Annotated in this window: 430 protein-coding genes, 11 tRNA genes, 1 other RNA gene, 6 pseudogenes and 2 riboswitches (2 of these 450 running past the window's edge); of the genes and pseudogenes, 298 read left to right on the top strand and 150 right to left on the bottom strand. The window is 63.4% G+C overall.

Annotated elements, in window-relative coordinates; translation table 11 throughout:
* The 4 genes from FVP60_RS03305 to FVP60_RS03290 form a co-directional block, all read left to right on the top strand.
* On the top strand, positions 1–507 hold the 3' portion of the coding sequence (locus FVP60_RS03305) for a hypothetical protein (RefSeq protein WP_147824823.1). Its footprint begins 69 nt before the window's first position; the window shows 507 of its 576 coding nt (coding positions 70–576); the start codon falls outside the window, past its left edge; its stop codon occupies positions 505–507.
* Between the two features lie 152 nt (positions 508–659).
* The gene (locus FVP60_RS03300; protein WP_147825488.1) at positions 660–1,874 is read left to right on the top strand and encodes an alanine racemase; all 1,215 of its coding nucleotides are present in this window, start codon (positions 660–662) and stop codon (positions 1,872–1,874) included.
* Complete coding sequence (locus FVP60_RS03295; RefSeq protein WP_147824822.1) at positions 1,871–3,184, top strand: D-arabinono-1,4-lactone oxidase; 1,314 nt, start codon at positions 1,871–1,873, stop codon at positions 3,182–3,184. The genes FVP60_RS03300 and FVP60_RS03295 overlap by 4 nt, the downstream gene beginning before the upstream one ends.
* Before the next feature lie 83 nt (positions 3,185–3,267).
* The gene (locus FVP60_RS03290) at positions 3,268–3,837 is read left to right on the top strand and encodes a LemA family protein (protein WP_147824821.1); all 570 of its coding nucleotides are present in this window, start codon (positions 3,268–3,270) and stop codon (positions 3,835–3,837) included.
* 59 nt (positions 3,838–3,896) lie between these two features.
* Here the strand turns inward: FVP60_RS03290 and FVP60_RS03285 are convergent, their stop codons facing one another.
* Entirely contained in the window at positions 3,897–5,123 is a 1,227-nt protein-coding gene (locus FVP60_RS03285) for a winged helix-turn-helix domain-containing protein (RefSeq protein WP_246132439.1), read from the bottom strand.
* 44 nt (positions 5,124–5,167) lie between these two features.
* Here FVP60_RS03285 and FVP60_RS03280 point away from each other — a divergent pair, with 44 nt between their 5' ends.
* Positions 5,168–6,343, top strand: a complete 1,176-nt coding sequence (locus FVP60_RS03280) for an AI-2E family transporter (RefSeq protein ID WP_147824819.1) — start codon at positions 5,168–5,170, stop codon at positions 6,341–6,343.
* Positions 6,340–7,569 (top strand): threonine ammonia-lyase, encoded by a 1,230-nt coding sequence (gene ilvA / locus FVP60_RS03275; RefSeq protein ID WP_147824818.1) that lies wholly within the window; start codon positions 6,340–6,342, stop codon positions 7,567–7,569. The genes FVP60_RS03280 and ilvA overlap by 4 nt, the downstream gene beginning before the upstream one ends.
* A 62-nt stretch (positions 7,570–7,631) precedes the next feature.
* On the opposite strand, the gene greA is transcribed toward ilvA, so the two are convergent.
* Both greA and FVP60_RS03265 read right to left on the bottom strand, forming a co-directional pair.
* Complete coding sequence (gene greA, locus FVP60_RS03270) at positions 7,632–8,123, bottom strand: transcription elongation factor GreA (RefSeq protein WP_147824817.1); 492 nt, start codon at positions 8,121–8,123, stop codon at positions 7,632–7,634.
* Between the two features lie 79 nt (positions 8,124–8,202).
* Positions 8,203–8,595: a DUF4307 domain-containing protein gene (locus tag FVP60_RS03265; protein WP_147824816.1), complete on the bottom strand. Its 393-nt coding sequence runs from the start codon at positions 8,593–8,595 to the stop codon at positions 8,203–8,205.
* 65 nt (positions 8,596–8,660) lie between these two features.
* Here FVP60_RS03265 and FVP60_RS03260 point away from each other — a divergent pair, with 65 nt between their 5' ends.
* Positions 8,661–8,951, top strand: a complete 291-nt coding sequence (locus FVP60_RS03260; RefSeq protein WP_147824815.1) for a hypothetical protein — start codon at positions 8,661–8,663, stop codon at positions 8,949–8,951.
* Positions 8,952–9,002: 51 nt separating this feature from the next.
* Here FVP60_RS03260 and trhA read toward each other — a convergent pair whose 3' ends face one another.
* A complete protein-coding gene (trhA, locus tag FVP60_RS03255) occupies positions 9,003–9,764 on the bottom strand; it encodes a PAQR family membrane homeostasis protein TrhA (RefSeq protein WP_147824814.1) in 762 nt (253 codons plus the stop codon).
* A 32-nt stretch (positions 9,765–9,796) separates the two neighbouring features.
* Here trhA and FVP60_RS03250 point away from each other — a divergent pair, with 32 nt between their 5' ends.
* The 3 genes from FVP60_RS03250 (at position 9,797) to phoH2 (ending at position 13,338) form a co-directional block, all read left to right on the top strand.
* Positions 9,797–10,588 carry an isoprenyl transferase gene (locus tag FVP60_RS03250; protein ID WP_147824813.1) on the top strand — a complete coding sequence of 264 codons (792 nt, stop codon included), beginning with the start codon at positions 9,797–9,799 and terminating at the stop codon, positions 10,586–10,588.
* Positions 10,589–10,625: 37 nt separating this feature from the next.
* A complete protein-coding gene (locus tag FVP60_RS03245) occupies positions 10,626–11,744 on the top strand; it encodes an aminotransferase class V-fold PLP-dependent enzyme (RefSeq protein ID WP_147824812.1) in 1,119 nt (372 codons plus the stop codon).
* Positions 11,745–12,063: 319 nt separating this feature from the next.
* Positions 12,064–13,338 (top strand): RNA 5'-3' helicase PhoH2, encoded by a 1,275-nt coding sequence (phoH2, locus tag FVP60_RS03240; RefSeq protein WP_147825487.1) that lies wholly within the window; start codon positions 12,064–12,066, stop codon positions 13,336–13,338.
* 233 nt (positions 13,339–13,571) lie between these two features.
* Here the strand turns inward: phoH2 and FVP60_RS03235 are convergent, their stop codons facing one another.
* The 7 genes from FVP60_RS03235 to xseA are packed head-to-tail and all read right to left on the bottom strand — an operon-like array spanning position 13,572 to position 20,017.
* Positions 13,572–14,231, bottom strand: coding sequence for a response regulator transcription factor (locus tag FVP60_RS03235; protein ID WP_147824811.1), 660 nt, complete (start codon positions 14,229–14,231; stop codon positions 13,572–13,574).
* On the bottom strand, positions 14,228–15,766 hold the full coding sequence (locus tag FVP60_RS12975; protein WP_187240542.1) for a sensor histidine kinase: 1,539 nt from the start codon (positions 15,764–15,766) through the stop codon (positions 14,228–14,230). Before FVP60_RS12975 ends, FVP60_RS03235 begins: the two co-directional genes overlap by 4 nt.
* Before the next feature lie 25 nt (positions 15,767–15,791).
* Positions 15,792–17,198, bottom strand: a complete 1,407-nt coding sequence (locus tag FVP60_RS03225) for a class II fumarate hydratase (protein ID WP_187240541.1) — start codon at positions 17,196–17,198, stop codon at positions 15,792–15,794.
* Between the two features lie 18 nt (positions 17,199–17,216).
* On the bottom strand, positions 17,217–17,822 hold the full coding sequence (locus FVP60_RS03220; RefSeq protein WP_147825485.1) for a carbonic anhydrase: 606 nt from the start codon (positions 17,820–17,822) through the stop codon (positions 17,217–17,219).
* Positions 17,823–17,854: 32 nt separating this feature from the next.
* Positions 17,855–18,487 (bottom strand): DUF4245 family protein, encoded by a 633-nt coding sequence (locus tag FVP60_RS03215; RefSeq protein ID WP_147824809.1) that lies wholly within the window; start codon positions 18,485–18,487, stop codon positions 17,855–17,857.
* Positions 18,487–18,717, bottom strand: coding sequence for an exodeoxyribonuclease VII small subunit (locus FVP60_RS03210; RefSeq protein WP_147824808.1), 231 nt, complete (start codon positions 18,715–18,717; stop codon positions 18,487–18,489). Before FVP60_RS03210 ends, FVP60_RS03215 begins: the two co-directional genes overlap by 1 nt.
* A 10-nt stretch (positions 18,718–18,727) precedes the next feature.
* Complete coding sequence (xseA, locus tag FVP60_RS03205) at positions 18,728–20,017, bottom strand: exodeoxyribonuclease VII large subunit (RefSeq protein ID WP_147824807.1); 1,290 nt, start codon at positions 20,015–20,017, stop codon at positions 18,728–18,730.
* A gap of 75 nt (positions 20,018–20,092) precedes the next feature.
* On the opposite strand from xseA, the gene FVP60_RS03200 reads away from it, so the two are divergent.
* Complete coding sequence (locus FVP60_RS03200; protein WP_147825484.1) at positions 20,093–21,124, top strand: 4-hydroxy-3-methylbut-2-enyl diphosphate reductase; 1,032 nt, start codon at positions 20,093–20,095, stop codon at positions 21,122–21,124.
* A 38-nt stretch (positions 21,125–21,162) separates the two neighbouring features.
* Entirely contained in the window at positions 21,163–21,780 is a 618-nt protein-coding gene (locus FVP60_RS03195; RefSeq protein WP_147824806.1) for a DUF6264 family protein, read from the top strand.
* Between the two features lie 81 nt (positions 21,781–21,861).
* On the opposite strand, the gene fbaA is transcribed toward FVP60_RS03195, so the two are convergent.
* Positions 21,862–22,890, bottom strand: a complete 1,029-nt coding sequence (fbaA, locus tag FVP60_RS03190) for a class II fructose-bisphosphate aldolase (RefSeq protein ID WP_147824805.1) — start codon at positions 22,888–22,890, stop codon at positions 21,862–21,864.
* Positions 22,891–23,077: 187 nt separating this feature from the next.
* Here fbaA and glpX point away from each other — a divergent pair, with 187 nt between their 5' ends.
* Positions 23,078–24,070, top strand: coding sequence for a class II fructose-bisphosphatase (gene glpX, locus FVP60_RS03185; RefSeq protein WP_147824804.1), 993 nt, complete (start codon positions 23,078–23,080; stop codon positions 24,068–24,070).
* 263 nt (positions 24,071–24,333) lie between these two features.
* Positions 24,334–24,531, top strand: a complete 198-nt coding sequence (locus FVP60_RS03180) for a UDP-N-acetylmuramyl pentapeptide phosphotransferase (RefSeq protein WP_147824803.1) — start codon at positions 24,334–24,336, stop codon at positions 24,529–24,531.
* Positions 24,532–25,207: 676 nt separating this feature from the next.
* Here FVP60_RS03180 and FVP60_RS03175 read toward each other — a convergent pair.
* The 3 genes from FVP60_RS03175 to FVP60_RS03165 form a co-directional block, all read right to left on the bottom strand.
* The gene (locus tag FVP60_RS03175) at positions 25,208–25,951 is read right to left on the bottom strand and encodes an endonuclease domain-containing protein (protein ID WP_246132437.1); all 744 of its coding nucleotides are present in this window, start codon (positions 25,949–25,951) and stop codon (positions 25,208–25,210) included.
* A 302-nt stretch (positions 25,952–26,253) separates the two neighbouring features.
* On the bottom strand, positions 26,254–27,522 hold the full coding sequence (locus tag FVP60_RS03170; RefSeq protein WP_147824801.1) for a DNA recombination protein RmuC: 1,269 nt from the start codon (positions 27,520–27,522) through the stop codon (positions 26,254–26,256).
* A gap of 60 nt (positions 27,523–27,582) precedes the next feature.
* Positions 27,583–28,182, bottom strand: coding sequence for a 3'-5' exonuclease (locus FVP60_RS03165; protein WP_147824800.1), 600 nt, complete (start codon positions 28,180–28,182; stop codon positions 27,583–27,585).
* A gap of 106 nt (positions 28,183–28,288) precedes the next feature.
* Here FVP60_RS03165 and FVP60_RS03160 point away from each other — a divergent pair, with 106 nt between their 5' ends.
* The 6 genes from FVP60_RS03160 to FVP60_RS03135 all read left to right on the top strand — a co-directional run bounded on the left by FVP60_RS03160 (position 28,289) and on the right by FVP60_RS03135 (position 33,661).
* A complete protein-coding gene (locus tag FVP60_RS03160) occupies positions 28,289–29,032 on the top strand; it encodes a class I SAM-dependent methyltransferase (RefSeq protein WP_147824799.1) in 744 nt (247 codons plus the stop codon).
* A 126-nt stretch (positions 29,033–29,158) separates the two neighbouring features.
* The gene (gene ychF / locus FVP60_RS03155) at positions 29,159–30,232 is read left to right on the top strand and encodes a redox-regulated ATPase YchF (RefSeq protein ID WP_147824798.1); all 1,074 of its coding nucleotides are present in this window, start codon (positions 29,159–29,161) and stop codon (positions 30,230–30,232) included.
* A gap of 78 nt (positions 30,233–30,310) precedes the next feature.
* Positions 30,311–30,670 carry a Cd(II)/Pb(II)-sensing metalloregulatory transcriptional regulator CmtR gene (gene cmtR / locus FVP60_RS03150; RefSeq protein ID WP_147824797.1) on the top strand — a complete coding sequence of 120 codons (360 nt, stop codon included), beginning with the start codon at positions 30,311–30,313 and terminating at the stop codon, positions 30,668–30,670.
* Positions 30,667–32,580 (top strand): heavy metal translocating P-type ATPase, encoded by a 1,914-nt coding sequence (locus FVP60_RS03145; protein WP_187240539.1) that lies wholly within the window; start codon positions 30,667–30,669, stop codon positions 32,578–32,580. Before cmtR ends, FVP60_RS03145 begins: the two co-directional genes overlap by 4 nt.
* Positions 32,577–32,885 carry a hypothetical protein gene (locus FVP60_RS03140; RefSeq protein ID WP_147824795.1) on the top strand — a complete coding sequence of 103 codons (309 nt, stop codon included), beginning with the start codon at positions 32,577–32,579 and terminating at the stop codon, positions 32,883–32,885. The genes FVP60_RS03145 and FVP60_RS03140 overlap by 4 nt, the downstream gene beginning before the upstream one ends.
* A gap of 224 nt (positions 32,886–33,109) precedes the next feature.
* Positions 33,110–33,661, top strand: a complete 552-nt coding sequence (locus tag FVP60_RS03135) for a hypothetical protein (RefSeq protein ID WP_095796329.1) — start codon at positions 33,110–33,112, stop codon at positions 33,659–33,661.
* Between the two features lie 21 nt (positions 33,662–33,682).
* Here the strand turns inward: FVP60_RS03135 and FVP60_RS03130 are convergent, their stop codons facing one another.
* The 5 genes from FVP60_RS03130 to FVP60_RS13195 all read right to left on the bottom strand — a co-directional run bounded on the left by FVP60_RS03130 (position 33,683) and on the right by FVP60_RS13195 (position 36,735).
* Complete coding sequence (locus FVP60_RS03130) at positions 33,683–34,636, bottom strand: hypothetical protein (protein WP_094450847.1); 954 nt, start codon at positions 34,634–34,636, stop codon at positions 33,683–33,685.
* Positions 34,626–34,928 (bottom strand): hypothetical protein, encoded by a 303-nt coding sequence (locus FVP60_RS03125; protein ID WP_147824794.1) that lies wholly within the window; start codon positions 34,926–34,928, stop codon positions 34,626–34,628. Before FVP60_RS03125 ends, FVP60_RS03130 begins: the two co-directional genes overlap by 11 nt.
* Complete coding sequence (locus FVP60_RS03120; RefSeq protein ID WP_425463448.1) at positions 34,910–35,188, bottom strand: DUF6932 family protein; 279 nt, start codon at positions 35,186–35,188, stop codon at positions 34,910–34,912. The genes FVP60_RS03125 and FVP60_RS03120 overlap by 19 nt, the downstream gene beginning before the upstream one ends.
* A gap of 315 nt (positions 35,189–35,503) precedes the next feature.
* Entirely contained in the window at positions 35,504–36,493 is a 990-nt protein-coding gene (locus FVP60_RS03115; protein ID WP_147824792.1) for an SRPBCC family protein, read from the bottom strand.
* Complete coding sequence (locus FVP60_RS13195; protein WP_096146702.1) at positions 36,490–36,735, bottom strand: hypothetical protein; 246 nt, start codon at positions 36,733–36,735, stop codon at positions 36,490–36,492. The genes FVP60_RS03115 and FVP60_RS13195 overlap by 4 nt, the downstream gene beginning before the upstream one ends.
* A 201-nt stretch (positions 36,736–36,936) precedes the next feature.
* On the opposite strand from FVP60_RS13195, the gene FVP60_RS03105 reads away from it, so the two are divergent.
* The 6 genes from FVP60_RS03105 (at position 36,937) to FVP60_RS03080 (ending at position 41,945) form a co-directional block, all read left to right on the top strand.
* A complete protein-coding gene (locus FVP60_RS03105) occupies positions 36,937–38,199 on the top strand; it encodes a hypothetical protein (RefSeq protein WP_147824791.1) in 1,263 nt (420 codons plus the stop codon).
* Between the two features lie 514 nt (positions 38,200–38,713).
* On the top strand, positions 38,714–39,511 hold the full coding sequence (locus FVP60_RS03095) for an alpha/beta fold hydrolase (RefSeq protein WP_147824789.1): 798 nt from the start codon (positions 38,714–38,716) through the stop codon (positions 39,509–39,511).
* A 102-nt stretch (positions 39,512–39,613) separates the two neighbouring features.
* Positions 39,614–40,519: a hypothetical protein gene (locus tag FVP60_RS03090; protein ID WP_147824788.1), complete on the top strand. Its 906-nt coding sequence runs from the start codon at positions 39,614–39,616 to the stop codon at positions 40,517–40,519.
* 61 nt (positions 40,520–40,580) lie between these two features.
* The gene (locus FVP60_RS03085; RefSeq protein ID WP_147824787.1) at positions 40,581–41,150 is read left to right on the top strand and encodes a hypothetical protein; all 570 of its coding nucleotides are present in this window, start codon (positions 40,581–40,583) and stop codon (positions 41,148–41,150) included.
* A gap of 23 nt (positions 41,151–41,173) precedes the next feature.
* Positions 41,174–41,341 carry a hypothetical protein gene (locus FVP60_RS12970; RefSeq protein ID WP_187240538.1) on the top strand — a complete coding sequence of 56 codons (168 nt, stop codon included), beginning with the start codon at positions 41,174–41,176 and terminating at the stop codon, positions 41,339–41,341.
* A 22-nt stretch (positions 41,342–41,363) separates the two neighbouring features.
* The gene (locus FVP60_RS03080; protein ID WP_147824786.1) at positions 41,364–41,945 is read left to right on the top strand and encodes a GNAT family N-acetyltransferase; all 582 of its coding nucleotides are present in this window, start codon (positions 41,364–41,366) and stop codon (positions 41,943–41,945) included.
* 22 nt (positions 41,946–41,967) lie between these two features.
* Here FVP60_RS03080 and FVP60_RS03075 read toward each other — a convergent pair whose 3' ends face one another.
* Positions 41,968–42,348 (bottom strand): winged helix-turn-helix transcriptional regulator, encoded by a 381-nt coding sequence (locus FVP60_RS03075; protein WP_147824785.1) that lies wholly within the window; start codon positions 42,346–42,348, stop codon positions 41,968–41,970.
* Between the two features lie 101 nt (positions 42,349–42,449).
* Between FVP60_RS03075 and FVP60_RS03070 the strand changes: the two genes are divergently transcribed.
* The 4 genes from FVP60_RS03070 to FVP60_RS03055 all read left to right on the top strand — a co-directional run bounded on the left by FVP60_RS03070 (position 42,450) and on the right by FVP60_RS03055 (position 44,624).
* Complete coding sequence (locus FVP60_RS03070; RefSeq protein ID WP_147824784.1) at positions 42,450–42,860, top strand: nuclear transport factor 2 family protein; 411 nt, start codon at positions 42,450–42,452, stop codon at positions 42,858–42,860.
* 90 nt (positions 42,861–42,950) lie between these two features.
* Positions 42,951–43,493: a GNAT family N-acetyltransferase gene (locus FVP60_RS03065; protein ID WP_222705886.1), complete on the top strand. Its 543-nt coding sequence runs from the start codon at positions 42,951–42,953 to the stop codon at positions 43,491–43,493.
* Between the two features lie 36 nt (positions 43,494–43,529).
* The gene (locus FVP60_RS03060) at positions 43,530–44,081 is read left to right on the top strand and encodes a P-loop nucleotide/nucleoside kinase family protein (RefSeq protein ID WP_147824782.1); all 552 of its coding nucleotides are present in this window, start codon (positions 43,530–43,532) and stop codon (positions 44,079–44,081) included.
* A gap of 9 nt (positions 44,082–44,090) precedes the next feature.
* Positions 44,091–44,624 (top strand): GNAT family N-acetyltransferase, encoded by a 534-nt coding sequence (locus tag FVP60_RS03055; protein WP_147824781.1) that lies wholly within the window; start codon positions 44,091–44,093, stop codon positions 44,622–44,624.
* Positions 44,625–44,665: 41 nt separating this feature from the next.
* Here the strand turns inward: FVP60_RS03055 and FVP60_RS03050 are convergent, their stop codons facing one another.
* A complete protein-coding gene (locus FVP60_RS03050) occupies positions 44,666–45,112 on the bottom strand; it encodes a hypothetical protein (RefSeq protein WP_147824780.1) in 447 nt (148 codons plus the stop codon).
* Positions 45,113–45,246: 134 nt separating this feature from the next.
* Between FVP60_RS03050 and FVP60_RS03045 the strand changes: the two genes are divergently transcribed.
* Positions 45,247–45,681 carry a VOC family protein gene (locus FVP60_RS03045; protein ID WP_147824779.1) on the top strand — a complete coding sequence of 145 codons (435 nt, stop codon included), beginning with the start codon at positions 45,247–45,249 and terminating at the stop codon, positions 45,679–45,681.
* A gap of 120 nt (positions 45,682–45,801) precedes the next feature.
* Entirely contained in the window at positions 45,802–46,290 is a 489-nt protein-coding gene (locus FVP60_RS03040) for a hypothetical protein (RefSeq protein WP_147824778.1), read from the top strand.
* On the opposite strand, the gene FVP60_RS03035 is transcribed toward FVP60_RS03040, so the two are convergent.
* Positions 46,287–47,237 (bottom strand): NADP-dependent oxidoreductase, encoded by a 951-nt coding sequence (locus tag FVP60_RS03035; RefSeq protein ID WP_147824777.1) that lies wholly within the window; start codon positions 47,235–47,237, stop codon positions 46,287–46,289. The genes FVP60_RS03040 and FVP60_RS03035 overlap by 4 nt on opposite strands.
* Positions 47,238–47,369: 132 nt before the next feature.
* On the opposite strand from FVP60_RS03035, the gene FVP60_RS03030 reads away from it, so the two are divergent.
* Positions 47,370–47,948, top strand: coding sequence for a hypothetical protein (locus tag FVP60_RS03030; RefSeq protein ID WP_147824776.1), 579 nt, complete (start codon positions 47,370–47,372; stop codon positions 47,946–47,948).
* A 68-nt stretch (positions 47,949–48,016) separates the two neighbouring features.
* Here the strand turns inward: FVP60_RS03030 and FVP60_RS03025 are convergent, their stop codons facing one another.
* Complete coding sequence (locus tag FVP60_RS03025; RefSeq protein WP_187240537.1) at positions 48,017–48,619, bottom strand: 1-acyl-sn-glycerol-3-phosphate acyltransferase; 603 nt, start codon at positions 48,617–48,619, stop codon at positions 48,017–48,019.
* Positions 48,620–48,762: 143 nt separating this feature from the next.
* Between FVP60_RS03025 and FVP60_RS03020 the strand changes: the two genes are divergently transcribed.
* From FVP60_RS03020 to FVP60_RS02980, 9 genes and pseudogenes are all read left to right on the top strand, one after another.
* A complete protein-coding gene (locus tag FVP60_RS03020) occupies positions 48,763–49,170 on the top strand; it encodes a hypothetical protein (protein WP_147824775.1) in 408 nt (135 codons plus the stop codon).
* A gap of 342 nt (positions 49,171–49,512) precedes the next feature.
* Positions 49,513–50,364 (top strand): sulfurtransferase, encoded by an 852-nt coding sequence (locus tag FVP60_RS03015; protein ID WP_147824774.1) that lies wholly within the window; start codon positions 49,513–49,515, stop codon positions 50,362–50,364.
* Positions 50,365–50,510: 146 nt separating this feature from the next.
* Complete coding sequence (locus FVP60_RS03010; protein ID WP_147824773.1) at positions 50,511–52,145, top strand: TIGR04028 family ABC transporter substrate-binding protein; 1,635 nt, start codon at positions 50,511–50,513, stop codon at positions 52,143–52,145.
* Entirely contained in the window at positions 52,145–53,113 is a 969-nt protein-coding gene (locus tag FVP60_RS03005) for an ABC transporter permease (RefSeq protein ID WP_147824772.1), read from the top strand. The genes FVP60_RS03010 and FVP60_RS03005 overlap by 1 nt, the downstream gene beginning before the upstream one ends.
* On the top strand, positions 53,110–54,015 hold the full coding sequence (locus FVP60_RS03000) for an ABC transporter permease (RefSeq protein WP_147824771.1): 906 nt from the start codon (positions 53,110–53,112) through the stop codon (positions 54,013–54,015). Before FVP60_RS03005 ends, FVP60_RS03000 begins: the two co-directional genes overlap by 4 nt.
* On the top strand, positions 54,012–55,643 hold the full coding sequence (locus FVP60_RS02995) for a dipeptide ABC transporter ATP-binding protein (protein WP_147824770.1): 1,632 nt from the start codon (positions 54,012–54,014) through the stop codon (positions 55,641–55,643). Before FVP60_RS03000 ends, FVP60_RS02995 begins: the two co-directional genes overlap by 4 nt.
* A complete protein-coding gene (locus FVP60_RS02990) occupies positions 55,640–56,674 on the top strand; it encodes a putative FMN-dependent luciferase-like monooxygenase (RefSeq protein WP_147824769.1) in 1,035 nt (344 codons plus the stop codon). The genes FVP60_RS02995 and FVP60_RS02990 overlap by 4 nt, the downstream gene beginning before the upstream one ends.
* Positions 56,671–57,258 carry a CMD domain protein gene (locus FVP60_RS02985; protein WP_147824768.1) on the top strand — a complete coding sequence of 196 codons (588 nt, stop codon included), beginning with the start codon at positions 56,671–56,673 and terminating at the stop codon, positions 57,256–57,258. The genes FVP60_RS02990 and FVP60_RS02985 overlap by 4 nt, the downstream gene beginning before the upstream one ends.
* A gap of 53 nt (positions 57,259–57,311) precedes the next feature.
* Positions 57,312–57,869: pseudogene (locus tag FVP60_RS02980) on the top strand (alkylhydroperoxidase domain protein); the annotation flags it as partial.
* 57 nt (positions 57,870–57,926) lie between these two features.
* Here FVP60_RS02980 and FVP60_RS02975 read toward each other — a convergent pair.
* On the bottom strand, positions 57,927–59,060 hold the full coding sequence (locus FVP60_RS02975) for an AI-2E family transporter (RefSeq protein ID WP_147824767.1): 1,134 nt from the start codon (positions 59,058–59,060) through the stop codon (positions 57,927–57,929).
* A gap of 239 nt (positions 59,061–59,299) precedes the next feature.
* Here FVP60_RS02975 and FVP60_RS13275 point away from each other — a divergent pair, with 239 nt between their 5' ends.
* Complete coding sequence (locus FVP60_RS13275; RefSeq protein WP_281289099.1) at positions 59,300–59,422, top strand: hypothetical protein; 123 nt, start codon at positions 59,300–59,302, stop codon at positions 59,420–59,422.
* 68 nt (positions 59,423–59,490) lie between these two features.
* Here FVP60_RS13275 and FVP60_RS02970 read toward each other — a convergent pair whose 3' ends face one another.
* On the bottom strand, positions 59,491–61,011 hold the full coding sequence (locus tag FVP60_RS02970; protein ID WP_147824766.1) for a DHA2 family efflux MFS transporter permease subunit: 1,521 nt from the start codon (positions 61,009–61,011) through the stop codon (positions 59,491–59,493).
* A gap of 229 nt (positions 61,012–61,240) precedes the next feature.
* Here FVP60_RS02970 and FVP60_RS02965 point away from each other — a divergent pair, with 229 nt between their 5' ends.
* Together FVP60_RS02965 and FVP60_RS02960 are read left to right on the top strand one after the other, a co-directional pair.
* A complete protein-coding gene (locus tag FVP60_RS02965) occupies positions 61,241–61,870 on the top strand; it encodes a DUF1345 domain-containing protein (RefSeq protein WP_246132436.1) in 630 nt (209 codons plus the stop codon).
* A 129-nt stretch (positions 61,871–61,999) separates the two neighbouring features.
* Positions 62,000–64,072, top strand: a complete 2,073-nt coding sequence (locus tag FVP60_RS02960) for an ABC transporter ATP-binding protein (protein WP_147824764.1) — start codon at positions 62,000–62,002, stop codon at positions 64,070–64,072.
* A gap of 480 nt (positions 64,073–64,552) precedes the next feature.
* On the opposite strand, the gene FVP60_RS02955 is transcribed toward FVP60_RS02960, so the two are convergent.
* The gene (locus FVP60_RS02955) at positions 64,553–65,536 is read right to left on the bottom strand and encodes a glycosyltransferase family 2 protein (RefSeq protein WP_147824763.1); all 984 of its coding nucleotides are present in this window, start codon (positions 65,534–65,536) and stop codon (positions 64,553–64,555) included.
* Between the two features lie 97 nt (positions 65,537–65,633).
* Positions 65,634–65,718: riboswitch (glycine riboswitch) on the top strand.
* A 1-nt stretch (position 65,719) separates the two neighbouring features.
* Positions 65,720–65,802: riboswitch (glycine riboswitch) on the top strand.
* 46 nt (positions 65,803–65,848) lie between these two features.
* Between FVP60_RS02955 and gcvT the strand changes: the two genes are divergently transcribed.
* From gcvT to gcvP, 3 genes are read left to right on the top strand one after another with little or no spacing between them, the layout of a single operon-like run.
* Positions 65,849–66,955: a glycine cleavage system aminomethyltransferase GcvT gene (gene gcvT / locus FVP60_RS02950; protein WP_147824762.1), complete on the top strand. Its 1,107-nt coding sequence runs from the start codon at positions 65,849–65,851 to the stop codon at positions 66,953–66,955.
* Positions 66,952–67,320, top strand: a complete 369-nt coding sequence (gene gcvH, locus FVP60_RS02945; protein WP_147824761.1) for a glycine cleavage system protein GcvH — start codon at positions 66,952–66,954, stop codon at positions 67,318–67,320. The genes gcvT and gcvH overlap by 4 nt, the downstream gene beginning before the upstream one ends.
* Before the next feature lie 56 nt (positions 67,321–67,376).
* Positions 67,377–70,208: an aminomethyl-transferring glycine dehydrogenase gene (gene gcvP, locus FVP60_RS02940; RefSeq protein WP_246132493.1), complete on the top strand. Its 2,832-nt coding sequence runs from the start codon at positions 67,377–67,379 to the stop codon at positions 70,206–70,208.
* A 179-nt stretch (positions 70,209–70,387) separates the two neighbouring features.
* Here the strand turns inward: gcvP and FVP60_RS02935 are convergent, their stop codons facing one another.
* Positions 70,388–71,131 carry a hypothetical protein gene (locus tag FVP60_RS02935; RefSeq protein WP_147824759.1) on the bottom strand — a complete coding sequence of 248 codons (744 nt, stop codon included), beginning with the start codon at positions 71,129–71,131 and terminating at the stop codon, positions 70,388–70,390.
* Between the two features lie 411 nt (positions 71,132–71,542).
* Positions 71,543–72,328 (bottom strand): CPBP family intramembrane glutamic endopeptidase, encoded by a 786-nt coding sequence (locus tag FVP60_RS02930; protein ID WP_147824758.1) that lies wholly within the window; start codon positions 72,326–72,328, stop codon positions 71,543–71,545.
* Positions 72,329–72,648: 320 nt separating this feature from the next.
* Here FVP60_RS02930 and FVP60_RS02925 point away from each other — a divergent pair, with 320 nt between their 5' ends.
* The 3 genes from FVP60_RS02925 to FVP60_RS02915 all read left to right on the top strand — a co-directional run bounded on the left by FVP60_RS02925 (position 72,649) and on the right by FVP60_RS02915 (position 77,263).
* Complete coding sequence (locus tag FVP60_RS02925; RefSeq protein ID WP_147824757.1) at positions 72,649–74,451, top strand: ABC transporter family substrate-binding protein; 1,803 nt, start codon at positions 72,649–72,651, stop codon at positions 74,449–74,451.
* Between the two features lie 176 nt (positions 74,452–74,627).
* Positions 74,628–76,163 carry an ABC transporter permease gene (locus FVP60_RS02920; protein ID WP_147824756.1) on the top strand — a complete coding sequence of 512 codons (1,536 nt, stop codon included), beginning with the start codon at positions 74,628–74,630 and terminating at the stop codon, positions 76,161–76,163.
* Positions 76,163–77,263 (top strand): ABC transporter permease, encoded by a 1,101-nt coding sequence (locus FVP60_RS02915; protein ID WP_147824755.1) that lies wholly within the window; start codon positions 76,163–76,165, stop codon positions 77,261–77,263. The genes FVP60_RS02920 and FVP60_RS02915 overlap by 1 nt, the downstream gene beginning before the upstream one ends.
* Before the next feature lie 10 nt (positions 77,264–77,273).
* Here FVP60_RS02915 and FVP60_RS02910 read toward each other — a convergent pair whose 3' ends face one another.
* Positions 77,274–77,882, bottom strand: coding sequence for a PH domain-containing protein (locus FVP60_RS02910; protein ID WP_147824754.1), 609 nt, complete (start codon positions 77,880–77,882; stop codon positions 77,274–77,276).
* A gap of 38 nt (positions 77,883–77,920) precedes the next feature.
* Between FVP60_RS02910 and FVP60_RS02905 the strand changes: the two genes are divergently transcribed.
* Both FVP60_RS02905 and typA read left to right on the top strand, forming a co-directional pair.
* Positions 77,921–79,687, top strand: coding sequence for an ABC transporter ATP-binding protein (locus FVP60_RS02905; RefSeq protein WP_147824753.1), 1,767 nt, complete (start codon positions 77,921–77,923; stop codon positions 79,685–79,687).
* Between the two features lie 122 nt (positions 79,688–79,809).
* Positions 79,810–81,720, top strand: a complete 1,911-nt coding sequence (typA, locus tag FVP60_RS02900; RefSeq protein ID WP_147824752.1) for a translational GTPase TypA — start codon at positions 79,810–79,812, stop codon at positions 81,718–81,720.
* A 59-nt stretch (positions 81,721–81,779) separates the two neighbouring features.
* Here typA and FVP60_RS02895 read toward each other — a convergent pair whose 3' ends face one another.
* Entirely contained in the window at positions 81,780–82,328 is a 549-nt protein-coding gene (locus tag FVP60_RS02895; RefSeq protein WP_147824751.1) for a helix-turn-helix domain-containing protein, read from the bottom strand.
* A 65-nt stretch (positions 82,329–82,393) separates the two neighbouring features.
* On the opposite strand from FVP60_RS02895, the gene FVP60_RS02890 reads away from it, so the two are divergent.
* The 6 genes from FVP60_RS02890 to FVP60_RS02865 all read left to right on the top strand — a co-directional run bounded on the left by FVP60_RS02890 (position 82,394) and on the right by FVP60_RS02865 (position 86,703).
* Positions 82,394–83,101, top strand: a complete 708-nt coding sequence (locus FVP60_RS02890) for an AzlC family ABC transporter permease (protein WP_147824750.1) — start codon at positions 82,394–82,396, stop codon at positions 83,099–83,101.
* Positions 83,098–83,412, top strand: a complete 315-nt coding sequence (locus FVP60_RS02885; RefSeq protein ID WP_147824749.1) for an AzlD domain-containing protein — start codon at positions 83,098–83,100, stop codon at positions 83,410–83,412. The genes FVP60_RS02890 and FVP60_RS02885 overlap by 4 nt, the downstream gene beginning before the upstream one ends.
* A gap of 36 nt (positions 83,413–83,448) precedes the next feature.
* A complete protein-coding gene (locus FVP60_RS02880) occupies positions 83,449–83,820 on the top strand; it encodes a DUF6113 family protein (protein ID WP_246132435.1) in 372 nt (123 codons plus the stop codon).
* Between the two features lie 9 nt (positions 83,821–83,829).
* A complete protein-coding gene (gene fdxA / locus FVP60_RS02875) occupies positions 83,830–84,147 on the top strand; it encodes a ferredoxin (protein ID WP_147824748.1) in 318 nt (105 codons plus the stop codon).
* Positions 84,144–85,253 (top strand): succinyldiaminopimelate transaminase, encoded by a 1,110-nt coding sequence (dapC, locus tag FVP60_RS02870; protein WP_147824747.1) that lies wholly within the window; start codon positions 84,144–84,146, stop codon positions 85,251–85,253. Before fdxA ends, dapC begins: the two co-directional genes overlap by 4 nt.
* A 154-nt stretch (positions 85,254–85,407) precedes the next feature.
* Positions 85,408–86,703: a citrate synthase gene (locus FVP60_RS02865; protein WP_147824746.1), complete on the top strand. Its 1,296-nt coding sequence runs from the start codon at positions 85,408–85,410 to the stop codon at positions 86,701–86,703.
* Between the two features lie 93 nt (positions 86,704–86,796).
* On the opposite strand, the gene dapD is transcribed toward FVP60_RS02865, so the two are convergent.
* Positions 86,797–87,732 carry a 2,3,4,5-tetrahydropyridine-2,6-dicarboxylate N-succinyltransferase gene (gene dapD, locus FVP60_RS02860; RefSeq protein ID WP_147824745.1) on the bottom strand — a complete coding sequence of 312 codons (936 nt, stop codon included), beginning with the start codon at positions 87,730–87,732 and terminating at the stop codon, positions 86,797–86,799.
* Between the two features lie 55 nt (positions 87,733–87,787).
* Here dapD and dapE point away from each other — a divergent pair, with 55 nt between their 5' ends.
* The 3 genes from dapE (at position 87,788) to FVP60_RS02845 (ending at position 90,304) form a co-directional block, all read left to right on the top strand.
* Positions 87,788–88,858 (top strand): succinyl-diaminopimelate desuccinylase, encoded by a 1,071-nt coding sequence (gene dapE / locus FVP60_RS02855; RefSeq protein ID WP_147824744.1) that lies wholly within the window; start codon positions 87,788–87,790, stop codon positions 88,856–88,858.
* Complete coding sequence (locus FVP60_RS02850; RefSeq protein ID WP_147824743.1) at positions 88,846–90,057, top strand: hypothetical protein; 1,212 nt, start codon at positions 88,846–88,848, stop codon at positions 90,055–90,057. Before dapE ends, FVP60_RS02850 begins: the two co-directional genes overlap by 13 nt.
* A 73-nt stretch (positions 90,058–90,130) precedes the next feature.
* On the top strand, positions 90,131–90,304 hold the full coding sequence (locus FVP60_RS02845; RefSeq protein WP_147824742.1) for a DUF3117 domain-containing protein: 174 nt from the start codon (positions 90,131–90,133) through the stop codon (positions 90,302–90,304).
* Between the two features lie 80 nt (positions 90,305–90,384).
* Here FVP60_RS02845 and FVP60_RS02840 read toward each other — a convergent pair whose 3' ends face one another.
* The gene (locus FVP60_RS02840; protein WP_147824741.1) at positions 90,385–91,017 is read right to left on the bottom strand and encodes an O-methyltransferase; all 633 of its coding nucleotides are present in this window, start codon (positions 91,015–91,017) and stop codon (positions 90,385–90,387) included.
* A gap of 70 nt (positions 91,018–91,087) precedes the next feature.
* Here FVP60_RS02840 and FVP60_RS02835 point away from each other — a divergent pair, with 70 nt between their 5' ends.
* Positions 91,088–91,471: a twin-arginine translocase TatA/TatE family subunit gene (locus FVP60_RS02835; protein WP_147824740.1), complete on the top strand. Its 384-nt coding sequence runs from the start codon at positions 91,088–91,090 to the stop codon at positions 91,469–91,471.
* Positions 91,472–91,474: 3 nt separating this feature from the next.
* Here the strand turns inward: FVP60_RS02835 and FVP60_RS02830 are convergent, their stop codons facing one another.
* Genes FVP60_RS02830 through FVP60_RS02815 form a run of 4 tightly spaced genes read right to left on the bottom strand, consistent with a single transcriptional unit; the run spans position 91,475 to position 95,195 of the window.
* On the bottom strand, positions 91,475–92,248 hold the full coding sequence (locus FVP60_RS02830) for an isocitrate lyase/PEP mutase family protein (RefSeq protein WP_147824739.1): 774 nt from the start codon (positions 92,246–92,248) through the stop codon (positions 91,475–91,477).
* A 43-nt stretch (positions 92,249–92,291) separates the two neighbouring features.
* Positions 92,292–93,419 carry an Mrp/NBP35 family ATP-binding protein gene (locus FVP60_RS02825; RefSeq protein ID WP_246132434.1) on the bottom strand — a complete coding sequence of 376 codons (1,128 nt, stop codon included), beginning with the start codon at positions 93,417–93,419 and terminating at the stop codon, positions 92,292–92,294.
* Positions 93,406–93,936, bottom strand: coding sequence for a DUF1003 domain-containing protein (locus FVP60_RS02820; RefSeq protein WP_147825481.1), 531 nt, complete (start codon positions 93,934–93,936; stop codon positions 93,406–93,408). The genes FVP60_RS02825 and FVP60_RS02820 overlap by 14 nt, the downstream gene beginning before the upstream one ends.
* Entirely contained in the window at positions 93,936–95,195 is a 1,260-nt protein-coding gene (locus FVP60_RS02815) for a magnesium transporter MgtE N-terminal domain-containing protein (protein ID WP_147824737.1), read from the bottom strand. Before FVP60_RS02815 ends, FVP60_RS02820 begins: the two co-directional genes overlap by 1 nt.
* 66 nt (positions 95,196–95,261) lie before the next feature.
* Here FVP60_RS02815 and FVP60_RS02810 point away from each other — a divergent pair, with 66 nt between their 5' ends.
* The 5 genes from FVP60_RS02810 to FVP60_RS02790 all read left to right on the top strand — a co-directional run bounded on the left by FVP60_RS02810 (position 95,262) and on the right by FVP60_RS02790 (position 99,970).
* Positions 95,262–95,885 carry a general stress protein gene (locus FVP60_RS02810; RefSeq protein WP_147824736.1) on the top strand — a complete coding sequence of 208 codons (624 nt, stop codon included), beginning with the start codon at positions 95,262–95,264 and terminating at the stop codon, positions 95,883–95,885.
* Positions 95,882–96,541: an alpha/beta hydrolase family protein gene (locus FVP60_RS02805; protein ID WP_147824735.1), complete on the top strand. Its 660-nt coding sequence runs from the start codon at positions 95,882–95,884 to the stop codon at positions 96,539–96,541. The genes FVP60_RS02810 and FVP60_RS02805 overlap by 4 nt, the downstream gene beginning before the upstream one ends.
* 265 nt (positions 96,542–96,806) lie before the next feature.
* Positions 96,807–98,081 (top strand): quaternary amine ABC transporter ATP-binding protein, encoded by a 1,275-nt coding sequence (locus tag FVP60_RS02800; protein WP_147824734.1) that lies wholly within the window; start codon positions 96,807–96,809, stop codon positions 98,079–98,081.
* Positions 98,081–98,971, top strand: coding sequence for an ABC transporter permease (locus FVP60_RS02795; RefSeq protein ID WP_147824733.1), 891 nt, complete (start codon positions 98,081–98,083; stop codon positions 98,969–98,971). Before FVP60_RS02800 ends, FVP60_RS02795 begins: the two co-directional genes overlap by 1 nt.
* A gap of 96 nt (positions 98,972–99,067) precedes the next feature.
* Positions 99,068–99,970, top strand: coding sequence for a glycine betaine ABC transporter substrate-binding protein (locus tag FVP60_RS02790; RefSeq protein WP_147824732.1), 903 nt, complete (start codon positions 99,068–99,070; stop codon positions 99,968–99,970).
* Positions 99,971–100,032: 62 nt separating this feature from the next.
* Here the strand turns inward: FVP60_RS02790 and FVP60_RS02785 are convergent, their stop codons facing one another.
* Complete coding sequence (locus tag FVP60_RS02785; RefSeq protein ID WP_147824731.1) at positions 100,033–101,436, bottom strand: aminopeptidase P family protein; 1,404 nt, start codon at positions 101,434–101,436, stop codon at positions 100,033–100,035.
* Between the two features lie 12 nt (positions 101,437–101,448).
* The gene (locus FVP60_RS02780) at positions 101,449–102,489 is read right to left on the bottom strand and encodes an endonuclease/exonuclease/phosphatase family protein (protein WP_147824730.1); all 1,041 of its coding nucleotides are present in this window, start codon (positions 102,487–102,489) and stop codon (positions 101,449–101,451) included.
* Between the two features lie 74 nt (positions 102,490–102,563).
* Between FVP60_RS02780 and FVP60_RS02775 the strand changes: the two genes are divergently transcribed.
* Positions 102,564–103,430 carry a PHP domain-containing protein gene (locus tag FVP60_RS02775; protein ID WP_147824729.1) on the top strand — a complete coding sequence of 289 codons (867 nt, stop codon included), beginning with the start codon at positions 102,564–102,566 and terminating at the stop codon, positions 103,428–103,430.
* Between the two features lie 51 nt (positions 103,431–103,481).
* Complete coding sequence (locus FVP60_RS02770) at positions 103,482–104,375, top strand: DUF817 domain-containing protein (protein ID WP_147824728.1); 894 nt, start codon at positions 103,482–103,484, stop codon at positions 104,373–104,375.
* Between the two features lie 21 nt (positions 104,376–104,396).
* Here the strand turns inward: FVP60_RS02770 and FVP60_RS02765 are convergent, their stop codons facing one another.
* Positions 104,397–105,830: a DEAD/DEAH box helicase gene (locus FVP60_RS02765; RefSeq protein ID WP_147824727.1), complete on the bottom strand. Its 1,434-nt coding sequence runs from the start codon at positions 105,828–105,830 to the stop codon at positions 104,397–104,399.
* Between the two features lie 206 nt (positions 105,831–106,036).
* Between FVP60_RS02765 and FVP60_RS02760 the strand changes: the two genes are divergently transcribed.
* Complete coding sequence (locus tag FVP60_RS02760; RefSeq protein WP_147824726.1) at positions 106,037–106,750, top strand: ferritin-like fold-containing protein; 714 nt, start codon at positions 106,037–106,039, stop codon at positions 106,748–106,750.
* 59 nt (positions 106,751–106,809) lie between these two features.
* Here the strand turns inward: FVP60_RS02760 and FVP60_RS02755 are convergent, their stop codons facing one another.
* A complete protein-coding gene (locus tag FVP60_RS02755) occupies positions 106,810–107,034 on the bottom strand; it encodes a DUF3107 domain-containing protein (protein ID WP_147824725.1) in 225 nt (74 codons plus the stop codon).
* Positions 107,035–107,162: 128 nt separating this feature from the next.
* Here FVP60_RS02755 and FVP60_RS02750 point away from each other — a divergent pair, with 128 nt between their 5' ends.
* Positions 107,163–110,408 (top strand): ATP-dependent DNA helicase, encoded by a 3,246-nt coding sequence (locus FVP60_RS02750; protein ID WP_147824724.1) that lies wholly within the window; start codon positions 107,163–107,165, stop codon positions 110,406–110,408.
* Entirely contained in the window at positions 110,405–113,782 is a 3,378-nt protein-coding gene (locus FVP60_RS02745; RefSeq protein ID WP_147824723.1) for an ATP-dependent helicase, read from the top strand. Before FVP60_RS02750 ends, FVP60_RS02745 begins: the two co-directional genes overlap by 4 nt.
* A 145-nt stretch (positions 113,783–113,927) precedes the next feature.
* On the opposite strand, the gene FVP60_RS02740 is transcribed toward FVP60_RS02745, so the two are convergent.
* Positions 113,928–115,331 (bottom strand): phosphotransferase, encoded by a 1,404-nt coding sequence (locus tag FVP60_RS02740; RefSeq protein WP_187240535.1) that lies wholly within the window; start codon positions 115,329–115,331, stop codon positions 113,928–113,930.
* Positions 115,332–115,393: 62 nt separating this feature from the next.
* Here FVP60_RS02740 and nudC point away from each other — a divergent pair, with 62 nt between their 5' ends.
* Both nudC and FVP60_RS02730 read left to right on the top strand, forming a co-directional pair.
* The gene (nudC, locus tag FVP60_RS02735) at positions 115,394–116,281 is read left to right on the top strand and encodes an NAD(+) diphosphatase (protein WP_147824721.1); all 888 of its coding nucleotides are present in this window, start codon (positions 115,394–115,396) and stop codon (positions 116,279–116,281) included.
* The gene (locus FVP60_RS02730; protein WP_147824720.1) at positions 116,278–117,984 is read left to right on the top strand and encodes an ATP-dependent helicase; all 1,707 of its coding nucleotides are present in this window, start codon (positions 116,278–116,280) and stop codon (positions 117,982–117,984) included. Before nudC ends, FVP60_RS02730 begins: the two co-directional genes overlap by 4 nt.
* A gap of 807 nt (positions 117,985–118,791) precedes the next feature.
* Here FVP60_RS02730 and FVP60_RS02725 read toward each other — a convergent pair.
* Complete coding sequence (locus FVP60_RS02725; RefSeq protein ID WP_147824719.1) at positions 118,792–120,249, bottom strand: zinc-dependent metalloprotease; 1,458 nt, start codon at positions 120,247–120,249, stop codon at positions 118,792–118,794.
* Positions 120,250–120,375: 126 nt separating this feature from the next.
* On the opposite strand from FVP60_RS02725, the gene FVP60_RS02720 reads away from it, so the two are divergent.
* The 3 genes from FVP60_RS02720 to FVP60_RS02710 all read left to right on the top strand — a co-directional run bounded on the left by FVP60_RS02720 (position 120,376) and on the right by FVP60_RS02710 (position 125,185).
* A complete protein-coding gene (locus tag FVP60_RS02720; RefSeq protein ID WP_246132432.1) occupies positions 120,376–121,533 on the top strand; it encodes a YlbL family protein in 1,158 nt (385 codons plus the stop codon).
* Between the two features lie 98 nt (positions 121,534–121,631).
* Positions 121,632–124,580, top strand: a complete 2,949-nt coding sequence (locus FVP60_RS02715; protein ID WP_147824718.1) for a UPF0182 family membrane protein — start codon at positions 121,632–121,634, stop codon at positions 124,578–124,580.
* Between the two features lie 257 nt (positions 124,581–124,837).
* Positions 124,838–125,185 (top strand): hypothetical protein, encoded by a 348-nt coding sequence (locus FVP60_RS02710; protein ID WP_147824717.1) that lies wholly within the window; start codon positions 124,838–124,840, stop codon positions 125,183–125,185.
* Positions 125,186–125,792: 607 nt separating this feature from the next.
* Here the strand turns inward: FVP60_RS02710 and FVP60_RS02705 are convergent.
* A tRNA-Met gene (locus FVP60_RS02705) sits at positions 125,793–125,869 on the bottom strand.
* Positions 125,870–125,985: 116 nt separating this feature from the next.
* Here FVP60_RS02705 and FVP60_RS02700 point away from each other — a divergent pair.
* Positions 125,986–126,783: a carbon-nitrogen hydrolase family protein gene (locus FVP60_RS02700; RefSeq protein ID WP_147824716.1), complete on the top strand. Its 798-nt coding sequence runs from the start codon at positions 125,986–125,988 to the stop codon at positions 126,781–126,783.
* Here FVP60_RS02700 and FVP60_RS02695 read toward each other — a convergent pair.
* Positions 126,780–127,862, bottom strand: coding sequence for a hypothetical protein (locus FVP60_RS02695; RefSeq protein WP_147824715.1), 1,083 nt, complete (start codon positions 127,860–127,862; stop codon positions 126,780–126,782). The two genes, FVP60_RS02700 and FVP60_RS02695, sit on opposite strands and share 4 nt — an antisense overlap.
* An 81-nt stretch (positions 127,863–127,943) precedes the next feature.
* The gene (locus FVP60_RS02690) at positions 127,944–129,149 is read right to left on the bottom strand and encodes an aminotransferase class I/II-fold pyridoxal phosphate-dependent enzyme (RefSeq protein WP_147824714.1); all 1,206 of its coding nucleotides are present in this window, start codon (positions 129,147–129,149) and stop codon (positions 127,944–127,946) included.
* Between the two features lie 96 nt (positions 129,150–129,245).
* Here FVP60_RS02690 and FVP60_RS02685 point away from each other — a divergent pair, with 96 nt between their 5' ends.
* The 3 genes from FVP60_RS02685 to FVP60_RS02675 are packed head-to-tail and all read left to right on the top strand — an operon-like array spanning position 129,246 to position 133,586.
* On the top strand, positions 129,246–130,859 hold the full coding sequence (locus FVP60_RS02685; RefSeq protein ID WP_147824713.1) for a S1C family serine protease: 1,614 nt from the start codon (positions 129,246–129,248) through the stop codon (positions 130,857–130,859).
* A gap of 43 nt (positions 130,860–130,902) precedes the next feature.
* Positions 130,903–132,162 (top strand): CDP-glycerol glycerophosphotransferase family protein, encoded by a 1,260-nt coding sequence (locus tag FVP60_RS02680; RefSeq protein WP_147824712.1) that lies wholly within the window; start codon positions 130,903–130,905, stop codon positions 132,160–132,162.
* Positions 132,159–133,586: a CDP-glycerol glycerophosphotransferase family protein gene (locus FVP60_RS02675; protein WP_147824711.1), complete on the top strand. Its 1,428-nt coding sequence runs from the start codon at positions 132,159–132,161 to the stop codon at positions 133,584–133,586. Before FVP60_RS02680 ends, FVP60_RS02675 begins: the two co-directional genes overlap by 4 nt.
* Before the next feature lie 50 nt (positions 133,587–133,636).
* Here FVP60_RS02675 and FVP60_RS02670 read toward each other — a convergent pair whose 3' ends face one another.
* The gene (locus tag FVP60_RS02670; protein WP_246132431.1) at positions 133,637–134,665 is read right to left on the bottom strand and encodes a glycosyltransferase family 2 protein; all 1,029 of its coding nucleotides are present in this window, start codon (positions 134,663–134,665) and stop codon (positions 133,637–133,639) included.
* Positions 134,666–134,780: 115 nt separating this feature from the next.
* On the opposite strand from FVP60_RS02670, the gene FVP60_RS02665 reads away from it, so the two are divergent.
* A complete protein-coding gene (locus tag FVP60_RS02665; protein WP_147824709.1) occupies positions 134,781–136,064 on the top strand; it encodes a CDP-glycerol glycerophosphotransferase family protein in 1,284 nt (427 codons plus the stop codon).
* Here the strand turns inward: FVP60_RS02665 and FVP60_RS02660 are convergent.
* Positions 136,061–137,029, bottom strand: a complete 969-nt coding sequence (locus FVP60_RS02660; RefSeq protein WP_147824708.1) for a hypothetical protein — start codon at positions 137,027–137,029, stop codon at positions 136,061–136,063. The genes FVP60_RS02665 and FVP60_RS02660 overlap by 4 nt on opposite strands.
* Positions 137,030–137,049: 20 nt before the next feature.
* Positions 137,050–137,742, bottom strand: a complete 693-nt coding sequence (locus FVP60_RS02655) for a phosphocholine cytidylyltransferase family protein (protein ID WP_147824707.1) — start codon at positions 137,740–137,742, stop codon at positions 137,050–137,052.
* Positions 137,743–137,995: 253 nt separating this feature from the next.
* On the opposite strand from FVP60_RS02655, the gene FVP60_RS02645 reads away from it, so the two are divergent.
* From FVP60_RS02645 to FVP60_RS02635, 3 genes are read left to right on the top strand one after another with little or no spacing between them, the layout of a single operon-like run.
* Positions 137,996–139,732, top strand: a complete 1,737-nt coding sequence (locus tag FVP60_RS02645) for an ABC transporter ATP-binding protein (RefSeq protein ID WP_187240534.1) — start codon at positions 137,996–137,998, stop codon at positions 139,730–139,732.
* On the top strand, positions 139,708–141,264 hold the full coding sequence (locus tag FVP60_RS02640; protein ID WP_147824705.1) for a hypothetical protein: 1,557 nt from the start codon (positions 139,708–139,710) through the stop codon (positions 141,262–141,264). The genes FVP60_RS02645 and FVP60_RS02640 overlap by 25 nt, the downstream gene beginning before the upstream one ends.
* A 38-nt stretch (positions 141,265–141,302) precedes the next feature.
* Positions 141,303–141,566 (top strand): DUF3039 domain-containing protein, encoded by a 264-nt coding sequence (locus FVP60_RS02635; protein ID WP_147824704.1) that lies wholly within the window; start codon positions 141,303–141,305, stop codon positions 141,564–141,566.
* A 91-nt stretch (positions 141,567–141,657) separates the two neighbouring features.
* Here the strand turns inward: FVP60_RS02635 and FVP60_RS02630 are convergent, their stop codons facing one another.
* The gene (locus FVP60_RS02630; protein WP_147824703.1) at positions 141,658–142,986 is read right to left on the bottom strand and encodes a nicotinate phosphoribosyltransferase; all 1,329 of its coding nucleotides are present in this window, start codon (positions 142,984–142,986) and stop codon (positions 141,658–141,660) included.
* 72 nt (positions 142,987–143,058) lie between these two features.
* Here FVP60_RS02630 and murI point away from each other — a divergent pair, with 72 nt between their 5' ends.
* The 4 genes from murI (at position 143,059) to FVP60_RS02610 (ending at position 146,262) form a co-directional block, all read left to right on the top strand.
* Complete coding sequence (gene murI, locus FVP60_RS02625) at positions 143,059–143,934, top strand: glutamate racemase (protein WP_147824702.1); 876 nt, start codon at positions 143,059–143,061, stop codon at positions 143,932–143,934.
* On the top strand, positions 143,927–144,658 hold the full coding sequence (gene rph / locus FVP60_RS02620; RefSeq protein ID WP_147824701.1) for a ribonuclease PH: 732 nt from the start codon (positions 143,927–143,929) through the stop codon (positions 144,656–144,658). The genes murI and rph overlap by 8 nt, the downstream gene beginning before the upstream one ends.
* Complete coding sequence (rdgB, locus tag FVP60_RS02615) at positions 144,655–145,254, top strand: RdgB/HAM1 family non-canonical purine NTP pyrophosphatase (protein WP_147824700.1); 600 nt, start codon at positions 144,655–144,657, stop codon at positions 145,252–145,254. Before rph ends, rdgB begins: the two co-directional genes overlap by 4 nt.
* A gap of 90 nt (positions 145,255–145,344) precedes the next feature.
* Positions 145,345–146,262 carry a cation diffusion facilitator family transporter gene (locus tag FVP60_RS02610; RefSeq protein ID WP_147824699.1) on the top strand — a complete coding sequence of 306 codons (918 nt, stop codon included), beginning with the start codon at positions 145,345–145,347 and terminating at the stop codon, positions 146,260–146,262.
* A 113-nt stretch (positions 146,263–146,375) separates the two neighbouring features.
* Here FVP60_RS02610 and FVP60_RS02605 read toward each other — a convergent pair whose 3' ends face one another.
* Entirely contained in the window at positions 146,376–148,784 is a 2,409-nt protein-coding gene (locus FVP60_RS02605) for an ATP-dependent DNA ligase (protein WP_246132430.1), read from the bottom strand.
* A 45-nt stretch (positions 148,785–148,829) separates the two neighbouring features.
* Here FVP60_RS02605 and ku point away from each other — a divergent pair, with 45 nt between their 5' ends.
* Complete coding sequence (gene ku / locus FVP60_RS02600) at positions 148,830–149,660, top strand: non-homologous end joining protein Ku (RefSeq protein ID WP_147824697.1); 831 nt, start codon at positions 148,830–148,832, stop codon at positions 149,658–149,660.
* A gap of 26 nt (positions 149,661–149,686) precedes the next feature.
* Here the strand turns inward: ku and FVP60_RS02595 are convergent, their stop codons facing one another.
* Entirely contained in the window at positions 149,687–150,406 is a 720-nt protein-coding gene (locus FVP60_RS02595) for a DedA family protein (protein WP_147824696.1), read from the bottom strand.
* 45 nt (positions 150,407–150,451) lie between these two features.
* Positions 150,452–150,533, bottom strand: a tRNA-Leu gene (locus tag FVP60_RS02590).
* A 133-nt stretch (positions 150,534–150,666) separates the two neighbouring features.
* Between FVP60_RS02590 and FVP60_RS02585 the strand changes: the two genes are divergently transcribed.
* From FVP60_RS02585 to FVP60_RS02575, 3 genes are read left to right on the top strand one after another with little or no spacing between them, the layout of a single operon-like run.
* Complete coding sequence (locus FVP60_RS02585) at positions 150,667–151,797, top strand: TadA family conjugal transfer-associated ATPase (protein ID WP_246132429.1); 1,131 nt, start codon at positions 150,667–150,669, stop codon at positions 151,795–151,797.
* Positions 151,794–152,657: a type II secretion system F family protein gene (locus FVP60_RS02580; protein ID WP_147824694.1), complete on the top strand. Its 864-nt coding sequence runs from the start codon at positions 151,794–151,796 to the stop codon at positions 152,655–152,657. The genes FVP60_RS02585 and FVP60_RS02580 overlap by 4 nt, the downstream gene beginning before the upstream one ends.
* Entirely contained in the window at positions 152,654–153,601 is a 948-nt protein-coding gene (locus FVP60_RS02575; RefSeq protein WP_147824693.1) for a type II secretion system F family protein, read from the top strand. Before FVP60_RS02580 ends, FVP60_RS02575 begins: the two co-directional genes overlap by 4 nt.
* A gap of 57 nt (positions 153,602–153,658) precedes the next feature.
* On the opposite strand, the gene FVP60_RS02570 is transcribed toward FVP60_RS02575, so the two are convergent.
* Positions 153,659–154,198 (bottom strand): hypothetical protein, encoded by a 540-nt coding sequence (locus FVP60_RS02570; RefSeq protein WP_147824692.1) that lies wholly within the window; start codon positions 154,196–154,198, stop codon positions 153,659–153,661.
* Between the two features lie 227 nt (positions 154,199–154,425).
* Here FVP60_RS02570 and FVP60_RS02565 point away from each other — a divergent pair, with 227 nt between their 5' ends.
* The 6 genes from FVP60_RS02565 to FVP60_RS02540 all read left to right on the top strand — a co-directional run bounded on the left by FVP60_RS02565 (position 154,426) and on the right by FVP60_RS02540 (position 157,759).
* Positions 154,426–155,730, top strand: coding sequence for a hypothetical protein (locus FVP60_RS02565; RefSeq protein WP_147824691.1), 1,305 nt, complete (start codon positions 154,426–154,428; stop codon positions 155,728–155,730).
* Between the two features lie 35 nt (positions 155,731–155,765).
* Entirely contained in the window at positions 155,766–156,251 is a 486-nt protein-coding gene (locus FVP60_RS02560) for a hypothetical protein (RefSeq protein ID WP_147824690.1), read from the top strand.
* A gap of 66 nt (positions 156,252–156,317) precedes the next feature.
* On the top strand, positions 156,318–156,497 hold the full coding sequence (locus FVP60_RS02555) for a hypothetical protein (protein ID WP_147824689.1): 180 nt from the start codon (positions 156,318–156,320) through the stop codon (positions 156,495–156,497).
* Positions 156,497–156,895: a TadE/TadG family type IV pilus assembly protein gene (locus FVP60_RS02550; protein WP_147824688.1), complete on the top strand. Its 399-nt coding sequence runs from the start codon at positions 156,497–156,499 to the stop codon at positions 156,893–156,895. Before FVP60_RS02555 ends, FVP60_RS02550 begins: the two co-directional genes overlap by 1 nt.
* Positions 156,846–157,310: a TadE family protein gene (locus FVP60_RS02545; protein WP_187240533.1), complete on the top strand. Its 465-nt coding sequence runs from the start codon at positions 156,846–156,848 to the stop codon at positions 157,308–157,310. The genes FVP60_RS02550 and FVP60_RS02545 overlap by 50 nt, the downstream gene beginning before the upstream one ends.
* On the top strand, positions 157,307–157,759 hold the full coding sequence (locus tag FVP60_RS02540) for a hypothetical protein (protein ID WP_147824686.1): 453 nt from the start codon (positions 157,307–157,309) through the stop codon (positions 157,757–157,759). Before FVP60_RS02545 ends, FVP60_RS02540 begins: the two co-directional genes overlap by 4 nt.
* A gap of 16 nt (positions 157,760–157,775) precedes the next feature.
* On the opposite strand, the gene FVP60_RS02535 is transcribed toward FVP60_RS02540, so the two are convergent.
* The gene (locus tag FVP60_RS02535; RefSeq protein WP_147825478.1) at positions 157,776–158,759 is read right to left on the bottom strand and encodes a LacI family DNA-binding transcriptional regulator; all 984 of its coding nucleotides are present in this window, start codon (positions 158,757–158,759) and stop codon (positions 157,776–157,778) included.
* Positions 158,760–158,899: 140 nt separating this feature from the next.
* On the opposite strand from FVP60_RS02535, the gene FVP60_RS02530 reads away from it, so the two are divergent.
* Positions 158,900–159,814, top strand: coding sequence for a carbohydrate ABC transporter permease (locus FVP60_RS02530; RefSeq protein ID WP_147824685.1), 915 nt, complete (start codon positions 158,900–158,902; stop codon positions 159,812–159,814).
* A 68-nt stretch (positions 159,815–159,882) separates the two neighbouring features.
* Positions 159,883–160,884 (top strand): beta-galactosidase, encoded by a 1,002-nt coding sequence (locus tag FVP60_RS02525; protein WP_187240532.1) that lies wholly within the window; start codon positions 159,883–159,885, stop codon positions 160,882–160,884.
* Positions 160,885–160,901: 17 nt separating this feature from the next.
* Here FVP60_RS02525 and FVP60_RS02520 read toward each other — a convergent pair whose 3' ends face one another.
* Positions 160,902–162,146: an MFS transporter gene (locus FVP60_RS02520; protein WP_147825477.1), complete on the bottom strand. Its 1,245-nt coding sequence runs from the start codon at positions 162,144–162,146 to the stop codon at positions 160,902–160,904.
* Between the two features lie 155 nt (positions 162,147–162,301).
* On the opposite strand from FVP60_RS02520, the gene prfB reads away from it, so the two are divergent.
* The 4 genes from prfB (at position 162,302) to smpB (ending at position 166,111) form a co-directional block, all read left to right on the top strand.
* Complete coding sequence (gene prfB, locus FVP60_RS02515) at positions 162,302–163,414, top strand: peptide chain release factor 2 (protein ID WP_147824683.1); 1,113 nt, start codon at positions 162,302–162,304, stop codon at positions 163,412–163,414.
* A 61-nt stretch (positions 163,415–163,475) separates the two neighbouring features.
* Positions 163,476–164,618 carry a cell division ATP-binding protein FtsE gene (gene ftsE / locus FVP60_RS02510; protein ID WP_147824682.1) on the top strand — a complete coding sequence of 381 codons (1,143 nt, stop codon included), beginning with the start codon at positions 163,476–163,478 and terminating at the stop codon, positions 164,616–164,618.
* A complete protein-coding gene (gene ftsX, locus FVP60_RS02505; RefSeq protein WP_147824681.1) occupies positions 164,615–165,526 on the top strand; it encodes a permease-like cell division protein FtsX in 912 nt (303 codons plus the stop codon). Before ftsE ends, ftsX begins: the two co-directional genes overlap by 4 nt.
* A 108-nt stretch (positions 165,527–165,634) precedes the next feature.
* Positions 165,635–166,111 (top strand): SsrA-binding protein SmpB, encoded by a 477-nt coding sequence (gene smpB, locus FVP60_RS02500; RefSeq protein WP_147824680.1) that lies wholly within the window; start codon positions 165,635–165,637, stop codon positions 166,109–166,111.
* Between the two features lie 25 nt (positions 166,112–166,136).
* Here the strand turns inward: smpB and FVP60_RS02495 are convergent, their stop codons facing one another.
* The 3 genes from FVP60_RS02495 to FVP60_RS02485 form a co-directional block, all read right to left on the bottom strand.
* Positions 166,137–167,603: an MFS transporter gene (locus FVP60_RS02495; protein WP_147824679.1), complete on the bottom strand. Its 1,467-nt coding sequence runs from the start codon at positions 167,601–167,603 to the stop codon at positions 166,137–166,139.
* Between the two features lie 35 nt (positions 167,604–167,638).
* A complete protein-coding gene (locus tag FVP60_RS02490; RefSeq protein ID WP_147824678.1) occupies positions 167,639–168,994 on the bottom strand; it encodes a M20/M25/M40 family metallo-hydrolase in 1,356 nt (451 codons plus the stop codon).
* A gap of 77 nt (positions 168,995–169,071) precedes the next feature.
* Positions 169,072–169,731, bottom strand: coding sequence for an SIMPL domain-containing protein (locus tag FVP60_RS02485; protein ID WP_147824677.1), 660 nt, complete (start codon positions 169,729–169,731; stop codon positions 169,072–169,074).
* 457 nt (positions 169,732–170,188) lie between these two features.
* Between FVP60_RS02485 and FVP60_RS02480 the strand changes: the two genes are divergently transcribed.
* Both FVP60_RS02480 and ssrA read left to right on the top strand, forming a co-directional pair.
* Positions 170,189–175,336: an endo-alpha-N-acetylgalactosaminidase family protein gene (locus FVP60_RS02480; protein WP_246132428.1), complete on the top strand. Its 5,148-nt coding sequence runs from the start codon at positions 170,189–170,191 to the stop codon at positions 175,334–175,336.
* Positions 175,337–175,563: 227 nt separating this feature from the next.
* Positions 175,564–175,931: a transfer-messenger RNA gene (ssrA, locus tag FVP60_RS02475) on the top strand.
* Between the two features lie 76 nt (positions 175,932–176,007).
* Here ssrA and FVP60_RS02470 read toward each other — a convergent pair.
* From FVP60_RS02470 to FVP60_RS02445, 6 genes are all read right to left on the bottom strand, one after another.
* Positions 176,008–176,952 (bottom strand): Dyp-type peroxidase, encoded by a 945-nt coding sequence (locus tag FVP60_RS02470; RefSeq protein ID WP_147824676.1) that lies wholly within the window; start codon positions 176,950–176,952, stop codon positions 176,008–176,010.
* Between the two features lie 20 nt (positions 176,953–176,972).
* On the bottom strand, positions 176,973–177,572 hold the full coding sequence (locus FVP60_RS02465; RefSeq protein ID WP_147824675.1) for a DUF305 domain-containing protein: 600 nt from the start codon (positions 177,570–177,572) through the stop codon (positions 176,973–176,975).
* An 18-nt stretch (positions 177,573–177,590) separates the two neighbouring features.
* A complete protein-coding gene (locus FVP60_RS02460) occupies positions 177,591–179,831 on the bottom strand; it encodes a heavy metal translocating P-type ATPase (RefSeq protein ID WP_246132492.1) in 2,241 nt (746 codons plus the stop codon).
* Between the two features lie 159 nt (positions 179,832–179,990).
* Complete coding sequence (locus FVP60_RS02455) at positions 179,991–180,275, bottom strand: hypothetical protein (protein WP_147824674.1); 285 nt, start codon at positions 180,273–180,275, stop codon at positions 179,991–179,993.
* A 113-nt stretch (positions 180,276–180,388) separates the two neighbouring features.
* On the bottom strand, positions 180,389–180,955 hold the full coding sequence (locus tag FVP60_RS02450; RefSeq protein ID WP_147824673.1) for a hypothetical protein: 567 nt from the start codon (positions 180,953–180,955) through the stop codon (positions 180,389–180,391).
* A complete protein-coding gene (locus FVP60_RS02445) occupies positions 180,955–181,773 on the bottom strand; it encodes an inositol monophosphatase family protein (RefSeq protein WP_246132427.1) in 819 nt (272 codons plus the stop codon). Before FVP60_RS02445 ends, FVP60_RS02450 begins: the two co-directional genes overlap by 1 nt.
* Before the next feature lie 92 nt (positions 181,774–181,865).
* On the opposite strand from FVP60_RS02445, the gene FVP60_RS02440 reads away from it, so the two are divergent.
* Together FVP60_RS02440 and FVP60_RS02435 are read left to right on the top strand one after the other, a co-directional pair.
* Positions 181,866–181,938 (top strand) — tRNA-Lys (locus tag FVP60_RS02440).
* A gap of 186 nt (positions 181,939–182,124) precedes the next feature.
* A tRNA-Lys gene (locus FVP60_RS02435) sits at positions 182,125–182,200 on the top strand.
* Positions 182,201–182,256: 56 nt separating this feature from the next.
* On the opposite strand, the gene FVP60_RS02430 is transcribed toward FVP60_RS02435, so the two are convergent.
* A complete protein-coding gene (locus FVP60_RS02430) occupies positions 182,257–183,681 on the bottom strand; it encodes a hypothetical protein (RefSeq protein WP_147824672.1) in 1,425 nt (474 codons plus the stop codon).
* Positions 183,660–184,280, bottom strand: a complete 621-nt coding sequence (locus tag FVP60_RS02425; RefSeq protein WP_246132426.1) for an ABC transporter ATP-binding protein — start codon at positions 184,278–184,280, stop codon at positions 183,660–183,662. Before FVP60_RS02425 ends, FVP60_RS02430 begins: the two co-directional genes overlap by 22 nt.
* Before the next feature lie 159 nt (positions 184,281–184,439).
* Between FVP60_RS02425 and FVP60_RS02420 the strand changes: the two genes are divergently transcribed.
* From FVP60_RS02420 to FVP60_RS02365, 12 genes are all read left to right on the top strand, one after another.
* Positions 184,440–185,714: an alanine racemase gene (locus FVP60_RS02420; RefSeq protein ID WP_147824670.1), complete on the top strand. Its 1,275-nt coding sequence runs from the start codon at positions 184,440–184,442 to the stop codon at positions 185,712–185,714.
* Positions 185,714–187,294 (top strand): N-acyl-D-amino-acid deacylase family protein, encoded by a 1,581-nt coding sequence (locus FVP60_RS02415; RefSeq protein ID WP_147824669.1) that lies wholly within the window; start codon positions 185,714–185,716, stop codon positions 187,292–187,294. Before FVP60_RS02420 ends, FVP60_RS02415 begins: the two co-directional genes overlap by 1 nt.
* Before the next feature lie 28 nt (positions 187,295–187,322).
* Positions 187,323–187,703, top strand: coding sequence for a RidA family protein (locus FVP60_RS02410; protein ID WP_147824668.1), 381 nt, complete (start codon positions 187,323–187,325; stop codon positions 187,701–187,703).
* A gap of 559 nt (positions 187,704–188,262) precedes the next feature.
* Positions 188,263–189,480 (top strand): substrate-binding domain-containing protein, encoded by a 1,218-nt coding sequence (locus tag FVP60_RS02405; RefSeq protein WP_147824667.1) that lies wholly within the window; start codon positions 188,263–188,265, stop codon positions 189,478–189,480.
* Between the two features lie 10 nt (positions 189,481–189,490).
* Positions 189,491–190,255, top strand: coding sequence for an ABC transporter ATP-binding protein (locus tag FVP60_RS02400; RefSeq protein WP_147824666.1), 765 nt, complete (start codon positions 189,491–189,493; stop codon positions 190,253–190,255).
* Positions 190,252–190,974 (top strand): ABC transporter ATP-binding protein, encoded by a 723-nt coding sequence (locus FVP60_RS02395; RefSeq protein ID WP_147824665.1) that lies wholly within the window; start codon positions 190,252–190,254, stop codon positions 190,972–190,974. The genes FVP60_RS02400 and FVP60_RS02395 overlap by 4 nt, the downstream gene beginning before the upstream one ends.
* A complete protein-coding gene (locus FVP60_RS02390; RefSeq protein WP_147824664.1) occupies positions 190,971–191,849 on the top strand; it encodes a branched-chain amino acid ABC transporter permease in 879 nt (292 codons plus the stop codon). The genes FVP60_RS02395 and FVP60_RS02390 overlap by 4 nt, the downstream gene beginning before the upstream one ends.
* A gap of 1 nt (position 191,850) precedes the next feature.
* Positions 191,851–192,963 (top strand): branched-chain amino acid ABC transporter permease, encoded by a 1,113-nt coding sequence (locus FVP60_RS02385; protein ID WP_147824663.1) that lies wholly within the window; start codon positions 191,851–191,853, stop codon positions 192,961–192,963.
* Positions 192,963–194,477 carry a class I adenylate-forming enzyme family protein gene (locus FVP60_RS02380; protein WP_147824662.1) on the top strand — a complete coding sequence of 505 codons (1,515 nt, stop codon included), beginning with the start codon at positions 192,963–192,965 and terminating at the stop codon, positions 194,475–194,477. The genes FVP60_RS02385 and FVP60_RS02380 overlap by 1 nt, the downstream gene beginning before the upstream one ends.
* Positions 194,474–195,145: a TetR/AcrR family transcriptional regulator gene (locus tag FVP60_RS02375; protein WP_147824661.1), complete on the top strand. Its 672-nt coding sequence runs from the start codon at positions 194,474–194,476 to the stop codon at positions 195,143–195,145. Before FVP60_RS02380 ends, FVP60_RS02375 begins: the two co-directional genes overlap by 4 nt.
* Entirely contained in the window at positions 195,138–195,890 is a 753-nt protein-coding gene (locus tag FVP60_RS02370) for a 3-hydroxybutyrate dehydrogenase (protein ID WP_147824660.1), read from the top strand. Before FVP60_RS02375 ends, FVP60_RS02370 begins: the two co-directional genes overlap by 8 nt.
* Positions 195,887–196,792: an alpha/beta fold hydrolase gene (locus FVP60_RS02365; RefSeq protein WP_147824659.1), complete on the top strand. Its 906-nt coding sequence runs from the start codon at positions 195,887–195,889 to the stop codon at positions 196,790–196,792. Before FVP60_RS02370 ends, FVP60_RS02365 begins: the two co-directional genes overlap by 4 nt.
* Positions 196,793–197,091: 299 nt before the next feature.
* Here FVP60_RS02365 and FVP60_RS02360 read toward each other — a convergent pair whose 3' ends face one another.
* Both FVP60_RS02360 and FVP60_RS02355 read right to left on the bottom strand, forming a co-directional pair.
* A complete protein-coding gene (locus FVP60_RS02360) occupies positions 197,092–197,415 on the bottom strand; it encodes a hypothetical protein (RefSeq protein ID WP_147824658.1) in 324 nt (107 codons plus the stop codon).
* Positions 197,416–197,482: 67 nt separating this feature from the next.
* Positions 197,483–198,262: an IclR family transcriptional regulator gene (locus FVP60_RS02355; RefSeq protein WP_147824657.1), complete on the bottom strand. Its 780-nt coding sequence runs from the start codon at positions 198,260–198,262 to the stop codon at positions 197,483–197,485.
* Positions 198,263–198,393: 131 nt separating this feature from the next.
* On the opposite strand from FVP60_RS02355, the gene FVP60_RS02350 reads away from it, so the two are divergent.
* The 3 genes from FVP60_RS02350 to FVP60_RS02340 are packed head-to-tail and all read left to right on the top strand — an operon-like array spanning position 198,394 to position 201,002.
* Complete coding sequence (locus FVP60_RS02350; RefSeq protein ID WP_147824656.1) at positions 198,394–199,164, top strand: CoA transferase subunit A; 771 nt, start codon at positions 198,394–198,396, stop codon at positions 199,162–199,164.
* A gap of 3 nt (positions 199,165–199,167) precedes the next feature.
* The gene (locus tag FVP60_RS02345) at positions 199,168–199,821 is read left to right on the top strand and encodes a CoA transferase subunit B (RefSeq protein WP_187240531.1); all 654 of its coding nucleotides are present in this window, start codon (positions 199,168–199,170) and stop codon (positions 199,819–199,821) included.
* The gene (locus tag FVP60_RS02340) at positions 199,818–201,002 is read left to right on the top strand and encodes an acetyl-CoA C-acetyltransferase (RefSeq protein WP_147824655.1); all 1,185 of its coding nucleotides are present in this window, start codon (positions 199,818–199,820) and stop codon (positions 201,000–201,002) included. The genes FVP60_RS02345 and FVP60_RS02340 overlap by 4 nt, the downstream gene beginning before the upstream one ends.
* A gap of 71 nt (positions 201,003–201,073) precedes the next feature.
* On the opposite strand, the gene FVP60_RS02335 is transcribed toward FVP60_RS02340, so the two are convergent.
* On the bottom strand, positions 201,074–201,316 hold the full coding sequence (locus tag FVP60_RS02335; RefSeq protein WP_147824654.1) for a hypothetical protein: 243 nt from the start codon (positions 201,314–201,316) through the stop codon (positions 201,074–201,076).
* Here FVP60_RS02335 and FVP60_RS02330 point away from each other — a divergent pair.
* The 10 genes from FVP60_RS02330 to serA all read left to right on the top strand — a co-directional run bounded on the left by FVP60_RS02330 (position 201,315) and on the right by serA (position 212,651).
* Positions 201,315–202,823: an alpha,alpha-trehalose-phosphate synthase (UDP-forming) gene (locus FVP60_RS02330; RefSeq protein WP_147824653.1), complete on the top strand. Its 1,509-nt coding sequence runs from the start codon at positions 201,315–201,317 to the stop codon at positions 202,821–202,823. The genes FVP60_RS02335 and FVP60_RS02330 overlap by 2 nt on opposite strands.
* Positions 202,810–203,580, top strand: coding sequence for a trehalose-phosphatase (gene otsB / locus FVP60_RS02325; RefSeq protein WP_147824652.1), 771 nt, complete (start codon positions 202,810–202,812; stop codon positions 203,578–203,580). The genes FVP60_RS02330 and otsB overlap by 14 nt, the downstream gene beginning before the upstream one ends.
* Before the next feature lie 189 nt (positions 203,581–203,769).
* Positions 203,770–205,488 (top strand): dihydroxy-acid dehydratase, encoded by a 1,719-nt coding sequence (ilvD, locus tag FVP60_RS02320; RefSeq protein ID WP_147824651.1) that lies wholly within the window; start codon positions 203,770–203,772, stop codon positions 205,486–205,488.
* 48 nt (positions 205,489–205,536) lie between these two features.
* Positions 205,537–207,339, top strand: coding sequence for an acetolactate synthase large subunit (locus tag FVP60_RS02315; protein ID WP_147824650.1), 1,803 nt, complete (start codon positions 205,537–205,539; stop codon positions 207,337–207,339).
* 2 nt (positions 207,340–207,341) lie between these two features.
* On the top strand, positions 207,342–207,851 hold the full coding sequence (gene ilvN / locus FVP60_RS02310; protein WP_147824649.1) for an acetolactate synthase small subunit: 510 nt from the start codon (positions 207,342–207,344) through the stop codon (positions 207,849–207,851).
* 31 nt (positions 207,852–207,882) lie between these two features.
* Positions 207,883–208,908, top strand: coding sequence for a ketol-acid reductoisomerase (gene ilvC, locus FVP60_RS02305; protein WP_147824648.1), 1,026 nt, complete (start codon positions 207,883–207,885; stop codon positions 208,906–208,908).
* A gap of 376 nt (positions 208,909–209,284) precedes the next feature.
* Positions 209,285–210,004, top strand: coding sequence for a copper homeostasis protein CutC (locus tag FVP60_RS02300; RefSeq protein WP_147824647.1), 720 nt, complete (start codon positions 209,285–209,287; stop codon positions 210,002–210,004).
* A gap of 9 nt (positions 210,005–210,013) precedes the next feature.
* Positions 210,014–210,490 (top strand): hypothetical protein, encoded by a 477-nt coding sequence (locus FVP60_RS02295; RefSeq protein ID WP_147824646.1) that lies wholly within the window; start codon positions 210,014–210,016, stop codon positions 210,488–210,490.
* Positions 210,487–210,870, top strand: a complete 384-nt coding sequence (locus FVP60_RS02290) for a hypothetical protein (RefSeq protein WP_147824645.1) — start codon at positions 210,487–210,489, stop codon at positions 210,868–210,870. Before FVP60_RS02295 ends, FVP60_RS02290 begins: the two co-directional genes overlap by 4 nt.
* Before the next feature lie 188 nt (positions 210,871–211,058).
* Positions 211,059–212,651: a phosphoglycerate dehydrogenase gene (gene serA, locus FVP60_RS02285; protein WP_147824644.1), complete on the top strand. Its 1,593-nt coding sequence runs from the start codon at positions 211,059–211,061 to the stop codon at positions 212,649–212,651.
* A gap of 110 nt (positions 212,652–212,761) precedes the next feature.
* Here serA and FVP60_RS02280 read toward each other — a convergent pair whose 3' ends face one another.
* Together FVP60_RS02280 and FVP60_RS02275 are read right to left on the bottom strand one after the other, a co-directional pair.
* A complete protein-coding gene (locus FVP60_RS02280; protein ID WP_147824643.1) occupies positions 212,762–213,883 on the bottom strand; it encodes a sensor histidine kinase in 1,122 nt (373 codons plus the stop codon).
* Positions 213,876–214,547: pseudogene (locus tag FVP60_RS02275) on the bottom strand (response regulator transcription factor). The gene FVP60_RS02280 and the pseudogene FVP60_RS02275 overlap by 8 nt, the downstream one beginning before the upstream one ends.
* Positions 214,548–214,633: 86 nt before the next feature.
* Between FVP60_RS02275 and FVP60_RS13325 the strand changes: the two are divergent.
* Positions 214,634–215,140 (top strand): annotated as a pseudogene (locus FVP60_RS13325) (D-alanyl-D-alanine carboxypeptidase family protein); the annotation flags it as partial.
* 93 nt (positions 215,141–215,233) lie between these two features.
* Here FVP60_RS13325 and FVP60_RS02265 read toward each other — a convergent pair.
* On the bottom strand, positions 215,234–215,791 hold the full coding sequence (locus tag FVP60_RS02265; RefSeq protein ID WP_147824642.1) for a TetR/AcrR family transcriptional regulator: 558 nt from the start codon (positions 215,789–215,791) through the stop codon (positions 215,234–215,236).
* 66 nt (positions 215,792–215,857) lie between these two features.
* Between FVP60_RS02265 and FVP60_RS02260 the strand changes: the two genes are divergently transcribed.
* The 5 genes from FVP60_RS02260 to FVP60_RS02240 all read left to right on the top strand — a co-directional run bounded on the left by FVP60_RS02260 (position 215,858) and on the right by FVP60_RS02240 (position 221,778).
* The gene (locus FVP60_RS02260; protein WP_147824641.1) at positions 215,858–217,405 is read left to right on the top strand and encodes an MFS transporter; all 1,548 of its coding nucleotides are present in this window, start codon (positions 215,858–215,860) and stop codon (positions 217,403–217,405) included.
* 23 nt (positions 217,406–217,428) lie between these two features.
* Positions 217,429–218,481, top strand: coding sequence for a 3-isopropylmalate dehydrogenase (locus FVP60_RS02255; RefSeq protein WP_147824640.1), 1,053 nt, complete (start codon positions 217,429–217,431; stop codon positions 218,479–218,481).
* 43 nt (positions 218,482–218,524) lie between these two features.
* Positions 218,525–219,613: a branched-chain amino acid aminotransferase gene (locus FVP60_RS02250; protein WP_147824639.1), complete on the top strand. Its 1,089-nt coding sequence runs from the start codon at positions 218,525–218,527 to the stop codon at positions 219,611–219,613.
* 150 nt (positions 219,614–219,763) lie between these two features.
* A complete protein-coding gene (locus FVP60_RS02245; protein ID WP_147824638.1) occupies positions 219,764–220,531 on the top strand; it encodes a fumarylacetoacetate hydrolase family protein in 768 nt (255 codons plus the stop codon).
* Entirely contained in the window at positions 220,528–221,778 is a 1,251-nt protein-coding gene (locus FVP60_RS02240; RefSeq protein WP_147824637.1) for an MFS transporter, read from the top strand. The genes FVP60_RS02245 and FVP60_RS02240 overlap by 4 nt, the downstream gene beginning before the upstream one ends.
* A 59-nt stretch (positions 221,779–221,837) precedes the next feature.
* On the opposite strand, the gene FVP60_RS02235 is transcribed toward FVP60_RS02240, so the two are convergent.
* Positions 221,838–222,455 carry a hypothetical protein gene (locus FVP60_RS02235; RefSeq protein ID WP_147824636.1) on the bottom strand — a complete coding sequence of 206 codons (618 nt, stop codon included), beginning with the start codon at positions 222,453–222,455 and terminating at the stop codon, positions 221,838–221,840.
* 138 nt (positions 222,456–222,593) lie between these two features.
* Here FVP60_RS02235 and gltX point away from each other — a divergent pair, with 138 nt between their 5' ends.
* Positions 222,594–224,105, top strand: coding sequence for a glutamate--tRNA ligase (gene gltX, locus FVP60_RS02230; protein ID WP_147824635.1), 1,512 nt, complete (start codon positions 222,594–222,596; stop codon positions 224,103–224,105).
* 70 nt (positions 224,106–224,175) lie between these two features.
* A tRNA-Gln gene (locus FVP60_RS02225) sits at positions 224,176–224,247 on the top strand.
* A 406-nt stretch (positions 224,248–224,653) separates the two neighbouring features.
* On the opposite strand, the gene FVP60_RS02220 is transcribed toward FVP60_RS02225, so the two are convergent.
* Entirely contained in the window at positions 224,654–225,553 is a 900-nt protein-coding gene (locus tag FVP60_RS02220) for a DNA-methyltransferase (RefSeq protein ID WP_147824634.1), read from the bottom strand.
* Between the two features lie 66 nt (positions 225,554–225,619).
* Here FVP60_RS02220 and FVP60_RS02215 point away from each other — a divergent pair, with 66 nt between their 5' ends.
* The 4 genes from FVP60_RS02215 to FVP60_RS02200 all read left to right on the top strand — a co-directional run bounded on the left by FVP60_RS02215 (position 225,620) and on the right by FVP60_RS02200 (position 228,263).
* Positions 225,620–226,483 (top strand): hypothetical protein, encoded by an 864-nt coding sequence (locus FVP60_RS02215; RefSeq protein ID WP_147824633.1) that lies wholly within the window; start codon positions 225,620–225,622, stop codon positions 226,481–226,483.
* Entirely contained in the window at positions 226,483–226,809 is a 327-nt protein-coding gene (locus tag FVP60_RS02210; protein ID WP_147824632.1) for a hypothetical protein, read from the top strand. Before FVP60_RS02215 ends, FVP60_RS02210 begins: the two co-directional genes overlap by 1 nt.
* A 63-nt stretch (positions 226,810–226,872) precedes the next feature.
* Positions 226,873–227,772, top strand: a complete 900-nt coding sequence (locus FVP60_RS02205; RefSeq protein WP_147824631.1) for a hypothetical protein — start codon at positions 226,873–226,875, stop codon at positions 227,770–227,772.
* Positions 227,766–228,263, top strand: a complete 498-nt coding sequence (locus FVP60_RS02200) for a hypothetical protein (protein WP_147824630.1) — start codon at positions 227,766–227,768, stop codon at positions 228,261–228,263. Before FVP60_RS02205 ends, FVP60_RS02200 begins: the two co-directional genes overlap by 7 nt.
* Here the strand turns inward: FVP60_RS02200 and FVP60_RS02195 are convergent.
* Both FVP60_RS02195 and FVP60_RS02190 read right to left on the bottom strand, forming a co-directional pair.
* Complete coding sequence (locus tag FVP60_RS02195) at positions 228,260–229,135, bottom strand: phosphotransferase (protein WP_147824629.1); 876 nt, start codon at positions 229,133–229,135, stop codon at positions 228,260–228,262. The genes FVP60_RS02200 and FVP60_RS02195 overlap by 4 nt on opposite strands.
* Positions 229,135–229,773: an MBL fold metallo-hydrolase gene (locus FVP60_RS02190; protein ID WP_147824628.1), complete on the bottom strand. Its 639-nt coding sequence runs from the start codon at positions 229,771–229,773 to the stop codon at positions 229,135–229,137. Before FVP60_RS02190 ends, FVP60_RS02195 begins: the two co-directional genes overlap by 1 nt.
* 155 nt (positions 229,774–229,928) lie before the next feature.
* Here FVP60_RS02190 and FVP60_RS02185 point away from each other — a divergent pair.
* Positions 229,929–230,001: transfer RNA gene (locus tag FVP60_RS02185), tRNA-Glu, on the top strand.
* A 983-nt stretch (positions 230,002–230,984) separates the two neighbouring features.
* On the opposite strand, the gene FVP60_RS02180 is transcribed toward FVP60_RS02185, so the two are convergent.
* The 3 genes from FVP60_RS02180 to FVP60_RS02170 form a co-directional block, all read right to left on the bottom strand.
* Complete coding sequence (locus tag FVP60_RS02180; protein ID WP_147824627.1) at positions 230,985–231,401, bottom strand: OsmC family protein; 417 nt, start codon at positions 231,399–231,401, stop codon at positions 230,985–230,987.
* A gap of 173 nt (positions 231,402–231,574) precedes the next feature.
* Positions 231,575–232,756 (bottom strand): DUF4349 domain-containing protein, encoded by a 1,182-nt coding sequence (locus FVP60_RS02175; RefSeq protein WP_147824626.1) that lies wholly within the window; start codon positions 232,754–232,756, stop codon positions 231,575–231,577.
* Positions 232,753–233,310 (bottom strand): RNA polymerase sigma factor, encoded by a 558-nt coding sequence (locus tag FVP60_RS02170; RefSeq protein WP_147824625.1) that lies wholly within the window; start codon positions 233,308–233,310, stop codon positions 232,753–232,755. Before FVP60_RS02170 ends, FVP60_RS02175 begins: the two co-directional genes overlap by 4 nt.
* A 253-nt stretch (positions 233,311–233,563) precedes the next feature.
* Here FVP60_RS02170 and FVP60_RS02165 point away from each other — a divergent pair, with 253 nt between their 5' ends.
* Positions 233,564–234,700 (top strand): TerC family protein, encoded by a 1,137-nt coding sequence (locus FVP60_RS02165; protein ID WP_147824624.1) that lies wholly within the window; start codon positions 233,564–233,566, stop codon positions 234,698–234,700.
* 57 nt (positions 234,701–234,757) lie between these two features.
* Here FVP60_RS02165 and FVP60_RS02160 read toward each other — a convergent pair whose 3' ends face one another.
* Positions 234,758–236,032: an O-acetylhomoserine aminocarboxypropyltransferase/cysteine synthase family protein gene (locus tag FVP60_RS02160; protein ID WP_147824623.1), complete on the bottom strand. Its 1,275-nt coding sequence runs from the start codon at positions 236,030–236,032 to the stop codon at positions 234,758–234,760.
* A 268-nt stretch (positions 236,033–236,300) separates the two neighbouring features.
* Between FVP60_RS02160 and leuC the strand changes: the two genes are divergently transcribed.
* From leuC to FVP60_RS02125, 7 genes are read left to right on the top strand one after another with little or no spacing between them, the layout of a single operon-like run.
* The gene (gene leuC, locus FVP60_RS02155) at positions 236,301–237,752 is read left to right on the top strand and encodes a 3-isopropylmalate dehydratase large subunit (protein ID WP_147824622.1); all 1,452 of its coding nucleotides are present in this window, start codon (positions 236,301–236,303) and stop codon (positions 237,750–237,752) included.
* Between the two features lie 3 nt (positions 237,753–237,755).
* The gene (leuD, locus tag FVP60_RS02150) at positions 237,756–238,367 is read left to right on the top strand and encodes a 3-isopropylmalate dehydratase small subunit (protein WP_147824621.1); all 612 of its coding nucleotides are present in this window, start codon (positions 237,756–237,758) and stop codon (positions 238,365–238,367) included.
* Positions 238,368–238,377: 10 nt separating this feature from the next.
* Positions 238,378–239,739 (top strand): UDP-N-acetylglucosamine 1-carboxyvinyltransferase, encoded by a 1,362-nt coding sequence (murA, locus tag FVP60_RS02145; protein WP_147824620.1) that lies wholly within the window; start codon positions 238,378–238,380, stop codon positions 239,737–239,739.
* 9 nt (positions 239,740–239,748) lie between these two features.
* Positions 239,749–240,492 (top strand): lysophospholipid acyltransferase family protein, encoded by a 744-nt coding sequence (locus FVP60_RS02140; RefSeq protein WP_147824619.1) that lies wholly within the window; start codon positions 239,749–239,751, stop codon positions 240,490–240,492.
* A complete protein-coding gene (locus FVP60_RS02135) occupies positions 240,482–241,609 on the top strand; it encodes an NAD(P)H-dependent glycerol-3-phosphate dehydrogenase (protein WP_147824618.1) in 1,128 nt (375 codons plus the stop codon). Before FVP60_RS02140 ends, FVP60_RS02135 begins: the two co-directional genes overlap by 11 nt.
* Positions 241,515–242,609, top strand: a complete 1,095-nt coding sequence (locus FVP60_RS02130) for a D-alanine--D-alanine ligase family protein (protein WP_147824617.1) — start codon at positions 241,515–241,517, stop codon at positions 242,607–242,609. The genes FVP60_RS02135 and FVP60_RS02130 overlap by 95 nt, the downstream gene beginning before the upstream one ends.
* 3 nt (positions 242,610–242,612) lie before the next feature.
* Positions 242,613–243,020 (top strand): DUF4190 domain-containing protein, encoded by a 408-nt coding sequence (locus tag FVP60_RS02125; RefSeq protein ID WP_147824616.1) that lies wholly within the window; start codon positions 242,613–242,615, stop codon positions 243,018–243,020.
* A 4-nt stretch (positions 243,021–243,024) separates the two neighbouring features.
* Here the strand turns inward: FVP60_RS02125 and FVP60_RS02120 are convergent, their stop codons facing one another.
* Complete coding sequence (locus tag FVP60_RS02120) at positions 243,025–243,510, bottom strand: DUF3515 family protein (protein WP_147824615.1); 486 nt, start codon at positions 243,508–243,510, stop codon at positions 243,025–243,027.
* 31 nt (positions 243,511–243,541) lie between these two features.
* On the opposite strand from FVP60_RS02120, the gene thiL reads away from it, so the two are divergent.
* Positions 243,542–244,513 (top strand): thiamine-phosphate kinase, encoded by a 972-nt coding sequence (gene thiL, locus FVP60_RS02115; RefSeq protein WP_147824614.1) that lies wholly within the window; start codon positions 243,542–243,544, stop codon positions 244,511–244,513.
* Here the strand turns inward: thiL and rsmD are convergent.
* Positions 244,501–245,058 (bottom strand): 16S rRNA (guanine(966)-N(2))-methyltransferase RsmD, encoded by a 558-nt coding sequence (rsmD, locus tag FVP60_RS02110; RefSeq protein ID WP_147824613.1) that lies wholly within the window; start codon positions 245,056–245,058, stop codon positions 244,501–244,503. The two genes, thiL and rsmD, sit on opposite strands and share 13 nt — an antisense overlap.
* A 92-nt stretch (positions 245,059–245,150) precedes the next feature.
* On the opposite strand from rsmD, the gene FVP60_RS02105 reads away from it, so the two are divergent.
* The 13 genes and pseudogenes from FVP60_RS02105 (at position 245,151) to FVP60_RS02045 (ending at position 254,070) form a co-directional block, all read left to right on the top strand.
* Positions 245,151–247,301, top strand: coding sequence for an ATP-dependent DNA helicase RecG (locus FVP60_RS02105; RefSeq protein ID WP_147824612.1), 2,151 nt, complete (start codon positions 245,151–245,153; stop codon positions 247,299–247,301).
* A gap of 18 nt (positions 247,302–247,319) precedes the next feature.
* A complete protein-coding gene (gene coaD / locus FVP60_RS02100) occupies positions 247,320–247,817 on the top strand; it encodes a pantetheine-phosphate adenylyltransferase (protein WP_147824611.1) in 498 nt (165 codons plus the stop codon).
* 68 nt (positions 247,818–247,885) lie between these two features.
* Positions 247,886–248,440: a YceD family protein gene (locus FVP60_RS02095; protein ID WP_246132424.1), complete on the top strand. Its 555-nt coding sequence runs from the start codon at positions 247,886–247,888 to the stop codon at positions 248,438–248,440.
* Between the two features lie 2 nt (positions 248,441–248,442).
* Positions 248,443–248,652, top strand: coding sequence for a 50S ribosomal protein L32 (rpmF, locus tag FVP60_RS02090; RefSeq protein ID WP_105668338.1), 210 nt, complete (start codon positions 248,443–248,445; stop codon positions 248,650–248,652).
* Positions 248,653–248,678: 26 nt separating this feature from the next.
* Positions 248,679–249,350 carry a ribonuclease III gene (rnc, locus tag FVP60_RS02085; protein ID WP_246132491.1) on the top strand — a complete coding sequence of 224 codons (672 nt, stop codon included), beginning with the start codon at positions 248,679–248,681 and terminating at the stop codon, positions 249,348–249,350.
* 9 nt (positions 249,351–249,359) lie between these two features.
* Positions 249,360–250,250, top strand: a complete 891-nt coding sequence (gene mutM, locus FVP60_RS02080) for a bifunctional DNA-formamidopyrimidine glycosylase/DNA-(apurinic or apyrimidinic site) lyase (protein WP_147824609.1) — start codon at positions 249,360–249,362, stop codon at positions 250,248–250,250.
* A 42-nt stretch (positions 250,251–250,292) separates the two neighbouring features.
* Positions 250,293–250,511, top strand: a complete 219-nt coding sequence (locus FVP60_RS02075) for a hypothetical protein (RefSeq protein WP_147824608.1) — start codon at positions 250,293–250,295, stop codon at positions 250,509–250,511.
* 376 nt (positions 250,512–250,887) lie between these two features.
* Positions 250,888–251,025, top strand: a pseudogene (locus tag FVP60_RS02070) (zinc finger domain-containing protein); the annotation flags it as partial.
* 45 nt (positions 251,026–251,070) lie between these two features.
* On the top strand, positions 251,071–251,607 hold the full coding sequence (locus tag FVP60_RS02065) for an AAA family ATPase (RefSeq protein ID WP_147824607.1): 537 nt from the start codon (positions 251,071–251,073) through the stop codon (positions 251,605–251,607).
* A 183-nt stretch (positions 251,608–251,790) separates the two neighbouring features.
* Positions 251,791–252,366: a helix-turn-helix domain-containing protein gene (locus FVP60_RS02060; RefSeq protein ID WP_147824606.1), complete on the top strand. Its 576-nt coding sequence runs from the start codon at positions 251,791–251,793 to the stop codon at positions 252,364–252,366.
* Complete coding sequence (locus FVP60_RS12965) at positions 252,366–253,007, top strand: DUF6036 family nucleotidyltransferase (RefSeq protein WP_187240530.1); 642 nt, start codon at positions 252,366–252,368, stop codon at positions 253,005–253,007. Before FVP60_RS02060 ends, FVP60_RS12965 begins: the two co-directional genes overlap by 1 nt.
* Positions 253,008–253,053: 46 nt before the next feature.
* The gene (locus FVP60_RS02050) at positions 253,054–253,395 is read left to right on the top strand and encodes a YciI family protein (RefSeq protein ID WP_147824605.1); all 342 of its coding nucleotides are present in this window, start codon (positions 253,054–253,056) and stop codon (positions 253,393–253,395) included.
* Positions 253,396–253,458: 63 nt separating this feature from the next.
* Positions 253,459–254,070: a hypothetical protein gene (locus tag FVP60_RS02045; RefSeq protein WP_222705885.1), complete on the top strand. Its 612-nt coding sequence runs from the start codon at positions 253,459–253,461 to the stop codon at positions 254,068–254,070.
* A 91-nt stretch (positions 254,071–254,161) separates the two neighbouring features.
* On the opposite strand, the gene FVP60_RS02040 is transcribed toward FVP60_RS02045, so the two are convergent.
* Both FVP60_RS02040 and FVP60_RS02035 read right to left on the bottom strand, forming a co-directional pair.
* Positions 254,162–255,250: a GNAT family N-acetyltransferase gene (locus FVP60_RS02040; RefSeq protein WP_147824603.1), complete on the bottom strand. Its 1,089-nt coding sequence runs from the start codon at positions 255,248–255,250 to the stop codon at positions 254,162–254,164.
* A 9-nt stretch (positions 255,251–255,259) separates the two neighbouring features.
* On the bottom strand, positions 255,260–255,520 hold the full coding sequence (locus FVP60_RS02035) for a hypothetical protein (RefSeq protein ID WP_147824602.1): 261 nt from the start codon (positions 255,518–255,520) through the stop codon (positions 255,260–255,262).
* 396 nt (positions 255,521–255,916) lie between these two features.
* Between FVP60_RS02035 and smc the strand changes: the two genes are divergently transcribed.
* The 3 genes from smc (at position 255,917) to FVP60_RS02020 (ending at position 260,941) form a co-directional block, all read left to right on the top strand.
* Positions 255,917–259,450 carry a chromosome segregation protein SMC gene (gene smc / locus FVP60_RS02030; RefSeq protein ID WP_147824601.1) on the top strand — a complete coding sequence of 1,178 codons (3,534 nt, stop codon included), beginning with the start codon at positions 255,917–255,919 and terminating at the stop codon, positions 259,448–259,450.
* Between the two features lie 20 nt (positions 259,451–259,470).
* The gene (gene ftsY / locus FVP60_RS02025; RefSeq protein WP_147824600.1) at positions 259,471–260,343 is read left to right on the top strand and encodes a signal recognition particle-docking protein FtsY; all 873 of its coding nucleotides are present in this window, start codon (positions 259,471–259,473) and stop codon (positions 260,341–260,343) included.
* 97 nt (positions 260,344–260,440) lie between these two features.
* On the top strand, positions 260,441–260,941 hold the full coding sequence (locus FVP60_RS02020; RefSeq protein WP_147824599.1) for a DUF2004 domain-containing protein: 501 nt from the start codon (positions 260,441–260,443) through the stop codon (positions 260,939–260,941).
* A gap of 2 nt (positions 260,942–260,943) precedes the next feature.
* On the opposite strand, the gene lipA is transcribed toward FVP60_RS02020, so the two are convergent.
* A complete protein-coding gene (lipA, locus tag FVP60_RS02015) occupies positions 260,944–261,930 on the bottom strand; it encodes a lipoyl synthase (RefSeq protein ID WP_147824598.1) in 987 nt (328 codons plus the stop codon).
* On the bottom strand, positions 261,927–262,562 hold the full coding sequence (gene lipB / locus FVP60_RS02010) for a lipoyl(octanoyl) transferase LipB (RefSeq protein ID WP_147824597.1): 636 nt from the start codon (positions 262,560–262,562) through the stop codon (positions 261,927–261,929). The genes lipA and lipB overlap by 4 nt, the downstream gene beginning before the upstream one ends.
* 129 nt (positions 262,563–262,691) lie before the next feature.
* On the opposite strand from lipB, the gene FVP60_RS02005 reads away from it, so the two are divergent.
* The 6 genes from FVP60_RS02005 to trmD all read left to right on the top strand — a co-directional run bounded on the left by FVP60_RS02005 (position 262,692) and on the right by trmD (position 267,048).
* Positions 262,692–263,273, top strand: a complete 582-nt coding sequence (locus FVP60_RS02005) for a TetR/AcrR family transcriptional regulator (RefSeq protein ID WP_147824596.1) — start codon at positions 262,692–262,694, stop codon at positions 263,271–263,273.
* A 56-nt stretch (positions 263,274–263,329) separates the two neighbouring features.
* Positions 263,330–264,880 carry a signal recognition particle protein gene (gene ffh, locus FVP60_RS02000; RefSeq protein WP_147824595.1) on the top strand — a complete coding sequence of 517 codons (1,551 nt, stop codon included), beginning with the start codon at positions 263,330–263,332 and terminating at the stop codon, positions 264,878–264,880.
* A gap of 207 nt (positions 264,881–265,087) precedes the next feature.
* Positions 265,088–265,525, top strand: coding sequence for a 30S ribosomal protein S16 (gene rpsP, locus FVP60_RS01995; protein WP_147824594.1), 438 nt, complete (start codon positions 265,088–265,090; stop codon positions 265,523–265,525).
* Between the two features lie 5 nt (positions 265,526–265,530).
* A complete protein-coding gene (locus FVP60_RS01990; RefSeq protein ID WP_147824593.1) occupies positions 265,531–265,761 on the top strand; it encodes an RNA-binding protein in 231 nt (76 codons plus the stop codon).
* Positions 265,761–266,357, top strand: a complete 597-nt coding sequence (gene rimM, locus FVP60_RS01985; RefSeq protein ID WP_147824592.1) for a ribosome maturation factor RimM — start codon at positions 265,761–265,763, stop codon at positions 266,355–266,357. Before FVP60_RS01990 ends, rimM begins: the two co-directional genes overlap by 1 nt.
* Position 266,358: 1 nt before the next feature.
* Positions 266,359–267,048: a tRNA (guanosine(37)-N1)-methyltransferase TrmD gene (gene trmD / locus FVP60_RS01980; protein ID WP_147824591.1), complete on the top strand. Its 690-nt coding sequence runs from the start codon at positions 266,359–266,361 to the stop codon at positions 267,046–267,048.
* Between the two features lie 84 nt (positions 267,049–267,132).
* On the opposite strand, the gene map is transcribed toward trmD, so the two are convergent.
* Positions 267,133–267,915, bottom strand: a complete 783-nt coding sequence (gene map, locus FVP60_RS01975; protein WP_147824590.1) for a type I methionyl aminopeptidase — start codon at positions 267,913–267,915, stop codon at positions 267,133–267,135.
* An 88-nt stretch (positions 267,916–268,003) separates the two neighbouring features.
* Here map and FVP60_RS01970 point away from each other — a divergent pair, with 88 nt between their 5' ends.
* The 19 genes from FVP60_RS01970 (at position 268,004) to FVP60_RS01880 (ending at position 286,889) form a co-directional block, all read left to right on the top strand.
* Positions 268,004–268,492 (top strand): MFS transporter permease, encoded by a 489-nt coding sequence (locus FVP60_RS01970; protein ID WP_147824589.1) that lies wholly within the window; start codon positions 268,004–268,006, stop codon positions 268,490–268,492.
* Between the two features lie 177 nt (positions 268,493–268,669).
* Complete coding sequence (rplS, locus tag FVP60_RS01965; RefSeq protein WP_147824588.1) at positions 268,670–269,017, top strand: 50S ribosomal protein L19; 348 nt, start codon at positions 268,670–268,672, stop codon at positions 269,015–269,017.
* 145 nt (positions 269,018–269,162) lie between these two features.
* On the top strand, positions 269,163–269,903 hold the full coding sequence (gene lepB, locus FVP60_RS01960) for a signal peptidase I (RefSeq protein WP_425463447.1): 741 nt from the start codon (positions 269,163–269,165) through the stop codon (positions 269,901–269,903).
* Entirely contained in the window at positions 269,900–270,559 is a 660-nt protein-coding gene (locus FVP60_RS01955; protein WP_147824586.1) for a ribonuclease HII, read from the top strand. The genes lepB and FVP60_RS01955 overlap by 4 nt, the downstream gene beginning before the upstream one ends.
* 186 nt (positions 270,560–270,745) lie before the next feature.
* Positions 270,746–271,648: an N-acetyl-1-D-myo-inositol-2-amino-2-deoxy-alpha-D-glucopyranoside deacetylase gene (gene mshB / locus FVP60_RS01950; protein ID WP_147824585.1), complete on the top strand. Its 903-nt coding sequence runs from the start codon at positions 270,746–270,748 to the stop codon at positions 271,646–271,648.
* Positions 271,649–271,722: 74 nt separating this feature from the next.
* Complete coding sequence (locus FVP60_RS01945) at positions 271,723–272,778, top strand: ROK family protein (protein ID WP_147824584.1); 1,056 nt, start codon at positions 271,723–271,725, stop codon at positions 272,776–272,778.
* Between the two features lie 50 nt (positions 272,779–272,828).
* Positions 272,829–273,965: an extracellular solute-binding protein gene (locus FVP60_RS01940; protein ID WP_147824583.1), complete on the top strand. Its 1,137-nt coding sequence runs from the start codon at positions 272,829–272,831 to the stop codon at positions 273,963–273,965.
* 7 nt (positions 273,966–273,972) lie between these two features.
* The gene (locus FVP60_RS01935; protein ID WP_147824582.1) at positions 273,973–275,058 is read left to right on the top strand and encodes an ABC transporter ATP-binding protein; all 1,086 of its coding nucleotides are present in this window, start codon (positions 273,973–273,975) and stop codon (positions 275,056–275,058) included.
* A complete protein-coding gene (locus FVP60_RS01930; RefSeq protein WP_147824581.1) occupies positions 275,055–276,821 on the top strand; it encodes an ABC transporter permease in 1,767 nt (588 codons plus the stop codon). The genes FVP60_RS01935 and FVP60_RS01930 overlap by 4 nt, the downstream gene beginning before the upstream one ends.
* A gap of 15 nt (positions 276,822–276,836) precedes the next feature.
* On the top strand, positions 276,837–278,351 hold the full coding sequence (gene argH, locus FVP60_RS01925) for an argininosuccinate lyase (RefSeq protein WP_147824580.1): 1,515 nt from the start codon (positions 276,837–276,839) through the stop codon (positions 278,349–278,351).
* 5 nt (positions 278,352–278,356) lie between these two features.
* Positions 278,357–279,244 carry an ROK family protein gene (locus tag FVP60_RS01920; protein ID WP_147824579.1) on the top strand — a complete coding sequence of 296 codons (888 nt, stop codon included), beginning with the start codon at positions 278,357–278,359 and terminating at the stop codon, positions 279,242–279,244.
* Entirely contained in the window at positions 279,222–279,776 is a 555-nt protein-coding gene (locus tag FVP60_RS01915) for an OsmC family protein (protein ID WP_187240529.1), read from the top strand. The genes FVP60_RS01920 and FVP60_RS01915 overlap by 23 nt, the downstream gene beginning before the upstream one ends.
* Positions 279,777–279,841: 65 nt before the next feature.
* Positions 279,842–280,171 carry a DUF2469 domain-containing protein gene (locus tag FVP60_RS01910; protein ID WP_147824577.1) on the top strand — a complete coding sequence of 110 codons (330 nt, stop codon included), beginning with the start codon at positions 279,842–279,844 and terminating at the stop codon, positions 280,169–280,171.
* 94 nt (positions 280,172–280,265) lie between these two features.
* The gene (locus FVP60_RS01905) at positions 280,266–280,628 is read left to right on the top strand and encodes a YraN family protein (protein WP_147824576.1); all 363 of its coding nucleotides are present in this window, start codon (positions 280,266–280,268) and stop codon (positions 280,626–280,628) included.
* On the top strand, positions 280,625–282,136 hold the full coding sequence (locus tag FVP60_RS01900; RefSeq protein WP_147824575.1) for a YifB family Mg chelatase-like AAA ATPase: 1,512 nt from the start codon (positions 280,625–280,627) through the stop codon (positions 282,134–282,136). Before FVP60_RS01905 ends, FVP60_RS01900 begins: the two co-directional genes overlap by 4 nt.
* Positions 282,133–283,266 carry a DNA-processing protein DprA gene (gene dprA, locus FVP60_RS01895; RefSeq protein ID WP_147824574.1) on the top strand — a complete coding sequence of 378 codons (1,134 nt, stop codon included), beginning with the start codon at positions 282,133–282,135 and terminating at the stop codon, positions 283,264–283,266. Before FVP60_RS01900 ends, dprA begins: the two co-directional genes overlap by 4 nt.
* A 126-nt stretch (positions 283,267–283,392) precedes the next feature.
* Entirely contained in the window at positions 283,393–284,322 is a 930-nt protein-coding gene (locus FVP60_RS01890; protein WP_147824573.1) for a variant leucine-rich repeat-containing protein, read from the top strand.
* Positions 284,323–284,381: 59 nt separating this feature from the next.
* Positions 284,382–285,281, top strand: a complete 900-nt coding sequence (locus tag FVP60_RS01885) for a tyrosine recombinase (RefSeq protein ID WP_147824572.1) — start codon at positions 284,382–284,384, stop codon at positions 285,279–285,281.
* Positions 285,282–285,422: 141 nt separating this feature from the next.
* On the top strand, positions 285,423–286,889 hold the full coding sequence (locus FVP60_RS01880) for an MATE family efflux transporter (RefSeq protein WP_147824571.1): 1,467 nt from the start codon (positions 285,423–285,425) through the stop codon (positions 286,887–286,889).
* On the opposite strand, the gene FVP60_RS01875 is transcribed toward FVP60_RS01880, so the two are convergent.
* Both FVP60_RS01875 and FVP60_RS01865 read right to left on the bottom strand, forming a co-directional pair.
* Positions 286,881–287,657, bottom strand: coding sequence for an ABC transporter ATP-binding protein (locus tag FVP60_RS01875; protein WP_147824570.1), 777 nt, complete (start codon positions 287,655–287,657; stop codon positions 286,881–286,883). The two genes, FVP60_RS01880 and FVP60_RS01875, sit on opposite strands and share 9 nt — an antisense overlap.
* A gap of 207 nt (positions 287,658–287,864) precedes the next feature.
* Positions 287,865–288,422, bottom strand: a complete 558-nt coding sequence (locus FVP60_RS01865; RefSeq protein WP_147824569.1) for a peptidoglycan DD-metalloendopeptidase family protein — start codon at positions 288,420–288,422, stop codon at positions 287,865–287,867.
* Positions 288,423–288,709: 287 nt separating this feature from the next.
* On the opposite strand from FVP60_RS01865, the gene rpsB reads away from it, so the two are divergent.
* The 9 genes from rpsB (at position 288,710) to FVP60_RS01820 (ending at position 295,166) form a co-directional block, all read left to right on the top strand.
* Positions 288,710–289,552 carry a 30S ribosomal protein S2 gene (gene rpsB / locus FVP60_RS01860; protein ID WP_246132423.1) on the top strand — a complete coding sequence of 281 codons (843 nt, stop codon included), beginning with the start codon at positions 288,710–288,712 and terminating at the stop codon, positions 289,550–289,552.
* Between the two features lie 35 nt (positions 289,553–289,587).
* A complete protein-coding gene (gene tsf, locus FVP60_RS01855; RefSeq protein ID WP_147824568.1) occupies positions 289,588–290,415 on the top strand; it encodes a translation elongation factor Ts in 828 nt (275 codons plus the stop codon).
* A gap of 97 nt (positions 290,416–290,512) precedes the next feature.
* A complete protein-coding gene (gene pyrH / locus FVP60_RS01850) occupies positions 290,513–291,232 on the top strand; it encodes a UMP kinase (protein WP_147824567.1) in 720 nt (239 codons plus the stop codon).
* Positions 291,233–291,288: 56 nt separating this feature from the next.
* Positions 291,289–291,843 carry a ribosome recycling factor gene (gene frr, locus FVP60_RS01845; RefSeq protein WP_147824566.1) on the top strand — a complete coding sequence of 185 codons (555 nt, stop codon included), beginning with the start codon at positions 291,289–291,291 and terminating at the stop codon, positions 291,841–291,843.
* A gap of 5 nt (positions 291,844–291,848) precedes the next feature.
* Positions 291,849–292,865: a phosphatidate cytidylyltransferase gene (locus FVP60_RS01840; RefSeq protein WP_147824565.1), complete on the top strand. Its 1,017-nt coding sequence runs from the start codon at positions 291,849–291,851 to the stop codon at positions 292,863–292,865.
* On the top strand, positions 292,865–293,425 hold the full coding sequence (locus FVP60_RS01835) for a DivIVA domain-containing protein (protein ID WP_147824564.1): 561 nt from the start codon (positions 292,865–292,867) through the stop codon (positions 293,423–293,425). Before FVP60_RS01840 ends, FVP60_RS01835 begins: the two co-directional genes overlap by 1 nt.
* 38 nt (positions 293,426–293,463) lie before the next feature.
* Positions 293,464–294,162 (top strand): aggregation-promoting factor C-terminal-like domain-containing protein, encoded by a 699-nt coding sequence (locus FVP60_RS01830; RefSeq protein ID WP_246132422.1) that lies wholly within the window; start codon positions 293,464–293,466, stop codon positions 294,160–294,162.
* A 9-nt stretch (positions 294,163–294,171) separates the two neighbouring features.
* Positions 294,172–294,456, top strand: coding sequence for a hypothetical protein (locus FVP60_RS13190; protein WP_147824563.1), 285 nt, complete (start codon positions 294,172–294,174; stop codon positions 294,454–294,456).
* Entirely contained in the window at positions 294,453–295,166 is a 714-nt protein-coding gene (locus tag FVP60_RS01820) for an alpha/beta hydrolase (RefSeq protein WP_187240528.1), read from the top strand. The genes FVP60_RS13190 and FVP60_RS01820 overlap by 4 nt, the downstream gene beginning before the upstream one ends.
* Positions 295,167–295,168: 2 nt before the next feature.
* Here FVP60_RS01820 and FVP60_RS01815 read toward each other — a convergent pair whose 3' ends face one another.
* The gene (locus FVP60_RS01815; RefSeq protein WP_147824561.1) at positions 295,169–296,227 is read right to left on the bottom strand and encodes an AI-2E family transporter; all 1,059 of its coding nucleotides are present in this window, start codon (positions 296,225–296,227) and stop codon (positions 295,169–295,171) included.
* 155 nt (positions 296,228–296,382) lie between these two features.
* Here FVP60_RS01815 and FVP60_RS01810 point away from each other — a divergent pair, with 155 nt between their 5' ends.
* Entirely contained in the window at positions 296,383–298,212 is a 1,830-nt protein-coding gene (locus tag FVP60_RS01810) for a DUF8094 domain-containing protein (RefSeq protein WP_147824560.1), read from the top strand.
* Positions 298,209–299,132, top strand: coding sequence for a tetratricopeptide repeat protein (locus tag FVP60_RS01805; protein WP_147824559.1), 924 nt, complete (start codon positions 298,209–298,211; stop codon positions 299,130–299,132). Before FVP60_RS01810 ends, FVP60_RS01805 begins: the two co-directional genes overlap by 4 nt.
* Before the next feature lie 123 nt (positions 299,133–299,255).
* Here the strand turns inward: FVP60_RS01805 and glgB are convergent, their stop codons facing one another.
* Genes glgB through glgX form a run of 3 tightly spaced genes read right to left on the bottom strand, consistent with a single transcriptional unit; the run spans position 299,256 to position 305,571 of the window.
* Entirely contained in the window at positions 299,256–301,379 is a 2,124-nt protein-coding gene (gene glgB / locus FVP60_RS01800; protein WP_147824558.1) for a 1,4-alpha-glucan branching protein GlgB, read from the bottom strand.
* Positions 301,376–303,442 carry an alpha-1,4-glucan--maltose-1-phosphate maltosyltransferase gene (locus FVP60_RS01795; RefSeq protein ID WP_147824557.1) on the bottom strand — a complete coding sequence of 689 codons (2,067 nt, stop codon included), beginning with the start codon at positions 303,440–303,442 and terminating at the stop codon, positions 301,376–301,378. The genes glgB and FVP60_RS01795 overlap by 4 nt, the downstream gene beginning before the upstream one ends.
* A gap of 56 nt (positions 303,443–303,498) precedes the next feature.
* Positions 303,499–305,571, bottom strand: coding sequence for a glycogen debranching protein GlgX (gene glgX, locus FVP60_RS01790; protein ID WP_147824556.1), 2,073 nt, complete (start codon positions 305,569–305,571; stop codon positions 303,499–303,501).
* Positions 305,572–305,749: 178 nt separating this feature from the next.
* Between glgX and FVP60_RS01785 the strand changes: the two genes are divergently transcribed.
* From FVP60_RS01785 to ligA, 3 genes are all read left to right on the top strand, one after another.
* The gene (locus FVP60_RS01785; protein ID WP_147824555.1) at positions 305,750–306,910 is read left to right on the top strand and encodes a cysteine desulfurase family protein; all 1,161 of its coding nucleotides are present in this window, start codon (positions 305,750–305,752) and stop codon (positions 306,908–306,910) included.
* Positions 306,911–307,013: 103 nt separating this feature from the next.
* Entirely contained in the window at positions 307,014–308,108 is a 1,095-nt protein-coding gene (gene mnmA / locus FVP60_RS01780; protein WP_147824554.1) for a tRNA 2-thiouridine(34) synthase MnmA, read from the top strand.
* 216 nt (positions 308,109–308,324) lie between these two features.
* A complete protein-coding gene (ligA, locus tag FVP60_RS01775; protein WP_425463446.1) occupies positions 308,325–310,505 on the top strand; it encodes an NAD-dependent DNA ligase LigA in 2,181 nt (726 codons plus the stop codon).
* 311 nt (positions 310,506–310,816) lie between these two features.
* Here ligA and FVP60_RS01770 read toward each other — a convergent pair whose 3' ends face one another.
* Together FVP60_RS01770 and FVP60_RS01760 are read right to left on the bottom strand one after the other, a co-directional pair.
* Positions 310,817–311,644, bottom strand: coding sequence for a hypothetical protein (locus tag FVP60_RS01770; protein WP_147824552.1), 828 nt, complete (start codon positions 311,642–311,644; stop codon positions 310,817–310,819).
* A gap of 903 nt (positions 311,645–312,547) precedes the next feature.
* A complete protein-coding gene (locus tag FVP60_RS01760; RefSeq protein ID WP_147824551.1) occupies positions 312,548–314,248 on the bottom strand; it encodes a long-chain-fatty-acid--CoA ligase in 1,701 nt (566 codons plus the stop codon).
* 56 nt (positions 314,249–314,304) lie between these two features.
* Between FVP60_RS01760 and gatC the strand changes: the two genes are divergently transcribed.
* The 6 genes from gatC to FVP60_RS01730 all read left to right on the top strand — a co-directional run bounded on the left by gatC (position 314,305) and on the right by FVP60_RS01730 (position 319,912).
* Complete coding sequence (gene gatC, locus FVP60_RS01755; RefSeq protein WP_147824550.1) at positions 314,305–314,604, top strand: Asp-tRNA(Asn)/Glu-tRNA(Gln) amidotransferase subunit GatC; 300 nt, start codon at positions 314,305–314,307, stop codon at positions 314,602–314,604.
* Positions 314,601–316,118, top strand: coding sequence for an Asp-tRNA(Asn)/Glu-tRNA(Gln) amidotransferase subunit GatA (gene gatA, locus FVP60_RS01750; protein WP_147824549.1), 1,518 nt, complete (start codon positions 314,601–314,603; stop codon positions 316,116–316,118). Before gatC ends, gatA begins: the two co-directional genes overlap by 4 nt.
* Positions 316,118–317,635: an Asp-tRNA(Asn)/Glu-tRNA(Gln) amidotransferase subunit GatB gene (gene gatB, locus FVP60_RS01745; RefSeq protein ID WP_147824548.1), complete on the top strand. Its 1,518-nt coding sequence runs from the start codon at positions 316,118–316,120 to the stop codon at positions 317,633–317,635. The genes gatA and gatB overlap by 1 nt, the downstream gene beginning before the upstream one ends.
* An 83-nt stretch (positions 317,636–317,718) precedes the next feature.
* A complete protein-coding gene (gene dinB, locus FVP60_RS01740; protein WP_147824547.1) occupies positions 317,719–318,975 on the top strand; it encodes a DNA polymerase IV in 1,257 nt (418 codons plus the stop codon).
* 51 nt (positions 318,976–319,026) lie between these two features.
* Positions 319,027–319,347, top strand: a complete 321-nt coding sequence (locus FVP60_RS01735; protein WP_147824546.1) for a hypothetical protein — start codon at positions 319,027–319,029, stop codon at positions 319,345–319,347.
* The gene (locus FVP60_RS01730) at positions 319,331–319,912 is read left to right on the top strand and encodes a nucleoside/nucleotide kinase family protein (protein WP_147824545.1); all 582 of its coding nucleotides are present in this window, start codon (positions 319,331–319,333) and stop codon (positions 319,910–319,912) included. Before FVP60_RS01735 ends, FVP60_RS01730 begins: the two co-directional genes overlap by 17 nt.
* On the opposite strand, the gene FVP60_RS01725 is transcribed toward FVP60_RS01730, so the two are convergent.
* From FVP60_RS01725 to FVP60_RS01705, 5 genes are all read right to left on the bottom strand, one after another.
* Positions 319,909–320,370, bottom strand: a complete 462-nt coding sequence (locus tag FVP60_RS01725; protein WP_187240527.1) for a DUF2017 family protein — start codon at positions 320,368–320,370, stop codon at positions 319,909–319,911. The genes FVP60_RS01730 and FVP60_RS01725 overlap by 4 nt on opposite strands.
* Positions 320,367–320,660 carry an ATP-dependent Clp protease adapter ClpS gene (gene clpS, locus FVP60_RS01720; RefSeq protein ID WP_147824543.1) on the bottom strand — a complete coding sequence of 98 codons (294 nt, stop codon included), beginning with the start codon at positions 320,658–320,660 and terminating at the stop codon, positions 320,367–320,369. Before clpS ends, FVP60_RS01725 begins: the two co-directional genes overlap by 4 nt.
* Positions 320,660–321,007 (bottom strand): metallopeptidase family protein, encoded by a 348-nt coding sequence (locus tag FVP60_RS01715; RefSeq protein WP_147824542.1) that lies wholly within the window; start codon positions 321,005–321,007, stop codon positions 320,660–320,662. Before FVP60_RS01715 ends, clpS begins: the two co-directional genes overlap by 1 nt.
* Before the next feature lie 57 nt (positions 321,008–321,064).
* Positions 321,065–321,691, bottom strand: coding sequence for a LysE family translocator (locus tag FVP60_RS01710; RefSeq protein ID WP_147824541.1), 627 nt, complete (start codon positions 321,689–321,691; stop codon positions 321,065–321,067).
* 74 nt (positions 321,692–321,765) lie between these two features.
* Positions 321,766–322,338, bottom strand: coding sequence for a hypothetical protein (locus FVP60_RS01705; protein WP_147824540.1), 573 nt, complete (start codon positions 322,336–322,338; stop codon positions 321,766–321,768).
* An 81-nt stretch (positions 322,339–322,419) separates the two neighbouring features.
* On the opposite strand from FVP60_RS01705, the gene FVP60_RS01700 reads away from it, so the two are divergent.
* Both FVP60_RS01700 and FVP60_RS01695 read left to right on the top strand, forming a co-directional pair.
* Positions 322,420–322,818, top strand: coding sequence for a DUF6157 family protein (locus FVP60_RS01700; protein WP_147824539.1), 399 nt, complete (start codon positions 322,420–322,422; stop codon positions 322,816–322,818).
* 305 nt (positions 322,819–323,123) lie between these two features.
* Positions 323,124–323,951 (top strand): hypothetical protein, encoded by an 828-nt coding sequence (locus FVP60_RS01695; protein WP_147824538.1) that lies wholly within the window; start codon positions 323,124–323,126, stop codon positions 323,949–323,951.
* Here the strand turns inward: FVP60_RS01695 and FVP60_RS01690 are convergent.
* The 5 genes from FVP60_RS01690 to FVP60_RS01670 all read right to left on the bottom strand — a co-directional run bounded on the left by FVP60_RS01690 (position 323,861) and on the right by FVP60_RS01670 (position 327,543).
* Complete coding sequence (locus FVP60_RS01690) at positions 323,861–325,903, bottom strand: N-6 DNA methylase (protein WP_147824537.1); 2,043 nt, start codon at positions 325,901–325,903, stop codon at positions 323,861–323,863. The genes FVP60_RS01695 and FVP60_RS01690 overlap by 91 nt on opposite strands.
* A gap of 444 nt (positions 325,904–326,347) precedes the next feature.
* Positions 326,348–326,423 (bottom strand) — tRNA-His (locus FVP60_RS01685).
* A gap of 39 nt (positions 326,424–326,462) precedes the next feature.
* Positions 326,463–327,086 carry an oligoribonuclease gene (gene orn / locus FVP60_RS01680; RefSeq protein WP_147824536.1) on the bottom strand — a complete coding sequence of 208 codons (624 nt, stop codon included), beginning with the start codon at positions 327,084–327,086 and terminating at the stop codon, positions 326,463–326,465.
* 112 nt (positions 327,087–327,198) lie between these two features.
* Positions 327,199–327,271: transfer RNA gene (locus tag FVP60_RS01675), tRNA-Arg, on the bottom strand.
* A gap of 20 nt (positions 327,272–327,291) precedes the next feature.
* Positions 327,292–327,543: a DNA mismatch repair protein gene (locus tag FVP60_RS01670; RefSeq protein ID WP_147824535.1), complete on the bottom strand. Its 252-nt coding sequence runs from the start codon at positions 327,541–327,543 to the stop codon at positions 327,292–327,294.
* Between the two features lie 124 nt (positions 327,544–327,667).
* Here FVP60_RS01670 and msrA point away from each other — a divergent pair, with 124 nt between their 5' ends.
* The 5 genes from msrA to FVP60_RS01645 all read left to right on the top strand — a co-directional run bounded on the left by msrA (position 327,668) and on the right by FVP60_RS01645 (position 331,649).
* The gene (gene msrA, locus FVP60_RS01665) at positions 327,668–328,192 is read left to right on the top strand and encodes a peptide-methionine (S)-S-oxide reductase MsrA (RefSeq protein WP_147824534.1); all 525 of its coding nucleotides are present in this window, start codon (positions 327,668–327,670) and stop codon (positions 328,190–328,192) included.
* A 147-nt stretch (positions 328,193–328,339) separates the two neighbouring features.
* Entirely contained in the window at positions 328,340–328,786 is a 447-nt protein-coding gene (gene ssb, locus FVP60_RS01660; RefSeq protein ID WP_147824533.1) for a single-stranded DNA-binding protein, read from the top strand.
* Positions 328,787–328,873: 87 nt separating this feature from the next.
* The gene (locus tag FVP60_RS01655; protein WP_147824532.1) at positions 328,874–329,395 is read left to right on the top strand and encodes a DUF6993 domain-containing protein; all 522 of its coding nucleotides are present in this window, start codon (positions 328,874–328,876) and stop codon (positions 329,393–329,395) included.
* A 105-nt stretch (positions 329,396–329,500) separates the two neighbouring features.
* The gene (gene ettA / locus FVP60_RS01650; RefSeq protein ID WP_147824531.1) at positions 329,501–331,180 is read left to right on the top strand and encodes an energy-dependent translational throttle protein EttA; all 1,680 of its coding nucleotides are present in this window, start codon (positions 329,501–329,503) and stop codon (positions 331,178–331,180) included.
* Positions 331,173–331,649, top strand: coding sequence for an acyl-CoA thioesterase (locus FVP60_RS01645; protein ID WP_147824530.1), 477 nt, complete (start codon positions 331,173–331,175; stop codon positions 331,647–331,649). Before ettA ends, FVP60_RS01645 begins: the two co-directional genes overlap by 8 nt.
* A 65-nt stretch (positions 331,650–331,714) precedes the next feature.
* On the opposite strand, the gene FVP60_RS01640 is transcribed toward FVP60_RS01645, so the two are convergent.
* Entirely contained in the window at positions 331,715–332,584 is an 870-nt protein-coding gene (locus FVP60_RS01640) for an acyl-CoA thioesterase (RefSeq protein ID WP_147825471.1), read from the bottom strand.
* 101 nt (positions 332,585–332,685) lie between these two features.
* Here FVP60_RS01640 and FVP60_RS01635 point away from each other — a divergent pair, with 101 nt between their 5' ends.
* Positions 332,686–333,366, top strand: a complete 681-nt coding sequence (locus FVP60_RS01635; protein ID WP_147824529.1) for a DUF8185 domain-containing protein — start codon at positions 332,686–332,688, stop codon at positions 333,364–333,366.
* A gap of 65 nt (positions 333,367–333,431) precedes the next feature.
* On the opposite strand, the gene FVP60_RS01630 is transcribed toward FVP60_RS01635, so the two are convergent.
* The gene (locus tag FVP60_RS01630; RefSeq protein ID WP_147824528.1) at positions 333,432–335,102 is read right to left on the bottom strand and encodes an FAD-binding dehydrogenase; all 1,671 of its coding nucleotides are present in this window, start codon (positions 335,100–335,102) and stop codon (positions 333,432–333,434) included.
* 164 nt (positions 335,103–335,266) lie between these two features.
* Between FVP60_RS01630 and tdh the strand changes: the two genes are divergently transcribed.
* Both tdh and FVP60_RS01620 read left to right on the top strand, forming a co-directional pair.
* Complete coding sequence (gene tdh / locus FVP60_RS01625; RefSeq protein ID WP_147824527.1) at positions 335,267–336,310, top strand: L-threonine 3-dehydrogenase; 1,044 nt, start codon at positions 335,267–335,269, stop codon at positions 336,308–336,310.
* Positions 336,311–336,313: 3 nt separating this feature from the next.
* Positions 336,314–337,498 carry a glycine C-acetyltransferase gene (locus FVP60_RS01620; protein ID WP_147824526.1) on the top strand — a complete coding sequence of 395 codons (1,185 nt, stop codon included), beginning with the start codon at positions 336,314–336,316 and terminating at the stop codon, positions 337,496–337,498.
* A gap of 13 nt (positions 337,499–337,511) precedes the next feature.
* Here FVP60_RS01620 and FVP60_RS01615 read toward each other — a convergent pair whose 3' ends face one another.
* The 3 genes from FVP60_RS01615 to pepN form a co-directional block, all read right to left on the bottom strand.
* Positions 337,512–337,979, bottom strand: a complete 468-nt coding sequence (locus tag FVP60_RS01615) for a globin (RefSeq protein WP_147824525.1) — start codon at positions 337,977–337,979, stop codon at positions 337,512–337,514.
* Entirely contained in the window at positions 337,976–339,145 is a 1,170-nt protein-coding gene (locus tag FVP60_RS01610; RefSeq protein ID WP_147824524.1) for a mechanosensitive ion channel family protein, read from the bottom strand. Before FVP60_RS01610 ends, FVP60_RS01615 begins: the two co-directional genes overlap by 4 nt.
* Before the next feature lie 204 nt (positions 339,146–339,349).
* The gene (pepN, locus tag FVP60_RS01605) at positions 339,350–341,896 is read right to left on the bottom strand and encodes an aminopeptidase N (protein WP_147824523.1); all 2,547 of its coding nucleotides are present in this window, start codon (positions 341,894–341,896) and stop codon (positions 339,350–339,352) included.
* A gap of 169 nt (positions 341,897–342,065) precedes the next feature.
* Between pepN and FVP60_RS01600 the strand changes: the two genes are divergently transcribed.
* From FVP60_RS01600 to FVP60_RS01585, 4 genes are read left to right on the top strand one after another with little or no spacing between them, the layout of a single operon-like run.
* On the top strand, positions 342,066–342,551 hold the full coding sequence (locus FVP60_RS01600) for a ribose-5-phosphate isomerase (RefSeq protein ID WP_147824522.1): 486 nt from the start codon (positions 342,066–342,068) through the stop codon (positions 342,549–342,551).
* Complete coding sequence (locus FVP60_RS01595) at positions 342,551–343,549, top strand: Fpg/Nei family DNA glycosylase (RefSeq protein WP_147824521.1); 999 nt, start codon at positions 342,551–342,553, stop codon at positions 343,547–343,549. The genes FVP60_RS01600 and FVP60_RS01595 overlap by 1 nt, the downstream gene beginning before the upstream one ends.
* Before the next feature lie 8 nt (positions 343,550–343,557).
* Entirely contained in the window at positions 343,558–344,199 is a 642-nt protein-coding gene (locus FVP60_RS01590) for an FMN-binding negative transcriptional regulator (RefSeq protein WP_147824520.1), read from the top strand.
* Positions 344,196–345,683, top strand: a complete 1,488-nt coding sequence (locus tag FVP60_RS01585; protein WP_147824519.1) for an amidohydrolase — start codon at positions 344,196–344,198, stop codon at positions 345,681–345,683. Before FVP60_RS01590 ends, FVP60_RS01585 begins: the two co-directional genes overlap by 4 nt.
* Before the next feature lie 61 nt (positions 345,684–345,744).
* On the opposite strand, the gene FVP60_RS01580 is transcribed toward FVP60_RS01585, so the two are convergent.
* Together FVP60_RS01580 and FVP60_RS01575 are read right to left on the bottom strand one after the other, a co-directional pair.
* Positions 345,745–346,230 carry a Dps family protein gene (locus FVP60_RS01580; protein ID WP_147824518.1) on the bottom strand — a complete coding sequence of 162 codons (486 nt, stop codon included), beginning with the start codon at positions 346,228–346,230 and terminating at the stop codon, positions 345,745–345,747.
* 105 nt (positions 346,231–346,335) lie between these two features.
* Positions 346,336–346,788, bottom strand: a complete 453-nt coding sequence (locus FVP60_RS01575; RefSeq protein WP_147824517.1) for a DUF1761 domain-containing protein — start codon at positions 346,786–346,788, stop codon at positions 346,336–346,338.
* Between the two features lie 98 nt (positions 346,789–346,886).
* Here FVP60_RS01575 and FVP60_RS01570 point away from each other — a divergent pair, with 98 nt between their 5' ends.
* Positions 346,887–347,426, top strand: coding sequence for a gamma carbonic anhydrase family protein (locus tag FVP60_RS01570; protein WP_147824516.1), 540 nt, complete (start codon positions 346,887–346,889; stop codon positions 347,424–347,426).
* A 59-nt stretch (positions 347,427–347,485) separates the two neighbouring features.
* Here the strand turns inward: FVP60_RS01570 and FVP60_RS01565 are convergent, their stop codons facing one another.
* From FVP60_RS01565 to FVP60_RS13180, 5 genes and pseudogenes are all read right to left on the bottom strand, one after another.
* A complete protein-coding gene (locus FVP60_RS01565; RefSeq protein ID WP_147824515.1) occupies positions 347,486–348,292 on the bottom strand; it encodes an amino acid ABC transporter ATP-binding protein in 807 nt (268 codons plus the stop codon).
* Positions 348,292–349,107 (bottom strand): amino acid ABC transporter permease, encoded by an 816-nt coding sequence (locus FVP60_RS01560; RefSeq protein WP_147824514.1) that lies wholly within the window; start codon positions 349,105–349,107, stop codon positions 348,292–348,294. Before FVP60_RS01560 ends, FVP60_RS01565 begins: the two co-directional genes overlap by 1 nt.
* A 64-nt stretch (positions 349,108–349,171) precedes the next feature.
* Positions 349,172–349,999, bottom strand: coding sequence for a transporter substrate-binding domain-containing protein (locus tag FVP60_RS01555; RefSeq protein WP_246132421.1), 828 nt, complete (start codon positions 349,997–349,999; stop codon positions 349,172–349,174).
* 80 nt (positions 350,000–350,079) lie between these two features.
* The gene (locus tag FVP60_RS13185) at positions 350,080–350,604 is read right to left on the bottom strand and encodes a GntR family transcriptional regulator (RefSeq protein WP_246132487.1); all 525 of its coding nucleotides are present in this window, start codon (positions 350,602–350,604) and stop codon (positions 350,080–350,082) included.
* Between the two features lie 36 nt (positions 350,605–350,640).
* A pseudogene (locus FVP60_RS13180) lies at positions 350,641–350,919 on the bottom strand (winged helix-turn-helix domain-containing protein); the annotation flags it as partial.
* Between FVP60_RS13180 and FVP60_RS01545 the strand changes: the two are divergent.
* Complete coding sequence (locus FVP60_RS01545) at positions 350,818–351,807, top strand: malate dehydrogenase (RefSeq protein WP_147824512.1); 990 nt, start codon at positions 350,818–350,820, stop codon at positions 351,805–351,807. The pseudogene FVP60_RS13180 and the gene FVP60_RS01545 overlap by 102 nt on opposite strands.
* 73 nt (positions 351,808–351,880) lie before the next feature.
* Here the strand turns inward: FVP60_RS01545 and FVP60_RS01540 are convergent, their stop codons facing one another.
* Positions 351,881–354,430 (bottom strand): MMPL family transporter, encoded by a 2,550-nt coding sequence (locus FVP60_RS01540; RefSeq protein ID WP_147824511.1) that lies wholly within the window; start codon positions 354,428–354,430, stop codon positions 351,881–351,883.
* A 67-nt stretch (positions 354,431–354,497) separates the two neighbouring features.
* Here FVP60_RS01540 and FVP60_RS01535 point away from each other — a divergent pair, with 67 nt between their 5' ends.
* The gene (locus FVP60_RS01535; RefSeq protein WP_187240526.1) at positions 354,498–355,157 is read left to right on the top strand and encodes a TetR/AcrR family transcriptional regulator; all 660 of its coding nucleotides are present in this window, start codon (positions 354,498–354,500) and stop codon (positions 355,155–355,157) included.
* Between the two features lie 346 nt (positions 355,158–355,503).
* Here the strand turns inward: FVP60_RS01535 and FVP60_RS01530 are convergent.
* Positions 355,504–355,574, bottom strand: a tRNA-Gly gene (locus FVP60_RS01530).
* Positions 355,575–355,775: 201 nt separating this feature from the next.
* Here FVP60_RS01530 and FVP60_RS01525 point away from each other — a divergent pair.
* The 7 genes and pseudogenes from FVP60_RS01525 (at position 355,776) to FVP60_RS01490 (ending at position 361,894) form a co-directional block, all read left to right on the top strand.
* A tRNA-Pro gene (locus FVP60_RS01525) sits at positions 355,776–355,852 on the top strand.
* A gap of 65 nt (positions 355,853–355,917) precedes the next feature.
* Positions 355,918–357,369 (top strand): trigger factor, encoded by a 1,452-nt coding sequence (gene tig, locus FVP60_RS01520; RefSeq protein WP_147824509.1) that lies wholly within the window; start codon positions 355,918–355,920, stop codon positions 357,367–357,369.
* 196 nt (positions 357,370–357,565) lie between these two features.
* Positions 357,566–357,963: pseudogene (locus FVP60_RS01515) on the top strand (tetratricopeptide repeat protein).
* Between the two features lie 42 nt (positions 357,964–358,005).
* Positions 358,006–358,590: an ATP-dependent Clp protease proteolytic subunit gene (locus FVP60_RS01505; protein WP_147824507.1), complete on the top strand. Its 585-nt coding sequence runs from the start codon at positions 358,006–358,008 to the stop codon at positions 358,588–358,590.
* 26 nt (positions 358,591–358,616) lie between these two features.
* The gene (locus FVP60_RS01500; protein ID WP_147824506.1) at positions 358,617–359,282 is read left to right on the top strand and encodes an ATP-dependent Clp protease proteolytic subunit; all 666 of its coding nucleotides are present in this window, start codon (positions 358,617–358,619) and stop codon (positions 359,280–359,282) included.
* 131 nt (positions 359,283–359,413) lie between these two features.
* A complete protein-coding gene (gene clpX / locus FVP60_RS01495) occupies positions 359,414–360,682 on the top strand; it encodes an ATP-dependent Clp protease ATP-binding subunit ClpX (RefSeq protein ID WP_147824505.1) in 1,269 nt (422 codons plus the stop codon).
* Positions 360,683–360,685: 3 nt separating this feature from the next.
* Entirely contained in the window at positions 360,686–361,894 is a 1,209-nt protein-coding gene (locus FVP60_RS01490; RefSeq protein WP_147824504.1) for a benzoate/H(+) symporter BenE family transporter, read from the top strand.
* Here FVP60_RS01490 and FVP60_RS01485 read toward each other — a convergent pair.
* Positions 361,884–362,381, bottom strand: a complete 498-nt coding sequence (locus FVP60_RS01485) for a GyrI-like domain-containing protein (RefSeq protein ID WP_147824503.1) — start codon at positions 362,379–362,381, stop codon at positions 361,884–361,886. The genes FVP60_RS01490 and FVP60_RS01485 overlap by 11 nt on opposite strands.
* A gap of 63 nt (positions 362,382–362,444) precedes the next feature.
* Positions 362,445–364,493 carry a M3 family metallopeptidase gene (locus FVP60_RS01480; protein ID WP_147824502.1) on the bottom strand — a complete coding sequence of 683 codons (2,049 nt, stop codon included), beginning with the start codon at positions 364,491–364,493 and terminating at the stop codon, positions 362,445–362,447.
* 118 nt (positions 364,494–364,611) lie between these two features.
* On the opposite strand from FVP60_RS01480, the gene FVP60_RS01475 reads away from it, so the two are divergent.
* The 3 genes from FVP60_RS01475 to FVP60_RS01465 are packed head-to-tail and all read left to right on the top strand — an operon-like array spanning position 364,612 to position 366,679.
* On the top strand, positions 364,612–365,211 hold the full coding sequence (locus FVP60_RS01475; RefSeq protein WP_147824501.1) for a winged helix-turn-helix domain-containing protein: 600 nt from the start codon (positions 364,612–364,614) through the stop codon (positions 365,209–365,211).
* Positions 365,208–365,405, top strand: coding sequence for a hypothetical protein (locus tag FVP60_RS01470; protein WP_147824500.1), 198 nt, complete (start codon positions 365,208–365,210; stop codon positions 365,403–365,405). Before FVP60_RS01475 ends, FVP60_RS01470 begins: the two co-directional genes overlap by 4 nt.
* Positions 365,402–366,679 carry an MFS transporter gene (locus FVP60_RS01465; protein WP_147824499.1) on the top strand — a complete coding sequence of 426 codons (1,278 nt, stop codon included), beginning with the start codon at positions 365,402–365,404 and terminating at the stop codon, positions 366,677–366,679. The genes FVP60_RS01470 and FVP60_RS01465 overlap by 4 nt, the downstream gene beginning before the upstream one ends.
* Here the strand turns inward: FVP60_RS01465 and FVP60_RS01460 are convergent.
* Together FVP60_RS01460 and valS are read right to left on the bottom strand one after the other, a co-directional pair.
* Positions 366,660–366,875, bottom strand: coding sequence for a hypothetical protein (locus FVP60_RS01460; RefSeq protein ID WP_147824498.1), 216 nt, complete (start codon positions 366,873–366,875; stop codon positions 366,660–366,662). The genes FVP60_RS01465 and FVP60_RS01460 overlap by 20 nt on opposite strands.
* Positions 366,875–369,469, bottom strand: coding sequence for a valine--tRNA ligase (valS, locus tag FVP60_RS01455; protein WP_147824497.1), 2,595 nt, complete (start codon positions 369,467–369,469; stop codon positions 366,875–366,877). Before valS ends, FVP60_RS01460 begins: the two co-directional genes overlap by 1 nt.
* 147 nt (positions 369,470–369,616) lie before the next feature.
* Between valS and FVP60_RS01450 the strand changes: the two genes are divergently transcribed.
* The 9 genes from FVP60_RS01450 (at position 369,617) to ndk (ending at position 381,953) form a co-directional block, all read left to right on the top strand.
* Positions 369,617–370,396, top strand: coding sequence for an aspartate dehydrogenase domain-containing protein (locus FVP60_RS01450; protein WP_147824496.1), 780 nt, complete (start codon positions 369,617–369,619; stop codon positions 370,394–370,396).
* A 76-nt stretch (positions 370,397–370,472) separates the two neighbouring features.
* The gene (locus FVP60_RS01445) at positions 370,473–372,095 is read left to right on the top strand and encodes an ABC transporter substrate-binding protein (protein WP_147824495.1); all 1,623 of its coding nucleotides are present in this window, start codon (positions 370,473–370,475) and stop codon (positions 372,093–372,095) included.
* Between the two features lie 36 nt (positions 372,096–372,131).
* Positions 372,132–373,091 (top strand): ABC transporter permease, encoded by a 960-nt coding sequence (locus FVP60_RS01440; protein ID WP_246132420.1) that lies wholly within the window; start codon positions 372,132–372,134, stop codon positions 373,089–373,091.
* Entirely contained in the window at positions 373,088–373,900 is an 813-nt protein-coding gene (locus FVP60_RS01435) for an ABC transporter permease (protein ID WP_147824494.1), read from the top strand. Before FVP60_RS01440 ends, FVP60_RS01435 begins: the two co-directional genes overlap by 4 nt.
* The gene (locus FVP60_RS01430; protein WP_147824493.1) at positions 373,897–375,441 is read left to right on the top strand and encodes an ATP-binding cassette domain-containing protein; all 1,545 of its coding nucleotides are present in this window, start codon (positions 373,897–373,899) and stop codon (positions 375,439–375,441) included. Before FVP60_RS01435 ends, FVP60_RS01430 begins: the two co-directional genes overlap by 4 nt.
* A 1,035-nt stretch (positions 375,442–376,476) precedes the next feature.
* A complete protein-coding gene (ileS, locus tag FVP60_RS01425) occupies positions 376,477–379,809 on the top strand; it encodes an isoleucine--tRNA ligase (RefSeq protein WP_147824492.1) in 3,333 nt (1,110 codons plus the stop codon).
* Positions 379,806–381,161 carry a bifunctional folylpolyglutamate synthase/dihydrofolate synthase gene (locus FVP60_RS01420; protein WP_147824491.1) on the top strand — a complete coding sequence of 452 codons (1,356 nt, stop codon included), beginning with the start codon at positions 379,806–379,808 and terminating at the stop codon, positions 381,159–381,161. The genes ileS and FVP60_RS01420 overlap by 4 nt, the downstream gene beginning before the upstream one ends.
* Entirely contained in the window at positions 381,161–381,535 is a 375-nt protein-coding gene (locus tag FVP60_RS01415; RefSeq protein WP_147824490.1) for a DUF4233 domain-containing protein, read from the top strand. The genes FVP60_RS01420 and FVP60_RS01415 overlap by 1 nt, the downstream gene beginning before the upstream one ends.
* Before the next feature lies 1 nt (position 381,536).
* The gene (ndk, locus tag FVP60_RS01410; protein WP_147824489.1) at positions 381,537–381,953 is read left to right on the top strand and encodes a nucleoside-diphosphate kinase; all 417 of its coding nucleotides are present in this window, start codon (positions 381,537–381,539) and stop codon (positions 381,951–381,953) included.
* Between the two features lie 67 nt (positions 381,954–382,020).
* Here ndk and FVP60_RS01405 read toward each other — a convergent pair whose 3' ends face one another.
* Positions 382,021–382,614, bottom strand: a complete 594-nt coding sequence (locus tag FVP60_RS01405; RefSeq protein ID WP_147824488.1) for a vitamin K epoxide reductase family protein — start codon at positions 382,612–382,614, stop codon at positions 382,021–382,023.
* A gap of 610 nt (positions 382,615–383,224) precedes the next feature.
* Between FVP60_RS01405 and FVP60_RS01400 the strand changes: the two genes are divergently transcribed.
* Positions 383,225–385,567: an Rne/Rng family ribonuclease gene (locus FVP60_RS01400; RefSeq protein ID WP_147825467.1), complete on the top strand. Its 2,343-nt coding sequence runs from the start codon at positions 383,225–383,227 to the stop codon at positions 385,565–385,567.
* Between the two features lie 162 nt (positions 385,568–385,729).
* Here the strand turns inward: FVP60_RS01400 and FVP60_RS01395 are convergent, their stop codons facing one another.
* The gene (locus FVP60_RS01395) at positions 385,730–386,002 is read right to left on the bottom strand and encodes a DUF4031 domain-containing protein (protein ID WP_147824487.1); all 273 of its coding nucleotides are present in this window, start codon (positions 386,000–386,002) and stop codon (positions 385,730–385,732) included.
* Between the two features lie 298 nt (positions 386,003–386,300).
* Between FVP60_RS01395 and rplU the strand changes: the two genes are divergently transcribed.
* From rplU to FVP60_RS01345, 10 genes are all read left to right on the top strand, one after another.
* The gene (rplU, locus tag FVP60_RS01390) at positions 386,301–386,609 is read left to right on the top strand and encodes a 50S ribosomal protein L21 (RefSeq protein WP_147824486.1); all 309 of its coding nucleotides are present in this window, start codon (positions 386,301–386,303) and stop codon (positions 386,607–386,609) included.
* Between the two features lie 18 nt (positions 386,610–386,627).
* Positions 386,628–386,879, top strand: coding sequence for a 50S ribosomal protein L27 (gene rpmA / locus FVP60_RS01385; protein ID WP_147824485.1), 252 nt, complete (start codon positions 386,628–386,630; stop codon positions 386,877–386,879).
* Between the two features lie 63 nt (positions 386,880–386,942).
* Positions 386,943–388,445, top strand: coding sequence for a GTPase ObgE (gene obgE / locus FVP60_RS01380; RefSeq protein ID WP_147824484.1), 1,503 nt, complete (start codon positions 386,943–386,945; stop codon positions 388,443–388,445).
* Positions 388,442–389,269: a glutamate 5-kinase gene (proB, locus tag FVP60_RS01375; RefSeq protein WP_147824483.1), complete on the top strand. Its 828-nt coding sequence runs from the start codon at positions 388,442–388,444 to the stop codon at positions 389,267–389,269. The genes obgE and proB overlap by 4 nt, the downstream gene beginning before the upstream one ends.
* On the top strand, positions 389,266–390,528 hold the full coding sequence (locus FVP60_RS01370; protein ID WP_147824482.1) for a glutamate-5-semialdehyde dehydrogenase: 1,263 nt from the start codon (positions 389,266–389,268) through the stop codon (positions 390,526–390,528). Before proB ends, FVP60_RS01370 begins: the two co-directional genes overlap by 4 nt.
* A 50-nt stretch (positions 390,529–390,578) precedes the next feature.
* A complete protein-coding gene (locus FVP60_RS01365; RefSeq protein ID WP_147824481.1) occupies positions 390,579–390,800 on the top strand; it encodes a hypothetical protein in 222 nt (73 codons plus the stop codon).
* A 9-nt stretch (positions 390,801–390,809) separates the two neighbouring features.
* Positions 390,810–391,406 carry a nicotinate-nucleotide adenylyltransferase gene (gene nadD / locus FVP60_RS01360; protein ID WP_147824480.1) on the top strand — a complete coding sequence of 199 codons (597 nt, stop codon included), beginning with the start codon at positions 390,810–390,812 and terminating at the stop codon, positions 391,404–391,406.
* Positions 391,403–392,635: a hypothetical protein gene (locus FVP60_RS01355; protein WP_147824479.1), complete on the top strand. Its 1,233-nt coding sequence runs from the start codon at positions 391,403–391,405 to the stop codon at positions 392,633–392,635. Before nadD ends, FVP60_RS01355 begins: the two co-directional genes overlap by 4 nt.
* The gene (gene rsfS, locus FVP60_RS01350) at positions 392,635–393,012 is read left to right on the top strand and encodes a ribosome silencing factor (RefSeq protein WP_147824478.1); all 378 of its coding nucleotides are present in this window, start codon (positions 392,635–392,637) and stop codon (positions 393,010–393,012) included. Before FVP60_RS01355 ends, rsfS begins: the two co-directional genes overlap by 1 nt.
* Before the next feature lie 63 nt (positions 393,013–393,075).
* Positions 393,076–393,151: transfer RNA gene (locus FVP60_RS01345), tRNA-Ala, on the top strand.
* Positions 393,152–393,562: 411 nt separating this feature from the next.
* Here FVP60_RS01345 and FVP60_RS01340 read toward each other — a convergent pair.
* Entirely contained in the window at positions 393,563–394,072 is a 510-nt protein-coding gene (locus tag FVP60_RS01340) for an FHA domain-containing protein (RefSeq protein ID WP_246132418.1), read from the bottom strand.
* Positions 394,073–394,210: 138 nt separating this feature from the next.
* Positions 394,211–396,088 (bottom strand): DEAD/DEAH box helicase, encoded by a 1,878-nt coding sequence (locus tag FVP60_RS01335; protein ID WP_147824477.1) that lies wholly within the window; start codon positions 396,086–396,088, stop codon positions 394,211–394,213.
* 213 nt (positions 396,089–396,301) lie between these two features.
* Here FVP60_RS01335 and FVP60_RS01330 point away from each other — a divergent pair, with 213 nt between their 5' ends.
* Complete coding sequence (locus FVP60_RS01330; protein WP_147824476.1) at positions 396,302–398,023, top strand: DEAD/DEAH box helicase; 1,722 nt, start codon at positions 396,302–396,304, stop codon at positions 398,021–398,023.
* Between the two features lie 63 nt (positions 398,024–398,086).
* On the opposite strand, the gene FVP60_RS01325 is transcribed toward FVP60_RS01330, so the two are convergent.
* The 7 genes from FVP60_RS01325 to ctaE all read right to left on the bottom strand — a co-directional run bounded on the left by FVP60_RS01325 (position 398,087) and on the right by ctaE (position 404,651).
* Positions 398,087–398,755 (bottom strand): DNA alkylation repair protein, encoded by a 669-nt coding sequence (locus FVP60_RS01325; protein ID WP_147824475.1) that lies wholly within the window; start codon positions 398,753–398,755, stop codon positions 398,087–398,089.
* Positions 398,752–399,639, bottom strand: a complete 888-nt coding sequence (locus tag FVP60_RS01320; protein ID WP_246132417.1) for a 3-methyladenine DNA glycosylase — start codon at positions 399,637–399,639, stop codon at positions 398,752–398,754. Before FVP60_RS01320 ends, FVP60_RS01325 begins: the two co-directional genes overlap by 4 nt.
* Before the next feature lie 19 nt (positions 399,640–399,658).
* Positions 399,659–400,291 carry an IMPACT family protein gene (locus FVP60_RS01315; protein ID WP_147824473.1) on the bottom strand — a complete coding sequence of 211 codons (633 nt, stop codon included), beginning with the start codon at positions 400,289–400,291 and terminating at the stop codon, positions 399,659–399,661.
* Positions 400,292–400,371: 80 nt separating this feature from the next.
* Positions 400,372–402,060, bottom strand: a complete 1,689-nt coding sequence (qcrB, locus tag FVP60_RS01310) for a cytochrome bc1 complex cytochrome b subunit (RefSeq protein WP_147824472.1) — start codon at positions 402,058–402,060, stop codon at positions 400,372–400,374.
* Entirely contained in the window at positions 402,057–403,118 is a 1,062-nt protein-coding gene (qcrA, locus tag FVP60_RS01305) for a cytochrome bc1 complex Rieske iron-sulfur subunit (RefSeq protein ID WP_147824471.1), read from the bottom strand. Before qcrA ends, qcrB begins: the two co-directional genes overlap by 4 nt.
* 39 nt (positions 403,119–403,157) lie before the next feature.
* Positions 403,158–403,961 carry a cytochrome bc1 complex diheme cytochrome c subunit gene (gene qcrC, locus FVP60_RS01300; RefSeq protein WP_147824470.1) on the bottom strand — a complete coding sequence of 268 codons (804 nt, stop codon included), beginning with the start codon at positions 403,959–403,961 and terminating at the stop codon, positions 403,158–403,160.
* A gap of 21 nt (positions 403,962–403,982) precedes the next feature.
* A complete protein-coding gene (gene ctaE, locus FVP60_RS01295) occupies positions 403,983–404,651 on the bottom strand; it encodes an aa3-type cytochrome oxidase subunit III (protein ID WP_147824469.1) in 669 nt (222 codons plus the stop codon).
* Between the two features lie 156 nt (positions 404,652–404,807).
* On the opposite strand from ctaE, the gene trpD reads away from it, so the two are divergent.
* Entirely contained in the window at positions 404,808–405,875 is a 1,068-nt protein-coding gene (gene trpD, locus FVP60_RS01290) for an anthranilate phosphoribosyltransferase (RefSeq protein ID WP_147824468.1), read from the top strand.
* Between the two features lie 70 nt (positions 405,876–405,945).
* Here the strand turns inward: trpD and FVP60_RS01285 are convergent, their stop codons facing one another.
* On the bottom strand, positions 405,946–406,857 hold the full coding sequence (locus FVP60_RS01285; protein ID WP_147825465.1) for a 5'-3' exonuclease: 912 nt from the start codon (positions 406,855–406,857) through the stop codon (positions 405,946–405,948).
* A gap of 63 nt (positions 406,858–406,920) precedes the next feature.
* Here FVP60_RS01285 and FVP60_RS01280 point away from each other — a divergent pair, with 63 nt between their 5' ends.
* The 5 genes from FVP60_RS01280 (at position 406,921) to uvrB (ending at position 412,404) form a co-directional block, all read left to right on the top strand.
* Entirely contained in the window at positions 406,921–407,280 is a 360-nt protein-coding gene (locus FVP60_RS01280) for a TraR/DksA family transcriptional regulator (protein ID WP_147824467.1), read from the top strand.
* A 50-nt stretch (positions 407,281–407,330) separates the two neighbouring features.
* A complete protein-coding gene (locus FVP60_RS01275; protein WP_147824466.1) occupies positions 407,331–407,837 on the top strand; it encodes a GNAT family N-acetyltransferase in 507 nt (168 codons plus the stop codon).
* 220 nt (positions 407,838–408,057) lie between these two features.
* Entirely contained in the window at positions 408,058–409,509 is a 1,452-nt protein-coding gene (gene rpsA, locus FVP60_RS01270) for a 30S ribosomal protein S1 (RefSeq protein ID WP_147824465.1), read from the top strand.
* Between the two features lie 147 nt (positions 409,510–409,656).
* Positions 409,657–410,328, top strand: a complete 672-nt coding sequence (gene coaE / locus FVP60_RS01265) for a dephospho-CoA kinase (RefSeq protein ID WP_147824464.1) — start codon at positions 409,657–409,659, stop codon at positions 410,326–410,328.
* 9 nt (positions 410,329–410,337) lie between these two features.
* On the top strand, positions 410,338–412,404 hold the full coding sequence (uvrB, locus tag FVP60_RS01260) for an excinuclease ABC subunit UvrB (protein ID WP_147824463.1): 2,067 nt from the start codon (positions 410,338–410,340) through the stop codon (positions 412,402–412,404).
* 68 nt (positions 412,405–412,472) lie between these two features.
* Here the strand turns inward: uvrB and FVP60_RS01255 are convergent, their stop codons facing one another.
* Positions 412,473–412,700, bottom strand: a complete 228-nt coding sequence (locus tag FVP60_RS01255; RefSeq protein WP_425463438.1) for a hypothetical protein — start codon at positions 412,698–412,700, stop codon at positions 412,473–412,475.
* A 45-nt stretch (positions 412,701–412,745) separates the two neighbouring features.
* Between FVP60_RS01255 and FVP60_RS01250 the strand changes: the two genes are divergently transcribed.
* The 12 genes from FVP60_RS01250 to FVP60_RS01195 all read left to right on the top strand — a co-directional run bounded on the left by FVP60_RS01250 (position 412,746) and on the right by FVP60_RS01195 (position 427,109).
* Complete coding sequence (locus tag FVP60_RS01250) at positions 412,746–413,204, top strand: MarR family winged helix-turn-helix transcriptional regulator (protein WP_147824461.1); 459 nt, start codon at positions 412,746–412,748, stop codon at positions 413,202–413,204.
* A gap of 175 nt (positions 413,205–413,379) precedes the next feature.
* The gene (locus FVP60_RS01245) at positions 413,380–415,632 is read left to right on the top strand and encodes a bifunctional metallophosphatase/5'-nucleotidase (protein ID WP_147824460.1); all 2,253 of its coding nucleotides are present in this window, start codon (positions 413,380–413,382) and stop codon (positions 415,630–415,632) included.
* 114 nt (positions 415,633–415,746) lie between these two features.
* Positions 415,747–418,737 (top strand): excinuclease ABC subunit UvrA, encoded by a 2,991-nt coding sequence (gene uvrA, locus FVP60_RS01240; RefSeq protein ID WP_147824459.1) that lies wholly within the window; start codon positions 415,747–415,749, stop codon positions 418,735–418,737.
* Positions 418,737–420,599, top strand: coding sequence for an excinuclease ABC subunit UvrC (gene uvrC, locus FVP60_RS01235; protein WP_147824458.1), 1,863 nt, complete (start codon positions 418,737–418,739; stop codon positions 420,597–420,599). Before uvrA ends, uvrC begins: the two co-directional genes overlap by 1 nt.
* A 26-nt stretch (positions 420,600–420,625) precedes the next feature.
* Positions 420,626–421,498 carry an RNase adapter RapZ gene (gene rapZ / locus FVP60_RS01230; RefSeq protein ID WP_147824457.1) on the top strand — a complete coding sequence of 291 codons (873 nt, stop codon included), beginning with the start codon at positions 420,626–420,628 and terminating at the stop codon, positions 421,496–421,498.
* Positions 421,499–421,556: 58 nt separating this feature from the next.
* Positions 421,557–422,531 carry a DNA-binding protein WhiA gene (gene whiA, locus FVP60_RS01225; protein ID WP_147824456.1) on the top strand — a complete coding sequence of 325 codons (975 nt, stop codon included), beginning with the start codon at positions 421,557–421,559 and terminating at the stop codon, positions 422,529–422,531.
* A gap of 153 nt (positions 422,532–422,684) precedes the next feature.
* The gene (locus tag FVP60_RS01220) at positions 422,685–423,311 is read left to right on the top strand and encodes a superoxide dismutase (protein ID WP_147824455.1); all 627 of its coding nucleotides are present in this window, start codon (positions 422,685–422,687) and stop codon (positions 423,309–423,311) included.
* A gap of 106 nt (positions 423,312–423,417) precedes the next feature.
* Positions 423,418–424,425, top strand: a complete 1,008-nt coding sequence (gap, locus tag FVP60_RS01215; protein WP_147824454.1) for a type I glyceraldehyde-3-phosphate dehydrogenase — start codon at positions 423,418–423,420, stop codon at positions 424,423–424,425.
* Positions 424,426–424,427: 2 nt separating this feature from the next.
* On the top strand, positions 424,428–425,642 hold the full coding sequence (locus FVP60_RS01210) for a phosphoglycerate kinase (protein ID WP_147824453.1): 1,215 nt from the start codon (positions 424,428–424,430) through the stop codon (positions 425,640–425,642).
* The gene (tpiA, locus tag FVP60_RS01205) at positions 425,633–426,421 is read left to right on the top strand and encodes a triose-phosphate isomerase (protein WP_147824452.1); all 789 of its coding nucleotides are present in this window, start codon (positions 425,633–425,635) and stop codon (positions 426,419–426,421) included. Before FVP60_RS01210 ends, tpiA begins: the two co-directional genes overlap by 10 nt.
* Positions 426,422–426,501: 80 nt before the next feature.
* On the top strand, positions 426,502–426,756 hold the full coding sequence (secG, locus tag FVP60_RS01200) for a preprotein translocase subunit SecG (protein ID WP_147824451.1): 255 nt from the start codon (positions 426,502–426,504) through the stop codon (positions 426,754–426,756).
* Entirely contained in the window at positions 426,756–427,109 is a 354-nt protein-coding gene (locus FVP60_RS01195) for an RNA polymerase-binding protein RbpA (protein ID WP_147824450.1), read from the top strand. Before secG ends, FVP60_RS01195 begins: the two co-directional genes overlap by 1 nt.
* 74 nt (positions 427,110–427,183) lie before the next feature.
* On the opposite strand, the gene pgl is transcribed toward FVP60_RS01195, so the two are convergent.
* From pgl to tkt, 6 genes are read right to left on the bottom strand one after another with little or no spacing between them, the layout of a single operon-like run.
* The gene (gene pgl / locus FVP60_RS01190; RefSeq protein WP_147824449.1) at positions 427,184–427,951 is read right to left on the bottom strand and encodes a 6-phosphogluconolactonase; all 768 of its coding nucleotides are present in this window, start codon (positions 427,949–427,951) and stop codon (positions 427,184–427,186) included.
* Positions 427,948–428,892: a glucose-6-phosphate dehydrogenase assembly protein OpcA gene (locus tag FVP60_RS01185; protein ID WP_147824448.1), complete on the bottom strand. Its 945-nt coding sequence runs from the start codon at positions 428,890–428,892 to the stop codon at positions 427,948–427,950. Before FVP60_RS01185 ends, pgl begins: the two co-directional genes overlap by 4 nt.
* Positions 428,889–430,436 (bottom strand): glucose-6-phosphate dehydrogenase, encoded by a 1,548-nt coding sequence (zwf, locus tag FVP60_RS01180; protein ID WP_147824447.1) that lies wholly within the window; start codon positions 430,434–430,436, stop codon positions 428,889–428,891. Before zwf ends, FVP60_RS01185 begins: the two co-directional genes overlap by 4 nt.
* 24 nt (positions 430,437–430,460) lie before the next feature.
* A complete protein-coding gene (locus tag FVP60_RS01175) occupies positions 430,461–432,032 on the bottom strand; it encodes a glucose-6-phosphate isomerase (RefSeq protein WP_425463445.1) in 1,572 nt (523 codons plus the stop codon).
* A gap of 53 nt (positions 432,033–432,085) precedes the next feature.
* Entirely contained in the window at positions 432,086–433,195 is a 1,110-nt protein-coding gene (gene tal / locus FVP60_RS01170; protein WP_147824445.1) for a transaldolase, read from the bottom strand.
* Complete coding sequence (gene tkt, locus FVP60_RS01165; RefSeq protein WP_147824444.1) at positions 433,192–435,288, bottom strand: transketolase; 2,097 nt, start codon at positions 435,286–435,288, stop codon at positions 433,192–433,194. Before tkt ends, tal begins: the two co-directional genes overlap by 4 nt.
* 239 nt (positions 435,289–435,527) lie before the next feature.
* Here tkt and FVP60_RS01160 point away from each other — a divergent pair, with 239 nt between their 5' ends.
* Positions 435,528–436,445 (top strand): heme o synthase, encoded by a 918-nt coding sequence (locus FVP60_RS01160; RefSeq protein WP_147825464.1) that lies wholly within the window; start codon positions 435,528–435,530, stop codon positions 436,443–436,445.
* 423 nt (positions 436,446–436,868) lie between these two features.
* Here the strand turns inward: FVP60_RS01160 and FVP60_RS01150 are convergent, their stop codons facing one another.
* Positions 436,869–437,927, bottom strand: a complete 1,059-nt coding sequence (locus FVP60_RS01150; RefSeq protein ID WP_147825463.1) for a COX15/CtaA family protein — start codon at positions 437,925–437,927, stop codon at positions 436,869–436,871.
* 272 nt (positions 437,928–438,199) lie between these two features.
* On the opposite strand from FVP60_RS01150, the gene sufB reads away from it, so the two are divergent.
* From sufB to FVP60_RS01115, 7 genes are read left to right on the top strand one after another with little or no spacing between them, the layout of a single operon-like run.
* A complete protein-coding gene (gene sufB / locus FVP60_RS01145) occupies positions 438,200–439,618 on the top strand; it encodes a Fe-S cluster assembly protein SufB (protein WP_147824442.1) in 1,419 nt (472 codons plus the stop codon).
* A complete protein-coding gene (gene sufD / locus FVP60_RS01140; RefSeq protein ID WP_147824441.1) occupies positions 439,619–440,803 on the top strand; it encodes a Fe-S cluster assembly protein SufD in 1,185 nt (394 codons plus the stop codon).
* Positions 440,800–441,126 carry a non-heme iron oxygenase ferredoxin subunit gene (locus FVP60_RS01135; protein ID WP_147824440.1) on the top strand — a complete coding sequence of 109 codons (327 nt, stop codon included), beginning with the start codon at positions 440,800–440,802 and terminating at the stop codon, positions 441,124–441,126. Before sufD ends, FVP60_RS01135 begins: the two co-directional genes overlap by 4 nt.
* The gene (gene sufC / locus FVP60_RS01130; RefSeq protein WP_147824439.1) at positions 441,126–441,908 is read left to right on the top strand and encodes a Fe-S cluster assembly ATPase SufC; all 783 of its coding nucleotides are present in this window, start codon (positions 441,126–441,128) and stop codon (positions 441,906–441,908) included. Before FVP60_RS01135 ends, sufC begins: the two co-directional genes overlap by 1 nt.
* A 9-nt stretch (positions 441,909–441,917) precedes the next feature.
* Positions 441,918–442,244: a metal-sulfur cluster assembly factor gene (locus FVP60_RS01125; RefSeq protein ID WP_147824438.1), complete on the top strand. Its 327-nt coding sequence runs from the start codon at positions 441,918–441,920 to the stop codon at positions 442,242–442,244.
* A gap of 1 nt (position 442,245) precedes the next feature.
* On the top strand, positions 442,246–443,397 hold the full coding sequence (locus FVP60_RS01120; RefSeq protein ID WP_147824437.1) for a MalY/PatB family protein: 1,152 nt from the start codon (positions 442,246–442,248) through the stop codon (positions 443,395–443,397).
* Positions 443,394–444,800, top strand: coding sequence for an MFS transporter (locus tag FVP60_RS01115; RefSeq protein ID WP_246132414.1), 1,407 nt, complete (start codon positions 443,394–443,396; stop codon positions 444,798–444,800). Before FVP60_RS01120 ends, FVP60_RS01115 begins: the two co-directional genes overlap by 4 nt.
* 57 nt (positions 444,801–444,857) lie before the next feature.
* On the opposite strand, the gene FVP60_RS01110 is transcribed toward FVP60_RS01115, so the two are convergent.
* Complete coding sequence (locus FVP60_RS01110) at positions 444,858–445,487, bottom strand: biotin transporter BioY (protein WP_147824436.1); 630 nt, start codon at positions 445,485–445,487, stop codon at positions 444,858–444,860.
* Positions 445,488–445,600: 113 nt separating this feature from the next.
* Here FVP60_RS01110 and FVP60_RS01105 point away from each other — a divergent pair, with 113 nt between their 5' ends.
* A complete protein-coding gene (locus FVP60_RS01105) occupies positions 445,601–447,199 on the top strand; it encodes an ABC-F family ATP-binding cassette domain-containing protein (RefSeq protein WP_147824435.1) in 1,599 nt (532 codons plus the stop codon).
* A gap of 51 nt (positions 447,200–447,250) precedes the next feature.
* Here the strand turns inward: FVP60_RS01105 and FVP60_RS01100 are convergent, their stop codons facing one another.
* Both FVP60_RS01100 and FVP60_RS01090 read right to left on the bottom strand, forming a co-directional pair.
* Entirely contained in the window at positions 447,251–448,060 is an 810-nt protein-coding gene (locus FVP60_RS01100; protein WP_147824434.1) for an SURF1 family cytochrome oxidase biogenesis protein, read from the bottom strand.
* Positions 448,061–448,273: 213 nt separating this feature from the next.
* Entirely contained in the window at positions 448,274–448,648 is a 375-nt protein-coding gene (locus FVP60_RS01090; RefSeq protein WP_147824432.1) for a DUF3099 domain-containing protein, read from the bottom strand.
* A gap of 88 nt (positions 448,649–448,736) precedes the next feature.
* On the opposite strand from FVP60_RS01090, the gene FVP60_RS01085 reads away from it, so the two are divergent.
* Positions 448,737–449,447, top strand: a complete 711-nt coding sequence (locus tag FVP60_RS01085) for a beta-ketoacyl-ACP reductase (RefSeq protein WP_147824431.1) — start codon at positions 448,737–448,739, stop codon at positions 449,445–449,447.
* On the opposite strand, the gene serB is transcribed toward FVP60_RS01085, so the two are convergent.
* Positions 449,444–450,067 (bottom strand): phosphoserine phosphatase SerB, encoded by a 624-nt coding sequence (gene serB, locus FVP60_RS01080; RefSeq protein ID WP_147824430.1) that lies wholly within the window; start codon positions 450,065–450,067, stop codon positions 449,444–449,446. The genes FVP60_RS01085 and serB overlap by 4 nt on opposite strands.
* 40 nt (positions 450,068–450,107) lie before the next feature.
* Positions 450,108–451,352 (bottom strand): glucose-1-phosphate adenylyltransferase, encoded by a 1,245-nt coding sequence (locus FVP60_RS01075; RefSeq protein ID WP_147824429.1) that lies wholly within the window; start codon positions 451,350–451,352, stop codon positions 450,108–450,110.
* A gap of 46 nt (positions 451,353–451,398) precedes the next feature.
* Between FVP60_RS01075 and glgA the strand changes: the two genes are divergently transcribed.
* From glgA to FVP60_RS01060, 3 genes are all read left to right on the top strand, one after another.
* A complete protein-coding gene (gene glgA / locus FVP60_RS01070; protein WP_147824428.1) occupies positions 451,399–452,595 on the top strand; it encodes a glycogen synthase in 1,197 nt (398 codons plus the stop codon).
* A gap of 9 nt (positions 452,596–452,604) precedes the next feature.
* On the top strand, positions 452,605–453,387 hold the full coding sequence (locus FVP60_RS01065; RefSeq protein WP_147824427.1) for an ABC transporter ATP-binding protein: 783 nt from the start codon (positions 452,605–452,607) through the stop codon (positions 453,385–453,387).
* Positions 453,388–453,470: 83 nt separating this feature from the next.
* Entirely contained in the window at positions 453,471–453,728 is a 258-nt protein-coding gene (locus FVP60_RS01060) for a type B 50S ribosomal protein L31 (RefSeq protein WP_147824426.1), read from the top strand.
* A 137-nt stretch (positions 453,729–453,865) separates the two neighbouring features.
* Here the strand turns inward: FVP60_RS01060 and FVP60_RS01055 are convergent, their stop codons facing one another.
* Positions 453,866–454,615 (bottom strand): exonuclease domain-containing protein, encoded by a 750-nt coding sequence (locus FVP60_RS01055; protein WP_147824425.1) that lies wholly within the window; start codon positions 454,613–454,615, stop codon positions 453,866–453,868.
* Positions 454,616–454,693: 78 nt separating this feature from the next.
* On the opposite strand from FVP60_RS01055, the gene FVP60_RS01050 reads away from it, so the two are divergent.
* On the top strand, positions 454,694–455,186 hold the 5' portion of the coding sequence (locus FVP60_RS01050; RefSeq protein ID WP_147824424.1) for an alpha/beta fold hydrolase. 383 nt of this gene lie beyond the right edge of the window; the window shows 493 of its 876 coding nt (coding positions 1–493); it begins with the start codon at positions 454,694–454,696; its stop codon lies off the right edge, out of view.

Raw genomic sequence — 455,186 nt, 5'->3', positions numbered from 1 at the left:
TGCACCGGAGGCGTTGGCCCAACGGGCCCGACCGCCACGAGCGAGAGTCAACCAGACACGAGTGCGTCGGCGTTGTCGACCGACTCCTCGACGGACGAGACCACATCCGAGGCTTCTGGCGAAGGCGTACTTTCGGCCGCCTGCCAAGACATTTCGGAGTCGATGTCAAGCGCAAGCGCCGAGCTGGGGAGCGCGCTGCAAAACGGGCTGACCGACACCGAAAGCGTCAAGGAGGCGGTCGCGCTTCAGGCCGAGGCCCTGCAAAACGCCGCAAGCATCGCCTCTCACCCCGAGGTCAAGACGGCATTGCAGGCCGTTGCTGACGACATGGGTGCGTTTTCCACCGTTTTTCAAGACCTTCCCGATATGAGTAACCCCGCGTCGTGGGCCAACGATCCGGTCGCGTTGGAGAAGGTTACCCAGCTCGGCCCGAAGATGCAGGCCGCGGCCGAAGATCTCAACACCTCGCTGATGTCTTTGATGACGCTTTGCGGCGTCACGCCCTAGCCGCGCAGCAACGGAACCAGGCGCAGCGAACGCGGCGAATGGTTCCGGCGCGCTCCACACCGGGGGAGGGTTGCGCCACTCATCGTGTGAGCATGATGTGCAATCCGGCAAAACGGCCCCTCCTGCCCTAGGCTGGCGACGTGCTTGACCTGATGACGACGTCGGCGGCGGCGCAGGGGTGGCGTTCTCCCCAGGCATGGTGGCCGGCGCTGACCTCTGCCACTGCGGCCCTTTCGGCTCCCGTTGCCGTGATTGCGCAGGATGCGCTGGCGTATAACGCCCGTGACATGTTGGTGCGCGCGCGCGGTGTGCCGATCCGCGTGGCGAGTAAGTCCATTCGGGTTCGCGCCGTGCTCGACGCCGTGCTCGCCCTCCCGGGATACCGCGGAATTTTGGCATTCACCCTCGCCGAAGCGTTGTGGCTGGCAGGCACCCACGATGACATCGTGATGGGGTACCCAACCACGGATCGCGCGGCGCTTGGGCGGTTGCTCGCAGACGAGCGGGCAGCATCGCGCATCACGCTGATGATCGATGATGCCGCGCAACTCGACTTGATTGACGCCATTGCGCCGCCACAGACGCGCCCCACCATTCGAGTGGCCATCGACGCGGATGCGTCGTGGCGCGCACCGGCGCTCGGTCATGTTGGTGTTCGACGCTCGCCATTGTATTCAGCGGCTGACGTCGCGGCGTTTGCTGCCCGCGTTGCCAGCCGGCCGGGCTTCGCGCTCGTCGGAGTGATGATGTACGAGGCGCAAATTGCCGGGCAGACGGATGCCAGTGGTCGCCAAGACGGCCTGATGCGGTGGATGAAGCGTCAGTCGGGCACCGAACTTGTCGAGCGTCGCGGCGACATTGTGGCCAGGGTGCGTGGCATCGCTGACCTCGAGTTTGTCAACGGTGGTGGCACCGGATCGCTGGAATACACCGCCGCCGACAACGCAGTGACGGAGCTCACCGCTGGCAGCGGGTTTCTCGCCGGCACGCTCTTTGACGACTATCAGGGCTTTGACCCGGCGCCCGCGTCGGCATTCGCCTTCGACGTCGTGCGAAAGCCCACCACCGACATCGCCACCATTCTCGGCGGTGGCTGGATTGCCTCCGGCCCACCCGCGGCATCCCGTCAGCCCCGCGCGGCCTGGCCAACGGGACTACGCACACTGAGTCGCGAGGGCGCAGGCGAGGTGCAGACGCCGCTGCGCGGACGCACCGCCCGCACCCTTCGGGTGGGGGATCGCGTGTGGATGCGTCACGCAAAAAGTGGCGAAGGATCGGAACGCGTCGCATCGTTTCATGTCGTTGAGAACGGTGCGGTGGTCGATGAGATTCCGACGTATCGCGGAGAAGGAAAGGCATTCTTGTGACACGACCAGGTGGCAACTGGCAGAACTGGGCTCGATCGGCCAGCGTTCGCCCGCAACGCACGGAGTTTCCGCGGTCGGCGGAGGCCGTGCAGCGAGCGGTCGTTGCAGCCAAGCACCGTGGCATGGCCATCAAGGCCGTTGGTTCCGGTCACTCGTTCACGGGGATCGCGGTCGCGCCGGGCGTGCTGCTTGATCTGATCGATCTCACCGGCCTCGTCAGCGTCGACGAGGCGCGAAGCCGCGTCACGCTGAAAGCCGGAACCAAGTTGCATCAGATTCCGGCGTTGCTTTCGCCCTACGGGCTGGCGATGCAAAATCTGGGCGATATCGACAGACAGTCCATCAGCGGCGCGATTTCGACCGGAACGCACGGCACCGGTTCTCGGTTCGGCGGAATTTCCACCCAGATCGTTGGCGCAACCATCGTGACGGCCGATGGCGAATTTCGCACCATCGATGAAGACCACTCGCCGGAGCTGTTGCCCGCGATAGCCCTGGGCCTCGGGGCGCTGGGGATTCTGGTCGACGTGACCGTGCAGTGTGTGCCCGCATTCTTGCTGCACGCGGTAGAACGCCGCGAGCCGATTGACGAGGTCATCGCCACCCTTCACGAGCGCACCGCGGGCGTTGACCATTTTGAGTTCTACTGGTTTCCCGGAACCACGTATGCACTCACGAAGGAAGACACCCGGCTGCCCGAGAGCGAGAAGCGCCACCCGCTGCCCGCCGTATCCAAATGGCTCGATGAGACTCTGCTCGCCAACGGCGTCTTCCGCGTCACGTGCGCGCTCGGACGTGTCGTGCCCGCCGTGGTCCCGCACGTTTCTCGCATCGCCACCCAGCTCACCGGCTCACGCGAGTACACCGATCATTCCGCCCGCGTGCTGACCCAATCGCGCACGGTGCGGTTTCGGGAGATGGAGTACGCCATCCCGGCGAACAACGTAGCGGCGGCATTTGACGAATTGCGAGCCGTTATCAAGCGCAAGCGGTGGAACATTTCGTTCCCGGTCGAGGTGCGCTTTGCCGCCGCCGACGATCTCATGCTCTCTACCGCGCACGGGCGGGAGACCGCGTACATTGCCGTGCATCGCTACTGGCGCGAGGACCCCAGCGAGTACTTCCGCGCCGTCGAGGAGATCATGACGCAATACGGCGGGCGTCCGCACTGGGGCAAGATGCACACCCTCGGTGCCGACGAACTGCGAGAGCGCTACCCGCGATTCGATGACTTCGTTGCCCTGCGCAACGAAATGGATCCGGAGCGGCTCTTTCGCAACGCCTACCTTGACCGCGTGCTGGGGGCGTGAACTCCCTGAGAGTCGTCGGCGCACACTTCGACAGTGCGAGCCGCGCCGATAGGATGTGAAGCGAAAGAAGGGGGCTCACAACAATGTGGGAATGGCTAATCCCGGTGCTGATCGTCGTGGCGATCGTGGTTATCGGTGCAATCTACCTGTGGGCGACGTACAACGCCCTCGTCGCGTTGAACGTGCGCGTCGATGAGGCCTGGAGCGACATCACGGTGCAACTCAAGCGTCGCGCCGATCTCATTCCAAACCTGATCGAGACGGTCAAGGGCTATGCCGCGCACGAAAAGGCGGTCTTCGAGAACGTAACCCGCGCTCGCGCTGAGACGCTGTCGGCAACGTCGCCGGCCACTGCCGGTGTTGCCGAAGGCCACATGGAGCGCGCTCTGAAGAGCCTGTTCGCGGTTGCCGAGGCGTATCCTGCCCTGCAGGCGAGCCAGAACTACCTGCAGTTGCAGGAGGCAATCGTTGACACCGAAGACAAGATTCAGGCCTCGCGTCGCTTCTACAACGGTGGCGTGCGTGAGCTGAACACGAAGATCAAGGTGTTCCCGAACAACCTGTTCGCTCGAAGCCTGGGCTTCACGGAGCGCGAGTTCTTTGAAGTTCTTGACGGTGCGGCTATCTCAGAGCCGCCACGCGTTCAGTTCTAGAGTCTTTGATTTCGGCCCGGTGCATGAGCGCCGGGCCGAACTCGTATCTATCGGCGGTGTCACGCGTGCCGTGCGGCGCCAGGAAGCGCCGCGTGCAGGTCGGCGGTAGCCGTGCCCCAGGATGACACGCTGATCGATTCCAGGCCCTGCCAGCGTGCCGCGAGACGCAGCTCATCGGCGACGGCCTCGGCATGTTTTGCCGCCGCGTCTGCCTCCCACCACGCCGACTGAACGAGCAGGGTGGAGCGGGCGCGATCAGCCTTGAGGTCAACGCGCCCCACGACGTCGCCATCGGCTAAGACGGGTAGCGAGTAGTACCCGAACTTTCGCTTGGCGGCTGGCGTGTAAATCTCAATGCGGTAGTCGAAGTCGTACAGCCGTGCTGCCCGATCGCGGAACCACACCAGCGGATCAAAGGGCGTGAGCAGGGCGGCGCGGGGAATGGCGCGCGCCGCGACCGCGTCGCGGTGCCGCCAGGCCGGCAACGGTTTGTTATTGCGGCTCCACCCCTCAACTTCGGTGGGGATGGCGATGCCGGCGTCACGCAGGTCGGCGAGCGCGCTGGACGCGTCAGCGATCGTAATGCGGTAGTAGTCGGCGAGATCGGCCGTGGTGGCGACACCGTACGAGGCGAGCGCCCGGCTCATCAACTCGCGAATGGCATCGGTGCGTGGCAGGGGAGAGTCACGATGCGCCGCCGGTATCACCTGCTCGGCGAGGCCATACCGGCGCTCAAAGCCGCGGCGCCCGGCGACGGCCACCTCGCCAAACAAAAACATGTACTCCAACGCCTGCTTCACGCGGTTCCAGTCCCACCACGGGCCTCGCGCGCCCTGGTGGGCGTCGTCTTCGATCTCCGCGGGACGCAGCGGCCCACGGGCGGCAAGCTCCTCGCGCACCCACTGCATGGTTGCGGCGTTTTCCGAGACCCAGCCACCAGCGTGCTCGCCGTACTTTTCGCGATTGGCCACCATGCGAAAGTTCCACAGGTTCCAGTCGGATACCGGAACCAGGGTCGCGACGTGAGCCCAGTACTCCACATAGTCGCCACCCTCGCCAAACATGGCGGCGTCTAATAGCGCCGGATCGTACGCGCCGACGCGGGAGAACATCGGCATGTAGTGGCTGCGCGCAAAGACATTGACGCTATCGATCTGCAAGACGCCGATATCGCGCATCACCGCATGGAGGTGTTTTGCCGTCGGCGTCGGCGGGCGGCGGCGACCGAACCCTTGGGCGGCGAGGGTGATGCGCTGGGCCTGACGACGGGAGAGAGAATCGACCACGACCCCAGCGTAATGCGACCCACCGACAGTCCTAGACTGTGTAAATGGCTGACGAACGGCGCAACTCCCGATTTTGGGATGCCGTGCGCGCCCGGCCACAAGCGGGGGAGGGTTCCGCGCCCGTTCCGCACGGGCTGCAGGTTGCGACGGCGTACTCATGGCGATTGCTGGTGGTAGGGCTCGCCGTTGCCGGCGTTGTTTTCCTCATCATCCAGCTCAAGCTGCTCGTTATCCCGCTGTTGGTTGCGCTCTTGATCAGTGCACTGGTTGCGCCCTTCTTTGACTGGCTCAACGGGCACCGCGTGCCGCGCTGGCTTTCGATCATCATCGTCATGGTCAGCACGATCGCCATTATTTCGGGGCTCATGTGGCTCGCCATCTGGCAGATTTCACGCCAACTGCCCGAAGTTCGCGCCCGAACCGTTGAAGGCATTCAGGCGCTACAGCAGTATCTAGCGGAGAGTCCGCTGCAGATCAGCGCTGACGACTTCAACGCGTGGTTTGCCGAGGGATTCAAGCTGCTGCAAGAACAAGCGCAGGCTCTCATTCAGGGCGTGTTGGCCGTTGGCTCCACCGTCGGGCACATCGCCACCGGCGCGCTGTTGGTCCTGTTCATCTTGATCTGCCTGCTGGCTGATGGTGCCGGCATTTGGCGGTGGACGCTCCGACTGTTTCCGCGCACCGCACGCCCCGCCGTTGACGCTTCGGCTCGCGCCGGATGGAAGACGGTACGAAACTACGCGCGCACCCAGTTGCTGGTCGCAACGATCGACGCGATCGGTATTGGTGCCGTGGCCTTCGGGCTGGGAGTTCCCATGGCCGTTCCGGTCGCGGTGCTGGTGTTCCTCGGATCTTTCGTGCCCTTCATTGGTGCCGTCGTCACGGGCGCTCTCGCGGTGTTCCTCGCGCTGGTGTATAACGGCCCGCTGATTGCGCTGTGGATGCTCGTCGGCGTACTTGCCGTGCAGCAGATCGAGAGTCACCTGCTGCAACCGCTGCTGATGGGCGCCGCCGTCAAGGTGCACCCGCTGGCCGTGGTGCTCGCCGTCGCAGGCGGCGCCATGATCGCTGGCATCCCCGGCGCGCTGTTCGCGGTTCCGCTCGCCGCATTCGCCAACGTTGTCGCCGTATCGCTGGCAAGCGGATCCTGGCGTGAAGGCACCGTGAATCACGATGATTTGATCTGGAAAACCGTACCGAGAGAAAGGCGGGCCCGATGAGTCACGGACCTGAGCTGTCCGACATCGAGCACGCGGCAGAGAGTCTGGCCCCCCATATTGGGCACACGCCTCTCGAACCGTCGCAATACCTCAGCGATGTGCTGGGCGCGCCCGTCTACCTCAAGATGGAGAACCTGCAAAAGACCGGTTCGTTCAAGGTGCGTGGGGCGACGTATCGACTGTCGCGCCTGACACCGGAAGAGCGCGCTCGCGGCGTCGTCGCGGCATCGGCAGGCAACCACGCACAGGGTGTCGCGCTTGCCGCGCGTGAGCTGGGCGTTGCGGCCACCATCTTCATGCCGCTGGGCGTTCCGGTTCCGAAGCTTCTCTCCACGCGTGGATACGGCGCGGAGGTCGTGCTACAGGGAGACACGGTGGAGACCCCGTTGCGATTGGCGGCGGAGTTTGCCGAGCGCACCGGTGCGGTGTTGATTCACCCTTACGACCACATCGACGTCGTCACCGGTCAGGCAACCCTTGGCCTTGAGATTTTCGATGACCTGCCCGACGTTGACACCGTCATCATGGGTATTGGCGGCGGCGGCTTGATCGCCGGTGTGGCGTCCGCGCTCAAGCAGCGCGCGGCCGTCGCGGGGCGCACAATTCGCATCATTGGCGTACAGGCGGAGAACGCCTCGCCCTACCCGCAGTCGCTTATCGCCGGCGAGCCGGTGGCGGTGCAAACCAAACCCACCATCGCCGACGGCATCAACGTTGCCCGCCCGGGAGATGTGCCGTTTGACATCATCAAAGACCTCGTTGACGAGGTCGTAACGGTCACCGACGATGACATCGCCCGCGCGTTGCTGGTGCTGCTCGAGCGCGCGAAGGTGGTGGTGGAACCAGCGGGTGCCGTTGGCGTCGCCGCTATCCTTGCCGGCAAGATTCGGTCGACGGGCAAGACCGTGACGGTGTTGTCTGGTGGCAACATTGACCCGCTATTGCTGCAGCGCATCGTCGCGCACGGCTTGGCGGCGTCTGGCAGGTACATGACCATTCGCATTCCGTTGCCTGACCGCCCCGGCCAGCTGGTTCGGATCTCCGAGATCATCGCTAACGCCGGCGCCAACGTGGTCGAAGTCATGCACACTCGACACGGTCAAGGCATGCAGATCAACGAGGTCATGATTCAGATCTCTGTCGAGACTCGCGGTCACGAACACCAGCAGGTAACCCTCGAGGCTCTGCGAGAAGACGGATACGAACCGATTCTCATTGACGACTGACGCAACAAAGCCGTGATCCCCGCACCACAGATCGTGCGGGGATCACGGCATTGTGCTGAGGGCTACTGCCCGGTGTAGGTGTCAACCTTGACGACGGAGACCGAGATCGTCTTGCCATTCGGCGTTTCAAATGACGTCTCTTCGCCCTCCTTGAGTCCCATGATGGCAGCGCCCAGGGGGCTAGCCTCGCTGTAGACATCCAGTGAGCTATTGGCGCCGATCTCGCGGCTGCCAAGCAAGAAGACTTCTTCATCTCCAGCGATCAGCGCGGTCACAACGGTTCCGGGTTCCACCACGCCACGGCTTGCCGGAGCCTCGCCAACCGTGGCGCTCTTCAGCAGCGCCTCCAGCTGCCGAATGCGCGCCTCCTGCTTGCCCTGCTCGTCTTTGGCGGCGTGGTAGCCACCGTTCTCCTTGAGGTCGCCCTCTTCGCGGGCAGCCTCAATCTTCTTCGCGATCTCGACGCGACCGACGGTCGAGATCTCTTCAAGCTCGGCCGCAAGACGGTCGTACGCTTCCTGGGTCAAAAAGGTGACCGATTTTTCTTCAGCCATGACTGGCTCCTTCCATGGCGGAGGGGAGATAAGCAACAACGCCCGGCCGAAAGCCCGGGCGTTATTCGTTGCCGCTATCTTAGGCAACCCAACAGCCGCTGACAAAACCCGTCGTGGCTTCGCCGACCGTTCTGACCGTTTCTGAGTGCTTCTGGCCGCGCTGCTCGCCGGCGGGGTACTCGACGAGGCGGTAGCCGACGGCGCCGAACTCTTCGTCGAGCGCTTCGATGGCGCAGACCACGTTGCGCCCCTCGGGTGCCGTGAACTGAAAGTGCACCTGCGTGGTGTTTTCATCGACGACCTCATAGCCGAGGTCATCGACCGAGACCGCATTCATGTTTGACACGACGGTCGTCCAGCCGATGTAACCGAAGAACACCACGGCGACAAGGCCCACCACGCCCCATCGCAACCGTTTTGCCATCGGGGAGGCCGTGCGGCCGTAACGGTCGTCGAGTTCGGGGGAGGTCATGCGAGTCCTGTTCAGAGATTAGGCTTGATACCAGGCTACGCGTTGTTGCCCGAAAAGAGGATTCGATGCTGCTGTACTCCTGGCTGTCGCAAGCGACGCCGGTTCCCACGCCGACCCCGACGATTGACCCCGACCTGGTAACGCCTGGTCCGGTCGGATTCGCCGCGATCGCGCTGGTCGTGGTCTTTGTGATTCTGCTGATCTGGGACATGCAGCGCCGGATTCGTCGCACCCGGTACCGCGACGAAGTACGCGCCGAGCTCGACGCCGAGCAAGAAGCGGCGGCAGCGGTACGTGCAACCGATACCGACGCCGACAATGCAGACGCGAACGACTCCGACGAACCACGCAAATAACGCCGCACCGCCGGTTTAGCCCGGCAGCGCGGCGTTCGTCTGTGACGACTGTTAGGCCGGAACGCCCAACGACGGCGTGAGCGGGTGCATGGCAATCAGCAGACATGCCGTCCAGTGGCACAGGAACGCCAGCACGGTGCACACGTGGAAAATCTCGTGGAACCCGAAGTGGCCGGGCCACGGGTTCGGCTTCTTGAGGGCGTAGACGATGGCGCCACCGGTGTAAAGCAGGCCACCGACGCACACCAGCACCATCATTGCGACGTTCGCGTTGACCAGATCGACGATGTACATCATGGCGGCCCATCCCAGCGCGAGGTAGATCGCAACGTACAGCCAGCGCGGGGCGTTGATCCAGAACACGCGGAACAAGATGCCGGCGATCGCGCCACCCCACACCAATCCGAGCAGCAACGCACCCTTCTCGGGGGGCAGCGCCAGCATCGCGATCGGCGTGTAGGTTCCGGCGATCAGCAACATGATGTTGGCGTGGTCGATGCGCTTGAAGACCGCCTTGACCTTGGGGCTCCAGTTAAAGCGGTGATACAGCGCCGAATTGCCAAACAACAGCATCGAGCTGACCATGAAGACGGCGCTTGCCCACTTCGCTCCGGGGCCGTCTGCCAGCGCGATGAGAACGATGCCGGCGGCAATCGTGACGGGAAAGGTGCCAGCGTGTATCCAACCGCGCCACGTCGGCTTGACTTCGGCGGTGTGATTGACGGTCGCATCTTCGAGCAGGGGTAGCTGCGGGAGGGGAGACAGGTTCTGCTCATTGGTCACTCTCTGAGGGTACGGCCTTGCGTATGCCATGTGCGGCACATGGCCGCAACGAGGGGTAGCGTATGAAGGTGACCTTCGGACAGAACGGCAGTGGTGCAGGTCCGCTGTATCGCCTCTACACGGCGCGATTGCGTCGTCAGTTGGCGCAACTTCACGTGCCTCACCATGTCGCGATGATGATTGACGGCAACCGCCGCTGGGCCAAACAACTCGGTTACGCGACCCCCGCGCACGGCCATCGCGCCGGCGCCGCGAAGATGCGTGAGTTTCTCGGATGGTGTGACGAGCTCGGCATCGACGTCGTCTCGCTCTACCTGCTCTCGGCAGACAACCTGCGAAAGCGCGATTCGAATGAGCTCGCCGATCTCATCGATATCATCGCGGAACTTGCCGAGGCGCTGTCGCGTGAGGGCAATTGGCGGGTACAGACGGTCGGCAGAACCGACCTGTTGCCGCCGGATCTTGCGCGGGTGCTGAGCGATGCCACCGAGCGCACCAAAGACCACACCGGCCTGCACGTCAACCTGGCGGTGGGCTACGGCGGCCGAAACGAGATTGTCGACGCGGTGCGTTCGATTCTCGCGCAGCACGATGCCAATGGCGGAACCATTGCAGAGTTGGCGGAGAGCCTGACGCCAGAGATCATCGGCCAGCACCTCTACACCACCGGCCAGGCCGACCCGGATCTGGTGATTCGCACGTCGGGAGAGCAACGCCTCAGCGACTTTTTGCTGTGGCAGAGCGCCCACAGCGAGTTCTATTTCGTTGAGGCACTCGGGCCAGATTTGCGCGAAGTCGATTTCTTGCGAGCGATTCGTGATTACGCCAGTCGCGATCGTCGGTTTGGCGGCTAACGACTCTCGCCGCACGGTGGCGTGCCAGAATGGCTAAGTGAGTATCGATGAGTTTCGCGCGACATTTGCGATTGAGCCCGGTTACCTAAACTGGGCGGCCTTTGGCCCGCTGTCGACAAGCGTCGTCGATGAGGTGCACATTGATGCAGACCTCTACGCTTCCGGCAGGCAATCGGGCATCGGCCTGGTCAACGAACACGCCAACGAGGCGGTTGACCTCCTCTCGCAGCTGCTCGATGTTCCGCTTTCCTGGATGACGCACCAGCCGTCGACCTCACACGGCCTGCAACAGGCTATTCTTGGCGTGCGTTCCGGTGCCGTGATGGCGTCGATGGCCGAATGGCCCAGCGTCACGATTCCGATTGCCCGTGCCGCAGACGCATTTGGGTGCATCACGGCCCAGTTGATCACCCCGCCGGAGAACATGATGACGCCGGAGGCGGTCGCCGAGGCGCTCACGCCAGAAACGACGGCCGTCGTGGTGAGCCTGATTGACTTCCGCACCGGGTACCGCGCGGATCTCGGCGCCTTGCGAGACGTGATCGGCGAGGACCGACTGCTGATCGTTGACGCGGTGCAGGGCTTTGGCGTTGTCGAGGCGGACTACGCGGCCGCCGATGTGGTGACGGGTAACGGATACAAGTGGTTGCGCGCAGGTCGCGGTGCCGGTTGGGCGTCGTTCTCGGATCAGGCGCGTGAGCGCCTTGACCCGGTGCTTTCTGGCCCCGCAGGCCTCGGCGGGCTTGTCTTTGACGCGATCGGTAAGCCGGCCGACACCGCGGCCGCCTTCCAAATTTCTCCGCCCGATCACCTTGCGTGTGCTCGTCTCGTCTCATCGCTGCAAGAGATTCGCGCGGTGGGAGTCGGAACCATCGAAGCGGAGCTTGCGCGTCGCACGGCGGAGGTCATTGCGATCGCCGACCGGTTCGCGATCGATGTCGTCACCCCGCGAGGGGCTGCTCAGCGCGGCGGCATCGTGGCGTTGGCTCCGCGAAACGACGGCGCCGCGATGCTGGGTGCTTCGTTGACTAACGCGGGTCTGGTCACCACGACGCGCTCCGGAACCGTGCGGGTTGCGGTGCACGCCGGAACGGACGACGACACCATGCGCATGTTCGAAGATGCCGTTGCCGGCTTCGCGCAGCACGCGATGTAGTCGCATCGACCACTTCGCCGTCACGCACGGCCGCCCAGGTTCGCGACACCCGTTGTTCACAAAGATGTCATCGACACGCTGACGCGTACGCACGCTTTTGTCACGGGACCCGCATACTTTCATCTCAATAGGCAAAGCGCCTATTCGGGTCGGCTGAGAGGCGGCACCTGCCGCACCGACGCCGACTTTGAGAGCTGGGGTTCTCCCCGGGTCGGAGTCGACTGTGAGTACACAAACGCGGCAAGGCACCAACCGGCAGACGTACAACGCGACGGATGATTCCGTCGCGTTTGATGTTTCCACCGGGGTTCGCACGTACATCCTGGACACCTCAGTGCTGCTGAGTGACCCGCGTGCGATGTTCCGATTTGCCGAGCATTCCGTGGTGCTACCGGTGGCGGTTATCACCGAGCTTGAGGCCAAGCGCCATGACCCAGAGCTGGGCTACTTTGCCCGTCAAGCCCTGCGCCACCTTGATGACCTTCGCATTGCGCACGGTCGTTTGGACTTTCCTGTCGAAGTGGGGGAGGGCGGCACGTTGCGCGTCGAACTCAACCATGCCGACACCTCCGTGTTGCCCGCGGGCGTACGTCTGAGTGATAACGACACGCGCATTCTGGCCGTCGCCGCGCATCTCGCGCAAAACGGCGAAGAGGTCACGGTCGTGTCAAAGGATCTCCCGCTCCGCGTTAAGGCAGCGTCGCTTGGCATCGACGCCGACGAGTACCTGGCCGAGCAAGCCCTCGACTCGGGATGGACGGGCATGACCACGCTCGACCTCTCGGGTGACGAAATGGCTGACCTCTATGAAGCCGAGGTGGGCTCACACGACGATGTCGCGGGCATCCCGATCAACACCGGCATGGTGATTCACTCGGAGCGTGGTTCCGCCCTCGCCCGCGTCACCGGAGATAGCTCATACCGGCTGATTCGAGGGGATCGCGACGTGTTCGGTCTGCACGGGCGATCGGCAGAACAGCGCGTCGCGATCGACCTGCTGCTTGACCCCGAGGTGGGAATCGTGTCGTTGGGAGGGCGAGCAGGAACGGGGAAGTCCGCGCTCGCACTCTGCGCGGCGCTGGAGGCGGTGCTCGAGCGCCAACAGCAGCGAAAGATTCTGGTGTTTCGTCCGCTGTTCGCCGTCGGTGGCCAAGAGCTGGGCTACCTGCCAGGCGATCAGGGCGAGAAGATGAACCCGTGGGGTCAGGCAGTGTTTGACACCCTCGGCTCCGTCGTCTCGGGCAACGTGATGGAGGAGGTCGTGGAGCGCGGTATCTTGGAGGTCCTGCCGCTGACACACATTCGCGGCCGCTCACTTCACGACGCGTTTGTGATCGTCGACGAAGCCCAGTCGCTGGAGCGCAACGTGCTGCTCACCGTGCTCAGCCGCATCGGCCAGAACTCGCGCGTCGTGCTCACCCACGATGTCGCGCAGCGCGATAACCTCCGCGTCGGACGCCACGACGGCATCGCCTCGGTGATCGAAACGCTCAAGGGTCACGGGCTGTTCGGTCACGTCACGCTGATGCGCTCAGAACGCTCGGCAATCGCGGCGCTCGTCACCGAGTTGCTGGAGTCAAACGAGCTCGCCTGACGGCCCAACATGTCCGAATGAGAAGACGCATGAGAAAGATCTCACGCAAATTTGTATCGGAACCAGAAAAGGGGAGCGAGAATAGATGACGTGGCACTTGTGCCCGCCTCCCGTCTCCCCGGGAGATGAAATTGAGAGGGTAGACAACACCGTTACGGTGAGTGTCTAAGCGGTTTCGGGTCCGCTTCCTTCGAGGCCCCTGGCACATAGCCGGGGGCCTCCTTCGTTCTCGGCTACTGCCAGCGGTACCCGGAACCACGCACGGTTTCAATGCGTTCGGCTCCGAATTTGGTGCGCAAGTACCGCACATAAACATCGACGACGTTCGAGCCCGGATCAAAGTCCAGCCCCCACACGCGGCTCAGCAGCTGCTCACGGCTCAGAATCTGACCTGCGTGCCGCAGAAATTGTTCCGCGAGCGCAAATTCACGCGCCGAAAGCTCAACTTCGCGGCCGCTCACGATGGCGCGGCGGCCGATCACATCAAGCGTCACATCGCGGTGCTGAACGGTGGTCGATGTCGATGCCAGCGAGCCCTCGCGCAGGCGCACGCGCACCCGGGCGAGGAGTTCGTCGAACTTAAAGGGCTTGGTGATGTAGTCGTTGGCACCGCTGTCGAGACCTTCGACGGTGTCTCGCGTGCTGGAGCGCGCGGTGAGCATGATGACGGGAAGGGTGGCGCCCTGGCCACGCAGATGCGCGAGCACGTCAAAGCCATCCATCGAGGGCAGGCCAACGTCGAGAAGCAGCAGGCTGTACTCGCCGCCGAGGGCAAGCTCGAGGGCCTCGGCGCCGTCTTCGACCACCGTCGTGGGGTAGCCGGCAGCTTCGAGCCCCTTCGCAACAAATGCGGAGATGCGTGACTCGTCCTCTGCAATCAGGATCCGCGTCATTCTTGTTCCTCTCGCTGCTGCACAACGTCTCCCGCTCGAACCGGAGCCGGCAACGTGGTTCCGCCACCCAGACGGAGCGGAACCTGAATGGTGAAGGTCGCCCCACCACCCGGTGTCTCGCTGACGCTACACGATCCGCCATGAGCGCGTGCAATAACATCGACAATCGCCAAGCCTAGACCCGACCCGCCCACTTCGCGTTTTCCGGCTCCGCGGTCAAAGCGGCGGAAGATGCGGTGGCGTGCGGCGGGCGGAATTCCTGGTCCGTGATCACGCACCCACAGCATCATGGAATCGAGGGTGCGCGCGCTGCCGATTTCGATAGCGGAACCGGTGGGCGTGTACTTTGCGGCGTTATCGCAGAGCGCAAGCCACGCTTGCAAAACGCGGTCGGAGTTGCCGCGAATGATGCCATCGGCAACGCGGGTCACATGCCACGTGTGGCCCGGAATCACGGTGATCAGATCGCCGACGCGCTCGGTGAGTTGCGCGATGTCGATGGATCCCATGGTGTACTCATCGCCCTCGACGGTCGCCAGCGTGTCAATGTCTTCGACCAGACGCGTCATGCGGTCAAGCTCGGAGATGCCGATTTCACGCGCTGCCTGCACATCGAACGGGTCAGACACGTTCATCATTTCGAGGTAGCCGCGAACGATGGTGATTGGGGTCTTGAGTTCGTGCCGCACGTCATCGAGCAGTTGGCGCTGCGCGTTGAGCGAGCCCTCCACCTGATCCATCATGTCGTTCACGTTGGGCGGCGCGGGAGGTTTGGTGGCGAACGTGACAGGGGGCGCTGGCGACGGATCGCTAGCAAACGGCGGGGGCGGAACCTCGTGGGAGCCGCCGGAGTCGGGTGACGCTGACGGGGCAGGGGGTACGAGGCGGGCGAGAATGAACCACGTCACCACCCCCATCACGATGAGGCAGGCGGCGACGGTGATCGCGTAAATCCAGATACTCGCATCGAGCGGCGCGAGCTCGGCCGTCAGGTTGATCACGTGCACATAAATGCCGACCTCGGCACTGCCGTCGACCTGCACCGGAATAGCGATATAGCGCGCCGTTGCCGTGGGCGTGGTGACGGTTCCGAGCACCGGAGTATTGGCCGCGAGCACGTCGCTGACGATCTCGTCGACCGCCGCCTCGTCGTCGGCGAGCCCGAGTGACGGTGCGGTTGATGCGCGGTAGGTCGGAACCCCGTCAATAATGGCGAATGCCGTGGCGTTAACGCCGGGAGGCAGACGTGACACCGCGTCGTAGAGCGCTTCTTCGACATTGTCGAACGCCGTCGCCGGCGGCGGGGAGATAGGGTCTGGCGCCGGGCTCACCAACACATCCACGCTGGATGGCGCCGAGGCTCCCGATAACGCAGAAACCTGGTCGTTCAGCCTTTCATCGACGGCGTGCACAATGCGGTCTCGCTGCATGGCAAACGCGATCGAGCCGGCGAGCGTGAACCCGATCAGCGCCACCGACAGGATGGCGACGATCAGGCGAATGCGCGTCGGAACCGAACGACCAGGTTTCGTCATTCTCCGATTATCGGGGAATGAACGCTTAGCCGGCGTGCGTCATCGACAGCAGGTCGAGCTTTTCGTCCAACTGCTCGATGGTCAGCTCGCCGCGCTCGATGTAGCCGAGCTCGATGACGGCCTCGCGAACGGTGATGCCCTTGGCGACCGCGTACTTAGCAATCTTGGCCGCCGCTTCGTAGCCGATGAGCTTGTTCAGCGGCGTGACGATCGAGGGCGACATGCCAGCAAACGCGGCGGCGCGCTCGAGGTTAGCTTCCAGGCCATCAATGGTCTTGTCGGCAAGAACGCGCACGGCGTTGGAGAGCAGGCGAATCGACTCGAGGAGGGCGGTGCCCATCACGGGAATTGCCACGTTGAGCTCGAACGAGCCCGACGCGCCAGCCCACGCGATCGTGGCATCGTTGCCGATCACGCGGGCGGCAACCATCAGTACAGCCTCGGGAACGACCGGGTTGACCTTACCGGGCATGATCGAGGAGCCGGGCTGCAGGTCAGGAATGTGCAGTTCGCCGAGACCCGTGTTCGGGCCCGAACCCATCCAACGAAGGTCGTTGTTCATCTTGGTCAGCGAGACCGCGATGACGCGCAGTGCGCCAGACGCCTCCACCAAACCGTCGCGGTTGGCCTGAGCCTCAAAGTGGTCCTTGGCCTCGGTGATCGGCAGCTCGGTTTCGGCGGCAAGCAGCTCGATGACTTTCTGCGGAAAACCGAGCGGCGTGTTGATGCCGGTACCGACGGCGGTGCCGCCGAGCGGAACCTCGGCAACGCGGGGGAGGGCGGCGCGCACGCGCTCGATGCCGAGGCGAATCTGGCGAGCGTAGCCGCCGAACTCCTGGCCGAGGGTGACGGGGGTTGCATCCATGAGGTGCGTGCGACCCGACTTGACCGCGTCCTTCCACAGCTCAGCCTTCGCCTCAAGGGCGACGGCGAGGTGGTCAAGCGCGGGGATCAGGTCATCGATGATGGCCTGGGTGACGGCGACGTGCACCGACGTCGGGAAGACGTCGTTGGAGGACTGCGAGGCGTTCACGTGGTCGTTGGGGTGAACCGGCGCGCCGAGCTTGGTGCTGGCCAGGTTTGCCAGCACCTCGTTCATGTTCATGTTCGAGCTGGTGCCCGAACCGGTCTGGTAGGTGTCGACCGGAAACTGGTCGTCGAACTGACCGGTAACAACATCGTCTGCCGCCGCGGCGATGGCGTCGGCGATAGCGCCGTCCAGAACACCCAGTTCCTTGTTGGCGAGGGCTGCTGCCTTCTTGATTCGTGCCAGGGCGGCAATCTGCGTCGATTCCAGCCCCTTGCCCGAGATCGGGAAGTTCTCGACGGCACGCTGCGTCTGAGCGCTATACAGGGCGTTCACGGGGACGCGAACTTCGCCCATCGTGTCGTGCTCAATACGGTATTCGGTGTCAGCCACGATTCTCCTCATGTCTTGCTGATGTGTGGGTCAGGCGTCCGCAGTCGCGGGGCCGACGATAAAGTCGGGCACAGCCGTGCCCTCGGTAAGGCGGTAGTTGGCGGCAACAATGGCCACCTTGCCAGCGTTCACGGCGTCGCTGATGAGCTCGGAAGAGCGCAAGATACCCGCGACCGTGGCGCGCAGGTGTGCGCGGCCAACGTCTTCAGGGGAGACCGTCGACGGCAGCGAATCGGTTTCTTTCATGACGCGGTGCACCGACGGAACGATGGGGGAGATCTGACGCCACACCTGCATGGGCAGCTCCGGCGGGTCGGCGTGCGTGCTTGCGATCGCGGCGGCAACTGCACCACATGCATCGTGACCAAGCACCACGATCAGCGGAATTTCCAGCGCCGCGATGCCGTACTCCAGCGACCCGATCACCGATTCCGAGCTGACCTGGCCGGCGTTTCGAATGACGAAGAGATCGCCCAGGCCCTCATCGAAGATGATTTCTGCGGCGAGGCGTGAGTCAGAGCAGCCGAACACCATGGCGTGCGGGAGCTGCGCACCCGACGTCTCCAATCGCCGCATCGCATCCTGATGCGGGTGCTTGGGGGTTCCGGCGACAAAGCGTGCGTTGCCTGCCTGCATGGCGGCCCACGACTGGGCTGGAGTGAGCTGGGTCACTGGGCTGCATCCTTCAGTTCGGCGATTTGTGGGGCAAGTTCAGCCGCAGTCTCCTGGATCAGCTTTTCCGGAGAGGAGCCAAACACCAGAATCTGGTCGGCTCCGGCGATCGTGCTGAGGGCGTACGAAATGTTGCCGGACTTCGACGGATCGGCGAAGGTGTATGACTGCCATTCGACGCCGTCAAGGGTGAGAACTTCGCCCAGCTTCGCGGCCTGCAGTTCGCGCGACGCCCATCCGGCGTCGGCCTGAATGCCCTGCGAGACGCGCAAGAATCCCTGACCGTCGCCGGGGGCGTAGATGATCTCCCACTGCGTCGGCTGACCGCTGACGAGCTTCGCAGAGTTCACCCGCCAGTCATCTGAAACCGGCGGAACCACCACGGGGTGCTTGATGTCGCGCTCCACGCGCTCGGCGACGGCGGCGACATCGATGGAGGAGGGGCGTTCAATATCGCCACGCGGAACCATGAGCACGATGATGATAACGACGGCGAGCGTTGCGATGAGCGCGGCAAAGAGGTTGCGCATCGTCTGGCTGCCACGGTAGATGCGCGACGCCTCGGCCTTGCGGGCAGCCGTTTCTGACGGCGTTTCTGGCCGGCCAAGCTCTGCGACTACCCGCGCCATTAGTCGTCTCCTGCCACGCCGCGCGCGGCATCGAGCCGCTTCTTGGCCCCGAGCAACCATTCTTCGCAGCGCTGGTAGAGCACCTCGCCGCGCTCCCACAGAGCAATGGATCGCTCAAGCGTCGGTGCGCCCTGTTCGAGTTGGGCTACCACCTGAGTGAGTTCGTCGCGAGCCTGTTCGAACGAGAGATCGTTCACGTCAGCGAATTCCGCGGTCTGTGCGTCGCTCATGTTCTCCATCTTAGATGCGATCCGCGCGGCCCTCTGGCGCGCCCTCCTGCGCTACCTCGCCGCGCGAGACGGCGCTAATGGTTCCCTCCGCCAGCATGACGACGAGTTCGGCTCCGTCGGGGGCATCATCGGGGGTGCGCACGATGCCGTCGCCCCGGCGCTGCACGATGGCGTAGCCGCGGTCCAGCGTGCGCAGGGGGGAGAGGGCGCCCAGCGATGCGTGGAGGCGAGCGATGCGCGTGGCCTCCTGCTCGAGGCTGAGTCCGGTGCGGGCGCGGATGCGCGAGATGGACTGCTCGAGCTGAAGCTCACGATCCTGCAACCAGCGATCGGGGTTGGCGAGCACCGGGCGCGAGTGCAGCTGTTGCACAACGTGTTGTTCATGCTGCAGGCGCCCGGCGAGGCGCGTCATGATGCGGGAGCGAGCATCTCGCACCAGGGCGAGTTGCTCAGAGATATCCGGAACCACGCGCTTGGCGGCGTCGGTGGGTGTTGAGGCGCGCAGGTCGGCGACGTCATCGAGCAGCGGGCGGTCGTTCTCGTGGCCGATGGCGCTCACGATCGGGGTGTGCGCCGCGGCGACCGCACGCAGGAGCCGCTCATCGCTAAAGCCGAGGAGGTCTTGGAAGTCGCCGCCGCCGCGCGCGAAGATGATGACATCGACCTCAGGATCGGCGTCAAGTTTCTGCAACGCGGCCAGCAGTTGCGGAACCGATTGCTCGCCCTGCACCGCCGCATGCTCCACCCGAAAGGAGACGTTCGGCCAGCGCAGCTCCGCGTTTCGCAGCACGTCTTTCTCGGCATCGGTTGCCTTGCCGGTGATCAGCCCGACGGTTGTGGGCAAGAACGGTAGCGATCGCTTGCGCGACGCGTCAAGCAGGCCTTCGGAGCGCAGTTGCTGGCGCAGGCGCTCCAGCTTTTCCAGCAGATCGCCAAGACCAACTTGCTTCATGGCCGAGACAATGAAGCTCAGTTCGCCCCGCTGCGCGCGGTATTCGGGCTTAACGCACACCACGACGCGGTCGCCCGCCTTGATGTCTTGCGGAATACGGTTGCGCACGCTTGACCAGATCGTCAGGCGAATGATGGCATCGCCATTCATGTCACGCAACGTCGCAAATGTGCCGACGGCCCGATGGTTCCATTCGGTGATTTCACCCTCAACCCACGGCGAGCCGAGGCGCGCGATGTAGTCGCGCATATCGCGGCCGAGATCGCCTACCTGGCACGGCATATCCGCCGTCGAATCGCGCGGGCGCACCGCCGGGGTAAAGGAGGGGCCGCTGGCCGGATTGGTCATTCGTGTCCTCTCGGGGCTTGATCAGTTGTTCGCCGATAGAATCAAGGGGTGAGTACCCCTGCCGTGCGCCTGCCTATTCCCCGTGTCCCTGGGCGTCGTGAGCGACTCCAGAATATCCCGGTTGATGGGCCCAAGAAGGTTCTGCTCGCCGCCCCCCGCGGATACTGCGCCGGTGTTGACCGTGCCGTGGTCGCGGTGGAGAAGGCTTTGGAGCGTTACGGCGCGCCGGTTTACGTGCGCAAACAGATCGTGCACAACATTCACGTCGTCACCGAGCTGGAGAAGATGGGTGCCATCTTTGTCGAGGAGGTAGACGAGGTTCCGTCTGGCGCGCACGTTGTCTTTAGCGCCCACGGAGTTTCACCCGCCGTGGTGAACGCGGCGGCCGACCGCGAACTGCACGCGATTGATGCCACCTGCCCGCTGGTGACCAAGGTGCACCGCGAGGCGGTGCGTTTTGCGCGCGACGACTACCAAATCTTGCTCATCGGCCACGAAGGGCACGAAGAGGTTGAGGGTACCGCAGGGGAGGCGCCCGATCACGTGACCATCGTGAACTCTCCCGATGAGGCCGACACGATTGAAGTCGCCGACCCGAACAAGGTGGTGTGGCTGTCGCAGACGACGCTGTCGGTCGACGAGACCATGGAGACGGTTCGGCGGTTGCGGGAGCGCTTCCCCAACCTGCAAGACCCGCCGTCGGACGATATTTGCTATGCGACGCAGAACCGTCAGGTCGCGATCAAGAAGGTCGCGAAAGACGCCGATCTGGTGATTGTGGTGGGCTCGGCGAACTCGTCCAACAGTGTGCGACTGGTGGAAGTGGCGTTGGAGTACGGCGCGAAGGCTGCCTACCGCGTTGACTACGTCGATGAGGTCAAGCAGGAGTGGCTCGATGGGGTCAAGACTGTTGGCGTGACGAGCGGCGCCTCGGTGCCGGAAATTCTCGTGCAGGAGGTGCTCGCCGAGCTGGCTGGCGCCGGATACGCCGATGTCGAAGAGGTGCGCACCGCCGAGGAAGACCTTATGTTCTCGCTGCCGAAGGAGCTTCGACAGGATGCGTCTGGTCGTCGCGACGAGCGCGCACTGGGCGGACGTCGCGACTGACACAGCGGATGCAAAGGCTGCGGCCGTAGCATATTGACATGTCTGACCCACAGGGGCGCCCTCGCCCGCAATACGGCGAGTATGCATCCGAGAGCGAGCAGCGTGCTCACATTCGTGAACCGTTGCCCGAGGTAACACCCACGCCGTTGACCCCTCCCGCTGACGCGAGCGTTTACGCGGATCGCACCCCTGGTTCCGCGGCTCCGTCTGGTCTGAACGCCGGTTTTGGCCCAGGCGCTCGTGCGGGTGCCGCAGGTGCCGCGGTCGACCCGGCGCGGGCTGCACGTCAGACCGATCGCATCATCACCATCGCCCTGCTGGCGTTCGGCGCGCTCAACGTGATCACCACGTTCTTCTCGTTCCAAGACTTCGCCGCCATGGTGGATCGGTCGTACCTGATCATGGGCATCGACGGATCATTCTCGAACTTCGAGTCCGGAAAGCTGTGGGGCACGATCGCCTCGCTGGTGTTGCTGGCCGGTTACGTTGGCACCGTCATCATCGCGCGTGGGCGGATGAAGGCGAACAAGACGGCCTGGTGGGTTGCCATCGCGGGCGCCGTCGTGACGTACGTGATCATCATGGCGTGCATCTCGGTTCCGCTCATGTCAGACCCGGCGTTTGTTGACTACTTGGTTTCAAACCAGCCGTCGTAGGCGCAGCGCCTGACGGTGCGTGAGCGGTTCTAGGCACGAAAATGGTCCTCGGCGGGTGCCGAGGACCATTTTCGTTGTCGTTTAGCTCTGCGACTTGCCGAACGAGCCCAGCTGCTTGGTGGCCTCAACAACACGAGCGGCCATGGCCGACTCTGCGACCTTGCCCCACGCGCGCGGGTCGTACTGCTTCTTGTTGCCGACCTCGCCATCGATCTTGAGCACGCCGTCGTAGTTCCTCATCATGTAGCCGGCAACCGCACGGGTGAAGGCGTACTGAGTGTCGGTGTCGATGTTCATCTTGACGACGCCGTTGGCGACAGCGAGTGCGATTTCTTCATCGGTCGAGCCGGAACCACCGTGGAACACGAGGTCAAGCGGCTTGGGGCCGGTGCCGAACTGGGCGGCAATGCCCGCCTGAATTTCGCCGAGGAGTTCCGGGCGGAGCTTCACATTGCCCGGCTTGTAGACGCCGTGCACGTTGCCGAACGTCAGGGCGGCGATCCAGCGGCCGTTCTCGCCGAGACCGAGCGCCTCAACGGCCTGCGCCACATCGCCGGTGGTGGTGTAAAGCGCGTCGTTGGAACCTTCGTGCTGCACGCCGTCTTCCTCGCCGCCGACGACACCAATCTCGACCTCAAGGATCGCGTTGATGGCCTTCATGCGTGGCAGCAGTTCGCGTGCGATCTCGATGTTCTCCGCGAGTGGCACGGCCGAGCCATCCCACATGTGCGACTGGAAGATCGGCTCGCCGCCGGCCTTGACCTGCTCTTCGCTGGCCTCCAGAAGGGGCAGCAAGAACGAGCCGAGGGCATCCTTCGGGCAGTGGTCGGTGTGCACAGCAACCGTGATGGGGTAGCTCTTGGCAACTTCGGCAACGAAGCGTGCCATCGCCAGTGCGCCGGTCGCGCGAGCCTTCACGGTCTGACCGGCAAAGTAGTCGGCACCGCCGGTGGTGACCTGAAGGATGCCGTCGGAGCCGGCTTCGGTCAGACCCTGCAGGACCGCATTGATCGACTGCGAGCTGGCCACGTTGATGGCGGGGTAGGCGAAACCTCCTGCCTTTGCGCGCGAAAGCATGTCTGCATACTGATCGGGGGTTGCCAAGGGCATGGAGTCTCCTTCAGAGCGGTGAAGAGGTGTCTCGCTTACTCTAGCGAAGCGTAGGGATGTGCGCTTTCTCTATGTCGGAGCCGGTAATCGGAACCATCTTTGCTGCTCGCGAAAGAATGGCAATTCCTACGGTGCTGGTTTCGGAAACAGCGCCATTTTCTGACGCCTGCATCGATACGCTGAGGTCATGGTGAGCCTGACGGCAGATATGTCCCCCCTTCGTCCCGACCGAAACTTGGCAATGGAGCTCGTGCGAGCGACGGAGGCCGCGTCGATTCGCGCCGTACCGTTTATCGGCCGCGGCGCCAAAGAAGAAGCCGACGGAGCGGCCGTTGACGCGATGCGCGCGTTCCTTCGCACCGTGAACTTTGACGGTCGCATCGTGATTGGTGAGGGCGAGAAAGACAACGCTCCCATGCTCTTCAACGGGGAGCACGTTGGTTCCGGTCAAGGAATGCAGTGCGATGTCGCCGTTGACCCGATCGACGGAACCACGCTGACCGCGATGGGGCGCAACAACGCGCTGTCTGTGATTGCGGTTGCTGACCGCGGCACGATGCTCGACGCCTCCAGCGTTTTTTACATGGACAAGCTGGTGACGGGCCCCGCCGGTGTCGGCGTCGTCGACATTCGCCTGCCGATTGGTGAGAACATTCGCCTGCTGGCGAAGGCGCTGGGCAAACCGGTCGAGGAGATGGTGGTTTCGGTGCTGCACCGTCCTCGCCACGAGAAGCTGATTCAGGAGATCCGCGAGGCTGGCGCAGGCACCCGCCTCATGACCGACGGTGACGTCGCCGGTGGCATCAACGCCGCGCGCCACAATGCGCGCACCGACATGTGCGTTGGCGTCGGCGGTAGCCCCGAGGGCATCGTGACGGCGTGCGCGATCAAGGCTCTGGGCGGCCACATTCAGGGGCGCCTCTGGCCGCAGACTGATGACGAAGAGCAGCGCGGCCGCGACGCCGGACTGAAGTTTGACGGTCACGTCTACGAGGCTGACGAGCTGGTCGCCAGCGACAACACGATTTTCGTCGCAACCGGTGTGACCGACGGCCAGCTGGTCGCCGGCGTGCGCCGCGAGGGCGACTACATCTACACCGAGTCGGTCGTGCTACGAAGCGCATCCGGAACCTTGCGTCGCGTCTCCTCGGAGCACCTCGTGTCGAAGTGGTTCGGTTGAGCTCAGTTTTTCGGGCTGAGATGCCTGGATTTGCGGGGTGAGATGCCCGGTATGAAGTGCCGAGTCCATGGGGCTCGGCACTTTCTCGTTAGTGGGTTTTCTGCTGCCCAAACGTGCTATTTCGTTACCGGTTCGCCACCTGGCCGTTGCGAAAACGTGGCCGCTTCGTGACGTGTCTGCCGGTGACGCTCAGGTTCGTGGTGGGAAGATAGATGTTACGAGCCGCGCGAATAACGCGCGTCGTGCGATTAAGAGGTTTGATCATGGCAATAGATGCGAGTCGCCCGGCAACGGCCGCCCACGCCGTCATTGCAGACGCAACCGACCCCGCACGTCGCAAAGACGTTCTGTTTCGTAAGCGTCGCGCCGCGGGCGAAGAGATGAGCTCGTGGTGGCCCGTCGCCGCCTTCGTCTTCGTGACGATCTGCGTCGTCTCACTGCTCAGCTTCATCCCCGGCTAACCCGAATTCCCCGGGCGACGGATGGCCTTCCCCACGCCGCAATTGGGCTTCCTCGCGCCGCGACTGGGTGGTTCCATCGTCCTGCGTGGTTCCCCGGTTCAGGGCGTGGTTTCCAGTCTCGGCGGCGTGGTTTCCCGGTTTCGAAGGGGTGCCTCGGATGAGGCGTCCCCACAACCCACCTGGTTCCAGGTCCATCCCTATGTGAGCTCGCGGCCGCGGCGTTATGCATCAGAGAATGTGAAATTTCGTACCCATCCGTCACTCCCGCCACTCTGGCACCAGGTTTTGATGCATAACTGAGCCTCGCGGCATGTGGTTCCACGCGGGCAGGGTGTCGGCCAGCAGTAGGGCGTCGGACCGAAGCTGGACGCCGTGATGTCCGACACCACTGGCAGAGATCGGGACTTCGGACACCTCGCGCCGACTGAACAACCCGCCGCGGCGAGGACGGCTATCGGTCGTCGTGGCGCCTCGACGATTGACGTGCGCAGCATGGTTCCATACCTTCGTAGACCCGTCGGCGGCAGGCCTGCGCGGTTCCGCTAGAAACGCCCCGGGTGAGGCAAGGGCCGATATGGCTGACCGTGATCACCTTCCATTTTCGCCACTTTGGCACCGGCGCCGGATGCATAACGTCGCGTTGGAACCAGCATGCGACTTCCGCACGACGGTCCAGCTAGACGAGATAGAGCGCGCCGAGAACAGCGGCGAGTACCTGAGGCCAGTCGTGAACCACGAGGGCGTAGTCGAAGCGGAGAGTTCGATAGCCTGCCTCGGCGGCTCGTGCGTCGCGGACCAGGTCCTTGTGGCGGGACGTCGGATCGGCGTGACCGAGCCTTCCATCAACCTCGAGAATAAGGTGCTCGACAACAAAGTCGACTCGACCCACGCGTGGGATGTTCACTTGCGTGCGCAGAATGATGCCCGCGGCTCGAAGCCTCAGACGTAGGAGCGACTCGAGCCCACTTTCCGCATCGGGTCGCGCGATGTCGATGAGGTGCTTGAGTCGAGCCGGCACGCGGGAGCGAATTCGGGCGCGATCCGCGCGGGTGAGAAGTCGCAAGTGCCAGGCGGATTCGAATGCGGCGAAGAAGGCCTCGCTTGTCAGGCAGCGCGCCGCATGAATGAAAGCTTCGCGAATAGGCATCACACCGAATGGCTGGCGACCCGGGGAGCGATGCGTCACACAGCTGCAGTTGGGGTGGGGATGTATACGGCTTCCGGTCGGCACATGCACGTGAAGAACGTTGTCATGGAGCACCCAAACGCCGTAGTGGCGAAGCGCGGACACACACGTCGCGGTGCCCCCATGCCAGGCCGCAGTCGCTGTCTCGCTGTCCGCGTCGGAAGCGACAATACCCTTGCGGAGCTTGACGGCTGTTCCATCCGACAGGGCCTGGGCGAGCGTCGTGTGGGTCACACCAATTGCGTATAGCGAATGCGTTCTAGCGACGCCGCCCTGGCTGGAGAGTGCTTGGAGAACCTGCATCCCGCCACTGTGCGCGTCGCACCGTCTCATTTGCGGATCCCGACCTCAACTGTGGGTAGGACGGGCCGCTACCTTCAGTTGGGGAGAAAACCCACGGCGAGCTGAGAAGCGAACAAGCAAGTGGACATCACGCCAACTCGACTGGCGTCTGGAGTGCCAACTGAACGGACTTGACAGGGCCGACCCGACCGGTATGCAGGGGAACGTCCGGACCTGTCCCCAGACAGTGCCAACTACTCGGTGGCGCGGTGGCGAATCTCGCTGGCGAGGTCAGCCTGCCATAGCCCGGTACTCTCGCCCTCGTGAGAATCGACCTGCACGAACTCGGCTGCGACCAGCGGGCGGGGCGATTCGCCCACCTCGGCGGGCGCCGGCATGTTGGTGAGCTTTGTCGCATCGATGCCGGGAAACTTTCTTGCCGTCACCAAAACGCGCGACTCAAGCGAACCCGCGAACTTGTTGTAAGCGCCGACGGTACGCTCAATCGCCCGGCGCAGCTCGTCAGCATGGCCGGCGAGCGATCCGAGCCGGTCGTAGAGCTGATTGCCAAGCACGAACAGCTCGTGTGCCTCAGCCGAGACTTCATCTTGCGTCCACGTGTAGGCGACCGATTTCAACACCGCCCACAGGCTCACGGGCGAGGCGAGAGCGACCCGCTGACGGAAGGCATAGTCCAACAGCGCCGGGTCTGCGTCGAGCGCGGCCGACAGCATCGCCTCATTCGGGAGAAAGCAGATAACGAACTCGGGGCTGGCGTCAAGGCCCGTCCAGTACTGACGCTTCGCCAGCGCGTCGATGTGCGCCTTCACCGCGCGGGCATGTTGCGAGAGTGCGGTGGTTCGTTCCGCCTCGACCTCGCGCGCGGAGGCGTCGAGGTACGCATCAAGCGGCGCCTTTGCGTCGAGCGCGATCGCCTTTCCGCCTGGCAACCGCACAATCATGTCTGGTCGCCCCGTCGCACCGGAGTCGGTAGTGATGCTCGTCTGAACATCAAAATCGACGTGGTGGGTCAACCCCGCCGCCTCAACAACGCGGCGCAGCTGGGTCTCGCCCCAGGTTCCGCGGGTCGTCGTTGAACGCAAAGCGCTCGCCAACGTGCTCGTGGCCTGCCGAAGCGATTCGTCGCTGACCTGTGCCTGCCGCAACTGCTCACCCAGCTGGCCAAACTGCTCCTGGCGATCACGTTCCATCGAGGCCATCGCGCGTTGCATGTTGCTCAGCGTCTCGGCAACAGGGCTGAGCGCCGTCAGCACACGCGCCTCTTGTCGTTCGCGTTCGCGATTCGCCTCTTGCTCATCGCGGGCGCGCTCGGTGTACTCGCGATACGTCGCCTGCTGTTGCATGAGCTGCTCGCGCAACGCGGTCGCGCTTGCCTCGCTCGCCGACAGGCGTGCCAGCAGGACCGTATCGTCGGCGGTTACTTGACCGCGCGCGAGCCAACCCAGGGCAAGGCCGCCTGCGAGTGCGAGCACGACCAGAATGACGGCGATCAGTGGTTCCATGCCATCAGTGTGCCGGGGGCTTCCGACATTGCCGGCGCGCGATGTTCCGCAGCGCCAAAACTAAGCTGTGATTAGCGCTCCGGTAACGGCGCCGATGGGAATCTGACCGACACGCACGCGCGTTTTCGCAGCGAGTTCGCGAATATCGCTCGCGTCGACGCGGCGCGCGGCATCAATCATGATGTGAGCCGATGCGAGGGCGTCGGCGGTCGCCTCGTGATGCGAGAAGTCGGTGAAACCGGCGGCGGCTGCGGCAAACGGCAATCGGTAGGACTCAAGGTCGTAAACCTGGCGCGCCACCTGCACGCTGCACACGTAGCGATAGGGCGGGCAGACGTCGCCCGTCGCCTCGCACGCGCGCCGCAACACTGCCATATCGAAGCCCGCATTGTGAGCGACCATGACGTCATCACCCGCGAAATCCTCGAGAAATTCGAGCTGATCACTCCACCCAATTGCGGTCGATACGTCTTCGGCATGAATGCCGTGAATCTCCACATTTCGCGGATGGAATTCGTCGTAGCCGACTGGCGGTTGAATCAACCAGCCCGTCTGGTCAACGATTTCGCCCCCGCGCACACGCACGAGACCGACGGAACATGCCGAAGCGTTGCTGGAATTCGCCGTCTCAAAATCGATGGCCGTGAAATCCAGTGACATGTCTTGACTCTTCTCCTGCCGCGCGCCATTCGCTTCAGGCGCGCCGTATTCCAGCGTATCCCGAGTGCCATCGCGCGATGTCTGAGGGCGGTGTTAGCGTCGCGTCATGGCCAGTCGTGAAGAAATGTCGACCTCGTTCGGAGCCGCCTCCGCAGCGTACGACGCGGGTCGCCCCGAGTACCCCGCGGAGGCTGTTGCGTTCTTGCTCGCCTCGCTGCCGGATGCAGCGCGGGTGGCAGATATTGGCGCCGGAACCGGCAAGCTGTTGCGCTCGATTCTGCGCGTTCGTGAGGTCGAGGCGATTGCGATTGACCCCGATGAGGCGATGCTACGTGTGCTCTCTGAGCGCACGCCCGAGGTTGACACGAGGGTCGGAACCGCGGAGCAGGTGCCGCTGGATACGGCAAGCGTCGACCTGGTCGCGATGGGACAGGCCTGGCATTGGGTTGACCCAGTTGATGCTTCGCGTGAGATCGCACGCGTGCTGAAACCCGGGGGCGTGCTGGGACTGATTTGGAATGTGCGCAACGAACGCGTGGCGTGGGTGCGCGAGCTGACTCATATTCTGCATGCTTCGAACGCGGAAGAAATGATTGCCTCCGGCAAGATTCCGCTGCACGAGCCGTTTGGCGCGCTCGAAGAACACACTGTGGAGTGGCAACGGCCGATGGCGCGCAGCGATATTGAGGCGATGGTGCGCTCGCGCAGCTACTTCATTACGGCGCCTCGGGCCGAACAAGACCGAATGATGGGGGAGGTATATGACCTAATGGATCGAATCGGCGTTGTCGGAGAGGCGACGATCGCGATGCCCTACGTGACGAAGGCGTTCCGCGCTACGCGCCCGTAGGTTCCGTGCGACGCGCTCACGGCGTTCCGTGCAACGCGCTCGTCTGTTCCGCGCCACAGGCCCGTAGGTTCCGTGCTGTGCTTCGTGCGCCAGCGCTGGGGGTAAAGCCACGTAGACTTGTCACCCGTGGCTCTTACTATCGGAATCGTCGGCCTGCCCAACGTCGGCAAGTCAACCCTGTTCAACGCGCTGACGCGCAACAACGTGCTCGCGGCGAACTACCCGTTCGCGACGATTGAGCCGAACGTTGGCGTGGTGAACCTGCCTGACCCGCGTCTGCAGCAGCTTGCCGATGTGTTCCATTCCGAGCGCATTCTTCCGGCGAGCGTGTCGTTCGTCGATATCGCAGGCATCGTTCGCGGCGCGAGCGAGGGCGAAGGGCTGGGTAACCAGTTTCTGGCGAACATTCGTGAGGCTGACGCGATCGCGCAGGTGGTGCGTGGCTTTACCGATGGCGATGTCGTGCACGTTGACGGCGAGGTCAACCCGCGCAATGACATGGAGACCATCAACGCCGAGCTGATGCTCGCAGACCTGCAGACCCTCGAAAAGGCGATCGTTCGCTACGAAAAAGAGGTCAAGCAGAAGAAGGCTGACCCCTCGGTTCTTGAGGCCGCGAACGCGGCGAAAGACGCGCTGGAGCGCGGCATCTTGCTGTCGGGCAGCAACATCGACGTCACGCCGATTCGAGAGCTGGGCCTACTGACCGCCAAGCCCTACATTTACGTTTTCAACGTCGACGAGGCGATTCTCACCGATGATTCGAAAAAGGCCGAGCTTGCGGAGCTCGTGGCTCCCGCCCAGGCTGTCTTCCTCGACGCGAAGATTGAGTCTGAGTTGATCGACCTCGACCCCGAAGACGCACAGGAGTTGCTCGAAGCGACCGGCCAGACCGAGTCGGGCCTTGACCAGCTCGCGCGCATCGGATTCGCGACGCTCGGCCTGCAGACCTACCTCACGGCGGGGCCGAAAGAAGCCCGCGCGTGGACGATTCCGCAGGGCGCGAGGGCTCCGCAGGCTGCCGGTGTCATTCACACTGACTTCGAGAAGGGCTTCATCAAGGCTGAGGTCATCTCGTTCGAAGACCTCATCGCGACCGGCTCGGTCGCCGAGGCGCGCGCGAAGGGCAAGGCCCGCCTCGAGGGCAAGGACTACATCATGCGCGACGGCGACGTGGTGGAATTTCGTTTCGCCGTATAACCTCTGGCGTCGATTGAGTGGTCTGACCTGCCGATGCGATGACCAAAATAGGTCAGCAGTCACTGTATAGTTCAGTGCATGCTGACCATTGCTTCACGCCTCGACGTCATGCACCGGCTCGGCCGAGCCATGGCGGACCCGACGCGATCCCGGATCCTGATGGCCCTGCTCGACGGCCCGAGCTATCCGGCGGTGCTGTCGCGCGAGCTGGAGCTGACCCGGTCGAACGTGTCGAACCACCTGACCTGTCTGCGCGACTGTGGCATCGTGGCCGCCGAGCCCGAGGGACGGCAGACGCGCTACGAGATCGCCGACCCGCACCTTGCTGCGGCGCTCACGGCGCTCGTGGATGTGACGCTGGCCGTCGACGAGCACGCGCCATGCGTTGATGACCAGTGCCCGGTGCCGGGCTGCTGCGGGACGGGGGCAGGCGCATGAGCGCGGCGTGCGGCTGCGACGAGCCCGAGACCACGGTCGGCGAAGCAGTTGAGGAGGTGCAGGAGCGACCCTGGTGGCGGGACCGCGGGATCATGGTCCCGGTCCTCTCCGGCGTCGCTTTCCTGACCGGTCTCGTCCTGGAGTGGTCCGGGCTCGAGATCCTGGCGCTGGTGCTGTTCTGGCTCGGTCTGCTGCTGGGAGCGTCGACGTTCACCCCGGGCGCGATCCGCAAACTGTTCAAGCGCAAGCTCGGCATCAGCCTGCTGATGACGATCAGCGCCATTGGCGCGGTGATCCTCGGCTACGTCGAGGAGGCCGCGGCCCTGGCGTTCCTGTACTCGATCGCTGAGGCGCTGGAGGACAAGGCGATGGACCGCGCCCGCGGCGGGCTCCGGGCGCTGCTCAAGCTCGTCCCTGAGACAGCGACCATCCGCCGCGACGGCGCGTCGGTCGAGGTCGCCGCGAAAGACCTCCAGGTGGGCCAGCTGATGCTGGTGCGGCCGGGCGAACGGATCGCGACCGACGGCGTCGTGGTCACGGGTCGTTCGAGTTTGGATACGTCTGCGATCACTGGAGAGTCGATCCCGGTCGAGGTCGAGCTGGGAGATGCAGTCTCGGCCGGTGCAATCAACTCCGCCGGCGCGCTGGAAGTCGAGACGACCGCGGCGGGCACCGACAACTCGCTGACCACGATCGTGGACCTCGTTGAGCAGGCGCAGGCCGAGAAGGGAGACCGCGCCCGCCTCGCCGACCGCATCGCCCGACCCCTCGTCCCTGGTGTGCTCGTCCTCGCCGTCCTGGTGGCGCTGATCGGTTCGCTGTTCGGCGACCCCGAGCTGTGGGTCACTCGCGCCCTGGTCGTCCTCGTGGCGGCGTCGCCGTGCGCGCTGGCGATCTCCGTGCCGCTGACCGTGGTCGCCGCGATCGGCTCGGCGAGCAAGTTCGGCGTGATCATCAAGTCCGGTGCCGCGTTCGAGCGCTTCGGCGTGATCCGCCACGTCGCCGTCGACAAGACCGGCACCCTCACCCGAAACGAGCCCGTCGTCAACGCCGTTCTCACCGCCGACGGGACCACCGAGGCGCAGGCGCTGGCGTGGGCGGCCGCGCTGGAGCAACACAGCACCCACCCGCTCGCGGCCGCGATCACCGCCGCCGCGCCGGGGGCCTCAGTAGCCGAGGACGTGACCGAGCAGGCCGGGCACGGCATCGAGGGCAAGCTCGACGGCGCGCGGATCACGGTCGGCAGCCCCCGCTGGCTGGACGCCGGGACGCTCGGCGACCGGGTCGCAGGGCTGGAGGAGCAGGGCATGACGGTCGTCATCGTGCACCGCGACGGCGAGCCGGTCGCTGCGATCGGCGTCCGCGACGAGTTGCGCCTGGAGGTCCCGGAGGTCGTCCGCACGCTCGCCGCGCAGTGCATCGGGGTCACGATGCTCACCGGCGACAACGCCCGCACCGCCCGCGCTCTCGCGGCGCAGGCCGGGATCGAGGACGTGCGCGCCGAGCTGCGCCCCGAGGACAAGGCCGCTGCGATCGCTGAGCTCGGCCAGCATGGTTCGGTGGCGATGATCGGCGACGGCATCAACGACGCCCCCGCCCTCGCCGCCGCGGACATCGGGATCGCGATGGGCGCGACCGGGTCGGATGCCGCGATCGAGTCGGCCGATGTCGCGTTCACCGGGCACGACCTGCGGCTGCTGCCGCGCGCGTTCGACCATGCCCGGCGCGGACGGCACATCATCAACCAGAACATCATCCTGTCGCTGCTGATCATCATCGCCCTGCTCCCGCTCGCCCTCTTCGGCGTCCTGGGACTCGCTGCCGTGGTGCTCGTGCACGAGATCGCGGAGGTCATCGTGATCCTCAATGGCTTGCGCGCGGCCCGGACCCGGATGGAGCAGATCGTATGAAGGTCGAACTGCTGCACATCGTCGACTGCCCGAACACGGCCATCGCCGAAGCAAACGCGCGCGCCGCGCTGGATGCCGCCGAGCTCGCGGAAGTGCCCATCGAGCTGGTAACGATCCACACCGAGACCGAAGCGGCGAACACCCGATTCGGAGGCTCGCCCACGATCCTCGTCGACGGCGTCGACCTTTTTCCGACGCAACCGGTTCGCTCGCTCGCGTGCCGGGTCTACGCGACTGAGCGCGGGTACGCCGGTGCACCGACTCCGTCTCAGATCGAGGAGGGGTTGCACGAGACGTATCGTTGACGTCGAACGCAAGCTGTCGGTCCCGGACGCGGGGCCGAGCGCTTCACTGCACACCTCAAGAGGGTGGTATGTACCGGAAATCGGTGGAGTGGAGATTCGCGCTGTAGGGATTGGTCGCCGCGCGGAGCGTCGTAGTGAGCGCGGGTTAGTCGGCTGACGCGCCTCGGGCAAGCAATAGCCGGAAGTGCTTCAGGAACTGCTTCTTGTAGTGGCAGGATCGAGCCATGGATGTCCTCGCGCTGGTGATCTCGGCCCTGTCGCTGCTGATCGCCGGCGTCGGCACTTACCAAGCGAACAAGCGCGCGAACGAGGCACTCGCCGAGTCGCGCAAGGCGGCCGAGGACGCACGCTGGTTCGCGGTGCAGGAAGCCGTGCAGCGCCTAATCGGGTTCGATCCGACGGCCGAGCCGGTGGGGGAGCGGCTCGCCAACCTGCGCATCACGTCGATCGCGCTCGTCGACCAGCTCGACGGCTGGGATGGTATCGACTCGTGGCTGGAGGCCGAGCGCACGCTGGGCGCGACCATCGGCCGCCAGGTGATTGAGGCCGCCAAGCCCGGCGACACCGTTGAGCGGCGGGTGGCGAACCTCGACCCGCTGATGAGTTGGGCGCACGCGCTGAGCAGCAACCTGCGCCATTTACGATCAGTCGGCCACGACGCGGCTGCACTTGCCAAGCTCCAGGTCAACGCGGAAGAGTTGGTTAGGGAAATTCATGCGCGTCACGGCTGGGATTTGCCGCCGCGGACCAACCTCCGGATCCAGCCGTTGGACTAGATGTGGTGTAACGACTCGGCCTTACGGGTTGCTCAGCACTGTGAACGACGTCGCCGTGTACTTGGGCTTAACTTCGCCGGCAGGGCCGGTTTCTTCCGTGACTGACACATCGACTGAAACTGACATGCCGGTGCGCAGCGTTGCAGTGTTCGCCGCAGGGATCTTCTTCGCGTCGATCTTGACGATCTCGCCGTCCTCGATCTCCAGCTGCCAAGCGCTGATCTCGCTGACAGTCCGCAAGATGCCGCGGATGGTGGTCGGCTCGAGCTCGAGTTCCCGAGAAGCGATGAGCTCTCCAATGTGAGCGAGTTCAGCCGTGGAGAGGCGCGTGCGCAGGCGCGCCTGGCGAGGCTGGGACCAAGTGAGATCAGGCTCGAACCCTGATTTCACCAGACCTGTCGAGAAGTCGCGCAACGTCGTGGCGACGCGCGGTCCGTACTCGCGGATGCGCGCCAAGAAGTCACTGGTGTCGGCATCTGGGCCGAGACGACGTCCGTCCTCGAGCAGTCCCAGTGCTCGCTTCATGGCGGTGTCGATCAACTGGGGCTCTGCATTGTCGTCTCCGAACAGCCCCACTTGGCCATCGGGTGAGATCTCGTCCGCTGGCGAAGTCGTCGGCACGATCTGCAGGATGAGGCTTCCCGGCAGTGGTGAACCATTGAGGTTCAGTCGGGTCTTCGAGACGACGTCGGCGGGCGGTTGCCCACGCAACGACTTGTGCCCCTTCACCGCGAGGCCTGTCGCAAGCACCAGGCGCTGAAAATTGCGAAGCGTGTCAGCAATCCCGTCGATCGCTCCCGAGTGGATCGTGATTCCTGGCCCAGTCAGGCGCAGAGACCCTGAAGAAGCGTCGCGCCGCAGCAAGCCGTGCTCAGCGCGCAGAGTCTCGATGCTCATGCGCGCAAGATCATCTGCGTCCTGCCACTCAGCTTCGCCTTGGACGTTGGCCTTGAACTGCTCCCAGTCAAACGCCATGGAAACCGTCCAGAGTCACTTCGAAGTAGCCGCGCTGCGGTAGGGCATCCGGCCGTTGCGGAGGATCTTCCTTCGCGCCGTTGCGCTTGCGCATCCAGAAGTCATCCCAGTAGCCACGATTCAACGCATATGACTGGTGCTCGACTGAGTGGGCGCGGTCCGCCTCGGGGAACACGTGCCATAGGCAGTATCGAGTATCAACGCGCAGGCCCGTCGCTGGTCGGACCTGGTTCATCCCGAACATCTGCAGGATGTACCGATCCTTGGGGTCGGTCACCTGGTCAACGAGCACGTCTGCGCCCAGTAGACGAGGTCGATGTCGTCAGGATCGATCTTGTCGGTAAGGAAGCTGCCACCCACCCATACGCACACCACGGGGACGACAGAGCGGATGCCGTCGGTAGCGGACTCGAAGTGCTGCCAGATCTCGGCGCGGGTCGCCGACTTCGCGAACCGGGGATCGTCAACGTAGTGGGATTTGATCTCTTCCAACGACGCGCCGAATCGGCCCAGCGGAAGCAGGCCCGTCTGCTCGTCAAGTGCAGGCAGCACCAAGTCACCTCCCTGTGGGTCGCAGTCACCTGTCATTATGTCCTATCAGGGGCTGCCGACAGAGGCGGACGCGAGATCGGGTCGCGTGCCCCCGCTGCCCCACCTTCTGCGTCTCCGGAAGGGGCGAGGTGGGGGCCGAGGCGATGCCAGCCAGACACGCAACCACAGGTTGGTATGTGCCGGAATGCGGTGGAGTTCAGGTTTAACGTGTAGTCGCGTTCCGCTTCAACGTCTGGTTCGAGTGCCCGGATCTTCCTGTGGGAGATCCGGGCACTCGATTATGCTCGACCACCAGGCAAGTCGCCGCGGGTTGGGCTAGCGAAATGCTCGGCTGATCGCGCTGCCAGTCTGAAACAGGGTGATCCACACCAGGAACTTTTGGATTGGACGCAGCGGCCATGCGACAAGTCCTCGCCACCCTCGGCGTCGCGACCAGGACCTACTAATCCGTACCTGTGTGCCACCGGGCGCGTTCACCAAGGCGAATTCAGTCAGAACCGAATTGCCTTGCGCGACGTCGGGATATCCGAAGCTCCATGCGATCCTGTCCGGTTGGTGAATTGCGATGAGTTCAACACTGCGTCGACGAAACTGAGGCTTGATCTTCGCAGGCTTGCCGTCTGGATAGGTTACGGGTGCAACGCCCTCCCAGACCGTACCTGGCGTCGCTTCTTGACTGGTCTGATCGAGGATGCCGATGCTCGGTTCCCACTCGGGGATACGTGCGGGATCTGTGAGGAACGCCCACACTTCGTCCAGTGGTGCAGATACGAACGTCTCAGTCGTTCCCGTGGTCCGCCCCTTCACTTTCGTTGCGGCGGGCATGGACTTCGTCGAGAGCGAGTCGGCCCGATCGAGGCGTTCGATGAGCACATCGGGTGTCGTGCCTAGGCGGCGGAGGATACCCGTGATCAGACCGCTGGGTTCTGCGACGAGTTCCCGGAGAACGGCGGCAGCGTCGCCTGGCTTGCCTTTGCCGCTGGACTTCGCGATGAGGTCCCGAGCGCGACGAGTCCACTCGTACCCATCCGTCTCGTGGAACACGATGCGCCCGGCCTCGGGGAACGTCGCCTCGATGCCGAGCGAGGTCAGCTGTGCATCACGTTGTTCCTCGACGGCGAGACGGGCGCTATCAATGTCGATACCGAGCTCGCGCAGTGCGCGGCCGGCGGACTGGTCGTTGATGACCAATGCGAGGAACAGGTGGTCGATGTCGGCTTCGCGGAGCCCGAGCCGGGATGCTTCCTCCATGGCGGCCAGGGACAGCGATTGGCTGGTTTGAGCGGCGCGGACGAGTTTGTTCATCTGTTCCTCCTGGGTGTCGAGATCGCTGGGTCAATTCTTTTGGAGTGCTTCTTGTGGGCGGCTTGTCGCGTCACTCCGAGCGCGTCGGCGATCTCCTGCCAACTCATGCCCGAGCGCAACGCGGCCTCGACCTGTCGAAGTTCCAAGGTGTCCGCGAGTACGCGCAAGGACGCTACGGCCCGCAATCCTGCTTTCGGGTCGCTGGTATCGGCTGCTACTGCTGCGATCCGCGGAGACTCCATGCCGTCAACCTACGTTGCTAAGTGACGGGTTGTCAACCTGGGTTGCGCCCCCCGCTCGGCGAGCTCGATAATTGCCGAGCCAGTCGAGGGCCGTCATTTTTGGGGATTCGCCGGGTTCACAGAGGTTGGTATCTGCGGCGACGTGGTGGAGTTCCGCTTCAACGTCTACCATGATCGCACTGTCCGGACGGAGGTCCATCGATGATTTCTCTTAAGCGGCGCCTGCTGACTTCGGCGGTGCACCTCGGTGAGGCGATTGCGTCCGCTCGCTGGATCCTGTTGAGCACCATTCTCGCGGCCGTCGGCGTCCTGGGGATTTTCGTCGCCATCCCCGTGTGGATCAACTGGCTCCTCGCCACTGTCTCGCTGGTCCTCCTTGGGGCCGATGTCCGGCGCTACTGGCTTGAGCGGCGACGGACCACCTTCGTCAGGCGGCCGTTGGACGACTTCGCCGACGTTACCGCGGAGCTTGCCGGTGACGAGCGGTGGAATATTATCCGCGTCCACGCGGAGACTTTCGTGCACGACGTCGACATGAGCCTCCGGATCGCCGAGGGGCGCCTGAATGCGGTGGTGCGGCCGCAGCCGTACGCGCTTCCCAGCGACCTGAGAGTGCTCGGGCATCGCTACCGTCGGGAGAGAATCGCCAAGGACAGCTCGATCTTCAACGGACCCGGGCTCGGTTGGCGGAGCGCCTTGGCGGAGGTGCCGGACGAGACGGGGACCGTGATGCTGGTCCGCGGCACCTTCTTCGACCGGCTCGCTTCGGACTACTTCGCCGCAGTCGACACGCGACGTGATGGATCGGAGACAGTTCTCGCCGGTCGGCGGCTGTTTGTCGACCGGATGGCACGGCTTCGCGATTTCGATGCTAGTTGGTTGTTTAATGGCATTGGAGTCAGCACGATCGCCGTCACCTCCGATGGGATGTTCGTCATCACGGAGCAGAGCGTCCGGAACGTCGGCGAGCAGGGCCTACTCGCTCCGAGCGGCTCGGGTAGCCTCGAACCGAAGGACTTGGGAGGCGCGACGGCGGTGGATGTCGCGACCGTGTCCATTGCCGGGGCGAACCGCGAGTTGCAGGAGGAAGCTTCGATCAAGCCTGCAGATATTGCGGCGTCGTACTTTCTCGGCTTCGGCCGCTGGCTGAACAAAGCCGCGAACCCCGAGGTGTTGGCCGTGACCTTCTTGAGCGTGGATTCGCACGAACTTCGGCAACGCAAGCGTCGAAACGAGGAGCGGGTGTACGTTGACGGCGTTTCGTTCGTTCGACCGGCACTGTCGCCGGCCCTTTGGGATCCGTCAAATGCCGAACTCATCCTCCCTCATGGGGAGCGCGGGCGAGTTTCACTGCCACTCGGGGTGGCGTTATCTCTGCTGGCGCGCGAGGTGGGTCTAGGAACATCGGAACTAGCAGCTGAGGTTCGGCGAAGGATGGGGGAGTCGTCCGTCGTTGAGGCTTAGCCCATGGGCTCGCAGTGGTATCTTGGTCATCCGTTGCATTGCCAATCCCTGACGTCAGTTGGTGAAATTCCGCTTCAACGTCTGGCATCTTCCTTCACACTAAGACCGGATTGCCACTGCAGAAACAGCTGTCACCGAAGCGCACCATACCGAAGGCGGCGGGCCAGAGGAGCTCGAAGCGACTGACCTGGTTCGGTGGCCAGCAAAGTCCTACCGGAGTAGTCATGACTAGCACTGAGGCGCATCGGCAGGGAATCGCGGTGAGGCTGTTGAGCGAAGTGCTTCGATTCACCGGGCGTGCAGCGCCGGGGGAGCCGATCTGCAGCGTGATCAACGCCCAGAATCTCGCATCGATCGATCTACATAAGGGGATCGGGTTCGCGGAGGTCGAGCGAGCTGCAACGTTGGCAGGGATCGAGTTCACCGGTGGGGAGGGTGTGCTGGTGCGGTGTTCTTCCGAGCCGGCGTGTTTCGGTGCCGCAACGCGGTCGAGTCCGCTTCAACACCCCGCGCCGTGCCCGCACGCCTGACGGTGCACCGTGACGGTGCGTCGATCGCCGTCCACGACTTGGGTGGCGACGGGCCGATCGTGATCTTGCTCCACGGTCTCGCCGGAAGCTCGCGCGAGATGCGCGCTACCGCCGAGGCGCTCGAGGGCTGTCATGTGTTGCTCATCGACCAGCGCGGACACGGTGACAGTACGCGTCGCCCGCAGGACCTGTCGCGCAACGCCTTCGTGGGCGACATCATCGCGGTGATCGAGGACTGCGCTCCAGGCCGGCGCGTCACACTTGTGGGTCAGTCGATGGGAGCGCACACAGCGTTCCTGGTGGCCGCCGCGCGTCCAGACCTCGTCGATGGCCTGGTGATGCTCGAAGGACACGTTGCGGGGAGCGACGACCCAGACGAGGCGCTGCGACTTGGCCGGTACTTCGCATCGTGGCCGACGAAGTTCGAAAACGAAGCATCGGCGCGCCAGTTTCTCGGCGACGACGCGATCGTCGATGCCTGGGTGGCGGACCTCCGCCGCACCGGGGAAGGGCTGGTCGCTCGCTTCGACGCGGACGTCATGGAACGCACCATCGCCGCGGTGCATCAACCGCGTTGGGGCGAGTGGGAAGGCCTCGTGGTTCCGACACTCGCCGTCTTCGCAAAGCACGGCATGTTCACCGCTGAGGCGAAGGACGAACTGATCCGTCGGAGACCCGAGACCCAGCGGGTAGATCTCGCCGCAGGCAGCCACGATGCGCACCTCGACGCTTTCGATGAGTGGGTGGACGTTCTTCGCCGATGGCTTGCCACTCCACGGTGAGGCGGCTCCACGCCCGCTCCACGCGGTCGTGCCAGCGCACAGATCACCCGTAGCATGGTGCCCTAGACAGGGTTTCGCGCTCTGTGAGATTGGATTTCTACCATGCCCGTCGACTTCAGCAAACTCGAATCTGCCATTCGCGCTGCCGCGTTCGAGGACACCTTCGCGCTGCTCCAGGGGGTACCAGAAGCGGAACGCGCAGGGCTGGTTCGTCCGTTAAAAGGGTTGCGCACGGACATCTATCGAGGGCTGCCGAGCTACGCCAAGTACAGCAATGCACTGTCGCTAGCCGACATGGCTCTTTCGCTCGTTGACGACGACACCAGTGCAACTCGCAGAATCATCAAGTCGGCGGCCTGGATGTTTGACGATTACGCCGATGCGCTGGCGGATAGGAACCCCTCATGGCTGGCCGGGATGGTGGAGGAGTTCCTCGCCACCAAGCTGCCAAGCGACCTGATCGAAGACAGCAACCATGCCTCGGGAGAAGCGCTGCGCGCTCGCCTCAGCATGCCGCGGCCCACGACGCATCGTTACGCCGTCGCGACGGTCTTCCGTCTGACCACAGGGCGGTCTGGCGATGGCCCAGACTTTCATGAGCGGATGGAACCAACGCTTGCGATGTACCGCGGCGACGATGAGCTTCGTCAACAGTTGCTCATCGCCATGGAGTGCACAGGGCTGGTGCGAGTGACCAAATTTTGGATGCACACCAAGGAGGAGTCTCGAACCCGTGGGTACCCCGCGATCGTCAAGACTCTGGTCGAGGAGGGACTCGTGCAACGCGACCAGGTTGTCGCTGCCGTGATGAAGGGGCTGCAAGACGACCAGGCCAACGCTGCGAGCGTGAGCCTCCACCGTCTTTTTCTCGAAGCACTGCAGGTGACGCCAGCCGAAGTTCTCGCCTCGCACCGTGAGGTGGTCGAGCGCTTGAGCACATCGCCTCAGAAGAACGTGAGCAAGTGGGCCGTAGACACACTCGCCGCTGGTTCCAGACCCACGCGCTAAGGCGCGTATCGTCTGACACTGACCCAAATCCGCCGAGCACTCGGCCCTTAGAGTTGTAGCCATGGTTGCTCAAGAGCCCCTCGATCTCACGAACCTTCCCCGGTTCATCGATCATTTGCGCGCTCGAGACGCGGGCTTGTCGACATTCGTTCGCGGGTTACTCGGGGTCGGGTGGGAAGTCAGTGACTTTTGGGGCCCGGAGCAGATGGATGTCTGGGCTCTGAGGCTCCACAGCAATGGGCGCGCACTTCGCTTCGGCATCGAGAGGGGATTTGTCGATGGCGTGCTGGTGGGGTCCGATGGTGACCGATCCATCGACTTCTATCCGTTGTCCTATGCGGTGCTCGGATGGGCGCGTTCGACGGGTGCCGTGGTTCCGCTGGAAGACCCCGACCACTTCAGCCCCGATATCGGCGCGCACGGATGGGCCGCGCTGGACTGGCTCGCGGCGGGCAATGACGGGAATGTCGCTCGCATCCGCTCCGCCTGGAAGGCGTATTTCGAGCTGCGCTACGCCCCAGACTCGTCGCGTAACGAAGAATGGTTGGCGAAGACGAAAGCGCATGGCATTCGTCTCATCGAACAGGCCGCGGCGGATTCCGCCGGCGATAGCCTTGGCACTGTCCGATAGCGACCGGCCGCTACAGATCACGTATGATCCAACCTCACGACGTAATCGATCGGGTACTCGACGCCTTCCAAGCAGATCTGGTTATGACCCACGGCGCCGACGCTCTCGAAAGTGCTTTTGAGCGCGCTCAACCCGACCTTTTCTCGATCGATCGCGCCAGCGTTCCGATCGACCCGCAACGAGACGCCTGACGCCGTTCGATAGCGTGGAACCATGGGGGCAGGGTCACGGCACAATACGCTCGGGATCGAAATCGACGTGATCGCGCACGCTGCGCTGACCGCGGGTCAGCTCACTGCGCTCCGCGACCTGTTTGACGCCGAGTACCTCGATGATTTCGGCGCGTGGAACCCGAATCAGCCGTATGGGTACGCGCCACACGACCACCACATCATTGCCCGGAACCAAGTGGGCGCGGTCATGGGGCATGTCGGCTGGGCGAGACGCGCCATCAGCGTCGCGGGGCACGACGTCGTCATTGCGGGTGTCGGTGGCGTGCTGATCTCCGACGATGCACACGGCGCGGGTTTGGGCGAGCGCCTGATGACGCGCGCGGCGGAGTGCATGAACGCCGCTGGCGGCATCGACTTTGGCTACTTGGGGTGCCGCGAGTCCGTGGTTCCGTTCTATGTGTCATGCGGCTGGAGTCGAATCTCCGCCGTTGAGTGTTCGCTTGACCGCACCGGACACCCGGTTGCCGACCCGCCCGGGCAACCACTGCTCATCCTGCCTATTGACCGCAATCTCGAAGACTGGCCCGAAGGTGATATCCACCTGCGGGGCCGGGCGTGGTGAGTGCGGCAGCCACCCGACGGAGCTAAAGGACGGCCGAGTGCTCGCGGACGTCGTAGGCGAATCGCGCGTCTTCGACCGCCTCTATGTGTTGCTCGGCCCATCGACCGAGCGCTGACAGCGGCTCGTACAGCGTGGTTCCGAGCGGCGTGAGTTCGTACTCAACGCGCGGTGGCATCTCATCGTAGGCGGTGCGCGCGACGATTCCGTCGCGTTCTAACTGTCGCAGCGTCTCCGACAGTACCTTGCCGCTAATGCCGTCGACCGCCACGCGGATCTCACCGAAACGCAAGCGCTTGCCTTCGAGCGCGATCACGATCATCGCCGTCCATTTGTTGGCGATGCGAGCAAGCGACGTGCGCGACGGGCACGACGCCAGCATCACGTTCCACTCCGGACGAGTCATGTGTCTACCCCAGTTACGTTGAGGTAACAGGTTACCTTTTGTCACTATGGAAATGCAACGCGGCACCATCCGTCGCAACGCATTCACCGAGGAGCGAGAACATGACCAATCAAAACCCTAAGACCGTCGCAACCGCGTACTTCGATGCCCTGGGCGCGGGTGATGTCGCCACTGCGATGGGCCTTCTCAGCCCGAGCGTCGCGTGGCATCAGCCCGGAGACAACCAGTTCTCGGGTGTCCACACTGGCATCGAGGCTGTTGGCGCCGTTATCGGAGGCATGATGCAGGTCAGCCGCGGCACGTTTGCCTTGACGGTGTCGGGAGCGATGATGACGAACGGCGAGTCTGTCGCCGTGCCGGTGCGCTTCACGGGCGAGCGTGACGGCGCTGTCATGGACATGGCGGGCGTCGATCTGTTGACCATTCGCGACGGAAAGATCGCCGAGGTGCACCTGTATTCCGAGGATCCTCCCGCGGAGGACGCATTTTGGGGCGCCGCAGCCTCCCGTTAGCAGCATGGGTGCTGGCGTCGCCGCTGGTGGCGGCGCACCGCTGATGCGAGGGTCGCCCCGGGGCTGAGCGTGGTGCTACCGTCGTTGGTGATGCAACCCCTCGCGAAGTTCGCCGCACACAAAATCGTGCTGCGCCCGATGGTGCTCGATGACGCCGCGACCTTTGCGTCGTGGGCAACCGATGCGACCTTCTGCGACCACGCCGACTGGACCACGCAGTCAAGCAGTCACTTTCTGGTTCCGTGGTGGCGGGCGCAGATCACGAGCCCGCCCCCGGACCTTCTGCGCCTCGCCGCCGTGCTCGGCGACGACATCGTGGGTTACGTCGACCTACACGGCGACACCGCGAGCACGCGCGAGCTGGGATTCGTGATCGGCCCGTCAACTCGTTGGGGGCAGAGGCTCGGAACCGCGGCTGCGCTGGCAGGGCTGGCGTACGGCTTCGAGCAAGTGGGGCTGTCATCCATTTGGGCAGAGGCACTGCACGCGAACGCGGCATCGGTTCGTATTCTGCAGCGATTGGGCATGACGTATACGGGGGAGGGTGAGGCTGCCGTCTTCGCGGGATCACCGTCGACCTACGCGCAGTACGCGTTGACCCGAATGGACTGGTTACGGCATGACCGTCGCTAAGCTCACTGATGCCTCGAACGCGATGCGAAGAGACACATGACTGGTCAGCTTGTCGTAATATCCGGGTTGCCTGGCGTTGGCAAGACCACCGCCGCCGAACTCCTCGCGTCGCGTCTGGGACTCGTGCACCTCTCGGTCGATCCAGTCGAGGATGCCCTGCTCTCATGTGGCCTCCCGCCCGGTGAGCCGGTCGGGATAGCCGCCTACGAGGCCGTTCGCGCGATGGCCGAACTCAACCTGCGCCAAAGACTCGGCGTCGTTGTCGACGCGGTCAACGACAGCGCGCCCGCCCGCGAGACGTGGCAACGGGCGGCGCAAGCGACCGGCGCAGAACTGGTGTTCGTGTCCTTGAACATCGCCGACCTTGACGCCCATGAGCGCCGACTCGTCAACCGCGACCGGGGCTTCAGCCACGTCTCAGAGCCCAGCTGGGAGGCGGTGAACAGACGCCGCGCCACCTACGAAGACTGGCCCGATACTGTGCTCACGATCGACGCGGCGGCATCCTCACCCGATGGCATCGCCGACGCGATCATCAGGCACCTCAGCAACGACAGTTCGGCTCGGCCCTCCCGCAACGCCACGTAGTCTGGCGGGGTGACAACGCAACCTTCGGTACACCTCCGGCGACTGACGCGCACCGACGCGCCCGCGGTGCTTTCGGCCTTCACCTCGAATCCTGATATGGAACGACAGGGGCAAGTTACCTCCGAGGAGGAGGCCCAGCAGTACGTTGATCGGCTGGTTGTGCCGCCGCACGAGGCCTGGGCCGTCGTCGTCGAGAATGACTTGGTGGGACTCGTCGGGGTCAGCGTTGACGAAACGAATCGTTCGGGTTGGTTCTGGTACTGGATGACAGCCAGTGCGCGCGGCCGAGGATGGACAGCGCGCGCGGCAGCGACTGTCGCGCACTGGGCGCTCACCGAGCGCGCGCTGGAACGCCTCGAACTAGGGCACCGCGTCAACAATCAGGCGTCCGGGGGTGTGGCCCGACGCGCTGGGTTCGTGAAGGAGGGGACCGAGCGCGGCAAATTCTTGATCGATGGCGAACGCATCGACGTCGATACCTACGGGCGCCTACGCTCCGATCCGGTGCCCGCGTTTACGGGCATCCCGATGCTCACCGATTAGCGGCGAGCATCGCTTCGCCTGCGTGAGCCGCATCGCCGCGCCTATTTCAGTTGCGCGAGGTTAGGCAGCGGCGACCAGGCACCAATGCGGGGGTAGTCGATCGTGACCCCGACAACACCGTACTCGCCGAACGACATCGCCCAATCCAACGCCTCCGGCAGCGGCACGGCAAACAGCGGCACTGGTTCCGTCGCCGGCACCAGCCCACTGCTGTGAGCCGTTTCGGTGGCCTGCTCACCGTTGCTGAAGATGCACAGAATGGGTCCGCGCTCGCCAGAAATCATGTACGGGCGGGGCGCCTCAGCGGTTCCGCGGTTGATGCACACCCACATCTTGAGGCGCGCCACAGCCTGCCACAACGCGATCTGCGCATCGATGTTGCCCGGCTCAGCCCGGCAGACATCGTTGAGGCGGTGAAGCTCGGCGAGAGTGTCCGCGCTGGGCTCACGAGTTGCCGGCTGCGCCGAGTCGGCAGGTTGATCAGTCACAAAGACCTCCAAAAGCGAAACGTCGCGCCAAGTCTGGCACGTGAGCGCGCGAAGCGGGGGAGTAGCGGAACCGTGTTGCCGTTCTGTGGGCGCCGCGCGGCGTGCGCGTGGCGCCCACAGCGTACCGTTGTTGCATGGCGATCAAACTTGAGAACGCGGGAATCGCGGTGCGCGATATCGAGGCGACAATCGCGTTCTTCACCGACCTGGGCCTCAGCCTTCTCGGACGCGACACGGTGAGCGGGGAGTGGGCCGACACGGCGGTCGGTCTCGACGGCAACCACGCCAAGATTGCCGTGTTGCAGACGCCTGATGGGCAGGGACAGATCGAGCTCTTCGAGTACCTCCATCCGGCCGCGATTGACACCGAACCGACCAAGCCCAACGAGATCGGCATGCACCGTGTCGCATTCTCGGTTGGCGATATTGAGGCGTCGCTCGCGGTCGCCGCGCGGCACGGATGCTACCCGTTGCGGGGCGTCGCGAACTATCAGAACGTCTACAAGCTCACCTATATCAACGGGCCAAGCGGCATTCTCGTCATGCTCGCGCAGGATCTGACGAAGTAGGCCGGTAAACGGTTGCGCGGAAGCCGACAGCGCCGTAGCCGGCCGCGCGTTCGTCTCAGCACGATCGGCACCCACTGCGGCGGGTGGCGAGCAACGATGACCGCCCGCTAGTGTGGCGGTATGTTCTTCGCCCGCTACCGGTTCGCCCTCACCTGGGCGATCCCGGTCGGCGCAATGATCGGAACCACCCTGGGGTTGCTGCTATACCTGCTTGGCAACCCTGACTTTAGAAATTTTGGCGGGTGGAGTGCCTTCGCTCAAACCGTTGGTGCTGGAGCTGGCGTCGGCATCGTGACCGCCGCTGCCGGGCTCGTTGGCGGCGTGCTCACGGCGCTGATCACCGATCGATCGAGGCCGGAACCTCGGGTCTGGGTGAGCGGAACATGCTACGGCGCGGCCGTGGGGGTGTTTCTGCTCTTCCTCACCGTTGGCATCGTCAGCGATATCAATAACCGAGCGATGGGGAGCGAATTCATGCTGTTCGGCACGGTTGGATTTTTCGTGGCGGTGGTTTCGGGGTGGGCTGCTATCCCCCTGCTGCACGGAACGCGCAACAGGTTCGAAGCGGAAACGCTTCGAACCGAACGCCCCGACAGAGCTCGAACCTAAACCATCGTGATGACGATCTTGCCTGCCGTGCGACCGGTTTCACCGAGGGCGTGAGCGGCGGCAATCTCCGCCAACGGAAAGGTTGCGGCGATGCGCGCGCGCACCGATCCGGCGTCAACAAGCTCGGCGATCGAGGCCAACTGCGAGCGTGAGGCATCGACCAACATGCGTACCGCTCGCACGCCGAGTGCCTCCGCCTCGCGATAGAAGTCATCGGAACCCATGGGCACGATCGAGACGACGATGCCGCCGGGGCGGAGCGTGCGAAGCGACCGCATTTGAGTCTCGCCGCCGATGGTGTCAAGCACGACATCGATGTCTTTCGCGACCTCGGCGAAGTCTTCGGCGTGGTAGTCGATGGCCTCATCAGCGCCCAACTCGCGCAAGAATTCATGCTTGCCAGCACTGGCCGTTCCGATCACGTAGGCGCCGCGCGCTTTCGCGATCTGCACGGCGATGTGCCCGACGCCGCCGGCCGCGGCGTGCACCAGCACGCGCTGCCCTGGCTGCAGGTTCGCGTTCTCCACGAGGGCCTGCCAAGCGGTCAACGATACCAGGGGGAGCGCCCCGGCTTGCACATGATCGACGCTCGTCGGTTTCTTCGTGAACAGACGAGCCGGTGCCGCCACAAATTCAGCGTGCGACCCGTGCCCAAACGGGTACGGCAACATGCCAAACACCTCATCGCCCGGCGCAAACCGCGCCACCCCGATACCGACCTTTTCTACGACCCCCGAGACGTCCCACCCGAGCGTGAATGGCGGATCCTCGATAAATCGCTTTGCCGCACGGTGCTTGAAGTCGGTGGGGTTCAGTCCCGCGGCATGAACGCGCACCAGCACCTCGTTGGTCCGCGGTTCTGGCCGCTGCACCTCTACGATCTCGAGAACCTCGGGGCCGCCGAGGGTTCGCTGCGTTGACGTGCGCATCATCGGAGATGTTGACATACCTCCACCCTGCCGTATTGACACAATTCGCGCCACGCGGGCCGCGGTTTGGGGCGCGCGCCGGGGCCCGAGCCGTGGATACTGTGGGAGGGGCGCCTCCGCCGGTCGCTCGAAAACGCAGGGAGGAGGATCATGAGGGTCGTACCAACGCGCATCGCCCTGGCAGGGCTGGCGGGCCTAACGGCCGCATCAGCGTTGTGGCTCATGGCCACGTTTGACCAGAGCGCGGGCACCGCGATGACCCCGATCGTCGCCGTGCTCTTGCTCGTCTGTGTGGTGTTCCGTCTCATTGTGAGCATCACCGCGATCCACCGCGGCGAGGTGACGATCTCCAACGATGCCGTCATCATTCGCTACGTACTCGCTCCGCGACGAATGATCGCCGTCGGCGACCTTGACCACGCCGTTCTTTTTCACGACATTCTGATGCCATCACGCTCCGCATCTGGCGCATCGCCGCGGCTGGTGTTGCGCCTGCGCAACGGAACCACGGTGGCGGTATCGCCGCGCGACGCGGGAATCGGGGCAGAACTCGTGCGACACGGGGTCACGGTGCAGATCATCCGCGAAGCGGTGACGCCGGCGCGTGCTCGCAAGCTGAGCCTTGGTTCCGTTCGCTCGGGGGAGCTGCTGGCGTTTCCCGCCGTCATCGCGATCGCTATTGTGCTGCCGGTCGCGGCCGTGGCGTGGCTCTGGATCGCGCAAAACTAGCGCGGCGTCAGAGCCGGTTCCGTCTCTGCGGTGCCGGTGCCGGGGGTCCGCGCAGTGGCGCCCAAGCGCTACGCGCCCGTGATTTCCGGTGCTCCAGCGGCCGCGGCGTTCTCTTCGCGCAGACGCGGTTCGACGCGATGTTCTGGGCGCAGACCCGCCTTGTCGGCGTAGAACTCCCGGATCTTGTCCATGTCGGCAGAAACATCGCCGGTCAGTTCGATCGTCGGCCCGAGCCCCGTCGTCATGGTGGTGCGGTCAACGTAGCCGAGCGTGACCGCGAGGCCCGTTTCGCGGGCAATGCGGTAGAAGCCGCTCTTCCAATAGGTGTGTCCCGAACGCGTTCCGTCCGGCGTGACGACCAGGCTAAATACCTCGCCAGAATTCATGCGCGAGACGATCTCATCGACGAGCCCGGCAGGATTCTTGCGGTCAACGGGGATGCCGCCGAGCTTGCGCATGATGGGCCCGCGCCAGCCGCGAAACAGGCTGTCTTTGCCGAGCCAGCGCACATCCATGCGCAGCCGCCCGGCAATCGCCAACATGAGCACGAAGTCCCAGTTTGAGGTGTGCGGCGCACCCAGCAGAATGGTCGGGCTCTCCGGCGCGGGTCGGGTGACCAGCTTCCATCGTGAGAGCGACCAGTAGAGGCGAGCGAGGGGACGGGGCATCATCTTTCAACGCTACGGCACCCCTCATCGCGACAAGCCCGAGAATGCCGCTTGCCCGGTCACGATTCGCACACGCTTTGTGATGAGTGACCTGAATGCACACGCCAACTTGTTGGGTGTCGACGGCCACTTGTATGGTCAAGATCATGGCGACCCTCGATGACGTGCGACGTATCGCGGCCGAACTCCCCGGCAGCGAAGAACGCGCCACCGCGTCAGGCGTCTCATGGTTTGTGCGCTCCAAACCCTTCGCCTGGGAGTGCCGCCCCTATCCGAGTATTGCCGAAGAACTGAACGAGATCATCGCCCGCGAATTGGTGCTCGGCGTCAAGATCGGCGACGCAATCGAAGCGCGAGCGCTGCGGCACATGGCACCCGAGGTGTTCTTGCCGCAGACCACAAAGTGGTCGGAACCAAAGGTCGCGTTTCGCATGGCGGGTATCGACGGCGACCACCTCCGCGAACTCGTCATCGAAGCGTGGCGGGTGCAAGCTCCCGGCTACCTGCGCCGCGAATACGACGACGCCAACCCGGCCCCCACCTCAGCCCCGTAGCCCCCCTGGTTCCGCAACCCAGCACCTGGTTCCGCGCCCCTTCCAGCCCCCCAGCACCTGGTTCCGCGCCCGCCGTCACCGCCGTGCGGTCGGCCCTGCCGTGTTGCGCATCGTCATTTTGTCGGCAGTTTTTCATTTTGTCGTCGGTTTTTGCGCGGTGCGGGCGAGTTTCGGCAAACAGTGACGACAAAATGACGGCGCTCGATCAGGGGGAAGCCGCACCGGCGTGGGAGGCGCACCGGCGGCGAAAGCCGCGCCGGCGTGACAACCGATGTGACGCCCTGTTGCGCCATGTGTCGTCACAATACCGGCAGCCCACCGAGCCGGGGTGACGATCATTGAGTGACGCTGATAACTCCGGACGAACTCGTGGCCCTGCGGCAAACGGGCGTCGGAGTTTGTCTGCTTGATGTGCGGTGGCGTCTGGATGAGCCGGAGGGGCGTCCCGCCTACCTTGACGGCCACATTCCCGATGCGATCTACGTTGATCTCGAGGCCGAGCTCGCCGAGGGTCCCGATCCGCAGTGGGGCCGGCATCCGCTGCCGACCCACCGCCGGCTGCAACAGGCGGCGCGCCGCTGGGGTCTCAGACGAGATGACATCGTGGTGATTTACGACGACCTGCAGTCGGTCGCGGCGGCCAGGGCGTGGTTCTTACTCGCCAACTCGGGCGTTGCCGACGTACGGATTCTCGATGGCGGACTGCGCGGGTGGCTCAGCGCCGGCCTGCCGCTTGAGACGGGAGACGTGCAACTCCCACCCGGTGACGCCGTGCTCACACCCCTTGCCGCACCGATCGTCGGCATCGATCGCGTTGATCCGCCGACGGCCGGAACCATCCTGCTCGACGTGCGCGCACCGGAGCGTTATCGAGGCTCACCCGTTGCGGTGGAACGGGTGAGTGGGCACATTCCGGGCGCCATAAACCTCCCGACGGTGACGCACCTTGACGCCGGGCGGTTTCGCTCGCCCGAGGTCATCTCCCGACTGTTCGCTGCGCACGGGATCGGTCCGCAAACGCAGACCATCGCATACTGCGGCTCCGGAATTGCCGCCACCCACACCATTTTCGCGGGGTCGCTCATCGGCCTTGATATTGCGCTGTTTGCGGGTGGCTGGAGCCAGTGGTCGTATGCGCGCGGGCGTTGGGTGGTCGAGGGCGACGCCGCCGACGGTAACCGCACACGCGTGTGACTGGGCGATTGTGACGCGGCGTGACGACACATTGCGCGCCGTGTCACAACGTGAAACCGCGTGACTTTTTCGGTTTCACCGCCCGCCACCGGCTCCTAGCGTGGACATCCTCGTGACAGTCACGAGAACACGACAGGAGGACCCTCATGCCCCGCACCGCCATTCGCGCGATCGCCGGTACCGCCATGTTCGCGACAGCGTTGTCCCTGATGTCGTGCGCTTCGGCACCCGCGCCGGGAGCCGGAACCAGCGAAGCAGGCGATCCGGTCACGGGCGGAACGCTGGTTTACCTTGAGTACCAGCCGTACACCAACCTGTACCCGCCGCAGTCGGGCTTTTACCCGAACGGCGCGCTCATCAACAACATTGCTGCGCGCCTGACCTGGCAGAACCCAGAAACGCTCGAAATCGAGCCGTGGGTTGCCACCGACTGGACGGCAAACGCCGACGCGACGGAGTACACTTTCAACCTGCGTGACGACGTGACCTTCTCCGACGGCACCGTGCTTGACGCCGCGGCCGTCGCGAAGAACTTTGATGTCTACGGCCTCGGTGACCCGGAGAAGGGCCTCACCGTCTCGGAGGCGATCAACAACTACGCCTCCAGCGAGGTCGTTGACGCCGACACCGTGACGTTCCGCTTCTCCGCTCCCGCGCCGGGCTTCTTGCAGGCAACGTCGACCAACAACTCCGGGTTGCTCTCCCCGGAGACGCTGGATCGCACGCTGGAAGAGCTCGGCGCGGGCAACGCGACCGAGATCATCGGTGCCGGCCCCTTCGTCATCTCGGATGAAAAGCTCGGCACCGAAATCACACTCACCGCCCGCGAGGAATACGACTGGGCGCCCGAAAGCCTGCAGCACGATGGCCGCGCCTACCTCGATGAGGTGAAGCTGCTCATCACGCCGGAAGATTCGGTGCGCATCGGTTCGTTGCTGGCGGGCCAGGCCGACTACATCCGCTACGTGCAGGCGTTTGATGAGGCCCGGGTTGAATCGAGCGGATTCACGCTGTACGCGCCGCAGACGCGGGGCGTCAACAACTCGCTCAGCCTGCGATTCACCAACCCGCTTCTCAGCGACCTGCGCGTGCGCCAGGCGCTGGTCGCGGCGGTCAATGCGCAGGAGGTGGTAGACACCGTCTTCACCGCGAACTATCCGGTGGCAACGTCTGCGCTCAGCCAGACCGCGCTCGGATACGTCGACCACAGCGCCGACTATGCGTACGACCCGGAGCGTGCCGCAGAACTGCTCGATGAGGCCGGATGGGTGCTGGGCGGCGACGGAATTCGCGAGAAGGATGGTGTCAAGCTCTCCCTCGACGTCTACGAAGCCAAGCCCCAGCCGCAGTCGAAGCAGACGCTCGAACTGGTGTCGCAGCAGTTGAAGCAGGTGGGCGTTGAGTTGAATGTGCTCTCGGGAGATGCCGGAACCTACGCGCAAGACATCAAGGATCCGCTGAAGACCCCGCTATACCACTCGATGGTCGGTCGAGCCGACTACGACGTGATCAAGAGCCAGTATCACTCGAAGAACCGCAACACCCTGCTGTCGAATGACGCCGAACTTGACCGCCTCCTTGAGGTGGTCGCCTCGGAGCCCGACGACACCAAGCGCGCGGAGGCAACCGCCGCCGTTCAGGAGTATCTCGTTGAGCAGGCCTACGTGATCCCGCTGTTCGAAGAGCCCCAGGTGTATGGCGCGGCACCCTACGTGCACGGCATCAGCTTCGAATCGGTCGGCCGCCCCAGCTTCTACGACGTCTGGCTGAGCGAGCACTGATGCGTTACGTCGCAAGACGGGTCGGGCAGGCGGCGATCGTACTGATCGCCGCCTTCACGGCCACGTTCTTCCTGCTGCAGTCGCTTCCGGGCGACGCCATTCTCATCAAGTATGAGAACCCCGAGCTGGGGCTGACGGCCGATCAAATCGCGTCGATTCGTATCGCGTACGGCGCCGATACTCCGGCGTGGGAGCAGTACCTGCACACGCTGGGTGGCTACCTCACCGGTGACTTCGGGCACTCGACGCAATACGGAACCCCCGTGTTGCGACTGATCGGAGAGGCGCTTCCCGAGACGCTTGCGCTTGCCGGGTGGGGCTTCTTGCTCGCCGTGACGCTCGCATTTGGGCTCGCGTTCCTGGCGACGCTTGCCCCGTTCGCCTGGCTGCGGTCGGCGCTTCATTCGTTGCCAGCGCTCCTGGTGGCGGTTCCGGTGTTCTGGGTCGGAATCCTCCTCATCCAGACCTTCTCGTTTGGGCTTGGGTGGGTTCCCATCATTGGCGCCAACCCCATGCAGGCGCTCATCCTCCCCGTCATTACCCTCGCCGTTCCGATTTCTGCGCCACTCGCGCAAATCTTGCTGCGCAGTATTGACGAGGTGAAGCTGCAGCCGTTCGTGACGGTCATTCGGGCGAAGGGCGCGAATGAGGCGTGGGTTCTCACGCGCTCTGTGCTGCGCAATGCGCTGTTGCCGACCATTACGATCGCCGGAATCCTGTTCGGCGAGCTGATCGGAGGCGCCGTTGTGACGGAGACCGTTTTTGGCCGCAACGGCATCGGCCGGCTCACCGAGCAGGCCGTCGCTAATCAAGACATTCCGGTGCTGCAGGGCATTGTGTTGCTCGCGGCGACCACGTTCGTGATCGTCAATCTGATCGTTGACCTGGTGTTCCCGGTGCTTGATCCGCGGTTGCGCACCGAGCGCGGCGCCAAGACCACGCCTGCCCGAGAGGAGGCGCTGGTATGACCGCCGTCACCGCCACGCCCCCTGTTGCGTCGCCCGCCACCGAGCCTCAGCAACCAGAAGGAACGCAGCCCTCGGCGGCGCCAAAAGCGGCGCGCAAACGCCGCTCCCGAGTTGCTCCGGTGGGGCTCGTGCTCGCCATCATCGTGTTGGCCGTGGCCATCGCCTGGGCATTCGTGCCGAGCCTTTTCACGGGCTATGACCCGCTGACGGGCGTTCCGGCCGAAAAGCTCCAGGCGCCGAGCCTTGCGCACCCCTTCGGCACCGACTCGATCGGGCGTGACCTTCTCGCCCGCGTGATCTATGGTTCCGTTCACTCGCTGACCGGCGCGCTTATCGCGGTGCTTGTTGGCCTCGTCGTCGGCACCACCCTCGGGGTGATTGCCGGCGCCCTGGGCGGCATCGTCGATGACATTGTGATGCGCATCGTCGACGTGCTGTTGTCGATTCCGTCGCTGCTGCTGTCGCTGTCGATCATCATCCTGCTCGGATTCGGCACCGTCAACGCGGCGATCGCCGTGGGTGTCGCATCGATTGCCGCCTTCGCGCGACTGGTACGCAGCGAAGTCGTCAAGGTGCGTGCAAGCGACTACATCGAAGCCGCGTATGGCAGCGGCGGAACCACGGTGCACGTGCTGATTCGCCACGTGCTTCCGAACTCCCTCACCTCGGTGTTCGCGCTGGCCGCTTTGCAATTCGGTACCGCGATCCTTGCGATTTCGACCCTCGGCTTTCTCGGTTACGGCGCCCCGCCGCCAACACCGGAGTGGGGCTTGCTCATCGCCGAGGGTCGAAACTACGTTGCCACCGCCTGGTGGCTGACCACCCTTCCCGGTCTCATCGTGGTCGCCGTCGTGGTGAGCGCGAATCGGCTCAGCTCTGCCCTTGCCCGGAGGACACCATGACACTTCTCACCATTTCTGATCTGGTCGTTTCTTACACCGCCGATCGTGCTCGGCGCGAAGCGTTGCACGGCATCTCGCTGGGCATCGCCGAGGGTGAGGTCACCGCGCTTGTCGGCGAATCTGGCTCAGGCAAGACCACGACGGCGCAGGCGGTGCTTGGTCTGCTGCCCGCGGGGGCGCGTATCGACGCCGGAACCATTGCGCTAGGCGATCAAGAGATCTCCGGTTGGTCACAGCGACGGCTTGCCACCGTGCGTGGCGCGCATATTGGGTTGATTCCGCAAGACCCGGTCTCCTCGCTTGACCCGGTGCGAACCATCGGCACGCAGGTGGGGGAGATCTTCCGGCTGCACGGCGAGCGTGACCGCGGCACGATTCGTACGAAGGTCCTGGAGCTGTTGGAACGAGTCGGTATTGATGACCCGGTGCGTCGGGCGGCACAGTACCCTCACCAACTCTCTGGCGGCATGCGCCAACGCGTGCTGATCGCTACGGCGGTGGCGCTGCGGCCGCGGCTGTTGATCGCCGATGAGCCCACCAGCGCGCTGGATGCCACCGTCGCCCGCCGCATTCTCGACCTGATTGATGAGCTCCGCACCGAGCAGGGAACGGCCGTGCTGCTGGTTACGCACGACCTCGCGGTGGCCGCTTCGCGCGCCGACCACCTCGTCGTGCTCAACGGCGGACGTGTGGTCGAATCGGGTGCTGCCCGCACGATCCTGCAGAACCCGCAGGATGCCTACACTCGCCAGCTGCTGGCCGATGCGCCTGCGCTCGCGGCGGAGGGGTTCCGGCGTATCCCGGCACCGCTGTATCTGCGTGAGGCGGCGGTTGTCGCGGCCGAGAGGGTGAACGCGATTGAGGCGACCGCGCTGACGAAGAGTTTCGCAACGCGGGGCGCCAGCGATTTTCGCGCCGTTGATGACGTCTCCTTCGCCGTGCGGCGCGGAACCACGCATGCGCTCGTGGGGGAGTCTGGCTCCGGCAAGACGACGACGGCACGCATCATCTCGGGGTTCTTGCGTCCGGATAGCGGCACGGCCATCGTGTCTGAACGAGAGGTGACGGCGCTTTCTGCTCGAGAGTTGCGAGACTACCGCCGCACCCTGCAGCTCGTGTACCAGAACCCGTTTTCATCGCTCGATCCGCGTCAGCGCATTGAGAGCATCGTGGCGGAGCCGCTGCACAACTTCGGCATCGGCACGCGCTCAGAGCGTCGCACGCGCGCGGCCGAGCTGATCGAACGAGTGGCGTTACCGGCCAGCGTGCTGAACCGCACGGCAGCAGAACTCTCCGGCGGCCAGCGTCAGCGGGTGGCGATTGCGCGAGCACTCGCCGCGAGCCCCGAAGTGCTGGTTCTTGACGAGGCGGTCTCTGCCCTGGATGTGACAGTGCAGGCCCGCATCCTCGAGCTGCTCGTCGGCCTGCAGCACGAGCTCGCCCTGACGTATCTCTTCATTTCCCACGACCTCGCGGTGGTGCGCTCACTTAGCCACACCGTGTCGGTGATGCAGCGCGGCCGCATCGTCGAATCGGGCACCACCGAGGCCATCTTTACGCAACCAACTCATGACTACACGAAGGAACTGCTGGGTGCCGTTCCTTCTCGATCGGAGGTACTGGCATGACCGCACCTACCCTCGCGTTCTTCACGCGACTACTCGATGACGCGACTCCCGCAGAGCGTTTCGCCTTGGCGACCGAACAAATCCAGCATGCCGAGCGATTCGGCATTGGCCGGGCATGGGTGGCGCAACACCACTTCCGCGCCGCGGAGGGCGGGCTGCCGTCACCCTTCGTGTTTCTCACTCATGTGGGTGCGCACACCACAACGATTCGTCTCGCCACCGGCATCATCACGCTGCCGCTGGAAGATTCGGTGAAGGTTGCCGAAGATTCGGCCGTCGCCGACCTGCTCACCGGCGGTCGCATTGACGTCGGTATCGGCAGCGGTGGCACGCCATCGTCCTTCCTCCCGTTTGGTCAAGACCCGGCCAACAAGGCGGCCGTTTTCGACGAGAAGCTCGCGGAGCTTCGCGCGGCTTATCGTGGCGACGAACTGCCTGGTTCCAACCGGCTGTATCCGCCTGCACCCCAGCTCGACGAGCGCCTCTGGCAGGCAACGTTCTCGGCATTTGGGGGAGCGCGCGCCGGTGCCGCAGGCGACGGTTTGCTGCTCTCGCGCACGCAACCGCGTCCGGCAGATGCGTCCACCGCTGCCCTAGCCGAGATTCAGGTTCCTATCATCGAGCAGTATCGCGATGCATTGCCAAGCGGAACCACGCCGCGCGTCACGGCATCGCGCACGGTCTTCGTCGCGGACAGTCGCGACGAAGCACTGCGGTTTGCGGAGGTGGGGTTGCCCCGCGCGGTGGCCGGGTTCCGTCGCCAAGGGCAACAGATTCTCGGCGACACGCTGGATGACTACATTCGCGGCACCGACACGCACATCGGAACCCCGGATGAGGTTGCCGAGTCGCTGGCAGCCGATGAGACCCTCCGCCACGCCACCGAGATCGCGTTCCAAGTGCACTCCGTCGATGCGCCGCACGAGCACATTCTGCGCTCCATCGAACTGTTTGCCACCGAAGTCGCACCCCAGTTGGGGTGGAGCAGCAACGAACCCGCGCTCGCGGGAGCGAGGCAGGCCATCGTATGAGCACCGTAGACATTGTTGACGAGCTGGTTGGCGCCAGCGACGAGCTTCGAGCCCTTCGCGCGCGCCGGCCCGTCACCGTCGAGCAACTGCAGGCGAGTTTTGACGCGCTGTTTTCACCGGTCAGTTCTGCCCACGTTTCGCTGACCGAGCGTGATTACATTGCCGCCTTTGCGACACGGTTGACCTCAGACGATGCGGTGGCCGAGTTTTATGCGGAGCGGGCGCTCGCACGCGACGCGCAGCGTGGTTCCGATGTGTTGGCGTATGCCGCCGAGTACGCGACCGCCGGCCCGTTTGGCCACTACCGGGAGATCGGGCTTCAGCAGGAGAACACCGACGGCACCCGGTTGACACCCAACGACGACGACATCGCCCAGTTTGGTGAGCGACTGGCGGCCGCGCTCGCCCACACGCATCTGTTGGTGTTGCGGCCGCGCGAAGCGGATGACGCCGCGATCGCAGCGCTTCTCGCCGCCGGCTGGAGCGCAGACGGCGTTGTGACCCTGTCGCAACTTGTTGCGTTTCTCGCGTTTCAGCAGCGCGTCATTGCGGGCCTTCGGGCCATTCAGGAGGAGTTGGCATGACCACCACGACCGCGGACCTCTTGCAATAAGAAGCCGAGCACCCGCATGCGTTCACGCGTGCGGAGGTGGGCTGGCTGCCGTGGCTTCAACCTGTCGCCATCGACGACCTCACACCGCGCCACTACGACGGACTGGTCGATCGGGCGCGCGATCAGAGCGACTACTTTCGGCTGCTGGCGCGCGACCCTGAGATTCTCCGCGCGCGCACCCTCGTTGACAAAGACATCTTCTACAACGCTAAGGACGGACTCCCACGCGCGGAGCGGGAGCTCGCCGCTGCCGCCGCCTCTCGCGTCAACGGTTGCGTGTTCTGCGCCTCCGTGCACGCGCGTTTTGCCGCGCACTTCTTGAAAGATGCCACCGCCGTCGATGCGCTGCTGGAAGACGGACTCCTCGCCGACCTGGGGCCGCGATTGAACGCGCTGGTCGAGGCTGCAGCCGCACTCACCGCGGTGCCAACGCAGTTCGGTAGCGATCGGGTGCGGGTGTTGCGCGATGCCCGCTTCACGACCGATGAAATTGTCGACATCGTGCACTCGACCGCATTCTTCAACTGGGCCAACCGCCTAATGTTGTCGATCGGTCGGCCGGTGGCACCCGCTGGGGAGTAGGGCAGTCACCAAAAAGCGGGGCGGAACCATGGTTCCGCCCCGCTTTTTTGTTGCTGACTATGCCGTCGCGATTGCCGGCTCTTCGTCGGGGTCGACGACCTTTGCGTCTTGAGCGGGGAACCACACCTTCTGCACGATGATGAGGATGCTTGCCGCCACCGGAACGGCCACCAGAGCGCCGAGCACCTGGCCGATTGCAGCGCCGCCGACGGCAGCGATCACGACGAGCGCACCGGGAATCGACACCGCCTTATTCATGATGCGCGGGCTCAGGTAGTACGCCTCAATCTGCATGTAAACGAGGTACCAGATCGCGGCCACGATGGCCGTGAGCGGGGAGGCGATGAGGCAAATGAGGGAGTTGATAATCGCGGCCGTCAGGGTTCCGACCATGGGGATCATGGAACCAATAAAGGCGATGAGCGCGAGAAGCGCGGGCATCGGGGCGCCAATGATGAGCATCAGAATAAACGTCAGCACGCCGTTGATCGCCGCCAGGCTCGCTTGACCGACAACGTAGCGGCCGACGGCGCCGGAGATGTCGTCGACGAGGCTGGAGAACTTCTCCCGGTTGTAGGCCGGAACAAAGCGGGTGGCGGTGTTCTTCATGGTGCGAAGGGACGCGATGAAGTACAGGGTCAGGATCAGCACGATCACAACGCCGGTGATGGCGGAGGCGATACCGCCGGTAACGGCGCCGACGCCGCCGATGATGCCCAGAATGTTTTGCGGGTCTTGGAAGAACTTCAGGGCGTCCTCCAGCATGGTTCCGATCTGATCGCCGTAATCGCGATTAATGTTCGCGTACCAGTCGGTGGCCATGATGTCGTTGACGAGCTTCGGTAGCGACTGCGTGAGGTTGGCGATCTGCTCGACGATGATTGGGATGATGGCGATCAGAATGCCAGCAAACACCATCAAGACCGCGAGCACGACAGCCGCAATGGCGGCAGGGCGCGGAATCTTCTTCTCAATTGAGGTGACGATGGGGTCAAGGCCCAGCGAAATAAACAGCGCGATACCGATGTAGAGCAGCACCGTGCCCAACTGGCTGACCAAACCGCCCAGAATGAGGGCCGCAAGCACGCCGAGGGCTCCGAGAAAACCCCAGACAAAGGGCTTAACCCGTGAGTGACCGCCCATGAAGTTGGTTGTCTTGACCGCCGGTTCGGCGTCTGTGCGCTTGCGCATTTTTTCCCTGTCTTCACGCTACTGAGACGGGCGCGTGTGCTGGTCGGCCCGACCGAGGTTCGCTCACGCTCCGGCGCTCCTCGTCACGCAAGGCTAGCGCAACGCCGCGGCTTGCGCCGACCTCATCGTCGCATGATGAAAGTCGTCGCGCGATCAGTCGCCACCAAGCGCAACATCACTAGGATCACACTTCGCGCAAATCGGCCCTGCACCTCGGGTGGCGGGGTTAGCATGGGGCCATGACGACTCCTACTCCTGAGACGCCGGTTCAGCCGCTGGCACCCGTGGCCGACGCACTGAACCTGCTGAACATTGACGCTGAGGGCGGCTCGTGCTGCGGCGGAAGCAACTGCTGCGGCTAGATCGCACTCTCAAACGAGAAGCGGCGGATCACCCGAGAGGGTGACCCGCCGCTTCTGTCTATGGTGACTCAGGCGTGTTCTGCGGTCGGTTCGCCGCGGGAAGCCTCGGCGAACTCGGCATCGTCGGCGGGCTTCTTCACGAGGAAGGCCAGTGCGATGATCGGAATCGAAATGATGGCAGCCAGAACAAACGCCGCGCGCGTGCCCTCGGCGCCAGCCAGTGGTTCCGCCACTCCGCTCTCGGCAACCGACGTGGTCACGTTGGTCATCACGGTGATCAGCACCGCGACGCCGGCAGCACCGGCGACCTGCTGAATCGTTGAGATGACGGCAGAACCGTGCGAGTAGAACTGGCGCTTGACGGAGCCCAACGCCGAGGTGAACAGCGGTGTGAACGACATCGCCAGGCCGATCGACAGGATCATCTGTGCCACAACGATCACCCACGCGGGCGTTGTCGGGGTGAGGCTGGTGGCGTAGAACCACAGCACGGCCGAGGTGAGCATGGTGCCAGGAACCATCAGGGCGCGCGGGCCGATCGCGTCGTAAATGCGACCGATCACGGGGCCCAGCAGACCCATGGCGATGGCGCCGGGCAGCATCATCAGACCGGTGTCTTTCGCATCAAATCCGGCGACACCCTGCAGGTACAGCGGCAGCACGGTGAGCGCTCCGAAGAAGCCCAGCGACAGCAGCAGCATCATCACCGTCGCGATGGTGAAGTTCTTCGACAGGAAGACGCGCAGATCAAGCAGAGCGTCGTTGACACGCTGCAGGACCAGCTGGCGCCAAATGAACAGCGCGAGCGAGATGGCACCCACCGTGAGGGCGATGGTCATGGTCATGGTGGAGGTGGCCTGAGCGGCCGCGAGCTCCGCGGCAGAAGCCGACGGGTCAACGTGCGCGCCACCGACCTGGCTCACGCCGTACACCAGCCCACCGAACGCGAACGCCGAGAGAATAACGCTCAGCACGTCAAGCGGAGCCTTCGAGGGCGTTCCGGTGTTCACCATGAACTTCGCGCCCGCCAGCAGCGCGAGCACCGCGATGGGCAGCACAACACCGAACACCCAGCGCCAGCCCCAGGCATCCAAAATGAAGCCAGCCATCGTGGGGCCAATGGCGGGAGCCAACGACATCACAATGCTGACGCGACCCATAAAACGGCCGCGCGAAGCGGGCGGAACCAGGGTCATGGTGGTGGTCATGAGCAACGGCATCATGATGGCGGTACCCGAAGCCTGCACGACGCGGGCGACCAGCAGCATTTCAAAGCCGCCGGCGAAGAACGCGATCGCGGTTCCGGTGGTGAAAAGACCCATCGCCAGCAAGAACACCTGACGTGTGGTGAGGCGCTGCAACATGAAACCGGTCGTCGGAATGACGACGGCCATGGTGAGCATGAACGCAGTGGTCAACCACTGCGCATCGGTGGCGAGAATGCCAAGGTCGTCGATGAGGTGCTTGATTGCCACACCCATCGTGGTTTCATTCAGAATGGCGACGAACGCAGCGCCAAGCAACAGCGCGATCAGTCGGGTGTCGCGCGATGACATGGTGGTGGGTGGTCCCGTGGTGACGGCAGTCATGTTGTTCTCCAAGATTGGCCCGGAGCGGGCAGGGACCTATTCTCTGACGGGGGTCAGACATTGGTCGGGGTTCAGGATGCTCCAACGCCGTCGAACACGAATCTGTTCCCGAGGCGATTGAAGCGCGGGCCGCGTGCCATGATGAGCGCATGGAGGCGACCGAAAAATTGGCAGAAGAGAGAGAATACGTGATTCAGTTCGCGGTCGCAAAATGCGTGAGGTGCAACGCGTGAAGCTGTCATCTCGCTGGTGGCGACTGGCCACGGGACTCGCGATCGGCGCTCTCGTCACCGTGCTGGTGGTTCCGATCATGGACATCTGGACGGGGTTGCTTTGCGGTTGGGCGGCCAGCGCTACCACCGTGGTCGTCTGGGTGCTTTTGGCGACCTGGCCGATGGATGGCGAGCAGACTCGCGCCCACGCCACACGAGAAGATCCGGGTCGCCGCGTCGCGCGGTTGATCACGCTGATTTGCTCGGTGGCAAGCCTCGGGGCGGTTGTCGTCGTGCTGGTCTCCGTGCCGACGGCCCGACCAGAGCAGCAGGCGTGGATGGCAGCCATTGTGGTTGCGGCGGTCGTCGCGTCGTGGTTTCTCATTCAGGTCGATGCCATGCTGCGCTACGCGCGCATGTACTACTCAGAGAAGGGTGGCGGCATCGACTTCAACCAGAGCGAACCGCCGAGCTACGCCGACTTTGCCTATGTCTCTTTCGGGCTCGGACTGACCTATCAAGTCGCCGACACCGATGTGCAAAACACCACCTTCCGGCGGGCGTTTGTGGTGCAGTCGTTGCTGGGCTATCTGTTTGGAGCCGTCATTCTGGCGACCATCATCAACCTCATCTCCTCGCTCGGGTGAGGGCGCGGGGTTCTGGGTTTGGGCGCGGGGTCGGGGGTTCTGCGCTGGGGCTCGGGTTTGAGTGAGGTGGCGGGTGGCGGAACCAGGGGTTTCGGCCCCGATGTCTGCCACCCTCGGTAGGGTCGAGACATGAGCATGGGCGGCGGCATGGGCCACGGAGGCGGCGGAGGTTTCCGCGGAGTCGACGCTGCGGCGCAGCGCCGCGAGAATGCGAAGGCGCCGCGGATCACGGGCCTGAGAAAGCGCATCTTCGCGCTGTTTCGGCCGTATCGCGGGCGCATTGTCACCACCATGATGCTTGTGGTGCTGGGCGCAGCTATTGGTGTGGTTCCGCCGCTCATCATCCAACGCATCTTCGACGACGCGCTCTTCCCGCCGACCGGCGGCCCCAACATGCCGCTGCTTGGCTGGCTGGTTGCCGTGATGATCGGGTTGTTCATTCTCGGTGCTCTCGTTGGGGTCGCGCAGACGTGGTTTACCTCTACCGTTGGCAACGCGATTACGGGCGATCTCCGCGTGAGCCTGTTTCAGCATTTGCAGTCGATGGAGCTCGGTTTCTTCACCCGCACCAAGACGGGGGTCATTCAATCTCGGCTGCAAAACGACGTGGGCGCCGTTAGCGGCGTTCTCACCAACACGGTTACGAGCATCCTGGGCAATACCGTGACAGTCATCGCCTCGCTCGTTGCGATGATCCTGATCGACTGGCGTCTCACTCTCCTCGCCGTGGTGCTGATGCCGATTCTGGCGCTCGTCCAGCGACGTGTCGGCCAGGTGCGCGCTCGCATTGCAGGGCAAACGCAAGAGTCATTGAGTGAGCTGAGCGCTATCACCCAAGAGACCCTCAGCGTTTCTGGCATTTTGCTGTCGAAGTCGTTTAACCGCGAACGCACCGAGTCAGATCGCTATCGCGCCGAGAACGCCAACCAGGTGAGGCTGCAGGTCAAACGAGCCATGAGCGGTCAGGGCTTCTTCACGGTGGTTCAGGTGCTGATGGCCAGTGTGCCCGCCGTTGTGTATCTGGTGTCAGGATGGCTGCTCGGTGCCGGTTCGCCTACCATCACGGCTGGCACCATTGTGGCGTTCACGACGGTGCAGGCGCGGTTGCTGCAACCACTCATGGGCCTGATGCGGGTTGCGCTTGACATTCAAACGTCGTCTGCGGTGTTCGCCCGGATTTTTGAATACCTTGACCTCAAGCCCGCAATCTCCGATGCCCCAGATGCCATCAGTGTTGCCGCGGCGGGTGGCCCGTTGGGTCGCGTTGAGTTTCGTGACGTGCAGTTTCGATACCCCGATGCCTCAGAAGAGATGCCTGCGACGCTGCGCGGCATTTCCTTCACCGCCGAGCCGGGGGAGCACGTTGCCTTCGTCGGCCCGAGTGGTGCGGGCAAATCGACGGTGCTGTATCTCGCGCCGCGCTTTTATGAGGCGACAGCTGGTTCCGTGCAATTCGCCGGAACCGATGTGCGCGAACTCACCCACGAGTCGATCATCGACAACGTCGGAATTGTGTCTCAAGAGACGTACCTCTTTCACGCCACGATTCGTGAGAACCTCCGCTACGCGAAGCCCGAGGCGAGCGACGCCGAGATTGAGCAGGCGTGCCGCGCAGCCAATATTCATCACGTTATCGAGAGCTTCGAGCACGGCTACGACACCGTCGTGGGCGAGCGCGGCTACCGGCTTTCGGGTGGCGAGAAGCAACGGATCGCGATTGCCCGCGTGCTGCTAAAGGACCCCCCGGTGATTCTTCTCGATGAGGCCACCAGCGCCCTTGACACGGTGTCGGAGCGGGTGGTGCAGGCAGCCCTCGATGAGGCATCGCGTGGCCGCACCACGCTGTCGATCGCGCACCGCCTATCGACCGTGATTCATGCCGACATGATTCACGTGATCCAGGCGGGGCTCATCGTCGAGTCGGGCACCCACGCCGAGCTGATTGCGCTGGGAGGTCTTTACGCCGACCTTGCCGCCCAGCAGATTGCCGCATCGCGCATCCTTGACGATGAGGCTGTGATCGATGACGATGAGGCGGGCGAGCGCCTGGGGCCGCGCGCCGATCGGGCGCCGTCGTCTGCGGGTGCGGGTGCGGTCGCGGGGTTTGCCGTGGGCTTCGCGGCTGCAAATGTGGCCGGGTTGAGCGACGACGAAGCAACCGCCGATCTCGACACCGGAACCATCAGAGTCGAACCGCAGTAGCGCGTCACCGCTCGCCGCGTGCGCACGGGCTCAACCGTGACATGCTCAGCCGTGCGTTGACTCACCGAGCCATGCCCGGGTTCCATCTATTGCGCCTTGACGTGCCGGACTCTGATTCGACGAGCCGTGCCGCACGCAGGTGCTCTCGGCCGGTCGACCCGCGGTGGAGATCCTGTTCTGCACGAGTAAATCCATTATTTGGGTCGAATTGTCGGCGTGTCGAAGCGCAGCGCCATTTTCATCGTGCATAACAGGGTTGCCATCGTGCACAACAGGAAGAGGATGCGAGACCACGCGGGGTGTGGAACCACGCGGGGTGTGGAACTAAGGGGGTACGGAACCACGCGGGGTGTGGAACTAAGGGGGTACGGAACCACGCGGGGTGTGGAACTAAGGGGGCGCGGAACCACGAGGGGCGCCATCCCTGCCGCCTACCGCACCGCCTGCCCGCACCGCGCGCCGGAGCGATGAGCGGACCGGCTAGCCCCAGGCGGTGACGCGGTCGTAAACCGCGCCGACTGTCGGGGCTGCTGGGTCATGGGGGTTCGCCGGTGACTGGGTGAGGAGCGCGCGATCGGTGGGCGTCGGTCGCAGGGTGCGAGCAAAATTGGCAAGCACGGCGTGCGAAGCGGCGGTGAGCTCTTCGACGCTCGCGAGCCGTGGCAGGTCCATCCGCAGAATTTGGGTCGTGCGCGCGGCTGCCGCCTCCGGCGAGGCTCGGCGCAGAACATCGAGCCCGGCCGCCATCTGCGCAACGCAATCGGCGAGCACCCGCGGGTCAGCCTCGCGTTGTGTGATGCTGGTTCCGTCGCTGCGCACCCGCCATTCGACCAGCACCTCATCGAGCAGATCAATGCCGCGGGCCGCCGCATACAGTCGTTGTGCCACAACCTGGTCTTCATAAAGCACACCCTCCGGAAACCGGGTGTCGGTACGTGTCCACAGCGAGTGGCGACTCACCTTTGACCAGGCGACGATATTGCCCACCACCGCCGGATGCTCGGCTAACGCAACGCCGACGCGCGGCGGGGCGACCGAGGCTGCCACCCACGGCTGCACCTGACCGCTTTGCCACACACCGCCAACGTCTCGAAGCCGCACATAGGTTCCGACCGCCAGGTCACTACCCGACGCCCGCAGGCTCGCTATCGTGTGCTCAAGCGCCTGCGGGCGCATGATGTCGTCGGCGTCCAAGAACGCGACGAACTCGGTATCGACGAGCGAGAGACCGTGGTTGCGGGCGGCACCAAGCCCTAGAGAATCGGCGTGCCAGGTCGCGTGAAATCGAGGGTCGGCATCGGCGTAACAGCGAAAAATCGCCCCGGTCTCATCAACCGAGCCGTCGTCAATCAGCACGGCACGGAACCGCGGCTCGGTTTGCGCGAGCAATGAGTCGAGAGCGGCGGGCGCGAGGGCCGCAATATCGCGACCGGCGACGATCACGGTCACCACAGCAGGAAGCACGTTTTGATCCTATGGCCGGTGGCATCGGTCAGGGTTCGCTAGGCACCGCGATAAGGCGCGGATACCGGTATGCTGGTGGCACAATCGAACACGACCCATGGCCCGCGCGGGAGAGTCCATACGGACACCGAAGGAGCAAGCCTCCCCGCCAATCTCTCAGGTCCGCGTACCGCGAAGGTCTGGTCACTCTGAAAAGCGATCCGCCAGGATCCGCCGACGGTGAAAGCGCGCATGCGTGAAACTCTCAGGCTCATGACAGAGGGGGAGTCTGAGGTACCGACCGGTGCCTTGACGACCCATGTCGGGAGAGAGATGTCAGAGAATCGTTTCACCCCCCTGAAAGACCGTCACGAAGCGCTGGGCGCAACGTTCACGGACTTCGGTGGCTGGATGATGCCCGTCCGTTACACGTCAGATCTGGCTGAGCACAAGGCGGTGCGTGAGTCGGCAGGTCTGTTCGATATTTCACACATGGCCGAGTTCATCATCGACGGCGCCGATGCTGCGGCCTACCTTGATTTTGCTCTGGCCGGACGCCTCTCGGCGATGGCCGTTGGCAAGGCGAAGTACTCGCTTCTGCTCGCCGAAGACGGCGGGATCATTGACGACCTCATCGTCTACCGCATGGCCGATGAGCGATTCTTGATCATCTCCAATGCCGGCAACCACGATGCCGTTGCCGCCGCGCTCACCGAACGCGTTGGCGACTTTGGTGTTGATATCTCCGACATCTCCGACGATGTTGCGCTGATCGCCGTGCAGGGCCCGCAGGCCGTCGCGATTCTCGAATCGATGGATTCACTCGTGATCACCGCAACGCCTCTCGCGGAATCGGCCTACTACGCCTGGACAGAAGGCGACTTCGGCGACGTTCCGGTGTTCATCGCCCGCACCGGGTACACCGGTGAAGACGGCTTTGAGCTGCTGGTTCCGAACTCCGCGGCAGGCGAGCTGTGGGACGCCGTGCTAGAGGCAGGCGCAGACCGCGGCCTGGTTCCGGCTGGCCTTGCCGCCCGCGACACCCTTCGCCTTGAGGCAGGCATGCCGCTGTACGGTCACGAGCTCACGCGCGAGACGGTTCCCGCGCAGTCGGGCCTTGGCCGTGTGGTCGTCGCCGCGAAGGAATCTTTCGTCGGCAAGGAGGGGCTCGAATCGCGCGACGTTTCTGACGCCCCCGTGCTGATCGCGCTGTCAGCGGAGGGCCGCCGCGCCGGCCGTGCCGGCTACGGCGTCTTCCAGGGCGACACGCAGGTCGGCGAAATCACCTCCGGCGCCCTCAGCCCCACGCTCGGCTTCCCGATCGCGATGGCACTCGTGCACCCCGGTGTGCGTGAAGCCGAAGACCTCACTATCGACGTGCGGGGCACCCGCATTCCCGCAACCATCACCACCCTTCCCTTCTATCGGAGAAACTCATGACCGCTGACCTGAAGTACACCGAAGAGCACGAGTGGATCGCTGTCGACGGTGACGTCGCGACGATCGGCATCACCGACTACGCAGCCGAGCAACTCGGCGACGTCGTCTTCGTCGAGCTGCCCGCCGTTGGTTCCACCATCACCGCGGCAACCGTGGTTGGCGAGATTGAATCCACCAAGTCGGTCGGCGAGCTCTACGCACCCGTCGCCGGCGAGGTCGTCGAGATCAACGACGCCGTTGTCGACCAGCCCGACCTTGTCAACGCCGACCCGTTCGGTCAGGGATGGCTCATCAAGGTTCGCTTTGACGGCGACCTGGGCGCCGTCATGGACGCTGAGGCATACGCAGCGTTCACCGGAGCATAAGCGTGACGATTTTCGCTGACCGCCACATTGGCACCACCTCCGCGACGCAGGCCGTCATGCTCGAAGCCGTCGGCATCACCGCCGAGGCAGGGGAGCGCCCCCTTGACGCGCTGATGCGTCGCGCGGTTCCGTCGTCCATCTACGCGAGCCGCGGAACCTCGGCAGCACTGCCCGAGGCGGCAAGCGAAGCTGAGGCGCTGGCGGAGCTGCGTGAGCTGGCATCGCGCAATACCGTGAACAAGGCCATGATCGGCCTCGGCTACTACGGCACGCTGACCCCGTCAGTGATTCAGCGCAACGTGCTGGAAAACCCGTCGTGGTACACCGCCTACACGCCGTACCAGCCGGAGATCTCGCAGGGCCGACTCGAAGCTCTCATCAACTTTCAGACGATGGTTTCCGAGCTCACCGGCATGGCGACCGCCAACGCGTCGATGCTGGATGAATCAAGCGCCGCTGCCGAAGGCATGCTGCTTGCGCGTCGTGCCTCCAAGGTGACCTCGCCGGTGTTCGCCGTTGACGCCGGAGCCTTCCCGCAGACCAAGGCGCTGCTCGCGACGCGCGCCGCCGCGGTCGGTATCGAACTGGTTGAGGTTGACCTGGCACGCGGTGAGGCACTGCCCGAGGCGCTGTTTGGTGTTTTCGTGCAGTACCCTGCCGCCTCCGGGCTGGTGTGGAACCCCAAGGTTGTCATCGAGCAGGTTCACGCCGCCGGTGGTCTCGCCGTGGTTTCCGCCGACCTGCTGAGCCTCACACTGTTGGCATCGCCCGGCTCGCTCGGCGCCGATGTGGCCGTCGGAACCACGCAGCGCTTTGGCGTGCCGATGGGCTTTGGTGGGCCGCACGCTGGCTACATGGCCGTGCGCTCGGGCCTGGAGCGTCAGCTGCCTGGTCGCCTCGTTGGTGTGTCACAGGATGCGTCGGGTCACCCCGCGTACCGCCTGTCGTTGCAGACGCGTGAGCAGCACATTCGCCGCGAGAAGGCGACGAGCAACATCTGCACCGCTCAGGTCTTGCTCGCCGTGATGGCCTCGATGTATGCCGTTTATCACGGACCGACCGGCCTCAGCGCGATCGCAACCCGCACCGCGCAGATGGCGTCACAGCTCGCGAAGAGCCTCGTCGCCGGTGGTGTGGAGATCGCCCACGAGTCGTTCTTCGACACCGTTACTGTCGTGGTTCCGCAGCGCGCAGCCGCCATTGTCAAGGCGGCTCACGCGGGTGGGTACCTGCTGCACCTCGTCGACGAAGACACCGTCTCGGTGTCGACGGATGAGACGACGACGCTCGAAGACCTCGCCGCTGTTGCCGGCTTCTTTGGCGTCTCAGCTCCCGGAGCATTCGGCCTGGCGGCGTTGGAAATCGGCAAGCTGCCCGAAGAGCTCCGTCGTACCGACGACTTCCTCACGCACCCGGTGTTCAACGTGCACCACTCCGAAACCGCGATGATGCGCTACCTCAAGCAACTCGCCGACCGTGACTACGCGCTCGATCGCGGCATGATTCCGCTCGGCTCCTGCACGATGAAGCTCAACGCGGCGACCGAGATGGCAGCGGTGACGTGGCCCGAGTTCGCGGGTATTCACCCGTTCGCTCCGGTTTCAGACGTCGAGGGATACCTCGATCTCGTCACCCAGCTTGAGGGCTGGCTGGCCGATGTCACCGGGTACGACGCTGTTTCCCTGCAGCCCAACGCCGGTTCGCAGGGCGAGCTTGCGGGTCTGCTGGCGATTCGTGGCTACCACCTCGCCAACGGTGACACCGGGCGCGATGTGTGCCTGATTCCGTCATCGGCGCACGGAACCAACGCCGCGTCTGCGGTGCTGGCCGGCATGAAGGTGGTTGTGGTTGCGACCACCGAGTCGGGCGACGTTGACCTGGATGACCTGCGCACGAAAATCGCGGCCAACGCAGACACCCTGTCGGCACTCATGATCACCTACCCGTCAACGCACGGCGTGTACGAGCAGGATGTACTGGAGATCACCGCAGCGGTTCACGCTGCCGGTGGTCAGGTATACATCGACGGCGCCAACCTCAACGCACTGTTGGGTTACTCGCGATTCGGTGACCTGGGCGGCGACGTTTCGCACCTGAACCTGCACAAGACCTTCGCCATCCCGCACGGTGGCGGTGGCCCCGGCGTTGGTCCGGTTGCAGCTAAGGCGCACCTGGCGCCGTTCCTACCCTCGCACCCGCTCGCGCAGCGCGCCGAGCACGCTGGCGGCTTCGTGTTCGAGGGTGGCCCGGTCTCGGCCGCACCCTATGGTTCCAGCGGCGTGCTGCCCATTTCGTGGGCGTATGTGCGCATGATGGGTGCCGCGGGGCTCCGCGACGCGACGGCTGCCGCCGTGCTGTCGGCGAACTATGTTGCCGCACGCCTGCGCGACTACTACCCGGTGCTGTACTCGGGTGAGGGCGGGCTCGTCGCACACGAGTGCATTCTCGACCTGCGTCCGCTCAAGGATGACACGGGTGTCACGGTCGATGACGTTGCCAAGCGTCTGATCGACTACGGCTTCCACGCGCCGACCATGTCGTTCCCGGTAGCCGGAACGCTCATGGTTGAGCCGACGGAGTCAGAAGACATCGCCGAGATTGATCGCTTCATTGACGCGATGATCAAGATCCACGACGAGGCTCAGGCCGTCAAGGCGGTCGTGTGGCCTGCGGACGACAACCCGCTGGTGAACGCGCCGCACACCGCGGTGTCGGTCATCTCGGGGGAGTGGGCTCACGCCTACACCCGCGACGAGGCCGTATACCCGGTGGCATCGATCATCCGCACGAAGTACTGGCCGCCGGTGCGCCGCATCGACCAGGCATTCGGAGACCGCAACCTGGTCTGCGCCTGCCCACCGATCGAGGCCTTCGCCGACCTCGGCTAACACGCACCGACAGGGGTGGGTGCCGCGCAGCGGCCCCACCCCTGTCGCGCACCCCCTGGTTCCGCCCCCACCTGGTTCCGCGCCCACCTGGTTCCGCACCCTTTCTCCGCGAAACACACTTTGGTCGGCGAAACCCCACCGCGCCGCATGTTTCTCACCGACCAAAGTGTGTTTCGCGCTCAGGCCAGGCGGGGCGGGCCGGTCGGGCGGTATGCCCGGAGCATCGCAAGATCCGGCGGATTGACCGGAACCAGGCCCGCAGATCGCAGGATCCGATCGAGTCGCATCGGGTCTGAGAGATCGTGGTACTCCCACCGAGCTACGCGGAATCCTGCGCGCCGAAGAGAGTCTTCGCGGCGTTTCTCCTGGCGGAATGCCTCATCCACACCGGCTCCGTGCAGGTTGTACTTTTCGTAGCCATCGAACTCTCCCGCCACCCGAGCTCCCAGCCACGCGAAATCGAGGCGCCACGCGCCCTCCGGCGTTTCGACCGGATGTTGCAAGACGGGGGACGCATAGCCCAGCCACTCGATGAGCGCACGACTAACGGACTCACCGGGCGACTCGGAATCTCGCGTCGCTCGCTGCGTGAGCCACGCGAGGGCGCGGGTTCCGCGCGACGAAGCCTGCGACCGCCAGCGGCGAGCTATCGCGTCAAGGTCTACGCCTTTGCGTAACACCGCGTCCCAAACCGCGAGCGAATGAGCGCGACTCCTGATGCGACCGATGTCGATTGCGGTCTCAACCAGGTTTGTCGCTGCGCCGAGCCCTGTCGTCACGGGTGGGCGTCCGTTCACCGACGTATGGTGCATGACATCACCGATGGTGACAGACGATGTGCGTTGCCCGTCGAAGACATGAATCTGCGCTGGATTTCCGAACAGCGGTAGGCCATTGGCTACGAGCGCGGAATCATGGCTCAAGATTTCTCTGGGATGGGTGAGACGGAACGCTCGCACACGGAGTTCGTATTGCTCCCATGGTTTCAGCTGGCCCCATTTCGATGCCGGCGCGTACACACTCTGGCGCACACGCACGAGATCGGTGCGGCCGGAAAGTCGAAGATTTCGATCTCCCCGCCCGGTGTGCAGGAGTGGAACCGCTGAATCGTACATCCGCCAATTGTGTGGGGCTCGTCACACGCGCCCGCCAGAATTCGACAGCCTGTGCAGAAACAACTGTCCACGCCCCGTCGTGCAGGAAAAGCGCGAGCCAGGGTTCCAGCGTTCACGAAACACATGCCAGCGTTCGCGAAACATATTCTGGTCGGCGAGAAACATGCGGCCCGGTGGGGTTTCGCCGACCAGAATGTGTTTCGCGGCGGGGGGATGGGGTTAGGCGGTGAAGAGGGTGGGGTAGAGGGTTGCGGCTAGGGGGTAGCCGACGAAGGCGACGATGTCGATCAGGGTGTGGGCGATCACGAGCGGCATGACACGTCCCCAGCGCCGATAGGCCCACCCGAAAACCACGCCCATCACGAAGTTTCCGATGATGCCTGGCAGGCCCTGATACGCGTGATACAGCCCGCGCAGCGCCGCCGCCGACAAGACGATCGTCCACGCTCCCCAGCCGAGCCGGCGCAGCCTGTCGCCCAGATAGGCCAGCATGATGACTTCTTCCACTAACCCGGCACGTGCTGCCGACAGCAGTAACACCGGGATCAGGTACCAGGCGACGCCCTCCGATGCCTGCACCGCAATCGACAAGTCGAGCATGCGCCCCACCAGGTACAAACCGAGGCCGGGAATGCCGATGACCGCTCCGATGGCGAGGGCGCGGAGAAAGTCGGAACCAAAGCGCGAGAAATCGAGTCCGATGCGGCGCAGCACCGACTTTCCCGGCTCCCACATCAGGTAGATCACCAACGCGACGAGCGCCAGGTCGAAAAACACGTCCAAGATGCCGTAGATGACATCCCACACGGCCTGATCGTCGCGAGTTGGATTCAACTGCGCCGTCTGCTCACTGATCGGCGTCGGGCTGAGTTGCACGCGCACGAACGACAGCACCGAATAGAGTGCCGACTGGCCGAGCGACAGACACAGCACGATGGCGACTTCCCAGATCAATCTGGTGCGCATCTGCGGGTTCTCTGGCGCAGCAAAAGCGGGAGCACTCATCCCGCTCATTCTGCCGCATACACCACAGGGTTCCGCCCAATATGCGAGATCACCGTTTCGTGGCGCGGAGGTTGCCAGGTGGCCCGGCATTTCCGTGTGAAACCTTGCCGGGCAACGGCAACCTGCCCAGCGTGCGCAGTCGCAACCCGGCTTGGGGCGTGCAGTTTGTGAGCAAACCCCGCAATTGAGTTAAGGGTATGTAACGTTTTCCCGCGACGTTTTGACCATGCCCACCTGACGCGCTTAATGTTTCCCTATCCGTGTCCCAGGATTCAATCAGAAAACTGGAACACAAAAGACCCCTTGCACAGGAGGAAATAGTGTCTAACAAGACATGGCGCAAGCGCGCCCTAGCAACCACGGCAGGTCTGGGCTTCGCAGCCTTGATCCTGGCCGGTTGCACCACGCCCGGTGAAACCACCCCCACGACGGCGCCGTCGGAGGGTGGCAACTCGGGTGAGGTCGTTGACGCATCGATCACGCTGGCTGAGGCCAACGAGGTTACGTCGTTCAACGTCAACACCCCGCAGTCGAACCTCGACATCAACTCGAAGCTGAGCTACGCGACGCACGACACCTTCGGCTACATCAACGACAAGCTGGAGATCGTTCCGAACGAGGGCTTCGGAACCTACGAGAAGGTCTCCGACGACCCGCTCACGGTTAAGTACACCCTCAACAAGGGCCTCGAGTGGTCTGACGGCGACGCCATCGACACCGACGACCTCGTCTTCGGTTGGGCAGTGGAGTCGGGCTACTTCGACGACGCAACGTTCGACGAAGAGGGCAACGTCACCGCAGGTACGTCCTACTTCTCGATCGCTGGCTCGACCACGGGTATCCGCGACTCGAAGATCACCGAGATCAGCGACGACAAGCTGTCGCTGACGCTCGAGTACGAAACCCCTTACGTTGACTGGAACCTCGTCTGGCTCCTCGAGCAGCCGGTTCACGTCATCGCTGAAAAGGCTGGCGTAACGGTTGACGAGATCACCGCAGCAATCCAGGAAAGCCCGAAGGGTGACCCGGCAGCGCCGGCAGCTCCCATCGAGCCCCTCGTCAAGGCTGCTGAGATCTACAACTCGGCATTCGACGTAACGTCGCTTCCGGATGACCCGTCGCTGTACCTCTCCAACGGCCCGTTCATCGTTGACTCGTGGGAGCCCACGCAGTCGATGACGCTCAAGCTGAACGAGAACTACAAGGGCACGCTGAAGCCGGCTTACACCGGTCTGGTGTTCCGCTTCATCGGTGACTCGCAGGCTCAGGTCTCGGCACTGCAGAACGGCGAGGTTGACATCATCAACCCGCAGGCTGCTGCTGACACGCTGACCGCTCTGCAGGCAATCCCGACGGCAACCGTTCTGACGGGTGACCAGCTCTCCTACGACCACGTGGACATCAAGTTCGCTGGCGAGTTCGCTGACCCGACGGTTCGTGAAGCATTCATGAAGATCATCCCGCGTCAGCAGATCGTTGACACGCTGATCAAACCGATCAACCCCGAGGCAACCGTCCTCAACTCGCAGATCTACGTCACCTCGCAGGGCAAGGTCTACGAAGACTCGGCTGCTAACAACGGCTCGTCGGCATACGCTGACGTTGACGTTGAGGGCGCTAAGGCACTCCTCGCAGGCAAGACCCCCACGGTCCGCATCCTGTACAACATCAACAACCCCAACCGTGTTGCAGCATTCGAGGCAATCTCGGCTAAGGCAACCGAGGCTGGCTTCGTTGTCGAGAACCTGGGTGACGCTAAGTGGGGCTCGCTCCTCTCGGGCGACAGCTACGACGTCTCGATCTTCGGTTGGATCTCCCCGGGTGTCGGCAACGTCTCCATCCCGCAGATCTTCGCATCCAACGGTGGCGGTAACTACAACGGCGTTAACGTTCCCGAGATCGACGAGCTGGCAAACAGCATCATGACGATGACCGACGAGGCAGACATCGTTGAGGCTGGCCAGGCAGTTGACAAGCTCCTGTTTGACAACTACTACGGTCTGCCCCTGTTCCAGAGCCCGGGTGTCATCGCACACTCCGAGCGCGTGACGGGTGTTACCTACATGGCTAACCAGACCGGTCCGATCTGGAACTACTGGGAGTGGACGGCAGCGGCTAACTAAGCCCCTCGCCTTCGACTAACACATCCAAGCAGGGGGCGTCGGGAGACCGGCGCCCCCTACCTTGTGCGTTATTTTCCACTCCCGCCGGTATCGGCATATACGAGGCCGCACCACAAGTGCCAGGATCGTAAAGGGCACCCGCCTGATACCGTTTGTCTCCATGAAGGGACAGCCCATTGACTAGCTACATCTTGCGGCGCATCGGGGTTTCAATCCTGATCATTCTCGCCGCATCATTCCTCATGTACACGCTCGTTGCGCTCGCGCGTGATCCGCTGGAAGACCTGCGCACGAGCAATGCCCCGAACAAAGACATGCTCATCGCGCAGCGCACTCAGTGGCTCGGTCTTGATGACCCGATTCCGGTGCGTTGGCTGAACTGGGTTGGCGGCGCCGTACAGTGTGTCGCTCCGGGCCTGTTGAACTGTGACCTTGGCGTCACCATCAGCAACCAGTCGGTCGCCGTGCTTCTGGGCCGCGCCATGGGCTCCACACTGCAGCTCGTGACCGCCGCGACCATCCTGGCCATCATCCTCGGCATCACGGTCGGTATCATTTCGGCTCTGCGCCAGTACAGCGCGGTGGACTACACATTCACCTTTGTGAGCTTCTTCCTGTATTCCCTCCCGTCGTTCCTGATGGCTGTGGTACTCAAGGTCTTCCTCGCGATCGGCTTCAACAACTGGCTTCAAGCCGGACCATTTATCAGCTGGCCGGTGATCATCATCGGGGCTTTGGTCGCTGGCGTGTTCTGGCAGGCGATTATTGGCGGTAAGAGGCAGCGACGCCTCACCGTGTTCGCCGCCTCAACGCTCGTGACCGGCGCAATGCTGTACGGCATGGGCGTCACCCAGTGGTTCCTCACCCCGGGACTCGGTCCGATCCTCGCGCCGCTGCTGATCATCGCCTGCGGTGCCGGCATGGTGATGCTGATTGCCGGAACCCGCGCGACATACGCATGGAAGACGGCAGGCGTCACCGCAGTCATCATGATTGCTGCCTACTTCGTGCTGATGCCGCTCTTCCCGAGTGTCACCGGAATCGGCGTCTTCGGCATCGGCGCTGGTCTCGCAGTTGTCGGCGGCATCGTCGGCTACCTGCTGGGCGAACACGACCGCGGCCAGGCCGCTCGCATCGGTGTGCTGACGGCTGTTCTTGGCTACGCGATCATCGTGCTCGACCAGTTCATGGCGCGCTGGCCGGAGTACGTGTCGCTGTCTCGCGGTCGCCCGATCGCAACGGTCGGCGCCTCAACGCCGAACCTGCAGGGCGACTTCTGGATTCACGGAATCGATACCTTCACCCACCTGCTGCTGCCGACAATTTCGCTCATGCTGATTTCGTTCGCCGGCTACACCCGCTACGCACGTGGTGGCATGTTGGAGACGCTGAACCAGGACTACATTCGCACGGCACGCGCGAAGGGCCTCCCGGAGCGCACGGTCGTGGTTCGTCACGCCTTCCGTAACTCGCTCATTCCGATCACCACGATTGTTGCCGCCGATGTGGGAGCGATCCTCGGTGGTGCAATTATCACCGAGCGCATCTTCGCGTTCAGTGGCATGGGAGCGTTGTTCAACAAAGGCTTGAGCGAGTCTGACCCGAACCCGGTGATGGCGTACTTCTTGATCATCGCGATCTTCGCCATCCTGTTTAACTTCTTGGCAGACCTCGCCTACTCGGCGCTTGACCCGCGAGTGAGGGCAAAATAATGGCAAATCTCGAACCCGGCGTACCCCAGCAAACGGGGCCGGCGCCGACAGAAACCATTCGCCAGCTGGGCGACGATAAGGGTATTAGCCAGGGGCGCCTTGTTTTCAAGCGCTTCGTCGGCCACAAGCCCGCCATGATCAGCCTGGTACTTCTGGTGCTCGTCATTGGCTTCGCAATGTCTGCCTCAGGTGCCTTTGGCATTCAGGGCTGGTGGAAGTGGTCCTATGAGGAACTGCTGCCACCCGTCGAGCAGGGCCGACCGACGCTGCAACTGTGGCCGTTCTCGTTCGGCGATCACCCGTTCGGTCAAGACACCGTCGGTAAGGACTACTTCGCCATGGTGATGCGCGGCGTGGTGAACTCCACGGTCGTGATGTTCATCCTCGGCGCGGTTGCCACCTTCATTGGTGTCGTCGTCGGCGCCGTCGCTGGTTACTACCGCGGCTGGGTTGACGCTGTGTTGATGCGTATTACCGACATCGTCATCATCATCCCGATCATCGTGATCGGTGCGGTGGTTGGTTCCGCCATGGGTGCTCTTGGTCCGGTTGTGCTTGCTCTATTCCTCGGCTTCTTCGCCTGGACGGGTATGGCGCGTCTGGTGCGTGCAGAGTTCTTGTCGCTGCGTGAGCGCGAATTCGTCGAGGCGGCACGTGTTGCCGGTGCGTCGGATGCTCGCATTATCTTCAAGCACATCCTGCCCAACGCGATGGGTATCGTGATCGTCTCGGCAACGCTTGCCATCGCCGCGGCGATTCTGCTCGAGACATCGCTGTCGTTCCTTGGCTACGGTATTCAGGCACCTGACGTCTCGCTTGGTAGCTTGATCAGCCGCAACGAGTCTGCTTTCCAGACCCGCCCGTGGCTGTTCTGGTGGCCGGCCGTCTTTATCGTGCTGTTGTCGCTGCTCGTCAACTTCGTTGGTGACGGCCTCCGCGATGCCTTCGACCCGCGTCAGAAGAACGTTGTCTTCCGTCGCGTGAAGGAGCTGCCGCAGGACGAGAACGTGATGGTCACCACGGCTACCGTCGAAGACGTGCCCGGTGGTCCGAACGTTGCAGACAGCCCAGACGAGGTGGAGCGCCGCGAAGGCCGCTGATATGACTCGGTTAGCTGCTGTAGAAGAAGCCCGCCACGATCCCCGCGGCGAGCACGGTAAGAACGAGCAGGGGGAGCGGTTCGACAACCCGTCGAACCGTGACCTCGCCTGCCTCGCCGATGGCGATGCGGTTCGCGTTCTTCAGCTTCTCCCAGCGCTCACGGATCACAATGGCCGCGTCGCCCGAGTCGGTTCCGATGAGATCTGCGTGGCGCGGGCGTTGCCCCGCCGCGCGGGTCTCACGGTTAGCGGCTCGGCGGCCGGCCGTGTAGGCCGTGACCAGACCGGGCGCCGGAGCCGACCACGCCGTGAACTTCTTTCCCGGCGTGTACAGGGTGAGCGCATGCTTGGTGTCAACCAGGATGAGCGCGACCCACGGCACGAAAATGTGGTGGGTAACGTTCTGAATCAGAACACCCTCATCGCTCACCGTGACATTCGGACGCCACAGCGCAAAGTACGCGTAAGCCACCAGGAAGAGGCCCGTGGGGTACACCCACAGCAGACGCTGATCGCCGCTGGAGGCCGCGATCACAACGAGCACGACGCTCAATACCCACAAAATCACCGCCACGATGCGGTTGAATCGGGAATGGACGGTCAGTTCGTTGCTCTTCACACTTCTATTTTCCCCTCTCGCATTGTGAGGAACACACGATGAACATGCCAGAAGAACGAAAGCGCTCTACCGGAGCGCCACTATTGGAGGTCGACGGACTCTCCGTTGACTTCGCTGTTGACAATTTTTGGGTGCCGGCAGCCAAGAAGCTGACCTACAGCGTGCGCCCGGGTGAAGCCCTCGCGATTGTGGGTGAGTCTGGTTCGGGTAAGTCGGTCAGCTCCATGTCGCTGCTGGGCCTTTTGCCCAAGAACGCACGCGTCACTGGTTCCGCTCGCCTCGATGGTCGAGAGATTCTCTCGCTCAAGGGTGACGAACTGCGCCGCATTCGTGGCCGCGAGATCGCCGTGATCTTCCAGGAGCCGATGACGGCACTGAACCCCGTCTTCACCGTCGGATTCCAGATCATTGAGACCCTGCGTATGCACTTCGGTATGACGCCGAGTGCGGCGAAGGCGCGTGCGCTCGAACTGCTCGACCTCGTTGAGCTGCCCGACCCGCTCAAGGCGTTCAACTCGTACCCGCACCAGCTCTCCGGTGGTCAGCGTCAGCGTGCGATGATCGCACAGTCGATCTCGTGTGACCCGAAGCTGCTCATCGCCGACGAGCCGACCACGGCTCTTGACGTGACGGTGCAGGCTGAAATTCTCGACCTGATGCGCGATCTGCGTCACCGCGTCGATGCCGCCATCCTCTTGATCACGCACGACATGGGTGTGGTCGCCGACCTCGCAGACGACATTGTCGTGATGCGTAAGGGTGAGATTGTCGAACGCGGAACCACGAAGGACGTCTTCGCAAACCCGCAGCACCCGTACACGCAGCAGCTGCTCGCAGCCGTGCCGCGTCTGGGCGCGGGTCTCGACGGCGAGCAGAAGATTGACACCACCGCGGCTCTGCGCGGCGACACCTCGGCGATCCGCATCGCTGAGGCCGCCGCCGAGGAAGACGCGCAGCGCGCCTCCAAGGGTGCTCCGGTGCTGGAGTTCAAGGACGTCGCGATCGACTACCCGAAGAAGGGCCGCGTGCCTGCCTTCCGTGCCGTCGAGCACGCATCGTTCACCGTCTACCCGGGCGAAGTTACCGGTCTCGTCGGTGAGTCGGGCTCGGGCAAGTCGACGATGGGTCGAGCAGCGATTGGCCTGCTGCCGATTGCCGAGGGTGAGGCAACGGTTGTTGGTCACGACATCACGCACGCCAACCGCCGCCTACTGCACGAGGTTCACAAAGACGTCGGAATTGTCTTCCAGGACCCGTCGTCTTCGCTCAACCCGCGTCTGCCGATTGGTCAGTCAATTGGTGAGCCGATGCTGCTCGCTGGCGTTGCGAAGGGCCGCGCGCTTGACGTGAAGGTGCAGGAACTTCTTGACGCCGTTGAGCTGCCGCGCTCGTACCGCAACCGCTACCCGCACGAGCTCTCCGGTGGTCAGAAGCAGCGCGTGGGTATCGCCCGCGCCCTGGCGCTGGAGCCGAAGCTGCTGATCGCCGACGAGCCGACCTCGGCGCTTGACGTCTCGGTGCAGGCAACCGTGCTGAAGCTGTTGCGTGGCCTGCAGAACGAGCTCGGCTTTGCGTGCCTGTTCATCAGCCACGACCTCGCCGTTGTTGACTCGCTCTCTGACCGTCTGATCGTGATGAACCACGGTTCGATCGTCGAGCAGGGCCCGACCGCACAGGTGCTCAACGCCCCCAAGGACCCGTACACGCAGCGCCTTATCGCTGCGATTCCGGTTCCGGACCCGGAGGAGCAGAAGGTGCGCCGCGATGCTCGTGCCGCCCTCCTGGCGTCGCAGCAGGCAAGCTAGCCGCTCGCAATAACCTGGCAAAGCCCCCGATGATCAGCCTGATCGTCGGGGGCTTTTCGCGTGTCGTGTAATATAGATAGGCCCCATTCTGGGCACAAATACCCAACGCAAGGACAACCTTCATGGCGCATGCCCTCCGTCCGGATCTCCGTAACGTCGCAATCGTCGCTCACGTCGACCACGGCAAGACCACGCTTGTCGACGCGATGCTTCGTCAGACGGGCTCGTTTGGCGAACACGCGCACGTTGAAGAGCGCGCCATGGACTCCAACGACCTTGAGCGCGAAAAGGGCATCACGATTCTCGCCAAGAACACGGCGATCACGTACAACGGCAAGCACACCGATGTTCCGGTCACCATCAACGTGATCGACACCCCCGGTCACGCTGACTTCGGTGGCGAGGTTGAGCGTGGTCTGTCGATGGTTGACGGCGTCGTGCTGCTGGTTGACTCCTCCGAGGGCCCGCTGCCGCAGACCCGCTTCGTGCTGCGCAAGGCGCTTGAGGCGAAGCTGCCCGTGATTCTCGCGGTCAACAAGACCGACCGCCCGGATGCGCGCATCGAGGCCGTCGAAGCCGAAGCGCAAGACCTGCTGCTTGGCCTCGCGTCTGACCTTGTTGACGACGTTCCCGACCTTGACGTTGACGCCCTGCTTGATGTTCCGGTCGTCTACGCATCCGGTCGCGCCGGTGCTGCGTCCCGCAACCGTCCTGCCGACGGCACGCTGCCAGACAACGACGACCTTGAGCCGCTGTTCGAAGCGATCCTGCAGCACGTTCCGGCTCCGGCATACGATGACGAGGCTCCGTTGCAGGCGTGGGTCACCAACCTCGACTCCAGCCCGTTCCTTGGCCGTCTCGCACTGCTGCGCGTTTTCAACGGCACGCTGAAGAAGGGCCAGACGGTTGCCTGGGTGCGCGCAGACGGAACCACGAGCAACGCTCGCATCACCGAGCTGCTGAAGACCCGCGCTCTGGAGCGTTACCCCGCAGAAGAGGCGGGCCCCGGTGACATCGTCGCTATCGCCGGCTTTGAAGGCATCACGATCGGCGAGACGATCGCCGACCCAGAAGACATTCGCCCGCTGCCGATGATTCACATCGACGACCCGGCAATCTCCATGACCATCGGAACCAACACCTCGCCGCTGGTTGGCAAGGTCAAGGGTCACAAGCTGACGGCGCGTATGGTGAAGGACCGCCTCGACCGCGAGCTCATCGGTAACGTGTCGCTTCGTGTTGTTGACATCGGACGCCCCGACGCGTGGGAAGTTCAGGGCCGTGGCGAGCTTGCCCTCGCAATCCTGGTGGAGAACATGCGTCGCGAAGGCTTCGAGCTGACCGTCGGCAAGCCGCAGGTTGTGACCAAGAAGATTGACGGCAAGGTTCACGAGCCGTTTGAGCACCTGACGATCGACGCGCCGGAAGAGTACCTGGGTGCGATTACTCAGCTGCTTGCTGCTCGCAAGGGCCGCATGGAGGGCATGTCGAACCACGGAACCGGTTGGGTTCGTATGGAGTTCGTCGTGCCGTCGCGTGGTCTGATCGGTTTCCGCACCGAATTCATGACCACGACCCGAGGTACCGGTATTGCCAACGCAATCTCCCACGGCTATGAGCCGTGGGCGGGTCAGATCGTCACGCGTCAGAACGGTTCGATCGTTGCCGACCGTACGGGTGTTGTCACCCCGTTCGCCATCATCGCGCTGCAGGAACGCATGAGCTTCTTCGTGTCGCCTCAGGACGAGGTGTACGAGGGCATGGTCATCGGCGAGAACTCGCGCAACGATGACATGGACGTCAACATCACGAAGGAAAAGAAGCTCACGAACATGCGTTCGGCGACCGCTGACACCTTCGAGTCCATGACGCCGCCGCGCCTGCTCTCGCTTGAGGAGAGCCTGGAGTTCGCTCGTGAAGACGAGTGCGTTGAGGTGACGCCCGAGAAGGTGCGCATCCGCAAGGTGGAGCTGGACGCGACGCTGCGCGCACGTCAGACCAGCCGCCTGAAGAAGCAAGACGCCAACGCCTAAGCGTCGGCGCCGATAACGTGCCCCACCCGATCATTGCGATCGGTGGGGCACGTTTGCTTTTAGCGCAGTTCGGTCAGCAGCACGGCGCTGGTGGCGGCCTCCAGTGCGACAAACACGTGGGTGACGTCTGCTGGGTATGACAAGTAGTCGCCGGCGCCGAGCTCAATCGCCTCGGCCTCGGTGCCGACGCGAGCTCGGCCCGTCATGATGATGACGTGCTCAATGGCCCCGGCCGGGTGCGGTGCAGATGAGTGCGGATTGCCGGGATCGGCCTCGATCACGTAAATGTCGCGGCGAACGTGTGGGGGAGAGGCTGCCAGCAGGGTGGCGACATAGGGTGACGCCTTTGACGGAACCCCGGCGCGGTCGTGCGCTCGAATCAGCGTCGTTGCGGCTCCGGTTTCGGCCACCAGTGCTGAGAATGGAATGCCCAGCGCGCTTCCCAGCGCCCACAGGGTTTCTACGGTCGGGTTGATGGCGGCGGCTTCGAGCTGTGACACGGTTGCCTTTGAGACACTGGCGCGCCGGGCAAGCTCCGAGACCGAGAGGCCCGCCTGCTCACGCTCGCGCTTCAGTGCCTGTGCGATGTGGGTACGGAGATCATCCATGCGTTCATCATGCCAAACAATCGTTCGACTTGACGAACGAATGTTTGGCATTCACAATAATTCTCATGTCAGACTCCGAGGTTGCTGAGGCGAATGCGCGCCGGGCGTGGCGCGATGCCATTGGCGTGTCGCTGGCGACCGGCGCCTACGGCATCTCGTTTGGCGCGTTGGCGATGTCGAGCGGACTCGACATTTGGCAAACCTGCGTGCTGAGCCTGCTGATGTTTACCGGCGGCTCGCAGTTCGCCTTCATCGGCGTGATTGGCTCTGGGGGCCTCGCTGCGGCGCCGGCCGCCATCGCGAGCGCCACCCTGCTGGGTATCCGAAACGTCGCCTACGGCATGCGCATGTCGGCGCTCATCGGTCGCGGCACCCCGAAGCGCATTGCGGCAGCTCACGTCACGATCGATGAATCGGTGGCCGTGGCGCTGGCCCAAAAAGACACCCGCTCACGCCTCATTGGATTCTGGGCAACCGGACTCGGCGTCTTTGTGGGATGGAACATCATGACCCTGGTCGGCGCGATCGTCGGCGATGTGCTGGGGGATCCACGAGCCTGGGGGCTCGATGCCGCCGCCGCTGCCGCGTTCGTCGCGTTGCTGTGGCCGCGGTTGCGCACCCGGCAGGCTATCGCGGTCGGTGTTGCCGCAGCGGTGGTGGCAACGGCGGTGACGCCGATCGTGATGCCAGGAACGCCCGTCCTCATCGCGGCATCGGTTGCCGTCATCGTCGGCTGGTTCAATCTGTTCGCCCGAAAGGAGGTGGCAGCGTGACCCTGTGGTCAGCGGTTCTGCTCGCATGCATCGCCTGCATGCTCCTCAAACTTGCCGGCTACCTGACCCCTACCCACTGGCTCGACAAGCCGCGCACCGCGCGGATCACCGACCTTCTCACGGTGGCGCTGTTGGCCGCGCTCGTTGCCACCCAGACGCTGGCAAGCGGCCAGAGCATTGTGCTTGACGCCCGAGTTCCTGCCGTCATCGTTGCCGCCATCTTGTTGAGTGTGCGCGCACCCTTTCTGCTCGTGGTGCTGGCGGGCGCGGTGACGGCCGCCCTGTTGCGGCTGTGGGGTCTCGCTGCCTGACGGCTGACACAAATCGGGCGCGAGTACGATAGCGGGGTGCAACTTTTCTCCCGCATTATCACCTGGTTAATGGCGCTCCTGCTGGGAATCGTGTTCGGTACCGCCGGAACCATTACCTACTCGTCGATGCCGGCGGGAATCCCGATCGGCTTTGTCGTTGGAATTGTCGGGTGCGCAGCACTGCTGGTGGCACTGCGGATGATCACCGAAGACCGCTTCGCCGTCGTTGCCGCCGGCGTGGGCATGTTGGGGGCGCTTGTGGTGCTCTCCGGCCGCGGCCCTGGCGGCTCCATCGTGGTTCCGGATTCAATTCTCGGCATCGTGTGGTCGTTGGGCTTGACAGCCGTCGTGGTCGCGATCGCCGCCTGGCCGAGCGCGTCCAAGCTCCGCGCGCTCAACGCGAAGTAGACTGAAGTTGTGACGTACGTAATTGCACTGCCCTGTGTAGACGTGAAAGACCGCGCCTGCATTGACGAATGCCCCGTTGACTGTATCTACGAGGGTGAGCGCATGCTCTACATTCACCCGGATGAATGTGTGGATTGCGGTGCGTGCGAACCGGTCTGCCCCGTCGAGGCGATCTATTACGAAGACGACCTTCCCGAAGAGTGGTCTGACTACTACAAGGCCAACGTCGAGTTCTTTGACGGCGTAGGCTCGCCCGGAGGCGCCGCGAAGGTCGGCGTGATTCCGAAGGACCACCCGGTTATTACCGTGCTTCCCCCGCAAGCATGAGCGTCCGCGATCTCGCGGATTACCCGTGGGACGCAGTAGCGCCACTCGCGCAGCTCGCCCGCGAACACGAGGGCGGCATTGTCGATCTGTCGATCGGCTCGCCCGTTGATGAGACTCCCGTCATCATCCGTGAGGCGCTTGCCGCAGCCACCGAGGCGCATGCATACCCGCAAACTGTTGGCACGGTTCCGCTTCGCGAAGCGATTGTGAACTGGTTTGCGCGGCGACGCGGCGTTGTTGGTCTCACGCCGCACAACGTCTTGCCCACCATCGGCTCCAAAGAGCTGGTCGCGCTGTTGCCAACACTTTTGGGGTTGGGTAGCGGCGACATTGTGGTGCACCCCCGCGCGGCGTACCCCACATATGAGGTGGGCGCCGTCGTTGCCGGAGCAACACCGGTGGCGGAAGATGACCCGGCACGCTGGCCGGACGGAACCAAGCTGATTTGGCTGAATTCGCCCGGCAACCCGGATGGGCGGGTGTTAGGCGTTGCGGAACTGCGCGCCGCCGTCGCGCGCGCTCGTGAGCTGGGTGCCGTCATCGCTGGCGACGAATGCTATGCCGAACTCGGCTGGGAGGGGGAGTGGGCAACGCAGCCGATTCCGTCGATCCTTGATGAGCGAGTGACCGACGGCGATATCACCGGCGTGCTTTCGGTGTATTCGCTGTCAAAGCAGTCCAATCTCGCGGGTTACCGCGCCGCCTTTATGGCCGGCGACGCTGATCTCGTGGTGCGCTTGCTGATGGCGAGAAAACACCTTGGGCTGATGCTGCCGCAACCGGTGCAGGAGGCGATGGCTGTCGCCCTGGCCGACGACGCGCACGTCGCCGAACAGAAGGAGCGCTATCGCGCGCGCCGCAGCGTGCTTAAGCCCGCTCTGGAAGCGGCCGGATTCCGCGTTGACCACAGCGAAGCCGGGCTGTACCTGTGGGCGACCGAAGGTAAAGACGCCTGGGAGAGCATGCAACGCCTCGCCGAGCTCGGAATTCTTGCCGGCCCCGGCGTCTTCTACGGACCGTACTTTCCGCAGCATATCCGCCTCTCGCTCACCGCACCAGACGAACGAATCGCGGCTGCCGCGGAGCGTTTGCGACAGATTTCGTAGATATCCTCCATCGAATTCGATGATCCTTTGCGGCGGTCAACAGTACAGTCGGAGTCCTACTAGGCTGTAAATGTGCGGCTTCTGTGAAGAGGCCCGAAGCCGTGTCAACCGCGGCACAAACGACTCTCGTCGATACAGATCGCAAGGAGGCACCGTGACGGACGCGGCAACCCAGCCCGAGAAGGCCACACTGTCGATTGGTGGCACGACCGCCGAGTTCCCAGTTCTGCAGGGAACGGATGGCACCCCGGCCATCGACTTTGCAACACTGACCAAGCAGACAGGGCACACCGCTCTGGACTACGGCTTTGTCAACACCGCCGCCACGAAGTCGGCAATCACCTTCATCGATGGCGATGAGGGAATCCTGCGCTACCGTGGCTACCCGATTGAACAGCTCGCGAAGAACAGCTCCTACCTTGAGGTGGCCTGGCTGCTGATTTATGGCGAGCTGCCGACGGGTGACCAGCTGGGTGAGTTTGACGAGAAGATTCGTCGCCACACGCTGATTCACGAAGACCTGAAGCACTTCTTCTCCGCTTTGCCGCACACGGCGCACCCGATGTCGGTGCTGTCGTCGGCCGTATCAGCGCTGTCGACCTACTACGAAGGTCAGTCAGACCCGCACAACCCCGAGCACGTTGAACTCAACACCATTCGCATGCTCGCTAAGCTTCCCGTGCTTGCCGCCTACGCGCACAAGAAGAGCATCGGCCAGGCCTTCCTTTACCCAGATAATTCGCTGAGCTTCGTCGACAACTTCTTGAAGCTGAACTTCGGTGTGCTGAGCGAAGAGTATGTCGCGAACCCCGTGATGTCTCGGGCGCTTGAGCGTCTGCTGATTCTGCACGAAGACCACGAGCAGAACGCCTCGACGTCGACGGTGCGCCTGGTTGGTTCCACCGGCGCAAACCAGTTCTCCTCGATTTCCGCCGGCATCAATGCCCTTTACGGCCCGCTGCACGGTGGCGCCAATGAGGCCGTGCTTGACATGCTGGGCAAGATTCGCGACTCCGGCGAGGGCGTCAAGCGCTTCGTTGAGCGCGTGAAGAACAAAGAAGACGGCGTGAAGCTCATGGGCTTCGGTCACCGCGTCTACAAGAACTACGACCCGCGCGCGAAGCTCGTCAAAGAGTCAGCCGACGAGGTACTCGCCGAGCTCGGCGTGAAAGACCCGCTGCTTGACCTGGCGAAAGAGCTCGAAGAGATCGCTCTGAACGACGAGTACTTCCAGTCGCGTCGCCTGTACCCCAACGTCGACTTCTACACCGGCGTGATCTACAAGGCGATGGGTTTCCCCACGCGCATGTTCACCGTGCTGTTCGCCATCGGTCGTCTGCCCGGCTGGCTTGCGCACTGGAACGAGCTGAACACCGACCCGCAGACCAAGATCGGTCGCCCGCAGCAGCTGTACACGGGAGCACCCGAGCGCAACTACCCGGGCATGTAATCGGCCAATACGAAACTCCCCAGCAGACCTGCTGGGGAGTTTCGTATTTGGGGTGAGTGCCACCCCGGGCCGCTGTCGCAGGCTGAGCCACGTTCAGGCGTGAAGCGCCTCGTTCAAGGTGACACCGACGCCCTGTCGGGCAACGGCCTCAATGGCACCGGTCAGCGAGTTGCGTCGCAACAGCACGCCATTCTTGCCAGACAGCTCGGAACCTTTCACAACGACCGGGGAGCCGTCGGCTTGCAGGGGCTGATCGACGAGCACGATTTTCGAGCCGGCCGTAACGTAGAGCCCTGCCTCGACAACACAGTCGTCGCCGAGCGAGATGCCGATGCCGGCGTTGGCGCCCAGCAGGGTGCGCTCGCCAATGGAGACGCGGTGTGATCCGCCACCGGAGAGCGTGCCCATGATGGAGGCGCCACCGCCGATGTCAGAGCCGTCACCGACGACAACGCCCTGCGAGATGCGACCTTCCACCATCGAGGCACCCAACGTGCCAGCGTTGAAGTTGACGAACCCTTCGTGCATCACCGTGGTTCCGGGGCTCAGGTATGCGCCCAAGCGAACGCGCGAGACGTCGGCGATGCGCACGCCGGTGGGGAGCACGTAGTCGGTGAGCCGGGGAAACTTGTCGAGCCCCTGCACCTGGATGCCGGCAGCCTGCAACTCGGCGCGTCGCGCGGCAACCTCGGCGGGGAGCATCGGGCCCGCGTTCGTCCAGGCCACATTGGGGAGGTGGCCGAAGATGCCATCGAGGTTGAGCTCGTTGGGCTGCACCAGCAGATGCGAGAGCGCCTGCAGGCGCAGGTAGGCGTCTTCGGTCGAGGCCGGCGGCGTATTCAGGTCGATCTCGACGGTGATCGCTTCAACCCTCACGCCGCGGCGCTCATCGACACGGCCTGTCAGGGTGGCCGTGTGATCGGCCGGCGCGCGCCCTGCCGCCGGTGACGGATACAGCGCATCGAGCACCGTTTCGTCGTGTGCCACGGTCCGCAGACCCTCTGCCCAAATCCAACGTGCATCAGTCATAGCTCAACGGTACCGGGACTGCAGATGATATTTCGTCGCCAGTAGAGTGGATCGCATGTCGACGCTTGATCTCACGGTTTCATCCGTACACCTCACCCAGGCCATTTGCGATGTTCCGAGCGTTTCCGGTGACGAAAAGCCGTTGGCCGACCTCATCGAGCAGGCCCTCGCCGACTATCCCCACCTTGAGGTCATCCGTGATGGCGATCTCATCGTGGCGCGCACCAACCTGGGGCGCGAGCGACGTGTCATCATTGCCGGTCATATCGACACCGTTCCGATCAACAACAACCTTCCGACGCAACTGCGCACCATCGACGGTGATGAGTACATCTGGGGTCGCGGCACCGTTGACATGAAGGCGGGCGTTGCCGTGCAGCTCAAGCTTGCCGCCGAGCTCACCGCCCCCGCGGTTGACATCACCTGGCTGTGGTACGACCACGAAGAGGTAGACAGCTCACTCAACGGGCTCGGGCGGCTGGCCCGAAACCGCCCCGATCTGATGGTGGGCGATTTCGCTATTCTCGGCGAACCCTCCAATGGCGCCGTTGAAGGCGGCTGTAACGGAACCTTGCGAGCCGTTGTGCGCACCCACGGCGTGCGCGCGCATTCAGCACGCGCCTGGATGGGAAAGAACGCTATTCACGCGGCAGCGCCCATCCTCGCGCGTCTGAACGAGTACACGCCGCGCGACGCAGAGGTTGAGGGGCTCGTGTACCGCGAGGGCCTCAATGCGGTGGCGATCACGGGCGGGGTGGCAGGCAACGTGATTCCCGACCTGTGCGAGGTGGAGGTGAACTTCCGCTTTGCGCCGGATCGTTCGCTGGAGGCCGCGCAACAGTATGTGAGCGACTTCTTCGACTCGTTCGAGGTGGAATTCACCGATCTTGCCGCCGGTGCTCGCCCTGGCTTGGATGCCCCGCTCGCTCAAGAATTCTTGGCGGCGGTGGGAGCCGCGGCCAAGCCGAAATATGGCTGGACCGACGTCGCTCGATTCTCCGCCGCCGGAATTCCGGCGGTCAACTATGGTCCGGGGGACCCGTCGCTGGCGCACCACGACGAAGAGCGCGTCGAGGTCGCCCAGATTGAGGCCGTCGAGACGGCACTGCGCGCGTGGCTCGCGTAACACGCGGCGAAACCTTCCGTTCGCTGCCCGCGCTCGCGCAGGTCGCCGCGATCTACCTCGTCGCGCGCGTCGTGACGTTGAGCGTGTTGTTTGCGGCGGCGTCCGCATCTGGCCCGCTCTCGCGATTTGGCGCGGCGGCAACGGTGGCTGACTTCGTCATCGGATGGGACGCCAACTGGTACTGGATCGTCGCCGACGTCGGATACCCGACTGAGCTGCCGATGAGCGAAGACGGGCGGCCGATGGAGAATGCGTGGGCATTCATGCCGCTGTACGCATACCTCGCGAAAGCAGTTTCGTTGCCCTTCGGGTCGTGGGCGGCGGGCGCCGCGCTCGTGTCGCTCATCGCCGGGTTCGGTGCCAGCTACGCGCTGTACGCCCTGATGCGCACTCGTCTGACCCACACACAGTCGCTGTGGGCGGTGGTGTTTTTCGCCAATGGCCCGCTGGCCGCGCTGTTTCATGTCGGCTACGCCGAAGCGTTGTTCTTGTTCTTCCTGCTGTGCGCGCTGTACGTCGTTGTTCGCCGACGGTTCGCCTGGCTATACCTACTCATTCCGCTGATGGGATACACCCGCCCCGGGGTTCTTGCCTTCTCGCTCATGCTGGCGCTCTACGGCATATGGCGATGGTTCCGTCGCCGCAGCGACCCGTTGCCCGCGGTGCAGATTGTGCACATCGTCGCGGCGGGCCTGTTGGCCGCCGCAGTGGGGCTGAGCTGGCCGATTATTGCGGGCATGGCGATGGGAGACCCCACGGCCTACCTGCAGACGGAACTCTCCTGGCGACGCAACTGGTTGCCAGATTCCGTCCCGCACTTTGTGCCGTTTGACGGTTGGATTCTCGGCCTGAACTTCTGGTTTGCGCAGTGGCAGGTGCCGGCATGGGCAGGCTGGGCGCTATTTGGCGCCGTGCTCGCCGGAACCATGCTGCTGCTGTGGCAATCGCGTTACGTGAAGAAGTTGGGCGTCGAGGTGCGACTGTTCTCGGCGAGCTATTTGCTGTACCTGCTGGCGGTGTTCTTTCCGCAGTCATCCACGTTGCGGCTGCTGATGCCCCTCACCCCGTTGTCGGGCGCGCCCGCACAAATTAAGCCGCTGTGGGGGCGGCTACTCGTGCTGGGCGGGTGCCTGGCGTACCAGGTCATCTGGATCTTCGAGATGTATGCCTACGGCAATACCATCACCCGAATTCCCTAAGATTTCGGCCGCGAATCGGCGACTGTCAGGAAACCGATAAACTAGTTACATACCAGGACGAAAGGGGCCCGAAATGGCAGCCATGAAGCCAAGGACTGGCGATGGACCGATGGAAGCCGTGAAGGAAGGACGCCTCATTATCGTGCGCGTTCCGCTGGAGGGGGGCGGACGACTCGTAGTCTCCGTCAACGATGACGAAGCCAAGGAACTGCATGAGGTTTTGAGCGGCGTCGTCAACGCCGCCTAACTTCTGTCACATACAAAATGGCCGGGTGATGTTCACCCGGCCATTTTGTATTTCTGCTGACTATTCCGTATTTCTGCGGACTATTCCGGCAGCAGGGTGAGCTGAAGCAGACCCTCGTTAAGCGTGGAGAGCGCACCCACAACGGCGGGGGAGGCCTGGGTCTCTTGAATGAGTGAGCGGTAGGCGCGTGTGGCTTCGTCACGCTGCACCGGGTCTGCGACCTTGCCGCCATTCAGCACGCGAGGAATCAGCACCGTTCCGCCGGGACGAACCAGGCGCAGGCCGTGCTCGACATACGCGATGACGTTTTCGGGGTCGGCGTCGATGAGCACGACGTCATACGACGCTTCGTTCATGCGCGGCAGGACATCAAGGGCTCGGCCCGAAATAAAGCGGGCACGCGAGGGCGGAACCTTGGCATCGTGAAACGACTGGCGTGCGACGCCGAGGTGCTCGGGTTCGCTGTCGATCGTCGTCAGAATCGCGCCGGGTGCGCCACGAAGCAGCCACAACCCGGAGACGCCGGCACCGGTTCCGATCTCCACCATGCTGGTGGCCGCCGTTGCCGCGGCAATCACGGCGCACTGAGCTCCGATGCCCGCGCTAATCGGCTGCGCGCCAATTTCGACGGCATGCGTACGTGCGCGCTGAATGTGCTCGGGTTCGATAATCGACTCCCGGGCAAAGCGGGCAATAGCATCGTGTTCGCTCATGACTCCTCCGCATCAAGGCTACGTGCTCGTGTCATGGCAGACGTTAAGGCGCGGCGGGTAATCTAAAGGCATGAACTTCGGGCTCTCTGCCGACAAACTGATCGTGATCGCGGTGATCGCGCTCATGGTGGTCGGCCCCGAGCGGCTACCGAAGTACGCGGAGGGGTTCGCACGTCTCGTGAAGCGAGCGGGCGAATACCTGCGTGGCGCGAAAGATCGCGTCTCGCAAGAGATGGGTCCGGAATTTGAAGACGTGGATTGGCGCAAGCTTGATCCACGTCAGTACGACCCCAGGCGCATCATTCGCGAGGCGATTCTCGATGAGGTGGTTCCGGCGCCCGCAGGCGCGGAACCCGGAGGCAATACCCCGGCTCCGCGCACCACGGCACGCATGCGCGCCGCGCAGCGTCTCACGGCTGGCGAGTTGCCGCCGTACGACAGCGAGGCAACGTAGCGCCTAATTGAGGGTCTTGGTACCTTCGGGCAGGCCGCCACCGGCGGCAACCGTTGCCGTGAGGTCTTGCAAGGCCGTCAGCGCCACGCGCTGCGACCACGGCCCGTAGGAGATTCGGGCGACCCCCAGCTCCTGCAGCCGGTCGCGGGAGAGCGATCCTGGTACGCCGATCATGGTGAGTCGGCGCGGGCCGAAGGCGTCGACCAGGGCGCGCACCTGGGCCTCGTTGAGCTTGCCGGGCACGAACACCACGGGCGCACCGGCCTGCAAATACGCCTGCCCGCGTTCAATCGCGTCATCCAGCACGGCACCGGGGTCGCGGTCGCCGGCGCGCACGAAGGCATCTGTGCGCGCGTTCAACACAAACCGAATGCCCTCCCGGTCGCCGGCAGCCATGACTGATTCAACGATGCGGGTGGCCTCGGCGATGGGCTTCATTTGGTCTTCGATGTTCGCGCCGACGACGCCGACACCGATGGCACGCCGCACGGCCTCGGCGGCATCGCCATAGCCCGCCTCAAGGTCGGCGCTGACCGGAAGATTGGTGGTCGCCACAATGCGGCGAATCATCATCAGATGCTCTTCAAACGGGATGACCTCGCCGTCGGGGTAGCCGAGCGTCGCCGATATCGAGTGGCTGGCCGTTGCCAACGCGGTCGTTCCGGGAGTCTCCGCCACGACCTTCGCAGAAATTGCATCCCACACGTTGACCACGCTCAGGATGGCATCGTCTTCGTGTAGCTGGAGGAGGGCGGCCGCTTTTTCTTCGATCATCATGGCCACAGTCAAGCCGATTACGCCCGGCTGCGAAAGGGGGCAGCTAGCCGATAGCGAGGGGGAGCGGCTTGCCGCCGAGGCCCCGACCGCGGTTCTTCACGGCGGTGGCGAGCGCCGTGATCGCAATCGCGGCAGGGTCGGCGGGAGAAGACACGACGACCGCCTCGCCGCTGTCGCCGCCGGCACGCAGCGCCATGCTGAGCGGAACGCGCGCCAACACCGCAACGTTTTCGCCCGCCGTCGAGAGCGCACGAGCTACGTCATCGCCGCCGCCGGTACCGAAAAGGTCAAGAACGGAACCATCGGGCAGCGTCATCGTGGCCATGTTTTCGACGACCCCAATCACGCTTTGACCGGTCTGTCGTGCGACCAGTCCACTGCGCACCGCAACATCGCTGGCGGCGGCTTGTGGTGTGGTGACGACCAGCACCTCGGCGTGCGGCAGAATTTGGCCGACCGAGATGGCAACATCGCCGGTACCCGGCGGCATATCGAGCAGCAAGACATCGAGGTCACCGAAGTAGACGTCGGTGAGAAACTGCAAAACGGTGCGGTGAAGCATCGGTCCGCGCCAAGCCACAGCCCCCGGGTTGTCGCCGCCCTGCAAGAACATGCCGATCGAGATCACGCGCACATCGTGGGCGATGGGCGGCAGAATCATGTCGTCGAGTCGCGTTGGCATGGTTCCGGCCGGAATGCCCATGAGTGCGGGAATCGAGAACCCGTGCACGTCAGCATCAATAAGACCAACCCGAAGCCCCTGTTGCGCGAGCGCGATCGCCAGGTTGGCGGTTACGGTCGACTTGCCGACGCCGCCCTTGCCGCTGGTGACCGCAATCACGCGGGTCAGTGATTCTGGGCCAAACGGCATCACCCGCGCGGGGCGACCCGCGCGCAGCTTTTCGGTCAGTGCTGCCCGTTCCGCGGGCGTCATCACACCCACCTGAATATCTGCTTCGCTCACACCGGCAACCCCGAGCGCTGCGGCCCGGACATCGGCTTCGATGCGGGTAGCAGCCGGGCAGCCCACAATCGTGAGCACCATCTCGACGTGCGCCGTGTTTCCGTCGACGCGCACGTCACGAATCATGTCGAGCTCTGCCAGCGGACGGCGCAACTCCGGATCGGTCACACCGCCGACGGCGGCGCGAACGGCGTCAGCGGTGGTCACTGTGCTGCTCGGTGGGGGCCACGTCGGTCTGATCGCGGCGATCGAGGTCGTCAAGAAGCGCCCGCAACTCGTGGCGCAATACATCGCGCGTCATGACGTCTTTGGTCATGGAGTCAATCGACATGCGCAGCGCTACAACTTCGCGGGCGAGATATTCGGTGTCGGCCAGGTTGCGCTCGGCACGCTGCCGGTCTTGCTCAATCTGAACCCGGTCGCGGTCGTCTTGGCGGTTCTGCGCCAACAGAATCAGGGGAGCGGCGTAAGAGGCCTGCAACGAAAGCATCAGCGTGAGCGCGGTAAAACCATTGGCCGCCGAGTCAAAGCGCACGTGCGGCGGGGTGAGCGTGTTCCACGCGATCCACGCAATACAGAACAGCGTGAGGATCGCCAGAAACATGGGGGTTCCCATGGCGCGCGCAATCCACTCGGTGAAGCGACCAAACCGGTCTTTGTTCTCCGCGGAGGCGCGCCGGCTCGAACGGCCCAGCGGCGTCTCGAGCTGGCCGCCGCGCGCCATCACGAGCGTGCTCCTGGCTGCGCCTCGGAGTCTTGCGAGCGCCAGTCATCAGGCAGCAGGTAGTCGAGCATATCGTCGACAGAGATCGCCCCGACCAGGCGGTGACTGTCGTCAACCACCGGCAGCGACACCAGGTCATACGAGGCGAGAATGCGCGCAACTTCTGCCGCCGAAGCGGAGGCCAGCACCGGCTCAGAAGCTTCGTCAATGATGGAACCAAGGCGCTCGTGCGGTGGGTAGCGCAGCATCTTTTGGAAATGCACGACACCCAGCAGGCGACCGGTCGGCGTTTCATACGGCGGCAGGGTGACAAACACCGCGGCCGCCAGTGCGGGGTGCAGTTCGTGGCGGCGGATCAGCGCGAGCGCCTCGGCGACCGTGGCATCGGCCGACATGATGATCGGCTCGGTCGTCATCAGACCACCGGCCGTGTCTGGTCCGTATTGCAGCAGCGCGCGAACGTCCTCGGCCTCGTCTGGTTCCATCAGCTCCAGCAGCTGCTGCAGGCGCCCCTCGGGCAGTTGCGCCAGCAGGTCGGCGGCATCATCTGGTTCCATCGCGTCCAGAATGTCGGCGGCGCGCTCGTCGCCGAGCTGCTCCAAAATGTGCACCTGTTCGTCTTCTGGCATTTCTTCCAGAGCATCGGCGAGGCGCTCATCGGGGAGCTCTTCTGCGACGCGCAACATGCGGGCCTCCGGCAGATCGAGCAGGCTGTTGGCGAGGTCGGCTGGCCGCATCTCTGACATGGACTGCACGAGGTGCTCGGCAGACTGCGCGTGCCCTGGCGCATGCTGCTCGCGCACCTCGTTCCACGAGGCAAAGGTTGTCGCGCCCTTCGCGAAGGGCGATGCGCTGGTCTTGGGCTTGCGCAAGAACAGCTGGCTGACATCCCACACACCCGAGCGGGAGCGTTCGATGGCAACGTCTTCGACGGTTCCGGTGCCGGAACCATCGGCAAAGTTGAACCGGCGACCGATCAGCTCGGCGATGACGCGAATTTCGCCGGCGCGCTGCTGAAAGCGGCGCACATTGATGAGGCCAGTCGTAATGACCTGGCCCTGAGAAATCGATGTCACTCGGTTGATCGAGACGAACACCTGTCGTCTGCCTGGAATTTCGCACACCAGGCCGATGACGCGGGGCGGGTCGGATTTTCGGTACACGACGACGACGTCACGGACCTTGCCGAGTCGATCGCCGGAGGGGTCGAAAACGACGCAGCCCGCCAGGCGCGCAACGAAAACCCTCTGAGTGCTCACATCACCAGCGTAGTCCTGATACCGAACTGTCAGGCAGTCCCACACGGTGCGTGAAACAATGGCCTCATGAGCATGATGGGTGCAAACATCGGCAAGAACGACATCGGTGAAACGGTCGCGTCGTTTCCCGAATACGAGGCCGCGCAGAAGGCCGCGTCCAAGCTCATTGACGCCGACATTCCGCCGCGCGACATCTCGATCGTGGGCAACGGCTTGCGCTCTGTCGAGCGCATCACCGGCCGGCTCGGTTATGTCACCGCGGCACGCGGCGGCCTCATCAACGGCCTCATGCTGGGCATCGGTGCCTGCGCGATTCAGGCTATTTTTAACCCGGCGATTCCGGGCGCCGTGTATTTTGCGACGCTTCTGATTTGCATGGCCATTGGTATGGCGATGTCGTTTCTGTCGTACCTCATCATGCGTCGGCGTCGGTCTTTTGCAAGTGTGATGGCGGTGCTCGCCGACCACTATGACGTCACCGTTAAGGTCACCAGCATCCATAAGGCGCGCGAAGTGATGAGTGAGATGCGTGGCGCACGCCCGCGTGCGCCACGAGTGATTGACAATGCGCCTCCACAGTACGGTGAGCGGCTGCCCGGTTACGGGCAGCCGGCGGCCTCCGAGCCTGCTGCGGGGGCGACAAACGAGGCGTCCACGACGCGACCGGCCACCGACACCACCGGGTCATGACGACGCGCGCGTTGACCGTGGCGTTACCTAAGGGTGACGCCGCCTTTGACATCGACCTTGAAGAAGCCGTCGATGCCTGGGCGATGATGCCGATCGCGCACGGTGCCGGAGCTGGGATGAACCACGCCTTTTTGGTGGGCTTTGCCGAGGGCATGCGGGCAGAAGGCGTATCGACCGCGCGCTTTAACTTTCCCTACGCCCAGGCTGGCCGTCGCATGCCCGGCCCGGCCGCGCACGCTATCGCGACGTGGCGCGTCGTGGTGGAGGCGGTCGGCAGTGACCTGCCGCTGTGGGCCGCAGGGAAGAGTTACGGCGGCCGGATGGCGTCGATGGCGGTCGCCGACGGGATGGGTGTGAGCGGCCTCGTCTACCTCGGCTATCCACTGCACCAACCGGGCAAGCCCGATGCGCCGCGAGCCGAACATCTGCCGGCCATCATGGTTCCGCAGCTGTTCATCGAAGGAACCAAAGACGCGTTTGTTGACCCGCATGAGCAGTTGGAAGACATCGTGCGCGCGCTGCCGGCAGCCACCATTTCGTGGATTGAGGGCGGCGGACACTCCTTCGAGGTCGCGGGTAACAAGCGCCCCGCCGATGAGATCGGTGCGAGCCTTGCGCCACTGGTGGCATCGCTGATGCGTTCGAACATTGGCTAAGGTCTCGTTTTGGTCTCGGGATTTGCCCCGTGCTGTCGCGGTTCGCTAGCGTGGGTTGAGGCTTTAGCCCTCAGACCAGTCCGCGGCCGGGGTCTTTTTCGACGCATGTGCAGTGAAGATACCCGAGCGTACGGTCGTTGCCTTATGCAGTGAACCCGAAGTTTGTTGCCCGAGCCGTCAGCACAACGCTGTCGAAGCGGCCCCGTAGGCATCACCCGGACGTAACCGAACGCTCACCTCACTTTGAGGCGAGCCGGGGGGAAACGTGTCCGAAATCGCACTTGTTGCGCAGAATCTCTATAAAGTTTTTGGCCGAAACCCTGCCAGCGCGGTTAAGCGCTTGAAGGCGGGAGAATCCCGTTCCGACGTCGCCGACGCCGGAACCGCGGCCGTTATCGACGCCAGCTTCACCGTGAACCGCGGTGAAATCTTTGTGATCATGGGCCTGTCTGGCTCCGGTAAGTCGACCATCATTCGCATGCTCAACGGCCTGCTCGCGCCCACAGATGGCGACGTCGTGGTGCAGGGCCACAGCATCGGTAAGGCGTCGGCGAGCGAACTGCGCGGCATTCGTCGCAGTGCCGTATCGATGGTGTTCCAGCACTTTGCACTGCTGCCGCACCGCACGGTGATCGATAACGCCGCCTACGCGCTGGAAATTCAGGGCGTCGCGAAAGAGGAGCGGCTGGCACGCGCACAAGAAATTCTCGACAGGGTTGGGCTCGGCAATCGCGCTCAAGCGTTTCCTGATGAGCTCTCCGGCGGCATGCGTCAGCGCGTTGGACTTGCCAGAGCGCTGACGGCCGGCACCGACATCTTGTTGATGGACGAGGCCTTCAGCGCCCTCGATCCGCTGATCCGGCGAGAAATGCAGGAGCAACTGGTCGAACTGCAGCAGGAGCTCGGTCGCACCATTATCTTCATCACCCACGACCTGAACGAGGCGATGTTTCTCGGCGACCGCATCGCGGTCATGCGCGACGGACGCATCGTGCAACAGGGAACGCCGGAAGAGATCCTGACCGATCCGGCCAACGACTACGTCGCCCAGTTTGTGCAAGACGTGGACCGTACGCGCGTGCTGACGGCGAGCGCCGTGATGGAACCACCACACCTGACAACTCCCATTAGTGCGGGAGTGCGTGGTGCGCTGCGGGTACTTCGCGAAGAGCAGGTCAGCGCGGTCTTCGCGGTGGAAAGCCGACGCCTCGTCGGCGCCGTCACCGACCGCGCCGTCATTCGCGCCGTGAAATCGGGCGGCACTGACCTGCGAGCAATCGTCGACACCAACGTGTTGACCGTGGGGCCGGATGACCTGCTCACCGACATCGTCGAGGCGGCCGTTGAAAGCCCGGTGCCATTGGCGGTGGTCGACGAAAACAACCGTCTCATCGGCGTGATTCCGCGAGTCACCCTGCTTGCCGCGCTCGGCAATGTTCCGGCAACCACTCGGGAGATGCCGATCATTCAGTCACCGATTGAGATGGTGGCGCAGTTCACGCCGCTTGTCGATGCCGCAACCGAAGGGGAGGCCAGCTAATGGATATTTCACAGTGGCTCGCCGACGGCGCGCGTATTCCGCTGGGCAAGGCCGTCAAGGAGATCATTAACTTCTTGAAGGAGTATTTGGGCGGATTCTTCGACTTCATCGCGCAGGTGTTCACCTCGATCTATGACGCCGCCGCGTGGCTATTCACGGCACCTCCCGCCTGGGTCATCATCGCCGTGCTGGTGGTCATCGCGTACTTCGCCAAGGGGTACAAGCTGGCAATCGGTACCGCGCTCGGACTCACCCTGATTCTGACGGTGGCGCAGTGGGAAAATGCGATGTATACCCTCGCACTCACGGTTGTTGCCGTCGTCATTGCCACCGCAATCGCCGTTCCGGTCGGTATTTGGGCTGCCCGCTCACAACGCGTGTCAAACGTGGTGCGACCGATTCTGGACTTCCTGCAGACGATGCCAGCGTTCGTGTACCTGCTGCCCGCGATCTTCCTGTTCAGTGTGGGCCCGGTTCCGGGTATCGTCGCCACGATCATGTTTGCGCTCGCGCCCGGCGTGCGTCTCACCGAACTCGGCATACGTGGCGTCGACCCCGAGGTGGTCGAGGCAGGCCACGCGTTCGGTGCCACCCCCGGCCGTATTCTGCGACAGATTCAATTGCCGCTCGCGATGCCGTCGATTATGGCGGGCATCAACCAGGTGATCATGCTTTCGCTGTCAATGTCGGTCATTGCCAGCATGGTGGGCGCCCCGGGACTCGGAAAGCCGATCGTGGCATCGCTCAGCTCTGTCAATGTTCCGCTCGGCTTTGAAGCCGGCATTTCGGTGGTCGTGATCGCGATGATCCTTGACCGCATCACCGGCGGATTCGGTCAGTCCAAGCGCGCTCGCAGCTCGGTCGCCGCGCGTGCGACAGCAACGGCCTGACATTTCTCGACTGACACACCGCTGGTGTGAATGGCCCGCGGCACACGCGGGTATCCCCAACAACCGCAGCACAGCACGCGGAAGGAAAGGAAAACAATGAAGAAGCGAAACATTCTTCGTACCCTCGCACTCGGAGCGGTGGCAAGCATTGCGCTCGCCGGCTGCTCGTCAGGCGCGGGAGGAGAAAGCGGAACCAATGGCGAGGCCTCGAAAGACATCACGATTGGCGTCTTCAACGGCTGGCCCGAGGGCGAGGCAGCCTCGTACATCTGGAAGATCGTTCTGGAAGACAAGGGTTACAACGTTGACCTCGAGTACGCCGACGCCGGGCCCGTGTTCTTGGGCGTCTCCGACGGCAGCTATGACCTCGCCCTTGACGGTTGGCTGCCGTTCACGCACGCCGACTACTTCGCCGAGTATGGCGAGAAGATTGAAGACCTGGGCGCATGGAACACCGACGCCAAGCTCACGATTGCCGTGAACGCCGACGCGCCGATTGATTCGCTCACCGAGCTTGCCGACAACGCCGAGCTGTTCGATAACCGTCTGATCGGAATCGAGCCCGGCGCCGGTCTCACCAAGGCGACGCAGGAAAGCGTCATTCCGACGTATGGCCTCGACGGCATGGAGTACATCACCTCGTCGACGCCCGCGATGCTCGCCGAGTTGCAAACCAAGCTCGACGCGGGTGAAAACGTGGCCGTCACGCTGTGGCGTCCGCACTGGGCCTACGACGCGTTCGAGATCAAAGACCTCGAAGACCCGGACGGAACCTTGGGTGCTGCCGAAGAGATCCACACGATCGCTGGCACCGACTTCAAGACGGAGTTCCCCGAGGTCTACGGGTGGCTCTCTGACTTCGAGATGGACTCGGAGGTGCTGTTCTCGCTGGAGAACGCCATGTACAACTCGGGTGAAGAAGACGTCACCGACTACACCGAGATTGTGCGCGCGTGGATGGATGAAAACCAGGAGTGGGTCGACTCACTGACCGACTAATACGGGTTGAACGACTGAGCCCCCGACGAATATTCGTCGGGGGCTCAGTAAATGAAGCGGAATTAGCCGCGCAGGCGCTGCACCCAGGCCTCCACCTCGTCTGCGGTGCGCGGGATGCTAGCCGAGAGGTTGCGAACGCCGTCGGCGGTGACAACCACGTCATCTTCGATGCGCACGCCGATGCCGCGGTACTCCTCAGGCACGGTCAGATCGTCTGCCTGGAAGTACAGGCCGGGCTCGATCGTGAACACCATGCCCTCTTCGAGAATGCCCTCGTAGTACATTTCGCGACGCGCCTGTGCGCAGTCGTGAACGTCAATACCCAGGTGGTGACTGGTTCCGTGCACCATGTAGCGACGGTGCTGACCACCGGTCTCCGGGTTGAGGAGGTCTTCTGTGCTGAGCGGCTGCAGGCCCCACTCCGAGACCTTCGCGGCGATAACCGTCATCGCCGTCTCGTGCAGCTCCTTGAACTTAATGCCGGGGCGCGCGATAGCGAACGCGGCATCGGCCGCCTCACGCACGGCCTCGTACACGCGGCGCTGCACGGGGGAGAAGGTGCCGTTGACGGGGAAGGTGCGGGTGATGTCGGCGGTGTAAAGGCTGTCAACCTCAACGCCCGCATCCATCAACACCAGCTCGCCGTCGACGACCTTGCCGTCGTTGCGGGTCCAGTGCAGGTAGCACGCGTGAGGGCCAGCGGCCGCGATCGTGTCGTAGCCGACCCCGTTGCCATCCATGCGGGCACGGCGGGCGAACACACCCTCAATGACGCGCTCGCCGCGGCGGTGCTCGGTGGCCGTGGTCAGTTCGCGCAGCACATCGTCAAAAGCGGCTGACGTGACATCGACGGCGAGCTGCAGCTGGGCAAGCTCATAGTCGTCTTTGACGAGGCGAAGCTCCGAGACAAACTGGGTCAGCTCATCGCTCTCATCGACGACCAGGTCATCGGCTGCGGCGGCAAACTCGTCGAGGTGCTTGGTGGTGATGCCGAGAGAGGTCGCCACCTGAGCAAGCGATGGGCGCGGGCCGATCCAAAACTCGCCAATCGAGGCGTCCGAGTAAAACTCGCTCGTGGTGCGATCGGCGCGCTCGCGGAAGTACAGCGTAATGTCGTGCCCGTCAGCGGTCGGGTCAAAAACCAGCACCGATTCTGGTTCAGAGTCGGCGCCCCAGCCGGTCAGGTGGCTGAACGCGGAGTGCGCGCGAAACACGTAGTCCGTGTCGTTGCTGCGCTGCTTGAGGGCGCCGGCCGGAACCACTAGGCGCTTGCCGGTGAAGGCTGCGCTGACCTTCGCACGGCGCTGAGCGGCAAACGGTGCCTGCTCAATCAGCTGCGGGGTGGTTTCTGTGCGCTCTGCCCAACCCGTGCCGATCGTGTCGAGAAAGCCCTGAGGAAAGGGCTGCTTACGGTTGGTGACCGGCTTTTCGGTCTCTGTCGTCGTCGTTGCATCGCCAGTGGTCATGGCTTAATCCTCTCACGGAGAAACGTCGCTGGCAGGCTCCAACTGGACGATCAGCGGGCGGTGGTCACTGCCAGAATCGTCGAGAGATTTCAGCACCACAGACCCCGTGGCCACCCATTTCGATGAAGCCATGACGTGGTCAATGGGTGCTCCCGCTAGGGCAGGGTAGTTCGTCGGCCACGTACCAATCGAGCCGTTGCCGGTGGCGGTGGCGGCATCGGTGCATTGGCCCATGAGACCGCCATCGGTGCCGTAGCCCGACATGTGGTCAACAGTGGCGTTGAAATCACCGAGCAGAATGACATTGTCTGTTGAGCACTGATCGGCCACCCATTGCAGGTCGTGTTGCCACGCTGCCATGTCATCCAAGCGCGGCGCGACAGCGTGCACGGCAACCAGAATCGGGCCATCTCCGGTGACCGGCATGGCAACCAGGCTCGGCACGGTTCCGGTGTTGCTTGAGCCGTCTTCAGACGACGCGATCACCGAGTAGTCGCCAAGTTCTGGCGAGATGAGCAACGTGGTTTCCCAGGCTTGCGGGCCATAGGCGATCTCATCGTTGTACGCCACGTGGTGCACCCACATGGGCGACCCGAGGGCGCTCATCTCTTCGGCGACGCGCTCACCGACCTCTTCAGACGTTTCTGGAAGGGCAATCACATCAGCACCCATCGCAACAGCCGCTTGCGCGATGGTGGCGGCAGGGGTGGCTTCGCCAGCCGTGTTCCAGGTCATCACGCGCAGGCTGTTGGCGGTGGCTTCTGGGAGGCTTTCGGTGCCGACACCGCGAACGAGCATGATGCCAGCGTTGGCGCCCGCACCGATAAAGCAGATGAGGGCAACGCTTGCGGCAAAGCCGCGAATGGGTTTTGCCATGGAGAGCAGTAGAGCGAGCAGCGTCAGCGTCGCAAAGCCCACCGCAACGGGGCCGCGAACGGCAACGAGTTGAGCGAACGGGAAGGTGTTTTCGAGCCGGAAAAACTGCGGCCAGGTGACGACTGCCGTGGCAATGGCCAACGCAATCGTGACGAGAACTCCGAACAACCGCAACACGTTTCGAGCCTACGCGGGTGAGCCTGGGAGAACGGTCGAGAGCGGCTGACGCTTCGCTCCGATAATGTTCAGATGTGACACATACGAAGCGTTGGAGCGGTCCGAGTGACCTGCACCTCCATTCGTCGCGCTCAGATGGCACGCAGCCTCCCGCCGAGGTACTGTCTTCTGCGCACGAGTATGGGCTTCGCACGGTTGCGCTGACCGACCACGACACGACGGCCGGGTGGGATGAAGCGGCCAGGGCGGCACGGTCACTGGGAATGACTCTGCTGCCAGGCATGGAATTCTCCACCCGCTACCAGGGTGGTTCCACCCACCTGCTTGCCTATCTCTTTGATCCGGAACATGCGGGCATCCTGGCCGAGCGGGAGCGCATTCGCGATGACCGGCTCTCACGGGCCGAACGCATTGTGAGCAATATTCGCCGCGACTACCCCCTCGACTGGGACGATGTGCTCGCGCAGCGGATGGAAGATGCGAGTGTCGGGCGACCACACATTGCCGATGCGCTGATTGCACGCGGCATTGTGAAGAGCCGAGAAGAGGCGTTCGAGGGCATTTTGCACCCGCGCACCGGGTACACCATTCCGCTGTACGCGCCGGATCCCCGTGACGCCGTTCGTCTGGTGGCCCAGGCCGGCGGCGTTTCGGTGATCGCGCACCCCGCCGGGCGCAACCGCATGTTGCCAATGCCGATTATCGAAGAGATGATCGCGTTGGGCTTGGGTGGCGTTGAAATCGAGCACCGCGAGAACACGGCCGATGGAAAGCGCATGCTTGCGCGCCTGGCACACAAACACGATCTCATCGTGACTGGTTCCAGCGACTATCACGGCTCTGGCAAGCCCAACCTGCCGGGGGAGAACACCACGACAGACGCGAATGTCGCGCGCATTATTGCTCAGGCGAGCGGAATCGAGCCGGTGTACCCCGACTAAAGCGCGGCGGGTTCTCGGGTTGATTTCGGCCAACGTGCGTTACCGTGAGGCGTGCTACAGCCCACGCGACTTGAACAACGTATTGATACCGCGGCCAGGCGATGGCTGGCATCGGCGCCGACCACGGGATTTCGGGCGGGGCTGGTCGAGTTCGGCGTTTTCGTGGCAAAGCAAGCCTGGGCGTGTCTGTTTGGCGCGCTACTGCTGGTGGCCATCATTCTGGTTCGCACGCTCTCTCCGTCCGATCTGGCGCTCACTCGCAATGACCTGCTCACCCTGATCGCCATTGCGATTCAGGTGCTCATGCTCGTTACCCGGCTTGAAGCCGGGCGGGAGTTGTGGGTCATCATGCTCTTTCACGTCGTCGGCACCGCGATGGAGCTGTTCAAGACCGACGTGGGTTCGTGGCAATACGAGGCCGAAGGCATCCTTCGCATCGCCGGTGTTCCGCTGTTCTCCGGCTTCATGTACGCGGCCGTCGGCTCCTATCTTGTGCGCGTGTATCGATTGTTCGATCTCACCTTCACGCGCTACCCGCCGGTTTGGATGACGGCGATCGTTGCCGCCCTGATTTACGCGAACTTCTTCACTCACCACTGGATTGCCGACTTTCGCTGGCTGCTGACCGCCCTCGTCGTCGTGTTGTGGGGCACCACGATCATGCACGCGCGGGTGTGGCGGCGCCGCATTCGGCTGCCGGTCATCCTGGTTTTTGTGGGGGCAGCCGGCTTTATCTGGATTGCGGAGAACATCGGAACCATCACCGGGGCATGGCTGTACCCGAATCAGATTGATGGCTGGCAACTCGTGTCGCTGTCGAAACTCTCCAGCTGGTTCCTGCTGATGATCATCTCGGTGGTTTTGGTGACCTTCGTATACCCGCCCAGAAAAGAGAAATCCTCCGCATCAGCCAAAGCTGATACGGAGGATCAAAGCGCGGCGTAGCGGAACGCGTCGCGCTACGACTTAGGCGGCGCCGCCACCCTGCGGTGCGCCACCGCTGGAGGGACGACGACGGCGACGGCGGCGCTGAGGTGCCGGGTTGCCATCGTGGTGCTCGTTGCCCTTGCCATCGTGCGTTCCGGCGCCGTCACCTGCGGTGTGCTCGGTCGTCGGCGTGGAGGAGCCTTCGGCTGCGCCGCGGCGACGTCGACGACGCGGCGCGTCATCATCACGCTTGGGCTTCTGGGTCTGAACCGTCTGCGTCGTCGGCGCCTTTTTAATGCGCCCCTTGGTTCCGGCCGGAATGTTCAGATCGGAGTACAGGTGCGGGCTCGACGAATAGGTTTCGGTCGGCTCAGGCTGACCAAATTCCAGGGCACGGTTGATGAGCGCCCACTTGTGCAGGTCTTCCCAGTCAACGAACGTCACCGCGATGCCGGTGCGGCCGGCGCGGCCGGTACGCCCCGCGCGGTGCAGGTACGTCTTCTCATCATCGGGGATGGTGTGGTTGATGACGTGCGTTACATCGTCAACGTCGATACCGCGGGCGGCAACGTCGGTGGCGATCAGCACATCGCGCTTGCCGGCCTTGAATGCGGCCATGGAGCGCTCGCGCGACTCTTGGCTCATGTCGCCGTGCACGGCTGCCGCGTTGAAGCCGCGGTCGCCGAGCTCATCGACAAGCTTTTGAGCGGCGCGCTTGGTGCGCGTGAAGATGACAACCTTCTCGCGACCTTCAGCCTGCAGAATGCGGGCGATGACCTCGTCTTTGTCGAGCGAGTGCGCGCGGTAGACCAGGTGGTTGATGTTGGCCTGCGTGAGACCCTCGTCGGGGTCGGTGGCGCGAATGTGAATCGGGTTCGACATGAAACGGCGCGCGAGGGTCACGATGGTGCCCGGCATGGTTGCCGAGAACAACTGGGTGTGACGCTTGGCCGGAACCTTCGAGAAGATCTTCTCGATGTCGGGCAAGAAGCCGAGGTCAAGCATCTTGTCGGCCTCGTCCAGTACGACCTCGGTAGCTTCGCTGAGGTTGAGCAGACGCTGGTTGGCGAGGTCAATCAGACGACCCGGCGTACCAACAACGATCTGCGCTCCGGCCTTCAGCTGATCGATCTGTCCTTCGTATGCCTTACCGCCGTAGATCGCGACGACGCTGGTGGCGCGGTTGGAGGTGAGCAGATCCATGTCTTCGTAGACCTGCACGGCGAGTTCGCGAGTCGGAACCACGATGAGCGCCTTGACGCCGGGCTCGGGGTTGAGTCCGATGCGCTGCACGACGGGAATGCCGAAGCCGAACGTCTTGCCGGTTCCGGTTTTTGCCTGGCCGATGACATCTTGGCCGGGCAGGGAGAGCGGAATTGTCTGCTCTTGGATGGGGAATGCTTCGATGATGCCGCGCGCTGCGAGCGCGTCGACGATGTCCTGGTCAACACCCAGGTCAGAGAAAGTGGTCACGTAATGTGCGCCTGTCTGGCAGTGAAAGTCTGCCGCTCAGTGGTCCACGCCGTTCTCTCAGCTCCGGGCGCGGGGGTTCCAATCCGATGCTGGAACCGTTCCATCGTACCGGAGGCGCGCCACACGCCCGGAGACCTGCGATTTCTGCGTGTCAACTGGCGCGCCAATATCGGTGGCATTGGCGCTCGGGCAACTAGGCTGAACGCGTGGTGAAGTGGTTCTGGCAACGTCGGCCCGAGGGCAGACAGCTCACATTGCGTTCGCGTGGCGACTTTGGTGACGCCGTGCGCGTGGACTTTGCGGAGCTCGCTCCCGACGTCGATCGATTCTTGGGGCAGGCCGCCTACCTGCAGCTCGGATACTTTGAGACGATCACGCGGTTGATTCGGGCAACCGATGATCTGGAAGAGAAAGAGGCGCTATCGCGGGCAGCCGGTGCCGCCCTCACCAAGCATCGCGGCCTCACCGATCTGATTGTCGAGCGCGGCAAATCGCCGACAGCCCTGATGCTGCCGTTTCGTGAAGAGCTCGATGCGTTTCGACGCAAGACCATCGGCAAGCGGCCGCGAGAAACGATGCTCTCGGTTCACATCACCGCAGGCATGCTTGATGACTTCTACTTGGCGCTCGCCTCCAGCTACGGCGACACCGGACGCCGGGTCGCTCGCATTCTCGGCGCCGACAATGATCGCGCCCAGATCGCTGAAATCATGCACCAGACCATCACCAGCGATGATGAGTGGCGCTGGCTGTTGTCAATGTGGGGCCGCCGACTGGTCGGCGACACGCTGTTGGTGGCGCGCGCAGCGCTGGCTTCTGATCGGCTCGACACCGAGGATGAAAAGCGCGTGGAACCAGTGTTCACCGCGCTGATGGGTGGGCACGCACGTCGCATGGATGCGATGGGGCTCGCCTCGTAGCGAGGCTCAACAAAAATGAGGCAGACACCGTGCGGTGCCTGCCTCATTTGAAATCTGCGTTAGGCGACGAAGCCGACGCGACGGGACTCTTCGGTTCCGATTTCGACGTATGCCAGACCGCTCGTGGGCACAATGTAGCTGCTGCCCTTGGAGTCGGTGAACGTGACCGACGCCGACTTCGACTCCAGCGCGTCAGCAACGGCTGCGCGAATCTCATCTGCTGAGGAATCGGTTTCGAAGCTCAGCTCGCGACCGATGTTGGCAATGCCGACTCGAATCTCCACGTTTAATCCCTTCGTCGTGCCCCATTGTGGGGCCACGCGACCAGCCTAACGGTAGCGGTCGAGCCGCAGGCCGCTGAACGCTGAGGGCGAACGCGCCGGATGTCTGGGGCTGCGGCTACCGTGGAATCATGCCTGAAGTTGTTGCCGCCGCTGCCACGTGGGACTCGTCGCAAAAAGACGTGCTGGAGCTTTCGGCCACAGCCAATGGTGTCGTGATTGGCGCACCCGGCGCTGGCAAGACGCGCGTCGCCATTGAACGCACGCGCCGGCTGCTTGACTCCGGTGACGTGGCGGCTGACGAGATCTTGATGCTCACACCTTCGCGCCAAACCGCGACGCGAGTGCGTGACGTCATCGGGGTGCAGACGACGGTGGCGACGCCGGGTGCGCTGGCACGCTCGGTGGGCTCCCTTGCCTTTCAGATTGTTCGCTCCGCCGCGGCATTTGCGGGCGCGCAGCCGCCGCAACTGTTGACCGGTGCCGATCAAGACCGGCTCATCGCCGATCTGCTCGCCAGCGACGCAGAAGACGAGTCTGTGGCGCCCAGCCGCTGGCCGGAGGGCTTGCCGCCCGCGGCCCGAGCCTCTCAAGTGTTCCGCTCTGAATTGCGTGCGTTCCTCGCGGAATGTGCCCAGTTGGGCGTGACGGCTGACGAACTTGCGGCCATCGCGAGCTATGCGAAGCACGAGAGCTGGGGCGCGATCGCGTCGTTCTATGCCGACTATCGGGCGATTCTGGCGCAGATGCGCTCGGCGCACCGCGAGTCGGCTGAGCTCATTGCGGAGAGCGCCCAGCTGATTCGCCACGCCTCGCCGGCGGGCGCTGAACTCGGCGCCCTCGCGCGTCTGCGCGTGGTGCTCGTCGATGATGCGCAAGAACTCACGCGCGGCAGCATCGACCTGCTGTTCGCCCTGCGAGAGCGCGGCGTGGCGGTGATGGCATTCGGCGACCCCGACATCAGTTCTGGCTCCTTCCGCGGGGCAACCCCGCAGCTGTTCGCTGAGCTTGCGGCTGAGCTCGGCGCCGTCCACGTGCTGAGCGATGCTCATCGGCAGACGCCCACCCTGCAACACGTCACCCGCACGCTGACCCAGGCGATCGGGGTGAGCGGGCGCGTGGAGCATCGCGAGGCGCCCGGCCCTGCACCGCAACCCGATGGTTCCGTCACGGTGCGCCTCGCCGACAGCCCCTACGCCGAAGTCGATCTCATCGCGCGCACGCTGCGGGAATGGCATGTGCTGGGCGGGCTCGAGTGGCAACAGATGGCAGTCATTGCGCATGACACGCGTCAGGTCTCCACCCTTGAGACGGAACTTGCCGCGCGAGAGGTGCCAATGCGCGCCGCGGGCATCCAGCGCCCGCTGGGGCGTGAGGCGGCGGTTCGCGACATTCTGCGGGTGCTCGAAATTGCCATGCTTGCGCCGGAAGAGTGGGACGGCGAAGAGCTCGCGCTCGCGCTTCTTTCGCCATTCGGTGGGCTTGACGCGGTCGGGTTGCGACGGCTGCGGGCGCGCTTGCGACACCGAGAGCTTGCCGGGGGCGGAACCACGGGTGCCGTCGCGCTGCTTGCTCGCGCGCTGGCATCGCCCCTGGAGTTGAGCGTGATTGACACCCCGGAGGCCCGCTCGGCAGAACGGTTGGCTCAGGCGCTCGCGGACGTTCGGGCGGCATTCTTGCGCGGCGACACCGCTCACGACCTGCTCTGGATGGTGTGGGAGAACGCCCGAATTTTTGGCCGTCCGCTGGCCGAAGTGTGGCGTGAGCAGGCGGCCTCAAGCGGCGCGGTTGCCGCAGAGGCGTCGCGTTCGCTTGATGCGCTGGTGGCACTTTTTGATGCGGCAAAGCGCGCCGTCGAACGTGCCCCTGAGGCCGGAGCAGAAGCCTTTATTCGCGAACTGTTGGGCAGCGACGTGCCGGAGGACTCGCTGGCGTCGCCGGCACGCGCGGGCACGGTGACGGTGATGACGCCCGCCACAGCGCTTGGCGCCGAATATGATGCGGTCGTGATCGCCGGCGTACAAGACGGCGTCTGGCCCAACGTGCGCCTGCGGGGCACGCTGCTTGACACGTGGCAGCTTGCCGACGCGGTCGAGGCCTATCGGCGCAACGATCAGCACATCCCAACGCCCGCGACCGATCGCCGAAGGGTGGCCCTGCATGATGAGTTGCGCCTGTTTGTGCGCGCCATCTCGCGGGCACGCTCGCGCTTGCTGGTGACGGCGGTCGATGACGACGATATGGGGCCGAGCGCGCTGTTTGCGTTCTTGCCGCAGCCTTCGCCAGGCGATGACGTGCACGAGCATCCGCTCACGCTGCGTGGCCTCGTTGCACAACACCGCCGCACGCTCACCACGGAGCACGCACAGCACGACGAGTCAGCGCGCCAGAGCGCCGCAGCAGAACTCGCCCTGCTCGCCGAGGAGGGGGTAGCCGGCGCCGCGCCGCAGCAGTGGTACGGCATCGCCGCGCTGTCGTCGACAGCGCCGTTGCGTGACCCCAACCGCGCGATGGTGTCGGTATCGCCCTCGCGCATGAAAAACCTGCAGGACTGCCCTGTGGATTGGGCCATCCGTTCACTCGGTGGCAATACGTCCAGCTTCTCGACGGGGCTGGGAACCATTCTCCACGCCGCGATTCAAGAGGTTCCGGACGGCAATATCGAAGCGTTGACGGCCATCGTTGAAAGTCGCTGGCCCGAATTGGAGTTTGAGGCGGATTGGATCGCCGAAAAAGAAAAGAAGTGGGCGGCGACGCTGATCGAGCGCATTGCCGCCTACGAAAAGAACTTCCGCACCAACGAGGGGGAGCGGGTGCAAGCGGAGGCCGAGTTCGAAGTGGTGGTTCCGTTTGCCGCGACCTCGGCGGCAGACGTCTACGCGCGCGGCGACGACGCGCCGGAGCTTCCCGCCGCCGTACTGCGTGGTTCCATCGACCGCGTCGAACGGTACCCGGCCGAGCTCGGCGAGGTTCTGCCGATTGACCCGACTCGGCCCGGTGAACAGCGAGTCGTAATCGTCGACCTCAAGACGGGCAAGAGCGAGAAGCGCGTTAGTAACGACAAGGTCACCGATGATCCCCAGCTCGCCGCATACCAGCTGGCGATGTCGGCGGGCGCGGTGAATCAGGTCGATGCCCGCGAGGGTGCGGGTGCGCGGCTCGTGGTGATTTCGCAAACCCTGAAAGACACGCACTATCGCATTGCGCACCAGCCATCGATGACCGCGGAACAACAGGATGCGTTTGTCGGCCGGGTGGTCACGAGCGCGCAGACGATGGCGGCTGACTCGTTCACCGCCAATATTGATTCGCATTGCAATGAGGAGAGATTTGTGGTGTGCCGCATTCACACGATCGGCGCGGTGAGCGCCTCATGACCGCGACGTGGACGGGCGAGCTTTCGCTCAGCGCGGCGACGCTGGCACAGGCACTCGGGCTTCCGGTTCCGACCATGGATCAGCAGCGCGTGATTGAGGCGCCGCCGACACCTGCGCTGGTGGTTGCCGGTGCCGGCAGCGGCAAGACCGAGACGATGTCGGCGCGTGTGGTGTGGCTCGTGGCAAACGGTCACGTGCAGCGGGATGAAATTCTTGGTCTCACGTTTACGCGTAAGGCTGCGGGGGAGCTGGCTGAGCGCATCATGGCGCGATTGGCGCGCATTGATGAGTTCAAGCGGCGCGGACTGTTGCCGTTTTTGCCGCAGATCGTCGAGCATCGCTTCTTAGAGAAGATCGAACCGCGCGATTTTTCGCGCGCGCTCGACAGCCTCGCCGACCGTTTTCAGACGGGCTATGTGCCCGGCAACTCGGCCGTTTCAGACGATATGCTGCTACGCCCACGCGTTGCCACCTACAACTCCTTCGCCGACTCGATTGTGCGGGAGAACGCGGCACGGATCGGTCGCGACAGCGAAGCGGCGCTGCTGTCGACCGCCGGCTCGTGGTTGCTTGCGCGTAGCGTTGTGGTGCGCTCTAGCGACGTGCGCCTGGCCGAAGCCGATCGCGCGTTCAGCACCATCGTCAACACGGTGCAAAAGCTTGCCGGCGACGCCCTCGATCACCGCGCCGATCTTTCCGCCGTAGCGAACTACGCCCAGGCGACCGCCGAGGGCTTGCGCCCCATCATCACGGCGAAGACGTCTGACGCAGCGAAGGCGATTGACGCGATGACCGCCATGCCGCTGCTGACGCAATTGGCGACCGAATATGCCTCCGCAAAAGATGCACGCGGCGTGTTGGACTTTGCCGATCAGGTGGCCGGTGCCCTCGAGATCATCGAGGCCGCGCCGGTCGTCGCGCAGCACCTTCGCGAACAGTTTCGCGTCGTCCTGCTCGACGAATATCAAGACACCTCGGTCATTCAGACGCAGCTGCTCAGCACGATTTTTCACGACCATCCGGTCATGGCGGTTGGCGACCCGTTCCAATCGATCTACGGCTGGCGCGGCGCAAGCGCCGATAACCTCGATGCTTTCGCCGCCTCGTTCGCTCGCACCACGCCCGTCGCCAACTACTCACTCATGATTTCGTGGCGTAATGACACCGCGATTCTGCGCGCCGCCAACGCTCTGCTTGAGCCGCTGCGCAAGCAGACTCTGATCACCGTCGGTGAGCTCAACGCGCGCCCTGGTGCGAAAGACGGAACCATCGAGTGCCGCTTTGAAGAGAGCATTGATGACGAAGCGGATGCGGTGGCGGCGTGGTTTCGTGACACCCGTTCCGCGCATCGCGATGCGACGGCAACCGAGCAGACCGGGGCAATCCTGTTTCGGGCGAAGCGCCACATGCAGGCGTTTGCCGAAGCTCTCGGCCGTCACGGGGTTCCGCACCGAATTCTTGGCCTGGGCGGGCTCCTGTCCACGCCAGAAGTGCTTGATGTGGTGTGCGCGCTTCGCGTGATGTCTGACCCCACTCAGGGCTCCGCGCTGATTCGGCTTCTGGTCGGCCCGCGGTTTGCCGTGGGCGTTGCCGACATGGCGGCCCTGCACGCGCTGGCGTCCACCCTCTCGCAGCGCGACGAAACGCTCGGCAAACTCTCGCCCGAGATGCTCGCGAAGCTACGCGGCTCTGCGGGCGCTGACGAACAGCTTTCGATTATTGATGCGCTGGAGTTTGTGCGCGCGGTGAACAGCGAGCATGGCCTGCTGCGTGATTTCACCCCGGAGGGGCGTTCGCGGCTGAAAGAAGCCGGCGCCATGTTTGAGCGGCTCCGGCGCGGGGCGGGCACGTCCATCCCTGAGATCATTCGCCAGATCGAGCTGGAGCTGCGCCTCGATATCGAGCTCGCCGCCAACGAGTCTCGCGGCCCCGCTCGCATCGCCTTGACCCAGTTGCGAGCCTTCGTCGACGAGGTGCGCAGCTTTTTGGCGGCCGATGATCGCGGCACCATCGCCTCCCTTCTCGCGTGGCTTGACCACGCCGAGGAGACCGACGAACTGATGCCACGCACCGAGCCGCCGGAGCCCGGAGTTGTGCAACTGCTCACCATTCATGGTTCCAAAGGGCTGGAGTGGGACGCCGTGGCGGTCGTTCGTCTGGTGGCCGATGAACTGCCGAAAAATGGTGGCGCCATGGGCTGGCTGTCATACGGCACGCTGCCCTACGCGTTTCGCGGCGACCGCGCGGCGCTCCCGCAACTCGATTTGCGCGCCGACGCGACCACTACGACAAAGACGGTCAACGATGCGATCAAGCAATTCAAGGAGGCTGAAAAGGAACACCAAGAGCGGGAGGAGCGTCGACTGGCCTACGTTGCGGTCACGCGCGCCCGCAGTGCCCTCATGCTCTCCGGATCGTTCTGGGGCGGGCAGACACGACCGAGGCGCCCCAGCCGCTATCTCGCCGAGATGTTGACAGCGCTGGGGCGTGAGGCGGAGATGCCACCGGACGCGCCGGAAGGGGAGAACCCGGCGGGCGCTGACGGGCGCACCCTGCAGTGGCCACTCGACGCATTGGGCAACCGTCGTGCTCGCGTTGAGGCCGCGGCTGCCGCCGTTGACGCGGCGGCGCCGGCTCCGAAAGAGGGTGTGCTGGCGCTGTTGCTTGCCGAACGCGAAGCACGCTCGCGCGTGCTGACGGTGACGCCCCCCACGCGCATTCCGGCGTCACGGTTTAAGGACTACCTCACCGCGTTTGACGCCACCACAGCCGAAGTGCTGCGTCCCATGCCCGAACGCCCCTATCGGCAGACGCGCATCGGAACGCTGTTTCATCAGTGGGTCGAACACCGCTCCGGGCTGGTCGCGGCGCCTGCGTCGCTGGACGATGGAACCTGGGAGCGCGATGACGAGGCTGAGGTCACGACGGTGGCCCGGGAAGACGAGGAACGCCTCGCCGAACTGCGTGCCGTTTTTCTCGCGAGCGAGTGGGCTGATCTGCGGCCCATTGCCGTAGAAACTGAGGTCAACTATCTGTTTGATCCGGGAGAGGGCGCTGCGCCACACATCATCATCTGCAAGCTCGATGCCGTCTATCGCCGCGACGATCGGGGCGGCCGCATTGAGATCGTCGACTGGAAGACCGGTAAGCCGCCGGTCACCAAGCGCGAGCGCGAAGAGCGCATGCTGCAACTGGCCCAGTACCGGTTGGCCTATCACAAGGCGCACGGTGTGCCGCTCGAGGAGATTGACGCCGCCCTCTTCTACGTCGGCGACAACCTCATCTTGCGTGAGGAGAATCCCGCAACCGAGCTCGACCTCAAGCAGCGGTGGATCACAGCGCAAGCGCAACGATCCGTGGTCGCCGTGGAGTGAATGGCGGTCGTTGCCGGATGAATAGCAGCGGCTGCCGAACGAGCGAGCGTTTCCGAACGAACGGTAGTTGCCGCGAGCGGGCGTGTCAGGTCTACCCGAGCGGGCGGCCATGGTCTACCGCGAGCGGATGGCCGTGGTTGGCCGGCTAAACCGGGCCGGTCTTCCAGCGGTCAATCGCCGCGCGAGCGGCACGAGCCGCCTCTTCCTGGTCGTTCGTGATGACGGCGAGCGCCTCCGCTGACAGCGGCTGCGTAGCGTTCGGATCGTCATCATCGTCCAGCGGCTCCAACCCAAACGGTAGATCTGCCGCCGCGCCAGCCTCATTGTGCGCCGGTGCCTCGGCGCCAGCATCACTGGTTCCGCCCGCCGCGCCACGTTGCGTGTTCAGTTCGAGCAGCTCTTCGCGGCTGAGCGCCTGTGTGTCGGCAGTCGCCGCGCGAACGCGCGAATCGCGTGCCGGGTCAACGTTCGTGTCGACGTCGGAGAGCGAAACGCCCGACAGCGCCAGCTCTTCTGGGTCGTATGTGTCGGTGTGCATCGAGGTGTCACCCGCCGGGTGCTGAGAGGGCAGATTCGACATTGCGGCAAGCGCGTCATCGAGGGCGATCTTGTCGTCCTGCGGCATGAGGTCTTCGTCGCGCACATTCTCGGCGAGCGTGTCGAGCATGGCGCCGGCGTCATCCATGATCGATTCGTCGTGCGTATCGCGGCCGTGGAGCAGCCACCGCGCGAATTCCAGTTCGGCATGCAACCGAGCTCGCGCGCGAAGGTATTCGTCGCCGGATCGCAGCGCGCGGGCACGGTAGGCATCAAGCACAGACTCGGCTGCTTCCGGCGCGGTCTGCAAAAACTGCAGGTCAACAGCCGGATCGCCGATGCTCAGGCCGTGCCAATCGATGACGCCCGACACCGTGGGCACCTCATCAACGTCGTGATAGACGAATGCCAGCGCGTCGGCACCGCCCAGGGTGACGGTCGGCTGAAACTGCCACAGCGCATCGTCTTTCAGGGCATCACGCCAGCGCACCATGAGACGCACCGGAACCCGCCCGGTGGCGCTGGATTCTTCGACGATTTTTTGTAGATCGTCTCTCACCTCGTATGCGGTGCGCGACGGCAGTCCGGCATTGCGAACAATGGAGGCGGGTAGCGCGTGCACCTGCGCCAGGGTGCTGCCCAGCGAGTACGCAACACCCGGCCCCGCAGGAATGTGCGCGGTATCAACCTGATAACCAGGCACAAACGTGGTGATGAACGCGCGCTGCGGCGGTGTGGCGACGGAACCAAGAAATTCGGGAATCGCAAAACCGGCGAGGGCGCGTGCGCCGTCGGTGAGGGCACGCAGCGCGATGGCTTCGGTCGCGAGCTCGCTTGCGGTGCTCTCTTCGATCGGAATTCGCACGACCACGGCGCGGCCATCGGCCAGCGTCACCATGGCAGATTCGTTGCGCCCGGAGGAGTTTGTGGTCAGGGTTTGCACCCTGATGGCCTCTTCCCCCGGAAGGGCTGCGCTGACGGACGCGGCTAGAGTGAGAGGTGAGCGTGCCATGTCCCCAGGGTATGCGGCCAGGCGCATGTCAGCATGCGCCACTCCGGCGAGAAAGGTAGTCGATGAGCACCGAGGAAATCTTCCTTCCGCTCGCGCGATCCGTGCTCGATCGTTGCGCAGAGCGTCGCACCGAGCCGGAGCTGCTCGACACGCTGCGTGAAGACCCAGCGACGCGCGTTGTCGTCATTCGCGGCGATGAGACGCTTTTTACGACGGCCGGAACCTTGGCGCTGCGGTCGCCGCATGCCGTGGAAGGCGAGGCGACGTGGGGTTTTCTTGGTGCGGCCAATGGCCTCAACTACGTCGTGTGCGCACCGGGAGATGGGGCCACGGTCGACGAGATCGGCGGGCAGTGGCAGAGTCTGCGCGTGCGCGGCGGTGATATCCCGGAATTTGACGCGGGCGTTTTTGTCGAGGCGCTTTGCCTTGCCCGCTGGTACATCGAGGCACCGTTCTGCGCTGCCTGTGGTTCCGCTACCGTACTTGCGCAGGCGGGGTGGATGCGTGAGTGCCCGCAGTGCTCACGTCAACATTTTCCGCGCACCGATCCTGCGGTCATCGTTGCCGTGGTCGACGGAGATCGCATTCTGCTCGGTAGCAATGCGTTGTGGGCGGGTAACCGATTCTCCTGTTTTGCTGGCTTCGTGGAGGCGGGGGAGTCGCTGGAGGCTGCCGTGCACCGCGAGGTTTCAGAAGAAGCTGGTGTCGCCGTTCACGATGTGCGGTACTTCGGCTCCCAAGCGTGGCCGTATCCGCGCTCACTCATGCTCGGCTTCTTCGCCGAGGTGACGGCGGCGGAACTCGCGCACGCCGACGGCGAAGAGATTCTTGAGGTGCGCTGGTTCACCAAAGCCGAAGTGCGCGCCTCCTACGCGGGCGAAACGGATGTCATTCTGCCTGGTTCCGCCTCGATCGCTCACGCCCTGATCTCATCCTGGGCGCAGTCGTGACGGTGCTCGCCGACCTTGATGCCGAGCAGCGTAACGCGGCGACAACGCTTCGCGGCCCGGTCTGCGTCATGGCCGGAGCCGGTACCGGCAAGACCCGCGTCATTACTCGCCGCATCGCGCACGGCGTCGATACCGGTGCATATAGCCCCAACCGCATGATGGCGGTGACCTTCACAGCCAAGGCCGCCGGCGAAATGCGCGGGCGTTTGCGGCAGCTCGGCGTTGCCGGCGTCTCGGCGCGCACGTTCCACTCGGCGGCGCTAGCGCAGCTCAACTTCTTCTGGCCGCAGGTGTCTGGCGGTGAAAACGCTCCCAGCATCATCGATAACAAGGTGCGTCTGCTGGCGCACGCAACCGAGGGCATCGGTATGTCGCTGAGCACCCCGGCGCTGCGCGATATCGCAAGTGAAATTGAGTGGCGCAAGGTGCAGATGCGGACGATTTCGCAGTACGCAGCCACCGGGCGTAGCGCCGCGCACCTCTCCACTGAGGCCATGACTCGCGTGCAGCACGCATACGAAAAGCTCAAGGATGAGCGCCGTCAGCTCGACTTTGAAGACGTGCTGCTGGCGTGCGCGGGAATGATTGAGGCGGAACCACGGGTCGCCGCCGCCATTCGGGAGCAGTACCGGCATTTCACGGTTGATGAGTATCAGGACGTCTCGCCGTTGCAACACCACCTGCTCAAGCTGTGGCTGGGGGAGCGGCGCGATATTTGTGTCGTCGGGGATGCAAGCCAGACCATCTTCTCGTTTGCCGGCGCGGACAACCGCTACTTGCTTGACTTCGGACGCGAATACCCCGATGCCACCGTTGTGAAGCTGGAGCGCAACTACCGCTCCGACGGCGCGATTCTTGCGGTGGCCAATGACCTGATGCGTGGGCGGGAAGGGGCTCTCACCTTGGTCTCGGCGAAACCCGACAGCGTGGCAACCCCGACCGTCACCGCGTACGAGACCGAGCATGATGAGGCGGCGGGTGTCGCTCTCGCGATTCGCAAGCAAATTCAGCAGGGCATCTCACCGGCATCGATTGCCGTTCTTTATCGCGCGCAGGCCCAATCCGCGCCGCTGCTGCAGGCGCTCGCGGCTCAGGGCATTGCCTGCACGGTGATGGGTGGTCGGCGATTCTTCGATATTCCCGAAGTGCGAAGCGCGGTGCTGAAACTTCGTGGCGCTGCCGTCGCGCCAAATAATCACGGATTCTTGCCAACGGTGCGAACCGTGCTTGCCGAGGACGGGTTGACGGAGACACCACCAGAAGCGGGTGGCGCGCTGCGGGACGCATGGGAAGCGCGGCGCGCGCTGCTACGGCTGGCCGAGGAGGCGCCGCCCACGACCACGCTGTCGGCGTTCGCCGAAGACTTGTTGGCGCGAAGCAAAGACCAGCACGAGCCGGTGTTGCAAACGGTGACGCTCGCCACCCTGCACGCGGCGAAGGGCCTGGAGTGGAACCACGTGCACAGCGTTGGGTGGTCGGAGGGCTTGCTGCCGATTTCTTATGCGCAGGGATTCGACGCGGTCGATGAGGAACGACGGCTGGCCTACGTGGGTGTTACGCGAGCCGCGCAGTCGTTGTCGTTGTCGTGGGCACGTGGCGAAGGGCGCCAGCGTCGCTCGCCATCGCGCTTTCTCCAGGAAATTGGCAGCCGCAGTCTTCGTGCGGTCGGTACTGCCGGGCGCGTGGCGGGTGCGTCGCGCTGAGCTGATAGCTCACCGTTTCGGCGGTACGCGGCATGAGCATGAGCCGCATGGCTGTGCGTGCAATCTCGCCCCAGACGGCCGCGCCCAAAGCCTCGCCACGGCGGGTGACAAGTTGGGACGCCAGTACGGGCCACATCGGGTCGCGCTGCGTCTCATACATCGCAAGGCACGACGTGCAGGCACTCAAACCCGGCGTAATGACGGGACCGACCGTGATCGTCGTTCGGGAAATCACAATCGGAAGATGCTCACGGTCTGCTGCCATCAGATCGCGGCAGGTTCTGGGAACCACGACGTCGCGCGCGACCACCCACACCACATCGGGGGCGATATCGACGAAAATCGCGGGAGGTAGGCCATGCAACGCCTGACTCGCCTCGGCAGCATCGTCGTCTTCTGTCGGTGAGCCCTGGGAGAGGATGCCAACGTGGATGGGCGGTGTTGCGACGCAGATTGCGGACGCAATGTCATCGAGAAAAGTGGCCGCTGCGGCCGAAACACCGAGCCGGGCGCTGAGATGGCGAAGTTCTGATGACGTGGTGCCGTGTTCGAGCGCCATCAGAAGCTCCACCTGCCATGGCGTCGGATTGTGAATTCGAACCGATGAGTTGACCCCGAACTGCATCGTGGTGTCATCTCGCCAAAGCGGTGGCCCGATCAGGCTGAGGCGCTGTGAAGTCATGCCTCATGATCGCTCGCCAAAGCTCGTGCCTGCGGGCGTCAGACGAATCTGTGGAAAACCGGCGACTCACCCAGTGTTGGGGAGTCGCCGGTACCGTTGGGGTCGAGCCTGCAACGCCGAGTCTGTTAGACCGGGCGCGGACCCGTTGGGGGTTCTTCGTCGCCATCACCGGCGTCAGCAGCCTCATCGGCGCTTGCGCCTTCGGCTCGCGATGTGATGGTTCCGTCTTCACCCTCGATGAGCGTGGTGTCATCGCCAGCCAGGAGTTTGGCCAGTGCATCATCCATTTCGTCACGAACCGGCTCTTCGCCGCGCGCGCCAGCCTGCAGGCGGGCAATGAGCGCTGACGGGTCGTCGATGTCTTCGGCGGTGGGCATGAAGTCGGGGTAATCCCACAGCGAATCGCGTGCGGCGATGCCGACGGCGTCGGTCACAGCGCGCCACATCGCGGCGGCTTCACGGAGGCGGCGGGGTCGCAGTTCGAGCCCGACAAGTGCGCCGAGCGCCTTCTCCGCAGGGCCGCCAACGGCGCGGCGACGACGAACGGCCTCGCTGATGCGAATGGCTTCCGGCAGGCGTGCGGTGGCATCGGCGGTGACGACCTCGACCCAACCCTCAATGGTGGCAAGGAGGTTCTCCAGGCGCGACAACGCCGCCACCTGTTCTTCAGACTGCCGCGGCAGCAGCGCGCCCGATTCGAGAGCGGCGCGGAGCTTTTCTGGCTCCGAGGGGTCAAAGCTGCTGGCCAGATCTTCCAGCGCCTCGGGGTCGACGCGAACGCCGCGGGCGTATTCGGTGACCTGGGAGATCACGTGCAAGCGCAACCACTTGGCGTGACGGAACAGCCGTGCGTGAGCCAACTCTCTGGTTCCGAGGTACAGCGCCAGCTGATCGTCAGCAACCTCCAGACCCGAGCCGAAGTCGGCGAAGTTCTGCGGGAGGATGGCCGCTTCCCCTGCGGGTAGCAGCGGAATGCCCACATCGCCGCCGGCGACGATCTCCCTCGAGAGGCGGCCGATGACCTGGCCCAGCTGGGTCGCAAAGAGGGATCCGCCGAGAGAGCGCATGAGGCGGCCGGCACCGGCGATCATGCCCTTCATGTCTTCTGGCGTTTGCTCATCGAGCACGCCGAGGAGCGCGTCAGTGATGCTGGTCGCGACGGGCTCGGCAAGATCTTGCCACACTGGCATCGTCTGCTCGACCCACTGACCGCGCGTCAGAGTGCGCGCCGGCTGGGTGAGTTCGGCGATGGTGGTGGCATCGGTGAGCCACAGGTTTGCCAGCGCGAACGCCTGATCAATGTCGGTGCGCTGGCCCGTGCTGATGCCGAGATCGCTCTGGTTGGCAATGTGGAGAGCCTGACGCTGCGCGGTCTCCCAATTGATGCCGTCGGGGCCGCCGGCAGCGCCGGAGAAAGCGCCCTGCAAACTGCTCATCATCTGCTGCAGCATCGTCGGATCGATCGACATGCCGGTCAGACGCTGAATCTGCTCGGGATCGATCGGCGCCGTGCCATTGCCGCCGAAAAGCTGGCGCAACAGCGCTTCGAGGTCTTCGGGGTCGGGAGAATCGTTATCTGCCACTTCAGCCGCCTTTCAGGAGGTTGATCGCCTCTAGTTCTACGCTAGTCGCAGTGCTTCGCTGCATGGTCGTTGCTCGGTGGATCCGTGTACGCCACCCGCGAACGAGCGGGCAAGGAAGGAAATAACGTGATCCCCACGTATGAGTCTGATCAGCCGATCGACGTCGCCACCGCTGCCGATGCAGACCGCGACGCGGCGCGGCGCCGCAAGCGCACGGTCACCGGCATCGCCGCGCTCACGGTGGCGGTTATTTGCCTGTTCTTGGCAAGCATTCTGCCCTCTGGCTTCGTGATTCGTCAGCCCGGCCCCGTCGTCAACACCCTCGGTGTTGTTCAAGACACCGACGGCAACGAGATCCCGCTGATTGAGATGCCGGAAGACATTCAAACGTACGAGACCAGCGGAACCTTGAGTCTGACGACCGTGCAGATTGTCGGCTCGCGAGAGAGCACGCCCAACTGGTTCCAGCTCGCGCAGGCGTGGCTTGACCCGTCCAAGGCCGTCATGGATATCGACCAGGTTTTTCCGCAAGACCAGACCGCCGAAGAGCGTCAAGAGCAGGACGCGATGCAGATGACCAGCTCTCAGGAGTCGGCGACGGCTGCAGCGCTGATCCAGCTGGGCTACGACATTCCGACCGAAATGCAGATTCTCGAGGTGACGCAAGACGGAGCGTCGGTCGGAAAGCTGGAGTTGGGTGACGTGGTCAATTCCATCGACGGAACGGCCGTTGCTGATGTGCTCGAGATGCGCGAAGTTATCGCGCGCGGCGAGGGTGCCGACGTCACGGTCAACATCACGCGCGACGGCGAGACGCAGGACGTCGTGATCACGCCGACTCAGGGCGAGGCTGACGGCGAGACGCTGTGGCTCATTGGTGTCGGTGCGGCTCCGGTCTACGAACTGCCCTTCGACGTGCAGATCATGCTGGAAAACATCGGCGGACCCAGCGCCGGCATGATGTTTGCGCTGGGCATTATCGATACCTTGACGCCGGGGGAGATGACGGGCGGCGAGGCAATTGCCGGCACCGGAACCATCACACCAGACGGAACCGTGGGACCGATCGGCGGAATTCAACAGAAGATGCAGGGTGCGCTGCGCGCTGGTTCCGACTTCTTCCTCGCTCCGGAATCCAACTGCAACGAGGTTGTCGGGCACGTTCCGGACGGACTCACCGTGGTCAAGGTGTCAACGCTTGACGAAGCCCGCGACGCGGTCGAGACCATCGGCGACGGTGACGAGGTGGCGATCGCCGCGCTCGCCACCTGCACCGCCCCTTAGCGCGCGGTTGGGCGGCAGGGCAAGCGTCTGCCGGGGAGTGCGCTGAGAGCGGACGCCAAGCGGCACCAGGGATGGCGCGCGTTCCGTAGGATGAAACGGTGACCACGACCTCAGCGCCGAATCCGACCGCGCCCAGCCCCGCCCGACGAGTGCTTGTCATCTCGCTCGTCGTCATTGCGGCGCTGGTTGCGGGTTTCTTCCTCTTCTCAAACCTGTTTGCCGACTACCTGTGGTTTGACCAGCTCGGATTCGCCTCCGTTCTGACAACGCAGTGGATCGCCCGCGTGATCATGTTTACCGTGGGCTTCATTGGCATGGCCGTGCCGGTCGCGATCGCGATCAACCTCGCGTACCGCCTGCGTCCGGTGTACGCGCGGCTCAGCTCGCAGCTGGATCGCTATCAGGAGGTCATCGAGCCGCTCCGCCGTCTGGCGATGTGGGGAATCCCCATCTTCTTCGGCCTGTTCGCTGGCCTCAGTGCCGCGTCAACGTGGGAGACGGTCTGGCTGTTCTTTTCGAGCGTGAACGCTGGCGCCGTTGATCCGCAGTTCGGTCTTGATCTGTCGTTCTACATGTTCTCGCTGCCGTTCTGGCGCGGCCTGGTTGCATTCGCCTCGGCCGTTGTCATCATCAGCCTGCTGGTGACCGCTTTCGTGTCGTACCTCTATGGTTCCGTGCGCGTCGGCAACGGCGAACTGCGCATCTCCAAGGCGGCGCGCATTCAGCTGGCCGTCATCGCCAGCGTCTACCTCGCCCTGCAGGCGGTCAGCCTGTGGCTTGACCGGTACGCAACGCTGATCGAAAGCCGCGGTGCGGACGACCGCATCACCGGCCCGGGCTTCACGGGTGCAAATGCCGTTATTCCTGGCCTCACGATTTTGTCGGTTGTGGCCGCTGCCGTCGCGATGCTGTTCATCGTGACCGCCATCGTTGGCCGCTGGCGCTACCCGCTCATCGGTACCGCGCTGTTGCTGGTCACCTCCCTCGTGCTCGGCATGGGTTACCCGTGGTTCGTCGACACGGTGCAGGTTAAGCCGAACCAGCTGGCGCTGGAAGAGGAGTACTACCAGCACAACATCGACATGACGCAGACGGCATTCGGTATCGACGAGCTCGAAGTCACCGACTTCAAGGCCGAGACCGAGGCAACGGCCGGTCAGCTCCGTGCCGACGCTGACACCACCGCGTCAATCCGCATCATGGACCCGGCGATCATCAGCCCGACGGTCAAGCAGATTGAGCAGTACCGCGGGTACTACCAGTTCGCTGAGACCATGGACGTTGACCGCTACGACATCGATGGCCAGAGCCAAGACGTTGTGGTTTCGGTGCGCGAGCTGAACACGGGCGCGCTTGGCCAGTCTGACTGGCAGAACACGTCGATCGTGTACACGCACGGTTATGGCCTGGTCGCGGCCGCTGGCAACAAGCGCACGGCCGACGGCAACCCGGTGTTTTTGGAGCGCGGTATTCCCGCCCAGGGCTTCCTCTCCGACGCAAAGTTTGAGCCGCGCGTGTACTTCGGTGAACAATCGCCGACGTACTCGATCGTTGGCGCGCCCGAGGGTACCGAACCGGTAGAAATTGACTACCCGCGCGGCGGCAAGGAGGGCGAGACCGAGACGAAGACCACCTTCACGGGTGACGGTGGCCCGAAGATCGGCAACTTCTTCACGAAGCTCATCTACGCGATGAAGTTCCAGTCGGAGCAGATCCTGTTCTCCGACTACGTCAACGAAGATTCGCAGATTCTCTACAACCGCGATCCCGCCGACCGTGTGGCGGCCGTTGCGCCGTACCTCACGATCGACTCCGACCCGTACCCCTCGGTGGTTGATGGTCGCATCGTGTGGATTGTAGACGCGTACACGACGAGCGCGAACTACCCGTACTCGAGCCACGTCAGCCTCTCGCAGGCCATTCAAGACTCGGCAACCGAGGCTCCGCGATTCGCGATCGACAAGATCAACTACATCCGCAACTCCGTCAAGGCCACGGTCGATGCGTATGACGGTTCCGTCACGCTTTACGCGTGGGATGACGAAGACCCGGTCCTGAAGACCTGGCAGAACGTTTACCCCGGAACCATCAAGCCGATGAGCGAAATGTCGGCTGAGCTGATGAGCCACGTACGTTACCCGACCGACCTGTTCAAGGTGCAGCGTTCGATGCTCGGCGTCTACCACGTTGACACCGCCGCTTCGTTCTACCGCGGCGACAATGTGTGGAAGACCCCGAACGACCCGCAGCAAGACACCGTGCTGCAGCCGCCGTACTACCTGACCATGAAGATGCCCGGTCAGGACGAGGCGAGCTATTCGATGTTCACCACCTTCATTCCGTCGGCGTCGAGCCAGAACTCGCGCTCGGTGATGATGGGATACCTGGCGGTTGACTCCGACGCAGGTGCGGTGGCCGGCAAGCCGTCCGAGGGTTACGGCAAGTTGAGGCTGTTGGAGATTAACTCCGACACCACCGTTCCTGGCCCCGGTCAGGTGCAGAACTCGTTCGACTCCAACCAGCAGATCTCGTCGGCGTTGAACCTGTTGAAGCAGGGTAACTCGCAGGTGCTCAGCGGAAACCTGCTGACCCTCCCCGTCGGTGGCGGTCTGCTTTACGTGCAACCCGTTTATGTGCAGTCCTCCGGTAGTACCAAGCTGCCGGTGCTGCGCAAGGTGCTGGTCGCCTTTGGTGACGAGGTGGCGTTCGAAGACACTCTCGCCGCAGCGTTGGATGAGTTGTTTGGTGGTGAGTCTGGTGCAGAAACGGGTGACGGCGACGTGACCCCGGTTGACCCGGAGACACCGACCGATCCCAACACCGACCCGGATGACCAGACCGGAACCACGCCCGACCCGACTGCAACCCCAGACCCGGATACGACGCCCGCGCCGTCAGCCGACAAGGATCAGTTGCTGAAGGATGCATCCGACGCGCTGGCCGCGAAGCAGGCGGCGCTGGAGGCAGGCGACATGGTTGCCTACGCCGAGGCCGATAGGGATCTGACTGAGGCGATCGAGAAGCTCCTCGAACTCGAGACTGAGTAAGTCCAAACGCCTGTGGGCGGTCACCTTCGGGTGGCCGCCCACAGGCGTATTTGGTGTCGAGTCTGCCTGTCGTCGTGGGGTCCTCATCGCGACGTGCCTGCTTGTCAACGGGCCCGCGCTACGCGACCGTGACCAAATGTCGGGCAATGGTTCCGAATGCCCCTTCGGGAGCCGGTCGGCCGGCGTGTCGCGAGATTTCTTCCGACATTTGGGAAACGGGGAGGCGGAACCAGGTAGCCTCGCGGGGAGTGGGCAGAATGACGGAACCACGGGGCGTGATGGGAGCGACGCGCTCGGTCGTTGGCGCGGTTCCTGAGATCATTGCGCTCGCGATTATCGCCGTGGCTGGCCCCGCGTTGTTGCGGGTGATGACGCTATCCGCCGCGGGGTGCGGCGCGCAGTGCGACCTTGGCATGCTGGATTTCGCGCAGCGAGGCATTCCATTGGTGATAACCATCGTCGCGATCGGCGCGGCCGCTGCCGTCGTTGTGCTGAGCGTGCGCGGCCGTTCGAGCGTAGCCGTGTTCTTCTCGGCGGTTGGCGTCATGCTGGCGGCGCTCGCGCTGGCCGCGGTACTGAGTTTCATCGCGACGCCGCCCGCATGAATCGCGACGTCGCCCGCGTGAATCGGGGCGCCGCCCGGTTGAATCGCGAGGATTTCGGGCGCGTGTCAACGAGTCATGCGCCGCGCGACCGTGACCAAATGTCGGAGACATGGTTCCAAATGCCCCCGCAGACGCCGATCGGCCGGCGCGTCGCGAGATACTTCCGACATTTGGGAAACGGGGTCGCGGAACCAGGCGCGGACGGAACCCCCCGAAGGGCGGAACACCCCGATGGGCGGAACCAGGTGGGCTGCGAAGCCCCGGGGGTCGGGGGACCGGAACCACATGGGGCCGGGCGGGGGTAGCGGAACCAGGTGAGGGCCGAGGGGCGACCGGAATCACGTGCGGCCGAGGTGTGACAGCGGAACCAGGTCGGGTTGAGCGAGGCGCACCGGACCCAGGTGAGGGTCGGGCGCGACACCGGAACCAGGTGGGGCAGGAGTCCTGAAAGCCGCGAAACACATTCTGGTCGTCGAGACACATGCGGCGCGATGGTGTTTCGCCGACCAGAATGTGTCTCGCCGAAAAAGGGGCGGCGCGGGGGAGGGAGGATGGAGGGGAAAGCAAAAGGCTCCTGATCAACTGAAGTTGATCAGGAGCCTTTTCTTGGTTGCGGGGGCAGGATTTGAACCTACGACCTCTGGGTTATGAGCCCAGCGAGCTACCGAGCTGCTCCACCCCGCGGCACATGAAATAGCCTATCACGGCTTTGGAGTGCGAAAGACCATGGGGCGCCTGATGCGGGTTGTGGGTAGGGTGAGCACACGCCCAAAGCCGCCCGCCGAGAGGATGCACACGCCATGTCGGATGACGCCGTAGGAATTGCCGTCGCACAGTTTTCCCCGATCGCAGGCGATAATCTGCCCGCAGTGCAAGAATTGGCCACGAAGGCCGCACACCGCGGCGCGCGGGTCGTGCTGTTTCCGGAATACACGAGCTATTTTTCTGATCCGTTTGATGCCACCCTCGTGACGCACGCCGAAACGCTCGACGGGCCTTTTATTTCCGGTGTTCGAGCCCTCGCCTCGCGGCTGGGGATCACGATCGTGGTTGGGCTCTTGGAAGCAGCGGGAGAGGGTCGGGTGCACAACACCGCCGTGGCGGTGGGGCCCGGGGGTCCGTTGGCGGTGTACCGCAAGCAGCACCTGTATGACGCCTTTGGGCAGAAGGAATCAGACTGGGTAGCCCCGGGCGATATCGTCGAGCCGCAAACGTTCGAGGTCCACGGCGTCACCTTCGGCATGCAGACCTGTTATGACCTGCGCTTTCCGGAGATCACCCGCACCATCGTCGACGCGGGAGCGCAGGTTGTGCTGGTGCCCGCAGAGTGGGTGCGCGGACCGCTGAAGGAACACCACTGGCGAACGCTCATTCACGCGCGCGCGATCGAGAACACGGTGTACGTCGCAGCTGCCGATCACACGCCGCCGCTCGGCGTCGGAAACTCCATGATCGTCGATCCGAGCGGCGTCGAGATCGCGGCCATTGGTGCCGAGCGGCGCGTCGCCGTAGCCGACGTCACCCCGCGACTCATCTCGGCGGTTCGTGAACGAAACCCGTCACTACAGGCGCGCCGCTACCGCGTGGTTCCGCGCTAATCCTCGGGCTGGAGCTCAGGCCACTCGTCATAACGGTAGTCGGCTGACTCGTCACCATCCTGATTCAACGACTGCCACTCAACCTCGACGCCCTCCGACCAATACGCCGCGCTCCTCGCATCAAGCCAGATGGTGAGCTGGGTCGGGTCATCCGCGGACGGCCAGGCGTACACGGCCAAGGTCTCGCCTTCGGCCCTGGTTGCATGCAATTGATCGCTGTCGTCGCTAGGTTTGAGCGACCACCCATTCTCAGCGAGGGCGTCGCGGAGGCGATTGAGGGCGCCGGGGCCGTCGGCAGTATCCATACCTACGGCCCACTCCGTCTGGATCACATACTGCGGGGGTTCCGCACTATGCGGGGACCCGAGCGAGTCCACCACCATGCTTGCGTAGGGACCCCACCCACTCTCGGCCACACTTTCGCGCAACGGAACCAGTTGCTCCTGGAGGGCATCCCAACGGCCCTCCAGCAGCTGACGTATCTCGGCTTCCGTGAGGTTGGCAACGTCGATTTGTTGATTTCCTGCGGCGTCTTGGGCGCCGTGCATGGCCGCGTATTCCGTGGCTCCTGCCACCCCCAGAATCAGCGCGGGCGTGACCAGCACGGCAAGAACTAGCGTCACACCGCCCGCACTGTTTGACCGACCTTCCCGCTTTTTCCGCAGCGTCGACGCCACGATGATCAACGCGACGGCGGCAACCATCATGGTGATCGCCGCGCACCAATTAAATAGCCGCTCATACCGCGCCGACATGAACGGCAGCAGCAGGCGAACGATGGAGGGGTCTGTGCTCGAATCGCCAATAGATCCGAGCGAAAAGAGATAGCAGGCCAGGCTGACCCAATACCCGGTGAGCAGGCCGATGGCAGCGGGCGGTGCCGAGGTGAAGCCCCGCTGCTTGAGGATGAGACGCGGGAGAAAACCGAAGAATCCCACCACAAGAACCACGAGGGGCGATCCAAAGATGAGCATGAGCGTTTCCCAGCCGCCGCCGGTGAACACCTTTGCCACGATGAGTAGCACGGGCATGATCCACGCAAGCCACCGCCACGCACGCCAGAAACCTTCAGAAAACACTGCGATCCCCTCCGCGCGCCCCCTCCGCGCGCCCCCTGCGCGCGCCCGCACATCAGCATGCCGTGCGGCGTTGCTGGCGTGCTAGCGGCGCGCCAAGACCGCCAGCCTTTTAGCGGCTTCGCCGAGGAGCTCGGGCTTCTTGCACGCGGCGAATCTCACGAGCGACGCATACTGCGATCGGTTCGCCTCGGTTGTGAAGGCGGTGACCGGAACCGCGACAACGCCCGCCAGGTGGGGGAGTTCTCGACAGAACACCGTCGCGTCATCGAACCCGAGCGGTGCCGCGTCGGCAACGGTGAAGTACGAGCCCTGCGGCACAGAGACCGCAAATCCGGCCGTGCGCAATCCGTCAACGAGGATGTCGCGCTGATGCTGCATTGCCGCGCGAATGCCGTGGTAGAAGTCATCGCCGAGGCGTAGCCCCGTGGCAATCGCTGGCTGGAAGGGAGCGCTGCCCGAGTAGGTCAGAAACTGTTTGACAGCAAGAACCGCATCAACGAGAGCAGCGGGCCCCGTCACCCAACCAACCTTCCAACCCGTCGTATTGAACGTCTTTCCGGCCGAAGAGATCGTGAGGGTGCGCTCCGCCGCCCCCGGGAGCGTGGCGACCGGAACATGAGGCACGTCAAAGGTCAGGTGCTCGTACACTTCGTCAGTGACGATGACGGCGTCGTGCTGATGCGCTAGGCGCACGATCTCGGTCAGCACGTCGGCAGAAAAGACCGCGCCTGTGGGGTTGTGTGGGTTGTTGACCAAGATGAGGCGCGTGCGATCGCTGACGGCGCTGCGGAGAGCATCGAGATCGGGTTGAAAACTCGGCCACACCAGCGGAACGGTGCGAAGCGTTGCGCCCGCCAGCGCCACGCAGGCGGCGTAGGAGTCGTAGTACGGCTCGAACACCACGACCTCGTCTTGGGGGCCGTCGACTAGGCCCAGCAACACGCTGGCGAGTGCTTCGGTCGCGCCCGCGGTCACCAATACCTCGGTCTCCGGGTCAGGTTTCAGGCCATAGAAGCGCTGCTGGTGCTCGGTGATCGCCAATCGCAAGTCGGCGAACCCGCGCCCCGGTGGGTATTGGTTGACGCCGCCCGAGATAGCGGCGCGCGCAGCCTCCAACACCTCTTCTGGCCCGTCCGTATCGGGAAATCCCTGACCGAGATTGATGGCATCGGTGCGCGCGGCGAGCGCCGACATCTCTGCGAAGATCGTCTGAGCAATGGTGCCGTCGGGTGCTAGCAGGCCCGCCCCAGCGACCGCGCGACGCCAGGCTCCGGAGACAGTAGTCATGTGGTCAGACTAAGTCATAGCGATATCCAGGCGCTGACATAGGAAAAACACAGCCACGACCGGCAATCTGGAGGAGCTTGCAGAAGGAGCAACAACATGAGCGACATGAACAACCAGGACACCCCGGCACCCAACCCGGCAATTCCCCCTCGGCCCGCGCCGCCGGCAGCGCCAATTGCTGACGCTCCGACCACGCCGCTTCCCCCCGAGCTGGCAAGCGCGTTGCGCGCCGACAATCAGCCAACGACGCCGCTGGACGGCGGCTGGGCGGCCCCCTCGGCGGCCGCTGGCACCCCCGCAGCTCCCGCCCCTGGTTCCGTGCCCCCTGGTTCCGCCGCCGCAGGCGCAACCGCAGCCGCAACCGCAGGCGCCGGCGTTCCGACGCCGGGCGCGCCCGCCGCCACCGCCGCTCCGTTCACCGGCGCTTCGTTCGGTGGCTCGCTGCCCCCCGGTGCGCCGATTCCGCCGCAGTCGAATTCGTTTGGTGAGCCGGTGGCTCCGGAACCAGCAAAGCAGCCGCGTAAGCGCGTGGGCGCCACCATCGGGCTGCTGACGGCGACCGCGTTGATCGCGGCCGGCGCTGGCTTCGGTGGCGCGTGGGCGTTTGACAATTTTGTCGATGACGGCGCGCGTCCGGTCGCGACGGGCCAGGGCGGAACCATCACCGTCAACAACCCCGGATCGGTCACGCAGACGACGGCGATTGCCGCCGAGGCGCTGCCGAGCGTCGTGACGATCGACGTTGGCACCGACCAGGCGGCCGGTTCCGGCTCCGGCGTCATCATTTCTGAAGACGGCTACGTGCTGACCAACACTCACGTGGTGACGCTGGACGGCGCAACGGGCGCCGCCGATGTGCGTGTCACGCTGAGCGATGGAACCATCTACGACGCCGAGGTCGTCGGCACCGACCCGATGTATGACCTCGCCGTCGTCAAGCTGAAAGACGCGAGCGGCCTGCCGGTGATCACGTGGGGTGATTCCAGCAAGCTCAACGTCGGCGACGTCACGGTGGCGCTGGGCGCGCCGCTCGGGCTTGCCAACTCCGTCACCGAGGGCATCGTCAGCTCGCTGAACCGCTCGATCCGCGTCGCATCCTCCGCGGCTCCCGCAACGCCCGAGTCCGGCGACTCGAGCGACGACAGCGACGATTCGCAGGGCGGCCCGTTCACGTTCGACGTTCCCGGTCAGCAGGGTTCCACGCCTTCCGAATACATTTCGATCGCGGTGATCCAGACCGACGCCGCCATTAACCCGGGTAACTCGGGCGGCGCGCTGGTCAACAGCGAGGGCGACCTGATCGGCATCAACGTGGCCATTGCGACCGCGGGTGGGAGCTCGGAGGGCGCCGGCAGCATCGGTCTCGGATTCTCCATTCCGTCAAACATCGCCCAGCGCATCGCCACCGAGATCATCGAAAACGGTGAGGCAACGCACGGCCTGTTGGGCGCAAGCGTCACCAACGCCTCCTCGATGGACGACGCCACAACGGCAGGCGCCTACATCGCCGAGGTCGTCAACAATGGCGCGGCAGAACAAGCTGGCCTCAAAGAGGGTGATGTTGTCACCAAGCTGGGTAGCGCCCGCGTGAGCGACGCAACCGACCTCACCGCGCAGGTGCGCGCGCTCGCGGCAGGTTCAGAGACCACCCTGACCTACATTCGCGATGGCGAGACCTTCGAAGTTGATGTGACGTTGGGCTCGCTCTAAGCGACACCGCGTCACCGATGCCACCCCGCGATAGGCTCGCGGGGTGGCATCATTTTCGTTTGGGGCAGGAAACGTCGCCAAACTCCTGCGCATTCCGCTGTACGGCTTGGGGCGGATCGCGACGCTGATCATTCCGCGCGGCAAGCAGTGGGTTTTTGGCTGTGGTGCCGGCATCGGCGATGGTGCGCTCGCGGTGTGGAACCTCGCCGCGGCAGACGAGGTCGATGCCGTCTGGCTGGTAGACAACGACCGGGATGAGGCCGACGCGCATCGGCTGGGCATTGCGACCGCCCGCAAACACTCGATTCGCGGATTCTGGCTGACCGCGCGCGGCGGCGTGCTCGTCGTGACCCACGGGCTCGGCGATGTCAACCGCTACGCGAATGGTGGCGCCTTCATCGCGCAGCTGTGGCACGGAATTCCGCTCAAGCGCATCGGCCTGGACTCACCCGAGACGGTGCGCCTTCCCTTCGGCAACGGCTCACGGGTGCTGCGTGCGCTCATGAAGTGGCTCTACCGCTCCACCACGTCAAAGATCTCCGTCATTCCGGCGGCATCGCAACTCATTCGCGGCCGCCTGGAGTCGGCCTTCGCGCTCGCTGACGATCGCGTCATCGTCACCGGTGAGCCTCGGGTTGACCCGCTCAGCGTCGGTGACGCCGAAACGCGTACCGCTCGCGCTCGCGGCATCCTTACCGAAGCGGTGGGGGAGTTGCCGGCAACCGTGCTGCTGTATGCGCCCACGTGGCGTGATGGCGCCGCCGACCCCGCCGTTCCAACCACTCCCGATTGGCAAGCGATCATCGCGATGCTCACCGCCAACGACGCCGTCTTGCTGGTGCGCTCTCACCCCCTGGGAGCCGGGCAGTATGTGCCCCCGAGCGATCTGCCTGACGGCGACCGGGTACGCCTCGTTGGTTCTGACGTGGTGCGCGACATCACCCCGGCGCTGCCGGCGGTGACCGCTCTCATCACCGACTATTCGTCGCTGCTGTTTGACGTGGGATTGACGCCGACGCCGGTGGTTTACCTCGCCCCAGACGTGCAGCAGTACGCCAAGACCCGCGGCTTTTATGGTTCCTACCGCGATGTCGCGGGCGACGACTACGCGACGGGGTGGCCGGAGGCGACAGCACAACTGGGCGCATTGCTCTCCGATGACGCCGTTTTCGCCGAGCGGCGAGACCGCGCCGCCCAACTTTCTTCGCGTGTTCATGACTTCCGCGACGGAAACAACGCACAACGTGTGTACCGTGAGATTCAACGGCGATTGTCACTCTCGCCCCGGAAAGGCACGTCATGACCTCGATGCTCGTTCACGATACGAGTCTCGTCATTTCTGCGCTCCCCGGGCATCCGCGAGAAGCAGCGCTGGTGGGAGCCCGGGCACGGGTTGCTGGTGAGATTCGCGAGGTCGACGGAACCACGGAGCTGGTTTTCGCGCTGACGCAATCGCGCTGGGGTGGTGCCGTGTTACCGCTGCCCGCCGGCGAGTATCGCATTGAGGTCGATGCCGACCTCACCGGCGCTTCGCTCGCCGATACCGACCTCACCGTGATGCGGGTGCGGGCAGCCAACGGGGTCGTCACCATTTCCGCGCCCGTTGACCCCGTGTATCAGTCTGCCGAGGGTCAGGGTGCGCTGGAGCGCCGCTATGTCGCGACCGGTTCGCCGCTAGAAAACGCGGTGTTCTTCGAGAGCTTCTACGGCCGAAACGCGAGTTGTAACCCGCTGGCCCTGGATCGTGAGATCGCGCAGCGCCTTCCCGAGGTCAAGCGGTACTGGAGCGTTGTCGACCTCTCGGTCGCGGTTCCGCCCGGCGCCGTCGCCGTCGTTGAAGGATCACCAGAATGGTGGCGGGCGCGTGGCGCCTCCCGCCTGCTCATTGTGAACGACTGGTTGCGTCGTGCGTTTCGCCGCAGGCCAGGGCAAAAAGTGTTGCAGACCTGGCACGGTACGCCCCTCAAGCGCTTGGCGCTGCACCGCCCCGGTTTTGACCCGCGGCGCATGGTCGCCGTGATTCGTGAATCGCGGCGCTGGGACGGCCTACTTGCGCAAAACGCGTACGCCGCGAAGATCCTCAAGGCCGCCTACCGGTTCCGCGGCGCGCTGTGGACCGAAGGCTACCCACGCAACGACATCCTGCATTCCGGCAATGCCGAAGCCGTGCGCGAGGTATTGGGCATTGCGCCGGCGGAACGTGTATTGCTGTACGCGCCGACGTGGCGCGATGACCGCACCGAAATGGTGGACTTTCTCGACCTTGAGGCACTGGCCAAGACGGCCGACGCTGTCGTGCTGGTGCGCGGTCACTCCCGCACGCTGTTGCCCGGCCGCGATGCGACCGGCCCACGCGTGATCGATGTCACATCGTTTCCAGACACCTCGCGCCTGATTCTCGCCGCTGATGAGCTCATTACTGACTATTCGTCGGTGATGTTTGACTTCTCTGTTACGGGCAAGCCGATGTCGTTCTTGGTTCCCGATATTGAGCACTATCGGGGAGCCCTGCGCGGATTCTATTTTGACCTCGTCGCGCACGCGCCCGGGCCCGTTGTCTCAAACCAGGCTGACCTGCACATGGCGCTTGCCAACCCGCAGCGCGAGAGCCTGTTCGCCGCGCGATATGAGGCCTGGCGGGCGCGGTTCAACAGTCGAGACGATGGTCGCGCCGCAGAACGCGTTGTTGCCCGCCTGATTGACCAGCAGTGGTTGGATGCTCCGTAGCGCTGCCGAATAGCGCCGCTGAATAGCGGAACCAGTGCTCGCGCCGCAGGCTAGGGCAGTGGGGTGTTGCGTCCGTCGAGGCGTGAGGTGTCAACCGTCTCGCCCGCACCACGGACCATGCCCGCCAGAAAGCCGGCCCCCCAAGAAACGTGCATCGTCGGAACCACGGCGATCGTCCACAGCTTGTCGGCAAGGGTGCTGCCACCGCCCTTGGTGGTCAGCGCCATGCCGATAATCAGCAGCGCGTACAGCGCGAGTGGGACGTAGACGAGCGATGCGATCACCGACAACACGCCGCTCAGCACACCGGTCAGTTGCAGCGCGCCAACGACGATCGCCAGCGCGATCACCACGAGCAGGGCGGGCGGCGCGAAGAAGCGGATAGAGTTGCGGCGGCCAAAGCGACGTACGAGTTCAGCACGCCATGTGCCGGTGGCGAAAAACTGGCGGGCAAGACGTAGCCAGCTTTCACGCGGCCAGTACGTCACCGAGAGCTGCGGGTCAAACCACACGCGGTATCCGGCCTGACGCAGCCGAAGATTGAGCTCCCAGTCCTCACCACGACGAATGGACTCATCAAACAGGCCGACCCGTTCGATTGCCTCACGCTTCATGACGCCGAGGTAAGCGGACTCCGCCTCGCCCTCGGGGCCGCCGCTGTGATACGCGCCGCCGCCCAGTCCGAGCGGGGAGTTGTAGGCGCGGGCGACGGCACGCTGGAAGGGCTTGCGACCCTCGGCGTGCATGATGCCGCCGACGTTGGCCGCATTGGTGCGGGCCAGCGTTTCGACGGCGCGTCGGGTGTAGCCGGGCGCCAACTCCGAGTGCGCATCTACGCGAACGATGGTCGGATACATCGATGCCTGAATGGCAAGATTCAAGCCCTTCGGAATATCCGCCTCGGGGTTATCAACCAGCTGCACCCGCGCATCACGATCCGCTATCTTTCTCGCGATCTCCGTGGTTCCATCCGTCGAGGGGCCGAGAGCGAGAATCAGCTCCATCGGGCCATCGACTTCTTGGTCGAGCGCCGACATTACGGCCTTTTCGAGGTACGCCGCCTCGTTGAGTACAGGCATGACAAAAGTGACACCACGCTCAGGTGCGCGTTTTGGATCGGTGGTTTCGGTGTCATCAGACTGCACGTAAAGATCATGCCATGCTGAACCTGGGCGGCCTCGGTAGGCTAGGGAGGTGAGTATTGTTTCTGACGCCCAAAAAGCCATGGCACTGCTGCGCAAGGCACTCACATCACGGCAGGCTGTGCAGAGTGTGCGTCGCACGCTCTCGGCGCGTCCGGCGCCCGAACCCAAGCAGTTCCGCATCGCGGTGTACTTCGCCGATGGTGCCGTCAACATGTACCAAATGCGCCAGTGGTACAAGCCGCTGCAAGAGCTTTCGAAGACTCACCCCGTCGTTGTGCTCGCCCGTACGGCAACCGGCGCCCGTGAGCTTCTCGCCGATGATGCGTTGCCGGTGGCATTCGTGCCGACCGTGAAAGATCTTGAACGGTTTGTGGCATCGCAAGACATCAAGATCGTGCTGTACGTCAATCAGAACACCCGCAACTTTCAGATGTTCCGTTACGGGCGTCGCTGGCATGTGTTCATCAACCACGGCGAGTCCGACAAGATGTACATGACCACGAATCAGTACAAGGCCTATGACTACGCCTTCATTGCCGGGCAGGCGGCTCGTGAGCGGCTGAGCCGGGTGCTGTGGAACTACGACCTCGATGCACGCACGCGCGAAATTGGGCGCCCGCAGGCCGACTACTACTCGGGCACCCTGCCGTACACGCCAGACTCCCGCACCGTTGTGCTCTACGCTCCGACGTGGGAGGGCGACCGCCCGGCCGCACACTATGGTTCCATTCACTCGCACGGCGAGAAGATCGTGAATGCCCTGCTCGCGACAGGCAAGCACCGGGTTATCTACCGTCCGCACCCGCGGTCGGGCGTGGTGTATCCCGCGTACGGTGAGGCTAACAAGCGCATCATCGCGGCGATCGAGGCGGCCAATGCGGCAGACCCGACCGCCCAACACGTCTATGACAACAAGCCCGAGCTGGGGTGGCAACTGGCGGCGGCAGACGTCGCCATCGTTGATATTTCTGCCATGGTGTATGACCGATTGGCCGCCGGTCGTCCGCTGTTTATTACGCGTCCGCGCGATGAGAAGGCTGCCATCGATGAGTCTGGCTACCTCTCGGACTGCGAGTGGCTGACCGTTGATGATGCCTCAAACATCGTGGCTGAGGTTGATCGTGTGCTGAACGACCCGACCTCCACTGCGCGCCTGGGTCTGTGGGTGCAGCACTACTTTGGTGACACCAGCCCCGGAGCTGCTACCGCGGCGTTCCATGGGGCGATCGACGAGCTCATGCAGACCTGGCAAGAATGCCACGATGAGCACCTTCGAGCATCTGGCGAAGACGACAGCGAGCTGGACTCCGAAGACGAAGACGAAGACGACTAACGCTCGACCTCGTCGCCGGACGGGCTCGGGCTCGCTCCGTCTGCGCCGGTGACATCGGACCCATGCGCGGCGCGACGTTTGCGAGAAAATACGCGGCCCGCTGCTGCCTGGGCGGAACCAGAAACAGCGCTGGCGACGCGAGCGGCAGACCGTGCGGTGCCCACCACGAACGATGACGCGTGGCTTTCGAGCGTTCTCGCACCCTCGCGGGGTGCCAGCGCCGCAGGAATCGCGGACGGGGGAGCGCCGAAGGCCTTGCGGGCGCCCGTGACGACGCGGCGCCCCAAAATGAAGTTGCCCCCGGCGCCAACCGCAGCGCCAATGCCGAAAGGCAGCGCCTTGCCGACAATCGACGCGCTGCCGTGCGTGGCGAGCCGATGCAAAAAGGCCGACTTCAGCCGATCGACGGTCGGACCAATCGCCGCCTTCGGCAACGATTTGGTGAGCAGCTCACCCCAAAACTCCGGTTTCGATGCACCGGCGCCGCCCGCCTGCTGAGAAAGCTGGTTGAGCAGCGCCGTACCCTCGGAACCCAGAATGAGGGTCAGCACCAGAGCGCGCGCCCGATCCGGGTCGGTTACCGGAATATCGTGAAGCTCTGCGATCGACTGGGCAAAGAGCGTGGTGGACTCCAAAAAGCCCAGCGTTTCTGCACCCGACAGCGCGAGCGTGACCCCGGTTCCGATCGCCGGAACCACGGCGGTCGCGCCGACAGCAGCGCCGCCACCGGTGACGGCAGCAAGATAGCGCCGCTCGAGGATCGTAATGATCTCGCTCGAGCTGGCGTCGGGGTAGCGCAGCCGGATGCTACGCAGGTGCGCAAGCACAACAGGGCGCTGGAGAAACAGAACCCTGTCGAGCATGCGAACCGGAAGTGGGTGTTCGTCAGATCCGACCGGCGGCAGACCGCCCTGCCAGGGCGCATCTGACGGCAGTGAGTGAATCTTGTGAACGCGATCAGCCACGACGACTCGGGCGGATCGGGTTAGACGAAGAGGTTGGCGCGTTCCAGGTCTTCAGCGAAGTCAACCTCGACCGCGTACAGGTCGGAGATGTCGAGCGGCTGAATGCGCACGCCGTCTTCGGCGATAGCGAGTTCGAGACCGCGCTCGAAGTAGTCCTGGTCATCGACACGCTGCAGCTGGCGCATGAACGCCTTCTTGTCTGCCGACGAAATGTAGTTGATGCCAACAGCCTCGCCGATGCCACCGACAACGACCTTGGAAAGCTCGTTGATGTAGCCCTCGGCGGTGACCGTGTACTTGACCTCTTCGTCGCTCACCTTGGAGGTGTTGACGGTCACGAACGAACGGTCAGCCTCGATCAGCGCGATGGCGCGGCCAAGAACACGCGGATCGAAAACGACGTCGCCGTTCATCCACAGCACGCCCGACTTGCCGGTTGCGGCAAGTGCGCGCAGCAGGCTCTTGGAGGTGTTGGTCTGGTCGTAGCGCTCGTTGTGAACGTAAGAAACCTTCGGGAACGCCTCGACAATCGTCTCGGCGCGGTAGCCGACGACGGTCGTGATGTTGGCGTCGGTGCCGAAGGCGGCACGAATGTTGTCGTGCTGCTGCTGCATGATGCTGCGGCCGTCGCTCAGTTCGGTCAGCGGCTTGGGCAGGGAACGGCCCAAGCGCGAACCCATGCCGGCGGCGAGGATAACGGTTTGAAGAGTCACTGCGAATGCTCCTAGGTGAGGATGTACTTGTCGGATACCCGACTCGACACACCTTCGTGCCTGTTACAGATTAGCGAAGCGGAGGTGAACAAAGCTGAAAATTCCCGTTGACGTTGTGGAACCGTAACACCTGAGTGTCCCCTGGGAGCCCGGAATTCCGGGGGTGTGGACTCGTACTCCCGGGTGCGCGTTGGTAGGTTATTAGAAGTATGGCCGCGCTGGGACAGCGGCTTAACAACGGCAGGGGGAGACGATGAGCCACGGGGATGCTGACGTGCCGTCGCACAAGCCGGTCGCCAAAGAGACTGCGAAGAAGTCGACATCCGCAAAATCAGCGACGAAAAAGCCCGCGACGGCAGATGCCGTCACACCCTCGAACGCGGTGAAGCCCGCGATCGTCAAGCCCGCAGCCACACGATCGTCGACGGCGAAGGCCGCACCGGGTAAGGCGAAGGCCGCTCCCGGTAAGGCGAAGGCCGCTCCCGGTAAGGCGGGCACGCCCAAGACCGCTGCAGCGAAGTCCGGCACGGCCACGTCGAAGACCGCAACCACGAAGCCGGCCGCGACCAAGGGCGCAGCATCGAAGTCTGCGACTACCAAGGCCCCCGCGACCAAGGCCCCCGCGACTAAGGCTCCCGCGACTAAGGCTCCCGCGACTAAGACTCCCGCTCGTAAGCCGGCGGCCACGACATCCGTTTCGGCTCGCGTCGCCTCGACGAAGGTCGCTCCGAAGCGGGTCGCGACCGCAGCGCAGAACGCTCCCGTGACAGCCGACCTCGTCACCGTTCCGGCGATCGATCACAGCCCCGACCTGTCACTCGGCGGCATTGACGCGCCGGTGGCACTGCCCGCCGTCGATGACGCCATCATCGTGAGCGCAGCCGCACGCGCGGCAGAGCCCACCCCCGCCGCCGTCGAACCACCGGTTCCGCTCGTCTCTGCCGTCGCTGCGGAGGCTTTGGCAGTGGAAGCCGCCTCGGTCGCCGAAGCCGAAGCGGCCTCTGTCGCCGAAGCTGAGGCCGTCGTTGCCGAAGCAGAAGCCGAGGCCGTTGCGGCTGAAGCTATTGCCGAAGCCGCGATCGCCGACGCCGAGCTGGCCGCAGTCGAAACCTCCGTCGCTTCTGGCACCGCGGTAAAGCCCGAAGCCGAGACGTCGGCGGCGCCGGCGCTCGTGCCAGCGTCACCTCAACCCGCTGCCGCCCCCCAGCCGGCGGCGCCAGCGAAGCCCGAGACCATCGCGCTTCAAGTCAGCGGGTTGACCAAATCGTTTGGCGGCCAGCATGCGGTTGACGCCATCGACCTCACGGTTCCGGCGGGAAGCTTTTATGGCATTGTCGGCCCGAACGGTGCAGGCAAGACCACAACGCTCTCGATGATTGCGGGGCTGCTCAAGCCCGATGAGGGCACCATCACGGTGTGCGGGGTTGACGCGCGAAACAATACGCGGGCAGCTCGGCGACTGATCGGCGTCTTGCCCGACCGCCTGCGCACCTTTGACCGCCTCACCGGCAAGCAACTGCTCTCCTATTTCGGTGCATTGCGCGGCCTTCACGCGCGCACCGTTGACGAGCGGGTGGCAGATTTGGCGCGCGCCTTCGATCTCACCGAGGCACTGGGTCGTGTGGTCTCTGACTACTCGGCGGGCATGACGAAGAAGATCATGATGGCTGGCGCGCTCATTCACAGCCCGCGCGTGCTGATTCTCGACGAGCCGTTTGAATCTGTTGACCCGGTGTCATCGACCGTCATCCTCGACATCTTGACCGCCTACGTCAACAATGGCGGCACGGTGATTCTCTCCAGCCACGGCATGGATTTGGTGGAACGCGTGTGCTCGCGCCTCGCGGTGATCGTTGCCGGCCAAGTTCTCGCCGAAGGCACGATCGAGGCGGTGCGCGGCGGAGTCACCTTGGAGCAACGCTTTGTGGAGCTTTCTGGTGGCGTAAGCGACGCGGAGGGGCTGGAGTGGTTGCACACGTACTCCGCCTGAGACTGGCCCTGCTGATCGGCGGGCTCCGTGGCCCGCGCCGCACGGTCGTTCGACTGGTGTTGGCTATTGCCGTGCTCGTCGTCGCGGCAGGGGCGGCGATCGTTGGTCTGCTCGCCGTGCGCGGAACCGCGCTGTCGCCCGCGATCATTGTGGTCGGCGGATCGGTGCTCCTCATCGGAGCCTCGCTCGCACCCGCGATGGGCGGCATTGACGATCAGCTCAGCCCTCGCTCGTTCTCGGTATTCGGCACGTCGCCGCGCGCCGTTGCCTGGTCGACGATGCTCGCCTCGTTCATCTCCATCCCGATCGCGATTCTGATCGCGATCGCCATCGTCGTTGCTGGTAACGGCATCGCCGCCGGAGCGCCGCCCTTCGTCGCGGCGATCTGCGCGATCGGCGGGGTTGTCACCTTCGTCTTTATGGCGCGCACCAGCATGTTGCTGGGGGCGCTGTGGCGCTCGCACCGGTCGCGGGAGCTCAGCAGAATCTTCGTGCTTCTCGCGCTGGTTATCGTGGTTCCGGCCGCCATCTTTCTGGCGTCACTGGATTGGGGTGGTGAGGTGCCGCCGGCGTTCGCCGAAGCCGCTGAGATCGCCAGTATCACGCCATTTGGCGCGGTGTGGGCGGTGCCGTTTGCGGTCGCCAGTGACAGCTCGTTGACCGCCCTGTGCATTGTGATCGCTATCGTCACCCTCGCACTCTGTGCTTTCGTGTGGGATGTCGCCGTCGGCTACGCGATGCGAACCGTCGACAAGCCGGTGAGCGTGCGCGAGCGCGCAGGAATGGGTTGGTTCTCGGTCTTCCCGCGCACCCAGACTGGCGTCGTCGCCGCGCGAAGCATGATCTATTGGTTCCGCGACCGCCGCTATGTCGCCAACATGGTCGTGGTTCCGATTGCCGCCGTTGCCGCCTCGCTGCCGCTGCTGATCGCCGGCGTGCCACTGGGCATCGTGTTGTTGTTGCCGGTGCCGATCATGGCGCTTTTCTTCGGCTGGATTGCCCACAACGATGTCGCTTACGATTCCACCGCCGTGTGGATGCACGTGGTTTCGGGAGTACGCGGACTCGCGGATCGCCTGGGTCGTCTGGTGCCCATCATCGTGGTGGCCGTTCCGATTCTCGCGATTGCCATTCCGGTGTCGATTGCGTTTTACGGGCGGTGGGCCTTTGCGCCTGCCCTCGTCGGGGTTTCTGCCAATCTCTTCCTCGCCGGACTTGGTCTCTCGTCCATCTCCAGCGTCGCGGCGCCGTACGCCGTGTCGCGCCCGGGCGACAGCCCCTTCCAGCAGCCGCAACGCACGGGTTCTGGCATTGGGGCGCAGACGCTGGTGTTGCTCGGCGCAATCGTGTGCAGCATTCCGAGCATCATGCTCGCCGTGACGGCCCTGACCGACGACATCACCAAGGCGAATGCGGCGATGTGGATGGGAATTGGCGTTGGCACGCTGGTTTTCGGCGCCGGCTTGGCGATCGGGGCGATTCTCTTTGACCGTCGCGGCATGCAGATCATGGAGTTCGCAGAAACCAGCTAATCGAGCCACGAGGCTCAGCACGGTTTAGAATCGACTCCATGAGCACGCCCTTAGATTCTCCCGATACCGGTGGCACCGCGCTTCTTGACCGTGAGCTCGAAGAGCTGCTGAAAGAAGAAACGATTGAGCCGGGCGATCACGAACGCTTCTCGCACTACGTGCAAAAGGAGAAGATTCTGGAGTCGGCGATGACCGGCAAGCCGGTGCGTGCGCTGTGCGGCAAGAAGTGGACTCCGGGGCGTGACCCTGAGAAGTTTCCGGTGTGTCCGCAGTGCAAAGAGATTTACGAATCGCTGCGATAAGCGCGATAAGCGCGATAAGCGCGATAAGCGCGAAAAGCCGAAGGGCGGGCCAATTTAGGCGCCGCCCTTCGGCTTTTCTGTTGGTCGCTCGCTAATCTTCGGCGTCGCGATAGACGGTCGGAATTGCCGGATCGCTCTTGCTGAGCGCAAGACCGCGAACGGGAAGCTCCTCGCGCACGCGAGCGTGGTGCGCGCGAGCCAATTCAACGCCAGCGGGCCCCTCATACTGCGAGTCGAAGTCGCCGCCCTCGGCAAATGTCACCTGCAGCGCACGCGCATCGGGCACGGCGGCGGCCGTTGCGACCTGCTCGAAGCCATCAGAAACGATGACCAGTTCGCTCGTGGCTTTGCCGTATTCCAGGGTGCGAAACGCCGCCTTGCGGCCACCCATCGATGACTTGTCTTGCGATGCCTTGGCAACACCCACCCAGCCGCCATCGGTGCCCTGGCGCGCCACCAGCTTGTACACCATGCTTGCCGTCGGGTAGCCGGAACCAGTGACAACGGAGGTGCCGACACCGTACGCATCGACGGGGGAGGCGGCGAGGGCGGCGATCGCGTACTCGTCGAGGTCGCTGGTCACCGTGATCTTCGTGTTGACGGCGCCAAGACTGTCCAGCTGTTCCCGGGTGGCCTGGGCGACCGTTGGCAGGTCGCCGGAGTCGAGCCGAACCCCGCCCAAATTGGTTCCGGCGACACGGATGGCGGTCTGAACTCCGGTGGTGATGTCGTACGTGTCAACGAGGAGAGTGGTGTCGACGCCGTTGTTGGCGATCTGGGAGCGGAAAGCGTCTTCTTCGGAGTCATGCAGCAGCGTCCACGCATGGGCGGCTGTTCCCATCGTGGGAATTCCCCAGCGGCGCTGCGCCTCCAGGTTGCTGGTGGCGCCGAAACCGACGATATAGGCGGCGCGCGAGGCGGCAACGGCCGCTTCTTCCTGTGCGCGCCTGGCTCCCATCTCGGCGAGCGGGCGGTCGCCTGCGGCGATCGACATGCGCGCCGCGGCCGTCGCGACGGCCGAATCGTGGTTCAACACGCTCAACGCGAGAGTTTCCAAGATGACGGCCTCAGCGAATGTGCTCTCGATGGTCAAAATGGGGGAGCCCGGAAAGTACAACTCGCCTTCGCGGTACCCGCTGATGCGGCCGGTGAAGCGATAGTTCTCGAGAAAGGTGAGGGTCTCATCACTCACCACCCTGTGATCTTTCAGAAGGCGCAACTCCGCCTCATCAAACCGGAAGTTGCGCAGCAGCGAGATCAGGCGCCCGGTACCTGCGACCACGCCAAAGCGACGGCCGCCAGACAATCGACGCGAAAACAGCTCAAACACACACGAGCGCTCTGCGGTTCCGTCTCGCAATGCTCCATCGAGCATGGTGTATTCATAGCGGTCGGTGTACAGCGCAGTCGATGCGTTCATGACCGAAACTCTACCGATATCTCGCCCGTAGCCGCGGGCACGTGAGGCAAAGCCGCGTAGGCTGGAGTCATCATGAATGACGCGCCGATCGGAATTTTCGACTCCGGGGTGGGCGGTCTCACGGTGGCGCGAGCCGTCGGTGACCAGCTTCCCGGCGAATCCCTCATCTACATCGGTGACACCGCGCGTACCCCGTACGGGCCCAAGCCCATCGCCGATGTGCGCCGCTACTCGCTAGAAATCCTGGACGCACTCGTTGATCAAGGCGTCAAGATGCTCGTGATCGCGTGTAACACCGCATCCGCCGCCGTGCTTGCCGACGCACGCGAGCGCTACGAGGTTCCGGTTATCGAGGTGATCGGCCCGGCCGTACGCACGGCGATGTCGACGACGCGCAATGGGCGCATCGGGGTGATTGGCACCGCCGGAACCATCTCCTCTGGCGTTTATCAAGACATGCTGGGCGTCAACGTCAACCTCACCATTCATGCGCAGGCGTGCCCGCGGTTTGTGGAGTTTGTCGAGGCAGGTATCACCCATTCGCCCGAGTTGCTCGCCGTTGCCGAGGAGTATTTGGCGCCGCTTCGCCATGCCGATATCGACACCCTCGTGCTGGGTTGCACCCACTATCCGTTTCTCAAGGGTGCGATCAGCTACGTGATGGGCCCGAACGTTTCGTTGGTCTCCAGCGACGTTGAAACGGCAAACGACGTGTACCGCCAGCTGGTGTCTCGTGACCTTCTCGCCAGCCCGCACGTGGTTCCGACTCGCTCGTACGAAGCCACCGGAACCTCGGCCGACGAATTTCTTGCGCTCGCGCATCGCCTCATGGGCCCGGGCGTCAACGACGTCAAGCTCGTGCAGACCGGCGCGATCTCGACCGTTGCACCCGCCGCCCCGGCATCAGTTACGACCCCAGCCACCGACCCGAAAGTTTCTCATGTCTGACATCGTTCGCGCCGATGGGCGCGCCACTGACCAGCTTCGCGAAGTCACCATCGAGCGCGGCTGGAGCGCGCATGCCGAAGGCTCCGTGCTGGTGAGCTTCGGCGGAACCAAGGTGCTGTGCACCGCGTCATTCACCAACGGTGTGCCGCGTTGGCTCGTCGGCAAGGGCAAGGGATGGGTGACGGCCGAATACGCGATGCTGCCGCGCGCTACCAACACCCGCAACGACCGTGAGGCCGTCAAGGGCAAGATTGGTGGCCGCACGCACGAGATTTCACGTCTGATCGGCCGCGCCCTGCGTGCCGTGATCGACACGAAGGCGCTGGGCGAGAACACGATCGTCATCGACTGCGACGTTTTGCAGGCCGATGGCGGAACCAGAACTGCGGCGATCACGGGAGCGTACGTGGCGCTGGCCGATGCGATCGAGTGGGGTCGCGAAAAGGGCTTCATCGCGAAGAAGTCGACGGTGCTGTTTGACTCGGTCGCGGCCGTTTCGGTTGGCATCATTGACGGTGAGCCGATGCTTGACCTCGCCTACGTCGAAGACGTTCGCGCCGAAACCGACATGAACGTCGTGGTGACCGGCCGCGGCCTGTTCGTTGAGGTGCAGGGTACGGCTGAGGGCGCACCGTTTGACAAGCGCGAACTTGACCGCCTGCTCGACCTGGGCGTTGCCGGCTGCGCCACGCTGCGTGACAAGCAGGCCGAGACGCTGGCATGAGCCGCGTCGTACTGGCCACCCACAACCCGCACAAGGTTGAGGAGTTCGCCGCGATCGTTGCGGCGCACCGCCCAGACCTTGAGGTCGTCGGCTACAACGGCCCCGAGCCGGTGGAAGACGGTGTGACGTTTGCCGAGAATGCGCTGATCAAGGCGCGCGCGGCGGCTGCCCACACCGGGCTTGCCGCGTTCGCGGACGACTCGGGCATGAGCGTTGACGTGCTCGGCGGCGCCCCCGGAATCTTCTCCGCGTACTGGGCAGGTCATGCCAAAGATGCCATCGCCAACCGTCGATTGCTGCTTGATCAGCTCTCTGACGTTGTGAAGCCCGAGCATCGCCGCGCGCAGTTCCGCTCCACCATCGCGCTGGTGCTGCCGACGGGTGAGGAGTTCACCGTGGAGGGTGTCTGGCACGGCGCACTGGCAACCGAAGAACGGGGCGAGAACGGCTTCGGGTACGACCCGGTTTTCGTGCCCGACGTGAATGGTCAGCCCGGAACGCTCGCGGCCGCGGAGCTCTCGGCGGAGGAGAAGAACGCGCAGTCGCACCGCGCTCGCGCCTTCGTCAACCTGGTTCCGCTGCTTTCTCGCATCTGAGCGCATCTCTGCGGCGATACTGAGAATCGCAATCATTCCCGACTAGCGGGATTTGGTTCCGCCCCGCGCAGAACGTGTCACGCTTTAAGCATGCACGATCACGCATCGGCCGGAATTCGCGGCGCCAGCAACAAACGACTGCTCGCGCTGTCGTTGGCGATCACGGCGACCATCATGGTGGTGCAGATCATCGGTGCGATCCTGTCGGGATCGCTCGCCCTGCTCGCCGATGCCGCGCACATGTTTGCCGACACCAGTGCGCTGGTGATCGCACTGATTGCGAGTGTGGTGGCGCAACGCCCCGCCGATGATCGCCGCACGTTTGGCTACCAGCGTGCCGAGGTGCTGGGCGCCCTGATCAACGGTGTGCTGTTGTCGGCGCTCGCGATTTGGGTGGGAGTCGAGGGCGTGCGCCGCCTGATCGAGCCGGCTGAGACGGAGGTTGCTGGCACGCTGATGCTGATTGTGGCGGCGGTTGGCGCCGTGGCGAACGGCGTATCAATGTGGCTTCTTTCGCGCGCGCAGCGTGGTTCCATCAACGTGCGCGGCGCGTATCTCGAGGTCATGGGAGACCTGATCGGCTCGGTCGGCGTGATTATCGCCGCGATCATCATTGTCACGACGGGCTTTATGCCAGCCGACGCGATTGCGTCGCTGTTTATTGCCGTGATGATTGTTCCCCGTGCCTTCGTGCTGCTGCGAGAGGTGACCGCCGTGCTGTTTGAGGGAGCTCCGAAGGGGATGAGTGCAACGCAGATTCGCGAGCACCTGCTCTCGTACGACGGCGTGCGGGCCGTGCATGACGTACACATTTGGCAGCTCACGCGCGGCGCGCCGGTGTTTACCGCCCACGTTGTTGTTGACGCCGAGCTCATCACCCGGGGCGAGTCGGCCGCGCTGCTCAGCCGGCTGCAGTCATGCCTTGCCCAGCATTTTGACGTCGAACACTCCACATTTCAGCTCGAGCCCGCCGGCCACGGCGAAGACGCCGACACTCTGCACCGCTGACCCCTCGCCCCCACCCCCGTGCGCGAAACACATTCTGGTCGGCGAGAAACATGCGGCCCGGTGGGGTTTCGCCGACCAGAATGTGTTTCGCGGGGGAGAAGGGTGGGAGCGGGTTAGGTTTCGCGAGTGATGTCGGCGGGGTTGCGGTCGTCGCGTAGGCCGCGCCAGCGCGCGTGGCGAAGATGCGCGCTCGGGCTCCACTCGGCAAACTCAACCTCGGCGACGCGTTCCGGGCGTAGCCAAATCGCGTCGCGGGTGTCGGCGGTCGGAACATCGACAAACGGATTCTCGTCGGTCACGAGTGGCGCGAGTGTGTCGAGCAGGCGCCGCAACTGACGCTCCGAGAGGCCCGTGCCGACCCGGCCCGCGTAGTGCAATCCGGCGGGCGTCTGCACGCCAACGAGAAGGGAGCCGATGGTTCCACTTCGCGACCCCTTGCCCGGGCGCAAACCTCCCACCACGACGTCTTGAGTATGGGTCAGCTTGAGCTTCAACCAGTCGTCAGAGCGTTGCCCCTCGCGGTAGATGGAGCGCGGATCTTTCACCATCACGCCCTCCAGCGCCAGTTTGCGCGCGGTTGCGATGGCGGCGGCAACGTCGGTAAAAACGGGCGGAACCTGCAGGCTGTCGCCGGAACCTGTGGCAAGCGCCTCGAGGTGTGCGCGGCGTTCGTGCAGGGGAGCGGTGGTGAGATCGCCCTCGTCGTTGAGGGCATCAAACAGCAGGTATTGCACCGGTGTGCGGCGCTGTTCATGCGCAATTTCGGTGGCGGAGGTGAGATGCATGCGGTTTTGCAGAAGCGAAAAGCTGGGCCGATTGTTTTCATCGAGCGCGACGATTTCACCATCGACCACGGCGCGCGATGACGCAAACACGACGGCGCCGCGCGCGGTGAGTTCGGGGTAGCGATCGGTGATGTCGGTGCCGCTGCGGGCGTAGAGCCGCAGCCGGTCGTTTTGCCACACGCCGAGCGCACGCACGCCGTCCCACTTGAACTCAACCCACGGTTCCGTCTTGCTGCGGCGCACGAGCGCTGCGGCCAGCCCCTCGGTTCCGTTCACCGCCAGCATGGGGCGCGGAATCACGGGCGCTGCGGCAGGGTCGATCTCGACGCGGCGCTTGCTGACCGGTGTGGTGGCGGGTTGGGGCGTGCCATCCGCCATGGTTTTGGCGCGGTGCAGCAGCCAGGTGGCTTTTTCGCCCTCGCCGCCGGTGCGCACCAGCACGATGCGGGAGGTGGCAACCGGCCCGCCGTGATCGGAATGCAGGGTGACGATCACCTCGTCATCGCGCCACTTCTCGGTCTCATAGGTGCCCGAATCCCAAATCCACATGCGGCCGGCGCCATATTGCCCGCGCGGAATGGTTCCCTCGAACGCGGCGTATTCGATGGGGTGGTCTTCTGTTTGAATCGCGAGCACATTGGTTTGTGGGTCGGCGGGTAGCCCCTTGGGCACGGCCCAACTCGTGAGCACGCCGTGACGTTCGAGCCGCAAGTCCCAGTGCAGGCGGGTTGCGTGGTGCTCGTGGATGACGAAACGGGTGCCCTCGGCGGGCGCCGAGACGGAACCATCGGGCAGCGGCTCCGGGGTCTGCCCGCGGTTGCGTAGCGCGCGGTAGGTGGCGAGTCGGTCGGGCGGTGGGTCAAGGGCCGCGAGCGGATCGGGCTGCCCCAGACGTTCGAGCACCTCGTCGAGGGTTAGTTGCTTCAGCGACGGGTCACTCAGTTCGTTCCAGGTTCGCGGCGCGGCCACGAACGGGAGCAATGTGCCGCGGAGGGAATATGGTGCGATCGTGGTCTTGGAGGCGCTGTTCTGACTCCAGTCGAGAAACACCTTGCCGTCGCGGCTGGCCTTGGCCATTGTGCTCACCACGAGGTCGCGGTTGTCAGCCTCGATGGCCTGCGCAAGGGCGTGTGCGAGCGCGGAGATTTCGTCGCTGGTCTGGTTGCCGGTAAGGGGAGCGTAAAGGTGAAGGCCCTTGCTGCCGCTGGTGACGGGGTACAGCTCTAGCCCCATGCCGCCGAGAATCTCGCGGGCAATATTCGCCACGATCGCGCATTCGGCGAGGCCGACGCCGGGCCCGGGGTCGAGGTCAAGCACGAGACGGTCGGGGTTCGCGCGCGAACCATCAGACGCAAACCGCCACTGCGGAACGTGAAACTCCAGGCTCGCCATCTGAGCGAGCGCGATGAGGGTCGCCCGATCGTTGATGAGCGGGTAGGCCTTTTCGCCCTTGGAATGGTCAATGCCGCGGGTGGGAATCCACGTGGGGGCTCCCGGCTCCAGCTGTTTGGTAAAGAACGGCTCTTCGGGCGCCGCCGTGGTTCCGACGCCATTCACCCACCGTTTGCGGGTGACGGGGCGACCGGTGACGTGCGGAACCAGGCGATCAGCTACCAGCGAGTAGTAGTTGAGTACTTCGCCCTTGGTGGTTCCGGATTCGGGGTACAGCACCTTGTCGAGGTTGGTCAGACGCACACGGCGGCCATCCACACGTACGGTCTGATCACCCGGGCTCACATGATGAGGGTAGCCCTCGGCGGGTTTCACGTGTGTACTTATGGCATGAGGTCGATTTTTAAAGGTGCGATTACCTTCGGTCTGGTGAATGTGCCGGTGAAGGTATATTCGGCGACGGAAGACCACGACGTGTCTTTGCATCAAGTGCACTCGGCCGACGGCGGGCGCATTCGCTACCAGCGCGTCTGCGAGCTTGATGGCGAGGTGGTGCCCTACGCCGATATTGATCGTGCCTACGATGACGGCGAGCAGACCGTGGTGCTGACCAAGGCTGACCTCGCGTCGCTACCGGCCGAGAAGTCGCGCGAAATCGATGTGTTGGAGTTTGTCCCGAGCGATCAGGTCGACCCGGTGACGTTTGATCGGCCCTACTATCTGGAGCCGGACTCTGCCTCGCCGAAGGCCTATGTGCTGCTGCGCGAAACCCTGAAACGCACCGACCGCACGGCGATCGTGCGCTTTACGCTGCGGCAAAAGACCCGGCTTGCGGCACTACGGGTGCGTGGCGATGTGCTGATGTTGCAGACCCTGCTGTGGGCAGACGAGGTGCGTGAGGTGTCTTTTCCCTCGCTTAACGACGAGGTGAAGATCTCCGACAAAGAGTTGGAACTTTCGGCCTCGCTGGTTGACGGCTTTTCGGCTGACTTTCAACCCGAGGAGTACGTCGACGAGTATCAGAAAGAGTTGCGCACGTTGATTGAGGCGAAGCTCGAATCGGGCGACGCCGTCGATACCGACGCGACGTTCGGTGTGCAGGAGCATACCGGCGGCGAAATCATCGACCTGATGGAGGCGCTGCGAGCGAGCGTGGAGCGCACGCGCGCTGCCCGCGAAGAGGCCGCGGAACCAACGGGCAAGAAGTCAGCGGCAAGCTGACGCGGGCGGTTGCCACGCAACCTGACTTACTCGGCGACTGTGGTGGTTCCGTCTGCTGCTGCTTCAGCGGCCTCGGCGGCGCGCTCCTTGGCGGCTTTGCGGCGCTCGGAGAAGTAGTGCCAGGCGGTGACGATGACGGTGGCGGCGACGGCTCCGAGCAGAATCACGTCGATGTATTCGGTGACGAAGTCGCCGAGCCCGGGCACAAAGCCGATGCCGTAGCCGAGCATCGTGAGACCGAAGCCCCACAGCACCGCACCGATGAAGTTGTAGAGCGTGTAGCGGTGCCACGGCATGTGGCCGACGCCGGCCGCGACCGGAGCAAACGTGCGCACCACCGGTACCCAGCGCGCGACAATCACGGTGAGTCCGCCGAAGCGTTCGAAGAACGCATTGGTGCGTTCGACGTTTTTCTTACTGAACAGGCCAGATTCTTTGCGTTCAAAGATCGTGGGGCCGCCCTTGTGCCCGATGAGGTAGCCCACTTCGCCGCCGATAAAGGCGGAGAGCCCGATGAGGAGTGCGACCCACCACACGCTGATGCCGAAGACGCCGTTGGGGGCGACGGCGCTGGTGTGTGAGAGCAAGCCCGCCATGATGAGCAGGGTGTCACCCGGCAGCAGAAAGCCGACCAGCAGACCGGTCTCGGCGAACACGATGAAGCACACCACCAGCAGGGCCCACGGCTGCGAATTCGTGATGATCAGCGCCGGGTCGAGCCAGGGGATGAGAGAAAGTTCGTGCACCGGATTCCTGTCGTCATTCTGTAGGCAAGGGCCGATTTGCAATTGTGCGGAAGGTGGGACTTGAACCCACACGCCGTGAGGCACAGGAACCTAAATCCTGCGTGTCTGCCAATTTCACCACTCCCGCGTGCCACCATTCTATGGGGTGTACGGAGAGATTTTTGCACGGCGATGGCCGCTCGCTGGCGGCGGGTGTGGGCGCGGCATCACCCTGTGGAAAATTTGCGCGGGTCGGGTGGCTGGCAAGCAATGATGCTCGCGTGAGCAGTGTGACGGCGACGGTGGCAGAGCGGGTGCGCGATCGATTGCGCAGTGAGCAGTCAAACCCCGCAGAAGACCCGCAGCGCGCCAGCGATATTGCCCGTGATGAGGTGCGTTGGCATAACGATGTCGCTCCGGCGCGCGGCTGGCGGGTGCTGGATGACGAGGCCCGCGCGATTCGAGAGGTGCTCGCGGTGGTGAGTGGCTTCGGTCCGCTGCAGCCGTATTTTGATGATCCCGAGATTGAAGAAATCTGGATCAACTCGCCCTCGCACATTTTCGTGGCGCGCAACGGAACCCCGACGCGGCTCGATCTGGAGCTGACAGAAACCGAGGTGCGCGACATCGTGGAGCGCATGCTACAGGCCACCGGGCGGCGCGTTGATCTTTCACAGCCGTTTGTTGACGCCTCGCTGCCCGACGCGCGCGTACACGTGGTGATTCCAGACATCACGCGCAAGCACTGGTCGGTCAACGTTCGCAAGTTCCTGAGCCGGTATCGCACGCTTGACGGATTGGTTGAGACGGGCTCGCTGCCGAAAGATGTGGCGCGACGTCTCGCCAAAGCGATGCGCGAGGGGGCTTCTGTCATCGTTTCGGGGCCGACACACGCGGGAAAGACGACGATGCTCGGTGCGCTGATTGATGCGTGCCCACCGGAGCACCGCATCATCACCGTTGAGGAGACGTTCGAACTCGCGATCGATGCCCCCGATGTTGTCGCGATGCAAGGGCGCCAGCCCAGCCTTGAGGGCACGGGTGAGGTCACGCTGCGCCGTCTCGTGAAGGAATCATTGCGCATGCGCCCCGACCGCATCGTGGTCGGCGAGGTGCGTGACGCTGAGGCCCTTGATCTGCTGCTAGCCCTCAACACGGGAGTCCCAGGCGCCTGCACTGTTCACGCCAATTCGGCCGACGAGGCACTCAACAAGCTGGCCGCGCTCACGATGCTCGCCGGTCGCAACGTCGAGCGCAGCTTCGTCATGCCGATGCTTGCTGCAAGCGTCGATCTCGTCATTCACTGCGTTCGCCAGGCCGATGGTTCCCGCCGCGTTGCCGAAATTCTCGCGCCCTCGGGCGTTGATGGCGAGCGAATCGTGTCGAAGTCGCTCTACCGGAGTGCGCCGTGACCTGGCTGTGGGGTTTGGTTCTCGGCGCCGGGCTCGTGCTGGCGGCGTCGCCCTGGCTGTGGCCTGCGGGCACACAGCCTCGCGTGCGGCCGCATCGCGCGAGCCGTCTCGACGCGCTCGCGGCCGAGGCGGGTGCCCCACGATTGAGCGCACCGCTGATTGTGCTGTTGAGCCTGGCGAGTGCCCTGGTGGCGGGCGCGCTCGCGCTGGTGATGACACGCCTCCCGGTGGTGGCGCTTGTTGCGGCGGTCGCCGGTCTGGCCGCGCCGATCATGATTCTTCGCGGCGCGCGACAGCGGCGCCTGCAGTCACGCCGAGCGCTCTGGCCCGATGTGTGCGACCTTCTCGTTGCCTCAACCCGCTCGGGTATGAGCCTGCCAGAGTCCGTCGCGAGTCTTGCCGATGTGGGGCCCGAACTTCTCCGCCCCAGTTTTCAACGGTTCCGTGCAGATTTCGCCGCCTCCGGCCACTTTGACAGCAGCATTTCTCGGCTCAAGGACGAGCTTGCTGACGCGACTGCCGACCGAATCATTGAGACCCTGCGCATGGCGCGGCAGGTCGGTGGTACCGAGTTGCCGCAGGTGTTGCGCGCGCTGTCGGCGGCCGTGCGCGCCGACGTCGCGGCGCGCGGCGAGGTGGCCGCGAAGCAGTCGTGGGTGCGCGCCGCGGCGATTATTGCGGTGATCGCACCGTGGGCGATTCTCGGCCTGCTGAGTCTGCGCCCGGAGGCGGCGCGCGCGTACGCGAGCCCCGGGGGCTTCGTGTTGATCGTCGCGACCGCGATCATCTCGGTGGTCGCCTACCGTCTCATGAGCCGTATCGGGCGGCTGCCGGAACCACGGCGGTGGTTTGGATCATGAGCGTTGCGATGAACATTGCCGTCGCCGTGCTTCTCGGGGGAGCGCTCGGCATCGGACTGTGGAGCCTGCTTGCCGCGTTGCCGCGTTGGGGTGCGGAACCACTGGTGCGGCGCGTGGCGCCATACGTTCGTGACGTGTCTGATCCGCACGGTTCTTCACTGCCGACGGTGGCGCCAGCCGATCCTGCCGCGTTTATCGTTCGCGGTTTTGCGCGGTTGTGGCGTGCCTTTGTCGCGGCGATTTCACGGGTTTGGGGTGTCTCCGATGCGCTTACCGCGCGTTTGGCGCGCGCCGGGTGGGGGTTCACTGCCGCGCAGTACCGTGAGCGTCAGCTTGGTATTGCGCTGGGCGCGGCGCTCGTCGGCGCCGTGCTGGCGGTTGCGGTGCGCGTGGCTGGCAATCCGTCCCCTGCGGTCGTGATTCTGCCGCTGCTGACGGCGGGAGCTGCGGGCATCGCGATGGAGTTCACCCTCTCCCGTGCGGTGACGCGGCGCCGGGCACGCATCAGCGACGAATTGCCTACCGTGTTGGAGTTCTTGGCGCTGTGTCTCTCCGCCGGCGAGGGCCTGCTTGATGCGATCCGCCGCACGGCAAACGTGGGCGTCGGCGATCTTTCCGCGGAGTTACGCCGCGTTGTCCTTGCCGTCGGAACCGGTTCACCCCTTGCCGACGCGCTCGCGGCGTTCTCCGCGCGCGTTGATGTTCCTGGCGTTCAACGCGCCGTCGATCACCTCGTGGCGGCGCTGGAGCGTGGTGCTCCGCTCGCCGCGGTGCTTAAGGATCAAGCCGCCGATGCGCGCGACGATCACAAACGCACACTGCTGGAAAAAGCCGGTCAAAACGAAGTCTTGATGCTGGTTCCGCTCGTGTTCTTGATCTTGCCCCTGTCGGTGGTGATCGCCGTCTTCCCGGGGATCGCGCTGCTGGGAACGGGGTTCTCGTAGTTTGCTGGCCGCGTTGAGAGGGGGTGGTGGCCCAGCGGCGGTGGGGAGCCGGTGTCGCTAGTTGCTGCCCTTGACGTAGCTGCAGTTCACAGAGCCGGCGCGCTCGTCGGTTGCAACGACACTGCCGTCTCGGCTGAGCTCACACGAAATGACGACAGTGGGGTCCGTCGTCTGCGCCCCGATCGAAACCACTTGAGCATCGGACATCAGGGTGATTGTCTTGCCTGATGCCCAGCGCTCTTCGGTGAGTTTTGTGCCGTCCTTGATCACAACGTCGATTTCCGCCGTTGACGTGACGGTGAGCTGGTACGTGGCCTGTGACCCGGAACCTGTAGCGAACGAGATCGCAAGGCTGGCAACCACGGCCACGAGGGTCACGATCGATACGACGATCGCCGTTGGGCGTCGCTGGCCATCTTTTCGAGCCGCGACGGCGAGAACGACTGCGACGGCCGCGAGGATCAGTGGGAGGCCGAATGCTGCCCAGAAGGGCAGGTGCAACAACCAGCCCCCAACGAGGGTCACGAGCCCCACGATCGACAGCGTAACGCTAGCGGTACGGCGTGGCGATGACGCGCGCTCTACATCCCAACTCATCATTTCCTCCCGTTGAGCTTCTGCGAGTGTAGCCGAACCGGATGTAGCGGCATCTACGGACCGAGCTCCCACAGAATCGTGCTCGGGTCGGCTGGGAATTCCCGCAATCCCGGGAACCGGGGCGGCGGATTCTGGGGAATTTGTGCGAGAGTGAGGTCGGTGCCCATCGCAGTGGAGCATCAAGACAACGCGCGCGCATTCGCGGGCGACACGGAGGGGGCGTTTACATGGGCTACGGAGAGCTCGACAGCATGATTGGCCAGCTCAAGCGGGCCGCCATCGACGCGTACATGGCTGACGACGGGTTCTATCCCGACCTTGCATCGGGAGACGCGTTCTACTCGAAGTGGGGATGGGCGCCCAACAGCTACGACAGGCCCGACGCGAGTGGCGAGGGTGGGGGAGGCGTCACAAGCCCCAATCCCTGGGCCGACAGCATCTCTTTTGACGGCATCCGCTCGCGTATCGACAACGCTGTCGACAAGTGGAAGGGCCTGCCTGACGGCTCGGGCGCGAGCTCGTACAAGTCGGCAACGGCAACTGCCGCCTCGACGCTCGGCGCATCGGGGAGCGGCGCTTCTGTCGCTGACGACGGTGAGATCATGACGGCGTCAAACACGGCGGGTGATCTGCTCACGCAGAATCTGGTGGCCTCGTTTATTGAGCCGATGCTCGACAAGTACTATTCGCAGTTCAAGGGTGTCGCCCAAAGCATCGGCGCGGCCGCCGCGATCCTGCAGATGAACTACACGATGCAGTCGGGCATGTGGAACAGCATCCGGGAAGACGCGTTCACCATCGTCGAGAGCGCGAAGACCGCGTGTGCGCAGTACGCAGACTCCAGGTCGGCGGCCTCGCTCAAAGTCACGCTGGGAGTCGTGGCAACGGTCGCGGCGGCCGTTGCTACAGTTGCGACCGCCGGAACAGCGGCACCGCTCGTTGGCGCCATGGTGACGCTGTCGGCAGCTGCCACCACGGCAATCTCTGCAATCGACGCCGACGCATCTGTCGAGGGCGCGAGCTATGACGAGATTGTGTCTTCGTTCGAGGACGCGCTGGAAGCACTTCGCACGGCGATCAATGATCAAGAGGCTGAGGTGAGGAAAATGCTGAGCGGTGCGCTCAGTGCGATAGACGCGGACCGCGGCGGATTTGACCTCGATCACTACAGGATCAAGACATCCGACCCCAACTTCGCCGATCAAATCGTGATGGTGCGACAGCATACCAACGTGGTATCGAGCAACATGCAACGCGTGATCGTGGCTCTGGAGGCGGCGAGTTCGACGTTGGGAGCGCCCCCCGGAGCGGATCCCACCCCTCGCGACTCACGCATCTCGTCGGGCACTCATTCCTATGCCCAAAGCCTGTACGCAGACACCGAGCACGCGCTGAGGTCAACCAAGGACGAATACGCGCTCGGCAAAGAACTGTTCGATGCCGAGGTGCAGAACCACTTCAACACCGACGCTGCCAACAGGCAAACCGTCGAACAACTCGCTGCCTCAGAGATTCTGACAAGCGACGCCTGAGCGTCACTCGTCATCAACGATTGGAACGTGAGCTAATGGAAAGTCGTGTACTTGGCGCGATCAACCTCATCGGCGGGCCGGGTGGCGCCATCTTCGAAACCTCCGCAGAAATCGGCGGCTCAACCCTGCCATTTCGGCTTGAGCTTGACTATCCCGGGCGATTCGATGAGCGCCAGCTCGAACAGTTGGACGACATTCTTCTGGGGTGGGAACGCATCGACGCGATGGCAGAAGAGTCGTTGACGAAAGCGATGGAGAATCCGGAGTCTGCGCCGGCACAGCTGTTTCAGCTGTGGGAAGACGAAGATCCGCAGCGCGCGGGCAAGACGAGCCAGTTTCTCGCCGAATTGCAACCGCTGAGCGTCACCGTTCTGTGGGATATTGACGGCATCCACAAAGACCGGATTGTGATGCCGTACAGCTATTCGCCGTTGGCCGAGAAGGTAACGCTTCGCTTCAAAGACCGTATCGGCGTAGAAATCGATCCGGCACCACGCGGAGGTTACCAACCCCTCCGTTGAGCATGCTCGAGGGGCACCTGTGGAGAACTTTGGTCGCGCCCTGGAGATCGGTCGCAGACTGTGGGCATGTCGAAGTTCACTCGGGCTCTGCGGAGCAAACTCTACGATCAGTCCGGCGATGTGCCTGGTTGGGTTTTGGTGACGTTGATGACGGCGGCGCTCGTTGTTGCGCTGTGGTTTCTCGCGTGGCCGGCCTTTGAAGGGCTCTTCAACGACACGATCGAAAACATGACAAACGTGGGCTGATGAGCCTGCACAAACGCGGGCTCGCGGGCGCGCGATCCGAACGCGGATCAGCGCCAGCGGAGTTTGTGATGGTTGGGCTGCTGCTCACCTTTCTCACGCTCGCGATCGTGCAGTTGGCGCTCGGGCTCTACATTCGAAACGTCGTGCAAGACGCCGCGATCGACGGGGCATTTCATGCCGCCCTTGCCGACACCACCGTCGCCGAGGGTGAAGAGCGTGTGCTGACCATCGTGTCGCGCGCGGTGAGTTCGGCCGTACTGCAGGGAGTGCAGGGGAGTGAGAGCGACGGAACCATCACCATGACGGTGCAGGCGACGTTGCCGCTGCTGGGGTTTTGGGGAGTGCCGTATGGAATGGAGATCAGCGCTCATGCGCCGGCTGAAACGCTTGATCGCTGACCAGCGCGGCTCTGCCTCACTCGAATTCATCGGCGCTGGCGTCTTGCTGCTGGTTCCGCTCGTCTACCTCATCATTGCGCTCGCCCAGATTCAGAGCCACACGTTCGGCGTCGACGCGGCCGCCCGATACGCCGCACGCGTGCTCGCGCAAAACCCGGCCGAAGTTGACCTCGTTGGCAGCAATGTCGCCATCATCGTCGAACAGTACGGGCTACCGGCCGACCGCGTGCAGGTATCGATCACGTGCGCGGACCCGGGCCCATGCCCATCGCCGGGCGGGCTCGTCACCATCACGGTCACCGCAGCATCGCCGCTGCCCCTGATGCCCGACTTTCTCACCAGCAATGGTGGCGCGTCCGTCACGCTCACAGCCTCCAGCACTCACCGCGTCTCGGAGTACGGGGAGGCGCCGTGAGTCGCCGGCTCAGCGCACAAGAGCGCGTCCGTTCCGTCGCTCGCGACGAAGCCGGTTCCATCCTGCCGCTGGTTTTGGGTTACGTGCTTTTGGCGATCGCGCTCATCATCGTGACGACGGCCGCCACCAGCGTGTACATCACCCAGAAGAAGATTGACGGTATCGCTTCGGCCGCAGCGCTTGCGGGTTCTGACGGCTTTACGCTGACCGTCAGTGATGGTGAAGCGGTCGCATTGCTCACGAACGACGATGTGTGGAACCAGGCTGCTGCCGTGGTCGGAGCCTCGGCAGACGACGTGGTGCTCGTCAGCGCCCGCACCGAAGATGGTGTGACTGCCATCGTTGAGGTCAGCACCGAGTGGCACCCGCCGCTGATTTCAGCACTCCTGCCCGACGGCATCACCCTTACCGCAACCGCGACAAGCCGCACCGCCCTCGACGACGATTAACGCCGCTGCGCGGGCGTTACCCGCGTGGGGCCGCGGTGCTCGCCCGCTCGATCAGTCGCGTTGCGATTGGGGGAGCCTCGCCGTCTGTTTCGCCGTCGATTTCGCGCATCAGCGCGTCAACGGCGCGCTCGCCGACGGCGGCGAAGTCTTGCGAAATTGTGGTGAGGGGCGGCCAGAGGTTTGCGGCCTCCGGAATATCGTCAAAGCCGACGATGCTGACGCGCTCGGGAACGCTGATGCCCGCCTCGTGGAACGCCCGAATCAGGCCAATCGCGATCGCATCGCTGGCGGCGAAAATCGCGGTGACATCGTCGTGTTCACGCAACTGCACGCCGGCGGCGTAGCCAGAATCTGCCGACCAATCGCCGGTAATCACCGCGGGCACGGCCCGTTCGTTCTCGACCAGCGTGCGGCGCCATGCCTCTCGACGGCGCTCGGCCGAATAGGACTCGTCCGGTCCAGATACATGCCACACCGTCTCATGCCCCAACGACAACAGATGCTCGGTCGCTTGACGTGCCCCCATTGCCTGGTCGGTATCGATGTGCGCGTGCTCGCCGCGCTTGGTGGAGTCGACCACAACAACGGGCAGCCCGTCTGGAATCTCCAGCTCGGCGCCGTTCAACTCATGAGCCTCAATGATAATCACGATGCCATCAACGGCATGCTCGGTGAGGCGGTTAAAGGCTCCGGTCACGGTCGATTGAGAGACCGTTTCGACTGGAATGAGCGTGAGTGCGTACCCGGCCTGCGCCGCGCGCGAGGCGATCGCATCGAGCGTTCGCATATTGCCGTAGGAGCTGAGTGAAAACATGATCACACCGATGGCGTGAAAGCGCCCCGAGCGCAGTGCCCGCGCCGCGCTGTTGGGGCGGTAGCCCAGCTCGGCCATTGCGGCCTGCACTTTTTCGCGGGTGGCTGCTCCCACGTAGCCCTTATTGCGCACCACGCGAGACACCGTCTGCGCTGAGACGCCGGCCACCCTGGCGACATCTTCCATCGACGTCTCGCGAGGGCGATCAGCTGAGAGCTCTATCGACACGCGCCACCTCCCGTTTGTGTTGACGTTGACATGTTACCCCGACATCGCATATGTTGACGTTGACACATCGGCAACGAATCGCCGGAGAGGATCAGTCAATGGTGACGACAACCACAGTGCAGCCCCCGCCGCTGCTCGCCAGACGCCCGCGCGCAGACTGGCGCGGCTGGGTGTTCGTCGGCCCGTTCATGGTGGTATTCGCCCTGATCTTTCTCGCCCCGCTGGTGTACGCCATCTGGCTCAGCCTGTTTCGAGAACAACTCGTCGGCGGCACCTCCTTCGTCTGGCTCGATAACTACATTCAGGCAGCAAGCGACCCCAAGTTCTGGGAGGGTTTCGGGCGCGTTCTGCTCTTCCTGCTCGTGCAGGTTCCGATCATGCTGGCCCTCGCCCTCGGCGCCGCCCTCGCCATCGACAGCGATCGCCTGCGCGCCAGCTCCTTCTTTCGCATCATCGTCTTCTTGCCCTACGCGGTGCCGGCCGTCGTTGCGGTCTTGATGTGGGGCTACATCTACGGCGACCAGTTTGGCCTCACCGCCAATATCAACGACCTGCTCGGCATCGAGGCGATCACCCCGTTTGCCCGCGAATGGATCTTGGTGTCGATCGGCAACATCGTGACGTGGGAGTTCGTCGGCTACAACATGCTGATCTTCTACTCCTCCCTCAAGACGATTCCTGCCGATCTGTATGAGGCGGCAGCCATCGACGGCGCCGGAACCTGGCGCACCATCGCGGTCGTCAAGCTCCCCGCCCTACGCGGTGCGCTCGTGATCGCCACGATTTTCTCCATCATCGGCAGCTTCCAATTGTTCAACGAACCCAACATCTTGAGCCCGCTGGCACCCAACGTCATCACGACTTCGTTCACGCCCAATATGTACGCGTACAACCTGTCGTTCGCCGGCCAGCAGTTCAACTACGCCGCCACCGTCGCCATCATCATGGGCATCATCACCGCGGTGATCGCCTATGTGGTGCAGTTGCGCGGCTCCCGCCAGGAGGTGAGGTGAGGTGACCCTCTCAACCGGAACCAGTGCGCGCGAAACAGCGCCGGTCACGAACGCGACAACCACGGCGATTGTATCCGGCTCGCCTCGCCCTCGACGCTGAGCGCTGGCCCCACGTCACTCACGCGTGCACCAATTTTGGCCTCACAAACGGTGCCAACGATCGCGGCCGGTACCTTCCGATCGTCACCTCCTACGACTACGACGCGCCCCTGGATGAGGCCGGGCGGGTGACCGAGAAGTTCCGGCGTTTTCGCGAGGTCATCTCCAACTACGCGCCGGTTCCGCCGTGGGATGCCGACCTTCTGGGGCCGGAGGCAGCGGAACCAGCGGCGGAACCATCGCTGGCAAGCGTCGTGATTGACGTGCCGCTGCAGCCGGCCGGCAACTGGGCGCCGCGTGAGGCTGACGCGCCTGTCACGCCGCACCCGCCGACGTTTGAAGAGCGCGACCACCTCAGCGCCATCATGCGATACGACGTGGCGTTGGGGGAGCGGTGGGAGGGGATTCGCACCCTCGCCTTTGCCGAGGTGCGCGATTTCGCACGCGTGTTCGTCGACGGCGTGCCGGTTGGAACCATATCCCGCACGCGAAAAGAGCGGAGCCTGCAGATTGGTGCCGGACGCCAGCTCACAGTGATCGTGGAGGAACAGGGTCGCGTCAATTACGACCACAGACTTGGTGAGCACAAGGGTCTCATCGGCCCGGCAACCCTGGACGGCGTGGAGCTCACCGGGTGGGCCACGACCCCGATTGATGTGGCCGACGTGATTCAGCACCGGCGTACGCAGGAGGCAAACCCAGCCGAGCCCACCGCGTGGAGCGCGACGTTTGAGCTCGACACTCTGGGAGACCTGTTCTTGAACACCTCGCAGTGGGGAGAAGGGTTCGTTGCGATCAACGGCTTCTTGCTCGGTCGCTATCGCGCCACCGGGCCGCAAGAAACACTGTTCGTGCCGGCAGCAGCGCTCATCGCGGGGGAGAACACCGTCACGGTGCTTGAGCTTGCCCACCTCGCCGCCGCCCGGGCGCGGCTACAAACCACACCCAGCCTCGGTGACACGGTCGAATAGGTGAAGGAGCGGGCGCGCTACTCTCGCCCCGCCGGGCGCGGCACAAAACGCGGAATGTAGCGCGCAAAGCCCACAGCGCCAAAGATGCCAAGCACGCCCATCGCGGCGGCCGCGACCGGGAGGGATGCCACCGCCGTAATGCCGGTGATCACAAGAGGCGCGAAGGTCGCACCGCCATCGGTCATCATTCGCCACGAACCCAGATACGGTGCGGGGTCGTGCTGCGGCGCGGTATCAGCGCCGAGGGTGAGCAGAATGCCGCTCGAAAGACCGTTGCCGACGCCCAGCATCATCGCAAAGGCGCCAAACCACATCGTCGCGTGCGTGAGGTCGTGAGTGAGGGAGAGGGCGAGAAAGCCGACGGCCATCAGCACCGTTGCTGGCAACGCCGCCCACAGCCGCCCGAACCGATCCATCACCTGACCGCTGGCATAGAACAACGCAAAATCAATCGCGCCCGAAATGCCGACGATCAGCGCGATCGACTGCGCATCCAACCCCAGCGAAACACCCCACAGCGGCAGCAGCGCTTGGCGGGCTGAACGCAGGCCAGACAGTGATGCCGCGGTGAGCCCCAGCCGAAACAGCACCGAACGATGGTTCAGCATGGTGCGAAACACGCCCTCATGCGACGCGACCGTCGGCACGCTGCCAGTTGAAATCACTTCGCCGGTATCGGCATCTTCTGTCGATGTGCGCGTGAGCGACGGTTCCGGTGCGCTCGCGGCAGCCTTCTCCGGATCGGGGCCAAACGTCACGAGTGCGATCACCGCGACAGCGCATGCCACAAAAAACCAAATCGAGGCGTACTCGGTGCCGAAAAGCGCGAGCAGCGCGGCCGACACGAACGGCCCGATAAACATGCCAAAACGAAAGGACCCGCCCAGCAGACTGAGCGCGCGGGCGCGGAAGTACAGCGGCACGCGCGTGGTCATGAAGGCGTGGCGCGCCAAACCGAAGGCGGAGGCGGAAAAGCCGATGATCAGCGCAGACAGCATCAAGACGCCGAGGCTGGGGGCAAAGAGCAACACCAGCGTGCCGACCAGGGTGATCGCCGACGATGCGATCATCGTGATGCGCTCACCGAATCGCGCAACGGCCCACCCGGCAGGCAGGTTGCCGCAGAGCTGGCCGATCACCAGTGCCGTGACCACGAGCGATGAGACAGCCAAATCGGCACCCATCTTGGTCGCCAGCACCGGCAGCAACGGAATAACAGCGCCCTCACCGAGGGCGAACAGAATCGTCGGGCCGTAGATCATCGGCGCGAACCGCTTGAGAATGTCTCCGGTACTGGCGCTTTCGCTCACGTGCGTATCCTCACCGTCGAGCCGCTGGTTCCGTCGACCGCCTCGACTATTGGCTCCAGCCTATTCTCGCTCGCGGCGACGCTAGCGGGCGGTAGGCTGGGGAGGTCATGCTCGAACTTGATTTGTCTTCAGAAATCGCCGCGGTGCGATCCACGTTCTCCGACATCCTTGCGGTGGTCGACGTCGACGCGCTCCAGGCCGAAATTGCGCGCCTCAGCGAAGCAGCCGGCGCGCCCGACCTCTGGGACAATCCCGAAGAAGCACAGAAGGTCACCAGCGCGCTGAGCCACCGCCAGTCGGAGTACGCCCGCGTCAGCGGTGTGCAGCGCCGCCTCGACGACCTCGACGTGCTGATCGAACTCGCCAACGAGATGGAAGACGAAGACTCGGCCGAGGAGGCTCGCAAGGAGCTTGCCGACCTCACGCAGGTCGTCAACCAGCTCGAAGTGCAGACTCTGATGGACGGCGAGTACGACGACCGCGGCGCCGTGGTCACCATTCGCTCCGGCGCCGGTGGCGACGACGCCACCGACTTTGCCGAAATGCTCATGCGCATGTACCTGCGGTGGGCCGAGCGTCACGGCTACAGCGTGAAGGTCATGGACACCTCATATGCGGAGGGTGCTGGCATTAAGTCGGCCACGTTTGAGGTCACCGCTCCCTACGCCTACGGCACCCTGTCGGTTGAGGCCGGCACGCACCGCCTGGCGCGCATCAGCCCCTTCGGTAGCGCAGACAAGCGCCAGACGAGCTTCGCGGCCGTTGAAGTTATTCCGGTGATGGAAGAGGCCGTCGAAGTCGACATTCCCGAGAACGACATTCGCGTTGATGTGTTCCGCTCCTCGGGGCCCGGCGGGCAGTCGGTCAACACCACAGACTCGGCCGTGCGCATCACCCACCTTCCCACCGGAATCGTGGTCTCGATGCAGAACGAGAAGAGCCAGATTCAAAACCGCGCGGCCGCAATGCGCGTGCTGCAGACCCGCCTGTTGCTGCTTCAAAAAGAGGCAGAAGCGGCGAAGAAGAAAGAGCTGGCCGGAACCATCACCGCAAGCTGGGGCGACCAGATGCGTTCGTACTTCCTGTACGGGCAGCAGCTCGTCAAAGACCTGCGCACCGGCTTTGAACACGGCAACCCGGCGGTCGTCTTTGACGGCGACATTGATGGCCTGATCTCGGCGGGAATCCGCTGGCGCAAGCGCAAAGACGACGACGACTGATTCTCTGCGGGTGAGTGTCGCGCGTAAATACGCGCAGATTCCGGCTTAGGCTCAACAAGCCATGATCCGCTTTGAAAATGTCACCAAGCGCTACCGCGGAACGGCGAAACCCGCACTGAACGACGTCAGCTTTAACGTTGACCGCGGCGATTTCGTCTTCCTTGTCGGTGCCTCGGGCTCGGGAAAGAGCTCCTGCCTGCGTCTCATCATGCGTGAAGACGTTGCCTCCAGCGGCCAGATTCATGTCTTGGGTCACGACCTCAAGCGCATGTCGAGTCGTAAGGTTCCGTACTTTCGCCGCCAAATCGGTTCCGTCTTTCAAGACTTCCGGTTGCTGTCGACCAAGACGGTCTTTCAAAACGTTGCCTTTGCGCTGCAGGTGACCGGCGCTTCGCGTGCGCTCACCCACACCAATGTCGAGCGCGTGCTTGAGCTGGTCGGTCTCACCGGCAAAGAAAAGCGCATGCCGACCGAACTTTCTGGTGGTGAACAGCAGCGCGTTGCGATCGCACGCGCCATCGTTGGCGACCCCAAGCTGCTGTTGGCCGATGAGCCAACCGGAAACCTTGATCCGGCGACCTCGACCGAGATCATGCGACTGCTCGCGCGCATTAACGCGACCGGAACCACGGTGGTCATGGCCACGCACGAGGCCGGATTCGTCGATCAGATGAAGCGTCGCGTTATTGAGCTCAAGTTTGGTGAGCTGATGCGTGACGAAGCACATGGCGGCTACGGCGACACCTCCGCGATTCCGCGGCTGGCGCCGGTGAAGGCGCGCGGTGAAGCATCGGCCGAGGCCCTGAGCGCGATGCGCAAGGTGCAGCGTGAAGTGGCGACAGGCGCAAGCGCCGGCGCAACCGCCGCCACCGCGGCCACCGCGGCTACGGCAGCCGTGGTTCCGGCCGCTGAACCCGAGCCCCAGATCGCCGAAGAGGTGATCGAGGTGGTCGTAGAAGGGCGTGCGGAACCATCGGTCGCCGAAGCCGCAGAGGCTCAGACCGCCGACGAGGTGGCCGAGTCGCTCACCACTCAGGCCGATGAGGTCGCAGCGGATGAGGAGGCGGCACAGAATGCGACATCGCCCCGCCCGCTCACGCGCCCGATCGTGATTCCCGAGATCAACGTGGCTGAGCTGGGTGTTGCCGATCGCCTCGGCCTGAGCGATTTTGACGACGATGATGAGGTTGGTCCGACGTCATGAGAGTAGCGCTCGTGCTGTCGGAGGTCTTGCAGGGCCTTCGACGCAACATTTCGATGGTTATTTCCGTCATTCTGGTGACCTTCGTCTCGCTGACGTTTGTCGGCTCTGCCGTGCTGATGCAGTCTCAGGTGTCGAATATTCGCGACTACTGGGAGCAGCGCTCGCAGGTCGCGATCTACATGTGCGCCGAAGGATCGTCAGCCTCAACCTGCGTTGACGGCGTCGCCACCGAGGAGCAAATCGAGTCGGTCACAGCGGCGCTGGAGGGCGAGACGCTGGCGCCGCTGATTCAGACGTATTCGTTTGATAGCCAGGAAGTGTCGCTGGAGAAGTTCTTGCAGCAGTACCCGGAATATGAGGGTGCGGTTGATGCGGCGCAAATGAATGCGACGTTCTGGATCAACCTGAAAGACCAGACCAAGACCGACGTCATTTATGAGGCGTTTAGCGACACCAACGGCATCCACGAGGTCAAAGACCAGCTGAAGTATTTGGATCCGCTGTTTCAGACACTCACCGTCGCCACGTACATCGCTATTGGCGTGGCCGTGCTGATGCTGATTGCGGCCGTGCTGCTGATCGCAACCACGATTCGTCTCTCGGCCTATGCGCGTCGCAAGGAGATCGGCATTATGCGTCTGGTGGGCGCATCGAACCGCTTCATTCAGACCCCGTTCATCTTGGAAGGCGTGGTTTCCGCGCTCATCGGAACGCTGCTTGCCGGCGTCGCGGTGGTGCTGGGCGTCAAGTTTGGTGTCGAAGGGTACTTGCGCCAACGACTCAACCTGGGCGGCGAATGGATCACGGTGAATGATGCCCTGCTCGTGGTTCCCGTGCTCATCGGCATTGGCGTCGTGCTGTCGGCCTTCTCCGCGGGCTTCGCGATTCGGCGCTGGCTGCGCACCTAGACCGAACCTCTTTCGCACACGCCAGGGTGAGCATTGCCGCGCGGCTGGCCGCCGCGCTGATAGACTGACAGGCTCTGTGCGTGTGTGCAGAGTCAAAGGAGTGATCACATGGTCCGCGAGCGCGGTGAGAAGCTGATCGCGACCAACCGTCGCGCCCGGCATGAATACAACATTGAAAAGACCTACGAAGCCGGTCTGGTCTTGACTGGCACGGAGGTCAAATCGTTGCGCCAGGGGCGCGCGAACCTGAGCGATGGCTACGCCTACATTGACCACAATGAGGCGTGGCTTGATGCGGTGCACATTCCGGAGTACTCGCAGGGGCACTGGACGAACCACTCGTCAAAGCGGGTGCGTAAGTTGCTTCTCAACCGCGACGAGATCGTGAAGATCAGCCACGCTATTTCAGCCGGCGGCTACACCCTGGTTCCGCTCAAGCTCTACTTCTCCGACGGTCGCGTCAAGGTTGAAATTGCGATCGCGAAGGGTAAGAAAGAGTACGACAAGCGCCAGACGCTGCGCGAGCGCCAAGACACGCGCGAAGCGGAGCGGGCCATGCGCACCCGCAACCGCATGGGCGAGTAGCGCCCGCGGGTTCCGGCGACGAGGCTTAGGCGGCGATGGTGTCGCTCTGCTCGTCGGTTTCAAGCGCCCGCTGCGGGTCTTGGAATGCGTTTTTTGGCACGAAAAGCAGCACGACGGCGGCGATCAGTGCGGTCACGCCGCAGATGATCCAGACCGTCATGTAGCCACTGAGGCTGCCTGCCGTCTCTGACGCGGAGCCGCTGGCGACCTGCTGCAGCAGCGCAATGCCGAAAACGCAGGATGCCACGGCCCCGCCGACGGTCTTGACCGAGTTGGTGAGACCCGTCGCGACGCCGGTCTGCGTGGGCGGTGCGGCGGCGGCAGCGGCCGACGGGAGTGCGGCGACGAGGGCGCCGGAACCCAGACCGGCGAACACCATGTTCGTGACGACCTGCGCATACGTGTCGTGGAACGGCAGGAAGAGCAAGAATCCGATGCCGACCAGGATTGATGCGAGCATGAGGGTGAAGCGGGGCGTCACCCGTCGCGCGATGATCGGGTAGATGAGGGCGCCCGCGATCATCGCGATCAGGTAGATGCCAATGATCAGCGATGTGGCGAGCCCCGTGGTTCCGAGTCCATAGCCGACCTCCGCAGGGTCGGTTCGCGCAAACGTTGACAGCGGAGCCTGCGCGCCGAGCACAGAAACTCCGAAGAGGCCCGCGGTGAGAAAGACCGGGGCGAGAGACGGCGAGCGGAACATGCGAACGTCAATGATGGGGTCGTCGTGCTTGAGCTCCCACAGCACGAACGGAACCATAAGCGCGAGTCCGAGTAGCACGACACCCCAGGCGAGGGGGCTACCGACGCCCTGCGTGCGCAGCATCGCAAGCCCGCCCGTGAAGGCGATCAACGCGATCGAGACGAGAGTGAGACCGACCGTGTCGAGGCGGCCGCCGGTCGGGTTTGGCGACTCCTTGACGCCAAACAAAATCACGAAGAAGCAGATGGCGACGATGATGCCCGGAATCAGCAGCACGACGGTGAGGGGCAGGGTGTCGACCAGTTGCCCGCCGACCAACGCGCCGGTGATTGCGCCGAATTCGAGCGCCGCGACCAGGATGCCGGCAGATTTCATAGTGATGCTGGAGCGCTGGCCCATGGCGCGTGCCCGCGACCAGATGAGGGCGATTTCCAACGGCAACCACACCACGTAGAAGCCCTGGAGTGCCCAGATCGCGAGGAAGACCGGAAAACTGGTGGCGAACGGGAGCGCGAGGGAGGCCACCGCGGTGAGTGCGGTTGACACCAGCAGCATGCGCTTATGGCCGACCATGTCGCCGAGTTTTGCGAACGCCGGAACCACGAGCGCGGAGAGCATAAGCTGGGCGCCCTCCAGCCAGTTGACGTCGGCATCGTGCACGTTGAGAGCGCGAGCGATGTCGGTGAGCATCGGGGTGTAATACCCCTGCAACACGCCACTGGTGAACTCGACGAATGCAAGATAGCCAACGACGCTCGCGAGAGCGCCGAGGGAGATGGCGCGAGACATGGGGCTCCTTCGCTCCAATTCGGGTGAGTCTGACCCTATCGGGAAGAGGTCAGTGCCGTGAGCAGGGCGCGGTGAAATTTCTCGCCACGCTCAAGCTCCGAAAGGGCCACCCACTCATCAACGCCGTGAATCGCGGCACGCTGCGCCGTCGACATCAGCAGCGGCGCAAAGCGGTAGGTGGCGGGGGAGAACGTGTGGAAGTGGCGGGAGTCGGTGGCCGCGAACACGACGTACGGAACCGCGATGGCGTCGGGATGACTTGCCGCAAGAGCCGCCGCGATGGCGGCGAACTGTTCATTGTCTGCCGAAGACTCGGGGGAGGGATCGCTACTGGCGACTACCTCGATCGAGATCTGCGGGTCGTTGATCCGCTTTCGCAGGCGCTTGAGGGTTGACGGCACGGTCTCGCCCAGCGCGATACGCAGATTGACGGTGGCGGATGCCTGCGACGGCAACACGTTATCTGCCGTTCCGCCTGCCAGCATCGTGGGGGCAACCGTGGTGCGCACCATGGCGGCCGGCTCGCCGCCGAGCTTCGCAAACAGCATCGCGGTGACGGGCGGCAGCGCGGCCAGCGCCTTCAGCCCGAATGCCGCGGGGCCGGACACGCGATTCGCGAAGGTGCTCAGCATGCGGCTGACGGCGCGCGGGGCTCGGGCAGGAAACGTGGATGGTGTGAGTCGATCAACGGCGCGCGAGACGCGACCAACGGCCGTGAGCGGGGGAGGAAACGAAGCGTGACCGCCGTCGCCCCGAGCGACGAGTCGCACGGTCATCAGACCCTTCTCGCCGACACCGATCATAGCGGCTTGGCCCCTGACCATTGGCAGCGGGTCAATGACAACGGCGCCGCCCTCATCAATCACCAGCCACGGCACAATTTTGCGTCGCTGTAGCTCGGCGGCGATCGCGACCGCGGCCGAGCCGAAGCTTTCTTCGTTGCCGCCGAAGGAGAGATACACGTCACGCGCCGGCGTGAACCCTGCCGCGAGGAGATTCTCCACCGCCTCCAGAATGACCAGCAACGGCCCCTTGTCGTCGAGCGCGCCGCGCCCATAGACGTTGCCGTCAGCGATGGTTCCGGAAAATGGCGGGTAGGTCCACGCGTCAGATTCGTCAACCGGAACCACGTCGTAGTGCGCCATCAAGACAACGGGAGCGTCGGAGGGGGTCGTCCCACGCCACCGGTAGAGGTGGCCAAGATCGTGCAGCTTCTCGTGGTCGAGGGTGGCTGTGACCAGCGGGTACAGCTCGGCGATCAGCTCGATGAAGGCGTCGAAATCGCTGAGGCCCCTGGCGTCCAATTCGGCTGAGACCGTGGGGAGTTGAATCATCCGGCTGAGTCGTTCGGCCGCACCGGGGCGAACCTCGATGTTCGAAAGATCGGGCATGCTCTCACCATAGGGGGTGAGAGCGAGTGGTTCGAGAGATGTCACGGCGTCTGGCCGTCCATCGTCGGGCGGGCGGGCTAATTCGCGTGAAAGCGCGCCTCAACCGTGGCAGAAACTTCAATCTCGTCGGGCTCGAGCTGAAAGTTTGGTGCGCCCGCCATATCTGCGGCAGCGCCTCGCTGCATCATCATGGGTGCCTTCATGGCGGCTTCGTGCGACAGCATGCCAACGTCGGCAATCTGCACGGCCTGCACGTTCGCAAGGCCGAGCGCGCTCGCGTACGCGGTTGCTCGATCAATCGCGACCTGCACGGCGCCCTGTGCCACCGCATTCTCGGTGGCACGCTCCGTCTGCTTCGTGAGCGTCCAGGTGATGGCATCAACGGCAACGCCCTCCCGCTCTGAGGCGCGGGAGATCCACTCGCTGAGCGCGGAGAAGTCTTTGAACTCAGCGACCAGCTGAACGGAGGCATGGTGAACCAGGGGGAGTTGCTTGCCCTTGTCGTTCCATGGCCGATCGGCCCACACCGAAACGCGCTCGCTGTTCCACTTCGTGATCGCGCCCTCTGTTTCTGCGGCGGCCAGCTCCTGCTGCAGGTCTGCGGCGATCTCTTGTGCTTGGGCAACGACACCGGCGCGTTCTGGGCCGTCCAGGCGAACGGAGACCCGGGCGACACCCAATTCGGCGGCGACGAGGGCTTGGTGTTCACCACGAACGGTGATGACGACGTCGGTCATGAGGCCTCCTCAGGCTTGGATTGCAGTGAGCATAGCGCGACGCGGTGACAGCCCGCCTTTTTTAGATCGACGACAGCCGAGATCACCCTCACAAAGTCGCGTGGCAAGGTCTTCGGCCGCCGGGTTGCGCGTCGTCGACGACGGGGATGAGGCCAGCGGGAGCGGTGGCGGCGCGCGGAATGTTCCGCGCCTCTGAATCGATGAGCAATATCTAATGTTTGCGCAATCAGGGCGTCAGGGCTTTTATGGCAAGAGATTTCTTGCTACGTTGCGCCGCCCGAAAGGCACGACGTGCCGAGATACTCATCCCCTCAGCGCTCAGGCGCTCCTCAACTAATCGGTTCGCTCCTGACTTCCGCGCTCGTGTGCGGAGGTTTGATTGCTGCGGCAACGCCCGCGTACGCTGCGGATCTGTTCCCGGTTCCGAAGCCCGATTACCTCCTTGCGGCCGTGTCGAGTGAAAAAAGGTGCGTATCCGGCACCGCCCGCACTTGACGGCACGGCGCTGGGAGCGTTCGACGGCAGCTACCCAACGCAGTGGGTAACGAACTATCCGTCCGCAACCTATCCGCACTGGATCAATATCGATCTGCAACGCCCTATTTCGGTCAAGGCGCTGGATTACTCCGGCCGCCTCGGCCAGGGGGTGAACCCGACGCAGGTGCAGGTTTTCGCGACGAACAGCAAGGCCGTGGCCGGTTCTGCTCCCACAGACGGAAGCGCCTGGGGCGAACCGGTGGCTGTGGCAACCTTGACGGCTCCCACCTCGAACACCCAAAAGCAGCGCATTGAGCTGCCTGCCGCGGTGGATGCGCAGTACATTGCGTTCCGAATCACCGCGTCCGTCAACGGTAAGGATGGTGGCGCCGGAGAGATTGAAATCCTCTCCGATGAGGCGATTCCGCCCATTCCCGAAGAGCCGACTCCGACCACGCCGGAGACGTTCACGATCTCTCGCGGCGAATTGTCGGCAGATGTGGCGCAGACATTCCCGCAGATCGTTGGCTACTCGGTTCAGGGCGAAGAGCTCGCGGGCAACCTCGCCACCAGCGAAGGGTGGGCCGTCAACGGTGTGCCATACGCTGCGACGACAACGGCGACTCAGTCGGCGACAAGCGTGCAGTACGTCTCCGAGCTGGAGGGGATCGACGTTCAGGTCACGAGCGTCATCGAAATCACCGAATCCGGAAACGTGGAATTCCGCGTCACAGACATCGCCGGCTCGGTAGAGGTAAACACACTGGGACTCCCGGGCAACGTGTTCCTCTCGACCGACTCGACGGACGCCGAGTCGGTGCTTGATCGAACCATTGTGAGCCCCGACAGCACGACGAATGCGGATGAGCACATCGCCGTGACGGGCGAGACCAGCACAGGTTCTAAGGGTGCGGCGTACGCGTTCGTCGGCAACGGCGCGCTCACTGCGAGCATCATCACCAACGCCACCGTGCAGGGCACCAGCGGCAATGCCTCGTGGAACAACCGTTTGACCACGAGCGTCACCGGAACGTCGACTCGCACGGCGTCCGTGGGCTCGAACACCTGGCTGGTGCACCCCGCTAACGCATCTGACTCTCGGGTGACCACGTATGAAATGCCGAAGGTCACCGTGCTGTTTGCGCAGGATCGCAACAGTGATGGCGCCGTGGACTGGCAGGATGCCGGCATTCGTTACCGCGAGGTCGACGAAGTGCGTCTCGGTGCCGAGCGCGTTGCCGAACGTGTCGTGAGCCGCATTCCCTTCAACTTCGCGTCGCAGGCGACGAACTACTTCGACCTCACGCTGGAGAACACGCAGCGCATCGCGAACCAGACCGATGGGCTTGGCCAATACGTGCTGAACAAGGGCTTCGGTAGCGAGGGTCACGACTCGGCGAACACGGACTACGGCGGAAACTACAACGAGCGCGCCGGCGATCTCGCCGATCTCAACAACCTGGTTGATGTGGGCGCCACGTTGAACGCCGACATGAGCGTGCACGTCAACGCCACCGAAATCTACCCGCAGGCGAACTCGTTTGACGAGGCGATCCTCGATGGTTCCGCGCCGTGGTCGCCAGGGTGGAGCTGGCTTGACCAGTCGTACTACATCAACCAGCAGAAGGACCTGGGAACCGGCATGGTTCTGGATCGATTCCAGCAGCTACGCGACGAGGTTCCAGGTCTCAGCGGTGTGTACATTGACGTGTACTACTCGAACGGTTGGGTCGCGGAAGGGCTCGCGAACGAGCTTCACGACATGGATCTGGAGATTGCAACCGAGTGGGGCGACAAGTTCGTTGACAACGCCGTTTGGGCGCGCTGGCCGACCGACCTGGCCTATGGCGGTGCCACGAATAAGGGCATTAACTCCACCATGGTTCGATTCATCCAGAATGGCCAGGCAGACGTTTGGAACGACGACGCACTCCTCGGCCAGCAGCGCCTCATCGACGCTGAAGGATGGAGCGGAAACCGCAACTGGACGCTGTTCATGGACAACATCTGGAATCAGAGCCTGCCCACGAAGGTCATCCAGCAGTTCGATCTGCTGACCTACGAAAAGGGCGTTTCTGCGACCCTCACTGACGGTGCCGCCATCACCATTGACGGTGCGGATCGTGTGATCACGCTCGGTGATGCCGAAGTGCTCCGTGGCGACTCGTATTTGCTCCCATGGCAGAGCCTCGCGTCGAATAATGATGCTGGTTCACCGGTCAACGCCGACAAGATGTACTTCTTCACCGCATCGGGCGGGGCAAAGACCTTTGAGCTGACGGACGCTTTTGGAGGCAACACCGCCTTCGACATCTTCAAGCTGACCGATCAGGGTCGCGAACTTGTCGGCAACGTGCAGGCCGCTGACGGTGCTCTCACGATCGACGGCGAAGCCGGCGTTGCGTACGTCGTGGTTCCGGTCGGCGGGCCCGAGCGGGTGGCGCCGACGTTCTTCTCCGCGGGCCTCAACGACCCCGGATTCAACTCGGGTTCGCTCGACGGCTGGAACCCGGAGGGGGCGGCCTCGATTGAGACGACCGACGTGGGATCTGGCAAGCGCGATTCGAGCGGAGACAACATTGCTGTGCTCGGCAGCGGCGAATCGTCCATCAGCCAGACGGTGAAGAACCTGTTTCCGGGGCAGCAATATACGTTCTCGGCGCAGGTTCAGATCGATCAGTCTCAAGCCCGCACGGTCACGATGTCGGTTGACGATGGTGCTGGATCAGTGGAGCGGGTCTGGGATGTGTCTCCGACGCTCAACTATGTTGCCGCCGACTCGAAGGCGAACCAGCATTATCAACGAGCGGCGGTGTCATTTGTCGCCCCAGCTTCGGGGGAAGTGACGGTCGCGATTGCTGCCGCAGACGGTGACGCCAGCGTCTCGATCGACAACGGTCGCGCCATGGCCGACACCACCGCAGCGTTCAAGCAGGGAACGGTCTACTCGAACGATTTCGAGGGCAACCAGGCCGGTTGGGGTCCGTTCGTGAAGGGCGATGCCGGTGGCATCACCGATCCGCGTACGAGCATCTCGGTGCGGCAAGACCCGTACACGCAAAAAGACTGGCGCAACACCGCCCGCCCGCACGCGCCCGGCTGGGCGGCGGCAGGAATGGCCGTCGACTCGGTTCTCGCCGGCGATCACTCGCTGATGTCGCACGGTGAAAACGGCGGCCTCGTCTATCGCACCGACCCGACGACCCTCACCTTGCAGGCAGGGCACTCGTACGAGATCGCCTTTGACTATCAGGTTGGTCGCACCGGAGCATTCCAATGGGTGCAGGGTATTGACTCCCGAACGGAGGGCGTGGTCGAGGCAACAGTACAAAGCCGCCTCGAGCTGCCCCAGGCGCTCACGACGCCGTTCAGCCAGGAGATTACCGTCGGTTGTGGCGTCAACACGTGGGTGGGGCTGGAGCGCCTCGGCGGGCAGGAGGTGGACTTCACCCTGGATGACTTCACGGTGACTGACCTCGGCCCGACGGCTGGTGGAACCCCGTGCGCAACACTCAGCACGGACGTGGCAACCCTGAGCCCCGGCACCAGCGCGGAGTTCACCACCACGTTTACGAACACGGAGTCTCTTGCCGTCGAAAACGTTGGCGTGCAGCTGTCGCTGCCGGAGGGATATTTCGTCCAGGTAGAATCGTCCTCGTCGAACCTGTTCGAAACGGTTGCGGTCGGAGCAAGCGTGTCAACCACGTGGCTGATTACCGCACCCAGGGAGGCGGCGGGCACGACCGTGAACCTCGGTATCGCGGCAACGTATCTTGCTGACTGCGATGTGCGAACCGTGAGCATCGGGGTGTCGGCGACGGTGGGTAATCGTGCGCGAATCCCCAACGCTCAGATCACGGCAACGGCGTCGTCGGAGGAAATCGCTGACGATAACCTTGCCGCGTATATGCTCGACGGTGACCCTGGCACGTTTTGGCACTCGCGGTGGAGTTCAGCCGCCACGAGCTTCCCGCACGAGCTGGTGTTTGATCTGGGAACGGTCGAACGGGTCGACGGCATCGGGTATCTGCGTCGCGCCGCGAACCAGAATGGCCCGATCAAGGCCTACGAGGTGCAGGTGTCGACGGATGGCACCGACTACACCACCGTCGCGACGGGCGACTGGGCCAACGTCGCCGAGTGGCAAGACGTCTCTTTCGAGGAGGTTGAAGCTCGCTACATCAAGGTGATCGCATTGTCGTCGATTTCGGGAACCCGGTTCGCGGCTGTCGCCGAGATGGCGATCTACGGAACATCGGCACCGGTCGAAGGGAACGCGCCCGGCATTCGCCCTGCGGATGACCTGACGGGTTGCGCCGTCGAGCTCAACCCCGTGCTTACCCTTGGGCTTGCTACGGTCGAAGCGGGTAACACGGTTCCGGTTGAACTCACCGGTTTTGAAGCGAGCTCCGCGGTTTCGTTCTGGATCGGCGACCGCAAGCTCGCCGATGCCACGGTCGACGAGGCTGGAGCGCTGAACACCAACCTGCTGATTCCTGCAGACACGGCACCCGGAACCGTGGTGATCGTGGTGAAGGATGCCGCGGGGGAGAGCGCAGCGTCGGCGGAGCTTGACGTCACCGCTCCCATCGCGCCGGCCGTATCGACGGTCGCGCCGGCCGTCGATACGGTGACCGCAGGTGCCAGTGTTGAGGTCACGCTCTCGGGATTCCCAGCAGATGCAGCCGTTGAGCTGTGGCTACACTCCGAACCCGTAAAGATCGCGAATGCAACAACCGACGCGAACGGTGCGGCCGTCATCATTGCCCTGATTCCGGCGACCACACCTGCGGGAGCACACCGCCTGGTCGTGACCGACACCGAGCAGAACGAACTCGCTGATGCTCCGATTACCGTGACCGCGGCAACCGGTCCCGGTAGTGGAGACGGCGATGGCGATGGCGATGGTGCTGGTGCTGGCGATGGCAGCGGAATCGCTGGCGGCAACGGCAACGGCAACGGCAACGGCAACGGCTCGACGGGCGGCACCAACACCGGCGCTGGCACGTCGGGTGGTGGCCCACTCGCAAACACCGGCGTTGACGGTTCCGGCTGGGTCGCAGCGGTACTCGCCGCGATGGCGCTGATCGGCTTCGGCCTCTGGGCACGACGCCGCTCTGTGAGCTAGCGCGCAACTCCGCGGGGCGGCGGGTCGACTTTGTTCGGCTCGCCGCCCCGATGGGTTGTTGCGGCATTCGGACGTCACGATGCCAACGTGTGCCCGCGCTTCATGGTTCCGCTCGCTTCGGCGAATAGATTTCACGCGCCGTGTGTTGTAGTCTGTAATGCTCAGCCACATTGTGGCGAGCTTGGTAATTCAACAGTGTGACAGTGGCCATTCCGCAAGGAACGCACGGGGATGATCGGTTTCGACATTGCTTGCGAATCTGCGAGAAGCGGGCCAAGGATGCCGGGTTATCTTGTGAACGCTCCCGGCAAAAACTAAGTGCAGATGCAAAGCGCACTGACTTCGCCCTCGCTGCTTAAGCGAGCCCGATAGTCCGTCAGGCCGTAGGCGACCCCGCTACGGATCCTGGCGTCATTTAGGGGTCTAGCTGCACAGAGGAGTCTGGACTCTGTGTGGGACATCTACAGACTGGGCTTGTCGACTTAGGTGTTTGTGGCAAAGGTCGGAGCCGAGTAGAACGTTTTCACAAACTGCGCCCGGAGAAGCCCCAGAGACTCAGCGATGGACGGGGGTTCGATTCCCCCCATCTCCACCAACCACTGTCACATCGAGAAGCCCCTCGATCCCTTTCAAGCATTGGGATCGAGGGGCTTTTCTCGTTTCTGGTTCTTCTAGTCGCTGAGACCCGCCAGAAAAGCCGGGGTCGGCACGAAATAGGTGCTGCCGGTGACGGCGGTGGAGAAGTCAAGAATGCGGTCGTGCATGCCTGGCGGGTCTCCGATGAACATGCGCTCCAGCATCTTTTCGATCACCCAGAGATGGCGTGCGTAGCCGATGAAGTACGTGCCGAACTCGCCCGCAGCGGGGCGCGCGAACGGCATGTTGTCGCGCACAATGTCGTGTTCGCCCTCGTGATCGGTGATGGTAGCGAGGGTCTTGTGTGACTTCTGGGCGTCGGCTGCGGCGTCATCGAGCTCGATATTGTCGGGCTTCGTGCGCCCAATGATGGCCTCTTGCGCTTCGGTTGACAGTGCTTGCCAGTCCGCGAGCGGGTGCAGGTACTTCTGCACCACCAGGTAGCTGCCACCCGTGAAGTCGGGGTCTTCGCCGCCCACGAGCGCTGCCGCCGGAAGGTCGGCACCGATCGGGTTGGCGGTGCCGTCGACGAAGCCGAGCAAGTCTCGTGAGTCAAAGTACCGAAAGCCCACCACCTCATCGACCGGAGTCACGGCGTCGCCCAGTTGCTTCAGCAACAGACGTTCGAACTCGTACGCCAGATCTTCGCGGTCGGCGCGAATGTGAAACAGCAGGTCTCCCGGCGTCGACACCGCGGTATGTTTCTCGCCGCGGATCTCGCGGAACGGATGCAGCTCGAACGGCGTCTTGAGGCCGCAGACCTCGGACCACACGCGGGCGCCGATGCCAACCGTGCACGACAGGCGCACGGTTGGCTCTCGGAAACCGACGGTCTTCACCAGATCTTCCAGCCCCGCGAGCATCTCGGTGACTGTTGCCATCGCGCCGGGCTGGGCGTCGTTGACCGTTACGACCAGAAAGATCGCCCGCAGTGTAAGTGGGCCTTCAACATTCTGCGTGCGGTAGTCGCTTTGCTGCATGCAGGAACCGTACCACCGTGTCAGCGCAACGTATCGAGCAGATCCTGCATCTCGCTGATCTCCGCCTTCTGATCGGTGATGATTTTCTCCGCAAGAGTAATGGCATCGGGGTTCTGACCCGAACCGACCTCCTCTTCTGCCATCTCCACCGCACCCTCGTGGTGCACAATCATCTGCTCCAAGAACAGCACCGACGCTTGTGGGCCGTCTGCTGACTCCAGCGCCGCCATGTCATCGGCCGACATCATGCCGTCGCCGTGCCCCATATCTGTGTAGTCGGCGACATCTCCGCCCCACGCCGTCACCCACTCGGTGAGCTGATCGATTTCGGGTTGCTGTGCGGCCTTGATGCGCTCGGCGAGCGCGACAACCTGCTCGTCAACGCCCGACTTTGCGAGCACGATGTCGCTCATCTCGATCGCCTGCTGATGGTGGCCGATCATCATGGCGGCAAACATCAGGTCGGCGGCGTTCGCGTCTACCGAAGCCTCGGGTGTCGACCCGCCACTGTGTCCGCCGTGACCCGTCGAGCTGACGTCGCCGCTGGTTCCGCTGCATCCCGCGAGAACAAGAGTGGAACCAATGATGAGGGCGGTGAGGGGCGCAAACTTGATCTTCATGTTGTCTCTTTTCGTGCCTTAGTGAGAGTGCTGGTGTTGCGTGGCAGGTGCCGATTGCGCGGCCACTTTTGTTGATGCGGCGAGGTGGGCCGGGTTGAGGTCGACGCGGCGCAATAGCTGCGCATTCGCGGCCACGACGACCGTAGACAGCGACATCAGAATGGCGCCCAACCACATCGGCATGTCGATGCCCCAGGGCGAGAGCACGCCGGCGGCGAGCGGCACGGCAATGAGGTTGTATCCGGCCGCCCACCACAGGTTTTGCTTCATCTTGCGGTAGCTGGCGTGCGAGAGCTCAATGACTGAAAGCACCGCGCGCGGGTCATCGCTGGCGAGAATTACGCCGGCGGAACCAATGGCAACGTCGGTGCCGGTGCCGACGGCGAGCCCCACATCGGCCTGCGCGAGCGCGGGCGCGTCGTTGACGCCGTCGCCGACCATCGCTACGCGGTGCCCCTCGTGTTGCAGTGCCTGCACCTTGGCGGCCTTATCTTCGGGGCGCACCCCGGCAAACACCCGGTCGATGCCAAGTTGCGCGGCAACAGAATCTGCCACGGCCTGCGCATCGCCGGTGATCATCACCACCGCAATGCCGCGCTCGTGCAGGGCGCGCACCGCGTCATGGGACTCTGGGCGAATCTCATCCGCCAACCGCAGCGCGCCAGCAACGGCGCCGTCCACGATCACGTGTAGCACGATCGCACCCTCCGCCGACCAAGGTTCGGTGTCGGCGAGTGCATGCAGACCCTCTTGCGCAAGCAGGTACGGGCCGCCCACCTGCACCAGCTGTCCGTCAACCTGGGCACGCACACCGACGGCGGGGGACGAAGAAAAGTCGCTGGCAGGCGGAACCATGATGCTGCGGTCTGCGGCGCCACGCACGATGGCGCGGGCGAGGGGATGTTCTGAGTCGCTCTCCGCAGCTGCGGCGAGCATCAAGACGTGCTCTTGGCTCATGGTTCCGGTCGCCAAAACAGCGGTGACGGCTGGCTCGCCCTTCGTCAGCGTGCCGGTCTTGTCGAACACTACGGTGTCGATGGTGCGCATGCTTTCGAGGGCGAGGCGATCTTTCACCAGCACGCCGTTGCGGGCCGCCTTTTCGGTTGCGATGGAGACGACGAGCGGAATCGCGAGACCCAGCGCGTGCGGGCAGGCGATGACGAGCACGGTGACGGTGCGCACGATGGCGTCTTCTGGCGAGCCGATCAGGCTCCACACGATTGCGGTGATCACGGCGGCGCCGAGCGCGAACCAGAACAGCCATCCGGCGGCGCGGTCGGCGAGGCGCTGAGCCTTAGACGACGAAGCCTGCGCATCGGCCACGAGGCGGCGGATACCAGCGAGTGCGGTGTCTTCGCCGACGGCGGTGATCTGCACCCGAAGTCCTGAATCGGTAGCAACGGTGCCGGCCACAACGCGGTCACCGACATCACGGCGCACGGCCAGCGATTCGCCCGTGATCATTGATTCGTCCATCGCGGCGGAACCTTGCACAATGGTTCCGTCTGCCGGCACGCGCGCGCCGGGGCGCACCACCACCACATCACTGGGGCGCAGTTCGCTGGGGGAGACGGTGGTGATGCTGTCGCCGTCGACCCGCTCGGCTTCATCGGGCAGCAGCGCGGCGAGCGAGTCCAGCGCCGACGTGGTCTGTGCCAGCGATCGCATCTCGATCCAGTGGCCAAGCAGCATGATGACGATGAGCAGCGCGAGCTCCCACCAGAACTCCAACTGGTGACTTACGACACCCAGCGTTGCGGCCCACGACGCCACAAAAGCGACCGTGATAGCGAGTCCGATCAGCAGCATCATTCCGGGTTTGCGTGCCCGAATTTCATCGATGGCACCGGTGAGAAACGGCGCGCCACCCCAGAAGTACATCACGGTGCCGAGCACGGCCGGCAACCACGTGATGACGGGGGAGTCGGGGAGTGAATAGCCAATGATCATCGCGAACATCGGCGAAAGAGCGATGGTCGGCGCGGCGAAAACCAGCATGATGAAGAACAGGCGGCGGAACTTCTCGGTGTGGCCCGTGTGGCCGGAGTGGCCGGAGTGACCGGTGTGGTCTTCGTGGCCGGAGTGGTCGGCGTGGCCCTCGTGGCCGGAGTGGGACTCTGGTGCGACATGGCCTTCGTGGCCGCCGTGGCTGTCGTGTCGATTTGCTGGCGCCTCGGCCGCTGTGTGGCTCGCGTGGATGTCGTGCTCGGCGTGCGTGTGCCCTGCGTGCATGTCGTGTGCTTCCGGGGTGGGCGTCATGTCGTGACCGGAGTGGCCCGCGTGCTGATGATCGTGTGTCATCGGCGCCTGCTGGCCGAGGGGATCGCTGGTGCTCATGAGAATGTCTCGTCTCTTAGCTTGCTATCGAACGTGTTAGCCACGACAACACTATACCCCCCAGGGGTATTCCACGCAAGGCTAGGATTGGCGAGGTTTTGTTACCGCTGAGCGCCACACGACCGTCTCCCACGTGCCGTTCGTGCCCTGCCATCGCACCACGACGATCCGATCGTTCCAGCCGATCGCGATGGCATTGACGAGCTCTGCCGCGCGGTGCGGCCACGTGATCCACGCATGTACCCGCTGGCCAGCCTGTTGCCAGGCGACGGGTTGTGTGCCCCACGCCGACGGCGGCAAGGTGCACGGCGCGATACGCGAAATAACGCTCTCAAGTTTTTCGTCGGTGACTTTCGTGGACCCCATGGTGGCTCTCGCTCGGGAGCGCCCGGCCGCGCGCGTGAATCAGTACCTTCACGGTAGATGGAGCCGCCGACGTCGCAGCGCCCGCGCCGATGAAAATGCTCGGGATCAGCGAATTATCGTGGCCACTGCACCAGCAGAAGACCCTGCTTTGTGTCGGCGTAGGTGACGGCTCCTGCGACGAACTTGTACGTCATGCCGTAGCCGTTCTCATCCACCACGGTCGAGCGGTCACCCGCTGTGATGTAAACCGTTTCACCGTCGTCTTCGCGCGTCCATCCCTGCGCAACGAGAGCGTCTTGCATCGCGATGGCGGTTGCCTCGTCAATGGGGGAGTACGCGTAGATCTGCACGGCCTCGCTGGAGTGCGACTCGTAGTCGCCCCAGGTGCACTGCACGCTATCTGGCAACGGAGCATCGACTCCAAAAAGCTGGCTCTGCTGAAAGCTCCAGCCCATGTCTTCGAACTGGGTGATGAGCGTCGGCGGCAGCAGGTTCTCGCATGTCGCCGCTTCTGGTTCTGCCGATTCCTCCGGCTCCTGCACATTGGTTCCGGTGCCCGGTTGCGGGGTGATGGTTTGTGCTGGCTGCGAGGTTTGCGGCGGCGCTGGAGCGGGCCCCGAGCATGCGGTCAACGATGCGGCAGCGGCGAGAAATGCGGCGCCAACAAACGCGCGCCTCATCAGGCGCTCGGGCTTTCGTTGTGAAGGAAGGCGAGGTAGGTATCGTGCAGCCAGCCGTTTGTGGCGAGGGCGGAGTGCTGAGTGATGGAGGCTTCGCCGTTGTATGCGGTCATGCGTCCGCCCGCCTCGGTGACGATCGGAACGACGGCTGCGATGTCGTAGGGTTCGACACCAAATTCGGCGACGAATTCGAGGCGGCCCTCGGCCAGTTGCATGTACGGCCACACGTCGCCATAGCCGCGGTCGCGCCATACGGCGCGCGTGAGGCGAATCAGGGTGTCAAGCTCGCCGACCTCATCCCACTGCTGGATGCTCTGAAAGCTAATGCTTGATTTCTCCAGCTCGGCAACATGCGACACGTGAATCTGTCGCGGTTCCGCGCCTGGCACATTCGTCCAGGCGCCCGCACCCGTTGCCGCCCACCAGCGTCGACCCAATGCGGGCTGGCTCACCACGCCCACCTGCGGAACGCCGTCGACCGCGAGTGCGATGAGGATTCCCCACATCGGCAGCCCGCGCATGTAGTTGTGGGTGCCATCGATCGGGTCGATGATCCACTGGCGTGAACCCGTGCCCTCGGTGCCAAACTCTTCACCCAGAATGCCGTCGGTGGGGCGCTCTGCCGCGAGAACCTCACGAATCGCGCGCTCGGTGGCAATATCTGCATCGGTCACGAAGGTCGAGTCGGCCTTCTGATCGATCGTCAAATCTGCCGAGTCGAAGGGCGCCATCGCGACGGCGTCGGCCGCGTCGGCAATGCGCAGAGCGAGCGCGAGATCGTCGGCAAACGGCGATGAAACGTCGGTGAGGGAGGCCACGAGACAAGGGTATCCCGGCGAAGGTATCTCGATTCGCGCACACGCTCGAATCCTGGTAATGTCTTCTCTCGGCGCCGAAAGGCCCAAAGAACGCACCTCTAGCTCAATCGGCAGAGCAACTGACTCTTAATCAGTGGGTTCAGGGTTCAAGTCCCTGGGGGTGCACGGATCAGCTCAGAAGACTCTCGCCAGTTTTCTGAGCTTTTTCATTTGTGGCGGCGCTTGCTTCGTGGCTTGCGGTTTTCATTTCGCGACACGCGCGAATGCCGCGGGTGATTGTTCCGCCAATCAGCGCTTTTTCACGGGTCGATTTCCGCGCTGATAAGCTCATCAAAACGCAGAAATGCGCACGCACCTCTAGCTCAATCGGCAGAGCAACTGACTCTTAATCAGTGGGTTCTCGGTTCAAGTCCGAGGGGGTGCACCAACGGCTCTCACATCGTGGGGGCCGTTCTGCATTTCTCGGAACCACGCCGCGGTGAGTCACGAACGCGTGCGCCAGCGGGCGATGAGCAGCGCGGCGGCGATGGCCGCTGCCCACACCAGGCGCGCAAGATCAGCGTTGAGCACCGCCGGGAGCAGGGCAATGCTGAGCGCGGCGGCAAAGATCGGACCCTGCAGCGCCCACAGCAGTCGCAGAAACGCACCGACATCGCCCGCCGGCGTTGGCATCGGAAGCAATAGCTCAAGAGGTGCCGGCGGAGTGAGCGCGGCGAACACTCGCGCTACCAGCACGGCGACGCCCGCAATGAGGGTGACGCCAAGACCGGTCGAACCGCCGGCCAGCCCGATCAGGCTGGCTGCTGCCAGCACGACCGCGGGAAAGATCGCATGGTTGGCCAGCAAGGTGACGTCGCTCACGCCATAGACGGCGGGAGTGCGCACCGCGAGCGCTGCCTGTTCGACCCCCATCATGCACGCGCCAATGCCGAGGTAGACGAGCGCCGCAGCGAGCCCCACGGTCCAGGCCGACGGCGCGGCGGCGGCGAGCGCGAACCCACCCGCCAGCACGATGAGCCCGCGCGCGAGGCGCAATGGCGTGCGGGCCGCGCCAACGGCCGCCGACACGGCAAAAGCCAGCCACCGCGGCACCCGCGGAACGGCCGAGCGGCGGCGTCTGCCACGCGGAACATCCCGCACGGCGTCGCCGAGAACGCTTGCGTCCATCAGCGTGAATCCCACCACGGCGGCATCGCGCCGCACCGAGGCCGTCAATAGTGCGTGGGGTTGTGTGCTGTTGAGAAGCGATGGCACCCAACCGGCCGTGATGACCGCGAGCACGGCCAACGACATGGCACCGATCGGTTGCGAAAACGCGGCAACGGCAGGAGAGAAAACGACAACGGTGGCGGCAAGTGCGATCAGCCCGACGGACAGCGCGTTACCCACGGTGGCCGAACGTTGCGCCGCCACCGCACAAACGGTCGCCAGCGTCGCCGCGGCGATCGCAGACACCGTCGCACACACGAGCGCCAGCCCCGACCCTGCGCTCGCGCTCAATAGCACGCCGTGCGCCAGTGCGGCCACCGCACCCGCCGCCACGACGGCGACGAGCCACCATCGCACGACGGGCGCGCCGAACGACAGAGCAAACGGGGCCGGAGCATCGCTCAGCACGCGAGCAAGAAACGCCCGACGCACTGCGGGGGCCGCCCATGGCGCGCATGCGGCCGACATCAAAACGAGCGACGCCGCCACCGCGATATCGCCAAACCACGGCGCCGTCAACACGGCGATCGCGGCAGGTTCTGAGAGCAATAGCCATGCCGCGCGGATGAGCGGAACCAGCACAATCGCGCCGACCAGAATGCTGATGTACACGAGGTACGCGATATCGCTCCCGCGACGCGAGCGCTTGTTCCACTGCCGCAGGGTCGCGCGAACGGCTAATCGATCTGATCGAGCCATGTCACCGTATTTGCCGCACCCGCGACATCGTCGGCATGCGTTGCCATCACAATCGTGGTTCCGCTGTCTTGGCGCTCACGCAGAGCCGCCACCAGGAGCGCGCGCCGCGCCGCATCGAGGCGCTGCTCTGGCTCGTCGAGCACCAGCACGGAGCTCGGGCGCACGAACGCCGTCGCGAGCGCGAATAGTTGCCGCTGGCCGCTCGACAACTCATGCACAAAGCGTTGCCCCAGCTCCGCGATGTGCCAGCGCTCGAGTTCGACGCGTGCCCGCTCGCGCGGGTCGGCATCACGCCACGAGGTCGCAATTAGCGTGAGGTGTTCGTGCAACGTGAGATCTGGGGCGACGACCGGCGGCGACAGCAGCGCAGACACCTGCTCGCGGAACCATTTCTTGCGCGCGTCGGGTGCGCGGCCATCGATGGTGATGGTTCCGCCCGTTGGCGTACGGACCGCGGCGATGAGGGCGAGCAGTGTGCTTTTGCCTGCCCCATTTGCGCCGCGCACCGCAAGCCAGGTGCCCTGATCAACGTGCAACGTCACGGGCGGCAGGAGGGTGGCCTCGTCGACAACGACCGTTGCTTCATCGATGAGGATCACACGGTCACCCTCCCACGGCCCACGAAAAATTGCCAAATGAGGCGAGGATTCCGCCCCGCAAGCGTTTAGGCCGCCGTTGCGCTCGGCTAGGGTGGTGGCGTGTGGATTCAACATTTCGCTGGCGTGCGCCCATAGGCGTGTCCGAAAGGAACCACATTCATGACCGTTGCTGAGCGTTCTGCGGCGCTTGTTCTCACGGCCGACCACAAGGGGCTCCCGGCTCGTGCCCACGGACTCACCGTCGGCGAATTTCTGGCGACCCGTCCGCGACTCAGCGAGTTTTGGACTCCGCTCGTCGTCATTGACGGTGAGGCGCTCGATCACAACGCGCGCACCATTTCGGCGTGGTGCACTCAGCAGGGCTTGGCGCTCCTGCCGCACGGCAAGACCACGATGGCGCCGACGCTATGGCACCGCCAGCTCGATGAGGGCGCACTTGGCATCACCCTGGCGACCATGGCGCAGGTGCGCACCGGGCGCTCGTGGGGGTTGAACCACATTCTGCTCGCGAACGCCGCTATCGATCGCCGTTCGCTCGCGTGGCTGGCAGACGAACTCGCCGACCCAAACTTTCGCTTTACGTGCTGGGCCGACTCGCTCGCGACGATTGCCGCGATGGAGAACGCGCTGGAGGGTATCGCGCTGCCGCGACCGATCGACGTTTGCGTTGAACTGGGCGGCGCCAACGGGCGTACCGGAGCGCGGACGATCGAAGACGGCATCGCAATTGCCCGACGCCTGCACGCTTCACCGATGCTGCGCCTGGCGGGCGTCGCGGGTTATGAGGGCGCGCTCGGGCACGATCGCGCGGCCGAAACCGTCACCGTCATTACGGCGTGGCTGGAGCGACTACTCGCGCTGCACGACGTCATCGGCGAGCTATATTCGCCCGGCCCGCTCATGGTGAGCGCGGGCGGTAGTGCCTACCCCGAGCTCGTCGCCGAGGTGTTTGCGCCCCGCGCTGCCGTCGAAACCGAGGTGGATTGGGTTATCCGTTCGGGCGCATCGCTCACCCACGACGACGGGTTTTACCGCGAAATCTCGCCGTTCGACGAGTCTGCACGTGCGGGCGCGCCGCGTCTGCGTTCCGCCCTCATGGGGCTGGCACGCGTCGTTTCTCATCCAGAGCCTGAGCTTGCCTTGCTTGACGGCGGCAAGCGCGACTTTCCGTTTGACGAGGGCCTGCCCATTCCGCGCGCGGTGCTGACCGATATCGCCGCAGTCGAACGCGCGCCGGGCGAGCTTGCCATCACCGCGCTCAATGACCAGCACGCTTTTGCCCGCGGAACCGGCGCTGCCGCCCTCGCGATCGGTGATGTCGTGCGTCTTGGCCTCTCGCATCCGTGCACAGCGTTTGACAAGTGGCGACTGATACCCGTGGTCGAATCGGCCACATCTGACGAGGTCATTGACCTCATCGCCACCTACTTCTGATGCCGACCACCCTCCTGATCGGGGGCTTCGTCGTTACAGGCGACACCGTGACGCGCGCCGACGTGCGCCTGCAAGACGGCGTCATCGCGGCGATCGGCAACCTCCAAGCCACGACAGCCGACACGGTCATTGACTGTGCTGGCCACCTCATCATGCCCGGGTTCATCGACACCCACTCCCACGTTGACGGCATCATTTTCGATGCCGCGGTGCAGGAAGCGCTGCTCGCACAGGGCATTACGACGGTCATCGGCGGCCAAACCGGCGTCTCCTTTGCGCCCGGTGATGGCACGTTCGCGAGCGAGTACTTCGCGGCGATCAACGGCTCCCACCACACGTTCGCCGGTGGTTCCGTTGCCGACCTGCTTGCCACCTACGACGGCGCAACGCCGCTGAATGTGGCGTACGCTGTGCCGGCCGGAACCATTCGCGCCGCGGTATGCGGGCGGCGAACGGAACCAGCCGATGCCGATGAGATCGCCGCCATGGTTCGCATGGTTGCGGCGGGGATGGCGGATGGCGCCGTGGGACTGTCGACGGGGCTGGACTATGTGCCCGGGCTTTTTCAATCGGCCGAGGAGATTGCGCAGCTGACGGTGCCAGTTGCGGCGGCAGGCGGCGTCTACATCAGCCACATGCGCGGCGGGTATGAGGCAAATTCGCGTGAGGGAATCGTGGAGATTCGTGACATCGCGGCTCGTTCCGGGGTGTCGGTTCACATTTCGCACTTTCACGCTGATCCGCCGCTGGTTACTGCCCTCATGAATGAGCTGACGGGTGCCGGGATTCCGGCCACATTCGACCTCTACCCGTATGCACGCGGGTGCACGCTGCTCGCGATGCCGCTGCTGCCGCCCGAACTCTCGAACGAGCCCGTGGAGCATGTGCTCGCCGTGCTGAACGACGCGACCGCGCGTGAGCGACTGCGCGCAGACTGGTTTGGGCAGGTGGAACGTAAGGCAAGCCTCGGGCCGGCGTGGCCCGAGATGATCACGCTTGCACACCTCGACAGCCCCGACTACGCGTGGGCGCACGGACTCACCATCGCCGAGGCCGCCACGCGCGTGGGCGTCGACGCCATCACCTTCACGCTTGACGTGCTGCTCGCCACCCGCCTCCGCGCGAACGCCGTCATGGCCGTGCAATCGCCCCGGCCCGACGCCGAGCTCGCCGAAATTCTGGCAGACCCGCGCTTTCAGGGCGGCTCTGACGGCATCTTCATCGGAGCGCACCCGCACCCGCGCGCACGTGGTTCCTTCGCTCGCTACCTCGAGGTTTTCGTACGCGAACGGGCCACCTGGACGTGGCCCGAGGCGGCAGAACGCCTCTCGGCGGCGCCGGCGGCAACGTTTGGACTCGGCCAGCGCGGCCGCATCGAGGTGGGGTGGATCGCCGACCTCATCGTCGTCGACCCCGAACAGGTCGCCGCCCACGCCACGTACGAACACCCCAATGCCCTCGCACGCGGTATCGACGACGTATTCGTCGCCGGAGTCGCCGTGCGCCGCGGCGGGGCCCTCACCGGCAACATGCCGGGTGCGGGGCTCCGCCGAACCCCAAAACCCAACTCCTCGCGGTAACGCGAACTCACCCTCCGAAAGGACCAGCATGCCTAAGCAGGCCATCAAAACGCAGAACGCCCCGCAACCGGTGGGCCCGTACAGCCAGGCGGTCGAGGCCAACGGCTTCGTCTACACCGCAGGATTCGGCCCGCAAGACCCCGCGACCGGTGCCGTCGCGGACAGCGTTGGCGAGCAGACTCGCCAGGTGCTGCGCAACATTCAGGCCGTGCTCGCCGAGCGCGGACTCACCCTCGACGACGCCGTGAAATCAACCGTTCACCTCGCGACCCTCGCCGACTTCGCCGAGTTCAACGCCGCATACCGGGAGTTCTTCACCGAGCCCTACCCGGCGCGCACCACCGTCGGCTCGGAACTCGCAAACATTCTGGTCGAAATCGATCTCGTCGTGGCGGTTCCGCAGGCGTAGCGACGTTTCTGGGGGCCCGGTCTGCGCGACCGGGCCCCCTTTTTGCTTCGTTGTGGGGCTGATCTCCGCGGTGCGGCGATCTTCGCGCCTGACGCGTGGTTCCGATTCTTCCCGCCTGACACGTGGTTCCGATTTTTCGCGCCTGACACGTGGCTCCGATTCTCTCGGCGCCCGTTTTCCGATGCCCCCCCGGCGCCCGAGCCACGATGGTTCTGCAGGATGCGCTGTGACTGATGTTGCTGAAGTGACTGGTGAGGCGAATTTTTCCTGCAGAACCTCCTCCATCCTGCACAACCAGAAAACGGAGCACGACGGGAGCGGAACCAGGGGCGCGGAACCACGGGAGCGGAACCAGGGGAGCGGAACCAGGGGAGCGGAACGCGCGCCATGTTCGAGGCCCAAGCCATCCGCCACTGGCTAGCCGTACACGGGTCATCGGCGGGAGCGGATTGCTGAATCGCGGGCGTCAGAGTTGACGAAGTTCGCAAAAGTTCCTATCGTTACTAAAACCTGAATCAGCTTTCAGGTTCTCTTCCTTCCAATGGCGAAAGGCAATCACATGCGCAAGTCCAAGAAGTTGATCTTTGGGACGCTGCTGGCAACAGCGGCCGTTCTGCTGGCGGCGTGTGCGCCCCAGCCCGGCGAGTCCACCCCGGCAGGCAGCGGCGACGCTGGCTCTGGTGAGTCGAGCGGCCCCGCGGAGATCTCGGTTGGCATCGTAACCAGCGAAACCGGTCCGCTCGCGGGCTACGGCAAGCAGTACCTCGACGGTTTCAAGGCGGGTCTTGACTACGCCACCGACGGCACCGGCGAGATCGACGGCACGAAGATCGTCGTCACCTACAAGGACGACGCGGGTGACCCCGACAAGGCCGTCACCGCCGTCAAGGAGCTCATCGGCTCCGGAACCACCATCATTGCGGGCTCCGCGTCCAGCGGTGTTGCGGTGGCTGTCGCCGAGCAGGCAGCACAGAACAAGGTGCTCTTCATCTCTGGCCCGGCCGCCGCTGACGCAATTACCGGCATCAACGACTACACGTTCCGTTCGGGCCGTCAGTCGGCACAGGACGTCGCCACCTCCGGCGCCTTCCTCGACGACCTCGAAGGCAAGAAGATCACCGTTTTCGCGCAGAACAACGCGTTCGGTCAGGGTAACGTCGCAGCCGTTGAGGCGATCCTCGGCGCTAAGGGGGCAACGGTCGAGCCCGTCCTGGTTGCAGAAGACGTCACCGAGTTCACGCCGTTCGCGCAGCAGGTGCTGCAGAGCGCACCTGACCTCGTCTTCGTGGCGTGGGCAGGCGCAACTTCGGGTGCAATGTGGCAGGCAATGAGCCAGCAGGGCGTGCTCGACACGATCCCCGTGGCCACCGGCCTCGGCGACTCGGCAACGTTTGGCGCCTACGGCGAAGCAACCGAGAAGATCAGCTTCCTCAACCACTACTTCGCAGGCGCAAACGACTACGAAGTCAACCAGGAAATGATCACCCGCGTTGAAGAAGCTGGCGGCACCGCCGACCTGTTCACCCCGGATGGATTTAACGCAGCGCTGATGATCGTCGAGGCGGTCAAGCAGGGCAAGGGCGACGTTGACGCCATGGTTTCGGCTCTCGAGGGCTACACCTTCGAAGGCCCCAAGGGCACCACGACCGTTCGCGCCAGCGACCACGCGCTGATCCAGGAGATGTACCAGGTCAAGCTCGTCGCCAAGGACGGCACGTTCGTTCCTGAGCTCATCGACACCGCCGACGCTGAAGCCGTCGCACCGGCAGAGAAGTAAGAAGCAAAGCATGACCGCTCCAGTCCCTCCCGCACTCGACGTTCAGGGCGTCGGCCTGCAAATCGGTGGCGCGACGATCCTCAAAGACGTCAACCTCACCGTCGCACCCGGCTCCCTGGTCGGTGTCATTGGCCCCAATGGCGCTGGCAAGACCACGTTGTTCAACGCGATTTCAGGTGTGATCCGCCCGACGGCAGGTCGCATCCTGAAAGACGGAACCGATATCACCTCGATGTCTGTTCCGCAGCGTGCGCGGGCGGGACTGGGGCGCACCTTCCAGACCTCCAGCCTGTTTCCGGCACTCACCGTGCTGGAAAACGTGCGGATGGCCGCGCAGGTGAGCCTCGGCGGCAACTACTCGCTGCTGCGCTTTCCGCGCGCCAATGACGAGGCAACCATTCGCGCCAAAGAAACGCTGGAACTCGTGGGCCTCGCTCACAAGGCCAAGCACCGCGCCGGCGATATTTCGCACGGCGATAAGCGCAAGCTCGAAATCGCGGTGCTCCTCGTCACCGATTCATCTCTCGTGCTGCTTGACGAGCCGATGGCCGGCGTTGGTTCCGGCGATGTTCCCGGCCTCGTCGACAACATTCGCACTATGCACGCCGAAAAGGGCTGCACCGTGCTCATGGTTGAACATCACATTGACGTGCTGATGGATCTCGTTGATCTGGTCGCCGTCATGTACTTCGGTTCGATCATCGCGGTCGACACCCCTGCCGCGATCATGGACAACCCGCTCGTACAGAGCGCCTACCTCGGAACGGCCGCATGAGCGACTCGATTCTCACCGTCTCCCACCTGCGCTGCTCCATTGCGGGCCAGCAGGTCGTCGAAGACGTCGCCTTCTCGGTGCCCGCCACCGGCATCACCGCGGTGCTCGGTCGCAACGGTGTTGGCAAGACCAGCTCGCTGCGCGGCATTCTCGGCCTCATTCAGCGCAAGGGCGAAGTCACCCTTGCCGGTGAGCGCATCGACCACCTGCCGACGCACAAGATTGTGCAGCGCGGCGTGGGATACGTGCCAGAAGACCGCGAGGTTTTCGCGGCTCTCACCGTCGCTGAAAACCTCGCCCTCGCCGAGCGGCAGAAGAGCCCTCGCCACGAGTTGGTTGCCGAACTCTTTCCCGACCTCGTGCAGCGCCGCGGCCAACAAGCAGGAACCCTCTCGGGCGGGCAACAGCAGATGGTGTCTGTGGCCCGCGCCCTGCTCAACGACAACCAGATTCTGCTTGTCGATGAGCCCACCAAAGGTCTCGCCCCGAAAATCGTGACCGAAGTTTCTGAGGCTCTGCGCATTGCCGCAGCCACGGTTCCGATTCTGCTCGTTGAGCAAAACCTCGATGTCGTGCGCGCCCTGGCAGACGACGCCATCGTGATCGACAGCGGCCGGGTGGTCTACACCGGAAAAGCGAATGACATTTTGAACGACGACGAACTCACCAAACGCCTCCTCGGCGTTCACGCCGGCGGCCACGGAGAGGGAATCGCATGAGCATTCTCGTTCTCACCCTCATCACCGGCATCGGTCTCGGCGCCCTCTACTTCCTTGTCGCCAGCGGCCTCAGCCTCATTTACGGCCTGATGCACGTGCTCAACTTTGCGCACGGCGCGTTCCTCACCCTCTCCGCGTTTGTCGGATGGGAGGTTGCCCGTCGAATGAACACCGAGTCGTGGGGCGGATTCATCACCTCCATCTTGGTTGGTGCTCTCGTTGGCGCCGCCTTCGCGACGATCACCGAGTTTGCGTTGATTCGCCCACTGTACGAGCGCCACATCGAGCAGGTGCTGGTCACCGTCGGTCTGAGCTTTGCCGCTATCGCGCTGTTCGAAGGCATTTGGGGCACCGACCCCATCTACATCGCCGGCCCCGGCTGGCTCAAGCAGACCACGGAGGTGCTCGGGGCGAAGATTCCCAACACCTACTGGATCTTGATGGTGGCCGCGGCCCTCGTGTTGATTGCGCTGGTGCTGTTCTTGAAGAAGACCCGCTACGGAACCATCATTCGCGCGGGTGTAGAGAACCGTGCGATGGTGACGGCGCTGGGTATTGATGTGCGCAAGTCCTTCACCATCGTGTTCGCGATCGGTGGCGCGGCCGCCGGCATCGGCGGTGTGCTTGCCGCACACTACTCGGGATACGTTTCGGCGCATCTCGGCCAGACGCTGCTGATCTTCGCATTCATCGTGACCGTGATCGGTGGCCTCGGCTCCCTCGCCGGTGCCGCCATCGCCTCGGTGATCGTCGCGGTGCTCCAGCAGGTCGCCAACACCTACCTCAATGGCACCGGCGACTTCATCGTCGCGATTCTGCTGGCCGTTGTGCTGCTCGTTCGCCCGCGGGGCCTGATGGGAAAGAAGGCTGCCTGAGATGACTACGCAGACTGAAACTCCGCGCTCGGTTGAGACACCGGCACGTGTTATTCGTCGCTGGCTGCCGGTCGCGCTCGGCGTGATCGTGGTGGTGGTGGCGGCACTGTTGCCGATGCTCAACCTCCGCATCCCCGGCATCCTCCCCGACGCAACCTACATGCCGGGATCGCTCGCGCTCCTCAGCTTGTGCATGGTGTTCGCCGCCCTCGCGCTGTCGTACAACATGTTGCTGGGCACGGCAGGCATGCTGTCGTTCGGGCACGCGCTGTACTTCGGTGCCGGCGCCTACGGCCTCGGCATCATTCTGGAAAACTTCGGGGTTCCGCTGTTCCCCGGCATCTTCCTTGCGCTCGTCGGCGGCCTCATCATCGCTTTCGCGACTGGCGCCATCGCGATGCGCGTATCGGGCATCCCGTTTGCGATGGTGACGCTCGCGTTCGCACAGGCAGGGTCGGTGTGGGTGCGGCGCAACCAGGAGATCACCGGCGGTGAAGAGGGACTCCAGCTGCCGACAGAACATGTTCCTGACGCGCTGGTGGGCGTGATCAACACCCGCAACCTGTACTGGGTGATCCTGGCGATTCTCGTGATCGTGTACCTGGTGTCGCTCTGGGTTGACCGGTCGCGTCTTGGTGCTGTGGCTCGCGCCACCCGCGAGAACGAACTGCGTGTGCGGGTGCTGGGTTTGAGCCCGTACTGGGCAAAGCTTGGCCTGTTCTTGATCGCGGCCGTGTGCGCATCGCTTGCCGGTGTCGGCTACATGCTGCTGCAGTCGGGCACGCAGCCGCGCGCGGTTTCGGCGGATCTCACCATCACGGTTTTGGTGATGGTGGTTCTCGGTGGCGTCGGGTTCCGTTGGGGTGCGATCGTCGGCGGTGTGATCTACACGCTGCTTGACCAGCGCCTCACCGTGCTGGCAAATTCCGAGGCGATCCAGTCGCTTCCGGATGTGCTGCGCATTCCGCTTTCGGAGCCGCTGTTCATCCTTGGCGTACTGTTCATCCTTGTGGTGATGTTCTTGCCTGGCGGTATCGCGGGCACCGTTGACAAGTTGATGCGTCGTCGCGAACAGCGTCGTGACGTCGCACTCGACGAGGTAGCGGCTGACTGATGATGGCCTCCGCGCACACTCTGGGACGCTGGGTTGCTGATCGGGCTGCCAGCCAGCCCGATGCAATCGCAGTGATCGATGGCGGTGTGGCAATCACGAACCGTGATCTGTCAACGCGCATCGATGCGCTCGCCAAGCGGTTGCGAGCTGGCGGCTACGGTGTGGGCGATCGTATTGCCACGGTCACGGGCAATTCCACCGATCAGATCGTGCTCTTCTTCGCCTGTGCCCGCGTGGGTATGGCGCTCGTGCCGCTGTCGTGGCGGCTCACGGTTGGTGAGCTTTCGGATCTCATGCAGCGCGCGCAGCCCGCGTTGGTTGCCGTCGATGACGAGCACACGACAGCCGCAGCCGAAGCGCTTCGCGCCCATGGTTCCGTCACCGCACTTGTGACCCTCGGAACCGCGGGGATCGAAGCGCAGGTTCCGCCGCGCGCGGGTGGTTTCGTCGCGCAACACGATGTGCGCGACGATGACGCCCTGCTGGTGATTTTCACCTCGGGGAGCGAGTCGGCGCCGAAGGGCGTCGTTCTCACCCACGCGAACTGTTTCTGGACCAACCTTGCGCTGGCCAGTGCCGCGCAGCTCACGGGCGACGATGTCGTGCTCACCGTGCTACCGCAGTTTCACGTTGCAGCGTGGAACTGTCAGCCGCTGCTCGCGCTGTGGCGCGGCGCGACGCTCGTGCTGGAGCGATCTTTCCAGCCGGGGCGCGTGCTGCACCTGATCGCCGAGCACCGCGTGACCGCGATGATGGGTGTTCCGACGCACTATCGCCTCCTCGCGCAGGATCGCGGCTTTGCCGACGCCGATCTCACCTCGCTGCGCACGGCGCTCGTGGGCGGTGCGACCATGCCGGATGACCTCGCCGTGATGTGGCGCGAGCGTGGTGTGGCCCTGATACAGGGGTACGGGCTGACCGAGGCAGGCCCCAACGTGGCCAGCGCTCGGGCGGGCGATGTGGGCGTGATCGGCAAGCCGTACGCACACGTGGATGTGATGCTCGCCGACGTGCAGACGGGTGGCGAACTGGTGGGCGCGGCGATCGGTGAGCTGTGGGTGCGCGGGCCGAGTGTCTCGCCCGGCTACCTCAACGATGCCGAGGCGACAGCACGCACGCGCAGCGGCGAATGGCTTCGCACCGGTGATATTGCCGAGCGCCTCGACGATGGGCGCCTGCGCATCATCGACCGGGTAAAAGACATCTTCATTTCCGGCGGCGAGAATGTGTCGCCCGCCGAGGTGGAGCGAGCACTCGAAAAGCACGCCCTCATCGTGCAGGCCGCCGTCGTCGGTATTCCGGACGAGGTGTGGGGCGAACGAGGACTCGCCTTTGTCGTGGCGTCTGCCCCGATGAGCGCAGACGAAGTGTTTGCGCACGCTCGCACCCTGCTTGCCGGATTCAAGGTTCCGGTTCGCGTCGAGTTTGTGACGGAACTGCCCACCCTAACCATTGAAAAGCTGGCGCGCAGGCAATTGCGCGAGCGCGCCCGAGCGATTGTGGAGGCGCCATGATCGCCGACATTGACGGCAACGCTTCCGTATCCAACGCCACCGGAAAGCCGCTCACCAAACGCGGCGAAGCGACCCGTACCCGGTTGCTCGAGGCGGCAGAAGTGGTGTTTGCCGAACAGGGTTACCACGAGGCGTCGATCGTGAAAATCACCGAACGCGCCGGCATTGGCCTTGGCACGTTCTACCTGTACTTCGACAGCAAGCAGAGCATTTTCGAGGCGCTCGTTATCGACCTCAACCGTCGCGTGCGCCACTCCATGGCCGAGGCGATGGCCGGAACCTCGGATCGCATCGCCGCCGAGCGCGCGGGCTTTGCCGGGTTCTTCCGCTTCACCGCGCAACACCCGGCGCTGTACCGTGTGGTGCGCGAGGCCGAGTTTGTGTCGCCCGAAGTACTGAAGCTGCACTACACCCGAATTGTCGAGGGGTACGAGGCCGGTTTGGCCCGGGCCAAGGAGTCTGGCGATATCGACCGGCGACTTGATCCCGAGGTGACCGCCTGGGCGCTGATGGGCATGGGCGAACTCATCGGTATGCGCTTCTTGCTGTGGGAGCGTGACGAGAATGGCCTGCCTCCCGCACAACTGGATGAACGAGTTTTCACGGCGATGACACAAATGATCGACAACGCACTGGCGCCGCGTCGAGAGGGGAACCACGATGACTAACAACGATCTGGCCGGAAAGCGCGCCGTCATCACGGGAGGCGCGAGCGGCATTGGACTGGCGTGCGCCGAGGAGTTCGCGCGCCGCGGCGCGCACGTGGTGATTGCCGATTTCAACGGCGAGGCCGCTTTGCTTGCCGCGCAGGCTGTCGGGGGCGAAGCGTGGGTCGTTGACCTCAGCGACACGAAGGCGCTCGATAACCTCAAGCTCGACGCCGACATTCTGGTGAACAACGCCGGCATTCAGCGCGTCGCGCCGATTCACGAATACGACCCCGACACGTTCCGCACCATCCAGAACCTCATGGTGACCGCGCCGTTTCTGCTGATTCGTGCGGTGCTGCCGGGCATGTACGAGCGCGGCTGGGGCCGCATCATCAACATCTCATCGGTGCACGGCATTCGCGCCAGTGCCTTCAAATCGGCCTATGTCGCGGCCAAGCACGGCCTCGAAGGCCTGTCGAAGGTGACGGCGCTGGAGGGCGGCCCGCACGGCGTCACCAGCAACTGCATCAACCCGGCGTACGTTCGTACCCCGTTGGTCGAAAAGCAGATTGCCGACCAGGCGAAGGCCCACGGCATTTCAGAGAGCGAAGTGGTCGAAAAGATCATGCTCACCGAACCCGCCATTAAGCGCATGATTGAGCCCGCCGAGGTCGCGTCTCTTGCCGGATGGTTGGCGTCTGACAACGCCGGTATGGTGACCGGATCGTCGTACGTCATGGATGGCGGATGGAGCGCCCGATGAGCGAGCAGCACACGTATTCTGTCGTCACGGTTCCGGTTTCTGGTGGCGAGCTCACCGTCGGAGTGTGGGAACCGGTGGGCGAGATCACCGACACCATCGTCGCGATTCACGGCGTCACCGCATCCCACCTTGCGTGGATGGACGTGGTTCCGACTCTTCCCGGCGTTCGCATCATCGCCCCGGATCTGCGTGGTCGTGGCCGCAGCAATCAGATCGATGGCCCCGCAGGCATGGCGGCGCACGCCGCCGACATCATCGCCGTGATGGATGCGTTTGGCCTCGCCAACACCACCCTGGTCGGACACTCCATGGGAGCGTTCGTCTCGGTGGTGACCGCATACCTGCACCCCGATCGAATTTCACGGCTCGTGCTGATTGATGGCGGATTGCCGCTCGATGTTCCTGCTGGTCTGAGCGCCGAAGAGCTCGTGCAGCACATCCTCGGGCCCACCGCGGCACGCCTCGACATGCGGTTCGCGTCGGTCGACGACTACCTGGCCCTGTGGCGTGCGCACCCCGCGTTCGCGAACGCCTGGACTCCCGCGCTCGAACAATACCTCGCCTATGACCTCGTGCCCGATGGTTCCGGCGCCCTGCGCCCCGCGACGAGCTACGCGGTGACGGTTGATGACACCGTCGACCTCAACACCGGGTCGCTGCCGCGCGATGCTGTTGCCGGCATCTCCGTTCCGACTGTTTTCGTGTGGGTGCCGCGCGGCCTGCAGAACGAGACCCCGGGGCTGTACTCGCCGGAACAAGTGGCGCGGCTGGAAGAAGCGCTACCGTCGGTGCGATTTAGGTTTGTAGAAGACCTGAACCACTACACGATCGTGATGTCAGATCGGGGCGCCTCCGCTGTCGCGCCGATCATTGCCGCGGAGCTCGCCGAACTGCACGTCTGACCGAGCCATACTGCACGGCAACCAAAACTTGGGGGAGAGACGGCCCCCGCATCGTTCGGCGCGTGAGCCACACGGTGCGGGGGCCGCATTTTGTTTCGGAGGCACGCTCGCACGTCTGCGCGAACCGAATCGCACGCCCTGAATCTGAGGCGCTTGTGTTAACGCGGCCGTATCCGCCTCTCAGCTGTTGCTGCGTCGTTGCCCCGCAGCGTGGTTCCGTCTCTGCGTTCTCGTTCATTTGTCGCGCGTCGGTGATGTTGTCGAATGGTGGAGGACACGCCGAGGTTTTCACACTCCTGTCACACGGCGTCCGACATCTGACGAAGGCTATCGTCGTGACTCGAGCGGTGAAATCGGGTTGGGGTGGCGCCGCCAGAAGTGGCGAGGCGCTCGCCTCGCGTCGGAAGCGTCGGGGCCAGAGTGATCAGACATCGGCGTGCCGCGTGACCTCGGGCGATATCTCCGACGCGCGGCAACAGCGAACGGCCGGTGCGGAACGAGGGCTGCGGAACCAGGGCTGCGGAACCAGGGCCGCGGAACCAGGGGTGCGGAACGAGGGCCGCGGAACCAGGGTGCGGAACCGGGCCCCCGAACCCGCCGGACGCAGCGACGTTATGCATCACGAATTGCCGGATGTCTCCCTCATAAGACTAACCAGCCACTCTGGCACCACCGTCTGATGCATAACGCCTAGCGGCCGCTCGCGGCGAGGGCGGCGGTGAGCTGGTGAGCGTGGGAGAGCAGGTCCCGGCCGAGTCGGGGGAGTCGGTCGGGGCCGAACCGGAACCCCACACCAGTGATGCTGAGTGCCCACTCTGGGCGGCCCTGCGCGTTGAAAACCGCGGCGCCGAGCCCGTAGCTACCGTTCACGATGAGCCCGGGGTTGACGGCGTACCCGCGATCGCGGGTTTCCTGAATGCGGGTGCGGATGGCCGCGACCGAGTGGGGGCGCCCGAAATGTTCGCTCAGTTTGGTTTGGCGCTCAAGGTAGGCGTCGATCTCGTCGTCTGGCAGGAAAGACAGGATCGCAAGGCCTGCAGACGCGACCCCGAGCGGAAACCGCACGCCCTCACTCAGCACGAATGAGCGGATGGGAAAGCTGCCGTCTTCTCGCAACAGGCACACCGTCTCATCGCCGCGCTGCACCGAGAGAAACGCGCTCTCTTCGGTACGCGTCGCGAGCGATTTCACGATGTTGTGCGCGAGGGCCGGAACATCGTAGCGGGAGGCCGCGATGGTTCCCATCAAGTAGAGCTCGGGGCCCGGTAGCCACAGCCCGGTCGCGTCGTCGCGGTCAATCAGACCCTCAGCCTGCAGCGCCGTGAGCAGTCGGTGCGCGGTGGGGCGGGTCAGTTCGGTGTGCTGTGCAATGTCTTGGGTCGTGACTCCCGTGGTTCCGGCGGCAGTCACCCGGCGCAGCACTGCCGCCGCGCGTGCGATCGCCTGCGCTCCGGGAACTGTGCCAGCCATGCCGCTATCGTATCGCCGTTGTTCACAATGTGGACAATTTTGCCCACATTGTCCACATCGCGACGCCTGGGTTGGTTCATCCCGCGCGCGCGGAGCAGTGTGGAACCACACCGTTCAACAAGGGAGTGAACATGATCAACAAAGAGGTGTCGTCGCCGGCCGAAGCCGTCGCAGACATTTCCGACGGCGCCAGCATTGCCGTCGGTGGCTTCGGACTCTCGGGCAACCCCATCGCCCTGATTGAAGCCCTTCTCGCACAGGGAACCACCGACCTCAGCATTGTGTCGAACAACTGTGGCGTCGACGATTGGGGCCTGGGTGTCTTGCTCGGCGCCAAGCGCATCCGCAAGATGACCTCCTCCTACGTCGGTGAGAACAAGGAGTTCGAGCGTCAGTTTCTCTCTGGTGAGCTGGAACTTGAGCTGACGCCCCAGGGAACGTTGGCCGAAAAGTTACGCGCCGGTGGTTCCGGAGTCGCAGCCTTCTTCACCCAGACGGGTGTCGGCACGCAGGTCGCTGAGGGCGGGCTGCCCCGCAAGTATGCGGCAGACGGAACCATTGCTGTCGCATCGCCGCAGAAAGAAGTCCGCACGTTTGACGTTGCAGGCAAGACCGGCGAATACGTTCTCGAAGACGCCATCACCACTGACTACGCGCTGGTGCATGCGGCCGTCGGTGACCGGCACGGCAACCTGATCTTCAATAAGGCGGCCCGCAACTTCAACCCGCTCGCGGCCATGGCGGGGCGCGTCTGCATCGCACAGGTGGAACGCCTGGTCGAGCCGGGTGAACTTGACCCCGACTCCATTCACCTGCCGGGCGTCTACGTACACCGGGTGGTCGAAGTTGGCACTGACATTGAAAAGCGCATTGAGCGCCGTACCGTTTCGGAGGAGGCATAAATCATGGCTTTGACGCGCAACGAAATGGCCGCACGCGCGGCCCAAGAACTCTCTGACGGCTCCTACGTGAACCTCGGCATTGGCCTGCCCACCCTGGTTCCGAACTACGTGCCCGCCGATGTCACCGTCGTGCTGCAGTCCGAAAACGGCATTCTTGGCGTGGGGCCGTACCCCACCGAGGCAAACGTTGACCCCGACCTCATCAACGCGGGCAAAGAGACCGTCACGACATTGCCCGGTTCGGCCTTCTTCGACTCGGCGCTGAGCTTCGGCATGATTCGCGCCGGCAAGATCGACGCGGCCATTCTTGGCGCCATGCAGGTCTCCGCGAGCGGCGACCTCGCCAACTGGATGATTCCGGGGAAGATGGTCAAGGGCCCGGGCGGCGCGATGGATCTCGTGCACGGCGCCGGAAACGTGATTGTGCTCATGGAACACGTCGCCAAGGACGGATCTGCGAAGATCGTCAATGAGTGCTCGCTGCCCCTGACGGGCAAGCGCGTCGTGAACCGCATCATCACCGATCTTGCGGTCATCGATGTCACCGACGCCGGCCTGGTGCTGGTGGAGGTCGCTCCGGGCGTGAGCGTCGATGACGTCATCGCCGCCACCGAGCCCCCGCTCACCGTCTCCCCAGAACTCAAGGAATCAGCATGAACGCCACCGATGTCGTGATCGTTGCCGCCGCCCGCACCCCGCAGGGCCGCCTCAAGGGGCAGTTGGCCCCATTCACCGCTCCGCAGCTCGGCGCGCTTGCAATTCGCGGCGCACTTGAGCAGGGAAGCATCGACCCGCAGGCCGTCGACGCCGTGCTCGTTGGACAGGTTTTGCCCGCAGGCTCCGGGCAAAACCCGGCACGCCAGGCCGCCATTGGTGCGGGCCTCGGCTGGGACGTCACCGCTGGTTCCGTCAACAAGGTGTGCCTTTCCGGCCTCACCGCCATCATCGACGCGGCGCGCACCATCAAGGCTGGCGACGCCGAAGTGATGGTGGCCGCCGGTATGGAATCCATGACGCGCGCACCCCACCTGCTGATGGGATCCCGCGATGGCTACACCTATGGTTCCATCGAGGTTCTTGACCACATGGCGTACGACGGTCTGACCGACGCCTTCGACCGCGAGTCGATGGGTACATCGACGGAGCGCCTGAACCCGCGCTACCACGTCACGCGCGACGAGCAAGACGCGGTCGCCGCGCGCTCACACCAGCGTGCTGCCGCCGCAGCCGAGGCTGGCGTTTTCGACGCCGAGCTGGTGCGTGTGGAGGTTCCGCAGCGCAAGGGCGACCCGATCGTGTTGACGCGCGATGAGGGCGTGCGCCCCGAGACGACGATTGAGACGCTTGCTGGCCTTCGCCCCGCATTTGCGAAGGACGGAACCATCACCGCGGGCAACTCGTCGCAGATCTCCGACGGCGCCTCCGCCGCGGTGTTGACCACGCGCGAGCGGGCAGAGGCTGAGGGCTGGAACATTCTCGCCACCGTCGGTGCCAGCGGCCAGACCGCCGGCCCCGACAACTCGCTGCACGAACAGCCTTCGGACTCCATCAGCCTGGCCCTCAAGAAGCAGGGAATCGAGGTGGCAGACCTGGACTTCGTTGAAATCAACGAGGCCTTCGGTGCTGTTGTCGTTGCTTCCCAGCGCGCGCTGGGTCTGTCTGACGACATCGTCAATATTCACGGTGGCGGCATCGCGCTCGGTCACCCGATCGGTGCCAGCGGCAACCGTCTTGTGGTGCACGCCGTTCACGAGCTCGCACGCCGTGGTTCCGGAACCGCGGTCGTTGCGCTCTGCGGCGGCGGCGGCCAGGGCGATGCCCTGGTGCTGACGCGCTAACGCTGGCAAACACAATGCCCGCTCGGGCGAACCGGGCGGGCATTGTTGTGTCTTGAGACGTGAGGCTGGCGCTACTTGTAGCGCTTGAGGAGCTTGCGCTCCTCCTTGGACTGTTCTGGGTGCTCGACGACAAATCCACGTGCTGCCTGGCGGTTTTCGCTGAAGATGCCGATCGACATGGCAAGCCTCAGCGCCCACGAAAGCCACGCGATGGTGGTGCGCCACGTAAATGCCTGACCGCGCATGCCCTTGAGAAGCGCGATCGCGCTCAGCACGACCGACAGGACCCCGGTACCGGTGAAGTACTTTCGCATGCGTCCACGCTACCGTCAGGTGGGGTCGCTAAGGTGTAAACAACCCGCGAGACCACCCAATGGCAGGAGCAGCGTGTCAGAGACTTCATCCGCAGATCTGGTGATCGTTGCGAACCGACTTCCCGTTGACCGCATTGTTGACGCCGACGGCGAGGTGCGTTGGCAAACCTCACCCGGTGGCCTCGTCACCGCGCTCGAGCCGGTAATTCGCGCCGCCCGTGGCGCCTGGGTCGGTTGGCCCGGTTCCGCCGACGTTGCACTCGACCCTTTCGAGGTCGACGGCATGACGCTCATTCCGATGACGTTGAGCGCCAGCGATGTTGAGCTGTACTACGAGGGCTTTAGCAACGACACCATTTGGCCGCTCTACCACGATGTGATCGCGCCGCCGCGCTACCGCCGCATCTGGTGGGAGGCCTATGAGCGGGTCAATCGTCGCTTTGCCGAGGCGGCGGCCGCGGCCGTGGCGCCGGGCGGAACCGTATGGGTGCACGACTATCAGCTGCAGTTGGTTCCGCGGCTGGTTCGCGAACTTCGTCCCGATGTGACGATCGGCTATTTTCACCACATTCCGTTTCCGGCATACGGCCTATACTCGCAACTGCCGTGGCGGCGTCAGGTGCTCGACGGTTTGCTGGGCGCCGATGTCATCGGCTTTCAGCGCGTGGCCGACGCGGGCAACTTCTTGCGCGCCGTGCGGCGCCAGCTGCCGTACCCCACAAACAAGTCGCGCGTTATCGTCACCGATGCGTCGGGAATGCAACGATCCGTCACCGCAAAACCGTTTCCGATCTCGATCGACGTCGCCGAGTACCAGCAGATTGCGCAACGCCCAGAGGTGATTGCACGCGCCGCCGAGATTCGCCAAGAACTCGGAAACCCGCGCGCCATCCTGCTCGGCGTTGACCGACTCGACTACACAAAGGGCATCAGACACCGGTTGAAGGCGTTCGGTGAACTGCTGCAAGACGGACAGCTTTCGGTCACCGATGTGGCGCTCGTGCAGGTGGCAAGCCCCAGCCGTGAGCGCGTCGCGGCCTACATGCAGTTGCGTGATGAGATTGAGCTCACCGTTGGTCGCATCAACGGGGTTTTTGACACCACCGGCCACACGGCGATTCGCTACCTGCACCACTCGTATCCACGCGACGAGATGGTGGCGCTGTACCTCGCGGCCGATGTCATGCTGGTCACGGCGCTGCGCGACGGCATGAATCTGGTCGCCAAAGAATACGTTGCCGTTCGCGGCGACACCGGGGGAGTGCTCGTGTTGAGCGAGTTTGCCGGGGCAGCTGACCAGTTGCAGGGAGCGTTGCTCATCAACCCGCACGATATCGACGGCATGAAAGACGCCATGATGGTCGCGGTCAATATGCCTCACGCCGACCAGACGCGCCGCATGCGTGCCATGCAGCGCAGGCTCAAACGTGACGACGTCGCCGCCTGGGCAGAAGCCTTCCTGCAGGAGCTCCACGCCCACGATCGGACCCCGCATGCTGACGCCTGAAATCGAACGGCTGGCGCAAACTCCCAAGCTTCTCGTCGCGCTCGACTTTGACGGAACCTTGGCGCCGCTTGTCGATGTTCCATCCGACTCGCGCATGACCCCGGCGGCGCGAGAGGCCATCGATCGCCTGGCCGCACTGCCGCAGACTCACGTGGCGCTCGTCTCAGGGCGGATGCTCGGCGATCTTCGCCTCGTCAGCGAGGCGGCCCCAGACTCCGCGATTTTGCTGGCCGGGTCTCACGGCGCGGAGTTTGACCTCCCACCAGGGCACGCACCCATTGTCGCCCGCGTGCCGAGCGGCCAGGTTGCCGTGCGCACGCGTGAGGTTGAAACGGCCCTCGCGGGCCTTGATGGTGTTTGGGTCGAACACAAGCCGTTTGGCTTTGTGGTGCACACCCGGCTCGCCAACGAAGACAACACCGAACTCGCCGGTGAAATTCTTGACCGATTTGCGTCGGAACACCTCGCCGGCTGGCGCGCCAGGGGTGGGCACGACGTCAGTGAGTTTTCGGAACGCGCCGAGGGCAAAGACGGCGCCGTTCGGGCGCTGCGCGCCGCGGTGCACGCGACGGCCGTGCTATTTGCCGGCGACGATGAGACCGACGAAGACGCGCTGGCGGCGCTGGCTCCGAACGATGTCGGTGTGCGCGTTGGCAGTGGGGTGACCTCGGCGTCGGTCCGGGTGGCGGATGCGCATGAGATGGCTGAAGTGCTGGCGCAATTGGCCGATGCTCGAACGAATTTCCGCTCGGCCTAGCTACAGACCTGCGCTTGCGCGCTGACACTTTTGATCGATCAACCTTTGACCGACAAAACAGTCCGCACGCTGAGATTCAGATGAATGCAAACAATTGTTGACCTACGCTCGTACCGCCGCGTTCGGGGGCGCGAACACGCCTCCGTCACGGGGACAGAAGCACGCCAATAACGGGAATAGACTCGCGGTATGCCCGCTTCTGATTCGACTTCTGAGAACTTCATCGACATCAAACCCCGCAGTCGCGTAATTACGGATGGCATTGAAGCCACCACGTCACGCGGCATGCTTCGCGGTGTCGGTATGGGAGACGCCGACTGGGACAAGCCCCAGATCGGCATTGCATCCAGCTGGAACGAAATTACCCCGTGCAACCTCAGCCTTGACCGCCTCGCGCAGGGCGCGAAAGAGGGCGTGCACTCGGGTGGCGGGTACCCCCTGCAGTTCGGAACCATTTCCGTTTCTGACGGCATCTCCATGGGCCACGAAGGCATGCACTTCTCGCTCGTGAGCCGTGAAGTGGTCGCCGACTCTGTCGAAACCGTGATGATGGCCGAGCGCCTCGATGGTTCGGTTCTGCTCGCCGGTTGCGACAAGTCGATCCCCGGCATGCTGATGGCATCCGCGCGCCTCGACCTCTCCAGCGTCTTCCTCTACGCCGGCTCGATCGCGCCCGGCTGGGTCAAGCTGTCTGATGGCACCGAGAAGGAAATCACGATCGTTGACTCCTTCGAAGGCGTCGGCGCCTGCCTCGCAGGCAAGATGACGGAAGAAGACCTCAAGCGCATCGAGTGTTCATTCGCCCCCGGTGAGGGCGCCTGTGGCGGCATGTACACCGCCAACACCATGGCATCGGTCGCCGAGGCGCTCGGACTCAGCCTTCCTGGTTCCGCAGCCCCGCCCTCGGCTGACCGCCGCCGTGACTACTTCGCACACCGCTCCGGCGAGGCGGTCGTAAACCTGCTCCGTCAGGGCATCACGACCCGCGACATTCTGACGAAGGAAGCCTTCGAAAACGCGATCGCGCTGGCGATGGCGCTCGGTGGTTCCACCAACGTCGTTCTTCACCTGCTCGCGATTGCAAACGAAGCAGAGGTCGAGCTGAGCCTGCACGACTTCAACCGCATCGGTGACAAGGTTCCGCACATCGCCGACATGAAGCCATTCGGCAAGTACGTCATGAACGACGTCGATCGCCACGGCGGTATCCCCGTCATCATGAAGGCCATGCTCGACGAAGGGCTGCTGCACGGCGACGCGCTCACCGTGACCGGCAAGACGCTGGCCGAGAACCTGGCCGACCTCAACCCAAACCCCATCGACGGGGAGGTCATCCACACCCTCGACAACCCGATCCACGCAACCGGTGGTCTCACGATTCTGCACGGCTCGCTCGCGCCCGAGGGCGCGGTTGTGAAGTCGGCCGGCTTCGACGCCGACGTCTTCGAGGGACCGGCTCGCGTCTTTGACCGTGAGCGTGCCGCGATGGATGCGCTGGCCGCGGGCGACATTGAGGCAGGCTCCGTGGTGGTCATTCGCTACGAAGGCCCCAAGGGCGGACCAGGCATGCGCGAGATGTTGGCGATCACCGCCGCCATCAAGGGCGCTGGCCTCGGAAAAGATGTACTACTCTTGACAGACGGACGATTCTCAGGCGGCACAACCGGCCTGTGCATCGGCCACATAGCACCCGAAGCGGTGGACGCAGGTCCTATTGCTTTCGTGCGCGATGGTGATCTTATTCGGGTCGATATCGCAGCTCGCTCTCTCGATTTACTCGTCGACGAGGCCGAGCTGAGCTCCCGCTCAGTTGGTTGGGAGCCACTGCCCCCTCGCTACACCCGTGGCGTCCTGGCCAAGTATTCCAAGCTCGTACGTTCCGCCGCCGAAGGCGCCGTGACGGGCTAACGGCCACAAGATTCACCTCACTCGCATACGAAACGCAAGGATCTCTCTATGTCCGACGCCTCCGCATCGGCCGTTCCCCGGCCCCCAGCTCGCACCGCATCCGCGCCCGTGCTCACGGGTGCTGAAGCTGTCGTCCGCTCGCTTGAGCTGATCGGTGTGACCGACGTGTTCGGTCTTCCCGGCGGCGCAATTCTTCCGGTTTACGACCCGCTGATGGATTCCACCGGCATTCGTCACATTCTGGTTCGCCACGAACAGGGTGCCGGTCACGCCGCCGAGGGCTACGCTTCGGCGTCGAACAAGGTGGGCGTGTGTATCGCGACCTCCGGCCCCGGTGCCACGAACCTCGTGACGGCCATCGCCGACGCCTACATGGACTCGGTGCCGATGGTTGCCATCACCGGACAGGTGTTCTCGACCCTGATGGGAACCGACGCCTTCCAGGAGGCCGACATCGTGGGCATCACGATGCCGATCACGAAGCACTCGTTCTTGGTCAAGACGGCTGAAGAAATTCCGGCCGCTATCGCGGCTGCCTTCGAAGTGGCCTCAACGGGTCGTCCCGGCCCCGTGCTGGTCGACATCACGAAGGATGCCCAGCAGGCGGAGGCCCCGTTCATCTGGCCGCCGAAGGTTGATTTGCCCGGCTACCGCCCGGTGACCAAGGCTCACGGCAAGCAGATTCAGGCTGCAGCCCAGTTGATCGCGGATGCGAAAAAGCCGGTGCTGTACGTCGGCGGCGGTGTCATCCGTGCGCAGGCTTCGAAAGAGCTGCGCGCGCTGGCAGAGTCGACGGGTGCACCCGTTGTGACGACGCTGATGGCCCGTGGCGCCTTCCCCGACTCGCACCCGCAGCACCTGGGCATGCCCGGTATGCACGGCACGGTTCCGGCCGTGCTCGCACTGCAGGAGTCAGACCTGATCGTCGCGCTTGGCGCGCGATTCGATGACCGCGTGACGGGTAAAGCGTCGCTGTTCGCACCGAACGCGAAGGTTGTTCACGTCGACATCGATCCCGCCGAAATCTCCAAGATTCGTACCGCGGACGTTCCGATCGTCGGTGACCTCGCCGAAGTTCTCGTCGACCTGGATGCCGCGTTCGGCGGGACGGTAGGAAACGCTAAGCCTGACATCTCCGACTGGTGGTCATACCTCGACGGCCTGCGCGACGAGTTCCCGCTCGGCTACGCAGAACCCAGCGATGGTCTGATGGCTCCGCAAAAGGTGATTCAGCGCATCGGTGAACTCACCGGCCCCGAGGCGGTCTACGCCGCCGGCGTCGGCCAGCACCAAATGTGGACGGCACAGTTCATCAAGTACGAGCGCCCGAACTCGTGGCTCAACTCCGGTGGCGCCGGAACCATGGGCTACGCGGTTCCCGCAGCCATGGGCGCGAAGGTGGCTGAGCCGGACCGCGTGGTGTGGGCCATTGATGGCGATGGTTGCTTCCAGATGACCAACCAAGAGTTGGCCACGTGCGCGATCAACAACATTCCGATCAAGGTGGCGATCATCAACAACTCGTCACTCGGCATGGTCAAGCAGTGGCAGACGCTGTTCTACGACAGCCGCTACTCCAACACCGAGCTCAACACCGGTGCTGGAAGCATCCGCATTCCCGACTTCGTGAAGCTGGCCGAGGCCTACGGCTGCCTGGGCATTCGCGTGGAGAAGGAAGAAGACATCGACGCCGCCATCAAGCTGGCCCTCGAAACCAACGATCGCCCCGTCGTCATCGACTTCGTGGTGTCTGCGGACGCGATGGTGTGGCCCATGGTTCCGCAGGGCGTGAGCAACAGCTTCATCCAGTACGCGCGGGAACACGCGCCCAGCTTTGACGAGGAGATCTGATCATGTCGAGCCACGTGCTGAGTCTTCTCGTTGAGAACAAGCCCGGTCTGCTGACGCGAGTCGCCGGACTTTTTGCCCGCCGCGGATTCAACATCGAATCCCTCGCCGTTGGTGTGACCGAGGTTCCTGGCCTCTCACGCATCACCGTCGTCGTCGATGTCGAAGAACTGCCACTGGAGCAGGTCACCAAGCAGCTGAACAAGCTGGTCAACGTGATCAAGATCGTCGAGCTGGAGAACGCCGCCTCGGTGCAGCGTGAGCACATGCTGATCAAGGTGCGCGCAGATAACCAGACGCGCTCCAACGTGCTGGAAGTTGTCAACCTGTTCCGTGCCCAGATCGTCGACTACGCGCCCGACGCGCTCGTCGTTGAGGTAACCGGCGACAAGGGCAAGGTCGACGCACTGCTTCGTGCGCTGGAACCCTTCGGCATTAAGGAACTCGCCCAGTCTGGCCTGTTGGCCATTGGCCGCGGCGGCAAGAGCATCACAGAGCGCGTTCTGCGCGGCTGAGAAATAAACCTAAGAAACAAGGAGTAAAGAAGTGACCGAACTCATCTATGACGCAGACGCAGACCTGTCGCTGATCCAGGGCAAGAAGGTTGCAATTGTCGGCTACGGCTCGCAGGGCCACGCGCACGCACAGAACCTTCGTGACTCGGGCGTAGAGGTTGTCATCGCGCTCAAGGATGGCTCCAAGTCGATCGCAAAGGCGCAGGAAGACGGCTTCGAGGTCAAGAACGTTGCCGACGCTACGGCGTGGGCTGACCTCATCATGATCCTGGCTCCCGACCAGCACCAGCGCTCGATCTACAACGACTCGATCAAGCCGAACCTCACGCCCGGCAAGACCCTGGCATTCGCTCACGGCTTCAACATTCGCTTCGGCTACATCGAGGCTCCCGAGGGCGTTGACGTGATTCTTGTGGCGCCGAAGGCTCCCGGTCACACGGTTCGTCGTGAGTACGTTGCCGGCCGCGGAATTCCCGACATCGTTGCCGTTGAGAAGGACGCATCGGGTCACGCATGGGAGACCGCGTTCTCATACGCAAAGGCCATCGGTGGCACCCGCGCCGGCGTTATCAAGACGACCTTCACCGAGGAGACCGAAACTGACCTGTTCGGTGAGCAGGCGGTGCTGTGCGGTGGTGTTTCCCAGCTCGTACAGTACGGCTTCGAGACGCTGACTGAGGCTGGCTACCAGCCGCAGATCGCCTACTTTGAGGTGCTGCACGAGCTCAAGCTCATCGTTGACCTGATGTGGGAGGGCGGCATCGCCAAGCAGCGCTGGTCGGTCTCCGACACCGCTGAGTACGGCGACTACGTCTCGGGCCCGCGCGTCATCGACGAGCGCGTCAAGGAGAACATGAAGGCTGTTCTCGGCGACATCCAGAGCGGCGCATTCGCGACGCGCTTCATCGAAGACCAGGACAACGGCGCTGTCGAGTTCCAGGCGCTTCGCGAGAAGGCTGCGCAGCACCCGATCGAGGCCACCGGCCGCGACCTGCGCGCGCTGTTCGCATGGAAGCAGCAGGACGCTGACTACGTCGAAGGCTCCGCCGCACGTTAATTCACGCGATAAACGAAGGGCTCGGTGCACAGGCACCGGGCCCTTCGTCGTCCAGTGGTTCCAATCCCCGTGGTTCCGCTCTGCGTGGTTCCGCTGTGCGTGGTTCCGCTCTGCGTGGTTCCGCTGTCACAACCGTTGTGCACGATTTCGTGTGACTGGTGTTGCCAGAGTGGCGGATGTGGCGCAATTTTCGTGCAGAACGTTTTGAGCCGTGCATAACGGTTGTTTCGGAACGCAGAACCTCGAGGTGGGGCCACGGAACCACGGAACCAGGGAACTGCGGAGAACGCGGAAATGCGGAACCACGGATCCGCACCGCGTGCGGGGTGCGACGCATCGACTCACTGAAGCGGGCCGGAATTCGTAGAATGGCGACATGACTCTGGTGGAAATTGCGGTGCAGGACGCGGCTGGAGTTCGGGCTGCGTTCGCCAACGGTGCTGATCGTGTCGAACTCGTCCAGGCGCTTCAAACCGGTGGCCTGACGCCCTCCGCCGGCATGGTCGATGCCGCGATCGCGGCCTGCGGCGGCGATGGAGCGCGCGTGTGCGTGCTGGTGCGACCTCGACCGGGTGGTTTTGTCTACTCCGCCGAAGAGGCAGCCGTGGTGTGGGACGATATTCGCCGCGTCGTGCAGCAGGGCGTCGGCGGCGTGGTCATCGGCGCGTTGACGCGCGACGGCCAGGTCGACCGCGAGGTGGTGCGGCGCTGGCAGGAGGCGGCGGGAGGCGCCGAGGTGGTATTTCACCGCGCCATTGACGCGTCTGCCGACCCTGACACGGCATTCGATGCGCTCGTTGAGCTTGGCGTGCACCGCGTGCTCACCAGCGGCGGGGCACCTCGCACGATTGACGGCATCGACCGGCTCGCCGCATTCGTGCGACGCGCCGGATCAACCCTGCAGGTGATGGCGGGCGGCGGGCTGAGCGTCGAACACATCGCGGCTGTGCGTGAAACGGGCGTGCATGCCGTGCACCTGTCGGCTCGCGTCTCCTTCGTCGACGACGCTCCGACCGGCCCTGGTGGCGGGGGAGAGAGCTACGACATGACCGACGAGCGCATCGTGCTCGCGGCGGTCGCCGCCGCCCGCCAGTAGGCTGGAACCATGGCAACCGAACCCCAGGCCGCTGGAGACGACGACGCCCTGTCGTGGGATGGCGATGAGTCACTCACCGCACCGCCCAAACTGCAGCGCGGTTGGACGGCTGTCGGCAAGGGCAGTGAAGCTGTTGAGGTCGTCGGCGACGAATCCGATGCTGCCGTCGCTACGCCCGTCGCGGCCACCGGCGTTTCTAACGCGGCGCTGATCGGCCTCGGGGTGATCGGTGGCATCTTTGTGCTCTACACCGTCGGATGGATCATCGGAGGCATGCGCTTGCAGCCCGATGGTGAGCTGTTGGCAGCCGGAACCATTCAGTACGCGATCGCGGCATGGGTTGCGGCGGCGGCACCGGCGATTTGGTTTGCGACCGTGATGTACCTGACGCGCGCGTCGAAAACGTGGATTCGGTTCGCCGGATTGATCGCCGGGGTCGTGCTGCTGGTTCCGTGGCCCTTCGTCGTGGGAGGGATCGGCGCATGAGCGATGCAACGAACGTGCCCGAGGCCGCCGATCACGTCTTGAAGACTCGCTCGCCGCTGTGGATGATGGCGACCGTCACGGGCATTTTTGGTCTGGCCTATGCCTACACCGTGTTCAGCGCGATTGGTGCGCTCCTGCAACAGGCCAGCGGTCCGTACCCGCTGACCGCCACCGGCTGGACCGTCCTCATCGCCGCTGTCGTGGTTCCGGTGATCATCTTCACCGCGGTTGTCTCCCTCGGAATTCGCCGCCTGATCGGCGAGTACACGATGATGCTGCTGGCGGGCTACGCGCTGGCACAGGTGTATTGGATGAATACGCTGTCGCTCATGCTCAGCTCGGGATGCTCCTTCGTGAGCGGCAACCCGTTCTGCGGGTAGAGCCGGCAGCCGCTGCGGCAACTGCGGCTCCTTCTTCGATTCTCAAGAAGCGTGAAACTTGCGCTTGCGATGAACGTCACATGAACAAGCGTGCGTGCTCAAACGAGTAGGCTGTGCGTGAAGCGTCCCGATGATGTGCGGCGCACGACCTTTCCCCCTTCGCGTTAAAGCACTAAAGGATATTCCCTGTGTCGAAGCCTGTCGTTCTCCTTGCCGAGCAACTCTCACCAGCCACCATTGATGCGCTTGGTCCTGATTTTGATGTGCGGGAGGTCGACGGCACTGACCGCCCGGCGTTGCTTGCCGCGCTCGCCGATGCCAACGCCGTACTGGTGCGTTCGGCAACGCAAATTGACGCAGAAGCGCTGGCTGCGGCTCCGCGCCTGAAGGTTGTCGCGCGCGCCGGCGTGGGCCTTGACAACGTTGACATCAAGGCCGCAACGGCTGCCGGTGTGATGGTCGTTAATGCGCCGACTTCGAACATCGTCTCTGCCGCTGAGCTGACCGTTGGCCACATTCTGTCGCTCGCTCGTCACATTCCGGCGGCCCACGCGTCGTTGGCCGCCGGCGAGTGGAAGCGCTCGAAGTACACCGGCACCGAACTGTTTGAAAAGACGCTCGGTATCATCGGCCTTGGTCGCATTGGTGCCCTGATTGCCGCGCGCATGCAGGCGTTTGACATGCGGGTTATCGCCTACGACCCGTACGTCACGAGCGCGCGCGCACAGCAGCTCGGTGTAGAGCTGGTGACCTTTGACGAACTGCTTGAGCAGAGCGACTTCGTCACGATCCACATGCCGAAGACCCCAGAAACCACGGGCATGATTTCGACCGAGCAGCTCGCCACGATGAAGAGCTCCGCCTTTGTCATTAACGTCGCACGCGGTGGCCTCATCGACGAAGACGCGCTCTACACGGCCCTCACCTCGGGTGAGATCGCCGGTGCCGGTCTCGACGTCTTCGTGACGGAGCCGCCCACCGACAAGAAGCTACTTGACCTTCCCAACGTCGTTGTCACGCCGCACCTGGGTGCCTCGACCGACGAAGCACAGGAGAAGGCAGGCGTCTCGGTAGCACGCTCCGTGCGCCTCGCTCTCGGCGGCGAACTGGTTCCGGATGCCGTCAACGTCGCCGGCGGTGCGATTGACCCGTACGTTCGCCCCGGCATCTCGCTGGTCGAAAAGCTCGGTCAGTTTTTCTCCGCGCTCGCCAAGTCGCCGCTCACGAGCCTCGACGTCGAAGTGCACGGTGAGCTCAGCGCCTACAACGTCGATGTGCTCAAGTTGGCCGCGCTCAAGGGTGTCTTCACCAACATCGTGAGCGAAAGCGTGTCTTATGTGAACGCGCCGCTTCTTGCCGAGCAGCGCGGCGTTGACGTTCGCCTGCTGGTTGACGAGAACAGCGACGAGTACCGCAACGTCATTACCCTTCGCGGTGCGCTCTCCGACGGATCGCAACTCGCCGTTTCTGGCACGCTGACCGGCCCGAAGCAGATCGAAAAGCTCGTCGGCATTAACGGCCACCCGGTCGAGCTGCCCATCGAGAAGTTCCACATCGTCATGCTTTACACCGACCGTCCCGGCATCGTTGCCGTCTACGGCCAGAAGTTCGGCGAGGCCGGCATCAACATCGCCGGCATGCAGATCGCTCGCACCGAGGCCGGCGGCCAGGCACTCTCCGTGCTGACGCTGGACTCCCCGGTTTCAGAAGACCTGCTCGACGAGGTGCGATCGGCCATCGACGCCGACGTGTTCCGCCAGATCGAAATCACCGAGTCGTAAGTTCAACCGCTAAGAATCCCTCGTGCCGCTTCGCGGAGCGGGGGATTCTGCGTTGCGGCATGGCCGCGGAACCACGGAGATCGCGGAACCACGGAGCTTACGGAGCGAGGCTAGCTCGCGGGCGCGGCAGCGCCGACGGCGAAGCGTGCGGTGACATCCAGCCCGCCAGCAGCGCGTGCGCGCAGCACGAGCGAGCCGCCGTGTACGCGGACAATCGTGGCGGCGAGCGCGAGGCCGAGCCCCGCGCCAGTGTGTGCGTCATCGGCCGTGGTGGTGCGCGAGCCGCGAGCAAACGGTTCCGTCAGCGTCGCCACCTGCGCCGTTTCGAGAACGGGGCCAGTGTTCACAACCCGCAATACGGCCGACCCTTCGCTCACGTCAACCCGCACGAAAACGCGTCTGGCGTCGCCGGGAGGGGCGTTGTGCACAATCGCGTTGTGGATGAGGTTGCTCGCAAGTCGTTCCAACAGTTGCGCGTTGCCTGCCACCCACGTCTGATTCAGGTCAGTTTCTACCTCGACACCGTGGCGGTCTGCGACGAGCTGGAGCACGTCGAGCGCCTCTTCGGCGACGAGCGAGAGATCGACGGGGGAGAGGTTGGGGGCGGTGTTGTCGAGGCGTGCCAACAGCAGCAGTGCGTCTGCGGAGGCGACGGCGCGATCATTGAGACGTTGCAGCTTGTCGAGCGTCACCTCAAGATCCCGCTCGGGGTCTGCTTGAGCAACCTCCAGCACTGAGCGCGTAATCGCAAGCGGCGCGCGCAACTCGTGAGAGGCGTTGGCGGCAAAGCGTTGCTGAGATTCGACGGTGCGCTGAACGGCATCAAGCATGTCGTCAAATGAATCGGCGACGGTGCGGAACTCGTCCGCTCGCCCGGGGAGGTTCACGCGCGTTGTGAGATCGCCGCCTCGAACCCGGTGCGCGACGGTTGAGATTGCGGTCAGCGGGCGAAGAATATGACCCGCGAGAAACCAGCCGCCAAAAAACGCCAGGCCGGCGATGGCGAAAAAGGCGCTCGTCGCGATGGGTGTGAAGACTTCCATGATGTCGTCGCGGCCGGGCACCCAGCCCAGATCTGTCGTGTAGTTGCCCGTGGGGAGGTACCGCAGCACCCAGAGCGCGGTGACGATCCAGAGCGCGCCCGCCGAGACCACGGCGACGGCCGTGATCGTAAGCGTCAACCGAAAGCGGGCAGACAAGCCGGGCCGCCGCGGCGCGCGCTGCTCAGCCATGTGGTTCCGTCGCCATCCGATACCCGACCCCCGCGACCGTCTCAATCAGATCGGGCTCGCCCAGGCGCTTGCGCAGCGCAGAAATCGTGATGCGCACCGCATTGGTAAATGGATCGGCGTTCTCGTCCCACGCGCGCTCCAGCAGATCCTCCGCACTGACAACGCCGCCGCCCGCCGAGACAAGAACCTCCAGCACGGCAAACTGTTTGCGAGTGAGCGCAACGTAGCGGCCATCGCGCTATACCTCGCGACGAAACGGGTCGATTTTCAGCCCGCGCCACTCCAACACCGGTGGCGTGGCAGCCGCCGAGCGGCGAGCGATGGCCCGCAAGCGAAGAATCAACTCCCGCATCGCGAACGGCTTGGTGAGGTAGTCGTCTGCGCCCAGCTCAAAGCCGGTGGCCTTGTCATCGAGTCGATCGGCGGCGGTCACCATGATGATGCGCGTCGTGGGTTGGTGCGAGGTGATCCACCGTGCCACCTCGTCGCCGGAAATGCGCGGAATATCACGGTCAAGCACGACGGCGTCGTAATCGTTGATGCTCAGCGCTTCGAGGGCCGCGGCGCCACCGTGGGCGAGGTCGGCTGCAATCGCTTCCAGTCGCAAGCCATCGCGCACGGCCGACGCCATCACGCGTTCATCTTCGACAATCAGCACTCGCACCATGCGAGCCTACGGTGCCAGACGTATCGTCGGCGTATCAAAAAACGCAAACGCTCTGGCAACACGGCTCGGCGTGAACTGAGGGCATGACATCTCATGTGCAACAATCGGCCCCCATCCGTCGCCCGCGTCTTGGCAGGCTTCTGCTCGTCGCGGGTATCGCCGCCATGACCGTAGCCGGCATCATTGGCGTGATTCACCAGCTCGGCTCCGCCGCTGTCAGCGCGCCGATGGTTCCGGGCATTCAAGAGGGCGTTGCCGATGACGGCACCGGCGCCGATGAAAACGGAACCTGGGGGCCGTGGGACGACGCGCCGGCGGTAACGAATCTGGATCCGGCGCTGCTTGCCGCGTTACAGGAGGCGGCGGTGGTGGCCGAGGGAGACGGCATTACCCTGCGCCTCACCAGCGCGTGGCGTTCGGCCCAATACCAGCAACGGTTGTTTGACCGCGCCGTTGCCGATTACGGGTCAATTGAGGAGGCGGCGCGCTGGGTTGCGACGCCGGATCGTTCCGCTCACGTGCAGGGGTTGGCTATCGACATCGCCACGACCGACGCGTACTCGTGGCTGGATCAATACGGAGCGCAGTTTGGGTTGTGCCGCACGTTCGCGAATGAGGGCTGGCACTTTGAGCTGCGTGACATCGATGAGAACGGATGGTGCCCCGAGATGTTGCCCGATGCTTCAGTCGATCCGCGGCGGTGGCAGCTCGGCGCCGGTGGCCGTCGTCACCATCGTGATGAGGGCCTCCATATCGGCGATTTCAGGAACCGCGCCAATCGCGAGCGCGTTGTTGAAGTACACGCCATCCGAGACCAACAGAATGAGCTGCAGGCCAACCTCGGTCGGAACAAAAGGCTGCAGGGTGTCGTGCCACACCGCGCGGAGGTTGCGGATTGCCTCGCCAGAAAGCGGTGATCCGTTTGACGCAAGTCTCCCGACGGCAGTGATGACACGATCAAGTTCATCGCCGGTCTGCGCCGAAGTGCGAATAAAGGCGGCGACGGGGCCGGCTGGATCTTCCACCATCTCCTTCATATCGACCGCCACGAGTCGTTCCATCCGCTCGATCAGCGCCTCTTCGAGGGCAACCTTCGACGCGAAGTGGTAGAGCAGGCCACCCTTGGAGACGCCCGCCTGCGCGGCGACTCTGTCCATCGTGGCGGCGCGCTCACCCTCCGTGAGGATCACGTCTTCGAACGCATCGAGGACCTTTTCGCGGGCGAGGGGTGGGCGGCTCATAAAGAGTATCCTTCCATGTTTCTGATACTATACCGGCTAGACGGTTAAGTAACTCAGAGGATTCTCATGTCTATCGACACTCATGCACTTCGTACCAATGGCGAAAGCGGCGCAGTGAGCTGGCGTGGCTGGCTCGCGCTGGTCGTGCTCATGTTGCCGGTGCTGCTGGTCTCGGTCGACAACACGGTGCTGAGCTTCGCACTGCCCGAAATCGCGACCGACCTGTCACCGACGAGCACCGAGCAGCTCTGGATTATCGACGCGTACCCGCTCGTGCTGGCCGCGCTGCTCGTGACCATGGGAACCTTGGGTGACCGCTTCGGGCGTCGTCGCCTGCTGCTCATCGGTGCGACGGGATTTGCCGTTATCTCGGTGCTCGCAGCGTTCGCGCCGACGGCGGGGCTGCTTATCGCTGCCCGAGCGGCGATGGGATTCTTCGGCGCCATGCTCATGCCGTCGACGCTGTCGCTGCTGCGTTCCATCTTCACCGATCGCGATCAGCGCCGCCTTGCCATCGCCATTTGGGCGGCCGGCTTCTCGGCGGGTTCCGCGCTCGGCCCCATTGTTGGTGGCCTGTTGCTTGAGCACTTTTCGTGGGGCTCGGTGTTCTTGCTGTCGGTGCCGGTGTTGGTGCCGCTGCTGATTCTCGCGCCGATTCTGGTGCCCGAGACGAAGGATCCCAACCCCGGCCGCCTCGACCCCATCAGCATTGCGCTGTCTGTCGCAACCATGGTTCCGATCGTCTTTGCGATCAAGGAGGTCGCGGTTGAGGGGCTGATGCACCCGGTGTCGCTCCTGTTCGTGGTTGGACTGGTGTTCGGCTGGTTCTTCGTACGCCGTCAGTTGCGGCTCGAGGTGCCGATGCTCGACATGGCGCTGTTCCGCAACCCGATGTTCTCGGGTTCCATCCTCATCAACCTGCTGAGCGTTATCGCCCTCGTCGGCTTCTTGTACTTCGTGGCGCAACACCTGCAGCTCATCGTTGGGCTCAGCCCGCTCAACGCTGGCCTTGCGCTCGTGCCCGGCCTCGTCGTGATGATTATCGCGGGGTTGGTGGTGGTTCCGATCTCCAAGCGCGTCTCGCCACACGTGCTCATTCCGACCGCTCTCTTGTTCTCCATCGCCGGGTACATCGCCGTCGCATTCGCGACCGATGAGTCAGCTGTCACGACGCTGATGCTCGCATTCGTGTCACTCGGGATTGGCATCGGCATGGCCGAGACGGTGTCGAACGACCTGGTGCTTTCCAGCGCACCGGCGGCGAAGGCCGGCGCCGCCAGTGCCGTCTCCGAGACGGCATACGAGCTGGGTGCGGTGCTGGGAACCTCCATCCTGGGCGGCATCTTGACGGCGTTCTACCGCGCAACGATCGAGGTTCCGGCCGGCGTTCCTGCCGAAGCCGCCGAGGCGGCGCGAGAGACCCTGGCTGGAGCCACCGTGCAGGCCGAAAAGCTTGGCGGCGTGGTCGGCGAGGAGTTGTTTACGGCAGCCGCTCACGCGTTTGACTCTGGCGTTACTGTTACGGCGTTGATCGGTGCGGGCCTTATCGTGATCGCGGCGTTGATCGCTGCGACTACGCTGAAGACTACGAAGTCTGCGCCCGCAGAGATGTGAGGCGCCTATCCGTAAGGAGAGCAATGTCGCGCGTCGTCAAGCTGGCAGTCATTCCCGGTGACGGAATTGGCCCCGAGGTTATCGCTGAGGCTGAGAAGGTTCTTGCCGCGGTTACCGCTGAGTCCGACGTCACGTTTGATAAGACGCGCTTCTCCCTTGGCGCCGCGCGGTATCTCGAGACCGGCGACACGCTGACCGATGACGACCTGGCGGCAATCGCCTCACACGACGCGATCTTGCTTGGCGCCGTCGGCGGCGTGCCGGGCGACCCGCGACTGAAAGACGCGAATATCGAGCGTGGGCTGCTGCTCAAGCTGCGCTTTACGCTCGACCACTATGTGAACCTGCGCCCATCGCGGTTGTACCCGGGTTTTTCTGGCCCGCTCTCCACCCCCGGCGAGATTGACTTCGTCGTGGTGCGCGAGGGTACCGAGGGGCCTTACGTTGGCAACGGCGGTGCAATTCGCGTTGGAACCACGCATGAAGTTGCCAACGAGACGAGCGTAAACACCGCGTATGGTGTGGAGCGCGTGGCGCGGTTTGCCTTCGCTCAGGCGCAGAAGCGTCGCAAGAAGCTGACCCTGGTACACAAGACCAACGTGCTGGTACACGCCGGCGGTCTGTGGCAACGAATCGTCAATGAGGTGGCGACCGAGTACCCCGAGGTCGCCGTGGACTACCTGCACGTCGACGCCGTGACAATCTTCCTGGTCACCAACCCGTCACGCTTCGACGTGATCGTCACCGACAACCTGTTCGGCGACATTCTCACCGACCTGGCTGGCGCTGTAACGGGCGGCATTGGCCTGGCAGCCTCCGGCAACATCAACCCAGACGGCGCTTTCCCCTCGATGTTCGAACCCGTTCATGGTTCCGCCCCAGACATCGCCGGCAAGCAGCTGGCAGACCCGACGGCGGCGATCGGATCGATCGCGCTGCTGCTGGACCACCTCGGCCTTGAGGCCGAGGCTGCGCGCGTCATTCGAGCGATCGAAGCAGACGTTGCGGCCAGGGGTGACGCAAAACGTTCAACCTCAGAAATCGGCGACGCTATTTCTTCCCGCGTTTTGGCGTAATCTAGACCCGCCGGACAAAGCAATTCACTCACTAGGACGTGACATGACGACACAATCTGCTCCCACCCTGGAGTTCCAGGTCACGCGCAACCTCGCTCCGAAGACGGATGCCGAGCGCGCCGAGATTCTCAAGAATCCGGGATTCGGTGACTACTTCACCGACCACATGGTCGACATTTGCTGGTCGGAGAACGGTGGATGGCACCGCCCCCGCGTGCAGCCGTACGGCCCGATCTCGCTTGACCCGGCAGCATCGGTGCTGCACTACGGTCAGGAAATTTTCGAAGGCATCAAGGCGTACCGTCACGCAGACGGCAGCATTTGGACCTTCCGCCCCGACCAGAACGCGCAGCGTCTCCAGCGCAGCGCGCAGCGGATGGCCCTTCCGCAGCTGCCGGAAGAGTACTTCCTGCAGTCTCTGAAGGAGGCCATCAAGGTTGATGGCGCGTGGGTTCCGTCTGGCGAAGACCAGAGCCTGTACTTCCGTCCCTTCATGTTCGCCAAGGAGGCATTCCTTGGCGTGCGCCCGGCGAAGAAGGTCGCCTACTACCTGATCTCCAGCCCCGCCGGTGCTTACTTCAGCGGCGGCGTGAAGCCGGTGAACATTTGGCTGAGCGAGAACTACGCACGTGCAGGCAAGGGCGGCACCGGCGCTGCCAAGACCGGCGGAAACTACGCCGCATCGCTGCTGCCGCAGGCTGAGGCCTACGAGCAGGGCTGCCAGCAGGTGGTCTTCTTGAACGAAGAGGGCAACGTCGAAGAGCTTGGCGGCATGAACGTCATCTTCGTCTTCAAGGACGGAACCATCGTCACGCCGCAGTCTGACTCGATCTTGCCTGGCATTACGCGCGCGTCGATTCTGCAGCTTGCCGAAGACCGCGGCCACAAGGTCGAGCGTCGTGCAGTGTCACTGCAGGAGTGGCGTGACGGCGTCGCATCAGGCGACATCGTCGAGGTATTCGCGTGCGGTACAGCCGCCGTCGTCACTCCCATCGGTCTGCTCAAGGGCCCGGGCTTCGAAGACGTTCAGCCCACCGGCGAGGTCGCACTCTCATTGCGCGAAGAGCTGACCGACATTCAGTACGGTCGCCGCGAAGACAAGCACGGCTGGCTCGTTCGCCTCGACGGCTAACAGCATGAGCCAAGGGCCCTGGTGACGCTCGTCATCAGGGCCTTCGGCATTTTCGTGCACCGTTTCCGCCGGTCTTGGAATCGTGCGGGGTGCGGTGCGCGGTGCGAGCGGCGGAACCACGGCGCCGCGTGCCGGGGATAGGCTGGGGGCGTGAGGATTGCACGCTTTAGCCACAATGACGCGATTAAATACGGCATCGTCGATGAGACCGATCTGGTGGTGCTTGCCGGTGACCCCATGTTCGCCGGCTTTGAGACCACGGGGGAGCGGGTTCCGCTCGCCGACGCGGCACTGCTCGCACCGGTGATTCCGCGCTCAAAGGTGGTGTGTGTCGGCCTCAACTACGTTGATCATGCCTCCGAGGTTTCGATGGAGGCTCCCGCAGAGCCGCTGCTGTTTCTCAAGCCGAACACGGCTGTCGTCGGCCCCGGGGATGCGATTGTGCGCCCCCGGCAATCGCAGCAGACCGAGTTTGAGGGCGAACTTGCCGTCGTGATCGGGCGCATCGCCAAGAACGTCACGGCAGAGAACGCACTCGACTATGTCTTTGGGTACACGATCGGCAACGACATCTCGGCGCGGGATCTCCAGTTTTCGGACGGTCAATGGGCGCGAGCAAAGGGCTTTGACACGTTCTGCCCGCTGGGCCCGGCGATTGAGACCGATTTTGATCCGGAGAAGGCACGACTCACGACGTCGCTGAACGGTGAGATCAAGCAGGATGCGCCGCTGTCAGACATGATTTTCTCCGTGGCTGAGATCGTTGCCTACGCGTCTGAGGCGTTCACGCTGCTGCCTGGCGATGTGATTCTGACGGGCACGCCCGCCGGTGTTGGCCCCTTCGTCGCAGGAGACAAGATCGAGGTCGCCATTTCTGGCCTCGGCACGCTGCGTAATACCGCGCGCGACGCGGCATGACCACGGCCTCGGGCGCCTCTTCGGCCCTGGCCGCCGATATCGCGCGCATCCAACGACGCACGGTCGCGATTCTGGCGACCGGTCAGGTGCTCAGCGGTGTCGGCTTTGGTGCCACGGTCTCGCTCGGCGCTCTGTTGGCGGCCGATATTTCGGGCGACGATGCCTTCTCCGGTTTGGCTACGGCCTCGGTGACGCTCGGTGCGGCGATCTGCGCGATTCCGCTCGCGCGCATGGCGGCGCGCCGCGGTCGGCGCATGGCGCTCACCCTCGGCAACCTGCTTGCGCTGTTGGGTATTGCCATCGTGATCACGGCGGCAGCCGTTCGAGTTTTTCCGCTGCTCTTGGTCGGCATTCTTATGATCGGTGCCGGAAACGCCGGTAACCTGCAGTCGCGGTTTGCCGCCACCGACCTTGCCTCCCCGAAGCGTCGCGGGCGCGATCTTTCGGTTGTCGTGTGGGCCACGACGGTTGGTGGCGTGGTCGGCCCGCTGCTGCTGACGCCCGGTGAGGCGATCGGTTCGGTCTTGGGCATGCCGAAGAACACGGGCGCGTACGTGTTCTCTCTCGTCGCCGCCGTGCTCGCCTTCGTGCTCTACCTGGTTGCGCTTCGGCCCGACCCGCTGAAGCTTGCTCAGCAGGTGGAATCGGCGGGGTCTGCGAAGGCTGGCCTGCAGGTTGCGGTCGATCAACCTCGGGTCGCGCGCTACGCGATTTTCGCGGTCGCTGGTTCCCACGCTGTGATGGCTAGCGTCATGGCGATGACTCCCGTGCACTTGGCGCATATGACGCATGAGTCACAGGTGACGACGGTCGTTGGCGTGACGATTGCGCTCCATGTTGCCGGCATGTACGGGTTGTCACCGGTGTTTGGAATCTTGGCTGACAAAGTGGGCCGCGTGCCCGTCATTCTGCTCGGTCAGGCTCTGCTCGCCGCGGCACTCATTGTCGCGTTCGTCGGCAGCGCACACGAGGGCGGCGTGATGGCGGCGCTCATTCTGCTGGGACTCGGCTGGAGCGCGGCAACCGTCGCTGGTTCCGCTCTGCTGACGGAGGCGACAGAAACCTCCAAACGGCCCAAGCGTCAGGGCATCAGCGACTCGCTGATGAGCCTGTGCGCCGCCGTCGGGGCGGTGCTCGCAGGGCTCGTGCTGGCGGCGGTCGAATATCGAGGACTCGCGCTCGTCGCCATGGGCGTGGTGGTTGCGGTTATCGCGCTGTCGCCGCTCGCGCTGCGACGACAGCGGTAGGGGTTCGCGCGTCGCGCGTTGCGGTTCGCGCGGTTGCGGGGATGGTGGCGGATTCGCGGCTATTGCCAGATGCTCGCCGCGATCTCATCGATGAAGGTTGTGGTGTCGATATTGCTGGCGACCGACTCTAGCCACACGCCGCTGCCATAGAGGTAGAAGCTTGTCACGGTGTAGGGGTTGCCGTTGTAGTCGGCTGGCTCATCGAGCCGGCACATCGTGTAACCGTTTTGCCCGCCGCAGGTGAACCCCGCGGTCGCCGCATCTTCCAGCACGATCACCGCGTCGGGCTCATCCACGGTAGCGATGACGAGATCGGTGCCGGAGATGTCGCCGGCAAACCAGTAGCAGGAGAGTTGAACATCGGCGCCCTGAATGATTGTGGGAACGGGCACGTCAGGAAAGAACTCGAGAGTATCGACCGTTGCCGCGCGGGTCGTGGCCGTTCCTAGCTCGTCGCAGGATTGGGGCAGGCCAGTGGGCAGGTTCGTTTCGATCGGGTCAACCGGTTGACTGGTTTGCTTCGGGGTGACGACGGGAGTTGGAGCCGCCGTTTCGCTGGCGGTAGGCGCCGCCGAGCTGGGTGTCGGCGTCGATGAGGGGATCGCGTTCGGCATGCATCCGCTCAGCATCAGCGCCGCGAATGCGACCGCAACGAGTGCCTTTATACGCTTGCGCATGGTTCCCCTCCAGTCTGCGAGATTGTGCTTGGTTCCACTGTGCGCCCGCGGCGGTCGTTGCGCTAGAGGGGTGCATGATGGCGGAACCATGAGTGCGGGGCAGAAAAGTGGGGGCGGACAGGCGTAAAATGGGTGGCGATGTCCAGCGCACCTGATTCCCGCACCACGACCGCCTCCGGAACCGACGTTCGCGTTCGGTTCTGCCCGTCGCCGACGGGTCTGCCGCACGTTGGCATGGTTCGTACGGCCCTGTACAACTGGGCCTACGCTCGCCACACCGGCGGCAAGCTGATCTTCCGTGTCGAAGACACTGACGCGCAGCGTGACAGCGAAGAGAGCTACCGACAGCTCGTTGACGCTCTGACCTGGCTCAAAATCGATTGGGACGAGGGTGTCGAGGTTGGTGGACCGCACGCGCCGTACCGTCAGTCGCAGCGTGCAGACATTTACGCTGGCGTGCTGGAGAAGCTGATTGCTTCGGGCGCCGTGTACGAGTCGTACTCGACCGCAGAAGAGATTGACGCTCGCAACGAGGCCGCAGGCCGTGCGAAGCAACTCGGCTACGACAATTACGACCGCAACCTCACCGACGAGCAGAAGGCGGCGTTCCGTGCCGAGGGGCGCGAGCCGGCGTATCGTCTGCGCGTTCCGGACCAGGACTTCACCTACGTTGACCTGATTCGCGGCGAGGTGACCTTTCCCGCAGGCTCTTTCCCCGACTTCGTGATCGTGCGCGCCGGTGGCCACGCGCTCTACACCTTCACGAACCCGGTTGACGACGCGCTCATGGGTATCACGCACGTGATCCGTGGCGAAGACCTCATGCCGTCGACCGCTCGCCAGCTGGCGCTGTACGGCGCGCTGATTGACGCCGGTGTGACGCCGTTCGTGCCGCGCTTTGGCCACATGCCGCTGGTGCTGGGGGAGACGGGCAACAAGAAGCTCTCCAAGCGCGACCCGCAGGCCGATCTCTTCTTGCAGCGCGACAAGGGATTCATTCACGAGGGTTTGCTCAACTATCTCTCGCTGCTGGGCTGGTCGATTGGCCCTGACCGTGACATCTTCACGCTTGACGAGCTTGTCGCGGCGTTCGATATCGCGGACGTCAACCCCAACCCGGCGCGCTTCGATCAGAAGAAGGCCGAGTCGATCAACGGCGACCACATTCGTATGCTCACGGTTGAGGACTTCGCCGAGCGCACGATTTCGTACCTCGCGGCCGCGGGCGTCATCGACGCCGAGCCGACCGAAGCCGAGCGTGAGCTCATCTTCGCTGTCGCGCCGCTTGTGCAAGAGCGCGTGCAGTTGCTGGGCGAGGTTCCGGGTATGGTGGCGTTCTTGTTCACCGACGAGATTGACTACGCAGAAGACGCTCTCAAGGGCTTGCCCGCGAACCACGTAGAGGTGCTTGAGGCGTCGGCTACGGCGCTCGCGGGCATTGATGAGGCCGACTTTACGGCCGCCACGATTCAGGCTGCGCTGGCTGGTGCGCTGATCGATGGCCTCGAGCTGAAGCCCCGCGTCGCCTACGGTCCGCCGCGCGTGGCGATCAGCGGACGCCGCATCTCGCCGCCGCTGTTCGAGTCGATGGAACTGCTCGGCAAGGAGCGCACCATCGAGCGTCTGAAGGGGCTCGCGACGCGCGCGTGATTCCGCTCGGTTTGGTTGGTGGCCGCATCTCGGGTAATGTATTCCCTTGGTGAGACACCAACAAAAACCTTGGGGTATGGTGTAATTGGCAACACGGCGGTTTCTGGTTCCGTTGTTCTTGGTTCGAGTCCAGGTACCCCAGCAAGACATAAAGACCCGCGGATTTCCGCGGGTCTTTTGCTTTTTCGGGTGTGCGGGGTTGAGCGTGTCACCGGGTTTTGGGTTGCGTTTCAGCGAGCCGCTTTGGTGAGTGACTCTCGGCCGCCTTGTCGTGGTTCCGGCACCTGCCTTGACGTGGTTCCGACACCTGCCTTGACGTGGTTCCGATACGGCCTGTCGGATCCGTTACGCGCGACCGTTATGCACGAAACGGTGTGACTGTTGTTGCTGGAGTTACGCAAGTGGCGAATTCATCCTGCACACCGATTTTCATCGTGCATAACGGTCGCGAATGCCCGGGGGCGCGCTCGAGCTCGGCGCCGCCGGCCACCCATCGCCGACGGCTCCGCTGGCCACCCATCGCAGGCAGCCCGCCGGCCAAAACCCGCCTACGCGCGCCGCGCGGAGCGCGCGGGGTATTCGACGAAGTCGAGGGGCGCTGCGGAACCATCACCGAGTCGGCGCGCCATCACCGAGATCGCTTCGGCGTTGTTGTCAACCAGTACGAAGCGACGGCCCAGCTTCGCCGCGACTGCTCCCGTGGTTCCACTGCCCGCGAAGAAGTCCAATACCCAGTCGCCCGGGTTCGAGGAGGCCTGCACGATGCGGCGCAGCACGCCTTCGGGCTTTTGCGTCGCATAACCCGTCTTTTCGCGGCCGGTCGGCGACACGATCGTGTGCCACCACACGTCGGTGGGCAGCTTACCGTTCGCGGCGTTCTCGGCGCTCACCAGCGTTGGCGCCATGTACGGCTCGCGGTCAACCTCGGCGCTGTTGAAGTGGTAGCGCTTGGGGTCTTTCACGTAGACCAAAATGTTGTCGTGCTTAGCTGGCCAGCGCGATTTGGTGCGTGCGCCGTAGTCGTACGCCCAGATGATTTCGTTGAGAAAGCAGTCGCGCCCGAAAAGCGCATCGAGCAGCACCTTCGCGTAGTGCGACTCGCGATAGTCGAGGTGCAGATAGAGCGTGCCGGTCGGCGCTAGTAGGCGCCAGGCCTCCTCCAAACGCGGCTCGAGAAACGCCCAATAGTCAACGAAATCGTCGTTGAACGCCGACACGGTCTTACGCACATTCGTGTACGACGAGCCGCGAAACCCCACCCGGCTGCCGCCAGAATGCCGCAACGACGAGACATTTTGACGCGTCTGCTGCTTGCCCGTGTTGAACGGCGGGTCAAGATAAATCAGCTGAAAAGACTCGTCAGGCAGCGTGCGAATCACCTCAAGATTGTCGCCGTGAATCACGAGGTTGGGGGAGTTCTCGGTCCACACGCTGGTCACCGCACCCATTCTACGGATGCCACACGCCGCAACCCGTTCGGCCGCTTGCGCACACGTGTGGGTAGGGTGAGGGGCATGTCTGCGTTGACGCCCGACGAAGAAGCCGAGCTATCCGACCTGACGCGTCGACTGTTTGCGCCGGGCGCCGCACCCGATGAGGTCGCTCAACAGCGCTACGCCGAGCTAGAGGGCCGTCGGCGCGCGGATGCCGTGCTGCCGCCGGCTTCGGGGGCGGAACCTGCGGTTGCGACCGCAGCGGAGGTTCCGCCCGCGCGCCCGCAGACACATGACGTAGTTCCGGAACCAGCTGCTGCGCTTCGTGCGGACGCTGCGGCAGCTGGGTTGAATGCCAGCGAGGCTCAGCGTGAGCGGGCCGCGCCTGGGGGTGAAAGCGCGAACCCGGCGATGGTAGCGAGCACATCGGAAAAGGAACCACACGCCGCTAACCGTGCTGGGCTACGACCGAACAGAAAGCAACCCGTTTCGGCGGGCATCGGAATCGCGGTGGCGGCCGTCGTAACGTTCGGGGTGCAAGCCGTGACCACGCCGCGGCCGATGTATTCCGGATCGGGGGTGGCGATCACACTCAATGACGTGCCGCCGATGGGGGAATACAACGACAATTCGATCGGCAATGAAGGTGCAAACGCTCGGGTGTTTCGGGTCGACGACATTCCTGGCGTCGTGATGATCATGACGGTTGGCCCCACAGGCACGACGTGCGCTTATCTTTCTGCACTCGAAAACCCCGCACCAGACGTCTTCGCGCAGATGTGCAACTACGACTACGGCCCGCTGGTGTGGGACTTTCCGTTGAATTTGCTCCACGAGGGGCCGCGGCCCGATTCGCCAGACGATCTTGAATGGGCCCGCATCATCGTTTCTGGCGACGAATACTCGATCTGGGAAAACCCACCCACAGGCAGGGCCGAGTACTGATGTTCGCACGACTGAAATCTCGTTTGAGCCTGATCTGGTTCGTTGCGGGCCTTGCGATCGGGGTCGTCGTGTTCGCGTTCGCGATTCCCGCGATCGGAGCCGCATTTGCACCGCAACCGGCGGCAACATGCCTGTCGAGTGCGCTCTCCGAGGATGAGGTCGAAGAACTCATGCAACTCGACGGCGTTCCCATGCCTGAGCGCGTCGAGGCTACGGCTCGAATCATCACCGGGCCAGGCCGATCGTGTTCACCGTTCCGGTACGAACATTTGGTGTGGACCGCGCTGTTGTTGAGGCGACCGAAGACTCTGGCGGAGTGGCCCTGACGTTGGTCTATGCCGATGAACGATTGACGGTGTGGCCCGTGCGCCCAGAAGGCGGTGGGCAGGGTGAGTGATCTGTCTGCGTTGACGCCTGACGAACAGGCCGAGTTATCCGACCTGACCCGCCGACTGTTCGCCCCGGGCGCGGTGAACGATGAGGTGGCTCAACAGCGCTACGCCGAGCTCGAAATGCTCAGACGCGAACGCGCGGATCACGAGATCGCCTCGCGCCCCTCGCCGCTGCCAGACATCTCGCCGCCGGAACCAACAGATGTGACGCGCACCGAGGTTCCGCCATCGGGTGCCACAGAGTCGCAGTACGACGCGATTCCCCGGCTCGGCGAACTGATGGCATCGAGCGCGGCGGGCGATGCTCCGTCGACGGGGAGCGTCGCCCAACCCGCTGGTGGCGCGGCGATTGTTGAGTCGACGTCAGATGCGCCCCGGGGTAGTGGGCGGCGAACGTCCCGGCACGGGCAGCGAACACGCGTCGTGTCCGTCGCAGTTGGCCTTGGGATTGCCGCGGCGGGCGCGCTGATTGTCAGCGCCTTGACCTCGCCTGCAACACCGCAGCCAGTCGCCGCGGGTCAGTTGAAGCCGATTACGCTCGATGAGCTACCAGAGATGGGGTCTAACAACGAAGCAGCCATCGCCGGCCGCTTGCGCGTCGCGGGCGGCGACCTCTCCCAGTACACGGGGTTCGCGGACGTCAATATCGTGGTGGTGGAATCCGCGTTTGATGACGGCTGTGTGTACCTGCACGCCGTCGAGAATCCAAGCCCCGACGGTGGCAGGATGTACTGCCGGTCGACCGCTGGCCCCTACGTCGTTGACCTCATGGAGGAACTTCTGCATGACGTTCCATTGCCGCGACGCCTCGAGGAGGCAACGTTTTATCGGATCGTCATCAACAACGGCGAAGTCGCGGTGTGGGCTGACCCGCCGGCAACATGGGGTGAGTGCTGATGCGTGCTTGGCTGAGAACGCACCTGAGTTTGATCTGGGTCGCGGTGGGCGTGGCCATCGGAGCCGTTGGATTCGGAGTGGTGATGCCCGCCGTCGTGGCTAGCCTGAATGCCCAGCCGATCGCGGTCATCGAGGGGCGTGAGGCCACCGGCGCAGAGCTATACCAGACACTGGTCGCGATGGGCGAGGCTCCCGAAAGCGCGGACCTTTCCGGGAGGCTTTTTGAAGGCCCGGATGGCATTTTCCTCTCAGCCGAGTACAGCGATAGTGGCTTCGACTGCTTGTACCGGGTGGCTGGGGATCGCATCGACTTTGCCGCCTGCGTGCCGCGCGGGTGGTCGCATCTTGCCACTGTGCCGCTGACGGAGTTCACGCTCGACGATGATCTCGTCGCGCGAGCCGAGCGCATGGGCGCAACCGGCATTCTCCTTGTCGTCCACGACGCTCGTATGGAGGTTTGGCCCGTCGGGCCTAACCTGCCTGCGCCCTAACCGACCACTTCATTCACGATTTCCCGCGCCAGATCGGCGTAGTCGGGGCGATCGTCGCTGTGCGCGCTCAGCGTCACGCCAATCGCGGCAGCCCAGCCACGGGCACGCACCCACGTCGCCTCCTCAACCTGCGGCGAGGCCTCAACGAAGGCTTGCCTCCCCGCCGCGTCAAACATGATCCACGCGGCGGCGAGGTCATACGCAGGGTCACCGGCCGTCACATCGCCGAAGTCGACGATCGCCACGAGTCGGTCATCGTCGACGACAACGTTGCCCGGATGGAGGTCGCCGTGCACCCACGTTGGCTCTTGGTTCCAGGCGGGAGCCGCAAGCGCCGCATCCCACGCCGCCACGATCGCGGCCGGCATATCGAGGCCAGCCAAACGCTCACGCATCGCCTCGTCACGGGTGATCAGCGCCTGCCCGCGCACGGGGTTGATTGGCGCATCGTTGGCGGCAGGCACGTGCAGGTGCCCGAGCGCTTCGGCCAGGGTGTGCGCCCAGGGCGTACGTGCCGCGCGGGGAATATTCAATGCGGCAGTGCCACCGAACCACGGAACCACAGACCACGGACGCTCAAATGGTTCCGTCCGCCGCATGGCAGCCAGCGGCGCCGGAACCTGCACACCCGTTGGCCGCAAAAGCGCGGCAATGCGGGGCAAGACGAGGTGTTCATTGGTTATCAACGGCACCGCGATTTCGCGGCGCGGCACGCGAACTGCTCTCGTGGTTCCGAGCCGCCACATTTCGTTGTCCCACCCGGCAAACGCGAGGGTGAGCGGGTCGTCGGCGTAGGGCAGCTCCGCCTCGCGCAGGAGGAGGCGGACCAGCGGCTCGGTGATCGTGACGTCTGCGGCCGGCGAGTTGGCCATCAGAGATCGATAGATTCACCGACGGCGAGCGGAATGTACTGACCGCCGCCCTGCTGCGTCGCCCAACCGAGGCGCTCGTGATGCATCGCGTGACCGACCGGTGACAGCGTCATGTCGTGCGTGCCGAAGCAGTATTGCGGCGCGACGTCGAGCACGAAGTCCATCGCCTCACCAATCTTGAGCCACGGTGCGCCGATGGGTGCGGCGAGCACCACGACATCGTGGTCACCCGGCAACGCGTACGAGTCACCCGGATAGTAGAACTCACCGTTGACGAGTACACCAACATTCACGGGCACCGGCACCGACTCGTGAATGACGGCATGCTCGCCACCGAAAAACTCAAGCGTGAACCCGCCGTGCGACACAACATCGCCCGGGGAGACGGTGACCACATTGACGCCGGGAACAGTGGTCGCAACGCCCGCGGGCGCGTAGATCGGAACCTCGGGGTTGAGCTCGGCGATGCGCTGCAGGTTGCTGGGGGAGCAGTGATCGGCGTGGGCGTGCGTCACAACAACGGCGGCAACGCCAGTGAAGTCGGTGAGGCTAGCAAGCGGGCTGCCGGGGTCAATAACGAGCCGCGCTGAATTGTCGTCGATCGTGACGGCGGCGTGTTCGTATTTGGTAATGCGCATCCCTCGATCAAACCGCGTAATTCTGCGGTAGGCAAGCGCTCGACACGCGCGGCGCACGGAAAAGCGGGGGTCGATTTTGTGCGACTGCCGCAACCATGGCATACTCGAATAGTTGTCGCGAGACGGAAAGCCGAGAGGCAGAACGTCCAACATACGGCCCCATCGTATAGCGGCCTAGTACGCCGCCCTCTCACGGCGGTAACGCGGGTTCGAATCCCGCTGGGGTCACACAACACCAAAAACCCTCGACCAAACGGTCGGGGGTTTTTGCGTTGCCCCAAATTTTGGCTGGCGTGCCCGGGGTGGGTTGTTGGCTGCGCCGCCGCGCCAGAGGGCCACCGCCGCGCCCGAGCCGCCATCTGGCCCCTGTTCTGCACGAGCCTTACCCTGTTCTGCACGAGCCTTCCCCTGTTCTGCACGAGCAAAGTCGTCAAACAGCCGCGACACGCCGCATTTTTGGCCCCAAACGCGGATCTGCTCGTGCATAACACGTGGGGGCTCGTGCAAAACACTGGTGGTGCTTGTTCCGCCGTCATCGCTTCCGTCGCGCGCCCGAACGGGTCCAGCGCCAGCGGAGCCGTGTTCTGCAGGATCCTTCCCCTGTTCTGCACGAGCAAAGTCGTGAAACAGACGCGACACGCCGTATTTTTGGCCCCAAACGCGGATCTGCTCGTGCAGAACACGTGGGGGCTCGTGCATAACGCTGGTGGTGCGTGTTCCGCCGTCATCGCTTCCGTCGCGCGCCCGAACGGGTCCAGCGCCAGCGGAGCCGTGTTCTGCAGGATCCTTACCCTGTTCTGCACGAGCAAAGTCGTGAAACAGCCGCGACACGCCGTGTTTTTGGCCCCAAACGCGGATCTACTCGTGCATAACACGTGGGGGCTCGTGCATAACGCTGAATGTGACGGCGGTGGGGCCGGGGTGCGCAGGAGAGATGGATCCACGGGCCGGCGGAGTCACGGAGCGGCGGAACCACGGGCCAGCGTAACCAAGGAACGGCGGAACCAAAGGGAGGCGGAACCACGGGCCAGCGAAACCAAGGAGCGGCGGAACCAAAGAGGGATGGAACCACGGGCCAGCGGAACGAAGGAGCGGCGGAACCACGGAGCGGCGGAACCACGAGCGTCGGGGCCAAAACGCGGCGGAGTCACGCGGCCACGGAAGTGGGCGCTCGTTGCGCAGGTGAGTCGCTCGTTACGCCCGGACCTTGATTACACCGGCGCGTAGGGCTCCGCGTGAACGCGAACCGTCGTGGCCGCGGCGAGAAGCTTCGAAACCGGGCAACGGGCGTGCGCGGCGGCGAGGACGCGCTCGGTTTCGGTGGAGTCGGCGCCCTCGACCGAGAGATACGCGTCAACGTGAAATTCAAACCCTGGCCCCGGCGCTGCATCGTGCAGTTCGGCAGTCACACGCACATTGGTGCGCACACCCTGTTGCACAACCGCCTGTGCAGTCGCGTTCAGACATGTTGCCCACGACAGTGCAAGAAGCTGCTCGGGGTTAGAGGCTGCCGGATCAAAATCGGCGGACAGTGGCGACGAAACGGCCACCTCAATGCCGCCGACAACGCGGCTGACACCGTCACCACCCGTGTCGTTTCGTGCTTCGGTCTGATACCGCATCGCCATATCGCCAGCATACGTCTGCGCTCGGAACCACGCTGCAGAACCAGGGGCGCGGGCGCAAACAACCCACGTGAAACAGAAACGCAAACCCCATAGAAAGGGCCCCCTCGGAGCGAGAATCCGAGGGGGCCGGTGAGTTGGGGTTCGCGCTGGTCCCCGCAGCGCGAACCCCCGTCTTAGCCTTCGCTCGTCGTCGATACTTCCGACGCCGAACGGGGCGAGTCAGAACCCTCGTCGGTGCTCCGCGGGCCGCGAGTGCTGCGCGGGCCGCGAGCGCTGCGCGGGCGGCGAGCCCGCACAATCAGCCAGATGATCAGGGCGATCACCGCGATAACCACCAGCCAGGGGAGTGCGAAACCGAGGGCGATGATGATGCCGTTCATTGCGGCGATCAGGCCGTTCCAGCCGGCCGCAATGCCATCACTAAAGCCGTCTGGGTTCGCATCGACCGGCTCGCTTTCGGCCACCAGGTTTACCGAGATGGTCGACATGGCAACCTGATCCCTCAACGAGTCCAGCTGCTGCTGCAGCGACTCGAGTTCAGCCTGACGCTCGCTGAGCGCGGCTTCAGCGGTGATCAGGTCGGCAACCGAGCCCGACTGCGACATGAGGTCTTCGAGGCGGGCAACGCTCGCCTGCAACGACGACACGCGTGCCTGCAGATCGACACTCTGCTGCGTAACGTCGTAGCGATCGATCGTGGTTGCGGTGACCGTGCCGAGCGCCTCAAGCTGGGCAATCGCCTCGTCAACCGACTCATCCGGAACACGAATCGTGATCCAGCCGTAGGTCGGCGAAGTAAGGCTCGACGTCTTCGCGGCGTCGGCATCGTAGGTGTATTCGTTCGAGCCGATGTTTTGCGAAGAAACGTATCCGATCACCGAGAGGGCAACTTCGGTCACCTTGGCGGCAGATTTCTCCACATCGGCCACCGTGAGCGAAATACTCGCCGTCGTGATGACCTGCGGCGACGTCGGCGACGGCACCGTCTGGGTGTCGACACCGGAGTTGCTGAACGCTGCTCCACCATCCGATTCCACAGCCATCGGCGGTTCCGCCGCCATGTCTTCGGTGCGAGCGGTGGTGTCAGCCACCCCGGGCGCCCCGCTCATCGCCGAGTCGCCGGCAGAGGTTCCGCCCAAGTTGATGAGCGACGGAACCACGGCGGCACCCGCGACAACAACGGTTGCGGCCGCAGCCGACAACAGGATCGTGCGCGAACGCTTGCGCTTCGAGCGGGCGGCAGTGACACCGCGGTCGCGGTCGATGCGCTGGAAGATATCGGTCTCCATCCGAGCGATGGTGTCGTCGCTGAGCTCGGGCAGAGTGATGGGGCTTCGGGTCGCTTGGTCGTTCATGAGACTTCCGATTCACTAACAGCTGTCCGCAGTCGGGTGCGAATGCGGGAGAGGCGGTTGCGGACTGTGCCTGATGTCACCTTGAGCTCTTCTGCTGCGGCGGCGTAGGCATAGCCTTCGGTCGCGCACAGGCGAAAAATTTCGCGGTCGAGTTCGCTCAGGGTGGCGAGCTCCTTGAGTATTGTTTCGGCGTAGTCGCGGCTAATGACCTGATCTTCCACGTTGATGGTCGACGGGGTCGTTTCGTCGGCTTCGCCGGTGCGGTGAGCTTCTTCACGTCGTTGTGATCGCAACCGATTTGACGCTTGATAGCGGCAAATGGTTGCGAGCCACGGCAACAGTGATTCACCTTCCAGCACGAATCCGGGGAGCTTCTTCCAGGCGACAACAAACGTTTCTTGCGCTATGTCTTCCGCGTCGGCGGAATTGTGCAGGAGTCCGTATGCGATCCAGTAGACCGGCCGCACGTGGCGCTGGTACAGCACACGGAAGGCGTATTCGCCTCCGCCTGCTGCCCTGGCGACCAGGTCGGCGTCTGTTGTTGTTGTGTCCACAGCTTTTCCTTGTCTCGCGGAGCTGTCTCTCACTATGGGGTGTGCCCTACCAGGTGATCGTCTCAGAAACTTTTCGGTCGTTGTGAACGTCACGTGGCGTGGCCGGTGTCGTAATCGCGGTATCCTGGGTAGGCGAGAGGGAGTATCCCGTCAACGCACATTCGTCATCACGAGCATTGCTCCGGATGTGCACCGCAGGTTTAATTGCGGGGGAGAGACTTTCGATCCTCGTCATACTCTTCGGAAGGCCCTGATGACTATTCCCCTGTGGTTCGAGATCGGCTCCCTGGTCGTTCTCACCCTCATTCTCGTGGCGGACCTGCTTCTGATCTTGAAGCGTCCCCACATTCCTTCGACGAAGGAATCGACCCTCTGGGTCGTGTTCTACGTCACGCTTGCACTGATCTTTGCGGGTCTGATGTGGATCTTCGCTGGCGGGGAGTATGCCGGTCAGTTCATCGGTGGCTGGTTGACCGAGTACAGCCTCTCGATCGATAACCTGTTTGTCTTCGTGTTGATCATGACGCAGTTCCGCGTGCCGCGGCGCTACCAGCAGGAGGTGCTGATGGTGGGCATCATCATCGCGCTGATTCTGCGTGGTGCCTTCATTCTCGTTGGCGCGACCGTTATCGAGCACTTCTCGCCGATCTTCTACGCCTTCGGCGCGTTCCTGCTGTACACCGCCTACAAGCAGGCCTTCGGTGGCGATGACCACGAGGGTGACGAGAAGAAGGAGAGCGGAATCATTCGCCTGCTTCGTCGTCGCGTTGACATCTCCGACGACTACGACGGCGCGAAGCTGCGCACCGTGATCGACGGCAAGAAGGTATTCACGCCCATGCTGATCGTGTTTGTCGCGATCGGTGTTACGGACCTGATGTTTGCCATTGACTCGATCCCTGCGATCTTCGGCATCACGCAAGAAGCCTTCATCGTCTTTACGGCGAACATCTTCGCGCTGATGGGTCTGCGTCAGCTGTACTTCCTGCTGGGCGACCTGCTCGACAAGCTGCGCTACCTGCACTACGGAATCGCCGCGATTCTCGGCTTCATTGGTGTCAAGCTCATCCTGCACGCGCTCTACACGAACGAGCTGCCGTTCCTGAACAACGGCGAGGGCTTTAATGTTTGGCACATCGACACCTGGACATCGTTGATCTTCATCGTTTCCGCGATGACCATCGCGACCGTGGCCAGCCTGATCGCCGCACGCCGTGACGCCCGTCGCGCCCCGAAGGTCGCGGTAACCCCCGCGGCAGGCGCGTCGGCCGTAGCCGAGGGCGAAGCCCGACTCAACGAGTCGTCGGTCGCTCCGGTCGCACCCGCAACCGATGCCGAGAGCGACGCGGACGACAGCAAGAAGCCGGAAGAAGACTTCTTGAAGCCGTAACCGCAGACGCACGTGCTGAAGGCCTCCCCGTCGCGGGGAGGCCTTCAGTGTTTTCGCCTACAGCACCCGGTCAAGATCAGCGATGAGATCGTCGATCTCCTCAAGCCCGACAGAAACGCGCAGGGTTCCGGGGTGCACACCGACCTCCTCGCGCTCCTGCGGCGTACGAAACGCGTGTGAGGTTGACTCAGGGTGCAGCACGAGTGAGCGCACATCACCCAGGTGCGTCATGTGCGTAAACGTCTGCACGTTGTTGACGACATGGGCGGCGGCGTCTCGCCCGCCGCGTAGCGTGAAGCTGAAGACGGAACCATAGCCGCGCGGCAGCAGCTCTTGCGCGAGTGCGTGGTTGGGGTGGCCAGCTAACCCGACATAGTCAACCGACTCGACGGCGGGGTGATCGGCGAGATAGCGGGCGAGAGCGAGCGCCTGGCGGGAATGCTCGCGCACCCGCAGGCTCAGCGTCTCGGCCCCCTGCGCGATCAAGAATGCGTTCAGCGGTGAGATCGTTGGGCCGAGGCGCGGCGCGACACTCTCTTTCGCGTACCCGGTGAACGTGTCTGCACCATACTTTTCCGCGAAACTCGCACCGCCGAGCCTGCTCGGGGCGACCAAATGCGCAAAGCGGGCAGCGTGAAGGCTGGCATCAAAGGTTCCGCCATCGACGATGACGCCGCCAATGACGGAACCATGACCGGAGAGAAACTTGCTGGCTGAGTGCACAGAAAGGGCAGCGCCATGCTCCAAGGGACGGAACAGGTAGGGCGTCGCGAACGTGTTGTCGACCACCAGCGGGATGCCGCATTCGCGCCCGAGTGCGGCGACCGCTGACACGTCAAACAGCAGGTTGGCGGCGTTGGAGATCGATTCGCCAAACAGAACTTTGGTGTTCTCGGTGATGGCGGCGCGCCACGCATCGATGTTCGCAATGTCATCGACAAAGGTGATGCTGATGCCGAGACGGGGCAGAAGGTCAAGAAAGAGGCCGCGCGAGCCCTCGTAGATGTGCGTGGAGCTGACGATGTGATCGCCCGCCCCGGCAAGCGCCAGAATCGCGGTGGAGACGGCGGCTTGCCCGCTGCCGACCAGCAGCGCCCTGGTTCCGCCTTCGAGATCGGCGAGCTTGGCCTCCACCGCGTCAATAGTCGGATTTCCGATTCGCGTGTACCCGTAGCCGGTGCCCTCGCCGAAATGGGCGACGCCCTGCTCGAAGCTGTCAAACGTGAAGCCGGCCGTCAGATGAATCGGCAGTGCGCGAGGCGTTGCGGGCGCCGCGGAGGTTCCGACATGCAGCTGGCGCGTCGAAAATCCTGAAACTTTCTGATCGGTCATTGTGCTCCTTGAAACGATGATGACGACACCAGATTGACACTGCTGAACACATGCTCGCTGGCATATGTACTCCTGTTACGCCTGATGCGGCTGTGCGGCGTCATTCCGCGTCATTCGTCGTGCCCGAGGGGCATTCTGGCGGTGATAGCCTGACGTTGTGCGTGGCGCGATTCTCCTTCTTAGCTGCCGCGGCGAGTCCTAGTTTCTGCTGGCCTCCTCGTCGCGGAGTTTCGCTGCGGCCCCGACACAAATTTTCTTGGAGATCTGCATGAACACTGCTGCCGTTTCCCGTCCCCAAACTCTGGCCGAGAAGGTCTGGGACAACCACTTGGTCGTCAAGGGTGACGAGGGTCAGCCCGACCTGATTTACATCGACCTGCACCTAGTGCACGAGGTCACCAGCCCTCAGGCCTTCGATGGCCTTCGTGCCGAAGGTCGGCCGCTGCGCCGGCTGGACCTCACGATCGCGACCGAAGACCACAACACGCCGACGCTGAACATCGACAAGCCCATTGCCGATCTGACCAGCCGCACGCAGATTGAGACGCTGCGCCGCAACGCCGCCGAATTTGGGGTGCGCCTGCACTCGCTCGGCGACAAAGAGCAGGGCATTGTGCACGTTGTTGGCCCGCAGCTTGGCCTTACGATGCCGGGCATCACCGTGGTCTGTGGCGACTCGCACACCTCGACGCACGGCGCCTTCGGCGCGATGGCATTCGGCATCGGCACGAGCGAGGTCGAGCACGTTATGGCGACGCAGACGCTGCCGCTGAAACCCTTCAAGACGATGGCCATCAACGTCGAAGGAACCCTGCGGCCCGGCGTCACAGCCAAAGACATCATCCTCGCGGTGATCGCGAAAATCGGAACCGGTGGCGGCCAGGGCTACGTGCTGGAGTTTCGTGGTTCCGCCATTCGTGCGCTGAGCATGGAGGGGCGCATGACGATCTGCAATATGTCGATCGAAGCCGGCGCTCGTGCCGGCATGGTCGCGCCCGACCAGATCACCTTCGACTACCTCGAAGGCCGCGACCACGCACCTCGCGGCCAGGATTGGATCGACGCGGTCGAATACTGGAAGACGCTGCCAACCGATGAGGGTGCGACGTTCGATGCCGAGGTGTTTATTGATGCCGACGCGCTGGAGCCGTTTGTGACGTGGGGAACCAACCCCGGCCAGGGCGCATCGCTCTCTGACGTGGTTCCGAACCCCGCCGACGTTGCCGACCTGAACGAACGCGCCGCCGCAGAGCGCGCGCTCGAATACATGGACTTGGCACCCGGAACCAGGCTGAAAGATGTCGCGGTTGACGCCGTCTTCATGGGCTCATGCACCAACAGCCGCATTGAAGACTTGCGGGCCTTCGCCTCGGTGATCAAGGGGCACAAGAAGGCAGACGGCGTTCGCGTCATGGTCGTTCCTGGTTCCGCACGCGTGCGACTGGAGGCCGAAGCCGAAGGCATTGACAAGATCGTCGAAGAATTCGGCGCGGAGTGGCGCTTTGCCGGGTGCTCGATGTGCCTGGGCATGAACCCCGACCAGTTGGCACCGGGGGAGCGTTGTGCCTCAACCTCCAACCGCAACTTTGAGGGCCGCCAGGGCAAGGGCGGTCGCACCCACCTGGTGTCGCCGCTTGTTGCAGCCGCCACCGCGATCCGCGGCACGCTCTCCAGCCCGAGCGATCTTGAAACGACCGTCACCGAGATGGCAGAGGTGTAAGACATGGAAAAGTTCACGACCCACACCGGTATCGCAGCACCGCTGAAGCGCTCAAACGTCGACACCGATCAGATCATCCCGGCGGTATTTCTCAAGCGCGTCACGAAGACGGGGTTTGAGGACGCGCTGTTCTATGGCTGGCGCCAAGACCCCGAGTTCGTGCTGAACCAGCCCGAGTTTCAGGGCGCATCGGTGCTCGTCGCCGGCCCCGACTTCGGAACCGGATCGAGCCGCGAGCACGCCGTCTGGGCGTTGCGCGACTTCGGATTCTCGGTCGTATTGAGCCCTCGCTTTGCCGATATTTTCCGCGGAAATGCTGGCAAGCAGGGGCTCGTGACGGGCATCATCACCGAAGAAGATCTGGAAAAGATCTGGGCTGAGATTGATGCGAATCCCGGAACCACGATGACGGTGAACCTGGAAGAACGCACAGCAACTGTGGGTGCGCTCAGCGTCTCCTTCCAAATCGACGATTACACTAGGTGGAGACTTCTGGAAGGGCTCGACGACATCGGGTTGACGCTCCGGAACGAAGATAAGATCGCCGCCTACGAGGCGAAACGAGAATCCTGGAAGCCCCGCACCTTGCCGGTGCAGGCTTCGCCCGCACAGTGAGGCACGCAGTATGACCCTGAACACCGTTTCATCAGCCGGAGTACCGGGGTCAGGCGGCGAAGAAATTCTCGCCATTCGCGGTGGGCGACCGCTTTCTGGTCGCGTGTCGGTGAAGGGTGCGAAGAACCTCGTCACCAAGGCCATGGTTGCCGCCCTCCTCGGCGAGACCGCCTCGGTGTTGCGTGACGTTCCCGATATCTCCGACGTCGCCGTGGTGCGATCGCTCCTTGAGGTGCACGGCGTTGCCGTGTCGGAGGGGCCGGAGACGGGCTCGCTGCTGCTTGACCCGGCAAACGTCGAGTCGGCGCACTTTGAGGAGATTGACGCGCACGCGGGCTCCTCGCGTATTCCGATTCTGTTCTGCGGCCCGCTGCTGCACCGTCTCGGTCAGGCCTTCATTCCTGACCTGGGTGGCTGCCGTATCGGCGACCGTCCGATTGACTTCCACCTTGACGCGCTCCGCAAGTTCGGCGCTGTCGTTGAGAAGCAGCCCAGCGGCATTCGCCTCTCGGCGCCCAACGGCCTGCACGGCGCAAACATTCACCTTCCGTACCCCAGCGTCGGCGCAACCGAGCAGGTACTGCTGACGGCTACGCGCGCCGAGGGCATCACGGAGCTGAAGAACGCCGCCATTGAGCCTGAGATCATGGACCTGATCGCGGTGCTACAGAAGATGGGCGCCATCATCTCGATCGAGCCCAACCGCGTCATCCTCATCGAGGGCGTCAAGAGCCTGCGTGGCTACGATCACCGCTCGATCTTTGACCGCAACGAGGCCGCGAGCTGGGCATCTGCTGCGCTCGCCACCGACGGAGAGATCTTCGTCGAGGGTGCTCGCCAGCCCGACATGCTCACCTTCCTCAACGTCATTCGTCGCATGGGCGGCGACTTCGACATTCAAGAAGACGGCATCCTGTTCCGTCGCGCCGGCGACATGCAGGCAGTCACCGTCGAAACCGACGTTCACCCCGGCTTCATGACTGACTGGCAGCAGCCGCTCATCGTGGCGCTGACGCAGGCTCACGGCGAGTCCATCGTGCACGAGACCGTGTACGAGAACCGCTTTGGTTTCATCAGCGCGCTCAACCAGATGGGCGCCAACATCGTCGTGCACCCGCACGGCCTGCAAGACGGTCCCCGTCGCGTGCCGCGCCGCATGCTGGAGCAGGCAGCCGTCGTCAACGGCCCGACGCCGTTGCACGGTGCCGACATCGTGGTTCCGGATCTCCGTGGCGGCTACAGCCACGTGATTGCGGCGCTGACGGCCGAAGGTGAATCCGTGGTGCGCAACATTGGCATCATTCGCCGCGGCTACGAGAAGTTCCTCGACAAGCTCACCGGGCTTGGCGCTGACTTCGACGTCGTCGGTTAATCTGACCTGATGTCGGTCTCACCCGAGAAGAGCAAGCCGAGCTGGTTCTGGCCGCTTTCTGCCATTGCCGTGCCGCTGGTGGCGTTGATTACCAAGACCAAGCGTCTCGGTACGCTCCCCACCGAGGGCGCGTACGTGCTGGCGCCCAACCACATGTCGGAGTTTGATCCGCTCATCGTGGCTGTCGCGGTGTGGCGCATGGGGCGCGCGCCACGGTTCATGGCCAAGGCGAGCCTTTTTAAGGTTCCGTTTGTCGGCTGGGTGCTGCGCGTGCTGAACATGATTCCGGTGCAGCGCGAGTCGACGAGTGTCGGTGCGCGCCAGACGCTTGCTGCCGCCGAAGACCTTGCCTCCACCGGCCGTGGCGTGATCGTCTACCCCGAGGGAACGCTCACGCGCGACCCGGACCTCTGGCCAATGCGCGGCAAGACGGGCGCCGTTCGTCTTGCGCTCGAAGCTGGTGTGCCGCTCATTCCGGCAGCGCACTGGGGTGCGCAGAAGATCATGCCGCGCTACGGCAAGTTCTCACTCTGGCCGTTGCGCAAGAAGACCGTGTTCGTGGTCGGAGAGCCGCTTGACCTCTCCGCGTATGTCGGGCGCGAGCGCGACACCCGCGCGCTGGCCGAAGCGACTAACCTTCTGATGAACGCGATCACGGCTCTGCTTGAGACGCTGCGTGATGAAAAGGCACCCGCCGAACGGTGGGATCCCACCAAGCACAACCAGAAAGAAACCGGCAACTATGAGTCGTAAGCCCGCAGCAGCGCCGAAGGTTGCCGTGATCGGCGCCGGCAGCTGGGGCACGACGTTCGGCAAGATTCTCGCCGACGGCGGTGCCGATGTCACGATGTGGGCGCGGCGACCCGAGCAGGCGCTGGAGATTCGTGAGAGCAAGCGCAACAGCCAGTATCTGCCCGGCATTAACCTGCCGCGCTCGATGACGGCGACCCCGCATCTTTCGGAGGCGCTCGATGGCGCAGAACAGATCTTTCTGTCGATTCCGAGCCAGACGGCGCGCGCAAACCTCAAGGCGATCCGCCCCCTGATCGCCTCGTCTGAGGCACCCATCATCAGCCTGATGAAGGGTGTTGAGAAGTCTTCCGGCCTGCGCATGAGCCAGGTGATTGAGCAGGAGCTTCAGATCGACCCGGCGCGCATTGCCGTGGCGTCGGGCCCGAACCTCGCCCTGGAGATTGCTCGGGAACAGCCGACGGCTGCCGTGATTTCATCGACGAGCCGGGAGACGGCCGAGGCTGTCGCGCGCCTGGCTCGCAACAAGTACTTCCGCACATTCGTGAATACCGATGTGACGGGAACGGAGTTCGGCGGGGTTCTGAAAAACCTCATCGCGGTCGCCATTGGCATCGTTGACGGTGTTGGCTACGGCGAAAACACCAAGGCGTCGATCATTACGCGCGGTTTGGTCGAGATGACAGATTTCGCGGTCGCGTACGGCGCAGAACCCGAGACGCTTCAGGGGCTCGCTGGCCTCGGCGACCTCATTGCGACGTGCCAATCGCCGCTGAGCCGCAACAACACGGCGGGGCGACTGCTGGGCCAGGGCTACAGCATGAAAGACGTCGTTAAGCAGATGAATCAGACCGCTGAGGGCTTGGCTTCTGTCGCCCCAGTGCTGCAGTTGGCGAAAGATGTGGGCGTCGATATGCCAATCGTGCGCCAGGTAAAGATGGTTTTGGACGGTCAAATGAACCCGCGCGATATCGCGCCGCACTTGACCACCGATGATGACACCCCGAAGGGGGAGAGGACGCAGTATGGTCAAGCAGGTAGTGGCGGTGCTCTTCGGAGGGCGCTCAAGCGAACACTCGATCAGTTCCGCAACGGCGGGCGGAGTGCTCCACGCGATTGATCGCGAACGGTTCACCGTCATTCCGATCGGCATTACCCGCAACGGCATTTTCGTTCTCGAAGAAGACAACCCCGACAAGTTTCGCCTCGACGCAGAAAAGCTGCCGGAGGTTGTCGACAACGGCACGCGCATCATCTGGCCGGAGGGCGGCGATGACCGCACTCTGAGCGTTCGCGAAGCGGATGGTTCCGTGCGCGAACTCGGCGAAGTCGACGTTGTGCTGCCGATTCTGCACGGCGTTCACGGCGAAGACGGAACCATGCAGGGCTTCCTGGATATCTTGGGACTGCCGTACGCGGGTGGCGGCGTGTTGGGTTCGGCCATCAGCATGGACAAACACTTCATGAAGATTGCCCTGGCTTCGGCCGGAATCGCGGTTTCACCCGGATTCACGACGAGCGAGCGCGAGTGGGCGCAGGCGGCAGACGCAGTGCGTGAGCGTGCCTCTCAATACACGCTGCCCATCTTTGTGAAGCCTGCCCGCGCCGGCTCCAGCGTCGGCGTGTCTCGAGTGTCAGAGATGAGCGACTTCGACGAAGCCATGCGCATCGCCCTGGCCGAAGACTCCAAGGTGCTCGTCGAACAGGGCATCAGCGGACGTGAGGTCGAGGTTGGTGTGTTGGAGGGCCGCAACGGCGCTCCCGCCCGCGCGTCGCTTCCCGGTGAAATTGTGCTGACGAGCCGCACCTTCTACGACTTTGAGGGCAAATATCTTGGTGGCGACGGCGTGGAGATTGTCTGCCCCGCAGCCATGACCGACGCCGAGACGCACACGCTACAGGAGGTGGCGGTTGCTGCCTTCGAGGCGGTGGACGGCCTGGGTCTTGCCCGCGTTGATTTCTTCTTGACGCCCGACGGCCCGGTGGTGAACGAGCTCAACACGATGCCCGGATTCACACCGATTTCCATGTTCCCGAAGTGCTGGATCGCCAGCGGAATGACGTACGCTGACCTCATCACCGAGTTGATTGACACGGCTCTGGAGCGTACTGAGGGGTAACGCATGGCATCCGACTTCGAGACACCGTTGACGCCGCCGTCGGCACAGCCGGTGGCGCCCATCTCGAGTGATCCGCCGGTGCCGCAGCGTTCCGATTTTCTCGCCGCGCCGCCAACGAACCAGCTCGGTCCGGGCGCGTACCCATCGAGCACGTACCCGTCGAACTTCTATGGTGCCGGTGCACCCTATATCGGCACGCCGCCCACGAGCGGTCTTGCCATCGCATCGCTGGTCACCGGAATCTTGGGCTTCTCGATCATCGCGCTGGGGCTCGGGTTTGCGGCCCTCAATCGCATCTCTCGCACGGGGGAGTCCGGTCGAGGGCTCGCCATCGCTGGCATTGTGCTCGGAGGGGTCGCCACCGCCTTCTGGATGATGATGGTGATTCCGTTCTTCGCGCTGGCGTTCTAGCCGGTTACGATTCTGGCCGGTCGGTGCACGCGCCGGTCAGTGGCAGGTCTTGCGCGGCTTTGCCGATGCGTCCGAGCACCTCTGCGGAGCTCACGACCTCGCTGTTGAAGTACACCTGAATTGCCGGCTCGCGACCGAACACCGTCATGCGAAAAAACGGTGCGTCGGTGTCGTCGATGAGCCAGTCAAAACCTTGAAATGATTGGCACGGCAGGGCGCTGGCGGCCGGAACCTCGACGCCGCAGGTGAAGTAGATGGAGACCGGGTCGCCCCACGCCGCGGTGGATTGCGCGTCTGTCCACACGCGTTCTAGGGAGGTGCTGGCCTCGTTGGCGGCGATGGTGTCAGGAAGGTTGACCATCACATTGGCGCACAACGGGTTGTTGGCGTCGGCGGCGGGCTCAAGCGCGATCGTGGGCGAGCAACCGACGAGCAGGGTGGCGGAGAGACCGAGGACTGCAAGGGCCGCTGAGCGGCGGGTAAAACTCACACCTCAAGCCTAAGCCCGATACCGTTGAGGGGTGACCGAACTGATTGGCGAGCTCTCCGAATCTGACATTCTGCGCCGCATTCTGGCGCGCACGCCGGAGGCGACAGCCGCCGTGGTCGGTCCGGGAGATGATGCCGCCGTGCTCGCGCTGCGTGGCGATTTGGTCGCGACAACAGACACGCTCGTTCACGGGCCCGATTTTCGTCTCGCGTGGTCGAGTGGGTTTGATTTGGGGTACAAGGCGGCCGCCGTCAATCTGGCCGACATTGCCGCCATGGGTGCGCGCCCCACCGCGCTGTTGGTGGCGCTGGCGATTCCGGCGTCGCTGCCGGTGACGATGGTGGAGGAGATGGCCGACGGGCTGGCGGCGGCGTGCGCACAGCTTGCCCCCGGGTGCGCGGTGGTCGGCGGTGATCTCACCGTTTCAGCAACGCTCACTATCGCTGTCACGGCGCTCGGCGACCTGGAGGGGCGAGGGCCCGTGCTCCGTTCCGGTGCGATGCCGGGTGACACCGTGGCGATCGCCGGCGCGCAGGGCGTTGCTACCCGTGGTCTATCGACGTTGTTCCGTCGCTTCACCGACGACGCTGGCGTGCCGATAACGCTCGATCTTGACGTGCTCACCGAATCGGAACGGCGCGAGGTGCGGGCGCAGTTGCGGCCGGAACCACCGATTGCGTTGGGCGTCGCGGCAGCGCAGGCGGGGGCGAGCGCCATGATGGACGTGTCTGACGGCCTCGTGCTTGACGCGCGACGCATGGCTCGCGCCTCTGGCGTCACCATCGACATCAACTCACAGGCATTCGACAATGCAGCGGCTGCGCTGGAAGGCGGCGAGGATCACTCGTTGCTTGCCACCTTCAGTGGCCCGCTTCCGCAGGGTTTTCGGGCGATTGGGCGCGTGCTCGACCCCGGCGCCGAAGCCGTGACCGTCGATGAAGCGCGCTATGACCTTCCCGGCGGCTGGGACCCGTACCGGGATTGGGACGCTCAGGCGGGCTGACCCCACCACAACGTGGTGTCGCCATACGTCTTCTCACGTATCGCCGCGAGACCCGCTGCGTGCCAGTCTGGCGCTGGGGAGCGTTTTGCACGCTCGACGATGACGGTGGCGTCTTCGCTGAGGCGCGCGGCAAGCAACACCAGCACGGCGTTCAACTCGGCGTCGCTGATGTCGTAGGGCGGGTCGAGAAAAACCAGATCCCACGGGGTGTGAGCGCTCTTCAAATAGGTCGCCGCTGCGACCGTGTGAACGCGTGCGAGCACGGCTCCCGACTGGGCAACCTTCGCGGCATTGCGAGTGGCAACTTTCGCCGCCATTCCCGCCTTCTCGACGAGGTCGACACTTGCCGCGCCGCGGCTGGCGCACTCGAGCCCCAGCGCGCCCGATCCGGCAAATAGATCAAGAACGCGGGCGCCGTCGATGGCGTCGGCGGAGTCGAGCGCTCCGAACAGTGACTCCCGAACGCGGTCAGACGTTGGGCGGGTGCCGGAACCAGGAACGTCAAGGGGGAGTCCGCGGGCTGCTCCGGCGATGATCCTGGTCATAAACCCAGCCTATCGGCGCCGCCTGCCATGGTTCCGCCGTCCCTGGGGTCAATTTTGAAGGCGGTGGGAGTGCTCGCCAGTAGGCTGATGCCGTGCGATTTGTACTGGACTCTCGACTCGATGGAGCGGTCGGCGGCAAAACCGCGACCGCTCTACAGCGGGCATTCGGCATGCACACCGTAGGTGATCTTTTGGCGCATTACCCGCGACGCTATGCCAGGCATGGCGAGCTGACGCCGATTCGTTCGCTCCCGGTTGGCGAGCAGGTGACCATCATCGCCGAGGTTCGACGCGTCACGGAACGGCGCATGCAGGCGCGCAAGGGCATGATTCTCGAGGTCATCATCGGTGATGGCAACGGCGAGATGAGCCTGACGTTCTTTAATCAGCAGTGGCGGGCGAAAGACCTCACGGTGGGGCGTCGCGGCATCTTTGCCGGCAAGGTTGGCATGTATAAGGGCGGATTGCAGTTTTCCCACCCCGACTACGAGCTGTTTGATGCGAACGCCGACATCGAGCCGGAGCGATGGGCAAACACCCCTATTCCGATCTATCCCGCAACGTCAACGATGGCGAGCTGGCAGATTCGTAAGGCGATCGATCTCGTGCTCGATGGCATCGACGAGAATGTGCCTGATCCAATTCCGGAACCACTGCGAGTGGCCGAGGGGCTGTTGCCTGCGTATCAGGCGCTGGTTGGCATTCACCGGCCTGATACGCCCGCTCAAGCCGAGCAGGCTCGAGCCACACTGCGGCTGCAAGAAGCGCTGGTGCTGCAAACAGCCCTCGCGCAGCAGCGCGTGGCGGTGCGGGCGTTGGATGCGACGCCACGCCAAGCGGGGGAGTTGCTCGAACGATTTGATGCGCAGTTGCCGTTTGAGCTGACGCACGATCAGGAGGCGGTCGGTGAGCAGATCGCGCACAGCCTGGTCGCGCCGTGGCCGATGAACCTGCTGGTGCAGGGCGAGGTCGGTTCCGGCAAGACGCTCGTGGCACTGCGGGCGATGCTTCAAGTGGCGCAGTCGGGTGGTCAATCGGCATTGATTGCGCCCACCGAGGTGCTCGCCGCACAGCATTTGCGTTCTATCGCGAAGGCGCTCGGACCCGAACTTGCGCCGTTGCTGATGCCAACGCTGCTGACGGGGCAGATGTCGGCACCGGAACGGCGAAAGGCCGCGCTGCGTGTGGCGTCGGGCCAAGCATTGATTGTTATTGGCACGCACGCATTGCTCAGCGAGAAGACAACGTTCGCCGACCTTGGCCTGGTCGTTGTTGATGAACAACACCGTTTTGGCGTGGAACAGCGTGAGACGCTGCGCGCGAAGGGCACGGCTCCGCACGCTCTGGTGTTGACCGCGACGCCCATTCCGCGCACCGTGGCGATCACCGTTTTCGGTGACCTGGAGGTTGCGACGTTGCGCACCATGCCTGCGGGCCGTGCAGGCATCTCAACCTTCGTCGCGCCGGTGGCAGAAAAGCCCGGGTGGTTTGCCCGGGTTTGGCAGCGGGCGACAGAAGAGGTCGCGAAGGGGCACCAGGTGTTTGTGGTGTGCTCGGCCATCGATACCGAACAAGCGACGACCGACGTCGATGACGAGGCTCCGGTGTTGGAGGGTGAGGCACAGCGCCCCCGCTGGGGGGTCGTGCAGGTGGCAGAAACCCTGGCGACGCTGCCGACCTTCGAGGGCATTCGCGTCGAAATTCTGCACGGTAAGATGCCGTCAGAGGAAAAAGACGCGATCATGCGTTCGTTCGCCGCGGGTGAGATTGATGTGCTGGTTGCCACCACGGTGATCGAGGTGGGCGTTGATGTGCCGAACGCCTCGACCATGATCATCCTGGATGCCGACCGCTTTGGCGTTTCTCAGCTTCATCAGCTTCGCGGCCGCGTGGGTCGAGGCGGTGTTCCGGGGTTGTGCCTGCTTGTCACCGAGGCCGATGAAGGAACGCCGGCGCGCGCCCGCGTTGAGGCCGTCGCGGCAACGCTCGACGGATTTGAGCTCGCAGAGGTTGATTTGGAACTGCGTGGCGAGGGCGACGTGTTGGGGGATGCGCAGTCGGGGGCGCGGTCGTCGTTGCGCCTGCTACGCGTCATGAAAGACCAGGCCGTCATCGAATTGGCGCGTGATGTGGCCGAGAAGATTCTGGCTGAAGACCCGATGCTGACTCAGCACGCAGGATTGGCAGACGCCATGAATCGGCATATGACGCACACCGAACGCTCAGCGCTCGCCAAGACCTAGTGTCGCTAGGCTAAGGGCATGAGCTCACGTATCGCCGTCGTTCCGGGGTCTTTTGATCCGCCGACGCTCGGTCACCTGGACGTTATCCGCCGCGCAGCAGCCCTGTACGACGAACTTCATGTGCTTGTGGTGCACAACCCTGACAAAGAGGCGATGCTGCCAATCGCGCAGCGCCTCAGCTTGCTTGAACAGTCGATTAAAGAAGACGGCATGGGCGGCAATGTCATTGTTGGTTCCTGGAGCATGGGTCTTCTCGTTGACTACGCCACCGATGTCGGGGCGGGAGTGCTGATCAAGGGCATCCGCTCGCAGCTTGACGTTGCCTATGAGACGCCCATGGCGATCGTGAACCGTCACCTCGCGCAGATCGAAACGGTGTTCCTGCTCCCTGACCCCTCGCACGCGCTGGTATCCAGCTCCCTGGTGCGTCAGGTCGCCGGCCTCGGCGGCGATGTTTCGCCCTTTGTTCCGCCAGCCGTTGCGAAATTCTTGGACACCGGCGCGCGAGACATCTGATCCGCCAGCGCTGGGGGCCGCACACAGCCTCACCCCAGCGCGGCGCGATACTATTGACGATTGTGAAGATGAAAAAGCCAGGGCCGTTCTCGATCAACGTTCGAGACATCGTGCACCACCCCGGTGAGATGCGTGAGCATGAGCTAACCGTGACTCTCGCCGAGAAGTGGGGCGAGGGCATCGTCGCGATCGAGGCGGGCACAGACGTTGAGGTTGACGTGCGCCTGGAGTCGGTTCACGAGGGTATTTTGGCCACCGCGGAGATCCACACGATCTTCGACGGCATGTGCGGTCGGTGCCTCCGAGAGCTCTCGGAGAGTGTCGAAGTCGAGATCCAAGAACTTTTCGCGTATTCTGGTGACGAAGCAACTGACTTTGAGGTTCAAGACGACCACGTGGATCTTGAAATTCCGGTCAGGGATGCGATTGTCCTATCGCTTCCGTTTCAGCCGGTGTGTCAGCCGGATTGCCCCGGCCTTGATCCGGTTACGGGTGAGCGACTGACGAATGCGCCGATGGAGCGTGCCGACGCGCCAACCGATCCCCGGTGGGCAGCACTTCAAGGATTCACAGACCAGGCCAGCGGAGCACACTCTGCTGAGCAAAACACGGAAGAGAGCTAGTCATGGCAGGTAACCCCCCAAAGCGGAAGGTCTCCCGCTCAAATACTCGTTCACGTCGTGCGCAGTGGAAGGCAGCTCCCATCGCGCTCGTCAAGACGATTGAGAACGGCAAGGTTGTTTACAGCCGCCCGCACCAGGCCAAGGTTGTCACCGACTCGCAGGGCACTGAGCTGTTCCTCGAGTACAAGGGTCGCAAGGTCGCTGACGTTTAATTCGTCTCGGATGACTTGTGAGTGATTTGATCACCATCGCACAGAAGCTCGGCGTCGATATCGATGCCGAGCTTCTGTCGCTTGCACTGACGCACCGTTCGTTCGCATACGAGAACGGTGGAATTCCGCACAACGAGCGTCTCGAGTTTCTCGGTGACTCCGTTCTCGGCCAGGCAACAACCGTGTTGCTCTACACGCGCCACCCGGAGCTTGACGAGGGTTCGCTCGCGAAGCGCCGCGCCTCCGTTGTGTCGACGGTTGCCCTCGCTGAGGTTGCCCGCTCGATCGGGCTGGGCGAGCATATTCGCCTGGGTCGCGGCGAAGAGCAGACCGGCGGTCGCGACAAAGATTCGATTCTGGCTGACACCACCGAGGCTCTGATCGGTGCGACCTATTTGTCTGTTGGCCAGGAGGCGGCGACGACCCTCGTGCACCGTCTCATCGAGCCGTTGCTTGCCGACCCCGACCGTTATGGCGCCGCGATCGACCCGAAGACGGCGTTGCAAGAGCTCGCCGCACGGGTCGTGCAGTCGGTTCCGGTCTACACCATTGAGGGCTCCGGCCCCGACCACGATCGTCGTTTTGTCGCGACGGTGACGGTGGGCGATGTGGTCACGACGGGTGAGGGAACCAGCAAGAAGACTGCGGAGATGGCTGCGGCTCTCACCGCGTGGCACGTGCTGAACGACCGCGCGTAGGCTCGCGTCGTGCCCGAACTTCCTGAGGTCGACGTTGTTCGCGCAGGCCTTGCGTCAGCGGTCATTGGTGCGCGTGTGACCTCGGTCGAGGTGCGCGATGAGCGTGCGCTGACCCGCCATGTCGGAACCGCCACGGACTTCGAATCGCGGCTCACTGGTTCCGTGATTCGCGAAGCCGCGCGTCGCGGCAAGTTTTTGTGGCTGCCGATTTCAGATTCACACGCCGTCGTCGGGCACCTCGGGATGAGCGGGCAGATGCTGCTTCGTGAGCCCGGCGCGACCGCCGAGCGTCACGAGCGGGTGCGCATCATGATTGAGCACCCCGAACACGGTGAACTGGCCGTCGTGTTTGCCGACCAGCGCACTTTCGGCTCGCTTGCGATCGATGACCTGGTTCCGACCGTCGATGGCGCGCCCGCAGGGTGGGGAACGACGCTCGCGCAGATTCCCTCTCAAGTCGCGCATATTGCCCGAGACCCGCTGGACGACGCGTTCGACGAGCGGGTGTTTCGGCGGGTGCTTGGCAAGAAGGCGTCGGCGATTAAGCGGGTGATTCTCGACCAGACCGTCGTCAGCGGCGTCGGCAATATTTACGCGGACGAGTCGCTGTGGGCGACGCGCCTGCACCCCGAGACGCCCGCGAATACGATTTCGACCCGCAAAGTGTCGCAACTTCTCGACGAGATCCGTGCGGTTCTGACGAAGGCCCTGGCCGAGGGCGGAACCAGCTTTGATGCCCAATACGTCAACGTGAACGGGCAGGCCGGTTACTTCGCGCACTCGCTGAATGCATATGGTCGCGGGGGAGAATCGTGCCCGCGATGTGGCACCCCGATCAAGCGGATTCCGTTCGCGGGCCGCTCGTCTCACTTCTGCCCGCGCTGCCAGCGGCTTCGATAGCGACAAGGTGGGAGCCCTGGGTTTCGGTGTTCGACGCGCGCGATGTATCCTGACCCTGTGCAGTGGATCGAGTGGCTAGTCGGCATCCTTCTCACCGTCGCCGGCATCTCGGTCATCTACGCCGGATTTCTTTACTACGGTTTCGAGCGTGTGTCCCGACCATCGCCATCACGCTTCAACACGTGGGTCTGGATAGGGTTGGCCGCCGGGCTCGGAGCGATCGCGGTTGCGGTCATGCTCGTGACCGGTCTCATACGGTAGGCCGACGCCCAATCGCCGTGCGCCTTCGTCGCCGATGTATCCCGGCTCGTACTCCTCGCTCAGCGCGGCGATCCGGAGGTACGCGAGTGCAGTCAGTGCATCCGAATTCGTTGGAGGGCGAGGTTCCAGAGCTTCGGTTGGGTTCCGTCCGCAGGAAGCGGATCAGGCGTGACGGGGCGAGGCGACGACGCTGAACTGTGAATGAGCGCTATGTAGTCCTGATCATAGAAGGGCTGTGACGCACTCGGCGCGCCACCGCGAAGCGGAGGGATGATCGGAATCGCTCGAAGTCATGACTTGAGAATATCGAAACGGGTTGTTCGTGACCGGACACGATAGGACACGTGCGACAGATCAACGTGAAAAACTGCGGTAGGCGGGTTACTTTGCGCACTCGCTGAACGCGTATGGGCGCGACGGTGAGCCGTGCCCGCGGTGCGGGACCCCGCTGGTACGCGTCGCCTTCACGAACCGGTCGTCGCACTTCTGCCCCCGGTGCCAGCGCGTTCGGTAGCGACGGCTGTACGCTAAACGTCGTTCCGTCCGTCGGAGGTTGTCAATGCGCGTTGTCATCTCGGGTACCCACGGCAGCGGCAAGAGCACGCTGCTCGCGGACTTCGCCTCAGGCCATGCAGGCTGGCGCACGCTGGCTGACCCGTTTGAAGACATCGACGTTGCCGAACAGTCTCCCGGCGCCGCGACCTATTTCGCCCAGCTGCGTATCGCAGCGGCTCGCCTGCTCGCGCCGACGGATGGCCCCCTGATCGCTGAGCGTGGGCCGCTGGACTTTCTTGCCTACTTGCAGGCGCTCGATGACCTGGCACGTCCGGGGCGTTCGAGCGAACTCTTGGCGCAAGGCTATCGATTGGCCGAGCGCGCCATGGTCAATGTTGACCTGCTGATTCTGCTGCCACTCAACGCACGTGATGCGATCCAGATCCCGAGCGACGAAGACCTTGAACTGCGCGACGCGATGGATGCCGCGCTCCTTGAGCTTGCCGACGATGCCGATCTCACTGCAGGCGCGCAGGTCGTGGAGATCACGGGGGAGCGCAGCCATCGCCTCGCACAGCTTGAGCACGCGATCGACCGGTAGTTGCGCGAGGCCCTCGGCGACCAAACGCGTGGGTCAACCGTGGTGCCCGCAATTACGATTTCGTTGATGCGGGGGCGCCCCCTGCCCTTGATGGTGGCGTGACATGTGCACGGATTCGAAGCGGTGTACATTCTCAGCCCGGGGCGTAGAATATGGCTCTGCGAACATTTTTTGGAGGATCGCATGACCAACGCATCTGCACTCGTGCGCGCTGCGCGAAAGAGCCGTGGCCTCACTCAGAAAGATCTCGCTCAACGAACACATGTCGATCAGGGGCGAGTCTCACGACTTGAAGGCGGTCGAGAGGCTGAGTTCAGCACCGTAGAACGATTCCTCGGCAGCGCCGGCCATCGGTTATATTCCGCGCCCACACAGCGAGACGACGCGGCAGTCATCGCGGCAGCGATCCGCAGATACCTGCGAGCGGGTGATAAGCACAGCGCTCTTCGCGAACTCATTCAGCTGGGCGATAATCTCGCATCCGAGCACGGTCTTGTGCGGGGTGTGCTCGGTCTCGCCGAGCCTGAACTAACCGGTGATCGTGCCTGGGATGCGGCCATTGCTGGTCTCGTAGAATTGCGCCTCAGCGAGGAGGGGCTACCCGCTCCCTTGTGGGTTACTGACGCGAAAAGGCGGCTCAAGACGCCTCGCACTCTGGATGTTGATCCCGCGGACCCGATCCCCGAGCCCGCTGACGTGCCCAACGAGTTCCTCGGGCGCGGCGTTCTTGTGTGGCGCGATACCTTAGCGAGCATCTGATGGCCGACTCGCTCGGTCGCGAAGACATCATCTCCGGCCTTCGCGACCTCGTAGGCGAGCTACACGCGGCCGGCGAAGTCGCGGGTATACGCCTCGTCGGCGGCGCTGCTCTCGTCATCCGGTACTTCGACAGACGCGCCACCGGAGACCTCGATTCTCTTCATATTCAGCCCGGCAGCGATGACGCCGTTCTCGCCGCGGCTTCACGCGTGGGAGATCGACGAGGGTGGAACACGGGTTGGTTCAACTTCGCGGTGGAGTATGCGGATTCGCTGCCCACATTCGGCCGGAGGGCCGTTGAGTGGGAGACGATCTACGACAAAGCTGGCGTCGTGGTTCAGGTCGCATCGAAGGAAGCGCTTCTCGCCATGAAGCTCCGCGCCAACCGCCCAGGACGCGACGTGAACGACATCCGCCTGCTCCTGGCGCTTTGCGGCATCGACACGCTAGTCGAGGTTGAAGAGCACCCTCGACACTGGCGTTCGTGGCGCTCCCGAGCCCGAAGTGATCAGGCTCGAAACCTTCGGCCGCGAGATCCCGGAAGCCTAGCTCCGCAGGCGCCTTCGGGGCCGGAACCACGTGGTTCCGCCCGCCAGGACCACATCAATCCACCTCGTGCTTTCCCGCTCCGCGCGGCGTAGGCTAGCGAATTGGATAAGAGCCAGCGGCGACACAAAGAGGTGTGAAATGACGAAGTTTCTGATCTCCTTTCCCAGCGGCGAAATGCGCATTCCGGACGGGGAGTTTGACGACGTGGTGCGTGACTCGCACGCCGTCGTGCAGGAGGCAAAAGACGCGGGAGTATGGGTCTTCGGCGGCGGCATCGATGAGGCCATCGCGCCGGTCTTAGTTGACGAGAACGGAACCACGGAGGTCGGCACGTACCCGCAAACGCGGCAGATCGAGGGCGGATACACGGTGCTCGAAGTGCCAACCTACGACGAGGCCGTGATGTGGGCGGCGAAGATTGCGAAGGCCTGCCGCTGCCGGCAGGAACTCCGAGCCTTCATGTACGACCCCGAGAGCTGAACCTGACGCCTCGAATGGAACCATCGGCACGCTTTCGGAGGGCAATTCAGAATGCGGATTGACGTGGTCGAAAACCCGCTTGCGATGCCACAACGAAACGACACGCGGTTTCGGCTCGTGCTGTTCGCCGATGCGACGCTTGAGGTGACGGCGTACGACATTTCAGGCGCCTCGCTTGAGTTCGCCCTGGACGCGGCACGCCAACTCTCGCGACACGATGAAGTGATGTGGGCGCTGGCCGTCGTTGACCAGGAAAGCGCCGTCGAGCCCGCGTTGCTATGGATATCGGGATCCGACTACAGTCAGACTCCCAAGACGCCAAACCAATGGCGGCATCGCCGCGACATGCAGGATCGCTACCTCATGGCGAAGAGTCGGCGACGCCTCCCACTGCTTCTGCCTGATGGCCGACGCTCGATTCGCATGTTCGCCGAATGGGGCAGATTATGGGGGCTGTGGGAGTCCTTCTCCGAAAGCTATGTGCTTGACCCCAGCAGCCTCGGGCTTTCTGCCGAGCTCGGCGATGAGCTGTACGCCTGGAACGACGCATTCAATGACCGTGAGGTTGATGACCCGTTGCCGTCATCTTGGCGTGATGAGGGGCTGGCGCTATACGACCGACTGCAACGAGAGTTGGCAGGCGTTGCAGAAGTGCGCCCCGAGTTCCTCCTTTGACATGCCTCGCGGTGTGTGCCTGAAGAACTCTGTGACCGAAAAACCCCGTGGGGCGGGCAAGCACATGCCTACCCGCCCCACGGGGCACTGTTTAGGAAAGAACCTTCTTCCACGCGCCGATGTGGGCGGCGGGGTAGAAGCCGAGCTCTTCGTTGATGGAGAGCATCGGGCGATTCTCTTCGGCATTCCAGGTGATGATGCGGGGCGAGTCTGGGGCCAGCTCGCGAAGCCGCAGAATGCCTGCGGTTTTCACGAGCGCTCCCAGGCGGTGGCCGCGGTGATCGCTCAGCACCAGCGTGTCGTGCTGGCTCGTCGTGAGCGTGCGATCCAGCGGCAGATCAAGCTCGTTGAACGCGCATAGTTCTCCGCTCACGCGGTGCCGTGCCGCGGTCACCAACTGTGTGCGATTGCCGTCGAGCACACGCGCCTCCATCTTGCGCAGGCGCGCCTCGTCCCACACCTCTTCGTCGAACTCCATATCGGCGCTCGGCGCGTCGGTGACCATGCGCTCCTTCATAACGCAGTAGCCGCTGACGAACTCCTCGGGCGTCGGCAGCATCCACTGCACCACCTCGTAGTCCGCAGCCGCGGCCGCAGCCTCACCGTGAATGCGCTCCACCGCACCCAAATCACCCTGCAGATCAAAAAGGCTCTTTCGTTCGACCTGCTCCAGTGAGTAGCCGTGGCGCAGGTAAAACCGGGCGATGTGATCTTTCGGAACGTAACCGAACCCGGTAGGCGGCTCGAGCCGTGCGTCATCGCTGGCCGGATGTTCCGCCCACGACTGCAGCGACGTGCGACCCGCCTCGCGGGCGATCTGCTCAACGATTTCGTAGGCGGCGGAGCCGATGCCCAGCCCCCAGACGTCTTCGATGAGTTCGATAATCCAAAACGCGACGCGAGAGTCGTCCTCCAGCGGAAGATCAACCCCCATCCGTCCGACCATGACTCCATCCATCTCAATGACGAAAAAGTGGCGCGTGGTGTACTCGTCTGCCCAAAAGTTCGGCAATAGTTCGGCGGCCGTCATGGCTTCGTCATCTGATCCGGAAATCTCCCGGTAGATGCGGTTTCGCACGTCGACCATCGCAATGAAGTCGGCGGCGTCATCGTTGTCGATGCTGGTGGGAATGACATACGAGCGAATGGTGAGCCCGGCAATTTCTGTCGTGCTGTTCATGGTATCTCCTTAGACCTGCAGCAGACGCAGGTAGTGCTCGGTGCGGGCGGCAGTCTCACGGCGATCGCGTTCGGTGCGAACCCGCAGCTGTTGTGCACGCGTGGTGTGATCGGTGGCGGCCGGCATGTGGGCGAGGAGCCAAATGGCGGCGCGGACGGACAAGCGTCGAGTGATGCTGAGCTCGCGTAGCGGGGCGGTGTTGGTCGGCAACGCCGGCGCATGGGCGGTTTCGTGCACATCGAGGCGACGCGAAACGAGAGTCGTAGACACGACAGATCCTTACGTTTTCGGAGCGAAAGTGCTCATGACGGAACCATCAGAAAGGTTCCAAGGGGATGACAAGATGTCGAAGCGCACGATTGCACGCCTTGCGAGGAATGGTCAGTTGCGGGGACTGTGCCCGCTCCGCAGTTACTGAGCCAGAATCAGTGTGATTCCGCGAACTCCAGAGACCACTCCTGCGCGAGCAGTGCCAAATGCGGCGGTGCCGGTGGTGTTCATAATCATGGGTCTCTCCTTTCGTTCGTTGAACCGAAAATTGACACTAGCGCGTTCTCCCAGGTTGCGCAAGCGCCCGGGCGTGTCGCGCATGTTTCCGCGGGTTCTGCCCGGGCAGAACCGTCGTATCCGATAACGTAAGTCAGGCACTATTACCCGGGAGGACGAATGCACCTGAAGAGCGTCACGCTCAAGGGCTTCAAGTCGTTCGCCCAGCCGACCACTTTTGCCCTCGAGCCGGGGGTTACCGCAATCGTCGGGCCCAATGGTTCCGGTAAATCCAACGTGGTTGACGCCCTCGCCTGGGTGATGGGGGAGCAGGGTGCCAAGACTCTGCGCGGCGGCAAGATGGAAGACGTCATTTTTGCCGGAACCTCGACACGCGGGCCGCTCGGCCGCGCGGAGGTGCAGCTCACGATCGACAACGCCGATGGTGCCTTGCCGATCGAATATGCCGAAGTGACGATTAGCCGCACCCTGTTTCGCAACGGGTCAAGCGAATACGCGATCAACGGCGACACCGTGCGTCTGCTCGACGTACAAGAGCTTCTGAGCGACTCCGGCCTCGGCCGTGAAATGCACGTCATCGTCGGGCAGGGGCGGCTCGACACAGTACTGCAGGCGACGCCGGAAGACCGCCGCGGCTTTATCGAAGAGGCCGCCGGAATTCTCAAACACCGCCGCCGCAAAGAAAAGACGCTGCGCAAACTTGAGGCGATGGAGGCGAACCTCACCCGCCTGAGCGATCTCGCCGGAGAGATTCGGCGCCAGCTCAAGCCTCTCGGCAAGCAGGCAGAAATTGCCCGCGAGGCGGCAACCATTGCCGCGATGGTGCGCGATGCGAAGGCGCGCCTGTTCGCCGATGACCTGGTGACGCTACGAACCGCTCTGGCAGATCACGCTCGAAACGAGCACGAACGCTCCGCCGAGCGCATGGTGTTGCAAGACCAAGCCACCACAATGCGTGCGCGGATGGAACATCTGGAACGCGCCCAAAATACCGAGGCCGTCGATCGCGCCCGCAGCGTGCTGTTTGCTCTCGAACAAGTGCAGGAGCGCCTGCGCGGCCTGTACAGCCTCGCAAACCAGCGGTTATCGCTCCTCGGCGCAGAAGAAGATTCGGTTGGCACGCCCATCACCGTCACCCAGGCTGATGTCGACGAAGCCAAGAACGAGATCGCCCGCATCTCATCGGGACTCGGAGAGGCGAAAGACCTCGCGGCCGAGGCCGTCAAAGAAACGATCCGCGCCCGTGCCGAGCTCGACGCACTTGATGTTGACATCGCCGAGCAGAGCGCTCTGGTGAGCGAGCACGATATGCGCATCACCAAGTTGCGCGGTAAGGCGGAGGCCGCCGCCTCAGCGCTCGCGGCCGTGCGCGGTGCCGTGCTGCGCCAGCAGAATGCGATGGATGCCGCCGAGGCGCGACGCATTGAGGCCGCCGAAGCCGCCGATCTGCTGGAAAACGCGGAGGCACCCGACGGCTCAACGCTTGAGCACACATCGCGCTACGAGACGGCGCAGAAGGCGACGGCCGCGGCCGAAGCCGAGCTTGAAGGTCTGCGCGATCGCCTGCACGCCGCGGAGCGCGAAAAAGACTCCCTCACCGCAAAAGCCTCAGCCCTTGGTTCCGCCCTCGCCGTGCGCGGCGGTGCTGCCGCCCTAGCCGCGCGAGGCGGGCACGGCGTCATCGGAATCGTTGCCGACAGCATGAAGGTCAAGGCCGGATACGAGGCCGCCATCGCGGCCGTCCTTGGGGGCGCGTCCGAAGGTCTGCTCGTGCACTCGACGCCGGATGCGATGACCGCCGCCGAACAGGCGCGAGCGGAATCTCTCGGGGTCGTCGATATCGTCATCGCCGAGTCTGCTGTGCATGCGCCGACCCTGCCGAAGATTAAGGGCATTACCCCGGCCCTTGATGTTGTGACCGCGCCCGACGGCATTCGCGGATTGCTGGCGTACGTTGTTATCGCCGAAGATCTTGATGCGGCTCTTGCGGCAAGCGGCGCATTTGAGGCGTCGGTGACCGGATTCCCCGTCACGATCGTCACGCGCGCCGGAGCGGTGTGCACGGAGCACATGATCCGCGCCGGTAGCGGTGAAACCTCCCGCCTTGAATTGGCAGCTGAACGCGATGCCGCGGTTGACCGACTCAGCGAAGTGACCGTGATCGTCGACGCCCTCCGCGAAGGCTTGGAAGACGGCAAAGATGTGCTCGAAAAGGCGCGTCGTCATGCCAAGGAAAGCCTGCAGACGCTGCGTGAGTTTGATGCCGCCGTGGCCAGCCACGCCGAGCACGTCAACCGCATCACGATGCGCCACGAAGCTGCCGTGGCTGAGACCGAACGACTTCAATCGGGCCTTTCACAAGCGCAGGCGGCCGTGGCTGATGCGGAGGCGAAGGCCACAGCCGCAACGCACGAACTGAACGGTGCGCTCGAGGCGCCGCGGCCGATTCTTGACGCGTCGGCACGGGATGGGCTGCTTGCTTCACTCGACGAATCGCGCGAGGCCGAAGTTCGCACCCGCCTGGAGGTTGAGACCCTGCGCGAGCGGGTGCGTGCCGCCGAAGGTCGGGTGGTTGCGCTCGAAGCCCAGCGCGAGCGCGAGCGCGAGGCGGCGGCGGAGGCCGCGCGCCGCGCGGTCATTCGCCGTTCGCAACGAGAAGCCGCGCAAGCCGTCGCGGGCGAGCTTCCCGATGTGCTCGATTCGGTCGATCGTTCGGTCTCCCAAGCGCGCGTTGCGTTGGCGACCGCAGAGGCGGAACGCGCGGCACAGTCACACGAGCTCGTTGAGATTCGTGCGCAGGAAAAGACACTGCGCGACCGCCTGAGTGCGCTCACAGAAAGCGTGCACGGCATTGAACTGCAAATGCACGAGAAGCGTCTGCACGTCACGAGCCTGCTGGAGCGCGTGCACAGCGAACTCAGCCTGAGTGAAGAAATCTTGATCGCCGAGTACGGCCCCACTACGCTTGCTCCGCGCGACCCGCAAGACTCGAGCGAAGAAGATGCCGACGACGGCGCGGCTGGGGGAATCGCGTTTGACCGCCGACAGCAGCAGCGTCGACTCACCGAGGCCGAGCGCAAACTCAACCAGCTGGGCCGCGTCAACCCGCTGGCGCTTGAAGAATTCGCGGCGCTAGAACAGCGTCACAGCTTCCTCAGCGACCAGTTGCACGATCTGACCGAGACGCGAAAGGACCTCCTCGCTATCATCGAAGAACTCGATGAACGCATGCAGGTCATCTTCGCGGCCGCATTCGAAGACACCAAGGTGGCCTTCGGCGAAGTCTTCCCGATTCTCTTCCCCGGCGGCACTGGTTCCATTTCACTGACCAATCCCGACGACATGCTGAACACCGGCATTGAAATTTCGATTCGACCGGTCGGCAAGAAGATTGAGCGGCTGTCGTTGCTGTCTGGCGGTGAACGATCGCTCGCCGCGGTGGCATTGCTGACCGCTATTTTCAAGGCTCGCCCGAGCCCGTTCTACATTCTCGACGAGGTCGAGGCAGCCCTGGACGACGCCAACCTGGGCAGGCTTCTGGGCGTGTTCGAGCAATTGCGGGCCTCGTCCCAGCTGATTGTGATCACGCACCAAAAGCGCACCATGGAGATTGCCGATGCGCTTTACGGTGTCTCCATGCGCCAAGACGGCGTTTCGGCGGTCGTTGGTCAGCGCATCGTTCAGCGTGCCTGAACCGTCGGTAGGCTGGAGTCATGGCGGAAAGTAAGTGGTCACTCGGGCGCGCGTTGCGCGGCGTCTTCACCAAACCCACAATCGATGAGACGACGTGGGACGACATGGAGACCGCGCTGCTGACCGCAGACTTCGGGCCGGACATTACCGAACGCATTATCGATGAGCTCCGCGAGAAGGTTGATCGGTATCGCACCACCGACCCGCGCGACCTCAAGCGCATGCTGGTGGAGACTCTGGAAGAGCACTTCGCGAAGTACGACACCACCCTCAAGCTGACGGAGCGTCCCGCCGTTGTGCTCGTGGTTGGCGTGAACGGGGTGGGCAAAACCACCACGATCGGCAAATTTGCCAAGTACCTGGTGCGCTACGGGCGCTCCATTGTGGTTGGTGCGGCCGATACGTTTCGTGCCGCGGCCGTCGAACAGCTCGCGACGTGGGCGGACCGCGCCGGCGTCGCCATTGTCAAGCCGCAGCAAGAGGGCCAAGATCCGGCTTCGGTCGCCTTTCAGACGATCGAATACGCGATCAACACCGCAACCGAAATCGTCATCGTCGACACGGCCGGGCGTTTGCACACCAAGGGCGGCTTGATGGACGAGCTTGGCAAGATTCGCCGCGTCATTGAGAAGCAGGCGCCGATTAGCGAAGTTCTGCTCGTGCTCGATGCCACAACCGGTCAGAACGGCGTCATGCAGGCTCAAGCGTTCTTGGAGCACGCCGGCGTCACGGGCCTGGTGCTCACGAAACTGGACGGCTCGGCAAAGGGCGGGTTTGTGCTCGCGGTGCAAGAGCGCACCGGAATCCCCGTGAAGCTTCTCGGGCAGGGCGAGGGAATTGATGACCTCACCGGTTTCACCCCGCACGTGTTTGCGCAGTCGCTCGTCGACTGATTGCGCCGCCCCAGCACCGAGCGGGTACATTCACACATTTCTTAGAGTTCCGCGGAGGGGTCTTTTCTCCGCGCGCAGAGACTGGTTGTATAGCGACATGGCGATTGAGCACGACTTCTTCGGACTCCTCGAATCTGGCCCCGACGGGTCGATCTTCTGGTCAGAAGCGCTCGAATTCGGTGACCAATACGTCACCATCGACCTGACCGCGCCCGACCAAGACGACATATCGTCTGACGCACTTGATGTCGCGGCCACCATGATCCGCTCGCTCGAAAACATCGACCTTGCCGCGCGCGAAGCGATGATTTCAGAGCTCAGCGATCGCACCAGCGAGGTCACCGAGTTCTTGTTGCAACAGCAAGAAGAACTCGGCGACGCCCTGCACGACGTGTTGATCGAAATGTCTGGCGACATTCACATCGACATGATTCGCTCGCTTCGGCTGATGAGCGTGACGATCCTCGCCGATGAGCACGGCGGCAAAGATCCGTTCTGCGTGCTCGAATACGCGCTTGACCCTGACGCGATGGACGACGTGCTGTTCGTGAACATCGCCAGCACCGGCGCCATCCTCTCGGTCACCAGCGCCGAATAGCGCTAGACCGCCTGCGCGAACTCGTCCTTCTCGGCGAGATGGCGCAGGTTCTCGGGAATCTCGCGGCCCTTTGACGCCATAGAGCGGGCCCACAACCGCCCCGCGCGGTACGACGAGCGCACCAGCGGCCCGGCAAGAACCCCCAGAAACCCAATCCGCTCGGCTTCTTCGCGCAGCGCGATGAACTGTTCCGGCTTGACCCAGCGGTCAATCGGCAGGTGGCGAGGGGAGGGGCGCAGATACTGCGTCAGCGTGAGAATGTCGCATCCCGCTTCGTGCAGGTCGTGCATCGCCTGCACAATCTCTTCGTCGGTTTCTCCCATACCCAGAATCAGGTTTGACTTGGTGATCAGACCCGCGTCTCGCGCCATGGTTAGCACGCCCAACGAGCGCTCGTAACGAAACGCGGGGCGAATACGTTTGAAAACTCGCGGAACCGTCTCCACATTGTGCGCGAAGACCTCGGGGCGTGAGGCAAAGACTTCGGCGAGCAGATCGGGGTTTCCCGAAAAGTCGGTCGCGAGAATTTCCACGCCGGTGCCCGGATTCATGGCGTGAATTTGGCGCACGGTTTCAGCGTGAAGCCACGCACCCTCATCGGGCAGATCGTCGCGGGCAACACCCGTGACGGTCGCGTAGCGCAGCTGCATCCGCACCACGCTTTCCGCGACGCGACGCGGCTCATCGGTGTCGTACGCCGCGGGCTTTCCGGTCGCGATCTGGCAGAAGTCACATCGCCGCGTGCATTCGGCACCGCCGATCAAGAAGGTCGCCTCACGGTCTTCCCAGCACTCGTAAATGTTGGGGCATCCGGCCTCCTGACACACCGTGTGGAGGTTCTCGTCTTTGACGAGCGCGCGGAGCGAGAGGTACTCGGGGCCGGTGCGGGCGCGGGTCTTGATCCAGTCGGGCTTGCGTTCGATCGGAGTCTCGGCGTTACGAACTTCGAGGCGCAGGAGCTTGCGGCCCTCGGGTGCGGAGGTGGTCATGCAAGTACTCCTGAGAACTCGCGCTCGAAGGCGCGGGTGATGGTGTCGGCGAAGGTTTGGGGGGTGAGGTCGGAGTCGACTTCGCGAGCGATCGTGGTGACGCCGGCATCGAGAATCCCGCACGGAACAATGCGGTTGAAGCCATCGAGAGAGTTGGAGACGTTGATGGCAAAGCCGTGCATCGTGACGCCCCGTTCGACGCGCACGCCGATGGCGGCGATCTTGTCTTCGCGATCGCCATCGGTCAGCCACACGCCGCTACGGCCGGGCACCGTGGTTCCGCGCACCCCCACAACCTCCAGAGCGTCGATCATCATCGCCTCAAGGCGTCGCACGTAAGCCACGACGTCCACCGGATCATCGAGGCGCAGAATCGGGTAGCCAACGAGCTGCCCCGGGCCGTGCCAGGTGATCTTGCCGCCGCGATCAACGTCGATAACGGGGGAGCCGTCATCGGGCCGCTCCGATGGTTCCGTTCGCTTGCCCGCGGTGTAGACGCTGGCGTGCTCAAGCAGCAGCAGGGTGTTGGGAGCGGCGCCTGCGACAACGTCGGCGTGTGTGCGCCGCTGAAGCTCCCATCCTTCGGTGTATTCGACGTAGTCGGGGGCGAACCCCGCATGCTGAACGCGCATATCTCCTCATTGTTAGACTCGGTATAACAACTCCGATTGAAGCCTACACGTCGTTTTGCGGGGCCTCGCGCACGCCGCGATCGCGGATGCCGCGTGCCGGTACGTCGCCGCGAGCAATACGCTGGTGACATGGAACCGACGAGCAGGCAGGGGCGTCCGAAGGCGTCGTCACGCGAAACGCTGTCGGAGGCCGCGTGTGAGCTGTTTCTCGAGAAGGGGTACGACGCGACCAGCGTGAGTGATATCACGGCACGCGCTGGCGTGAGTCGCAGCAGCTTCTTCAACTACTTCGCCGCCAAGAGTGACGTGATTTGGTCGGGGTTTGATGAGCGTGCGGAGCGGCTCGTTTCTGAGCTGTCGATGACCGCGGGCGCCGGTGCCCGCGCCGACATTCGAGAAGCGATTGCGAGTTTTGCCGACGGATTCGCCCCCGACGCCCTCGCGCTCGTGATGTCGAACGCCGCCGCAATGAGCGCAGAAGAAGATTTGGAACGCGAGGGGTCGCTACGCACCGCTCGTATCGCGGCAGCGTTTTCCTCGCGCCTCCTGCGGGCCGAAAACACCGAGCTCTACTCAGCGATTCTTGGCGCGTCGTACGCGGCCGGAATGCTCGCTGCGACGCGGCGCTGGGCGCTCGATGGTTCCGGTCGGGCGCAGCTGGGCGATCGCCTCACCGAGGCCGTCGACATCGTTGAAGCACTCGGCGCATAGCGAGCGCTCGCGTGTGTCAGCGGCAGTGCCGCGATCTCGCGTAAACTCGGAGCATCATGGCTACATTTGGCACGCTATCTGAGCGTCTCACCGAGACTTTCCGCAACCTCCGCACCAAGGGCAAGCTGTCGCCCGCCGATGTTGACGGAACCGTTCGCGAAATTCGTCGCGCCCTGCTTGACGCCGACGTCGCGCTCGAGGTGGTGAAGGAATTCGCCGCCAAGGTGCGTGAGCGTGCCCTCGGTGACGAGGTCAACCGCGCCCTGAACCCGGCGCAACAGGTCGTGCAGATCGTCAACGAAGAGCTCATCGCTATTCTCGGTGGCGAACAGCGCCGTCTCGAATTCGCCAAGACTCCGCCGACGGTCATCATGCTCGCCGGTCTCCAGGGTTCGGGTAAGACGACGTTCGCCGGAAAGCTTGCCAAGATGCTGGCGAAGGACGGCCACACGCCGTTGCTCGTTGCCGCCGACTTGCAGCGCCCAAACGCCGTCGGCCAGCTGACGGTGGTCGCCGAGCGCGCCGGCGCCACGATTTTTGCTCCGGAACCAGGCAACGGCGTTGGTGACCCGGTGCGGGTTTCGCGCGACGGCATTGAGTTTGCCAAGCGTCACCAGCACGACATCGTCATCGTAGACACCGCGGGACGCCTCGGTGTTGACGCCGAGCTGATGAAGCAGGCCGCTGACATTCGCGCCGCCGTACAGCCCGACGAAGTGCTCTTCGTTATCGACTCGATGATCGGTCAAGACGCCGTCAACACCGCAAAGGCCTTCCAGGAGGGCGTCGATTTCACCGGCGTCGTGCTGTCAAAGCTTGACGGTGATGCCCGCGGTGGTGCGGCGCTTTCGGTGGCCAGTGTCACCGGCCGACCGATCATCTTTGCCTCGACCGGTGAAGGCCTCGACGATCTCGAAGCATTCCACCCGGATCGCATGGCGAGCCGCATCCTCGACCTCGGTGACATTCTCACCCTGATCGAGCAGGCGCAGCAGAACTTTGATGAGGCCGAGGCCCTCAAGGTTGCTGAGAAGCTCGCCAACGAGCAGTTCACGCTCGAAGACTTCCTTGAGCAGATGCAGCAGTTCAAGAAGATGGGCTCCATGAAGAAGATGCTGGGAATGCTTCCCGGCATGGGAAACATGAAGCAGCAGCTTGAAGACTTCGACGAGCGTGAGATCGACCGCACCGAAGCCATCATCCGCTCCATGACGCCCGCCGAGCGCCGCACGCCCAAGCTTCTCAATGGTTCCCGTCGTCTGCGCATCGCGCGTGGTTCTGGCGTGACCGTTACGGATGTCAACGCCCTGGTGCAACGCTTTGAGCAGGCCGCCAAGATGATGAAGACGGTCGCCCGCGGTGGCGTGCCCAACATCCCCGGCATGGGCCCGGTTCCCGGTGCGCGCCCCGGCGCTTCTGCCAAGCGTGGCAAGAAGGGTGCCAAGAAGGCTGCCCCGCGTTCTGGCAACCCGGCTAAGCGTGCTGCGGAGGCTGCTGGCCTTGCTCAGACGTCGCAGCCCACGGGCTCTGGCTTCGGTTTGGGCGGCAATAAGGCGCCGTCTGAAGCAGATCTTGCCGAGATTCAAAAGCTTCTCGGCAAAAACTAATCTGCACAGATTCTGCAGATCGGTCGACAACCGGGGCGCTGAGCGTGCCGTTGGTCGAAACTGCTGCTGGAGTCTGGCAGAATAGAACCTTGGATCAACCGCTCGACCCTCTATCCAGCGCGCGATCCACCATAGAGCTTCCGCCGGGTGTGCACCCCACGCTCCGGGCGATCAGTTCGTCTTCCTCAAACACATCTCTGGAGAATCGTGTCTGTCAAGATTCGTCTCAAGCGCATGGGCAAGATCCGTGCGCCTTACTACCGCATCGTTGTCGCTGACTCGCGCACCAAGCGCGATGGCCGCGTCATCGAAGAAATCGGCAAGTACCACCCGACCGAGCAGCCTTCGTTCATCGAGGTTGACTCGGAGCGTGCACAGTACTGGCTGTCTGTTGGCGCTCAGCCGACCGAGCAGGTCCTCGTGCTCCTGAAGCTTACGGGCGACTGGGGCAAGTTCAAGGGCGACAAGAACGCCAAGTCGACCGTTCAGGTTGCTGGCGAGAAGACGGCTTTCGAGGCTCCGGCCGCGAAGAAGTCGGTCATCAAGCCCAAGGCTGAGAAGAAGGCTGAAGCTCCCGCTGAGGAAGCTCCCGCTGCTGACGCTGACGCTGTAGAGGCCCCCGAGGCCGCAGTAGAAGCCGAGTAATCGTCGTGTTGTCCGCCGCGCTCGAGCACATCGTCAAGGGGATCGTTGATCACCCCGACGAGGTGCGTATTAACGCCTCAACGTCGTCACGAGGAGATCTCCTCGAAGTGCATGTGCACCCCGACGATCGTGGACGCGTCATCGGGCGCGGCGGTCGCACCGCGAAAGCGCTGCGGACGCTTATTTCCGCGCTGGCCGACAACCGTCGCGTTCGCGTCGACGTTGCAGACGACTGATGTCTGATCAGGGCCAGAAAAACCAGCTTCGCGTCGGCCGCCTTGTCAAGGCTCATGGCCTCAAGGGCGCCTTCAAGCTGGAGCTGTACACCGACAACCCCGATGGCCGTTTTGTGCCAGGGGCTGTCTTCACACTTCAGGTGCCGGAGTCTTCGCCGTGGCACGGCAAGACCGTCACCGTGCGGGAGTTCCGTTGGATGAACTCCCATGCCGTCGTCTTCCTTGAGGGAGTCGATGACCGCAACGCTGCTGACGAATTGGTCCGCGCGATCTTGTGGATGGACGACTCCGTCGACGAGCAAGAAGACGACGCATGGTACGACCACCAGCTTGTCGGGCTCGACGTCGTGCGCGATGGTGCCGTCATCGGTCGCGTCGCCCGTCTCGAGCACATGCCCGCGCAGGACCTTCTCATCGTCAAGGTCGATGACCGCGAGGTCATGGTTCCGTTTGTCTCTGCCATCGTGCCCGAGGTCAACCTCGCCGAAGGTCGGGTAACAGTAACGCCGCCTACCGGCCTGTTTGAAGAGTCTGACGACGACGCGCAGCCCGAGGTTGCTCGCGACGACTCCGCCGAGCACGCCACCGAGGCGTAACATGCGGATCGACGTCGTTTCGATCTTCCCGTCGTTCTTCGACGTTCTTGACGTCTCGTTGCTCGGCAAGGCTCGTGCCGCCGGCATCATCGATGTGCGCGTTCACGATCTGCGGGAGTGGACGTATGACCGCCACCGCACGGTCGATGACACCCCCTACGGCGGAGGTGCGGGCATGGTGATGAAGCCGGAACCATGGGGCGAGGCACTTGACGCGATCGTCGCCGACTCGACGGTGCGCCCCACCTTTATCTTTCCTTCCCCCGCGGGTGAAGTCTTCACGCAAGCCAAGGCGCGCGAGCTCGCGACCGACGAGCATCTCGTATTCGGGTGCGGTCGCTACGAGGGCATTGATGAGCGGGTTTTTGCCTATGCTGCCGAGCTCGGCACCGTTCGCCTCATGAGCCTGGGGGACTACGTGCTTAACGGCGGCGAAGTCGCCTCGATGGCCATGATTGAGGCGATCGGCCGGCTCATTCCCGGTGTCGTCGGCAACCCAGACAGCCTCGTCGAAGAGTCCCACGAAGACGGTCTGCTTGAGTACCCGTCGTACACCAAGCCCTCCGTGTGGCGCGACCGGGAGGTTCCGCCCATCCTGCTCAGCGGCAACCACGGCGCCATCGCGACGTGGCGTCACGAGCAGCAGGTGCAGCGAACGCGCGAGCGTCGCCCTGACCTGCTCGGCGACTAACACTCGTGCGGTAGTACGACAAAGCGGAACCATGCAGCTGTTGCCAGCGCATGGTTCCGCTTCTCTATTGCTTAGTCGACTGGCTTAATCGACGCCCAGGAACGAACGGTCCGTGAGCACGATGGGGCCGTCGTCGGTCATGGCCACCGTGTGCTCGCAGTGCGCGCCGCGGGAGCCGTCGGCCGAGCGGAGAGTCCAGCCATCCTGGTCGGTGTAAATCTCGTTGGTGGTCTGCAGGAACCACGGCTCCAGGGCCAGCACGAGCCCGGCGCGCAACGGGTAGCCGCGGCCGGCTTTGCCCTCGTTTGGTACGTGCGGGTCGCCGTGCATGGTGCGCCCGACGCCGTGACCGCCAAAGTCGGTGTTGATGGTGAGGCCCTCGGCATGAGCGACGGCGCCGACGGCGGCTGAAATGTCGCCGATGCGGTTGGTGGTCTGCGATGCCTCGATTGCGGCGGCGAGGGCGCGCTGCGTCGTGTCAATGAGCTGGAGGTCTTCTTCACGCGGGGTGCCGACGATGAACGAGATGGCGGAGTCTGCCACCCAGCCGTCGACGGAAACGGCAAAGTCGAGGCTGACCAGGTCGCCGTCACGCAGCACGTAATCGTGGGGGAGGCCGTGCAGCACGGCGTCGTTGATCGAGGTACAAATCACCTTGCCGAACGGGCTCGCGCCAAACGACGGGTGATAGTCGATGTAGCAGGACTCGGCTCCGGCCTTGCGAATCATGTCGTGTGCGCGCTTGTCGATGCTGAGAAGGTTGGTACCCACCTTCGTCTCGTCACGGAGGGTCGCGAGAACCTCGGCCACGAAACGCCCCGCGGGGCGCATCTGCTCAATTTCAGCTGGCGTGCGCAATTCGATCATGGTTCCATTCTCTCGTGGAAATGCGGACTCGGTGACGCTTCGGTATCACTCACACCTTTCGCACTGAAATTCGGCGTACCATCGCGATATGGCACTTCGGAGAGCGTTTTATCGGTGGCTAGTTCCGGCGGCTTTCCTATTGCCGCTGTGGTTGCTCGTGGGGTACATGGTGTTCCAGGCGAACGCGTGGGCCATCTTGTGGCTGCTGTTCTTGGCGATGCCGTCGGTCTTCGTCGGGCAGCTCATCTTCACGCTGCTGGTTCGTTCGCGCCCCTCGGTGAGACGCAACCGGGCCGTATCGGCGCTTGACGTTGCAACATTCGGTACCTGGCATGTGCTCACGATTCTGGTCGGACTGTATTCCGAGTGGTTCCCGCTGTTCCTGACGCTCGCGATCATCGCCGGCATCGGCGTGCTGGTTTCATGCATGTGGCAGCTCTGGCAAGAGGGGACCGGATCCCGCTACGAAACGCCCGTTGAGGGTGTCTTCCCGAGCGCACGCCCGTCCACGCGCCCGCATACGCAAGCCACTGGTTCCGCCGACATCTTCATCGTGACGGAGAAGCACGAGTCCTGATTTCGCGTCACCAGGCACGACGTGGCAGAATAGATAGCTGTGCCGTGACCATGCACGTTTCGACGTGCCCACGCAGGTGCTCTGCCTCAGGGGAGTATCCGACCGCAAGGTGCGCGAATGTTCTATGAAAACCCCTTTATGCAGAAGACCTGACGCGACTGCAGAATGCGATCTATCATGCAGATCCTTGACGCCGTTGATGCGGCATCGCTCCGCTCGGACATTCCCGAGTTCTTCCCCGGTGACACCGTAAAGGTTCACGTCAACATCACGGAAGGCTCGCGCTCGCGCGTTCAGGTCTTCCAGGGTGTCGTTATTGGCCGCTCGGGTGACGGCGTTCGCGAGACGTTCTGCGTCCGCAAGATCAGCTTCCAGGTTGGCGTGGAGCGTACCTTCCCGGTGCACTCCCCGGTAATCGAGCGCATCGAGGTTGTTACCCGCGGTGACGTTCGTCGCGCCAAGCTGTACTACCTGCGCGAACTGCGCGGCAAGAAGGCAAAGATCAAGGAGAAGCGCGACAAGTAAGCGCCTCTTCAAGAGAACCCTGCGGAAGATTCCGCGGGGTTCTCTTATTCCCAGGCGAGATGTGCCAGGCTGTGACATACGGTCTGTTTTCGGCAGCCCCCACCCCCGATAGGACACCATGACAAGCGAGTACGCCGACGCGCACATGTCGCGACGCGATGCTCGCCGCCACCGCAATAACGCGAAGCGCAAGGGCGGCTGGGGTGTCTTTTTCCGCGACCTGATCGTCATCATTCTGGTGGCACTTCTGGTGTCGTTCTTGGTCAAGACGTTTGTGGTGCGCTCGTTCTATATTCCGTCGGGGTCGATGGAAAACACGCTGCAGGTGCAAGACCGCATTCTCGTTGACGAACTGACCCCGCGCTTTACCGGCTACGACCGCGGCGACATCGTGGTGTTCCGTGACCCGGGCGGGTGGCTTCAGGGGGTTTCCGTGCCGAAGCCCGACCGTGGACCCATCGCTGAGGGTGTGGACTGGGTGCTGTCCCTCGTGGGCCTTTCTGCACCAGACTCGTCCGAGCACCTCATCAAGCGCGTCATTGGCTTGCCCGGCGACCATGTGGTGTGCTGCAACGAGCTCGGCCAGACGTCGGTCAACGGCGTGCCCCTCGATGAGTCGGAGTACGTACAGCTCACGCCCGGCCCCGATCGTCCTGAATACGAGTACGACGTTGTGGTTCCGGAAGGCTCGCTGTGGGTACTGGGCGACAATCGGAACAACTCACAAGACTCTCGCTTCCACATCGATGAGCCCGGGCAGGGCTTTGTGCCTCTGTCTGAGGTCGTCGGACGCGCATTCTTGCGCACGTGGCCGTTCGACCGCTTCGGCGGATTGGGCTCCAGCGACTCGGCATTCATCGGCGTGCCAGATCCGGCCGACCAGTGAGCCCTGCCGTTCCCACGCTAGAGCGCGAAGCGACGCTGCTCGAGCAATATCCGTTCATCATCGCGTGCGATGAAGTCGGCCGCGGTGCGATCGCCGGGCCCGTCGTCGTGGGTGCCTCGATCGTCTACGCGTCGCACTTGGGCAGCGCTATTCCCGAGGGCCTGCGCGACTCGAAGCTCATCGCTGAGGCGAAGCGTCATGACGTTGCCGATCGTGCGCGCGATTGGGTGAGCGGTTCGGGCCTCGGCTGGGCGAGCGCTCTTGAGGTTGACCAGACCGGCATTATGCGGGCGCTGGGTACGGCCGCACTCCGCGCGATCGAAACCGTGGCGGCTGAAGCCGGCGTTGATCCGCGTGACGGCGTTGTGCTGCTGGACGGCAATTACGACTACATTCAGCCCGCTGGCGGGTGGGGGATGACGGTCATCCCCGTCATCAAAGGTGACCGCGATTGTGCGTCGGCTGCCGCCGCCTCCGTGCTCGCTAAGGTGGCCCGCGACGACTACATGGTGGAAGTTCACGCCCAAGCGCCCGCGTATCAGTGGGAGCGCAACAAGGGCTACGGCAGTGCCGAGCACCGCGCCGCGATCGTCGAGTTCGGCATCACCCCACACCACCGTGCCTCGTGGGCATTTGAAGGCAACACGCTGTTCTGAGCCATTCGTGGTTCCGCTCGCCGGCTTGTATACCGCTGGCGTTTCGGCTCTTGCAGCATCCCACCCCTTGGGCTGTGATCTATAGATGCCTGATCAGATGCTTATTTTTTGTCGTACTGTAAGTACTTAATTTCTGCCAGAATCAAAGTCAAGGGTCCACATCGGCTACTGACAGTGAGGTAAGGCATGGCAACGGCACGCAGAGATGAGCCACTTCGCGTCTTGCTGGCCCACGCCCACCCTGATGACGAGAGCTGTGCAACGGGCGGAACCATCGCCCGACTCGTTGCCGAAGGCGCGGCTGTCACCGTTGTCACCTGCACGCAGGGCGAGCAGGGGAAGATCGCGCTCACCGAACTTCAACACCTGCACGTCGATAACGACGACGCACTGGGGCCGGAGCGAGCGCGCGAGCTGAGCCTCGCGATGCAGGCGCTGGGCGTCACTGACCATCGCTACCTCGGTGGTTCCGGTCACTACCGTGACTCCGGACGCATGGGTATCCCAGCCAATAACCGACCCGATGCCTTTTGGTCGGCTGACCCGATCGAGGCGGCCAATCTGATGGGAGCCATTGTCCGCGAAACGCGGCCGCACATCGTCATCACCTATGACGCCAACGGGGGATATGGGCACCCCGATCACATTCAGACGCACCGCGTGACCATGAATGGGCTGGCGGCGGCCGCAGACGCCACGAGCCGGGCTCCGGGCGAGCCGTGGGACGTACCGCTCGTCTATTGGACAGCCGTGCCGCGCGACCTGATTGTTGCTGAACTCACCGAGCTCGCCACTCGTGCAGACGACCTGGGACTCTGGGTCGACCCAGATCCCGGCGAGTACCCCGACGGCGTGCACCCGGACGATGAGATTGATGTCGAGTTCGATGTTTCGGACTACCTGGCACAGAAGACCCAGGCACTCACCGCACACAAGACCCAACTCACCGTGGAGGGCGCCTACTGGGTGCTCGCGAGCGGACGTGGCATGCGGATTCAACCCCGCGAATGGTTCATCCGCGTCAAGGGCGGACACCGCACATCACCGGGGTATGAGACGGCGCTCGATACCGGAGCGCCGTCGCCGTGACGAGGCCATCCATTGCCCTTGCCGATCGCCGCAACCAGCGTGCCGCCGTCATCGGTGCATTGCACGCTAGGCGAATGAGCCGTACCGCCCTGGTTGAGCGGTTTGACGTGAGCTCGTCGCTCATCACCCGCATTGTGCGCGGCCTAATCGACGATGGCGTGATCTACGAGACCGGCACTCAGCTGCCGTCAGCGGGTCGACCGGCAGTGCAACTGGAAGTCACGAAACATTACGGCACCTTGATTGCGGTCAATTGCACGGCGGACGGTATTCATGCACGCAGCTTTGACCTGCACGACAACATCCTGCGCGAGATCCGCACCGATGCGCCCGAAGGCGGGATGACACCGCAACACATCGTGGACTCCATTGGCGAACTGGCCCACCTCACGCCCCGCCTCCTCGGTATTGGGGTGGGAATCGCTGGCATCGTCGACGCTGATACCGGCGCGGTGAGTGCGGCTCCCAACCTCGGGTGGACGGCCCCGGTCGCGCTCTACGACATGTTGCATGAGCGCACCGGCGTCGCTGTCACGATCGACAACGACGTGAACCTGATGATGGCTGCCGAACGGCCGACGCTCGATGCCTCGTTGCGTTCAGACGCGCTTTATCTATATCTCGGTAAGCGCGGCATCGGTGCCGGCTTTATCGCGGCTGGCCGCCTCGTGCGAGGGCGTCACGGCGCAGCGGGTGAGCTGGGACTGTTTTCGCTCTCACGTATAGACGCGCCAGCTGCAGAAGCACGCACGTTTGAAGAGCGTTTCGCCTCGACCGCACTTGCCGCGCGTCTACGGGACGCCGGCCATGACGTTTCTGGGCCCGTGGTTCCAACTCTTCTCGCGCTTGCCGAAGACGGCGACGAAGCGGCGCAGAGTATCCGCGCGGAGCTGCTCGCGGGCTTCGCGACGTCGATCAGCCTAGCAACCGCCATGCTTGACCCGTCCGTCGTCATTCTCGGCGGAGAAGCTCGTGATTTCGCCGACGCCGAATGCGAGGAGATCCGCAGCGTGCTGACGCGGCGCTTGCCATTTGTGCCGGTGCTTCAACCGGCCACCCTGAATCCCGATGCCGTGCTCGACGCCGCGCGAGCACGATGCTGGAACACCGTTCTCGCCGGAGGCATATGACGAGACACGACACAGCCCGAGTTCCCGCGGCCTAGCCGCACCAACCCATCATGAATGAGAAATCAAGGAAGATTATGCAGTCAAGCACGTTCCGCCCCCGGTTGCTCGCCGGTGTGGCCATTGCAGCAGCCTCCACGCTCCTCCTCGCAGGATGCGCCGGAGACGTAGAAGCACCTCCCGCTACGCAGAAGCCGACGAGCGAGCCTTCGGCTGAGGCCACGCAGACGCCGTCGGAGAGCCTGACGATCTACACGGGCCGTGACAAGGACGAGGTCGCGTGGGTCGTATCTGAGTTCGAGAAGGCGCACCCGGAGTACGCAGGCAAGGTGACGACGGTCATCGCTGGCGCCCAGGACAACCTGGACCGTATGCGCGCTGAGGCATCGAACCCGCAGGCCGGATTCCTCTGGGGCGGCACCCAGCAACAGTTCGAGCAGGCCGCGAAGGAGGGCCTGCTGGCCGAGTACGTCCCCGCAAACGGTGACGCGGTTCCGGCTCAGTACAAAGACCCGGGCAACAAGTGGATCGCCGAGATGCTGCTGCCTGAGGTCATCATCTACAACTCGAACATCCTGACCGCCGAGACGGCACCGCAGGACTGGTCGGAGTTGGGCGATGAGAAGTGGAAGGACCAGATCGTCATTCGTGACGTTATGCCGTCCGGCACGATGCGCACGATCTACGCATCGATCGTGTACAGCGCATTTGCCGCAGACGGCAGCCCGGATGCCGGCTACGAACTCCTGAAGAAGATCGACGCGAACACCGTTTCGTACGCCGCTAACCCGGACGACATGTACACGCAGCTTGACCAGGGCACCGGTTCGGTCACCGTGTGGAACATGCAGGACGCCCTGATCCAGCCGCTGAAGAACAACCGTCCGTGGGGCTACATCATGCCGAAGTCGGGCGCACCGGTGCTCGTTGACGGCGTTGGCATCATCGAGAACGACAAGCAGGAAGTTGCTGCGCAGGCGTTCATGGACTTCCTGATGGAAGAGGGCATGCAGGCCAAGCTTGCTACCGACTACTACCAGATCCCCGCCATGGAGATCGCGGCAGACAGCCAGCCGGAGTGGATGAAGGACTTCAAGCTCAACGAAGCCAAGATCGACTGGGCTGTCTTCGCCGAGCACCAGGACGAGTGGATGACGTACTGGGTAGACAACATCAAGGACAAGGGCTAATTCCGACATGGTCTCTGTGACCCTTCACAACCTCACGAAAACGTATTCGCGCAGCGGAACGGTCGTGAACGGCATCAATCTGGACATTGAAGACGGCGAGTTTTTCACTCTGCTGGGGCCATCCGGCTGCGGAAAATCAACAACGCTACGCATGATCGCGGGCTTTGAAGAACCGAATGACGGAACCATTCACTTCGATGATCTGGACGTGACGTTCTCGCCACCCAACAAGCGCGACGTGGGACTCGTCTTCCAGAACTACGCCCTGTTTCCTCACATGAGTGTGAGCAAGAACGTGGCATTCGGCCTGGACGTACGAAAAGTGAAGGGCACAGAGGCCGCACGTCGAATTACTGACGTTCTCGCGCAGGTCGGGCTCGCAGATCGCGCGCACGCCCGCGTCGATGAGCTCTCGGGCGGGCAGCAGCAGCGTGTTGCGCTCGCCCGGGCGCTCGTCTTTCGGCCGCAGCTTCTGCTGTTGGACGAACCGATGTCGAACCTCGACGCGAAGCTTCGCCTCGAAATGCGTGGCGCGCTGCGTGACCTTCACGAAGAGACCGGCATCACCTCGGTCTATGTGACGCACGACCAGGCAGAAGCGCTTGCGATGTCGACACGTATCGCGGTCATGAACACCGCCGTCGTGCATCAGGTCGGCACACCCGACGAGGTGTATGCACGTCCTGCGACCGCGTTCGTTGCCGGCTTCCTCGGGCGAAACAACCTGCTCGATGCGACGGTGCGATCCCACGACGGAACCCGCGTGCAGCTGACGCTTGCCGATGGTTCCGTACTCCACGCGTTCTCTCAGAACGCCGCTTCCGACGTGACGTTCGAGGTCGGATCTCACGTTGTTGCCACCGTGCGCGCGGAAGCCGTGACTGTGGCTGGCGACAGCGATGTCAACGTGTTGTCTGGGATTGTCGCCGACGTTGACTTCGTGGGCTATTCGCTGTCGTGCGAGCTCGATACCGCGCTCGGGCGTGTCAAGGTTGACCTGACCGGATCGCACACCCGCCCGCAGCGCGGCGACACGATGCGTATCGCGTTGCCCGAGGCGGCCGTCTATTGCGTTCCCGCGGAGCGACAATGACGACCGCAACAGCAGAGCATTCGCTCACTAACGCCACCCGCGTGGCCGGGCCACCGAAGCGACCCTCATGGATTCGTCGGCGCTGGTCGACAGTCTTCACGCTCGCCCTTCTAGCGATCGTGCTCATTGGGTACGTCATCGGCCCGATGATTGCGACGGCACGTCGCTCGGTCTCGCAAGACAAAGCCGTGATTCTTGGCTTCTCATTCAAAGCCTGGGGCGACTTCTTTGCCAACCCGACGCAGTCTTCTGCCATCGGTGGTTCCATTGTCCTCTCGATCCTCTCGGTGATCGTGGCCGGTGTGCTGGGCACGGCCGTTGCGATTCTGCTGACGCGGTGGGAGTTCCCGGGGCGGCGCGTGTGCCAGGTGCTTGCATTGCTGCCGATCGCGTTGCCACCGCTCATGGGCGTGTGGTCGTTCAAGTTGCTGTTTGGCGTCGGCGGACGTATCCCGTACGCCATGCAGGAATGGTTCGCCCTTGACCAGAAGGACTTCTGGCTCGAGGGTCTCGCGGGAGTTCTCGTTGTTCATGCGATGACGATGTACCCGTACTTCTACCTGACCGTGTCTGCGGCGCTCGCGAATGCAGATGCATCGTTGGAAGAAGCAGCAGAGTCGATGGGTGCTGGGCGGTTCCGTGTATGGACGCGCGTCACGCTGCCGCTACTGACGCCCGCGCTCGTAGCAGGCTCCCTCATCACGTTTATGTCGGCGATGTCGTCGTATACCGCGCCACTGTTGTTCCAGTACACCGATGTCATGACCCAACAGATCGTGATCGCGAAGACAAACGGCGATATGCGACTGGCGTCGATCATCTCGACGACCCTCGCGATCATCTCCATCGTTTTCCTCGCGATTATTCGGTCGTACGAACAGCGCAAGGTGTACCGCACGCAATCGAAGGGCGGCGGAAAACGGCGCTCGACAGTCACGAGCACACCCGCGAAGGTTGTGCTGTTCTTGATCGCCGTGCCAACGACAATTTTCCTCGTGCTTCCGATTCTGATGATTTTCGTGCTGTCGATCACCGCGAAGGGCGGCTGGCTGCAGTCGGTGTTCCCCACGGGCTACACGCTGGAGTGGTGGGCGCAGCTCTTCACAGGCGGCTTTGATTTCTGGCGGCCCGTGACAAACTCGCTGATAATGAGCGTGCTCGCGGTCGGTGGTGCGGTGCTGCTTGGCGCGGGTGCCGCGTATGTGATGAGTCGCATGCAGTTTCGCGGCAAGCTCGCTCTCGACATTGCGATCATGCTGCCGTGGGCGTTGCCGGGAACAGTGGTGGCCATCAACCTCATCACGGCATTCGCAAGCCCATCGCCCTTTGCGGCTGGCCAAGTACTCGTTGGCACCTTCGCAATCCTGCCGCTCGCATACTTCGTACGCTTCAACCCGCTGATTTTCCGATCAACGTTTGCGTCACTCTCACAGCTTGACCCGAACTTGGAAGACGCGGCCCGCAGCCTCGGCGCCTCGTGGTGGTACGCGTTTCGCAAGGTCGTTCTCCCGCTGATTTCACGCGGCATCATGGCCGGTGCGCTCCTCGCATTCGTCGATGGTGTCGGCGAGTTCGTGGCATCGGTACTCATCTACACACCCGATTGGATTCCGCTGTCGATTGCGGTCAACAACGCGAACTACCAGGGCAACATCGGTACCGGATCGGTCTATGGCATGATCCAGGTCATCCTGGTGCTCATCGTTCTCATTATTACCAAGCGGATGGAGTCCAAAAGCGACACCATCACGCCAACCATGTAAAGCAGAAGGACAATCATGAATCGCGACGAGATCATCGCCCGCGACGGCGACTCGTTTCCTGGCGAAAGCTACACCACGGCCGTTTTGCGCCCCGCCTACGATGAAGCCAAGCGCATGCTGTTGCCGTCGATGATGCGCATCCACCGTGCACACCTGATCATGCTGCGCACGGCCGGAATTCTGTCAGCGTCCGACGCCGCGGTCATTGCGCAGTCGATCGACGAACTCAATCTCGACGCGCTGGCATCAAGCGAGTACACGGGGGAGTTCGAAGACCTCTTCTTCACCGTCGAACACCAAATGATGCAGATCGGTGGCGAAGTCACCGGCAGCCTGCACACGGCGCGCAGCCGCAACGACATGGGCATGACGCTGTACCGCATGGTCATGCGCGAGCAGCTCCTGCGAGTGCTGAAGGCAGCGGGCAACCTGTACGAGACGTTGGTGCGAATGGGGGCCGAGCATGCGGAGACCCTGACGCTTGAGCACACCCACACGCAGCCCGCACAGCCGTCGATCCTCGGTCACCGTTTTCTCGCGATCGCGGACGTGCTGGGCCGTGACATTCGCCGCGTACAGCAGGCATACGCAAGCCTCGACTACTCGCCGATGGGTGGCGCTGCCCTCACCGGAACGGGATTCCCGATCAACCGCGAGCACATGGCCGAGCTCTTGGGCTTCCGTGGCCTCGTGGAAAACTCGTACGACGCTGTGGCGGCCACCGACTACATCGCGCACTCGGCAATCACGCTGCAGCTCATGGCCGTCGACACTGGTCGTAGCTGTGTTGACTTCTTGAACTGGTGCACCGCAGAGTTCGGTCTGTACCGCGTTGCTGCCCCCTACGTGCAGATCTCGTCGATCATGCCGCAAAAGCGCAACCCGGTGTCGATCGAACACTCACGTTCGCTGTTGTCTGCGGCGGCCGCGAGCGCCCAGACGGTGCTGACGATGATGCACAACACGCCCTTTGGTGACATCGTTGACACTGAAGACGACCTGCAGCCTCACATTTGGCGCTCCGTCGAAATCCTCACCAACGTGTTGGAGCTGTTGTCGGGGGTCTACGGAACCATTCAGGTCAACACGGACGTGATGCGCGAGCGTGCGCTGGCATCGTTCGCGAACGCTACTGAGCTCGCTGACACGCTGGTGCGCGATGGCGGACTCACGTTCCACCAGGCTCACGCCATCGTGTCGCGGCTCGTCCGCGAGGCCGATGTTGCCGGTGTCACCGACATTCGCACGCTCACCGGTGAACAGGTGCACGCTATTGCCCGGGATGTCGTCGGACACGATGTCTCGCTGTCGGCAGAGCAACTCGCCCGTGCCCTCAACGCGGACAACTTTGTCGCCGTACGGACATCGAAAGGCGGTGCCGCACCGAGCGAGGTTGCGCGCATGGCCGCGGCACGTGTCGCGACCGCAGCAGAGTTCGCCGCCTGGCTGGACGCCACGCACCAACATTTGTCGAGTGTCGATGCGCGCCTGCTCACCGAAACCGCGGCGCTTCGCCAGACCGAAGGATAACGGCAGTGCAGACCCCCGAGGAGAGCATCCTCGGAATCGACTTCGGCGGCACCAAAGTGGCGCTGCGGGTGATGCATCAAGACGGAACCACCAGAGACCAGCGACTCAAGATCGGTGTCGGGGAGGACGCGCACAGCGTCATCGACCGTACCCTCGCGGCGGCCGTTGAACTCGGCCACAACGTCGCAGCGGCCGGGATCAGTACCCCCGGAATCGTCCATGACGAGCGCGTTGACCTGGCGCCGAATGTCGTTGGCTGGAGTGACCTTTCGCTGACGAATCGATTGCGAGACGGGCTGGGCGCACGAGAGATCGTTGTGGAGAACGATGTCAAGGCCGCTGCGCTCGCGGAGGTACGTGAGGGCGAACTGCGTGGCGTCGATGCCGGCCTCTACGTGAATCTGGGGACCGGCATCGCCATCGCGCCGATTGTGGCTGGGGCGATCGTGCGCGGTGCACACGGCGCCGCCGGCGAGATCGGATACGGCGTCGTCGGAACCGTCCTCGACTTCTCGGGGAAGGGAGCACCACTGGAAGAGTTTGCTGGCGGCGGCGGACTCACACGGCGTATTCGTGAGTCCGGTCTCGGCATCAACGACGTCGAATCGCTGGTGGCGTTGTCGGCAACGAACAGCGAAGCCGCGACGCTGTGGATGTCAGCGATCGACGAAATAGCGCGCCATCTCGTGACCGCGGCTCTCACTATCGACCCCGCTCGCATCGTGCTGGGTGGCGGTATGGTGCGCGCAGGCGACGCTCTCATGGTTCCGCTGTCCGAGCGGCTCGTCGGCGCGTTACCGTATGCGCCCACCATCGCGGTCTCCGCATTTGGGCATGACGCGGCCCTCAGTGGCGCACTCATGCTGGCCAATGATCGACTCACAGGAAGATGACGATATGACGCTCGAATCGCGCACGCTTGCGAATCACCTCGTGCAAAAGGGCGCCGCGATGCACGCGGCCGCGACGGCACGACCCGCCGCGGCTGACTGGGATGAGAGCATCGAAGCTGTCTGCGTTGCTGATGACAACACCGGCGTGCGAAAACTCACGATTCGCGACTTCCACTTCGTCGGTGATGGCGGAGCCGACATCGGGGGATGGGACTTGGGTCCGACCTCGCCCGAGTACCTGCTCGGCGTGATTTCGACATGTCTGACGCACACGATGCTGTGTCTTGCGGCCTGGCGTGGTCTCAGTCTTGATCGCGTTGAGGTGCGCGTCACCGCAGACAACAATGATGCGCGCTTCTTCGGCATCGAGACGAACACGCCACCGCCGCCGCACAATATTCGTATCCACGTCGATCTGGAATCGTCGGCAATGTCAGATCAGGAGCGAGCCGACTTCATTCTCGAAGCGGAAGCCACGTGCCCCATCGTGCAAGCACTTCGCCAGCCGACTGCGGTCACGGTGGACTTCTGAGCCTCGTTGTGAAGCTCAACGTCGTTTCGCCCTTATCTGTTGTTGCGGCATAGGATGGATGAACCATGGATGAGGATGCTTTTGACGACTTTGACCGCGAACTAGAGCTCGCGCTGTACCGCGAGTACCGCGACGTTGTCGGTCAGTTTCAGTACGTCATCGAGACCGAGCGTCGCTTCTATCTCGCGAACGCCGTTGACGTGGTGCGCCGCGACTCAGCCAACGATTTCTACTTCGAAATCACGATGACCGATGTCTGGGTGTGGGACATTTACCGCGCCGATCGGTTCGTAAAGTCGGTGCGCGTGCTGACGTTTAAAGACGTCAATATCGAAGAACTGTCGCGCCACGACATTCAGATTCCTGACGACCTCGCCCTCGACGGTGAGAAGTGATCCTCGTTCCCTAACAACGCGCGATTTTTCGCGTGTTGTCCACCGCGGCTGATTCGCGGGGTTTTTGCGTGCCTGGGTACCGCAGAGTCGGGGGATGGCAGCGAAAGATGATCTGGGCAGACGTGGCGAACAGCTCGCCGTCGAATACCTCACCAAGCGGAACCACGTGGTGCAGAGCCGCAATTGGCGGTGCGCCGAGGGGGAGCTGGATGTCGTAACGCTCAACGACGACCTCGTGGTTGTCGTTGAGGTGAAGACCAGACGCAGCATGGCGTTTGGCGACCCGCTGGAGGCCGTCGATCCGCGTAAGATTTCGCGGCTTTGGCGTCTGGCGCGGGAGTGGAGCCGCGCGCACGCCGAGATCGCGCGCGGTCGTGCCGTGCGCCTCGACATCATCGGTATCACGGGCGATGACGATCACGGCTTCGACATCGCTCATCTGGAGGACGTGCGATGAGCGTCGTACGCACGTGGGCGATTGCGTTGAACGGTATCACCGGGGCGCTCGTTGAGGTTGAGGCCGATTTATCGTCGCAGACTCCGGCGTTCGATCTCATTGGGCTGGCAGACAAGGCGCTGGGCGAGGCCGTGCGTCGTGTGAGCAACGCCTGTTTCAACGCGCAGCTGCCATTGCCGCGGCGGCGCATCACGGTCAATCTGTCGCCGGCGGCACTCCCCAAACGGGGTTCCGGTTTTGATGTGGCGATTGCGATGGCCGCAATCGCTACCGAGCACAAGATTTCGCTCGAGTCGTTGCACCGCACCGTTCACATTGGCGAGTTAGGCCTTGACGGCCGGTTGCGGCCGGTGCCCGGTGTGCTTCCGTGCGTGATTGCGGCGCGTGACGCGGGCTTCGATCGCGTGGTCGTGCCGTTCGCGAATCGTGACGAGGCACTCTTGGTGCCCGGCATCGAGGTGATTGGCGCGGTGGCCCTCAGCGATGTTGCGCGGGCACACGGGGTGGAATGTGAAGAACACGAGTTGGAACCAATCACATCGTCGAGCACGGTTGTTGCCGATCCGCTGCCGGGCGATTTGAAAGATGTGGTCGGCCAACGCGACGCCGTGGAGTCGCTCATCGTTGCGGCCGCTGGTGCGCACCACGTTGTCATGAGCGGGCCACCAGGGGCCGGAAAGACGATGTTGGCCTCCCGGCTGCCGGGGATCCTGCCGGATCTCACGCATGAGCAGGCCATCGATGTCGCCTGTATCCGCTCGCTCGCCGGAGCCCCACTGATGGCGCTGCCGAGCGTGGTTCCGTTCGAGGCCCCGCATCACACCGCGAGCGTCGTGGCGCTGATCGGCGGAGGGAGCGGAATTATTCGCCCAGGAGCGATTGCTCGCGCCGCGCACGGGGTGCTGTTTCTTGATGAAGCCGCCGAATTTCCGTCGGCCGTGCTCGATGGGCTGCGTCAGCCGCTGGAGTCGGGGAGCATCACGATTCACCGTGCGGGCGCCGTCGCCACGTTCCCCGCGCGGTGTCAGCTGGTGGTGGCAATGAACCCCTGCCCGTGTGGAAACTACGGCGTTCGAGGAGCTGAGTGCACGTGTCCGTCGCCCGCGATTCGCCGCTATCAGTCGCGACTCTCGGGCCCCGTGCGAGACCGCATCGATATCGAGTTGCCGATGCGGCGCGTGACGTCAACGACGCTCGCTTCTACCGTGACGACAGCGAAAGCCCGAGATCGCGTCGCGGCGGCGAGGGAACGCGCGGCGCACCGACTGCGCGAAACGCCGTGGCGTGTGAACGCCGAGGTCTCCGGCGCGTTTCTGCGGCGCGAGCCGGTCGTTGCCGGCGCACGCGATGCGCTCGATCGAGCGCTGGAACGCGGACAGATCACGCTCCGCGGCTACGACCGGTCGATGCGACTGGCGTGGACACTCGCCGACCTCGACGGCACCGATAAACTCAGCGCCACCCACGTGGGGCGCGCACTGTTACTGAAACAGGGAATGGCAGTATGAACGACGAACGACGACAAGATGCGGCGGCACGTGTCATCCTGAGTCTCTTGGCAGAACCGGGCGACGCCGACATTGGCGCGTTGGTGACCACGTATGGGGCGCCGAAAGCCGTCGACATTATTCGCACCGGCACGCACCCGCCCGACGTGCCTCAGCGCACCTGGACAGCAGCAACGGCGAGGTGGGCGCCGCGGCTCGGTGTGCTCGACGGCCATGACCAGCGAGAACGTGCGCGGCGTGCTGACGCGCGGCTCGTGATTCCGGGCGATGATGAGTGGCCCGACGCGGTCGATGACCTGGGGGTGCACGCTCCATTGCTGTTGTGGGTGCGAGGCGACGCGACGCTGCTATCGAGTGCACAGTCGGTCGCTCTCGTGGGTGCGCGAGCGGCCACCGGGTACGGCGAGCACGTCGCGGGCGAGTTTGCGGACGCGCTGGCCCGCGGCGGAGCGTCCGTCGTATCGGGTGGTGCCTACGGCATCGATGGCGCCGCACACCGCGCCGCGCTCGGCGCTGGCGGAGTCACGATTGCGGTGATGGCGGGTGGCGTTGACCGCCCGTACCCGGCCGGCCACGCACACTTGCTGGCGCAAATTGCCCGCGCTGGCGTTGTGGCGAGCGAGTTGCCGCTCGGGGTTGCACCGTCGCGGTGGCGATTCTTGAGTCGGAACCGCGTGATTGCGGCGATGACAGATGCGACGGTTGTCGTGGAAGCCGGATGGCGCAGTGGTTCGCTCAACACCGCGGGGCACGCCGCGTCCCTGGGGCGACCGTTGGGTGCGGTCCCCGGGCCGATTACGTCGCCCGCTTCGATGGGGTGTCACCGACTGATGCGCGAATTCGACGCGGCCTGCGTGACAACTCCCGAAGAAATACGCGAGCTTGCCGGATGGCTTGACGAGGCTGCAACACCCGAACGCGGCGCTGATGGTGACGCCGGAAGCGCAACCAACCGCCTCATTGATGCTCTCAGCGTGCGGGCTGCTCGCGACATCGACGAACTGGCTCGTCGCACGGGGCAGCCGCGCGACGAGGTGCAGGCAACCGTCGGGCTTTTGATGCTGGAGGGGGCCCTCCTCGCCGTCGATGGGGGATATGTGCTCGCCAATGTTCCGGAAGGGCGCGGATAATGAACCCATCGTGGGTCGGAATGGGCATCACCAAATGTCACTGTCCTGGAATGGATGGGAGCCGATAGGCTGACGGCAGCAGGCAGACTGGCGCCTGCGTCGCATCACACAGAAGAGGCAGACCTCATGGCCCTGCAGGATCCATCCACGTACACCGCCGCTGATCTCGCGAATCCGGCGCTCGACGACGCGACGTTGCGTCACATTGCGCAGTACCGTCCTGACCTCCGTGGTTATGTTTTGCAGCACCCCGCGTGCTCGCCCGCACTGGCGCAGATGATTCATGCGAGCGCCGCGCCGCAGCAGGCGCCGACTGCACCGGCTGTTCCCTCCGTGCCGCAGGCACCCGCCGGATTCAACCTGGGGCAGGCCGCAAGCACGGCGGGCGCACAGCCGTTCGCAGGCCCGGCACAACAGTACGGCCAGCAGCAGCCGCAACAGTACGGTCAGGCACCGCAGTATGGCCAGGCGCCGCAACAGTTTGCGCAGCCGCAAGCTCTGCAGCACCCGCAGGCAGTCGCCTGGGCGCAATGGTTCCAGCAGAACACCGGCCGTCAGCCCGGGCCTGGCGACTACCAGAACGCCGTCGCCGCCGGCCAGCTGCCACACCATGTGCTCATGGGCATGCCGGCCGCTGTAGCGCACAAGCCCGGATTCCCGGCACAGCTCGGCGCGCTGGGCCGCCTCCTCATCCTCATTCCGATCGGTGCCGTGATCGCCATCATCGGGAGCTTCCTGCCCGTCATCAGCATGGGCTCGTACTCCTTCAACTACTGGGCGGAGGGTGCCGACGGGCCGATCATTCTGGTGTGTGGTTTGATCGCCATCGCCGTGGCTGTCCTCGCGATCGTGAAGCCCGCGAAATGGTCATACATCGTTGCCGGCGTGGTGGCGATTCTCAGCCAGATTCTGTTGTTCATTTCGACGATCGCCGGTATTTCAACGAGCGTCGAATACCAGATTGCGCTCGGCCCAGCCGTCTACGTCGTGCTTCTCGGTGCGATCGTCGTCACCGTCGGCGCGGTCGTCGCCCTCGTTTCGGCACGCAAGCTCTAAGCCGGTCAATCTCGGCCAGCCACCACGCGGTGCGCAACACTGTGCCGCATCATGGAGTCATGAGGCTCGATGATGCGGCACAGGCGTTTGCGACGCACCTGGCGCAGGTTCGTCGCCTTTCCCCGGCGACCATTCGCGCCTACGCGGCTGACCTCAGAGACCTCCGCTCCCACCTCGAAGACGACGACATCACGGTCATTGACGTCGATACATTGCGCGACTGGCTATGGCACGCCACGCAACGCGGTGACGCCCGCTCCACAATCGCCCGCCGCACCGCGACGGTGCGTACGTTCTTCGCTTGGGCGCTCGAGCACGGCCACGTGACAGCCGACCCCACACTCCGCCTGGTGACACCTAAGAAGGCGCAGACCCTTCCCGCGGTAGCGACGGCGACGAGCCTCGACGAAGTGCTCTCGGGCCTCCGCGTAGCCGCCTCAGACGGCGACCCGATCGCCCTGCGTGATCACGCGATGCTTGAGCTTCTCTACGCCGCGGGCATCCGCGTTTCCGAGCTGTGCGGGCTCGATGTCGACAGCATCGACCGCGACCGCGCCACCGTTCGGGTCTGGGGCAAGGGGTCGAAAGAGCGCGTTGTACCGTTCGGGTTGCCCGCACGAGATGCCATCGACGCTTACCTCACCCGAGCGCGGCCGACGCTGGTTGCGCGGGGGAGCGGAACCTCAGCACTATTTCTCGGGGTGCGTGGCGGCAAGCTGTCGCCGCGCGCTGTGTATGAGGTGGTCTCGCGCGAAATTGCGCCGGTCACCGGCCGGGAGCACGTTGGCCCGCACACCCTGCGGCACTCCGCGGCGACCCACCTAATCGACGGCGGCGCTGACCTCCGTGCTGTGCAAGAAATCCTCGGCCATGCGAGCCTCGGCACGACGCAGATCTACACGCACGTCTCGAGCGAGCGTCTCGCCGCCGTGTACAAGCTCGCGCACCCGCGAGCGTAAGCGCCACGCGAGGTACGCCGCCTCACACCCTGCCTCGGGGTTCCGTAGCCAGCGTCTTCCCAACCATCGAACCGATTCGATACAATTATCGGCGGCGCCGCACTCGACGCTCCACATCTTCTGCACTTTGCGAGTTTCTGCATGGCCACTCCGTTGACGACCGGCCGCCCTTGGCGCGTCATACTTGCGTTTTCTGTGCCCCTGTTGCTGGGCAACATCGTGCAACAGCTGTACCAGTTCGCCGATGCTGTCGTCGTCGGTCGATACCTCGGCGTCAACGCGCTCGCAGCCGTCGGCGCGACGGGTGCGCTGTTGTTTCTGCTGTTGGGTTTTGCCTGGGGTATGACGAGCGGCTTCGCGATCCCGACGGCGCAGGCCTATGGCGCGGCTGACGCGCGCGCGGTTCGCCGTTCGGTGGCCGCTGGCGCCATCTTGACCGCCATCGTGAGCCTGGTCATCACAATCGGTGGGCCGTTGGCCGCCGAGCCCATCCTGAGGCTCTTGCAGACCCCGCCCGAGCTGATCGCTGAAGCGACTATCTTCACGCAAATCAGCTTCCTCGGCGGTGCAGCAACGATGTTCTTCAACTTCCTTGCGGCGATCATCCGATCGATCGGTGACTCCCGCACGCCCCTCGTATTCCTCACGCTGGCGTGTGTGCTCAACGTTGGTCTCGTCATCGTCATGGTTGGTCCGCTGGGCTGGGGCGTTGGCGGTGCCGCTGCGGCCACCGGTGTGGCGCAGGCAATCTCGGTCATCCTGTGCATTGACTACGTTCGACGTCGTGTTCCCCAGTTGCGGGTGCAGCGTGAAGACTGGCGCGTCACGCGCGCTGAGTTCGCCGAGCACTTGCGCCTCGGCCTCCCGATGGGATTCCAGGCGTCAATCATCGCGATCGGCACGTTGACGGTGCAGGTCGCACTCAACACGCTGGGCACCGACGCCGTCGCGGCCTACACGACGGCCGCTCGCGTTGATGGCCTCGCCTCGGCGTTGCTCGCATCGCTGGGTCTGGCTGTTTCGATGTACACCGCACAAAACATCGGTGCGCGTCGCCCTGACCGCATTCGCCGCGGAATGAAGCAGGCCACCTGGATGGCCATCATCGCTTCTGTCGCACTCGGGGCTGTCGTGATCGCGTTCGGTGTGCCGCTTATTCGCCTGTTCATCGGTGAGGGTTCAGAAGACGTCGTCGAGATGGCGCACCTGTTCCTGATCGTGAACGGCTCGACTTACGCGATTCTGGGCGTGCTCTTCGTCGTGCGTGGTGCGCTTCAAGGCCTGGGGCAGGCGCTCATCCCGACGATCACCGGCATCATCGAACTCGTTATGCGTGTGGTTGCGGCCGTCATCTTCGGATCCTGGTTCGGCTACTTCGGCGTGACGCTGAGCAACCCCATGGCGTGGATCGGCGCTGTTGTGGTGCTGGTACCCGCGTACATGGTTGCGCACCGCAAGCTCGCCCACATGAAGGTCGACCCGGTCGAGGTCACGCTCACCACACCGATTCCGGTGATTGGCCCGACCGACAGCGCGCTCGTCGTCGATGGCATCGTGACGCAGCCCGTGGTCGTTATCCGTCAGCGGCGGTTCTGGCGCTCACGCTAGCAACGGAAAAACGAGCAGCGGCCGATCGCTATCGGCACGGCGCATGACCTCGAGGCTGATTCCCCACACCGCAGCAATTGTCTCGGCTGTCAGCACCTCCGGAGCCGAACCGGCCGCCGCAACGCGGCCATCGGCCAGTACCACGACGTGATCGGCAAATGCCGCCGCGTGGTTCAAATCGTGCAACGCGGCGATCACCGTCATGCCGTTGCGCGAGAGCCCGTGCAGGAGTGTCATCGTTTCCCACTGCGCGCGAATGTCCAGGTGGTTCGTCGGCTCATCGGCCAGCAACAGTGATGGCTGTTGCGCGAGCGCACGTGCCAGATTGATGCGTTGGCGTTCGCCACCCGAGAGCGTCGCGACATCACGGTCGGCGAGATCAGCAGCGCCCGCAGCGGTCAGGCTGTTTGCGATGACGCGCTCATCGTCGGCGGTCGTGGCAAACCAACCTTGATGCGGCACCCGGCCCAGTGCCACAACGTCGCGACCGCCCAATCCATCGGCGGTTGCCCATTCTTGCTCGACCAGCGCTATCCGCTGTGCCCGCTCCCGCCGGTGCAAGCTGCTCAATGGTTCCGCATCCAACGACATCGACCCGCTGTCGGCCCGTAACGCCCCCGCGATGAGGCGGAGCAGCGTGCTCTTGCCGGAACCCTTGGGGCCGACAAGCGCGGTCACTGAACCCGCCGGGCCGGTGATATCGATCCCGTCGGCGATCAGGCGGCGGCCGCGCGTGAAGGTCACGCGCTGTGTATGAATTTCGCTCATGCGCGATTGCCTCGCATCCGCATCATCAAGATCGCGAAGACGGGGCCACCGATGAGCGCCGTCTTCGCGATCCCGACCGGCAGCTCTCGGGGGTCGAACATCGTGCGGGCGCTCACGAGGTTATCGCCGCTTCCATCGTCTAGGAACTATATTCACAGGAATTGAACGCAAGCCGCGCGGATTTGTGCCCGCGTGTGCAGAATGACTTTATTCCTCACAGCAGGGCAACAAAATGGGTCTCGCGATACGACTGAACAGTGAGGCCGGGTTGATATAGCTCCCGTTTTGGCGCACACCCCAGTGCAATGTGCCCGTGGCCGCATGCCCGCCTGTCGAGACGTACCCGACAATCTCTCCCGCCTCGACAGTGCTCCCGACCTCAGCCGATGCCACGACTGGTTCCAGAGTCGTGACAAACCCATTGCCGTGGTCAATCGTGACGAGTGGTCTGTCGGCCACCGTGCCCACCCAAGCAATGGTTCCGCCCGCCGGCGCCCCTGCCACAGCGCCGTCACCCACCCAGAGATCGATTCCACGATGCCCGGACCCGTAGTCATGCTCGGGTTGCTGGTAGGGCACGCTAATGCTGACGGCTACGGCGACGGGCCAACGCCACTGTGCGTGCGCCGCCTGGATGGATTGCGGAACCACGGGCCGCTGTGCAACGCCGGTGGCGGGCGCGGGGAGAAAGATGAGCGCCGCGATGAACCCCACCGCAGCGAGCAGGCGCGACCGGTGATGAGAACAAATTCGTGACGAGGTCATGTCACCACGGTGCGCTGTTGTGCGTCACCAGGACAGTGCGACGGAACAACCGGGCAAAACTCGCCGAATTCGATGTTTGGGGAGGAATCCCAATGGTTCTCACCCTGCTATGCTGATAAAGCACCTCGCTTTGTCGGGGTGACTTCGCGTGCCCAGTGCGTTTTCAACGTGGCACATTCCCAACGGTCCTTTTCAAGGCGGGAGTGTGTGCAGGGCGCCAGGAATTGAGCATCCGCTCGCACAACCGCAATCGGCGCTTTTGCGCCATAAACAAAGGGAGAACGGTCATGGCCGTTGTAACCATTCGCCAGCTGCTTGACGCTGGTGTTCACTTCGGACACCAGACGCGTCGGTGGAACCCGAAGGTAAAGCGCTTCATTCTTACGGAGCGTTCGGGCATTCACATCATCGACCTACAGCAGTCGCTGGCCTACATTGACCGCGCATACGACTTCGTCAAGGAGACGGTCGCACACGGCGGAACCATCCTCTTCGTTGGTACCAAGAAGCAGGCTCAGGAAGTTATCGCCGAGCAGGCTTCGCGCGTTGGCCAGCCCTACGTGAACCAGCGCTGGCTGGGTGGTCTGCTGACCAACTTCCAGACCGTTTCCAAGCGCCTCGCACGTATGAAGGAGCTCGAAGAGCTCGACTACGAGAACCCGTCCGCTTCGGGCTTCACCAAGAAGGAGCTCCTGCTCAAGAAGCGCGAGCTGGACAAGCTGCACAAGTCGCTCGGTGGTATCCGCAACCTCACCAAGACGCCGTCGGCGATGTGGGTTGTTGACGCTAAGCGTGAGCGTCTCGCAATCGACGAGGCCAAGAAGCTCGGCATCCCCGTGATCGGTATTCTAGACACGAACGCTGACCCGGATGACCTGCAGTACCCGATCCCGGGTAACGACGACGCAATCCGCTCGGTCGGTCTGCTGACGCGCATCATCGCTGACGCTGCTGCTGAGGGTCTGATCCAGAAGCACCAGCCGGCTGACGCCCAGGGCGACGCTGAGCCCCTCGCTGAGTGGGAGCGCGAGCTTCTCGAGCAGGGCACCGAAGCAGAAGCTGCGCCGGTCGTCGAGGTTGTTGAGGTCGTCGAGGTCGTCGAGACCCCGGCAGCCGAAGAGTCCAAGTAACTTTCCGCCTACACGAAACAGAAGGAGCCACACACATGGCCAACATTTCTATCGCGGACATTAAGGCACTGCGCGAACAGCTCGGTACCGGCATGGTCGACACCAAGAAGGCTCTCGAAGAGGCCGACGGTGACCTGGAAAAGGCGACGGAGATCCTGCGCCTCAAGGGTGCCAAGGGTAACGCCAAGCGTGCTGACCGCTCGACGAGCGAGGGCCTGGTCGCAACGCGCGAGCAGGACGGCAAGGTCACGATGATCGAGCTCGCATGCGAGACCGACTTCGTTGCGAAGAACGAGAAGTTCATCGCACTTGCTGACAAGGTCGTTGACGCTGTTGCTGCCGCTGGCGCCGAGACGCTGGATGCCGCACTGGCCGCCACGATCGACGGCAAGACCGTTGCCGACGTCATCTCCGAATCGGCTGCCGTTATCGGTGAGAAGATCGAGCTGCGTCAGGTGCGCACGATTTCGGGCGACAAGTTCGAGATCTACCTGCACAAGACGAGCAAGGACCTGCCCCCGCAGATCGGTGTTGTTGTTGCCTACACGGGTGACGACGCAGACACCGCTCGTTCGATCGCTCAGCACATTTCGTTCGCAAACCCGTCGTACCTTTCGAAGGACGACGTTCCTGCAGACGAGATCGAGAAGGAGCGCGAGATCGTTACCAAGATCTCGCTCGAAGAGGGCAAGCCCGAGGCTGCCCTTCCGAAGATCGTCGAGGGTCGCGTTAACTCCTTCATCAAGCAGGTCGCCCTGCTCGAGCAGGACTACGCGAAGGACAACAAGCTGTCCGTTGCAACGGTTGCGAAGGACGCCGGCATCACGGTGACCGACTTCGCCCGCTTCAAGGTCGGCGCGTAACACTTATGACAGGGCCCGGATCGATATATTCGATCCGGGCCCTTCTTCACGCGTCCACAACGGACGCTAACCGTACGAAGCGATGAAAGGAGCCGCCATGGCTACCGAAGAGACCGGACGCCGTCGCGTCCTCCTGAAACTGTCTGGCGAAGCCTTTGGCGGCGGCCAGCTAGGCGTAAACCCCGACGTGGTGAGCCAGATCGCTCGTGAAATTGCTGCGGTCGTTGACACGGTCGAAGTGGCCGTCGTCGTCGGCGGCGGAAACTTCTTCCGCGGTGCCGAACTCAGCCAGCGCGGCATGGACCGCGGACGTGCCGACTACATGGGCATGCTCGGAACCGTCATGAACGCGCTCGCGCTGCAAGACTTCCTGGAGCAGGCAGGGGCTGCGACCCGCGTGCAGTCCGCCATCCAGATGACCCAGGTTGCCGAGAGCTACATTCCGCTGCGTGCGGAGCGCCACATGCAGAAGGGCCGCGTAGTGGTCTTTGGTGCCGGTGCTGGCTTGCCCTACTTCTCCACCGACACGGTTGCCGCACAGCGCGCGCTGGAGATCGGTGCCGACGAAGTGCTTGTCGCGAAGAACGGCGTCGATGGCGTCTACTCTGCCGACCCGCGCGTTGACCCCAGTGCCGTCAAGCTTGACCGCGTGACCTACCAGGAGGCCCTGCAGCAAGGGCTCAAGGTTGTTGACTCAACCGCATTCAGCCTCTGCATGGACAACAAGATGAACATGCGGGTCTTCGGTATGGAACCTGCGGGTAACGTCACGCGTGCCCTGCTGGGTGAGCCGATCGGCACGCTGGTCACAAGCTGACAGCTTCGCGCCCACTAGACTGAGAACTTGATTCTTCCTATCCGATTGGAGCCCGCATGATCGCCGACGTGATTGCTGAAACCCGTGGCCGCATGGAGCGCGCTGTCGAATCAGCGAAGGAAGACTTCGCCACCGTACGAACCGGCCGCGCCAACCCGCAGCTGTTCCAGAAGATTCTGGTGGACTACTACGGAACGCCCACGCCGCTTGCGCAGTTGGCGTCGCTCAACAACCCAGAGGCTCGCACGATCATCGTCACGCCGTACGACAAGTCGGCGCTGAAGGCGATCGAAGATGCCATCACCTCGATGCCGAACCTCGGCGCCAACCCGACCAACGACGGCAACATCGTGCGCATCACTATGCCGGAGCTGACCGAAGACCGCCGCAAGGAATTCGTCAAGCTCGTGAAGTCCAAGGGTGAAGACGCCAAGGTTCACGTTCGTGGCATCCGCCGCAAGGCGAAGGATGAGCTGGATGCGCTGAAGAGCGAGGTCGGCGAAGATGAGGTCGCTCGTGGCGAGAAGGAGCTTGACGCTCTGACCCGTGCTCACGTTGATCTCATCGACGAGGCGCTCAAGCGCAAAGAGGCCGAACTTCTCGAGGTCTGATAGCCATGAGCGCCGATCCGAAGGATGACGCGCTCGAGTCTCAGCTCGACGCGCAGCACGACAACGCCCCTGGTTCCGAGCACAAGCACGGAGCCCAGTTTGAAGCGCGCCGTGCTGAGTTTCGCGACCAGGTCGCGATCGCGCGCGAGCACTTCGAAGAAGTAAACGAAAAGATCAAGCAACGGACGGGCCGCGACCTCATTCTCGCGGTCTCGTCCGGGCTGGTGCTGGCGGGCGTTGTTTTCGGCGCGCTGCTGTTCGTGCCGACGCTGTTCGCCGCGATCGCGATTATCGTGAGTGGCCTGGCAACGTTCGAACTGGCGCGGGCGCTGGAGACCGGCGGCCGCAAGGTCGATGTCTGGGTGCAAATCGCGGCAGCCGTGGTGCTCGCCGCCACCGGCTACTTTGCGACTGCGCTGTGGCAAGTCTGGGTCATGACCTTTGCCGTCGTTGCGGTGCTCATCGTGTGGCGCATGGTGGGTCAGATGGTCGCGAAAGACGGGCGCACGTACGGTGACGTGCTTGCCGATATCGCCGCGGCCGGTTTCATTCCGCTCTACGTGCCGTTCTTGCTCGCCATGGTGCTCGTGTTGCAGCAGCAAGAAAACGGCGCAGCCTGGATTCTCACCTTTGTCATCGTGGTGATTGCCGCAGACACCGGCGCCTACGCCGTTGGTGTCTGGATCGGCAAGCACCCCATGGTTCCGCGTGTCAGCCCGAAGAAGACCTGGGAAGGTTTTGCCGGCGCTGCCGTTGCCGCCTCCATCGCGGCCACTCTGCTCGTCTACTTTGTCCTAGACCTGCCGATCTGGGCGGGCCTCATCATGGGCGTCGTCATTCTCATCACCGCCACCCTCGGAGACCTGGGGGAGTCGCTCATCAAACGCGACCTCGGCATTAAAGACATGAGCTCGTGGATTCCGGGTCACGGGGGTCTGCTTGACCGTCTCGACTCGATCCTGCCGTCGGCGGTCGCGACACTGGCGCTGTGCTACTGGTTCACTCCCTTGGTAGGTACGTAATGGCTGCTTCCGTCTTTCCGCACACCACGGGGCGCGACAAGGGCTACGAGCCGCGCGCGGTCGACGCCTTTCTCGCGCAGGCCCGGGCGGCGTTCGAACGCCGTGAGGGCGCACCCATTGTGACGTCGCAAGCAATCCGTGAGGTGGCGTTTCCGCTCGTTAAAGACGGATACTCCATCGCACACGTTGACGGGGCGCTCGGGCGCATCGAAGACGCATTCGCGATGCGTGAGCGCGACGCAGCGATGCGTCGCGAGGGAGCTCGCGTCTGGGTAGACAATGCCCGCGAATCGGCCGAAGAGATTCTTCGCCATTTGTCGCGCCCGGCAAAGCAGCGCTTCGATCGAACGTCGATACTCACGTACGGGTACCGCGTCGACGAGGTCGATATTGTCATGGACAAGCTCGCGGCCTTCCTCGAGCGCGGGCAATTGATCACCGTCGAGCAGGTACGCGCCGCGGCGTTTCGAATGCAGCGTCGCGGATACCGTGAAGAGCAGGTTGATGCCCTGCTCGACGCCATGGTTGAGGTCATGCTGGCGGTCGCTCCGACACGCTGATGGCTTGTTCAGGTAAGCGCGGGTAGACTAGAAACACTGTGACCCATCGCAAAGACCTCCGAACGAACCGCGCTCCGCACAGCGTTGACGTGCAGTTCACGCCGCGAGCTCGCCCCAAGGCGACCGCCAAGCCGTCGCGCAAGCGTGCGATGGCCTCCCTTTTTGCCGTCCTCGGCGTCGTGGCATTTGGTGGCGCTTTCGTGATTCCTGCCGGAGCCGCGCTTGCTGGTTCCGCCCCCGAATCCCAGCCGGCAGACTCGTCGCTGTATGACGCCGCGGTTGCTGGCGCCCAGCAGATGACCGTCGATCACGTTGTGGTTGTTTCGGCCTTGGATCGCACCAGCAGCTACGAGGCGTACGTCACACCGACGCCGACCCCGACTCCCGAGCCGGTTACGACCTCGTCGTCTTCGTCGTCCTCCGCATCAAGCGGATCGTACGCCGCACCCGCGTACACGGGCGGCGGCTCGAAAGAAGAGTGGTTGGCAGCCGCCGGTATCGCCTCGAGCGACTGGGGCTATGTCGACTACATTGTGGGCCGCGAGAGCGGATGGAACCCGAACGCCACAAACTCGAGCTCGGGTGCCTGTGGCCTGGTGCAGATCTACCCGTGCAGCAAGGTCGATAACGGCTATGACCCGGTGGTCAACCTCTCGTGGGCAAACAGCTACGCAACGGGTCGTTACGGCAGCTGGGCGGGCGCGTACGAGTTCTGGACCACCAACCACTGGTGGTAAGCGGTTGTTATGCCACGGTCAAATCGCCGTCGTCCTGAAGCTACAGACGACGATTCATTCGAACGCTTTCTCGGTGGCCTGAAGCGCACCGAGAGTCGACGCGGGCTGGAATATTACGTGCAACCCGTTTCGCCAGCCAAGGCGCTCAAGGAGTACACCTGCCCGGGGTGCTCGCAGATTGTTGCCGTCGGTGTTGCGCACCTCGTGGTGTGGCGGGCTGACGGAATCATGGGCGATGCGGCAGATCTCGCCGCGCGCCGCCATTGGCATTCGCACTGTTGGAGGACCAGTTGACCGAAATTCGTGGCCCGCGTGAGCTGCCCGCCCGTCGCGAAGAGATCGAGCTGCACACCGAAGACGGGTTGACGCTCGTTGGCGAGCTCGCGTTGCCATTGAATGCGGAACCGGTGGCAACGCTGGTCACACTGCACCCGTTGCCGACCGCCGGCGGATTCATGGACTCCCACATCTTGCGAAAGGCTGCCGCACGCCTTCCGGCGCTCGCGAACATCGCCGTGTTGCGCTTTAACACGCGCGGAACCACGTCGCCACGCGGAACCAGTGACGGCGCCTTCGATGGCGGCGTCGCTGAGCAGCACGACGTTGCGGCTGCGATGCAGTTTGTGGCTGACCGCGCTCTGCCCAACCCCTGGCTGGTCGGCTGGTCTTTTGGCACTGAACTCGCATTGAAATATGGCCGCAATCATGACGTGCGCGGCGCGATTCTGCTGTCCCCGCCGCTGCACCGCGCGACGGCAGACGAGGTTACGGCTTGGGAGGGCGACGAGCGTCGCCTGGTCGCGCTCATTCCCGAACACGACGACTACCTCAAGCCAGCCGAGGCCGCCGAGCGCTTTGCGAGCGTTCCGTCGATCGAATTGATCAACGTCGCCGACGGCAAGCACCTGTGGGTTGGCGAGTCACAAACGCGCCGCGTGCTCGGTGAGATCGTGCGTATCGTTAACCCCGACGCGCTACCGCTACCGACAGAGTGGGCGGAGTAACGTCAGCGCTCGTTCTGCTTGGGAATGATCACCTGTCGATAGATGATCAGGCAGCTCGCCGCCACCGGAATCGCAATCAGCGCGCCGAGCAAGCCCAGCAGTGAAGCGCCGGCGAGTGCGGCGATCACGACGACGGCACCGGGGATCGACACCGCGCGATTCATGATGCGCGGTGACAGGAAGTACGCCTCCAGCTGCATGTAGATGAAGTACCAGATCGCTGCGGCGATCGCCGTCTGTGGCGACCCGAAGTCAGGGATCAAACACGCCAACACGATCAAGATCGAACCGCTTAGTGTTCCCACCAGCGGAATGAGGCTCGAAAAGAACGCGACGACGGCAAGCACCGCGGGAAACGGCGCGCCAATGATGTTGAGGAAGATGAACGACGAGACGCCGTTGATCATGCCAAGGCTCACCTGACCGATGACGTAGTAGCCAACCGAGTTGGTGATCTGGTCTGACAGGTCGATGAAGCGTTCACGCTTCGACGCCGGAACCAGCTGATAAACGGCGGCCTTGAGGCTCGGGGTCGAGGCGGTCAGGTAAATCGTGAGAATCAGCACGATGAATGCGCCGGCAACGCCCGCGATGACATTGAGGCTGAAGCGCCACACCTCACCGGCGTACAGTTCGAGGTTGTTGATGACGAAGTTTTGCGCTTCGCTAAACACCTTCTCGACATCGAGGTTGGGCAGGCGTTCTTTGGCAAGCGCGACAAAGTCTTCGTACGCTCCCTGCTGATTGAGTTGATTGATGAGCAGCGTCACCTGCGCGACGAGCTGCGCGATCTGTTCGGCAATGATCGGCAGCACGATGAGCACCGCGCCAACGAACAGTCCGAGAACTCCCATGACGGTAAGGGTCACGGCAAGCCACCGCGGCAAGCCCTTGCGCTCGAAGAATGACACCACGGGGTCAAGGCCGAGACTCAAGAAGAGCGCAGTTCCGACGTAGAGCAAGATCGTTGACAGACCCTGCACCGCGGTGATGATCAGCAGGCCAACGCCGACACCCAGGGTCGCAACCAGGGCGGTGCGGAAGGGATTGTGAATCTTCACCGTACTCCTCACAGAACTCAGCCCAGAGTAGCCCGATCACGATTATTCAGCAGGATGCTCACGCATGTCGGGGCAACTTTCAGTCATGTTCGCTAACCTGAAATGTCGAGAAACTAGCGAACGACAAGCACCGTCGTCGCGGAGGAGTTCATTTCGTGCGTTTTTTATTGGCCGTCGTGTCGTTCGGTCTGGCTTTCGTCTGCGCCGCAGTGGGCATTGGCCAGCGCACGATCTGGCTTGGCCCCAACAGTCACCAAGAGCAGTTTGAGGTCGACGCCAGCGAGAGCTACACGCTGGTAGATGCCTCGGTTCTCGCGTATCTTCCGGGCGGCCAGACGCTGATCGCGCGAGGTGAAGGCGAGATTTTTGCCGCCTACGGCCGCACCAGCGACATGGTCGCCTGGCTTGCCGATACGTCGTACAACCACGTGGTCATCGACACCGTTGACGATCAAGAAACGATCGTGTCGTCCGTTGTCGAGCCGACCATCGTGGTCGAAGAGCCCGTGACGGAAGAGTCCACCGACGACGCTGCCGCCGAGGAGACCACCGGGCGCAACCCCGCGGGTTCCGATCTGTGGATTGCCGAGTTCAGCGACACTGACTCGCTGATTCAAACCTTCAATCTGCCGAGCGACATGAGCGTGCTGGTGGTAAGCGACGGCACGAACCCGGCACCGGCCGATATCTCGGCGAAGTGGGCGCTCGATAACTCCACTCCGATGGCCGGCCCGCTGATGGTCGCCGGTGGCGTCTTCGCGCTGATCGGTGTGATCTTGTACATCCTCGGCATCCGTCACTTGCGTCGCAAGCGCGGACCGCGTCGTCGTGGTCTTCCGCCGCTGCCGGTGACGGAACCATTGAGCCTTGCTGACATTGAAGAAGCGGAGGGCAAGGGTGTGATTTCGGCATCGCCGAAGAAGACCGAACGCCGGGCGTTGCTGGTGTTGCCACTGGTCTTGGTTTCATCCCTCGCGCTCTCCGGGTGCTCGCCCGATGTGTGGCCGCAGGCGGGGGAGCAGACCCCGTCACCGACGCCATCGCCCACGGTAATTACGCCGGAAGATCAAAAGGCTCCGGTGCTGCTGGAGTCGCAGGCAACCCGCATTCTTGGCCTCATTTCAGAAGCCGCGGCCGCCGCCGACGCCACGCTGGATTCCACGCTTGCCGGTGAACGCCTGACCGGACCGGTACTGCAGGCTCGAAGCGTCAACTACACGTTGCGCGCAGCGATCGCCGAATACCCGTCGCCCGCAGCCGTTCCCGCAAACTGGACGATTCTGCTGCCGCAGGCGGCCGACACCTGGCCGCGTTCGTTCCTCGCGATCTACAAGGACGACGCAAACACGACGGTTCCGCCCGTCATCATGATGGTCACGCAGGAAGACCCGTGGTCTAACTACAAGCTCGCGTACGCGGGTGAGATGGAAGCCTCGGCCGTCGTTCCGGGGCTGGCACCCGCCGATATCGGCGCGACGCTCGTCAACCCCGACAACCAGTTCTTGATGGTGGCACCGCAAGATCTCGGCGCGATGTACTCCGACATCATCGAGAACGGTGAGAACAGCGAGTTCGCCCCGATCTACGACCTCGCCGGCGATCAGTTCCGCGGTCAGCTACTGACGAAACGCCAGGAGAATCTGGACAAGTTCAACCAGACGGCAGCCGGAACGGGCGAGATGACGTTCTCGTCTGAGGCGGGCGCCGAAGCGCCGGTGGCGTTGGCGACCCTGGACAGCGGCGCGATCGTTGCCGTCACGATGAACGACATCGAGACCCCGCGCGCCACCAACCCGGATGCCGTGATTCGCCTCGGCGAAAACCCCGTGCTCACGACGCTGACCGGCGTCACCGAAGCGCCGACCGGTTTTCAAACCACCTACACCAGCCAGCTGTTCTTTTACGTTCCGGCGCAGGGCTCGAACGAGCAGATTCGCCTGCTGGGATACTCATCGTCCATCCTGAAGTCTGAGGTTCTTCCATGAGTGATCAAGCCCCCGGAGCCGTGCTTCGCGGCGCCGTTGACCTGTCCAGCCTCCGCAACCGCGCGAACCAGTCGGCTGCTCCGGCGTCCGCACCCTCGGGTGCGACCTCGTACATTGTCGATATCACCGACGCCACCTTCCAGCAGGTGCTGGACATCAGCCGCGGCGTTCCGGTTGTCGTTGACATGTGGGCGGGTTGGAGCGAGGCCAGCACGCAGCTGAGCGCGACGCTGGAGACCGTTGTTACGGAGCTTGCCGGTCGTCTGCTGCTTGCCAAGGTCGAGATCGAAAAGAACCCGCAGATCGCTCAGGCGTTTCGAGCACAGGCCGTGCCGCTGGTCGTCGCGCTCATCAACGGGCAGCCGGTGCCGCTGTTTTCCAGCGCAGTCACCGAGGAGCAGGTACGTGCGACGTTTGAGCAGCTGTTCGAGTTGGCGACGCAGCAGGGCGTGACGCAAACCCTGGGAGGGGAGAGCGCCGAGGGCGAAGAAAAGGCGGAACCAGAACTTGCGCCCCTGCACCAGGAGGCGTTCGTCGCGATCGAAGCTGGAGACTACGCGACGGCAATTGCCGCCTACGAGAAGGCTCTGGTGCAGAACCCGCGCGATGACGAAGCACGCGCTGGCCTCGGACAGGTGAAGCTGCTCCACCGCACGCAGAGCCTTGACCTGCAGGAGGCCCGCGCCGCGGCCGCTGCCAACCCGCTCGACGTTCAAGCGCAGTTCGATATCGCCGACCTGGATCTTGCCGGCGGCCACGTCGATGACGCCTTCGCCCGCCTGCTCGATCTGTTCGCTGAGCTCGATGGCGACGAGCGCACTCCGGTGCGAGAGCGCCTGCTTGAGCTGTTTGGCCTTGTCGGCGACGCCGATCCGCGGGTCATCCGCGCGCGCGGCCGCCTGACGTCACTGCTTTTCTAAGCGTCACTGCTTTTCTAACGTCGCTGTTGTGGGCCAGGGGCCGCGACAGGGCAAGCCACAAAGGGGCGCGATGCGGATTCACCGCATCGCGCCCCTTCGACTTGGCGAGCACGCGCCCGCGCGCTAGCCGACGTGCTGCAGCCAAATGGTTCCGAGTGCCGGCACCGTGACAACGGCGCGCCCGTTCTCATCCGCACCGACGACACCGTAGTTGCCGACACCACTGCCGCCATACGTCTTGGCGTCGGAGTTGAGCACCTCTTGCCAGGTTCCGCCGCGTGGCAGATCCAGCGGCATCTGTGCCACCGTGACGCCCGAGAAGTTGGAGATGCTGACGACCGAGCCGTGCTGTGTGATCCGCGCGAACGCGATCACGTCGTTGTTGTAGCTGGGTGCCCCGAGCAGACGGAACGCGTGGCTATCGCTATCGCGCAGCCACAGCGGCTCCAGGCCGCGATACGTGCGGTTGAGGTCACCGACAAAGCCGGAGAGCTGCACGTGGGAGGGCTGCTCGAGAAGGTACCAATCGATGGCGCGCGACTCTGACCATTCCGACATTTGGCCAAACTCTTGACCCATGAACAGCAACTGCTTGCCCGGATGCGCCCACATGTACGCCAGGTAGCTGCGCACGCCGGCGAGCTTTTGTTCGTGCGAACCCGGCATGCGCGCGATGAGGCTGCCCTTGCCGTGCACCACCTCATCATGGCTAATCGGCAGCACGTAGTTCTCGCTGAAGGCGTAGGTGAACGAGAAGGTCATCTCGCCCTGGTGATGGCCGCGATACATCGGATCGGTCGAGATGTAGCGGAGCGAGTCATTCATCCAGCCCATGTTCCACTTAAAGCCGAAGCCGAGGCCGCCCTGGCTGGTGGGGGCGGTAACGCCCGGAAAGCTGGTGGACTCTTCGGCAATCATGGAGATGCCGGCGTGGCGCTTGTAGGCCGTCGCGTTGACCTCCTGCAAGAACCGGATCGCCTCGAGGTTTTCGCGGCCGCCGTGAATGTTCGGCTCCCATTCGCCATCTTCGCGCGAATAGTCCAGGTAAAGCATGGACGCGACGGCGTCGACCCGTAAACCGTCGACGTGAAACTCGTCAAGCCAGTACAGCGCGTTGGCGACGAGGAAGCCGCGTACCTCGTTGCGACCGTAGTCGAAAATGTAGGTGCCCCAGTCTTTGTGCTCGCCGCGGCGCGGGTCCGGGTGCTCATACAGCGCCTGCCCGTCAAATCGCGCCAGCGCAAACGCATCTTTCGGAAAGTGACCGGGAACCCAGTCCATGATCACGCCGATGCCAGCCTGGTGGAGGCGGTCGATGAGGTACTTCAAATCGTCTGGTGTGCCAAACCGGCTGGTCGGGGCGTAGTAGCCGGACACCTGGTAGCCCCACGAGCCGCCGAAGGGGTGCTCAGCGACCGGCATGAACTCGACGTGCGTGAAACCGAGATCGGTGACATAGGGAATCAGCTCGTCGGCGAGCGCACGATAGCCGAGGCCGGGGCGCCAGGAACCAACGTGCAGCTCGTAGATTGACATCGGGGCATGAGATGGCTCCTGCTTTGCGCGGGCGCTCAACCAGCCAGCATCGCTCCAGGTGTACGAAGACGCGGTCACCACCGATGCGGTCGCGGGCGGCACTTCCGCCGCACGTGCCATCGGGTCTGCCTTCAGCACCCAGTCGCCCTGGCGGGTTTGAATCTCAAACTTGTATGTGGTTCCGACACCCGCACCCGGAACAAACAGCTCCCACACGCCGCTGCCACCCAACGACCGCATGGCGTGCTTGCGACCATCCCAGTCGTTAAATGAGCCCACCACGCGCACGGCGCGAGCGTTCGGTGCCCACACGGTGAACGCGGTTCCGTCGACACCCGCATCGGTGCGCACATGCGCACCGAGCACGCGCCAAAGCTCTTCGTGACGGCCTTCGCTGATCAGGTGAAGATCGAGTTCGCCGATGGTGGGGAGATGACGGTAGGGATCATCAGCCACCGCGACGACACCGTCGTAGACCGACTCAATCTCGTACGCGGTGGTGTCTGCTGGCACGACACCGTGCCAGATGCCCTCGGTCCAGTGGCTGAGCGGTGCGCGGTTGCCTCCGGGGAGGATCACGGTGACGCTGTCAGCAAGCGGGTAGAGGGCGCGCACGACGCGCGCGGAACCATTGTTGTGGAGCCCGAGAACATCATGCGGGGCGTGCCAACGCGCCTCGGCGACGGCTTGGAGAATGTCGTTGTCGTTCATCGCTTCACCCACAGGATGTGTGCCGGCTGCGTGAATGCGTCAAGCCGAACGTAGTTGTGATCGCCCCACGTCCACTCGGCACCGGTCAGCAGGTCAACGACGGCGAACTGCTCGCCGGGTTGGATGCCAAACACGCTGGTGTCGAGGTGGACCATGGTTTCACGCACGGAGTGTGGGTCAACGTTCACCACGACGATGATGGTGTCGGCCTTGCCCTGCGGGCTGAGTGCCGCATCGATGTGCTTGGAGTAGACGAGAATCGCATCGTCTTCTGAGTCATGAACGGTGAACGATCGGAGCTGTTCGAGAGCGGGGTGCACATCGCGAATGGCATTGAGCGTTCGAAGCAGCGGCGCCAGCGAATCTCCGGCAGCCTCCGCTGCGGCGAAGTCGCGCAGCTTGTACTCGTACTTTTCACTGTCGATATTCTCTTCCGCTCCGGGGCGTGCGACCGACTCAAACAGCTCGTACCCGGCGTAAACCCCCCACGTCGGTGCCGCCGTGGCGGCAACGATCGCGCGGATGGCGAAGGCCGCGCGCCCGCCATACTGCAGGTACTCGGTGAGAATATCCGGGGTGTTGACGAACAGGTTTGGCCGCAAGAAATCTGCCGTTTCCGTGGCAAGGCCGGTGAGGAACTCGGCGAGCTCGGTCTTGGTGTTGCGCCACGTGAAGTAGGTGTAGCTCTGCTGGAATCCGGCCGCGGCCAGTGCCTGAAGCGGCGCCGGGCGGGTGAACGCCTCGGCGAGAAAAACGATGTCAGGGTCTTCGCGCAGCACCTCGGCAATGAGCCACTCCCAAAACTGCAGCGGCTTGGTGTGCGGGTTGTCGACGCGGAAGATGGTCACGCCCTGCGCAATCCAGTGCCGCACCACCCGCAGCACTTCGGCACGGATACCCTCGGGATCATTGTCGAAGTTGATCGGGTAAATGTCTTGGTACTTCTTGGGCGGATTTTCGGCGTACGCGATGGTTCCGTCCGGCAGCGTCGTGAACCATTCGGGGTGTTCCGTCACCCACGGGTGGTCGGGCGCCGCCTGCAGCGCAAGATCGATGGCAATCTCAATGCCCTCCTTGCGCGCTGCGCTGACAAACGCGCGGAAGTCTTTGAGCGTTCCGAGGTCGGGATGAATTGCATCATGGCCGCCAGCAGCCGAGCCGATGGCCCAGGGGGAGCCCGGGTCGCCCTCGGCGGCAACCAGCGTGTTGTTGGGGCCCTTACGGTTGATGGTTCCGATCGGGTGGATCGGCGGCAGATACACCACGTCGAATCCCATGGCGGCAACTTCCGCCAGGCGCCGCTGTGCCGTCGCGAAGGTTCCGGATGCGATGGTTCCGTCGGCGAGGCGTTTGGCGCCCTCAGAACGCGGGAAGAACTCGTACCAGCTGCCAACGCCGGCGCGCTGACGCTCGACCAAGAGCTTGCGCGGCGTGTCGACCGTGATGAGAGACATCACGGGGCGCGCAAACAGCACCGCGGCAAGCTCAGCGTCATCGACGACGGCGAGCGCGTCAGTAGTGTCGGCGTCTGCGGAGCGGAGCGTCGCGATGGCGGCGTTCAGGCGGGCCTTGTCGGCCGCGGGATGCTTGCCCGTGGCGACGGCCCGTTCCAAAACGAGCGCTCCGGCCTCGCGCATGACGTCAACGTCGACATCGGCAGCGAGCTTGAGGTGAGCGGCGTGTTGCCACGTCGCGTAGTCGTCGCCGAAGGATTCGAACTGGTATGTCCACACCCCTTGTTCCAGCGGAGCGATCAACACGCGCCAGCGGTCAAGGCCCGTTCCGGTGTTCTGCAGGCGATGCAGGCTCTGCTCTCCGCTGGGCGCGGTGAGGCGCACCTGCACGCCGATCAGGTCATGACCTTCGCGAAACGCGGTGGCCTCAAACGGTATGACCTCGCCAACATAGCCCTTCGGGCGGTAGCCGCCGGGCGCCGCCGGAACCACATGGCTGAGCGGAATACGCCCACTGAGCGTGGTGCGTTTCTTTTGCCATGCGGGCGCAGGGCGCAGCGGGATTGGGCAGGTACTACGGACCGAAGTGATGCTCTGAAGTGCGGACACGCCTTGAATCTACAACGGGAACGCGATGAGCGGGTGAGTGAAACGTAACCTGCGTGTCACTCGGCCGCGAACAGGTGCATTGCAGTGCCCTGCAGCGGCACAGAATCGCCCGCCGAGAAGGTGGAGCGAGCCGGCAGCGGCGCCTCTTCTTCGCTGGACCACAGCGAGCGGAACCGCGTGACGCCGGCCACCTGAGGCAGCACGACCTCGACGGGGGACTCCTTGCCATGCACGATCAGCAGGATGCGGTTGCGTGGCTTACCCTCCACCGGAGTCTCCGCCGAGAAATATTGCAGCGTGCGGTGTTCCGGATCATTCCAACGCTCGCTCGACATGGTGTCGCCGTTTTCGTCGTACCAGTCCATCTCGCTGGAGCCGGGAACGTGTCGTCCCAACTCAGCGAAACGTGCCGGGCGAAGCGCGGCGTTGGTGCGTCGAAGCTCAATGAGTCGAGCAACGTGGGCGCGCAGATTGACCTGCCACTGCTCCAGCTGCCATGACAACCATGTCAGCTCAGAGTCGTGGCAGTACGCGTTGTTGTTGCCGCGCTGGGTGCGCCCCGTTTCATCGCCCGCGGTGATCATCGGGGTGCCGGCAGACAGCAGCAGGGTGCCAAACAGATTGCGCATGGCCTTGCGGCGCAGCGCTCGGATCGCCGAGTCGTCGGTGATGCCTTCGGCGCCGTGGTTGAACGAACGGTTGGTGTCGGCGCCGTCTCGATTGTGCTCACCGTTGTCGAGGTTATTCTTCGTCGAGTACGACACGAGGTCGCGCATGGTGAAGCCGTCATGCGCGGTGACAAAGTTCACGCTGGCCAGTGGGCCTCGCTCGGGGGAGAAGGTGTTCGCCGAACCCGCCAGGCGCGTGGCGAATCCACCGATGCCGGCGGGCGCCACGCTGGCGCGGCGCGCGTAGTCGATGTCGCTGAGCCAGAAGTTGCGCACGCGGTCGCGGTAGCGGTCGTTCCATTCCTGCCAACCGTCACCAAATCCGCCGGTCTTCCATCCGTCGATGCCGACGTCCCATGGTTCCGCGATCAGCTTCGTGTTCTTCAGAATCGGGTCGTCGAGAATTGCCTGCAACAGCGGGTGCTCGGGAGTGAAGGTGTGGGACGCGTCGCGGCCGAGGGAGGTTGCCAGGTCAAAGCGGAACCCGTCGATCTGTACCTCCTCTGCCCAGTAGCGAAGGGAGTCGAGCACGAGACGGGCGGCGGCCGGAGTTGCCGTGTTGAGGGTATTGCCCACACCCGTCGTGTCGATGTACTGCCCGGTCTCCGGGTTCTGCCGGTAGTAGTCGGCGTCGTCCAAGCCGCGCAGACTCGACGTTGGCCCGCCGGGGCCTTCCTCAGACGTGTGGTTGTACACCACGTCGAGAATGACTTCGAGCCCGGCTTCGTGCAGCGCCTTCACCATCTCTTTGAACTCGCGGAGCACCGCAGACGGGCCCTCGCGACGCGCCTGCACGGTCGCGTAGGGCGCGTGCGGGGTGAAGAAGTTGAGCGTGTTGTAGCCCCAGTAGTTGGCCAACCCCTGCTGCAGCAGTCGTGGTTCCGAAATGAAGTGGTGCACCGGGAGTAGCTCGATCGTGGTGATGCCCAGCGAACGGAAGTGCTCGATCATCGCCGGATGCCCGAGGCCCGCATAGGTGCCGTGCAGCGCGGCAGGAACATCGGGGTGGCGCTTGCTCATGCCCTTGAGGTGACCCTCGTAGATGATCGTCTCGTCCAGCGGGATCATCGGCTTGGTGGCGCCGTCCCAGTCAAAGCCGGTGTCTACGACCACGCTACGAAAATCGTCGTAGCCGTGCCCCTGCGCAAGGCCCCGAGAATACGGGTCGATCAGAATCTGCTCCGGGTTAAACCGGCTTCCGATCGCCCCGTCGGCACGAAAGGCGTAGTGCGTGCCCACCGACAGTGCGTCGGTCGTGACCTCCCACACGTGGCCGTCACCGCGCGTGAGGGGAATGGTCTGAGTCACCCAGTCAAGGTCGGCCTCGTTGAACGTCACCAGTTCAATCGCGGTCGCGTTGCGGGACCAAACGCGCACGGTCGCCTGACCGTCGACAAGGGTAACGCCCAGTCGGTCAAGCGTTTCGGAGAGCAGTTCGGGTGCGGTCACGTCGGTCGCCATGCGTTACAGCATAAGTGCAAGCGCTTACGGAACAGCGCGCAATACGGTCAACGCCCGCGGCGGGTTGGTCGCCCGCGTCTGCATCGCAAGGCGAGAGTGCCTCCATCGGCGAGCGAGAGTGCCGCCATTGCGGAGCGAGAGTGACGCCATCGGCGAGCGAGAGTGACAACATAGAAGCATGACCGTGTATCTCGATCACGCCGCCACCACGCCGTTGCGCCCCGAAGCGCGCGACGCGTGGCTTGACGCGATCGACACCGTGGGAAACCCGTCGTCAATCCACCGGTCGGGCCAGGCTGCCAGGCGGATGCTGGAAGACGCGAGAGAACGCTTGGCCGTTGTGCTGGGGTGCGACCCGATCGAAGTTGTCTTCACCTCGGGCGGCACAGAAGCGATCAACCTGGCACTAAAAGGTCTGTGGTTCTCCCGCCCGGCAGACCGATCGGTCATCGTGCTGCCTGATGGCGAACACCACGCCACCCTCGATGCTGTCGAATGGCTGCGAACCGATGATGGTGCCGAGGTTCGCGCCGTCGCGCTCGATGACACGGCCCGCATTCCCGTCGCATCCTTCGCGGCAGCGCTCGCGGCAGATGTCGCAGCCGCCACGGCGATCGTCGCGAACAACGAGGCCGGAACCATTAATGACGCCACAGCGCTGGCCGAAGCAGCCGCCGTTGCCGGGGTTCCGCTACACCTTGACGCTGTCGCATCGTTTGGGCATCTCGAATTGCCGTTCTCGGGCCTCGCTCGCTCTGCCGGAGGCGGCGCACACCTCATGAGTGTGTCGGCGCACAAAGTTGGCGGACCCCCCTCGATTGGCGCGCTCGTGGTGTCGCGGCAGGCGAAAATTACCGCGCTGCACCACGGGGGTGCGGCCCAACGCGGGCTCCGCGCAGGCACGCCCGATGCGCCGTCGGCTGCCGCGTTTGCGGCCGCAGCCGAAGCCACCTTTGCCGAACGGCAGCAAGAAGATGCGCGACTGCAGCAGCTTCGTGACGCACTGATCGCGGGCGTCGCTGCCGAGGTTCCGCAATCCGAACTGCTGGGAGATCGCACGGCGCGCCTGCCTGGCAACGCCCACTTTCTGTTTCCTGGTGCGGCGGGGGAGTCGATGCTTTATCTGCTTGATGCCGCCGATATCGCCGTCTCAACCGGCTCGGCATGCCAAGCGGGCATTGCGGAACCATCGCACGTGGTGCGCGCGATGGGCCGGAGCGAGGCGGACGCGAGAAGTGTGCTGCGAATGACGGTGGGGCGTACCACCACGGCCGAAGACATCGACGCGGTGGTTGCCGCGATCGGTGACGTTTACCGTCGGGCGACGGGGAAGCGTTAGGGCTGTTGGCGCCTGTTGTGGCTGTGCTGCCTGGTGCCGGGTGGATGGCGGTTGATTAGGCATTGCCGAGCCTCCCAGCATCATCGCCCGTAAACTGGTGGCTATGCGTATTTTGGCTGCCATGAGTGGTGGAGTGGACTCTGCCGTTGCCGCGGCCCGTGCGGTCGAGGCCGGTCACGAGGTTGTTGGCGTGCACTTGGCGCTTTCGCGCGCCGGCGGAACCCTCCGCACCGGCTCTCGTGGCTGCTGCACGATCGAAGATGCGATGGATGCGCGTCGCGCCGCCGACAAGTTGGGGATCCCCTTCTACGTGTGGGACTTTTCCGAGCGGTTCCGCGAAGACGTCATTGCCGACTTCGTGTCGGAATACCAGGCTGGCCGCACCCCGAACCCGTGCATGCGGTGCAACGAGAAGATCAAGTTCGCGGCGCTGCTGGAACGCGCCATCGAGTTGGGTTTTGACGCAGTTTGTACCGGACACTACGCCAACCTCGTTGACGGTGAGGGCGGTCTTGAACTGCATCGCGCCGCCGATAACGCGAAAGACCAGTCGTATGTGTTGGGCGTGCTGACCGCAGAGCAACTGGCGCACACGTACTTTCCCCTTGGTTCCACGCCCACTAAGGCTCTGGTGCGAGCGGAGGCTGCCGAGCGCGGCCTGACGGTCGCGCAAAAGCCCGACAGCCACGACATTTGCTTCATCCCGGACGGTGACACGAAGGGGTGGCTGGCGGAGAAGGTCGGCACCGCAACCGGTGACATCGTTGACCGCGAGGGTAATGTGGTGGGCTCTCACGAGGGCGCGCACGCGTACACCGTTGGGCAGCGCCGCGGTTTGCACCTTGGAATTCCGGCGGCTGACGGCAAGCCCCGCTTTGTGCTGGAGGTGCGCCCGGTGTCGAACACCGTCATCGTTGGCCCCAAGGAAGCTCTGGCTACCGCGCTGATTGAGGGTGCCCGATACTCGTGGGCTGGGGCAGCACCCGTTGAGAGCGAATTCCGTTGCCACGTGCAGATTCGTGCGCACGCCGAGCCGGTTCCGGCGCTCGCGGTGCTGAGTGATGGTGCCGTAACGGTGACGCCGGACGAGCCGCTCGACGGCGTCGCGCCGGGTCAAACCGCCGTGCTGTACCTCGGAACACGGGTGCTCGGTCAGTTCACAATTGATCGAACCGAATCTGCCGTTCCGGTCGGCTGACTCTGATCGGTTTGCAGCACCGGGAGCGTCACGCTTACCAGTGTCGGATGCGCGCCCTATCGTTGTTATGTGAACGGTTCTGAGCAGACGACGCCCACTGACCTTGCCGCGGCTCGCACGGAGGCAGAACGGCTGACAACGCTGATTCTTGACGCGCGGGATCAGTACTATGGCGCCGACCAGTCGCTGGTCGCCGACGAGACCTACGACGCGTGGATGCACGCCCTCGAAGAGATCGAGCGTACCTATCCCGAGCTCGCCGGCCAAGACTCTCCCACGCAGACCGTTGGTGCCGCCGAAAACAGCATGTTGACCCCGGTCGAGCACGCCGAACGCATGCTGAGCCTCGACAACGTGTTTTCGCCAGAAGAACTCGCCGAGTGGATGGCGAAGACGAAAGCCGCAGCGGGTGGTTCCGTTCGTTGGCTGACTGAGCTGAAGATCGATGGGCTCGCGATTTCACTGCGATATGAGCATGGTGTGCTGACCTCGGCTGCGACCCGCGGTGACGGGCGCGTCGGCGAAGATGTGACGGTCAACGCGGTGCGCGTGGCCGGTGTGCCGACGCGACTGGCGGGTGTTGGGCATCCAGCGCTGGTTGAGGTGCGTGGCGAGGTTTTCATTCCGGTTGCCGAATTTGAGGGGCTGAATGCCCTACAGGCTCGCATGCGTGAGACGGTCGCGGCCGACCTGATCGAACGGCGAGGGTTCACCATTGAAGCCGCCGAAAAGTCAGCGGAGCGCCGCTTTGCGGCGTTCGCGAACCCGCGCAATGCCGCCAGCGGTGGTCTGCGCCAGCAGCTCGAGAAAAAAGAGGGGCTTGAGCTGGAGGCAGGCGAGGCCAGGCTGCGGTCATTGCGCCTCTACGTGCACGGTATTGGGGCGTGGCCGGATCCGCCGGTAGCGTCGCAAAGCGAGGTGTACGGCTTGCTCGCCGAATGGGGCTTGCCGACCAGCCCGCACTATCGCACCTTCACGTCGAGCGACGAGGTGCTGGGCTTTGTCGCGCATCACGGCGAGCACAGGCACGATATTGAGCACGAAATTGACGGCATTGTCGTGAAGGTCGACGACTTGGCGATGCATGCCGAGCTCGGAATGACGAGCCGCGCGCCGCGCTGGGCGATCGCCTACAAGTACCCGCCGGAGGAGGTGCAGACGCGCTTGCTTGACATCGTGGTGTCGGTGGGGCGCACGGGTCGTGCCACGCCGTTTGCGGTGATGGCGCCCGCCCGCGTTGCTGGCTCCGTGGTGCGTCAGGCAACGCTTCACAATCAAGATGTTGTGAAGGCCAAGGGCGTGCTGATCGGCGACATGGTTGTGCTTCGTAAGGCCGGTGACGTGATTCCCGAGGTTTTGGGCCCCGTCGCTGACTTGCGTGATGGTTCCGAGCGGGCGTTTGTGATGCCACGCGAGTGCCCGGAGTGCGGCGCCGAACTCCGCCCCGCGAAAGAGGGCGATATCGACCTGCGGTGCCCGAACTCGCGTTCATGCCCGGCGCAGGTGCGGGGGCGCGTCGAGCACATCGGATCGCGTGGCGGGCTCGACGTTGAGGGTTTGGGGGAGGTGTCTGCCGCGGCGCTGACGCAGCCGATTCGGCCGGAACGGCCACCGCTTGACACCGAGGCTGCGCTATTTGACCTGACGCTGCGTGACCTCTTTCCCATCGACCTCGTCGTGCGTGATTCTGAGACCGGCCTGGTGAAGCTGCGCGACGATGGCACCGAAGACACGCGCTCGCCGTTTCGTCGCCAGCGCAAGAAGAACGACCCGATCTTCGACCCCGCGGGCGAGTTTGACGGTACCGAAGACCACATTGTGTCATCGGCCGCGGTGCAGTTGCTTGCCGAACTTGAGAAGGCGAAGACGAAAGGCTTTTGGCGCTTTCTGGTGTCGCTGAACATTCGCCACGTCGGACCGGTAGCCGCTCGCGCACTGGCGCAGTGGTTCGGTTCGATTGAGGCGATTCGTGCGGCTACGCGCGAGGAGTTGGCGGCCGTTGAAGGCGTCGGCGGCATCATTGCTGACTCGTTGATCGACTGGTTCACCGTTGATTGGCACGCGGAGATTGTGGAACGCTGGCAGGCGGCCGGCGCGCAGCTGTTCATCCCGGGCCATGCCGGCCCGGGGGCGGCGGTCGTAGAAGGCGGCGTTTTGGCTGGCTTGACTGTCGTTGCAACGGGGTCCTTGGACGGCTACACCCGCGACGGTGCCCAAGAGGCGATCATTCAGGCCGGAGGCAAGGCAGCGTCATCGGTATCGAAAAAGACCGACTTTGTGGCCGCTGGCCCTGGTGCCGGCTCAAAGCTCGCGAAGGCTGAAGAGCTCGGGCTGCGCATCATCGACGCCGCACAGTTCCACCTGCTGGTAACCCAGGGGCCAGACGCGCTGGAGTAGTACAGGGGCTTGTGTGTGGGTGGTTGGCGCGGGTTGCTGGCGCGGCGCGATGGTCGCCGTGCGCTCGGTTGGCTCAGCTTGCGCTGGCCGGCGCGCAGACTGTTGGCGGTTGGCCGACGCGGGTTGGCGGTGGCTGGCTGGCGCGGGATGGCGGGGGCTGCCTGGCGCGGTCGGTGGTCACCCGGTGAGTTGGGTCATGGCTTGCTGGTCGAATTCGGGCGGCAGGTTGCAGACGCGCTGAGATCCGACCAACGCGGGTTGCGGCGCGGCGGCGGCGCGATGAAGGCCGTGTGTTCGGCTACCTCTATGCCTTAGATCCTCCAATCTGAGCTCGCGATTGCGGCCTTGACGACGGCAAGCGTTTGCGGCCAGTTGTGCACGATCATTGCGAAGTCAAAGCGTTCGGTGCGGTAGCCCGCGCGGGTTGCGGCGCCGTCGCGGACTCGATCTCGATGGAACGCTTCGTCGCCGTCATGGTGCTCGCGCCCGTCGATCTCAAACAGCACCTGCCCGTGACGAAAGTCGACCCTCCCGACGCCGCGAATGTGCACCTGGCATTCCAAGGTGATTCCTTCCCTCAGCAACCGAAATCGAAACAGTGACTCGAGCCCTGAACCTGCATCTCCTCGCGTCCGTCGCAGCCAACGCGCCAGTCGTTGAGGCGCTTCGGTGATAATGCGGCGACGATCATCGGCCGAGATTAAACCCAGATGCCAGGCCGACTCGAAAGCGACGAACAGCATTTCCGTCGTTAGACACTGCATCGCCGCGATCAGGGCATCCGCGCAACTCTGGCGGCCGAATCGGGTTCGCTCCGCCGAATAGTGCTCGACGCAGCGACAACGGGGATGCTTATGCTTGCGCCCCTTCCTCCCTAGTTGCACGTGTGGTTCCGGTTGCGAATCCAGTAGCCAAATGCCGAGCGTCGCCAGCACAGAAACGCAGGTGAGGGCGCCGCCGTGGGTCGCGGCGATGCCGACCGGGTCGCGACGATTCTCGATGTAGACCCCTTTCCGCGCTCGAATCACGCGGCCCGACAGCACCGCGTCGGCAATATCGCCGTCAGAAACACCTGACCGGTGGAGCTGCCACGTGCGGGCAGCGCCACCCCAGCGATGCAGCGCGACTTCGATGTCCATGACATTGAGCCTGCACCGCCCGCCGGTCGCCCGTCGGACTATCCACAGAACCCGCGGCGCCCCGCCGCAATTGACCCGCCTGTGCAGGAACTTTCCGGTCGAGCGCCCCCGCCTTCCGCCTGCGCGGGCGTCGCGCCCAGGCGGTTCTCCGAGCTCGATGGTTCCGCCAACTACTCGCCGCCGACCCGCGGTTCCGCTCGCTGCGGTGCCAATGGTTCCGTTCGCCGCTCGAGGCCACGCCCACGGCTCATTCGCGCGCTAACGGTTCCGCCGCCGCGCGTTTCGCGTTACCGCAAGGGTTTTTGATCGGTTGTGCAGGAAAAATTCGCGCCCGGTCCGAAAAACCCCTGGTCGGAGACCCCAGGGTGCGCGGATTTCCTGCATAACCTGAGGCGGTCCTGCTGAACCGGGTGCGCGCGCCTCGGTCGCGATGAGGCGTTCCGGCTGGCTGCGAAGCGCCAGCGGCGACGGAACCTCGCCGCGGTTGTGCAGGATAAATTCGCACGTCGGCCAGAAAACCCCTGGTCGAAGGTTTCGGGGTGAACGGATTTCCTGCAGAACCGGGAGGAACCGAAGAATTGGCTGTTGGCGACGGAAGCCGGGAACCTCGGAACCGCGGAACCCGTAACCTCGCCGTGGATATGCAGGATAGATTCGCGTCTCGGTCAGAAAACCCCTGGTCGGAGATTTCGGGGTACACGGATTTCCTGCAGAACCGGGAGGAACCGAAGAATTGGCTGTTGGCGACGGAAGCCGGAACCACGGCACCCCAGAACCGGGCGCGCCGGAACCCCCGGAACCCCCGGAACCCCCGGAACCCCCGGAACCCCCGGAACCCCCGGAACCCCCGGAACCCCTGGAAACCCCGACCCCTGACGCCCGCCGGCACCGGGGGCACCGGGGTTACTCGGCGAGGAGGTCTTGGATGGTCTGCTTCACCTGTCGGCGGAGCACCTTGCCGATCATTGACTTCGGGAGTTCGTCGACCACAAAGAACTGGCGCGGAACCTTGTAGGGGGTGAGAATCGTGCGACCGAATTCGCGCAGCGCGTTGGCGTCGAGGGTGGCGCCCGGCTCCAGCACCACGGCGGCTACGACTTCTTCACCCGATCGCGAGCTGGGAAGGCCAACGACCGCCACATCGGCAATGCCGGGGAACTGCCGAAGCACGTTTTCGACCTCGGTCGGGGCGACGTTGAAGCCGCCGGTGATGATGAGTTCCTTGATGCGGTCGACCACGGTCACAAAGCCGTCGGGGTCCATCCGCACGATGTCGCCGGTGCGGAACCAGCCATCGGCAAATACAGCCTCAGTCTCTTCCGGCTTGCCGTAGTAGCCGCTGAACACCTGCGGGCCGCGCACCACAAGCTCGCCCTCCGAGCCTGCCGGAACATCCACGGTGGGGTTGTCGAGGTCAACGATGCGCACCTCGGTGCCGGGCAGCGGCAGGCCGATTGAGCCGATCTTGCGGTTGTCAGCCACCGGGTTAACCATGAGCACGGGGGAGCACTCGCTCAAGCCGTAGCCTTCACACAGGTAGCCGCCTGATGCCGCTTCAAATGGTTCCACCAGCTCAACGCTCAACGGCATGGCACCCGAGACGCCGATCTTGATTCCTTCCAGCGAGGTTCCGGTCTCTTTGGCGCGCGCCAGCAGGCGCTCGGCGATGGGCGGAACCAGGGGAAAAACGGTCGCGGGGCGCTTCTTGACGACTTCGAGCACCATGTCGGCGTCGAACTTGGGAAACAGCACGAGCCGCGCACCCATCGACATCGCAAACGTCACGCACAGCGTCAGACCGTAGGCGTGGAACATCGGAAGCACGGCGTAGAAGACACAGCCGTTGCCGCGGAGCACGGAGGGGGTCCACGCTTGGGCCTGCATGGCGTTGGCGATCATGTTTCCGTGGGTGAGCGCTGCACCCTTGGGGGTTCCGGTCGTGCCGGACGTGTACTGGATGATCGCAAGATCGCTGGTCTGCGGGCGCACCCAAATCGAGGGCAGCCGGCCAGAGGATGACACCTTGTCCCACGACACGGTGCCTTCGACCGGGGAGAACAGCGCTTCGCGCGAGGCGCGAGCCTTGGCAATCGGCAGGCGCAAAATCGCACGCGTTGTCAGCGGCATCGACTTGGTGATGTCAACCGAAATGAGGTTGGTGACGGCAATGTCATCGGGGAAATCTTGAACGGTCGCAACGACCTTGTTCCACGCAATCGCGGTCTTGGCGGCGTGGTCTTCAAACTGCTTGCGAAGCTCGCGCGGGGTGTAGAGCGGATTGTGCTCAACGACAACCGCGCCGAGGCGGAGCACCGCGTAGAACGCCACGATGTGCTCAGGGCAGTTCGGCAAAATGAGGGCGACCGGGTCGCCGGCCTTCACACCAAGCTCACGCAATCCTTCGGCGGCGCGCTCGATTTGCACCAGCATTTCGGCATACGTGATGGTCTTGCCAAAGAATTCGAGCGCGGGTGCCGTGGGGTACTCACGGGCGGAACGCTCGACAACATCGAAGAGCGAACCGGTGACTTCGCCGAGGTCTTCTGCAACGCCGGGGGCGTAGCTCGTGATCCACGGACGCGGGGGGTTATAGGCCTTTGACACGAAAACAGCCTAGACCGCCGACGGGGAGACTGTCGCAAACGAACTAGACTGGCGGGGTGTCTGAAATCACTCCCGATCTTGTCCGCCACCTCGGCGTGCTCGCGCGGATCCAGCTGACCGACGAAGAAGTTGAGCGCCTCACCGGTCAGCTCGACGTCATCGTTGACAACATTGCGAAGGTGTCGGAGGTTGCAACCCCCGACGTCGCCGCAACGAGTCACCCGATTCCGCTCGAAAACGTCTTCCGCCCCGATGTGCCGCAGGCGCCGCTGACGCAGCAACAGGCTTTGCAGAATGCACCTGAAGCCGAAGACGGTCGTTTTGTCGTGACCGCGATCCTGGGAGAAGAGCAGTGAGTGATCTGATTCGCCTGACCGCGGCGGATCTCGCAACGAAGCTCGCCGCTGGCGAAGTTTCGGCTGTCGAGGCCACCCGCGCGCACCTGGACCGCATCGCCGCCGTTGATGGCGACGTTCACGCGTTTCTTCACGTCAACCAGAACGCCGAAGCGATCGCGGCCGATGTTGACCGTCGCCGCGCCGCCGGCGAGCAGCTGCACGAGCTGGCCGGTGTGCCGCTCGCCGTGAAAGACGTGCTCGTTACGACCGACATGCCCTCGACCTCCGGATCCAAGATCCTCGAAGGCTACATGTCGCCGTACGACGCCACCGTCGTCTCTCGCGCACGTGCCGCCGGCCTCGTGGCTATCGGCAAGACCAACATGGACGAGTTCGCCATGGGCTCCTCCACCGAGCACTCCGCCTACGGCCCGACCCGGAACCCGTGGGATCTTGAGCGCATTCCTGGAGGTTCCGGAGGTGGTTCCGCGGCCGCCGTCGCCGCCTTTGAAGCGCCGCTCGCGCTGGGCTCTGACACCGGTGGTTCCATTCGCCAGCCCGCACACGTCACCGGAACCGTGGGCATGAAGCCGACCTACGGTGGCGTTAGTCGCTACGGCGCGATCGCGCTGGCGTCGAGCCTTGATCAGGTCGGCCCCGTCACGCGCACGGTGCTGGACTCCGGATTGCTGCACGATGTCATTGGCGGTCACGATGTGAACGACTCGACGTCGCTGTCGAAGGCGTGGCCGTCGTTTGCGGCTGCCGCCCGCGAAGGTGCCACCGGTCAGGTTCTCAAAGGCTTGAAGGTCGGCGTCATCAAGGAGCTGCCGGACAGCGGTTTTCAGGCCGGCGTTTCCCAGTCGTTCCGTGAGTCGCTGGCGTTGATGGAGGCGCACGGCGCCGAAATCGTCGAGATCAGCGCTCCGCACTTCGAGTACGGCGTCGCGGCCTACTACCTGATTCTTCCGGCTGAAGCCTCCAGCAACCTGGCGAAGTTCGACTCCGTCCGTTTCGGAATGCGCGTCATTCCCGATGGTGGCGCAACGGTCGAAGACGTGATGGCCGCAACCCGCGCCGCCGGTTTCGGCGATGAGGTCAAGCGCCGCATCATTTTGGGCACCTACGCGCTGAGCTCGGGTTACTACGACGCCTACTACGGTTCAGCACAGAAGGTTCGCACCCTGATTCAGCAAGATTTCAACTCCGCATTTGCGCAGGTTGACGTCATTGCAACGCCCACCGCGCCGACCACGGCGTTCAAGTTTGGCGAGAAGGTGGGTGACCCGATTCAGATGTACCTGAACGACGTCGCCACGATTCCGGCGAACCTCGCAGGCGTTCCGGGCATGACATTGCCCAGCGGTCTCGCTTCCGACGACAACCTTCCCGTCGGAATCCAATTCTTGGCACCCGCGTTTGAAGATGCGCGTCTCTACCAGGTCGGCGCGGCGCTCGAAGCGCTGCTCGTCGACCAGTGGGGCGGCCCGCTGCTTGACCGTGCACCCGAGCTGAACGGAGGCGCACGCTGATGGCTGGCGACGCGTTGATGGACTTCAACAAGGCTCTCGAACTGTACGAACCCGTGCTCGGGTTTGAGGTGCACGTCGAGCTGAACACCGCGACGAAGATGTTCTCGTCTGCCCCAAACCCGGCTAACGAGGCCAACCACGACGCCGCTCCCAACACGTTGGTGGCGCCTGTCGACATGGGTCTGCCCGGCGCGCTGCCGGTCGTAAACGCCGAGGCCGTCGTCTCCTCGATCAAGCTGGGACTCGCGCTGGGGTGCTCGATCGCTGAGTCGTCAAGTTTTGCCCGCAAGAACTACTTCTACCCAGACCTGGGCAAGAACTACCAGATCTCGCAGTTTGACGAGCCCATCGCGTTCGAAGGCTCGGTTCAGGTTGAGCTGAGCGACGGAACGCTGGTCGATATTCCCATCGAGCGCGCACACATGGAAGAAGACGCGGGCAAGCTGACGCACGTCGGTGGTTCCACCGGTCGTATTCAGGGCGCCGACCACTCGCTGGTCGACTACAACCGTGCTGGCGTACCGCTCGTCGAGATCGTCACGAAGCCGATTTTCGGTGCCGAGCACCAGGCTCCGGAGCTCGCGAAGGCCTACGTCGCCACCATCCGCGACATCGTGCTCTCGCTGGGTATCTCTGAGGCTCGTCTGGAGCGCGGAAACCTGCGCTGCGACGCAAACGTTTCGCTGCGTCCCCGTGGCCAGGAAAAGCTGGGCACGCGCACCGAGACGAAGAACGTCAACTCGATGCGCTCGGTCGAGCGTGCCGTTCGCTATGAAATCCAGCGTCAGGCTGCGATTCTTGCGGCAGGCGGAACCATCATCCAGGAGACGCGTCACTGGCACGAAGACACGGGAGAGACCTCTCCCGGTCGACCGAAGTCGGATGCGGACGACTATCGCTACTTCCCGGAGCCTGACCTGGTTCCGGTCGCGCCCTCACGTCAGCAGGTCGAAGAGCTGCGTGCGTCGTTGCCGGAAGCGCCGGTTGCTCGTCGCCGTCGTCTGAAGACCGAGTGGGGCTTCACAGACCTCGAGTTCCAAGACGTCGCTAACGGTGGCATCGTGGCTGAGGTTGAGGCGACGATCGCCGCTGGTGCCTCACCGGCTGCGGCTCGCAAGTGGTGGACGGGTGAGATCGCCCGTCTGGCAAACGCGCAGGAGCGGGAGATCGCCGACATGGTGACCCCCGCCAACGTGGCCGCTCTGCAGGCCCTGGTTGACGCCGGTACCCTGACCGACAAGCTCGCCCGTCAGGTGCTCGAAGGCGTGATCGCCGGCGAAGGCACCCCGCAAGAGGTTGTCGATGCACGCGGCCTCGCCGTCGTTTCCGATGACGGTGCATTGATTGCGGCGATCGATGAGGCTCTCGCATCGCAGCCCGATGTTCTCGCGAAAATCCGCGACGGCAAGGTGCAGGCGGCCGGTGCCGTGATCGGCGCCGTGATGAAGGCTATGAAGGGTCAGGCTGACGCCGCTCGCGTGCGTGAACTCGTGCTCGAGCGCGCCGCACAGGCGTAAACCTTTTCAGCAAGTGGGGCGTCCTGGTGGCGCCCCACTTGCCGTTTGTAGGCAATGTCGGTGGCAGAGCGGAGAATGGAACCATGGGCAGAGGAGACGGATCAAGCCGGGTCTTTTCACTCCCGGGTGACGACGATGCCGGAACCTCGATTCTGCACGTAGACATGGATGCGTTTTACGCGTCGGTTGCGGTGCTCGACGACCCGTCGCTTGGCGGCAAGCCCATCATCATCGGGGCTCCCGAGGGGCGATCGGTCGTCTCGAGCGCGTCGTACGAAGCACGCCGCTTCGGGGTGCGCGCCGCGATGCCGATGGGGCAGGCCATTCGCCTGTGCCCACAAGGAATCATCGTCAACCCCTCGTTTCACCGCTATATCGAAGTGTCGAAGCAGGTGATGGAGATCTTCCAACGGTTCACTCCGCTGGTCGAGCCGCTGTCAATTGACGAGGCTTTTCTTGATGTCTCGGGTGCGCGGCGCCTGTGGGGTAGCCCGGGGGAGATCGCGACGCTCATTCGCGAAACCGTTGAGCGCGAGGTCGGCATCACATGCAGCGTCGGTGTTGCCGCGACGAAACACGTTGCGAAAATGGCGTCTACCCTCTGCAAGCCCAACGGCATGCTGTTCGTGCCCGAAGCGCAGACGCTGGGCTTTTTGGGTCCGAGGTCGGTGAGGCAAATGTGGGGCGTCGGGCCGAAGGCTTCTGAAGCCTTGGAGAACCGTGGCATCCGCACGATTGCCGACGTGCGTGCGACGCCACAGGCTGCCTTGAACCGCGTGCTCGGGCCCGCAATGGGTGCTCGCGTGCGGGAGCTCGCTCACGGCGTTGACGAGCGCATTGTGGTGACAGAGCACGCCGAAAAAAGCATCGGCCACGAAGAGACGTTTGAGCACGACGTCGCCGACCCCGAGCGCCTGCGCAGTGAACTGTTGCGCCTTGCTGACCGCGTCGGCATTCGGCTGCGCAAAGCGGGCGTTGAGTCACGCACTATTGCGATCAAGGTGCGCTTCAACGACTTCACGACGCTGAGCCGTTCGCAGACGCTGCCCGAACCCACCGATGTCGGCATGCGCATTGCCGACGCGGCGCGCGACCTATTCGCGACACTTGATCTCATCGCCCCGGTACGACTCATCGGTGTACGCGCTGAGAAGCTGCAACCCAAGGGTGGCTCAGCACTCGCGCTCTGGGACGACGATGAAGACTGGCGCCGCGTCGACGATGCGCTCGACGACGCTGCCGAACGGTTTGGTTCTGGTGCCGTCACTCGCGCCGCGTTTATCGGGCGCACCGACCGTTATGCAGCTCCGCGCGCCCCGAAACTGGATGACCGCGGGTAGTCCGCCGTATCGAGCCTGTTCTGTCGTGCCCGAGCGCGCTACGGTTAGGGTATGCCTAACATCGCACTCGAACTCGGCAAGCTGTCCTCCTCCATCGGCGCGAAGAGCGTCTACGGCGAGCAACAAGACCTCGACGGCGTGAAGATCATTCCGGTCGCGCTGACCTGGCACGGCTTCGGCGGCGGATCAGACGAAGAAGGCGCGGCTGGTGGCGGCGGCGGTGGCGCGGCCATTCCGGTTGGCGCATATGTTCGCACCGGTGACTCGATTCGCTTTGAGCCCAACATCATTTCGCTGCTGGCCGTCGCGGTCCCGTTCGTATGCGTAGCTGGTCGCGCACTTGCGCGCATCATTCGTGCCCTCAAAAAGTAACGACGCCGTCGAAGCCGCGCTGAGCCGCGCCGTCGACGATATTCAGGCGCTCGTGCGCGCATCGGGTGCGTCTGCACCGGTCGTGCTCATCGACGGTCGCTCCGGCGCAGGCAAGACCTCGCTCAGCCGGCGGCTTGCCGTGAGCCGGAGAGATGCGTACGTACTCGCCCTCGACAGCGTGTATCCCGGCTGGGACGGACTCCGCGCTGGCGCTGACCACGTGATCGACAACGTGCTGACACCGCGCGTACGTGGTGCCGAAGGCTCCTGGAACGGGTGGAACTGGCAACTGGACGTTCCAGAAACCGCCAGCCACGTGGTTCCGCTTCACGGCACGCTCATTGTTGAGGGCGCCGGCATTGTCACGGCCGCGTCAGCCGTGTTGGCTGACGTGCGCGTGTGGGTGGAGGCTGCCGATGCCGATCGCAAACGCCGGGCGCTCACGCGCGACGGCGACACCTACGCGCCGCACTGGGAACGCTGGGCGCGCCAAGAAGACCAGCACATCGCCGCGAACGATCCGCGCAGTCTCGCGGATATCGTCGTAGTCGTGCCAACCGACTAAGCCTCGGTCGCCTCAACGAGCGTTTCGAGGCGGTACGCCAGCCAATCGTAGAGCGCGTAGTTCGGATCATCGTGGTCGTGATGGTCGTTCTGCCCGATGCCGAGACGCGTTGCCATCACGAGGCGTAGCGACGCGAGCGTGCGCATCCACGCGAGGACGCTCGCATCGTCGAGCACGACAGTGATGGTTCCGTCCGTCTCGTCGTGAGCGGAACCAGCGGCTGCGTTGAGAGCGCCCAGCATCGTGGAGGCGTCTTCGCTTCGCTGCGTCAGCAGATCGGTTCGCGTCAGTCGTCGAAACTCAGCCGAGGCTTCGTCATTGTCGCGGTACGCGGCGGGGGAGAGCCGGTCGATCGCGGGGTCGTGATCGTCGGCGTCTTCATAGAGATCGAGAAGCTGAGCGACGAGTTCGGTGAGTACGTGAACTTCGCCGTCGACGAGAGTGAGCGTCGTCGTCACGTCGCAGCCTGATCGACGGTGGCCCAGAGCCCGTAACCGTGCATGGCCTGCACGTGCAGTTCCATTTGCTCGCGGGCACCGGTCGCGACGATCGCGCGACCCTCGTTGTGAACGGCGAGCATTAGTTCTTCGGCCTTCTCGTGAGTGAAGCCGAAGTAGTCGCGGAAGACGCGCGAAACGTACGACATGAGGTTGACCGGGTCATCCCAGACGGTGGTCTGCCACGACTTTGCAGGGTCGACCGTGACCTCGTGGTCGAGGTCGATGTCGGGCAAAGTGAGGGTACTCATTACGCCCAGCCTAGTTCGTGCAGGCGCGCGTCATCGATGCCGTAGAAGTGCGCGATCTCGTGAACGAGCGTGGTGTGCACCTCGTCACGCAGTTCGTCTTCGGTCTCGCAGGCGAGCAAGTGCGCCATGCGGTAGACGATAATGCGGTCGGGCAGGTCGCCCATTCCGTAACGATCGCGTTCGGTGAGGGCGAGGCCGTCGTAGAGGCCGAGGAGGTCGGTGGAGCCATCTTCGCTGTAGTCCTCCACAACGAAGATGATGTTGTCGAGGCCCGCAATCATCTCTTCGGGGAGTAGATCGAGCTCATCCGAGACGAGGTCGTCGAACGCTTCTGCGCTCATCTCCATTGTCGGCTCCGTTCTTCCGCTCGCTAGCCAGTATGTCAGCGGCCCCGGTGTCGTCGGTCAGTGAGCGATCGCGAGGAGGGCAGCGACGGCGATGAAAAGGGAACCAAAAATGCGGTTGAGAAGGCGCTGACCCTTAGCCGTGGCGGTGAGGCGTCGGAACGGGCGGGCCGCGACCGCGAAGAAGAACCACATCACAAGGATGTCAACGACGATGACCGTCGCGATCAGGATGAGGTACTGGGGGAGCGGATCTTGATCGAGGCGAATGAACTGCGGCACAAACGCCAGGAAGAAAACGATCGCTTTAGGGTTGAGGATATTGACCCAGAAGCCGCGTCGCAGCATTGACCAGCCGCTTTCGCGGCTACGCGCGGCCTCGGTGTCCTCTTCCGTGTCTTGAACGCGGGCGAAGATGAGGCGCAGGCCGAGGTAGACCAGGTACGCGGCGCCCGCATATCGCACGATCTCGAAGAGCACGGGGTTCTGCGCGATGAAGACGCCGACGCCAGCCGCCACGATGATGACATGCACCACGAGGGCGAGCTGCTGGCCAACGATGCCCCAGAACGAGCGGCGCCAGCCTTCGTTGATGGCGTTCGTCATCGTGTTCACGGCACCCGCACCAGGCGTCAGACTAATGACGACAGTGGCGAAAAGGAGCGTGACCCACAGCGTCCACGTCATTGGCGGCCTTGCAATCTCTTGAGCGGGTAATCATCCGGGCCAGCCGTGCATTGCGGGGCCTGATTCGGAGGTGCTCATCGCCGTCGATCGGCCGTTATGAGACTGCTTAAATATATCGTAGCGAGCGCTTGCACGTGCTCGACACCGCTCGCCGCGTCGAAGGTATAGCTGTTGACCGACATGCTGACCGTAGCGTAGTCACCTGGGGTAGGCGGCGTCTCAGCATAGAGATGAACTTCGTTCCAGATCACATCGATGACGCCGTCGCACTGATACGTCGAGAACGACGCGCGGGCGAGCGGGAACACCCAGCCGTTGTGTTCGATTTCGGTGAGTTCTGGAACCTCGGAAGGCTCAAGCCAGAACACACCGTCGTCTTCATGGAGCCCCGTAACGACGAGGGGTGCGGGCACATTCCCTTCTTCGACGGTCAGCGTGAAGGCAGGCAGATCGATGATCGGCTGGTCAAGCTGTTCGTCGTCATTGAGCGCCCAAGAGACATGCCAATACTGATCGACTACTGCCGACACGGCCGGGTCAGGGGTGATCCATCCCGCCTGATACCGTGCCAACCAGTTCGGATAGAGCACACAGGATTGTTCCGCGGCGGCGATCGGGCGCTCTCGATCAACAGGGACAGCAGTCATCGCGTCATTGTTGCACGCGGTGGCATCAGGCTGTCGCTTTTTTGCTATTGCCGGCCACTCTGTTCGAGCCAGACTGAACGCATGGGAAGCACGAATTACATCGGAACCTTTATTCAGGTCGCAGAAGATTGCCCCGCCTCGGTCGCTGAGCGGCCGCCCATCGGAGGTAAGGCGCCAACGGTAGCTGCGCTGCAGTACGCACTCATCGCGGAGAATCCGTACCGCTTCACGAGCGACGATGTGATGTTCGAAGTGCATGCGATGCGCAATGACATTGCCGCCGAAGCTAAGCCAGCGGAGCGCGAAGCGTTCTTTGCAAAAGACCAGGCTTGTCTTCGTTCATCGCCGCTGACCCCACGCTTAGGCAGGTCAAAGCCATGCGCTCGAAGCGAGCGGGGTAGAACTCAAAGTAATCCGATGCGAATGACGCTTCTGGATCAACGAGGCGAGCATCGGTACCGAGTACCAGGACAATACTGACCCACTCGTGCCGTTCGAGCTGGCGATCTTTGAGCGGTTACCAGCGCCGAAATCCGTGTTCAAGCACAATCAATTCCGTCATCCTCGAGCGCATCATCGCACTTCAATACACGAGACGTCGAAAATCCGCACGCGCAACTATTGCGAGTGCTGGCATCTGGAATGGGCTCACAAACGCCACCTGCGATGAACGCCCCTCGTGGTGTGTGAGGGCTATAACCGCTGTGCAGACCCAGTGCATGCGACTCCGGTTCACTAGCGCGGCATTCGCGGAGCATGGCCCTGTGCGACAGTATGGTCCTTCTATGTTGATCACTAATGCTTTAATGTTGCGCCGACTTGGCGCGAACACACTCCCTGATCAGTTGGACGCGCTGAGCGATGCGCTCGTGAGTCGGTTTAACTCAGATGTTGCTCCGGAACTCCTCAGCCGCTTGCCAACCGAAACATTGCCGACTGCTGCTCGCAATCTGAGTGCGTTCCGTAGCCGGGTCAGTGCGCTAATTGAATATTCGCTGATCAACCTCCTCGCCGGATTTTTCAAGAGTGGAGATGCGCCTGAGCTTCACGTGACCCACAACGTGACGAATCAATTCGGCGATTTTTTCATTCGAAACTCGGACTGGGTGCCCGAACTTCGGCTCGACGTTAAGACCCTTCACGACGAGAGCGCTGAAGCATCCGCCCGCTTCGACTTGCCGATCGGGGAGGTCTCGCCGCATGACGACTATTTACTTTACGTCTCGTGGCAATGGTCAACTATCCGCCACGACGACACGACATTAATGATTCCTGCACTCCTGGGAGCGTTGTTTATCCCCGCCATCGAGGTTGCGAAGGAACGCGATCTTCGGCAGGTACTTGCTGGCGGATCATTCGACTCCGACGGCATTGCGCTGGCGCAGTCTGGCAACAAGGATTCGAACTTCGGCAAGGTCAACCGGCTCGTCCATGCGACTCGCCGTGATGCTGACGACCTGAGCCCACGCGTCAAGAAGCTACTAAGGATGATCGACATTCAGGAGCGTGCAGATGAGTTGGGTCAGGCCGACAGAGCGACTCTTACGGCCGCAGGAGTTGCCACGTCGGACATGCCTTCACCGGAGGTCACGGCGTCCACGGATGAAGCATAGGCAGCATGCAGTAGTTGCTGGGCCTGCTGTCGCAGCGCATCCGCCTGCTGATGTAGCTCCCGATAGTGTGCGAACGCGGCATCTAGTTCCCGGAGAATGAGTCGCTGCTCATGCAGCGGTGGCACGGGAACTCTCAGTTGCTTCAATGCCGTGGGACTTACGCGGGGGCGTCCGACTCCGGTGACCTGGTAGACCTGCTGGCCGTAGCCGAGGTCAGACCGCAAGAGGTATGCAACGTAGTCGTCGATTACCGGAGCTGCTGGTGTTTCTTTCTGCCTCAGAACCAGAATCTCGGCCGAGCAAATCCCTCCATCGTCCTCCTCTGGCACCCGGATAACTTTGCGGAGCTTGGGGCGTAGCTTCGAAACGAGTACATCGCCACCCTGGTAGACCCGGACCGCTGAACGAATTCGTTCACCCGGCACCTGCAGGACTTCGTACTCACCGGTCTCCGCAGTAATCTCTCCAAGACCGATCCAGTTCACAATGCTGTCACCATGCAAATCGCTGGCGTTGACCCCTGAAGTGTGAAAATCATACAGCTCACTCAGCGCGTAGGTTGGCGAGCTCGCACGGGCGAGAGTTGCCGCGGCATGTGCGCGCGTCGGATGGAAGAAATTCACGTCGAGACGATCACCAGACGGCTGGCCCAAGTAGGCATCGATGTCAGCCAGGAATACCTTGTCCTGGTCCGCGTCAACCGGTAGCGCATCGAGTTCCTTGTAATGGTTCCAAGCTGCAAGCACAGCGGGCAGATCAGATAGAAGTGGGCGTACTCCGTCTACAGACGGCACTTCTTGGTAGAGAGGATCGCCGTTCGGTCGGTTACCAACGTGCTCGACATCCGCCATGAATACTGGTTTCTGATACGTGTCGCCGTCCTTCTTGGTAACCAGCACCACTGACGACTTAGCGGTTGAATAGGGCATGAACGCGACGTCAGGAAGACTGATGACGGCGCGGATGATGGATTTTTTGCGAAGTAGTTCGCGGATGTCCGCGTTACCGTCAAGGTTTAATATGCTGTCGTCAATGATGACTGCGAGCGTTCCACCAGGCTTAAGAAGTTCAAGACAACGCTCGATGAAAAGCACGCCTCGTCGTCTGGTGGGGCGGCCGCGTCCTGTGCGGAATCCGTCCAACGCGGCGGTGTCAGTCATGTCGCTACCGAAAGGCGGGTTGGTCAGGATGGTCGTGAATCCGCCGCGCGGAAGCACCTTCTGAATTTGCGGAAGAGGTTTCAACGATCCCGCGCCGGGAAGGTGAAAAACATTGGCTGGATCGCCCCCGTGAAGGAAGACGTTGATCCGGGCAACCCACGCCATTCGGGCGTCAATGTCCACGCCGTAGACCTGAGGAGGAATCTCATCCGGGTAGCGATCTGCGACGTAGTTGAGCCCGCCGACCAGGAACCCTCCGCTACCGGACGCAGGGTCACAGATGATCGAATCGAAACTGGGGTCGGCCATTCCGACGGTAAAGTCCATCAGATGACGTGGTGTGAAGTACTGCTGGTTGTCGTTCTTCTCGAACGTATCGCGCAGTAGTTCCTCGTATGCCGCGCCCTTGATGTCTACATCTACTCGATCAAGCGCGTGCGGCTGCAGCAACTTCACGATGCGGGCCACGGCCTCTACGTCCTCTGGGAAACCGCCTCGATCACGCTGCAATCCCTTCGCGAGAGGACCCTCGGTCGCCTTCAACCAAAGTTGGCGGGCACGTTCATATACCGTGCGTGAGATGTCGCCTGAGCGCCATTCCAGTGCTGGCTGTTCGGCCTTCGGCGCACCCGGCCAGTTCCCAGCAACCATGCGCTCATCGACAACCTTGATGAACAAGAGCTTCGATACAGCCTCGAACCGCTCAACAATCCCGCCGCCCATCGAGTCTCGGAACGCTTTGGACATGGAGTTGGCAAGGCGTTTGAAGCCAGCGCGATCAAGATGGTTCATGGCTCAACTCTAGACTATTGCGTCAGGTCTGACGCAAATGTCTCGGCGTGTCTGCTGACGCCTTTGTGAGAGCCTTGATGCTCGCGAACGAGACTGCGTGCGCCGCAACCGATGACGTTCAACGGTTCTTACGCACGATCTGGGTTAGCCGCCCATCTACGGAGAGTCGTGGTTCGAGACTGAATCGTGGCGGGCCGCAATAGTCGCTGCTGGAAATGGGCGCACCTACGGCGTTCCGGTTCCTCATACAGGGTGGCAGTGTAACTGGCAGCGGTTCGCAACTGGCGAGATTCTGGTGAACACACCCCTCCTCGACCGTGACTCGCGGTCATCAGAACGACGAGTCCGCCAACGATGACGCGACTCATCGGGTGTTAGCGCAAAGGCGCCCACGAAAATCTCTGAGCGGGAGGCCGTTTGCCAACGATCTCCCGCTCAGGATAGTGGGGTGAGTAACGGGGCTCGAACCCGCGACCTCCTGGACCACAACCAAGCGCTCTACCAACTGAGCTATACCCACCATGTGTTCCGAACGAGCGGAAGCACCTTCACTATTCTGTCATAGATTTTCAGCGAACTTTGCCACGACGGCCTCGGAAGCCTCGCGCGCTTCGACACTTGTCGGCCCGGGGTCAGAAACGAAGACGGCGCGGCGGTAGTACGCGAGTTCGCGGATCGATTCGAGAATGTCAGCAAGTGCCCGGTGACCGCCATCTTTTGCCGGCGCCTGGAAGTAAGCGCGCGGGTACCAGCGGCGTGAAAGCTCCTTGATGCTGGACACATCGACGTTTCGATAATGCAAAAAAGAATCTAGCTGCGGCATGTACTTTGCGAGGAACATGCGGTCGGTGCCGATCGTGTTGCCGGCGAGCGGTGCCTTCATCTCCTGTGGCACGAACTGGCGAATGTACGCGAGAGCGCGCTCTTCAGCTTCAGCGACGCTGATGCCGTCGGGGATCTCGGTGATGAGGCCGCTCGTGGTGTGCATGTTCGTCACGAACTCGCCCATGTTCTCGAGCGCGGCATCGCTCGGCTTAATGACGAGCGAGAGCCCCGGGTCGAGAATGTTGAGCTCAAAGTCGGTCACGACGATGGCGATCTCGGCGAGCTCGTCAATGCTGAGGTCGAGCCCCGTCATTTCGCAGTCGATCCATACGAGGCGGTCGTTCTCGCTTGAACTCACCGTAGCTACCTTCAATCCGTAGGGGCGGCACACCTGCTGAGCCGCCGAAATGTCGGGCTCAAGCGGGTGTGCGGGTGTTCCGCATCGCCATACGCCGCTTGCGCTCGCTGAGCCCCCCAGACACGATTCGAACGTGTGACCGGCGGATTAGAAGGCCGCTGCTCTATCCACTGAGCTACTGAGGGATGTACCTCTAGCGTACCGGTCATCGTGAGTGGCGCAGGCAAAGCAGAGCCTCGTCGGGCGACCAGAATGCACCGACGCTGCGGAATGTGGCCGTCGGAGGGTGGAACCGCATCGCGTGATAGCGCACACCCAGAGATTCGGGCAGGGCCTGAATGTTGCCGAGTACGAAACTGCGGTGGTCGGTGACTCGCCACAGGCCAGCACCAACACCACGAATGATCTCATGGTGATGCACGGTGATTTCAAGCGGCTGAGTGATGAGAGCGTTCATGTCTTCCTCCTGATCTGAATGCACTGGCCTGCGCTTACTTTGAACTGTAGGGTTGGCCTCCGACATTGGCCCTGGTAGGCCAGAATCGGCGTAGCGTTAGAGAACGACAACGGAAGGGCTATTCGTGGAAACGTATGTTTTGGCTGGCGGTTGCTTTTGGTGCCTCGACGCCGCATATCGCGCGCTCAACGGCATCTCGGAGGTTGTCTCCGGGTATATCGGCGGAGACACCGTCAACCCGACCTACGAGCAGGTCTGCACGGGTGCCACCGGCCACGCTGAGGCCGTGGCGGTGACCTTTGATCCGGAGGTGATTCCTGGTTCCGTCATTCTCGATGCCTTCTTCACGATGCACGACCCGCGCCAGCTGAATCGCCAAGGCAACGACATCGGTACACAGTACCGCTCGGCCATGTTCCCCACGTCACCTGAGCAGGAAGCCGTCTTCGACGAGGCGCGCAAGCGTGCCGCGGGTCTGTGGGACGGCGACGTCGTGACCACGATGGAAGAGGCCAGCACGTTCTACCGTGCCGAGGAGTACCACCAGGATTTCTTCACGAAGAACCCCACTCAGGGTTACTGCCTTGCCGTGGCCGTGCCCAAGGTCAATAAGGTGCGCGCCGGATTCAGCGAGTACATCAAGCGGTAATCCTCCACAGAGAACGTCTCCGTCGGGTTTATCCCCAACGGAGGCGTTTTCGGGTTTTCGATACCGCGCGGGGCACACAGTGGGTGCTGATCCGGCGCTGTTTCGGGCACGTCGGCGCCGGATCTCCACCACTGACAAGGAGAAAACATGTCTGACAGCATTACCGTCATCGGCAACCTCGCTGAAGACCCCAACCTGAAGAGCACCGCATCGGGCATCGACGTCGTGAGTCTGCGCGTCGCGAGCGCCCAACGTTGGTTCGACAAAGCAAGCGAGAAGTGGGTTGAGGGTGAACCCAACTGGTTTACGGTCGCCGCCTACCGGTCGCTGGCCCTTCATGCCGCCGGCTCCCTGCACAAGGGCGACCGCGTTATCGTGCACGGCAAGTTGCGGGTGCGGCACTGGAAAGATGGCGACCGCCGCGGTACCAATGTCGAGATTGATGCGGATGCGCTCGGTCCGGATCTGCGCTGGGGCACGACTGCGTTCACACGGGAGGCCCGTACGGAGCAGGTTGATGTTCCTGACGCGCCCGCCGATGAGTCGTTTCCGGAGTCTGTTCCCGAGGAGAAATTGGAAGAAACGCCGTTCTGAGTGGCAATTGACGCAGAAACGTACGGAATCGGGCGCCAGGGGAGTGCCACCCAGCCAATCGATGGGCGCTGGCCCTAGACTCGGCGTGTGAACTCACTGGCGCTCCGATCCCGCACGTCTGTCGCACTCGCGTTTGTCGCGGCAACGACACTGCTGTTGGCGGCATGCACCGGAACCACGACGCCAGAGGCCACGACACCGTCGGCTAGTCGCACTCCCGACGTTGGAGCACAGCAGCCGGTCGCGCCCCCGGTCGCGCCAACGGCCGATCCGGCGGCAACTTTTGTGCCGGGCGGCACGGCTGAAGAGAACCTCCCGATCTTCACCAAGGTGGTGGTCGATCAGTGGGCGGCTGGTAGCGGCGTGAACAGCACGGCATACATTGATGCCCTCGTCGCCACGGGGTTTGATCTTGCTGCGATGGAAACGACGTCCAGCACGACCACCCTCGGGAGCGACGTGGAGAGCCTGCAGTTCTCGGTGCTGATTCAAGGGTCATGCCTCGTCGGCCAGGTCGGTGCGTCCACCGGCGACCCGATTGCCGTGATCCTGCCGGAGCTGAAAGACGGCGGCTGCCTCGTCTCCGTGACGCCACAGCCAGGAACGTAGTAGTGCGCGCCGTCGAGCACCGCGCGCTCGGGCGCCAGCCGGTAGGCTAGAGGGCAGACTTCGCCCCGGGTAGGGGCAACACATCCCAGTCAGAACGGGAGCCTCATGGCTGAATACATTTACTCGATGGTTCGCGCGCGCAAGGCGGTGGGCGAGAAGCTCATTCTGGACGACGTCACCATGTCGTTCTTGCCGGGCGCCAAGATCGGTATGGTGGGCCCGAACGGTGCCGGTAAGTCCACGATCCTGAAGATCATGGCCGGACTGGACACGCCGTCCAACGGTGAGGCGGTGCTGACTCCCGGTTTCACGGTTGGCATCCTGATGCAGGAGCCCGAACTCGACGAAACGAAGACGGTGTTGGAGAACATCGAAGACGGTGTTGCCATCAAGGGCAAGCTCAACCGATTCAATGAGATCTCCGCGCAGATGGCAGACCCCGACGCCGACTTTGACGCGTTGCTCGCCGAGATGGGGAGCCTCCAGGAAGAGATTGACGCCGCTGACGGCTGGGATATCGACTCCCAGCTCGAACAGGCCATGGACGCGTTGCGCACGCCGCCGTCGGACGCCCAGATCAAGCACCTCTCCGGTGGTGAGAAGCGTCGTGTCGCGCTGGCGAAGCTCCTGTTGCAGAAGCCTGACCTGCTCCTGCTCGACGAGCCGACGAACCACCTTGATGCTGAAAGCGTGCAGTGGCTGGAGCAGCACCTGCAGAAGTACCCGGGTGCTGTCATTGCGATCACCCACGACCGCTACTTCCTCGACCACGTCGCCCAGTGGATCGCCGAGGTCGACCGTGGCCGTCTGATCGGCTACGAAGGTAACTACTCGACCTATCTCGAGAAGAAGCGCGAACGTCTTGACGTTCAGGGCAAGAAGGACGCGAAGCTCGCCAAGCGTCTCGCGGAAGAGCTCGACTGGGTGCGCTCGAACGCGAAGGGCCGCCAGGCCAAGTCGAAGGCTCGTCTGGCGCGTTATGAAGAGATGGCGGCCGAAGCAGAGCGCACGCGCAAGTTGGACTTCGAGGAGATTCAGATTCCGGCCGGTCCGCGACTCGGTTCGATCGTTATTGAGGCGAAGAATCTGCAGAAGGGCTTCGACGGTCGCTCCCTGATCTCAAACCTCTCCTTCAGCCTGCCGCCCAACGGCATCGTTGGCATCATTGGCCCGAACGGTGTGGGTAAGACCACGCTGTTCAAGACGATCGTCGGCATTGAGCCGCTCGACGGTGGAGAGCTGAAGATTGGTGAGACGGTCAAGCTCAGCTACGTCGACCAGTCGCGTGCCAACATCGACCCGAACAAGACGCTTTGGGAGGTCGTGTCAGACGGCCTCGACATCATCACCGTTGGCAAGACGGAGATCCCGTCGCGTGCGTACGTTTCGAAGTTCGGGTTCAAGGGCCCCGACCAGCAGAAGAAGGCCGGTGTGCTCTCCGGTGGTGAGCGAAACCGACTCAACCTGGCGCTGACGCTGAAGGAGGGCGGCAACGTGCTGCTGCTCGATGAGCCCACCAACGACCTCGATGTTGAGACGCTGTCGAGCCTGGAGAACGCTCTTCTCGAGTTCCCGGGTTGCGCCGTGGTGATTACCCACGACCGTTGGTTCCTTGACCGCATCGCCACGCACATCCTCGCCTACGAAGGAACCGATGAGAACCCGGACCAGTGGTACTGGTTTGAGGGCAACTTCGAGGCTTACGAAGAGAACAAGATTGCTCGTCTGGGCGCTGAGGCGGCCGCACCTCACCGTTCCACGCACCGAAAGCTCACGCGTGACTGAGCGCCTGCATATTCCCATCCACGTACGGTGGGGTGACCTTGACGCATACAACCACGTCAATAACGCCGCCATGCTGAAGCTGCTCGAAGAAGCTCGTGTGCGAGCTTTCTGGGAGCCGCTGCCCGGCGAGGAGGGGCCGTCAACCGCGGTGCTGACGCCCGGTATCGATACCGGTTTGCTGACCCTCATCGCGCGGCAAGAGATCGAGTACCTGTTGCCGGTGCCGTATCAGCGGCGTCCCCTCGACGTTCAGATGTGGTTTGGCCACATCGGGGGCTCCAGCCTCGAGGTGTGTTACGAAGTGTGGTCACCGCGAGAGGGCGGCGACCAGGTCATGTACGCGAAGTCGACCGCCGTCATCGTGCTGGTCGATGCGGCAACCGGAAAGCCGTTGCGGTTGACCGATGAGATGCGCGCCGCGTGGGAGCCCTTCATCGGCGAGCCCATTCAGTACAAGCACCGCCGATAATCTGAGCCCATCACGGGCATACGCAAAAGCGGGCGCAGCCACGAAGGCTGCGCCCGCTTTTGCGATCACTTCCAGGTGATTCCGGGTGTGTCAGCGGGCACGCGAATCATGATTTCTTGCGCGACGCTGGCCACCAACGCGCCGTCACGGCTGTAGATGCGGCCCTGCGCGAGCCCGCGGCTATTGATCGCGTTGGGGGAGTTCTGCACGTACAGCAACCACTCATCGACGCGCGCATCGCGATGCCACCACATTGCGTGGTCAAGGCTCGCGATCTTCAGCCCCTTCGTGATCCACGGCACGCCGTGTGCGCGCAGCACCGAATCTTGAATCGAGGTGTCGCTGAGAAAGGCAAGCCCGGCGCGATGCAGCCACGGGTCATCGGGGAGGCGCTTGCGTGTCTTCACCCACACCGCGTTCGTCGCGGTGCGCTCGCCCGTGACGGCAACCTGGATCGGGCTGGTGACGTAGCGCTGTTCGAGCGGCGTTGCCATGAAAAAGTCGCTCCAGCCCGGGCCCATCTGCTCGGCAAGCACATCGACCGAGTTTGGCAGGTCTTCCGGATCAGGAATTCCTGCCGGCATGGCGTCTTGATGTTCCACGCCCTTGTCGTCGTCTTGGAAGGACGAGATCATCGAGAAAATGGGTACGCCCTCTTGGAACGCCTGCACACGACGGGTCGAAAACGAGCGGCCATCGTGAATGCGGTCAACCGACAGCGTCACCGTGGTGGTCGCGTCTCCTGGGCGCAAGAAGTAGCCGTGCATGGAATGCACGTGGCGGGTCTCCGGCAGCGTTCGTGAAGCCGCGACGATCGCCTGCGCCAATACCTGGCCGCCGTAAATTCGGCCATGCGGCATCGGGAGTGTCTTGCCCGTGAAAATGTCTTCTGTGGTGCGCGCCGACATATCTGTGATGTCGAGCGCCTCAACCATGGCGGCAACCGGATCGCTGGTGGATAGGTTGTTGTTCGTCACGCGTCTCCTTCTTGACCGGTCTCGCCCTTGGGGTGAGGCCGTCTTGCTAGTTTAGAGGGGTGGCTCAACATCTCTCATTCGTCGATGCCGCCTCGGCGAAGGACCTCTTGACGTTCGCCGGCCGCGCCGCCCGCGTTGGCGCGGAGGGCGTTCGTCTCGCCGCCCGCAACGGGGTCATGACGGTGCAAACCGCGACGCTGTCATCGCAAGGTTTGCTCGACGCAACACCGACCGTCCTCGGCATGCGTGTGATGGCGGTTGACCCGGAGTTGGAGTGCGACTTCGTGGTCGCCCCCGAAGGCCTTGGCCCCGGTCAGAGCGACACCCAGGTAGCGCTTCCCGAGACGGCGCTGTCGTTGCCGTGGGCGGGTATCGCGCCGCCCCCGAGCGGGTGGGAGTATGTTGGCGAGGTTTCACCGCGCGTGATGCGCACCCTTGCCACCGAGGGCATCGCCGATGTCGCAGACCTGGTTCCCGCCGACTCCGGCGAAGACGTGGTGCGCAAGGTGCGCGCGGCGGTGTGGGGTCCGATGAGCGACGCGCTGTTTGACGCGCCGAAGGGCGTCGCCTTTACTGCTGACGCGCTGGGATTCTTGCGCGACGACGACACGATCGCCGTTTTCCGTAACGAACGGTGGACGCGCTTCAGCATGACGCGCGGGCACGTGCTCAGCCGGGGGCCGGCGCGCATGGGGCTTACGCCCGTGCGCGCGACCGGAACCACGGCAGCGTCCGCCTAGGCAAGACAGCGTCCGCCTAGGAACAACCGCGTCACCGCGCAACGGAACCGGGAACAACCCGTCTGTCAGCGAGTGTCTGCCGCTGCCTGTCGCCCCGCCTGGCGGCCAGAAAACAGGCATCCGCCCACGAAGGTGCCTTCTAGCGCGCGATAGCCGTGCACGCCACCGCCGCCAAATCCGCTGGCCTCACCGGCGGCAAACAACCCCGCGATAGGCGTGCCGTCTGCCGACAACGCTTGGCCGTTGAGATCGGTTTCGATGCCACCGAGCGACTTTGGGGTCAGCACGTGCAATTTAACGGCGATCATCGGTCCGGCTGCCGGGTCTTGCAGCCGATGTGGGCTTGCGGTTCGGATCAGCTTGTCACCGCGGTAGGCGCGCGCCGAGCGCAGCATGGCGATTTGCGAGTCTTTGGTGAAGTCATTCGCCATCTCGCGGTCGCGGGCCTCAACCTCGGCGATGACTCGTTGCGCGTTGAGGGCATCACCGCCTGGCAATGCCTGCATTCCGGCAACGAGTCGCTCCAGCGTGGGCTCGACGACAAAGTCGGCTCCGTTGTCCAGGAACGCCTGCACCGGCCCTGTCGCACCCTTCGCTAGGCGAGACTTCAGCAGCAGCCCGACGTCTTTGCCGGTGAGGTCAGGGTTCTGCTCCGAGCCGGAAAGCGCGAACTCCTTTTCGAGAATCGCCTGCGACAGCACAAACCAGCTGTGATCGTGGCCCGTCGTTCGCAAATGTGCGAGGGTTCCGAGGGTGTCGAAGCCCGGGTAGAGCGGAGTCGGCAGTCGCTTTCCGGTGGCATCAAGCCACAGCGAGGAGGGGCCAGGCAGAATGCGTATGCCGTGCGATGGCCAGACCGGCTTCCAGTTTTGGATGCCCTCGACGTAGTGCCACATGCGGTCGGCATTGATGTGGTTCGCGCCGGCGGCCGCCGAGACCGCGTTCATGGAACCATCGACATACGCGGGTACACCGGTGATCATGTGTTGCGGAGCGGTGCCCAGGCTCGCCGGCCAGTGCTGGCGCACTAGATCATGATTGCCGCCGATGCCGCCGGAGGCCACGACTGTCGCTCCGGCCGCGATTTCGAACTGCCCAACGACATCGCGGTTGGTGGCAACACCGCGCTCGGCATCCGAGTCCAACAAAATATCACCGCGAGCACCGGTTACGGCGCCGTTGGTGACAACGAGCTCCGTGACCTTGTGGCGCGGCAAGATTGTCACCAGGCCGTCGTCTTCGCCGGACTGAATGGCGGCGTCAAACGGCGCCACGATGCCGGGGCCTGTGCCCCACGTGATGTGAAATCGCGGAACCGAGTTGCCGGGGCCCAGTGCGCCGTAGCCGCCGCGCTCCGCCCAACCGATGACCGGAAAGAACCCGACGCCCAGGGAGCGCAACCACGAGCGCTTTTCGCCGGCGGCAAACTGGAGATACGCCTCAGCCCACGCACGCGGCCACCGGTCTTCGGCGCGGTCAAACCCTGCCGTTCCCATCCAGTCTTGTCGGGCTAGTTCCAGGCTGTCTTTGATTCCCATGCGTCGTTGTTCGGGGGAGTCGATGAAGAATAGCCCGCCGAATGACCACCACGCCTGCCCGCCAAGGTTCGTCAGCGGCTCTTGATCGATGATGGTGACCCGGCGCCGCTGCAGGAGGGCTTCACGGGCGGCGACGAGCCCCGCCAGCCCCCAGCCGATGATCAAAACGTCGGTCTGATGGGTACGTGCGTCAGGCACTGCGCCTCCCGTTGCCTATCTCGCGCTGCATTGCGCGGTTGATTGACGGTATCGCGCCGGGTTTTGATCTTCAATGCAATGACGGCAATAGGATTGACGGTGGTGCGCGACACACAATTCGCTTGACACCTGAACCCCCGTTTAACTCTCACAAAGAGGTGGCAATGAAGGCCCTTCGCAAAACCGCGCCCGGCGCCGGTTTCGAACTGCTCGATATCCCAGAACCCGTGGTTGGTCCGGCTGACGTCAAGATTCGGGTGCTGCGCACCGGAATCTGCGGAACCGACCTGCACATCCTGAAGTGGGATGACTGGGCGGCAGAAAACATCGTGGCACCCCTCACGGCGGGGCACGAATTCGCTGGCGAGGTGGTCGAAGTTGGCCCGCTCGTGCACGATATTGCCGTCGGCGATCTTGTCTCCGGCGAGGGGCACATCGTGTGTGGCATGTGTCGCAACTGCCGCGCAGGACGCGCGCACATGTGCATTCGCACGAAGGGCGTTGGCCTGCACCGAGACGGCGCCTTCGCCGAATATGTCGTGATCCCGGGCAAGAACGTGTGGGTTCACCGCACCGACATTGACCCCAACATCGCGGCCATCTTTGACCCGCTGGGCAACGCGGTGCACACGGCGCTCAAGTTCAGCGTGGTGGGTGAGGATGTTCTCGTCACCGGTTGCGGGCCGATCGGACTGATGTCGATCGCGGTTGCGCGCCACGTGGGTGCCCGCTTCATCACCGCCACCGATATTTCACCCGCACGCCTCGAAATGGCACTCGCCATGGGGGCCGACGCCGCCGTCAACGTGGCCACAGACCGCGTGAAGGCCACGCAGCAGACCCTTGGCATGCGCGAAGGGTTCGACGTCGGGTTTGAGATGTCTGGGTCGCCCGCCGCGCTGCAGGAGATGATCGACAACATGAACCACGGCGGCCGCATTTCGATGCTGGGGCTGCCGTCGAGCCCGTTCCCGATTGACTGGGGCAAGGTGGTCACCCACATGCTCACGTTGCAGGGCATCTACGGTCGCGAAATGTTTGAAACCTGGAACTCGATGAGTGCCATGCTGCAGACCAGCGACGTGCTGCGCGAGCGCATCGCCTCCATCATCACGGAACAATTCCCCGCTTCCCAGTGGCAGGCGGGCTTTGACGCGGCAGCCTCGGGCGGCGTCGGCAAGGTCATTCTCGATTGGACGGAGCTCTAGAACATGTACACCACGATCCGCGATCAGTTCCGCGCCGAACTGGACGACATTGAGGCCGCCGGCCTCACCAAGCGCGAGCGCGAAATTCAGGGCCCGCAGGGCGCAATCGTCGATGTCGATGGTTCCGCCATTCTCAACTTCTGCGCCAACAACTACCTCGGTCTTGCCAACGATCCGCGCATTGTCGCGGCGGCGCACACCGGGCTTGATGAATGGGGCTACGGTCTCGCCAGCGTGCGCTTCATTTGCGGCACGCAGCAGCAGCACGTCGACCTGGAAAAGAAGCTCAGCGGGTTCTTGGGCTACGACGACACGATCCTGTTCTCCTCGTGCTTTGACGCCAACGGCGGCGTGTTCGAGTCGCTGTTCGGCGCCGAAGACGCCATCATCTCCGATGAGCTGAACCACGCGTCGATCATCGACGGCATTCGACTCTCCAAGGCGCAACGCCTGCGCTACAAGAACCGCGATATGGCTGACCTTGAGGCGCAGCTGCAGCAGGCATCGACCGCCCGACGCATCGTGATCGTCACCGATGGTGTTTTCTCGATGGACGGCTACATCGCCCCGCTCGCCGAGATTTGCGATCTGGCCGACAAGTACGGTGCGCTGGTGTTTGTCGACGACTCGCATGCCGTTGGATTTGTCGGAACCAATGGCCGCGGCACGCCGGAATATTGCGGTGTTGAGGGCCGTGTTGACATCACCACCGGAACCTTCGGCAAGGCTCTCGGCGGCGCATCGGGCGGGTACGTTTCGGCCCGCCAGGAGATTGTTGATCTGCTGCGCCAGAAGGCGCGCCCGTACCTGTTCTCCAACACGCTGGCGCCGGCGATTGTCGCCGGAACCATGACGGCGCTGGACCTGCTGGCCGAATCGGGCGAATTGCGTGAGACGCTGGTGCACAACGCCGAGCGGTTCCGCTCTGCGATGAGCGAGGCTGGCTTTGACCTGCTGCCGGGGGAGCACGCCATTGTTCCGGTGATGTTTGGTGATGCGGTCGTGACCGCGAAGATCGCGGCGGCACTGCAACAGCGCGGCGTCTATGTGACCGCCTTCAGCTTCCCCGTGGTTCCGCGTGGTGCTGCGCGCATCCGGGTGCAGCTGTCAGCCGCTCACACCGACGATGAGATTGATCGTTGCGTTGCCGCCTTCGTCGCGGCGCGCGACGAAGTTCTCGGCTCGTAACCCTGCGGGCGGGCTAGTCCTTCGGGACGAGCCCGCCGAGCGATCCGGCCTCTCGGCTTCCCGCCGAGGGGCCGATGTTCGTTGTGGGAGTCTGCTCGAACGTATTCACCATGGCGTGTGCGGCGCGCGTGAAGTAGTCCCACATCGTCGCGTCATGCAGGGGCGACAGCTGGACCTCGTCCATCGCGGTACGCATGTGGCTCAGCCACCGGTCACGGGCATCGGGGTTTACGTGAAACGGGATGTGCCGCATGCGCAGACGCGGGTGCCCTCGCGTCTCGCCGTAGGTTGAGGGCCCGCCCCAGTACTGTTCCAGAAACAGCCGCAGGCGGTCAGCAGCCGGCCCGAGGTCTTCTTCTGGATACATCGGCCGCAGCACCTCGTCTTCTGCGACACCGCGGTAGAACGCTTCGATGAGACGCTGAAAGGTATCGTGCCCGCCTACCTGATCGAAAAAGCTGGTGGTGGTGTCGTCGGTCACGCGGTTCCGTCCTCGGAGGGGTCATGGCGCTCGGCCTCGGGCGAGGCGGGCTTCGGCTTCTGCGGCTTTTCAGGCTTGTCAGTGGCCATCGGGTTGGGCTTGGTGATGGGGGTTTGCGGCGCCTCGGTTGCTTTGGCCTTCTTTCGCGCGCGCCACGTTGGGCGCGGCGCATGGGCCGGTGTGACGGGGGTCGGGCGGGTGCGAGGCGGGTTCGCGCCACGCACCCGCTGAGCGCCATCCGCACCCTGAAGCAACACCGACGTGAGGCTGGGCATCGTCACATCCATATCGGCCATGGCGGCCTTCAACCGGCGCAACAGCTCCTGCGCAACGTCGTCGCGGGCGCCGGAGCGAGTGCGGATCACCAGACGGATCACCTGCGCGTCGTCAGCAATGGACTCCAAGCCCCAGGTTTCCGGGCGTTCGAGAATGCGCGAGCGCCACTTGGGATCTTTCATCAGGTCGGTAGCGACGTCGAGCATGCGGCTCTCGACGGCTTCGAGGTCAGCGTCGACGGTCGCCGACAGATCAACAACAACGCGTGCCCACCCCATCGACATATTGCCGATGCGAAGAATTTCGCCGTTGCGCACGTACCACAGCGTTCCGTTGACATCGCGAACGTGGGTGACGCGCACGCTGACGTTCTCCACGACGCCGGTGGCCAGCCCAACGTCAACGACATCACCAATACCCAACTGGTCGCCGGCCACGATGAAGATGCCGTTCAAGATGTCGCGAACAATGTTCTGCGCGCCAAAACCAAGGCCGGCACCGACGGCTGCCGTGAGCAGCGTTAGCGAGCCAAGAATGTCGGGGTTGATGGTCTGCACAATGAGCACCAGCGCGACAACGAAGATGGTGACGCTGACGATGCCGTTGAGAATGGTGCCGAGGGTGCGGGTGCGTTGCACGACGCGCATCGCGACGACGGGGGAGCGGTCAAGCGCCTGGGTGTCATCAACGTTGGCCTTAGACTTCGCGCCGGAGACGACCCGGCGAACCACCCGACGAATCGCGAACTTCAGCAGCCATGAGGCCAGAACAGACGACACGATGATGATCGCGATGGTGATCAAGTCGGCGCCGGCCTGAATGAACCACGCGGCCACCTTGCCCCAAAAATCGGTCGGTTCGGTCGCGGCGTCTGCAAGGTACCGAATCATGACCCCAGTGTATCGAGCGCCGCTATGGCTGGCCTGGAAGGCCGCGTCATGAAACTGGCCGGGAAGGCCGCGTCACAAAACTGGCTGGAAGGCCGCGTCATGAATCTGGCCGACAAGACCGCGTCACAAAACTGGCTGGGAAGGCCGCGTCACAAAACGACGGAGGGGCCAGCCGCATGGCCAGCCCCTCCGCACGAATCACGCCTACTCGGCGTCGCGGTCTTGCACGGCGAGAGCACGCTCAACGCCAGCGAGGTTTTCCTGCACCAGTCGGCGAAGGGCCGGGGCTGCGGAACCATTGGCCTTCAGCCACTCCTGGGTCGCGGCACGAAGCTCTGCGTTTGCCAGCGACGACGGGTACAGGCCCGTCACCAGGTAGTTGGCGATCTGGTACGTACGCGACTCCCAAATCGGCGCCAGGCTGTCGAAGTACGCCGGAATGAAGGCCGTGAGGTCTTCACGCGTGGACGGGTTGTTAAAGCCCAGCGCGGCGGAGCGCACGATGGTGTTGGGCAGGTCGGCGTTGGCAACCAGCGAGTCCCAAGCGATCTGCTTGGCCTCGTGGCCGGGCAGAGCAGCCTTCGCCTGCGCTGCAAACTCGCCACCCTTCGCGGTGTTGTCGGCGGCGAGAGCGTCATCAATGGCGGCCGCGTCGACGGCGCCGCCGGAGGCCAGTGCGACCAGCAGCGCCCACGACAGGTCGGTGTCGATCTCCAGGCCCTCGAATGCGATCTCACCCGAGCGAATCTGCGCCACGCGAGCAACCTGTTCCGGCGTTGCCGCAGCCGAAGCCGTGGCCTGCACAAACTGCAGCTGGTTGTCAGAACCAGCCTCTGCCGCCTCGGCCAACGCGAACAGGCCGTCACCGACGCGGGCGCGAGTGGCCTCGCGGTCTGCCGGAGCGACATAGTTGTTCGCGGTGAGCAACAGCTGCTGCAGCGTGGTGCGGATCGTGGTCGACTCGGTTTCGCTTCCGATGTTCTTGAGCACGAGATCGATGTAGTCGCTCGCGGCCGACTCGGCGTCGCGCGTCATGTCCCAGGCCGCTCCCCACACGAGTGAACGTGCCAGCGGGTCGCGAATCTCGCCGAGGTGGTCAATGGCGGTCTTCAACGAACGCTCGTCGAGACGAATCTTCGCGTAGGCGAGGTCGTGATCGTTCAGCAGTACCAGGTCAGGCTGCGCGAGGCCCTTGAGCTCTTCGACCTCGGTACGGTCACCATCGACATCAAGCTCGGCGTAGTGCACGCGCTCGAGGCCGTCCGCCGTGAGGTCGTAGAAGCCGACACCGAGGCGGTGTGGGCGGATCGTCGGGTAGTCAGCGGGAGCTGTCTGCGTAATCGCGAAGCGCGTGATGGTTCCGGTGGTGTTGGTCTCGATCAGCGGGGTGAGGGTGTTCACGCCTGCCGTGTCGAGCCACTTCTTGGCCCACGTGGTGAGTTCGCGCCCGCTGGTAGCCTCCAGCTCCGTGAGCAGGTCGGTGACCTCGGTGTTCGAGTAGGCGTGCTTCTTGAAGTACGCGGCCACACCGGCGAAGAACTCTTCAATTCCTACCCAGGCAGCGAGCTGCTTGAGCACCGAACCACCCTTGGCGTAGGTGATGCCGTCGAAGTTGACCTGCACGTCTTCGAGGTCGTTGATCTCGGCGACGATGGGGTGCGTGGAGGGCAGTTGGTCTTGGCGGTAGGCCCAGGTCTTTTCCATCGCGTTGAACGTGGTCCACGCTTCGGTCCACTCGGTAGCCTCAGCCGTCGCGATGGTCGATGCCCACTCGGCGAACGACTCGTTGAGCCAGAGGTCGTTCCACCACTTCATCGTGACGAGGTCGCCGAACCACATGTGTGCGAGCTCGTGCAGAATCGTGACGACGCGGCGCTCCTTGATGGCGTCGGTCACCTTGGAGCGGAAGACATAGGCCTCCGTAAACGTGACCGCGCCGATGTTCTCCATGGCGCCGGCGTTGAATTCCGGAACAAACAGCTGGTCGTACTTGGCGAACGGGTACGGGTAGTCGAACTTCTCCTCGAAGTACGCGAAGCCCTCACGCGTCTTGTCGAAGATGTAGTCGTAGTCCATGTGCTGCCACAGCGACTTGCGGGCAAAGACGCCGAGCGGGATGACCCGGCCATCGGCGTTGGTGAGCTCGGAGTGTGTGGACTCGTACGGGCCGGCAATTAGCGCGGTGATGTACGACGACATCTTCGGCGTGGGTTCAAACGCCCACGTTGCAACGCCATCACCGGCGGCAACGGGCTCTGGGGTCGGTGAGTTGGAGATGACCTTCCACGCGGCGGGGGCGGTGATCGTGAACGCGAACGTCGCCTTGAGGTCGGGCTGCTCGAAGACAGCGAAGACTCGGCGGGAGTCTGGAACCTCAAACTGCGAATAGAGGTACACCTCGTTGTCGACGGGGTCGACGAAGCGGTGAAGGCCCTCACCCGTGTTGGTGTAGAGGCAGTCGGCGACGACACGGAGTTCGTTTTCGGCCGCCAGACCGTGAAGCGCGATGCGCGACTCGGCGAAGGCCGTAGCGGGGTCGATTGCGACACCGTTCAGAGTGATCTCAAGAACATCGCGGGCGATCAGGTCGATAAAGGTCGAGGCGCCTTCGGTGGCGGTGAAGCGCACAACGCTCGTGGAGCGAAAGACCTCGGCTCCCGTCGTGAGGTCGAGGGTGACGTCGTACGACTGCGTATCGACGACCGCGCGACGCTCCTGTGCTTCGGTCCGTGTGAGGTTCTCTCCAGGCACTGAATGACTCCCGTGTAGTGGATGATGGGGGAATACGAGTCATGTCGGCTCGCAGCTCCGATGCTGCTGGCATCGGCGCCAACAAGATAGCCTACGCCAGGCGCGCGATTCGGCGTGAAAGACGAGCCGATCGGGTTGGCTTGCCGTGAGCTGTGAATAGACTTGTTGGATGCGCATTCACATCGCCACCGACCACGCTGGCCTCGACTTTTCTACCCAGTTGCAGGAGCACCTGCGAGGCATCGGTCACGATGTCATCGACCACGGGCCTATCGAGTACGACGCCGTTGACGACTACCCGGCGTTTTGCATTCGTGCAGCGCAGGGCGTGATCGCCGACCAGCACGCCGGCGTCGAGGCTCTCGGCGTCGTCTTTGGTGGTTCCGGCAATGGCGAGCAGATCGCCGCCAACAAGGTGGCAGGCATTCGTGCGGCGCTGGTGTGGAACCTGTCGACGGCTGAGCTTGCACGCGAGCACAACGACGCGAATGTGATTTCGATCGGCGCGCGTCAGCACAGCTTCGAAGAGGTGGTTTCGTTTATCGAACGGTTCATCGAGACGCCGTTCTCGGGCGATGAGCGTCACGTTCGCCGTATTCGGCAAATCGCAGACTTCGAGCGCGACGGCTCGCTCCTTCCCGATCCGCGCGCGTAATGCCTGAGGGCCACTCCGTTCACCGCATTGCGCGGCAGATTGAGAGAAACTTCGTCGGCAAGACGGTCACCGCGTCGAGCCCGCAGGGTCGCTTTCACGAGGGGGCGGCGATTCTCGATGGCCTGACGGTGCGCGAGGCGAAGGCCGTCGGCAAACAGATGTTTGTCGAGTTTGACGACCAGACGTGGCTGCGCGTTCATCTGGGTCTGTACGGTGCGTGGGACTTCGCGGGCGAGATCTTGATGGACGCGACGATTGCTTCAGCAAACGGGCGCATGGGGCAGACCAATCAGCGTGGCACCGACGTGGAAGCGAGCATTTTTGATGATGCGGGGGAGAACTCGCTCGCATCGATTGGCGCTCCCCGCAATACCCGCGTCAATGTGCGCATGAGCGAGCAGACGAAGGGGTTGGGCGACGAGTCATTGCAGTGGCCGCCGCCGATTGTTGGAACCGTGCGGTTGCGTCTGCTGACCGATGACGTTTGCGCCGACCTCCGCGGCCCCACCGCGTGCGAAGTTCAAACGCCAGAGGAGGTGGCCGCGGTCATCGCCAAACTTGGCCCCGATCCGCTCGTTGGCGACACCACCGTCGGTGAAGAGCGCTTTGTCGCGGGCGTGAAGCGGCGAAACGTCGCGATCGGTCAGTTGCTGATGGATCAGAGCATCGTGAGCGGTATCGGCAATGTCTATCGCGCCGAGATGTTGTTTCGCGCGGCGCTGAATCCGCATACCCCCGGTAAAGACGTCCGAGAGGACACGCTGCGGGCGATGTGGCGTGACTGGGTGCAGCTCCTCAGCACCGGCGTCGAGACCGGACAGATGATGACGATGGACGATCTCGACCCTGAGGCGTATCGTCGAGCGATGGCCCACCGCGATGATCGCCACTGGGTCTACCACCGCGCAGGACTACCCTGTCGCGAGTGTGGCACCGAGATCGTGTTGGAAGAGATGCAGGCACGCAAGCTCTATTGGTGCCCGCGCTGCCAAGCCTGAGGAGAATAATGCGTCAAAACCCGAGCTTTGCGATGACCGATGTCGCGGAGTTGCGACGACTCATCGCACGCAATCCGTGGGCGACGCTGGTGAGCGCGACGGACGACGGCATCGTGGCATCCCACTACGCCGTGCTACTGGATGACGAGCGTGACGACCTCACGGTTGTTGGTCACGTCGGCAAGCCCGACGATCTGCTGCACGGCCTCGGTGAGCGCGAGCTCACCCTCATCTTCCAAGGACCCCACGGCTACATCACGCCCCGCTGGTATGGCGATGTCGCCGCGGTTCCCACCTGGAACTACGTCGCCCTTCATCTCACAGGCGTTCCAGAAATCTTGACACCAGAAGAAAACCTCGTGGTGCTCGACAAGCTCGTCACCCATTTCGAAAGCGCGGAGCCTGATCCCCGCCTGATGTGGCAGGCGCCGAATGATGAGGCTTATATCTCGCGGCTGGAACGCGGAACCATGGGGTTTCGGCTCACGCCGAGCAGGCTCGTTGCGAAACGTAAGCTCAGCCAGAACAAACCGGATGATGTGGTCGACGCGATTATCGCCGAGCTGAACGGCGACGGCGCATACGCCAACGCTGCACTCGCGGCAGAAATGCAGCGAGCTCACGAGGCGTTGCGGGGAGCGCGGGCATGATCGCGCTCGGCACGCTGCCCGTTGCCGTGCGCAACGCGCGCATTTCTGGCCCAACGCGGCAATATGTTCCGTTTGACGATGTCTGCGACATCGTGATCCGAGGCGGAAAAATTGCCGACTTCTCGCCCGTCGGGGCGTTGCGCCATGACGGGCCGGTGTGGGATGCCGAGGGCTCGTGGGTCATGCCCGGTCTGTGGGATCACCACATCCACTCCACACCGACCGCGCTCAGCGCGCTACGCACCGACGTGTATGGCGCGACCTCCGCACGCGAAGCCGCCCACCGGCTGAGCGCGGTGGCGCCGGGCGCAGACGGCAGGCGCGTCGGGGTTCGCATGCGCGATGCGCTCTGGTCCGATGCTCCGAGCCTTGCCATGCTCGATGAAGCCGCGGGCGCGGTTCCGACGTATCTCATCAATATGGACCTGCACAGCGTGTGGATGAACACTGCTGCCTTCACGCGTGAGGGCATTCCGGCTTCTCCCACGGGCATAGTGCAAGAAGACATTGCCTTCGAGGTTGGCCGCAGACTCGGTGACCTCGACGTCGAGTTGCTTGACGCCGCCGTTTCGGAGGTTGCCGACCGCGCGGCAGCGCGGGGCATTGTCGGGCTGATCGATTACGACTTCGGCTGGAACCTCGTACCGTGGGCTCGTCGCGCTGCCGACGGTTTTGATGCTGTTCGCGTGCAGTTTGGGGTGTACCCACACGACCTCGTTCGCGCCATCGCCGAAGGGGTTGCGACGGGCGATGTCGTCGATGAGCGGGGACTCATCACGGTGGGGGCGCTGAAGGCGATTTCTGATGGCTCACTCGGCACCCGAACGGCGGCGTGTTCGCACCCATACCCTGACCGCTCATCCGGCATGCTCGCGATCGATCCGGATGAGCTGGTCGATCTCATGACGACGGCGACCGGTGCCGGGTTTGCCTGCGCCATTCACGCGATCGGTGATGTGGCGAACTCCCACGCGCTCGATGCGTTTGCCGCGACCGGGGCGTGGGGCTCGATCGAGCATGCGCAGTTGGTCTCGCGGGTTGACCTGCCACGATTCGCTCGCGCAGGCGTTGCCGCCAGTGTGCAACCAACGCACGCAGTCGATGACCGTGACCTTGCCGATCGGGAGTGGGCTCACCAGCCGGGCGCGGCATATCCGTTGCGCTCGCTGCACGATGCGGGCGCGAACCTGCTCTTTGGTTCCGACTCTCCCGTTGCGCCGCTGGATCCGTGGCTTGCCATTGCCAACGCGGTTGAGCGCACGGACGATGAGCGTGAGGCGTGGCTGGGGCATGAACGGCTCGATGTTGCGACCGCACTGGCGGCGTCGATTGCCGGCTCACAGCACGAGCCGCTGATGGAGATCGGTGCCGCCGCCGACCTCGTCTTCTGTGGCGACGATCCATACGCCGCCACGGGCACGCAACTGCGGCACATGGCGGTCAACGCAACGCTGCTCGGTGGGCGATTCACCCACCTGGGCTAGCGCAGCCGCAACGCGCGAAGCCGGCCACCCGAGAGGGTGACCGGCTTCATACGCGAAGAGCTTATGCCGCGATGTGAGCGGTCAAGAACCAGCGGTCCTTCTCAAGGCCGCGGCGGATTTCGATCGCGACGTCTTGGCTGGTGAGGTCAACCTCGTCGAGGCCGTCAATGGCCTCCTGCGTCTGCGCAAGAATCTTGTCGATGTCGGCGACGACGGCACGGATCATATCGTCGGAGTTTGCGAATGCAGCCGGAACGGCCGTCTCTCCAGCCTCGGCGGCAACGACGCTAGCGCGCGCGTCAACGGGAAGGCCGAGAGCGACGATGCGTTCAGCAGCCGTGTCTGCCCAATCCATGGCGTGGGCCACGATGTCATCCAGCAGCTCGTGAACGCCGACGAAGTTCGCGCCGCGCACGTGCCAATGAGCCTGCTTGCCGTTGAGCACGAGCGCCTGAAGGCCGTGAACCAGCGGGGTGAGGAACTGCGCCGAGCCTGCGGCAACGGTCGGGTCGCTAGCGGTGGTGGCAATGGTCTTCGACGTGGTCATAAGGTCCTCCTCGTGTGGTTCTTCGGTACAACACCTAAGTTACTCGTTCCATTCCGTGGCGCAAGCAAGCTGAGGCTGGGCTAACTGCCTGATGGAATAGCAAATTTAGGCGAGGCTAACCACAATCTCGATCGACTCGATTGCGGGCGGCCAGACGCCGATGATGAGCGCCATCACTACGACGGTCACCAGTTCGTGTGAAATGTTCATGACGGTCAGGGCGCTGGGGCGGCCCTCAAACGCATCGTGCGTAATGAAGCGAGCGGCGGTAAAGCCCGCCCACAGCAAAATGCCGGTCACGAGTGCGGCGACCAGGTAGCTGCCGCCATAAAAGTGGAACGCGATTGTGGTGGCGCCCGCCAACACCCAGGCGGAGATGAAGCTGACGACCAGGGTCACGAGAATCGGGGCCACGGCGCTGGAGCCGGAACCGGGAGTCACCTTTGCGAGTTTCATCCAGCGGTTGCCGAATACTTTCGGCGTGTACCAGATCGTGCCGACGACCATCGTCGAGAGCGTCGCGACAATCACCGCCCAGTAGTTAATCTCCGGAACCATCGGGTCTCCATTTCGTAGGGGTGACTGAATGGTGGCGCAATCTGAGCCTGGCCAGCAAGAGGCGCGCGGCGAGTTTCGATGCCCCTAGAGTCGATGGCATGACGATCTCACCTGATGCTTCCGTTCTTCCCGTCTCGGGCATTGCTCCCTCGATTGCAGACAACGCGTTCGTCGCCGCGGGTGCGCGCATCGTGGGCGATGTGCGCCTCGCAGCCAATGCGAGCGTGTGGTTCAACGCGGTGCTTCGCGGCGACAGCGCCTCGATTACGGTGGGTGAGCGCAGCAACCTGCAAGACAACGTCTCGGTTCATGTCGACGTGGCAAAGCCCGCGGTCATCGGCAACGACGTCTCTGTCGGGCACAACGCCGTCGTTCACGGCTGCACGATCGAAGACGGCTCCCTCATTGGCATGGGGTCGGTGATTCTCTCCGGCGCGGTCATCGGCGCCGGAAGCCTGGTCGCCGGGGGCGCGGTGGTGCTGGAGGGAACCATCGTGCCACCGGGTTCACTCGTTGCCGGCGTGCCGGCCAAGGTGCGTCGTGAACTGACCGAAGAAGAAAAGGAACGCCTGCTGAAGAACGCGGCGATCTACCTCACACACTCCACAAACCACGCGGCTACTGTCGCCGAGAGCTGAGCACGCGCGCAAACGGCGGGGCCATCCGCCCGGATGACCCCGCCGTTTGATGCGAACTGTTAAGAGTTCTCGATCGTGCGCACGCTCGCGGTGTCTCGCGACACCTCAACGTGCGTGGGATCCAGCACGCGGCGCAAGAAGTCTTGCGTGCGCGGCTCTTTCGGGTTGCCGATGACCTGGTCGGGATGGCCCTGTTCGACCACGACGCCGCGATCCATGAACACCACGTGGTCGGCCACTTCGCGAGCAAACGCCATCTCGTGCGTCACGACAACCATGGTCATGCCGTCTTGAGCGAGGCCGCGCATGATGGCGAGAACGTCGCCAACGGTTTCCGGGTCGAGCGCCGAGGTGGGCTCGTCAAAGAGCATCAGCTTCGGATCCATCGACAGCGCGCGGGCAATCGCCACGCGCTGCTGCTGGCCGCCGGAGAGCTCGACGGGGTAGCGAGACTGGAACGAGCCGAGTCCCACGGCCGAAAGGTGCTTGCGGGCAACCGCTTCGGCTTCGGCACGTGAGCGCTTCAGCACCTTCTCCTGCGCCACCGTGCAGTTCTGCAACACGGTGAGGTGCGGGAACAGGTTGAACTGCTGAAACACCATGCCAACGTGCGCGCGCATGGCATCGACGTCGACATCTTCGTCGGTGGCATCAAAACCGGCGACGTGAATTGTTCCGCCGTTCGGCTGTTCCAGGAGGTTGATGCAGCGAAGTAGCGTGGATTTGCCCGAACCCGAGGGCCCAATCAAGCACACCACTTGCCCTGGGTTGACCGTCAGGTCGATGCCCTTGAGCACCTCGTTACTTCCGTACGACTTGCGTAGACCCGTGATCTGAACGCCAGCGGGTGCGATGGTGGCAGTCATCACTTCTCCTTTCGCGACGTGCGCTGAGAGTTTTGCTCGCTGCGGCGCTCGAACCAGCGAGCCAGCATGCTGAGCGGAACCGTGATGACGAGATACAGCAGGCCAGCGACCACGAAGGCCGTGGCGCCACCGCCGTAGGTAATCATGCCGTCGCGGCCGATCTTGGTGATGTCGTAGTTGATCGCCTGCATGCCAAGCACGTAGACGAGGGAGGAGTCCTTCGTCAGCAGAATGACCTCGTTCGTCAGCGGCGGCAATACGATGCGGAACGCCTGCGGGATGACGATTGTAATCATCGCGCGAGTGTGCGACATGCCGAGGCTACGAGCGGCTTCAATTTGCCCCTTGGGAACGGCCTGCAGGCCGGCGCGGAGAGTCTCGGCCATGTAGGCGGCCGAAACGGAGCCGAGCGCGATCATGACCGTTGCCCACAAGGGCAATTTGAGGCCCTGGAAGGCGATGGGCAGCAAGAACCCGGCGCCAATCAACACGAGCAACGCGGGAATACCGCGGAAAAACTCGATGTAGACCTTTGCGATCCATTGATACGGCTTGAAGGTTGCCATGCGCATGAGCGCGAGAATCAGACCGAGGGTCAAGCCGAAGGCAAACGAGGTCGCGGTGTAAAGCAACGTGTTGACAAGCCCGGGGAACAGAATCGTCGGGAAGAGCTTGGGGATGACGTCGAAACGCAAGAACGAGTCGGCTACTGCTGGCCAGTCAATGATCAACGCAAGGATTGCGATGACCACGATGCCGATTGCTCCCTGAACCCACAGGCTGCGTCGTCTGCGCTGGGTGGCGGTCAATGCCATGAGGTGGCACCTTTCAATGAGTGGGCCGGCCCGCATCATTGCGAGCCGGCCCCCTGTTAGCTAGTTACTTGCCTTCGAACCACTTGGCTTCGAGCTCGGCGAGCTCACCGCTGTCCGTCAGGCGCTTGATCGTCTTGTTCACCTCGGCGAGAATCTCAGCGTTCTTGCCCTTGGGAACGATGATTCCGAGGTTCTCATCGGTGGGAATGTCTTCGACGACCACAAAGTCGTCGTTGCCCTTGATGGCGAACTTCAGCACCGACTGGTTGCCGAGCGATGCGACGGTGTTGCCTGCCGTCAGTGCCAAGATCTGCTGGCCGGAGTCTTCGAACTCGATCGGGTCGAGGCCGTTGTCGGCGGCGTAGACGGCGCCCGTCGTTGCTGCCTGAACACCGACGGTCTTGCCCTTTGCGTCGTCGATCGACGTGATTCCGGCGTCCTTGGCCGCAATCAGCACGAGCGCGTCGTTGTAGTACGGGTCGGAGAAGTCGACGTTTTGCTTGCGCTCATCCGTGATCGTGATCGACGATGCCGCGATGTCGCAGTCGGTGCCGAACAGGCCACTCGTGATCGCTTCAAACGAGGAGTCGACGACAGCAAGCTCAAGGCCCATGTCGTCGGCGACCGCCTGAACGATGTCGATGTCAAAACCGATCGGCTCGCCCGAGGCCTCATCGAGCATCTCAAACGGCTCGTAGGGAATGTCGGAGCAAACCGTGAGCTTGCCTTCGGAAACAGTGGTGATGCCGCCGTCAGTGTCGCCACTTTTGGCGTCACCTCCGGCGGAGGAACCACAAGCGGAAAGGGTAAGCGCTGCCGTGGCCGTAAGGCCCAACAGTGCGATTCGGGAAATACGGTTCTTCATAAGAACACCCATCTGTGCATGAGTCATGTGTGGCGTAAGTGTATCCGGCTCGTGTCTCGAACTCATCACGCCACGACCAGTGTGCTTACCGGATCGTTATGCCAGCATCACGCGCCGCTGAGTGGGCGCACGTAGGCATCGCCACGCTGTGAGCGACCAGATGCCGAAACCGTGAACCGTACGATATCGCTGAGATAGCGGTCATCAGATGCTTCAAACCGCGTGCCAGTCGCGTCACTACTGATGCGGCGAAGGCGCAGGATCGGAAAGCCTCGTGGCACTCCCAGTAGCTTCGCGTCGGTCTCATCGGCCGCTACCGCATCGATCTCGTGCTCGACGGTGGCGCCTGCGAATCCGCGAGATTCGAGGTATTCCGTGATCGAAACGGTATCCAGGTCAACGTCAAACAGCACCCTGCCCACGTCGGCCGTGTAGCTCAGTCGCTCGAGCATCGTTCGGCGATTATCGAGGCTCCGCAGCCGAAGCACCTCCACAATTGCGTCGCCCTCGGCGATGTTCAACAGCGCAGCCTTCTCCGCGTCCGCTCGGCGCATGCTGACTTCGTGCGTGCTCGCGGCCGGAACCGCCCCAATGTCTCGTGCCCACCGCGTGAAGGGGATGGATACATCCACCGCCTGCCCTGACTTTCGCTCCCGAACACGGGCTGGCCGACCGCGACTTGTTTCAATGAGCCCCTCGGCCTTGAGCGCGGCAAGGGCATTGCGGATAGGGCCACGCGAGGTTTGCCACTTTTCGGCGAGCTCAGCCTCCGTGGGAATGGCGTCACCCGGGCCGAGTGCACCACGGGCGATGCGTTGTCGGCCATGCTGGGTTAGCGTATTGGCATGACCAACGCCCAGATTCCCACCATCGCCGTCACCGGCGCCGCCGGCCAGATTGGTTACAGCCTCCTCTTTCGGATCGCCGCTGGCGGCATTCTCCGTCATCGACCGTTTCGCCTTCGGCTGTTGGAGGTGGAACCGGCGCTCAAGGCGCTGGAGGGCGTGGTGATGGAGCTGCAGGATGGTGCCTTCCCGCTGTTGGCCGGCATCGACATCGGTTCTGACCCGCGCGAGATGTTTGACGGCGTGAACTTGGCACTGCTCGTCGGCGCGCGCCCGCGGGGCCCCGGGATGGAACGCGCCGACCTGTTGCAAGCAAACGGCGCGATCTTCACCGCGCAGGGGCGGGCCCTGGGGGAGGCGGCCGCCGATGACGTGCGCGTTATCGTGACCGGAAACCCTGCCAACACCAATGCGCTGATCGCGCAACGCAACGCTCCAGACATCCCCGCAGACCGGTTTTCGGCGCTGACGCGGCTTGACCACAATCGCGCGATCGCCCAGGTTGCGCTCAAGACCGGTGCCGCGGTGAGCGAGATCTCACGGGTGAGTATCTGGGGCAATCACTCTGCATCGCAATACCCCGATCTTGCGCATGCGCTCGTCGACGGGCGGCCAGCGCTGGAAGTTATCGACGATGACGCGTGGGTTGAGCACAACTTCATCCCGACGGTGGCGCAGCGCGGCGCCGCTATCATTCAGGCGCGGGGATCGTCATCGGCGGCCTCTGCCGCATCGGCAACGGTCGATGCCGCACGCGACCTGCTGCATGGTTCCGCCCCCGGTGACTGGGTGTCGATGGCCGTGCCATCAGACGGCTCGTACGGCGTCAGAGAGGGACTCGTTTCGTCGTTTCCGGTGACCACCAGCGACGGAAACGCCTACATCGTGCCAGACCTTGAGCTCAGTGATTTCGCTCGTCGCCGCATTGACGCATCTGTCGCCGAGTTGCAAGACGAGTATGACGCCGTGTCAGCGCTCGGGTTGATTTAGCGCGGGCATATTCCGCGCCCGCAGGCAAAAACCGCCGCCCCTCTCAGTCAGAAGGGCGGCGGTTTTTGCACTGCTAGACCCGCGCGGGCTCGCGATCGTCGTCGCGCGAGGCGTCGGACTCGGGCGATTGCTGCACGTGCACAACCGGGTGCGCACGCTCAAGCGACGCACCCTCCACGTCGACATCTGGCAGCAGGCGGTCCAGCCAACGCGGCAGCCACCATGCCGACTTACCGAGTACGGTCATTACCGCGGGCACCAGCACCATGCGCACCACAAAAGCGTCAAACAGCACGCCGATCGCCAAACCGAAACCGAGCGGGCGAATCATGGTGAGGTGGCTGAAGATGAAGCCACCAAACACCGCGATCATGATGATGGCGGCCGCCGTCACCACGGCGCGGCCATTGCGAACTCCGGCCACCACGGCCTCGCGCGCCGGCGTGCCGTGCACGTACGCCTCACGCATGCCCGACACCAGGAACAGCTGGTAGTCCATGGCGAGCCCAAACAACACACCCATCAGGATGATCGGCGCGAAGCTCAGGACGGGTCCGGGGGAGTGCACGTCGAAAATCTCCGAAAGCCAGCCCCACTGGTAGATCGCGGTCACCGCACCGAGCGCCGCGAACAGGGAAAGCACGTAGCCGGCGGTGGCGATGATCGGAACCAGGATCGAGCGGAAGACGAGAACCATGATGATCAAAGACAGGCCGATGACCACCAGCAGGTAGATCGGAAGCGCGTCTTGAAGCTTCTCAGACACGTCAATGTTGCCGGTTGCCTGGCCCGCCACGCCGAGAGCTGCGTCTTCGTTGAGGTCGAGCCCGCGCAGGGCGTGAACAAGCGCCTCCGTGGTTTCACTGCTCGGGCCATCGGTCGGAACCACCTGGAAGGCGAAGACCGTGCTGTCGTCTGAGACGGCGATGGGGGCAACGGCTGCGACGCCATCCTGCTCGCTCAGCTGCGTGCCAACGGCGGCCTGCGTTGCCAACTGGTCGGCCTCTGCCACCGCATCATCGAATGTCGCAACCACCAGTAGCGTGCCGTTCTGGCCGGGGCCAAATTCTTCGGCGACCGTGGTGTATGCCCGGTAGGGCGTGGAATCAACCGGCTCCGAGGAGCCATCGGGCAGGCCGAGTCGCATGGACATCGCCGGGATGGCGATGACCAGTAGCGCGGCGATCGCGACCGCGGCAGCCAAGATCGATCGGCCAACCTTCATGGCCTTCAGCGGGCGACCGGCAGCCGAAACCGCGCCAATCTGAGCGCGTTGGCGCCGTGGCAGCGCCCGCAGCTTCATGAGCCCGAGGAGGGCAGGGGTGAAGGTGATCGAGACCAACACGGCAATCGCTACGCACGCGGCGCCGACGATGCCCATCACTCCCAAGAACGGAATTCCGGTCACGAGCAACGCGACGAGCGCAACGATCACCGTGGTTCCTGCGAACACCACCGCGTTACCCGCGGTGCCGTTGGCCAGGCCGATGGATTCGCTCACATCGATGCCCTGAAGCAGCTGACGCCGGTGCCGATTGAGAATGAACAGCGAGTAGTCAATACCGACGGCCAAGCCCAGCATGACGCCGAGCACCGGGGTGACGGATGCCATGTCGACCACGCCCGAGAACGCCAGAGACCCGGCAACGCCAACGCCAACACCGACGAGGGAGCTCAGAAGCGGTGTGACGGCGGGAAGGAACGCGCGCATCATGATGATGAGCACGAGGGCCGCGATCAGCACGCCCACGATCTCGCCAACGCCGATCAGGCCGTCAATGCTGACCGTGATGGTGGCGGAGTAGTCAAGGCTCACGCCGGCAATCGAGGCCGCATCGAGGGTTTCGCGCACCTCGGCCTTGACGGTGTCGGGGAGTGTGTAGACCATCTCGTCAAACTGAATGCCGCCGATTGCGGTTGAACCGGTGTCTGAGACCATCGAAAGTTCGGCGCTCAGGTCAACGAGAGTCTGCCCGTTGGTGACCGTGTCTTGCTGGGTCGCAAGCTCCGCGGTTCCGCTCTCCCACTGCGCGCGGCCCGCGTCAATCTTGCTCTGCTCTTCGTCCAGCGCCGTGAGCTGAGCGTCAAATACTGGCTTTGCGGCATCGTATGTGCCATCGGCCTGCGCCGCCGCAATGGCGCCGTCGATCTGCGCGCGGCCCGCATCGAGCTGCTGTTGGCCCGCATCGAGCTGGGCGCGAGACGTCTCAAGCTGCGTGGTCGCGGCGTCGATTTGGGTTTGCCCGTCGGCGAGCGCGGCGGCCTGCTCATCACGAAGCTGCTCAACGGCGAACGGGTTGGTGACTCCGGCAACGCCGGAGATAGCGGAAACATCGTCTAGCAGCGCCGCGATGTCGGCTTCTTGGGCCTCCGTGAACGCCGAGCCGTCGTCGGTTGCAAAGACCACCGTCGCCGATGCGCCCGTCAGCTCGGGGAAGGTGTCGGCGAGTTGGTCGCTGACGCGCTCGGTTTCTGTGTTGGGGATGGAGAAGCTGGTGGCGAGAGCGCCGCCGAAGGCGAGGAACGCGCCGCCGGCGAGGCCAAGCACAACGAGCCAGCCGACGATGACAGTCCAGGCGCGGCGCGCACTGAAACGCCCGAGTCGATAGAGCAGTTCCGCCATGAGTAATCCTTCGAAAGAGTGGACAACGCGGGTGCCACATCGAACCCACCATGAGACTATCCAACAGATGTCGGAAAACTCGATGGTTGCCGACATCATGCGGCAAACTCCCGGTTTCGGAGCCCCGTCTGCCAAGATCGGGTGCATGGATCCCCGCATAGCTCGCAGTCGCGCCGTGTTGCACGAGGCCGTCATTGCGTTGGCGGGGGAGCGCGCGCTTGATGAGATCACCGTCGCAGACATCACCGCCCGCGCCGGGGTCAACCGATCTACCTTCTATCAGCACTTCTCTGACAAGGGTGAATTGCTCGCCGATGCTCTCGAGGCTGCCGCCGATGCGGCTACCGGGTCGCTGCGTGAAATGGATCAGGCAGATCCGAATGATCCAATGCCGCCCGCCCTGCTCACCTATTTGGAGCACATTCGCGATCACGCCGAGTTGTATCGTCGGGTGCTTGGCGATCACGGGTCGGGTGTCGTTGCCTCGCAACTGCGCGGTCATATTGGTGCGCTCGCCATCGATGTGGTGCGCCGGGTCGTGCCGGAGGGTGCTTTCACCGTGCCGACCGATGTGGTTGGTGAGGCGTTTGGTGGCACCGCCCTTGGTGTTGTCACCGCGTGGCTTCGTCATGATCCGCTGCCCGATGTTGACACCGCAGCCGACTGGCTGTGGTCGATGGTGACCGCATCGTTTGTCGCGAGCCCTCCGCCTCAGCCGCTCCCATAACGGTCCCCGCTCCCGCAGCCGCACTGTTGACGTTCCGGTGTCGTTCCGATTTCCGCTTCAGCGAGCGTCGCGACCTCATTTTGTCGTCACTTTTGGTTCCGCGGGCCCGAATCGTGCAATTTCCGACGACAGAATGACTTTCTGCCTGCAAAATGTGCGTCGCGGAACCACGGAGGCGGCGGAACCGCGGAGGGGGCGCAACCAGGGAGGGGGCGGAACCAGGGGTTGGCGCGGGTGACACGCCCGGGCCATCCCATTGCTGGCAGATGCCGCCGAAAAACGCTTCCGCGGCCGATGGCGCGGGCAGAAACAGGAAATCCCCCGGGTTGCCGGGGGATTTTTGCTGAGGGGCTGACGAGAATCGAACTCGCATCATCTGTTTGGAAGACAGAGGCTTTACCACTAAGCTACAGCCCCGAAGCGCGGAAACATGCGGTTTTAAGCCTGTTTCGCGTTCGGTGTTCATTGGATTGAACGTGTCTACACTAGCGGATAATTTCGAGTGCTCAGGACGCTTTGACCAAATTTCGGTCGTTCGCGTGTTGCCGCGGCGCGGAAGTGCATTTACTTCGGCTAGACTTTCTGGGGTCGTTTCCGTGCGTATCAGCGCAATAGTTCCGGGGCGTAGCTCAGCTTGGTAGAGCGCCCGCTTTGGGAGCGGGAGGTCGCAGGTTCAACTCCTGTCGCCCCGACCAACGACCATCCAGAATCTTCACCCGCACCTGTGTGCGTGAAGAACCAATAAGGAGAACGAACAAGCATGGTGAACAGCACCGTCGAGAAGCTGAGCCCCACGCGGGTCAAGCTGCGCATCACGGTCACGCCGGAGGAGCTCAAGCCCTCCGTTGCACACGCGTACGAGCACATCGCTCAGGACATTCAGATCCCTGGCTTCCGCAAGGGCAAGGTTCCGGCACCGATCATCGACCAGCGTGTCGGTCGCGGCGCTGTCATCGAGCACGCTGTCAACGAGGGCCTTGACGGTTTCTACCGCCAGGCTGTGAACGACAACGAGCTGCGCGTTCTGGGTCGCCCGTCGGCAGACATCATCGAGTGGCCGTCGGAGAAGGACTTCTCTGGCGACGTCGTCGTTGAGGTTGAGGTTGACGTTCGTCCGGAGTTCGAACTCCCCGCGCTCGCCGACATCAAGGTTGTTGTTGACGCCGTTGCCGTTGACGAGAACGCTGTTGACGAAGAGCTTGACCGCCTGCGCGGCCGCTTTGGCACGCTCGTGACGGTTGACCGCGCCGCCAAGAAGGGCGACTTCGTCGAGCTCAACCTGGTTGCTGCGATCGACGGCAACGAGATCGACCGCGCCGAGGGCGTGTCGTACGAGGTTGGCTCGGGCGAGCTGCTCGAAGGAACCGACGAGGCTGTTGAGACGCTGACCGCTGGTGAAGACACCACGTTCCGCTCGAAGCTGGTCGGTGGCGAGCACGCTGGCGAAGAGGCCGAGGTTGCTGTGACGGTTGTTGCCGTCAAGGAGCGCGAGCTTCCGGCTGCCGATGACGACTTCGCTCAGATGGCTTCGGAGTTCGACACCATCGCCGAGCTGCGCGACAGCCTGCAGGCGCGCGTTGCCGAGCAAGGCGTCTTCACGCAGGGTGCTGCCGCTCGCGACAAGCTCATCGAGGCTCTCCTCGAAAAGGTGGAGATTCCGGTTCCGCCGGCCCTCATCGAAGACGAGGTGCACGCACACCTAGAAGGTGAGAACCGTCTCGAAGACGACGCGCACCGCGCCGAGGTTACCGAAGCGAGCGAGAAGCAGTTCCGCACGCAGATGGTGCTCGACGCCGTTGCCGAAGACGCCAACGTTCAGGTTGGTCAGGAAGAGCTCACGCAGTACCTGATTCAGTCGGCTGGCCAGTACGGCATGGCTCCCCAGGAGTTCGCCGACATCCTGCAGCAGAACGGTCAGATTCCTGCCCTCGTCGCCGAGGTCGCCCGTAACAAGGCGCTCGCGATTGCGCTTGGCAAGGTCACCGTTGTTGACACCGACGGCAAGGCTGTTGACCTGAGCGGCTTCGCTGCTGTTGAGGACGGCGCTGACGAGGCCGCTGAGGCTGAGGCTGAGAAGCCCGCGAAGAAGGCTGCTGCAAAGAAGCCTGCCGCGAAGAAGCCGGCTGCTAAGAAGGACGAGGCGGCTGACGCTGAGGCCAAGCCTGCGAAGAAGCCCGCTGCAAAGAAGGCTCCCGCCAAGAAGGCAGAGTAATCATTCAGCGAAGGGCCGACGATCACGTATCGTCGGCCCTTCGTCTATCTACCGGGAGGTCGAGCGGAACATGGTGGCCGATAACTGGAACGATCAGATTGCCGCGGTATGGGAGGACGATGCGCTCTCAGACGAAGAGCGCATCCGTGTGATCGATGCACTGGCGGCAACACTGCCGTTCAATGATCCGCGCGGACTGTTCGAGCGCGGCGGCGCGCGTGATGCTGCCGGTCTCGAGCACGATGCCATTCCGCTGTACCTGGCTGCCCTACGCGGCGGCCTGGGGGAGTATGAGCGCGCCCAGGCCGTCATTCAGCTCCGAGCTCCTACCGCAACATCGGAAGTTCGGCAGAAGCGGTACGGCTGCTGGAGACGGAACTCGCCAATCCGGCGGCAACTCTGCGGCCAGAAACCGCCGTGTTTCTTGCACTCTCGTATGCGTCGGCAGGTACTCCAGAGCGCGGTTTGGCGCTGCTCATGCGCACCATGGCGCCGACGCTCACGATGTATCAGCGCTCGGTGAATGCGTACGCCGATCATCTCGATGCGACAGGTGATATGCCGACGGCGAACACGGGCGAGACGGGCCCGTGACGCCGGTAGATTCGAATCACCATCAAGGAATTGGGAGCACTCATGGCTGAACCCCTCATGGCGACCAGCGTCTTCGACCGGCTGCTGAAGGACCGCATCATCTGGCTCGGATCCGAAGTTCGCGACGACAACGCAAACGAGATCTGCGCCAAGATCCTGCTTCTTGCTGCGGAAGACCCGCAGAAGGACATTTTTCTCTACATCAACTCGCCCGGTGGTTCCATCACCGCAGGCATGGCGATCTACGACACGATGCAGTTCGTTCCGAACGACATCGTCACCGTCGGCATCGGCATGGCGGCTTCTATGGGGCAGCTGCTGCTGACGAGCGGAACCAAGGGCAAGCGGTACATCACCCCGAACGCACGTGTGTTGCTGCACCAGCCGCACGGTGGCTTCGGCGGTACCGCAAGCGACATCCAGACCCAGGCCGCGCTCATTCTCGACATGAAGAAGCGTCTCGCCGAGATCACCGCAGGCCAAACCGGCAAGAGCGTTGAGCAGATCAACGCCGATGGTGACCGCGACCGCTGGTTCACGGCGGAAGAAGCACTCGAGTACGGCTTCGTCGACCACATCCGCGAGCACGCGACCGATGTGGCTGGCGGCGGCGGTACCGAGAAGTAACGGCAGAAAGACGAAGGAATCGAGTAATGAACACTCCCTCATACGGTGGCTCATCTGGCCTGCAGATGCCGTCGAGCCGCTACATCCTGCCCCAGTTTGAAGAGCGCACGGCCTATGGCTACAAGCGTCAAGACCCGTACAACAAGCTGTTCGAAGACCGCGTGATCTTCCTCGGCGTGCAGGTTGACGACGCTTCGGCTGACGACGTTATGGCGCAGCTGCTGGTGCTGGAAAGCCAAGACACCGACCGCGACATCACGATGTACATCAACTCACCCGGTGGCTCGTTCACCGCGATGACGGCGATCTACGACACGATGCAGTACGTCGCACCCGACATTCAGACCGTGGTTCTGGGTCAGGCAGCATCGGCCGCCTCCGTTCTGCTTGCCGGCGGCACGCCTGGCAAGCGTCTGGCACTGCCGAACGCGCGCATTCTGATGCACCAGCCTGCTGTTGGCGAGTCTGGTCACGGCCAGGCGTCTGACATCGAGATTCAGGCAGCCGAGATCATGCGCATGCGTGTCTGGCTGGAAGAGACGATGGCAAAGCACACCAACCGCTCGGTTGAGCAGGTGCACAAGGACATCGATCGCGACAAGATCCTCTCGGCACACGAGGCGCTGGAGTACGGCCTGGTTGACCAGGTGCTCACCACGCGCAAGCGCAAGCCACAGGCGCTCACCGCTTAATCACCACCCTTCGATGGCCCCGAGATTGCTTCTCGGGGCCATCGTCATTTCGACGCAATACGAGCGAATATCCGACCCGATGTCGGTTGTAGCGTTTAGGCTCAAAGAGTCAGCAAACGAAGGAGAAGTCGATGACACGTCTCGGTGAGAGCGCCGATCTGTTTAAGTGCTCCTTCTGTGGCAAGAGTCAGAAGCAGGTGCAGCAGCTGATTGCTGGCCCCGGCGTCTACATCTGTGATGAGTGCATCGAGCTGTGCAACGAAATCGTCGAAGAGCGCATGGCGGAGGCCTCGAACGGTGAGGTTGTTGAGTTTGACCTGCCGAAGCCGCGAGAGATCTTCTCCTTCCTTGAGGAGTACGTCGTCGGGCAAGAGCAGGCCAAGCGCGCTCTGGCGGTCGCCGTCTACAACCACTACAAGCGCGTGCGGGCACGCGGAACCTTGCAGGCGGCAGAAGAGCGGGCTGACGACATCGAGATTGCCAAGAGCAATATCTTGATGATCGGTCCGACGGGCTGCGGCAAGACGTATCTCGCCCAGACGCTCGCCAAGCGACTCAACGTTCCGTTCGCCGTTGCCGATGCCACCTCGCTCACCGAGGCGGGCTACGTCGGTGAAGACGTTGAGAATATTTTGCTGAAGCTGTTGCAGGCGGCAGACTACGACGTCAAGCGCGCCGAGACCGGCATCATTTACATCGACGAGATCGACAAGATCGCACGCAAGGCGGAGAACCCCTCGATCACGCGCGATGTATCGGGCGAGGGCGTGCAGCAGGCGTTGCTCAAGATTCTCGAAGGCACGGTCGCGTCCGTTCCGCCCCAGGGCGGTCGCAAGCACCCCCACCAAGAGTTCATCCAGATCGATACGACCAACGTGCTGTTCATTGTGGCCGGCGCGTTCGCCGGGCTCGAAGATATCGTGTCATCGCGCGTCGGCAAGCATGGCGTCGGTTTTGGCGCACCGCTGCACCACAAGGGTGAAGACCTTGATCTGTTCTCCGAGGTGCTACCAGAAGACCTGCACCGGTTCGGTTTGATCCCGGAGTTCATCGGGCGCCTTCCGGTCGTGGCCTCGGTGTCGCCGCTCGATCAGCGTGCCCTGATGGAGATTCTCACCGTGCCGCGAAACGCGCTGGTCAAGCAGTATCAGCGCATGTTTGAACTTGATGGCGTGACCCTCGAATTTGATGAAGAAGCGCTGTTGGCGGTTGCCGACCTTGCCGTTAACCGCAAGACGGGTGCCCGCGGGCTCCGCGCGATTCTCGAAGACGTGCTCGGGCCGATCATGTTTGAGATTCCCTCGGCAGACAACGTGCAGAAGGTCATCGTGACACGCGCGGCCGTCGTTGACGGCGATGCGCCGACGCTCGTCATGAAGCAAAAGCGCAAGAGCGCGTAGTCGGTGGCCACAAAGCCCGAGGCAACGAAGCCTTCCGTGCTCGCGCCCGTTCTCGCCGGAACCAGTGGTGCGTTGGCGGGGTTTGCCTCCTCGTTTGCAATCGTGATGGCTGGTGCCGTCGCGGTCGGTGCGACCGCCGGACAGGCCGCCTCCGGGTTGCTTGTGGTGAGCCTGGTGCAGGGGCTGGTCGCCATCGGGCTCTCCTTCACGACGCGATGGCCAATTTCCATCGCCTGGTCGACCCCTGGTGCCGCGGTTCTCGTCGGAGCGAGCGCCATCACCCAAGACTTTGCGACCGCGATCGCAGCCTTCATCGTCGTCGGAGCCATGATTGCGCTCACCGGTTTCTGGCCGTGGCTCTCGCGAGTGATGACCAGCATCCCGGCGCCCATTGGTTCCGCAATGCTTGCCGGCATCCTGCTGCCGATCTGCCTGGCTCCGGTGCACGCGTCGATGGCGTATCCGGCGCTCGCCCTGCCGCCGATCCTGCTGTGGCTTGTGCTTTCTCGGTTCGCGCCGCGGTGGGCGGTATCGGCCGCCGTGTTGCTCACCGTCGTGTTGGTCGTGATCAATGCCGGGCCAACGTGGTCGCAAAACGCCAAGCTTGCGCCCCACGTTGAGCTGATCGCGCCGTCATTCCATGACCCGCTCGCGATCATTTCGCTCGCGATTCCGATGTACGTGGTGACGATGGCGGGTCAGAATATCCCCGGCTTTACGGTGCTTCACACGTATGGGTATGCCCCAGCGCCCGCCCGCAAGATTCTGATCTCAACGGGCCTGGCGAGCGCCGTATCGGCCCCATTCGGCGCGCAGACGGTCAATCTCTCGGCCCTTTCTGCGGCGATCATGGTGGGGGACGAACACACGCCTCGCGATCGCCGTTGGGTGGCAACCGCCACCGGTGGTGTGGTTTACATTCTGCTGGGGTTGGGCGCGAGTGTCGCCGGCGCGTTAATCGCCGCAAGCCCCGCCGTGCTTATCGAGTCGGTCGCGGGCCTCGCGTTGCTGGGAGCCCTGATCACCGCGGTCATGAGCGCTCTGGAAGATCCGCGCGCGCGGATAGTAGCGATCGGAACCTTCATCGTCGTCGCGTCAGGAATGACGGCGTTTGGCTTTGGTTCTGCCGTCTGGGGTCTGTTGGTTGGCACCATCATGTGGCTGGTCTTCGTGACCAGCGTGAGAAAGCCTGCCCCGCCCGCTAACCCTTGAGCGGCAGGATGAGGTCGGTGCGGAGCTCGTCAGGATTAGTCGCGCTCGGATCGCTCACATACGCCTCGATCCAGATGCCACGAGGCTCTGCCGCCACCCCCGCCATCAGCGTTTGCCACGTCGTAGACATTGACTCGTAGCCGCCGACGTGGCTGAGCACCGCGACGGGTCCGGCGGGGAGCGCTGAGGCGTGGATTCTGCCGGCGGGGGAGTCGATCGCCGAGGTCGGCGCGCCCATCGCGGGAAATCCGACTTCGACATCGAACCGACCCTGCGGATCGCCGTGGTAGACGGCGTAAGCCGGGCCGACCGCAACAAACTGTCCGGCGGCAAGAGCACGGCCGAGCGCGCCAAACGAGCCGTCGAAGATGATGGGAAGATCGGCCACGGTGACGTCATCGTGGCGGATCACGACGAGCAGTTCGGCCTCCAGCATCTCGGTCGTGACGTCGCGATAGGGCGCCTGGGGCAATGGGGGAATAGACATCGACTTCTCCTTGAATGTGCGAATCGTGCTGGGGTGCGAGCGCCAGCGCTCGCACCCCACATGTCAGGTGTCGAGCCCGCGTCGCTTCAACAGCGGCGCGATCTCGGCGTCGCGGCCACGGAAGTCACGGTACGCCTCCAGCGGGTCTTTGGAACCCCCAACGCCGAGCAGCCGCTGACGGAACCGGTCACCGTTTGCGCGAGTGAGGCCACCCGACTCCTTGAACCACTCCACCGTGTCGGCGTCAAGCACTTCGCTCCAAATGTAGGAGTAGTACCCGGCGCTGTAACCGCCCGAAAACACGTGTGCGAAGTAGGTGGACGCGTACCGCGGCGGAACAACCGCGTTGTCGAGCCCGATGTCAGCAAGTGCCGCTGCTTGGAAGGCGGCGACGTCGGTGATCGCGGCGGCCTCTGCGGCAGACAGCGAGTGCCACGCCTGATCGAGCCACGCTGCCGCCAGGTACTCACTGGTCGCGAACCCCTGGTTGAAGGTCTCCGACTCCTGCATGCGTGCCACAACGCCCGCATCGAGCGGTTCGCCGGTGTCAATATGGCGGGCGTAGTTGTTCAACACCTCGGGCCACATGATCCACATTTCATTGACCTGACTGGGAAATTCGACGAAGTCGCGGAACACGTTGGTTCCGGCGAAGTGGGGGTAGGTCACGACGGCGAAGAGGCCGTGGAGGGCATGACCAAACTCGTGGAACAGCGTGTTGACCTCATCCAGGGTCAGCATCGTCGGACCCGATGCGGGCTTTGGCACGTTCAGATTGTTCACGACAACGGGTTTCGTGCCCCGCAGCCGAGACTGCGAAACCAGGGGATTCATCCAGGCGCCACCGCGCTTGGTATCGCGGGTATAGAGGTCGAGCACGAAAAGCCCCAGCGCGGAACCATCGGCATTGAACACTTCAAAGGTGCGCGCATCGGGGTGGTAGGTCGGCAGGTCGGCGCGTTCGGCGAAAGTGATGCCGTAGAGCTGCGTTGCGGCGAAGAACACGCCATCCTGCAGCACCCGCTCCGCTTCAAACCACGGGCGTAGGGCCGCGGTGTCAACGTCGTATTTCTCAGCGCGAACCTTCTCTGTGTAATACGCCCAGTCGTGCGCCTGCAGCTCAAATGGTTCCGCTTCGTTCGCGTCGATCAGCTGCTGCAACGCTTGCTGCTCTGCGCGCGCATTGCGCGCGGCCGGTGCGGCAAGCTCACGCAAGCGGGTGTGAACGGCCTCTGGCGAGCCGGCAGTCTCGTCAGAGGTGATGTACGCGGCGTGTGAGGCATAGCCAAGCAGCTCGGCGCGCTCGGCGCGAAGCCGTGCGATCTCTAGCAACACGTCGGTGTTCGTGTTCACGCCCGTGGTGGCACGAGCGCGCGAGGCCGCCATCACTGTTTCTCGCGTCGCCCGATTGGTGAGCGAGGAAAGAAGTGGGTGACCGGTAAAGAGGGGGAGGGAGAGGAGGTAGCCCTCTTCGCCGCGGTCTGCGGCTGCGGCTCGGGCCGCGTCGAGCTCGCCACTATTGACGCCATCGAGCGCGGTCGCATCGGTGAAGTGCGGCGCGAGGGCGTTCGTGTCGGCGAGCAGATTCTTCTCAAACGTTGTCGTGAGTGAGGCCAGTCGCGTGTTCAAACCCTTGAGGCGATCTTTGGCGTCGTCGCCAAGGCCAGCGCCAGCGTGCGTCATTTCGGCATAGCGACGCTCGATGAGGTAGCGCTGTTCCGGGGTGTAGTCGTGCTCATCGCGTGACTCCCAAATTGAACGCACGCGAGCGTAGAGCGCAGAATCCAGAATGATCGCGTCGCCGTGAGCCGTGTACAGCGGCGCCAACTCTTCTTCGATCGCTTGAATGTCGGTCGTTCCGTCAGCCGAGCTCACCGTATAGAACGCATGCGCAACGTCTTCGAGGTGCGCGCCGGTGCGCTCCCACGCTTCGAGCGTGTTTTCAAACGTTGGTGCCGAACGCACCCGGGTGATCGCATTGATCTGCTGCCGCTGTTCGGCAAAAGCCGCCTGAAACGCCGGAACGTAGTGTTCGGGCTTGATCGCCGCGTAGTCGGGGATGCCATAGGGGAGCGTCGACGGAGTCAGAAGCGGGTTGTCGGTAGCTGTCATGGCGAAAGCTTATCGAGCGCGCCGCTCGCCTTCAGGGCGACATGCAAAGAGAATGTTGCAAACAAAGCATTGCAAAGAAATGCTTGCAAAAGTTTCTTTGCAAGTTTACGATGGTGACATGACCTCACCTGACCAGCACGAAGAGCGCATTCTTGACGCTTCGGCCTTGAAGGCGCTCTCGCACCCGCTGCGCTTGGAGATTTACGACATCCTGAGCCAGTACGGCGCGCAAACGGCGAGCTCGCTCGCCGAGCACGTCGGCGAGAGTTCGGGGGTCACCAGCTACCACCTGCGCGAGCTTGCCAAGCACAACCTCATCCGTGAGGTTGCAGGGCAGGGAACAGCGCGCGAACGGTGGTGGGAACGCCCGCGCGGCGCCGTATCGATGGGGTCACCCGAAGCGCGCGTGACGCCCGCTGGCAAACTCGCCTCCGCAATCGTGGTCGAAGAGTTTTACCGCCGTCGCCACGAGCAACTCATCGCCTTTCTTCGCGAGACGGAGAATGTGGTCAACGAAGACGAAATGACCGCGCTCCTGACGACCTCGACCGCAGCACTCACTGACGAGCAATTCTTTGAGATGTCAGATGCGGTTGCCAAGGTGATCTCCGAATATGTGGAGAAATACCGCGACCAGACCGGTGAGGGCGTTCGTCGCTTTGCGATTCGCGCCGACATTTTTCCCCTTCCTCGCTTTGATCAATCGGAGCTGACATGACCACCATGACTCTGCCGCGCGCCGTACCGCGCACGGTCACGACTATTGACCGCCTGTTGCTGGCTTCCTCTGCCGCGCTCGTCGCATTTATGGAGCGTCGCCACGACGGTAATCGGCTGCAGCACCTCGATACCGCAACGAACGTGCGAAGCGATGCCGCGGCCGTGCGTCACCTCGGAATTCTTCCGCGATGAAACGCCGAGGGCAACGCGACGGCGCAACGCCGCCGTGGGGCTCTGCGTTCTCGCGGCTGTGGACCGCGGCCGCTTTCTCTAATCTGGCCGATGGTCTTGGCCGCACCGCGGTTCCGCTCATCGCCACCACGCTCACCCGCGACCCGCTCGCGATCTCAGCGATCGTGGCCGTGGCGTTTCTACCATGGCTGATCTTTGGATTGCCCGCAGGCATGATCGTCGACCGCTTCGATCGGCGCTACATCATGGCCTTCGCCAACACGTTGCGCGGCGGGGTCGCGCTGGTACTTGCCATCTTGGCGTCGACCGGAACGCTAACGATTGCGAGCCTGCTGATCGCGACGTTGGTATTTGGGCTGGGCGAGACCCTGTTTGATAACGCAACGAATGCGATCGTGCCGGCGGTCACGCCTCGCAAGGCTCTTGATCGCGCCAACGGCTTTATGCAGGCAGCGCAAATCACCATCGACAGCTTTCTCGCTGCACCGATTGCTGGCGTGCTGTTCGCCGTATCGCTCGCGCTACCGTTGTGGCTTGGCGCGGTCGCGTTTATTGTGCCCGTGCTACTCGCGGTGTTCTTGCCGCTCAGTGCTGCGCGTCCGCTGGTTGCGGAACACGAAGAGTTCTCGGGCGGCGCAGGCGCCACAGAGGCACTGCACTACATCTGGCATACGAAGTATCTGCGTGCCATGACGCTCTACACGACCGTGGTCGGATCAAGCCTGGCGTTCGCGCAGGCGGCGACCTTCCTGTACTTTCTCGACGAGCAGCAGGTACCCGAGGCTGCGATTGGCTTCGTCATGAGCGGCGTCGGCCTGGGGGCACTGTTTGGTTCCATCATCTCGCCGCGACTCGTGGCGCGATTTGGTCGCGGCGCCGTCATGTTCTGGACAAATGTCGCCTGCGTTGGCGCCATGGCCGCGGTAGGGATCGCGCCAAACCTGGTCACAGCGATGATCTCTTACGCGGCATTCGCGGCATGCGTGAACATCTGGAACGTGCCCTGGGGTGCGCTGCGTCAGACCATCATTCCCAACCGTTTGTTTGGCCGCGTTCTCGGCATTATCCGGTCGGTCACCTGGGGTGTGATGCCGGTCGCCACCCTGCTGGGCGGGCTGGTAGCGAGGGAAGACCTGCGCCTACCCCTCATCATTGGGGCGGGCGTGCAACTGGTGGCGACCCTGGCGTGGTCACGCGTGATCCTCCGCGCCTCCGACTACAACGAACCCATCCCGGCACCTCGGCGCGAGTCTGTCAGCTCCATGGCTGCGTGATGACCTCATCGTCCGCGGTGAGCAAGACCTCGTAACCGCTATCGATCTCGGCGCAGGGGCGGCCCTCCAGCCACGTCAGCGTCCACATTGCACCCGCCGGAGCCTCCGCATCGACCGCGGCAATGGCGCCGCGGAGGGCGTCGGGAACGGAACGCGGTGGTTCCGCTCCCGACGCCCAGCGCGTGCCGAGTTGCATTAGGCGTCTTCCGCCGGAGCCAGCTCGATCGAGATGACGGCGAGCTCATCGCCGACAACGATCTCCAGCGTCTCAATACGACCGACGGCACTGAGGTCGGTCGCTGCCGCCGTGAGCGCGGGGAGAATCGTCTCGGGTGCGGCGATCACGGCGCGCGAAACGGCCGTCTTCTGCGAGGCTTTTGCCTCGGTCTTCGCGCGGCGAATTCCGATCAGTGCGGACGACGCGGTCGACAGTACGGCAGGGTCACCAACCGTGCCGCGAGCCTCGGGCCACTGCGCGTCATGCACAGAACCCTCGTTGAACCACGACCAGGCTTCCTCTGCGGCAAACGCGAGCACGGGTGCGAGAAGTCGCAGCAGGCTCGACAGCGCAATGCGCAGGGCAGCGACGGCCGAGGCGCCCTCGGCGCCACCCGCGTAGGCGCGCTCCTTGACGAGCTCAAGGTAGTCGTCGCAGAACACCCAGAAGAAGCTCTCGGTGACTTCGAGCGCGCGAGCGTGATCGTACGACTCCAGCGCCTTTGTTGCCTCAGCGATGACGCCGTCCAGCGTTGCCAGCATCGACAGATCCAGGGCTTCGGTGACTGCCTCGGGTGCAGCATCGCCGAACGACAGCACGAACTTCGCGGCGTTGAGCACCTTGATCGCAAGGCGACGGCCGATCTTGACCTGCGTTGGGTTCTGCGGATCGAACGCGGCGTCGGACCCCAGGCGGCTGGAAGCAGCCCAGTAGCGCACCGCGTCCGTGCCGTGCTGGTTCAGAATGTCTGCGGGGGTGACCACATTGCCCTTGGACTTGGACATCTTCTTGCGGTCAGGGTCAACGATGAAGCCAGAAATTGCCGCATCAGACCACGGAGAGCGGTCATCTTCGAGAGCCGAGCGAAGCATTGTGGAGAACAGCCATGTGCGAATGATGTCTTGACCCTGCGGTCGCAGATCAAACGGTGCCACGAGGTTCCACAGCTCCTCATCGCGCTCCCAGCCGCCGGCCAACTGCGGCGTCAGCGACGACGTCGCCCACGTGTCGAACACGTCAACTTCGCCGTCAAAGCCGTTGGGCTTGCCGCGCAGGCTCTCGTTGTAACCGGCCGGCGCGTCGGTCGACGGATCAACCGGCAACTGACCGAGATCGGGCGTGATGACGCGGCTGTAGTCGCGCTCGCCGTTCTCATCAAGTGCGTACCAAACCGGAATCGGCACTCCGAAGAAGCGCTGGCGCGAAACGAGCCAGTCGCCGGTGAGGCCGCCGACCCAGTTCTCGTAGCGCACGCGCATGAAGTCTGGATGCCAGTTGAGCTCGGCGCCCAGTGCGAGCAGACGATCGCGCAATTCGGCATCGCGTGCACCGTTTCGGATGTACCACTGGCGGGTGGAGACGATCTCGAGCGGGCGGTCGCCCTTTTCGAAGAACTTCACGGGGTGCGTGAAAGGCTTGGAAACTTCGAGCATTTCGCCCGTTTCCTGCAGCTTCTCAACGATCGCCTTGCGGCCAGAGAAGACCGTCTTGCCGGCAACCTCGGCCGCGTAGAAATCAATCGCTTCGGTCGACGTGATGCCGGCCGGCGCCTCTGCCAAGAAGCGGCCGTCCAGTCCCAGCACGGTGCGGTTGGGCAGGCTCTCGCCATCAACGGTGCGCAATTCACGCCACCATACGATGTCGGTGATGTCACCGAAGGTGCACACCATGGCGATGCCGGAACCCTTGTCTTGCTTGGCAAGGTGGTGGGGAAGAACCGGAACCTCGACATCGAAGAAGGGGGAGCGAACGGTCGTGCCGAACAGCGGCTGGTAACGCTCGTCATCGGGGTGCGCGACGAGGGCGATGCACGCCGGGAGAAGTTCGGGGCGCGTCGATTCGATCACGACGTCGCCGCCGGCGCCGTGGAAGGCGATCTTGTGGAACGACGCCTGCTGGTCGCGGTCTTCGAGTTCTGCCTGCGCGATCGCCGAACGGAAGTCAACGTCCCACAGCGTCGGCGCGAGGTCCTGATAGGCCTCGCCGCGCTCCAGGTTGCGCAAGAATGCCAGCTGCGATGTGCGGATGGTGTCGTCAGAAATGGTGCGATACGTCTGGGTCCAGTCGACGCTCAAACCGACCTGTCGAAACAGCGTTTCAAATTGCTTCTCGTCTTCGACGGTCAGCTCTTCGCACAGCTCGATGAAGTTGCGGCGGCTGATCGGCTTCTGGTCTGCGGCCTTGGATGACTTGTTGTCGCCACCACGGAACGGGGGCTCAAAGTCAGCCTCGTAGGGGAGTGAGGGGTCGCATCTCACGCCGTAGTAGTTCTGCACGCGACGCTCAGTCGGTAGGCCGTTGTCGTCCCATCCCATCGGGTAGAACACGTTCTTGCCGCGCATGCGCTCAAAACGTGCCTTCACGTCGGTGTGCGTGAAGGAGAACACGTGACCGATGTGCAGGCTGCCTGAAGCGGTCGGCGGCGGCGTGTCGATGGAGAACACGCTCTCGCGGCCATTCGTGGTGGCAGCGGTACGGTCAAAGCGGTAGACGCCGGACTGCTCCCAGGCGTCACTCCACTTCGCTTCGAGGCCTTCGAGGGCGGGCTTGTCGGGAATCTGCGCGTCAGCCATGGGCGTCTCCAAGCGATATAGGCGGCACCGTGTGAGCGTGCCTGATATGAACCAGCGTCCAGAATACCAGCGCTCACCGCGCGCGCGGCGCGTGACGTTGTGTCGGCGGGCCGTGACGCGAGAGGTGTCACGGCCTAGTCTGGCGGCATGGTGTTTCGCATTGTGTTGCTCGGTGACGGAAATCTGGCCTCGCTGATAGCGGAGGGCATTGTTGCGCGCGCGAATTGCCAGCTGATCGGAACCGTGGGGCGCGGCGACGAGGTTCCGTCCGTTGTCGAATACGACCTGCTGGTCGAAGTTGCCTCGCCGGAGGCTGTCGGCGCGCGGGTGCTGCCGGAGGTTGAGGCGGGCGCTACGGCGCTCATCGTCAGTGTCGGGGCGCTGGCGGATCAGACGTTGCGCGAGCGACTGCAACGAGCACCGGGAGCGGCGCTGATCGCGACGGGCGCTGTCGGCGGCTTGGAATTCGTGCGTGCTCTCGCACTGAGCGGTGGCGTTGAGCACGCGCACATCTCGTCATCGAAGCTGCCGTCGGCTCTCATTCAGCCGTGGATGGATGATGCTCTTGTCGCGCGGCTGGTGCGGGGAGATGAGCGGATCATCGTCGCGACGGGAAGTGCGCAACAGGTGGCCGAGCTCTTTCCTCGCTCAGCCAATGTCGCCATTGCCCTCGCGTTGGCAGCCGACTCGTGGAGCGATACGACAGCAGAAATGATTGCCGATCCGGCGGCCATCAACACCACGCACGTCATCACCGTCAGGGGAGCCGCTGGTTCCGCTCGTTTCGAAATGAGCAATCTGCCATCGCCGACGCAACCGCGCTCATCCCTTGTCGTAGCCTCATCGGTGCTGCGCTCGATTGATGCCATCATCGCCGTGCACACCGAACAGAATGCCGGTGTGGGTAACCTTCTATCGCTGCTATAGCAGTTTGTGTACGGCGTCTAACAACCTCAAACTCCGGTAGACTGGCGGCATCCCTCCCGTTCTGCAAAGGATTCGTATGTCTTTTCGCCGTGCCCGTCGCGCCCTGTTCATCACCGCGGCCGTTTCTGTATTCGGATTGGCGCTGAGCGCGTGCGCCAGCGCTGGCCCCAGTGACGAAGCCGCCGCCGGCGGCGGCGAGGTGGTCTGGGCAATCGAAGGTGCCAACCTTTCTGACAGCCACATGGACCCGCACACCAGCCAGCTCGACGTGAGCTCGATGGTGCAGCGTCAGATTCTCGACTCCCTGGTGTGGCAGAACGCCGACGGCTCCTTCTCGCCGTGGCTCGCGAAGGAGTGGACCGTTTCAGAAGACGGACTCACCTACACCTTCACGCTGCGCGATGACGTGACCTTCCACGATGGTGAGAAGTTCACCGCCGAGTCGGTCAAGGCAAACTTCGACCACATCTCCGACCCGAAGACCAAGTCGGCGCAGGCCGCCAGCATGCTCGGCGGCGAGTGGTACGCCGGAACCACGGTGGTCGACGAAAACACGGTAGAGGTCAGCTTTACTCAGCCATACGCACCGTTCCTGTCTGCGGCCAGCACGCCGCTGCTGGGCTTCTACTCGAGCGCCGCGCTTGAAGCCGGAACCGAAAAGCTGAAGGCGGGCGCTGCGGGCGTCAACATTGGCACCGGCCCATTCGTGTTGAGCGAGTTCATCCCCAACCAGGAGATCGTTTACACCCGCAACGATGACTACGCCTGGGGCCCGCAGGGCCAGAAGGCGCCGAGCATCGAGACGCTTCGCGTCGCCCTGGTGCTGGAGTCGAGCGTGCGCACCGGAATGCTCAACTCCGGCGAGGCACAGATCGTATCTGACCTGCCGCCGAGCGCCGTCGCGTCGGTGGATGACACCGCCACGGTCGAGTCCAAGCCCGTTGCGGGTCTGCCGTACTCGCTGTATCTGAACGAGAAGTACGGCGTGCTGGCCGACCAGCGAGTGCGCGAGGCGATTTCGATCGGCATCGACATTGACACCGCCGTTGACACGATCTTCGACGGACAGTTTGAGCGTGCCTGGAGCATCCTCAGCCCCTCCAGCCCCGGATATGACGCCTCGCTCGAGAACACGTGGGAGTTTGACCCGGAGGCAGCTGCCGCGCTCCTCGACGAGGCAGGCTGGACGACGCTTGACTCCGAGGGGTACCGCACGAAGGATGGCGAACGTCTCTCCGTGCGGTGGATCGCATGGACGCCCATCGCCGACGAGAACAAGGCGCTCGGGGTGGCTTTCCAGGCCGACCTCAAGAAGATTGGCATCGAGTTGATTCGCGAAGAACTGGAACCGGCCGCCTACAACGAGCAGTACGGACCGAAGACCTTCGACATCACAGACTGGGGATTCTCCGGTGTCGACTCTGACCTGCTGCGCAACCACCTGCACACCGACGGATTCCAGAACGCATCACAGGTCAGCGACCCCCAGCTTGACGCCCTGTTCGAGCAGGCAATCGCCACCAGCGACACGGAGGAGCGCAATGCGCTCTACACCGAGGTTCAGCAGTGGAACGCCGCCGACAACGCCATCATCCCGATCTACGTTCCCTCACTGATCACCGCGGTCGACGAGTCGATCGACGGGCTCGAGTTTGACGGCTATGGTCGCCCGCTGTTCTACGACGTGACTCTGGGCTAAGCAGCTCTCGCGCCTCGGCGCGCCAGAATGATTCGCATGACAACGCCACGCAGCGCCATCACGGCAGGCGCCCTTCGGGTGCTCGTGATGGCGCTGTTTGGCGTTCTCATCATTTGGGCTGCCGCAACGCTCGCCTTTGTGATCACCAATGTGCTGCCCGGTGACCCCGTCGAGGTCATGCTCGGCCCGCAGGCACAAATCTCAGACGAAGTAAAAGATGCACTTCGCGAAGAGCTGGGACTGACCCAGCCGCTGTGGAACCAGTACGTCGCGTACATTTCCGGACTCGCGCACGGTGACCTCGGGGAGTCGTTGCAGCTACGGATGCCGGTCGTTGACGTGATTGGCCGTCAGTTCGGCTCCACCCTGCAGCTCACCGCGCTCGCATTGCTATTCGCGCTCGTTATTGCCGCGGCCGTTACGCTGCTCGCGCGCGGCCCGCGTTCGCGCCGGGTCGCGGCGACGGCAGAGCTCATCGTGCTGTCGGCGCCCGTCTTTTGGATCGGCCTATTGCTGCTGACGGTCTTCGCCTTCGGCCTCGGTTGGTTTCCGGTTTCGGGCTCTCGCGGGGCAGCCTCGCTGGTGCTTCCCGCGCTCACGCTCGCGCTGCCGTGCGCAGCGCTGATCGGTCAGCTCGTTCGGGATGGCGTCGAAGAAGCGGAGCAACAACCGTTCGCGTTCACGGTGCGCGCCCGCGGCGCGAGTGATCTGCGGCTGCTCACCCACCATACCCTGCGCCATGGTTCCATCGGCGCCGTCACCATGGCGGGCTACCTCATTGGGTCGCTCTTGGGCGGTGCCGTACTGGTGGAGACGGTGTTTGCGCGTCAGGGCGTCGGGCGCGTTGCCCTTACCGCCATCATCAACCGTGATCTGCCGGTCATTGCCGGGGTGATTGTGCTCAGCGCGCTGATTTTCACGGTCATTGCGATCGTCTCCGACGTCGTGATGACGATACTTGACCCGCGACTTCGCGGCGGAGGGCGCCGATCATGACGCTACTTCGCAAGCCCACCGCGATCGTCTCCTGCTTGTTCCTCGCGCTCGTGCTCGTCGCCATGATTGCGCCGCAAATGCTGACGGCGCGCGACCCGCTCGATGTCGATTTGAGCGTCGCTCTGCAGCCGCCAAGCGCCGAACATCTCTTTGGCACCGACCAAACGGGCCGTGACGTGTTTACGCGGGTGATCTACGGGGCGCGCGCGTCCATCGGTGTTGGCCTCATTGCGACCGGTGCCGCGCTCATCATTGGCCTTCTGATCGGCACGCTTATTGGTCTCGCGCCGCGGTGGCTTGATGGCATCCTGATGCGCGCAGTAGATCTTCTGCTTGCCGTGCCGGAGTTCGTGCTGGCGCTCATCATCGTGGCGGTGCTTGGCCCCGGCCCGATCAATATCGCGTTCGCCGTCACGCTCTCTGTCATTCCGGTCTACATTCGGTTGGCTCGCGTTCATACGCGCACACTGCGGCAGTCCGAGTTCGTGACCTCCGCGCGATTGCTGGGTATTGGTTCCGCACGGGTGCTCTCACGGCACATCATGCCCACGGTGCTTTCGCGTCTCTCGGTGCTCGCCACCATCGGTATCGGCACCGCGATTCTCTCCGCCGCCGGACTTAGCTTTCTCGGTCTTGGCGTCACCGAACCCGCCCCTGAGTGGGGTCTCATGCTCGCGGGCGGGCGCAATGAGCTGGCGACCGCATGGTGGATCGCGGTGTTCCCCGGTCTCGCCATCACCGCGGTCGTGATTGCGACCAGCGTTCTCGGCCGGCACTTGCGCCGCATCGCGGAGGAGGGCAACGCATGAGCGCCGTTACCGTGACGGGATTGAACATTCGCTTTGGTGATGTGACCCGCGTGAACGATGTCACCATGAGCGTCGAGCCGGGGGAGATTCTCGCCATTGTCGGCGAGTCGGGTGCGGGCAAGTCGCTGCTGGTTTCGGCCTTGCTCGGGCTCGCGCCACACGCGGCGACGGTCTCGGTTTCAGAACTCTCCATCGGCGGCGTAGACATGGCGGACGCATCTGAGCACCGGTGGCGAGAGGTGCGCGGCGTACAGGTTGGGCTTGTCTCGCAAGACGCGTTGAGTTCGCTTGACCCGCTGCGGCGCATCGGCGCCGAGATCGTGGAACCTCTTCACATTCATCGCATTGGCAACCGTCACGACCAATCTCGGCGCGTCTTGGGTGCGCTGGATGAAGTGGCGATGCCGGAACCAGCGGAGCGGGTGCGGCAATATCCGCACGAGTTATCGGGTGGGTTGCGTCAGCGAGCGCTCATTGCATCGGCGCTTGTCGCTGATCCGCCGTTGCTCATCGCCGACGAGCCGACGACGGCGCTGGACGCCACGGTGCAGCGCCACATTCTGACGCTGCTGCGAAGCCTCGCCGATGGTGGCCGGGCGGTGATTTTCGTGAGTCATGACCTGAGCGCGGTGGCGCACATCGCCGACCGGATCATGGTGATGCGCTCGGGCAGCGTCGTGGAGGAGGGCATCGCCCGCGACCTGCTGGTATCGCCACAGCACCCGTACACCCGGGAGCTCATCGAGGCATCGACGTTTGCGATTGCTGCCGGTGGTGTCGAGCCTGGCGATGTGATGCTTACGGCGACCGACATCTCCGTGAATTTTGGCGCACGCGCAGCCGTGCAGGATGTGAGTTTCGTGCTGCGCGCCGGAACCACGCTCGGCATTGCGGGGGAGTCAGGCTCGGGCAAATCGACCGTCGCGAATGTGCTGATGGGTTCGCTCACCCCAAACCGGGGAACTGTCACGTTGCTTGATCACCGGTGGAACCCGGGTTCCGAGTCTGCCCGTCGTGAACGGCGCGGCCTGATCCAGTTGGTGGCACAAAACTCGCGGGCATCGCTGAACCCACGGTGGAGTGTTCGTCGGGTTCTCGCTGAGGCCCTTCGCGTGGCTGGCTCCCGCGCCGACGACGATGCGATCTCGCGCCTCCTGGCCGATGTTGATCTGCCCGCCGATGTCGCCGCGCGACGACCGCGTCAGCTCTCCGGTGGTCAGGCGCAGCGGGTCGCGATCGCCCGCGCGTTGGCAATGAATCCGCGTATTTTGGTGCTGGACGAGCCACTCAGTGCCCTGGACGTATCCGTGCAAGCTCGAATTCTCGACCTCCTTCGCCGCCTACAGCGCGAGCGCGGCCTCAGCATGATCTTCATCTCCCACGACCTACGCGTCGTTGCCGGTCTTGCCCACGAAGTCCTCATCATGAAGGACGGCGCCGTTGTCGAGCAGGGGGACACCGTCGCGATTTTCTCCAACCCCGAGCACGCCTTCACCCGCGAACTCCTCGCCGCCGCGACTCTCACACCCCGCACTCCGTAGCTCGCTTGCCCGAGTTGCTAGCCACTTGCCCGAGTTAACTCACCTACCCGAGCGCCTACCGTTCCGTCGCCGTGCCCGTGGTTCCGTCGCCGGCATTCTGCGCGGTGCGTCCCTGTTCTGCACGGCGCACCCCTGTTCTGCACGAGTGGAACCTGAGATGAGGGCGCTGAGACGGCGTGTCGGGCTGAAAATGGCAATTCACTCGTGCATAACAGGGTCAAGCCGGAGGTGTCCCACGGTGCGGGCGGCCCTGCACTCTCGCCCCTGGTTCCGGTCGCCTCCTCGGCGTTCCGCACAAGTGCGCCCCCTGTTCTGCACGAGTGGAACCTGAAATGAGGGTGCTGAGACGGCGTGTCGCCCGAAAGTGGCGATTCACTCGTGCATAACAGGTTCTTCATCGAGCAGAACGCGGCCACGCCGGAGGCGCCGCACGGTGCACCTGGCTCTGCACTCATGCTCATTGGTTCCGGTCGCCTTCTTAGCGTTCTGCACGAGAAGCACCCCTGTTCTGCACGAGTGGAACCTGAAATGAGGGCGCTGAGACGGCGTGTCGCCCGAAAGTGGCAGTTCGCTCGTGCATAACACGGTCGCGCTCGTGCATAACAGGGTGGCGGATCAACCGAAAGCGCAAGGCCGAAGACTGAAAGTGCAAGACCGCAAGACCGAAACCGCGAGACCGATCGCGCGTCAACCGAGACCGAAAGACCGAACGCGCGTCAAGCGAGACCGCAAGACCGAACGCGCGTCAAGCGAAAGCGCAAGACCGAACGCGCGTCAAGCGAAACCGAGAGACCGAAAGACCCGAACGCGCTTCAACCGAAAGCGCGATAACATGGTGGAACACACTGTGATCCGGCTATCACCGGGGAGTGCTCGGAAGAACAGGCGCAAGTCTTAGTAGAACCGAGCGGGGCAGGCCCGTTATCGCCGCTGAACGAGTGGTTCGTTGCCCTCCGGGTATGCGAGCAATGCGGGGTGGTACCGCGGCCGAAGGGTCGTCCCTGCAGGAGCCAAATTCAAGCCCTGCGAGAGACCATGACCTACCCTCGTTCCTCTTTCGGACCAGCAGCCGACGCCGTCGTGCCCAGCCCACGCTTCCCAGAGATTGAAACCTCGATCCTGGAGTTTTGGGAGCGCGACCAGACCTTCCGCGCCAGCATTGCGCAGCGCGAGGGGCAAGAAGAGTGGGTCTTCTACGACGGCCCGCCATTTGCCAACGGCCTCCCGCACTACGGCCACCTGCTGACCGGGTACGCCAAGGACCTGTTTCCGCGTTTCCAGACCATGCGCGGCAAAAAGGTTGACCGCGTGTTCGGTTGGGACACGCACGGTCTTCCTGCCGAGCTCGAAGCGATGAAGCAGCTCGGCATCACCGAGAAGAGCGAGATCGAAACCATGGGCATCTCGCAGTTCAATGCGAAGGCCCGCGAATCGGTGCTTGCCTACACTGAGGAATGGCAGAACTACGTCACCCGCCAGGCGCGCTGGGTTGACTTTGACAACGGCTACAAGACGCTTGATACCTCCTACATGGAGTCGGTCATGTGGGCGTTCAACACCCTGTACGACAAGGGGCTGGCCTACGAGGGCTACCGCGTTCTGCCGTACTGCTGGCGTGATGAGACGCCACTTTCTGCCCACGAACTCCGTATGGATGATGACGTCTACAAAGACCGTCAGGACCCTTCGGTTACCGTGACGTTCCCGCTGGTGGGCGAGAAGGCGGAACTGCTGGGCATCGCAGGCGTGCGAGTACTCGCCTGGACGACCACGCCGTGGACCCTCCCGACCAACCTGGCTCTCGCCGTTGGCCCTGACATTGAGTATGTCGTCGTGCCCGCCGGCCCAAACGGAGCGGCGGATGCTGAGGGCGGCGAGTACCTGCTTGCCGACGCTCTGCTCGGCAACTACGCGAAAGACCTCGGCTACGACTCTGCCGACGATGCCCGCGCCGCCGTCAGCCGCGTGATTCGTGGTTCCGACCTCGCGGACGTGCGCTACGAGCGCCTCTTCGACTACTACGCAGACACGGAGGCTTACGGAACCGAGGACGCCTGGCGCATTCTCGTTGACGACTACGTCACCATCGCCGACGGTACCGGCGTTGTTCACCAGGCTCCGGCCTACGGTGAAGACGACATGCGTGTCGCTAGCGCGGCAGGTATCCCCACCATCTTGTCGCTCGACGATGGCGGCAAGTTCTTGCCCGCCGTCACCGACGTCGCCGGCCAGTTGTGGCTCGACGCCAATACTCCGCTGATTCGCCTGCTGCGGGCCGCCGGTCGCATGCTGCGCGAGCAGAGCTACGTGCACAGCTACCCGCACTGCTGGCGCTGCCGCAACCCTCTCATCTACAAGGCTGTTTCCAGCTGGTTTGTGCGCGTGACGGAGTTCCGTGACCGCGCCATCGAGCTGAACGAAGACATCACCTGGGTGCCGGAAAACGTGAAGCACGGGCAGTTCGGCAAGTGGCTTGAGGGCGCACGCGACTGGTCGATCAGCCGCAACCGTTACTGGGGTTCGCCCATTCCGGTGTGGAAGAGCGATAACCCCGAGTTCCCGCGCGTTGACTCTTACGGATCCTTCGCAGAGCTGGAGCGCGATTTCGGCCGCCTTCCCCGCAACGAGCAGGGCGAGGTCGACATGCACCGCCCGTACATCGATGAGCTGACCCGGCCGAACCCCGATGACCCGTCTGGTCAGTCAACGATGCGCCGCATCGAAGACGTGTTGGACGTGTGGTTTGATTCGGGCTCGATGCCGTTCGCCCAGGTGCACTACCCGTTTGAGAACGAGCAGTGGTTCAACGATCACTCGCCGGCCGACTTCATCGTCGAGTACATCGGTCAAACCCGCGGCTGGTTCTACGTCATGCACGTGCTCTCGACCGCACTGTTTGACCGCCCGGCGTTCACCGGCGTGAGCTGCCACGGCATCGTGTTGGGCTCTGACGGCCAGAAGATGTCGAAATCGCTGCGCAACTACCCTGACGTTTCTGAGGTCTTCGATCGCGATGGTTCCGACGCCATGCGCTGGTTCTTGATGTCATCTTCCGTGCTGCGCGGCGGCAACCTCGTCGTCACTGAAGAGGGCATTCGCGCGGGCGTGCGCGAATTCATGCTGCCGCTGTGGAGCTCGTGGTACTTCTTCGCCACCTACGCCAATGTTGCCCAAGACGGCGGCTACCAGGCATCGTGGCGCACCGACTCGACCGACGTGCTGGACCGTTACATTCTCGCCCTCACCGGTGACCTGGTGCGCGGCGTTGCCGATGACCTCGAAGGCCTGGACTCAACCAGCGCCACCGAGAAGCTTCGCGACTTCAGCGACGCGCTGACGAACTGGTACATCCGCCGCTCGCGTGACCGATTCTGGGTGGGTATCACCGACGACGAGTCCTCGCGCGAGGCGTTTGACACGCTATACACCGTGCTCGAGACGCTCACGCGCGTGGCCGCGCCTCTCATCCCACTGGTTTCTGAGCAGGTGTGGCAGGGCCTCACCGGTGGTCGCAGCGTGCACCTGCAGGACTACCCTGACGCCGATGCCTTCCCCGCCGCCGAAGATATTCGCGCGGCAATGGACGCGGTGCGTGAGATTTCTTCGACCGCGAACGCGCTGCGCAAGCAGCACAAGCTGCGCGTGCGTCTGCCGTTGCAGTCGTTGACGGTGGTGACGGGCGGAACCGCTGGGCTGGCACAGTTTGAAGCGATTCTGCGCGAAGAGCTCAATGTGAAGACCGTTGAACTGGTCGAGGCGACCGACGGTATCGGCGCGCAATACGGCATCACCCAGCGCCTCGTCGTGAACGCTCGCGCTGCCGGCCCGCGCCTGGGTAAGCAGGTGCAGCAGGCGATCATGGGCGCAAAGAACGGCGACTGGAGTGAGGTCGGCGGCGTCGTTACCGCGGGCGGGCTTGAGCTTGTTGCGGGGGAGTACGAACTTGCCCTCGTCGCTGGCGGCGTCGCAGAAGGAACAGCGATTTCGCTGCTGCCTGGCGGCGGTTTCGTGTTGCTCGACACGGTCACAACGCCGGAGCTTGAGGCCGAGGGTGTCGCGCGCGATGCGATTCGTGTGGTGCAGGAGGCGCGCAAGAACGCGGGCCTTGAGGTGAGCGACCGCATCGTGCTCGCGCTGAATGTTGCACCCTCGATTGCTGAAGCGCTCACCGCGCACGCCGAGCTGATCGCTGCCGAAACTCTGGCTGTCGGATTCGCCGTTCAGGCAACCCCCGAGATCGACGCCATCGTTGATGTGGCTACAAGCCCCGGAGACGGCGTTTTTGTGAGCGGAACCCGCGCATTGGGTGCCGACAAGGCGCCGATTGTCGTCACGATCGAAAAGAGCCCCGAGGGAGAATCCGCATGAGCGATGTGCAACGAGCAGACCGCGTCTATGCGCAACTGCTGACCCGGCAGGGTGAGCAGTGGGTGCAGCCGCGGGTTGAACGCACCCGTCGGGTGCTGGAACTGATGGATGACCCGCAGAAGACCTATCGGGTTATTCACCTCACCGGAACGAACGGCAAGACCTCGACGGCGCGCATGATTGAGAGCCTGTTGCGCGCGATGGGCTTGCGGTCGGGATTGTTCACCAGCCCACATCTGGTGCGATTCACGGAGCGCCTGATGGTTGACGGCGAACCGGCCGACGATGGTGCCGTTGCCGACGCGTGGGAGGAGATTGAGCCGTTCGTTGACCTCGTTGATGCCGAGCTGGCGGCCGCGGGCGATGCGCCGCTCACCTTCTTTGAGCTGCTCACCGTACTTGCGTTCGTCGTTTTCGCCGACGCGCCCGTTGATGTCGCCGTGATTGAAGTCGGCATGGGCGGTGCATGGGACTCGACCAACACCGCCGATGGCGATGTCGCTGTGTTCACACCGATCGACATTGACCACGCTTCACGCCTTGGCAACACCATCGAGGAGATTGCAACGGTTAAGGCCGGAATCATCAAGGAGGGTGCTGTCGTGGTTTCGGCCCGGCAGACCCCCGAGGCTGAGGCCATCATTCGCGCCGTTGCCGCTGAAAAGGGTGCGACCGTGGCGTTCGAAGGCGCCGACTTCGCTCTCGTTTCGCAGCGTCTGGCCGTCGGTGGTCAGCAGATCTCCGTGCGCGGCCGGGCCGGCATCTACGAAGACGAGTACCTGCCGCTTTACGGTGGGCACCAGGGCTTCAACGCCGCACTTGCTATCGCCGCGGTCGAATCGTTGATCGGTAACGCGACCAACCCGATCGCCAGCGACATCGTCGCCGAGGGTTTGCAAGAGTCAACCTCGCCCGGTCGACTTCAGCTCATTGGCGTCGAACCCACCGTCTTGGTTGACGCCGGCCACAATCCGCACGGCGCGCGCGCCCTGGCAACCGCACTGCGTGAGTCTTTTGACTTCGATGAGTGGGGCCTGGTCATCGGTGTGCTGGACGATAAGGACGCCGCCGGTATCGTCGACGCGCTTCGCGAGGTTCCGGCGCACGTCTTTGTGACTTCGCCGTCATCGGATCGCGCGGCCGACGCCGATCGCCTCGCCGACGTTGTCGAAAATGCGGGGCTGCCGGCCACCGTGCACCCGACGCTCGACGATGCCGCTGAGGCGGCCCGCGACTGGGCGTCGACGTCGCCGCGCCGCGCCGTCATCATTGTTGGTTCCGTCGTGCTCGCTGGCGAAGCAATCGCTCTTGCGCAAGAGCAGGGCTGGAAGCCAGCAGGGGGAGGCGCTTAATGAAGAAGGGCTACCCTCTTGCGGCGCGACTTGGCGCGGTAATTCTCGGATTTGAATCGATCGTGATGCTGCTGGGCGGCCTCTTCATCTTCGGCATGAAAGCGACGCCCGCAGGCATCGAGCCGTGGTGGGGTATCGTCGCCGGTGGCGTGATGGCCGTGCTGATGATTGTGGTCGCCGGTATGTGCCGCTTTCAGGTGGGCATCATCGCCGGGTGGATTCTTCAATTCGTCGTGCTTGCGGGCGCGTTTCTTAACCTCGCATTCGTCATCGTCGCCGCCGTTTTTGGTGGCATGTGGGCGTATGCGATGATCACGTCGGCGCGAATTGCCCGCCAGGCTCCAAGCGCCGCACAAAACACAGAAGGTGACTGATATGGCAACCGAAGAGACACTCGTCCTCGTCAAGCCGGACGGCGTCGCACGCGGCCTGACCGGAGCAATTCTCGCCCGCATCGAGGCTAAGGGCTACGCGCTCGTTGACCTCAAGCTGGTCGAACCCGACCGTGCGCTGCTGGAGCAGCACTACGCCGAGCACGAGGGCAAGCCGTTCTACGAGCCGCTGCTCGAGTTCATGATGTCGGGCCCGTCGGTCGCGATTCGCCTCGCAGGCAACCGCGTTATCGAGGGCTTCCGCTCGCTCGCCGGAACCACGGACCCCACGACGGCGGCACCCGGAACCATCCGTGGCGACTTTGGCCGCGACTGGGGACTGAAGGTGCAGCAGAACCTGGTGCATGGTTCCGACTCTGTCGAATCTGCCCAGCGCGAACTGGGCATCTGGTTCTCCTAACCAGAACGAAACGGCGCCGCATCGTGAGGATGCGGCGCCGTTTTTGGTTAAGGCAGGGATGAGCCGGTTAGATGAACAGCACGCTCAGCAGGTCGAGGCGAAGCTGTGCCATCACGGCGACGGCAACGTAGCTGACGACGGTAAACAGCGGCGTCCAGCCCATCAACTTTTCGCCAAGCTCGCGCGCGCCGTCACCGAAAACGCCCTGGCGCATGACGTGGAACGTGACCGCCCAGAACGACGGAATCACGACCGCCCACGTCACCATGCACCACGGGCACAGCGTGCCGAGCTCGTAAATGCTCTGCGTCATGAGCCAAATGACAAAGCCCATCGCAAAGACAAAGCCGCACCAGAACAAGAACCAGAACCACTTCGCGAAACGCGCCCCCGCGAGAATCGCGACGCCAACGACGATCGGCGCCACCCACATCGTGAGCCCCAGGATCGGGTTGGGAAAGCCGAACACGGCACCCTGCGCCGACTCCAGGTTTGCCTTGCATTGCACCAGCGGCGAGATATCGCAGTTCAGAATGGCGTCGGGGTTTTGCAGCAGGTGGAATCGTTCGAGGGTGAGCTGGAAGGCAGCCCACCAGCCAATGACGCCCGCGATGATGAGCCAGATGGCGAACACGGTCGGGCGGGTGCGCTGTTCGGTCATGTGACCAGTATTCCATTGACGGAATGCGGCACAGCCGTGAAAACAATCCGCGAATACTGCACACCGCCCCCGTTAGTGCGATAATGATACGAGAACTACATCTCGGCCGCGCCGAGACCGTGGTCCATGAAGACTTTTGGGGGCACAAGATGCCCTCGCGATCCGAGCCCAGAGCCGATCGCATGCCGATAGAGTTCGCGGCACCGCAGGTGCGGAGCCGCACGAGAGAATTGCCGGGCAGCGCGCGGAGTTGCCCGCAGGGAGTGCGCCAGCAATGGCTGATCAGAATAATGAAGAACACGCTACCCACACCAACGACGCTCCAGTCGAGGTCCCAGAGGCCCTCGAAGGCGCCGAGGCCGTAGCGCCTGAGTCCACCGACCTTTCCGTCTCCCTGCCGCGAGCAGAGGCCGCAGAGCCTGCCGACGCCGTTGCGGCTGTCGAATTGCCTCCGGTACCGGAGATTCCGGCGGCCGTCGCGGCTCACGCCCTGTCGGGCGAGTCAGCCGCGGATGTTCCAGACCCCGTCACGCCGTCGACGCCCGATGCCGATGTTCGCGCGGAGGCGGCGGAACCACAGACAAGCGCCGAGGTGGCACCCGTTGTCGAGATGGCGACGCCTGATGCCGAAGCCGATGTACCGGCAGGCGAGGCCGCGGCGCCAGCCGTAGCGGCTGAGGCGAGCGACGCCGCACCCGCATCTCAGGCGCCGGAGCAGCCGGCCGACGCGTCAACGGACGCAGCTGACGCTGAACCGACGGACGCCAAGGCGACTAATGCCGAGATTACCGACGCCGAGGTAACCGATGCCGCAAAGCCGGAGCCCGAGCCCGAGCCGGAGCCGATCACGGCCGTGACGCTGGGACTCCTGCCCGAGACGTTTGTCTCGCAGGTGACAACCGCACTGCATTTCTACGCGCCGGAGATTGTTCCGCTGCCCGCTCGCCAGCTGCCGCAAGCAGAGGAAGAGTCGTCGAACTCACGTCGCCGTCGCCGTCGTGGCGGCCCGAACGAGGTCGAAGAGGCACCGGCGGCGCAGCCGCCCCGCCGCCAGCGTGCGGTCGAGGTCATCACCGAGCCGCAGCGCATCAAGGGTTCGACCCGTCTCGAAGCGAAGAAGCAGCGGCGCCGCGACGGTCGCGAGGCCGGACGCCGGCGCACCGTCGTCACCGAGGCCGAGTTCTTGGCGCGGCGCGAAGCCGTTGATCGCCAGATGATTGTGCGGTCAAAGTCTGGTCGGATTCAGATCGCCGTTCTCGAAGATAACGTTCTGGTGGAGCACTACGTTGCCCGCAACCAAGACGCATCGCTCCTCGGCAACGTCTACATCGGCCGCGTGCAGAACGTGCTGCCGTCGATGGAGGCGGCGTTCGTCGACATCGGTCGCGGCCGCAACGCCGTGCTGTACTCGGGGGAAGTTGACTGGGATTCGGTCGAGACAGGCAACCAGCCGCGCCGCATTGAGCTTGCGCTCAAGACAGGCGACAAGGTTCTCGTGCAGGTGACGAAAGACCCGGTTGGCCACAAGGGTGCCCGCCTCACGAGCCAGATTTCGCTGCCCGGCCGCTATCTTGTGTACGTTCCCGGCGGCGCGATGAACGGCATATCGCGCAAGCTCCCCGACACCGAGCGTGCGCGTCTCAAGCGCATCTTGAAAGAGGTTCTGCCCGAGTCCAGTGGCGTCATTGTGCGCACCGCTGCGGAGGGTGCGACAGAAGAACAGCTCACCGTCGACGTGCAGCGCCTCACCGCGCAGTGGGAGCACATCGCGAAGGTTTCGGAGTCTGGTCAGGCACCGCAGCTGCTGCATTCTGAGCCCGACCTGCTCGTGAAGATTGTGCGTGATGTTTTCAACGAAGACTTCACCAAGATGATCATTCAGGGCGACGAGGCGCAGCGCACGATCGAGAACTATCTCGCGGGCGTTGCCCCCGACCTGTTGGAGCGCGTCGAGCGCTACGAGGGCGACGCTGATCCGTTTGACTCGTTCCGCATTACCGAGCAGATCGAGAAGGCGCTGGATCGCAAGGTGTGGCTGCCCTCGGGTGGTTCGCTGGTCATCGACCGCACCGAGGCGATGACGGTCGTTGACGTCAACACCGGAAAGTTCGTTGGCTCGGGCGGAAACCTCGAAGAGACGGTCACCAAGAACAACCTCGAGGCGGCAGAAGAAATCGTTCGCCAGCTCCGGTTGCGCGATATCGGCGGCATCATCGTGATCGACTTCATCGACATGGTGCTCGAAACCAACCGTGACCTCGTGTTGCGCCGTCTCATCGAATGCTTGAGCCGCGACCGCACAAAGCACCAGGTTGCCGAAGTGACATCGCTGGGCTTGGTGCAGATGACGCGCAAGAAGCTCGGACTCGGCCTGCTTGAGACCTTCAGCGAGCCGTGTGAGGTTTGCGCCGGCCGTGGCGTCGTCGTGCACCACGACCCGGTCGTGAAGCACCGTGCCAGCGCATCGAGCAACGGCGGCGGCAACGGATCCAACCAGAACCGTCGTCAGCGTCAGAACCAGAATCAAAACTCGAGCAATGGTTCCGCCAATGCGTCGCAGTCGAACGGCAATGGTTCCGCACCGTCCTCGGCGTCGCCCGCGACCGGAACACACGTGATTCCCGAGGGCGCCAAGACGGCGCTGGCGCAGATCGCCGCGTCGACCAAGGCCCCGACGACGCCGGAACCGACGGCTGCGGCACCCGTTGAGGCGCAGGTCGAGCGTCCGAAGAAGCCGCGAAAGAAGAAGGCAACCGCCGACACGTCGCGCGAGGCGCGACCGAAGTCGGAGAAGGAACAGCTTCTGGAGTCGGTTCTTGATGCGCTTCCGGAACCAAAGGCGCCGGGGCAGGGCCGCTCACGTTCACGTCGTGTGACGACGGCTGCGCTGACCGGTACGCCCGTTTCAGCCTCGCCCGTTGCCGATGTGGCGCCGGAGGCCGGTGCCGAATAGGGCCCGCAGAACGCATAAGAGCCGCTCCCGATCATCATGGTCGGGAGCGGCTCCTCGCGTTTCAGGCGGCGCTGTGCGGCCTCGAACGGGTGGAGGCATGGATGTGACCCCTGACGTGCGGCTGTCGCCCCCTGTCGCTCGAGGGGCCGCCCAGGGCTCGGCTTAGCGTCCGCGGCGCTCGCGCATTGTCACGCGCAGCCCGGAGGCGATCAACCGGCGGGTGAGCTCGTGACTATCGACAAGCGACGCGCCGTCGGCGATCAACTGTTCCAGGATTTCTTCTGGCACGTCGTAGTGATCAAAATCGAACCCTCGTCGGGGGATTCCGTTTCTGGCGGCAAACGCATGAAGCTCATCGAGGTTGTCATCGCTAACCAAATGTGCCCACAACCGGCCGTGTGCAGGCCAACGGGGCGTATCGACGAGTATGCTCACTATTAGATGTTAGGTCTCATTCCGTGGGGCCCGGCGTCGGTCTACCGGCGAAATGGTGGTGCTCCGCAGGGCGCGCCGCTGGGAGTCGCCTGCGACACGCCACCTCGGTTTTGCCGGGTGGGGCATGTATCAGGTAAAGTAGACCCTTGGTGCGCATACCGCGTCGTCCGCCCCGGCGGCGTCGAAAGACTTGCAGCCGCACCACCTCCTTGTGAGGGCCCGAGTTATTGGGTGATGCAAGCAGAGTCTTTTACGACATTTCGGAGCGATTCAGCTCCCTAACGAAACAAGGTGTGAAGTGGTTTACGCAGTTGTGCGCGCCGGAGGCCGTCAGGAGAAGGTCGAAGTTGGCACCATCGTGCAGCTCGACCGGGTCAAGGCAGCCCAGGGCGAGAAGATCGAGCTTCCCGCTGTCCTGCTCGTTGACGGCGCAGCCGTGACGACCGACGCGGACAAGCTGGCGAAGGTTAAGGTCACCGCTGAGGTTCTCGGCAACCTCCGCGGCCCGAAGATCGTCATCCAGAAGTACAAGAACAAGACCGGTTACAAGAAGCGCCAGGGCCACCGTCAGGACCTGACGCGCGTCAAGGTCACCGGCATCAAGTAAGCCAAGGAGAAACACGAGATGGCACACAAAAAGGGCGCAAGCTCCACCCGTAACGGTCGTGACTCCAACGCTCAGCGCCTGGGCGTGAAGCGTTTCGGCGGTCAGACCGTCAACGCCGGCGAGATCCTCGTCCGCCAGCGCGGCACGCACTTCCACCCCGGCGCTAACGTCGGTCGTGGCGGCGATGACACGCTCTTCGCTCTTGCAGCGGGCGCTGTCGAGTTCGGCACGAAGGGCGGCCGCAAGGTCGTCAACATCGTCGCTGAGTAACACTCAAGCTTTAGGACAGGGGCGGGCTTCGGCTCGTCCCTTTCCCTTTACCCGGAGGTAAAAATGGTTTCGTTCGTCGACCAAGTAACGCTGCACCTGCGCGCGGGCAAGGGCGGCAACGGCTGCGTTTCCGTCCGCCGGGAGAAGTTCAAGCCGCTGGCCGGCCCCGATGGGGGCAATGGCGGTAATGGCGGCGACGTGGTGTTGGTCGCTGACCCGCAGACCACGACGCTGCTCTCATACCACCACGGCCCGCACCGCACCGCAGGTAATGGCGGCTTTGGTATGGGCGATCACCGTTCGGGTGCAGCGGGGGAGAGCCTGGAGCTCTTGGTTCCCGTTGGCACCGTGGTGAAAGATCCTTCCGGCGAGGTCTTGGTTGACCTTGTCGAGCCCGGAATGCGCTTTGTGGCAGCTCCTGGCGGCCAGGGTGGCCTCGGCAACGCGGCGCTGTCGACGCAAAAGCGTAAGGCGCCTGGCTTTGCCCTGCTCGGAACCCCGGGCTGGGACGGCGATGTCGTCTTGGAACTCAAGACGGTCGCCGATGTGGCGCTCGTTGGGTTTCCCAGTGCCGGTAAGTCGAGCCTGATCGCTGCGCTGTCTGCGGCGCGTCCGAAGATCGCCGACTATCCGTTCACCACCCTGCACCCCAACCTGGGCGTCGTGCAGGCTGGCGAATCGCGCTACACCGTCGCCGACGTTCCTGGCCTTATCGAAGGGGCAAGCGAAGGACGCGGGCTCGGCCTCGAATTCCTGCGCCACGTTGAGCGTTGTTCCGTGCTGGTTCACGTTCTCGACTGCGCCACCCTTGACCCGGGACGCGACCCGATCAGCGACCTGGACGTCATCCTCGCTGAGCTTGCGGCCTACCCGGTGCCCGAGGGTCAGCTGCCGCTCCTGGACCGCCCGCAGCTCATCGCCCTGAACAAGGTCGATGTTCCCGACGCCAAAGAGCTCGCCGACTTCGTTCGCGGCGATCTTGAGGCGCGCGGGTTCCGCGTCTTCGAAATCTCCACGATCGCCCACACCGGCCTTCGCGAACTGTCGTTTGCCATTGCCGAGCTGGTCGACGAGCACCGCGCCTCCCTCGCCCAAGAGCCGGCGCCACAGCGCGTCGTGCTGCGGCCGAAGGCGAAGGGCGAGGGCGACTTCTACGTTCGCATCGATGGCGGTAGCTACGGCAACTACTACCGCATTATTGGCGAGAAGCCCGAGCGCTGGGTCATGCAGACCGACTTCCAAAATGACGAGGCTGTTGGCTACCTGGCCGAGCGTCTCGACAAACTGGGTATCGATAACGCGCTGTTCCGCGCGGGAGCCGTGCCTGGCGCGACGGTCATCATCGGTGAGGGCGACGGAATCGTCTTTGACTGGGATCCGTCGGTGTCCTCTGCCGCGGAAGTCATGGTCTCACCGCGCGGATCCGATCCGCGTGTCGACCCGAACACGCGCCGCACCACATCTCAGCGACGCGAGCAGTACAAGAAGATGATGGACGCGCGATCGTTCGAGCGTGCGTTGGAGGAAGAGCGCCGGTTGGCAAGCGCGGAGGAAGAGACGGAATGACCGCACAGGCACGAGCAGACATCGCAACGGCACGTCGCGTTGTTGTCAAGGTGGGTTCGTCTTCGATTTCTGGTGAAGAGTCGTGGCGAATCCCCATGCTCGTGCACGCGCTTGCTGATGCGCACCGCGCCGGTATCGAGGTCACTCTGGTTTCATCCGGAGCGATCGCGACCGGAATGCCCTACCTCAACCTCGACTCTCGTCCCACCGACCTGGCAACCCAGCAGGCTGCTGCGGCCGTAGGTCAAAACGTCCTGGTGTTCCGCTACCAGGAGGCACTTCGTCCGTTCCACATTGTCGCGGGCCAGGTGCTCCTGACGGCGCACGACCTCGAGAACCCCACCGCACGATCGAACGCTCGCCGCGCGATGGAACGACTCCTTGGCCTGCGCATTCTGCCGATCGTCAACGAGAACGACACCGTGGCGACGCACGAGATTCGCTTCGGTGACAATGACCGCTTGGCGGCGCTCGTCGCGCGCCTGATCGGCGCGGATGCCCTCATTCTGTTGAGCGATATCGAATCGCTCTACACGAAGCCTCCGCAGGAGGAGGGTGCTGAGCCGATCGACACGATTCACCCCGATGATGACCTGTCGGAACTGCAGTTTGGTTCTGCCGTGGTGAACACGGTCGGAACCGGCGGGGCAGCAACGAAGGTTTCGGCGGCCCGCTTGGCCGCCTCGTCTGGCATCGGTGTGCTCGTCACCAGCGCCGATAATGTCGCGGCGGCGCTGCGGGGTGAGAACATCGGCACGTGGTTCTCACCTGCCGATGTGGACCGCGAGACGGTTACCGGTGCCATCGATATGGTTGACGCGTGAACGAGAACTTTCCCGATGAGCTCGTCGCTCGCCTTGCCGCGGCCAAAGACGCATCACGCGTCACGGCGCGACTGACCAGCGCCGAGAAGGCCGACGTGCTGAATGCCATTGCCGACGCACTGATTGCAGCCACGCCCCGAATCGTTGCGGCCAATGCCGACGATCTCGCCAGGGGAGTGGTCGACAACATCGGAGACGGGCTCCTTGACCGGTTGCGGTTGGATGAGACGCGCATTGCGAACCTGGCGGCCGCCGTTCGCGATGTCGCGAAGCTGCCTGATCCGGTCGGGCAAGTGATCGGCGGCCACCGTCTTCCCAACGGTGTCGCGCTTGAGCAGGTTCGGGTGCCGTTCGGCGTCGTCGGCGCCATCTATGAGGCGCGCCCGAATGTGACCGTTGATATCGCGGCCCTCGCCCTTCGTTCCGGCAACGCCGTCTTGCTGCGCGGTGGTTCCGCTGCGCGCAGCAGCAACACCGAACTCGTTGCCGTGATGCGTGAGGCGCTGGCAACCGCCGGCGTGACGGCCGATGCTATTGGTTCCGTCGACGACTTCGGCCGCGAAGGCGCCCGCGCCCTCATGAAGGGGCGAGGATTCATTGACGTTCTCGTGCCGCGCGGTTCGGCCGCGCTTATTGAGACGGTGGTGACGGAATCGACGGTTCCGGTTATCGAAACCGGCGCCGGAAATGTGCACATCGTGCTTGACGCGTCGGCACCGCTGGAGTGGGCACGCGATATCGTCGCGAACGCCAAGATTCAGCGCCCGAGCGTATGCAACGCGGTTGAGACGGTGCTGGTGCATCGCGACGCCGCCGAACGCCTCATTCCGACGGTTGTCGAGCACCTGCAGCGCGGCGGTGTCACGGTGCACGGTGACGCCCGGGTGCAACAGCTCGCCGCCGGTGTTGTCGCCGCGAGTGACGCCGACTGGAGCACCGAATACCTCGGTCTAGATATCGCCATGAAGGTTGTTGACACCCTTGATGACGCGCTCGCGCATATTCGTGAGTTCTCCACCGGGCACACCGAGTCGATTATTACGACCGATCTGCATAACTCGGAGCGCTTTCTTGCCGAGGTCGATTCGGCCGTTGTCATGGTTAATGCCTCGACGCGGTTCACCGATGGCGGTGAGTTCGGCTTTGGCGCCGAAGTGGGAATCTCTACCCAAAAACTTCATGCTCGGGGCCCGATGGGGCTCAGCGAGCTGACCAGCACGAAGTGGCTCGCGCGCGGCGCGGGGCAGGTTCGCGCGTAACGAACTAGACTGAGAGCAACCTCTCAGAGATCACCCGATCGGAGTTATCAATGACCATCGCATCCGCGATCATCACCACCGCTGCAGAAGGCGGCCACGACCCGCTCGCTGTCATGATGTCGACCTTCCCGGCCTTCATCATCGCGATCGCCATTTTCGGCGTGCTCGCACTGGTTGTGGCATCGTACCGAAACGTCGCCAACCGCCACGCACCCAAGGCTGAGCAGTTTGCCGCACGTCACGGCGGCGACGCCCACGGATCGGGTCACTAGGTTTTCTTGATGACGCAGTCGCGGCCTCCTCGCATCGGGGTGATGGGTGGAACATTTGACCCCATTCATCACGGTCACCTGGTAGCAGCGAGCGAGGCCGCTCACTCCTTCGACCTCGACGAGGTCGTCTTCGTGCCGACGGGGCAACCGTGGCAGAAGCCAGGCGTGAGCAACCGAGAGCACCGGTATGAAATGACCGTGATCTCGACCGCGTCAAACCCGCGATTCACCGTAAGCCGCGTAGACATCGACCGTGAGGGCCCGACCTACACCATCGATACGTTGCGCGATCTTGCGGCACAGCGCCCAGACGCCGAGCTGTTCTTCATCACCGGAGCAGACGCCGTCGCCCAAATTCTCAGTTGGCGCGACCATGACGAGCTGTGGGATCTTGCCCACTTCGTCGCGGTCTCACGGCCGGGTCATGTCCTCAGCACCGAAGGACTTCCCAGCGAACGTGTGAGTCAATTAGAGATCCCCGCAATGGCAATTTCATCGACCGACTGTCGCGAACGAGTGCGAAGAGGACACCCCGTGTGGTATCTCGTTCCTGATGGCGTCGTGCAATACATTGCAAAGCATCACCTTTATCGGAGCACCGAATGACACCCAGCGACCAGCATGCAGATCAGCAGCTGACGCGCCGTCAGCTACGCGAGATTCGGATGACGGGCGCAACGCCCATCGTCACGCCAGAAGCGGCGGCAGAAGCCGCAGCAAACGCTGCAGCGCAGCCGGAACCATCAGAGACCACCGAGGCGCCTGCCGCTGAGCAGACACCAACGCCCGCAGCGCCTGCAGCGCACCTGCCGCGCGCGGCAGAGCCTATCGCCGAGGCGCCAGCGCCCGCACCCGACGCCTCCGTCGATCTCGGTGCGCGTGCCCGCACTCGCCGACAGGCTCGCGACCAAGAACGAATTCGCACCAACTCCATCCCGGTGCTCACACCCCAGGCCGGCACGCCCGTCGTCTCCGATCAAACGGCTGAGCCCGCGTCTGCGGCGACGGCGCCTGAGTCGGTGGCTGCTTCGGACGCTGATGAGGCACACGCCGCCGTCACGCCCGAAGCCGCGTCTTCGGCACCCGAGGTTACCGCCGACGCTGCTCCCGTGGTTCCGGAACCCGTTGCTGCCGCTGTTGAGACGCCCGCCGCTTATGAGGCGCCGGCCGCCGCACCGTCGACCGACGCCTCCACGGACGCGCCAACGTTTGATGCTGAACCTGCAGGCGACGCGGAATCGCCGTGGGCGCCGCGTTCAGCCGGTGGTACGGACGCGATTCCGATGTCGAACCCCAGCCGCGCGAGTGAGTCGATTGCCGCGACGATGGCAACCGATTCTGACGCCGCCGACGACGAGCACACCGTGCACGCCGAGTTTGGCGCCAACCTGCTGGGGCAAGACAGCTTCGATGACCTGCTGGTACGCAGTTCCACATCGTCTGGTAGCTCAGGGTCGGCGAGCATGCTGATTCTTCCCGAAGATATGTCGTTGACGCCGCTCACTGCGCCTGTCACGTCTACCGGCCAGGTCATTCTGACCGGAACGTTCTCCCTGCCCGACGGCCTCGGCTCGCAGGGGCATGCCCCCGGTGTCGCCGACGGAAAAGACGTCGACGCCGTACTGATTGACGGTGAACTTGCGCCGCAGTCATCCCCAACTCCCATCGCCGCCACCGCGGCCGTGAGCCAAGCCAAGACGCCGGTAGAGATGATTCGCCCGCCGGCACCAGAAAAGAACAGCAAGCTGGTGGTGGCGCTTGCCATCACCGCGGGTGTTCTCTCGCTGGCGGCAATTGGCTTCACCATTTATGTCGTAACAACCGGAAAGTTCTAATGACGACCTCTCAAACCACGATCGACATGGTGTCGATCGCCGCTCTCGCCGCCGACGCAAAGGGTGGCGTCGACATCGTCGCACTCGACGTGTCAGAGCCCCTGCCGTTTGTCGACGCCTTCATCATCGTCACCGGCCGCAACGAACGCCAGGTTGCCGCCATCGCCGACGAGGTTGAAGAAAAGATGCTGGAGGCTGGCTACAAGCGCCTCCGCCGCGAAGGACGCGCCGACGCACGCTGGGTTCTCGAAGACTTCGGCGACATTGTCGTGCACGTTTTCCACGAGGAAGAGCGCATGTACTACTCGCTCGAGCGCCTCTGGAACGACTGCCCAACCATCCCGTTTGAATTGCCAAATCCTGTCGAAAATTCCTGATTTGGTCAGAACCAGCATCGGGCGTGTAGTACGCTAGATGAGTTGCCTCGCAAGGGCAACAGAGGGTCTGTGGCGCAGCTGGTAGCGCACCTGCATGGCATGCAGGGGGTCAGGGGTTCGAGTCCCCTCAGATCCACCAACAAGAAGAAGAGCGTCTCACACGAGGCGCTCTTCTTCGTTTACGCCCGCACCTCCAGGGCGCTCTGTCACGGTGGTTCCAGTACGCACCGTGGTTCCGCTGTCGTCAGCTTCGATGAGTGCGCGGGCACCGTGGCTCCGCTCGCCCGCAATGCGCCCGAAATAGTGCAGGAACGGGCTCTGGTTATGCAGGAACCATTCGGGTTCTGCAGGAAAATTTCGCCGGACCTGCCCGATTTCCGCTGTTTTCCGTCGCTCGGACGAAGGATTTCCTGCAGAACCGGGCGTGAATCTTGCAGAACCGGGCGTGAATCCTGCAGAACCGGGCGTGAATCCTGCAGAACTTGATGCGGGCGGCACTGTTGACCGTCACGCAGAGCCCTACGTGACGCGGCCCACCACCGACACGGGTCTACGCGGGCTTCGGTGCCTCCGTTTCACCATGGGCATAGCTTGGCCGTGGCGGCTGTGACTTCTGCCACGATGCCCAGCCACCCTCACGCCCCCCGTGCGGGCGTCCGTGATCGGCGAACTCATCTCGTTGAAACACGAAGCGCCAGGGCCCGGCGGTGAACTGCGCGCCGGAGCGCATGATTTCACTATCTTCGCCGCGCGAAACGGGGTCGACGTGAAGGTTCGCATTGGTGGTTCCGTCGCCAATCATCGTCAGCACGTGTTCGTCACGGTCGTCGTGATGAATGCTGGCGTGGGACGGATCGATATCGGTGAGAACGAGGGTGGATGCGCTCGACGAGCCGATCGTGGTGAGATCGGCGGTGAGGTCAAAGACGAATCGTTCGTCCGGCTCGCGCGTCACAAGCAGCCGGGGGTGACCTGCGCCCCATTCGGCATGTGTGGTCGTGGGCACGGGACCGGTGTGCAAGTGTTGTTCGGTCATTGCGCCGTGCAGGTGTTCGTTCATAACCGAACGATACGCCCGACAAGCGGAACCTGATACCCCGGTGCGCGCAGACGGATCAGTTCGCGACGCCCAACGAAAGGCGAGTTACACGCCGACAAATGCGAGAGGCTCCCAATCTTTTGGGAGCCTCTCTACCGTCTAGCGGTCGGTGTTCTTGTGTCGCGGCTTGCGCGCGGGCCGGTCATCAGCTCGGTCGCTGTAACGCGGTCGATCATCGCGTTGCGGCCGGTCACCGCGCGAGAAACCATCGCGGTCGTCGCGACGGGGACGGTCGTTGCGGTAGCCGCCCTCGTCGTCGTCGCGACGGCGTCCGCCCGGACGGCCACGGTCGGGCTTGATCTCAATCAGGCGGCCCGAGATGCGGGTGTCGCGCAGCTTGTCAAGAGTTCCGGCGGGCAGCGTGGTGGGCAGTTCCACAATCGAGAAGTCCGGCTTGATCGAAATCGCGCCGAAGTCGTCACGTCCCAGACCACCCTCGTTGGCCAGCGCGCCAACGATTTGACGTGGTTCCACGCGGTGACGGCGGCCAACTTCGATGCGGTACGCCGTGAAGGCCCCCGAGCTGCGATCACGACGTGGGCGCGGCTCGCTACCGTCGCGATCGCGAGTCTTCTTGCCACGACCCTCAACACGGGCGAGTTCGTCCCGCATGCGAGCGTCTTCGGCCTCGTCAAGCAGCAGGGGAGTGTCGCCCTGAGCGACGATCGCGAGAGCCGCGGCGACATCCGCCTCCGGAACATCGTGGTTGCGCACATAGTGCGCAATGATGTCGCGGAACTTGTTCATCCGCTCGCTCTCGGAAAGCGCTGCCGTGATGGAGTCATCAAAGCGGGCAAGACGTGTGTTGTTGACGTCTTCGCTCGTCGGCAGCTGCATCTGCTCCGGCTGCTGGCGCGTTGCCTTCTCGATGTGGCCAAGCAGATAACGCTCACGCGGTGTGACGAAGCTGATCGCGTCACCGGTACGGCCGGCACGACCCGTGCGGCCAATGCGGTGCACGTATGACTCGGTGTCGGTGGGTATGTCGAAGTTCACCACGTGGCTGATGCGTTCCACATCGAGGCCGCGCGCGGCAACATCCGTGGCAACCAGAATGTCGAGTTTGCCGCTCTTGAGCTGGTTGACGGTGCGCTCACGCTGTGCCTGTGCAACGTCGCCACTGATGGCGGCGGCGGAGTAACCCCGCGCGCGCAGCTTTTCGGCGACCGTCTCGGTTTCGCCGCGGGTGCGCACGAAGATGATCATGCCGTCGAAGTTTTCGACCTCAAGAATGCGGGTGAGCGCATCCAGCTTCTGCTGGTGCGAGACGATGACGTAGCGCTGCGTGATGTTGGTGTTGGTCGTGGTCTTCGACTTGACCGTGATCTCTTCAGGATCGCGCAGGTAGCTCTTGGAGATGCGTCGAATCTGCGAGGGCATGGTTGCCGAGAACAGTGCAACCTGCTTGTCGGCGGGAGTCTCCGCCAGGATCGTCTCAATGTCTTCGACAAAGCCCATCTTGAGCATCTCGTCGGCCTCATCGAGCACGAGGTACTTGAGCTCAGACAGGTCAAGGGTGCCCTTGTCGAGGTGATCCATAATGCGGCCGGGGGTACCGACGACAATGTGCACGCCACGGCGGAGGGCCGACAGCTGCACGCCGTAGCCCTGGCCGCCGTAAACCGGCAGCACGTGAACGTTTTTCATGCGCGCGGCATATGCCTCGAACGCCTCCGAAACCTGCAGTGCAAGTTCACGGGTGGGCGCGAGCACGAGCGCCTGCGGAGTCTTCTGGGAGAGGTCGAGGCGTTGCATGATGGGCAACGCGAACGCGGCAGTCTTGCCGGTTCCGGTTTGCGCCATACCAACCACATCGCGGCCGGCCAGCAACGTGGGAATCGTTGCCGCTTGAATCGCCGAGGGTCGTTCATACCCAAGGTCGCGGATCGCGGCAAGAACGGGGCCATCGAGGCCGAGATCAGCGAAGGTGACCTGTTCCTCGTCAGTCAGGGGAGCGGAGTCTTCTGTTTCCTTCACCTAGCAAGCGTACCGCCTGAACCCGCTCACATCCGTCGTTCGGTTTCAAGATGGTAGTGTGAGTTAGTTCGGTAGCACGCTTTCACCCCGAAAAGTGTCGCCGAGTCTGGCCGCTGAGCTGATTGACTTCTTCTACCGCGGCGATCGGAGCCGGAGCTGGCTCCACCGCCTGACGGTGATTGACGCCGTCGCGTTCTCATGCTCAGAAAGCCCATGTCTACGCAGACCACCCAAACCACACTCTCGTTCGCCGAGCTCGGTGTTCCGGCCTCCATGGTCGACGCTCTCGTCGCCGAGGGGCGCCCAACGCCGTTCCCGATTCAAGAGTCGACCCTTCCTTCCACCCTCGCGGGCGCTGACGTTCTCGGCCGCGGACGCACCGGTTCCGGCAAGACGCTCGCCTTCGCCATTCCGCTCGTGGCGCGCATCGGTGCGTTGCGTGCCGGTGACAAGCGTCGCGGTCGTCGCCCGGCCGGTCTCGTGCTGTCGCCGACGCGCGAACTTGCAACGCAGATTGCCGCGACCATTGAACCGCTCGCAAAGGCTGAGGGCCTCAAGGTCACCACGATTTTCGGCGGTGTCTCGCAAAAGCGTCAGGAAGACGCGCTGCGCGATGGCGTCGACATCGTCGTGGCATGCCCCGGACGACTCGAAGACCTCATGAAGCAGGGCTACGCGCACCTCGACCAGGTGACGATCAGCGTGCTCGATGAGGCCGACCACATGGCCGACCTCGGCTTCTTGCCCGGTGTTACCCGCATCATGGCGGCGACCGCCCCCAACGCGCAGCGCCTGCTGTTCTCCGCCACGCTCGACAACGGCGTAGACAAGATTGTCAAGCGCTTCTTGCGCAACCCGATCGAGCACACCGTTGACGAGGCAAACGCCCCGGTCGTCGACATGACGCACCACCTGTTTGCCATCGAAGATCAAGATGCGAAGAACGAGATCGTGAAGGCTCTCGCCTCCGGCTCGACCCGCCGCGTCTTCTTCATGCGCACCAAGCACCAGGCCAAGAAGCTCGCAAAGCAGCTCACCGCGGCAGGTATTCCGGCCGTTGACCTGCACGGCAACCTCTCCCAGGCTGCCCGCGATCGCAACCTTGCCGCCTTCTCCTCAGGGGAGGTTCGCGTGCTGGTCGCGACCGATGTTGCCGCGCGTGGCGTTCACGTTGACGATGTTGACCTCGTGGTGCACGTTGACCCGCCCGCCGAGCACAAGGCATACCTGCACCGCTCCGGCCGCACCGCCCGTGCTGGCAACTCCGGCGATGTCGTGACGCTCATGCTTGAGGCGCAGCGCAAAGACACGCTCGACCTGCTGAAGAAGGCCAAGATTCAGGTCACCCCGCAGCGCGTAACGGCCACTTCGGCGCCGGTGACCGCGCTGGTTGGCGAGGTTGCTCCGCGCGTGACTCCGCGCGCTGGCGGCCGGGGTGTCGGCAACAAGCCGCTGGAGACCGCGCCGACCGGCAAGTCGCAGGGTGCTAACGCTCAGCGCAAACGGCAGGCTCGTGAGCAGCGTGCCGGCGGCGGAACCTCGTCCCGCCCGCCGCGCGCACGTCGCGAAGGTGGCGCCCGCGACGACAGCCGTGATGCAGAGCCCGCGCAGCAGCGCCGCCAGCGCTCGGGTGGCGCGCCGCGTCAGGAATCGCAGCGCTACCGTGCCGACGGTCGTTCGGCGGGAGATTCTTCGCGTAACGGCGAGGCCCCGCGTCGCGACGGCGCGCGTGCCGGTGATGCTCCTCGCCGCGGCGACGGAGCACGTCACGGTGACGCAGCACGCACCCACTCGGGTGCAGCCCGTCAAAACTCAGCACAGCGCAACCACAGCGAAAACCCGCGTCATGGTTCCGCCGGCTCGCACGCCAGCGCGCGGCCCGCAGGTCAGCGTCGCCGCGCTGGTCGTCCGAGCGGCGCACCGAGCGGTCGCTAAGACGTAAGACGAGAGGAGCCCGACAATTGTGTCGGGCTCCTCTCGTTGCGCAGTTGGCCCTCGCTAGCTCGCGCCTTCGCGGCGACGCACGATCTCGGCGATCCAGCTGGGAGCGAAGGGCGAGGTGCAGTTCGGCGGCGTCGGGTAGTCCTTGAGTACCTCGAGGCGCTCGCCAATATCGAGCGCTCGCGCGCGCAGATGCGGGTGATAGATGCCGATGTTGGCGAGCGTCTCGTTCATGTTCCACTGCAGGGTGCCGGGGGCGCTGGCCATTTCGGCTTCGATGTCATCCAATAGCGACTCAAGGTCAAGCCCGGCCGGCTTCTTGATCACGCGGTCGGTGGTCAAGGCCCAGCCTGCCGCGCGCACGTGCGGGTCCGCGTCCACAAACCACGCCTCGCGCAACTCGGGCGCGAGGGGCGACTTCTTGGCGATGTAGTTGACCAGCCAGTCGGTGGTCTTTGGGGTGCGCGACTCACGCAACATGCCGTCGATTTCGGCTGCGGTGTACTCTTTCGGGCGGCTAATCAAGAGCGCGACCAATCGCGCCGGCGTGTAGTCCGTTTGCCATAGCTCGCCTGCGAGGTCACGGTTCATGCCGATGCGCTTGGCCACCGCGCGAAGCGCCGTCAGGTTCACGCCATGATCGTCACCATGGCGCTCATTTACGGCACGGGCCTTGGCGTCTTGCATCGAGTCGAGCTCGGCGACTACCTCGTCTACCGTCGTCATGTCATCTCCTCAAACGTTGTCACCGCGGCAATCAGCGCGCCCCGAATAGCCTCGCCGCGCACGGCAAATTCGCGTTGCTGCCGCACGTACTCGGCCTTACCCGCCGCCGTCTCGACCGGCACCGCGTCGTAGCCCCATGCCGTGATGTCGTAGGGGGAGGCCTGCATGTCGAGCAGTCGGATGTCACAGGCGAGTTCAAACGCGTCCAGCAGAATGTCGCCCGACACCACGGGGCCGAGCTTCAAAGCCCACTTGTAGAGATCCATGCCGGCGTGGAGGCAACCGGGTTGCTCCATGATGAGTTGGAGCTGCCTGGTGGGCGTCGTTGCATTGCGGGGTGCGGCCGCCGGGGTGAAGAAGCGGTACGCGTCGTAGTGGGTGCACTTGAGATCGGCGGCTTCGACGACGGCGTCTGTGCCTGCCTGCCCGAGTCGTAGCGGAACCGGGTGCCGGTGCTCGTCTTGCCGATACACCATCGCCCACTCATGCATTCCAAAGCAATCAAACCGACCAGCGCGCGTCGTCGTCGCTCGGAGCAGGGATGCCACGTGCTGCACGCCCGTACCCCGCAACTCGCGAAACGACGATACACCCAGCCGCGAGGTTCCGTCGCTCTGGGTCACATACCACCGCATGTCGGCGCGATCCGTGCCGCCCGCGTCGGCGAGGGCAACACCCGCGCCCGGGTGCCACTTGCGCATCACCGAGGGCTTGTACGAGTAGTAGGTGAACAGAAAGTCCCACACCGGGTGCGTTTCACCGCGCAACGCCCGCTCGCGGTGCCCGGCGGTCAGGGCGTCGGCACGAGCGTGGTGCTCAGCTTCCAACCTCGTCCAATCCACGCGCGACAGGATCACGCTTGCGGGGACAGAAACAACACTCACGGGTCTATTCTCGCAGTGATTATGCGACATCGATCCAGCGCGTGCCTGCTGGTTGCGGAACCACGGTGCCGGCTGTCAGCGCAGCGAGGATGCCGGGGAGCGTGGCGGCGGTCGCGTCATTCGACCCGACCGTGACAGTGACATCTGCCTCCCACTCAGCGGAGACGATGGCAAAGCCACGGCGACGGAGCTCGGCTTCGACGGCGCCCGCGGAGGCAAGGGGGAGTGTGAAACGCTGTTGCACGACGAGCTCGCGTCGCACGGTCTGGGCGGCGGCCAAGCCTGCCCGCACCGCGTCGGAATAGGCGCGGATGAGCCCGCCGGTGCCGAGCAGGGTGCCGCCGAACCAGCGGGTGACGACGGCGACGATGTCGCTCACGCCGGAACCATCGAGCACAGCGAGCATCGGGGCGCCTGCGGTACCGCCGGGCTCGCCATCATCGCTGGCACGGCGCAGGGCGCGGTCGGGGCCGATAACGAATGCGAGACAGTGGTGACGAGCATCTCGGTACTGCTCTTTGGTTCCGGCCCACACCTCCCGCGCCGCAGCATCACTCGATGCCGGCGTCAGAGTGCAGAGGAAGCGCGAGCGGAGCACCTCGATTTCGGCGGACGCGGGCGCGGCGAGGGCGAGGTAGTGCTGCCCGCTCACGGCGACCCCCTTCTTGCTCTGATACTTGCGGCTGAAACAGAAGGGCCCCGATCCGAAGATCGGGGCCCTTCTGTCATTGCCTAGTGCTTGTTCTCCGCGCCAGCTTCGACCTCGGCGTGGTCGCCGTGACCGGCGACACCGTGCGCGTGGTGCGATGCAGCTTCGTCCAGCTCACGCTGGGTGACCGGCGCGAGACGGTCTTCGAAGAACCAGCGCGACATTGCTGCGCGCAGCTTTTGCATTGCCGGGATGCGGCCCTGGTCGTTCGGGCGAACGACCAGCGGCTCGTACGTCTCGTAGTCGACCAGCTTGACGACCTCGTAGGCGTCGACGGGCTGGTGAACTTCGATGTACTCGCCACCGGGGAGGCGAACAATGCGACCGGACTCGTAACCGTGCAGTGCGATTTCGCGGTCCTTCTTCTGCAGCGCGATGCAAATGCGCTTCGTGACGAAGTACGCGATGATCGGGCCGAGGAAGAGGAGCGCCTGCAGGGTGTGGATGACACCTTCCATCGTGAGGTGGAAGTGCGTTGCCATGAGGTCGGACGATGCTGCCGCCCACATGACCGCGTACATCGTGACACCAGCCGCACCGATAGCGGTACGCGTTGCTGCCTGACGCGGGCGCTGTGCGATGTGGTGCTCACGCTTGTCTCCCGTGATCCACGCCTCGATGAAGGGGTAGAAGAGAACGAGCAGGATGAACACACCGATAATCGCGACCGGGATCAGGATTCCGAGTGAGAGCGTGTGGTTGAACAGCACAACATCCCAGTTCGGCGGTGCCAGACGCAACATTCCGTCGGCGAAGCCGATGTACCAGTCAGGCTGGGTACCAGCGGAGACCGGGGAGGGGTCGTACGGGCCGTAGTTCCAAATCGGGTTGATCTGGAAGAGCGAAGCCATCAGCACGATCACACCGAACGTGATGAACAGGAAGCCGCCCATCTTCGACATGTACACCGGCATCATCGGGTAGCCCACGACGTTGTTGTTCGAGCGACCGGGGCCGGCGAACTGCGTGTGCTTGTTCACGATCATCAGGATGAGGTGGATCGCGATCAGCGCAATCACCAGCATCGGCAGAATCAGAATGTGCAGCGTGTAGAGGCGTCCGACAATGTCGGTGCCCGGGAACTCGCCACCGAACAGCAGGAACGACGTCCAGGTTCCGATGACGGGGAAGCCCTTGATCATGCCGTCGATAATGCGCAGACCGTTACCGGAGAGCAGGTCGTCGGGGAGCGAGTAGCCGGTGAAGCCCTCTGCCATCGCGAGGATGAAGAGCACGAAACCGATAACCCAGTTGAGCTCGCGGGGCTTGCGGAATGCACCGGTGAAGAACACACGGAGCATGTGCACGCCGATACCGGCGACGAACACCAGTGCTGCCCAGTGGTGGATCTGGCGAACCAGGAGACCACCGCGCAGGTCGAACGAGATGTGCAGCGTCGACTCAAGCGCCGCCGACATCGGGATGCCGACCATCGGCGCGTACGAGCCGTTGTAGTGCGTCTCGACCATGGAGGCCTGGAAGAAGAACGTCAGGAAGGTTCCGGAGAGGAACACGACCACGAAGCTCCACAGCGCAATCTCACCCAGCATGAACGACCAGTGGTCGGGGAAGATCTTGCGTCCGAGCGCCTTGACGAAGCCGGAGAGGCTCGTGCGCTCATCGAGGTAGTTGGCTACGCCACCGACGAACTTGCCGCCGAGAGGAGCCTGCTTCTCGCCCTGGTTGTTCTCAGGGCCGCTTGCGGTACTCAATGACGCTCCCAGAAGCTCGGGCCGACGGGCTCGGTGAAACCGCTGCGCGCGATCAGGTAGCCCTCTTCGTCGACGGTGATGGGCAGCTGCGGAAGCGGACGAGCCGCCGGGCCGAAGATAACTGCCGCGTGGTTGGTGATGTCAAACTGCGACTGGTGGCACGGGCACAGCAGGTGGTGCGTCTGCTGCTCGTAGAGAGCAACAGGGCAACCGACGTGCGTGCAGACCTTGGAGTAGGCAACGATGCCGTGGTACGACCAGTCCTTGCGGTCGGGGGCCTCGTTGAGCTTGTCTTCGGGAACGCGCACCAGAAGCACGATCGCCTTCGCCTTTTCTTCCAGGTAGCCGTCGTGGTGCGACAGCTCTGCAAGAGGCTGGGGGATGACGTGAACGACGGAACCATAGGTGAGGTCCGACGCCTTGATGCGCTCGCCCGTCGGGTCGTGAGCAAGGTACATGTCCTTGTCCCACATCGTCTCGTTCAGCAGTGCAACCGGGTCAACACCGTGCGGTGCGAGGCCACGGAACAGCGTGATGCCGGGAATGATGCTCGCAACGATCGCGGCGATCAGCGAGTTGCGGATCATCGTGCGGCGGCCGAAACCACTCTCGTCGTTTGCGTCGGAGAAGGCCTGAACGGCGGCTGCGCGCGTGTCTTCGGTGCCACGGGTGCCGTGGCGCTCCTCGACGAACTCCTTGTCGCTCATCAGCGCCTTGGACCAGTGAATGGCACCAATACCGATCGCGAGCAACGCCAGCGCGATACCCAGACCGATGTACAGGTTGTTGGCGCGAACCGCGGCGAGCGGGCGAATCTGATCCTCGATCGGGAACAGCATGTAAGCGGCAACCGCCCAAATGCTGCCGGCGAGCGACAGGTAGAAGAGCGAGTAGACGGTGCGCTCGGCACGCTTCTCAGCCTTCGGGTCCTTGTCGGTGATTCGCTCGCGGTGCGGCGGCAAACCGGGGTTCACTGCAGGGTCATCGACCTTGACGGCGATGCCCGATGAAGGCTGGTAGCTGTGCTCCAGCGCCTTCGGGTCATCCACGTGAGTCATTGTGCTCCTCGTATCTCAAAGCTTAAAAATGAACCTGCGTTAGTTGGACTTCGCGGTGATCCACACCGTGAGTGCAACGAGCGCGCCGATTCCAAAAATCCAGACGAACAGACCTTCAGACACGGGGCCGAGCGATCCAAGCGTCATTCCGCCAGGTGATGGTTGCTCCTGCATGTAGAGCACCGCGGAGATGAGGTCACGCTTCTCGTCTTCAGTCAGCGTCATGTCGTTGAAGACGGGCATGTTCTGCGGGCCGGTAACCATGGCGGCGTACAGGTGCAGCGCGGAGGTGTTCATGACCGACGGCGCGTACTTACCCTCGGTCAGAGCGCCACCGGCGCCAGCAACGTTGTGGCACATGGCGCAGTTGATGCGGAAGAGCTCGGCACCTTCAGCGACGTTGCCGCCGCCGTCGAGGATCTCTTCGCTCGGGAAGGTAGCGCCGCCACCTTCTTGCTGCACCCACGAAGCGATGGCAGCGATCTGCTCATCCGTGAACTGCGGAGCCTTCTGGGGCGCCTGGGGCGACTGCGCCTGCATCGGCATACGTCCCGTGGCCATCTGGAATTCGACAGCGAGCTCACCGGTTCCGGCAAGACCCGGGCCATTCTCACTGCCCTCAAGGTTCATGCCGTGGCACGTTGCACAGTTGGCCTGGAACAGCTTCTTGCCGTCGTCAACCGTCAGCTCAGTGGTGGTGGTGCTCGACGACGGCGTTGCTGCCATAGCAGCCGATGCGCCGGCGTAGGCTCCACCCGTCAAAAGCAGGCCGATGCCGATCAGGGCAACGGTGGCCATGCGGCTACGGCGGCCGCCAGCACGGGTCTTCTTCTCGCGTGACATATCGAGTTCAGCTCTGCTTTCTTACTTGAGGAAGTAGATGACGAGGAACAGGACGATCCAGACCACGTCAACGAAGTGCCAGTAGTAGGACACGACGATGGCGGTGGTGGCTTCCTTGTGACGGAAGTTCTTCACGGCGTATGCGCGTCCGATGACGAGGAGGAACGCAATCAGACCACCGGTCACGTGCAGGGCGTGGAAGCCCGTCGTGATGTAGAACGCGGAGGCGTAGGAGTCAGCCTGAATCGGCATGCCTTCAACAACCAGGGTGGTGTACTCCCAGACCTGACCGGCGACGAAGACCGCGCCTAGTGCGAAGGTGATCCAGAACCACGGAACCATGCCCATACGCTTGCGCCCCTCGGACATTCCCGAGTACGGCTGGAAGCGTTCGGCCGCGAAAACACCCATCTGGCAGGTGAATGAGGACGCCACCAGGATCAGGGTGTTAACCGTTGCGAACGGAATGTTCAGCAGCTCGGTGCGTGCGGCCCACAGCTCAGGAGACGTGCTCCGAAGCGTGAAGTAGATGGCAAAAAGGCCAGCGAAGAACATTACCTCGCTACCAAGCCACACGATGGTACCGACCGAAACCGGGTCTGGCCTCTTAACTGTTTTTGCCGCCGGGGCGTGCGTCACTGTGCTCGTCACCGTTCCATTATGGCCGATAACGGAGCGTGTTTTATGCATCGAGCCGTATCAAAACAGCTTGGGGTGAACTTAGGGCATCCTTACAAGCGCCTGGGAACCTGCCTTGTATCAGGCACATTCATGCTGTGACCCGCGTGATGACGCGCAACGTTACCGACGCACTGTCGGCGTGTCGAGGCTCGCTAATATTGAACAATGTTCGATGAGATCTCCTGGCCCCACATTCTGACGACGCTTCTCGAGCGCAAAGACCTCAGTGTTTGGGAGTCAACCTGGGCGATGCGCGAGATCATGCAAGGACGTGCCAGCGATGCACAACTGGGCGGATTCTTGGTGGCCCTGCACGCCAAGGGGGAGACGGTCGATGAGATCGTCGGTTTCCGCGACGCGATTCTGGAATCGGCGCTGCCGCTGCCTGTTCCCGCCGATGTGCTCGACATTGTTGGCACGGGCGGTGACCGCTACGGAACCGTCAATGTCTCGACCATGGCGTCAATCGTGTGTGCCGCTAGCGGCGTTCCGGTCGTCAAACACGGAAACCGTGCAGCAACGTCGTCGTCGGGCGCGTCCGATGTGGTGAGCGCCCTCGGCGTCAACCTGAACACGACGCCCGACCAGGTCGCCGAAGTTCTCTCCCGCGTGGGTCTCTCCTTTGTCTGGGCGGCAGCGTTTCATCCGGGGTTCCGCTTTGCCGGCGCCACGCGTTCCGAGCTGGGTGTTCCCACGGTGTTTAACATTCTCGGTCCGCTGTGCAACCCCGCCCGAGCGGAGGCGAACGCCGTTGGCGTCGCGCAACTTGATCGGGTTCCGCTCATCACGGGTGTCTTTCGTACGCGCGGCGCGACGGCGCTGGTGTTCCGCGGCGACGATGGACTGGACGAGCTCACCATCACTGGTCACAGCCGCATTTGGGAGGTCTCACGCGGCGACATCCACGAGCATGATCTCGATCCGCGTGACCTCGGCTTCTCTTACGCATCGATCAACGACATTAAGGGTGGTGATCCGGCGTACAACGCCCAGGTGGTTCGTGACGTGCTGAGCGGGCAGGAGGGCCCGGTTCGCAACATCGTGCTGTTGAATGCGGCAGCCGGCATTGTTGCCTACCGGCTATCCCACGATGCGTCCCAGGCGCAACGTTCGATGGTGGACCGTCTTGCCGAGGGGTGTGACGTGGCCGCCGCCGCGATCGACAGCGGTGCCGCCGCCGCCAAGCTTGATGAGTGGGTGACGGTCACGCAATCCTTCGCTACCGCGAACTGATCAGACCCACGCGGTAAGGAGGGCGCCGGAAGTTAATGCTCCGGCGCCCTCCTTTCTTGAGGTGGGGAAGTCAGGCGCGTGCCGCGATTGCTGCTTCGAATCGCTCCCATGCCGTCGTATACGACCACTGCGCGGCGAGCGCCGCTGCGTGCGCGGTATCGGCCACGCCGAGTGGGGCGAGCGGAACCTGGGGGAGCGTGACATCGACATCGCGGGCCACCCGCACCACGGTGGGAGCGACGTCGAGATAAGCGCTCGCGTCCATGATCTTGGCTGCCACGCCAGCCGACATTCCGGTTCCGGCGGCGGCAGCGGCACGAATGGCGTCAAGGTCGCCGTGATTCTGCAACAGCGTCGCGGCGGTCTTCTCACCGACTCCCGCGACCCCTGGCAGGCCGTCGGAGGCATCGCCGCGCATGGTGGCGAAGTCGGCGTACTGGTTGGCGCGCACGCCGTACTTTGCTTGCACCACGTCATCCGTCACGATTTCGAGATTGCTCATGCCGCGTGCCGTGTAGATGACGCGCACCTCGCGGGCGTCATCGACCAGCTGATACAGGTCACGATCGCCGGTGACGATATCAACCGGGCCGTCGGCGAGGGTGGCGAGGGTTGCGACGATGTCGTCGGCCTCATAGCCGGCGTGGCCAACGATGGGAATGTTGAGGGACGCCAGCATCTCGCGAATGATGGGGATCTGTGCCTGCAGCGGGTCGGGGACTTCTTCAACATCGGGGCCGCTGACGATCTCTTCAACGACGCGGTGTGTTTTGTACGTCGGAATGAGATCGACACGCCACTGCGGCCGCCAATCGTCGTCCCAACACGCGACCACGGCATCCGGCGAATACAGCGTCACGAGCTTCGTGATGATGTCGAGCAGTCCACGAACCGCGTTCACGCTGGTTCCGTCTGCGGCCTTGACGGAGTCTGGAACCCCGTAAAAGGCGCGAAAGTAGAGGGAGGCGGTGTCGAGAAGCATGGTTCGCTGCATGCGCCAAGTTTGACACGAGCCGATGTCGGTGCGGCGGCGTAGGGTGATCGCATGATGCCGGGGCGTGAGGAGCAAGTGCGTGAGCTGTTGGCCACGCAGCGCGCTCAAGCGCAGCGTGCTCTTACGGCTGCGCAGCACTCCCTTGCGATGATCGCGGAGGCGCGCGATCAGGCCGGGGGAGACGATGAGCACGACCCAGAAGGCGTGCCGCTATCGCGTGAATGGGCGCGGATCGACGCCGCCGCCTCCGACGCGCGAGAGCGACTCAGTGCGATAGACGCCGCGTTGGTGCGGCTGGAAAACGGTACGTATGGCGTTTGCCGCGTGTGCGGTATCAGCATCCCGTTAGAAAGACTCGAGATACGCCCGCAAGCCGATATCTGCGTGCCTTGCGGTTCGGCGAGGAGGTGATCGTCCCCGACGAAGAATTCACCACAAAGTGATGGCCGTAGTGTTGATCTGTGCTTCCTATTTCTCTTGCTGATGGTTCCGTTCTTCGCGAAGCGCGTGTTGACGACGCGGCTGCACTTCTCGCGCATATTCGCGCCCTCGCCGAGTATGAGCGCGAGCCGGATGCCGTGCTCAATTCGGTCGCAGCGATTGAGGTCACCTTCTTTTCAGAGAACCCGCATGCGTTCGCCCATGTCGTCGAACGTGAGGGTTCCGTCGTCGGGATTGCAATCTGGTTTCTTACCTACTCGACGTGGACCGGAACGCACGGACTTTGGCTGGAAGACCTACACGTGTATCCATCAGAACGTGGCCGCGGGTACGGCAAGCTCCTCATGGCGTCGCTTGCTGCAGTGTGCGCACAGCGCGGCTATCGCCGGATGGAATGGACCGTCCTTGACTGGAACGAGCCCGCGATTGGGCTCTACCGTTCGCTTGGAGCTACGCCCATGGAGGAGTGGACGACCCAGCGCCTTGTCGGTCAAGACCTGCTGAATTTGGCCGAATCTCTGTCATAAAAGGTGTGCGAACTCGGAACGCCCGCGCGCTGCACTCCGCGCGTGTCGGCTAACCCCCAATTCTGATATGCTGAGTTGTCATCTTTGTGGCTCATCTGAGTGGCATTGAAACTGACACAAAAATCCATTTGCTTTCGCGTCTGAGATCGCGTGCGTCAAAAACGCGGTCGTCGACGGCGCTGAGGCCCGAGATACCAATCCAACAAGGACAACCCACTACATGACTAACGCAACCGCCCCGGCCACCAAGCAGGTCGCCATCAACGACATCGGATCTGCTGAGGACTTCCTGGCCGCGGTCGAACTGACTATCAAGTCTTTCAACGACGGCGACATCATCGAGGGAACGATCGTCAAGATCGACCGCGATGAGGTTCTCCTCGATGTCGGCTTCAAGACCGAGGGCGTTATCCCCTCGCGTGAACTGTCGATCAAGCACGACGTTGACCCCAACGAGGTCGTTTCCGTCGGTGACCTGGTCGAGGCACTTGTTCTCCAGAAGGAAGACAAAGAAGGCCGCCTGATCCTGTCGAAGAAGCGCGCACAGTACGAGCGTGCTTGGGGCGACGTGGAGAAGATCAAGGAGAACGACGGTGTTGTCACCGGTTCGGTCATCGAGGTCGTCAAGGGTGGTCTCATCGTTGACATCGGACTCCGCGGCTTCCTCCCCGCTTCGCTCATCGAGCTGCGTCGCGTTCGCGACCTGACGCCGTACCTCGGCCAGGAAATCGAAGCGAAGATCCTCGAGCTCGACAAGAACCGCAACAACGTTGTGCTGTCGCGCCGCGCTCTGCTCGAGCAGACGCAGTCGGAGACCCGCACGCACTTCCTCAACAACCTGCACAAGGGTCAGGTTCGCAAGGGTGTCGTTTCGTCGATCGTTAACTTCGGTGCGTTCGTTGACCTCGGTGGCGTTGACGGTCTCGTCCACGTTTCCGAGCTGTCGTGGAAGCACATCGAGCACGCTTCTGAGGTCGTCGAGGTTGGCCAGGAGGTCACCGTCGAGATTCTTGAGGTTGACCTGGACCGCGAGCGCGTCTCGCTGTCGCTGAAGGCAACGCAGGAAGACCCGTGGCAGGTATTCGCACGTACCCACGCAATCGGTCAGGTTACCCCCGGTAAGGTCACCAAGCTGGTTCCGTTCGGTGCATTCGTGCGCGTTGCTGACGGTATCGAAGGTCTCGTTCACATCTCCGAGCTCTCGGGCAAGCACGTTGAGCTTGCTGAGCAGGTTGTGTCGGTCGGCGACGAGGTCTTCGTCAAGGTCATCGACATCGACCTCGAGCGTCGTCGTATCTCGCTGTCGCTGAAGCAGGCTAACGAGTCGGTTGACCCTTACGGCACCGAGTTCGACCCGGCTCTGTACGGCATGGTTGCTGAGTACGACGAGAACGGCGAGTACAAGTACCCGGACGGCTTCGACGCTGAGTCGGGCGCTTGGAAGGAAGGCTTTGACGCCGAGCGCGAGAAGTGGGAGCAGGACTACGCTGCAGCCCAGGCTCGTTGGGAAGCACACAAGGCTCAGGTCATCAAGGCCGCTGAGGCTGAGGCTGCCGCTCCGGAGTTCGATGCAGGCGCATCGTCCTTCTCGAGCGACTCGGCTGCTGCCGGCACGCTTGCTGACGACGAGGCACTCGCGGCTCTGCGCGAGAAGCTCTCGGGCAACGCTTGATCTAACGATCAGCTGACGGGGTCGGAACCTTTCGGGTTCCGGCCCCGTTTTTTTGCGCGCCGGCGGGGTGTTGTCGTCCTGCGGAACCACGGTGCGCGCGGAACGCCCTGCGGAACCACGGTGCGCGGCTCTGGCAGGATGTTCGGTATGCCTCTTCTTGCGCTCACCGGTGGAATTGCCTCAGGAAAGTCTTCGATTGCTCGCCGTTTCGCCGAGCATGGTGCCGTAATTGTCGATGCCGATGCTGTCGTTCGGGAGCTCCAGGCTCCTGGCACCCCGGTGCTTGCGGCTATTGCCGCCGAATTCGGCGCCGACATCATTGATGCCGACGGCGCGCTGAAACGTGCGGAGCTCGGAGCGCGCGTGTTTGGGAACCCTGACCGTGTGGCGATGCTCAATCGGATTGTGCACCCGGCCGTGCGAGCAGAAACGGAGCGCCGTTTCGCTGAGGCGTTTGCCGCAGACTCCGACGCTGTCGTCGTCTACGACGTTCCGTTGCTTGTTGAGGCTCGAGCAAGCGATCCCTGGGATCTCATCATTGTGGCCCATGCCCCGGCGGCAGTGCGCATTGAGCGTCTTGTCGAGTTTCGGGGAATGACCACCGACGACGCTCGGGCGCGCGTGAACTCGCAAATTGACGACGACGCACGCCTGGCGATTGCGGACGTAGTGATCGATACGTCGGCGTCACTGGATCAGACTCTGTTAGAGGCCGACCGGGTGTGGCATCACCTGGGGCCGTTGCTGAAGAATGCGCGTGAGCGTCGCATCGCCACCAGCGAAACGACGGCCGATCCCAGTGTCGGTGGCCACGCGTAGGCTGGTTGTATGCAACCAACTCGCGCTCTTCGCCCCTTCGAGGTCATCAGCGAATATGAGCCTTCCGGCGATCAGCCGCAGGCGATTGCCGAGCTGGCGGCGCGCATCAATGCCGGTGAGACCGACGTGGTGTTGCTGGGCGCAACCGGAACCGGAAAGTCCGCGACGACCGCATGGCTGATTGAGCAGGTGCAGCGCCCAACCCTCGTGCTGGCGCACAACAAGACCCTTGCAGCGCAGTTGGCAAACGAGTTCCGCGAACTCATGCCAAACAATGCCGTCGAGTACTTCGTTTCTTACTACGACTACTACCAGCCAGAGGCGTACGTTCCGCAGACCGATACGTTCATTGAGAAAGACTCGTCGGTCAACGCCGAGGTCGAGCGTCTACGTCACTCCACCACCAACTCGCTGCTCTCGCGTCGCGATGTTGTTGTGGTGTCCACCGTGTCGTGCATATACGGCCTCGGTGCGCCCGAGGAATACCTGCGCGCCATGGTGGCGCTGCAGGTGGGGGAGCAGTACGATCGCGACGCTCTCATTCGGCAGTTCATCGCGATGCAGTACAACCGCAACGATGTCGATTTCTCGCGCGGCAACTTTCGGGTGCGTGGCGACACGATTGAAATCATCCCGGTCTACGAGGAGTACGCGATTCGCATCGAGATGTTCGGTGACGAAATTGAGGCGCTCTATCGGCTACACCCGCTCACGGGTGACGTGATCGACAAGCTTGACTCGGTTCCTATTTTTCCGGCTTCGCACTATGTGGCTGCCAACGAGGTGGTGCAACGCTCAATCCGCACGATTGAAGAAGAGCTCGCCGAGCGGCTTCGTGAGTTTGAGAGTCAAGGAAAGCTCCTGGAGGCGCAACGTCTGCGCATGCGCACGACGTTTGACCTCGAAATGCTGCAGCAATTGGGCTTCTGCTCGGGCATTGAGAACTATTCGCGTCATATGGACGGCAGGCAACCCGGCGAGCCACCGCATACGTTGCTTGACTTCTTTCCCGACGACTTCCTGCTCGTCATCGACGAGTCGCACGTCACGGTTCCGCAGATTGGCGCGATGTACGAGGGTGATGCCTCGCGCAAGCGCACCCTGGTTGAGCACGGATTCCGCCTGCCCAGCGCCATGGACAACAGGCCGCTGCGGTGGGACGAGTTTAAGAACCGAGTCGGCCAGACGGTCTACCTGTCGGCGACGCCCGGCAAGTACGAAATGGGTATCGCAGACGGCGTGGTCGAGCAGATCATTCGCCCGACGGGTCTCGTTGACCCGCAGATCATTGTGAAGCCCTCGAAGGGTCAGATCGATGACCTGTTGGAGCAGATTCGTGCGCGTGTTGAGAAGGACGAACGCGTGCTGGTCACAACGCTGACGAAAAAGATGGCTGAAGAGCTCACCGACTTCTTGCAAGAGCACGGAGTGCGCGTGCGCTATCTGCACTCGGATGTTGACACGCTGCGGCGTGTAGAACTGCTGAGCGAGCTGCGTGCTGGTGTGTATGACGTGCTGGTCGGTATCAACCTGTTGCGCGAGGGGCTCGATCTCCCGGAGGTCTCTCTGGTGGCGATTCTCGACGCCGACAAGGAGGGCTTCCTGCGCAGCGGAACCTCGTTGATCCAGACAATTGGTCGTGCGGCGCGAAACGTCTCGGGTGAAGTGCACATGTACGCCGATCGTGTGACGGACTCGATGGCAAAGGCGATCGATGAGACCGAGCGTCGCCGTGAGAAGCAGATCGCTTACAACACGGAACACGGTATCGACCCGCAGCCGCTTCGGAAGAAGATTGCCGACATCACCGATGCGCTGGCGCGCGAGGGCGCAGACACCAAGGCGATGCTGGCACGATCCGGGGGAGTCAAGAAGAAGTCTCCGACCCCGAAGTTGGGCCGAGAAGGAATCGCGGCCGAAGGTGCCAGCCAGCTGGAGTCGACAATCGCTGATCTCACCGATCAGATGCTGACCGCGGCCCAGGAGCTCAAGTTTGAGTTGGCCGCGCGCCTGCGCGATGAGGTGCAAGACCTCAAGCGTGATCTACGGCAAATGGAGAAGGCCGGGCACGCGTAGGGTGACAACCGGCGCCGACGGCGCCGGTTTCATCGCTGCAAGAGGAGACAAACTCTCTGAAGGGCGTATTAGGCCGGGCAGTGCATGAGCGGCTTGGGGCCGGAGCGGTCAAACTCGTGCTCATTCATCGGAAAGCCGCACAACGGGCAGGCCTTGGCGACGGATGATTCGACCGGCGTCGTCTCGTAGGGGCCAACGGAGGCAGGGCCTGCGAGCTTGATGAGTCGTGCATTGAAGTAGGAGTACAGGCCGCCTGCCTCATTGATGCGTTCGCGGAGTGGCTTCTTGTTCGTCATAATCATTAGTGTACTAAACATTAGGGGATATGTATACTCTTTTACATGACGATTTCTCGCGACGATATGTTGACCCTCGATAGTCAGCTGTGCTTTGCCCTCGTCACCGCGGCGCGCAACGTGGTGTCGATCTATCGCCCCATTCTGGAGCCGCTCGGGCTGACGCATCCGCAGTACCTGGTGATGTTGGCGCTGTGGGAAGAGTCGCCACGCACGCTGAATGACCTTGCCGATGCGCTTGCGATGGAGCCTGCTACGGCCTCACCTCTCGTCAAGCGTCTCGAGGGAATGGGGCTGGTCGCGCGGCAGCGAAGCAGCACGGATGAGCGGCGCCTCGACATCGTGGTAACCCCGGAAGGCAAGGCGCTTCGTGCGCGCGCCCTCGAGGTTCCGCCGGCCGTGATTGAGGCGACCGGAATGTCGATGGACGAGCTCGCGTCGTTGCGCGAGTCGCTTCGTCCCTTCGCCGGCAAGAAGCCGGTCTCATCTGCCAGCGGATCATGAGAACTGCCTCACGAGGTCAGCGTTAGCACCGCTGGGCTTGGGGCGTGTCGCGGGTGGTCTGCGCGCGTCAATTATGAGAAGACTCTCATGATTTGTCTGAGCGTGGTTGACACTTCTAGGCTCGCGCGAAGGTCGGCATTTTGCCGCGCCTACCCGTGAGAAAGGGCATACCCGTATGAGCTCGTCTATTGCGAAGCGCCGTCGCGCGTGCGTCGCCGCCGTGGGGGTGGCCGCCGTCGCGCTGTCTGCCGTTGTGGCAGCCGCGCCGGCAGCCGCTGCTGATCCCGTCACCATCAATCTCGTGACCTTCAATGACTTCCACGGTCGTATTGAGAACGACCCCAATAGCGCCGCCGCGGGTATCGCCGCGTTGGCGGGCGCCATCGATCAGGTACGCGCGTCCAACCCCAACACTGTCGTTGCGGCCGCTGGCGACCTGGTTGGCGCTTCCACCTTTGCCTCCTTCATTCAGAACGACGAGCCGACGATCGCCGCTCTGACGGCCGCCGGGCTCGACGTCAGTGCCGCCGGAAATCACGAGTTTGACCAGGGCTGGGCCGACCTCCGCGACCGCATTCAGCCGGCAGCGGGCTGGCAATACATCGCGGCCAACCTGCACGACCGTGTGACCGGCGCGCCGATCATGCCCGAGTATTACACGACGACGTTTGACGGCGTAACCATCGGATTCGTCGGTGCCGTGACCGATGAGCTGCCCTCTCTGGTGAGCCCCACCGGTATCGAAGATGTCATTGTTGGTGACGTCACTGAGAACGTCAACCGCGTTGCCGACGACCTGCGCGATGGCGATCCTGCCAACGGCGAAGCAGACGTCGTGGTGCTCCTCGTTCACGAGGGTGCAGCCAACGTCACGCTGGCCGCAGCAACCGACCCGTCAACGCCCTTCGGCCACATCGTGACCGAGGTCAATGACAACGTAGACGCCATTGTCTCCGGCCACACCCACCTGGCGTACAACCACGTCATTGATGGGCGTCCCGTCATTTCTTCCGGCCAATACGGCGAGAAGTTCTCGAACATGGCGATCGTCGTTGACCCGGAGACCAAAGCGCTGGTGTCGATGGTCAACGAGACCTTCTCGTTGAAGACCGGCCAGACGCTGAACTACCCAGAAGACCAGGCCATCAAGAACGACATTGTCGCTCCGGCCTCGGCGTACGCGTTCGAGCGCGGAAAGGTGTCGCTGGGATCGATCACGGCGGACTTGACGCGAGCGAAGCAGGCGAACGGAACCTCGGAGAACCGTGGTGGCGAGTCGACGCTGGGTAACTTCATTGCCGACGTGCACCTGTGGGCTGCACAGCAGACGGTGGCAGACACGCAGATCGCGTTCATGAACCCCGGTGGTCTGCGCGCAGACCTGCGCTACGCATCGTCGGCCGACTACGATGCGGCTGGCAACGTGACGTACAAGGAAGCGGCAGATGTGCAGCCGTTTGCCAATGGCCTGGTGACGCTCTCGCTTACCGGTGAGCAGATTCGCGCCGTGTTGGAGCAGCAGTGGCAGCCCGCCGGCGCCTCGCGCCCGTTCCTCAAGCTCGGTGTGAGCGAAGGCTTCACCTACACGTTTGACCCGACGGCGCCCGTCGGCCAGCGCATTACGTCGATCACTCTGAACGGTGAGGCCCTTGACCCGCAGGCGACATATGGCGTCGTGGCGAACAGCTTCTTGGCCGGCGGTGGCGATAACTTCACCGTCTTTGCGCAGGGCACCAACCGTGCCGAGTCGGGTGTTAGCGACCTGCAGTCGGTGGTGAACTGGTTCGACGCGCACCCGGTGGGCTCGCCTGATTTGGCGCAGCGCGCCGTCGGCGTACAGGTCAGCGCACCGGCCGCACCCGAGGGTTACGTCGCGGGTGAGACGATCACCTTGACGCTGTCGGGGCTCGAGTTCACCTCGACGGAGCCGGTCGCCGGAACCGTGACCGCTACGCTGGGTTCGGCAAGCGTCACGGCCGACATCAACCGCACCGTCACCGCCGCCGACGACCTCACCGGTCAGGCAACGGTTTCACTGGTGGTGCCGGCAGACATCGGCGGCGCGAACGAGATCGCCGTGACGACGCCGACCGGAACCTCGGTGCTGGTTCCGGTTACCGTGCAGGAGCCGGTCGTCAAGATCGACACCACGACGGTCGCTTTCGCCAACAAGGTCATCGCGCGCTCTAACCAGCAGATTCAGATGACCGTGCTGGTGTGGGCAGACGGCGAAAAGGTTGACGGCACCGTCACGGTGTACGACGGCACGACCGTGGTCGGAACCGGAACCGTTGGCAAGCACGGTGTGGTGAAGATCAAGGTATCGAAGCTGAGCGTTGGTTCTCACGAACTGACCGCCGTCTACGAGGGAAATGGCACGTTCAACTCGTCATCCAGCTCGTCGTGGCCGGTGTATATCTGGCGTTAAAGCCATTGGCTAGATCGGCGGGCGGGGAGTATCTGTTGCTCTCCGCCCGCCGTGTTTTAGTCTTCGTGGTCGTCTCGCGACGCCAGTGTCGGAGGCCGCGCCTAGACTTGTCGGGTGCCCATTGTGTCTGTACCGAACCCTTCCCAGCTGACGGTTCGTGGTGCCCGCGTCCACAACCTTCAAAACGTCGATCTCGACATCCCACGCGATGCGATGGTGGTGTTCACGGGGCTTTCTGGTTCCGGCAAATCGAGCCTCGCGTTCGACACCATCTTTGCCGAGGGCCAGCGCCGCTATGTTGAATCGCTCAGCGCCTACGCGCGCCAGTTTCTTGGTCAGGTTGACCGCCCAGACGTGGATTTCATCGAGGGCTTGAGTCCGGCGGTGTCGATCGATCAGAAGTCGACCAACCGCAACCCCCGATCGACGGTCGGAACCATCACCGAGATCTACGACTACATGCGCCTGCTCTGGGCGCGCATTGGTGTTCCGCACTGCCCGGTGTGTGGTGAGGTTATTCAGCGTCAAACGGTGCAGCAGATTGCCGATCAGCTCATGGATCTCCCCGAGCGCACGCGCTATCAGGTTGTCGCGCCGGTAGTTTCGCAAAAGAAGGGCGAGTTCGTTGAGCTATTCCGCGAACTCGGTGCGAAGGGTTTTAGCCGCGCCATCGTTGACGGCGAAATGATTCAGCTGGCCGAGCCGCCGACGCTGAAGAAAAGCTACAAGCACGACATTTCCGTCGTCATCGACCGACTGGTCGCGGGCCCGGGCATCCTCAGCCGCATTACCGATTCGGTTGAAACCGCGCTCGGGCTGACTAACGGCATTGTGCAGGTCAATTTCGTAGACGAAGAGGGCGACGCCGCGTGGCAGTCGTTCTCCGAGAAACTCGCGTGCCCGAATGGGCACCCGGTGCAGCTCACCGAAGTGGAGCCGCGCACCTTCTCCTTTAACGCACCGTTCGGTGCCTGCCCGACCTGTTCTGGGCTTGGCACTCGCATGTCGGTCGATAGCGAGCTGCTGCTCGGCGATCTGGAGCTTTCGATTCGCGATGGCGTCGTCATTCCGTGGACGACGCAGGGCAAGGGGCTGTTCCAGTACTACGAGCGCCTGCTCGAAGGCCTTGCTCGCGATCTCGAGTTCTCGCTCGACACCCCGTGGAACCAGTTGAGCGCCGATGTGCAAGAGGCTGTGTTGCACGGTGAGAACTATAAGGTCACGGTGAAGTGGAAGAACCGCTACGGCCGTGAGATGCGCTACGCCTCGGGCTTTGAGGGCGTGGTTCCGTACATCGAACGTCAGTATCAGCAGGCTGAGACCGATACGCAGCGTCAGCGTTGGGCGGAATACCTCCGTGAGGTGCCGTGCAGCGCGTGCGACGGTGACCGGCTCAAGCCCGAGGTGCTCGCCGTCCTCATCCACGGTCACTCGATTGCCACCACCACCCGGTTGAGTCTGGCGGAGGCGTACGCGTTCTTCGAGAAGCTCGAGCTCAACGAGCGCGAGGCCAAGATCGCCGCGCAGGTATTGCGCGAGATTCGTCTGCGCCTGCAATTTCTGATTCAGGTGGGGCTGACCTATCTCAACCTTTCACGATCGGCAGGCTCACTCTCTGGTGGTGAGGCGCAACGTATTCGCCTCGCAACGCAGATCGGCTCGGGCTTGACGGGCGTGCTCTACGTTCTCGACGAGCCGAGCATCGGCTTGCACCAGCGTGACAACCGCCGGTTGATCGAGACTCTCATCACGCTCCGCGACCTCGGCAACACGTTGATCGTTGTGGAACACGATGAAGAGACGATCGAGGCGGCCGACTGGATCGTCGACATCGGCCCCGGCGCCGGCGTGCACGGCGGCACCGTCGTGCACTCTGGTCCCTACGCCGAGCTGCTCGCCGAAACCGGATCGATGACGGGCGACTACCTTTCTGGCCGTCGTCGGATCCCGCTTCCCACGAAACGGCGGCCGGTTGACCCCGATCGCCAAATCTCGGTCGTCGGCGCCAAGGCCAACAACCTGCGCGATGTGACAGCAGACTTCCCGCTCGGCGTGTTCACCGCGGTCACGGGCGTCAGCGGTTCCGGCAAATCCTCGCTCGTCAACGACATTCTGTATCGCGTGCTCGCAGGCCGGCTCAATGGCGCCAGAACGCTGCCGGGCAAGCACCTGCGCGTCACCGGACTCGACAATCTCGACAAGGTCGTGCACGTGGATCAGGCGCCAATTGGTCGCACCCCACGCTCCAACCCGGCGACCTATACGGGCGTTTTCGACCGCATCCGCACGCTGTTCTCCGAGACCACGGAGGCGAAGGTGCGCGGCTATCAGCCCGGACGATTCAGCTTCAACGTCAAGGGCGGCCGCTGCGAGGCCTGCTCGGGTGACGGAACCATCAAGATTGAGATGAACTTCCTGCCTGATGTGTATGTGGCGTGTGAGGTGTGCCACGGTCAGCGGTACAACCGCGACACCCTTGCCGTGCACTACAAGGGCAAGAACATCGCAGAGGTGCTCGAAATGCCGATCGCGGAGGCGGCCGAGTTCTTCGAGCCGATTCAGGCGATTCATCGCTACCTGAAGACTCTCGTCGACGTCGGGCTGGGATACGTGCGCCTGGGGCAGTCTGCCACCACGCTGTCCGGCGGTGAAGCGCAGCGTGTGAAGCTCGCGACCGAACTGCAGCGCCGAAGCAATGGCCGCAGCATTTACGTGCTTGATGAGCCGACGACGGGCCTGCACTTTGAAGATGTTCGAAAGCTTCTCGAAGTGCTCAATGAGCTCGTCGATAAGGGCAACACCGTGGTGGTCATCGAGCACAACCTCGATGTCATCAAGTCTGCCGACTGGGTAATCGATCTTGGCCCGGAGGGCGGCTCGGGCGGAGGCATGGTGCTGGCGACCGGTACCCCCGAAGACATCGCGCTTGCCGAGGGCAGTCACACCGGGCACTTCCTGTCCGAGATTTTTGCCAAGGCGGGCGTTGACCCGGCAACCGTGGCGCGTCCAAAGTTCGTCAAGAAGAAGGCCGCGGAACCAGCGAAAAAGGCTGCCACGAAGAAGAAGGCATCGACGGCAGCTGCCCGGGCAAAGAAAGCTAGCTAATGGCGAGCGACCTGCCGTACAAGCCGAAGCCGGGGGAGATCCCCACGAATCCGGGGGTATATCGGTTTCGTGATGCGGCGGGCCGGGTGCTCTACGTTGGCAAGGCGAAGAGCCTGCGCCAGCGGCTGTCGAACTACTTTGCTCCGCTGCACACCCTGCACGAGCGCACGCGGCGCATGGTCACGACCGCGTCGAGCGTGGAGTGGACCGTCGTCGATAGCGACGTGGACTCATTGCAGCTGGAGTACATGTGGATCAAGGAGTTTGATCCACCCTTCAACGTTCGCTACAAAGACGACAAGTCCTACCCCTTTATGGCGATCACGCTGGCCGATGAGGCACCGCGCGTTATCGTCACGCGCAACCCTAAGATTCGCGGAGCCAAGTATTTCGGCCCATACCCGAAGGTGTGGACGGTACACGACACGATCGACCAGATGATCAAGGTGTTTCCGATTCGCACCTGTTCAGACGCGGCGTACAAGCGTGCCATGCAATCGGGCCGCCCCTGTTTTCCCGGCCAGATCGGCCGTTGTGGTGGGCCGTGTTCGATGAAGGTCACCATTGAAGAGCACCGCGCCATGGTTGATGACTTCATCGCGTTCATGTCGGGTGGCGACTCTCGGTTCACCAAGAAGCTGACCGCGCAGATGCAGCAGGCGGCCGCGGATATGGACTACGAGGCGGCGGCGCGATATCGCGACAAGCTGGCCTCGATGGATGCCGTGCTGAGCAAGAGCGCCCTCGTGTTGCCGGCCGACGAAGATGCCGATGTCTTTGGAATTGCCGAAGATGAGCTTGCCGCGGCCGTGCAGCATTTCATTATTCGGGGCGGGCGCGTTCGTGGCGTGCGTTCTACGACGATCGAAAAAGAACTCGATATCAGCGGCGCCGAACTCGTCGATCAGCTCATCCAGCGCGTCTACGGTGAAGCCAACCCCGACGCGATTCCCAAACGTGTGCTGGTTCCGGCGCTGCCGGACGATGCCCGCGAACTAGAGCTGTGGCTTCGAGAGCGACGAGGCAAGTCTGTGCAGCTGAAAGTTGCGCAGCGCGGCCAGATGGCCGACATCATGAAAACGGCAACACTGAACGCTTCGCAGGCGTTGATGTTACACAAGTCACGTCGCTCGGCCGACTACGTCTCGCGTTCACGCGCACTCACTGATTTGCAGGAGGCGTTGGGCCTGGAGACCGCGCCACTGCGTATCGAGTGCTACGACATTTCGCACCTATCCGGAACGAATGTGGTCGCATCGATGGTGGTCTTCGAAGACGGACTGCCTCGAAAAGACCAGTATCGCTCGTTCAACATCGCCGAAACCACCGACGACACCGACTCGATGTACCAGGTGCTCTCTCGGCGCCTCGCGCGGCTGAATGACGACGCCGAAACCGTCGATGAAGCCGGAAACCGCAAGCGGTTCGCCTACCCACCGCAACTCTTGATCGTCGATGGTGGTCAGCCGCAGGTAGCCGCCGCGGCCCGCGCGTTGAAAGACGCGGGTCGCACCGATATCGCACTGTGTGGCATTGCGAAGCGGTTGGAAGAGATCTGGTTGCCTGACGACGACTACCCGGTGATTTTGCCGCGTACCAGTGAGGCGCTGTATCTGGTGCAGCGTCTGCGCGACGAGGCGCACCGCTTTGCAATCACGCATCAGCGAAAGCGCCGTAAGCGAGACATCACCACCGTGCTCGCGGAGATCCCGGGGCTGGGGGAGACCCGCATCAAGACGCTGCTTCGTCACTTTGGTTCCGTCACCGCACTGAAGAACGCCACGGTCGAAGAAATCACGCAGGTGTCGGGTATCGGCGCGAGTCTGGCAGAAACAATCAGCGAGCACCTCAAACCTCGCTAGGCTTGATCCAGCGAGAGGAGCACAGCGTGAGCACGTCAGACGAGGGCGAGGTCCTCATCGTCACGGGGATGTCGGGAGCAGGACGCTCGACAGTAGCGAACGCGCTGGAAGACCTGGGGTGGTACGTCGTAGACAACCTGCCGCCGCAAATGTTGCGCCCGCTGCTCGACTTCTCGCGGGTCAGTGGTGCATCATTTCCTCGGGTGGCCGTGGTCGTAGACGTGCGTGGCGGCAATCTGTTTGCCGAACTGCCCGATGTCATGCAGGAGTTGCGCACGCGTGGCGACACGCGCGTGGTGTTTTTGGATGCATCTGATGAGGTGCTGGTGCGCCGCTTCGAGTCTGTTCGCCGTCCGCATCCGCTTCAGGGCGAGGGAACGCTGGTTGACGGCATCCATGCTGAGCGTGAGCGACTTCGCTTGGTGCGCGAGAGCGCCGACGTTCTCATCGACACGACGACCCTCAATATTCATCAGCTCGCGACCGCGGTGTCAGACATTTTTCGCGCCGAGGGGGCGTCGAAACACGATGTCACCATCCTGAGCTTTGGCTTCAAATATGGTCTTCCCGCCGACGCCGACTTCGTCGCCGATATGCGGTTTCTGCCCAACCCATTTTGGAGCGAGGAGCTTCGCCCGTTCACCGGAAAAGATGCCGTCGTCTCGGATTACGTGCTCTCCCAGCCGGGAGCCGCGGAGTTTATCGACAGCTATTCCGCGGCGCTACGGGCAGCGATCGACGGATATCAGCGCGAGAACAAGCGCCACTCGGTGATCGCCGTCGGCTGCACCGGCGGCAAACACCGTTCTGTCGCAACGTCAATTGAATTGGCAAAACGCTTGGCAGAAGTGCCAGGTATTGCTGTGCGAGTGAAGCATCGGGACCTGGGGCGAGAGTAAGATAGAAGTTCCGCCTTTTTGCGCGCTCCCGACTTTTTACTGAAATAGAGGTACCCCAGTGGCACTGACCGCCGACGTCAAAGGCGAACTCGTAGCGATTCGCGATCCGCGCCCATCGGTGCGCGTTGCAGAGCTGACGAGCATCCTTCGTTTTGCTGGCGGATTGCACTCGATTGCCGGCCGTGTCGCGGTTGAAGCCGAGGTGGATGCCGAAGTTCTTGCGCGCCGCGTGGCTCGCGACCTGGTGGAGATTTACGCGGCTCGCCCGGAGATTGTTCCGGTGCAGGCTTCGGGCTCGCGCTCCGGCAACCACTGGGCCGTTCGCGTTATTGATGGCGGAGAGACGCTCGCGCGCCAAACCGGTCTGCTTGACCAGCGCCGTCGCCCGGTCCGTGGTCTGCCGAACCGCCTGACCACCGGAACGCGGGATGACCTCGCAGCAATCTGGCGTGGCGCATTTCTCGCCGCCGGAACGCTCACCGAACCTGGCCGTTCGGCCGCGGTAGAAATTAGCGCACCGTCGGGTGAGGCAGCCATGGCGCTCGTCGGCGCGGCCCACCGCATGGGCATTGCCACCAAGGCGCGCGAAGTGCGCGGCGTTCCGCGCGTTGTGGTGCGCGAGGGGGAGTCGATTCGCGCGATTCTGGCCGCGATGGGCGCCGTTCGTACAGCCGCTGCCTGGGATGAAATGCGCCAGCGCCGCGAAGTGCGCGCCGGCGTGAACCGCCTGGTGAACTTCGATGATGCAAACCTTCGCCGTTCGGCACAGGCGGCCGTCGCCGCATGCGCCCGTATTGAGCGTGCGCTGGAAATTCTGGCCGACGAGGTGCCTGATCACCTGCGTCAGGCTGGCGAGCTGCGCCTCGCGCACCGAGACGCGAGCCTTGACGAGCTCGGCCACCGCGCCGACCCGCCGCTGACAAAAGACGCCGTCGCCGGTCGGATTCGTCGCCTACTCGCGATGGCAGACAAGCGCGCAGAAGTCGAGGGCATTCCCGGCACCGAAGCCGCGGTTCCGACCGTCGAAGACTGAGGTTATATACAACGTTCACGCCGCCTGGCATGGGAATCTTCGCGCGCCAGGCGGCGTTGTCGTCGGTAGGATAAAAACGACTGACCTTCCCGCTTGAGCGGTTCCGGAGGTCACCAAGGCGCCCTCAGGGTGCAGACCAGAAAGAAGCGAAATATGGCGACCTACACGCTGCCTGAGCTCCCCTACGACTACTCGGCTCTCCAGCCTGCAATTAGCGGTGCGATCATGGAACTGCACCACGACAAGCACCACCAGGCGTACGTGACCGGTGCAAACACGGCACTCGAGCAGCTCGCTGAGGCCCGTGCCGCAGGCAACTTCGCAAACATCAACAAGCTCGAGAAGGACCTCGCGTTCAACCTCGGTGGTCACACCAACCACTCGATCTTCTGGACCAACATGTCTCCGAACGGTGGCGACAAGCCCACCGGCGAGCTCGAGGCCGCGATCACCGACCACTTCGGTTCGTTTGATGCTTTCCAGGCGCACTTCACCGCCGCAGCCCTCGGCGTGCAGGGATCGGGCTGGGCGGGCCTGTTCTGGGACTCGATTGGTGAGAATCTGCTGATCCAGCAGTTCTTCGACCAGCAGTCGCAGTTTGCCGCTGGTTCCGTGCCGCTGCTGCTGCTCGATGTCTGGGAGCACGCGTACTACCTGGACTACAAGAACGTCCGCGCAGACTACGTCAAGGCGTTCTGGAACATCGCCAACTGGGACAACGTGCAGTCACGTTTTGAAACAGCACGCACGCAGAGCAAGGGCCTGCTGGTACAGTCGTGATCGGTGCGGCGTCCCCGGCGGGGGTTCCCACCGGGGACGCCGATGTCCGCGTTTATCGTTCGTCACGCGTTCATCGGCACGCGTGACAGACCACTAGGGAGCATAAGTGGCTGTAAAGATTGGCATCAACGGCTTCGGCCGTATCGGGCGCAACTATTTGCGTGCGGCCCTCGCACAGGGCGCCGACCTCGAGATCGTTGCTGTCAACGATCTCACCGACAACAAGACTTTGGCGCACCTGCTGAAGTACGACTCGATTCTTGGTCGCCTTGACCAGGAGGTCACGTACGACGACGAGTCGATCACTGTCGGTGGCAAGGTTATTCGGGTGTTCGAGGAGCGCGACCCCGCAAACCTGCCATGGGGCGAACTGGGTGTTGACATCGTTATCGAGTCGACGGGTCGATTCACCAAGGCTGAAGACGCCCGCAAGCACATTGAGGGCGGCGCAAAGAAGGTTCTGATTTCGGCGCCGGCTACCGGCGAAGACGCAACCTTCGTTATGGGTGTCAACGAGCACCTGTACAACCCGGAGACCGACAACATCATCTCCAACGCGTCGTGCACCACGAACTGCCTGGCGCCGCTGGCGAAGGTGTTCAACGACAACTTCGGTATTGAGACCGGCCTGATGACGACGGTTCACGCCTACACGGCAGACCAGAACCTGCAGGATGGCCCGCACAGCGACCTTCGCCGTGCTCGTGCCGCCGCGATCAACATCGTTCCGACCTCGACGGGTGCAGCTAAGGCCATTGGCCTGGTTCTGCCGGAGCTCAAGGGCAAGCTTGACGGCTTCGCGCTGCGCGTTCCGGTTCCGACCGGCTCGATCACCGACCTCACCGTCACGACGTCGCGTCCGGTCACGCTGGATGAGATCAAGGCTGTCTACAAGGCTGCTGCGACCGAAGGTCCGCTGGTTGGCATCCTCAAGTACACCGAAGACGAGATCGTCTCCAGTGACATCGTCACCGACCCGCACTCGTCGATCTTCGACGCTGGCCTGCTGCGCGTTATCGGCAACCAGGTCAAGCTGTCGGCGTGGTACGACAACGAGTGGGGTTACTCCAACCGCCTCGTTGACCTCACCGAATACGTTGGAGAGCGCCTCTAACTATGACTCTGCGAACCCTCGACTCGCTCGGTTCCCTGGCGGGTAAGCGCGTTATCGTGCGTTGCGATCTGAATGTGCCGTTGAAAGATGGCGCGATCACAGACGACGGACGAATCCGCGCCTCACTTCCTACGCTGAACACCCTCATCAACCAGGGTGCTCGGGTAATCGTGTGTTCCCACCTCGGGCGTCCCGAGGGTGCACCGGACGAGCGCTACAGCCTCGCTCCGGTCGCGCAGCGTCTGTCCGAACTCCTCGGAAAGCCGGTCGCGTTTGCGCGCGACACGGTGGGGGAGTCGGCACAGGAAGCCGCAGCTGGTCTCGATGACGGCGATATCGCCGTCATCGAGAACCTGCGCTTCAACCCCGGTGAGACCAGCAAAGACGCCGGAGAGCGTGAGGCGTTTGCTCGCCAGCTCGCCTCGCTTGGCGACGTGCTCGTCTCCGATGGCTTCGGTGTCGTTCACCGCAAGCAGGCAAGCGTTTACGAACTGGCGCAGCTGGTTCCGTCTGCCGCAGGCCTGCTCATCGCGACAGAACTTGACGTTCTGGATCGTCTCACCGAAAACCCGCAACGCCCTTACACGGTCGTGCTCGGCGGATCCAAGGTTTCGGACAAGCTTGGCGTTATCGAGCACCTGTTGCCGCGGGTCGACCGTCTGCTGATCGGCGGCGGCATGCTCTTCACCTTCTTGAAGGCAGAGGGCTACAACGTGGGCTCGAGTCTTCTTGAAGAAGACCAGCTCGACACCGTGCGCGGCTACCTCGCCGCCGCTCGCGAGCGCGGCGTAGACATTGTGCTGCCGACCGACGTGGTGGTGGCGGAGAAGTTTGCCGCAGACGCCGCCCACGAAGTCGTCGCCGCTAGTGCAATCGAAGAAACGCGATTCGGAACCAGCGGTATCGGTCTCGACATCGGCCCAGAAACCGCACGCACGTTTGCTGACGCAGTGCGCTCCAGCAAGACGGTGTTCTGGAACGGCCCCATGGGCGTATTTGAATTTCCCGCATTCGCGGGCGGAACCAAGGCTGTCGCCCAGGCGCTGACAGAGGTCGATGGGCTGAGCGTTGTCGGCGGTGGCGATTCAGCCGCTGCCGTGCGTCAGCTCGGATTCCACGATGACCAGTTCGGTCACATCTCCACCGGTGGTGGAGCCAGCCTCGAGTTCCTCGAAGGTAAGAAGCTTCCCGGACTGGAGGTCCTCGGATGGTCGTAACTCGTACGCCGCTCATTGCAGGCAACTGGAAGATGAACCTGGATCACCTCCAGGCGGTTGCGTTTGTGCAGAAGCTGCACTGGACGCTGAAAGACGCGAAGTTTGAGGCGGGCGCCGTCGAGGTTGCCGTCTTCCCTCCGTTCACCAATATCCGTTCGGTGCAGACGCTGATCGACGCCGACAAGATTCCGTTCTCGCTTGGCGCGCAGGACGTTTCGGCGCACGAGTCCGGCGCCTACACGGGTGAGATCTCGGGGCTCTTCCTCCACAAGCTCAAGTGCGGCTACGTCATCATTGGGCACTCTGAGCGTCGCGAATACCACAACGAGACCGACGAGATCGTCGCCGCAAAGGTCAAGGCCGCGATCAAGCACAGCCTGGTTCCGGTGATTTGCGTCGGCGAGACGGCAGAAGACCTGGAGAAGCACGGCGCCAGCGCCGTTCCGGTCGCGCAGCTGCGGGTTGCCCTTGACGGCGTTGACCCGAAGGCCGACATCGTGGTCGCATACGAGCCGGTCTGGGCCATTGGCTCGGGCCAGGCGGCGACTCCGACGCAGGCGCAAGATGTTTGCAAGGCGCTGCGCGGCGTGATTGCCGAGACGCTGGGCGACGAGGCTGCCTCCCGCACGCGCGTGCTGTACGGCGGTTCGGTCAAGGCCAACAACATCGCGTCGTTCATGCGTGAACCCGATGTCGATGGTGCGCTGGTGGGCGGTGCAAGCCTGGTGGTCGACGAGTTCGCTGCCATTGCGCGCTTCCCGAGCCACGTCGGCGTCTAGCGTTTCGCTGAGTCAGATTCGTCTTCTCCCATATACTGGAGATTCGTGCGCGATCCGTTCGCACTTGAAAGGTTTTTTGCGTGGCTATTCTTGAGCTCATCCTGCAGATTGTGCTGGGTATTACCAGCCTGCTGCTGACCCTTCTTATCCTTCTCCACAAGGGACGTGGCGGAGGCCTGAGTGACATGTTCGGCGGCGGAATGAGCGCCTCCTACGGCTCGAGCGGCCTTGCCGAGCGTAACCTCAACCGCTTCACCGTGGTGCTTGCCCTGGTTTGGTTTGTGACCATTGTTGGTCTCGGCCTGATCACCAAGTTCCAGGGGCTGGCGGGCTGATGGCAACCGGAGGTAACGCTATTCGTGGTACCCGCGTTGGCGCTGGCCCCATGGGCGAGCAAGACCACGGCTACCACGCCGACCGCACGGCTGTTTCGTACTGGGACGCCCTGGGCAACGAGACGGTTCGCTACTTTGCGGCCAACCTGCCGGAAGAAGAGATTCCCGAGCAGATTGACTCTCCGCAGTCTGGTCTGCCTGCCGGCCGCGACAAAGACAACCCGCCTGCGCTGGCAAAGCCGGAGCCGTACAAGACGCACCTCGCCTATGTGAAGGAGCGTCGGACCGACGAAGAGGCGGTGCAACTGCTTGATGAAGCGTTGGCTGCCGTTCGTGCGCGACGCGGCCAGTAAGACAAGCGGCCAGGAGAACAACAAGTAAGCGGCGGGGGCCTCGAGCCCCCGCCGCTTTCTGTTGCCTGTCGAGATTAGAAGCTCGGGTCGATAAGCTCCGCCGGAACCTGACCAGCGGCGGCTTCATCCACGATGATGATGGTGCGGCTGGTGCCTTTGGCGCCGGCTGCCGGAACCTGCTCGTAGTTGGCGCCCGCAAGGATGAGTCCCAGCGCACCCGCCTTTTCTTCTCCTGCCACCACCATCCATACGCGTCGGGATGAGTTGATCACCGGCCGCGTAAGCGAGATGCGTTCGGCAGGTGGCTTGGGGGAGTTGCGCACCGAGACCGTGGAACGGTCGGTAACGGTGATCGCCGGCTGATCCGGAAATAGCGAAGCGATGTGGCCGTCAGGGCCGACTCCGAGAAAGCAGACGTCAAATGTCGGCCAGGCGTTGTCGCCGTCGGAGAAGCTCGCCAACTCCGTGGCGTAGGCGTCGGCCGCTTCATCCAGTGTCAGGCCCTCGTCGGAAGCAGGCATCTCATGAATGTTGCCCGCGGGAACGTCCAGTTGGTCAAGCAGAGCTTCACGGGCCTGTCGTTCATTGCGATCGGCGTCATCGCGTGCAACCCAGCGCTCGTCGCTCCACCAGAAGTGGACCGCAGACCAGTTAACCAGATCACGCAGTGGATTCTCAGCCACGGCGGCGAGCACGGCAATACCCATGGTTCCGCCGGTCAGCGAAACATGCACCGGACGATCTTCGGATGCGGCCATGGCCACTTTGCCAAGAAACCGCTTGGCGACACTCTCGGCCAATTCTGCTGGGGTGGCGACGACGACGACGCGCTTTTCGGTCATGCTGGGTGTCCTTCCGAGGCAGGACCGAGGCGGTCCCATCCCTCAGAGATCACCCTGCCATACAACACGTCAGGGTCGAGGCGGCGCAGCTCTTCTGCGATACATTCGCGCAGCGTGCGCCTTGGCAGCGGCAGATCGTGGTCGGGCTGACCCGGCTGGGTCAACAGCGCGACGCCGGGAACGGGGCGCTCCAGCAGGATGTCGCCCGAGGCGCGCGTCATGCGCACGCTCTTGATACCCTCGCGCCACGTGTCATGCGGCTCGTACACCCAGCGCACCGGCACATCGAGTTGCAGGCGAAGCCACGCGGCTAGCAAGCCCGTGGAGGGGGATTCAGCGGAACCATGAACTTCGACCGCCGTGACCGGCTCGTACGGCGGCTGGTCAAGCACCGCGGCAAGCTGCTCGCGCCAGTACGTGAGGCGGGTCCAGGCAAGATCGGTGTCACCGGGAGCATACGCCTTGCCCAGCTTTGACAGCCGCTTCAAGGTGTCGGGATCGGTCGACGCATCGGTGATGCGGCGCTGTGCGATACGCCCCAGCGGGCTAGCCGCGGGGCGGGCCGGCGGCTTGTCTGGCCACCACACCACGACGGGCGCGTCGGGCAGCAGTAGGCCGGTGACGAGGCTTTCCTCGTTCGATGCCGCGGCACCGTAGGCGCGCACCACGATCACTTCACTCGCGCCGGCGTCGCCACCCACGCGAATCTGTGCGTCGAGGCGTGCATCGGCATCGCGGTCGATGATCAACACAATCACGCGCATCGGGTGCTCACGTGAGGCATCGTTCGCGGCATCGATGGCCGGTTCGGCAGCCTCTTCGCGCGTCGCAATCACCAGGGTGAGCACACGGCCGAGGGCAACAGCGCCGCCCTCTTCGCGCACGTGCACGAGCTGCTTGGCCACCTGGCTGATGGTGGTGTCAGGAAGATCAACGATCATGGCCGCCTCCAGGTGCGTCCGTCGCGAGCGAGCATCTGATCTGCACTCGCAGGGCCCCACGAGCCCGGGGCGTACTGGTCGAGCGGGCCGCTGAGCGAGGCCCAATAGTCTTCGACCGGGTCAAGAATGCGCCACGATTCTTCGACCTCTTCGTGGCGGGGGAACAGCGGCGGATCTCCCAGCAGCACGTCCAGGATGAGGCGCTCGTAGGCCTCTGGGCTGGCCTCGGTGAAGGCGTGACCATAGCCGAAGTCCATCGTCACGTCGCGCACGTGCGTGCCGGTTCCGGGCACCTTTGAGCCAAACTTCAACGTGACACCCTCATCGGGTTGCACGCGAATAACGAGGGCGTTTTGGCCGAGGTTGGGGGTGCTGCCGCGAGAGAACAGGTGCTCGGGGGCGCGTTTGAACACCACCGCGATTTCGGTCACGCGTCGCCCAAGTCGTTTGCCGGTACGAAGGTAGAACGGAACGTCCGCCCAGCGACGCGTATTGATTTCCAGCTTGATAGCGGCGTACGTTTCGGTGGTCGAGTCTGGCGCCATGCCCTCTTCTGACAAGAAGCTGCGCACCTCCTCGCCACCCTGCCAGCCGCCGGCGTACTGGCCACGCGCCGTGGAGGCTGCCAGATCTGCTGGGAGCGTGACGGCGGCGAGCACCTTCTCCTTCTCAGCACGCAAGTGATCGGCGCTCAGGCTGATCGGCTCTTCCATTGCGGTCAAAGCGAGCAACTGAAGCAAGTGATTCTGAATCACGTCACGCGCTGCACCAACGCCGTCGTAGTAACCTGCTCGACCACCAACGCCAATGTCTTCTGCCATGGTGATCTGCACGTGGTCAACGTAGTTGCGGTTCCAAATCGGCTCGTACAGTTCGTTGGCGAACCGCAGAGCCAAAATGTTCTGCACCGTCTCTTTGCCGAGGTAGTGGTCGATGCGGAAGATCGAGTCGGGCGCAAAGGTTGACTCAAGCGCTTCGTTCAGCTCACGGGCCGACTCCAGATCGTGCCCGAACGGCTTCTCGATGACAACGCGTCGCCAACGGGCAGGGTCGTGCGTGTCATCGACGAGCCCCGACTCCCGAAGCTGACGGGCGACCGTCGGGAAGTCCTTCGGAGGAATCGAGAGGTAAAACGCATGGTTTCCCATGGTTCCGCGCACCCGATCCAACTCTTCAACGGTGTCGCGCAGACGACGAAACGCATCCGGGTCGTCAAACGTGCCCTGCACAAACCTGATGCCCTCAAGCAACTGGTTCCAGGTTTCTTCACGAAACTCTGTGCGCGCGTGCGCCCGGACCGCCTCGTAAACAACCTGCGCGAAGTCCTGGTCTTCCCAGTCGCGTCGCGCAAAGCCCACAAGCGCAAACCCCGGCGGCAAGAGGCCGCGGTTTGCGAGGTCATAGACGGCGGGCATGAGCTTCTTGCGAGACAGATCGCCGGTGACGCCGAAGATCACCAGGGCACTGGGGCCCGCGATTCGGTTCAGGCGGCGGTCGTCAGGATCGCGTAGCGGGTTGTGCCCACGAGAGATGGGTGCAGTCATCGGGGAGTGCTCCAGTCAGCAGAATCAGTCGTCGACGGCCTGAAACAGGTCAAGAACGTCGTCGCCGGAGTCGCGCAGCGTCACCGAAACGACGGGACGGCCGTGTTCGGCAAGCACCGCAGCATCGCCCGCGGCCTGCGCCTGGATCAACTGCCCAAAGGTAAACGGACGCTCGGGAATTTCCACGTCGACATCGCTGGCCTCCAGAATCTGAAGGAAAACGCCCTGGGCCGGGCCCCCCTTGTGATACTGGCCGGTGGAGTGCAGAAAGCGCGGGCCCCAACCGAACGTGACCGGGCGGTGGGTGTCGGCGGCAATCATGTCGCGCAATCCCTCGAGCTGCGGAAATTCGAGCCGGTTCACATAGGCCTGGATCGAGACGTAACCGTCTTCCGGGAGCGCTGCATACAGCGCGTCAAGCGTGCCCTTGAGCGTGCCGCTCGCGGTGAGCGCCGCCTCCGTCGCGCGAACCTCAACGCCGTCTTCGACGAACGCCGCGGGAGCTTGTTCCGGGCGCGCATCGAGAAGCGAGCGTGCCGCAACCTTGGCGGACTCCACGTCGGGCTGATCGAAAGGGTTGATGCCGAGCAGTCGTCCGGCGATCACGGTGGCGTACTCCCACAGCACCATTTGAGCGCCGAGCGAGCCCGAAACGAGAATCTCGCCCTTGTGGCGCTCGAACAGGCGCAGGTGCTCGGCGTCTTCAACCAGACGTACCACCTGCACATCGTGCGGCGTTTCGTCGACCTCGGGCGAGAGCGACGTGAGCACGACGGGCAGAATGCCGGTGCCTTCCTTGCCGGTCGATTCGGCAATGAGCTGCTCGATCCAGTCGGGAAGGCCAACGATGGGCGTGCCGTCCGGAACAAGCGCGAGCTTGTCTTTGCGGGTTCCGTTGAGGGAGCCGCCGATAGCCGCGCCGAGGCGAAGGGCCGGGTTGTCGTGCGAATCGATCGACACCTCAAGAAGCGCCGAATCTGCCTCACGCAGCAACGTTTCGATGTCGGCACCGGCAAGGCCGGACGGAACCAGGCCAAAGGCGGTGAGCGCTGAGTAGCGGCCGCCAACATTGGGGTCGGCGTTAAACACCACGTAGCCCGCTTCGCGCGCCGACACATCGAGCGGCGAGCCGGGGTCGGTGACCACAATGATGCGTTCAGCTGGGTCGATGCCCAGGTCGCGGAAGGCAACCTCGAACGCCCGACGCTGGGAATCGGTCTCAACGGTCGATCCAGACTTGGACGAGACGACCAGCGCCGTCTGCTCGAGCGTGCCATTCTCGTCACCGTCGAGTGCGGCGAGAACCTGCCCGGGAGCCGTCGAGTCCAAGATGACCAGCGGCACGCCGGCGGTGCGGGTGATCACCTCGGGAGCGAGAGAAGAGCCACCCATACCGGCAAGCACAATGCGGGTGATACCGGCGGCGGTGAGCTGCTCGCGGAGCGCGTTGATGGCAGGAACGAGGGGAGCCGAAACGCTGACCGCCTCAACCCAGCCGAGACGAATCGATGCCTCAGAGACCGACTTTTCGCCCCACAGCTCGGGATCTTGCGCCGTGATGCCTGAGGCGACCATGTCGGCAATGAGAGCGGGCAGTTCGGCTCCGGCAACCTCAGCCGGGTACCCGGTGAGGTGAACTTCTGTGGCGCTCACTTGGCTGCCTCCAGCGCAACGTGAACGGTTTCTTTCAGTTCTTGCCACGAGGCGATGAACTTCTCCACGCCTTCATCTTCAAGGAGCTGCGTGACGTCGGCGAAGTCGACGCCAACGCCAGCAAGCTCGGCCATCAGCGCGTGCGCGTCGGCGTAGTTGGTGGTGATGGTGTCGCCGGTGATGACGCCGTGGTCAAACGTAGCCTCGAGCGTCTTTTCCGGCATCGTGTTGACGGTGCCAGCGGCCACCAATTCGGTGACGTACAGCGTGTCGGGCAGCGACGGGTCTTTGACACCCGTTGATGCCCACAGCGGACGCTGCGCGTTCGCACCGGCGGCGAGGAGCTCCTGCACCTCGGGGGCGGCGAAACGCTGCTCGAACAGCTCGTATGCGAGGCGCGCGTTCGCGAGACCTGCCTTGCTCTTCAATGCCAGCGCTTCGGTGGTTCCGATGGCGACGAGACGCTTGTCGACCTCGGTGTCAACGCGCGAAACGAAGAACGACGCGACGGAGTGGATCTTTGACAGATCGTGGCCCGCTTCGCGCGCGGCCTGCAGACCGGCGAGGTACGCGTCGATGACCTCGTTGTAGCGCTCGAGGCTGAAGATCAGGGTGACGTTGACGCTGATGCCAGCGGCAATCGTCGCGGTGATCGCGGGCAAACCAGCCTTGGTGGCCGGAATCTTGATGAGCGCGTTCTCGCGACCCACCAGCTGCCACAGCAAACCAGCCTGCGCGATGGTTGCGTCGGTGTCGTGTGCGAGATCGGGGGAGACTTCGATCGAGACACGGCCGTCAACGCCGTTGGTGGCGTCGTAGACCCCACGGAAGATGTCGGCGGCGGCACGGACATCGTCGGTGGTTGCCGCGATGATGGCGTCATCAACCGAGGCGCCGCTGGCGGCGAGCTCGTGCAGCTGGCCGGCGTAGTCTTCGCCGCCATTAGCGATCGCGCCCGCGAAGATCGTCGGGTTGGTGGTCACGCCTGAAACGGTGCGGCTCTCAATGAGGTCAGCGAGGTTTCCGCTCACAATGCGCGCGCGAGAAAGATCGTCAAGCCAAATGCTTACGCCCGCGGCTGCGAGCTCCTGGGTGGGAGTGCTCATGCGTTTTCCTTCACAGTTTCGCGTGCGGCTGCAACGACAGCGTCTGCCGTGATGCCGAACTTCTCAAAGAGGGTCTTGTAGTCGGCGCTGGCACCGAAGTGTTCCAGCGATACCGAACGTCCCGTGCTGCCGACGATCGCGTTCCATGGCATCGCGATGCCGGCTTCGACCGAAACGCGTGCCTTGATAGCGGCGGGCAGCACCTGCTCGCGGTACTCAGCTGATTGTTCCGCGAACCATTCCAGCGAAGGAGCGGAGACCACGCGTGCGTTGATGCCTTCTGCGGCGAGGGTTTCACGAGCAGAAACGGCGAGCTGCACTTCGGAACCAGTGCCGATGAGAATGACATCGGGGGTACCGCCGGGGGCTTCGGCGAGGATGTACGCGCCGCGGGTGGCCAGCGTTGCCGACGCAAAAGTGTCGTCGTGGGCCTCGCCGTCACCGCGAGCAAAGGTCGGAACGTTCTGACGCGTGAGGGCAAGGCCGGTGGGGCTGCCGTCGCGACGCAGAGTTTCTAGCCACACCACGGCGGTTTCGTTGGCGTCGGCAGGGCGCACCACGGAGAGGTTCGGGATCGCACGCAACGACGCGAGCTGCTCTACCGGCTGGTGCGTTGGTCCGTCTTCGCCAAGCGCAATCGAGTCGTGCGTCCACACGTAGATCGCGGCGACGTGCATGAGGGCGGCAAGGCGAACCGCGGGGCGCATGTAGTCGCTGAAGATCAGGAACGTGCCACCGAACGGGCGGGTCGGTCCGTGCAGGCGGATGCCGTTAAGGATCGCGCCCATCGCGTGCTCGCGAATACCGAAGTGCAGCACACGACCGTAGGGGTCTCCGGCCCATTCGTGCGTGGACCACGCCTCGGGTACGAACGACTTCGCGCCCTTGATCGTGGTGAGGTTCGACTCTGCGAGGTCGGCGGAACCACCCCACAGCTCGGGAAGCTCGGCGGCAAGAGCATTGAGAACGATGCCGGACGCTGCGCGCGTTGACACGTCTTTGCCTGCTTCAAACACCGGCAGGGTGGCGTCGATGTTTGCGGGCAGATCTCCGGCCTCGAGGCGGTCAAGCAGTTGCTTGCGCTCCGGGTTGGCGTTTGCCCAGGCGTCGAAGCTCTCCTGCCACACGGCGCGGGCATCGTTGGAGCGCTCCTGCAGTTGACGGGTGTGGGCAAGCACATCATCGGCAACAACGAACGTCTGTTCCGGGTCGAAACCGAGAACCTTCTTCGTTGCCGCAAGCTCGTCGGCGCCGAGAGCGGAACCGTGAATCTTGCCGGAGTTCTGCTTGCCGGGGGAGGGCCAGCCGATGATCGTCTTCAGAATGATCAGCGTCGGCTTGGCGGTTTCAGCCTTGGCCGCCTCGATCGCGGCGTTCAGCTCGGCAACGTCTTCGATGTACTGGCCGGTCTTCTTCCAGTCAACCGTCAGCACCTGCCAGCCGTACGATTCGTAGCGCTGAGCGACGTTCTCGGTGAACGCAATGTTGGTGTCGTCTTCGATCGAGATCTGGTTGGAGTCGTAGATCGCGATGAGGTTGCCCAGCTGCTGGTGGCCGGCAAGCGATGAAGCCTCGCTGGTGACGCCCTCCTGCAGGTCGCCATCACCGGCGATGACGTAGACGAAGTGGTCAAACGGGCTGGTGCCCGCCGCAGCTTCAGGGTCAAACAAGCCGCGCTCGTAGCGGGACGCGTAAGCGAAGCCGACCGCAGAGGCGAGCCCCTGACCCAGCGGGCCCGTCGTGATCTCCACACCCTTGGTGTGACCATATTCGGGGTGACCGGGAGTGAGTGAACCCCACGTGCGCAACGCCTTGAGGTCATCGAGCTCCAGCCCGAATCCGCCCAGGTACAGCTGAACGTACTGCGTCAACGACGAGTGGCCCACAGACAGAATGAAACGGTCGCGACCCAGCCAATCGGTGTCAGACGGGTCGTGGCGCAGCACGCGCTGATAGAGGAGGTACGCGGCGGGAGCCAGGCTCATTGCCGTGCCGGGGTGACCGTTACCAACCTTCTCCACCGCATCCGCCGCGAGCACACGAGCCGTGTCAACAGCGCGCTTATCGATCTCTTCCCAACGCAGTTCCGACACCCGGACCGCCCTCCCGAAAGTAGAGGCGCTCAAGCCAAACGCCTTCCTACGACTGGGTAACAAAGCTGGTCTTCGCTGAGCGCGTGTATGTCATTTCAGCATAGCGATAAGCGGTGGCGCACGGCGTTGATTGTGCGTTTCTGACAAGCCCGGGCGGGTCTGTGCATCGGGGTAGACTAGTGGGGTGTGTGCTTTCTGTCGCGCACGCGAATCTCTACCGTCCTAAGGGGGCGATCCACCTGACTGCGACGTCTGCCGCACCGGCGAACGCGAAGCTAAGCATCGGCAAGAAGATCCGAGCTTATGTTGAGTTGACGAAGCCGCGCGTTATGGAGCTGTTGCTCGTGACGACAGTTCCGGTGATGTTCCTGGCGCAGGGCGGCGTGCCCAACGGTTGGCTGATGATCGCAACCGTCATCGGCGGTGCGCTCAGTGCTGGTTCCGCAGCCGCCTTCAACATGTACATTGACCGCGATATGGACGCGCAAATGCAGCGCACCGAGAAGCGGCCAATCGTGACGGGGGAGGTCTCGCCCCGTGGCGCTCTCATCTTCGCGTGGGTGCTTGCCGTCGTCTCGACAGTCTGGCTGCTGGTCACCACCAACTGGTTGGCTGCCACGCTTTCGGTGGTGGCGATCTTCTTCTACGTCGTCATTTACACGCTGATCCTCAAGCGCCGCACCGAGCAGAACATCATCTGGGGCGGCATCGCCGGCTGCTTCCCGGTTCTCATCGGGTGGACGGCCGTCACCGGTTCGCTCTCGTGGGCGCCGTTCATTCTTTTCGTGGTTGTCTTCCTGTGGACGCCGCCGCACTACTGGCCGCTGTCGATGAAATACAAGGAGGACTACGGCTCGGTCCATGTTCCGATGCTGGGCGCGACGCGTCCGACCCACCAAGTTGGCCTGCAGATCATCCTCTACGCATGGGCGACGATCGCCTGTTCCCTCCTGCTGATTCCGGTCGCAGGTATGGGCGTCGTGTACACCGTGTCGGCGATCGTCTTCGGTGGCTGGTTCCTGTATGAATCGCACCGCCTGTACAACCAGGCCGTCAAGGGTGGCACAGCCGCGCCGATGCGCGTTTTCCACGCATCCATCACTTACCTGACGCTGTTGTTCGTCGCCATCGGAATCGATCCGCTCCTCGCGTTCTGACCCAACAGGTTCCAACGGCCGCTCACCTCGCGTGGGCGGCCGTTTCTGTGCATCGCGGGGCTGTTTCCTACGAGGTGGCGTGTGTCGTGCGCGGTTCAGACTGTGTTCCGCACCCCCGGACTGTGTTCCCCCCCGACTGTGTTCTGCACGATCCGAACTCTGTTGTGCACGATCCAGACCCTGTTCTGCACGACCAACGACGCCAAATGCCGCGACACGCCGAGGATTCACGTCGAATCGCGTGTTCGGTCGTGCATAACACGGTGGCACTCGTGCATAACAGGGAGGCGCACCGGGTTGGGCAATGGGGCGCGCGGAACCAGGCGGGCGGAACCGGGCGGGGCGGAACCGTGCGGGGCGGAACAGGGCGGGGCGGAACCGGGCGGGGCGGAACCAGACGCGCGGAACCGCGGGGCACGAAGGCTAGCCGTGGGCTGGCTCGGCGGCGGTTTGCTTGAGCTTCAACGCGACGACCGTGTAGGTCGCGGCGGCCAGGGCCGCAAGCACCATGTGGATGCCGACCAGCAGCGCAGGCAACCCTTCACGGGCTTGCCACACGCCCACCAGCACCTGCACGGCAATTGCTGCCAGCAACACCAGCGTCCAGTTGCGTACCGCCAGGCGCTGAATCCAGGCCGAGGCCACCATCACAACGACGAGCCCGGCGAGAATGTACCCGGGCCACGAGTGCACGTGAGCGAGGAACGACGCGTCAAAGCCGTCACGAATCACATTCGCATCGCCCGAGTGCGGTCCGGAACCGGTGGTCAGCACGCCGAAGACGATCGTCAGTGCGAGGGCAAGGCCGGTGACGTGCGTGAGAATCGCAAACCACACCGGAACCACGCGCACGCGGGTGCCGGATGGCTCGCGCATGCGCACCAGGTAGGCAGCGGTCACGCATACCAGGGCAAGCGATGCCGCATAGTGAAATCCGACGATGAACGGGTTGAGGCCGGTGAGCACCGTGATTCCGCCGACGAACGCCTGAGCGATCACACCGATCAACACGATCCACGCGAGCGTGGGGAGATCCTTTCGACCCGAAATGCTTCGCAGTGACGAAACTGCGCCGACCAAGGCGACGAGCAACAGCCCCGCGGAGAAGAACGGAAAGGCCGGAATGTTCATCGCCGACGCGGTTGCGTAGGCAACGACGCCCGTGCCGATACCGCCGAGCGCAAACCACAGCGTTGAGACGACGGCGCGCCGTCCGCCGACAATGTGCAGCGTGAACAGCAACACCACAATCGCGAGAATGCCGACAACGCCCGTGATGGTGCGGTTGCCAAACTCGATCACGCCGTGAATGCCCTGTTCGGGTGTCGGCACGAGAGAGTCCGGCGTGCACAGCGGCCACTCCGAGCACCCCAGTCCAGAACCGGTGAGGCGAACGGCGCCACCGGTTCCGATGATGAACACTTCGAAGATGAACGACAGCCACGCAAAGACACGCACGGGAGTGCTGATCGTTGTGGGCATGCGAAGGAACGAGCGGTCTCGTCCTCCGGGGTGAACAGCCGCCGTCTCTGGGGTGACGATGTCAGTCATGAGGCCTCCGGTTCCGCCCAAACGGGTCGGCGGAACCTGTAGAATCGAAGGGTTGCAAGATCGCGAAAAGCGCGGTTCTTGCTTTCAAGTGTAGGCGTCTTGCAGACGCCGCAAAGAAAGGCCCGACGGCAACTCCCACGCAGACACGGGGGAGTGTGACCGGAGCGGATGACACCGCTAGGCCATGAGGAGAGTGTGACGCCATGTCTGATGTGCTCATTGACCGTCCCGAGCTCGAAGGGCTGGGGGTGTACGAGTTCGGATGGCACGACCCTGATGCGGCTGGCGCAAGCGCGACCCGCGGTATCAACGAGAACGTTGTTCGAGACATCTCGGCGCTGAAAGCAGAACCCGAGTGGATGCTGAAGACCCGCCTCAAGGGTTTTCAGCTGTTCGGCCGCAAGCCCATGCCGACGTGGGGTGCTGACCTCTCCGGTATCGACTTCGACAACATCAAGTACTTCGTGCGTTCGACCGAGAAGCAGGCCCAGTCGTGGGAAGACCTGCCCGAAGACATTCGCAACACCTACGAGCGTCTTGGCATCCCCGAGGCTGAGCGCCAGCGCCTGGTCGCCGGTGTGGCAGCCCAGTACGAGTCTGAGGTGGTTTACCACCAGATTCGTGAAGACCTCGAGGCGCAGGGTGTCATCTTCATGGACACCGACACGGCTCTGCGCGAGCACCCCGAATTCTTTGAAGAGTACTTCGGAACCGTGATTCCGGCTGGCGACAACAAGTTCGCCGCGCTGAACACGGCCGTGTGGTCGGGTGGCTCGTTCGTGTACGTGCCCAAGGGTGTTCACGTTGAGATTCCGCTGCAGGCCTACTTCCGCATCAACACGGAGAACATGGGCCAGTTCGAGCGCACGCTCATCATCGCCGACGAAGACAGCTACGTGCACTACATCGAGGGCTGCACCGCGCCGATCTACAAGTCAGACTCGCTGCACTCTGCCGTTGTCGAGATCATCGTGAAGAAGAACGCTCGCGTGCGTTACACGACGATCCAGAACTGGTCGAACAACGTCTACAACCTGGTCACTAAGCGTGCGATTGCGCACGAGGGCGCGACCATGGAGTGGGTCGATGGCAACATCGGCTCCAAGGTGACGATGAAGTACCCGTCGATCTTCCTCACGGGTGAGCACGCCAAGGGTGAGACGCTTTCGGTTGCGTTTGCCGGCCCCGGTCAGCACCAGGACGCTGGCGCCAAGATGATCCACATGGCTCCGTACACGCAGTCATCGATCACCTCAAAGTCGATCGCCCGCGGTGGCGGTCGCGCGGGTTACCGCGGCGAAGTTCGTATCGACGCCAACGCACACCACTCGTCTAACTCGGTCGTCTGTGACGCTCTGCTGGTCGACACCCAGTCGCGATCTGACACGTACCCCGCCATCGACATTCGCGTTGACGATGTGATTCTTGGCCACGAGGCAACCGTGTCGAAGGTCAGCGAAGAGCAGCTGTTCTACATCATGAGCCGCGGCGTCGAAGAGACCGAAGCCATGGCCATGATTGTGCGCGGCTTCATCGAGCCGATCGCACGTGAGCTGCCCATGGAGTACGCACTCGAACTGAACAAGCTCATCGAGATGGGCATGGAAGGATCGGTCGGCTAAATGTCAACCGCAACCGAAACCGCCACGCTGGCATCAAACATCCTCACGCACGACAACTCGGTGGTTCCGATTCAGACTCGTTCTGAGCGCCCGACGTCGTTCGAGCCCACCGACTTCGCTAACCCCACCGGTCACGAGGTCAACTTCAAGCATTCACCGGTGAACCGCCTTCAGCCGTTGCTGAACGTCGATGCTGTTGCCTCAGATGCCGTGAGCCACACGGTGACGCCGGCAACCTTTGCCGTCGCCTCGGCAGGCCACGACGCCGCCGTACGCGGTGAGTTCTTCCGCCCGGAAGATCGCATGAGCGCTCTGGCATGGCGTAACAGCGCCGACGCCGTTCACGTTCGCATTCCCGCGAACGAGGAGGTCGCCGAGCCGATCACCATTGCTATCGATGGTTCCGGCATCGCCGACGCGGCCTTCGCGCACATCGTCATTGAGGCGATGCCGAACGCCCGAGCCACCGTGATTCTTGACCACAAGGGCGCAGCCACCTACGCGCAGAACGTCGAGATCATCGCTCGCGATGGTTCCGATCTGCGCGTGATCTCGGTGCAGCGTTGGAGTGAAGACACCGTGCACGCGGCGGCTCACCAGGCGCGCGTCGACAAGGACGCAACGCTCACCCACTTGGTCGCCAGCCTCTCCGGTGGCGTCGTGCGCGTCAACCCGTCGGTTCAGCTCGACGGTGCTGGCGCCGAGGGCAAGCTCTACGGCGTTTCGTTCGCCGACCCGGGCGAGCACCTGGAGAGCCAGGTGTATATGTTCCACAAGGGTGCGCACACCACGGGCGACGTGCTGTACAAGAGCGCCCTGCAGGGCGATACCGCACGCACGGTCTGGATTGGCGACGTGCTCATCGGTGCCGACGCCGTCGGAACCGATTCGTACGAAGCAAACCGCAACCTGGTGCTCACCACGGGTGCTCGCGCCGACTCGATCCCGAACCTGGAGATCCAGACGGGTGACATTCAGGGCGCTGGACACGCATCGGCTACCGGTCGTTTCGACGACGAGCAGCTGTTCTACCTGCAGGCTCGCGGCATTTCAGAAGAAGAGGCGCGACGCCTGGTCGTTGTCGGCTTCCTCGGCGAAATCGTGCAGAAGATCGGCGTGCCTGCGCTTGAAGAAGAACTCTTCGACGCGATTCAGGTCGAACTCAGCGATGGCGTCTCGGCATGACCGCGACCCGAGCATGCTCGGTTAGTGAACTCGAGCAAGACGCCGCGCTGCGCGTCGTCATCGACGATGTTGCTATCTGTGTGGTGAAAGACGGCGACGGCGTAATCCACGCCATCGGCGACACCTGCACCCACGGCGACATTTCGCTTGCTGACGGCTTTGTTGAAGGTGACACGGTCGAATGCTGGGCTCATGGTTCCGCATTCTCGCTGCTCACCGGCAAGCCCCAGACCCTCCCAGCTTTCGAGCCCGTTCCGGTTTACATCGTCGAAATCGACGGTGACGACGTGCTCATTGACCCCTCCGTAACGAAGGAAATTTAATGTCTGTCCTCGAGATCCGCGACCTGCACGTAACGGTCGAGACCGATGAAGGAACCACGCCCATCCTCAACGGCGTAAACCTCACCATCCGCACGGGTGAGACCCACGCCATCATGGGACCCAACGGCTCGGGCAAGTCGACGCTCGCCTACACGATCGCCGGCCACCCCAAGTACACCGTCACGGGCGGAACCATCACCTTCGATGGTGAGGACGTATTGGAGATGTCGGTTGACGAGCGCGCCCGCGCTGGCGTCTTCCTGGCGATGCAGTACCCGGTTGAAATTCCGGGTGTGACGGTGACGAACTTCCTGCGTACCGCTAAGACCGCAATCGACGGAGAAGCGCCCGCGCTTCGCACCTGGACGAAAGACGTCAAGGAGTCGATGAAGGCTCTGAAGATGGACAACAAGTTCGCCGCGCGCAACGTGAACGAAGGCTTCTCCGGTGGCGAGAAGAAGCGTCACGAGATTCTTCAGCTTGAGCTGCTGAAGCCGAAGATGGCCGTGCTTGATGAGACCGACTCCGGCCTCGACGTTGACGCACTGAAGATTGTCTCTGAGGGCGTTAACCGCGCCAAGGCTGCCACCGACCTCGGTGTGCTGCTGATCACGCACTACACGCGCATTCTCCGCTACATCAAGCCCGACTTCGTTCACGTGATGGTCAAGGGTCAGATCGTTGAAGAGGGTGGCCCTGAGCTGGCTGACCGCCTGGAGAACGAGGGCTACGAGGGTTACTTCCCCGCAGAAGCCCCGACCGATGCTCCCGTCGAGGCGTAGGATCACAGCATGACTGCACTGGCTCCCGAGAAGTACGACGAGGTGACCGAAGCGCTCAAGGACGTCATGGACCCTGAGCTCAACGTCAACGTCGTCGACCTCGGCCTGATTTACGATCTCAGCTGGGATGACGAGAACGACGCTCTCGTGATTCACATGACGCTGACGAGCGCCGGGTGCCCATTGACTGACGTGCTCGAAGCCCAAACGGGTGAGGCCCTCGATGGTGTCGTTGAGCAATACCGCATCAACTGGGTATGGATGCCGCCGTGGGGTCCGGAGCGGATCACCGACGACGGACGCGACATGATGCGTGCGCTGGGCTTCGCAATCTGACATGGCCGCATCGCCACTGATTGCGCTTCCCATCGAGCAGCTTCGCCGCCGCTCCAGCACGAAGTGGCGCACGTACGCCGACGATGTTCTGCCACTGTTTGTGGCCGAGTCTGACTTTGAGCTAGCACCCGCCATTACGCGGGTGCTAGCTCAGGCAGTGGCGAGCGGCGACACGGGCTACACACCGCCGCGTCACGCCTATCAAGAGACGTTCGCGGCGTTTCACGAACGCCGCTTTGGTGTTGCTGTTGACCCCGCGCGGGTTCGCACCACCGGCGATGTCGTGATGGGGCTTGTCGAAATCTTGCGCGGCGTTATTGAGCCGGGTGATGGCGTGGTGATCACGCCCCCGGTGTATCCGCCGTTTTTTGACACCGTGACCGAAGCGGGCGGAACCGTGAGCGCGGTTCCGCTGTTGGCATCGGCTACGGGGTGGAGCCTTGATCTCGATGGCATCGAGGCGGCGTTCCGCCAGGGTGCGCGCGCCATGCTGCTGTGTAACCCCCACAACCCGACCGGAACCGTGCACTCCCGTGAGACGCTCGCCGCGCTGGCGAGCCTCGCGGCACAGTACGGTGCCTGGATCGTGAGCGATGAAATCCACGCACCCCTGGTTCGCCCCGGGGTCACCTACACGCCGTTTCTGTCAGCGTCGGACGAGGCTGCCGCACGCGGATTCACGGTGACGAGCGCCAGCAAGGCGTACAACCTCGCCGGGCTCAAGACCGCCGCGATGGTGACGGCGGCAGCGGAACCCGCGAAAATTCTGTCGGCGCTGCCGATGGAGGTCGAGTGGCGCACCGGACTCTTCGGGGTGTTGGCGGGCATTGCCGCGTATTCAGAGGAGTCCGACGCGTGGCTGGACTCCCTGCTCGTAGCCCTGGAGCAGAACCGACAGATCGTCGCCGACGGCGTCAGCACGATTTCGGGAGCTGCGCACCTGGTTCCGGATGCCGGGTATCTTGCCTGGATCAACATGGCAGATGCGGGAATCGACCGTGACCCTTCGCGCTACCTGTTGCACCGCGCGAAGGTCGCCTTGAACTCCGGGCCGACGTTTGGAGCTGAAGGCGAAGGCTATGTGCGTATGAATTTTGCGACCTCGCCGGAGATTCTGCGCGAGGCTTTTACGCGCATCGCAGCCGCGCTGTGAGCGCGCCGCAGAGCCTGTGGAGTGAGAACTACCGCTGGGTATCGCTGGGCGCCGTAGCGCTCGTCTTTCTCGCCGCGATTCAGTCGCTGGCCGTCACCACCGTGATGCCGGTGGTGAGCGCTGACCTCGACGGTGAGGCACTGTATGCCGTCGCGTTTGCCGGCACGCTGGCTACCAGCGTGATCGGCATGGTGGTGACCGGGCTGTGGAGCGACCGCTCGGGGCCGGTGGTGCCGCTCTACGCCGCCGTCGGCCTGTTTGCGGCAGGACTGCTCATTGCCGGGTTCGCGGGCACGATGGAGCTTCTCGTGCTGGGGCGTCTGATCCAGGGGCTGGGAATCGGCGGTCAAACCGTTGCCCTCTATGTGGTGGTCGCGCGCGTGTATCCTGCGGATCTGCACGGCCGTGTGTTCGCGCTCTTCTCCGCAGCGTGGGTGGTTCCGAGCCTCATCGGACCGTTCCTCGCGGGCGCCGTCGCCGAGTATCTGCACTGGCGATGGGTCTTTCTTGGTGTGGCCGTACTGACGGTGATCGCCTTCATCTTGGTGGCATCGCGTTTGCGCGGCGTTGACCTGAGCGGCACCGAGCAGCAAGAGCCGAGCCGGCGTGTGTTGGGGCGTGTAGCGCTTGCGATTGTGGTCGCGGCGTTGGCTGTCACGCTGAGTCTCACGGGGCGCGTGAGCAAAGACTTTGGCGCGACGACGGGTTGGCTTGTTGCCGCGGCGACGCTGGTGGCATTGGCCATTGCGGTGCGGCCACTGTTGCCACGCGGCGCGCTGGTGGCTCGGCGTGGCCTTCCATCTGTCATCGTGATGCGCGGTCTCATCGCCGGAACCCTCTTCGGGGCCGAGGTGTATGTTCCGCTGCTTCTTACATCTGAGTACGGCTTCGGGCCGACAATGGCGGGCCTTGCGTTGACGGTCGCTGCCATCGCGTGGGCGGTCGCTGCCGAAATGCAGGGTCGTTACGGCGACCGACTCGGCAATGAACGAATCGCGATGATCGGACTGTCGCTGTTGGCGTTCGCCACGATCGTGGGCGCGACAACGGCCCTGTTGCACTTGCCTGCGGCAGTGCTCATCACGGCGTGGGCGTTTGCGGGTGGCGGTGTTGGTCTGATGTATCCGAGGCTCACCGTGCTGACGCTCGCTTACTCGACCAAGGAGAACCAGGGCTTCAACTCTGCGGCGCTGTCGATCTCCGATTCGCTGGGGTCCTCCGCCGCGATCGCGCTGATGGGACTCATCTTCATTTCGCTGGGATCGGCCCAGCTCGCCTTCGGCATGGTGTTTGTGGCCGCCACTGCACTTGCCGCGCTCGCCCTGGTTCCGGGGCTTCGCCTCACGCAAGTGCCGGAGCAGCCGGCGGCGCCCCGTACGGTCGTCGTGTCAGACGGAACCTAAGCCGCCTCACACGAATGGCCATCTCGTATAGAGATGGCCATTCGCGCTTATTGAGCCCTAGTCGCGGTCGCGGTCGAGGGCCGCAACACCCCGCCACGCGAGCGGAATTACGGCGGCGGCAATCGCTGCCTTGATGAGCCCGCCGACGATGAACGGCGTGACTCCGGCGGCGAAGATCTGCGCAACCGAGAGTTCGGCACCCATCACCGTATTGAGGATGAACGCCATGTACGGAACGCCGATCAAGAACGGAACAATGCTTGCCGCGACGAAGGCGGCGAACGCGATCAGGGGGCGCCGATCCCATGCGCGCTGCGCAGCGTAACCCGCCACCATGGCTGCGGGAATGAAGCCGACGATAAAGCCGAAGCTGGGGGAGGCCACCGCGGCGATGCTGCCCGAGAATCCGGCAAACACCGGAAGGCCAGCAAGACCCGCGAGCAGGTACGTCAATAGCGCCATCCCGCCGCGGCGCACACCGAGAGAGGCGCCCACGAGAACCACGGCGAGGGTCTGACCCGTAATGGGCACAGGCCATAGCGGAATCTCCGCTTGTGCCAGCAGCGCGACAACGGCCGCGCCGGCGACGACGAGCGCCGCATCAAGCGCGAACGCGCGAGCGCGGCTCGATGGGCGAGGAAGTGCGCCCGCGAGGGGACCGCGGGGTGAAACGGTGAGTGTGCTCACAGATATTCTCCAGTCACAGATAAATGGTCAGAGGGGGAGTCACCGCGAACTAGACTGGGGGGCTGGGCGCGAAGCCCAGTTATCCCCTTCGTCAAAAGAATCGAGAGTTCGCTGTGCTTGCCGTACAAGGTCTGGAGATTCGCGTCGGAGCACGCCTGCTCATGGAGAACGTGACCTTCCGCGTTGGCCCGGGCGACAAGATTGGTCTTGTTGGGCGTAACGGCGCAGGCAAGACGACTCTGACAAAGGTGCTCGCGGGCGATCTCATTCCGTCTGATGGTTCCGTCACCCGCTCAGGTGAACTGGGTTATCTGCCCCAAGACCCGCGCACCGGCGACCCGGAGATGCTGGCACGCACGCGCATTCTCGATGCCCGCGGCCTCGGCTCGCTCCAGGTCAGCATGGCGGAACACACCGCCAAAATGGCGTCGGATGACCCGGCCGTGGCGGAGCGCGCTATGCGTAAGTATGCCAACGTCATGGAGCGGTTCGAGGCGCTCGGCGGCTACGCCGCGGAGGCAGAGGCGGCGTCGATTGCGCACAACCTCTCGCTTCCTGACCGCATTCTCGATCAGCCGTTGAAGACGCTCTCGGGCGGTCAGCGTCGTCGTATTGAACTCGCGCGCATTCTGTTCAGCGACGCCGAGACCATGATTCTTGACGAGCCCACCAACCACCTCGACGCCGACTCGGTGGTGTGGCTTCGCGAATTCTTGAAGACCTACCGTGGCGGTCTCATTGTGATCAGCCACGATGTTGACCTGGTCGGCGAAACGGTCAACCGGGTGTTCTACCTCGACGCCAACCGGCAGACGATCGACCTCTACAACATGAACTGGAAGAACTACCTCCGCCAGCGTGTTGCCGATGAGGATCGACGCAAGAAGGAACGCGCGAACGCCGAGAAAAAGGCAACCCAGCTGCAGATGCAAGCCGCGCGATTTGGCGCCAAGGCGTCGAAGGCTGCGGCAGCTCACCAGATGGTGGCGCGGGCGGAGAAGCTGCTGCAGGGGCTCGATGAGGTTCGTCAGGTTGACCGCGTCGCGAAGCTGCGCTTTCCCAAGCCCGCGCCGTGTGGCAAGACGCCGCTCATGGCGCAGGGCCTGTCGAAGTCGTATGGGTCGCTGGAGATCTTCACCGATGTCGATCTGGCAATCGACCGCGGCTCACGCGTCGTGATTCTGGGCCTTAACGGTGCCGGAAAGACCACGATGCTGCGCATCCTCGCGGGCGTCGATAAGCCAGACACCGGATCATTGGAACCAGGGCACGGGTTGAAGATCGGGTACTACGCGCAGGAGCACGAGAACCTCGATGTCAACCGTTCGGTACTGGAGAACATGATGTCGGCTGCCCCCGACATCAACGAGACCGAGGCGCGAAAGGTGCTGGGCTCGTTCCTGTTCACCGGCGACGATGTGCTAAAGCCTGCCGGGGTTCTCTCCGGCGGCGAGAAGACGCGTCTGTCGCTCGCAACGCTTGTGGTCTCCAGCGCAAACATGCTGTTGCTTGATGAGCCGACGAACAACCTGGACCCGGCTTCGCGCGAAGAGATTTTGGGCGCCCTCGCGCACTATGAGGGTGCCGTGGTGCTGGTTTCGCACGATGAGGGCGCGGTCGCCGCGCTCAACCCGGAGCGCGTGCTTATTCTGCCCGACGGTGTCGAAGACATCTGGAGCAAGGAATACCAAGACCTCATCGCCCTGGCATAACACCCGCGCGATGGTGATAGGCGGTTCCGGTGTGGGGCCGCCTATTGTCGTTTACGCATCAAGCAGCGCGTCTTCTTGCTCGGCGTCGGCGTCGCGTCGGCGCTTGACCTTGACCGCGGGGCCGCCGGCGTCTTCACGCCGCTGTGCCCGCTCGGTGCGGATGATGTAAATGATGAAGATGAAACCCATGATCGCGAAAAGGATCCACTGGATCGCATAGGAAAGGTGTGGCCCTGGGTCTTCGGTGGGCGGGTCAACCTTGTGCGGCACGTCGGCGACCGCGGGATTTTCACTCACCATGAGGCCGTACACCGTGGTGATGGTGTTTTCACCCGTGATCTCCGCGATCGCAGGCAGGTTGATGGTCGGAACCTGCCCCTCGGGAGCCCCGCGACCCGAGCGCGGCACCATTTCGGTCGGACGAAGCCGCACCACGACGGTCACGGACTCTTCGCTTGGTGGTTCCGGAATATAGTCGGGCAGCGGCCCCTCACCCGGCGCCACCCAGCCACGGTTCACGATGATGATGCGCCCGTCGGTGAGCTCAAACGGAACGAGCACCTCAAAGGCGCTGCTGCCGCCGTGCGGGCGATTGCGGGCCAGTAGCTGCTCACCGACGAGGTAGTGCCCTTCGAGGGTGACAGGCAGCCATTCGGTCTGTGGATCAAAGACGTCGCTGTCGGCGACGGCCTCATCGAACGGTACCGGCTCACGCTCATAGTTCTGCTCGACGATGGCGATCTCTTCGTTGCGACCCTCGCTGCGGTCAAACTGCCAGTTGGCGAGAAAACCGCACACGATGGCGAAAACAATGGCAACGCCAACGTAGATCGTCCATCGAATGAACGGGTTCTTACTCATCTACGGGTCCTTTGGCGTCGTGCGGCGCGGTCGAAACAGGAAAGTTTCGAGCTCGAAGAAATTCTTCGAGATAGGCGGCGTGATCGTCGCACGCGAGCCAGGTCTTGGTGCGGCCGTCGCGATGGATGCGGGGGTTGCTCCACTCCAAGCGTACGGTGGCTTTCTGGTTGCATCCGGCACGCGAACACGAGTCGGCCGGGGGAGTGAAGCCGATCATGCCGCTCCAGGCTTCTCGGCCGTTCCGCCTGCGGGCGGCGGAGTCTCGCGGATCATGATGACGGGCGGAACCTCCGGCTGCGCCGGGACGGCAGGCGCGGCTTGCGTTAGTTGACGGTCGGGCGATTCAATTCCTGCCACGTCTTCGGGTGCCGGAGTGTTCGCGAAGACGACGGCAATGTACGGGAGAAACGCCGCACCGATGGCGAAAATCCACGTCCACCAGCCGAGCGGCTGTACCGCAAACACCAGGATGACGCACGCCGTGCGGATCGACATCGTGATGACGTATTGGCGCACTCGGCCATCGGCTTCGGTGCGCGGCGCGACCGGAAGCGAAGTCGCTGACGGAGTGTTGGTGCGTTTCTTCACGGTGTCTCCAGGATACGCGTGATTGCCGTGCTGAACGGCGCTCGACCAGTAGGCTGATGACGTTGTTTCCCTATTCGGAGGATGAATAATGTCCGCGTCTCGCGTTGTCTTGGTCACTGGAGGAAACCGCGGTATCGGCCGCGCGATTGCGGAGCGTTTTGTTCGCGACGGCTACCGAGTCGCCGTCACCGCCCGCTCGGGCGAAGGGCCCATGGGCACGCTTACCGTTCGTGCCGATGTCACCGACTCGGCCGCGCTTGACGCCGCGTTTACCGAGGTCGAGGCGCAGCTGGGGCCGGTGGAGATCGTGGTTGCGAACGCCGGAATCACCCGTGACATGCTCCTGCTTCGCATGTCGGAAGAAGATTTCGACACCGTTGTCGACACCAACTTGGGCGGAACCTTCCGCGTCGTCAAGCGCGCATCGAAGGGCATGTTGAAGGCGAAGTTTGGTCGCGTGATTCTGATCTCGTCGGTTGTCGGCCTCTACGGTGGCGCCGGCCAGATCAACTATTCGTCGTCAAAGGCAGCGCTGGTCGGTTTTGCCCGCTCACTGACGCGTGAATTGGGTTCACGCGGAATTACTGCCAACGTCGTGGCTCCCGGGTTCATCGAGACCGATATGACGGCGGAGCTGCCCGAAGACACGCAGAAGGAATACAAGAAGAGCATTCCTGCCGGTCGCTTCGCGTCCCCCGATGAGGTCGCGGGCGTTGTGACATGGCTCGCGTCTGACGACGCTGCCTACATTTCAGGCGCCGTGATTCCGGTCGACGGCGGCCTGGGTATGGGGCACTAGGGAATTAGCGGCAGGATCTCGCGCAGGTCGACGCGGCCGATCACGAGGTTCGCCTTCTCGCGCACCGTTGGTTTGGCGTTGAAGGCGAGCCCCAGATCGGCCGCGCTCATCATCTCGAGATCGTTGGCTCCATCGCCGACGGCAAACGTTGCCGTCGCTTCGTATTCGCCAGCCCAGGTCTGAAGCCACCCAGCCTTTGCCGCCGCGTCGACAATTGCGCCGTCAACCTCGCCGGTGAGCACGCCGTTTGCGACGACGAGCCGGTTCGCTCGCCAGACATCGACGCCAAGGTCGGGAGCGACGACGTCAAGAATTTCGTGGAATCCGCCGGATACCACGCCGACAATTCCGCCGCGCTGGTGCACCGTGGCAATCATTTCGCGTACGCCAGCGGTCGGAACGATTCGCGCGAGTGCGCGTTCGAAAGCGGCAACGTCAACACCGGCAAGAGCGGCAACGCGGGTGCGTAGGCTCGTCGCAAAATCGATCTCGCCACGCATCGCGGCTTCGGTCGCGGCAGCCACCTCGGCTCCGCGCCCGGCCTCATCGGCGAGAAGCTCAATGACTTCGTTCTGGATGAGCGTGGAATCGGCGTCAAGCACAACAAGAGAGCGGGGCACGGTGCGAGCCTACTCGCCACGTGCCCCGCTCTGAGAATCGTTACGCCTCGACGATGGTTCCCTTGCCGACGACCGTGATTCCGGATTCGGTCACCGTGAATCCACGAGCAAGGTCACGTTCGCGGTCAATGCCGACAGTCGCACCGTCGAGCAGTCGCACGTTCTTGTCGAGAATGCTGCGCTCGACGCGGGCGTTCTCGCCAACTTGCACGTTGTCGAACAGCACCGAGTTGCGAATAAGCGATCCGCCGGCTGAGAGGGTCCATGGCCCGACCACGCTGTGTTCGAGATGCGTTCCGCTCAATACCGATCCCAACGAAACGATGGAGTCAAACGCATTGCCAACCCGGCCGATGCCATCGCGCACGAACTTCGCGGGCGGCGAGTTGACCGCTTGCGAGTAGATCGGCCACTCCATGTTGTAGAGGTTGAAGATCGGCAGCGTCGAAATGAGGTCCATGTGGGCGTCGTAGAACGAGTCGATGGTACCCACGTCGCGCCAATACCAGCGGTCACGTGGCGTTGAGCCCGGAACCTCGTTGCGCACCATGTCGTAGACACCGGCTTCGGCGCGGTCAACGAAGTAGGGGACGATATCGCCACCCATGTCGTGGTTGGAGGTCGGGAATTCACCATCGGCCTCGACGGCCTCAATCAGGGCGTCGGTGTTGAAGATGTAGTTACCCATCGACGCGAGAATCTCGTGCGAAGCATCCGGCAGCCCAACGACCTCTTCGGGCTTTTCCAAGAACTCGCGAATCATCGTGGGGTGTTCGGGGTCAACGTCGATCACGCCGAACTGGTTGGCCATGCCGATGGGCTGGCGGATGCCAGCCACGGTGGCACGCGCGCCAGACTCGATGTGCGCATCAAGCATCTGCTGAAAGTCCATGCGGTACACGTGATCGGCGCCGATCACGACGACGTAATCGGGCTTCTCGTCGTTGATGAGGTTCATGCTCTGCAAAATGGCGTCGGCTGAACCCATGTACCACCGCTTGCCCAGGCGCTGCTGCGCCGGAACCGATGCGACATAGGAGTTGAGCAACGCGGACATTCGCCAGGTCTGGGAGATATGGCGATCGAGACTATGGGACTTGTACTGCGTGAGGACAACGATCTGCCGCAAGCCTGAATTAATCAGGTTTGAGATCGCGAAGTCGATGAGCCGGTACTGCCCTGCAAAGGGCACCGCGGGCTTAGCGCGGTCGGCAGTCAAGGGCATCAATCGCTTTCCTTCGCCGCCGGCGAGGACAATTCCCAGAATCTTTGGTGCAGCTGGCATGTGACCAATCTAGGGGGAGAGGCCCACATGTACTAGCGTTCGTTTCATGCGCGTCGACATTGTCACGAAAGAATACCCACCGGCCATCTACGGAGGGGCCGGCGTTCACGTTGCTGAACTGGTGCGTTCGCTCCGAAATACCGGCACAGGCGTGCGGGTTCGTGCGTTTGGCGAGCCGCGTCAAGAAGACGGAACCACGGGGTACGCGGTTCCGGCCGATCTCGCCGACGCGAACCCTGCGATTCAGACTCTGGGAGTCGATCTAGCCATGGTCACAGACATGGCGGGCACCGACGTTGTGCATTCGCACACGTGGTATGCCAACTTCGCCGGGCATATCGCGTCTCTGTTGCACGGTGTACCGCACGTGGTGACCGCGCACAGCCTCGAGCCGATGCGGCCATGGAAGGCGGAGCAGCTCGGTGGCGGATATGCGGTGTCGAGCTACATCGAAAAGACCGCGTACGAACACGCGGCTGCCGTCATCGCTGTCAGCGGCGGAATGCGCGAAGACATCTTGCGCAGCTACCCAACGCTTAACCCTGAGAAGGTGCACGTCATCTACAACGGCATCGACGTCGAGCAATGGCACCCGGTTGACGATGCTTCGGTGCTGGAGCGGTTTGGTATCGACCCGGCCCGCCGTTCCGTCGTCTTCGTTGGGCGTATCACCCGGCAGAAGGGGCTGCCGTACCTGCTGCGCGCGGTCGCGTTGCTGCCCGACGACGTTCAGATCGTGCTGTGCGCTGGCGCTCCCGACACGCCGGAAATCATGCAGGAGGTTCGGGGCCTTGTCGCAGATCTCCGCGCCACCCGCGACGGCGTGGTGTGGATTGAAGAAATGTTGCCGCGCCGCGAGCTGTCGGCGATTCTCACCTCCGCAACAACCTTCGTTTGCCCCTCCATTTACGAGCCGCTCGGCATCGTGAACCTGGAGGCTATGGCCTGCGGCGCCGCTGTTGTTGGCACCGCGACCGGAGGAATTCCCGAGGTTGTTGTCGACGGCGTTACCGGGCGCCTGGTTCCGATTGAGCAGGCAACAGACGGAACCGGTACCCCGTTGCAGCCGGATGTTTTCGTCGCAGACCTCGCGCGGGTGCTGGCCGAAGTGCTCGCGGATGAAGAGCAGGCGCGAGTGTACGGCGAGGCCGGGCGAAAGCGTGCGACCGAAGACTTCAGTTGGGAGCAGATTGCCGCGCAAACACGCGCGTTGTACGAGAAGGTCGCCGCGGCTAGCCGGTAGGCTAAACGTATGTCCTTGGTTCTTGAATTCACCGATACCAGCGTGCGCCGAGACGGCAGAAATATTGTCGATTCACTGACCTGGAGCGTTGAAGGCAACGAACGTTGGGTTGTTCTTGGCCCGAACGGTGCGGGAAAAACCACGATTCTGCGGCTAGCGTCGGCGATGATGCACCCGTCATCTGGCACCGTGAAGGTGCTGGATGAGCAATTGGGGCGCACCGACGTGTTTGACTTGCGCCCGCGAATTGGCATTGCCTCCACCGCAATGGCGAAGCAAATTCCGGCCGATGAGACTGTGCGAAACGTTATCTTGACGGCCGCGTACTCCGTTCTTGGCCGCTGGAACGAGGAGTACGAGCGCATTGACGAAAAGCGGGCCGAGCGCGTGCTTTCCGACTGGCGCATTGACGACCTCGCCGACCGCCAGTTCGGAACACTGAGCGACGGCGAACAAAAGCGCGTGCAGATTGCTCGCGCCGTCATGACCGACCCCGAAATGCTGTTGCTTGACGAGCCGACCGCGAGCCTGGATCTGGGGGCGCGCGAGGGCCTGTTGCAGTTGCTTTCTGCCTACGCTCAGTCCCCGGCGACACCCGCGATGGTCATGGTCACTCATCACGTCGAAGAGATCCCGGTGGGGTTCACGCACGCACTCCTACTGCGTGATGGCGCCGTTGTCGCCGCCGGCCCGCTCGATGAAACCCTGACCGAAGAGACGCTTGCCGCGACCTTCGGCCTGCCAATTCGACTCTCCAAAGAAGATGGACGTTTCGCTGCCCGCGCAGTGTGACCCCATCTGATAGACTCGATCCTTGGTGCCACCCACCCTCTGATCTTTTTTCCAATACCGCAAACCTCATCAAGGGATTCCCCATGAAGACTGACATCCACCCCGAGTACAACGCCGTCGTTTTCCGCGACCTCGGTTCGGGCGAAACGTTCCTTACCCGTTCCACTGTTTCGAGCGACAAGACGATTGAGCTCGATGGCGTGGAGTACCCGGTCATCGACGTTGAAATCTCCTCCGCTTCGCACCCGTTCTACACGGGCAAGCAGCGCATCATGGACTCGGCTGGTCGTATCGACAAGTTCAACCAGCGCTTCGCAGGCTTCGGCGGCGCAGCCAAGTAAGTCTCGTACTTCGCACGATGGGCTCCAGGTAACCCTGGGGCCCATCGTCGTTTCATCCGCTGAATCGCAACGCCGATCTCCTTCGCGAAGAACGCATTGCTGTGCGGTCCGATGGTTCCGGGAGTCGTGGCGGCAGACTACGCGGGGGAGCGCTGGGCGTCGACGACGCCGGAGCGCACCGGCCAGGAACCATCGAGCACCTCATCGGCGTCCAGGCGGCCGATGCGAATGAAGTAGTCGGTCAGGCTGGCGGCCTGGGAGCGAGCCCACGCTATTTGCCTGGTGTGAAGCTCACGCGCGGTACCTGGCATCAGGCTGGAGTATTCCCGCGCGATAGCCTGGGCTACGCGACCAGCGGCCCGGGCGTCTGCTGCCGCATCGTGGGCGTTTTCGAGAGCAACGCCATAGTGTTCGGCAACGTCGGTAAGCCTTCGCTTGCCCCGCCGGTAACGGTCGAACGCCTTGTCCATCACGAGCGGGTCAATGACGGGTGTGGGGTCGCTAATCGGATCGACCCCATGCCGGTGGCACTCGGCCAGCAGCAGCGAGAAATCGTAGTTGGCGTTAAAGGCGACCACCGGAATGCCCTGCTGAAACAGGCGGCGGAGCTCTTCAGTCACATCGCGGACGACGGCGGATGCGAGGTGGCCGTGAAGGCGCGCACGCTCGGTGCTGATGCCGTGCACGGCCGTCGCCTGCTCGGGAATAGGAATGCCGGGGTTCGCGAGCCAGTTTTTCGACTCAAGTACCAAACCGTTGGCGTCGAGAACGCCAACGTGAGCGGTGACGATGCGATCGGTGCTGACATCAACGCCGGTGGTCTCCAGATCAAACACGCCGATGGGTGACGCCCAGGAAATGGCGGGTAGCGCGGCGCTGTCTGACATGAGACCACCGTATGACTGGCCACCGACACTGCCGCGGCGACTCGCGGAGGAGGGCGTCGGTACTCGTAGACTCGGAGGGTGCGCTCTCCCTATGCTTCGCTCCTGGCCGATATCCCCGTGGTCCGCGAAACGATTCTCGTGGCCGGCGTAGAGACCGCGTACTGGGTGTATGGCGAAGACAACGCGCCAACCATCGTGGCCGTTCACGGTTTTCGCGGAGATCACCATGGGCTGGAACCCGTTGTCGCGTATCTACCCGACTATCGCATCATCATGCCCGACCTTCCCGGTTTTGGTGAGACGGGAGCGATTCCCGGCCGCAGGCACGACCTCCAGGCTTACGTTGACTGGCTGGTTGAATTTGTCGCGGCGGTTGCTCCTGGCGCCATTATTCTCGGTCATTCTTTCGGTTCGATTGTGACCTCGGCCGCTGTGGCGGGCGGCCTGCAAACGCCACGACTCATCCTGGTGAATCCGATTGGCGCCCCGGCCCTCGCCGGTCCGCGCGGCATCATGACCCGCCTTGCGGTGTTCTACTACTGGGTCGGCGCTCGCCTGCCCAAGCCCATCG

It is taken from the genome of Microbacterium mitrae (assembly GCF_008017445.1).
GTDB lineage: Bacteria > Actinomycetota > Actinomycetes > Actinomycetales > Microbacteriaceae > Microbacterium > Microbacterium mitrae.
This window is presented reverse-complemented; position numbering and strand designations above follow the sequence as displayed.

What these genes read in the sequence shown, in the direction of transcription:
- FVP60_RS01075 (WP_147824429.1), bottom strand. Translation starts at nt 451,352, where the DNA reads ATGCCAGCTGCACCAAAGATTCTGGGAATTGTCCTCGCCGGCGGCGAA.
- FVP60_RS01560 (WP_147824514.1), bottom strand. Translation starts at nt 349,107, where the DNA reads ATGGCATTGACCGCCACCCAGCGCAGACGACGCAGCCTGTGGGTTCAG.
- FVP60_RS01445 (WP_147824495.1), top strand. Translation starts at nt 370,473, where the DNA reads ATGTCTTTTCGCCGTGCCCGTCGCGCCCTGTTCATCACCGCGGCCGTT.
- clpX (WP_147824505.1), top strand. Translation starts at nt 359,414, where the DNA reads ATGACACGTCTCGGTGAGAGCGCCGATCTGTTTAAGTGCTCCTTCTGT.
- FVP60_RS02075 (WP_147824608.1), top strand. Translation starts at nt 250,293, where the DNA reads ATGTATCCTGACCCTGTGCAGTGGATCGAGTGGCTAGTCGGCATCCTT.
- FVP60_RS02235 (WP_147824636.1), bottom strand. Translation starts at nt 222,455, where the DNA reads ATGCGCAAGCGTATAAAGGCACTCGTTGCGGTCGCATTCGCGGCGCTG.
- FVP60_RS03080 (WP_147824786.1), top strand. Translation starts at nt 41,364, where the DNA reads ATGGGGGCAGGGTCACGGCACAATACGCTCGGGATCGAAATCGACGTG.
- FVP60_RS02180 (WP_147824627.1), bottom strand. Translation starts at nt 231,401, where the DNA reads ATGGCGATGCGGTATCAGACCGAAGCACGAAACGACACGGGTGGTGAC.
- FVP60_RS02395 (WP_147824665.1), top strand. Translation starts at nt 190,252, where the DNA reads ATGAGCGACTCGATTCTCACCGTCTCCCACCTGCGCTGCTCCATTGCG.
- FVP60_RS03170 (WP_147824801.1), bottom strand. Translation starts at nt 27,522, where the DNA reads ATGGAACCACTGATCGCCGTCATTCTGGTCGTGCTCGCACTCGCAGGC.
- FVP60_RS02495 (WP_147824679.1), bottom strand. Translation starts at nt 167,603, where the DNA reads ATGTCTCGCGCCATCTCCCTCGGCGCTCTCGCGAGCGTCGTTGGCTAT.
- pgl (WP_147824449.1), bottom strand. Translation starts at nt 427,951, where the DNA reads ATGACCGAAAAGCGCGTCGTCGTCGTCGCCACCCCAGCAGAATTGGCC.
- FVP60_RS02565 (WP_147824691.1), top strand. Translation starts at nt 154,426, where the DNA reads ATGGGCTACGGAGAGCTCGACAGCATGATTGGCCAGCTCAAGCGGGCC.
- FVP60_RS01135 (WP_147824440.1), top strand. Translation starts at nt 440,800, where the DNA reads ATGACCGCGACCCGAGCATGCTCGGTTAGTGAACTCGAGCAAGACGCC.
- FVP60_RS01100 (WP_147824434.1), bottom strand. Translation starts at nt 448,060, where the DNA reads ATGAGTAAGAACCCGTTCATTCGATGGACGATCTACGTTGGCGTTGCC.
- prfB (WP_147824683.1), top strand. Translation starts at nt 162,302, where the DNA reads ATGCTCGAACTTGATTTGTCTTCAGAAATCGCCGCGGTGCGATCCACG.
- trhA (WP_147824814.1), bottom strand. Translation starts at nt 9,764, where the DNA reads ATGGCATACGCAAGGCCGTACCCTCAGAGAGTGACCAATGAGCAGAAC.
- FVP60_RS01565 (WP_147824515.1), bottom strand. Translation starts at nt 348,292, where the DNA reads ATGACTGCCACCATCGCACCCGCTGGCGTTCAGATCACGGGTCTACGC.
- FVP60_RS01935 (WP_147824582.1), top strand. Translation starts at nt 273,973, where the DNA reads ATGGTCTCTGTGACCCTTCACAACCTCACGAAAACGTATTCGCGCAGC.
- FVP60_RS02990 (WP_147824769.1), top strand. Translation starts at nt 55,640, where the DNA reads ATGACCGCACCTACCCTCGCGTTCTTCACGCGACTACTCGATGACGCG.
- rph (WP_147824701.1), top strand. Translation starts at nt 143,927, where the DNA reads ATGTCTGACATCGTTCGCGCCGATGGGCGCGCCACTGACCAGCTTCGC.
- FVP60_RS01330 (WP_147824476.1), top strand. Translation starts at nt 396,302, where the DNA reads ATGTCTACGCAGACCACCCAAACCACACTCTCGTTCGCCGAGCTCGGT.
- leuC (WP_147824622.1), top strand. Translation starts at nt 236,301, where the DNA reads ATGAACACTGCTGCCGTTTCCCGTCCCCAAACTCTGGCCGAGAAGGTC.
- FVP60_RS02405 (WP_147824667.1), top strand. Translation starts at nt 188,263, where the DNA reads ATGCGCAAGTCCAAGAAGTTGATCTTTGGGACGCTGCTGGCAACAGCG.
- FVP60_RS01125 (WP_147824438.1), top strand. Translation starts at nt 441,918, where the DNA reads ATGACTGCACTGGCTCCCGAGAAGTACGACGAGGTGACCGAAGCGCTC.
- rpmA (WP_147824485.1), top strand. Translation starts at nt 386,628, where the DNA reads ATGGCACACAAAAAGGGCGCAAGCTCCACCCGTAACGGTCGTGACTCC.
- FVP60_RS01485 (WP_147824503.1), bottom strand. Translation starts at nt 362,381, where the DNA reads ATGTCTATTCCCCCATTGCCCCAGGCGCCCTATCGCGACGTCACGACC.
- FVP60_RS03160 (WP_147824799.1), top strand. Translation starts at nt 28,289, where the DNA reads ATGGCCAGTCGTGAAGAAATGTCGACCTCGTTCGGAGCCGCCTCCGCA.
- FVP60_RS01415 (WP_147824490.1), top strand. Translation starts at nt 381,161, where the DNA reads ATGAAGAAGGGCTACCCTCTTGCGGCGCGACTTGGCGCGGTAATTCTC.
- FVP60_RS03030 (WP_147824776.1), top strand. Translation starts at nt 47,370, where the DNA reads ATGAGGGTCGTACCAACGCGCATCGCCCTGGCAGGGCTGGCGGGCCTA.
- FVP60_RS02610 (WP_147824699.1), top strand. Translation starts at nt 145,345, where the DNA reads ATGCACGATCACGCATCGGCCGGAATTCGCGGCGCCAGCAACAAACGA.
- FVP60_RS02160 (WP_147824623.1), bottom strand. Translation starts at nt 236,032, where the DNA reads ATGACCGATCAGAAAGTTTCAGGATTTTCGACGCGCCAGCTGCATGTC.
- FVP60_RS02530 (WP_147824685.1), top strand. Translation starts at nt 158,900, where the DNA reads ATGGTGACGACAACCACAGTGCAGCCCCCGCCGCTGCTCGCCAGACGC.
- qcrC (WP_147824470.1), bottom strand. Translation starts at nt 403,961, where the DNA reads ATGTCACGCGAGAAGAAGACCCGTGCTGGCGGCCGCCGTAGCCGCATG.
- FVP60_RS02330 (WP_147824653.1), top strand. Translation starts at nt 201,315, where the DNA reads ATGCGTCCACGCTACCGTCAGGTGGGGTCGCTAAGGTGTAAACAACCC.
- FVP60_RS02340 (WP_147824655.1), top strand. Translation starts at nt 199,818, where the DNA reads ATGAACGCCACCGATGTCGTGATCGTTGCCGCCGCCCGCACCCCGCAG.
- FVP60_RS02280 (WP_147824643.1), bottom strand. Translation starts at nt 213,883, where the DNA reads ATGGCTGAGCAGCGCGCGCCGCGGCGGCCCGGCTTGTCTGCCCGCTTT.
- FVP60_RS02810 (WP_147824736.1), top strand. Translation starts at nt 95,262, where the DNA reads ATGAGCATGATGGGTGCAAACATCGGCAAGAACGACATCGGTGAAACG.
- FVP60_RS02455 (WP_147824674.1), bottom strand. Translation starts at nt 180,275, where the DNA reads ATGGGGTCCACGAAAGTCACCGACGAAAAACTTGAGAGCGTTATTTCG.
- FVP60_RS01700 (WP_147824539.1), top strand. Translation starts at nt 322,420, where the DNA reads ATGGGAAGCACGAATTACATCGGAACCTTTATTCAGGTCGCAGAAGAT.
- FVP60_RS01570 (WP_147824516.1), top strand. Translation starts at nt 346,887, where the DNA reads ATGACGATCTCACCTGATGCTTCCGTTCTTCCCGTCTCGGGCATTGCT.
- FVP60_RS01535 (WP_187240526.1), top strand. Translation starts at nt 354,498, where the DNA reads ATGTCGGAAAACTCGATGGTTGCCGACATCATGCGGCAAACTCCCGGT.
- glgB (WP_147824558.1), bottom strand. Translation starts at nt 301,379, where the DNA reads ATGAACGACAACGACATTCTCCAAGCCGTCGCCGAGGCGCGTTGGCAC.
- FVP60_RS03035 (WP_147824777.1), bottom strand. Translation starts at nt 47,237, where the DNA reads ATGTCAACATCTCCGATGATGCGCACGTCAACGCAGCGAACCCTCGGC.
- FVP60_RS02830 (WP_147824739.1), bottom strand. Translation starts at nt 92,248, where the DNA reads ATGATGATCGAAGAAAAAGCGGCCGCCCTCCTCCAGCTACACGAAGAC.
- FVP60_RS01285 (WP_147825465.1), bottom strand. Translation starts at nt 406,857, where the DNA reads ATGCTTCTCGACACCGCCTCCCTCTACTTTCGCGCCTTTTACGGGGTT.
- FVP60_RS02355 (WP_147824657.1), bottom strand. Translation starts at nt 198,262, where the DNA reads ATGGCTGGCACAGTTCCCGGAGCGCAGGCGATCGCACGCGCGGCGGCA.
- FVP60_RS03070 (WP_147824784.1), top strand. Translation starts at nt 42,450, where the DNA reads ATGACCAATCAAAACCCTAAGACCGTCGCAACCGCGTACTTCGATGCC.
- glpX (WP_147824804.1), top strand. Translation starts at nt 23,078, where the DNA reads ATGGTGAGCCTGACGGCAGATATGTCCCCCCTTCGTCCCGACCGAAAC.
- gatB (WP_147824548.1), top strand. Translation starts at nt 316,118, where the DNA reads ATGGCTGGCGACGCGTTGATGGACTTCAACAAGGCTCTCGAACTGTAC.
- FVP60_RS02465 (WP_147824675.1), bottom strand. Translation starts at nt 177,572, where the DNA reads ATGAAGATCAAGTTTGCGCCCCTCACCGCCCTCATCATTGGTTCCACT.
- FVP60_RS02295 (WP_147824646.1), top strand. Translation starts at nt 210,014, where the DNA reads ATGGCAACCGAACCCCAGGCCGCTGGAGACGACGACGCCCTGTCGTGG.
- FVP60_RS02195 (WP_147824629.1), bottom strand. Translation starts at nt 229,135, where the DNA reads ATGGCCAACTCGCCGGCCGCAGACGTCACGATCACCGAGCCGCTGGTC.
- glgX (WP_147824556.1), bottom strand. Translation starts at nt 305,571, where the DNA reads ATGGCGACCGACGTGACCGCACCCGAACTGCTCTCCGAAACGCTTGAC.
- FVP60_RS02785 (WP_147824731.1), bottom strand. Translation starts at nt 101,436, where the DNA reads ATGACCACTGGCGATGCAACGACGACGACAGAGACCGAAAAGCCGGTC.
- FVP60_RS01430 (WP_147824493.1), top strand. Translation starts at nt 373,897, where the DNA reads ATGAGCGCCGTTACCGTGACGGGATTGAACATTCGCTTTGGTGATGTG.
- FVP60_RS12970 (WP_187240538.1), top strand. Translation starts at nt 41,174, where the DNA reads ATGATCCAACCTCACGACGTAATCGATCGGGTACTCGACGCCTTCCAA.
- FVP60_RS02805 (WP_147824735.1), top strand. Translation starts at nt 95,882, where the DNA reads ATGACGACGCGCGCGTTGACCGTGGCGTTACCTAAGGGTGACGCCGCC.
- lipA (WP_147824598.1), bottom strand. Translation starts at nt 261,930, where the DNA reads ATGACCACCTCCGCACCCGAGGGCCGCAAGCTCCTGCGCCTCGAAGTT.
- FVP60_RS01905 (WP_147824576.1), top strand. Translation starts at nt 280,266, where the DNA reads ATGGCAGCGAAAGATGATCTGGGCAGACGTGGCGAACAGCTCGCCGTC.
- FVP60_RS02050 (WP_147824605.1), top strand. Translation starts at nt 253,054, where the DNA reads ATGACGAAGTTTCTGATCTCCTTTCCCAGCGGCGAAATGCGCATTCCG.
- FVP60_RS12975 (WP_187240542.1), bottom strand. Translation starts at nt 15,766, where the DNA reads ATGACGAAACCTGGTCGTTCGGTTCCGACGCGCATTCGCCTGATCGTC.
- FVP60_RS01875 (WP_147824570.1), bottom strand. Translation starts at nt 287,657, where the DNA reads ATGAGCGAAATTCATACACAGCGCGTGACCTTCACGCGCGGCCGCCGC.
- gcvT (WP_147824762.1), top strand. Translation starts at nt 65,849, where the DNA reads ATGTCAGAGAATCGTTTCACCCCCCTGAAAGACCGTCACGAAGCGCTG.
- FVP60_RS02260 (WP_147824641.1), top strand. Translation starts at nt 215,858, where the DNA reads ATGTCTATCGACACTCATGCACTTCGTACCAATGGCGAAAGCGGCGCA.
- FVP60_RS01475 (WP_147824501.1), top strand. Translation starts at nt 364,612, where the DNA reads ATGACCTCACCTGACCAGCACGAAGAGCGCATTCTTGACGCTTCGGCC.
- FVP60_RS03090 (WP_147824788.1), top strand. Translation starts at nt 39,614, where the DNA reads ATGCCCGTCGACTTCAGCAAACTCGAATCTGCCATTCGCGCTGCCGCG.
- FVP60_RS01440 (WP_246132420.1), top strand. Translation starts at nt 372,132, where the DNA reads ATGACAACGCCACGCAGCGCCATCACGGCAGGCGCCCTTCGGGTGCTC.
- trpD (WP_147824468.1), top strand. Translation starts at nt 404,808, where the DNA reads ATGTTCGATGAGATCTCCTGGCCCCACATTCTGACGACGCTTCTCGAG.
- FVP60_RS02350 (WP_147824656.1), top strand. Translation starts at nt 198,394, where the DNA reads ATGATCAACAAAGAGGTGTCGTCGCCGGCCGAAGCCGTCGCAGACATT.
- fbaA (WP_147824805.1), bottom strand. Translation starts at nt 22,890, where the DNA reads ATGCCCTTGGCAACCCCCGATCAGTATGCAGACATGCTTTCGCGCGCA.
- FVP60_RS03260 (WP_147824815.1), top strand. Translation starts at nt 8,661, where the DNA reads ATGCTGCTGTACTCCTGGCTGTCGCAAGCGACGCCGGTTCCCACGCCG.
- clpS (WP_147824543.1), bottom strand. Translation starts at nt 320,660, where the DNA reads ATGAGTACCCTCACTTTGCCCGACATCGACCTCGACCACGAGGTCACG.
- FVP60_RS03105 (WP_147824791.1), top strand. Translation starts at nt 36,937, where the DNA reads ATGATTTCTCTTAAGCGGCGCCTGCTGACTTCGGCGGTGCACCTCGGT.
- FVP60_RS02315 (WP_147824650.1), top strand. Translation starts at nt 205,537, where the DNA reads ATGTCCGACGCCTCCGCATCGGCCGTTCCCCGGCCCCCAGCTCGCACC.
- rpmF (WP_105668338.1), top strand. Translation starts at nt 248,443, where the DNA reads ATGGCAGGTAACCCCCCAAAGCGGAAGGTCTCCCGCTCAAATACTCGT.
- FVP60_RS01250 (WP_147824461.1), top strand. Translation starts at nt 412,746, where the DNA reads ATGACGATTTCTCGCGACGATATGTTGACCCTCGATAGTCAGCTGTGC.
- FVP60_RS02400 (WP_147824666.1), top strand. Translation starts at nt 189,491, where the DNA reads ATGACCGCTCCAGTCCCTCCCGCACTCGACGTTCAGGGCGTCGGCCTG.
- FVP60_RS03025 (WP_187240537.1), bottom strand. Translation starts at nt 48,619, where the DNA reads ATGATGCCCCGTCCCCTCGCTCGCCTCTACTGGTCGCTCTCACGATGG.
- FVP60_RS01940 (WP_147824583.1), top strand. Translation starts at nt 272,829, where the DNA reads ATGAATGAGAAATCAAGGAAGATTATGCAGTCAAGCACGTTCCGCCCC.
- FVP60_RS02240 (WP_147824637.1), top strand. Translation starts at nt 220,528, where the DNA reads ATGACCACGGCCTCGGGCGCCTCTTCGGCCCTGGCCGCCGATATCGCG.
- FVP60_RS01910 (WP_147824577.1), top strand. Translation starts at nt 279,842, where the DNA reads ATGGATGAGGATGCTTTTGACGACTTTGACCGCGAACTAGAGCTCGCG.
- FVP60_RS01590 (WP_147824520.1), top strand. Translation starts at nt 343,558, where the DNA reads ATGCGTCAAAACCCGAGCTTTGCGATGACCGATGTCGCGGAGTTGCGA.
- smpB (WP_147824680.1), top strand. Translation starts at nt 165,635, where the DNA reads ATGGTCCGCGAGCGCGGTGAGAAGCTGATCGCGACCAACCGTCGCGCC.
- FVP60_RS02550 (WP_147824688.1), top strand. Translation starts at nt 156,497, where the DNA reads ATGAGCCTGCACAAACGCGGGCTCGCGGGCGCGCGATCCGAACGCGGA.
- FVP60_RS02975 (WP_147824767.1), bottom strand. Translation starts at nt 59,060, where the DNA reads ATGCGCAAGCGCACAGACGCCGAACCGGCGGTCAAGACAACCAACTTC.
- FVP60_RS01930 (WP_147824581.1), top strand. Translation starts at nt 275,055, where the DNA reads ATGACGACCGCAACAGCAGAGCATTCGCTCACTAACGCCACCCGCGTG.
- FVP60_RS01785 (WP_147824555.1), top strand. Translation starts at nt 305,750, where the DNA reads ATGACCGTGTATCTCGATCACGCCGCCACCACGCCGTTGCGCCCCGAA.
- lipB (WP_147824597.1), bottom strand. Translation starts at nt 262,562, where the DNA reads ATGCGCGTTCAGCATGCGGGGTTCGCCCCCGACTACGTCGAATACACC.
- FVP60_RS02460 (WP_246132492.1), bottom strand. Translation starts at nt 179,831, where the DNA reads ATGACGCCCACCCCGGAAGCACACGACATGCACGCAGGGCACACGCAC.
- FVP60_RS02060 (WP_147824606.1), top strand. Translation starts at nt 251,791, where the DNA reads ATGACCAACGCATCTGCACTCGTGCGCGCTGCGCGAAAGAGCCGTGGC.
- FVP60_RS01690 (WP_147824537.1), bottom strand. Translation starts at nt 325,903, where the DNA reads ATGAACCATCTTGATCGCGCTGGCTTCAAACGCCTTGCCAACTCCATG.
- FVP60_RS01540 (WP_147824511.1), bottom strand. Translation starts at nt 354,430, where the DNA reads ATGGCGGAACTGCTCTATCGACTCGGGCGTTTCAGTGCGCGCCGCGCC.
- FVP60_RS03060 (WP_147824782.1), top strand. Translation starts at nt 43,530, where the DNA reads ATGACTGGTCAGCTTGTCGTAATATCCGGGTTGCCTGGCGTTGGCAAG.
- obgE (WP_147824484.1), top strand. Translation starts at nt 386,943, where the DNA reads ATGGTTTCGTTCGTCGACCAAGTAACGCTGCACCTGCGCGCGGGCAAG.
- xseA (WP_147824807.1), bottom strand. Translation starts at nt 20,017, where the DNA reads ATGACCAATCCGGCCAGCGGCCCCTCCTTTACCCCGGCGGTGCGCCCG.
- FVP60_RS01670 (WP_147824535.1), bottom strand. Translation starts at nt 327,543, where the DNA reads ATGAACGCTCTCATCACTCAGCCGCTTGAAATCACCGTGCATCACCAT.
- FVP60_RS01640 (WP_147825471.1), bottom strand. Translation starts at nt 332,584, where the DNA reads ATGGTTGAGGCGCTCGACATCACAGATATGTCGGCGCGCACCACAGAA.
- FVP60_RS01735 (WP_147824546.1), top strand. Translation starts at nt 319,027, where the DNA reads ATGCCTAACATCGCACTCGAACTCGGCAAGCTGTCCTCCTCCATCGGC.
- FVP60_RS02635 (WP_147824704.1), top strand. Translation starts at nt 141,303, where the DNA reads ATGAGCACGCCCTTAGATTCTCCCGATACCGGTGGCACCGCGCTTCTT.
- murA (WP_147824620.1), top strand. Translation starts at nt 238,378, where the DNA reads ATGACCCTGAACACCGTTTCATCAGCCGGAGTACCGGGGTCAGGCGGC.
- FVP60_RS02560 (WP_147824690.1), top strand. Translation starts at nt 155,766, where the DNA reads ATGGAAAGTCGTGTACTTGGCGCGATCAACCTCATCGGCGGGCCGGGT.
- FVP60_RS03115 (WP_147824792.1), bottom strand. Translation starts at nt 36,493, where the DNA reads ATGAACAAACTCGTCCGCGCCGCTCAAACCAGCCAATCGCTGTCCCTG.
- FVP60_RS01085 (WP_147824431.1), top strand. Translation starts at nt 448,737, where the DNA reads ATGTCCGCGTCTCGCGTTGTCTTGGTCACTGGAGGAAACCGCGGTATC.
- FVP60_RS01915 (WP_187240529.1), top strand. Translation starts at nt 279,222, where the DNA reads ATGATCGACTCACAGGAAGATGACGATATGACGCTCGAATCGCGCACG.
- rplS (WP_147824588.1), top strand. Translation starts at nt 268,670, where the DNA reads ATGCAGATCCTTGACGCCGTTGATGCGGCATCGCTCCGCTCGGACATT.
- FVP60_RS02710 (WP_147824717.1), top strand. Translation starts at nt 124,838, where the DNA reads ATGACGGAACCACGGGGCGTGATGGGAGCGACGCGCTCGGTCGTTGGC.
- FVP60_RS02690 (WP_147824714.1), bottom strand. Translation starts at nt 129,149, where the DNA reads ATGACTACTGTCTCCGGAGCCTGGCGTCGCGCGGTCGCTGGGGCGGGC.
- dapD (WP_147824745.1), bottom strand. Translation starts at nt 87,732, where the DNA reads ATGACTGATGCACGTTGGATTTGGGCAGAGGGTCTGCGGACCGTGGCA.
- ftsE (WP_147824682.1), top strand. Translation starts at nt 163,476, where the DNA reads ATGATCCGCTTTGAAAATGTCACCAAGCGCTACCGCGGAACGGCGAAA.
- FVP60_RS03005 (WP_147824772.1), top strand. Translation starts at nt 52,145, where the DNA reads ATGCGTTACGTCGCAAGACGGGTCGGGCAGGCGGCGATCGTACTGATC.
- FVP60_RS03140 (WP_147824795.1), top strand. Translation starts at nt 32,577, where the DNA reads ATGAAGGTCGAACTGCTGCACATCGTCGACTGCCCGAACACGGCCATC.
- FVP60_RS01420 (WP_147824491.1), top strand. Translation starts at nt 379,806, where the DNA reads ATGAGCGATGTGCAACGAGCAGACCGCGTCTATGCGCAACTGCTGACC.
- qcrA (WP_147824471.1), bottom strand. Translation starts at nt 403,118, where the DNA reads ATGACTCACGTGGATGACCCGAAGGCGCTGGAGCACAGCTACCAGCCT.
- FVP60_RS03300 (WP_147825488.1), top strand. Translation starts at nt 660, where the DNA reads ATGACGACGTCGGCGGCGGCGCAGGGGTGGCGTTCTCCCCAGGCATGG.
- FVP60_RS01585 (WP_147824519.1), top strand. Translation starts at nt 344,196, where the DNA reads ATGATCGCGCTCGGCACGCTGCCCGTTGCCGTGCGCAACGCGCGCATT.
- FVP60_RS13190 (WP_147824563.1), top strand. Translation starts at nt 294,172, where the DNA reads ATGCCACGGTCAAATCGCCGTCGTCCTGAAGCTACAGACGACGATTCA.
- coaD (WP_147824611.1), top strand. Translation starts at nt 247,320, where the DNA reads ATGAGCTCACGTATCGCCGTCGTTCCGGGGTCTTTTGATCCGCCGACG.
- FVP60_RS02575 (WP_147824693.1), top strand. Translation starts at nt 152,654, where the DNA reads ATGAGCGTTGCGATGAACATTGCCGTCGCCGTGCTTCTCGGGGGAGCG.
- FVP60_RS02365 (WP_147824659.1), top strand. Translation starts at nt 195,887, where the DNA reads ATGAGCGAGCAGCACACGTATTCTGTCGTCACGGTTCCGGTTTCTGGT.
- FVP60_RS01220 (WP_147824455.1), top strand. Translation starts at nt 422,685, where the DNA reads ATGGCGACCTACACGCTGCCTGAGCTCCCCTACGACTACTCGGCTCTC.
- FVP60_RS02545 (WP_187240533.1), top strand. Translation starts at nt 156,846, where the DNA reads ATGGAATGGAGATCAGCGCTCATGCGCCGGCTGAAACGCTTGATCGCT.
- coaE (WP_147824464.1), top strand. Translation starts at nt 409,657, where the DNA reads ATGCCTCTTCTTGCGCTCACCGGTGGAATTGCCTCAGGAAAGTCTTCG.
- FVP60_RS02670 (WP_246132431.1), bottom strand. Translation starts at nt 134,665, where the DNA reads ATGCCTGTACTCAACGAGGCGGCGTACCTCGAAAAGGCCGTAATGTCG.
- FVP60_RS01715 (WP_147824542.1), bottom strand. Translation starts at nt 321,007, where the DNA reads ATGGAGATGAGCGCAGAAGCGTTCGACGACCTCGTCTCGGATGAGCTC.
- FVP60_RS02645 (WP_187240534.1), top strand. Translation starts at nt 137,996, where the DNA reads ATGAGCCACGGGGATGCTGACGTGCCGTCGCACAAGCCGGTCGCCAAA.
- FVP60_RS02470 (WP_147824676.1), bottom strand. Translation starts at nt 176,952, where the DNA reads ATGCAGCAAAGCGACTACCGCACGCAGAATGTTGAAGGCCCACTTACA.
- FVP60_RS03220 (WP_147825485.1), bottom strand. Translation starts at nt 17,822, where the DNA reads ATGCAGGCAGGCAACGCACGCTTTGTCGCCGGAACCCCCAAGCACCCG.
- FVP60_RS01365 (WP_147824481.1), top strand. Translation starts at nt 390,579, where the DNA reads ATGACCATCGCATCCGCGATCATCACCACCGCTGCAGAAGGCGGCCAC.
- FVP60_RS02265 (WP_147824642.1), bottom strand. Translation starts at nt 215,791, where the DNA reads ATGAGCCGCCCACCCCTCGCCCGCGAAAAGGTCCTCGATGCGTTCGAA.
- FVP60_RS02450 (WP_147824673.1), bottom strand. Translation starts at nt 180,955, where the DNA reads ATGAGGCGCGCGTTTGTTGGCGCCGCATTTCTCGCCGCTGCCGCATCG.
- mshB (WP_147824585.1), top strand. Translation starts at nt 270,746, where the DNA reads ATGGCAACGGCACGCAGAGATGAGCCACTTCGCGTCTTGCTGGCCCAC.
- FVP60_RS01120 (WP_147824437.1), top strand. Translation starts at nt 442,246, where the DNA reads ATGGCCGCATCGCCACTGATTGCGCTTCCCATCGAGCAGCTTCGCCGC.
- nudC (WP_147824721.1), top strand. Translation starts at nt 115,394, where the DNA reads ATGAGCACCGAGGAAATCTTCCTTCCGCTCGCGCGATCCGTGCTCGAT.
- FVP60_RS01060 (WP_147824426.1), top strand. Translation starts at nt 453,471, where the DNA reads ATGAAGACTGACATCCACCCCGAGTACAACGCCGTCGTTTTCCGCGAC.
- frr (WP_147824566.1), top strand. Translation starts at nt 291,289, where the DNA reads ATGATCGCCGACGTGATTGCTGAAACCCGTGGCCGCATGGAGCGCGCT.
- FVP60_RS02960 (WP_147824764.1), top strand. Translation starts at nt 62,000, where the DNA reads ATGAGCATGGGCGGCGGCATGGGCCACGGAGGCGGCGGAGGTTTCCGC.
- FVP60_RS02570 (WP_147824692.1), bottom strand. Translation starts at nt 154,198, where the DNA reads ATGAGTTGGGATGTAGAGCGCGCGTCATCGCCACGCCGTACCGCTAGC.
- FVP60_RS01880 (WP_147824571.1), top strand. Translation starts at nt 285,423, where the DNA reads ATGGCCACTCCGTTGACGACCGGCCGCCCTTGGCGCGTCATACTTGCG.
- FVP60_RS01600 (WP_147824522.1), top strand. Translation starts at nt 342,066, where the DNA reads ATGCGCATTCACATCGCCACCGACCACGCTGGCCTCGACTTTTCTACC.
- FVP60_RS02065 (WP_147824607.1), top strand. Translation starts at nt 251,071, where the DNA reads ATGCGCGTTGTCATCTCGGGTACCCACGGCAGCGGCAAGAGCACGCTG.
- ligA (WP_425463446.1), top strand. Translation starts at nt 308,325, where the DNA reads ATGCACGCCCTCGAAGAGATCGAGCGTACCTATCCCGAGCTCGCCGGC.
- valS (WP_147824497.1), bottom strand. Translation starts at nt 369,469, where the DNA reads ATGGCTGACGCGCAGATTCCCGACAAGCCCGCCCTCGAAGGCCTCGAA.
- cmtR (WP_147824797.1), top strand. Translation starts at nt 30,311, where the DNA reads ATGCTGACCATTGCTTCACGCCTCGACGTCATGCACCGGCTCGGCCGA.
- FVP60_RS01325 (WP_147824475.1), bottom strand. Translation starts at nt 398,755, where the DNA reads ATGACGACGGTAGACGAGGTAGTCGCCGAGCTCGACTCGATGCAAGAC.
- FVP60_RS02930 (WP_147824758.1), bottom strand. Translation starts at nt 72,328, where the DNA reads ATGAGTGCTCCCGCTTTTGCTGCGCCAGAGAACCCGCAGATGCGCACC.
- otsB (WP_147824652.1), top strand. Translation starts at nt 202,810, where the DNA reads ATGCTGACGCCTGAAATCGAACGGCTGGCGCAAACTCCCAAGCTTCTC.
- FVP60_RS02125 (WP_147824616.1), top strand. Translation starts at nt 242,613, where the DNA reads ATGGCATCCGACTTCGAGACACCGTTGACGCCGCCGTCGGCACAGCCG.
- tdh (WP_147824527.1), top strand. Translation starts at nt 335,267, where the DNA reads ATGAAGGCCCTTCGCAAAACCGCGCCCGGCGCCGGTTTCGAACTGCTC.
- murI (WP_147824702.1), top strand. Translation starts at nt 143,059, where the DNA reads ATGAATGACGCGCCGATCGGAATTTTCGACTCCGGGGTGGGCGGTCTC.
- FVP60_RS02020 (WP_147824599.1), top strand. Translation starts at nt 260,441, where the DNA reads ATGGCGATTGAGCACGACTTCTTCGGACTCCTCGAATCTGGCCCCGAC.
- FVP60_RS01580 (WP_147824518.1), bottom strand. Translation starts at nt 346,230, where the DNA reads ATGACCACGTCGAAGACCATTGCCACCACCGCTAGCGACCCGACCGTT.
- FVP60_RS01185 (WP_147824448.1), bottom strand. Translation starts at nt 428,892, where the DNA reads ATGATCGTTGATCTTCCTGACACCACCATCAGCCAGGTGGCCAAGCAG.
- FVP60_RS03000 (WP_147824771.1), top strand. Translation starts at nt 53,110, where the DNA reads ATGACCGCCGTCACCGCCACGCCCCCTGTTGCGTCGCCCGCCACCGAG.
- FVP60_RS02255 (WP_147824640.1), top strand. Translation starts at nt 217,429, where the DNA reads ATGTCGCGCGTCGTCAAGCTGGCAGTCATTCCCGGTGACGGAATTGGC.
- FVP60_RS01710 (WP_147824541.1), bottom strand. Translation starts at nt 321,691, where the DNA reads ATGACGTGGACGCTGTGGGTCACGCTCCTTTTCGCCACTGTCGTCATT.
- FVP60_RS02520 (WP_147825477.1), bottom strand. Translation starts at nt 162,146, where the DNA reads ATGATCTACGGCCCGACGATTCTGTTCGCCCTCGGTGAGGGCGCTGTT.
- typA (WP_147824752.1), top strand. Translation starts at nt 79,810, where the DNA reads ATGGCGCATGCCCTCCGTCCGGATCTCCGTAACGTCGCAATCGTCGCT.
- FVP60_RS13195 (WP_096146702.1), bottom strand. Translation starts at nt 36,735, where the DNA reads ATGGAGTCTCCGCGGATCGCAGCAGTAGCAGCCGATACCAGCGACCCG.
- FVP60_RS01505 (WP_147824507.1), top strand. Translation starts at nt 358,006, where the DNA reads ATGGCTGAACCCCTCATGGCGACCAGCGTCTTCGACCGGCTGCTGAAG.
- FVP60_RS03250 (WP_147824813.1), top strand. Translation starts at nt 9,797, where the DNA reads ATGAAGGTGACCTTCGGACAGAACGGCAGTGGTGCAGGTCCGCTGTAT.
- ssb (WP_147824533.1), top strand. Translation starts at nt 328,340, where the DNA reads ATGTCTGACAGCATTACCGTCATCGGCAACCTCGCTGAAGACCCCAAC.
- FVP60_RS02685 (WP_147824713.1), top strand. Translation starts at nt 129,246, where the DNA reads ATGAGCGACATGAACAACCAGGACACCCCGGCACCCAACCCGGCAATT.
- FVP60_RS01480 (WP_147824502.1), bottom strand. Translation starts at nt 364,493, where the DNA reads ATGACAGCTACCGACAACCCGCTTCTGACTCCGTCGACGCTCCCCTAT.
- FVP60_RS01065 (WP_147824427.1), top strand. Translation starts at nt 452,605, where the DNA reads ATGTCCTTGGTTCTTGAATTCACCGATACCAGCGTGCGCCGAGACGGC.
- rpsB (WP_246132423.1), top strand. Translation starts at nt 288,710, where the DNA reads ATGGCCGTTGTAACCATTCGCCAGCTGCTTGACGCTGGTGTTCACTTC.
- FVP60_RS01435 (WP_147824494.1), top strand. Translation starts at nt 373,088, where the DNA reads ATGACGCTACTTCGCAAGCCCACCGCGATCGTCTCCTGCTTGTTCCTC.
- FVP60_RS01340 (WP_246132418.1), bottom strand. Translation starts at nt 394,072, where the DNA reads ATGAACGAACACCTGCACGGCGCAATGACCGAACAACACTTGCACACC.
- ftsY (WP_147824600.1), top strand. Translation starts at nt 259,471, where the DNA reads ATGGCGGAAAGTAAGTGGTCACTCGGGCGCGCGTTGCGCGGCGTCTTC.
- FVP60_RS02745 (WP_147824723.1), top strand. Translation starts at nt 110,405, where the DNA reads ATGACCGCGACGTGGACGGGCGAGCTTTCGCTCAGCGCGGCGACGCTG.
- FVP60_RS01865 (WP_147824569.1), bottom strand. Translation starts at nt 288,422, where the DNA reads ATGACCTCGTCACGAATTTGTTCTCATCACCGGTCGCGCCTGCTCGCT.
- FVP60_RS02995 (WP_147824770.1), top strand. Translation starts at nt 54,012, where the DNA reads ATGACACTTCTCACCATTTCTGATCTGGTCGTTTCTTACACCGCCGAT.
- FVP60_RS01970 (WP_147824589.1), top strand. Translation starts at nt 268,004, where the DNA reads ATGGCACTTCGGAGAGCGTTTTATCGGTGGCTAGTTCCGGCGGCTTTC.
- FVP60_RS02005 (WP_147824596.1), top strand. Translation starts at nt 262,692, where the DNA reads ATGGAACCGACGAGCAGGCAGGGGCGTCCGAAGGCGTCGTCACGCGAA.
- FVP60_RS13275 (WP_281289099.1), top strand. Translation starts at nt 59,300, where the DNA reads ATGACGACTCCTACTCCTGAGACGCCGGTTCAGCCGCTGGCACCCGTG.
- ilvD (WP_147824651.1), top strand. Translation starts at nt 203,770, where the DNA reads ATGCCCGCTTCTGATTCGACTTCTGAGAACTTCATCGACATCAAACCC.
- FVP60_RS02535 (WP_147825478.1), bottom strand. Translation starts at nt 158,759, where the DNA reads ATGGAAGATGTCGCCAGGGTGGCCGGCGTCTCAGCGCAGACGGTGTCT.
- dprA (WP_147824574.1), top strand. Translation starts at nt 282,133, where the DNA reads ATGAACGACGAACGACGACAAGATGCGGCGGCACGTGTCATCCTGAGT.
- FVP60_RS02370 (WP_147824660.1), top strand. Translation starts at nt 195,138, where the DNA reads ATGACTAACAACGATCTGGCCGGAAAGCGCGCCGTCATCACGGGAGGC.
- FVP60_RS02415 (WP_147824669.1), top strand. Translation starts at nt 185,714, where the DNA reads ATGCCGACCACCCTCCTGATCGGGGGCTTCGTCGTTACAGGCGACACC.
- FVP60_RS03130 (WP_094450847.1), bottom strand. Translation starts at nt 34,636, where the DNA reads ATGGCGTTTGACTGGGAGCAGTTCAAGGCCAACGTCCAAGGCGAAGCT.
- FVP60_RS01400 (WP_147825467.1), top strand. Translation starts at nt 383,225, where the DNA reads ATGGCGACGCCTGATGCCGAAGCCGATGTACCGGCAGGCGAGGCCGCG.
- FVP60_RS01595 (WP_147824521.1), top strand. Translation starts at nt 342,551, where the DNA reads ATGCCTGAGGGCCACTCCGTTCACCGCATTGCGCGGCAGATTGAGAGA.
- tsf (WP_147824568.1), top strand. Translation starts at nt 289,588, where the DNA reads ATGGCCAACATTTCTATCGCGGACATTAAGGCACTGCGCGAACAGCTC.
- FVP60_RS01900 (WP_147824575.1), top strand. Translation starts at nt 280,625, where the DNA reads ATGAGCGTCGTACGCACGTGGGCGATTGCGTTGAACGGTATCACCGGG.
- FVP60_RS02485 (WP_147824677.1), bottom strand. Translation starts at nt 169,731, where the DNA reads ATGACCGACGTCGTCATCACCGTTCGTGGTGAACACCAAGCCCTCGTC.
- FVP60_RS03235 (WP_147824811.1), bottom strand. Translation starts at nt 14,231, where the DNA reads ATGACGCGGATCCTGATTGCAGAGGACGAGTCACGCATCTCCGCATTT.
- ileS (WP_147824492.1), top strand. Translation starts at nt 376,477, where the DNA reads ATGACCTACCCTCGTTCCTCTTTCGGACCAGCAGCCGACGCCGTCGTG.
- FVP60_RS01555 (WP_246132421.1), bottom strand. Translation starts at nt 349,999, where the DNA reads ATGACTCATGCACAGATGGGTGTTCTTATGAAGAACCGTATTTCCCGA.
- FVP60_RS02555 (WP_147824689.1), top strand. Translation starts at nt 156,318, where the DNA reads ATGTCGAAGTTCACTCGGGCTCTGCGGAGCAAACTCTACGATCAGTCC.
- FVP60_RS03020 (WP_147824775.1), top strand. Translation starts at nt 48,763, where the DNA reads ATGGCGACCCTCGATGACGTGCGACGTATCGCGGCCGAACTCCCCGGC.
- FVP60_RS03085 (WP_147824787.1), top strand. Translation starts at nt 40,581, where the DNA reads ATGGTTGCTCAAGAGCCCCTCGATCTCACGAACCTTCCCCGGTTCATC.
- FVP60_RS02835 (WP_147824740.1), top strand. Translation starts at nt 91,088, where the DNA reads ATGAACTTCGGGCTCTCTGCCGACAAACTGATCGTGATCGCGGTGATC.
- FVP60_RS01705 (WP_147824540.1), bottom strand. Translation starts at nt 322,338, where the DNA reads ATGACTGCTGTCCCTGTTGATCGAGAGCGCCCGATCGCCGCCGCGGAA.
- FVP60_RS02490 (WP_147824678.1), bottom strand. Translation starts at nt 168,994, where the DNA reads ATGCCCGATCTTTCGAACATCGAGGTTCGCCCCGGTGCGGCCGAACGA.
- mnmA (WP_147824554.1), top strand. Translation starts at nt 307,014, where the DNA reads ATGCGTATTTTGGCTGCCATGAGTGGTGGAGTGGACTCTGCCGTTGCC.
- uvrC (WP_147824458.1), top strand. Translation starts at nt 418,737, where the DNA reads ATGGCGAGCGACCTGCCGTACAAGCCGAAGCCGGGGGAGATCCCCACG.
- FVP60_RS01470 (WP_147824500.1), top strand. Translation starts at nt 365,208, where the DNA reads ATGACCACCATGACTCTGCCGCGCGCCGTACCGCGCACGGTCACGACT.
- FVP60_RS03065 (WP_222705886.1), top strand. Translation starts at nt 42,951, where the DNA reads ATGCAACCCCTCGCGAAGTTCGCCGCACACAAAATCGTGCTGCGCCCG.
- FVP60_RS02190 (WP_147824628.1), bottom strand. Translation starts at nt 229,773, where the DNA reads ATGCGCATTACCAAATACGAACACGCCGCCGTCACGATCGACGACAAT.
- FVP60_RS02410 (WP_147824668.1), top strand. Translation starts at nt 187,323, where the DNA reads ATGCCTAAGCAGGCCATCAAAACGCAGAACGCCCCGCAACCGGTGGGC.
- greA (WP_147824817.1), bottom strand. Translation starts at nt 8,123, where the DNA reads ATGGCTGAAGAAAAATCGGTCACCTTTTTGACCCAGGAAGCGTACGAC.
- FVP60_RS02890 (WP_147824750.1), top strand. Translation starts at nt 82,394, where the DNA reads ATGTCAGACTCCGAGGTTGCTGAGGCGAATGCGCGCCGGGCGTGGCGC.
- FVP60_RS01280 (WP_147824467.1), top strand. Translation starts at nt 406,921, where the DNA reads ATGATGCCGGGGCGTGAGGAGCAAGTGCGTGAGCTGTTGGCCACGCAG.
- glgA (WP_147824428.1), top strand. Translation starts at nt 451,399, where the DNA reads ATGCGCGTCGACATTGTCACGAAAGAATACCCACCGGCCATCTACGGA.
- FVP60_RS03290 (WP_147824821.1), top strand. Translation starts at nt 3,268, where the DNA reads ATGTGGGAATGGCTAATCCCGGTGCTGATCGTCGTGGCGATCGTGGTT.
- FVP60_RS03075 (WP_147824785.1), bottom strand. Translation starts at nt 42,348, where the DNA reads ATGACTCGTCCGGAGTGGAACGTGATGCTGGCGTCGTGCCCGTCGCGC.
- FVP60_RS02140 (WP_147824619.1), top strand. Translation starts at nt 239,749, where the DNA reads ATGTCGGTCTCACCCGAGAAGAGCAAGCCGAGCTGGTTCTGGCCGCTT.
- pyrH (WP_147824567.1), top strand. Translation starts at nt 290,513, where the DNA reads ATGGCTACCGAAGAGACCGGACGCCGTCGCGTCCTCCTGAAACTGTCT.
- rdgB (WP_147824700.1), top strand. Translation starts at nt 144,655, where the DNA reads ATGAGCCGCGTCGTACTGGCCACCCACAACCCGCACAAGGTTGAGGAG.
- dapE (WP_147824744.1), top strand. Translation starts at nt 87,788, where the DNA reads ATGTCGACGCTTGATCTCACGGTTTCATCCGTACACCTCACCCAGGCC.
- sufC (WP_147824439.1), top strand. Translation starts at nt 441,126, where the DNA reads ATGTCTGTCCTCGAGATCCGCGACCTGCACGTAACGGTCGAGACCGAT.
- ftsX (WP_147824681.1), top strand. Translation starts at nt 164,615, where the DNA reads ATGAGAGTAGCGCTCGTGCTGTCGGAGGTCTTGCAGGGCCTTCGACGC.
- FVP60_RS02250 (WP_147824639.1), top strand. Translation starts at nt 218,525, where the DNA reads ATGACGACACAATCTGCTCCCACCCTGGAGTTCCAGGTCACGCGCAAC.
- FVP60_RS02220 (WP_147824634.1), bottom strand. Translation starts at nt 225,553, where the DNA reads ATGGGTGCGGTGACCAGCGTGTGGACCGAGAACTCCCCCAACCTCGTG.
- leuD (WP_147824621.1), top strand. Translation starts at nt 237,756, where the DNA reads ATGGAAAAGTTCACGACCCACACCGGTATCGCAGCACCGCTGAAGCGC.
- tpiA (WP_147824452.1), top strand. Translation starts at nt 425,633, where the DNA reads ATGGTCGTAACTCGTACGCCGCTCATTGCAGGCAACTGGAAGATGAAC.
- rsfS (WP_147824478.1), top strand. Translation starts at nt 392,635, where the DNA reads ATGACGACCTCTCAAACCACGATCGACATGGTGTCGATCGCCGCTCTC.
- ffh (WP_147824595.1), top strand. Translation starts at nt 263,330, where the DNA reads ATGGCTACATTTGGCACGCTATCTGAGCGTCTCACCGAGACTTTCCGC.
- FVP60_RS02915 (WP_147824755.1), top strand. Translation starts at nt 76,163, where the DNA reads ATGGCAAATCTCGAACCCGGCGTACCCCAGCAAACGGGGCCGGCGCCG.
- FVP60_RS03280 (WP_147824819.1), top strand. Translation starts at nt 5,168, where the DNA reads ATGGCTGACGAACGGCGCAACTCCCGATTTTGGGATGCCGTGCGCGCC.
- rsmD (WP_147824613.1), bottom strand. Translation starts at nt 245,058, where the DNA reads ATGACCAGGATCATCGCCGGAGCAGCCCGCGGACTCCCCCTTGACGTT.
- FVP60_RS02420 (WP_147824670.1), top strand. Translation starts at nt 184,440, where the DNA reads ATGACCGTTGCTGAGCGTTCTGCGGCGCTTGTTCTCACGGCCGACCAC.
- FVP60_RS01450 (WP_147824496.1), top strand. Translation starts at nt 369,617, where the DNA reads ATGGTGTTTCGCATTGTGTTGCTCGGTGACGGAAATCTGGCCTCGCTG.
- ndk (WP_147824489.1), top strand. Translation starts at nt 381,537, where the DNA reads ATGGCAACCGAAGAGACACTCGTCCTCGTCAAGCCGGACGGCGTCGCA.
- dapC (WP_147824747.1), top strand. Translation starts at nt 84,144, where the DNA reads ATGAGCGTCCGCGATCTCGCGGATTACCCGTGGGACGCAGTAGCGCCA.
- FVP60_RS01150 (WP_147825463.1), bottom strand. Translation starts at nt 437,927, where the DNA reads ATGCCCACAACGATCAGCACTCCCGTGCGTGTCTTTGCGTGGCTGTCG.
- FVP60_RS03210 (WP_147824808.1), bottom strand. Translation starts at nt 18,717, where the DNA reads ATGAGCGACGCACAGACCGCGGAATTCGCTGACGTGAACGATCTCTCG.
- FVP60_RS02985 (WP_147824768.1), top strand. Translation starts at nt 56,671, where the DNA reads ATGAGCACCGTAGACATTGTTGACGAGCTGGTTGGCGCCAGCGACGAG.
- ctaE (WP_147824469.1), bottom strand. Translation starts at nt 404,651, where the DNA reads ATGCATAAAACACGCTCCGTTATCGGCCATAATGGAACGGTGACGAGC.
- FVP60_RS02970 (WP_147824766.1), bottom strand. Translation starts at nt 61,011, where the DNA reads ATGACTGCCGTCACCACGGGACCACCCACCACCATGTCATCGCGCGAC.
- FVP60_RS03010 (WP_147824773.1), top strand. Translation starts at nt 50,511, where the DNA reads ATGCCCCGCACCGCCATTCGCGCGATCGCCGGTACCGCCATGTTCGCG.
- FVP60_RS01945 (WP_147824584.1), top strand. Translation starts at nt 271,723, where the DNA reads ATGAGCCGTACCGCCCTGGTTGAGCGGTTTGACGTGAGCTCGTCGCTC.
- uvrB (WP_147824463.1), top strand. Translation starts at nt 410,338, where the DNA reads ATGCAACCAACTCGCGCTCTTCGCCCCTTCGAGGTCATCAGCGAATAT.
- FVP60_RS02300 (WP_147824647.1), top strand. Translation starts at nt 209,285, where the DNA reads ATGACTCTGGTGGAAATTGCGGTGCAGGACGCGGCTGGAGTTCGGGCT.
- FVP60_RS01620 (WP_147824526.1), top strand. Translation starts at nt 336,314, where the DNA reads ATGTACACCACGATCCGCGATCAGTTCCGCGCCGAACTGGACGACATT.
- map (WP_147824590.1), bottom strand. Translation starts at nt 267,915, where the DNA reads ATGATCGAATTGCGCACGCCAGCTGAAATTGAGCAGATGCGCCCCGCG.
- FVP60_RS02430 (WP_147824672.1), bottom strand. Translation starts at nt 183,681, where the DNA reads ATGGCTCGATCAGATCGATTAGCCGTTCGCGCGACCCTGCGGCAGTGG.
- FVP60_RS03045 (WP_147824779.1), top strand. Translation starts at nt 45,247, where the DNA reads ATGGCGATCAAACTTGAGAACGCGGGAATCGCGGTGCGCGATATCGAG.
- FVP60_RS02175 (WP_147824626.1), bottom strand. Translation starts at nt 232,756, where the DNA reads ATGAACGACCAAGCGACCCGAAGCCCCATCACTCTGCCCGAGCTCAGC.
- dinB (WP_147824547.1), top strand. Translation starts at nt 317,719, where the DNA reads ATGGGCAGAGGAGACGGATCAAGCCGGGTCTTTTCACTCCCGGGTGAC.
- FVP60_RS01770 (WP_147824552.1), bottom strand. Translation starts at nt 311,644, where the DNA reads ATGGACATCGAAGTCGCGCTGCATCGCTGGGGTGGCGCTGCCCGCACG.
- FVP60_RS02675 (WP_147824711.1), top strand. Translation starts at nt 132,159, where the DNA reads ATGACCTCGATGCTCGTTCACGATACGAGTCTCGTCATTTCTGCGCTC.
- ilvA (WP_147824818.1), top strand. Translation starts at nt 6,340, where the DNA reads ATGAGTCACGGACCTGAGCTGTCCGACATCGAGCACGCGGCAGAGAGT.
- FVP60_RS02845 (WP_147824742.1), top strand. Translation starts at nt 90,131, where the DNA reads ATGGCAGCCATGAAGCCAAGGACTGGCGATGGACCGATGGAAGCCGTG.
- argH (WP_147824580.1), top strand. Translation starts at nt 276,837, where the DNA reads ATGAATCGCGACGAGATCATCGCCCGCGACGGCGACTCGTTTCCTGGC.
- nadD (WP_147824480.1), top strand. Translation starts at nt 390,810, where the DNA reads ATGACGCAGTCGCGGCCTCCTCGCATCGGGGTGATGGGTGGAACATTT.
- proB (WP_147824483.1), top strand. Translation starts at nt 388,442, where the DNA reads ATGACCGCACAGGCACGAGCAGACATCGCAACGGCACGTCGCGTTGTT.
- FVP60_RS02095 (WP_246132424.1), top strand. Translation starts at nt 247,886, where the DNA reads ATGAAAAAGCCAGGGCCGTTCTCGATCAACGTTCGAGACATCGTGCAC.
- sufB (WP_147824442.1), top strand. Translation starts at nt 438,200, where the DNA reads ATGTCTGATGTGCTCATTGACCGTCCCGAGCTCGAAGGGCTGGGGGTG.
- rimM (WP_147824592.1), top strand. Translation starts at nt 265,761, where the DNA reads ATGTCTGATCAGGGCCAGAAAAACCAGCTTCGCGTCGGCCGCCTTGTC.
- FVP60_RS01835 (WP_147824564.1), top strand. Translation starts at nt 292,865, where the DNA reads ATGGCTGCTTCCGTCTTTCCGCACACCACGGGGCGCGACAAGGGCTAC.
- gcvH (WP_147824761.1), top strand. Translation starts at nt 66,952, where the DNA reads ATGACCGCTGACCTGAAGTACACCGAAGAGCACGAGTGGATCGCTGTC.
- FVP60_RS01545 (WP_147824512.1), top strand. Translation starts at nt 350,818, where the DNA reads ATGACCAACGCCCAGATTCCCACCATCGCCGTCACCGGCGCCGCCGGC.
- FVP60_RS02795 (WP_147824733.1), top strand. Translation starts at nt 98,081, where the DNA reads ATGGATATTTCACAGTGGCTCGCCGACGGCGCGCGTATTCCGCTGGGC.
- ilvN (WP_147824649.1), top strand. Translation starts at nt 207,342, where the DNA reads ATGTCGAGCCACGTGCTGAGTCTTCTCGTTGAGAACAAGCCCGGTCTG.
- FVP60_RS02385 (WP_147824663.1), top strand. Translation starts at nt 191,851, where the DNA reads ATGACTACGCAGACTGAAACTCCGCGCTCGGTTGAGACACCGGCACGT.
- gcvP (WP_246132493.1), top strand. Translation starts at nt 67,377, where the DNA reads ATGCTCGAAGCCGTCGGCATCACCGCCGAGGCAGGGGAGCGCCCCCTT.
- FVP60_RS02335 (WP_147824654.1), bottom strand. Translation starts at nt 201,316, where the DNA reads ATGCGAAAGTACTTCACCGGTACCGGGGTCCTGTCGGTCGTGCTGAGC.
- FVP60_RS02345 (WP_187240531.1), top strand. Translation starts at nt 199,168, where the DNA reads ATGGCTTTGACGCGCAACGAAATGGCCGCACGCGCGGCCCAAGAACTC.
- FVP60_RS02215 (WP_147824633.1), top strand. Translation starts at nt 225,620, where the DNA reads ATGTCTGCGTTGACGCCCGACGAAGAAGCCGAGCTATCCGACCTGACG.
- FVP60_RS03135 (WP_095796329.1), top strand. Translation starts at nt 33,110, where the DNA reads ATGGATGTCCTCGCGCTGGTGATCTCGGCCCTGTCGCTGCTGATCGCC.
- FVP60_RS01405 (WP_147824488.1), bottom strand. Translation starts at nt 382,614, where the DNA reads ATGACCGAACAGCGCACCCGCCCGACCGTGTTCGCCATCTGGCTCATC.
- FVP60_RS01890 (WP_147824573.1), top strand. Translation starts at nt 283,393, where the DNA reads ATGGCCCTGCAGGATCCATCCACGTACACCGCCGCTGATCTCGCGAAT.
- FVP60_RS03225 (WP_187240541.1), bottom strand. Translation starts at nt 17,198, where the DNA reads ATGAGGAGAATCGTGGCTGACACCGAATACCGTATTGAGCACGACACG.
- gltX (WP_147824635.1), top strand. Translation starts at nt 222,594, where the DNA reads ATGTCCAGCGCACCTGATTCCCGCACCACGACCGCCTCCGGAACCGAC.
- FVP60_RS03265 (WP_147824816.1), bottom strand. Translation starts at nt 8,595, where the DNA reads ATGACCTCCCCCGAACTCGACGACCGTTACGGCCGCACGGCCTCCCCG.
- tig (WP_147824509.1), top strand. Translation starts at nt 355,918, where the DNA reads ATGGTGAACAGCACCGTCGAGAAGCTGAGCCCCACGCGGGTCAAGCTG.
- FVP60_RS12965 (WP_187240530.1), top strand. Translation starts at nt 252,366, where the DNA reads ATGGCCGACTCGCTCGGTCGCGAAGACATCATCTCCGGCCTTCGCGAC.
- tal (WP_147824445.1), bottom strand. Translation starts at nt 433,195, where the DNA reads ATGAGCACTCCCACCCAGGAGCTCGCAGCCGCGGGCGTAAGCATTTGG.
- zwf (WP_147824447.1), bottom strand. Translation starts at nt 430,436, where the DNA reads ATGACTGCACCCATCTCTCGTGGGCACAACCCGCTACGCGATCCTGAC.
- FVP60_RS01695 (WP_147824538.1), top strand. Translation starts at nt 323,124, where the DNA reads ATGTTGATCACTAATGCTTTAATGTTGCGCCGACTTGGCGCGAACACA.
- FVP60_RS01055 (WP_147824425.1), bottom strand. Translation starts at nt 454,615, where the DNA reads ATGTCAGACAGCGCCGCGCTACCCGCCATTTCCTGGGCGTCACCCATC.
- FVP60_RS03215 (WP_147824809.1), bottom strand. Translation starts at nt 18,487, where the DNA reads ATGGCGCGGGTAGTCGCAGAGCTTGGCCGGCCAGAAACGCCGTCAGAA.
- FVP60_RS01840 (WP_147824565.1), top strand. Translation starts at nt 291,849, where the DNA reads ATGAGCGCCGATCCGAAGGATGACGCGCTCGAGTCTCAGCTCGACGCG.
- FVP60_RS02040 (WP_147824603.1), bottom strand. Translation starts at nt 255,250, where the DNA reads ATGAACAGCACGACAGAAATTGCCGGGCTCACCATTCGCTCGTATGTC.
- FVP60_RS01500 (WP_147824506.1), top strand. Translation starts at nt 358,617, where the DNA reads ATGAACACTCCCTCATACGGTGGCTCATCTGGCCTGCAGATGCCGTCG.
- FVP60_RS02790 (WP_147824732.1), top strand. Translation starts at nt 99,068, where the DNA reads ATGAAGAAGCGAAACATTCTTCGTACCCTCGCACTCGGAGCGGTGGCA.
- FVP60_RS02750 (WP_147824724.1), top strand. Translation starts at nt 107,163, where the DNA reads ATGCCTGAAGTTGTTGCCGCCGCTGCCACGTGGGACTCGTCGCAAAAA.
- FVP60_RS02165 (WP_147824624.1), top strand. Translation starts at nt 233,564, where the DNA reads ATGACTATTCCCCTGTGGTTCGAGATCGGCTCCCTGGTCGTTCTCACC.
- FVP60_RS02130 (WP_147824617.1), top strand. Translation starts at nt 241,515, where the DNA reads ATGGTCAAGCAGGTAGTGGCGGTGCTCTTCGGAGGGCGCTCAAGCGAA.
- FVP60_RS02390 (WP_147824664.1), top strand. Translation starts at nt 190,971, where the DNA reads ATGAGCATTCTCGTTCTCACCCTCATCACCGGCATCGGTCTCGGCGCC.
- FVP60_RS01460 (WP_147824498.1), bottom strand. Translation starts at nt 366,875, where the DNA reads ATGCAACTCGGCACGCGCTGGGCGTCGGGAGCGGAACCACCGCGTTCC.
- FVP60_RS02820 (WP_147825481.1), bottom strand. Translation starts at nt 93,936, where the DNA reads ATGGCGCGCGGCGGCCAGCTCGAGACGCCGCTGGGCCGTTCGAGCCGG.
- FVP60_RS02905 (WP_147824753.1), top strand. Translation starts at nt 77,921, where the DNA reads ATGAACATGCCAGAAGAACGAAAGCGCTCTACCGGAGCGCCACTATTG.
- FVP60_RS01355 (WP_147824479.1), top strand. Translation starts at nt 391,403, where the DNA reads ATGACACCCAGCGACCAGCATGCAGATCAGCAGCTGACGCGCCGTCAG.
- FVP60_RS01210 (WP_147824453.1), top strand. Translation starts at nt 424,428, where the DNA reads ATGACTCTGCGAACCCTCGACTCGCTCGGTTCCCTGGCGGGTAAGCGC.
- FVP60_RS01575 (WP_147824517.1), bottom strand. Translation starts at nt 346,788, where the DNA reads ATGGTTCCGGAGATTAACTACTGGGCGGTGATTGTCGCGACGCTCTCG.
- FVP60_RS01805 (WP_147824559.1), top strand. Translation starts at nt 298,209, where the DNA reads ATGAGTGATCAAGCCCCCGGAGCCGTGCTTCGCGGCGCCGTTGACCTG.
- smc (WP_147824601.1), top strand. Translation starts at nt 255,917, where the DNA reads ATGCACCTGAAGAGCGTCACGCTCAAGGGCTTCAAGTCGTTCGCCCAG.
- FVP60_RS03180 (WP_147824803.1), top strand. Translation starts at nt 24,334, where the DNA reads ATGGCAATAGATGCGAGTCGCCCGGCAACGGCCGCCCACGCCGTCATT.
- FVP60_RS02630 (WP_147824703.1), bottom strand. Translation starts at nt 142,986, where the DNA reads ATGAACGCATCGACTGCGCTGTACACCGACCGCTATGAATACACCATG.
- FVP60_RS01610 (WP_147824524.1), bottom strand. Translation starts at nt 339,145, where the DNA reads ATGATTCGGTACCTTGCAGACGCCGCGACCGAACCGACCGATTTTTGG.
- FVP60_RS02895 (WP_147824751.1), bottom strand. Translation starts at nt 82,328, where the DNA reads ATGGATGATCTCCGTACCCACATCGCACAGGCACTGAAGCGCGAGCGT.
- FVP60_RS01195 (WP_147824450.1), top strand. Translation starts at nt 426,756, where the DNA reads ATGGCAACCGGAGGTAACGCTATTCGTGGTACCCGCGTTGGCGCTGGC.
- FVP60_RS01245 (WP_147824460.1), top strand. Translation starts at nt 413,380, where the DNA reads ATGAGCTCGTCTATTGCGAAGCGCCGTCGCGCGTGCGTCGCCGCCGTG.
- FVP60_RS02290 (WP_147824645.1), top strand. Translation starts at nt 210,487, where the DNA reads ATGAGCGATGCAACGAACGTGCCCGAGGCCGCCGATCACGTCTTGAAG.
- FVP60_RS02135 (WP_147824618.1), top strand. Translation starts at nt 240,482, where the DNA reads ATGAGTCGTAAGCCCGCAGCAGCGCCGAAGGTTGCCGTGATCGGCGCC.
- trmD (WP_147824591.1), top strand. Translation starts at nt 266,359, where the DNA reads ATGCGGATCGACGTCGTTTCGATCTTCCCGTCGTTCTTCGACGTTCTT.
- lepB (WP_425463447.1), top strand. Translation starts at nt 269,163, where the DNA reads ATGTCGCGACGCGATGCTCGCCGCCACCGCAATAACGCGAAGCGCAAG.
- FVP60_RS02740 (WP_187240535.1), bottom strand. Translation starts at nt 115,331, where the DNA reads ATGGCACGCTCACCTCTCACTCTAGCCGCGTCCGTCAGCGCAGCCCTT.
- rpsA (WP_147824465.1), top strand. Translation starts at nt 408,058, where the DNA reads ATGACTAACGCAACCGCCCCGGCCACCAAGCAGGTCGCCATCAACGAC.
- FVP60_RS02375 (WP_147824661.1), top strand. Translation starts at nt 194,474, where the DNA reads ATGATCGCCGACATTGACGGCAACGCTTCCGTATCCAACGCCACCGGA.
- FVP60_RS03145 (WP_187240539.1), top strand. Translation starts at nt 30,667, where the DNA reads ATGAGCGCGGCGTGCGGCTGCGACGAGCCCGAGACCACGGTCGGCGAA.
- FVP60_RS02380 (WP_147824662.1), top strand. Translation starts at nt 192,963, where the DNA reads ATGATGGCCTCCGCGCACACTCTGGGACGCTGGGTTGCTGATCGGGCT.
- FVP60_RS01255 (WP_425463438.1), bottom strand. Translation starts at nt 412,700, where the DNA reads ATGACGAACAAGAAGCCACTCCGCGAACGCATCAATGAGGCAGGCGGC.
- ku (WP_147824697.1), top strand. Translation starts at nt 148,830, where the DNA reads ATGAGGTCGATTTTTAAAGGTGCGATTACCTTCGGTCTGGTGAATGTG.
- FVP60_RS01885 (WP_147824572.1), top strand. Translation starts at nt 284,382, where the DNA reads ATGAGGCTCGATGATGCGGCACAGGCGTTTGCGACGCACCTGGCGCAG.
- FVP60_RS03040 (WP_147824778.1), top strand. Translation starts at nt 45,802, where the DNA reads ATGTTCTTCGCCCGCTACCGGTTCGCCCTCACCTGGGCGATCCCGGTC.
- FVP60_RS02700 (WP_147824716.1), top strand. Translation starts at nt 125,986, where the DNA reads ATGTCGGATGACGCCGTAGGAATTGCCGTCGCACAGTTTTCCCCGATC.
- sufD (WP_147824441.1), top strand. Translation starts at nt 439,619, where the DNA reads ATGTCAACCGCAACCGAAACCGCCACGCTGGCATCAAACATCCTCACG.
- ettA (WP_147824531.1), top strand. Translation starts at nt 329,501, where the DNA reads ATGGCTGAATACATTTACTCGATGGTTCGCGCGCGCAAGGCGGTGGGC.
- FVP60_RS02210 (WP_147824632.1), top strand. Translation starts at nt 226,483, where the DNA reads ATGTTCGCACGACTGAAATCTCGTTTGAGCCTGATCTGGTTCGTTGCG.
- FVP60_RS01465 (WP_147824499.1), top strand. Translation starts at nt 365,402, where the DNA reads ATGAAACGCCGAGGGCAACGCGACGGCGCAACGCCGCCGTGGGGCTCT.
- FVP60_RS03165 (WP_147824800.1), bottom strand. Translation starts at nt 28,182, where the DNA reads ATGTCACTGGATTTCACGGCCATCGATTTTGAGACGGCGAATTCCAGC.
- FVP60_RS03195 (WP_147824806.1), top strand. Translation starts at nt 21,163, where the DNA reads ATGTCTGACCCACAGGGGCGCCCTCGCCCGCAATACGGCGAGTATGCA.
- FVP60_RS02840 (WP_147824741.1), bottom strand. Translation starts at nt 91,017, where the DNA reads ATGAGCGAACACGATGCTATTGCCCGCTTTGCCCGGGAGTCGATTATC.